This is a genomic window from Pseudomonas sp. MDT1-16 (assembly GCF_054898115.1).
On sequence record NZ_CM142717.1, the window covers coordinates 4,143,259 to 4,604,631 of the forward strand.

A 461,373-nucleotide genomic window follows, 5' to 3' on the forward strand; every position below is an offset into this window, starting at 1 on the left:
TCCAACTATCGCGGTCAATCGAGCTTTCATGAAGACGCTCAAGGCGCCTGGCTGCGGTTCTATTCCATCAGCCCTTACAACGCCTACAACCGCTTCGTGGTGGATTCGATCATCGCTGGCTGGTTGCAGCAATTGTCCAGCATTAGCCCTGTACCGTTGCGGGCCGAACGCATCGAGATCGAGTTTGATGAACCGGATTACCGCACGGCTTATGAGGTGCTGGGTGACTGCCCGATCCAGTTTGGCGGCGAGCACAATCAACTGCGCTTGGGCCTTGCCAGCCTCGCACAGCGTAACCCGGAACATTGCCCAAGCACTTGGCGACACCTGCTGCAACTGTGTGAACGGGAACTGGAGCAACTGACACGCACCCGCAGCCTGCGTGAACGTATCACTCAGTTGCTGGGGCCGTTACTCAATGGTGGCCGGGAACCCGACCTGGAAGAAGTGGCGGCACGCCTGAAGCTGCCCACCTGGACCTTGCGCCGCAAACTCGCCGAGGAAGGCACGCAATTTCGCGCGATTCTCAACGACACTCGTCGCGACCTGGCCATGACCTACATCCGCGATACCGAACTGGCGTTCGGAGAAATCGCCTACCTGCTGGGCTTTGCCTCAGCCGAAGCGTTTCAACGGGCCTTCAAACGCTGGAGCGGCCAGACACCCGGCGAGTTTCGCCGCAGTCATCGCCAATCCGCTTGACGCTTACAGCTCGGTAGCGTCTTCGGCCGGTTCCAGTGGATCCAGTTCAAACGCCTGATACTCGAGCAGTTCTTCTTGATAATCGTCCATTTTTAATCCCCCACAACTCGTTGAAAAAAACGCCTGAATAAATGACCAGCACCCCGAGCATAAAGTGCCCACGTGAACGAAAAATGACGCAGGCACGCCGCTCCGCGGCTACTTAATAAAACGTAGCAGGCCGTCAGGAATTTATCACAGGATTTTTTCGATACAGGCCGTAGGACTACGGCCTGAGGTGACGTGGATCAATCTTGAAAGTCGCTGCGCAATCGATGTCGTGTGACCCGATCCGTAGCGCCAGAACCCGATTACTGGCCTGAAGCTGGAATCGCCGAAATAGGCTCGGTGGGTGGAGGCAGGCTTGATTCCGGCGGCGGAGTGACAGTTTCCGTGGCCGGTGCCGGTTCGGTGTTCTCGGCCGGAGCAATCGGAGCGGCTTCGGGCGGCGGTGCGACCGGCTCAGAGGCTGCTGGAGGTGCCGGCGCGGATTCTGCCGCCGGTGCCGCCGGTGCGGCCTTGGCTTCAGGTACGCCAAGATCAGGTTTCGGCTTCTCCTTGATGTGCGCGGCCTTTTTCGCTTCCGGCGGCAGGAACAACTCGACCAGGGTGAAGAAACGCTCGTAGAACTTGGGCGACGATACGGTTTCGCTGGCAACCTTGACCATCGAGTCGTCGGACGAGCCAATCGGCATCGACACCGAACCCAGCACGCCCACACCAACGCTGGCGGAGTTGTTGGTCTTCTTCAGCGCATAACGGTCCTGCAGGGCGTTGGCGAACATGGTCGCGTGGAGCCCCTCACTGCCATCATCGGCACAGACCACACTGAAGCTGATCTCCAAGTGGCTCTCGCCGGTCTGCTGGAAGCTTTTGTGTCCGCTGACCAGTTTCGGGTCGGCGCTGGTGATGATGTAGCCCTGACTGAGCAACGCCCGACGGGCGGCTTCGCACGTCTGCGCATCAGTCACCGGGTAGCTGCGCGAAAACGTTCCGGAGTCATCGAAATTCTCATGCTCATAGATTGGGGCTTTCTTCGACGAGCAGCCGGCAGCAACGGCCAGCAACAACGCCAGCCCAGCAACACGTATGGGAAATGATTTAAACATTGAACATCCTGAGGAAAACGGTTCGGGGCGTATTGTGCAACAGATCGATGCTTAGCGGAGTATCGATTAGTGTCTTAAAACAGTTACACGTCTACTGACTGTCATTTACAGGAAAAAGTCGCACGGTAAATACTCAGGCGACGGGTAACCCGTCCTGCTTTTGTTTCGCCGATAAAAAACCCCAGCCTTTCGGCTAGGGTCTTTGTGTCGCGACAAGCTCAGTCAGGTATCAGAAGCGCTTGATCTCAGCCTGGCTTTCCAGCAGTTTGCGGTAAGCCGCAAAGTCTTGCTGGCCAATGCGTGAGGCGAGGAAGCGACGGTATTGAGCCTTCTCCTCTTCAGTCGGTGCAGCGGCTTCGTTCACGGCGTTCAGACGAACGATCACCAGGCTACCATCGGCCAGGGTCACGCTACTGAAGGTCGGCTTGTCCTTGGCTGCCGGCTTCGGCATGCGGAACAGCGCTTGCAACACGGTTGGGTCAACCCCTTCCTGGCCACGAGTGGCTGCCTGGATAACTTTCCAGTTCTGGCCGTCGATTGCCTTGTCCAGCGGTGTCTTGCCATCGCGCAGGCTGACAATCAGCTCTTCAGCCTTGGTCTTGGCGGCAGCACTGGCGCGCTCCTTGGCCAATTGCACGCGAATGCTGGCAGCAACGCTTTCGAGCGACAATTGCGCAGGTTTCAGGTGTTCCTTGGCGCGCAGCACGATCACGGTTTCCGGGTCGAGCTCGATGGCGGTGCTGTTGGCACCCTCATCCAGCACTTCAGGGCTAAACGCAGCAGTGACCACGGCACGGTTGGCCGCAACACCTTCGCCACCTTCACGGCCGAACGGCTTGGATGTGTGAACGGTCAGCTTCAGGTCCTGCGCCGGCTGAGCCAGATCGGAGGCTTCGAACGACGAGTCTTCCAATTGCTTGGTCGCCTCGACGAAACGCTGTTCGACCTGCTGGGTTTTCAGCTCACGGGTCAGCTTGTCTTTCAAACTGGCTAACGTCGGCACTTCAGGTGCTTCCACGCCCAACAGCTTGATCAGGTGAAAGCCGAAGTCGGTGCGAACCGACGCCGAGACCTGATCCTTGGCCAACGCATACAGCGCTGTTTCGAAGGCTGGATCGTAGACACCAGGACCTGCATAGCCGAGGTCACCGCCGTTGTTCGCCGAACCAGGATCCTGGGAGAACTCTTTGGCCAGAGCCTCGAACTTCTCGCCTTTTGCCAGACGTGCCTGGATCTCGTCGATCTTGGCCTTGGCTTGCGCTTCGGTCACGTTGTCATTCACTTCGATCAGAATGTGCGCGGCCCGGCGTTGTTCGGACAGGTTCGCAGTTTCTTTCTGATACGCCGCTTGCAGGTCTTCGTCCTTGACGCTGACCTGATCAAAGAAGGAAGCCTTTTTCAACTCGAGGTAATCGATGACCACCTGATCCGGCGTCATGAATTCCGTGGCGTGTTCGTCGTAGTAGGCTTTGACTTCATTGTCAGCAAGCTTCACAGCCGCTGGGTCAACCTTGACGTTCAGGGAAGCGAAATCGCGGGTCTGCTTTTCCAGACGGGCGAATGCAAGAACCTGTGCGTCGGTGACGAAACCACTACCCGCCAGACCAGCGCGCAGCTGACCGATCAGCATTTCCTGAGCCAGCATCTGGCGGAATTGCATGCGGCTGTAGCCGAGTTGGCGAATAACCTGGTCGAAACGGTCAGGGCTGAACTTGCCGTCAACCTGGAATTCAGGCGTTTGCAGGATCACCTGGTCCAAAGCAGCTTCGGAAAAAGCGAACTTCGAGTTTTCTGCGCCTTGCAGCAGCAGCTTGCGATCGATCAAGCCTTTGAGGGCCGATTCGCGCAGCATTTTTTCGTCGAGCAAGGAAGCATCGAAATCCTTGCCCAGCTGTTGCATGAGCTGACGGCGTTGCATGTCGACCGCCTGGCTCAGTTCGTTTTGGCTGATTTCTTCGCCGTTGACCTTCGCCGCGTCCTGGCTGTTGGTCGTCGCCTGAAATATGGCCTCGATACCGGTGAAAGCCATCAATACAACGATGATCCCGATAATGGTCTTGGCAATCCAGCCTTGTGAATTGTCCCTGATATTCTGCAGCATGCGTCCCCCAGAAACGGTTGAACTTCAAAATTAGGCAACCGTGGAGCGTGGGTAGAATCCGGATAGAAGAAAGGCGCACCCGAGGATGCGCCTTCTCGTAACTGGCGGAGCGGACCGATGACTCGAACTTGCGAGCCTCGGCGTCTCGGATCGGCGACTCGCCGACTGGACTACCGCTCCGCTGCCAGGTCAGGCATGACCCCGACCCGGATAGGCAAAAACCTGAATCGAACTTAGTTAACAGCTTCTTTCAGTGCTTTACCGGCTTTGAAACCTGGTTTTTTGGCGGCTGCGATTTCCAGCGTCTTACCGGTCTGTGGGTTACGACCAATGCGAGCCGGACGATCAGTGACGGAGAAAGTACCGAAACCCACCAGAACAACAGAGTCGCCAGCCTTGAGAGCGCCAGTGACGGATTCGATTACAGCGTCCAGCGCACGGCCAGCAGCAGCTTTCGGGATATCAGCGGATGCAGCGATAGCATCAATCAGTTCCGACTTGTTCACTCTAAGTCCCCTTATATCTATTTGAGTATGATTCTAAGTTTTTTGGTGAAAGCAAAAACGAGTGCTGAATGGCCTACAGACACTTAAGAGCCGCTTTATAACAAGGGCTCTAAAAAGCTGTCAAGGAAGCCCCCCAGACAAATGCATACTAATGCGTGCTAATTCTTTCCTTAGAGTCAGACTCGCGTTTTTCATCCTTTGCAACTATCTCTGGAGCTACATCGGGCAAGGGCTCCGGCGCGTATTGCAGCGCAATTTGCAGGACCTCGTCAATCCATTTAACCGGTTTAATCTGTAGATCTTGCTTAATATTGTCAGGAATTTCCTTCAGATCGCGTACGTTCTCTTCAGGAATGATCACGGTCTTGATTCCGCCACGGTGAGCAGCGAGCAGTTTTTCTTTCAAACCACCAATCGCCAGTACCTGACCACGCAGCGTAATTTCGCCAGTCATGGCAACGTCCGCGCGTACAGGAATCCCGGTCAATGCCGACACCAGAGCCGTGCACATGCCTACACCGGCGCTAGGGCCGTCCTTCGGGGTCGCCCCTTCCGGCATATGGATGTGCGTATCACGCTTCTCGTGGAAGTCCAGGGGAATCCCCAGGCTCTTCGCCCGGCTGCGGACAACGGTCAAGGCTGCGGTGATGGATTCGACCATCACGTCACCCAAAGAACCGGTCTTGATCAACTGACCCTTGCCGGGAACGACCGCGGCTTCGATGGTCAGCAATTCGCCGCCCACCTGAGTCCACGCCAGCCCGGTTACCTGACCGATCTGATCCTGCGATTCGGCCAGCCCGTAGCGGAATTTACGCACGCCAAGGAAGTGCTCCAGCATGTCGGCAGTGACCTTCACCGAGAAGCGTTTTTCCAGTGAATGCTCTTTGACCGCCTTGCGGCAAACCTTGGCAATCTGGCGCTCCAGCCCGCGCACACCGGCTTCGCGGGTGTAGTAGCGGATGATGTCGCGGATCGCTTCGGCGTCGAATTCCAGCTCGCCTTTCTTCAAGCCGTTGGCCGTAATCTGCTTGGGCGAAAGGTATTTGACGGCGATGTTGATCTTCTCGTCTTCGGTGTAACCCGGCAGACGAATCACTTCCATCCGGTCCAGCAGCGCCGGTGGAATGTTCATGGAGTTGGAGGTGCAAAGGAACATCACATCGGATAGGTCGTAGTCGACTTCCAGATAGTGATCGTTGAAGTTGTGGTTCTGCTCAGGGTCAAGCACCTCCAGCAACGCCGACGCCGGATCGCCACGCATGTCACTGCCCATTTTGTCGATTTCATCGAGCAGGAACAATGGGTTGCGCACGCCCACCTTTGTCATCTTTTGAATCAATCTTCCCGGCATCGAACCGATATAAGTACGGCGATGACCACGAATTTCCGCTTCATCGCGTACGCCGCCGAGGGCCATGCGCACGAATTTGCGGTTTGTGGCGTGAGCAATCGACTCCGCCAGCGAAGTTTTACCCACACCTGGAGGACCGACCAGGCACAACACCGGTCCACGAATTTTCTTCACGCGTTTTTGCACGGCGAGGTATTCGAGAATCCGTTCTTTGACTTCTTCCAGACCATAGTGGTCGGCATCGAGAATGTCTTCAGCGCGCGCAAGATCCAGACGCACTTTGCTCTGCGCCTTCCACGGCACCTGAACCAGCCAGTCAATATACGAGCGGACCACGGTCGCTTCCGCCGACATTGGCGACATTTGTTTTAATTTGTTCAGTTCACCCTGGGCTTTGGCCAAGGCATCTTTCGGCAGACCGGCGGCATCGATGCGCTTTTTCAGCTCTTCGATTTCGTTGTGGCCTTCGTCGCTGTCACCGAGCTCTTTCTGAATGGCCTTCATCTGCTCATTCAGGTAATACTCGCGCTGACTGCGTTCCATTTGTTTCTTAACGCGACCGCGAATGCGTTTTTCGACTTGCAGCAGGTCGATCTCGGCATCCAGCAACGCGAGAACGTGCTCGACCCGGGCCGACAAATCGATAATTTCGAGAATTTCCTGCTTCTGCTCGATTTTCAGCGCCATGTGCGCGGCCATGGTGTCGACCAGGCGGCCTGGCTCGTCGATGCTGTTGAGCGACGACAGGACCTCAGCCGGGACTTTCTTGCCCAACTGCACATATTGTTCGAACTGAGCCAGCAGGCTGCGGACGAACACTTCCGACTCGCGCTCCGGCGCGTCGACTTCGTCGATCAATGAGACTTCGGCACGGCAGTGGCCGTCCACTTCGCTGAAACGCTCAACCGCGCCCCGCTGCTCGCCTTCGACCAAAACCTTGACCGTGCCGTCAGGCAGCTTGAGCAGCTGCAGAACGGTAGCAATGGTACCTACGCGATAAAGTGCGTCTTCACCGGGATCGTCGTCAGCAGGGTTTCTCTGAGCCAGCAGAAGGATCTGCTTGTCGCCCGTCATCGCAGCCTCGAGGGCTTCGATGGATTTCTCGCGCCCCACGAACAGCGGGATAACCATGTGCGGATAAACCACAACATCACGCAATGGCAGGAGAGGCAATTCGATGGTTGTCTTCATGATTTCGCCTCTACGGCGGCCATAAGGCCGTAAACAGATGGAAGTGAGCTTGAAACCAAGATGGGGGCTACCTTCAAAAAAAACAAGCTTAAAGAAGGTGTTAAAACGCGCAAAAAGCAAAGGGGCCCGAAGGCCCCTTCTTTATTTCAGCAGCGTGACGCTTAGGCGTCTGGCGCTGCCTTGGCAGCCGGCTCACTGTTTTCGTAGATATACAGTGGCTTGGACTTGCCTTCTATAACGCTTTCGTCGATCACTACTTTACTCACCTCGGACTGCGAAGGGATTTCATACATAGTGTCGAGCAATACACCTTCGAGAATCGAACGCAGTCCACGAGCACCGGTTTTGCGTTCCAGGGCACGTTTGGCGACCGATTTCAAAGCGTCGGCCCGGAATTCCAGGTCCACACCTTCCATCTCGAACAGCTTGGCATACTGTTTGGTCAGAGCATTCTTCGGCTCGGTGAGAATCTGCATCAACGCAGCCTCATCAAGCTCGTCCAGCGTGGCAAGTACCGGCAGACGACCGACGAACTCAGGGATCAGACCGAACTTGACCAGATCGTCAGGCTCGACTTCACGCAGGGACTCACCGACTTTCTTGCCTTCTTCCTTGCTGCGCACTTCTGCGTTGAAACCGATGCCGCCACGGGTGGAACGGCTTTGAATAACCTTTTCCAGACCGGAGAACGCGCCGCCGCAGATGAACAGGATGTTACGGGTGTCGACCTGAAGGAATTCCTGCTGCGGATGCTTGCGACCACCTTGAGGCGGAACGGAAGCGACCGTGCCTTCGATCAACTTGAGCAGGGCCTGCTGCACGCCTTCACCGGAAACGTCCCGGGTGATCGACGGGTTGTCAGACTTGCGCGAGATCTTGTCGATCTCATCGATGTAGACAATGCCCATCTGGGCTTTTTCTACGTCGTAATCGCACTTCTGCAACAGCTTCTGAATGATGTTCTCGACATCTTCACCCACGTAACCCGCCTCGGTGAGGGTGGTTGCGTCGGCGATGGTGAACGGAACGTTCAGCAAACGGGCCAGTGTTTCGGCAAGCAGGGTTTTACCCGAGCCTGTCGGGCCGATCAGCAAGATATTGCTTTTGCCGAGTTCGACATCGTCATTCTTTTTGTCACGCTGGTTCAGGCGTTTGTAGTGGTTGTACACCGCTACGGCCAGAACCTTTTTCGCACGTTCCTGACCAATCACATACTGATCAAGGATGCCGCTGATTTCTTTAGGCGAAGGCAATTTATGCGCGCTGCTTTCGGCCTGGGCTTCCTGCACCTCCTCACGGATGATGTCATTGCACAGGTCGACGCACTCGTCGCAGATAAAGACCGAGGGGCCGGCAATCAATTTGCGCACTTCATGCTGGCTTTTGCCACAGAAGGAGCAATAGAGCAGTTTGCCGTTGTCCTCGCCGTTGCGGGTGTCAGTCATTCGATCGATCCAAATCCGATAGGCTTGCAACACAAGATGAAGGCTATTGCGGGCTTTTTCAAGTCCGCAGGCGGTCAGTTAACCCGACCACCTACATTTGGGCTGCTTAGGCGGGCATTTTACGCTTGTCGATCACGGAGTCGATCAGGCCGTACTCAGCCGCACGCTCTGCGCTCATGAAATTATCGCGCTCGGTATCGCGCTCGATGGTTTCGAGGCTTTGACCGGTGTGATGAGCCAACAGCTGGTTCAGACGCGAACGGATGTGGAGGATTTCCTTGGCATGGATGTCGATATCCGACGCCTGACCCTGGAAGCCGCCCAACGGCTGGTGAATCATCATGCGCGAGTTCGGCAGGCAGAAACGCTTGCCGGCGGCACCACCAGCGAGCAGAAAGGCGCCCATGCTGCAGGCCTGACCAATACAGGTGGTGGACACGTCTGGCTTGATGAACTGCATGGTGTCGTAGATCGACATGCCTGCAGTCACCGAACCGCCTGGTGAGTTGATGTAAAGATGGATGTCCTTGTCCGGGTTTTCCGCTTCAAGGAATAGCAGTTGCGCCGCAACCAGGTTGGCCATGTAGTCTTCTACCGGACCTACCAGGAAGATCACTCGCTCCTTCAACAGACGCGAGTAGATGTCATAGGCTCGTTCGCCACGGGCGGACTGCTCGATAACCATCGGGACCAGGCCGCCTGCGGCCTGGATGTCAGAGCTCTGCTGATAATAAGAATTGCGGGACATGTCTCGCAGTCACTCCCAAATAGTTATGTCTTGAATACGCATAAGCCAGCACGAAGGCTGGCTTATGGTGTGTACTTCTTACCGCAAAAACGATCAGTCGGCTTGTGGAGCTTCTACCGGCTTGACTGCTTCTTCGTAAGAGACCGCTTTGTCGGTCACGCTAGCTTTCTGCAGAACAGTATCCACAACTTGCTCTTCCAGCACAACCGAACGAACTTCGTTCAGCTGCTGGTCGTTCTTGTAGTACCAGGACACAACCTGCTCAGGCTCTTGGTAAGCCGAGGCCATTTCCTGAATCATTTCACGAACGCGGGCATCGTCAGGCTTGAGGTCGAATTGCTTGACCACTTCAGCCACGATCAGACCCAGCACAACGCGGCGCTTGGCTTGCTCTTCGAACAGCTCGGCCGGCAGCTGCTCAGGCTTGATGTTGCCGCCGAACTGCTGAACAGCCTGCACGCGCAGACGGTCAACTTCGTTGGACAGCAGAGCCTTAGGCACTTCGATCGGGTTGGTGGCCAGCAGACCGTCCATTACCTGATTCTTGACCTTGGATTTGATCGCCTGACGCAGTTCCCGCTCCATGTTCTTGCGAACTTCGGTGCGGAAGCCTTCCAAACCCGTTTCCTTGATACCGAATTGAGCGAAGAATTCTTCGGTCAGCTCTGGCAGTTTTGGCTCGGAAACAGTGTTCACGGTAACGGTGAATTCAGCGGTTTTGCCGGCCAGGTCGAGGTTCTGATAGTCCTCTGGGAAGGTCAGGTTCAGAACGCGCTCTTCGCCGGCTTTAGCACCAACCAGACCGTCTTCAAAACCAGGGATCATGCGGCCGGAACCCAGAACCAGCTGAGTACCTTTGGCGGAACCGCCAGCGAACACTTCACCGTCGACCTTGCCGACGAAATCGATGTTCAACTGGTCTTCATTTTGAGCGGCGCGATCAGCCACTTCAAAACGGGTGTTCTGCTTGCGCAGGACTTCCAGCATTTTGTCCAGATCGGCATCAGCCACGTCAGCGCTCTGACGCTCGACAGTGATACCTTCGAAACCGGCAACGGTGAACTCAGGGAACACTTCGAAGATTGCGACGTATTCCAGATCTTTGCCGGCTTCCATCGATTTAGGCTCGATCGAAGGAGCGCCAGCCGGGTTCAGCTTTTGCTCGACAACAGCTTCGTAGAACGAAGACTGGATCACATCGCCCACGGCTTCCTGACGTGCATCAGCACCAAAACGGCGCTTGATTTCACTCATTGGCACTTTGCCTGGACGGAAGCCAGCAATCTTGGCCTTTTGGGCAGTCTGCTGCAGACGCTTGTTGACCTGAGTCTCGATGCGCTCAGCCGGCACGGTGATGCTCATGCGGCGCTCAAGAGCAGAAGTATTTTCAACAGAAACTTGCATGGATATTCCTCGTTGCACAGACGTTAGCCGGCCGTTTCCGACCCCAGAATCAAGGGCATGCATTCTAGTGGGTCAAACTCAAGAAGTCACCCTACTGAAAACGGGTAAAAAAGCAGCAGGCAATTTATAGGCGGGGACAAACGGTTGTGCCTCGCCCTGTTAGCAAATACAGCCAATCATGCCAGGGCTCTGCACCAATCCTTCTATATATAGAAGCCATCGGCAATCCATCCCTGACAGTCGACCCCACGAGGGGACCAATGGGCGAATCAGCATCATCGCGAAACATAAATCCGACGACCCGACCTGCCCTCTCAACCCAGAACCTGCGGTCGTTTTGAAAATTCAGAGTTCTAAAACAAAAACGGCGCAGCCCTTTTCAGGTGCTGCGCCGTTTTCTGCTAATAAATAGCTACTTGTAATGGTGCGGACGGAGAGACTCGAACTCTCACACCTTGCGGCGCTGGAACCTAAATCCAGTGTGTCTACCAATTCCACCACATCCGCATCAAGCTTTTAAAGCAAAGGCGCCAGACTGTTAATCTGGCGCCTTTCTAAATATGGGGTGGACGAAGGGGATCGAACCCTCGACAACGGGAGTCACAATCCCGTGCTCTACCAACTGAGCTACGCCCACCATATTGCCATGTTGCGTTACTTGTGCCAAAGCTGCCTAATGGCGCACCCGGCAGGACTCGAACCTGCGACCATCCGCTTAGAAGGCGGATGCTCTATCCAGCTGAGCTACGGGCGCCTTGTTAATCTGTATTCTTGGACGATTACAAACTAAGTGCTTTCAGTCTTACCGAGTTAAACATCAACCCTGCTCGACCTTCTTAACCAGTGCTAGGCTGTGCCCGACAAGTGCGACGAATGTTATAGGTGACCCTGAAGGTCGTCAACTCTTTTTTATAAAAAATTCATTTAATTAAAGGGGTTAGGGGAATTTGCAGACCAAGCGCCTTTGCCCTCACCTCATGACATGCGAGAATGCGTTCTCTTTTTTTCCCCTCTCGATGGTTAATCACGCGCAATGACTGCACAACTAATCGACGGCAAATCGATCGCCGCCAGCCTGCGCCAGCAGATCGCCAAACGCGTCAATGAGCGTCGCCAGCAAGGCCTGCGCACGCCCGGCCTCGCGGTGATCCTGGTCGGCAGCGATCCTGCCTCTCAGGTTTATGTCTCGCACAAGCGTAAAGACTGTGAAGAGGTCGGCTTCATTTCCCAAGCCTATGACCTGCCTTCCGAAACCACTCAAGAAGCGCTGACCGATCTGATTGATCGTTTGAACGACGACCCGGCGATTGATGGTGTTCTCCTTCAGCTTCCATTACCTGAACACCTGGACGCCTCCAAACTGCTGGAGCGTATTCGTCCAGACAAAGACGTCGACGGTTTCCACCCTTATAACGTCGGCCGCCTGGCCCAGCGTATTCCGCTGCTGCGTCCGTGCACCCCTAAAGGCATCATGACGTTGCTGGAAAGCACCGGTGTCGATCTTTACGGGATGGACGCCGTGGTTGTCGGGGCCTCCAACATTGTTGGCCGCCCGATGGCGATGGAATTGCTGCTGGCCGGCTGCACCGTGACTGTCACCCACCGTTTCACCAAGGATCTGGCGGGCCATGTCGGCCGTGCCGACCTGGTGGTGGTCGCCGCCGGCAAGCCGGGGCTGGTCAAGGGGGAATGGATCAAGGAAGGCGCGATCGTGATCGACGTCGGCATCAACCGCCAGGAAGACGGCAAACTGGTCGGTGACGTGATCTACGAAACCGCCCTGCCCCGCGCCGGCTGGATCACTCCAGTCCCGGGTGGCGTTGGTCCGATGACTCGTGCCTGCCTGCTTGAAAATACGCTGTATGCAGCCGAAACCCTGCACAGCTGATTCACTGTTTTTACAGCCGCGGCAAACAAAAGAACCTCGCCAATGGCGGGGTTCTTTTTGCCTGACCAAAAACCGCTACCACTCGCCGGAAACTCCCCGTTTAGTGCAGGTTTTCAAGGCCTTTCACCTGTTCTTCGAACAACCATCGACAGTTCTTCAGCCATACTCCTAAAATGCGTCGGTTTGAAGAAGCAACCCGTTACAGAACGGCTAATCCACACCTAATGAGTCTGCCAGCGTGAAAATCCGTCTTTCCATCCTGAGCCTATTTTTTGCATTTACAGGGACGTTCATCACGCCAATAGCCAACGCCGCCGAAACCACCTCGGCGCCCCGCGACACCTCACAACTGAAGATCGCTTCCGGCAGCGCATTGCTGATGGATATGCAGACCAACAAAGTCATCTATGCCAGCAACCCTGACGTGGTTGTGCCGATCGCTTCCGTCAGCAAACTGATGACTGGCCTGATCGTGGTCGAAGCCAATCAGAACATGGACGAATACCTTTCCATCAACATCAGCGACACGCCGGAAATGAAAGGCGTATTTTCCCGAGTCAAACTCAAAAGCGAATTGCCGCGCCGGGAAATGCTGCTGATTGCCCTGATGTCCTCGGAAAACCGCGCTGCCGCCAGCCTCGCCCATCACTACCGGGGTGGCTATGTTGCATTTATTGCAGCGATGAATGCCAAAGCCAAGGCACTGGGCATGACCAGTACCCACTTCGTCGAACCGACAGGTCTTTCACCTCGCAACGTGTCCACGGCTCGCGATCTGAGCAAACTGCTGATCGCCGCGCACAAGTACCCACTGTTGACAGAGCTAAGTACCACCAAGGAAAAAACCGTCTCGTTCCGTAAACCCAACTACAGCTTGGGATTCCGTAATACCGACCATCTGGTCAGAAAGCCGAACTGGGACATCACGCTGACGAAAACCGGCTTCACCAACGAGGCCGGCCACTGCCTGGTGCTGGTCACCAGCATGGGCAATCGCCCTGTTGCACTGGTCATCCTCGACGCCTTTGGCAAGTACACGCACTTTGCCGATGCAAGCCGTATTCGCAGCTGGGTGGAAACCGGCAAGGGCACGAACGTGCCGTCGGTAGCCTTGCAGTACAAATCCGACAAGAACCTCAAGCATCGTCAGAGCGGCGTTGTTGAAGCGTCAAAGTAAGTAAGCGACACCAAAAGAAAGCCCCGATCATTCGGGGCTTTATTTCGTTCAGCGTTAATCATTGGGCAGCGGCATCTGATCGTCATTCGGAATGCCGTCCCCGGCACTCGGGTCTTTCCAGCCCTGTGGGTGCTCCGTCGACACGACCATAGGTCTGGCCAGCGGATCCCTTAAAGGACTGTCCGGATCCAGCACAGGGTCCATATCGTTTTCTGGGGTGGTTGGAACACTGTCCGGACGTTTGTCGTTGAAACTCGAATCGGTAGACATATGCACCTCACTAAGGCTCAGGTTTTCAGATCGGCGAGTGGATCGTAAGGCTTCGCAGGCGCCTTGGGATCGTTGCCCGGATTCACATCCCGGGGGGCCTTGGCGGGTCCGATGGGGTCGACCTGAGGGTCGGCGAGGTCCGGTGAATCGGGATCGAACCCCAACTCATCGCCCGACGAATGCTCGGACGAGTGCGGGCCGACGGGGGTATTGGAATGTGCCATGGGCGCCTCCTGGTCACAGCCCGAAGAAATCCGGGCCCTACACCTTAGAAGTCGGCAAATTGCAGGGGTGCCCGAGAGATGACGAACGGACTTACTGCGCGTTCAGCGCTTTCTTCGCCCTGGCTGCCGCTTGCTCCTGACCTGCCTGGGCAAGATCGCTCGCAGCCTTGAGCCATCGCTGCGGATCGACATTGGCCGGCAGCTGATTAGGCTTCTGGATCAGCACGGCCCAGCCACCGGCATCCTTGAGCGCCGATTCAAACGAACCGAAGCCCATCAACTCCCGACGATTCATGCCCGAGCGCAGCAGCACAGTGCGCTTTTGGCGGTTGTACCCGGCAAGAATGGCGTAACGGGGTTCAGCCCAGAACGCCGAGCCTTCAGTAAAGCGCACCATCACCGGATACCCAGCCGCGACCTGGGTCAACAGCGCTGGCAGATTGCTGTCGAGGGGATAGACGACCATGCCGTACTCGCGAGCGAGGTTCTGCATGTTCTGCTGCAACTGGGCTTCGGCACCCGGCAAATGCAACGGCTTTTCGAGCAAACCTGGGGTAATCACAATGCCTTGCTGGGACAACATACTGGCCAGCACTTGGGGCCCGCTTTGATTCGCCACGCCACGGTAGAACGTGCCACTGAGTTCGACACGCTCCGGCAGGCGCTTGATTTCAGGCGCCACACTCCCCGCGCAGCCAGCCAGACCTGCAACGCAGCCAACGACCAGCACTAAAGATCGAATTCGAGAAAATACCCGCACCATCATCACTCTCTTGATTTAGACGCCAGGCATTCGCGCTCCCGGCTTGGCCGTCGATCATAGGACGCCGAGCGACGGCGGTATAGCCTTAACCGGCAGATGATTGGATTCGATAGAGCGAACTGATTGGTGACAGCCGACCTTTGGTCAATAGCCTGAAACACAGCAGCGACTAGACTGTCATTTGCAAAGAGTGTGTGCCCGCAGCAGGGCGAAGAGGAGGCACTGATGAGCCTGACAATGACCATTGTGATGTTGATTTTTGGCTGGCTGACCGTTGCCGCCGCCATGTTATGGGGAGTCCTGCGCATTACCCGCCGGCACCATCACCACCCTGCTCAATCGGCGCCGGTGGTGAAAACGGATGAAACCACTGCACACCACGCCAGCGCGCACTGACTGGCACTTTTTTTAACAGCAAAAAAAACGGCCGCCTGCCTCTTTCGAGCGCAGGCGGCCGTTTCGTTTATCGCCCGTTAAGCTTCAGTAGCTACACGCTTTTGCTTTGACCGCCGCGACATCATGTTCAAACCCTCGATCGTCGCCGAGAACGCCATGGCCGCATAAACGTAGCCTTTCGGTACATGGGCACCGAAGCCTTCGGCAATCAGCGTCATGCCGATCATGATCAGGAAGCCCAGCGCCAGCATCACCACCGTCGGGTTGTCGTTGATGAACTTGGCCAGAGGATCAGCCGCCAGCAACATCACCAGCACCGACACCACCACTGCGATGACCATGATCGGCAAATGCTCGGTCATGCCGACAGCGGTAATGATGCTGTCGATGGAGAACACCATGTCCAGCATCAGGATCTGACCGATGGCAGCAGCGAAGCCAAGCGTCACGGCCGAAGTAGCCGACTTCGGATCATCCGGTGCCGGGTCCATGCTGTGATGGATCTCGGTGGTCGCCTTCCACAACAGGAACAGGCCACCGGCGATCAGGATCATGTCCTTCCAGGAGAACGCATGGCCGAGAATGTCGATCACAGGCTCAGTCAACTGGACGATGAACGCGATGGTGCTCAACAGCGCCAGTCGCAGGATCAGCGCCATGCCGATACCGATGCGCCGCGCCTTCTGCCGATGCTGCTCGGGCAGCTTGTTGGTCAGGATCGAAATGAAGATCAGGTTATCGATGCCGAGCACGATTTCCATGACGATCAACGTGGCCAGGGCGACCCAGGCGGTGGGGCTTGCAGCAAGTTCTAAAAGGTATTCCATGGGTCAGTCCTGACTCGTTTTAAACGGTTTAGATTTCCTGGGACGAAGATTCGGTTTTGTCTTTATCTTCGTTTGATGATTCTTTCTTGCTGATCAGGCCGCCGGTGGCGTCGCTGATTGCTTGCTCGGCGGCTTTGTGGGTGTCATCGATCGCTTGCTTGGCGGTTTCGGCAGCCTTGCCCATCAATTGCTGAGCGCTTTTCTCGGCTTGGTCGCAACCGGCCAATACCAGTAAAGACGTGATCAACAGCGCCGTCATTTTGAGCTTCATGATGCTTTCCTCGATAGAACAGACAGGGCCGAAAAGGCCACCCGTCGATAGCCGGGCATTCTATGGAGGCAAACACTTCAGGAAAATTCGTATTTTTAGCGGTTATACTTCGTTTTTTACGAACTGTAGGTCGTCATGCTCAATTATCGGCAATTGCATTACTTCTGGGTAGTGGCCAAAACCGGCAGCATCGTGCGCGCCTGCGAGCAGCTGAACCTGACGCCACAGACCATCAGCGGGCAGATTTCCCTGCTCGAACAAACCTATGGCATCGAGCTGTTTCGCCGGGTCGGCCGACAGCTTGAGCTGACGGAAGCCGGACGTCAGACCCTGCCCTACGCCGAGCAAATGTTTCAGCTGGGAGGTGAACTGGAGTTGATGTTGCGAGCGCAGCCCAATGAGCAGCAGATTCTGTTCCGGGTGGGTGTGGCCGACGTGGTACCCAAATCCATCGTCTATCGGCTGATTGCCCCGACCATGGAATTGAGCGAGCCGCTGCGCATCACCTGTCGCGAAGACAAACTCGAACGCCTGCTCGCCGACCTGGCGATCCAGCGCCTGGATCTGGTCATCTCCGACAGCCCGATGCCGTCGCACCTGGACATCAAGGGCTACAGCCAGAAACTCGGGGAATGCGGGATCAGCTTCTTTGCCACCGCTGAATTGGCGGCGCGCTACGGTCAGGACTTCCCCCGCAGCCTGCACGGCGCACCCCTATTGATTCCCGGGCCAGAGACCGTGGTGCGCAGTCGCTTGCAGCGCTGGTTTGCCGAGCAGCAGATCCAGCCGCGCATCGTCGGCGAGTTCGACGACAGCGCCTTGATGCAGGCTTTCGGTCAATCCGGCAGCGGGATTTTCATCGGCCCAAGCGTGATTGCCGATGAAGTGAAGCGCCAATACGGCGTGGAGTTGATTGGCCAGACCGACGCGGTCACCGAATCGTTCTACGCCATTTCGGTGGAACGCAAGGTCAAGCACCCCGGCATTGTTGCCATTACCGAAGGTGCCCGACGCGAGCTGTTCACCGAGCTTTGAAGTGTCAGGCGCAGACTTCGCGGGGTTTGAAGGTCATCAGCGCGATTGCCAAGAGGATCGAGACAAGGATAAAACCGGCGGCCGCGAAACCTAGGCCACCCAGGCCAACGCTGTCGATCACTCGCCCGCCCACCATCGCGCCCAAGCCGATTCCCAAGTTGGCCCCGGCGATGTTCAGCGACGCAGCAAAGGCCGGCGCTTCGGGCGCCGCCTTCATCAAACGCACATGACTGACCAGGAACAACGCGGCCTGAGTCACGCCCCAAATGCCCATTGCCGCCGCCAGACCGAGGGGCGAATGAATGTTTGGCACCAATGCCACCATGCCCGCGATCATGAACGCGCAGAACATCATTGAGGCGATCAACGGATGACGATCCACCGCGCGGCCGCCCAGTGAGTTGCCGATCAACCCGACCGCGCCGAAGCCCATCAGGCACCAGCCGACCACTGTGCCGTTGAAACCGGCCAAGCGCTCAAGAATGTCCGCCAGGTAGGTGTACGCGGTGAACATGCCGCTGAACACCAGGATCGACAGCAGCACATGCCCCACCATCAGCGGGCTGCGCAGGATCTTTAACTGCGAGCGGAAACTCACTTGATGCTGATGCAGATTGGTTTTCGGCAGGTAGATAAATAGCAGCAACGCCTTGGCAAACGCGATCACCGCCAGAATGCCAAAGGCACTGCGCCAACCGAATGCATCGGAGATCAGTGTGCCCACAGGAATGCCGAACACCGTGGCGCAGACAATGCCGAAACCGATCTTGGCGATGGCGCGGCCGGCGTAGTCCGGGCCGACAATACCCACCGCCGTCTCACTGGCCAGCGCCCAGAACACCGGCAAGCCCAGCGCCGGAATCAACCGGGCAATGGCCATCACCCAGATGTTCGGCGCAAACGCTGCGAGGGTGTTGGCCAGGCCGAACATGATCAGCACCGAGATGAACAACTTGCGCCGCTCGAACCGGGCGAAATACGCCGTCAGGAACGGCCCGAATGCGGCGACCGTGAAGGCGAACAAGGTCACCAGCAAACCCGCCTGGGGGATAGTGACTTCAAGGTCTCTAGCGATGGCCGGCAACAGGCCGACGATGATGAATTCCGTGGTCAGCACCGTGAAACCGGCAGCAGACAACAGAAGGATGGGCAACAACATGCACAACTCCAGAAAACGACGACACCAGCGATAGCCGGAAGGCCCACTGGCATGACTTGAAAATGAGGATGGCGAATCTTAACAGAGTGTTTCCAATCAGGGTTGCACGAACCTGCATATCGCGTTGAACCGGCTGGCGGCAGATCGTCACAGGTCTGAAGGATAAAGACGACGCTGTGATAAAGTCCGCGCCCTGCGATTCGTACACCCTGTTCATCAGCCGTTTGGTGGCCTCGATGTCGCGACACCCCGCACCTAATAAAATTAGAGATGTCGTTTTATGACTGTTTCATCCCCTTCGTTATTGCAACGCTTGAAACGCTTGAGCCTGGTTACGCAGATAGTCATCGGCCTGATCGCCGGGATTGCCTTGGCGCTGGTTGCGCCGGAAGTGGCGAAGTCCACTGCGTTTATCGGCAAAGTCTTCGTATCGGCGCTTAAAGCTGTCGCGCCGATTCTGGTGTTCGTGCTGGTCATGGCGTCGATCGCCAACCATAAGCACGGCCAGGAAACCCACATCCGGCCGATTCTGTTTCTGTATCTGCTGGGGACTTTTGCGGCGGCGGTGGTAGCCGTTGTCGCCAGTACGTTGTTCCCGTCGAGCCTGGTATTGGCGACTCACGACATTGCGGTCACCGCGCCGGGCGGTATCAGTGAAGTGTTGCAAAGTCTGTTGCTGAGCGTGGTCGACAACCCGGTCAGCGCGCTGATGAATGCCAACTTCATCGGCATTCTGGCGTGGGCGATCGGCATGGGCATTGCGATTCGCCATGCCGGTGACACGACGCGCGAAGTGCTCGGTGATCTGTCCAATGGCGTGACCTTGATCGTGCGTTTGGTGATCCGCTTCGCCCCATTGGGGATCTTCGGCCTGGTCGCTTCGACCCTCGCCACATCCGGTTTCGGCGCCTTGATCGGCTACGTGCATCTGCTGGCGGTGCTGCTGGGCTGCATGCTGTTCGTTGCACTGGTGATGAACCCGGTGATCGTGTTCTGGAAACTGCGTCGCAACCCTTATCCGCTGGTGCTGATGTGCCTGCGGGAAAGTGGCATCACCGCGTTTTTCACCCGCAGTTCGGCGGCGAACATTCCGGTCAATCTGGCATTGAGCAAGCGCCTGGGCCTGCACGAAGACACTTATTCGGTGTCGATCCCATTGGGCGCGACCATCAACATGGCCGGCGCGGCGATCACCATTACCGTGCTGACCCTGGCAGCCGTGCATACGCTGGGCATCGCCGTCGACATTCCGACGGCCATCCTGCTGAGCGTCGTCGCAGCGATTTGTGCCTGTGGTGCTTCGGGTGTCGCTGGCGGCTCGTTACTGCTGATTCCACTGGCGTGCAGCCTGTTTGGCATCCCCAGTGAAATCGCCATGCAAGTGGTGGCGGTCGGGTTCATCATCGGTGTGCTGCAGGACTCGGCGGAAACCGCGCTGAATTCCTCCACCGACGTACTGTTCACCGCGGCGGCGTGCCTGGGCGAAGACGAGAAAGCACAACGCCTGGCTTAAATCCGACGCATTAACAAAGGGCACGCCAACTTGGTTGGGTGCCCATTTTTTATGGGTAGCGGATTAGATGACGCGGTTTTGTTGCTTGGCGAAAATCGCTGCCATTTCCGGCTCATCCAGATGATCCAACATTCTCTCCACCAACAAATGCACCCCGTCAGCCATGCGGCTGAGCGCCAAGGCTACGGAGCGGCGCGAGCCGTCCACATCATCGGCGAGGTTGGCGGCGATGGCACTGATGGACAGCAAATCTTCCGAGGCATTGGCGAGAAGGGTTTCAGGGTTGATACCCGGGCAGACGCTGAAGAGCTGGCCGTTGCGTTTTGGTGGTTTGGGGTCGGCTGGCGGGAAGTGATGGTCGAGGGCGCGCTCGGCGGCTTCGTTGAGTTTGTTTGAGTCGGGGCTTTCGTAGGGGGAGACCGGGTCGGTGTCTGGCGGATTTGGTGTGACCTTGAACATGATCTTCAATTCCTTGAATGATGCTGACAATACTTCGCCGACTAAACGAAGGGGTGGCAGCTGTACGCAGGTTAGTCGGACCGGGGAATTGAAGAAGCCGGCGCACCCGAAGGTGCCCTACGCACAGCCACCATCAAACTCAGGTACGAATACCTGTCTGACGAATGCTCGTGCATCTTCAATTACCAGCGGGCGACTAAACCCGGCCACTGACGATCAGTGACACGAATCAAGTTACCGACCAGCCCCAAGACGCACAAGCCGGCGGATTCTGGCGTAGCCGTAGGCAACGGCGCAAGGTGTTGTAGCTTGCAGGAAGTAACCTTGAGCCGTTTTCAACACGTGCTGTCGAGCGGTGTTTAACATTCCGGAAATGTTGGCGGGAAACGATATTCGACAACCATTCGGCTTAACGGATGCGTCCTACGCTAAATATCGATTCGTCTGACTGCGTCAATTGGTAGATCCACGCAAAGTCCCGTGTCCTTTAAAAGACACAGGGATTTGTGGATGCACAGTGCCGCCAACCGAGTCATTTTCAGATGCACCGCTGATTTTTCCTGCGACATTCAGGTACTCAATCAGCCCACGCGCATCACCCCAACGCTCCATACACCATCGCTGCAATCCCCCGGCGAGCGCATGGCGCTGGCCGCTGACCTGGCCCAGCACTGGGCCAGCCAACGGGGGCGCCCATGACTTCACCCGCCAACCTCGCCGCAGCTGCGGCATCCAAATCCCCCATCGGCTCTCTGGGTGCCTGCCCCTTGCGCCAAACCCATGTGCAGTTATTGCCCTTGCGCTATGGACTGGTGAAAAGCCCCTCGACCCGAGTGCCAAACTGAAGCTGCCCTATGCCCTGACGACCCGCCCGCTGGGCATTCGCATGCTGCGCGATGGCTGGTTGTACATCATCGACAGCGTGACCGGCCACTTGCACGAATACCAAGTACTCAACGGACTGGTCAGCGCCTTGCTGCACAAGGGCGCCAAGGTCGACAGCGATCAGCGCACGCCCATCGAGGAGCATCCGGCGCTGGTGTTTTCAAGACGCAGCACCCTGCATGTGAGCTTTGCCGAAGTGCAATGGACAGCGGCCAAATGCGCGCAAGTGCTCGACAGCCGCGAGGAACGCGAACACTTCATGCAAGCCGTCGACCTCGGCCCGGTGCATTGCCAAACCGGTGGCGAGCATCTGTTGACGGTCGCGCAAGGCAAACAGTGGCTGGCGGAGATTGCGACCGTACCGGCCCAGCAGGCACAAGTCGCACAAGACCGCGAAGAGCAGGATGCCGAGTCGCCGCCGGACGCCGTTCTGTTGCCGACGTTGCACGTCAGCGATGCCCCCGAGCACGAACGTGAACCTTATTTATGGCAAAAGCCGTCGCGCTTTCGCGAGGCGCACATCGGCGAGTTACTCGGGCGGGTCCGCCCGGCTTATCAGGACGACACGCTGTTCCTCGTGGTACACGACGACCTCGGCGTGCTGCGTGATCTGGCCGAGTATCAAGACACCGTGGTGGGTTGGGTCGACGACTGGAGCAACGCCGATAACAACGAACGCGATTACTTGCTGGCCAGTTACATCGAATCCCTGAGCCAGCTCAGTCCCATGGATATCGGCAATCTGGCTGACGCCAGCGACGATCCGCGAGTCCAGGCGCTTTTTGGCGATCTGGAACAGTTGCCGGAACCGGATCGCAAGCACACCCGCAAAGCCTTGCTCGACTACCTGAACAAGGGCGGCAAGGTCGAGCCGCTGGACGCTTCCGCGCCTCCGGAACTGGAGCGGGCGCGCAAAGAAGCGCATGCCGAAGCGTTCAAATTCGCCAAGTACCAGGGCGCCACACCCGATTTCACCGCCCACAGCCGCGCCAGTGACGAGACAGACCGGCGTTATTACGCGCGCCAACATTTCAAGGTCGCCCCCGACGAATTCGTCGAACGTCACCTCGATACCTTGATAAAACTCGGCCAAGAGCAAAACAAACGCATCGTGGAGGTGCTCGAAGGCTCCAGTTTCAGTGGCAAACGCGGGGTCAACGATTTCATCGACCGGCCGGCCATGGACGACGCGTTGTTTCAACATCGCGACGACCTCGGGCGCTGGAACCGCCTGCTCGAGCGCATCACCGCTGACCGCACGATGCTGGTGGGTGCCGGCCGCTTCCATCGCTCGGCCTGGTATTACGACGCGCAGGATCAACAGCAACTCCACCAGGCCTTCACCGCCGAATACGCCTGCCTCAAGGACATCTGCCGCAGCGACCACGCGAGCGAAAACCTCCTCGGTTATCTGGAGAAACACCCCGAACTGACCCGGCCACTGTTCTACACCTTGCCCCTGCGCCTCCAGCCGGAACGGGCCGCGCAATACGCCACGTTGTTCAACGCCGGCATGGGGGTGTTCAACAACCTGCCGCACTGGCTGGGTGAGTTACAGAAAATCGAACAGCCGCACTTGCCGGTGCTCGACGACCTGCCCGAACACACCCGCGCCGTCGCTGACGCGGCCCAGCACAGCCTCAGTCCCGCGCTGAACATGGGGCTGAGCCGGGCGCTGGAAGGGTTCGATCTGGCGGGAGAGAAAATCCCCGATCTCGACGAACTGTTCCGGTGCCTGCCCAAAGCCTTGTCGGGGCGGATACTCGATGCGGCGAAAACCACCGGCGTGACCTTTACTGTTGCCAGCCCGGCGGAACATGCGGCGCTGCAAACCAACCTCAAGGAACTGCTCAGGGAACGCGACTACCTGAAAACCCTGACCCGTGAACGCAACCAGCTCACCCACAACAAAAACCGCCAGGGGCACAAGACGCCACGGGCGGTGGAGTTGCAGGGCGAGATCGTGCGGGTGCGTGGGCAGTTGACGCAGCTCGAAGGCCGGTTGGCCGGGGCGCTGAGCCCGATTGCGGAACTGCCGGATCAGTCGGCGCGCCTGTACGGCGCGACGCCGGCTCGGGCGGGGGTGACGGTGGTGTTTCCACCGGCGCAGCAGTTGGAGGTGCGGAGTTTGTTGAAGGACATTCGGTTGGGGGTTAGCTCGGTGCCGAATGCGAAGTTGATTCGGAGCGAGGGGATGGGGTTGTTGGTGTTTTTGGTGCAGGGGGTGAATTTGGTTTCGGTCATAAGGGAACTGACCAACCAATCCAGGAACAAGCGAGTCTGGATGCCCGTTTTTAATGCAGTGATGGCTACCGGGGCGGCGGGATTCACTGCGGCGCAGAGTCTGGCTGATACCGCGTTGAAGGCACGTAGCGCTGCTCTCGTCACGGGTCTTCAACGCCACGCCTTGCAAAATGTGCATGTGCAAATGGGGAAAATGCATGTTGGATTGGGTTTCTTTACCTACCTTTTAGGTTTTGCGTCTTCAATGGTCAGCCTCATCAACCACCACCAGAATTGGCAACAGGCGACGCGTAGCGGAAATCAGGCCGCTCAAAGTAGTGCCGCGCTTGCCACAGCGGGTGCGACCGGCATGACGACCGTCAATACCTATGGATTGAGTCACACAGGTCGTGCCGCGTTTAACGTGTTGATCGCAAAAAACACTGCCGCAAGGACCGCCGCCTGGGCCGCTGCGGGTACCCGTCTCTCAACCGTATTTTTCCGCTTCAACCTGGCCGGCGCCTTATTCACCGTGCTGGAACTGGGTGGCACTTGGCTGTACAACCGTTACAACATCAGTGCCCATGATAAATGGCTGAAAACCACGCCGTGGAGCTTGGACACCGATCATCGCGGCGATCATACCCTGGATGAATATCAGCGCTATCTGGGCTATTTGCTGAACGCTCCGTACACGCAACTCGGCCTGAACGAGCATGACTCGTGGCTGAAAAACTTCCTGCTAAAAGCCAAGCCCAGCGACATTCACTTGGTGCTGCCAAGGCTCAAGCTCAGTGATTTCCAGCCACCGTTGAGTGGACAACCGGCTCATCGCCTGGGGATTGGCGCCCACCGTCTTTCCGTTCCCCTCCACAGTCGTGGTGTACCGCGCGAGCGCAAGGACATCATCAGTGAGGAAGTCGCAAACAGCCTGCGCATCGTACAAACAGGACCCGACCGGCTGGTGTTATGCCTGCAATATCCCGTGGATCCTGACAGTGAATTTACCCCGGCTTCCGAAACACTGGAGCTGGCCGTCTGCATCCAGACCTTGAGCGCCAAGGGGGTGTGGGAATCGCTGACTGACGTTATTCACCTCAACCCGCGCGGCAAGGACCATTTTCCTTCGTTGCCCCGTCAATCCGTTACCGAGCATCCACCGTTGTTGCTGGTTGAAACCCATCTGCTGGAGCTGGCCGACCATGCCCACCAAGATTGATATGCCTCTGCCTTCCCCGCACCTTGAGCAATCCCGCAAAGCCGGCGATGTCGAGCCGTTTCCCAGCGGGAAAATCACTTATCTCGCGCCGTTGCCATTGCCGACAGCGCTACCGCCGCATGGCCCTCATATCGGGAATCTGAATGACGTGTACATGGACTTCGGCTTGGGATCACCCCAGGTGTTTTCATGGCAGCTCATACTGGGCGGGCCCTTCAGTGGTGCCCTCTTGATCGCATTTTTGATACCTCTATTTGTCGGCTTTATGTTCTTTGTGTTCGGGATGGGTTGGGACGATGTTTCTCATGCCATAGAAGGGGTTTTCAATGAGGCCTACGGAATAGCCCTGATATCCGGCTTCTCTGCCTTGATCATCCTCCTCTGCACTTGGCGCCACACCCACAACAAACGCGCCGCCATCATCCCCACCCGCTTCAACCGCCAACGCCGCGAAGTCTGCTTCATGCCCGAACACGCCACCGAACCGCTCTTCGTCCCTTGGGAATCCCTTTCGGCCTGGGTCATCGAAGCCCAAGGCGCCACCCAATACGGCATCCACCGCCAATACGGCATGGGCATCGGCTTCCAGCACGGCGAGACCCTCACCAGCGTCGAATTCCCCTGCTTCGGCCTTTCCCTGGCCATCAGCCACTGGGAAGCCATCCGCGGTTACATGGAATACGAGGTCCACGACGTCAAATCCATCCAGGACCCGCTAGACCTGCAAGGCCCGAACGACCCGCCTCACGAAGGCCTGCACACCTTCCACAACGCCCGCGCCCGTATGCACCAGCAAATCCGCGACGGTCAGCGTGGTCGAGTGTCCGGCTTCTTCTGGTACCTGTACCACGTGATGACGTTGTGGACGATTCCCAACTACCTGACGGAATGGGAAATCCGCCGCCTTCAGAAAATGGCCCCGCAGGCCATGCCCGAATCGATGCGCCAATGGTCCGAGCCGTTGCCGAAGGGACAATGGGGCAAACCGAGTGAAGAACTGCTGCGCCTGAGCGCACAGGTCCGCGCCCTGCATAAACGCCAACCTCGCCGAGCGATTACCGAGATCTTTGCTGAAGTGCAGCGCTTGAATCCGACCGACAAACGCCGCGCATGAGTTGTTTTCCAATGTCCGCGCCCACATCGCGTCCCTGAGCCAACCTGTCGATCTGCAACAGTTGCCCGAACCGGATCGGCAACAGACCCGCAAATCCTTGCTCGACTACCTGAACAAGGGCGGCAAGGTCGAGCCGCTAGACGCTCCCGTGCCCCCGGCACTGGAACAAGCGCGCAAAGAAGCGCATGCCGAAGCGTTCAAACTCGCCAAGTACCAGGGCGCCACACCCGACTTCACTGCCCACAGCCGCGCCAGTGACGAGGCAGACCGGCGTTACTACACGCGCAAAAAAGCCCGCCAAGGTTCACACCTTGGCGGGCTTTTTTACGCCGGGAGGTTTAGAACGCGCCCATGTAATCGCGCTTGCCCACTTCCACACCGTTGTGACGCAGCAGTGCGTAGGTGGTGGTGACGTGGAAGAAGAATTGCGGCAGGCCGTAGCTCAGCAGGTAAGCCTGGCCGGTGAAGCGCTTCTCTTTCGGCGTGCCCTGACGGGTGATGATTTCGATGCCTTCCTTGCCGTCGATCTGTTCTGGTTTGATCTCGCCGATGAAGGCCAGCACCTTGGCGATCAGCGCTTGCAGCTCGGCGAAGGTGGTTTCGGTGTCGTCGTATTTCGGCAGTTCAACTTCGGCCAGACGCGCGGAAACGCCCTTGGCGAAATCAACGGCGATCTGCACCTGACGGACCAGCGGAAACATGTCCGGGTACAGACGGGCTTGCAGGAAAGCGTTCGGGTCGATGTTCTTGGCGGTGGCGTGAGCTTCGGCCTTGTTCAAAACGTCGCTCAGTGCGTTGAGCATTTGTTTGAAAACCGGAACGGAAGCGGCGTACAGGGAAATAGTCATGGCAGTCTCGTGTGGTGACAGGAGGGAAACGTGGGCCGATTATAGCGATGCGCGGTCCCAGGTGAAGCGATAGATATTCGCTGGCTGTCCGGGATGACAACGGCCGTTATCGGCATCGGCTCCAACGATCGACCACTGCGCGCGGGAGGTTTCACCCAGTTCACGGGCGGCCTGTGGATTGAAACACCGGCTCAGCAGTTCATCCGGCACCAAGGCGTACGACTGACGGTGTTCGCGCAGCCATTGAGCGGCCTGCTCGACCGTGGAACCGACCATCCCGAAATGTACGATAGGCTGTCGGGCGAACAACCAATGGCCCTCGCGCCAGTTAACCAGCACCAGGTCCGCCCCTTTAGTCATCGCCGCCGCCTGCGCCATCAGCGCCTCGTGGGGATTGGGTCCGTCCTTGACCGGCTCAATGAAACCGCGAGCGAACCACAACGTGAACCACGTGACGGCCAACACCTGGAATGCCCGCCGACCGCGCGGACGCTTGCCGAACCAACGATTGAGCAGCCATGGGATCAGCGGCGCGGCGACCAGCACCAGCCCTGGCAACGCCGGATAAATGTACAGCTTGCGTTTGCCACTGCTCAGACAAAAGAACAGTACGACCAGTACGACCCAGCCCAGCAGCACCAGCACTCGACCGTCGCGCTTGCGTAGTTGCCTACGCCAGGCGGGCACGAGCCACGGCAAGGCCAGTACCAACGGCATCCAGTATTGCGGGATGACATTGACGAAGAAGTACCAGAATGGTTCTCGGTGATCCCACGCGGCGGCATAGCGCCCCGCCGTCTGGCGCAGAAGAATTTCCCGTGCGTAGGCGATTTCATCAGCGGCGCCATTGAATGCGATGGACACCGCCAAGGGCAGCAACCAGATCGCGATGGCGCCCAGTACCACCAAAAAACCCAGGCACCACTTGCGCGCCTCGCCCGGCATGGCCACCACACCGGGCCAGCCTTTGCGCACCGCGTAGGCATACGGAATCAGCATCAACGCTGGGACGAAGCCGACCCCTTTGGTGATCACGCCAATGCCCATGGCCGCGCACCCTGCATAAAACCACCGCCAGGCGGGCCCGAGCAGCAGGTGACGGGCCAGGCCGTACAGGCCCAGAGAGGTGAACAGAATCAGAAAACTGTCGATCTGACCGGTCCGCAGGATGCTGTAGGTCTGATAGGTGGCCAGGTACAAAAGCGCTGCTGTTCGTCCGGTACGCTGATTCCATAACCGGCGACCCAGGTCGTAGAGCATGGCCGTGACCGATGTGGCAGACAAAAGCCCAGGAATATAAAGGGCAATGGCGGGCATCCCGGTGATCCAGGTGAAAAACGCCACCGTCCACATGAAAATCGGTGGTTTATCGCCGTATATCTCGGCGGCTCGGTGCGGAATCAGCCAGGAACCGTTGTGCAGCATCTCCAGCGCAACGCCGAGGAATCGCTCCTCGTCGACATTCTGCGGCTGACGCAGCCCAAACCCGGCGCCGACCAATAAAAGAGCAAGCAACATCAGCCCCAGGCATTCGACGCTGGGTGACAGGGTTCGGCGCACGGGTCAGTCCTTCAAGGTTTTGTTGCGGGCGATCAATTGCAGGTTGCGCAAATAGACGATGGAGCCGAACGCCTGACCGGCGATGAAAACCGGGTCCTGTCGGTAAATGGCGTAAGCGAACAGCAGCGCACTGCCGACGATGCTCAGGTACCAGAAGCTCACCGGAATCACGCTGCGTTTCTTGTATTCGCTGTACAGCCACTGCAGGACAAAGCGACCGGTGAAGGCGATCTGGCCGCTGAAACCGACGACCAGCCACAGGGTTTCGCGGGAGAGGTTCATCCTTCGATTTCCTGCGCATGGGCATGCAGACGCGTGCGCCTGATCAGCCACCAAACGCCGATCAGATCGAGAATGCCCACCAGGGCGCGGTCGATGTTTCCGTAGTTGGATACGCCGGCCGTGCGGGGCCGATGGTTGACCGGATGGGTGATCATTTGACCGTTATGCCGCTGGATCAGCGCAGGAATGAACCGGTGCATGTGGTCGAAGTACGGCAAGCGCAGAAATGCCGCCCGCTGGATCAGTTTCAACCCGCAGCCGGTGTCCGGCGTCTGGTCCTTGAGCATCCGGCTGCGTAACCCGTTGGCAAAACGCGAGGCCCAGCGCTTGCTCGCGGTATCGCGACGGTTGACCCGGTGGCCGGCTACCAACTGAAGGTCGACGCGACCTTGCTCACTGCGCACTAATGCCAGCATGCCGGGGATATCCGCCGGATCGTTCTGACCGTCGCCATCGAGCGTGGCCAGCCATTGGCCTCGGGCGACGAGCGCCGCATGGTAGAGCGAAGTGCTCTGCCCCAGCGAACGTTCATGGCGCAGGATGCGCAATGTGTTCAGGCCGCTGTGCCTGGTTTGCCGCAGTTCCTGCAAGGAGGCGTCAGTACTGCCATCGTCCACGACGATGATTTCATACGCCTCATCGGCCAGTGCGATACGGATTTCTTCGAGCAGCGATTTGAGATTGCTCGCCTCGTTCTTTGCCGGGATCAGTACAGATACAAATATGTCTTGGCTCATAGAGGCCCCTATTACCCTGGATTTTTTATCGAGGGCCAACGTTTCATCTCTGATAAAAGTGGCGGTACCACTTCACAAATTCCGTTACGCCGGCTTCAACCGTCACTTGAGGATGGAAATCGACCCACTGCGCCAATGCCGACACATCCGCCCAGGTCTTGACCACATCGCCAGCCTGCAGCGGCAGGAAGTTGCGCCGGGCTTCCCTGTCCAGGGCCGACTCCAGGCAATCGACGAAATCCAGCAGCGCCACCGGCGTGCCGCGTCCGATGTTGAAGATTCGGTTGGCGCCATCGCCAGGTCCGTCCGCCAGCGGTGGTCGTGGGCGCAGGCGTGCGATGCCTTCGACGATGTCGTCGATGTAGGTGAAGTCGCGCGACATCTGGCCTTGGTTGTAGAGGTCGATCGGCCGGCCGTTGAGGATCGCTTCGGTAAATTTGAACAGCGCCATGTCGGGGCGCCCCCAAGGTCCGTAAACGGTAAAAAAACGCAGGCCGCTGGCCTTCAGTCCATACAGATGGCAGTAGCTGTGGGCCATCAGCTCATTGGCACGTTTGCTGGCGGCATACAGCGAAATTGGATGATCGACCGCGTCTTCGACGCTGAACGGCATTTTGCTGTTGGTGCCGTACACCGAGCTGCTCGATGCATAAATCAGATGCTCGGGTCGATGGTGCCGGCAGGCTTCCAGCACATTCAGAAAACCCACCAGGTTCGATTGCGCATACACGTCCGGGTTGTCCAGCGAGTAGCGAACGCCCGCCTGGGCAGCCAGATGGATAACCTCTGTGAAGCCGTGATCCTTGAACAACGCCATCAGGGCCGGTTTGTCGACGATGTCCAGTGCCTGGAACTGAAAGCCCGACAAGGACTTCAGTTCCTTGAGTCGCGCGTGTTTGAGTTCCACGCTGTAGTAGTCGTTGAGATTATCAATACCTACGACCTCAAGACCTTCCTGACACAAGCGCTTCACCGTGTGATACCCGATGAAACCGGCGGCGCCGGTGACCAGTACGGTCATAGCGGGCGGGCGCCGAACAGCGCATTATTGCGGGTCGATACCCACGTCAGCTTCATGCCTTGCTCCACTGCACAATTAATAAGGCCGGTGACGTAGTCGATAGGGATTTTCGCCGTACCCGTTAATGAGCCGCAGTCGTCTGCGGCCATGCATACGGTGCACGTCTGATTGTTAAGATGGCGTGACGGGTTGATTTAGGTTTTGTGACCATTACCAAGGTGCTGCGACGAATTCAGTTGCCATTGGCACACGTCAATCTAAAGTGCATGCCAGCAGGAGAAAAACATGAACCCGGGAAGGATGCAGAATCATGAGCACTGAGCAAGAAACGACCTTCGACGAGCCGCGACTCAACAGCACGGAAATCCGCATTCTGGGTTCGTTGATCGAAAAACAGGCCACCAGCCCGGAAACCTATCCACTGACCCTCAATGCGCTGGTGATTGCCTGCAACCAGAAAACCAGCCGCGAGCCGGTGATGAACCTTACCCAAGGTCAGGTCGGCCAGAGTCTGCGCGCCCTCGAAGGACGCGGTTTTACCAAACTGGTGATGGGCAGTCGTGCCGACCGCTGGGAACATAAGGTCGACAAGGCACTGGAACTGGTGCCGGCGCAGGTCATTCTTGCGGGGCTGCTGTTCCTGCGCGGTCCGCAAACGGTCAATGAACTGCTGACCCGCAGCGGCCGCATGCATGACTTCGAGGATGCCGAACAGGTCGTGCATCAACTGGAACGCTTGATTGCTCGAGGTCTGGCGCTGTTGATTGCGCGCCAGGCCGGTCAGCGTGAAGACCGCTACATGCACGCCTTGGGTGACCCGACGGACATCGAAGTGATCCTTGCGGCACGGCAGAACCCGGCTGAACGTGGCACGGGCAGCGGCGTATCGGTTGAGCGGATCGAAGAACTTGAGACCCGGATTGCGGCGCTGGAAGAGCGCTTGGCCCGCCTCGAATAACCCTGCGCTACTCGCCGTCCCAATAATCCACGCCGTCAGCCGGCCTGGCGACGGCGACGAAGCCCGAGGCATTGCCCTCGGCGTCGACCTTGAAGTCGTCCATCACCACGTACTTGCCGGAATCCGGGTACTCGCAAATCTCGGGTGATTGCTGGGTGCTGACTGCCAGGTAGCGCAGCTCAGCGTTGCTGGTGTTGATGATCTGGTGTGCGGTTTCAGGGCCGCCCGGCGGGCAGGCAATGACATCCCCGGCGCGAACGGGAAAGCGTTCGCCACCCAAGCGAATCTCCCCTTCCCCGGCCACGATGTAAAACATCTCCTCGTTGACCCTATGACTGTGAAACGGGCTGCCACGCATCCCCGGTTCCAGCGCGTACAGGCGATAACCCAATTTCTGCGCGCCGAGTTGCTGGCCGATGCGCGCCTGCCGCTGCTGATAGCGGCCGGCGGTGTCTCCTGTAGGGGCAAACGCTTCGGGCAGCGCCTCAAGTTCGGCTTGATCCAGATTAAGAATGGCAGGATGCATGAATTACCTCAGTCGGTTTCGCTTGCTGGGCACCAGGATAGCCAAGGCTACTGCGGGCAAATTCCACGGCGTTGTGAAACTGCTCATCGGTCGGCCGCACGCCGGTGTACAGCACGAACTGCTCCAGCGCCTGGATCGCGATCACTTCCAGCCCGGTGATCACTCGCTTACCTTCAGCACGACCGTGCACAATCAACGGTGTTTCCGAGGGGACTGCCACTACGTCGAAGACAGTCTCGGCAGCAGCGATGGTGTCAGCATCAAACGCCAGCTGATCGACCTCGGGGCCGCCGGTCATGCCAATCGGTGTGACGTTGATCAGCATCTGCGGCCGCTCCGAGCCCAGCTCCGCTTGCCATTGATAGCCCAGCGATTCGGCCAACGCACGTCCGGCACGCTCGTTACGGGCAACGATCAGGCCATTTTTGTAGCCACCATCGCGCAAGGCACTGGCCACTGCCTTGGCCATGCCGCCGCTGCCGCGCAGGGCAAAGGTCGATTCCTTCGGCACCTCGTGGGTTTCAAGCAACTGGGCGATCGCGATGTAGTCGGTGTTGTAAGCCTTGAGATGGCCGTTAGTGTTGACGATGGTATTGATCGATTGAATGGCCGCCGCGGAGGCGTCCAGTTCATCGACCAGCGCAATGCACGCCTCCTTGAACGGCATCGACACGCCGCAACCACGAATCCCCAGGGCGCGAATGCCGCCAACGGCGCCTGGCAGGTCCTGGCTGCTGAAGGCCTTGTAGTAAAAATTCAGGTCCAGTTGCTCATACAGATGATTGTGAAACCGCAGGCCAAAATTGCCGGGGCGCCCGGAAAGCGACATGCACAGCTGGGTGTCTCTGTTGGGGTTCATCTGCATGAAATATCTCCTTCAATAGCACTTTCAGATGGACGGGATTAGCCACTCCATCGGGTCTGATCGATCATAACCGCGTACCTGCACGCGGCATCAAGGGATGCGTAAAGAACCTAGTACAGACCTTACACAAAATTTACCCAACGGCTGTGCTGATTTTAAAAAAAAAGCTGTCTTAGAATTATCCCCGCGACAATCCTTGGGTCTATTGCAGACGCAAGCGCCGGGTCGAAGAACCGAGGAATTATCATGATCCGTAAAATCCCCACAGTTGCCTTGCTGATCGGTGCTTTTGCTATCGCAGGGCAGGCAGCGGCTGGCGGCGGTCACGGTTGGCAAGGGCCTGCGGTATTTGGCGCGATCGTTGGCTCGGCCATCGTCGGTTCGGCCATCATCAACAGCAACCGCCCGGTCTATGTACAGCAACCGGTTTACGCTCAGCCTCAGCCGGTTTACATACAACAACCTCCACCGGTTTATTACCAGCCGGCACCGGTGTACGTGCAACAACCGGTCTATTACGGCCCGCCGCCGGTTTACTACGGCCCGCCACGTGGTTATTACGGTCCACCACGCGGTTACTACGGCCCTCCCCACGGTTATGGCCGCTGGTAACAGAATCATCAGGCCCCGCCTCAACAGCGGGGCCTTTTTTGTGACCGTCCGTCGGTAGAAGTCTGAATAAATCTCGCCAAGGTCGCTGTCGGGACAGTCTTTGCGGTTCAAGTTGGCAAGATTGACTCGCCCCCCTTCCCCCGCTTTGGGGAAAACGGTCATATTTATGTCATGTCAGGTCCGCAATCTTGGACCTGTCCGTTAACAACAGGTTGATAAAAACAAGGACGACCTCATGCCCACGCAAAACCCGCACCGCATTGTCGGCTTGTGCACTTCCAGCAAGGTGTACAACGCACTGACCGAACTCAAGCACCTGGAAGGCCATCGCAGCGCCAAATTTCTTTCGCTGCTGGCAGAAAACCTGGTGCGTAAAGGCTTGCTCAACGAGCAGGAAGTGGTCCATATGCTTGATCTGGTGGTCGACTGAACCGAAGGCTCATTGGCGTCAATGACGACTATCGAAAGCGTTGATTGTCCGTCCAGGCGTCGGGTCCGTAAGGTAGCTCCATAGATTGATGGAGGTACTTATGTCCCAGGTTCAGATTATGTCCGTTATCGGCAGCGCCGTTCCCGCACCGCTTAGAGAGCTAGGATTGCTCGCCTGTTGGTATCTGGTGCAGGACGGCGAACCGATCAGCGGCCCGCTCACCTCGCTGCCAGCCGCCCAGGCACTGTCGCAACAAATCGGCCAAGGCCAACTCAGCGCCTAAGGCAGCTGCACCCGCGGCTTGGTTTCGATGAAGATGGCCCAGCTCGACATAAACAGCGCGGCGATCAGCGGCCCGATCACAAAGCCATTGAGGCCGAAGACCGCCAGACCGCCAAGGGTCGAAATGAGGATCAGATAGTCCGGCATCTTTGTATCCTTGCCCACCAGGATCGGTCGCAGCACGTTATCCACCAGACCGATCACAAAAATCCCGAACAGCCCCAGCACCACGCCCTGCCAGATCGCCCCGGCGAACAGGAAAAACGCCGCCACCGGCGCCCAGACGATCCCTGCCCCCACCGCTGGCAACAGGGATAGAAACGCCATCAATACCGCCCAGAGCAACGCGCTCGGGACGTCCAGAAACCAGAAAATCAAACCGCCCAATGCGCCCTGTGTGATCGCCACCAGCAGGTTGCCCTTCACTGTCGCCCGCACCACGCGATTGAATTTGAGCTGCAGACGGCGTTTCTGGTGTTCATCCAGCGGCACGGCAGCGCGAACTTTTCGCGCCAGTTCGGCGCCGTCCCGCAGAAAGAAGAACAGCAGGTACAGCATGATGAAAAACCCCACCACAAACTCGAACGTACCCTGACCAAAACTGAAGGCTTTGTTGGCGATGAACTCATTACCCGTTACTGCACTCTTGATGATTTTCTCCCGCAACCCGTCCAGCTCGCCAACCCCGGCCCGATCGAGCACGTGCTGAAAGTACGGCGGCAGGCTGTGTTTGAAATGCGTCACATACCCGGCGATGTCCAGTTCGCCGCTTTCGATGCTCTTGTACAGCGCGGCCCCTTCTTGAACCAGCAAGATACTGAGGATGATCACCGGCAAGATCGCGATCACCAGGCAGATGCTCAGGGTGAGCAGCGACGTCACGTTGCGCTCCCAGCCGAACTTCAGTTGCAGTCGACGCTGCAGGGGCGCGAAGAGGATGCCGAGGATGACTGCCCAGAACACCGCGCCGTAAAACGGCAGCAAAATCCAGATGAAAGCGGCGGTGACCAGCCCTAGCAAGATCACCAGTGATTTATTTTGTACTGTCTCTTCGTTCATGTCCGATCCATGTCAGTCTGCAGGGGCGCAGGCTCTTGTAATGAAGAGCCGTCCTGATGCTTAGTCCGCCACGGTTCGCGCGAGTGCCATCCGTTTGTTCATCAAGCATAGATCCAGATCAATGAACCCCGAGGGCAAGCCGCTTACTCTCGGCAGCTTTTGCGATCGACACTGCCATGACCCTGCTCCCCCCGGAACTGCTCGCCCCCGCTGGCACGCTGAAAAACATGCGTTATGCCTTCGCCTATGGCGCCGATGCGGTGTACGCCGGTCAGCCGCGCTACAGCCTGCGGGTGCGCAATAACGAATTCGATCACGCCAATCTCGCCCTCGGCATTCACGAGGCCCAGGCTCAGGGCAAGCGTTTCTATGTGGTAGTGAACATCGCCCCGCACAACGCCAAGCTGAAAACCTTCCTCAAGGATCTGGCACCGGTGATTGCCATGGCGCCGGACGCGCTGATCATGTCCGACCCGGGCCTGATTATGCTGGTCCGCCAGCATTATCCGCAGATGCCGATTCACCTTTCGGTACAGGCCAACACGGTGAACTGGGCCAGTGTCGAATTCTGGCAGCAACAAGGCTTGAGCCGGATCATCCTGTCGCGGGAACTGTCCCTGGAAGAAATCGCCGAAATCCGCGAGCAGGTCCCGGCGATGGAACTGGAGGTGTTCGTCCACGGCGCCTTGTGCATGGCCTATTCCGGTCGCTGCCTGTTGTCGGGTTACATGAACAAGCGCGACGCCAATCAGGGCAGTTGCACCAACGCCTGTCGCTGGAAATATTCGGCGCAGCCGGCCACGGAAAATCAGCTTGGCGAGATCGTGCAGACCTTCCAGCCAGAACCCACCCTGGGCATCGGCGCCCCGACCGATCAGGTGTTCCTGTTGCAGGAAGCCAACCGGCCCGACGAACTGATGCCGGCCTTTGAAGACGAACACGGCACCTACATCATGAATGCCAAGGATCTGCGCGCGGTGCAGCACGTCGAGCGCCTGACGCAGATGGGTGTGCACTCATTGAAAATAGAGGGCCGGACCAAATCCCACTTTTACTGCGCGCGGACCACTCAGGTTTATCGCCGGGCGATCGACGACGCGGTGGCCGGTCGCGCGTTCGACCGCAGCCTGATGACGGACCTGGAATCCCTCGCTCAGCGCGGCTACACCGAAGGTTTTTTGCGGCGGCATGTGCATGACGAGTACCAGAACTACCAACACGGCAGTTCGGTGTCCGAGCGGCAGCAGTTTGTCGGCGAGCTGACCGGTGAGCGGCGTGACCGGATGGCGGAAGTCAAGGTGAAGAATCGATTTGGCCTGGGCGATCACATGGAACTGATGACGCCCAAGGGCAACTTCCAATTCGACTTGCATCAGCTGCAAAACGTCAAAGGCGAGCCGATCGAGGTGGCTCCGGGGGATGGGCACACCGTGTACCTGCCGACTCCGGATGCAGTGGATTTGCGGTTTGGGTTGTTAATGCGGGATGTGGGCACAGTTTAGATTCATGTGCACCTGGCGCTGGTTGTGTTGGTCAGTGTGTTCGCCATAAATCTTGCGTCGGCCGGTGGCGATTCGAGGAGTCGGTGTCTGATGGGGCATTTTTAGCGATGCCTCCGACGCTTTCGCAGGCAGCTCCCACAGTGTCTGTGGCGATCACATTATTCTCATCCGACTCGAAACCTGTGGGAGCGGGCTTGCCGGCGATGAACGATGACGCGGTTGAACTGCACGGCATAAAACCCCGGCGCACTGGCCGGGTTCTGTTTATCGCCTGTCATCGGACAGCGGTGTTGGCTCATCTGCCGGAGGAACGTCCTCGGCCGCCTCAGGATCCATCCAGTCTTCAGGTCGATCTGCGTCCGCCTCGGCCGGGTCCCGCGAAGGGTCCATGCCGGGTGGCGCGTCATGATCCAGGGTCGGCTCGTCAGTGCCGGGCATGGGTCTGGTAGGGTCGGTATTGGGCGTTCCACCCTGGAACATCGAATCGTTAGCCATGACGCACCTCACTGATGAGGTCCAGCAACTCTGGGCCGTACTCATTGGAAGCAGGGTCGCGTATGAGGTGCTATCGAGTAGACAAACGGTGGTCAGCGATCGGCCGAAAACCGGTCGCGACTGTTGCTCAGGTGCAGCCACATGGCCGCCCGCGCTGCATCCGGATCCTGGCGCTTGATGGCGTTGAGAATCGCCTCGTGCTCAAGGTTGGCCAGTTGCCCGAGCTTGCTCAAGTCCACTGCGCCGCGCTCGGCGGCATTGACGCGGGTTCGCGGGATCATGGCGCTGCCCAGGTGCTGCATGATTTCGGTGAAGCACACGTTGCCGGTGGCTTCGGCGATCAGCAGATGGAAGCGCTTGTCGGCTTCGACGCAGCTGTCGTTGTTGGCCAGCAGGCGCTGATAGTCGTCCAGCGCATCGCGCATCTGCGCCAATTGATGATCCGTGCGACGGGTTGCAGCCAGTGCGGCGGCCTGGGTTTCCAGGCCCATGCGCAACTCCAGAATGCTGCGCACCCCCAGCGCGGTATCGACGTTCAACCGAAGCCCCTGCTCCGGTGCTCGTTCAATAACAAAGGTGCCAATACCGTGCCGGGTCTCCACTAACCCGGACGCCTGCAGCTTCGAGATCGCCTCGCGCACCACCGTGCGACTGACCCCATGCTCCTGAACAATCGTGTTCTCGGACGGCAGCTTGTCTCCGGGCAGCATTTGGCCGAGCAAGATGCGCTGGGTCAGTTTGGCGACCAGGTCATAGGCCAGGTTATGGGTGCGCTTGCGGGCAGGCGCGTCGAGGTCTTCTTGCATGGCAATCATCCGAAAGCAGGGCTACCGGAATCGTAGCACTGCGCTCGACGGGAATCTCAGGAAAACGCCAACAACTTGTATGACAACACTAAAGAACAACGGCATTTTTACCACTAAGAAGGCGCCGCATAACCGCAAAAAGAATAATAAACCTCTTAAACAGCGCCATATTGTTGGACTGCGACGCTTGCAGGAAGAAAAAATGTAGTTGTATGATGTCTAGCAACATCGCAACACTCAGCCACACCCCGCATAAAAATAATCAGTGGGAGATAACGCAGTGAATACATCCATATCCGGGATGAACGATGGCGCCGATTCGGTCCTGAAGTCCGCCATCTCGAAAGTGAAACGCCATGTCTTGCCGCTGTTCGTGATCATGTTCATCGTCAACTACATCGACCGCGTGAACATCGGCTTCGTCCGTGCCCACATGGAACATGACCTGGGGATCGGCGCTGCCGCCTACGGCTTCGGTGCCGGGCTGTTCTTCATCGGTTACGCGCTGTTTGAAGTCCCCTCCAACATCCTCCTGCAAAAAGTCGGCGCGCGAATCTGGCTGACCCGCATCATGCTGACCTGGGGCCTGGTTGCCGCTTGCATGGCGTTCATCCAGAACGAAACCCACTTCTACATCCTGCGATTCTTGCTGGGCGTGGCCGAAGCCGGCTTCTTCCCCGGAGTGATTTACTACTTCACCCGCTGGTTGCCCGGCGTGGAACGCGGCAAGGCGATTGCCATCTTCCTCAGTGGCTCGGCCATTGCTTCGCTGATCTCCGGTCCGCTGTCCGGGCTGCTGTTACAAATCAGCGGATTCGGCCTGCACGGCTGGCAATGGATGTACTTCATTGAAGGGATGTTCTCAGTCGGGCTGTGCGTGTTCGTCTGGTTCTGGCTGGACTCCAAACCCCACGACGCAAAATGGCTGAGCCGTGAAGAACAGGACGCTCTGGTCAAAGCCATCGACGACGAACAACTGGCCCGCGAAGCCGCGACGCCGATCAAACCTTCCTTAAGCAAACTGCTCAAGGATCGCCAGATCATCCTGTTCTGTCTGATCTACTTCTTCATCCAATTGACCATCTATGCCGCGACCTTCTGGCTGCCGAGCATCATCAAAAAGATGGGCGATCTGAGCGACATTCAGGTCGGGCTGTTCAATTCGATCCCGTGGTTGCTGTCGATCGTCGGCATGTACGCCTTCGCTTCGCTGTCGGCCAAATGGAAGCATCAACAAGCCTGGGTCGCCGCTGCCCTCCTGATCGCGGCGGCCGGAATGTTCATGTCCACCACCGGCGGGCCGATCTTCGCTTTCGTTGCGATCTGCTTTGCTGCGTTGGGTTTCAAATCGGCGTCGTCGCTGTTCTGGCCGATTCCCCAGGCCTATCTGGATGCACGGATCGCTGCAGGCGTGATCGCGCTGATCAACTCGGTGGGCAACCTCGGCGGCTTCGTCGCACCGACCACGTTCGGTCTGCTGGAAGAACGCACCGGCTCGATTCAGGGTGGGCTGTACGGCCTGGCCGCGACCTCGATCATTGCCGCGATCATCGTCTTCGCCGCACGCAACAAACCGAAACCCGCACCGGCTGTTGCTCTGGGCAAACCAGCGCCCAAGCACGCCTGAACACTCATGCGAGAGCACAGTTTTGAAGGACATGACAATGAACGCACAAGAAGCCGCAAAAGCCCCGATCATCATCAGCATGCAGGTTGTCCCGGTGGCCGGCCACGATGGCATGCTGCTCAACCTGAGCGGCGCTCACGGGCCGTTTTTCACCCGCAACATCGTGATCCTCAAGGACAACGCCGGTCACACTGGCGTCGGTGAAGTACCGGGCGGCGAGCGCATTCGCCAGACCCTCGAAGACGCTCGTGAGTGGGTGGTCGGCAGTCCGATTGGCACTTACCAAAAGATCCTCAATCAGGTGCGCCAGACTTTCGCTGATCGCGACGTCGGCGGTCGCGGTCTACAGACGTTCGATTTGCGCATCACCATCCACGCCGTCACTGGCCTTGAAGCTGCGCTGCTTGATCTCTTGGGTCAGCACCTGGACGTGCCGGTGGCCGCCCTGCTCGGTGAAGGCCAGCAACGCGACGAAGTGAAGATGCTCGGTTACCTGTTTTATGTCGGTGATCGCAACGAAACCGATCTGGCCTACCGCAGCGAACCGGACGCCGACAACGACTGGTTTCGCGCGCGTCACGAAAAGGCCATGACCGCCGACGCCGTCGTCTGCCTGGCCGAAGCCGCCCACGCCCGTTACGGGTTCAAGGACTTCAAACTCAAGGGTGGCGTGCTCAGCGGTGATGAAGAAATCGAAGCCGTCACCGCCCTGGCCGAACGCTTCCCCGACGCGCGCATTACCCTTGATCCGAACGGCGCGTGGTCACTCAAAGAAGCCATTCGCCTGTGCCGGGATCAGCATCATGTGTTGGCTTACGCCGAAGATCCGTGCGGCGCAGAGAACGGTTATTCCGGACGTGAAGTCATGGCTGAGTTCCGTCGTGCCACGGGTCTGAAAACCGCCACCAACATGATCGCCACCGACTGGCGGGAAATGGGCCACGCGATCCAGTTGCAATCGGTGGATATCCCGTTGGCCGACCCGCACTTCTGGACCCTGCAGGGCTCGGTCCGCGTGGCGCAGATGTGCCATGAATGGGGCCTGACCTGGGGCTCGCATTCCAACAACCACTTCGATATTTCCCTGGCCATGTTCACCCACGTCGCGGCGGCGGCACCGGGAGAAATCACCGCCATCGACACCCACTGGATCTGGCAGGACGGTCAACGCCTGACCAAAGCGCCGCTGCAAATCGTCGGCGGCTGCGTGCAGGTGCCGAAGAAACCCGGGTTGGGCGTCGAACTGGACATGGATCAGCTGGCCAAGGCCCATGAGCTGTACAAAGGCATGGGATTGGGCGCACGGGATGACAGCGTGGCGATGCAGTTTCTGATACCGGGATGGACGTTCGATAACAAGCGGCCGTGTCTGGTGCGCTGAATCAGCGGTCGCGCCTGGCCTGTTAACAATCAGCCCGGCCCGCCTATGGGCGGCCGGGTTTAAAAAACGCTCGGAGCGGAGCGTTTAACACCCTAAAATGGCGCGCAATCGAATCAATGACGGACAAAACCAACATGGATAGGCTGAAGACTCTCGCCGTTTGCGTGGCGGTACTCGCCACCGGCCAATGTGTCGCACAGGATCAAATCGAGACGGTGGTGAATGCCGCCGTACGACCGGTCATGCAAGCCCAGGCCGTTCCCGGAATAGCCGTGGCCGTGACCGTCAACGGAAAGCCGTATTACTTTAACTACGGCGTGGCTTCGAAAGAGAGCGCACAACCCGTCACTGAAAACACCCTGTTCGAGATCGGTTCGGTGAGCAAAACCTTCACCGCTACCCTCGCCGCCTACGCTCAGGCCACTGGCAAACTGTCCCTGTCCGACAAGGCCAGCAGCGTTCTGCCGGAACTGCGTGGCAGCGCGTTCGATAACATCAGCGTGCTGCAACTGGGCACCTACAGCGCTGGCGGACTGCCGCTGCAATTCCCCGACGATGACGATGCACCGGACAAGATGCTCGGCTATTTCAAGCAGTGGAAACCGACCTATGCCGCCGGCACCCATCGACAGTATTCAAACCCGAGTCTGGGGTTGTTCGGTTATCTGGCGGCCAAAAGCATGGGCCAGCCGTTTGATGAGCTGATGGAGACGTCCCTGCTGCCGAAACTCGGGCTAAAGCACACCTACCTCAAGGTGCCACAGGCTCAAATGGGACTTTACGCTCAGGGTTACAACAAGGATGACAAGCCTGTGCGGGTTGGGCCGGGGGCACTGGATTCGGAGGCTTATGGCGTGAAAACCAGCGCCGCGGACCTGATTCGTTATGTTGAAGCGAACATGAAACCGACCAGCCTTGAAGATCCGCTGCAGCGGGCAGTCGCCACGACGCATTCCGGTTACTACAAGGTGGGCGAGATGACTCAGGGGTTGGGCTGGGAGTTCTACAACTACCCGGTCACCCTCGATACATTGCTGGCGGGTAACTCGACGCAGATGGCGATGGAGGCTCACGAAGTCCAGTGGCTGAACCCGCCGCAACCTCAACCGAAAAGCGTGCTGATCAACAAAACCGGTTCAACGAGCGGCTTCGGTGCCTACGTGGCGTACGTACCGTCGAAAGACATCGGCATCGTAATCCTGGCCAACAAAAACTACCCGATCCCTGAGCGAATCAAGATTGCTCACAAAATATTGAGCGCACTGGCCAAGTAGCCGAGAAGCGCGATTTCTCGTAGCAGCTGCCGAGCCTGCGAGGCTGCGTTCGAGCGCGGAGCGGTCGCCATCCGGCTAATGGGTTTTCCTGAAAGAACGCGGTTGCATGTTTTACGACTGCTTCGCCCGAGCGCGGACCGAGCCGAGCCGAGCCGAACGCAGCCTCGCAGGCTCGGCAGCTGCTACAGATCTCTAGCGGGCAGAAAAATGTCCGCCCCCCTTGAGGTCGCCCCTTGTCGATACTGCGTCAGCTCAATGCCGAGTCGGCGGCTGAGCGTCAGGCGCATCGCTTCTCGGATCAAGATTTTCCCGTGCCTGATTCACCAACAACTCGGCGACCGACGCCAATGGCTGAATCGACAGCAGCACATTGCGGTTCGAGCCTTCCAGTTTGCCGGTAAAATCCGCAATCAGGACATTCAGGGAGGCAAGGGTCTCACAGGCCTGATTTAGCAGGGCTAGTGTGTCGACACCGGGGGCAACAGTGAAGATCTGCTTGGTCGTGGCGGTACGCGTGGGATTTCGAATGACTGCGTCTTTTGAGGTTTCACACAGCTTCGCGGGACCGAGATGATTGGCGTTGGTTAGGGTTTGCGGTTGATTCTTGCTGAATTTTTTCACAGACGAGCTCCTTATTGTGCCATTGGTGTTTTCGTCCCTGGATCCCTCAGTGTTGCGGACTCCCACGTCCGACCGCGATTTTGCGGTGGCTGACGAAGGCTAGCGGTGCGCTCTGACAGAAACCAGTTCATGAAGTCCGACAGGACTTGCAGGACATTTCCGAGACCAATAGAAGCCAATACATCTCTCCCTGGAACACCCGGTTTTTTAGCAACAGCCGAGCAAAAAAATGGGCGACCTCCAGAGGTCGCCCATTTTTCATTGTTGTAGCAGCTGGCGCAGGCTGCGCCAGCTGCTACAAAAGTCTGCGTTTAATCGTCCGGCATTTCAGGGGGCTTGGCCGGTTTGCCCGGTTTTGCGCCTTTGGCACCCTTGGTGGCCGGTTCGGCTACAACGGGCGTCGCGACCGTCGGTGCAGCAGTTTCTTTCTCGGTCACTGGCAACGCGTCGATGGTCTCGAAAATTTTCTTCAAATCGACCGATTTTGATTCATCCCCCGAACTCTCGAATTTCTTTTCCCCGTCCTTGCCCACCAGGATGACTTTGCTCTTCGCGCCGGCCCCCAACTTGAGCGAGCGGATCAATGCCGCCGTGTCTTGTGGACCCAAGTCTTTGCCGTCGCGCTGGCCCATCAAATTGAGCACGGTGTACAGGACCATGTTTCGCTCGGTGAAACCCTTGCGGTTGGCCGGCTCATCCAGCGACTTTTTAAGGCTGACCCACGTGGGGTCGACCGTGCTCGGAGCGATGACAATCAGTGGCCGGGACCTGCCCTTGTCCATATCCAGAGGTGAGTCGCTGTCGGCAGCGAACAAGGGGCCGGCGAAAGCCAGCAGGGTAGTCAGGGTCAATGACCTGATGAGCATGCGCATCTCCTTTTGATATCCACGCTCTAATGATTGCGCATCGCGGCGTTCGTTCCGGGTGACGCACCGCAATTGTCTCTCGCCTTGCCCCAAGCTTAGGTCAGGGCGGTCATTGCGCAACAGGCTGAGCTAATCTCATCGCGCAACAACAACGCCCTGATCCGCCGTGAGGACCTGTGAATGAGCGCTCAGCTGAACCACACCATTGTCTGGTGCCGCGACAAGCAGACATCAGCAAACTACCTGGCAGAAATCCTCGGCCTGCCCAGCCCCGAACCCTTCGGCCCGATGCTGATCGTCACGTTCGACAACGGTGTGTCACTGGACTTCTACGACAATGACCCGCCGATTGCCTCCCAGCACTACGCGTTTTTGATCGGTGACGACGATTTCGATGCGGCCTTCGCCCGCCTGCAAGCACGAAAACAACCCTGGTGGGCCGACCCCGGCAAGCAACGACCGAACGAGATCAACGATTACGGCGGTGGCCGGCGGGTTTATTTCGATGACCCGGACGGGCATCTGCTGGAGATTCTGACCCGCCCCTAAGCCGCGTCAGCCACTAACGCCGGAATGGAAAAGGTAAACACGCTGCCAATCCCCGGTTCGCTCTCGGCCCAAAGCTCTCCGCCATGGGCCTGCACGATGCTGCGGCAGATGTACAACCCCAGGCCACTGCCGTTGGGATTACCGTCACGAACCGACCAGTAGCGCTCGAAGATGTGCGGCAAATGCACGGCGTGGATACCACCGCCATTGTCGCGCACCGAGATCAGTACCTTGCCGTCTACCTGGCGGGCGCTGAGGTCAATACGTCCGCCCGAGGGGGTGAATTTAACCGCGTTACCCAACAGGTTCGACAGCACCTGGAACAACCGTTGGGGATCGGCGTCGATGCTCAATCCTTCAGAACTGCTGCAGTTGAGCTCGATGTTTTTGTGGGACGTGAGGGTCACCAGCAACCCACAGACCTCTTGAAGCAGTTTGACCACATCCAGCGGCTTGCACTCGAGTGGGTACTTGCCTGCATCGAGTTTCGACTTGTCCAGCAAATCGGCAATCAGGGTGTTCATCCTTGCGGTGGCTTGCTCCATGGTGCCCAGGGCCGCGCTCAGGCGCACGGTATGCTTGCCTTCGTCCCTGGCAACCAGGCGCTGCATCATTCCGCATTGCATGATGATAATGGTCATGGGATTGCGCAGGTCATGGGATACCACCGCCACCAACTCATCACGCTTGCGGACGGCTTCATGCTCGCGGAGCACCTGACGGGCGAGGTCGTTTTCGATGGCACTGCGGCGTAGCTCTTTGACCGCATAAGTATCCGCCGCGCTCCATTCGCGCGCCCTGCCCTCCACTTGCTGTTCCCACAGCGCAAAGGAAGTACGCGGTTGCAAACGGTTGTCGTCTCCGGCACTGAAATGCTCATCAGGATTGCCGCTCCACTTCCGGCTGGAGCGCAGTTGCGGGCGGAACCACAGGACGCCGTTGTCCACCGGTTTGGGCAGCACGAACGCCAGCAGACCGCTGGCCACGTCACTGTAGAGGGCGCTGGCACCGTGCAGGCCTTGCAGGTGGTCGGTCAACAGCGGCTCGCCGCTTTTCAGGCACTGCTCGCGCACCCACAGGTAAAGCGCGCGTACCTGCTCAACCGTCGGGCACTCACCGAACAGCTGCAAGCGGTCTTCGATCAATACGGCGACGCCACTGGCCCCGGTCAGGGCTTGCAATGGCTCCGGGTGGTTGAGCAACCCCTCCAGCACATCGCGGTCAGCCAGGCGCATCGCTGCGGTCAGTTCATTGAGCAGCCGGGATTTCTGTTCACGCTGGCGCTGTTCGTCCCGGGTGTGCAGTGCCGTGATCTGCACGCTGAGCAACTGGGCGATCGCGGCGCACATCGTGCGCACCGAATGGCTCACCAGCAACGGTTCAGGATGGGCACACGTGATCAGCCCCCAAAGCTGATCGTTCGCAAGCAAAGACAAGCTCATGGAGGCCCGCACGCCCATGTTTTCCAGGTACTGGCAGTGCACCGGCGACACGCTGCGCAGGACCGAAAAACCCAGGTCCAGCGGCTGTCCGGTGTCAGGGCGCAACACCGGAAGAATCGGCACCGGCACATAACGCGCATCCGGGATCACCCGAATCCAGTTCAGGCGATACAGCTCACGCGCCTGCGGGGGAATGTCCGAGGCGGGGAAACATTGCCCCAGGTAACCGGGCAGAACCCCGCCCAGCGCCTCGCTGATGACTTGCCCATGCCCCGCCGGCTGGAAGCGATAAATCATCACCCGGTCGAAGCCGGTCAGGCGGCGAATTTCATCGACACTGACGGTGTACAAGTCGTCCAGCGTACTGGCGGCCTGCATCCGCCGCAAGGCCCGAAGCAGCATGCCGGTGTTGTCCGACGCAACGTCGTGCAACGGCTCCAGCTCAAGAATAATCACGCCGTCATGTCGGTTGAGCGATCCGTTGAATCCCCGCCCTGCCATCTCCAGCAACAACGGATTGGCTTCCTCCAGGTCATCCAACAACAGCGCCTGACGGACCTGCTCTGCCGCCGTGGCACCCGACAGCATCGTCAACGGTTGCTGCAATAAAGCCGCCGCCGTCTGACCGAGCAACGACGCACAATTGCGGCTGATCTGCTGGATGATCAACTCAGGCTCACTCAGGACCAGCAGAACGCCATGGGGCTGGATCGACCCCGGAATCCGGATCGCCTCGCGGGCGCACTCGGCGAGCGCGGCGTCGAGTTGCTCATCAGTGAGGCGATTCATACCAATACCTCGCAGCGCTCAAGCCAACCTTCGAAGGCCTCGAACGTCACCTGGGCTGCGGTCACCGACGCCGCCCGTTCAGCGGGGTCGCACACCTCATACAGGCACTTCAGGAAACCGCGCCACATCAGCAAGGTCGACGTGCCGTACACCGCAAAAAAACGGCCGCCCGTGTGTTCGTCGACACCGAGGCGCGAGTGCAGGCCGTTGTGCAGCGATTGCCCGCCCAGCGTCGCTCCTTCAAGGACGTACAACACACCCAGCACATCGGCAATGGAGCGGGGCTGAAAGGAAAACTGGCAGAGGGGGATGGCATCGATGGCGCCAGCGTCCAGCCCCAAGGCATACAGATCGGCTTCAAGCGACGGGGTTTTGCTACGAATCAGCCAGTCCAGACCGGGAATGGTCATCGCCACCGGGAACAGCAGGTTTTCCAGCGGCCGATAAAAACCGTAGTAGGCCTCGATCAGGCGGGTGTAGAGCAATAAATCGGCGGTGAAAAACGGAATGCGTTTTTCCAGCACTTGATGCTGCCGGGTCGTGGCGGTGCGCAGCTCACTGAGAATCAGCGGCAGGCTTTTGGGCGGGGCGGTCACGACAGTCTGTCGAAGCAATACCCGGCTTCGCGGCTTTGATATTCAGCAATTAGCGTGTACACGTGCCACCTCTTGTCGATCACGGGGAAATGCCGACAGGTCATTCACGGGTAAATGAAGGCGGGCTTTCCACCGTAGCACCTAAACGTTGCAGGAGGTGGTTTGTTTCTGGAACCTGTGTCGGCTAAAAGGCCAGCTTGTAACCGATCAGCACCAGCATCGTGGCCAGGCAAGGACGCAACACTTCATCGGAGATGCGGCCCGTCAGGTGGCTGCCCAGGTAAATCCCCGGCAGCGAACCGACCAGCAAGTAACCCAGCACGTGCCAATCCATGTTGCCCATGCTCGCATGGCCGAGGCCTGCAACCAGGGTCAGCGGTACGGCGTGCGCGATTTCCGTGCCCACCAGACGGCGGGTCGGCAGCAGCGGATAAAGAATGAACAATGCCACGGTGCCCAGGGCGCCAGCGCCGATGGAGGTCAGGGCAACCATGGTGCCGAGGACCAGGCCGGTGATCACGGTCAGTACATTCAAGCGGTTGCCGCTGGGGTTGTAATTGCCACCCGCACGCTTATGGGCGAAATCGAGCAGGCGTTTCTTGAAGAAAATCGCCAGCGCCGTTGCAAACAATACAAAGCCCAACGCCTGTTTGATAACAGCGTTCATCGCCTCGGGCGATGTCTGCAAGGTGCTCAGGAACCACAGCGTCAGCGCCACCGCCGGCACACTGCCGAGGGTCAACCAACCGGTAATTGCCCAGTCGATGTTCTTGTTCTTTCTGTGAACCAGCACGCCACTGGACTTGGTAATCGCTGCGTACAGCAAATCCGTGCCCACTGCAGTGGCCGGATTGACGCCGAACCACAACAGAATGGGGGTCATCAACGAACCGCCACCCACGCCAGTCATCCCGACAATAAAGCCGACTACCAGACCTGCAACGACTAAACCGAAATTACCGAATTCCATTAACACGCCCACAAAAAACGCATAAAAATCTGGCCCGCAGCATAGCGATTTTTCTTATAACCACTTATATCGATGCGATCTATCTTTATGCACTTCCTTGCTTACTGCACCGGCAAGAAATTCAAAAACAACAAACTCTGCGCGTAATTCAAACCGATCCGGCGGTAGCGTTCGTCGAGCAACTGCGTCAGCAAGTCCAGCCGCGCGACGATCTTGCCGAACTCCACGGCAAAACTCAGGTTGCTGCCCTCCTCCGATATTTCGTTGGAGAACAGCAAAGGCTCGCCGTGCTTGTTTTGCCGCTGGCTGAGTATCCAGGTGGCTTTCTCGATGTTGCGGGCAGCGTTGCTGACGAACGTCGGGTTGATCGCATCCGTCATGTAGAACTCGAGCCGATTGCCGTGGGCGGTGACGAGCATGCTACCGATGGCATAGATGAAAGCACCGACCCGGTCGCCGAGAAATTCCGGGCTCATGGCGTAACTCAGCGCGGCCAGGTCTTTTTTGCCACCCAGGGTCGGCAGCGGCTGTTGCTGTTCGATGGCCATGCGCACTTGCTTGCCAGCGGTGCGGGCATCGAGGAAGCCGGATTTTTTCAGCTCGTCCGGGTTGCGCAGGTAGAGCTTGCTCATCAGCAGGTAGAGGCTGTCGAGGTTGTCACGCATCGCCAGGGTCGCCATGCGGTCGACGCTGGTCTGGAGAAACTCCTGGGGTTTGCCTTCGCGGAACTGGCTGACGATGTCGCTGCCCTGCTGCTGACTGCACCCGGAGGCTGCGAGCATCGACAAGCAGGCCAACAGCAGGCAATGGCGGCGGATTGGCGTGGTGGTGAGGGGTAAAACTCGAGCCATGGGTTCTCGAACTTGGGTATCTGCCGGCGGTGGGGATCGCCGCAGGCTGGCCAAGGATAGAGCCGTGAATCCTGAAAAAGTGCAGTGCCGACGGTCCGTAAGCGTTGGCCGCCGTTAAGAGGATCATCACATTAGTCATACTTTATAATTGCAACAGCCCATACATAAGCTATAAATCCTTTACTCTGCGCCCTCGGACTGTCCCTGATGATCGCCACCCTCTCCGCCCAGGCTGCGCGCCTGTCCAGCGAACACAAGGCCTTCGGCAAAACCAATGACGGCACACCCGTCGCGCAATACATCTTGCGCAACAGCCATGGCCTGACTGCCACGATCATTACCTACGGCGGCATCCTGCAGTCGCTGAAAGTGCCGGACAAAAACGGCAAGTTCGAGGATGTGGTGCTCGGTTTCGATGACGTGCAGGGTTATCAAAGCGGCACGGCGTACTTCGGTGCGACCATCGGGCGCTTCGGCAATCGTCTGGCCAACGGTGCTTTCGAACTGGACGGCAAGCGCTATCAGGTGCCGCTTAACGATGGTTCCAATTCGCTGCACGGCGGCCCTCAGGGTTTTGACAAACACGTCTGGAAAGCTCAACCGAGAACAGGCAAGGATTCGGTGGGCGTGACCCTGACGTATCTGTCGGTGGACGGTGAAATGGGCTTCCCCGGCAACCTGAAAACCGAGCTCACCTACAGCCTCAACGAGGACAACGAGCTGCACATCGACTACAAGGCTTCCAGCGATAAACCCACGGTGTTGAACCTGACCAATCACAGCTATTTCAACCTGGCCGGCGCCGGTAACGGTGATGTGCTGAAACAGCTCGCCACCTTGCACGCCAGCCATTACACGCCGGTCACGGGCAAGCTGATCCCTACCGGTGAACTGGCCCCGGTGGCCGGCACACCGATGGATTTCACCCAACCGACCGCCATTGGCAAGCACATAAAAGCCGATCACCCACAGTTGAAGTTTGCCGAACCGAAACAGGGTGGCTTCGATTTCAACTGGGTGCTGAACGCCATGGGTGATCTGGGCCAACTTGCTGCCGAAGTCAGCGATGCGCAATCCGGCCGTCGATTGCAGCTCTACACCACCGAGCCCGGGGTGCAGTTCTACACCAGCAACTTCCTCGACGGCTCGGTCAAGGGCAAGGCTGGCAAGGTCTATCCGCACTGGGGAGCGTTCACGCTGGAGACCCAGCATTATCCAGACTCACCGAATCAGCCGACCTTTCCTTCCACGCGACTGGACCCCGGCAAGACCTATACCCAGAGCACTGTCCTGAAGTTTTCTTCCAACTAAACATCCGACATCACACGATCATGTAGCAGCTGCCGAGCCTGCGAGGCTGCGTCCGAGCCGGGGTCGCGCTCGACCGAAGTCCTCGCAGTTCCTGCGCACGCGATGCTCCTGGAACACCCCATTGTTTGATTCGGCGACTGCTTCGCAGCCGAACGCAGCCTCGCAGGCTCGACAGCTGCTACAGGTCGACGGAACCACCGGGCTATTCTGCTGCCCACTAAAGTATCGAACGAAATTCAGAAAGGAGGTTTTGATGCGGACCCTAGCGTTGGCTGGCGTCAATGTACCGGTCATCGGCCAAGGCACTTGGCGCATGGGCGAAGACCGCTCCCGACACACTCAAGAAGTGGCTGCATTGCGCCTGGGGATCGAATTGGGCATGACCCTCATCGACACCGCTGAAATGTACGGCGAGGGCGGTGCTGAGGACGTGGTCGGTGAAGCCATCGCGGGCTTGCGTGACGAAGTCTTTCTCGTCAGCAAGGTCTACCCGCACAACGCCAGCCGCAAAGGCATCCCCCAAGCGTGCGAGCGCAGTCTGCGGCGACTGGATACCGATTACATCGATCTCTACCTGCTGCACTGGCGCGGCCAGTATCCCCTCGAAGAAACGGTCGAGGCCTTTGAACGTTTGCGCGAAGAAGGCAAGATTGGTCGCTGGGGAGTGTCCAATTTCGACGTCGACGACCTGGAAGAACTGGCCTCCCCGGCCTGTGCTACCAATCAGGTGCTCTACAACCTGGAGGAGCGCGGCATCGATTTCGACTTGCTGCCCTGGTGCCAGCAGCAACACCTGCCAGTCATGGCCTACTGTCCGATTGGCCAGGGTGGGCATATGCTGGTCAATTCAACCCTCAAGCAGGTTGCCGCCCGTCACGGGGTGACGCCTGCCCAAGTATCGCTGGCATGGATTCTGCGGCAGGAAGGTGTGATCGCCATCCCCAAAGCGGTCAAACCTGAACATGTGCAACTGAATGCGCAAGCGGCGCAATTACGGCTCGAAGCTGGGGATCTGGAGGCGCTGGACCACGCGTTTCGCGCGCCACAACACAAACAGCGGTTGGCCATGGTCTGAGCCATCGCGGTTTTGTCAGAGGGCTTCTGCATGAGAAGCACCGATCAGCTCGATTCCTTTAATCTGCAACGCTTTATCCTGGCCCAGGACCCGGTGTTTAAACGGGTCCAGACCGAGCTGAAGGAGGGTCACAAGCGTAGCCACTGGATGTGGTTCATCTTTCCGCAATTCGCAGGGTTAGGCGGCAGCGAGATGTCCCGCCACTTTGCCATTCGTTCCAAAGAGGAAGCGGCGGCGTACCTGAATCATCCGCTGCTGGGTTCACGATTGCGCACCTGCACTCAGTTGGTGCTGAACATCGAAAAGAGCTCGATTGCCGCCATCTTCGGCCACCCCGACGATCTCAAGTTTCACTCTTCCATGACGCTGTTTGCCCAGGTTGCCAGCGCTAACAGCGACTTTCATCAAGCACTGGGCCGGTATTTCCACGGCATCCTGGATGACTGGACGTTGTTGCTGCTGGATTCAAAACAGGCCCAACTGCCCACCAATCAAGGTTGAAAAGTCGTCGTCCACGAACGGCAGAATCGCGTCCGCTACCGGTTGCAGTTGCCGGGTGACGTAGTGGTCGTAGTCGATGGGCGCGCTGCGAATTTCCAGCGGTTCGGGCCCGGCGACGGTGATCACGTAACTGATCCAGCCACCGTTCTGATATTGCCGCGGGCGACCCTGCTGGTCGTTGTAATCATCGGCAATCCGCGCGGCCCGCACGTGGGGCGGCACGTTGCGCTGATAGTCATCGAGGGTGCGGCGCAGGCGCTTGCGGTAGATCAGGCGGTCGTCGAATTCTCCCGCCAACGTCTTGCGCACGTAGTCGCGTACATAGTCCTGATAGGGTTTGCGATTGAAGATGCGCAGGTACAGCTCCTGCTGGAACTGCCGGGCCAGCGGCGACCAGTCGGTGCGCACGGTTTCCAGGCCTTTGTAGATCATTTCATCGGTGCCATCGGCGCGGGTCACAAGCCCCGCATAGCGCTTCTTGCTGCCCTCCTCGGCGCCGCGAATGGTCGGCATCAGAAAGCGCTTGTAGTGGGTTTCGAACTGCAACTCCAGCGCACTGTCCAGACCGTATTCCTGCTGCACATGCTCGCGCCACCACTGGTTGACGTGATCCACCAGCGCGCGGCCAATCTGTGCGGCTTCCTGCTGACCGTGCGCGTGGCGCAGCCAGACGAAGGTCGAGTCAGTGTCGCCGTAAATCACCGTGTGGCCCTGGGCTTCGATCAGCTGTCGGGTACGCAGCATGATCTCGTGGCCGCGCAAGGTAATGGACGACGCCAGGCGTGTATCGAAGAAGCGGCAACCGCTGGAACCGAGCACGCCGTAAAAGGCGTTCATGATGATCTTCAGGGCCTGGGACAGCGGCGCATTGTGTTCACGCTTGGCGGTTTCGCGACCTTCAGCAACCCGGGCAACGATAGCGGGCAGGCAATGCCGGGTTCTTGAAAATCGCGCACCGCGAAAACCCGGCACCGACTCGCTGTCATCGGGATGTTTAAGCCCCTCGATCAAGCCCACCGGGTCGATGAGGAAGGTACGGATGATCGATGGATAGAGGCTTTTGTAGTCGAGCACCAGCACCGACTCGTACAGGCCCGGTTGCGAGTCCATGACAAAACCGCCGGGGCTGGCTTGCGCAGGCTTGTTCCCGAGGTTCGGCGCAACGAAACCCTGGCGGTGCATCAGCGGCATGTAAAGGTGAGTGAACGCCGCCACCGAGCCGCCGCTGCGATCAGCCGGCAACCCGGTGACGCTAGCCCGTTCCAACAAGAAGGTCAGCAGCTCGGTCTTGGCGAAAATCCGCGTCACCAGCTCGCAGTCCTTGAGGTTGTACTTGGCCAGGGCCGGTTTGTCCTCGGCGAACATGCGGTTGATTTCGTCCATGCGCTGGTACGGATTGTCGATCGACTTGCCCTCGCCGAGCAGGGTTTGCGCGACGTTTTCCAGGCTGAACGAGGGGAAACTCCAGGTCGCCGAGCGCAGGGACTCGATGCCGTCGATGATCAGCCGGCCGGCGGCCGAGGCGAAGTAATGGTTGCGGCTACCGTGTTCGCGCCATTGCATTTCCTCGCCACCACGGCCCAGCTTCAGCGGCACCGCCAGGCGCCGGGCGTGTTCATGGAGTACGCGCAGGTCGAACTGCACAACGTTCCAGCCGATGATCGCGTCGGGGTCGTGGCGGGCGAACCACTCGTTGAGTTTTTTCAGCAGCAGGGTTCGGGAGTCGCAGTATTCGAGCTGGAAATCCACCTCGCTGTCATCACCGTTGGGCGGGCCGAGCATGTAGACCTGGCGCTCACCACAGCCTTCCAGGGCGATGGAGTACAACTCGCCCTGAGCGGTGGTTTCGATGTCCAGGGAGACCAGCTTGAGGCTCGGTCGGTAATCGGGGTCGGGTTTCATCTGCGCATCGAGCAGCAGGCCCTCGCTATTCGGCGTGCCACTGAACAGGACCGGCGCGGTGATAAAACGCTCCATCATGTAGCGTTCCGGCGGACGTACGTCGGCTTCGAACATGTCGACGCCGGCCTTGCGCAGCGTGGTTTCCAGGCGCATCAGCTGACGGTGCTGCCGGCAATACAAGCCAAGCACCGGACGGTGCTCGAAATCCAGCAACGCCAACGGCCGCAGCTCGACGTTCTTTTCGCCGCGCAGCAGCGCTTCAGCCTGCTCCCGTTGCACTGCGGGGATAAACGCCACCGACGGTTGATGAGGCAGGCGTATCCGCTGGGGACCGGCATCGGTCGCCAGCCAGAACTCGACTTCCGTGCCGGCCGGGGTATCGCGCCAATGCCGGGTCAGGACGAAGCCCTGCTGTAAATCCACCACTGCAACCTCGAATCTTATTCAGAAGGGGATTCTACGCGGGATCGGGATGGATAGCGTGGAGGCTTAAGGATTTGGCAGCCTGTGGCTCTTGAAGTTGCTGCCGAATTGCAGGCGTTTATCGATCTGGTACGTGAGGTTTTCAGAAGAAAAACCACTGAATGGCGTTTTTTGCGTGTTATCTGCCGCTTTCTCCCTTGCCCTCAGCGCCTGGGTCTACGATTCTTCAAGGACAACGACAACACCTGAGAAACCGCCATGAAAACCGTCGCCCAACTGCTGAAGTTAAAGGCTGAACAGAATCATGAAGTCCACACCATCGCGCCGCATCAAATGGTGCTGGAAGCGCTGATGGTCATGGCCGCGAAAAACGTCGGCGCATTGCCGGTCGTGAAGAATGGCGAGGTCGTCGGCATCATCAGCGAGCGCGACTATGCGCGCAAACTCGTGCTCAAGGGCCGCTCCTCCGTCGGTACGCCGGTCGGAGACATCATGGTCTCGCCGGTCATCACCGTGGACACCCATCAAACCGTCGAAACCTGCATGGGCATCATGTCCGACAAACGCCTGCGCCATTTGCCAGTGGTGGAAAACGGCACATTGATCGGCTTGCTGTCGATCGGCGACCTGGTCAAGGAGGCCATCGCCGAACAGGCTGAACTGATTCGTCAGTTGGAACAGTACATCCGCGGCGAATAAGAGCAGACCTTTTCAGGCTGGCCAATGCCGCGCAAAGACCGGTGCCAATGTCGGGTGCCGGTCGATGCGTTCCAGCCAGGCGAAAAACCCGGGGCGGGCACTGCGTAAATGCTCCCGACTGCCCGCCCACCTGGAAACCACCGCCGCCAGCACATCCAGCGCCCCCGGCGTTTCATCGCCCAGGTACAAATCGCCCGAAAACTGATCGGCAAACACCTCCCAACTCCAGTGCAGTCGCGCGCGGGTGCCGGCCATGAGGTTTTGCCTGGACGATTCATCCGCCTCGGCCAACCAGCGCTCCGGGTAATCGATGATGCCAATCGCCGAATAGCAATTACTGACGATGTACACCAGGCCGCGAATGGCCTGATCCCGCGCGGGGGCGTTTTTCGGCAGCAGGTTCGACTCGGGAAAGGTGAGCCCCAGATGAATCAGAATCGCCGCGCTCTCGGTGAGAACGCTGCCGTCGGGCAATTGCAGTGTCGGAATCTGCTTGAGCGGATTGAGTTTCTCCAGCGCCTGGGTCGCTTCAGGAGAGGATTCAACGTCGATGAAACGGTAAGCAATCTCGCAGAGCTCAAGGGCGGCTTCTATCGCCGCAGCTCCAGAGTTCTTGTGTCCGTAGAGCTGGTACATAAACACCTCCTTGCGATTGTCTCTTTGTAGCAGCTGACGCTGGCAATGTTAGAAAATTTCTTTTACCCACTGCATCCAATTCGCTTTCCGATGGGTAGTACCTGTAGCAGCCCTGATGCTGCCGAGCGGGTTACTCATTTTCGGAGAGAAATTCATGAACGCCAAACACCTGATTTGCCTTGCCGGTTTACTCGCTGTTCTACCTGCAGCTTATGCCCAGACGGGTCTGCCCGACAGCATCAAGGTGCCGGAGGGGCACAAGGTCGCCATGGAAACCACCGGGGTCGGCGAGATCACCTACGAATGCCGTGACAAGGCCAATGCAGCCGGCCAGACCGAATGGGTTTTTGTCGGGCCTAAAGCGGTGCTCAACGATCGCAGCGGCAAACAGGTCGGCACCTACTTCGGCCCCCCCGCTACCTGGCAGGCGAAAGATGGCTCGAAAGTCACCGGCACCCAATTGGCCGTCGCACCGTCGAGTCCGGGCAATCTCCCCTACCAATTGGTCAAGGCCAACCCGGCCGAGGGCAAAGGCGCGATGAGCGGCGTGAGTTACATCCAGCGCGTAGCCCTCAAGGGTGGCGTGGCCCCAGACACCGAGTGCACGGCCGCCAACAAGGGCAAGCAGGAAACGGTGAAGTATCAGGCGGACTATATTTTCTGGGCGGCCAACTGAAACCTGTTCTGCGGGAAATTGGTCTACGCTGCTCTGCACATGCCCCGGCCCTCTGGTCCGGGGCTATTGCCCACTTTGACGGCTGAGCACTGTGTCCTTGCCCCAACCCCTTTTCGATTACGAAGCCCATCTGGCCGCCTGCGCTCGCGGCGACCGTCAGGCCCTGCGGGATTTGTATGTGCAGGAGAGTCCGCGCCTGCTGGGGGTTGCCAAACGCCTGGTGCGCGACACTGCGCTGGCCGAGGATATTGTCCACGATGCGTTCCTCAAGATCTGGGCCGGCGCCGCGCGGTTCGACCCGGCGCGGGGTTCGGCGCGAGGCTGGATGTTTAGCGTGACCCGGCATCTGGCGCTCAATTTCATCCGTGACAACAGCCGCGAGGTTCAGGGCGAGATCGACATGCAGGACAACGCTGAAACCTTCGACGCTCAGGTCCACTCGTCACGCATTCATCTGTGCCTGGAACAACTGGAACCTGCGCGGCGCAGCTGCATTCTGCACGCCTACGTCGACGGTTTTTCCCACGCTGAAATATCACACAAACTCGGCACCCCGCTGGGCACCGTCAAAGCCTGGATCAAACGGAGCCTGACGGCATTGCGGGAGTGCATGGGATGATCACCAGACCTGCGAATGAAACCCCGGAAGAGCTCAACGAGCTGGCCAGCGAATATGTGCTGGGCACGCTCCCGGCGCAGCGACGTACCGAGGTGCAACAGCGCCTGCGCGACGATGTCGAACTGCGCACGGCGGTCGACACCTGGGAACGCCGCTTGCTCGACCTGACTGACTTCGCCGAACCCCTGGCACCCACCCCACACCTGTGGCAACGCATCGAGCGCAGTGTGCATGCCTTGAACCGGCAACCAGCAGGGGCGGCAGTTGCGTCGTCATCCTGGTGGAACCTGCTGCCACTGTGGCGCGGGCTCGCGGGGGCGGGGCTGGCGGCGACCTTGTTGCTCGGCGCCTTGATGTTGACGCAAACCACGGTCAAACCGACCTATCTGGTGGTACTGGTCGCCCCTCAGGACAAAGCGCCGGGTTGGGTGATTCAGGCCAGCAATCCAAGGGAAATCCAGTTGATCCCACTGGGCGTGGCGCAAGTTCCGGCCGACAAGGCACTGGAGTTCTGGACCAAGGCTGAAGGCTGGCAAGGACCGGTGTCCCTGGGCTTGGTCAAACCGGGGCAGATGCTCTCGGTGCCGCTGGACAAGTTGCCGCCACTGCAACCCGACCAGCTGTTCGAGCTGACCCTGGAAAACCCCAACGGCTCGCCGACCGGCAAACCTACGGGGCCGATTCAGTTCATCGGTCGAGCGGTGAAAGTGATCTGACGGCGATCACCCAAGTGCCGCGATCCCCCCGCCCCAGGTTCCGGCGGCAAACACCTGAGCACGACTGGCGCCTTGTTGATAGGCGCTGCATAAATGAATGGTTTTACCGCGGTACTCAATGAAAAACCCGTCCTCATCAGCCGGGTTTTTTTACGCTTGTTTGTTGCGGTCGGTCACTTGCCCGCACGCGCCATGCATCGCTGATAACGTTCATCGACCCGTTTGGCGAACCACGCCGTGGTGAGTTTGCGGGTGATTTTCGGGCTTTGCAGCACGATCCCTGGCAACACCGCACGCGGTAATGGCCGACCTTCTGCCTGCTCGGCCAGGGCGAAAACCCGCGCATAGAGCTGGGTGTCCTCGAACTCGACGTTTTTGCCCTCCTCCAATTGATCGCGAATGGTCGGATTGCGCATGCCCAGCTGCTTGCCGAGGGTGCGCACTGCCAATTCCGTGGTGCCAGGCATGATCGAATCGTAGCGGACCAGGTCCCCATCCAGCGCCAGCGGTATGCCCGAAGCGCGACTCACCGCGTTCTGAAACGCGGCATTGCGACTGGCGTACCAACCGGCATTAAAATCGGCGAAGCGATACAGCGGTTGTTTGTAGGTCACCGGATAACCGAGCAAGTGGGCGATACCGAAATACATGCCACCGCGACGACTGAACACTTCATGCCGGATCGAACCGTTCACCGGGTACGGATACGCCTTCGCCTGTTGCTCGGCGAAATCGATGCTGACCTGCATCGGCCCACCGGTGTGCACCGGGTTGAAGCCACCGAACAGCGTCCGGCCCATCGGCACCATGCCGATGAAATCATCGAAGATCGCGCTGAGCTCCTTTTCGCTGCGCGCCGCATTGAGTCGGTCGCTGTAGCTCTTTCCGGTGGATGAACTCACCTGCAGCGCACCGCTCACCAGCAGGCCGGGGATATGGGCTTTGGCGGCGCGGCGGTCGATCTCTTCGCGGGCGATCTTGCCCAGGCCCGGCACGGGTGGATCAACCTGAAAGGTCGACTCCTGCTCGGTGACCGCCAGTACCGCGCACAGGTTTTGGGTGGACGGATAAATGTTTTGAACAGCAAATGCTGCGTAAATATCGGTGGCCCAGCCTCGGCGATCAGTGGCTTTGACCGGCAGCAGGCGCACGATCTCGGCCTTGACCTCCGCGGGCTTGCGCGCCGGTGGTTCCTGCGTTCGCTGAGTGCCGCAACCGGCCAGAACCAGCAGCGCGGCGACGCTCATCATCAATCGATTGGCTTGCATGTTGCTCCATCAAATCCGTTGAGCCGAGTTAACCATACGATCAATGGCATGGCGCAGGCTATGACTGTGGCTGCCGCCCCCTGTTCCGTTGGGCAGCCTGCCTGACCTCACGCCTGGGCTGAACCATACTTGAGCCACACACCGAGGAGGACAGCTCATGAATCGTAGCGACGTACTGATCATCGGCGCCGGCCCGACCGGGTTGGTGCTGGCGTTGTGGCTGAGCAAGCTTGGCGTGCAAGTGCGCATCATCGACAAGACGTCGGCACCCGGCACCACGTCGCGGGCGCTGGCCGTCCAGGCGCGGACGCTGGAGCTGTATCGCCAGCTCGACCTCAGCACTGCCATTGTGCAGAACGGTCATCGAGTGGGCGCGGCGAACTTCTGGGTCAAGGGCGAACCCGTAGCGCACTTGCCGCTGACCCGCATCGGCGAGGGCCTGACGCCCTATGCGTTTCTCGAAATCTTTCCTCAGGATGAGCACGAACGGCTGCTGATAGACCGCCTCGAAGCCTTTGGTATCAAGGTGGAGCGCAACACCGAACTGGAAAGTTTCGAGGAAACCGGCGACGGCATCACCGCCCATCTGCGCCTGCCCGATGGTCAGCAGGAAACCTGTCAGGCCTGTTATCTGGCAGGTTGCGACGGTGCCCGATCGATTGTGCGCAAGACCCTGGACACCGGTTTCCCGGGGGGCACCTACCAGCAGGTTTTCTACGTCGCCGACGTGCAAGCCAGCGGGCCGACGTTCAACGGCGAACTGCACGTGGATCTCGATGAAGCGGATTTTCTCGCGGTGTTTCCCTTGGCCGGTGAAGGCCGCGCCCGCCTGATCGGCACCGTACGCGACGAGCGCGCCGATCATGCCGAAACCCTCCAGTTTGAAGACGTCAGCAGCAGGGCCATCGAGCATATGAAAGTAAAGATCGAGCAACTGAACTGGTTCTCAACCTACCGCGTGCATCATCGGGTGGCGGATCATTTTCGCACCGGGCGCGCGTTTCTTTTGGGTGACGCCGCCCACGTCCACAGCCCCGCCGGTGGTCAGGGCATGAACACCGGAATTGGCGATGCCATCAACCTTGCCTGGAAACTCGCGGCGGTGTTGAGCGGCGGCGCTGAGGCCAAACTCCTCGACACTTACGAAACCGAACGCATCGCGTTTGCCCGCAAACTGGTCGCCACCACCGATCGGGTGTTCAGTTTCGTCACGGCCGAAGGGCGTATGGCCGATTTGCTGCGCACGCGTCTGGCGCCATTCGTGCTTCCGAAAATGGCATCGTTTGAGGCATCCCGCGAGTTTCTGTTTCGGACGGTGTCGCAGATCACCCTGAATTATCGCGGGATGCCTTTGAGCACGGGCGCTGCCGGTCATGTTCACGGTGGCGACCGTCTGCCTTGGGCTCACGACGGTGAGGGGGACAATTTCGAATCACTGAAGTGTCCAACCTGGCAGGTGCATGTGTATGGCGACACCAGCGACGAAATGATCGCCTGGTGCCACGAACATCATTTGCCGTTGCATGTGTTTGACTGGCGGCCGGCGTTTGAAGCGGCTGGCCTGGGGCGTAACGGGTTTTATCTGTTGCGGCCGGATACGTACGTGGCGATCGCCGACAACTCTGCCGATCCCAAGGTGATCGAGCGGTACTTCCGGGATCACGGGATTCGGCCGTTTTTTGGCGCCCCCTGATGATCGTTCCCACGCTCCGCGTGGGAATGCCTCAATAGACGCTCCGCGTCCGCTTCTGGGACGCGGAGCGTCCCGGGCTGCATTCCCACGCGGAGCGTGGGAACGATCATCTGCGGTGATACTTAGATGCCGGCCAGGGCGAGATCCATCGCAAAGTAGGTAAAGATCAGATCCGCCCCTGCCCGCTTGATCGCGCCAAGGCTCTCACGCACCACGCGATCTTCATCGATCGCCCCGGCCTGCGCCGCGAATTTGATCATCGCGTACTCGCCGCTCACCTGATACGCCGACAGCGGCAAACGCGAGGCTTCACGGATGTCGCGGATGATGTCCAGGTACGCGCCGGCCGGTTTGACCATCAGCGCGTCGGCGCCTTCCTGCTCATCCATCAGTGATTCGCGCACGGCTTCACGGCGGTTCATCGGGTTCATCTGATAGCTTTTACGGTCGCCCTTGAGCGCGCTGCCGCCAGCTTCACGGAACGGACCGTAGAGCGCCGAGGCAAACTTGGTCGAATAGGCCATGATCGCGGTCTGGCTCAATCCCGCTTCATCGAGCGCCCGGCGAATGGCCTGAACCTGCCCGTCCATGGCTGCCGACGGAGCGATCACATCGGCGCCGGCACGAGCCGCAGCTACCGCTTGTTTGCCGAGGTTGATCAGGGTCTGGTCGTTGTCGACTTCATGGTGGTGCAGCACGCCGCAATGGCCGTGGTCGGTGTACTCACAGAAACAGGTGTCGGACATCACGATCATGTCCGGCACTGCATCCTTGGCGATGCGCGACATGCGCGACACCAGACCGTTGTCGCTCCAGGTGTCGCTGCCGTTGCCGTCCAAATGGTGCGACACGCCGAACGTCATCACCGACTTGATCCCGGCCCGGGCATAACGCTCGATCTCACCCGCCAATTTCGACTCCGGAATACGCATCACCCCGGGCATGCTGTTGATGGGGACGAAGTCGTCGATTTCTTCCTCGACGAAAATCGGCAGCACCAGATCGTTCAAGCTGAACTCGGTTTCCTGGAACAGGCTGCGCAGGCTCGCATTGCGGCGCAGACGGCGGGGACGTGCTTCGGGGAACTGACTGGACATGAGGGGTTCCTGAAAAACGGAGGACGAGACGAAAGTCGTAGGGGACAAAGCTTATGCCCTGCAAGGCGCAGGGCACAAACCTCAGGCGCGGAATAAGCCCTTACCGGTTCGGCAATAATCACTGAGATACGAGCCTTGTAGCAGCTGTCGAGCCTGCGAGGCTGCGTTCGGCTCGGTCCGCGCTCGGGCGAAGCGGTCGTAAAACCTGCAACCGTGTTCTTTCAGGCAGTTCGCGTTCACCGGACACGACCGCTTCGCCCGAGCGCGGACCGAGCCGAACGCAGCCTCGCAGGCTCGGCAGCTGCTACATGCCTCCTACAGCGTCAAGGTTCCGCTGATACAGGTCACCACCGCGCCGCCGATCCAGATCTCGTCGCCCACTTGCTCGACCTGAATGCGCCCGGCACGGCCCATCGTCAGGCCCTGGCTGACCACATAGGACGCAGGCGCCAGTCCTTCGCTGAGCAGCCATTGGGCAATCCCGGCGTTCAGGCTGCCGGTGGCGGGGTCTTCCGGCATGCCGTCGCCAGAGATGAACGCCCGCACTTCGAACTGTGCGCCATCGCCATCGCGCTCGGGATGCCAGGGCGCGATGACACCAACGGCCAGGCCGAGCATTTGCGAATGATCCGGTTGCAGGTTCAGCACCTGCTGGCGATCCTCGACCATCACTGCCAACCATCCGGCGCCGTTATCGACCCACTGGGCCCTGACTATCGCGCCCTGCTCCAGCCCGAGCCCTGACCGCAAACGCGCCATCAAGTCGGCGTCCACCGGCCCGGTTTTTATCAGAGGCGGCGCGAGAAAGGCCAGCTCCGTGCCCTGTCGACGGACCCGCACCAGCCCCACCCCGCACTCCTGAATGATGTCTTCGCCCTTGGGCACGCCACCGGCCTCGAGCCAGGCATGGCAGGTACCCAGTGTCGGATGACCGGCGAACGGCAATTCGTTCAGCGTGGTGAAGATCCGTACCCGGTAGTCGGCACGAGGGTCGCGCGGTTCGAGTATGAATGTGGTTTCGCTGAGGTTGGTCCAGCTGGCAAACGCCGCCATGCGCTCATCGCTGAGCTCATCGGCGCCGAACACTACCGCCAGCGGATTGCCCTTGAGTGCAACGCGGCTGAAGACATCTACTTGCTTGAAATCGAATGAGTGCATGGCCTGCCTTGGTCTTGATCAAATCGAAGCGTTTTACTTGGGGATTCCAGCCCGCGCATCACCGCCGGCCGCGCCAGAAAGCGCTCCAGCACCCGCGTGACGTTCGCGAAGTCCTTGATGCCCACCCGCTCGCCGGCCTCATAGAAGCCAATCAGGTTGCGCACCCAGGGGAAGGTCGCGATGTCCGCGATGGTGTAACGCTCGCCCATGATCCAGTCGCGACCTTCCAGACGGTTGTTGAGGACGTTGAGCAGGCGTTTGCTTTCATCAACGTAGCGGTCGCGCGGACGTTTGTCCTCGTAGTCCTTGCCGGCAAATTTGTTGAAAAACCCGAGCTGACCGAACATCGGCCCGATGCCTCCCATCTGAAACATCAGCCACTGAATGGTTTCGTAACGCGCTGCCGATTCCTGATCCAACAATTGCCCGCTCTTGTCGGCCAGGTAGATCAGAATCGCCCCGGACTCGAACAACGCCAGGGGTTTGTCTCCCGGACCGTGGGGGTCGAGGATCGCCGGGATCTTGTTGTTGGGGTTCAGCGAAAGAAATTCGGGGGACAGCTGATCATTGGTATCGAAGCCCACCCGATGCGGTTCATAGGGCAGCCCGATCTCTTCGAGCATGATCGACACCTTGACGCCGTTGGGTGTTGGCAAGGAGTAAAGCTGGATCCACTCAGGGTACTGGGCGGGCCATTTTTGAGTGATGGGGAATGCGGACAAATCGGTCATGGGGAGCATCCACGCGGAAAAGTAGACGCTAATCATAATGTAGGCGCTGCCGTAGACTGCGATCTTTTGGCGTTATCAATATTGCTGATGAGCAAGATCAAAAGATTGCAGCCTTTCAGCGGCGCCTCACGTGTACTGTGTCCATAAATCCGCAACATCTTATCGATAACCTGCTCCAACCCATCTAAGGTTGCCGCTACAGTGCTGCGCACTCGCTCGGATCGAACCAAATGGGCTTCAGAGGACTCTGAAGATTGCCCTTTCGGAAACGGACCGGCCCAACGACATGGAAAACACCCGAAGCTGGGAGCTCGCGGTGTAAAGGTTTGTCAGCCTTAACCGAATGCGCTGAAGATCACCTATTCAAATGATGAACCCTTTGAAACTCGTCAAACGCTTCAAACATCGCGCGTATGTCGTCCTGCCCTCCCTGTTGGCGGCCAGCGCGCTGTTCCTGTTCCTTGAGTCCAGCGAAAGCCGCGCTCAACCGGCAGACGGCACCCAGACGCTGGTGTTCCTGCGTCACGCGGAAAAACCCGAAGGTGGCCTCGGCCAGCTCAACTGCCAGGGTCTGAATCGCGCCATCGACCTGGCCACCTTGCTGCCGGAAAAATTCGGCAAGGCCAACTACGTGTTTGCCGCCAACCCGACACGCAATGTCGAGGAAGGCGAACTGGACAATTCCTACAGCTACATCCGCCCCCTGATGACCATCAGCCCCAGCGCGATCAAGCTCGGCTTGCCGGTGAACATCAATTTCTCGGCCAACGACACCAGCGACCTGGCGGATGAATTGCTCCACGACAAGTATCACAACTCGGTCATCTACACCGCCTGGTCCCACGGCTACCTGCCCGAGTTGATCAACAAGGTCGCTGGAGAAGCCGTCGGCAAGAAACAGAACATCACCGATGACTGGGAGTCCAGCGACTACGACTCGCTGTACGTGCTCACCCTGACCTGGCACAACGGCAAGGCCAGCGTGCAGAGCCACGCCTACAAGCAAGGCCTGGATAACGGGCGCGAGACCTGCCCGACGTAAGTGTCGGCTGCAGCGGGTTGATCGGGGCGGCGCTGCTTAACCCTCAGCCCTCTGGCTGCTACGCGCTCGCAGGTAGTCGAGCACGGCAGCCCGCTCCCCGGCGAACTCAATGCGCCCCCCCTTCTTCTCCCGCTGAAACGCATACATCGGGTCGTAATACTCGCGAAGCAACCCTTCAATCCAACCCCGATGCAGGTCCACTGCCCCACTGCTCGCCTGCGCCGCCAGCGCGTCTTCCATCAAAATCAACATCCGCCGATGGCGTTCACCGCCCAAACGTTTCTGCACATTGTTCAGGCTCTCCAGCAGGCGCTCGGAAAACAGCGCAAAGCCTTCATCGCCATGCACGCCGATGAACTCGGCACACAAGTCCACCACGTAATCGCGCAGGATCCGTTCGACCCGCCCTTCCAGGCTGTCTTCAAGCCAGACCATCGGAAACTGTTGCATGCCCTGAAACAGTGGCAGCGACAAGGCGCAACTGCCGACCATACGGCTCTCGTCTTCCAGCACAAACTGCTCGATGCCGTGGGCGCGCTTCTTCAGCACGTCCACCGCCAGGTGGTTCTCAAAATCGATGTTGGAGGGTTGGCCGGTGGCGCGTTTACCGAAACTGGAGCCGCGATGATTGGCGTGACCTTCAAGGTCCAGCCCGTTGCTCAACTGCGTGAGCACTTCGGTTTTGCCAGTGCCGGTCATGCCGCCCAGCAAGACAAAATCACACTGGGCAAGCGCCTGATCGACCGTGTCGAGCAAGAAGGTGCGCATAGCCTTGTAACCGCCAGCGACTCGCGGATAGTCGATGCCCGCCTCGTCCTTGAGCCATTGCTGAACGATCTGCGAACGCAAACCACCACGAAAACAATACAAATATCCATCAGGATGCGCCCGGGCAAAATCGGCCCAGGCCTGGATGCGAGCGGTTTTTATCTCGCCGGACACCAACTGGTGCCCCAGCGTGATGGCGGCTTGCTGACCGTGCTGCTTGTAGCAAGTGCCGACCTGTTGCCGCTCGAGGTCATTCATCAGCGGCAGGTTGATGACGCCGGGGAATGAGCCTTTGAGAAACTCGACCGGCGCGCGGGCATCCATCATCGGCCGGTCGTTGAGGAAGATGTCGCGGTAATCGGTGAATTCCATAGACATCAAAACACCTCAACCGCGTTGGTCTGTCGCTCGATCAGCTCACCGATCGGCTCAAGCGTCAGGCCCAGTTCGGCAGCCACGTTGAGGAATTGCTCATTGCCCTCGGGGGTGACCGCAACCAGCAGGCCTCCGCTGGTCTGCGGATCGCAGAGCACGCGTTTGTGCATTTCCTGAAGACGTCCAAGCTTGCTGGCGTAGCTGTCGAAGTTACGCAGCGTCCCGCCCGGCACGCAGCCTTGGTCGAGGTAATACTCGACACCCGGCAGACGCGGCACACGGTCGTACTCGATGCGAGCGGTCACGTTGCTGCCGTCGGCCATTTCCACCAAATGCCCCAGCAGACCAAAACCGGTGACGTCGGTCATCGCGGTGACGCACTCGAGTTTGCCGAAGCGGCTGCCGGGTTTGTTCAGGGTGCACATCCAGTCGCGGGCCAGGCCGATGTCGGCATGGCGCAACTTGCCCTTCTTTTCGGCGGTGGTGAGGATGCCGATGCCCAGCGGTTTGGTGAGGTAGAGCAGGCTACCGGCGGTGGCGGTGTCGTTGCGTTTCATGTGGCGCTTTTGCACCAAACCAGTCACGGCGAGGCCGAATATCGGTTCCGGTGCGTCGATGGAATGCCCACCGGCCAGCGGGATCCCCGCTTCATCGCAGACCGAACGCCCGCCGCGAATCACCTCCCGGGCAATCTCCGGCGCCAGTACGTTGACCGGCCAGCCAAGGATCGCAATCGCCATCAACGGATCGCCCCCCATGGCGTAGATGTCGCTGATGGCATTGGTGGCGGCGATGCGGCCGAAATCGAACGGGTCGTCGACGATCGGCATGAAGAAGTCGGTGGTCGATACCACGCCGCGTTCTTCATCGATGGCATACACCGCTGCGTCATCGCGCGAGGCGTTGCCGACCCAGAGATTCGGGTCAAGGTTCTGCGCCCCGCTGCCGGCCAGAATCACCTCCAGCACCTGGGGAGAAATCTTGCAGCCGCAACCTGCGCCGTGGCTGTACTGGGTCAGACGAATCGGTTCGCTCATGGGGGCACCTTGTGGGGGTCGATCCGAGCGAGTCTAGCATTCTGAGGGGCCAACTGATCGTTCCCACGCTCCGCGCAGAGCGTGGGAACGATCACCGCCCTTACGGGCGGCTAAAACACTTCAATGCCGATCAGAATCCAAGGCTGAAGCTGATCGTCATTGCGTGGTCCTCGTTTTTACCCGACACCTGCCCCGAATAACCGAGGCCGAGTTTGCCGGTCGGGCTGATCTGGAAGTCGATGCCCGCTTCCAGCAGTGCGCTGTCCTTGGCAATCGGCACACCCTGGATGCTGAACGAGGCGCCGCCATCGATGAAGCTCAGGTCGGCGTCCGGTTCGGTATCGTCGAAAGCATGGCGCCAGCCGAGGGCGGCACGGGGGGTGAATTGCCCGCCGCTGGCCAGGGTGATGACTTTGCCGGCGCGTAGCCCGAGGGTGGAGAAGGTGATGTCCTGTTCGGCGTCGGCCTTCAGGCGCCCCACTCCACCTTTTTCATGGGCGGTCTCGCTGTCGTAGTTGACGTAGGACAGACCGGCAAACGGTTCCAGTGCAATGCCGGCCGCTTTGACGGTGTATCCCACTTCACCGAACACTTGTGCACTACGCGCGTCGTAATGGGCCTCCAACCGATCGTTATAGGCGCCGACGCTGACGTCGCGTTTGCTTTCGATATCGTGCCAGCTGTAAGCCGCACCCAGGCGCACGGCCAATGCATCGAACTGCGAGTTCAGATACGCCGCCAGGTGGTAGCTCTCGACCGTGGCGTCGGAACGTCGGTCCTGCGCGTCCAGATCGCTGCGGGTGTAACCGGCGGCCATCCCCGCCCGCCATTGATCGTCGATCTGTTTGTCGGTGCCGAGCATGAAGCCACTGAGGTTGCGATCAAGCTTGGCGCTGTTGCTGTCGCCATCCATCTCGCCCCAGGCGCCAAGTGCACGCATCCAGCCGACCATTTCGCCGTGGCAACCGCCGCTGGTCAGGCGATTCTCGCTCGGGGCCAGGGTCCGGCGTGGATCATCCCGCCCACTGCAGGACGGTTGGCGCATGCGGTCGTTGACGGCGTCACGGATGTAACGCGAGTCTTCAAGTATCGCGCTGGCGGTGCTGGCGTGAATTTCCCCGGACAAGCTGTCGAACGCCGCACGGGCACCGGCGCTACTAAGGTTGACGATTTCGTTCTGCAGCGCCGCACCGGCGACGCCATTGCGGGTCAGGGCCGAGGCCGTGCTGCGCTGGTTACCGGTGGCCGCGACATCAACGAAGGATGTCTGGTTGCGGCTGACGGCCAGGTCGACTCCGTTGGCGTTGTACACCAGCGAGGTGTCGAGGAATGCTGTGTCCGGCAGATTGATGGTGCTAAACGTGCCGTTGACGCCTCCGCCCGCCGTAATCAACGCATAAGTGGTGTTACCGGTAAATGGCACGAGGTTGCTCACTACAAGGCTTCCATTGAGGGTCGCCGTGCCGCCCACCACCAGTGGCGTGACGGTTGCTGACGTGAGTGTCAGCGCCAACACACCCTCCGCTTCGTTGGTGAAGTTACCGGCGATGCGCAGGTTGCCCTGGCTTGCACCAGACACCACCAGACCATGGTTGTCCACCGAACCGACGCTGCCGTTACCACTCAACCCGGCGCCATTGGCCACGGTGACCTGACCACCAAAAGTACTCGGCGTCGCAGCATCGCCCACCTGCAACACGCCTTGCTCCACTTCAACAGTGCCACTGAACGGCTGATCCCCCGTCAGCAGCAAGACCCCGGCGCCTTGTTTGACCACGTTGCCGGTGCCGCTGAGTACTCCGTTGAAACGACCGTTGGTGTTCTGCGCAAACAACATCCGCGCTTTGTTCAGGAAACGCCCCCGCAGGCTGGTGGTGTTACCGACCAACGTACCGCCACTGACCGTCGTGCCGCCGCTGTAGGTGTTGGCACCGCTCAGCACCAGGATGCCGGAATCCAGCTTCTCGATCCCGCCGCTGCCCACCACAGGCGCGGAGATTTCCGTGGTGACGCCGCCATTGATCCGCACAGCGGCCAGGCTGCCATCGGTCGCGTTGATCGGCGTCAGACTGCCGCCCGGGCCTTGAACCAGGCTGTAACCATTGTCGAGGACCTGCAACCCGGTGAAGCCCTGATTACCAAGCACGGTGACGGTACCGCCCCGCCCACCAAACACCGCGAACCGGCGGTTCGAACCCAGGCTCGCGGTGCCGCTGGCGTTAGTCCAGTTAGTGCTCGGGCCCCATATGCCGCTGCCGCCAACGATGCTGCCATCGGCATTGGTTTTGCCACCGTTCCAGAACTGCACTTCACCCGCGGCACTTTGCACCAGCAGGTTGACCTGATTGGCCAGCGCCGTTTGCAGGGTCAGGCTTGCTGGCGACACCCCACCCGGCAACGTGCCATAGGCCAGGCCGTTGTCGGCCAGGCTGCCGCCGTAGCGGAACAGTTGATAGACACCGGTGCCGAAGCTGCCGGCATTGCTGATGTTCAGCGTACCGTCGAGAGTCAGGTTACCGGCGACGTCGACCACAGTGGTCGAGCTGCTGGCCGAGCCGAGACTGAAGTCCAGGTTAGTACCCGAAGACAACGCCAGGGAACCGACCGACAGCGGCGTTGCACTGCTGCCACCGATCAGGGTCGCACCGCTGGCCAGTTGCACCGCGCCGCCGAGTTGACCGCTACCACCGATCTTTGCCCCGCTCGCCACGTTCACGTTGGCACTGTCGAGGGTGCCATTGACTAGCAACGAGCCGGCCTGGACGTTGGTGTTACCCGTGAAGCCGCTGGTGCCGGTCAACAACAAGTCGCCCGCGCCGTTTTTGCTCAGCGTACCGCTGCCGGTGAGGTTGCCGGTGTAGCTGCCGTTGCTGGTTTGCTCGAAGGTCAGTGCGGCGTTGTTGAGGATCGCGCCTTGCAGGCTGCTGGTGTTCCCGCGGGTACTGCCGCCGTTGAGGGTGGTGCCGCCGCTGTAGGTACTGGCGCCGCTGAGCAACAGCACACCATTGCCGTTTTTCACCAGACTGCCGATGCCGGCGATTACGCCACTGAGCGTGGTGTCCTGGGTGCCGACCAGGTTCAACTGGCCAGCGAGGTTGATGGCGTTCGCCAATTGCAGGGCGGCTGCGCTGTCCAGTTGAGCACTGCCACCGACGCCGACCGCACCGGTACCGATGGCGCTGTTGTTGCCAAGCATCAACGAACCGGCGTTCAACTGCGTGCCGCCTGCGTAAGTGTTGCTGCCATTGAGGGTCAGGCTTGAAGCGCCATTTTTGATCAAGCTGCCGGCGCCGCTGACGACGCCGCCGAGGGTCAGCGCGTTGGAGCCCGCCACGCGCATCCCGCCGTTCAGCACCACCGCGTTAGCGAGGCTGACCGCGATGTTGCTGTCCAGCGCAGTGCCGTTGGCGGCGGTCAATACACCGCTGCCCAGGGCGCCGTTGTGGCCCACGACCAGTTTGCCGCCGTTCAGCGTCGTGCCGCCGGTGTAGCCGTTGGCCGCGTTGAGCACCAGGGTGCCGGTGTCGTATTTGCCGAGGGTGCCGGCACCGTTGATGGCCACGCCGATCGTGGCAGTGGCGTTCGGATCGACCCGAACGGTCGCGTTGCCCAATGCGCCATTGGCCAGCGTCAATTGGCCCGCCGTACCATTCAACAGGGTGTAGCCGTCAGTGACGAACTGCATGCCGGTGATGGTTTGCGCACCGTTGACAGTGACGTTGCCCGCCGTGCCCTGGAACACCGCAAAGCTGGAAGCCCAGGCCTGATTGAGGGTACCGTCGACATTGGTCCAGTTAGTGGTGCCGCTGCCCCAGGCGCCGCTGCCGCCATTAATCGCGCCGTTGCCGACCAGTTGCGCGCCGTCCCAGAACTGCACGGTGGTGTTCGGTGCGGTGACCAGCAGGTTGACTTGGCTGCCCACGGCCGTCTGCACTTGCAGGTCACCCGGCACTACACTGCCCGGCACGCTGCCGACCACCAGACCGTTGTCGGTCAAGGCGCCGGTGTAGTTGATGATGCGATACACGCCGCTGCCGAAGCCGCCGATGTCGCTGACGTTCAAGGTGCCGTCGAGGGTCAGGTTGCCGCCGACATTGATCAGCGCATTGCCGCCACCGGACACCGGCACACCGAGCCCGACGTCAAGGTTGGAGTTGCCACTCAAGGCCAGTGAACCCACTGACAACGTGCTGCCGGTGGCCAGTGCAACGCGGCCGCCATCGGTGACATTCACCGCGCCGTTGAGGCGGCCGCTGCCGGCGAGGGTGCCGCCGCTGTTGACCGCAACGTTGGCACTGTCCAGCGAACCGCTGACATTCAGGGTGCCGCCGTTGATGCGGGTGTCGCCGGTCAGGGAATTGATGCCCGTGAGGGTGAAAGTGCCGCTGCCGAGTTTGTCCAGCAAACCGCTGCCGGTGAGATCTCCGTCAAAAGTGCTGCTCGAATTGTTGCCGCCGATGCTTAGCGTGTTGCCAGCACCAATAAGCGCCGCACCGCTGCCAGTGAGGCTGGCGAGGCGGGAGGAAGCGCCGAGGTTGAGGTGGGTTCCCGCCCCCAGATTGACTCCGGCGTTGTTGCCCAAGGCCGTGGCGATGGTGGTGCTCAAGCTGCCGCCCAGTACGTTGAAGGTGCCGCTGAAGGTGTTGGTGCCGCTGAGGGTCAGGTCCGCCGCGCCATTTTTCGTCAGGGTCCCGACACCGGCAACAACACCGGACAAGGCCAGGTTATGGGTGCCGGCCAGATTCAGCGCAGCATTGACGTTGAGGTTGTTGGCCACGCTCAACGCCGCGCTGTTATCCAGCGTGGAAGCGCCAGCGACGGTCAACGCCCCAGTGCCCAGCGCTGCGGCGTTGCCGAGGGTCAGGGTGCCGGCGTTCAGGGTGGTGTCACCCTGGGTGTTGACGCCGTTGAGGATCAGGTTGGCCGCGCCATTCTTGGTCAGGCCAGCGGTGCCGCTGAGCACACCGCCGAGGGTCAGGTCATTGCTGCCGCTCACCGCGAGGTTGGCGTTCAGCCCGATGTTATTGGCCAGGTTCAGCGCCGTGTTGGTATCCAGCGTCGAGGCGCCAACGACTGTCAGGTTACCCAGGCCAAGGCCCGAGGCATTACCGACCGTCAGGGTCCCGGCATTCAGGGTGACACCGCCGAGAAAGCCGTTGAAGCCATTCAGGGTCAGGTTGGCCGCGCCGTTTTTGCTCAGGCTGCCCGCGCCGTTGACGGCACCGTTAAGGGTCAGGTCTGCGGTGCCAGCGACGGCGAGGTTACCGGCCAGGTTGACCACGTTGTTGACGGTGACCGCAGAGGCGGCGTCGAGGGTGGTGCCGTTGGCGGCATTCAGCGCACCTGCGCCCAGCGCCGAATTGGAAGCCAGAATCAACCCGCCAGCGTTCAACGCGACCGGGCCGAGGAAGCTGTTGTTGCCACCGAGGGTCAGGTTAGCCGCGCCGGCTTTGATCAAACCGCCCACACCGCCGATTGCCCCGTTGAGGGTCAATGCATTCGAACCACCGACGTTCAAGTTGCCGGCCAGATCGACGGTATTGCTGAGGGTGACGGCGTTGTTGCTGTCAAGGGTGACGCCCGAAGCGGTAGTGAGAAGACCGCTGCCCAGCGCCGTGTTGCTGCCAACCACTATCATGCCGCCATTAAGCAAGGTGCCGCCGGTATAACTGTTGGCGCCGTTGAGTACCAGGGTGCCGCTGTCGAGTTTGGCCAGGGTGCCGGCGCCGTCGATACCGATGCCGATGGTCGCTGTGGAGCCCGGATCAACCCGGATCGCTGTATTGCCGCCGGTGCCGTTCACCGCAGTCAACTGCCCCGCCGCGCCGGTCAACAGGTTGTAGCCGTCGGTGACGAACTGCATGCCGTTAAAGGTCTGCGTGCCGTTCACCGTCACGTTACCCGCCATGCCCTGAAAGATTGCGAAGTCGCTGGCCCAGGTCTGGTTCAGCAAACCATTGACCGAGGTCCAGTTGGTGCTGCCGGAACTCCAGGTCCCGGTGCCGCCGTCCACCGTACCGTTTGGCGAGGTTTGGCTGCCGTCCCAGAAACGCAGGTTCAGGTTTGGCGCCGTCACCAGCAAGTTGATCTGGTTGCCGACCGACGTTTGCACCGCCAGGTCCGCCAGGCTGAAGCCGACCGGGATGGCGCCCACGTTCATACCCAGGTTCAGCAGGCTGCCGGTGTAGTTGATCAAGCGATACACACCGATACCAAAACCACCGGCGTCGGTGACGTTGAGTATGCCGTCCAGGGTCAGGTTGCCGCCGATGTTCAGCAGCGAATTGGTGGACGGTGCGCCGAGGGCGACGTCCATATTGGAGGTGCTGCCCAAGGCCAGCGAACCGACCGACAAGGTGTTGCCGCTAATCAGGTCCAGATGACCACCGTTGGCCACGCTCAATGCGCCCAACAACGAACCGGTGCCGGTCAGGGTCGCGCCACTGCTGACGCCAACGTTGGCACTGCCCAGCGAACCGCTGAGGTCCAGGGTGCCGCCGCTGACCAGGGTGTCGCCGGTGATGCCATTGATGCCGGTGAGGTTGAGGGTGCCGGTGCCGACTTTGGTCAAGCCGCCAGCGCCGGCCAGGCCACCGTCGAAGGTGCTGGTGGTACTGACGCCGCCCACCGACAAGGTGCTGCCCGAGCCGATCAGTACACCACCGCTGCCGCTAAGGCCTGCGAGGCTGGCATCGCTGCCCAGGTTGAGGCTGGCGCCGGCGCTGATGGTCGCGCCGGAGGAGTTGCCCAATGCGCCGGTGCTGGCGGCGGTGACGCTGCCGGATAAAATGTTCAAGGCCCCGGTGAAGGTGTTGTTGCCGCTCAGGGTCAGGTCGGCCAGGCCGTTTTTGTTCAGCGCACCCGCGCCGTCGATGACGCCGCCCAGGTTCATATTGTTGTTGCCGGCCACACTCAGATCGGCATTCAGCGTCAGGGCGTTGGCCAGGGTGAAGGTGGCGCTGTTGTCCAGCGTTGAAGTACCGGCCACGGTCAGTGCGCCGGAGCCCAGCGCCCCGCCACTGCCCAACGTCAGGGTACCGGCGTTCAGGGTGGTGCCGCCCAGGTAGGTATTGACGCCATTGAGAGTCAGGTTGGCCGCGCCATTCTTGATCAACTGATTGGTACCGCTGATCACGCCGCCCAAGGTCAGGCCCTGGGTGCCGCCGACGGTCAGGTCGGCACTCAGTGCAACGTTGCTGCCCAGGTTGACCGGGGCGTTGCTGTCGAGTGTTGCCGCACCGCCAACGGTCAGGTTGCCCAAGCCCAGTGCCGAGCCGTTGCCGACGGTCAGGGTGCCGGCGTTCAGGGTGGTGCCGCCGAGGAAGCCGTTGGCGCCGTTGAGGACTAGATTCGCCGTGCCGTTTTTCACCAGACTGCCGGCGCCGTTGACCAGCCCGGTCAGGGTCAGGTCAGCCGTGCCGCCGATGTTCAAAGCACCGGCCAGGTTCACCTGATTGAGGAGGCTGACGGCGGTGTTGCTGTCCAGCGTGGTGTTGGCCGCCGCGTCCAACGCGCCGCTGCCCAAGGCACCGCTGGCACCGACGATCAGCTTGCCGCTGTTCAGCGCGGTGGCGCCGAGGTAGTTGTTGGCGTGGTTGAGGGTCAGGTCGGCCGCGCCGCTTTTGATCAGCCCGCCAATACCGCTGACGGCGCCATTAAGGATCAGCGCATTACTGCCACCGAGCGTCAGGTTGCCGCCCAGGTTGACCGCGTTGGCCAGGGTTGTCGCGGTGCTGGCATCAAGGGTGGTGCCACCGGCAACGTTCAATGCGCCGGCGCCCAACGCGGTATTGGACCCGACGATCAGTGAACCGGCATTCAGAGCGGTGGTGCCCACATACGTGTTAGCGCCGGTGAGGGTCAGGTTGGACGCGCCAGTCTTGATCAGCCCGCCCGCGCCGCCGATGATGCCGTCGAGAGTCAGCGCGCTGGCGCCGCCGGTGGTCAGGTTGGCGTTGAGGTTGATTGCGTTGCTCAGGCTCAGGGCCGAGCTGCCAGTAAGCGTGCTGGCGCCGCCCACGGTCAGGGCCCCGGTGCCCAGCGCGTTGGTGTTGCCGACGGTGATGCTGCCGTCATTGAGCGTGGCGCCGCCCTGGAAGGTGTTGATGCCGTTGAGGCTCAGGTCGGCCGCGCCGTTCTTGATCAACTGGCTGGTGCCGCTGAGCACGCCGTCGAGGGTCAGGGTATTGGTGCCGCCGACCGTCAGGTCTGCGTTCACGGCAATGTCATTGGCGATAGCGACACCGGTGCTGCTGTCCAGCGTCGATGCGCCGTCGACAGTCAGCGCGCCGCTGCTCAAGGCACTGGCGTTGCCGACGGTCAGGCCGCCCGCATTCAGGGTGGTGCCGCCGAGGAAGGTATTGGCGCCGTTGAGCGTAAGGTTGGCGGTGCCGTTTTTGGTCAGGCCGCCGCTGCCGCCGACCGCACCGCTGAGGGTCAGGTTGGCGGTACCGCCGATGTTCAGGTTACCGGTGGTGTTCACCGCGTTGGTCACCGCAACGCCGGTGCTAGCATCTAGTGTGGTACCGGCGGCGGTGTTCAGGGTGCCCAGGCCCAATGCGGAGTTGGAGCCGAGTATCAGCGTGCCGGCGTTCAGTGCGGTGTCGCCGCCGTAGCCGTTGGTGCCGCCAAGGGTCAACGCGGCGCTGCCATTCTTGATCAACCCACCCGCGCCATTGACCACGCCGGCCAGGTTCAACGCCTGGGTGCCGCCAATGGTGAGGTCGGCGCCGAGGTTGACCGCGTTAGCCAAAGTAACGGCAACGCTGGTGTCGAGGGACGTGCCGGCTGCGGTGTTCAACGCACTGGTTCCCAGCGCCGTGTTGGACGCCAGAATCAGCGCGCCGGCATTTAGCGCGGTCGGGCCGAGATAGTTGTTGTTGCCGCCCAGGGTCAGGGTCGACAGGCCATTCTTGATCAAGCCGCTGGAGCCGGAAATCAGGCCATTGAGGGTCAGCGCGTTGCTGCCCACTACGGTCAGGCTGCCATTCAGTGATATGGCGTTGTTCAGGGTGACGCCGGTGGTGGTGTTGAGGCTCGCCGCCGCGTTGACGTTCAGCGCGCCGCTGCCGATGGCATTGCTGTTGCCCAGGCTCAAGGTGCCGGCGTTCAGGTCGGTGCTGCCGGTGTAGCCGGCATTGTTGCCGGTCAGCGCCAGGGTGCCGCTGCCGTCTTTCGAAATACCGCCCGCGCCACTGATCAGCCCCGCCAGGGTCAGGTTCCCGACACCTGAAGTGCCGACGGCGCTGTTGAGCACAATGGCGTTGTTCAGTGTAATGGTGCCCGGCGCCTGCAGTACGGTCGAACCGTCCACGGTCACCGTGCCGGTGCTGAACGCCAGGTTGTTGCCCAGTTGCACCGAGCCGTCATTGAGGGTGGTGCCGCCCAAATAGGTGTTGGCGCCGTTGAGAATGAGTTGGCCGGTGCCGTTTTTGGTGATGCCGCCACTGCCGCTCACCACGTTGCCTAGGGTGATGGCGTTGGTGCCGAGCAACTGCAAACCGCTGACGCCCAGAGTGATCAGGTTGCTCAACGACAAACCGCCGCTACTGGCCTGCAACCCGCCGCCATTGGAAGTCAGCACGCCGCTGCCGAAGGTCGAGCTGTTGTTGAACTGGGCGATACCGCCATTGAGCGTGGTGCTGCCGGAGATCAACGGACCTTGCAGGGTCCAGGTACCGCTGTTGACCGTCAGGTTGTTGAAATTGACGTAATTGAGACTGGAAACCGTGCCGGCGCCAGAGGTGCCGCCGCCGATGCCGATCGGGTTTTGCAGGATCAGCGAGTTGATGCCCCCGGCCCCGCCATCAATCTGGCCCGTCGGCGCAAAAGTCAGGTTGACGTTGATCAACCCGCCCAGCGCCAGGCCAATGCCGCCGCCGGTGGAAATGGTCGAACCGGTAATCGCGGTGAAGGTGTTGGTGCTGCCGTCGCCCATCGATACGCTGCCGGTGAGGGTGCCGGAGTTGATAAACGTATTGCCGCTGGCCGACGATTCGAAAGCCACCCGGCCGTTTATTGTGCCGGCGTTGATCACATTGACCTGGGCGCCGCCACGTGCCGCCACAATCGGGGTGTCGGCCGAGAGCAGCGTCACGTTCAACAAGGCAGTCGAATCAAGGGTGCCGTTGTTGACGATGTGGGTGCTGCCGCCAGCGCTGTTGTTGATGTTCAACGCCATGCCGTTCAGGCTGGCCAGGTTCACGCCGAGCAAGTCGGCGGTACCGCGGATAATGCCCGTCGAGGCGTTGGTGATGTTGACCACCGAAGCGCCGGCATTGCCGATCACCGCGCCCGCGCTCAGCAAAGTCACTGCGCCCAGCAAGGCAGGGTCTATCAGCCCGGCGTTGTTCAGCGTGATGTTGTTACCCGTGAGGTTCAGCACCTGCCCGCCCAGCGTGGCGTTCAGTTGCGCGGCGGACCCGACGTTGATGGTCAGGTCATTCACCCCACTGGAAAAGTCGTTGAGGAACAGCGGCAGCGACGGCACACCGCTACAGGTCACCGTCCCGCCCGTCGCCGGGCTGCCCGGTAAACAGGACGCCATCACTTGGGGACTGGCAAGGGTGACAACCACCCCGACGATACCGAGGCGAGCAGCGAAAAAAAGAGGGGAAGTACGCGAAATCGGAACAATGACGGATCTAAGATCCACGGGTAATTCCTTTACTTGGTTAAACCTTTCTTCCTTGAAGGGCGTGCCACAACGGCCATCATGGCCTAGTACCGATCCACACGCGAATCAAGACTGCGACGGTTAAAAAAAACCGTATCACTCCCGATACACGTTAGTTGACCCTCGCAAACCCAACGGTTTAATTACATTAATACGTTAATACTTCGGTGCACGAGGCTCTGGACCAGGCTTGACGGGGAATCCGTTGGTGCAGGAGATTTTGAAGAACTGGTCGGCGTGGGAGACAGGCGTTCCCGAGGCTTGACTGTGAACAGAGTATCTACAGGGATGGAATGACGACCGAAGGTAGATATTGCGCATCTGCATCGGTGTCACTCAGGTCTGGGTGGGCGGCAAGGCCATGGACCGCAATCATTGGGGGTTTCAGAGATTGCAGGGTAACGAGCCACCAACCTTGTCGCTACTGGCGGCATTCATCTGACAATCCGAGTGAATTTTCGGTAACCCAGACGATCCTTGTATTACCACAGGGAGGAATACGGGCTCTATGAACAACGCAAAACTTTTCGTCATTGAATACACCCTTCATGGCGCGCCCAAGTCTTTCATCATCCGCCTGGACAAGATGGATAACGCGGAGGCCTGGCATTGGGCGAGTTGCGACGCGGGGGTCGGAAGAATCCCTCGCTTCGGTCGAGAGAAGGTGCAAAAAACCAGCAAGCCGATGGCGGAAAAATTCGGCGTGGAAAACGTCAAGTGGCGGCCGGCGAATTAACGGATGGCGCAGCTTTGGATAGTTGGAGGGATCGGCGCATGAAAACCACGCAACTCACTCGCACGGCACACCTCGACTACGGCCTCGATACGCTGTTCGGTCGAATCACCAAAAGTGCCGAGTGTCAGGTCGGCCTTGAACAAGTCGAGCATGACCCGACCCGCTTCGCACTACGCATCCAGTCCCCTATACCGCAAGATCTGGAACAGGCAAAGACGGTGTTGGTGAAGGTGGATGGACGACGACTCAATGGAATCATCCGCCATACCGAACGGCTGGAAGATCAAAGTCTGAAACTGGAAGTGGAGCCCGAATAGGCTCCACGTTCTGTGCGTGGCTGATGTCAGCCTTTGGCGCACTTGCAGCCCTTGCTGGCACATTCTTCGCCATGTTCGTGGTGCTTGGCGCAAGCTTCACAGCAATAGTGCTTGCCGTGGCGTGCGATCGGGTGCTCGCCCAGTTTGCAGGAGCATTTGGGGCAGTCGCATTTACTGTCACTGTTGATCATGTGTCTGACTCCAGGGTTGTGGTCGTCCGGGTCTCGCAAATACGACCCGTACCACCAGTGTAGGAGCTTGCGTCAGCCCTGCCGCGTACTGCTGCGATACATGAACACCAACGCCAACGCGAGACACACCATTGCCAGCATCCGGCTACTCGACAACTCGATCGCCGGGTTCCCCAGCCAGCCGAAGTTGTCAATCAACATCCCCATCCCCAGTTGCCCGACGATCGCCGCCACCGCCGTGCCGACCCGTGGCACCGCGCCGACCATCACCATCATGTACACCACCCCGAACAGCGCGCCGCTGAGCTGCCATTTCGGCACGTCCAGCAAACTCACGGCATGGGCCGGCTCGAAAAACACGATCAGCAGCCCGGTGGTCACTGCACCGACCACGAAGGTCAGCAAACTGCTGCGCAACACGCCGACCGTTTCGCCCAGCCGCCCATTGATCGCCGCCTGGACACTCAACACCGCACCGGCGGCCACGACCACCGCCAACAAAATAATCAGATTCATCATCAACCCAAGCGATCAGAACAAGTGCCACGACAATCAGCAACAAAGCCAGCCAACGTTCACCGTTGACCTTTTTGCGTGTGGCGCCGAACCAGCCGAAGTGGTCGATCAACACGCTTTTGCCGACCTGCCCGGAAAGGATCGCGATCATCGTCATGGCAATGCCGATGTGCGGCGTGGCCAGGGTCAGCACGATCACGTACATCGGCCCGAGCAAACCGGCCTCCACGGAAAGGCCCATACCGGCCAGAATCACCAGCGGCAGCAGCAACAGCCGCAACCCTGGCCGGGTGGTCGGCGAGGCGACAACGCCAACGTCGTCGATTGAAGAAGTGTGCATAGAGAAAACCTGCCTGAAGTAAACAATGGCGCGCATTCTGGCGCCCCATCGCTTTCAAGTCGCCGCGAGCCCGGCCTATTTGGAGCGTCACGGCACACCGCAACATCCCGAAGAGCTGGCAGCGCATCAGTGCCTGGCCTACAAAGGCGTGACCGGCCAGCAACGCTGGTTTTTCCGCAAGGATCAGCAGGACTGGACGCCCTACTCGGTGAAGGGACCGATCACCGGCAACCACGCCGACACCCTGACTCAAGCCGCCGAACAAGGCTTGGGGTTGGTGATGTTTCCATCGTGGCTGATGGGTGAAGCGGTGCGCAACGGCACGCTGGTGCCGGTGCTCGGGGCGTATCAGGTGTCCAACAGCCTTGAACCGCAGATTGCCGTGCTCTGGCCCGGCAGTCGACGGTTGTCGGTGAAGGTGCGGACGGTGATCGATTTCTATGTTGAGTGTTTTGGGGCCGTACCGTATTGGGACAGGCTGTAACCCCCTGTAGCAACTGGCGCAGCCTGCGTTCGGCTGCGCAGCAGTCGTGAAATCAGGCAGCGCGGTGTATCAGGTAAACCGCGAGCACAGGGTTTACGACTGCTTCGCAGCCGAACGCAGGCTGCGCCAGCTGCTACAAGGAATGCGTCGCGGCTCAGATGCGGAACTGACCCACCAGTTTGCCCAGGCGTTGACCGAGGTCGGCGAGGCTGCGGGAGGTCTGGGCGCCGAGTTGGGTTTCATCGGCCACGCTGTCCACGGCCACGGCGATCTGATGCACGCTGCGGTTGATCTCTTCGGCCACGGCGGTTTGCTCTTCGGCAGCGCTGGCGATCTGCGCGTTCATCGAATTAATGGTACCGATCAGTTGGGCCATGGTATCCAGCGACGCACCCGCTTCGTTGGCCTGAGCGGATGTGCCGTCGCCAGCCTCGCTGGAGCGGCGCATCGCTTCCACGGCCGATTGGGTACCGGCCTGCAAGCGGTCGATCATGCCCTGGATTTCCTGAGTACTGATTTGCGTGCGACTGGCCAGCGCTCGGACCTCGTCAGCGACCACGGCAAAACCACGACCGGCCTCACCGGCGCGGGCGGCTTCAATGGCGGCGTTGAGTGCCAGCAGGTTGGTCTGTTCGGCAATCGAACGGATCACGCCGAGCACGCTGACAATCGACGACACGTCTTTTTGCAGGCTGTCGAGGGACACGCCGCTGCTGCGAATGTCGTCCACCAACGCATGAATCTTCACAATGCTGCCGGCGACCACGCGCTTGGCCGCCTGGCCTTCTTCGTCGGTCTGCTGGGCAGCCACCGCCGCGTTTTGCGCACTCTTCGCCACTTCCTGGGCCGCCGCCGACATTTGGTTGATCGCCGTGGCGACCTGATCGGTCTCGTGACGTTGACGTTCCATCGCCTGATCCGAACGCTGGGCCTGGTCGGAGACCTGATTCACCAGCCCGGTCAGTTGCGAGGTCATTTCGGTGATCTGGCGCACCAGGCCGTGGATCTTGTCGACGAAGCGGTTGAACGAGCCGGCCAGTTCGCCGAGTTCGTCCTGGCTGGTGATGGTCAGGCGACGCGTCAGGTCGCCCTCGCCCGCCGCAATGTCATCAAGGTTGGCTTTCATCAGGTTCAGCGGACGCAGGATGGTGTTGGCCAGCAGCAGCCCGGCGGCGGCGATCACCAACAGTACCACCACAGCAATCCCGACGATGCTCAGCACCACGCCTTGCATCCGCTCCTGAACCTTGGCCTCAACCAGCGCGACTTGCGCTTCGATGCCGTCAAGGTTCACCGAAGTACCGACGGCCATGTCCCACTTCGGCAGGTATTCGGTGTAGCTGAGTTTAGGCACCAGCACTTGGGTGTTGCCGGGCAGCGGCGAGCTGTATTGCAGGTAGTGAGTGCCATCCTTGGCGACTTTCACCAGGTCGCGGTTGACGTAGACGCCGTTCGGATCGCGGTTGTCCTTGAAGCTCTGGCCCACGCCTTCCGGGCTGCTGGCCTTGAACAGGCGCACGGTGTTGGAGTCGTAGCCGAAGAAGTAGCCGTCCTTGCCGTAGGTGATGCTCGACAGCAGCTTGACCACCTGGGCCCGCGCTGCGTCATCACCGGGGGCGGCCGCATCGTAGAGCGGTTTGATCGTGGTCATGGCCACGGCGACGTAGCTTTGCAGCGTCGCCTTGGCATCGCTGAGCAGGCGCTGGCGAGTTTCCTCGACTTCCTTGCGGGCCTGCTCCTGCAGAATGAACAGCGTGGTCAGGCTGATGACCAGCGCAAAGAGCAACACCGGGAGGATGGCAAGGGACAGGACTTTAGCCTTCAGGCTCATGCGCATACGGTTCACTCTTTTGATTTTATTGGCGTGGTTAAAGGCTTTAACGGCATGCCGGATCAAAAGTTGAATGCGGTTACAGGACCATCGCAGCCACCCAACCAAACGCCAGCAGCGGCAGGTTGTAGTGCAGGAAGGTCGGCACCACGGTGTCCCAGATGTGGTGATGCTGGCCGTCGATATTCAGACCGGAGGTCGGGCCGAGGGTCGAATCCGAAGCTGGCGAACCGGCATCGCCCAACGCGCCGGCGGTGCCGACGATGCTCACGATCGCCAATGGGCTGAAGCCCAGTTGCACGCACAACGGCACGAAAATCACCGCCAGAATCGGTACGGTGGAAAACGACGAGCCGATGCCCATGGTCACTAACAGGCCCACCAACAACATCAGCAACGCGCCAATGGCTTTGCTGTGGCCGATCCATGAAGCCGATGTTTCGACCAGCGTTTGCACTTGCCCGGTGGCTTTAATCACTTCGCCAAACCCGGACGCGGCGATCATGATGAAGCCGATCATCGCCATCATTTTCATGCCTTCGGTGAACAGGTCATCGGTGTCGCGCCACTTCACAATGCCCGAGACCGAGAAGATCAGGAAACCCGTCAGCGCGCCGATGATCATCGAGTCCAGCAGCAGCTGAATGATGAACGCTGCTGCGATAGCCAGACCGGCCACCATCAGGCTCAGCGGGTTGTACTGCACCGCGACCTGTTCGACTTGCTCGATCTTTTCCAGGTCGTAGACGCGCTTCTTGCGGTAGCTGATAAACGCCGCCGCGAGCCCGACGACCATGCCCAATGCCGGAATACCCATGGCATGGGTGACGTTGATGCCGCTGATGTCCACACCGCTACGGGCGACGTTGGCCAGCAGGATTTCATTAAGGAAGATGTTGCCGAAACCCACGGGCAGGAACATGTACGGCGTAATCAAACCGAACGTTATGACACAGGCAATCAGCCGGCGGTCCAGCTGCAGCTTGGTCAGGACATACAACAGTGGCGGTACCAGCAACGGAATAAAGGCGATATGTATCGGCAAGATGTTCTGGGACGCGATGGCCACCACCCACAACAAACCGATCAACAGCCATTTGACCTGACGGCCACCGCTGGCGTGCTGACGGTCGACCATCAGCAAGGCTTTGTCTGCCAGGGCATGGGCCAGGCCGGACTTGGCAATGGCCACGGCGAAAGCGCCGAGCAAAGCGTAGGACAACGCGACCGTCGCGCCGCCACCGAGGCCGCTGTTGAAGGCTTTCAGTGTCGCGTCGATGCCCAGGCCACCGGTCAAACCACCCACCAGCGCGCCTACGATCAGCGCGATTACTACGTGCACGCGGGACAGGCTGAGGATCAGCATGACGCCAACCGCGGCAATTACTGCATTAATCATCGTTACCTCAAGGCAAACGGAATGAGCCCGGCCGGCAGTCTGCAAAGAGCCGCCAGCGGATTAAAGAGAGGGTTTTATTAGAGGGCGCGCACTTTGAAGGAAGCAGCCGCAAGCTGCAAGCCTCAAGAAAGCCGATTTGCCGCCGCTACAGTGCAAAGTCTCAGATATTTACCGAATAAAGGACGTCTCCATGTCGCTCAGACAACTTTCCATTCAATGGAAAATCACCCTGCTGGCCGGGCTTTGCCTGGCGGGTATCGTGACCCTGCTGGTGGGTCTTTCGCTGTATCGCATGGAGCACAGCTCCGCGCTGGTGAAAGCCTCGAGCATGGAGATGCTCACCGAAGCCGCCCAGGCCCGGATCGAATCCCAGGGTGAAAACCAGGCGCTGGGGATTCGCCAGCAGTTCATGGATGCCTATCAATATGGCCACGGCTTTTCGCGTCAGGTGCTGTTCCTGCGCGACCAGGCCGAGAAGCGCTTCCTCGATGCCTTTGACCTGCGTGAAGACCTGACTCGCCAGGTCAAGTCGGCCCTGCAAGCCAACCCGGAACTGCTCGGTCTGTCGCTGGTGTTCGAAGCCAATGCGTTGGATGGCAAGGACGATCTGTTCGCTGGTCAAACGGAGCTGGGCAGCAACGACAAGGGCCGTTTCGCCCTTTATTGGTCGCAACCGACTCCGGGCAAGGTGACGTCCATGGCGCTGCCCGAAAGCGACATGGCCGACACCCGCACCGGCCCCAGCGGCGAACCGGCCAACGCCTGGTTCACCTGCCCGCGCACGACCCTCAAGCCCTGCGTGATCGAACCTTACTTCTATGTGATCGATGGCCAGAATGTGCTAATGACCAGCATCGTTTTCCCGCTGATGGTCAACGGTAAAGTCATCGCTTCGCTGTCGGTGGACATCAACCTCAACAGCCTGCAAGCCATCAGCCAGAGCGCGAGCAAGAAGCTCTATGACGGCCAGACCAACGTCAGCATTGTTAGCCCGGTCGGTTTGCTGGCCGGCTACAGCCCGGACGCCAGCAAGCTCAGCCAGCGCCTGGATGCCGTGGACAAAACCAACGGTGCCGAGCTGATCCGCCTGCTCGCCGCCAGCAGCAAGACCGAAAGCCTGCACAATAATCAACAGCTCAAAGTGCTGTCGCCGTTCCAGCCAATTCCCGGTGGCAAGTCCTGGGGCGTGCTGCTCGATGTGCCGGAGAAAGTCCTGGTCGGCCCAGCCGAAGCGCTGAAAAAACAACTTGATGACAGCAACACCGCCGGCACCCTGGTCGAACTCGGCCTGGGTGTGCTGGCCGCGTTGATTGGCCTGTTGCTGGTGTGGCTGATGGCCCGCAGCGTGACCAAACCGATCCTGGGTGTGGCACACATGCTCGAAGACATTGCCAGCGGCGAAGGCGATCTGACCCGGCGCCTGGCCTACGACAAACAAGACGAACTGGGCCAATTGGCCGGCTGGTTCAACCGCTTCCTCGACAAGCTGCAACCGATCATCGCCGAGGTTAAACGCTCGGTGCAGGATGCGCGCAGCACGGCGGATCAGTCGTCCGCCATCGCCACGCAGACCAGCGCCGGCATGGAACAGCAATACCGTCAGGTGGATCAGGTCGCGACCGCGTCCCACGAAATGAGCGCCACGTCTCAAGACGTCGCTCGCAGCGCAGCGCAAGCGGCACAGGCGGCGCGGGATGCGGATCAGGCAACCCGTCGCGGTTTGACCGTGATCGACCGCACCACCACCAGCATCGACAACCTCGCCGCCGACATGAGCGCGGCGATGGTTCAAGTCGAAGGCCTGGCGGCCAACAGCGAGAAGATCGGCTCGGTGCTGGAAGTGATTCGGGCCATCGCCGAACAGACCAACCTGCTGGCGCTTAACGCCGCCATCGAGGCCGCTCGTGCCGGTGAAGCCGGACGCGGTTTTGCCGTAGTGGCCGATGAAGTGCGCAACCTGGCACGCCGGACCCAGGAGTCTGTCGAAGAAACCCGTCTGGTGATCGAGCAGTTGCAGAGCGGCACGCAGGACGTGGTCGGCTCGATGAACAACAGCCACCGCCAGGCTCAGGGCAGTGTCGAGCAGGTGGGTCAGGCGGTGACCGCGCTGCGGCAGATTGGTGAGGCGGTGACGGTGATCAGCGACATGAACTTACAGATTGCTTCTGCTGCGGAAGAGCAGAGCGCGGTGGCTGAGGAAATCAACAACAATGTGGCGACCATTCGGGATGTGACGGAGTCGCTGTCGGAGCAGGCCAATGAGTCGGCGCGGGTGAGTCAGTCGCTCAATAGCCTGGCGAATCAGCAGCAGAGTTTGATGGATCAATTTCGCGTTTAACCCCCTCAAATGATCGTTCCCACGCTCCGCGTTCCGCTTCTGGAGGTGACGCAGAGCGTCACGGGATGCATTCCCACGCAGAGCGTGGGAACGATCAGCGCTTGGGCAACTCGATCATCACCTTCAACCCGCCCCACTCACTCTCCTCCAACCGCAACACCCCGCCCCACGTATCAACGATATCCCGCACGATCCCCAACCCCAACCCATGCCCATCCGTCTGTTCATCAAGCCGAGTCCCCCGGCTGAACACCTGATCGCGCTGGTGTTCGGGAATCCCCGGCCCATCGTCTTCCACGCTTAACTCAAACCCTTCGGCCGTCTCGACCACGCTCAACCGAACCTCGGCATCCGCCCACTTGCAGGCGTTGTCCAGCAGGTTACCGAGCAGTTCGAGCAAATCCTCACGGTCCCACGGCAGTTGCAAACCGGCCGGTGCACGGTAGCTGAGTTCAAGATGCTCACCATGGATCATGTTCAACGTCGCCAACAACCCCGGCAATTGCGCATCGCAATCAAATAACGCCCCCGGCAGCGCATCGCCGGATAACCGTGCGCGATTGAGTTCACGATTGAGTCGTTGCTGGACCTGCTCCAGTTGTGCCTGAATCACCTTGCGCAGTTCCGGATGCGCGTCGAGCTTCTCGCTTGAGGCCAGGCTCAACAACACCGCCAGCGGGGTTTTCAAGGCGTGGCCGAGGTTGCCCAGCGCATTGCGCGAGCGCTTGAGGCTGTCTTCGGTGTGAGCGAGCAAATGGTTGATCTGCGCCACCAGCGGTTCAAGCTCTACCGGCACCTGATCATCGAGTTGCGAGCGCTGGCCCTGCTGCAACTGGGCGATCTGCTCACGAGCCTTTTCCAGTGGGCGCAAGGCGCGGCGCACGGTAATCCGTTGCAGCAGCAGAATCAGCAGCAACCCCGCCAATCCCAGACCGAGACCCACCTGTTGCATACGCAGGAAGCTCTCGCGAACCGGCGTGTAATCCTGGGCCACGCTGATCGAAATTGATTGGCCGAGCCGTCGATAGTCCGACCGCAGCACCAGCAATTGCTGCCCTTCCGGCCCCAATTGCAGGTTGCTGTGCAGGCCGGCATGGTCGAGGCGCGGCATGTCCTGATCCCATAGCGAACGGGAGCGCCAATGGCTGTCGGCGAAGTCGATGCGGAAGTAATGCCCGGAAAACGGTCGCTGATAGGCCGGTGACAGGTGCCGCTCATCCAGCTGCAACCCCTGCGGCCCACGCACCAGCGCCACCAGCAGGTTTTCGCTGTCGTTGCGCAGGCCGGCTTCGAGGTAGCGCTGCAAACCCATTTCAAACAGCCACAGGCTGGTCTGCGCCAGCACCAGGCCGACGATCACCATCACGCTGATCAGCCCCAGACTCAAGCGGCGCTGGATCGACCTCACTGGGCTTGCCCGCCGAACAGGTAACCCTGGCCACGACGGGTTTCGATAACGCTGCGCCCGAGTTTGCGCCGCAGGTGGTTGACGTGGACTTCGAGCACGTTGGAGTCGCGCTCGGTTTCACCGTCGTAGAGGTGTTCGGCGAGGTGGCTTTTGGAAAGAATCTGCTCGGGGTGCAGCATGAAATAACGCAGCAGACGGAATTCAGCGGCGGTGAGCTGAATGTCGGCGCCGTCGCGGGTCACGCATTGACGGCCTTCGTCCAGGTGCAGTCCGGCAGCCTTGAGTGTCGGCTGGTTGGCATGGCCATGGGAGCGGCGCAACAGCGCCTGGACCCGCAAATGCAGCTCTTCGGGGTGGAAGGGTTTGGTCAGATAGTCGTCAGCGCCAGCCTTGAGGCCTTCGATCCGTTCGGCCCAGGAATCACGGGCGGTGAGGATCAGCACGGGGGTGGCCAAGCCACCGGCCCGCCATTGGCTCAGCACGTCGAGTCCTGGCAAACCTGGCAGACCGAGGTCAAGGATGATCAGGTCATAAGGCTCGCTGCTGCCCTGATACACCGCATCGCGACCGTCGGCCAGCCAGTCCACGGCGTACCCCTGCCGATTGAGGCCGGCCATCAATTCGTCGGCCAGCGGCACATGGTCTTCCACCAGAAGCAAACGCATCGATCAATCTTCCTTGTCTTTCAATAACTGGCCAGTGGTGGCGTCGAGGTCCAGTTCGCGGACCACGCCGTCGGTGGTCAGCAGCTCGACTTCATAAACGTAGACGTCGTGTTTTTCTTCAAGCTCGGCTTCCAGCAATTTGGCCCCGGGATAGCGGTCCAGCGCTTGCTGCAACAGCTGCTCCAGCGGCAGGATCACGCCCTGTTGACGCAGGCGCAGGGCCTCGTCCTGATCCAGGTCGCGGGCCATGACCACCGAGCAAAAAGCCAGAAGCGCCAGGGCCATTCGACCGCTCGCGCACCGATGTGAAAAAGAAGACACCTTCATTACGTATCCTGATGATCCTTGAGAACCTGCCCGCTGACAGCGTCCAATTCCAGGTCCCACTCAAGGCCCTGTGGGTCGCGCAATTCCACCTGATAGATGTACTTGCCATACTCTTCTTCCAGCTCGGTTGCGGTGACCTTGGCGTCGGAATGTTTGGCCAGAGCGGTGGCGTTGAGCTTCTCGAAAGACACAATGGTACCCGCGTCACGCAGTCTCAGGGCTTCGTCGGGGCCGAGGTCGCGAGCGTGGGCAATGCTGGCGGTCATGCCAATGATGGACGCGGTGAACAGGGCAGTCAGGGTTTTCATGGGGTGTCTCCGTTTTTTTTGTGTGTTGCCGGTGTAAGCCACCTTAGCGATCTGAACTTAACTGAAACTGAATTGCCATCATTGGTCATGACAACCTGACATCAATATCAGGCAGCTACATTGATCGGGTGCGACGCGTTTATAATCCGCACGTTCGCCAACTATTGAGACCGGCATGACCGCCATCCACATCAAGTTCCCCTCCCTGACCCTCAAGGCCGGCCCTCGCGCCTTCGCGCGCATCCGTGAAAACGGTTTGAGCGCCGCCGATGTCGGCACACTGCCAGGTGCCGCCGGTGGTCCCAAGGCGTTGGGGATTCAAGGTCTGGACCTGGCGTTGTTCGGTGAATGGCTACCGGCGGCGCCCCGGGAACGTTCGCTGATCGGTGCGTCGGTGGGTTCCTGGCGCTTCGCCAGCGCTTGTCTACCGGATGCCGCCGAAGGCATCCGTCGCCTCGGTCACCTCTACACCGAGCAAAACTTCGCCAAGGGCGTGACCATGGCGCAGATCAGCCAGAGCTCCCGGCGCATGCTCGATGACCTGCTCGATGGCCGCGACGCCTCGATTCTGGACAACGCTCATTACCGACTGAACATCATGCTGGTCAAAAGCCACGGCTTGTTGGCGGACGATCATCGCGGCCGACTGGGGCTGGGCCTGTCAGCGGTGATCGCCGACAACCTGCGGGGGCGTGCGCGGTTGTCGCGGCATTTCGAGCGGCTGATCATCCACGATCCGCGCCGGGCACCGCCGGTCAATGCACTGAACGATTTCCCCTCGCGCTTCGTTGCGCTGCAGGTCGGCAACCTGCGCCAGGCCTTGCTCGCCTCGGGCTCGATCCCGATGGTGATGGAAGGCGTGCGTGACCTGCCGGGCGCAGGTATAGGGACATTTCGCGATGGCGGTCTGCTGGACTATCACCTCGACCTGCCCTACAGCGGCAACGACATCGTGCTCTACCCGCATTTCACCGACCGGGTCATTCCCGGCTGGTTCGACAAGACCCTGCCGTGGCGCCGCGCTTGTCCTGCGCGTTTGCAGGATGTCCTGTTGCTGTCACCGTCGAAAGAATACCTGGCGCGCCTGCCCTACGGCAAACTCCCGGACCGTAACGACTTCAAGCGCTTCATGGGCGATGCCCCGAGCCGGCAGAAATACTGGCGCACGACGATGGATGAAAGCCGCAGGCTCGGTGACGAATTCCTCGAACTGGCCGCCAGCGGTCGCCTCGGGGAGCGCTTGCTGACCCTTTAGTCAGTGTTTTCCCGCAATGCCAAACGCAAACTGTTAAACTCGCCGCCTGCCCAAATCGCTGCGGCGATCGCCACCTGACAGAGCTCAAACCCCTTGGAAATCTTCAAAGAATTTACCTTCGAATCCGCCCACCGCCTGCCCCACGTGCCGGAAGGCCACAAATGCGGCCGCTTGCACGGTCACTCGTTCAAAGTGGCGATTCACCTTAGCGGCGACCTCGATCCGCACACGGGCTGGATCCGCGACTTCTCGGAAATCAAGGCGATCTTCAAGCCGCTCTATGAGCGCCTGGACCATAACTACCTGAACGACATTCCCGGCCTGGAAAACCCGACCAGTGAAGTCCTGGCCAAATTCATCTGGAATGAATTGAAGCCTCTGCTGCCGGAACTCAGCGCGATCCGTATCCACGAGACGTGCACCAGCGGCTGTATCTATCACGGCGAGTAAGCCAATAGATCAAAAAAACCACCGAGACCGGTGGTTTTTTTATGCCTATGCTTTTGGCTCGAACACGCCAAGAGGACACGCGCATGACTGACTGGCCGCTGGCTCAGACCTATCGCTTCAACAGGCACTCCGTTCGCTACGCCGTACGGGGCGACGGTCCGTCGTTGGTGTTCGTACATGGCACGCCCTTCTCTTCTTATGTGTGGCACCGAATTGCGCCGCACTTCATCGCCACGCACCGGGTGCATTACTTCGACCTGCTGGGCTATGGGCAATCGGAGAAAATCGAGGGCGATGTGTCGCTGGGTGTGCAAAACGACCTGTTGGCTCACTTGCTGAATCACTGGGGGCTTGGGCGACCAGACGTCGTCGCTCACGACTTCGGCGGCGCCACCGCCCTGCGTGCTCACCTGCTGAACGGCAAGGACTACCGCAGCCTGACGTTGATTGATCCTGTGGCGCTGACGCCCTGGGGTTCGCCGTTTGTGCAGCATGTGCGTCAGCATGAGGCGGCGTTCAGTGGCCTGCCTGATGACATTCAACAGGCGATCGTGACGGCCTATCTTCGCGGGGCGATCAAGCGTGAAATCCCGGACGACGAACTCGCGCCTTACGTGCAGCCGTGGCTGGGCGATCCGGGGCAAGCGGCGTTCTATCGGCAGATCGCGCAGATGGATGAGCGTTATACCCGTGAGGCCGAAGGGCTGTACCCGACGATTCGCTGCCCGGTGCAGATTCTTTGGGGGGAAGACGATCAGTGGATTCCCATCGAGCGTGGGCGGGCGTTGCATCAAATGATTCCAGGGTCGCAATTTCACCCCATTCCCAATGCCGGGCATTTGGTTCAGGAAGATGCACCGGAAGCGATCGTCGCGGCGTTGCTGCGGTTTTTGCTGCAACACAAATCCTCTTGACGAAACAAAATCCACTGTGGGAGCAAGCTCGCTCCCACATGGGTCCTGTGTTCCGTCAGCGGCACCGCTTTCGAGCCCTCCCCGGGCCAAGTCTCCCTGCTCGACTAAAATAACTACTCCAATCCACGTTTGGCACGACCCCTGCAACACTCCCCGGCGCGGTGATCAGTACGTTGCCGGCGTGCTGGGTGCCCGTACTGCCAACGCACCATTACAAGATCTATAAAAGGATTCGCCTGATGCACATCATCAACGCCCGCCTGCGCAACCAAGATGACCTGCATGAATTGCACCTGGAAAACGGCCTGATCAGCAGCATCGCCCGACAGACCGAAGCACCCACCCTGGGCCCCGATGATCTGGACGCCGGCGGCAACCTGGTGGTGCCGCCCTTCGTCGAGCCGCACATCCATCTCGACGCAACGCTCACTGCCGGCGAGCCGCGCTGGAACATGAGTGGCACGCTGTTCGAAGGCATCGAGTGCTGGGGCGAGCGCAAGGTGACGATCACCGAGGAAGACACCAAAACCCGTGCCAAGAAAACCATCCAGACCCTCGCCGCCCACGGTATCCAGCACGTACGCACCCACGTCGACGTCACCGACCCGCAGCTCACTGCGCTGAAGGCGATGCTCGAAGTACGCGAGGAAAGCCGTCACCTGATCGACATGCAGATCGTTGCGTTCCCGCAAGAAGGCATCGAGTCGTACCGCAACGGTCGGGCGTTAATGGAAGAAGCGATCCGCATGGGCGCCGATGTGGTCGGCGGCATTCCGCATTTCGAGTACACCCGCGATCAAGGCGTGAGCTCCGTGAAATTCCTGATGGACCTGGCCGAGCGCACCGGTTGCCTGGTGGATGTGCATTGCGATGAAACCGACGATCCGCACTCACGCTTTCTGGAGGTGCTGGCCGAAGAAGCCCGCAGCCGCGATATGGGCTCGCGGGTCACCGCCAGCCACACCACGGCCATGGGCTCTTACGACAACGCTTACTGCGCCAAACTGTTTCGCCTGCTCGGGCATTCGGGGATCAGTTTTGTCTCCTGCCCCACCGAAAGCATTCACCTGCAAGGGCGCTTCGACAACTTCCCGAAACGCCGGGGCGTGACCCGAGTGAATGAATTGCTGGAAGCGGGGATGAACGTGTGTTTCGGCCAGGATTCGATCGTCGACCCGTGGTATCCGCTGGGCAACGGCAACATCTTGCGAGTGCTCGAAGCGGGTCTGCACATCTGCCACATGCTCGGTTACCGCAACCTGCAAAGCGCGCTGGACCTGGTCACCGACAACAGCGCCAAGGCCATGAACCTCGGTGATCGGTATGGACTGGAACGCGGGCGGCCGGCGAATTTGCTGATTCTGTCGGCGGACAGCGATTACGAGGTGATCCGCAGCCAGGGCCTGCCGCTGTATTCGGTGCGTGATGGCAAGGTGTTGATGAAACGGCAGATGCCAGTGGTGGAGTTTTATGGCGGTTTGAGCTGAGGTTTGCGTTGATTGGGCTTGCCCGCGATGGCGCCGGATCATTCAACACTAAAACTAAAGGCTGTCCTCACTCAACAACCGATACCCAACCCCGGCTTCGGTGACGATGAACCGCGGCTGCGTCGGGTCGTCTGCCAGTTTCTGGCGCAAGTGCCCGACCACAATCCGCAAATAGTGAGTGTCCTCGGTATGGGTCGGCCCCCAGATGTCCTTGAGCAGTTGCTGCTGGGTGATCACCCGCCCCGGATGCCGCGCCAGTTGCGCCAGCACCGCGTATTCCTTGCGGGTCAGCGCGACTTCGGTGCCATCGAGCAGTACCCGGCGATAAGCCAGATCGACGGTCAACGGGCCGAACGTCAGCGCCGCCGTTTGAGCTTCTCCCGCCGGCGCCTGACGCAACAACGCACGAACCCGGGCCAGAAATTCCTGAATACCAAACGGTTTGGTCACGTAGTCGTTGGCGCCGCCATCGAGGGCTTCAACTTTCTGCCCTTCACTGGCACGCACCGAGAGCACCAGCACTGGCACCTTAGACCACTCGCGAAACTCGCGCAGCACGTGCTGGCCGTCCATGTCCGGCAACCCGAGGTCGAGCACCAGCAGGTCTGGCTTATTCAGCGCAGCGTGGGCCAGGCCTTCGGTTCCGGTACCGGCTTCGAGCACTTTATAGCCCTGGGAGGCGAGGCTGATGCGCAGGAATTTGCGGATCTGTGGTTCGTCATCAATGACCAAAATGGTCGCGGTCTGGCTCATGAATTCACATCAACACAAAGAAGTAGCAAGAGAGTAACGCAAGCACGATCAGGCTTCACTTTCGGCTCTTAATTTTCAAAGGCCGGCTGAGCCTGCAACGGCAGGTGCACCGTGATGCAGGTGCCCCGCCCTTCGATGCCATCGGCGACGCTGATCCGCCCGCCATGGGCACCGACCATGCCCTGACAGATCGCCAGCCCCAGCCCGGTGCCCTGTCCACCACGATCACCGCGCGCAGCGGTGTAGAACATGTCGAAAATCTTCGCCCGTTCTTCCTGCGGAATCCCCGGCCCTTCATCGCTCACTGAAAAAAACAGCTCGCTGTCATCGGCTCCGGCGCGCAATTGCAGGCGACCGTGAGGCGGTGAAAACCGCGCGGCGTTTTCGAGCACGTTGACCAGCGCCTGTTCGATCAGCGCGGCGTGGACGTAAAGCAGCGGCAACTGCGGCGGCACTTCGGTGGTCACCTGCAACGGCGCCAGCACGGCGCGCAGACGATTGAGCGAACTGCCGACGATGTCGGCCGGCGACACCCAGTCCCGCGCGAGCTTCAGGGCGCCGTGCCCGAGGCGGGTCATGTCCAGCAGGTTTTGGATGTAGCGATCGAGGCGTTCGGCTTCATCGCGAGTGCCTTCGAGCAGTTCGCGGCGATCCTCCAGCGGGATCGCTTCACCGAGGGCCAACAGGCTGTCGATGCTGCCGCGCATGGAGGTCAGCGGCGTGCGCAAATCGTGGGACACCGAGGCCAGCAAGGCACTGCGCAGTTGCTCGGTTTCGCCGTGCAGCCGAGCGGCTTCCAGGTCCTCGGCCAATTGCGCACGCGCCAGCGCCTGGGCCAGCGGCTGGCTCAACGCGGTCAACAAACGGCGACGCTGCCCGCTCAGGGTCTGGCCCTCTTTGGCACACACACCGAGCAATGCCAGCGGCCCGTCTTCCACCGACAACGGCCACCACCACCAGCGTCCGAACGGCAGCGTACCGGTGCCCGCGCCGGCCGGTTGATCATGTTGCCAGGCCCAATCAGCGGCAGCGCGCTCGGCTTCGGAAAACTCCAGCGGCCCACCGGTTTCGACTTTCCAGCCGCCCTGCCCGTCTTGATTGAGCAGGCACAGTTGCAGATCACTCCAGCCGTTGAGGTGCTGGGCCGCTGCGCTGACCACCGCCTGACGGTCGGTGGCGGCAGTGAGTTTGCGTGACAGGTCGAGCAGTTCGGTGGTTTCTTCCTGAGTGTCGCGCAGGGCTTGTAACTGCCGCCGCTGTCGGGCCGCGAGGTTACCGGTGAGCGCCGCCATCAGCAGGAAGAACAGCAAGGTCAGCACGTCTTCTTCGCGCTGGATGCTGAAAGAGAAAGTCGGCGGAATGAACAAAAAGTCGTAGGTCAGAAACGACAACGCCGCACAGGCCAGCGCCGGGCCGAGGCTGCTGCGCACCGCCACCAGCAACACCGCGGCGAGAAACACCAGCGAGATATTGGGCAGCGGCAAGACACTCGCCACCGCCCAGGCCAAGGCGCTGGCGAGCACCGTCGCCATCAGCGCCAGCGCGTAGTCGAACCACACCAGCGTCTGCGCCGAACGCTGACGCGGCTGATGCTGTTCGTGGTCGCTGTCGAGGACGTTGATTTCCAACCCGCGCGCATCGCGCAGCAAACGTGACGCCAGACCGCCACCGAACAAGCGCCGACGCAACCGCTGCCGGGACTGCCCCACCAACACAAGACTGGCGCGGCGTTCGGCAGCGTGCTGGATCAGGGTTTTCGCCACCTCACCGGCGCGCAACAACACCACTTCGCCGCCGAGGCGTTCGGCCAATTGCTGGGCACTTTGCAGACGCAGGCGCGACTGCTCGTCACGCACGCTGCCGTTGTCCACATGCACCAGGCTCCACGGCAAATGCCGACGCTGGGCGACGCGACTGGCGTGACGCACCAGGCGCTCGGCCTGAGCATCGCCATCGACACCGACCAACAGGCGACCGCGTACCGCCGGCGCCGCTTGGCCGAGCTGGCGATAGCCCTGAGCCAAATCATCATCGACCTGAGCGGCGGCAGTTTGCATCGCCAGTTCACGCAGGGCCGTGAGGTTGGTCTGGGTGAAGAAAGCGTCGATGGCCGCCCTCGCCTGCTCCGGCACGTAGACCTTGCCATCGCGCAGACGCTCGAGCAGCTCGCGCGGCGGCAGGTCGATCAGCAGCAGTTCGTAGGCCTCTTGCAGCACCCAGTCCGGCAGGGTTTCGCGGACCTGCACGCCGGTGATGCCACGCACTTTGTCGTTAAGACTTTCCAGGTGCTGGACGTTGACCGTGGTGAACACGTCAATGCCTGCAGCGAGCAGTTCCTGGATGTCTTGCCAGCGTTTGGTGTGGCGACTGCCGGGCGCGTTGCTGTGGGCCAGTTCGTCCACCAGCACCAGTTTCGGTTTGGCCGCGAGCAAGCCGTCGAGGTCCATTTCTTCGAGCATCACGCCTCGGTATTCCGAGCGCACCAACGGTTGCTGCGGCAAGCCGCCGAGCAGCGCTTCGGTTTCGGCGCGGCCATGGGTTTCGACCACGCCGGCGATGACTTTCACACCCTGGCGCAGTTGGGTGTGGGCCGCTTGCAGCATGGCGTAGGTTTTGCCGACACCGGGTGCGGCGCCGAGAAAAACCTTGAGCCGGCCACGGCCATCCCGAGGCAGGTCTGCTAACAACGCGTCGGCGCGGCCGGAGTCACTCATGCTTGAAGTTCTCTTTTTTCAGATTGATCGTTCCCACGCTCTGCGTGGGAATGCAGCCCGGGACGCTCCGCGTCCCATCCAAGCGGACGCAGAGCGTCCATTGATGCATTCCCACGCGGAGCGTGGGAACGATCGTCTACCACAGGTTTTCCAGCGCCAGGTTCAACGCCAAAACATTCACCACTGGCGGGCCAACGAGTGGCTGTTCAATGTGCGCGTCCAGCAGTTGCTGAAGGGTCGCCACCGGCAGATTGCGCGCGGCCGCAACACGCGCCAGTTGATAGGTAATCGCTGCCGGTGGCAAGTGTGGATCGAGACCGCTGCCCGAGGTGGTCAACAGGGCCAATGGCACCGGACCCTGGCCCGGCACCAGCAGTTTATTGGCATCGTCGATCACCCGAGTGGCCAGGGCCGGGTTGCTCGGCGAGAGGTTACTGGCACTGCTCGACACGGTGGCAAATGCACCGGCCGATGGCCGTGGATGGAACCAGGCGTCACCGACGAAATCCTGGGCAATCAGGGACGAGCCGCGGACCTTGCCATCGGCGTCGTGGACCAGGCTGCCGTTGGCTTGATCGGGGAATGCGACCTGGGCGACACCGGTGACCACCAAGGGGTAAGCGACGCCGGTGATCAGGGTCATCAGGACGAGCAGGCTCAGGGCCGGGCGTATCATTGTGGACATTTCAGAATCCTCGAATTCGGTGAACAAGTCAGCGTTCATTCAGCTGCACCGTGGTGCATTCATCGCGAGCAAGCTTTGCTCCTACGGGTTGGCGTCGTACACGAGCTTTGCGAACACCTCAAACCCTGTAGGAGCGAGGCTTGCCCGCGATCGAGCGCGAAGCGCTCGCCAGGGTCAAACCAAATGCAATGCAGTGAGCAGCATGTCGATCGCCTTGATCCCCACAAACGGCACCAATAGCCCGCCCAACCCATAGATCAATAAATTGCGACGCAGCAACGCCGCCGCACTCGCCGCTTGCACCCGCACACCGCGCAGCGCCAGCGGAATCAGCACCACAATGATCAAGGCGTTGAACACAATCGCCGACAGAATCGCGCTCTGCGGACTGCTCAGGTGCATGACGTTCAGCACGCCCAGTTGCGGGTAGATCGAGGCGAACAGCGCCGGCAGGATGGCGAAGTACTTGGCCACGTCGTTGGCGATGGAAAACGTCGTCAGCGCACCGCGGGTCACCAGCAGTTCTTTACCAATCTGCACCACGTCCAGCAGCTTGGTCGGGTCGCTGTCGAGGTCGACCATGTTCGCCGCCTCGCGCGCCGCTTGCGTCCCGTCGTTCATCGCCATGCCCACGTCCGCCTGGGCCAGGGCCGGGGCGTCGTTGGCGCCGTCGCCGCACATGGCGACCAGGCGACCGTCGTTCTGCTCGTGGCGAATGCGCGCCAGTTTCTTCTCTGGCGTGGCTTCGGCCAGCACGTCATCCACGCCCGCCTCGGCCGCAATCGCGGCGGCGGTCAGCGGGTTGTCGCCGGTCACCATGACCGTGCGAATTCCCAGTTTGCGCAGCTCGGCGAAACGCTCGCGGATGCCGGGCTTGACCACGTCCTTGAGGTGGATCGCGCCGAGCAATTTACCGTCGGCGCAGACCAGCAACGGCGTGCCGCCGCTCTGGGCGATCTTGTCGATTTCCCGGGACAGCGGCGCTGCAAGGTCGGCGCGTTTCAGGCCGACGAAGGCCAGCAACGAGTCCACCGCACCTTTGCGATACACGCGGCCCTGATAGTCGACACCGGACAGGCGCGTCTCGGCACTGAACGGTACAACGGTCAGCAGTTCGGTGGACGGCTCAGGCTGCGGATGAGTGCCGCGCAGGTACTCGACGATGGATTTACCTTCAGCCGTGTCATCGGCCAACGAGGCGAACAACGCACCCTCGGCGAGTTCCTTGGCGGTGACGCCAGGCGCCGCGTAAACCGCGGTGCAACGACGGTTACCGAAGGTGATGGTGCCGGTCTTGTCCAGCAGCAGGACGTGTACGTCCCCCGCCGCTTCCACGGCGCGACCGGATTTGGCGATCACGTTCAGGCGCACCAGACGGTCCATCCCGGCGATACCAATGGCCGACAGCAAACCGCCAATGGTGGTCGGAATCAGCGTGACCAACAACGCCACCAGGAACACCAGCGGCAGGCTGCCGTTGGCGAAGTGGGCGAACGGTTGCAGGGTGACGACCACCAGCAGAAAGATCAGGGTCAGGCCGATCAGCAGGATGTCGAGCGCCACTTCGTTCGGGGTTTTCTGGCGTTTGGCGCCTTCGACCAGGGCGATCATGCGGTCCAGCGTCGACTCGCCAGGGTTAGCGGTGATGCGCACCAGCAGCCAGTCTGAGACCAGGCGAGTGTTGCCGGTGACGGCCGAGCGGTCGCCGCCGGATTCGCGAATCACTGGCGCGGATTCACCGGTAATCGCCGCTTCGTTGACCGCCGCGATGCCTTCAATCACCTCGCCGTCACCGGGGATCATTTCCCCGGCTTCAACGCGCACCACATCGCCCTTGCGCAGGCTGGTGGCCGGCACCACTTGAAAGGCACCGTTGCTGGTTTTGCGCCGAGCGCTCAAGCCTTCGCTGCCGGCCTTGAGGCTGTCGGCGCGGGCCTTGCCGCGACCTTCGGCCAAGGCTTCGGCGAAGTTGGCGAACAGCACGGTGAACCACAGCCACAAGGCGATTTGCGCGGCGACAAAGGTCGGCACACTGCTGTCGGGAATGAAGCACAGCACGGTGGTCAGGACGGCGGTCAGTTCGACCACCAGCATCACCGGCGCACGCTGCAATTGCCGCGGGTCGAGCTTGACGAAGGCTTGCACCAGCGCCGGGCGCCAGAGGGCCGAGATCGCGGTTTTCGGTTGTTCCGCCGATTTGGCGGGTGCTGCTTGTTTTGAAGCCGGGACGTGCATATTCATGATGGATTCCTTAGAAGCCCATACTCAAATGTTCAGCAATCGGACCCAGCGCCAATGTCGGCAGAAAGGTCAAACCACCCACCAGCAAAATGGTCACGGTCAGCAAGGTCACGAACAGCGGGCCATGGGTCGGGAAGCTGTTCTGGCCAATCGGTGCGGTTTTCTTCATCGCCAGGCTGCCGGCCAGGGCCAGAACCGGAAGGATGTAACCGAAGCGACCGATCAACATGCCCAAGCCGAGCATCAAGTTGTGGAACGCGGTATTGGCACCGAAACCGCCGAACGCCGAACCGTTGTTGGCACTGGCCGAGGTGTAGGCGTACAGCAACTGGCTGAAACCGTGAGCGCTGGGGTTGCTGACTGCTGCGACCGGGCCGGGCAGGCTCGCGGCAATCGCACCGAGCACCAGCACGCCGACGGGCATCACCAGCAAGGTCACCACCAGCAACTGGACCTCCTTGGCCTGCAGTTTCTTGCCGAGGTATTCCGGGGTGCGGCCGATCATCAGGCCGGCGAGAAACACGGCGATCAACACGTTCAACAACATGCCGTAGAGCCCGGCACCGACACCGCCGAAGATCACTTCGCCGACCATCATGTTGACCAGCGCGACCATGCCGCTCAGCGGGTTAAGGCTGTCGTGCATGCCGTTGACCGAACCGTTGGACGCGGCGGTGGTGGTCACCGACCACAGCACCGTGGCGGTGGTGCCGAACCGCGCTTCCTTGCCTTCCAGCGGCGCGGTCTGTTCGACGGCGACATTGTTCAGGGTCGGGTTCGGCTGGTATTCAGCCCACAGCGACGTGGCGCCGCCGATCAGGAACAATGCCAGCATGCAGGCGATGATCGCGCGGCTCTGACGCAGGTCTTTCACGTAGTGGCCGAAGGTGAACACCAACGCCACCGGGATCAGAATGATCGAGCCGACTTCAAACAGGTTGCTCCACGCCGTCGGGTTCTCGAACGGGTGCGCCGAGTTGACGCCGAAGAAGCCACCACCGTTGGTGCCCAGTTGCTTGATCGCAATCTGGCTGGCGGCCGGGCCGAGCGGGATCACCTGATCGACGCCTTGCATCGTCACGGCATTCACGTACTGCGCGAAGGTTTGCGGCACGCCCTGCCAGACCAGATACAGCGCCAGCAACAGGCACAACGGCAACAAGCCGTAGAGGGTGGCGCGGGTCATGTCGACCCAGAAGTTGCCGAGGGTTTTGCTCGACTTGCGGCCGATCCCGCGACACAGGGCAACCAACACGGCGAGGCCGGTGGCGGCGCTGACGAAGTTCTGCACGGTGAGGCCGACCATCTGACTCAGGTAGCTCAGGGTCGCTTCGCCACTGTAGGACTGCCAGTTGGTATTGGTCATAAAGCTGACGGCGGTATTGAACGCTTGCGTCCACTCCTGACCCGGCAGGTTCTGCGGGTTCAGTGGCAAGTGGTCCTGGAACAACAGGATCGCGAACAACAGCAAAAAGCCCGCGAGGTTGAAGGCGAGCAAGGCCAGGGTGTACTTCTGCCAGCTCTGTTCGACCTGCGGATCAACGCCGGCCACCCGATAACATCCACGCTCCACCGGTCCGAGGATCGGTGAAAGCCAAGTGCGCTGACCTTCCATCACCTTGTAGTAAAAGCGCCCCAGGAACGGTGCCGGAATCAGCACCACGGCGAAGAAGGCGAGGATCAGCCAATAGTCATAACTGTGCATACCCGCTCCTAGTTCCGGTCCGCGCGCAACAGCGCAACCAACAGATAAATGAACAGCCCCACTGCCAATAGCAGTGACACCCCGTCCAGAACGCTCATGGGAATTCTCCGTGTTACGGCGTATTGCCGCGTGTGGGGCCATTGTCGGCAGGGAGGCTGTAAAGGAACGAGAGCGAGGGTGCTGGCTGTTCATAAAGAAAACGTAAAGAGTGGGTTTATGCCGGCGTTACAGCGGTGTCCGGGCGGGCCTCATCGCGAGCGGGCTTGCTCGCGAAGGCAGCATGAACACACAACTCAAACCCACGCTGGGCACGCTGCACCTGTGGGGCATTGCGGTCGGGCTGGTGATATCCGGCGAATACTTCGGCTGGAGTTACGGCTGGGGCGTGGCGGGCACGCTCGGTTTTCTGGTGACGTCCTTTATGGTCGCCACCCTGTACACCTGCTTCATCTTCAGTTTCACCGAGCTGACCACGGCGATTCCCCATGCCGGCGGTCCCTTTGCCTACAGCCGTCGCGCCTTTGGCGAGAAAGGCGGATTGATCGCCGGGTTGGCGACGCTGATCGAATTCGTCTTCGCCCCGCCGGCCATTGCCTTGGCAATTGGTGCCTACCTCAACGTGCAGTTTCCCGCGCTCGACCCGAAGCACGCAGCAGTCGGCGCCTACATTGTGTTCATGGGCCTGAACATCCTCGGGGTGAAACTGGCCGCAACGTTCGAGTTGATCGTCTGCGTCTTGGCCGTGGCCGAACTGCTGGTGTTCATGGGCGTGGTCGCCCCGGCGTTCAGCTTCAGCAATTTCGCGCTTAACGGCTGGGCCGGTTCCGATGTGTTTGGTAGTGCTGCTGGCCATGGGCGTGATGTTCTTTGCCGGCGGCGTCGGTGACTGGCGCACCCTGTCGAACATCAACGATCCGCTGCCGCAAGCGATGAAAACCGTGGTGGGCGAAAGCTCGGGCTGGTTGCACATGCTGGTGTGGATTGGCCTGTTCGGTCTGGTGGCGAGTTTCCACGGCATCATCCTGGGCTACTCGCGGCAGTTCTTCGCTCTCGCCCGTGCCGGTTACTTGCCGGCGTCCCTGGCCAAGTTGTCACGTTTTCAGACCCCGCACCGGGCAATCATCGCCGGCGGCGTGATCGGCATTGCCGCGATCTACAGCGATGGTTTGATCAACCTGGGCGGCATGACGCTGACGGCAGCGATGATCACGATGGCGGTATTCGGGGCGATTGTGATGTACATCATGAGCATGCTCAGCCTGTTCAAACTGCGCAAAACCGAACCGAATCTGGAGCGCACCTTTCGCGCGCCTTGCTACCCATTGGTGCCGATGATTGCGCTGGTGCTGGCGGTGGTCTGCCTGGTGGCGATGGGGTTGATCTTCCTGGGCTTCATGGCGGTGGGGTTCGTGTACTTCATGCTCACGGCGCAACTGCGTGCCGATGCACCGGCGGACGCGATGCTGACCGGACTTTAAACAGGCGAAGTGTTGCTGTCATAACAGGCATAGAATGGAACCAGTGCGAAAATAAATCGCTCAAAGTGGTATGCACGATCGGTTGGCGAAACCCGCCAATCGGCCTGCCCTTAAGGAGAGCTCTATGCCCTGGTATGCCTGGTTAATTCTGGTCGTTGCAATCGGCTCGATCGTTGGTGGTTTGATGATGTTGCGTGACACCGCCAACAAGGTCGAACTGACCGATGAGCAACGCAAACGCGTCGCTGAACGCAACGCGGAAGCGGATGCCAAGGATGCGCAGGACCGCTAAACCAAACTTCGCCAGCCAGGTCTGGCGAAAATCACCTGTAGCAGCTGGCGAAGCCTGCGTTCGGTTCGGGCCGCGTTCGGACGCAGCAGTCGCAAATCCTGTTAAAGCGGTCTATCTGACGTACCGCGTTCGCTGACATTACGACTGCTTCGTCCGAACGCGGCCCGAACCGAACGCAGGCTTCGCCAGCTGCTATGTATGGACTCGCCCCCACTGTCTACCCGCTTTTGAAAAACCGCCGCCCCGTTGCATCTATGTATTAGGCCTATTCGAGGAAACCGTCTTCGGCTTCTGGCCAAAATTGGAAGAGCTCGTGGTATGCCGATTACAGTCAGGCCTCGAAGGCCAGTAGCAGCTAAGGCATCAATCCACGCCGGTCTTACCTGGGGTCAATTTTTTTTCAGCAAAGGGCCGGACAGTTAGTACCTCGGTGGCAGAACTCTGTCGCTCAGTGGCTCATCGTCGCTTGCTGGCCATCACCAGCCTGGCGACGATAAGTCTGGTCATTCTGTAGAAGCACCCAGACGATTCGCAGGTTGCGGTTGGCTAACCTGACCGCAGCCTCCTTACGGCCCAGTCGGCTCATCCAGCGCAACAAGCGGCGGTCATCGGGTTGCTGGGAATCAGGTCGTAGTTGTTGCAGTACCGCATGAGCTCCCTGGATCATCAGGCTGCGTAAATAAACATCGCCTCGCTTGGTCATGTCCCCCAGCCGGACCGTCTGCCCGCTGCTGTGCTGGTCAGGCACCATGCCAAAGTACGCGGCAAACTTGCGGGCATTGGGAAATCGCTCAGGCTTGGTTTCCTTGGCCACCAGTGCCGTGGCAGTGACTGGGCCGATGCCGCGCACAGTCATCAGTCGCTTCGCCGTCATGTCGGCGTTGGCGGCCACTTCCAGGCGCCCCGTCAGCACGCTGATGCGTTCGCCCAAATGGCGCCACTCGGCCAACAGTTCGTCGATCAGTTCACGCAGCAGGCCCGGCACCGGCTGGGTGGCATCTTCCAGTACCCGCGGAATTTTCTGGCTGATCGCAACATCGCCCTGCGCCAAGGCCACGCCGTGCTCGAGCAGCAGGCCGCGCATCTGATTACTCACCGCCGTGCGTCGACGCACATAGCCTTGGCGGGCGCGATGCAACGCCTGCATTGCCAGCGCCGCAACGCTTTTGACCGGCACTGCGTAGATCTTTTCATCGCGACCAGCCCGCAGAATCGCCAGCGCATCGTTGCGATCATTTTTAGGCCCGCTGCGATGGGTGGCCACCAAACCGGCTGGAAGAATCCGCGCCAGATTGCCTTGCTCTTGCAACTGCCGGGCCCAGGCTTGAGCACCCGGACCGGTCTCCATCAGAACCACGACATGAGGCGGCAACTGGCGGAGAAACTCATAAAACGCCTCGCGCGACTTGATCCGTCGCTCGTAGTGCACCTGGCCGAAGACGTCTTCACCGGCGACCTGAAAGACCTGCTTGGCCAGATCGACCGCCACAGTTGTGCAGGCCGACAAATCGGAAGAAGACAGGGATTGATCAATCGAAGTATGCTTTTTCATGGACTCGCCCTCGCTGTCGTTGGCTGTTTAGACTGCCACCGTGGCGCATTGACGCCTCGGCTTGGGCGAGTCCATCCAATTACAGGTGGGTGTCGTTGCGGTTACTCCCACTCCGCCTTGGCGATGTGCAGGCCATGCAGCCCTTTATAGGCCGCTCGTTCCGGCTGGCTCCAGCCCTCAAGCAACGAATCCTCCAAACGATAAATCTCTACCCCGAGCGGGCGACACACGCTCAGCGGATCCTGCGCATCCGGTCCCCACATCGCCAGCGACAGGTCACCGCCCGGGCAGGTCGAGAGCGCACACAACAGATCGATTTCGGCAAAAAACTCCAGGTAATCGCCCTTCTGCGCCGGACAGGCTTTCATGAAGTACATGTCGTCGTGGTTCAGGCCCGTGCACTGAAAAATGTTCAGCACGTCATGCACGTCAAACTCGGTCAGGCCATGGGGCAGCACCGCGCGGGTCAGGTTCGAGTGGCAGTGATGATGGAAGTCTTCGCCGGTGAGCATTTTGTTCACATAGGGATCGCAGCGGGTGCCCAGCAAATCATGCAGGCGACCGCCATGTTCGTCGATGCCGTAACCGGCCAGGCTGTCATCGGTGATGGTCACCAGCGGACGTAAAAACGGCAGGTTCGACCAAAGCCGGTCATGGGTGCTGACGTGAGCGCCCTGCAATTGCCGGGTCCGTGCCGCCCACAAACGCTCCCGTGGATCGTTGGCATTCCAGACGTTGAAGTCGCCCACTTGCGGGCCGACGGGTGTGGTCACCCGGAACACATGCCCGGCCGGCACTTTCCAGGCGCGACCGGTGCGGATCGGCACCTCGAATGCCTCGATCAGCGTGCGCCCGTCCTTCGCATCGCGAATCCGCTCGTAGAAGGCTTTGTCCACCTGCAGGGCTGAGCCTTTGCTGACTTGATAGGCCGCCGGATAGTCTTTGTACATGGCACGAATCCTCGATCAGTGATGGGAAGAACGGGTAAGCATCTGCAACAGGAGGTGTTCGGAGTCGTCGAGATAAAGGCTCATGGCGTCCTCGGCCGCGCGTTTGTCACCCTCGACCAACCACTCATGTATTTGCCGGTCGCGCGCCAGCCAGGGCGCCTGAAAGCGGGATTCATCGGGAGCGGTGCAGAACACCAAGCGCAGCTGCGCGACGACGTTGGTGAAGAACTCATCGAACAGTGGACTGCGCAGCAATCCGACAATGTGTTGATGAAACGCCAGGCTGTCGGTGCCGACGGCGCGCCAGTCCTCGCGCTCCCGGGCAAGCTCGGTGGCCTCCAGGGCTTCAAGCATCCGGTCGGATTGAGAATCGCGCACCATCACGCCCTTGTTGCGCACATAACGGGTGAGGCCTTCCTGCCCCAGCCGATGCAACGCTTCGCGAATGGTATTGCGGGAGGCGTTGTAGGCGGACACCAGATCGTTTTCCACCAACGCCATGCCGGGCAGCAAACGACCGCCAATGATGTCGGCGCGCAACGCTAGTGTGATGTGGTCGGCGAGGGACAGTCCGCTGTTCATACTCATAGCCTCCCAGACTTCACCCCATGAAGGTTGCCCGCTTCCGACCGCGCTACTGCTGTCACGCAGTGTCGAGAATCCTGAGTTGGCTCAGCGGATTCTCGACATTACTCGCGCCTATCTCAAACAACCTCGGGACTAGCCCTCCCAGCGCTTGAACAGCACGCTGGCATTCACCCCACCAAATCCAAAGCCGTTGGACAACGCGTAGTCGATTGCCATCGGCCGTGCTTTACCGTGGACGATGTCGACGCCTTGGGCGGCGGGGTCCGGGTTGTCGAAGTTGAGGGTGGCCGGTACGACCTGATCGCGGATCGCCAACAGCGTGAAAATCGCCTCGATACCGCCCGCTGCGCCGAGCAAATGCCCGGTGGCCGACTTGGTCGACGTCACCGCAATTTTGTTATCCGTGCCAAACAACGCCTTGATGGCAGCCAACTCCCCCAGATCCCCGACCGGCGTCGAGGTTGCGTGAGCATTGAGATGTTGCACCTGCGCCGGCGAAACGCCCGCCTGGGCCAACGCCAGCGACATCGCCCGTCGCGCACCGCTGCCATCCTCGGGACCTGCCGTCAGGTGATAGGCGTCGGCACTGGTGCCGTAACCGACCAGCTCCGCAAGCGGTTGAGCACCACGGGCCAAGGCATGCTCCAGGGATTCAATCACCAGAAGGCCTGCGCCCTCCCCCATGACAAAGCCATCACGGCCACTGTCGAACGGCCGCGAGGCACGCTCCGGGGTTTCGTTGAAACCACTGGACAAGGCGCGAGCCGCGGCAAACCCGGCGAGACTGACGCGATCAATCGCCGCTTCCGCGCCGCCACACACCGCAATGTCTGCCTCGCCACACCGAATCAGCCGCGCCGCATCGCCAATCGCCTGGACCCCGGCCGCGCACGCCGTCACCGGAGCACCCAACGGGCCCTTGAAGCCGTGCTGAATCGAGACATGACCCGCGGCCAGATTCACCAGGAACGACGGAATAGTGAACGGCGACAAGCGTCGCGGCCCACGGCTGTCCGTGGTGCGCACCGCGTCGGCAATCGCGCCGAAACCACCCACGCCGGAGCCGATAATGGTTGCAGTACGTTCCTGGGCATTGGCGTCCGCCGCTTGCCAACCGGCCTGCTCCAGCGCCTGACGCGCGGCTTCCATGGCGAACATAATGAAGCGGTCCATCTTCTTCTGCTCTTTAGGCGGCGTCGCCCGATCCGGGTCAAAACCCGCCTCGGGATCGTCAGCCAGGGTCGGCACTGCACCACCGACCTTGGCCGGCAAATCGGCAACCACCTCGTCCGGCAAATTGCGCAACCCGGAACGCCCTGCCAACAGACGCGCCCAGACGGCTTCGACGCCAGAACCCAATGGAGACACCAGGCCCATGCCCGTTACAACTACTCGACGATCACTCATACCGCAAATACCTCAAGCCGATTCATGACGCCTCACGTGTAACGCGCGGCGGCCTTACTTTTGGAAAGATTCGGCGCCATTACATGACGCGCCGCAACGAAGGCATCCCAGTCGGCCGCCTCCGGCAGCGAAGGAATGGTGATCAACTCACCCTGGTCCAGACCCGACAACGCCGCATCGACCATCTCCCCGGCTTCCATCACCCTATCCGCTGGAATCTGGGTAGCGTCGATACCGGAGCGCTCCCAGATTTCGGGGCGTGTTACCCCGGGCAACACGGCCTGCACCTTGACCCCGGTGCCCTCCAGTTCAGCGTTCAACGACTGCGTCAGACTTAACACATAAGCCTTGCTGGCGCTGTAAGTGGCGTTGAAGCGCTCTGGGAACAACGCCACCACTGATCCGATGTTGATGATCGTCCCGCGGCCCGCCTTGGCAAAACTGGCGGCCGCTGCCGAGGCCAGCCGCGTGACCGTCGTAACGTTCAATTGAATCAGGCGTTCCAGCTGATCCATGTCGGCATTGGCCAACAACCCATCAGCGGCAACACCGGCGTTGTTCAGCAACAGGCTGATACTCGAATCGCTGCGAAGACGCTGTTCGAGCTTCAGCACCTCATCCTTCTGCGTCAGATCCGCCTTGAGCACCTCGACCTGAACACCATGCGCGGTGCGCAACGTGGTCGCCGCCGCTTCCAGCCGCTCTTGATCACGGGCGACCAACAACAAATCAAACCCACGCGCCGCCAACCGCTCGGCATAAATCGCACCGATACCGGAAGAAGCACCGGTGACGAGGGCCGTACCTTGGGACTGGGCAGAATTCATGACTGTGCTCCTGGGAGATGCCTAAGGGAAAGACAAGCGCCTGAGGCTCAGAACGCTTTGGCGGAAAGTCTTTTATTATAGGCATAATCTGAATCGCATATGATAGCCGTAATTTTTCACGTATCGACGAAAGGCGCACCATCACAGCGTTCGCCAGAAAGCAAAAAGGCCGATCAATGACCGGCCCCTGACGCTGACGTATAAGCTTAGTTCACCTCAAGCTTCTCGCGATTCTTATCCAGAATGGCTTTACCGATTCCCTTCACTTCGAGCAACTCGTCCACGGACGCAAACGGTCCATTACTCTCACGATAGGAAACAATCGCCTTGGCCTTGGCCTCACCTACTCCAGACAATTCGCGCTGAAGCGTTGGCGCATCGGCCTGATTCAGATCGACCTTGCCGGCCTGTGCCGAAGGAGAAACTTCCAGCACCAAGGGTGCATTGCCAGCCTCGGGCTTGGCCGTCGGCGCAGCAATGGCCGCAATAGAAGCGCCGGTGAGCAGGGCAAAAACCAGAGAGTAGAAATAGCCAGTACGCATAAATGACGCTCCATGACATCGATTGAGAAAGCAGCTTTTCCGAAGCTGCCTCTCAAACTTAGGCGATGTCTGGAGCCTGTCAAAAATGTGTCCGTTACAGGATGTGAAACAATCAGGGTTCGAGACGACGTTGCTGGTAGATCCAGTCAACTATATCGCCGTCGGGGGTGTAGCCGCTGACGGTTTCGCGCAGGAGCTGACGGACGCGAGCGTAATCGTCGTGATCGACTGCGACCAGCAACTCCCTCAAACGGCCCTTGAGTACATCCCAGGGCAGATGATCTTCGTTGGCGCTCATGATCATCGGATGTTGCGTCGCGGCCACGTTGTCGCCGATCAGCAACTCCTCGTAAAGCTTCTCGCCGGGACGCAGACCGGTGAATTCGATGGAGATGTCGCCTTGCAAATTCTTGTCCGACCGAATGCTCAAGCCCGACAGGTGAATCATCTTCTCTGCCAGCTCGACAATCTTCACCGGCTCGCCCATGTCCAGAACGAACACATCACCGCCCTGCCCCATGGAACCCGCCTGGATCACCAATTGCGCAGCTTCGGGGATGGTCATGAAATAGCGAGTGATTTTCGGGTGGGTGACCGTCAACGGGCCACCGGATTTGATCTGCCTGTGAAACAGCGGGATCACTGAGCCGGATGACCCCAGCACATTGCCAAAGCGCACCATGGTGAACCGGGTCTTGTTGACCCGGGATACATTGGCATTGTCGCCGAACAGCACAGGGGCAATTTCACGACTCAACGCTTGAAGCGTCATTTCGGCGAGACGCTTGGTGCTGCCCATCACATTCGTGGGGCGTACAGCCTTGTCGGTGGAGATCAACACAAAGTTGGACACGCCCGACTGCAGCGCAGCCTGAGCAGTGTTGAGCGTGCCAATGACGTTGTTAAGCACGCCTTCGGCAATGTTGTGTTCGACCATCGGGACGTGCTTATAAGCGGCAGCGTGGTAGACGGTGTCCACGCCCCAGGTTTTCATCACGTCCAGAAGTTTGTCCTGGTGGCGGATCGAGCCGAGGATAGGAAGCAGCCGAACAGAGACCGACTCCCGACAACCGCGCCGCTCAAGCTCCGACAGAATGCTGTAGAGGTTGAATTCGCTGTGTTCAAACAGTAACAGCGTGGTCGGGCCAAGCGAGAAGATCTGTCGGCAAAGCTCTGCACCGATCGATCCACCTGCGCCCGTCACCATCACTGTCTTGCCTTTGATACAGCGTTTGAGCAGGTCTGGTTGCGCGGGTACCGAGTCGCGACCGAGAAGGTCCGCGATATCCACTTCCTGGATGTCTTCGACCTTTACCCGACCGCTGGCCAGATCGGTGAAGTTGGGTACGCTTCGGATGTGAAGGGGGAAACGTTCCAGAATAGTGAGAATTTCCCTGCGGCGTGCGCGGGTAGATGACGGCAGAGCGAGGAGGATTTCCTGCGCGCCTGTTTCATCGATCATCTGTTGGATGTGTTTGGGTTTGTAGACTTGCAACCCGGCAATCGAACGATCGGCAATGCTTGGATCATCGTCGATAAACGCCACAGGACGCATGACTCGGCCCATGCGAAGTGCTGCGACAAGCTGATTCCCGGCTACGCCGGCACCATAGATAGCGACCTTGGTGAGCCCGTGATCTCGGTTAGTGAACGGTACGTGCTGCGCGGCGGTGAACCAGTCGCCCATGAAATATTGGCGCATGCACAGGCGAAGGCCGCCAATGATGACGAGGCTAAGCCACCAGTAATTGAAGACAATGGAGCGCGGTACCACGGCCTCATGGTTGCTGTACCAGTAGACGACGAGTGCCAGGATCAGCGATGAGAGAGTGACTGCCTTGATAATCGCAATCAACGCATCGTTGCCGAAGTAGCGCATAACCGCCCGGTACATGCCAAAGCGGATAAATAGAGGAATAGCGACGACAGGGGCGCATACAAACAGCCAAAAATGAACCCTGAATGGGTTGTACATATCATCGATACCCAAACGCACGATGAATGCCAACCACAGAGCTCCCCAGACCAAAAGAATGTCTGTGCCGACCTGTATCAGTCGCTTCCGGCGCCTGGGAAGCCCTACAAGGCGCGCTCTAACCCTATCCAAATACTCTTCAAACACCTCAGCCTTCTCCCTTCAACTGCCGCATCACCCTAGTGAAACCTTATAGGCGCATCTCATTTACTTTTAAACCTAAATGACAGAACTATTACTTAGTTCTTCATCGATGCCCCTTCAAGCTCTCCAGCGTGAAACTTGATCGCCAGCACGACCAGAGGAGCATAGGCCAGAATCAAACCCAGAGTTGAGTTCAAGCCAAATTGCGTAACGCCTAGTGCGATAGGCAATAACCAAAGCAAATTGATGGCACCCACCGCCACAGTAACCGGTAAATGGTTGCCAAACCGACGGGAGGCAAACTGATAGGCATGGCTGCGGTGTGCTTCGTAAATCTTGTCGCCCCTGAGTAAACGGCGAAACAGGGTAAATGTCGCATCGACAATAAATACGCCGAGCAGAATCAGCCAACCCCATAGCAAGTCAGCAGAGACCCAGGCCGCTTGCAATGAGAGCCCACCAAGGACAATGCCGAGGAATCCGCTTCCGGCGTCCCCCATGAAAATCCTGGCGGGGGGGAAATTCCAAAAGAGGAAACCCGCCACGGACACGGCCAACAATAATGGGGCCCAAACCAAGTCCGGCGCACCACTCACCCAATACAGGAGACACGCCCCAAGGCAAACGCAAATCGCCTCGACGCTGGCAATGCCGTCGATACCGTCCATGAAGTTGTAAAGGTTAAGTAGCCATACCAGATAAAACGCTGCTAACACATGGCCAAACCACCCGAGGTCGAAAGTCCCCCCACCGATTTCAACAACGGGTAACCCACCGATCCAGAACAGCAACCACGTCGACGCAGCGAAATGCCCCAACAAGCGCCAACGGGCGGCGATGTGTCCGTGGTCATCCATAAATCCGATAATCGCGATCAGTGCTCCCCCACCGGCAATCGCCAAAAACGCCGAGGAAGGCATCAACCCGGTAAACAAGAGCATCCCCAAAGCCAATGTAAACGCCAGGACAATTGCCACCCCCCCCCCTCGAGGAGTGGGAACCGAATGAGAACTTCGGGCGTTGGGAATATCGATCAGGCTTCGAGACAGAGCGTAACGACGTAAAGCCCATGTGAGGGAAAAAGACACAGCAACGATGACAGGGATAAACCAGCCATAACTCATGATTTACGCAAATCCAGAAAATGTTGTGCCGTCAGGCTCAAGGCTTTATCGAGGGTGACCGGAGGCGTCCAGCCCAGTAGCTGTCGGTTTTTGCTGATATCAACCTGCAAGGACCCGAGAATACGATCCGACAGCGCTCGCCGTCCCAGTAACGCTGCCGCACCGCTCATGAGCCAGGCCGGTATTGGCAACAATACGGCAGGTTTGCCCAGAGCGCCCGCCAACTTGCGTAGTAATTGCGTGGTCGACACGTCCTCGCCGTCACTGACAAGGAACACTTGATTGGCAGCCGCTGGGTGGTCGGAACAGGTCACGATAAAGTCCACCAGATTGTCTATGGCAACGAGACTGCGGTGATTGTGGACAGCGCCAAAAGGCAAAGGAACGCCACGGTACAACCAGCGCATCATGCTGAGGAAGTTGGCTTTGACGCCCGGCCCATAGACCAGCACAGGGCGGATGATGACCACTTCCATGCCTGAGGAAATCGCCAACGCCTGCAAGGCAAGCTCTGCCTCAAGTTTTGAGATCCCATATGGATCAACCGGGGCAGGCGTATCGTCGGCGGTATACGCCTCGCCTCCTGTAGCCCCCGCTCCGTTCACTTTTATCGAACTGATGTAAATGAGTCTTCTAACCCCGGCGGCTGCCGCCTGACGTGCCAGATTCAATGTGCCATCAACATTCACCTTGCGAAATGCGATCAGCGGGTCAGCCGAGACATCATTCATGACATGAACCCGAGCGGCGGAGTGAACAACAACGTCAACGCCCTTTAGCGCATCATTCCAATTGAACACCGCATCGAGGTTTGTGAAGGGTATTGAACGAACCCCATCAGGAAAATTCGTGACCACATTCCTGACGGGGGCGATCACCGTAGACCCCGGTATCAACGCCAATTGTGTGATCAACGCCCGTCCCACAAAACCGCTGCCGCCGGTAACGAGGAATGTCTTGGAGCTCATTGGCGACCCTTTGGAATACGTAAAGACGTCAGCGCATAGGCCGCAGCGGATGTGATCGGGAGATAATGATCGCAACAGCAGACAGCGCTGATAATGACGGTTGTGTAACAGAGATATTCGTGCAAGCAGCAGTTTATTGAATTACCTCGAAGTTAGCCACTTCGCTGCCCGTCGCGACTGGCTTACCTGTGCCGAAATCAACGAATGGCAAAGCATTGGCCCCTATTTGCTCTTCGCTGGTTGGAGCTAGCTCATGGGAGGGATAGAATCCGTGCGAAAAAAGGGAATGGAGCGTTCACCTGAGTAGACCGCGGCCTTCCCGTCACATGCAAACTTTGGTTAACGCCGTCAAAAATCATAAATTACACGCTTTTTTTGCTTCGAAATGGAGAGCACCCATGCAGCAAATCAACAACCTCGCGACGAAGATCAACAAATTCCAGACTCAAATTAATACATCGATTCAACGAGTCGTCGCCAGTGGTTGGGTGATTTTGGGGCCGGAGGTCAAACGTTTCGAAGCTGCTTTCGCTGAATATTTGAACGCCAGTCATTGCGTCACCGTGGCCAACGGTACCGATGCAATCGAATTGGCGTTGAAGGCTCTGGGCGTTCAGAAAAATGACCAAGTGGCAACCGTCGCAAACGCCGGCATGTATACCACCACCTCGATCATGGCGATTGGTGCGACCCCGCTGTTCATGGACGTCGAACTGGATACACAAGTTGTGACACTCGCGAGCGTGAAAAATGCTATCGCCTCGGGCGCCAAAGCGGTGGTCGTCACGCACCTGTATGGTTTGGCAATCCCCGAGATTCAGGAAATCGCGACCTACTGCGCAGCGCAAAAAATCACCCTTCTGGAAGATTGCGCACAAGCCCATGGCGCCGAACGGAACGGCAAGCGTGTCGGCACCTTTGGCGATGCTTCCAGCTTCAGCTTTTACCCCACCAAAAACCTCGGCGCCTTGGGCGACGGCGGCGCGGTGGTGACCAACTCGGCTGACATTGCCCAGCGCGTAGCCCAACTGCGCCAGTATGGCTGGTCATCAAAGTACTGCGTTGAACTGGACGGTGCTCGAAACAGTCGTCTGGATGAGATGCAAGCCGCTATCCTGCTGGAGTTCCTTCCACACCTCGACGAAGGAAACGTGCGTCGTCGCCAGATTGCCGCGCGTTATCGCAGCGAAATCAACCACAGCGACGTTCAACATCCGCAAGACCATGGCAACGCATCGGTTGCGCACTTGTATGTGATCCAGTCAGCAAAAAGAGCGGCACTGCAGGTGCATTTGCGCGAAGCCCAAATTGCATCGGATGTTCACTACCCGATCCCTGATTACAAGCAACCGGTATTCGGGCAACAATTCGTCGGATTTTCGCTTGAAAATATCGAGCATTTGGCATCGGTGATTCTGACACTGCCCTGCTACCCGGAAATGACCGACGACGAAGTCAGCAATGTCGTTGCAGCCGTCAATGGATGGGCTGAATGAGATATTCCGTTATTGTTCCGGTCTACAAGAATGTTGATTCAATACCTCGGCTGATCCAGGCCTTGACGGACATGAACGAGACCCTAGAGAACCAGCTCGAAGTGGTCTTCGTGGTAGACGGCAGCCCCGATGAATCGTTCGCCTTGCTCAAAGCAGCGCTGGGCACGATGAGTTTCTCTGCACAGCTACTGGCTCACTCTCGAAACTTTGGCTCGTTTCCCGCCATTCGTACCGGCTTGATGGCGGCGAAGGGAGACTACTTCGGCGTGATGGCGGCTGATCTCCAGGAACCTCCGGAATTGCTGATCAGCTTCTTTAAGTCCCTTTCCAACGATGAGTGCGATATTGCTATCGGCACTCGCAACGCTCGAAAAGATCCGCTTTCGAGCCGTATGGCCTCATCGATATTCTGGGGTTTGTATCGTCGCCTGGTTGTGCATGACATGCCCAAGGGTGGCGTGGATATTTTTGGCTGCAACAAAGCTTTTCGCGAGCAACTGCTGCAACTGAATGAATCCCGCTCCTCGCTGATCGCACTGATATTTTGGCTGGGCTTCAGAAGAAAGTTCATTGAGTACGAACGTCAGACCCGCCAGGAAGGAAAATCCGCGTGGACGTTCAAAAAGAAGCTCGAGTACATGATGGACAGCGTCTTTGCCTTCACCGACTACCCCATCAGATTGCTGATCCGAATGGGTGCCATGGGCTCGCTCGTTTCGCTGTTCATTGGCTTGATGGTCATCATCGCCCGCATTTCTGGCGCAATCGAGGTCCCGGGCTACGCCGCGACTATGGTCGTGGTTCTGATGCTGGGAACAATGAATTTACTGGCGCTAGGCCTGGTAGGCACTTACGCCTGGCGCGCCTACGAAAACAGCAAACAAAGGCCACTGGCCATCGTGTGCATGAAGTTCGATAACAAGGAGAACCCAATTGACTGATCCCTTCATCCACGCCAGTGCTGACGTCAAAAGCAAACACATTGGAAAAAACACCCGCGTATGGCAGTACGTGGTGATCTTCCCTGACGCCGTCATCGGTGACGACGTCAACGTCTGCTCGCATTGCCTGATCGAAAACGATGTGATCATCGGCGATCGCACTACGATCAAATCCGGCGTCTATGTATGGGATGGCCTGAGAATCGGCTCGGACGTATTCATCGGCCCCAACGCCACGTTCACCAACGACAAGTTCCCGCGATCCAAAGTCTATCTGGACTCATTCTCCCAAACCGTCATACAGGATGGAGCATCCATTGGCGGTGGGGCGGTCATTCTGCCTGGCGTGACGATCGGTACTGGCGCCATGGTTGGTGCCGGCGCCGTCGTCACCAAATCAGTGCCTCCGTATGCCATCGTCACCGGTTCACCGGCAAGAATCACCGGCTATGTGGAAAACTCCGCCTTCAGCGATGCGTCCAAAACAGCGACACACAAAGCCGAAGAGCAGGACGACGCGGTCGTCAAGATCGGCGTTGGCGAAGTGACGACTCACAAGTTTAAGTTCATCCCAGACATGCGAGGCGATCTGTCAGTCGGCGAATTTCACAAGGATATCCCTTTCACCCCCAAGCGCTACTTCCTTGTATTTAATGTGCCAAGCCAGAAAACCCGCGGCGAACACGCACACCACAAATGCCACCAGTTTCTGATTTGCGTCAAAGGCAGCTGTGCCGTAGTGGTTGACGATGGGACCAATCGTGCGGAAGTTCTTCTGGACGCCCCGAACAAAGGCATTTACTTGCCACCGCTGACCTGGGGCATTCAGTACAAGTACTCCGAAGACGCCGTATTGCTGGTCTTCACCTCGGATTACTACGAGGCCGACGATTACATCAGAGACTACTCAGATTTCACCAAACTGACATCGAAAAAAAGCGCCTCGTGATCAAGCTCACTCATGATCCCCGGGTACGCCGCTGGCTAAGTTTTCTTGTCGGCGGCGTGCTTAATACCGGGCTCACGTATTGCCTCTATCTTTTTTTGAGTTACTTGATCGACTACCAGATCGCCTACGCGATTGCCTATGCGGCCGGAATATTCTTTGCTTATTTCTTCAACTCAAAAATAGTCTTTAAGGTAGAACAGTCATGGGTGGGGATGGTGATTTACCCCACCATCTACCTTGTGCAATACCTGTTTGGAGCACTGCTGCTGGGTCTTCTGGTTGAATACCTGCACCTGCACAAAGCCATTGCCCCCATTCTGGTCATCGTGCTCCTCCTGCCTTCCAGCTACCTTTTAAATAAGATTGTTCTGAAAGCAACTCATAAAAAAAAGCCCTCGAAGGATTAACAGGCACCCCATGACCGTTACCACTTTTCAGTTGTCCCCTGTGACGTCATCGCTACACAATGGAAAAGCATTATGTTGGCTCGCCCATCTCGGGCCCGCATTATTGACCATACTCTTCATATGGCTACCCTTCGGCTTTGCAATGATCGGATTGCTCGAAGAATGGGGAGTTATCGGTTTATTCAGTCGAATTGGCGTGTTTTTTATAGCCGATGTATCCAGTGCCATGCCCGCACATTCACTTCGCCCACTTACTATTTTCCCACACTCCCTCGCCTACTTCCTTGACTCCAACACCTTCAATTACTGGCATGTCCTTTTAACAATTGCCCTCGTCATCAAAGGCTGGGCATTGAGCGTGATAACAACCCGAATAACAGGCACCGTGAAGTGGGGCATGATGGCTAGCGTGCTTGTCATTATCTTCCCTGCGGACACGATGCAACTTTCATTCAGGTCAATACACATCAACTGGGCGTTAAGCCTTGCCTTGCTGGGATGTGTTATTTTTCTGCAAGCCCTCGAGCAAAAAAGCAAAGTCCGATCCTTTACCCTGAGCGGCGCCAGCAGTCTACTTCTTGCCGCCGGCTGCGCATTGTATGAGGTCGCACTGGTGCTGGCGATCATTCCAGCACTGGTGATTTTCATACAGATCGGCTTCAAGAAAATCATCCCGCATATCAAAACGTTTTATATACAACACCTGATTTGGGCATCTGGCGCCATTGTCTACATAGCGTATGTGATTCACACCGCTCCACTCGTGCAAAGCTATCAAGGCGCAGTGGTTGGCGACAGCGCACTCTCTTCCCTGAACAGGTACTATCCTAAAATCTTTAGCCTTGGCGTAATGCGAAGTCTTTTTGGCGGCTGGATTGATGCAATCAAGATCACCTTGGCCGAGTTCACCGGTTACGGGCACCTCGTACTTACCACGGCTACGTTACTTTTACTGGTTTTTATTGTTTCCATGCATTCAAAAAGCGCCATTGCTTCGCAGATCGAGACCAATCCGCCATTGGCACTGATTCTCCGAATGGCAGCCGCCGGCATAGTCATTATCTGCCTCGGGTATTTGCCATTAATTTTCAATATTGCCCATATGTCCGTCAGCCAGCGAACATTCCTGTATGCGGCACCGGGAGCAACGTTGGTCTTTGTGGCCCTACTTTTAGCCATTAATTACTTTTCAAAAATTGCAACCGCGTTAGTGGCCACAGTATTTGTATTTACCGGCTTGGCCTCGCAGCTCTATCAACTCCACCACTACATTGACATCTCAAAACGACAACAACTTGTACTGAGAGACATCATACGGAATTTTGATGGTAACGCAGCCAATAAAACACTGGTGATTCTCGACTACAACAACCAGCTCAATCACGACTGGATGTTTTTGAACCCTAATCTAGCAGCACTTTTGTTCCACATATACGGCAAACCTGTCGACACCCTGGAGGTCTGCTACATGCCTAGTCATGAGTGGCAGCAATCCGAGGCACTGCTGCGCAAGGGAAGTTGTGAAGAGACTGCCGATAGCTGGATTTTCCACTACCCTACCTCTGCCAGCGGGCCGGGAATGGCAGCCACGGATCAACCGCCCAGTAAAAAACATCCGAAATCGGAGATTGTCACCGTGGTCGTTGGCAACGGTGATACGGAGCCCGTCACTGCTGAGCTTGAGGCCCACCGCCAAAACCTTGAATCGACTGCCTTCACAATGAGCGCAAGGTACCGAGGACTCACCCAGACACAACCTTGGTTCGACTTCCTCGGCTTCCGGGATGAGACAAACAAGGATGAATACTTCTGGAGTTTTGGTAACAGGTGGAGCCTGGACATTCCGATAGCGGGCTCCGAATGGAAAAAAGTCGAGTGGGAAGGCAGCCGTATATCCCACAACGCCTCCGCCTGGAAAATTGCACCACGAGCGTCACTCAACTTTGAAATGACCACGGCAGCGGTGCCTTATAGCATCAGCGGGAGTTTCAACGCGTTCACCAATGAAAGTATCCGCAGCGAAATGCAGGTTCTGGTGAACGGCTCTCTAACTCCCATCCAATGGGGCAAGGACGGAAATTTCAGCGGTAACCTGGACCCGACTACATTAAAGTCTGGCAGGAATGTCATTGAGTTCGTGTCGCAAGTCGATGACAAGCACTACGGGCTTTCCGCCAGACTCGACTGGGTAAAAGTAGCCAAGGAAAGCCGCTGACAACTGGACATAAAAACCCGAATCGGCCGTCGCTACTCTGACATTTCGCTGCAAATGCCCAGAGTAACGGTGGCGCACAGAAGCGCAGAACTACGCACTGGCTTTCAACTGCAAACCTGAATATCTGCTCTGAACACAAGCTACGGCATTTTAATGAACAAAAGGCCTTCTATGAAGACTAGTCATACGCTCCCCCCCTCTGTGCACACACAACGGTACACGCGCTGGATAACTCATATCCTCCCGGCAGCCATCGTTGTTTTAATAATGTGGCTGCCTTCTGGCTTTACCCTGACAGGAGTATTGGAAGAATGGGGGATCGTTGGTCTGTTCAGCAGACTAGGATTGTTTTTCATTACCGATGTGAACAGCGCCCTGCCCCTCCATGCGCTTCGTCCATTGACCATCTTCCCTCACGCTGTCGCGTACTTGCTTGATCCCAACAGCTTCTATTACTGGCATGTCCTACTGATTGCCGCGCTGATCATCAAAGGGTCGGCTTTAAGTATCCTCACGACCAAAATGACCGGTTCATTAAAGTGGGGCATGTTGGCGAGCGTGCTTGTCATTTTGTACCCGGCAGACACCATGCAACTGTCGTTCAGGTCCATCCACATCAATTGGGCATTAAGCCTAATGTTGATGGGCAGCGTGATCTTCCTGCGTGCCCTTGATCAAAGCAGCAAAACCCGATCCTATGCGCTGAGCGTAGTGAGCGGCCTATTGCTGGCCGCCGCCTGCGGGATGTATGAAATCTCGTTGTTACTGGCAGCGATTCCCGCCTTGGTCATATTCGTCCAGATCGGCTTCAAGGGAATAATCCCTCATATCAAAACGTATGTTTTACAGCATCTGGTATGGCTTGGCGGCGCGGCTGCCTATGTAGCCTACGTCATCCACACCGCACCGCTTATTCAGAGCTATCAAAGCAACCTGGCAGGCAGTAGTGCGCTGACGACCCTGCAGCAGACTTACCCGAAACTGTTTTCTGTCGGCCTCATCCGCAGCATTGTAGGCGGCTGGGCCGACGCATTACGCATCACCCGGGTCGAGGTGATCAGCTATTGGTATCTGGCCGTCGCCACCCTGGTCATTCTCTCCATCTTTTTTGTTATTTCAAGAACATCGAAGAACAGCACGATTTCCGAGAACAAGATCCGCCCGATGCTTGCCCGGATGTGCCGTCTGGCAGCCATAGGCATTGTGCTGGTCTGCCTTGGTTATGCACCGTTCCTGCTGTCCCCGCCACACCTTGCGATCAGCCAGCGTACATTCCTCTATACCGCTCCGGGTGCAACACTATTCTTTATCTCGCTGCTGTGGGCAGTGAATTATTTTTCGAGGACCGTGACCAGCGCAATAGCCGCCGCGATGATCTGCATTGGGTTGGGTGCTCAACTCTTCCAGTTTCACCACTACATCAACATCTCAAAAAGCCAACAACTAGTACTCAGGGATATCGTGCAAAACTTTGATGGCAAACTGCCTCAGAGCAAAACACTATTGATCCTCGATTACTCCAACCAATTGAACCACGACTGGATGTTTTTGAATGTCGACATGGCGCCAGCGTTGTCCTACATGTACAGCAAATTGATCGACAAAATCGAAGTTTGTTACATGCCGAGCCATGAGTGGCAACAAGTGGATTCGTTGTCTAGAAGAGGCAACTGCGTCGAAGATGCCGACGGCTGGACATTTAATTATCCCGCCTCCGTCAGTGGACCAGGCATTGAACCCACTGTTCAGCAACCCAGCAAACGACTTTCAAAATCCGACGTTATCCCTGTCGTAGTGGGCGACCATAGCAAAGTGGCCGCTCACTCTGAACTGGATGCCTATCGTCAGGAACTGACCTCCAACGACTCCCCTGTGGGCATCCGGTTTCGAGGCGTCACCGAGACAAAACAGTTCGATTTTTTCAAGTTCAGGGACCAATTGCCCAAAGAAGAATATCGCTGGAGCTTTGGCGACTGGTGGAGCCTTTACATCCCGACGGCAGGTTCGGGCTGGCGTGATCCAGAGTGGGAGTCAAGCGGCTACACCCATCACGTGTCGTCAGCCTGGAAAAACGCCGCGCGCTCATTCCTGTACTTTGACCTGACACCCCAAGCGACGCCTTATGAAGTAAGCGGCTACTTTAATATCTTCGCCAATGAGCAAATGCGCAGCCAGATGCAAATTCGCATTAACGGCACCTTGATCTCTATTCAGTGGGGTGCAGACGGAAACTTCAGAGGCGCGGTAAACCCTGAGACACTGAAGACCGGAAGGAACGAACTGGAGTTTGATTCGCCAACAGACGATAAATATTACGGACTTTCAGCCCGACTGGACTGGGTACAAATCGTCAAACAAGCGAAATGATCACGTAATACAGAGCTGAAACTGGCCATCATTCTGAGAATTTGCTGAAAGTTTCAGAATGATGGCCGATCGCTCAGCACTCTATTCGGACTCCACCTCGCAGAGTCCACATCGGCTACAACGCCTTGCCGACAAATCACTCGACTCATTGACTAACGATCCTGGACGCCCAATTCGGGGGCGATGGCCTTCATTGCGAAGTCCGCGCCGTGCGGCGTCAAGTGGACAATGTCCAGATAGAACGCATCGCCACTGGATTCCGAGGCCCTCATCAAACAGCCGTTTTTATTAGTAAGTGTCAGTACCGATGGGGATTCCATGCGCACTTGGACACCCATTCCACGAACACTTGGACAGCGATTCCACGCTGACTTGGACACTCATTCCACGGCCACTTGGACACTGATTCCACGAGCACTTGGACAGTGATCTCTCACTGATCCGACCCCAAGCTCAGGCAGGCAGCAACGCAGGACTATTCACTACCATCGACCTCTTTTATCGAAGCGAAGAGGTCGTCGTGGAGCGTATATCCATGCGTAAAATCCGAGAGGTACTACGCCTAAAGTTCGACGCCGGCCTGTCCGTGCGCAAAATTGCTACCAGCCTGCGCATTAGCAGCGGCAGTGCCGGCAATTACCTGCACCGTTTCAACGCTTGCGGGCTGACTTGGCCGACGTCGTTGTCGGACGCCGAACTGGAGCGATGTCTGTTCCCGCCAGCACCGACGGTTCCCAGTGATCAACGTCCGATGCCGGACTGGGCATGGGCGCATGCTGAGCTACGCCGCCCCGGCGTAACCCTGGCCCTGCTTTGGCAAGAGTATCGGCTCACCCACCCGCAAGGCTTCCAGTACAGCTGGTTCTGCGAGCACTACCGCCTCTGGGCTGCCAAGGTCGACGTGGTCATGCGCCAGGAGCACCGTGCGGGCGAAAAGCTGTTTGTCGATTACGCCGGCCAGACCGTGCCGGTCATCGACCGGCAGACCGGGGAAATCCATCAAGCCCAGATCTTCGTCGCCGTCCTCGGGGCGTCCAGCTACACCTTCGCCGAAGCCACTTGGTCGCAGAAACTCTCTGACTGGCTGGGCTCGCATGCCCGCTGCTTCGCCTTTCTCGGCGGCACATCGCAGATACTGGTACCCGACAATCTGCGCAGCGGCGTTACCAAGGCACATCGCTACGAGCCCGACATCAACCCCAGTTACCGCGACCTGGCCGAGCATTACGGCGTGGCCGTGCTGCCCGCTCGCTCGCGTAAACCCAAGGACAAAGCCAAGGTTGAAGTCGGCGTACAGGTAGTCGAGCGGTGGATCCTGGCGGTGCTGCGCAACCGCCAGTTCTTCTCCTTGGGCGAACTCAACACAGCCATCGCGCTGCTGCTGGATCGCCTCAATCAGAAGCCCTTCAAGAAGCTGCCAGGCTCACGCCGGTCAGCCTTCGAGACCATCGACCAACCGGCGTTGCAACCGCTGCCGGAACACCCTTACGTCTACGCCGAATGGAAAAAGGTACGCGTACACATCGACTACCACGTCGAGGTCGACGGCCATTACTACTCGGTGCCGTACCAGCTGGTGAAGCACCAACTCGAAGTGCGGCTAACCGCTAAGACCGTCGAGTGCTTCCACGCCAACCAGCGGGTGGCCAGCCATCTGCGCTCGCCGCACAAAGGCCGCCACACCACCCAAACCGAGCACATGCCCAAAAGTCACCGCGAACATGCCGAATGGACGCCGCAGCGATTGATCCACTGGGCAGAGCAGACAGGCCCGAATACGGCCGGCGTCATCGCCTACATCCTCGAACGCCGGATCCATCCGCAGCACGGCTTCCGCGCCTGCCTGGGCATCCTGCGCCTGGGTAAACAGCACGGTGAAGAGCGGCTGGAAGCCGCTTGCCAGCGTGCGCTGGCACTGGGCGCGTGCAGTTACAAAAGCCTTGAATCGATCCTGCGCCAAGGGCTGGAACGGCTGCCGCTGGCCCAGCAAAACCTGCCGTTACTGCCTGAAGAACATATCAATCTGCGCGGCCCTGGCTACTACCACTGACTGAAAAAGGAGCATCAAAATGCTGCCCAACCCAACTCTCGATAAGCTGCAAACCCTGCGCCTGCACGGCATGATCAAGGCGCTTGGCGAACAACACGCAACGCCTGACATCAACGATCTCAGCTTCGACGAACGCCTCGGTCTGATGGTCGACCGCGAGCTGACCGAGCGCGAAGACGCCCGCCTGACGACTCGCCTGAAAGCCGCACGACTGCGCCATAACGCCTGCCTGGAAGACATCGACTACCGCAGCCCGCGTGGCCTGGACAAGGCCTTGATCCTCCAACTGGGCAGCGGCCAATGGCTGCGCGACGGCCTGAACCTGATCATCGGCGGCCCAACTGGCGTAGGCAAAACCTGGCTCGCCTGCGCGCTGGCTCACAAGGCCTGCCGCGACGGTTACAGCGTGCGTTATCTACGCTTGCCGCGCTTGATGGAAGAACTAGGCCTGGCCCACGGCGACGGCCGCTTCGCGAAACTGATGGCGGGTTATGCCAAGACCGACTTGCTGATCCTGGACGACTGGGGCCTGGCGCCGTTTACCGCAGCGCAACGGCGCGACATGCTTGAGCTGCTGGACGACCGCTACGGCAACCGCTCGACGCTGGTGACCAGCCAGATGCCCGTGGACAAATGGCATGCACTGATCGGCGATCCGACCTTGGGCGACGCGATCCTCGACCGGCTGGTGCACAACGCTTATCGGATCGAACTGAAGGGCGAATCGATGCGCAGACGCGCAACGAAATTGACGGCGGTAGGAACTTCAGACTAACAATGCAAACCTGCGTCGCTGCGCTCCGACTGCCTGTCCAAGTGGATGTGGATCAGGTGTCCAAGTGAGCATGGAACGAGTGTCCAAATGATCGTGGGCTGAGTGTCCAAGTGTCGTGGAATCCGCAAGTACCGATGCAAAACTGACCCACCCTACCGGTTGAAAACTGACCCACTTGGGCAAAATGCAGCTTTTGCGAGCTGCCCATGCTGTCCCAGGAGCAACACGTGGAAATCAGTGTTCTTATTCGTCAGGGTTTGTCTATTCGGGCCATCGCCCGGCAGATGGGCTGCTCTCGCAATACCATTCGACGCCACCTCAAATTACAGGCCCAGCGCCAGCCCGTCGTCTATGGCCCGCGCGCGCAGCGCGTGGGCAAGCTTGTGCCTTTCGAGGCCTATCTGCGCCAGCGCGTAGAAGCCGCTCGACCCCATTGGATTCCCGCCATCGTGCTGTTGAGGGAGATCCGCGAACAGGGTTACGAAGGCGGGTACTCAATTCTCACCAGCTTTCTGCTGACCTTGAAATCCAAGGCAAACGAAGCCGTCGTTCGCTTTGAAACCGAGCCCGGTGAGCAGATGCAGGTGGACTTCACCGTCATTCGGCGTGGCCGCGATCCGTTGTTAGCATTCGTTGCAACGTTGGGCTGGAGCCGTGCGACCTACGTCGTTTTCTCCCGTCGCGAAGACTCCGCAGCGTGGTGTTCCGGTATCGAAAAGGCGCTGCGTTTCTTCGGCGGTACGCCGCGAAAGCTACTCTTCGACAACGCCAAAACCATCATCCAGGAACGCGATGTTTATGGCCCCGGTCAGCACCGCTGGAATACCGCGCTATTGAATTTGGCAGAGCGCTACGGCTTCACACCGAAAGTCTGCCGGCCTTATCGGGCGCAGACCAAGGGCAAGGTCGAGCGCTTCAACCACTACCTGAAAAACAGCTTCGTAGTGCCACTGGCCGCGTCACTTAACCAGGTCAACTTGCTGTTGGACGTTGAGGTCGCGAACAGCAAGATCGGCCCTTGGTTGATGGAGGTCGCCAACGCCCGAACACATGCGACGACGGGCGAAATACCGCAACACCGACTGGATACCGAAGTGCACCACTTGTTGCCCCTGCCAGAGATCCAAGGGGTTGCGAGCAGCATGATTTCGGTCGTCCAACCCATGCCGGTGGAAAGCTTGCAGCATCCGCTCTCGGTCTATCAGGCACTGCTTGAGGTACGTCCATGAACCTTCAACATCTGCGCATCGAGTCTCTTTGCCAACAGTTCAAGCTGGACACTTTTGCGACGGACTGGCCGGCACTGGCCCAGCAAGCGGCCGAAAAAGAAACGAGCTATGCCGACTTCCTGGAACAGCTTCTGCTAAGCGAGGATCGCGCTCGAAACGAGCGGCGGCGGCAAGCGCTGCTGCAACAGTCCGGGCTGCCGGCGGTAAAAACGGTTGAACAATACGACTTCAAATTCGCCAGCGGCGCGCCGCAAAGCCAGATCCTGGAACTGGCCGGGCTGGCCTTCATCGAGCGTAAGGAAAACGTCGTGCTGCTGGGGCCTTCGGGCGTTGGCAAAACACACTTGGCCAGCGCTCTGGCTTATCGGGCGATCATGGCAGGCATTTCGACCCGATTCATCTCCGCCGCCGACCTGACTTTGCAACTCGTCGCCGCGCACCATCAAGGGCGCCTGGCTCAGTATTTCAGTCGCGTTGTTCAACGCTCGAAACTGCTGGTGATTGATGAGATCGGCTATTTGCCGTTCGGCCGTGACGAAGCCAACTTGTTCTTCAACGTGATCGCCAAACGGTACGAACATGGCAGCTTGGTGCTGACCAGCAACTTGCCGTTCAGCCAGTGGGCAACGACCTTCGCGGACGACTCGACACTGACCGCTGCGCTGCTGGATCGGCTTCTGCACCATGCGCATATCGTCCAGGTCAGCGGACAGAGTTATCGACTGAAGGACAAGCTGAAATCAGGTCAGGTGGTGCCGAGAGAAACGGCCTCGCCACAGAAATAAACAGACCTCAAACACCGCCGGGGTGGGTCAGTTTTACTTCGGTAGGGTGGGTCAGTTTTCAACCGGTGTTGACAAGTAAGGGATCCATGAACCCCACATTCCAAGCGGATAGCTGAGGGCTGATGCTGTGCTCCGAATTTCCAGAGGAGCCCATCACCATGATGCGTCCCAACGCCAGCGTTGAAAAAGTGCACCTCTATCCAAAGCCGGTAGACTGTAAGCCTCCAGCCCAGCCACCTGTAATTCCCTACCTCCACTCGCCACGCTGTGCTCTCCAAAAAAGGGTAAGCGCTCCATAAACCCCACCTACTTCAAGGTGGGTGGCGCGCTCAGCTTGGCGATGCCGGCGAGCAGTTCCACGGCAACAGCGCTTCGTAATCTTCAACCGAGGTCGCCAGTGGCAGCCGTTCTAATGCGTGGCGCAGCCACGCATAGGGCTCTTGGTCGTTGGCTTTGGCAGTCTCGACCAGACTGTAAAGTTGAGCACTGGCCGTCGCGCCTTTGGGTGTGTCGCTGAACAACCAGTTCTTTCTTCCGATGACGAAGGGCCTGATCGCGCGCTCGGCGGGGTTGTTGTCGATCGGCAAATAGCCTTCCTCGGCGTACCGTTCCAGTTTGTTCCAGTTACTCGCCAGATAGCCGATGGCCTTGCCCAAGGCGTTCTGAGACGTAACTTGTGGCTGCGTCTTTTCCATCCGGCTTTTCAACTGAGCCAGCACTGGCAGGCTCCGATCATGACGGCCCGTTTTACGATCGTCGTCGCACGCATCCTTCAGATCACGCTCTACGCCATAGAGTTTTTTGATCAGGTTCAGTGCGATATCAGCGCGTCCCGTCTTGCCTTTCGGCTGCACTTTTTGCGCCTCAACAAGCTTGCGCCTTGCGTGCGCCCAGCAGCCCAAACGTTCGACTCCGGCCTGCGCGCCCAACGCGTTACAACCGGCGTAATCATCGGTCATCACGTAGCCACGATAGCCATCGAGCAGGCGTGTCGGCACCTCCTGCGCACGGCTGGTGGAGTAGTCAAAAAGGATCACTGGTTTATCTGGCGGGCCGCCGGTTTGCACCCACATCCAGGACTGGCTGCTTGGGTCTCGGTCGGGCTCTTTCAATACCTGCACGCGTGTTTCATCGCAGTGGATAACACGGCTGCCCAACAGGCTATCGCGCATTAAATTCAGCAGCGGCTGGAAGTGTTCACCGCACTGGATAACCCAGCGTGCCAACGTCTGGCGCGGGATATCGACGCCATGGCGGCCCAAGACTTTTTCGAAACGGTGAAGCGGTAGTCCATCGACGTACTTGGTGGTCAGCAGCATCGCCAGAACACTTGGGCTGGCCATGCTTTTTTCAATCAGTTGAGCCGGCTTGTCAGCAGTGACTGGCGCCATCTCGCAGTCGCGGCAACCGTAAACTTTCCGAACGTGCCTGATCACACGGATCTGCATCGGCACGATTTCGAGCTGCTCGCTGACTTCTTCGCCAATAGTGTGTTTGCGGCAGCCGCAGACGCACGTCAGTTCATGTGCGGGAAGTTCGTGGATGATCTCGATGCGCGGCAGATCGGCGGGCAATGGCTTGCGTTTGCCGCGGCGCTTGGTCGGGGCAACGACCTCTTCATCTGAGGCTTCGTCCACAGGCTCGACGACGCTTTCTACTTCATTGAAGAGGGCCAGTTGCGGCGTTGCCGCATCAGCTGTTTGCTCGGACTTACGTCCGAACAGACGTTGAAGCAGGAGGGCATTCTGTTCTTCTAGCCGAACAATCTTTCCCTTATCCAACTGACGCTCGTCGAGCATCTGCCCAAGCATTTGCTTGAGCAGAACGGGATCATCTGGAAGATTTTCGGGCAAGGAATTGTCGGGTAGCCCCAGATCATTACTGATCCGGGGCCCCCTTAGAACCGTACGTGCGAGTTTCCCCGCATACGGCTCAAGCTTACGAAAGCCAGTCTATTACTGGCCGGTCACGCGGAAGGTGGTTTTTGCAAACCGCTATGCTTAAGTGGCTCCTTGAATCCCTGCTTGTGGCACTGTAAGTGGCAGTCGGGATGGAGCAGTACACGGTTATTTAGTTTATCCGGGCCGCCATCCACCCGCCTGACAATGTGGTGATCGTGCCAGCCGGTATCCTTGCTGATGGCATGCCCGCATAAAGCACATTTACCCTGTTGCCGCCTGAAAAGACTCAGTATCTGCCGCCGATACCGGAGCTTATGTAGCATCCGTTGAACCCTTAATGCTTCCCACTTGAACTCCTGTTCTGCATCGTACGGCTGATACGCACCCGGCAAGCGCTTGTGACGAACGATTACGGTATCCGCCAGCATGTATAGCTGGCGAAACTTCACTGTCCCGTCGATCCCCTTTACTGGGTATACAAATGCCCGGTGAATTCTGGAACAGTAATATCGCCGTTTAAGCCAACCAACAGACTTCCTCGGATGCCGACGCTTTGCCCACCTCAAGATCCGCCAGAAGATAAGGTTGTCCAGCTTGTTAAAGGTGGCTTTCGCCACAACCGGGGAGTGATATTGCGCCCACCCTCGCAGCACTGGGTTCAGTCGCCCCATCAGTGCACCCTGAGTAAGGGTTCCGCTGTTTTTTATAATATCTCGCACTTTCCGATAGAACGTTGAAACATTCTTCTTCGCAGGCTTGATAAACAGCTTTGCCTTTCTGTGCGGCGACTTCGGGACGTACTTCCTAAAATTCCACCCAAGAAAATCAAAGCCTTGATGGATGTGTGCGATGCGCGTTTTTTCTTGCGATAATGCAACCCCGCGTACAGACAGGAATTGCTCTATCCAAGGCTTGATTTCGTTTTCAAGCAACTCTTTCGAGTTTGCCAAAACCACAAAGTCATCTGCATAGCGCACAACCTGAACCTTGGTTTTCTTCGCTTCTATGGTGCCAAAGCGCTTTTTCAAGTGATCTTTCAGCAAAAGCTCCAAACCATTCAAGGTGGCGTTTGCCAGACAGGGAGAGATGATACCGCCCTGTGGCGTGCCTGCCTCCGTAGCAACAAATTGCCCCCGGTCAACAACCCCGGTTTTCAGCCATTTGCGCAGTATCGTCTTATCCATTGGGATATTTTGACAAAGCCAATCATGGCTGATGTTATCGAAAAAACCTTTGATGTCCCCTTCCAGAATCCAGACAGGGGCTACTTGGGGGGCCAGCAAATGAAACAGCTCTACCATTGCGTCGGCCGTCGAGCGATCCGGTCGGAAGCCGTAGCTTCGGGGGTCGCTCTGGCTCTCTACAACAGGTTCAATTGCCAGCAGATGAAGCGCTTGCATGGCCCGGTCCAACATCGTGGGAATTCCGAGTGGGCGTTTCTCCTGTTTGCCAGGTTTCGGTATCCATACCCGCCTCAACGGTTTAGAACAGTAACCCCGCTTGATCGATAGACACATCACCCCTCGAAGTTTGGCTTGGGGCGTCTCCCACGTTTCGCCATCGACCCCCGGCGTCCTGCGACCCCGGTTCTCCGTGACTCGCCGCACAGCTAAGCATCGCCCATGAAACGAGTGAGTTAGCATGCGTTGCAGGCGCTTCACCTTTCGCCAGTCGGCCTTCCTTGTTGCCTGCGCAATTTTCAACTGTGTTTTCCGAACGGAGGTTTGAATTCTGGCCCAATCGAGACCGTACCAATTCATGGCCCCATCCAAGGACGCAGACGTAACCGAAGTCGGTGGTTGCGTATTCATACAGTCCTGCTCGAAGTTAGAAACTGTTTGCACAGGATCTCTTAGCGTGTACCCGTGCTAACTTCATAGTTCGACGGAATCAACAGTTGTATTTGCGCTCGTAAACCAGATGCACGTCAGCCAGGGTTGCCCCTGCCGGTAATGTTGAAACCGGTATGCCATCCGTTACAGACGGCCCTTTGCTTTTTGCATCCTCCTATTCCCCACACTCATCAACGTCCCTTGCGGAAAGTCTGCCTTGCCGATGTGGATGGTAAGGCGAGTGGTCGGGATTGCCACGTTCCCTGAATCGCATCAATTCCCCGTTTAGGCTTCGTCTATCCCCCGGCAGCGCTTCTAGTACCGCATCCCATTACATGACAGGAATGGCTGGCTGCAATGCCTTTTTTTTGGCTGGGGCCGATAATTGCCGTAGGCCCGTCAATCCTTACGAGGGTTCTGTCGACGATTCACATATGTTAGCCATGCGGGTTGGGTCACTAGTCCCCGTACTACCGTGCAATTCGGTTGTGCTGCGCATCCCGTTACCGGGTTGCACTCTCTTGCGGGAGGGACATTGTTGATCGGGCTTCACACCCCAAGATTGGCTCCTGACGCATGCCGATCTAGTGAACTGACGGATACACGTCAGGCTCGTTACTCCAGAAAGCGGAGTTGAGCAATGAGATCCAGAGCTTACGACACGTGTTTGACTGCTAACCTATTGAAGTTAAACAGTTGAACACGCGATCTCGTGTCGCACCATGCCCTGGATTATACCGAATCAGGTTACGAATCGCGGCGTCAAAACTTGATGAGGGCGGTTGCGCCAGAGGTCAAAGCCATCGAACATCCAGTTGAGTGTAAGCCTCCAGCCCAGCCACCTGTAATTCCCTACCTCCACTCGCCACGCTGTGCTCTCCAAAAAAGGAGCACACATGAAACCACCCACCACACTCACTGCCCGGCGCACATTCTGGGCTGAACATGTCCAGGCATGGCGCAGCAGTGGGCTCACGCAAGTCGCCTACTGTGAGCAGCACCAACTCAACACCAAGTCTTTTGGCTATTGGTTTCGAAGTCGCGAGCTGGGAAACGAGACGCTGACGCTGGTACCCATAGCTGTGCATGAACCTGCCCAAACAAGTGACTTGCTGCTACGCCACCCAAGCGGCTGGGAATTGGTATTGCCCCGCGAGGTGGAGCCGGCGTGGTTGGCTCACTTGTTTCAGGAGATGCTCTGATGCTGCTGCCGACACAGGTCTGGTTGATACTTGAACCCATGGACATGCGCCTTGGCATTGATGGCCTTTCGGCACGTGTTCAACACGCGCTGGGGAACTCGCCGTGCGACGGCACCGCCTATGCCTTTCGTAATCGCCGAGGTAACCGCCTCAAACTTTTACAGTCGGATGGAACCGGCGTCTGGCTAAGCCAGCGACGTTTGCATGATGGTGCTTTTGTCTGGCCAGACGAAGGCGATAAAGCCTTCACACTGACCCAGGCTCAATGGCGCTGGCTGATCACCGGCGTTGACTGGCAGCGCTTGGAAGCTCGCCCCATGAGTCACTGGAAAGTGTAGAAAATAACCTTCATTACCGTTCGCGGATAACGATAGTGTTCACTTTTTCAGTAAAATCCACGGATGCCTATCGCCGACGAAATCGCCGCCCTGAACCTTGATCCCGCACTGCGGGAGCAGATCATGGCTGCGCTTCTACATAAGGCCGATGTCGATAAGTTACGTGCCCAGGCTCAACACGACGCCTTGAAAATCCAGGCTCTGACGCTTGAACTGGCGCACTACAAGCGCATCCGTTTCGGCGTCAAGAACGAAGCCCTGTCGCCTGAGCAGCGCGATCTGTTTCACGAAACCATGGAGGCCGACTGCGCGGCCATTGAGGCTGAAGTCGAGGTGCAAGTGCCTGAACTGCGGGCTCAGCGTCCGCGGGCCGGGCGTCAGGCACTGCCGGAACATCTGCCGCGCATCGAACATCATCACGAACCCGAAGTGTGCACGTGCGGCCAGTGTGGTGGTGCCTTGGTGAAAATCGGTGAAGACATCACCGAGCAGCTCGATGTCGAACCTGCGAAGTTCTTCGTCCACGCCATATTCGCAGCAAGTACGCCTGCCGCCCTTGCGAAAGTATTGTCTCAGCCGACGTTGCTCCGGCTGTCATCGACGGTGGTATGGCGGCCCCCGGCTTGATTGCCTGGATCTTGATCAGCAAGTATCTCGATCATTTGCCGCTGTATCGGCTGGAGCAGATCGCCCAGCGTGACGGCGTCACGCTGGCCCGCTCAACCTTGTCGGAGTGGGTAGGCCGCTATGGTTTTGCCCTGCAGCCCTTGGCCGATCGATTGCGTGAGTTACTGCATCAACGCCTGATTTTGCATGCCGACGAAACCCCGGTGCAGCAACTGGATCCCGGCAAAGGAAAAACCCAACGCGCCTATCTGTGGTGCTATCGCAGCAACGACCTGGATGAGGGGCCAGGCCTTGCCGTGTTCGACTATCAGCCCGGACGCAGCGGTGCGTATGTGCGTGCGTTCCTGGAGGGCTGGAAAGGTCATCTGGTGGTCGACGACTATGCCGGTTACAAAGCGTTGTTTGGTCTTGGCATTACGGAAGTGGGCTGCATGGCCCATGCGCGGCGCAAATTCTTCGAGTTGCATGCGAGCAATCAGAGTCCGGTGGCCGCAGAGGCATTGCGAAGGATCGCCGAGCTTTACGAGATTGAAGGGCGCGGCAGGAAACTCGACGCAGAACAGCGGCAACAACTGCGCGCTCAAGAAACAGACCTCAAGTTGCAATCGCTGCACGACTGGTTGCAGTCGACTCGCCAAGGCGTGGCCAACGGCGGCAGCCTGGCCAAAGCCATGGATTACAGCCTCAAGCGCTGGCCGGCACTGTCGCGCTACGCACTGAGCGGTGACTTGCCCATTGATAATAATCCCGTCGAGAACGTCATTCGGCCGATCGCTGTCGGTAAGAAAAATTGGTTGTTTACCGGGTCAGAGCGCGCGGGTCGACGGGCGGCGGCGATCCAGAGTTTACTGGCGACAGCCAAATTGAACGGTATCGAGCCGAGTGCGTGGTTGAAAGACACGCTGGAGAAGTTACCGACCTGGCCGAATAGCCGGCTGGATGAGTTGCTGCCGTTGAGATCAGCTGCCGAGTAAAGGTGGCTGGGCTGGAGGCTTACTTTTCACCAAGGTACAACTCTGTTCGGCTTTAAACTGGACCAAGCCATACTGACGTTCGGACACGATATGGCATCTGGCGACGCTAAAGCTTGCAAAAAACCATTGAAAGAGAATCAGATCGACGGCGCGAAAACAGGACGCTCGCGCTTGTCGGAGTCAGCTACATAGATTTCGATAAACCGCTGCGTAAGCCTTGACCATTGTCTCGGCCGAAAACACTTGTTCATAACGCTGCTTTGCACGCTGCCCCATCGCAGCAGCCATCTCGTCGTTCTGCCAAAGCATGGTCATAGCCTGGGCCAACGCAACCGAGTCTCGCGGAGGTACGACAACGCCGGTCTCATCGGCAATGTTGATATACGTTGTGCCCGATCCGATTTCGCAGGAAATCAGCGGTTTTCCATACATCGCGGCCTCTAACAGAGAGATGCCGAACGATTCGGATCTAAGGTGCGATGGAAATACAAAAGCATGGCAAAGCGTCAGCAACGCAGCCTTGTCATCGTCGTCCAAACCGCCCAAAAAGTGCACATTGGACAGCCCTAGTCGAGATGCTTGCCCCTTGAGTTCTTGCTCAAGGTGCCCTCTTCCCAGTATCACAACAGGCAAACGCGTAGTGCTTGCTGCCTGCAACAAGTAATCCAGGCCCTTGTAGTAACGCAGCGCACCGACAAACAGGAAGAACTTTTCACCAACCTTGTTGCGCCAGTAAGCGAGCTTTTGTTCGTCCACGGCAGGATAGGTCGCCCGGTCCAGGCCATAAGGAATGATCTCGACCTTATCCTTGAATCGGGTGAGGACAGGACTGCTTTTCGCATAATTGGGTGAGGACGCAACAATGCAATCCACGCTGGACAGAAAGCGATTCATCAATGGCTGGTAAAGCTTGAGTAGCATTTTCTGCTTGACGATATCGGAGTGATAACTGACCACAGACGGCTTGCCGTGGCGCGAAGCAAAGTGCACAAGATCCATGTAGGGCCATGGGAAGTGGTAGTGCACCACATCAGCCTCTTGGGCCAATTCCGAAAAATCCTTGAACGCCGAAAGCGAGAACCCGGTAGAGGCAACGTGCAAGTCGAGTTTGGAGCGGTGCGTCAGATGATTGCCGACCGTTTCATTTCGGGCAGCACCCCGATCGCTGAGGTAAAGCACCTCAGATGAAAACCCGTGTTTTGCGCCGCCCTGGGCGATCTGAAAAATGACCTGCTCTATCCCGCCCATCGTCTCGGGGTAGTAGGTTTTAAAAAAGTGCAGAACCTTGATCATTTTCCGTCGATTACTCTTCGATAAACCTGCAAGGTTTCCCGGGCGCAACGCTCCCACGAAAACCCCTGGGCATGTCTCAATCCATTGATGACAGCAGCCTGGCGCCACGCGTCGTCGGTCAACCCTCTTTCTAGGAGCCTGGTCAGCTCCATGTCGTCCATCGGGGCGCACATCAATGCAGCATCGCCAGCCACCTCCGGCAGCGATGAGCTGTTCGAGCAGACGACTGGCACACCCGAGCTCATGGCTTCGAGGACCGGCAAGCCAAAGCCTTCATACAGCGATGGAAAGGCAAATAACCGGGCGCCCGAGAAAAGCAGCGGCAAATCTTCACTGGGGACAAAACCGAGATAGTGGGCCCAGCCTTCGCGCCTGGCACTCTCGAGCTTCTGATGGATGGAATCATTGCGCCAGCCATGATAGCCGGTCAGGATCAACGGCCAGCGCGTTCTTAACGTGAGGGGGAGTCGGCTGTAAGCCGTTAGCAAGGTTTCGATATTCTTGCGTGGCTCGATCGTGCCGACAAACAACGTATAGCCGTTCGCCTGCAAACCATGCATGGCCAATGTAGCGTGAAGCGCCTCAGCCGGCCTCGGATAAAACTCGGGGGAACTGGCGAGCGCGACAGTATGGATCCGCTCAATAGGCCACGAAAAATAACTCGCCAATTCCTGGCGAGTAAACTCCGAATCCGTGATCAAGGCATCCGCCCTGACCAACGTTTCCTTCAACTCTTTTTGCAGGTATCGAACCAATTGTGGTGCGTGGCAATGCGCCCAGGTAAACGGCGACAAATCGTGAAACGTCGCCACGCTTCGCCCGGCAAATGGAGGCAAATAATAATTGGGGCTGTGATACAGAAAATCGTCATGCCCTTTCAAGGCGGCCTTGCGAAGCATCGGCATAAGCAGCCTATACGCTTCGACCGCCAGAAAGTTCTTTTGTATCAAACGCTTCAGGTCGTAGCCGCTTCCAGACTCATTGGCAGCCGTCGGCAATTCAGGCAAAAAGCGTCGACCTGCAAAAAACTGCAGGTCTGTAATTTCGGGGCTCTGTTGAAGTCTTAGCGCGAGCTCATAGGTATAGCGGCCAATGCCAGTCAGCGGAAATCGGATCGGCTCAACAGATAAAATTAGCTTCATTTATTCCGCCGAAAGCATCCAACTCAGAGTTTCTTCCAGCCGGGGTGTTTGCCATCCTTTGACCAACTCGATCAGACGGGTGTTATCACCGCACAGGATCTTCACTTCATTGGCACGGACAAACGCTGGATTGACTTCGACTTCGATCTGGTGCCCGGTGAATGCCGCGCACATATCGATAACTTCTCGAAGAGAATGGCTGTTACCCGAACTGACATTGACTGTCTGCCCCAGAGGTCGGGCTTCAATCAGGCCGCGGTAAGCCTTGACCACTGCCCGAACATCACTGAAGTCTCGCGAGACATCCAAATTGCCGAGCTGAATCTTGGTGGCGCGCTGACGAAAATGCAAAACGATTTTCGGCAGCAGGAAATTGTCACCCTGCCCGACACCGGTGTAGTTGAACGGGCGAGTGATGACGATGGGCAAGCGGTTATGCCAAAGACTGGCCATGTACTCCATGGCCAGCTTGCTGACGGCGTAATCGTTGGCAGGTGCTGGCAGTGTCGACTCGCTCAGCAAGCCTGCAGAGGCATTGCCATAAACGTTCGCACTACTGGCGAGCAGCACACAGTCCAGTTCCTTGCCGCTGGCAGCAATCGCCTCCAGCAAGTGACGCGTCCCGATCAGGTTGACCCGATAAAACGCGTCGGCAGCGCCGTGCCCCACGAATGCCAACGCCGCCAGATGCACCACGACGTCAGGTTGAATAGTTGCCAGCAAATCACGAAGCGCAGCACCGTCGGCCAGATCGACCTGGTGATAACCAGGTTCGTCGGAGGGCTGAGAGCCCAACCCGATCACTTCATAGCCGTTAGCTTCGAGCTCGGCGGCCATATAGCGACCCGTGAAACCTTGAATACCTGTAATCAGCGCGCGTTTACCGGCAATACTCATCAGAACGAGAATCCTTGTTCATTACGACGAAGGTCAGCTTCGACCATCATCCGGCACAGCTCCTCCAGGGTGGTTTTCGGTTCCCAACCCAGCGCAGCCTTGGCCTTGGCCGGATCACCGATCAACAACTCGACTTCGGTCGGACGGTAGAACTTCGGATTGATGGTGACCAGCACTTTGCCAGTTGCCACGTCAGCGCCCTGCTCGTCTTCCGCCACACCACTCCACGAAATGTTGATACCGACGGCCTTGAAAGCCATCGAAACAAAATCACGCACGGTTTCGGTACGGTTGGTCGCCAATACAAAAGTGTCTGGCTCGTCAGCCTGCAGCATGCGCCACATGCCTTCCACGTATTCCTTGGCAAAACCCCAGTCGCGCTTGGCATCGAGGTTGCCCAGTTCGATTTTGTCGAGCAGGCCGAGTTTTATCTTGGCAACCGAATCGGTGATCTTGCGAGTCACGAACTCACGACCGCGCAGTGGCGATTCGTGATTGAAGAGGATGCCGCTGGTGGCGAAGATGCCGTAGGACTCACGGTAGTTGATCGTCATCCAGTGCGCGTACAACTTGGCAACGCCATAAGGGCTGCGCGGGTAGAACGGCGTGCTCTCCACTTGTGGAATAGCCTGGACCTTGCCGAACATTTCGGAAGTCGAAGCCTGGTAGAAGCGCACTTTCGGGTTGACGATACGGATCGCTTCCAGAAGATTCACACAACCCAGACCGGTGATTTCCGCAGTGGTCAATGGCTGATCGAACGACACACCCACGAAGCTCTGGGCCGCAAGGTTATAAACCTCGGTGGCTTCGGTGGTCTGAAGCAGGCGAATGCTGGCCGACAGGTCAGTCAGGTCGTACTCGACCAGATGCAGGTTAGGGTGCTGGCTTACGCCGAGTTCTTCTAGGCGCCAGAAATTGACAGAACTGGTCCGACGGTAGGTGCCATACACCGTATAACCTTTGCCCAGCAACAGTTCCGCCAGGTAGGCGCCGTCTTGCCCAGTGATGCCAGTAACGATAGCTTTCATGCGAATCCTCTAAACTCCATTTGAGCGCCTAAACAGGCTTTTTTGTGTATATGCGCCATTTGGCTCCGACCAACCGAGCCTCAAAATCTTGCAGATCATACAGAATGCGCTCCCGCAGGACGATACCCAACCAGTAACCAAATAAGCAGATCAGGTGTTTTTTGCCATCATCGAGCGAGACTGTCCGGTCCGTCATCCAAATGCCTGAGTTAGTGGGACCCCTTCTCCATACTTGAGCGCCGCACGACAGCTCGAAGGCAGCGCGAGAATCATGAATCGTATTTCCTTACACTTTCGCGGCAGGGAATCAATGTGCCATCAGTCTAGGAAAATCCCCGGAAGCACAAACATGACGCCCCCACCTGCACGCATGGAAAATCAGCTGCTGGAAGGCAATCCGACTACGCTTCAAATAACCGACTGAAATCCGAAAAGAAAAAAACTAGAAAGAGTGACACTCCCCTGTAGCCGGCCTAAAATGGCGTGTTTTTTTGATCAATAATCTGGTGTCTTTAATGCGCAATGGTTCAGTAAGTATCGCCCTGTCGGACATCATCGCTGCGACAAGGCGATACGCTTTGGTAGGGATGCTTGGCTGGCAGGACGTTCGTCAGCGTTATAGAAGGTCTGCGCTGGGTCCGTTCTGGCTGACAATCAGCATGGGCGTAATGATCGGCACCATCGGTGTCGTTTTTGGTCAGATATTCAATTCGCCTATCCAGGAATTTCTGCCATTCCTCGCGGTCGGTATGATTCTCTGGGGCTTCATTTCAACGGTCATAAGTGAAGGCTGCACCGGTTTCATTGCCGCCGAGGGGATCATCAAGCAACTGCCGATTCCATTATTCACCCACATTCTGCGCATGATCTGGCGGAACATATTGATTCTGGGCCACAACATCCTGATCTTCCCGCTCGTGCTGCTCGCCGTCGGCAAGCCGCTGACCTGGATTGCGCTAGTCAGCATCCCCGGCCTGATCGTCGTAATCGTGAATCTGGCCTGGATCGCATTGCTGTTGGCGGTTTTGTGTGCACGTTATCGCGATCTTCCACAGATCATCGGCAGCCTGCTGCAAGTCGTGTTCTACCTCACCCCGATTATGTGGATGCCAAGCTTGCTGCCGCAACGTGCAGGTCTTTATCTGTTGGACCTGAACCCGGCCTATCATCTGATCTCTATCGTGCGCTCCCCGATCATCGGGCAGATGCCGACCGACACCAACTGGTGGGTTTCGCTTGGCATGGCCGCCGTCGGATGGCTCATCGCACTCGTGATCTATGGCCGATACAAGCGCCGTATCGCCTACTGGCTCTAAGAAGAAATCCTAATGTCCTCTATTGAATTCAAAAATGTTTGCGTGGATTTCCCGATATACAACGCCAACGGCCGCTCCTTGAAAAAGCGACTGATTCAGGTTGCAACCGGCGGACAACTCGGCTCCGACGAGCAAGGCCGTGTAGTCGTTCGAGCTCTGGAAGACCTGACATTCACGTTCAACAAAGGTGATCGTGTCGGCCTGCTCGGGCATAACGGCGCAGGCAAGAGCACCTTGCTGCGCTTGCTGAGCAGCGTATACGAACCTTCTTCGGGCACCGCCAGAATCAGCGGGGAAATCGGCTCGCTGATCGACATATCCCTGGGCACCGATCCTGAAGCGACCGGCAGGGAAAACATTTTTCTGCGCGGCGGCCTCCTCGGAATGACCAAGGCCGAGATTGCAGAAAAGCTCGACGATATTATTGAGTTCTCCGAACTGGGTGATTTCGTGGACATGCCATTGCGCACCTACTCCACCGGCATGCACTTGCGCCTGGCCTTTGCCGTATCTACCACAGTCAGGCCGGAAATCCTGTTGATGGATGAATGGCTATCGGTAGGTGATGAAGGCTTCAAGCAAAAAGCCGAAGTACGAATGGGCGAGCTTGTAAAATCGACCAATATTCTGGTCATTGCCAGCCACTCACGCGAACTGGTCATGCACACTTGTAATCGGGTGCTATGGCTGGAACACGGAAAGATTAAAATGGACGGTGATCCGAAAACGGTCACCGCCGCCTATTTTGGAGCCTAAGGGCTAATGAAGACGATAAAACGCGAGGGCATTGATGTCGGCACCGCACTTTCCTCTACCTCCAAGCGGATGCAAAGTGCCGGCAGTGTTTTGCCTGAAGACGCCCTCCTGGCAGACTTACCCGCAGATCCTCAGCCGACAGACAGCGCTCAGTCTGTCGCCGAGGAGTCTTACGCCCATGGCGTCAACCTCAAGGCCAAAATAAAACGAGTTCTGCGACTTATTGCAAAACATGGTTACAGACGCCTTAAGCCGTTTATCAAACCGATCGCTTTTCGCATTCGCCAGTATTTCCTCGCTGGCTTTAGTGACCAATCTGCGAATATTACCCGCCAACAACAAGCGACCACTGAGGCGCTACTCTCCAGAATCGAAGCACTGGAAAACTATGTTGCCTCTATGGCCGCGGGCCAACGATTGGCTGCCGAGCAAATAGATCAACTCGCCTGCGCGCCGCAGGTAGTACCTGAAGAGCTGCTTCTGCAAATCAAGAGAATTGAAGATTACACCTACGCATCTGCTCGACGCGTCGCCGTGAACTGTGGTCCCGACGAACTAATGATCAGGAGCGAAATCGGTTTTGTTCTTTGCTCGGCAAGCGATCACGCATTGATCGCGACCCTGCTCGAAGCTGGAGAACTGGAGCCCGGCACCCGCCGGCTCATCCATAAGATACTCAAGCCCGGCGATGTGTATGTCGACATTGGCGCCAACATCGGAATGCACATGCTCGCGGCCGCTCAAGCCATGCAGGGCTGCGGCAAGATAATTGGCTTCGAACCATTTGGCCCGACAAAAGCCTTGATCGATAAAACGATGTGGATCAATGGATTTTCGGGTATCGCCGAAACCCACCAACTGGCTGTATCGAACAAGTCGGGCTCGCAGTCTCTCAATCTAGGCGCGACCAGCGGCCACCACTCTCTGTTTAAACTGGACACCCCGGCTGCACTTGCCAAACCGCCCGTACAAGTCGACTTGATTTCTCTGGATGAAATGATAAAACCGGACCAGGTGATTCACCTTCTGAAGATTGATGCAGAAGGCGCGGAGCTGGACGTTATTGAGGGGGCCAAGCGGCTGCTGAAGAATAATCCGCAAATCAAACTAATCGTAGAGTTGGGCCTTTCTCACCTGGAACGAACAGGCCATACCGTTGAAGACTGGCTGGAAAAATTCAGCACGCTGGGTTTCGACTACCAAGTCATCAACGCTAACTCCGGCGAACTTGAGACCTACAGTATTGAGGAACTCAAAGCAGCGGAGTCCGTAAACCTGTTTTTTTATAAGGCTAAAACTGCCGCATTGGAAACAAAGCATGAAGAGTGAGATCGTTGTGATAGGTGCTGGCGGCCATGCAAAAGTTTGCATTGAGCTGCTCAGGGCACAGGGCGACGTAGTCGCTTTTTGTATTGGCTTCTCTGACAGCTCAGACACCTGCGTGGGTGTTCCGGTACTTAAATCCGATGATTACCTCGCGACACTGCGAAAAGAAGGCTATGGAAAGGTGTTTGTGGCCATCGGCTCGAACGCCCTGAGAAATCGTCTGGCCCAGTCCGCCACCGACCTCGGCTTCGAGCTAGTCAACGCATTCAGCCCACGCGCCGTCATTTCCCCGTCCGCCAGGATAGGCAAAGGTGTGGCGGTAATGGCTGGTGCCGTAATAAACGCGGAAGCCTCAATTGATGACTTGTGCATCATCAATACCGGGGCGACGGTTGACCACGACTGCCAAATCGGACGCGCTGCTCATATCGCCCCACAATCAGCCCTTGCCGGCAATGTAGCGATCGGTAAAGAGTCATTTGTGGGTATCGGCACCAAAATCATTCCGACCATTTGCGTAGGCGAGTTCGTGATGATTGGTGCAGGAAGCGTGGTAATCTCGAATATCGACTCGAGAACCACGGTTGTTGGCGTTCCAGCCAAAGCTATAAATAATATTTGAAGGATGAAGCATGAAACGTATTTCTGTAGCGCAACCAAAACTGGCTGGAAACGAACGAAAGTATGTACTCGACTGCCTTGATACCAACTGGATCTCGTCGAACGGAAAGTACATCGGTGCATTTGAAGACAGTTTCGCCAAATTCTGCGACGTCAAACATGCGATAGCCACGAATAATGGTACGACTGCACTACATCTCGCACTGGTGGCTCTGGACTTGCAGCCCGGTGACGAAGTAATCATTCCTACCGTTACCTATATCGCCACGGCTAACGCTGTACGCTATTGCGGTGCCACCCCCGTTCTGGTCGACGTATGTGCCGAGACCATGAACGTCGACTCGCTGGCAATCGAAAGCAAGATTACAGAGAAAACAAGGGGCATTATTCCTGTTCATTTGTATGGTCATCCCGCTCAAATGGACGTGGTTAACGACATCGCTCGCAAACATGGTCTTTGGGTTGTCGAGGACGCTGCAGAAGCACACGGCGCCGAAGTAAAAGGCAAGAAGGTCGGCACCTTGGGCACCTGTGCCACCTTTAGCTTCTTTGGTAACAAGATCATCACTACCGGTGAGGGTGGGATGGTCACAACCAATGACGATGAACTGGCCGCCAAGCTTCGACTGCTGCGTGGGCAGGGAATGGACCCGCAACGTCGTTATTGGTTTCCTGTCGTTGGCTACAACTACCGGATGACGAATATTCAAGCCGCCATTGGCTTGGCACAAATGGAAAACATCGACACCGCCCTGTCTGATCGCAACCGTCTCGCAGAGTGGTACAACGACGCACTTCAAGACCTGCAAGACAAGATCGTACTTCCAACTCAAGCCAGTTGGGCAAAGCAAGTGTTCTGGATGTACAACATCTTCTTGCGTGACGGCGACGAGAACAAGCGCGATACCGTCATGAAGATGCTGGACGATATGGGCATTGAAACCCGGCCGGTGTTCTATCCAATGCACGTATTGCCGCCTTACAAAGAAGACGGCATCTACCCTATTGCAGACCTTTGGGCCGGCCGCGGCATTAACTTGCCGACGCACCAGGATTTGACTCAGGACGATATCCTTCGCATTGCGGACAGCTTGAAAAAGGTCCTATTGTAAAAATGAAGATCGCGCTGTGTTCTTCAATGGTGCCATTTGTGCGCGGCGGAAGCCGAAACATCGTCGAGTGGCTTGCTATCACACTACGAGAAGCAGGCCACCAGGTTGAAATTGTCTATCTGCCAGAGATCGACAATCCCGACACTCTGTTTCAGCAGATGATGGCTTTTCGCTGGGTGGACCTTGAGTCCGCTGACCGGATAATTTGCTTCCGACCGCAGGCTCACTTAATCCCGCACCCGCATAAAGTTCTGTGGTTCATACATCACGTCCGCGCTTTTTATGACCTGTGGGATACCCAATACCGCTCGTTCCCCGACGACGAAAAGCATCGCGGCATTCGCGATGCACTACGTTCGGTTGATGATCAAGCGTTGCGTGAAGCAAAAGCCGTGTTTACCAACTCGCAAGTTGTATCGACAAGGCTTGAACGTTACAACGGCGTGGACAGCGAAATTTTGTACCCGCCTGTTTTTCAACCTGAGCGCTTCCATTGTTCAGGACAAAACGATGAAATTTTATATGTAAGCCGACTGGAACACCATAAACGCCAACATCTGTTGGTAGAGGCCATGGCGCACACCAAGACACCGGTACGATTGAAGCTTTTAGGCTTGGGTGCCGGGGTCGAATACCCCAACTCGCTTGAAGAAAAAATCGAGGCAACTGGTCTTTCCGGCCGGGTTACCCTGGAAAACCGCTGGATCACCGAAGAAGAAAAAGTCGAGCAGTTTGCAAAATGCCTGGCAACTGCCTACTTACCGGTAGACGAAGACTCCTACGGCTATCCGAGCCTGGAAGCGAGCCATTCCTCGAAAGCGATCTTGACCACGACGGATTCGGGCGGTGTTCTGGAACTCGTACAGGACGGCTTCAATGGTCTTATTGCCGATCCCACACCAGCGTCCCTCGCACTGGCAATGGATAAGCTTTACGTGGATCGGGCCAACACCGAAGCCATGGGCGTCAATGCCAAACAACGTCTGGCTGACTTGAGTATTTCCTGGAAACACGTCCTAGAGCGACTCCTAGCATGAAAGTTTTGGTTGTCAACAACATGGCGCCTTTTCTATGGGGTGGCGCGGAGGAACTCGCTGTCAATTTGCAAAAGCATCTGATTCTTTCAGGACACGAGTCCGAGATCTTGCGCATTCCATTCCAATGGGAGCCCTCGACCAAAATCCCCTCCCAGATGTTGATGGCGCGCGCACTTGAACTGACGAATGCAGATCATGTAATCGCTCTCAAGTTTCCCGCCTACTTGATTCAGCACCCAAGAAAATCGTTGTGGCTTTTGCACCAGTATCGCCAGGCCTACGATCTGTTTGATGCAGGGCAAACCAATCTGCCACCCGGCCAAAGTGGAGACGATATTCGCTCCACCATTCTGAATGCAGATAACGAATGCTTTTCTCAGAGCCGGCACATCTACACCAACTCGGAAATTACCCGCCAGCGCCTTTTGAAATACAACGGGTTTGACTCCACGGTATTACTGCCCCCCGTCAATGATCCGGAATCATTTATCGGCGGCACCAAAGGCGACTATATTTTCGCCGGCGGTCGAGTCAACAGCATGAAACGCCAGTACCTTCTCCTTCAGGCCCTGGCCAAGACAGATAAGCGCGTCAAGCTGATTATTGCCGGGCCGCCGGAGTCTCCAGCGGATGCGGAGCAACTGATTGAGATGGCCCAGACACTTGGCGTAGCAGACCGAGTGCAACTGGATCTGCGCTTCTTGCCACGCTCCACCTATGTCGACTACGTAAATGGTGCGATGGCTGTCGCCTATATCCCATTCGACGAAGACTCCTTGGGTTATGTGGCCATGGAGGCCGCTACCGCCTCCAAGGCGCTGATCACCACCACTGACAGCGGCGGCATATTAGGATTGGTCAAGGACCGTGTGACGGGCTGGGTAGCGGAACCTACCGCTGAAGGCCTGGCCGCTGCCATGAGCGCCGTAGTCATTAGTAAATCCACAACCGTCGAATACGGGGCCGCCGCACACGCGCTATGGAATAGCCTGGGCGTCAATTGGAATGAAACCATCGAGGCGCTTCTGAAATGAAGTTTCTAATTTTCACTCCAGCCATTCAGACCTCTGCCATTGGCCGGATGACAAGCCTGGTGACGCATGCCCTTGCGTCTCAAAAACATGAAGTCGTCGTTGTTCGTACAGAAATAATTGGCCACCTGAATACCGAAACACATGACTTCGGCTGCAATGTTATTTCCTGGATAGACACGGCCGAAGTCGAAGCCAACATACAAAGCGCCGACGCATGCATTCATCAGGTTGGAAACAGCTACGAATTCCATCAAGGCAACATCCAGTGGCTAGCGCGCTCTAGCGGCATTGTTTGTCTGCATGATTTTTTCCTTGGTCACCTGTTTTGGGGCTGGGCTCAGTATCATACCGAGCAGGCTCGAGACGTCTTGGAGACTTACTATTCGAAAGAAGCCGCCGAGCGCTTTTTCAGCATTAGTGATAATGAAGCATTCATCGAACTCACCAAAGATCAGTCCCCCATGACTGAGTGGATTTGCTCGATGGCATCCGGCGTTGTGACTCATAGCAACTGGGGTTGCGACAGGGTCTTGAGCTCCTGCCCAGGGCCTGTGCGGGTAGTGCCCCTGGCTTACAACTCCCCCGGCCTTTCACTGGCAGGAACAAAGCAAAAGCGCTTGCCAACGGCCAAACTCAAGCTGCTGACAATCGGGCATGTGAACCCCAACAAGAGAGTCGAGAACTGCATCAAGGCCATCGGCGGCAACCCAACGCTTCGAGAAACAGTGTCTTATCGATTGGTGGGTGCTATTCAACCTGAAATGAAAGCCAAAATCCTTGAGCTCGCGCAACACCATGGCGTAGATATCGAGATTTCGGGAGAAGTTGACGGAGCTACCCTTGCACTCGCCATTATCGATGCCGACGTAATAAGCTGCTTGCGCTGGCCTAGCCTGGAAGCGGCATCGGCCTCAGCAATTGAAGCGATGCTCTACGGAAAAACCACGATTGTCACCAATACGGGTTTTTACAGTGAACTTCCCGAGCAATACGTTCTAAAAATAAACGTTGAAAAAGAAATCGAAGAACTTGAGGCGACGCTACTGTCTCTCCATACAAACCCTGACCTAGATGTAAAAGGCCAGCAAGCTCAGGAATGGGCCAAATCTACGTTTACGGCTGAAAACTATGCCCGTCAATTAGCCGATATGAGTTCTGCCTGCATTAGAACCAGCGCCACTCTGAAGGCTGCATCGTATTACGCTGGCATACTTCATGGTTGGGGCGCCGACACCCACCTATTACAAAACAATGAAACACTTGCTTCACTGGCTATTTTTAACGACAACTATCAGCGTTGATTAGCGGCTTCAACCCTAGTGGATCGACGAGCATTCCAGATCGTCGATCCACTATAAATAACCCTTAGTCTTTGAATATCTTACTGGCCGTTTCTTTCCAGCTGATAGCCTTGTATCGCTGCTTTATCGCGGCTTCTTTCAACTCAAGCTCACCCGGCACGAACAGATACTTCTCCAACGCATCTACCCACTCCGAAATGTTCCAGGGGTCGAGGTAGTCCAACAAATCACCGCCCACCTCCGGAACCGAAGCAGCACTGGAAGCCAGGCAATATTTGCCTGCGGCAAGACTTTCGGCCACTGGAAGCCCCCACCCCTCATACAACGAAGGAAAAGCGGTCATCGTGCACCCCTGATACAAGCGCATCAAGTCGGAGTCGGAAACATTGTTCAACACACGAATATATTCTTTGGTTCTCGGATCGAGACCGACGTCTGTCAAAAAGTCACTGACACCCCACCCCGGCATTCCGACAAACACTAGTTTAGGCAGGTCTTTCACACCCTTATCCACTAACCGTGTATAGGCGCGATACAGCACCTCATGATTCTTTCTACGTTCAATGGTTGAAACGAACAATATGAACTTGCCGTCCAATACGGCTTTCACTTCAGCGCTTATATCAGCATCTAGCGTATGAGAGACCTGACACCCCAACTTGACTACTGTCGTTTCAGGAATCGGCGCACCCAGCTCGCTCAGAAGCGATAGAAGGTCCCTTTGAGTGCACTCGGAAATGCAAAGTATCTTGTCTGCGCACCAAGCCACATCAGAGAAATAGTTTGCAAACCTGGCGGCCACGTCACCCACACATAAGTGGGGCAGCGTGACAGGAATAACATCGTAGCAACATAGAACGACGTCAATACCTACGCGCTTTTTAAGTGAGTACAACTCAACGAGGTTCTTGTTCTCCCAGTCAAGACCGACAGAAATATAACGATCACCCTTTGAAAACGGATGACCTGCTACCGCTACCGATTTACCAGGCGGGGTAAATGCATGCCCGTCTTTTACTGGTTTCAGGAACGCCTTCGTAGCGGACCGCAGATACCGCAACGCAATAACACCATCAACAATAGCCACGCGGCGCCGTTGAAAAAACTGATAGATGCGCCCGCTGACTTTCGATGGAAGACGATTCAGGAACTTTATCGCAAACTCTTTGAGCCTTGCTTCGATCGACAGTTTTTGCGAAGAGTTGTTGCTCGCAGCTATGACACCGGAAACAACGTGCGCCCCCGAAATTCTGTTAAGCGTGGCCGCAACTTCTTCAGAAGCTATGGCGTGATAACCACTGCTGCGATCATAAAAGCAGAACCGTATATCCTCCCCCCCTGCGACAAGTTCAAGCCCGTAGGAAGCAGCTTCGGCCTCGGTGCGAATAATGCCTACCGCTGGCCGGCGCCAGCCCAGAATGGTAGTTACGTCAAACCAAGTCGTCATTAATCCAGCGCCTTCTTTGTCATTACATCTATTGCTGCAAGGGGTATCGATTCCAGGCTGCGAGCCCAGGTCAGAGACTCACGTGCCTGCCTGTCCGGCCCATCGACCTCAACTGTCGCAGGCCCGACCAAACGCTCCCGGATCGCGGCATGAAATTCATTCGGATTTCGCGCAACGAAGATTTCCGGCAACGAAACATGCCGCTCAAAACCTCGGAAAGCCGCCTCGGTACCGACTACATACTTACCGGAGTAAATGGCTTCTGCCGTTTTGATGTTCGACCCACCCCCATGAGGGATCGGCAACAAAAATGCCTGAGCGAGTGTTTTCACAGCATCCAGATCATCATCAGACAGCATGTACAGCAACTGCAGGCGAGACAGATTCAGTTGCCCCCAACGACTGGCCCTGAGTGTCTCTTCCAGGTGCTCGCACACGCTGCCCACGACCACGAGCTTGCTGTCAGGTGGAATACACGCAAGCGAACTGCCCAGGCACTCGTTAAAACCCTTGAAGTTGGGTGGATGAGCACTGGCCACGTAGAGAATCCACGGAGATTGGGGGAGACGTTGCTTCCAAACCTCCAGGACATCAGCCTTGGCAGTCCAGGGCGCAATGCCATTTGGAGCAAGCACCGGCACCTTCGCCCCCCAACTGACAAGGATGTCAAAATCCGACTGAGTGACCGCTACAGCAATATCTGCTTCGAGCGTGGCTTTTCTCTCAAGGGCATCGATATCGGAAATAACAGACTCAGCGCCCGTTATCCCGTAACTGTCGAGGATTTCCTGCTTTAGCGGAGATTCAATGTTTTGCGAGCCGTAGATCAGGCAGGCGTTCTGGTATTGGGGCAACTGCTTGATTTTCAGCACCAATGGCCAAAGCCACGGCTGCTCGACATGAATCACATCAATAACGGGAGGAAGCTTCTTGAGAATTTCAGGAAGGCCACCTTGCTCTGACGCTGCGTATCCGCCAGACAACAAATCGTTGATCAAGGGTACATACTTGCCCTTGTACTTCCTGAAACTGCTGCCCGCGGGGAACTCAACGTCATTGGGACCCAAGGTCGATGGTGGATAACCTTCCGGCTCATACACTGCCAGGTGGACGACTTTCCAGTCGTTCTCACCAAACGTTTTAGCAATATTGGCAACCCGAACCTGCCCGCCATGGCGAGGGCTGGTGATCGGATATGTACTTAGCAATAAAACCGTTTTCAAAATATAAACCTATAGTATTGATATTTCGCAAACTGCGACCGCACTAAGGCTCCACGCACCGAAGCATCAGTGCCGGGAACCGAAGAGCGTAGAGGCATCAATCCCCTTGGATCAGTAATTCGATCTCTTTCAAGCGAGCCCGCATCAACTCCTGATTACCTTTAGCCTCGACGTTGAGTCGCAACAAAGGCTCCGTATTTGAACCCCGCAAGTTGAAACGCCAATCCGCAAACGAGACACTGATGCCGTCTGTCTTATCGAGCACAGGATTCGCAGGCAAATAATGAGCCAATACTTTTTGCAAGGTGGCAGGCACGTCTTCAACCCGGTAGTTAATCTCACCGGTGCATGGGTAAGCCTCAATACGTTCATCGACCAACTGAGCCAGCGTCTTGCCCGTTGTGGACATCAAAGCCGCAACCAGCAACCACGGGATCATGCCGCTGTCGCAATAGGCGAAATCACGGAAGTAGTGATGCGCGCTCATTTCGCCGCCATAGATTGCATCTTCGAGACGCATCCGCTCTTTGATAAACGCATGACCTGTCTTGCAAAGAACCGGGATACCGCCCGCCTGCTCGACTTGGTCAATCGTGTTCCAAGTCAGACGCGGATCATGAATGATCTTGCTGCCTGGGTGCTGTTTGAGCAGCATCTCGGCCAACAGACCCACCAGGTAATACCCTTCAATAAACCGACCTGTCTCGTCGAAAAAGAAACAACGGTCAAAGTCACCATCCCAAGCCAGACCGACATTGCAGCCGTTGGCCAACAGTGCCTGGCGGGTCAGGTCGCGGTTCTCCGGCAGTAGCGGATTAGGCACGCCATTGGGGAAATTGCCATCGGGATCGGCGTTGATAATGACCCATTCAAACGGCAACTTATTGGTTAGCTCCAGTAAAACAGGGCCAGCAGCACCATTGCCTGGGTCTGCCAGTATTTTCAGCGGCTTGAGCTCGGCAATGTTGATATAGCTAAGCAGATGCTCGATATAGCGACTCTTGTCCATCTCAAAACGGATTTCGCCGGGCTTATCCGACAGTGTACCGAGATCCCCGCGCACTACACGATCACGGATCGCATTAAGCCCAGTGTCGCCGCTGATAGGCCTCGACTGGGATTTGACCAGCTTCATTCCGTTATAACCCTTGGGGTTATGGCTGGCAGTGATCATCACGCCACCGTCCGCATTGAACGCGCTTGTGGCGAAGTAAACTTCTTCAGTGCCACACAGACCGATATCAATGACATCAGCGCCTGCATCCTGCAAACCGCGAGTCATCGCCGCTGCCAGCATCGGGCTTTCAAGGCGCATATCCCGGCCCAGTACAATGCTCTTGCCTTGCAATTCGACAACCATCGCACGGCCTATCCGGTAAGCGACGTCTTCATTGAGGTCTGACGGCACCTGGCCACGAATGTCATAAGCTTTGAAACACTGCGTGTTGATCGGGTTATGCATACCGCCCTCTTGCTGGGGTATTTGAAGGCGAAACAGACAGGAGTGCGCCTCTCTCGCAAAGAATGGAAACGCGTTAGACCAGGCTAAAAGCAAATAAGCCTGATTGGTTGAAAAAATCACCGACCAGGCTTATGACTGTCACAACGCGGTTACTTGTCAACGCGACCGTAATTGTCTTCGAAACGAACGATATCGTCCTCGCCGAGGTAATCACCGCTCTGTACTTCAATGAGTACCAGATCGATAACGCCCGGGTTCATCAAACGATGCTGGTGACCGGCACGGATAAACGTCGACTCATTGGTATTCAACATCAGTTCTTGCTGATCATTGATCACCACCGCCATCCCGCTGACGACAATCCAGTGCTCACTTCTGTGATGGTGCATCTGCAGAGACAGCGAAGCCTTAGGCCTGACGACGATGCGCTTGATCTTGAAGCGCTCGCCATTTTCCAGCGTCGTATAAGTGCCCCACGGGCGATGCACCGTGCGATGAAGCAGGTGGACCGTGTGGCTGCAGGCCTTCAACTGGCTGACGATATGCTTCACGTCTTGTGCGTGATCTTTATGGGCAATCATGACGGCGTCAGGGGTATCGATCACCAGCAAGTCTTCCACGCCGACCAATGCAGTCAGGCGATCTTCGCTATTCACATAGTTGTTGCGTGAACCATGGGACAGCACTTCGCCTTCAAACCGGTTGCCGTTCTCGTCAGGCTCGGTCAGCTCGCTCACTGCGTTCCATGAACCGATATCGCTCCAACCGATGTCACACGGGATGGTCGCGACCTTTTTAGAACGCTCCATCAATGCATAGTCGATGGATATATCCGGCACTTGGGCAAAGGCGTCGCTGTCCAGCGCCAGGCAACGGTAGTTATTGGACGAGGTAACGCGGGACTTTTCGATGGTTTTGGCAACGGCTTCAACGACGTCCGGGGCGTGGTGGCGGAGCTCTTCCAAGACCGTACCGACTCGGAAGCAAAACATGCCGGAGTTCCAGTAGTAGTTACCGGCAGTGACGTAACCCTGAGCAGTTTCAAGGTTTGGCTTCTCTACGAAACGCGCAACTTTCAAACCGCCCTTGAGAGGGGCTTCCTTTTGCGCTTCGATATAACCGAACCCGGTTTCAGGGTAGGTTGGCTGAATACCGAAGGTGACCAACCAGCCTTCGGACGCCAGCGCCATCGCGTTGGCCACGGCCACGGCAAAGGCTTCTTCGTCTTTTATCAGATGGTCAGCCGCCAGTACCAGCATTTGGGCGTCGGGGCCATGTGTGGATTCCAGCTGAAGCGCGGCGGCAGCTACGGCCGCAGCGGTGTTACGACCGAAAGGCTCCAGAATGAAGCTTTGAGCGTGCTTGGCTGTATTGACTGCGCCGTACTCGTCTTCGGTCTTGAACAGGAGTTCCCGGTTGGTCACCGTTAGAACTTCCACCACACCTTCCAGGCGCGAAGCACGAAGGAAGGTTTTCTGGATTAGATTCTGGCCATCTGGCAGCTCCATAAACGGCTTTGGATGGGCTTCACGAGAAACAGGCCACAACCGGCTGCCCACTCCGCCAGACAAAATTACGGGAATCAGTTCCATGCTCTAAATCCTTAATCCCCTTCTGGCAGATACGTCCAGAAAGTGGGGTCAGTTATGTTTCCGGTCATTCCTGCATCGTAATCGATGCAAATTCTTTGCTCGAAGCGATTGCAAGGGTTACAGCTCGACTTCGATCCAAACCTATCGGGTTATCCTGCTGCGCCTCCCTGATTGACCTGTCCTACCACTATCGGAATTCCGCCCCCCCTTTTATGGAGGCAATCTCAACAATGAAGTCTTCCCTGGAAAGGAAAAGCGAAGCAATTGAGATTGAGATTGAGATTGAGATTGAGATGCAATGCTGAACGGGATCAGATAGTTCTGTCGGTCATTCTACAAGGTAGTACCGCGAATTAATAACTCATGCGCCGACCGGAGATAAAAAATCATTTGAAAACAAACAAGTGCACGCCGTCAAAATTACATCAACCTCCAGCACCGATCAAATCTCAGCGATCATGCGTCTCCAGGAGTTTCTCCAGGTAGTGACCATAACCAGTCTTTCCAAGGCGCTTAGCTTGCGCTGACAGCTCGGATGCAGAGATCCACCCGCTGTTGTAGGCAATCTCCTCCAGGCAAGCCACCTTCAAACCTTGGCGCTTCTCGATGGTATGCACGAAGTGGCTAGCCTCAAGCAGCGAGTCGTGAGTTCCGGTATCCAGCCAAGCGAAGCCGCGACGAAGCATTTCGACTTTCAGGGTGTCCTGCTCAAGGTAAGCACGGTTCACGTCGGTGATTTCAAGCTCGCCGCGCTCGGATGGCTTGATGCTCTTGGCGATCTCGACAACCTGGTTGTCGTAGAAGTACAAACCGGTTACCGCATAGTTGGACTTGGGTTTCAGCGGTTTCTCTTCGATGCTCAGCACCCGACCGGTTGCGTCGAATTCCACAACACCGAAACGTTCCGGATCAGACACGTGATAGCCGAATACGGTCGCACCGTGAACTTGATTGTTGGCGGAACGCAGGTGGTCCGTGAAGTACTGACCATAGAAAATGTTATCACCCAGAATCAGACAGCAAGGATCTTTGCCAATGAACTCTTCGCCGATAATGAAGGCTTGCGCCAGGCCGTCCGGGCTAGGCTGTTCGGCGTAGGTCAGTTTGATACCGTACAGGCTGCCGTCACCCAGCAACTTGCGGAAACATGGCAAGTCTTCAGGGGTGGAGATGATCAGGATTTCTCGCATTCCCGCCAGCATCAGCACCGACAGTGGATAGAAGATCATCGGTTTGTCGTAGATCGGCAGCATCTGTTTGGACACGCCGAGGGTTAACGGATGCAGGCGCGTACCCGAGCCGCCGGCGAGGATGATGCCTTTACGATTGGTCGTGCTCATTTATTCAGAACTTCCCTAAGCATTCGGGTTACGCCACTTTGCCAATCCGGCAAGTGTAGAGAAAAATTGTCACGTAGCTTCTGAGTATTTAAACGCGAATTCAGAGGGCGGCGCGCCGGTGTTGGATAAGCGATCGTTTCAATCGGATTGATCGCCGTTACGGCAAGCTGCTCGCCGTTGGCTTGGGCGAAGTCGATCACATGGCTAGCATAGCCGTGCCAGGACACTTCGCCACTGGCCGCCAAGTGATACAGGCCTGCCAATTCGGGGCGCTGCATGACTTGCTGAATGGCCAACGCAGTCACGTCGGCAATCAGGTCAGCACCTGTTGGAGCTCCGACCTGGTCGGAGATTACGCTCAAGGTTTCTTGTTCCTTGGCCAGACGCAACATGGTCTTAGCGAAGTTGTTGCCACGAGTGCCATAACCCCAACTGGTCCGGAAGATCAGATGTTTGCAGCCAGACGCGATTATCGCCTGCTCGCCAGCCACTTTGCTGATGCCGTAGTGATTCACGGGTGCGACAGCATCTGTCTCCTGCCATGGTGTCGAACCCTGGCCACTGAAGACATAGTCGGTCGAGTAATGAATCAGCCAGGCGCCCAAGGACGCAGTCTCCTCAGCCATGACCTGGCATGCTTGTCCGTTCACACGGTCGGCCAGCTCGGTCTCGGACTCGGCTTTATCGACGGCAGTGTACGCCGCAGCATTAACGATGACGTCGGGTTTGACCTGGCGAATCGTCGCACGCAATCCGTCGAGGTCAGACAGGTCACCGAACAAACCATCGACCGCGTGACGATCCAGGGCGATCAACTCACCAAGCGGCGCGAGGGAGCGTTGCAGCTCCCAGCCCACTTGGCCGTTTTTTCCCAGCAGGAGGATTTTCATGACTTGCTCGAGCGATCTCCGTAGTTCTGGTCGATCCACTGCTGGTAGCTGCCGCTCTTCACGTGAGCCACCCATTCAGTGTTGTCGAGGTACCACTCGACAGTCTTGCGAATACCGGTTTCAAAGGTTTCTTCCGGCGTCCAACCCAGCTCACGCTGAATTTTGCTGGCGTCGATTGCATAACGCTGGTCGTGACCCGGGCGATCCTGAACATAGGTGATCAAGCTGGCATGGGGACGGTGAGCAGAATCGGGACGCAGTTCGTCGAGCAGCGCGCACAGGGTATGCACCACTTCGATGTTTTGCTTTTCGTTATGACCACCGATGTTGTACGTCTCGCCGATTACGCCTTCGGTCACCACCTTGTACAGTGCGCGGGCGTGGTCTTCGACGTACAGCCAGTCACGGACCTGATTGCCTTTGCCGTAAACCGGCAGCGGTTTGCCTTCCAGTGCATTGAGAATGATCAGCGGGATCAACTTCTCGGGGAAGTGGCATGGACCGTAGTTGTTCGAGCAGTTGGTGACCAGAGTTGGCAAGCCGTAAGTACGGCGCCAGGCGCGAACAAGGTGATCGGAACTGGCCTTGCTGGCCGAGTATGGCGAGCTTGGCTGGTACGGCGTGGTTTCGGTGAAGAGGTCTTCCGGACCTTCGAGGTCTCCGTAAACTTCGTCAGTCGAAATATGGTGGAAGCGGAAGTTGGCTTTGCGCACATCATCCAGCGCCGCCCAATAGTGGCGCGCAGCTTCCAGCAGGGTGTAAGTGCCGATGATGTTGGTCTGGATGAATTCAGACGGGCCGGAGATCGAGCGGTCGACGTGAGACTCTGCGGCCAGGTGCATGATCGCATCCGGTTGGTGTTCACGCAGGACGCGGTCGATTTGATCGCGGTCGCAAATGTCGACGCGCTCGAACACGTAACGCGAGTTCTGGCTAACTTTGGCCAATGACTCAAGGTTACCGGCGTAAGTAAGCTTATCGACGTTAACGACAGAATCGGCAGTGTTGGAGATGATATGACGGATGACTGCCGAGCCGATAAACCCGGCACCGCCGGTTACTAGAATTTTCACGCGAAACCATACCCTTGAGTTACTGACAGGGCCGCCCACCGAGCACTGTCTAGTCCATGAATGCAAAAGCCATCAAGTCAGCTAAGACCTCTGACAGATCATTCGAAACCGATGTGGGAATATGCCACTATCGGATAAGCGCAGCATTTTACAGCTTAATGACGGTTTTACTAATGGATACGGACGAGCATAGGTGCAAATTCGACGCACACCACGCCTTTGTCGCAATCAAACAAGGCGCTTGCGTGAGACTCTGGACGTACGTCCCAGAAACCAGCCCAGAATCGGCCCAATCACCATCCCGATCAGCAGCGCAACAACCATGATCAGCGATACCGGAAGTTGCGGCCCCGCCCAACCCAGGAACAACAGGGAAACCGATTGTTGATTCTCGAGAACGAACGCGAGGATCGCCAAAACCAGCAACAGAACGAATACAGCGAGCAATACACGCTTGAGGTTACGCATGAGCGGCTCCTTGAATGGCGGCGGCCGTCAAAGCCCTTCCTCCTCGTCTTCGTTCACCCGATCACGCAGTTCCTTGCCTGGCTTGAAATGCGGCACGAATTTGCCGTCGAGGCTGACGGACTGACCGGTTTTTGGATTGCGACCTACGCGCGGTGCGCGATAGTGCAAAGAGAAGCTGCCAAACCCACGGATCTCGATGCGATCACCGGTGGCCAGGCATTGGGACATTTGTTCGAGCATGGTCTTGATGGCCAGCTCCACATCCTTGGATGAGAGCAGCCCTTGATGGGTGACAATTCGTTCGATCAACTCCGACTTCGTCATATTTTTCCCTTCTTTTTCAAGCAGCTAGATCAGCGCTTCAAAGGTTTTAGCACGCCCGGATCAATTTGAACAGCCCGAGTTTTTGACATTCTTCACCCGCAATGAGATGCCCGCTTCCAGAGCCGCAGAACACTGATCGTGCACTCTCGCACTCATCTACAGATAACCAGCATGGTGCGCGTCAGATAGCCCGCGGGGTTGAAGCCAAAGGGGTACTCATCCTCGTCTTTGGCATCATCGGACCTGGCTACAACTTTGTAGCCCGCCGCCTTGCACTCCTTGTTCGCTCGCTTGCGACACTTCTCCCATCCCGATCCCAATCCTGAGCAATCGATCTCGATGCCACTGACCCCACGCACCGAGTGTGTCTTGGCATTAGTGGTACAGCCCGCCAGTGTCAGTACTGCTATTACGACAATGAGCTTGTTCATTCGCTTCCTTAGGCCGGGCACGCCGCCCGACTGTCGTTCGCTTCAGGCTAAAGACTAGCTGTAAATAAACGATTGATCCTGTTAAAGAAAGAGACAGCAAGTCGAGCGCGTTGGTTTCATGGCCTGCCTGTAGCCCGCATAAGTGGCATGCGATTTTGTAGCAGCTGGCGAAGCCTGCGTCCGGCTGCGTAGCAGTCGTAAATCAGCCAACGCGGTAATCCAGGTAAACCGAGGTGGCAGGATTGACGACTGCTACGCAGCCGGACGCAGGCTTCGCCAGCTGCTACAAGGTGCGTAGGCGCCACTAAATCGCAGGCGCAAAAAAGGGCGACCGAAGTCGCCCTTTTTCTATGGTCTGACAGAACTTAGTTCTGTTTTTCCATTTGTGCACGCAACAGGTCGCCCAGAGTGGTAGGACCAGGAGCAGCGGTATCCGAAGCTGGCTTGTCGCGCAGGCTTTGGATGGCTTCTTTCTCTTCTTCAACGTCTTTCGACTTGATGGAGAGCTGGATTACACGGCTCTTGCGGTCAACGCTGATGATCTTGGCTTCTACTTCTTCGCCTTCTTTCAGAACGTTGCGCGCGTCTTCAACGCGGTCACGGCTGATTTCGGAGGCTTTCAGAGTCGCTTCGATATCGTCGGCCAGAGTGATGATGGCGCCTTTAGCGTCAACTTCTTTCACGATGCCTTTAACGATTGCGCCTTTGTCGTTCTCTTGAACGTACTCGGAGAACGGATCGCTTTCCAGTTGCTTGATACCCAGGGAGATACGCTCGCGCTCTGGGTCAACCGACAGGATAACGGTGTCCAGCTCGTCGCCCTTCTTGAAGCGGCGAACGGCTTCTTCGCCCACTTCGTTCCAGGAGATGTCGGACAGGTGAACCAGACCGTCGATGCCGCCGTCCAGACCAATGAAGATACCGAAATCGGTGATCGACTTGATGGTGCCGGAGATTTTATCGCCCTTGTTGAACTGGCCAGAGAAATCTTCCCATGGGTTAGATTTGCACTGCTTGATGCCGAGGGAGATACGACGACGCTCTTCGTCGATGTCCAGAACCATAACTTCCACTTCGTCGCCGACTTGTACGACTTTCGAAGGGTGGATGTTCTTGTTGGTCCAGTCCATTTCGGAAACGTGTACCAGGCCTTCAACGCCTTCTTCCAGCTCAGCGAAGCAGCCGTAGTCGGTCAGGTTGGTTACACGAGCGGTAACGCGAGTGCTTTCTGGGTAACGGGCTTTGATAGCAACCCATGGATCTTCGCCCAGTTGCTTGAGGCCCAGGGAAACACGATTGCGTTCGCGATCGTACTTCAGAACCTTGACATCGATCTCGTCGCCAACGTTGACGATTTCGGAAGGATGCTTGATACGCTTCCAAGCCATGTCGGTAATGTGCAGCAGGCCATCGACGCCACCCAGATCGACGAATGCGCCGTAATCGGTGAGGTTCTTGACGATACCTTTGACTTGTTGGCCTTCCTGCAGGGATTCCAGCAGAGCTTCACGCTCAGCGGAGTTCTCGGCTTCGAGGACGCTACGACGGGAAACGACAACGTTGTTGCGTTTCTGGTCAAGCTTGATGACCTTGAATTCCAGCTCTTTGCCTTCCAGGTGCGTGGTGTCGCGCACTGGACGAACGTCAACCAGAGAACCTGGCAGGAACGCACGGATGCCGTTAACGTCGACAGTGAAGCCGCCTTTAACCTTACCGTTGATAACGCCCTTGACCACTTCTTCGGCTGCGAAGGCTGCTTCCAGAACAATCCAGCATTCAGCGCGCTTGGCTTTTTCACGGGACAGCTTGGTTTCGCCAAAGCCGTCTTCAACCGAGTCCAGAGCAACGTGAACTTCGTCACCGACGTTGATAGTCAGTTCGCCAGCATCGTTGTAGAACTGCTCAAGCGGGATGAGTGCTTCAGACTTCAGGCCAGCGTGAACGGTTACCCAGCGAGCTTGGTAATCGATATCAACGATAACACCGGTGATGATGGAGCCTGCCTGAAGGTTCAGGGTTTTTAGGCTTTCTTCAAAGAGTTCCGCAAAGCTTTCGCTCATTTTAATTCCTGATGATAAGGGCGAAGAATACGCCCATCTCCACATCCCAGACGACGTGGGTTACGTTCATTTAAAGAAACAGCGCAGGACTATGACTGGTCCCCTGCAGAGTCTCTTGGTCACCCGGCGATATCGCGGAGTGCGATCTCGCTCATGATGCGTTCCAGCACCTGATCGATGGATAATTCCGTGGAATCCAGCTGTATGGCGTCAGCCGCCGGCTTGAGCGGGGCTACCGCTCGCTGGGTGTCACGCTCATCGCGTGCACGTATCTCATCTAGCAGACTCGACAGACTAACACCATCGACTTTGCCCTTCAACTGCAAGTATCGACGGCGCGCACGCTCCTCGGCACTGGCGGTCAGGAATATCTTCAGCGGCGCATCGGGGAAAACCACCGTGCCCATGTCGCGGCCATCGGCCACCAGACCCGGAGCCTCCTGAAACGCCCGCTGGCGCTGCAGCAGCGCGTCGCGCACCGCCGGCAACGCGGCCACTTGCGAGGCCCATGCACCGACTTGTTCATTGCGCAAATCATCAGTGACATCGTCACCTTCGAGAATGATTCGTTGCGGATGACCTTCGGTCGCGCCGACGAACTGCACGTCCAGATGAGCGGCCAGCAGCTTCAGCGACTCTTCATTGGTCAGATCGACGCCGTGGTTACGCGCGGCGAATGCCAGCAGACGGTACAGCGCACCGGAATCCAGCAGGCACCAGCCCAGACGCTTGGCCAGAATCCCGGCAATAGTGCCCTTGCCCGAACCGCTAGGCCCGTCGATGGTGATGACCGGTGGCTTGATAATCACGACTGAGCCTCTTGTGCAACACGGATACCGACCTGCGCGCACAGCGCGAGGAAGTTCGGGAACGACGTCGCGACGTTGGCGCAATCATGGATGCGGATCGGTGCAGTGGCGCGCAACGAAGCAACGCTGAAGGCCATCGCAATCCGGTGATCGCCGTGGCCGTGCACTTCGCCACCGCCGATCTGGCCGCCGTCGATAATGATGCCGTCCGGGGTCGGTTCGCATTTGACGCCCAGCGCCAGCAAGCCATCCGCCATGACCTGAATCCGGTCCGACTCCTTGACCCGCAGCTCTTCGGCGCCACGCAGGATGGTGCGCCCTTCGGCACAGGCGGCGGCCACGAACAGCACCGGAAATTCGTCGATGGCCAGCGGAACCAGCGCTTCGGGAATCTCGATACCCTTGAGTTTAGCTGCACGTACGCGCAGGTCCGCAACCGGTTCGCCGCCGACTTCACGCTGGTTTTCCAGGGTGATATCGGCGCCCATCAGACGCAGAATGTCGATCACGCCGGTACGGGTCGGGTTGATGCCGACGTGCTCGAGCACCAGCTCCGAACCTTCGGCGATCGATGCGGCCACCAGGAAGAACGCCGACGACGAGATGTCGCCCGGCACTTCAATGTGGGTCGCGGTCAGTTTATGGCCGGACTCGACCGAAGCGGTCGCACCGTTGACGCTGACCGGATAGCCGAAGCCACGCAGCATGCGCTCGGTGTGATCGCGGGTTGGCGCCGGCTCGGTGACGGTGGTCTTGCCTTCGGCGTACAAACCCGCCAGCAGCAGGCAGGACTTAACCTGGGCACTGGCCATCGGCATGGTGTAAGTCAGGCCTTTGAGCTTATTGCCGCCACGAATAGTCATCGGTGGACGACCTTCAGCCGCGGTCTCGATCACGGCGCCCATTTCACGCAGCGGGTTGGCCACGCGATTCATCGGACGCTTGGACAGCGAAGCATCACCCGTGAGCGTGCTGTCGAAGTTCTGCGCAGCCAACAGGCCAGACAGCAGACGCATCGACGTGCCGGAGTTGCCCAGATAGATCGGGCCCGGCGCAGGCTTCAAGCCCTGCAGGCCGACGCCGTGAATGGTCACGCGACCGTGGTGCGGACCTTCGATCACGACGCCCATGTCACGGAAGGCTTGCAAGGTTGCCAGGGCGTCTTCGCCCTCGAGGAAACCTTCCACTTCGGTGACGCCTTCAGCCAGGGAGCCGAGCATGATCGAACGGTGGGAAATCGATTTATCGCCCGGTACGCGAATCCGCCCAGTCAGGCGGCCACCAGGTTGTGCCAGGAAAATCAGGTCGTTGGAGTTCATAGCGTCCACATAAGCCCGGCGGGCCAGGATTTTACTGAAATGTTCGCGGGCAACCCGGGCGCGAGTGAACACGCCCAACAATTGGTGCCCATCCCCTGCATCGACCGCGTCGCGCAAGGCGTCGAGGTCGCTGCGAAATGTATCGAGTGTGCGCAGGACAGCTTCGCGATTGGCGAGGAAGATGTCGTGCCACATGACCGGGTCGCTACCCGCAATTCTTGTGAAATCGCGGAAACCGCCCGCAGCGTAGCGGAAGATCTCAAGGTTTTCATTGCGCTTGGCCAATGAATCGACCAAACCGAACGCTAACAAGTGCGGCAAATGGCTGGTCGCCGCCAACACTTCGTCGTGACGCTCAACCTGCATGTGCTCGACATCGGCGCCCAATTCGCGCCACAAACGGTCGACCACTGCCAGGGCTGCCGGGTCAGTTTGATCCAGCGGCGTCAGAATCACTTTATGGCGACGGAACAGCTCGGCGTTGGAGGCTTCCACCCCGCTCTGCTCGGAGCCGGCAATCGGATGCCCCGGCACGAAACGCGACGGCATGCCGCCAAACGCCTCAGTTGCCGCACGCACCACGTTGCCTTTGGCGCTGCCGACGTCGGTCAGAATCGCTTGCCCCAGGTCCATGGCGGCCAAGCGGCCGAGCATTTTTTCCATGGCAAGGATTGGCACGGCGAGTTGAATCACATCGGCGCCCTGACAAGCAACGGCCAGGTCTTCTTCGCAGCGATCCACCACACCCAGCTCAACCGCCAGTTTGCGCGACTGCGGGTCGAGATCGACCCCGATCACTTCGCGGCACAGACCGCTTTCACGCAAACCCTTGGCAAACGAACCGCCGATCAGCCCCAGACCGACCACCACCAGGCGACCGATCATAGGTTCAGCAGATTGCAGTGCAGTGACATCAACCACGAGCCAGAACCTTGGTCAGCGCTTCGAGGAAGCGGCTGTTTTCTGCTGGCAGACCGATGGTGATGCGCAAGTGGTTCGGCATGCCATAGTTGGCCACCGGACGCACGATCACGCCTTCGCGCAGCAAGCCTTGGAAGACCGGAGCCGCCACTTGCCCCAGATCGACGCAGATGAAGTTGCCCTTGGACGGAATCCAGCTCAGCCCCAGCTCACGAAAACCCGCTTGCAGTTGCTGCATGCCGGATTCGTTCAGGCGGCGGCTTTCAGCCAGGTACTCGGTGTCTTGCAGCGCAGCGCACGCAGCGGCCAGGGCCAGGCTGTTAACGTTGAACGGCTGACGCACACGGTTCAGCACATCCGCAACCACCGCAGTGGACAAGCCATAACCGACCCGCAACGCCGCCAGACCGTAGGCCTTGGAGAACGTGCGCGAAACCAGCAGGTTCGGATAGGCCGCCAGGTAGTCCAGGCCATCCGGCAAGTCGCTGCCTTCGGCGTATTCAATGTAAGCCTCGTCCAGCACCACCAGCACGTGTTCCGGTACGTCCTGCAGGAATTCGTCCAGCGCCTCGGCGTCGAACCAGGTCCCGGTCGGGTTGTTCGGGTTGGCGATGAAGACCACACGGGTATTGGCATCGATCGCGGCCAGCATGGCCGACAGATCATGGCCCCAGTCTTTGGCCGGGATCACTTTTGCCTGGGCGCCAACGGCTTGGGTGACAATCGGATAGACCGCAAACGCGTGCTCGCTGAACACGGCATTCAAACCCGGCGCCAGATAGGCACGCGCGACCAGTTCCAGAAGGTCGTTGGAACCGTTGCCCAATGTCACCTGATTGAGCTCGACGCGGCACTGATCGGCCAGCAGGGTCTTGAGCGCAAAACCGTTGCCGTCCGGATAACGGGTCAGCTCGGCCAATTCTTCGCGAATCGCCGCCAGAGCCTTGGGACTGGCGCCCAACGGGTTTTCGTTGCTGGCCAGTTTGACGATGCTGGCCGGATCAATGTTCAGTTCGCGCGCCAGTTCGTCCACGGGCTTGCCCGGAACGTAAGGCGAAAGTTGTTGCACGCCCGGCTGTGCCAGAGCGAGGAAGTCACCACTCATTTGCTACCGCCCTTAGAGAACTGCTTTCGGGTAGGAACCCAGCACTTTGAGTGCCACTGCTTCCTGACTGATCTTTTCCAGCACACCTTTTATCAGCGGATCGCGGTGGTGGCCGACGAAGTCGATGAAGAACACGTAGGTCCATTTACCACTGCGCGACGGACGCGTCTCGATGCGCGTCAGGTCGATGCCGTTGTCGTGGAACGGCACCAGCAACTCGTGAAGTGCGCCGGGCTTGTTGCTCATGGAGACGATGATCGAGGTCTTGTCGTCGCCGGTCGGTGGCACTTCCTGGCTGCCGATCATCAGGAATCGCGTGGAGTTGTCCGGGCGATCCTCGATTTTCTCGGCCAGACGGGTCAGCCCGTACAAGCCTGCCGCCATGTCGCCGGCAATCGCCGCCGAGTTCCACTCACCCTTGACCCGCTTGGCCGCTTCGGCGTTGCTGGACACCGCCACGCGCTCGACATTCGGGTAATGGGCGTCCAGCCATTTGCGGCACTGGGCCAGCGACTGGGCGTGGGAATAGATGCGGCTGATGCTGTCGGTCTTGGTGTTTTCACCGACCAACAGGTGGTGGTGAATCCGCAGCTCGACCTCGCCACAGATCACCATGTCGTGCTCGAGGAAGCTGTCGAGGGTGTGGTTGACCGCGCCTTCGGTGGAGTTCTCCACCGGGACCACGCCAAAGTTCACCGCCCCGGCCGCCACTTCGCGGAACACTTCGTCGATGGCCGCCATCGGCTTGCTGATCACCGCGTGGCCGAAGTGCTTCATGGCCGCCGCTTGGGTGAAGGTGCCTTCAGGGCCGAGGTACGCCACTTTCAGCGGCTGCTCGAGGGCCAGGCACGAGGACATGATTTCGCGGAACAAACGCGCCATCTCTTCGTTGCCCAGCGGCCCCTGGTTACGCTCCATCACGCGTTTGAGCACCTGAGCTTCGCGCTCAGGACGATAGAACACCGGCACTTCGCCTTCGGCCAGCGAGGCCATCTTTACTCGCGCAACTTCCTGGGCGCAGCGAGCGCGCTCACTGATCAGCTCCATGACCTTGGTGTCCAGAGCATCAATGCGAATGCGCAGTGCCTTGAGTTCTTGCTCAGACATTAACCGTGTTCCTTCTCGAACTCTGCCATGTACGAAATCAGTGCGTTGACCGCAACGATGTCGACGGCGTTATAGATGGAGGCACGCATGCCGCCCACGGAACGGTGACCCTTGAGGTTCAACAGGCCACGTTCTTCGGCACCGGCCAGGAATGGCTTGTCGAGACGGTCGTCCGCCAGGCGGAACGGCACGTTCATCCACGAGCGATCCGACTTGTTGATCGGGTTGCTGTACAAACCGCTGGCGTCGATGAAGGCGTACAGCGTGCGCTGTTTAACGTCGTTGAGCTTGCCGATGGCTTCAACACCACCCTGCTCCTTCATCCACTCGAATACCAGACCCGAGAGGTACCAGGCCAGGGTTGGCGGGGTGTTGTACATCGAGCCGTTATCGGCCGCGACCTTGTAGTTGAGCATGGTCGGGCACAGGGAACGGGCGTGACCCAGCAGGTCTTCGCGAATGATGTTCACGACGATGCCGCTCGGGCCGATATTTTTCTGGGCACCGGCGTAGATCATGCCGAAGCGCGAGACATCCATCGGACGCGAAAGAATGTCCGAGGACATGTCGGCGACCAGAGGGACATCACCGGTTTCCGGGATCCACTGGAACTCCAGGCCGCCAATGGTTTCGTTCGGCGCGTAGTGAACGTAGGCCGCGTCTTTGGACAGGTTCCATTCGTTCTGGCCGGGAATAGCGAAATAGTCGTAAGGCTTGGCAGTCGCGGCAACGTTGACGTGGCCGTAACGCGAGGCTTCTTCGATGGCTTTCTGCGACCAGATACCGGTGTCGATATAGTCGGCGGTGCCGCTTTCCGGCAACAGGTTCAGAGGGATCTGAGCAAATTGCTGGCTGGCGCCACCTTGCAGAAACAGCACTTTATAGTTCGAGGGGATATTCAGCAGATCACGCAGATCCTGCTCGGCCTTGGTGGCGATGGACACGAACTCATCACTGCGATGGCTCATTTCCATGACCGACAGGCCTTTGCCGTGCCAATCAAGGAGTTCACCCTGAGCGCGCTTCAGGACAGCTTCAGGAAGCGCCGCAGGACCGGCACAGAAGTTATAGGCTCTCTTGCTCACATCCAATCTCGCTCTGATTTGGTGGTATCACGCAATAAATCTATTTGATCTGTTGATCGTTCCCACGCAGAGCGTGGGAACGATCAAACAATTCCACAGTTTCTGGAGGACAAACAACAAGGGGGCGAATTTTCATCCGCCCCCTGCTTGTCCGCTTATTCCTGCGGTTCTTCGTCGGCGGCGGCGTCGAGTTGCTGGTCTTCGGCAACGTCGTCGATCACGACGTCACCGTCGAACACTGCACCCTCTTCCTCTTCACCTTCCAGCTCTTCACCTTCGACTTCCGACGGTTCCTGAACCCGTTCCAGACCTACCAGTTTTTCATCGCTGGCCAGTTTGATCAGGGTCACGCCCTGGGTGTTACGACCCAGGCTGGAGACTTCGTCAACACGCGTACGCACCAAGGTACCCTGGTCGGAAATCAGCATGATTTCCTCACCGTCGAGCACCTGGACTGCACCGACCAGTCGGCCGTTACGGTCGTTGCTGACCATGGCGATAACGCCCTGACCGCCACGTTTGTACTCAGGGAACTCGGTGATCGCCGTGCGCTTGCCGTAACCACGCGCCGAAGCGGTGAGGATCTGGCTGCCTTCTTCCGGGATCAGCATGGAAATCAGCTTCTGGCCTTCCGGCAGACGCATGCCGCGGACACCGCGAGCGGTACGGCCCATGGCGCGAACGTCGGTTTCCTTGAAGCGAGTGACCTTGCCGCCATCGGAGAACAGCATGACTTCGCGCTCGCCATCGGTAATGGCGGCAGAAATCAGTACGTCACCTTCATCCAGCTCCAGCGCGATCAGACCGACGCTGCGTTGACGGCTGAAGGATTCCAGCGGGGTCTTCTTCACGGTGCCGTTGGCGGTGGCCATGAAGATGAAGTGACCTTCGGTGTACTCATCGACCGGCAGCATGGTGGTGATGTATTCACCCTCGCCCAGCGGCAGCAGGTTGACCAACGGACGACCACGGGCAGCGCGGGACGCTTCCGGGATTTCGTAGGTTTTCAGCCAGTACACTTTGCCTTTGCTGGAGAACAGCAGCAGCGTGGTGTGGCTGTTGGCGACCAGCAGGTGAGCGATGTAGTCCTCATCCTTGACGCCGGTCGCCGATTTGCCTTTACCGCCACGACGCTGAGCCTGGTACGCAGCCAATGGCTGGGTCTTGGCGTAGCCACCGTGGGAAATGGTCACGACGCGCTCTTCTTCCGGGATCATGTCACCCAGGGTCAGGTCGAGACGGGCATCGAGGATCTCGGTGCGACGCACATCGCCGTATTCGGCGCGGATCACTTCCAGCTCTTCGCGGATCACTTCCATCAGGCGCGTGGCGCTGCTGAGGATGCGGATCAGTTCGCCGATCTGGTTGAGGATCTCTTGATACTCGGCCAGCAGCTTCTCGTGTTCCAGACCGGTCAGACGGTGCAGACGCAGTTCCAGAATGGCTTGCGCCTGTTCCGGCGACAGGAAGTACTTGCCTTCGCGCAGACCGTATTGCGGGTCCAGGGTCTCTGGACGGCACGAATCGGCGCCGGCACGCTCAACCATCGCGACCACGGCGGAAGATTCCCACGCCGTCTTGATCAGCGCTTCCTTGGCTTCCGACGGGGTCGGCGATGCCTTGATCAGGGCGATGACCGGGTCGATGTTCGACAGGGCAACCGCTTGACCTTCCAGAATGTGACCCCGTTCGCGGGCTTTACGCAGTTCGAACACGGTACGACGGGTAACGACTTCGCGACGGTGACGAACGAAGGCTTCCAGCAGGTCCTTGAGGTTCAGGATGCGTGGACGGCCGTCGATCAGCGCGACGATGTTGATACCGAACACCGCTTGCAGCTGGGTCTGGGCGTAGAGGTTATTGAGGATCACCTCAGGCACTTCGCCGCGACGCAGCTCGATCACAACGCGCATACCGTCCTTGTCGGACTCGTCGCGCAGTTCGGTGATGCCTTCGAGCTTCTTCTCTTTTACCAGCTCGGCGATCTTCTCGATCAGACGGGCTTTGTTCAGCTGGTAAGGGAGTTCGGTGATGACGATCTGCTGACGGCCACCGACCTTGTCGATGTCTTCGATCATCGAGCGGGCGCGCATGTAAATGCGGCCACGCCCGGTGCGGTAGGCTTCGATGATGCCGGCGCGACCGTTGATGATCGCGGCGGTCGGGAAGTCCGGACCAGGGATGTATTGCATCAGCTCATCGATGGTCAACTCGGGGTTGTCGATGAGTGCCAGGCAACCGTCGATGACTTCACCGAGGTTGTGCGGCGGAATGTTGGTCGCCATGCCCACGGCGATACCGCTGGAGCCGTTGACCAACAGGTTGGGAATACGGGTCGGCATGACCGCCGGGATCATTTCGGTGCCGTCGTAGTTCGGCACCCAGTCCACGGTTTCTTTGTGCAGGTCAGCCAGCAGTTCGTGCGCCAGCTTGGTCATGCGCACTTCGGTGTATCGCATGGCGGCGGCGTTGTCGCCGTCCACGGAACCGAAGTTGCCTTGACCGTCTACCAGCAGGTAGCGTAGCGAGAATGGCTGCGCCATCCGAACGATGGTGTCGTACACCGCGGTATCACCGTGAGGGTGATACTTACCGATCACGTCACCGACAACACGGGCAGATTTCTTGTACGGCTTGTTGAAGTCGTTGCCCAGCTCGCTCATCGCGAACAGCACACGCCGGTGCACGGGCTTCAAGCCATCGCGCGCATCCGGCAGTGCCCGCCCGACAATTACGCTCATCGCGTAGTCGAGGTAGGACTGCTTCAGCTCGTCTTCGATATTGACCGGGAGGATTTCTTTGGCCAGTTCGCCCATGAGAAGCCTGATTCCTTTTTCTGGTGAAACCTCGTCACATCCATATGGGACGAACGAAGCTCGCCGCTGCAGGCTGAGTGCCATGCACCGACTTACGACAAATCAACGAGTTTTGCCATGGATCTGCGCAGTAAAGGCAGCCACATCGGGCTACCTTGGAAACCGCCGAATGTTATCACAAGAGCCGCCACGCACCTATCCCCCTGATGCGCATGGAGTGTAGTTAGTTGACTGGTGGCAGGCTGATAGGGGACGAGAGAGGCTTAGAGCCTTCACAACACCAGATTCGCAAGCAAAATATGGGGTATCAGGAGCGGTAGACCGAGTCATCGTTCTTCGCGGGCAAGCCTCGCTCCTACAGATCGCGCAATCCTGTAGAAGCGAGGCTTGCCCGCGAAGGCGATTTATCAGGCAAAACAGATCATCAATGCAGGCGCTTGCGGCACATCAACTGCGCCATTTTCGCGGTGTCCGGGCGCTCGACGATGCCTTTTTCGGTGACGATCACATCGATCAAGTCAGCCGGCGTCACGTCGAACACCGGGTTGAACGCATCGACGTCGGCGCCGACCCGCGTGCCGCCGACTTCCAGCAACTCGCGACCGTCGCGCTCTTCAATCGGGATGTCATCACCGCTGGCCAGGTTCATGTCGATGGTCGAACTCGGCGCCACCACCATGAAGCGCACGCCGTGGTGCATGGCGTTCACCGCCAGCTGATAGGTGCCGATCTTGTTGGCCACGTCGCCATTGGCGGTGATCCGGTCAGCGCCGACGATCACCCAGGTAATGCCTTTGGTCTTCATGATGTGCGCAGCGGCGGAGTCGGCATTGACGGTCACGGGAATGCCTTCGTTGGCCAATTCCCATGCGGTCAACCGCGAACCTTGCAGCCAGGGACGGGTTTCGTCGGCGTAAACGCGCTCGACCATGCCCTCGATGAACGCCCCACGAATGACGCCAAGTGCCGTGCCAAAGCCGCCGGTGGCCAGTGCGCCGGTGTTGCAATGCGTCAGGATCGCCTGGGCGTTGCCCTGATGCTTGCGGATCAGGTCCACACCCAGTTGCGCCATGGTCAGGTTGGCTTCGCGATCACTCTCATGAATGGCAATAGCCTCCGCCTCCAGCACCGCCAGCGGCTCGGCGTGATGCTTCAGACGCTCAAGTCGGTCGCGCATGCGGCCCAGCGCCCAGAACAAATTGACCGCGGTCGGACGGGAGTCGGCGAGCAGCGCGAAATCCTCTTCCAGCGCCGCCTGCCAGTCGCCGCCCTGGGTAAACCGCGCCCGAGCCGCCAGCACAACACCATAGGCGGCACTGATGCCAATCGCCGGCGCGCCGCGCACCACCATCGAACGAATGGCCTCGGCCACGCCAGCGGCGCTGGTGTAGGCGATCCACGTTTCCTCAAACGGCAAAATACGCTGATCCAGCAGGTACAGGGCGCCATCACGCCAATCGATGGCCTTCACCTTCTCCGCAGCCAACAGTCGATCGCGCATCCCTCACCCCGCACTCATGAACAAAAGCCGTCGATTATAGCGATCCCCCTGCGAAGACGCTCGGGTATACTTCGCCATCCTTTACAAAAGCTCTGGAACCGACTCTCGATGCCGAACTCTGCCGCTGCGCTCGACCTGTTATTACTGCCGACCTGGCTGGTACCGGTCGAACCCGCTGGCGTTGTCCTCAAAGAGCACGCCCTCGGCATCCGTGACGGGCGCATTGTCTTTATCGGCCCGCGCGCCGCAGCGCTGAAGCTTAACGCAACCGAAGTCCGCGAATTGCCGGACATGTTGCTTTGCCCTGGCTTGATCAATGCCCACGGGCATGCGGCGATGACGCTGTTCCGTGGCCTGGCCGATGATTTGCCGCTGATGACCTGGCTGGAGAACCACATCTGGCCGGCCGAAGCCAAGTGGGTCGATGAAGCGTTTGTACGTGACGGCACTGACCTGGCGATCGCCGAGCAGATCAAAGGTGGCATCACCTGCTTCTCTGACCTGTATTTCTTCCCGAAGGTTGCCAGCGAGCGCGTCCATAACAGCGGCATTCGCGCACAAATCGCGATACCGATCCTCGACTTCCCGATCCCGGGTGCCAGTACAGCGGACGAAGCCATTCGTCAGGGCGTCGAATTGTTCGGCGATCTCAAGCACCACGAGCGCATCAAAGTGACCTTCGGCCCTCACGCCCCCTACACCGTGGGCGACGAGACCCTGGAGAAAATCCGCGTGATCGCCGAAGAACTGGACGCCTCGATCCATATGCACGTGCATGAAACGGCTTATGAAGTGCAGCAGTCCGTCGAGCAGCGCGGTGAACGCCCATTGGCCCGCCTCGGGCGCCTGGGTTTGCTGGGGCCGCGCTTTCAGGCGGTTCACATGACTCAGATCAGCGATGAAGACCTGGTGTTGCTGGTAGAAAGTAATTCCAATGTGATTCATTGCCCGGAGTCGAACCTGAAGCTGGCCAGCGGGTTCTGTCCGGTGGAGCGCTTGTGGCAGGCTGGCGTCAATGTGGCGGTCGGCACCGATGGCGCGGCCAGCAACAATGACCTGGACCTGCTCGGCGAAACCCGCACCGCCGCGTTGCTGGCCAAAGCCGTCGCCGGTTCGGCCACCGCGCTGGACGCCCATCGCGCCCTGCGCATGGCCACGCTCAACGGCGCGCGTGCGCTTGGGATCGAGGCTGACGTCGGTTCGCTGGAAGTCGGCAAAGCGGCAGACATCGTCGCGTTCGACCTCTCCGGCCTGGCGCAGCAACCGGTCTACGACCCGGTTTCGCAGCTTATATATGCCACCGGCCGCGACTGCGTGAAACACCTTTGGGTCGCCGGCAAGCAACTGCTCGACGACCGTCGCCTGACTCGCCTGGATGAAAAACAGCTGTGCGCCACCGCCAAGGCCTGGGGCCAGCGCATCAGCGGCCATACCGAATCGTAAGCACCCCGGACCTACCACCGGGGCAACAGGATTTTTCAAGTTTTAGAGGACTTAACCATGAGCAACGTCGACTACGCCGAAATCGCCAAATTCGAAGCCCTGGCCCATCGCTGGTGGGACCGCGAGAGCGAGTTCAAACCGCTGCACGACATCAACCCGCTGCGGGTCAACTGGATTGACGAACGCGTCAGTCTGGCCGGCAAGAAAGTCCTCGACATCGGCTGTGGCGGTGGCATCCTCAGCGAAGCCATGGCCCAGCGCGGCGCTACCGTCATGGGCATCGACATGGGCGAAGCGCCGCTGGCGGTCGCGCAACTGCATCAACTGGAGTCCGGCGTGAGTGTCGAATACCGGCAGATCACCGCCGAAGCGCTGGCCGAAGAAATGCCCGAGCAGTTCGACGTGGTCACCTGCCTCGAAATGCTCGAGCATGTGCCGGACCCCTCCTCGGTGATCCGCGCCTGTTTCCGCATGGTGAAACCCGGCGGCCAGGTGTTCTTCTCCACCATCAATCGCAACCCGAAGGCGTACTTGTTCGCCATCGTCGGCGCGGAATACATCATGAAGCTGCTGCCGCGCGGCACCCACGACTTCAAGAAATTCATCCGCCCTTCCGAGCTCGGTGCCTGGAGCCGCATGGCCGGCCTGACCGTCAAGGACATCATCGGCCTGACCTACAACCCGCTGACCAAGCACTACAAACTGGCCTGCGACGTGGACGTCAACTACATGATCCAGACCCTGCGCGAGGAGTAAGCCGATGCGTATCAGAGCAGTTCTTTTCGACATGGACGGCACCCTGCTCGACACCGCGCCGGACTTCATTGCGATCTGTCAGGCGATGCGTGCCGACCGCGGCCTGCCGCCGATGAACGACCAGCACATTCGCGACGAGATCTCCGGCGGCGCCAAGGCGATGGTCGCCGTGACCTTCTCCATGGACCCGGAATCACCGGGTTTCGAGGTGTTGCGCCTGGAGTTCCTGGAGCGCTACCTCGCCGGTTGCGCGGTTCACAGCAAACTCTTCGACGGCATGGGCGAACTGCTGGCCGACATCGAGAAGGCCAACCTGATCTGGGGCGTGGTCACCAACAAGCCACTGCGGTTTGCCGAGCCGATCATGCAGCAGCTTGGATTGGCCGAGCGCTCGGCGCTGTTGATCTGCCCGGACCACGTGAAGAACAGCAAACCGGACCCCGAGCCGTTGATCCTGGCGTGCAAGATGCTCGACCTGGACCCGGCCTGCGTGCTGTTTGTGGGTGATGACTTGCGCGATATCGAGTCCGGTCGCGATGCCGGCACCAAAACGGCCGCCGTGACCTATGGCTACATTCATCCGGACGATAACCCGCGGCATTGGGGCGCGGATGTGGTGGTCGATCATCCGCTGGAGTTGCGCAAGGTGCTGGATAGCGCTTTGTGTGGCTGCTGAAAATCGATTCTGCCAGCCAGTCAGTAATATTGGCAGCTATGCATTCCTTGTAGCAGCTGCCGAAGGCTGCGTTCGGTTCGGGCCGCGTTCGGACGAAGCAGTCGCAAACACTGAACATACGGATAAAACTGAAACACCGCGTCGCCTGGTTTCACGACTGCTTCGCAGCCGAACGCAGGCTTCGCCAGCTGCTACGGACCGCATTTCGGCCTAAACGGACTTGCTCGCGAACGATCGTGTTGCGGTCTGCTTTCTGTTTTTGTAGAGGTTTTTTATGTTTGATTATTCCGCCCGCCCAGATTTGCTCAAGGACCGGGTCATCCTGGTCACCGGCGCCGGCCGTGGCATCGGCGCTGCCGCCGCGAAAACCTTCGCCGCGCACGGCGCCACCGTGCTGTTGCTGGGCAAGACCGAAGCCAACCTGACTCAGGTCTACGACGAAATCGAAGCCGCTGGCCATCCACAACCGGCCGTGATCCCGTTCAACCTGGAAACCGCCCTGCCCCATCAATACGATGAGCTGGCAGCGATGATCGAAACCGAATTCGGCCACCTCGACGGTTTGCTGCACAACGCGTCGATCATTGGCCCGCGTACGCCGATCGAGCAGCTGTCGGGCGAAAACTTCATGCGCGTCATGCATGTCAACGTCAACGCCATGTTCATGCTCACCAGCACCCTGCTGCCGCTGCTCAAGCTGTCCCAGGACGCCTCGGTGGTGTTCACTTCCAGCAGCGTCGGTCGCAAGGGTCGCGCGTATTGGGGCGCTTACGGCGTCTCCAAGTTCGCCACCGAAGGCTTGATGCAAACCCTGGCGGACGAAGTCGACACCGTGGCACCGGTGCGCTCCAACAGCATCAACCCGGGCGCCACGCGCACCAGCATGCGCGCCCAGGCTTATCCAGGTGAAAATCCGCTGAACAATCCGACGCCCGAGGAGATCATGCCGGTCTACCTCTACCTGATGGGTCCGGAGAGCACCGGCGTCAACGGCCAGGCGCTCAACGCTCAGTAACGCCCGCGCATTGCTTTTGTGCTGCGACGGCTTCCCGTCGCGGCACTCAAAGTGCGCCGCAACCACACACCAATAGCAAGTCAAACAACTGCCACCGCATTCGGAATAAATTTTAAAACAGTCACCAAACTATTGATTTATAACGTATTTTATTTGACGGAACTGAATGGCACGACTTTCGCTCTAAATTTGCTCAGACACGCAGTGTGAAAGCAAACGGGCGGACGCCACATGAAATCACCTTCCCAGACCAACGCAATTGACTTCGATGTTGCCAAATTGCAACGCCTGGGCCTTGGTCAACAGTCTCCCCTGCGGGAGCGGCCTGTCAGCCTTGCGCAACTGCGCCAGAAGCTGAGCCTGCAGCTGCAAACCAGTCTTGAGCCGCAACGCATTCTCGGGCTTTTCTTTCGTGAAATTCAGCGACTTGTACCGCTCGACACCTTGATCTATCAGCACAAGGCCAGCGACTTGCGCCTGGAGTTCGGCCTGCGCGGCCATCACTCGATCAGCTACAGCCTCAGCCATGAAGGCGAGCACCTGGGTGAACTGGTATTCCGCCGCAATCAGCGCTTCAGTGAACAGGAACAGGGCCACCTTGAGTCGCTGCTGTCCGCATTGATGTATCCGATGCGCAATGCCCTGCTCTACCGCGCCGCGACCCAAAGTGCCTTGCGCGATCCGCTCACGGACACCGGCAACCGCATCGCCATGGATCAGACCCTGCAACGGGAAATCGAGATGGCCCGTCGGCATATGCAACCCTTGTCGCTGCTGATGCTGGACATCGATCACTTCAAACACATCAACGACAACCACGGACACAGCGCCGGCGATCACGTGCTCAAGGCCGTCGCAGCGTCGATCAAAAGCCAGTTACGTAACGTGGACATGGTTTTCCGGTTTGGTGGCGAGGAGTTCCTGATCCTGCTGTCCAACACCAACCGGGAAGCGGCAGCCCTGGTCGGCGAGCGACTGCGGCTTGCCGCGCAGACTGAAGATTATGCCGCCGACGGCCATTTGATCGAGCTGACGGTCAGCCTTGGCTGCTCAACCCTATTGCCCGGCGAGTCTGCCGATAGCCTGTTGCGACGGGCCGACAGTGCGTTGTATGTGGCCAAGCGCGAGGGGCGCAACCGATTGGCGATGGCGGGCTGAATATCCGCCAGAGCGGGCTCGCTGGTGCAGCGGCCCGCATGGACAGGTATTAGCGAACAGTACCGCGCAAATCCCCCACCAACCCTTGCAACCGGGAGGGTTCTGCCGCTTCAACCGACACCGCAGGCCCTGCCACCAGCGTCACCCGCGACCACAACCGGCGAAACACACCCTTTTGCGGGTCGCGGCTGAAGAAACTCCCCCACAAACCCTGCAGTGCCAATGGAATCACCGGCACCGGCGTCTGTTCGAGAATCCGCCTCAGCCCGCCCTTGAACTCGTTGATCTCGCCATCGGCGGTCAATTTGCCCTCAGGGAAGATGCACACCAACTCGCCGTCCTTCAGATACTGAGCAATGCGCGTGAACGCTTTTTCGTAGATCTGAATGTCTTCCTGACGCCCCGCGATCGGAATGGTCCCGGCCGTGCGGAAGATAAAATTGAGCACCGGCAAGTTGTAGATCTTGTAATACATCACAAAGCGAATCGGCCGACGCACCGCGCCGCCAATCAGCAAGGCATCGACGAAGGACACGTGATTGCACACCAGCAACGCCGCGCCTTCATCGGGAATCAGCTGCAGATTGCGATGCTCCACGCGGTACATGGAATGGCTGAGCAGCCAGATCATGAAGCGCATGCTGAACTCAGGGACAATGCTGAAGATGTAGGCGTTGACGCCGATGTTCAGCAGCGACACCACCAGGAACAACTGCGGGATCGACAGCTTGACCATGCTCAGCAAGACGATCGAGACAATCGCCGAGATCACCATGAACAGCGCGTTGAGAATATTGTTGGCGGCAATCACCCGCGCCCGCTCGTTCTCGGGGGTACGTGACTGAATCAGCGCGTACAGCGGCACGATGTAGAATCCGCCGAACACGCCAAGCCCCAGAATGTCGATCAACACCAGCCAGGCCTGGCCAAAACCCAGGACTTCGATCCAGCCATGGCCGGTAACGCTGTCCGGAATTCCACCGGAATGCCACCACAGCAGCAAACCAAACACGGTCAGACCGAATGAGCCGAACGGCACCAGTCCGATCTCGACTTTGCGTCCGGACAGTTTTTCGCAGAGCATCGAACCGAGTGCGATACCGACCGAGAACACGGTAAGAATCAGCGTCACCACGGTTTCGTCGCCGTGCATCCACTCCTTGGCATAGGCCGGGATCTGCGTCAGATAAACCGCCCCGACAAACCAGAACCACGAGTTGCCGACAATCGAACGCGACACCGCTGGGGTCTGCCCCAAGCCCAGTTTCAACGTGGCCCAGGACTGGCTGAAAATGTTCCAGTTCAGACGCATTTCAGGTGAGGCGGCCGCCGCCCGTGGAATGCTGCGACTGGCCAGATAACCGAGCACCGCAATACCGATGATCGCGGTGGAGACGATTGGCGCGTAATAACTGGACGACATCATGATCCCGGCGCCGATGGTCCCGGCGAGGATCGCCAGGAAGGTGCCCATTTCCACAAGGCCGTTGCCACCCACCAGCTCTTCGTCACGCAAGGCCTGCGGCAGGATCGAGTATTTCACTGGCCCGAACAGCGCTGAGTGAGTGCCCATGGCAAACAGCGCCACCAGCATCAGCGACAGGTGATCGAACATGAAACCGACTGCGCCGACCGCCATGATGGCGATTTCCCCGAGCTTGATCAGACGGATCAACGCGTCCTTGGCGAACTTTTCACCGAACTGCCCGGCCAGCGCCGAGAACAGAAAAAACGGCAGGATGAACAGCAGCGCACACAGGTTGACCCAAATCGAGCGATCACCCTCGATAGTCAGCTTGTACAAAATGGCGAGGATCAGCGACTGCTTGAAGATGTTGTCGTTGAACGCCCCGAGCGACTGCGTGACGAAAAATGGCAGGAAGCGCCGGGTGCGAAGCAAGGTGAACTGTGAGGGGTGACTCATCTTCCATGTGTCCCTGATGTTGGGTAGAGAGTGGCGTGGATACCGTTATTGGAATATCGAACGACGATCCAGGCCACACATTACCTATCTTCGCCGGTTATTTCTTCAATCCGGCTATGCACGGCGAGACAAATAGCTCGCCCCGCCACGCGCCCTGCACCGTCCGTTTGGCGACGATCAGCCACATCACTGCCAGCAACACCACCAGCACACAGCCGAAGACACTGAAAAACGTCAGGTTCAAGGTGCTGGCCAGTTTCAACGTCGCCAGAGAATAAACACCCAACGGGAAGGTGAAGCCCCACCAGCCGAGATTGAAAGGAATACCGACGCGCAGGTAACGCAGGGTGATGAGCATCGCGATCAGCATCCACCACAGACCAAAGCCCCACAGGGTGATCCCGGCCACCAACCCCAGCCCTGCGGCGATTTCACCGATGCCCGGCAGACCGTTGGCCGCAAAGATTGCTGGTGCGTCGGCACCCAGCAACAACATGCCCAACGCTCCAGTGCCGATCGGGCCCAGCGCCAGCCAGCTGGAGGCGGCCATGTTTTCGTGGGGCAATTTATGCAGCGCCATGCGCAGCAACAGAATGGTCAGAATGCTGAACGCCACCGGTAAGGAAAATGCCCAAAGCACGTAGCTCGTCACCAGCACCACCCGTTGCGAATGGGCATCCGCCAGGTGCGGCGCCAACAAACCACCGCTGGCGGCCGCCACTTCCGCCGCCACCACTGGCAACAGCCAGACGGCAGTCATCTGGTCGATGCTGTGTTCCTGACGGGTGAACATCAGGTAGGGAATCAGCACGCCGCACGCCAGCGACATCGCCACATCCAGCCACCACAGCACCTCGGCGACATGAATCACGCCCTCGCCCCAACGCGGCAAACCGAACAACAGAAAGCCATTGATGATGGTCGCCAGGCCCATAGGGATGGTGCCAAAAAACATCGACACCGTGGAGTGGCCGAAAATCCGCCGCGCCTCATCAAAAAACAGCACCCAACGCGCCGCGTATACCGCCGTAAACAAAACGAACAGCACGATATTAAACAGCCAAAGAGCTTCGGCAATCGCGTGCAAACCGGGATTGACAGTAGGCAGCTGCGCCAGCGCCAACGCCAGCACGCCGGTGCCCATGGTGGCGGCGAACCAGTTCGGCGTGAACTGGCGGATGACTTCGCGCGGGTGCTGCAAATGACTGAAAGGTTTGAAACCGGCTGGGGCGGTGTTGGGGCATGTCATGGGGAACTCCTGTCCTCTGTTGAGGTGGAGCCCATGGTAGATCTGAATCGAATATCGATATAACGGGTAATATCTCTAACTGTTATCTGTTTTGCAGATATAGCGTCAGACGCTGCCTTCAGTCTCGATCACCAGGATTCTCGCCACGCCCTGCGGATGGGCAACGTGTTCGGTGCCGACGTCGGCATAAAAGATATCGCCTACGCCCAATACCACCTGTTTTTCCTGACCGTCTTCGCGATAACGCATCTGCACGACGCCATCCAGCACCACGAACACTTCTTGCCCATCATTGACGTGCCATTTATAGGGTTGATCGGTCCAGTGCAAACGCGTGGTGATGCCGTTCATGTTGGCGATATCCAAAGCGCCCCAGGCACGGTCAGCGGTGAAGGCGTTGCTGCGGATGATTTTCATGCGTCGGTCCGTCGAATTGAATGGCGGCGCCAAGGCTAGCGGTCATCGCACATCGACGCCACAGACTTTCATGGACCGCTGACGCATCAACGCGAGCTGAGCGCCGACCGAGAGAATAATCAGCACCGCACCGTAACCATCGGTGGTGGCCACCAGTCCAAAGGTCCGGGTCAAGTTCCCGGCCAACAACGACGGCAAGCAGAACGCCAGATAACTGAGCACATAGAAAGCCGACATCAACCCTGCCCGTTCATGGGGCAAGGCCAGCGGCACGACACTGCGCAACGCACCGAGGAAACCAGCGCCGAAACCGCAGCCGGCGACCAGCGTCCCGACGAAAAACAGCGTCAGGCTGGCGCTGTGCACCGCTATCAGAATCAGCGCGATGCCGACAGGCAGCAGACTGCCGCCCAATCGCAAGACCTTGTCGGCCGGCTGATTGCGCAGGGCGTAGATCATCAACGCGCCGGTTACTGTCAACACGGCCACCGTCGCACCGCCAATCAGATTTGAGGTCGATCCGGTGGCCGTGCGCACCAGAGACGGTGCCAAAGAAGCGTAAAAACCACCGAGCGCCCACACCGCGATGTTGATCGGCAGCACCAGCCACAACACGCGCCGCGCCTGGATCGGCACATGCAATGTCGGGCGCAGCGAGGCCCAGGCTCCCGGTTGCCGACTGACGCTTTCCGGCAAGCGCCAGACGTACAGTGCCTGCATCACAAACAGTGCGAACAACACCCAATAGGTCAACTGCAACGGCAGCGGTGCAAACTCGGCCAACAAGCCGCACCCCATGGCACCCGCCGCCATGCCCAGCAACGGCGCAACACTGTTGACCAGCGGCCCTTGCTGGCGATCGGTGTCCAGCAGCGCCGCACTCAATACGGCAGTGGCCATCCCCGTGGCAAAACCCTGAAGCACTCGTGCACTGATCAACCAGGCGACACTGTCTGCCTTGATAAACAGCAGCATCGCCAGCATGTTCAACATCACAGCGGTAAAAATCACCGGTTTGCGTCCCAGATAATCCGAGAGCGAACCGACCGTGAGCAATGCCACCAGCAAGCTAATGGCGTACACACCGAAAATCAGAGTCAGGGTCGCTGCCGAAAACTGCAGGTGTTCCTGGTACAAGTGATACAACGGCGTCGGCGCCGTGGACGCGGCGAGAAAACTGAGTAAGGTGAACGCCAGGAACCACAGGCTTGAACGATTGGAAGTTGAACTGATCATGGGCATACTCCGCAAAAGCTAACTTTTTGCTTTTGCGGAGTGTGCGACTGGCCAGCGCTTAAAGCAAATTCTTTGTGTTAAGGTCCGATGCATGGCTATTAAAGAAGGATTACGCCCGGGCGGTAGAAGCGCCCGGGTGCAAGAGTCGGTTCATTCTGCGGTCCGCGATCTTCTCGAAGAACAGGACCGTGCCACCGTGACCGTCCCGCAAATCGCCGCGCGCGCCGGCGTCACGCCGTCGACCATCTACCGGCGCTGGGGCGATCTGTCGGTGTTGTTGGCGGATGTTGCCCTCGCCCGCATGCGCCCCGAGAGCGAGCCGGCCGATACCGGCAGCCTGCGCGGTGACGTGCGCGCCTGGGCGGAGCAGTATCTGGACGAGATGACTTCCGAGCCCGGCCGCAACATGTTGCGCGACGTGCAATGCAGCACCACACCGGTCTATTGCGCGACGATCATTGGCGGGCAGTTGCAGACGATACTGGATCGTTACCCCGGACAGCCAAAGCCCAACGTTGATCGGCTGATTAACATGGTGGCGGCGCCGACGGTGTTTCGTATCCTGTTTTCGGCGGCGCCGCTGGAGGTTGAGGAGTTGCATCGGCTGATCGCGATTGCGTTGAATCAGTGAGGCCGCCTTCGCGGGCAAGCCACGCTCCCACAGGGTACGGCGCTCTTGTAGGAGCGAGGCTTGCCCGCGAAAGCGTCCGCACAAACGACCTATAGCTCACCTGCGACACCCAGCCGGGCCGCGACCTTGGTCGACACTGACTAACCCCTGACATCGTGCGAGACTGTCTGTCCGGGCGGGAGTCCCGGGTGTCTTTTGTCTGGAGTTCCCATGTCGCTGTCCAGCGGGCTGATCGCCGCCGTCGCCCTGGCCTATATGGCCATCTTGTTCGCCATCGCCTTCTACGGCGATCGTCGCAGCACGCCGTTGCCGCCGCGGGTGCGCGCCTGGGTGTACAGCCTGTCGCTGGCCGTCTATTGCACCAGTTGGACCTTCTTTGGCGCCGTGGGCCAGGCCGCCGAACAGCTCTGGTCCTTCCTGCCGATCTACCTCGGGCCGATTCTGCTGCTGGTGTGCGCGCCATGGGTCCTGCAAAAAATGGTGATGATCAGCAAGCAGGAGAACATCACCTCCATTGCCGACTTCATCGCCGCCCGCTATGGCAAATCCCAGTCGCTGGCGGTGGTGGTGGCGCTGATCTGCCTGGTCGGCGTGTTGCCCTACATCGCGTTGCAACTCAAGGGCATCGTGCTCGGGGTGAACTTGCTGATCGGCGCCGGTGCCGACGCCATGGGCACTCGCGCCCAGGACACGGCGTTGATCGTGTCGCTGGTGCTGGCGCTGTTCACCATCGTCTTCGGTACCCGCAACCTCGACGCCACTGAACACCACCGCGGCATGGTGCTGGCGATTGCGTTCGAATCGCTGGTCAAGCTGTTCGCTTTTCTCGCCGTCGGCGCGTTTGTGACCTACGGCCTGTACGACGGTTTCGACGACCTGTTCAACCAGGCCATGCTCGCACCGCGTCTGGAGGAATACTGGAAAGAAACCATTAATTGGCCGTCGATGGTGGTGCAGACCGGCGTGGCGATGATGGCCATCATCTGCTTGCCCCGGCAGTTTCACGTGACCGTGGTGGAAAACATCGACCCTCAGGATCTGCGCTTGGCCAAATGGGTGTTTCCAGCCTATCTGGCGCTGGCGGCGCTGTTCGTCGTTCCCATCGCCCTCGCCGGCCAGATGCTGCTGCCGAGCTCGGTATTGCCGGATTCTTTTGTCATTAGCCTGCCGCTGGCTCAATCCCACCCTGCCCTGGCGATGCTGGCGTTTATCGGCGGTGCCTCGGCGGCGACCGGCATGGTGATTGTCGCCAGCGTGGCGCTGTCGACCATGGTCTCCAACGACATGCTGTTGCCATGGTTGCTGCGGCGCAACAACGCCGAGCGACCGTTCGAAGTGTTCCGCCAGTGGATGCTCTCGGTGCGCCGAGTGAGCATCGTGGTGATTCTGCTGCTGGCCTACGTCAGTTATCGCCTGCTCGGCTCGACGGCGAGCCTGGCCACCATCGGCCAGATCGCCTTCGCCGCCGTGACCCAACTGGCCCCGGCCATGCTCGGCGCGCTGTACTGGAAACAGGCCAATCGTCGCGGTGTATTCGCCGGCCTCGCCGCCGGGACATTCCTCTGGTTCTACACACTGATTCTGCCGATCGCAGCCCACAGCCTCGGCTTATCCCTGAGCAGTTTCCCAGGGCTGGCCTGGTTGCACAGCAACCCGCTGAAACTGCCACTCACCCCGCTGACACAAGGCGTGGTGTTGTCGCTTGCGGCCAACTTCACGCTGTTCGCCTGGGTATCGGTGCTGTCACGTACCAGGGTTTCGGAACACTGGCAGGCGGGTCGCTTCATCGGTCAGGAAATCAGTGCCCGCCCCAGCGCCCGTTCGATGCTGTCGGTGCAGATCGACGATTTGTTGCAGCTGGCGGCGCGCTTCGTCGGCGAAGAACGCGCCCGTCAGAGTTTTATCCGCTTCGCCTACCGCCAAGGTAAAGGCTTCAACCCGAACCAGAACGCCGACGGTGAATGGATCGCCCATACCGAACGCTTGCTGGCCGGTGTGCTCGGCGCTTCTTCGACCCGGGCGGTGGTAAAAGCCGCCATCGAAGGTCGGGAGATGCAACTTGAGGACGTCGTTCGTATCGCCGATGAAGCCTCGGAGGTGTTGCAATTCAACCGCGCGCTGCTGCAAGGCGCGATCGAGAACATCACCCAGGGCATCAGCGTGGTCGACCAATCGCTGAAACTGGTGGCCTGGAACCGGCGCTATCTGGAGTTGTTCAATTACCCTGATGGGCTGATCAGGCTTGGCCGACCGATTGCCGACATCATTCGCTACAACGCCGAGCGCGGCCTGTGCGGCCCCGGCGAAGCCGAAGTGCACGTCGCCCGCCGCTTGCACTGGATGCGTCAGGGCCGCGCCCATACCTCTGAAAGACTTTTCCCCAATGGCCGTGTGATCGAGCTGATCGGCAACCCGATGCCGGGCGGCGGTTTCGTCATGAGTTTCACCGACATCACCGCGTTCCGCGAGTCGGAGCAGGCGCTGACCGAGGCCAACGAAGGTCTGGAGCGACGGGTTACCGAGCGGACCCACGAATTGTCGCAACTCAACGTGGCCCTGACCGACGCCAAAGGCACCGCGGAGTCGGCCAACCAGTCGAAAACCCGTTTCCTCGCGGCGGTCAGCCATGACTTGATGCAACCGTTGAACGCCGCGCGACTGTTCTCCGCCGCCCTTTCCCACCAAGACGACGGCTTATCCGGCGAGGCGCAGAAACTGGTCCATCACCTGGACAGTTCACTGCGCTCGGCCGAGGACCTGATCAGCGACTTGCTGGACATTTCCCGGCTGGAAAACGGCATGATCAACCCTGATCCCAAGCCTTTTGTGCTCAACGAACTGTTCGACATCCTCGGTGCCGAGTTCAAGGCGCTGGCCAGAGGCCAGGGGCTGAAATTCCGTGTCAGGGGCAGTACGTTGCGAATCGACAGCGACATCAAACTGTTGCGACGAATCTTGCAGAATTTCCTGACCAATGCCTTCCGCTACGCCAAAGGCCCGGTGCTGCTGGGCGTTCGCCGACGCAAGGGCGAGCTGTGCCTGGAGGTCTGGGACCGTGGTCCGGGCATTCCAGAGGATAAACAGCTGGTCATTTTCGAAGAATTCAAACGCCTCGACAGCCACCAGACCCGTGCTGAAAAAGGCCTGGGGCTGGGGCTGGCCATTGCTGACGGACTGTGTCGCGTACTGGGTCATACCTTGCGCGTACGCTCCTGGCCGGGGCGCGGCAGCGTGTTCAGCGTCAGTGTGCCGTTGGCTAGTGCTCAAACCGCCCTGCCGACCAAAACCGCCGAACTCAACGGCAAATTGTTGAGCGGCGCGCAGGTGCTGTGCATCGATAACGAAGACAGCATCCTGATCGGCATGAACAGCCTGCTCACCCGCTGGGGTTGTCAGGTCTGGACGGCTCGTAACCGCGATGAATGCGCGGCGCTGCTCAGTGAAGGAATGCGACCGCAATTGGCGCTGGTGGATTACCACCTGGACCATGGCGAGACCGGAACCGAGTTGATGGCGTGGTTGCGCACCCAACTGGGTGAGCCGGTGCCAGGGGTAGTGATCAGCGCCGATGGGCGACCGGAGATGGTGGCCCAGGTGCATGCGGCGGGGCTGGATTACCTGGCAAAACCGGTAAAACCGGCGGCGTTGCGGGCGTTGCTGAGTCGGCATTTGCCGTTGTAGCGCGGCAGGTTTGAGGCTCGTGGTGGCGCGACTGACGCCATCGCGAGCTTGCTCCGACGATGCTTTTCGGTTACTCCGGCAACTCGGCCAAGCCATCCACATCGGTCATCGCCCGCTCCAGCAAGTCTGCCGGCAGGCTCTTGCTCGCCCGCGCGCCCAGCAACTTGAGCTGCTCGCTACGGCTGACCAGATTGCCGCGGCCTTCCGTCAGCTTATTGCGCGCAGAGCTGTAGGCCTTATCCAGTTGCTGTAAGCGATTGCCGACTTCATCCAGATCCTGGATGAACAACACGAACTTGTCGTACAGCCACCCGGCCCGCTCGGCGATTTCCCGGGCGTTCTGGCTTTGGCGCTCCTGCTTCCACAGGCTGTCGATGACGCGCAGGGTTGCCAGCAAAGTGGTCGGGCTGACAATCACGATGTTGCGGTCGAAGGCCTCCTGAAACAGCGTTGGCTCAGCCTGCAGTGCGGCGGAAAACGCCGCTTCGATCGGTACGAAGAGCAGGACGAAATCCAGGCTGTGCAAGCCATCGAGACGCTTGTAATCCTTGCCGGCCAGCCCTTTGACGTGATTACGCAGGGACAGCACATGCTGCTTGATCGCGATCTCGCCAATGGCATCGTCTTCGGCCGCGACGTATTGCTGATAGGCCGTGAGGCTGACTTTGGAGTCGACCACCACCTGCTTGTCGCCCGGCAGATAAATGATCACGTCCGGCTGGAAACGCTCACCGTCAGGGCCTTTGAGGTTGACCTGGGTCTGATACTCGCGCCCCTTTTCCAGGCCCGCGTGTTCAAGCACCCGCTCAAGAATCAGCTCACCCCAGTTGCCTTGGGTTTTCTGGCCTTTCAAGGCGCGGGTCAGGTTGGTGGCTTCGTCGCTCAGGCGCAAGTTCAGCTGTTGCAGCCGCTCCAGTTCCTTGGCCAGGGAAAAACGTTCGCGGGCTTCAGCCTGATAGCTTTCCTCGACGCGCTTTTCGAAGGACTGGATGCGTTCCTTCAACGGATCGAGCAACTGTCCGAGACGTTGCTGACTGGTTTCGGCAAAGCGCTGCTCGCGCTCGTCGAAGATCTTGCCGGCCAGTTCCGCGAACTGTGCTCGCAGTTCGTCTCGCGAGCCCTGCAGGTCGTTGAGGCGCTGCTGATGGCTTTCTTGCTGCTCACGCAGTTCGGCGTTGAGCGAGGCGGCCTGAGCGTCCAGACGGCGCAACTCGGCCTCTTTGCCGGCGCGCTCCAGATTCCAGGCGTGGGCGGCATCGCGGGCATCGTCACGTTCGATCTGCAGCAGTTCGACTTCACGGCGCACGGCGGCCAGGTCTGCTTGTTTGGCGGCATTGGCCTGGCCCAGATCACCGATTTCATCGCGACAGGCTTCGAGTTGGGCGTTCAATCCGTTCTGGGCCAGATGGGCCGTGGCCAGACGCTCTTCCAGCAGCGCAACCTCTGACTGCGTGGCGCTCGCTCGGCGTTGAAGTTGCCAGGCCAGTACCAATAACGGCAGCGCAGCGCCCGCCAGACCGAGCAATGCGCTGGTCAAGTCCATAGCCATAGCCACTCCTGCCAATTAAATAAAGCTTGAAGGTTAACCAAGGCGTCAGGTCTTGGACAGCTCAGTCTTCGATCAGACCAAGCGCCTGCTGGGCACGCCGATCCCCTCCCCGCGCGGCCTGACGCAAAAGGTCCTGGCCGATACGGCGATCCCGGGCATTCCCGCATTCACGACACATCAATTGACCGAGACGGCTTTGAGCGGACACGACCCCTTCACGGGCCGGTTGCTTTAGCAAACGTCCGGCGAAATGTTTGACGTGGGCGTTTTCGCCCAGACGCGGGCTGTCCAGCAACCACTCAGCCACACGCATCGAAAATCGTATGGGCGGAGTAACGCTGGGAGGTGTCGAGGCGGCAGCAACTGATACTGAACGAAACTTCATAAAGCACTGTGGGGCATGTCGGAAGGCGCGCCACTCTACTCTTTTTTTCTTACAGGTAAAGCCTAAAAAACCCTGCACGCCCGTCCTAGAGCAAGCGCTCGGGACAATCCACAGAAGCTGTGGATAACTCAGTGGACAACCGCCTTTGAACTCTCGCAAAGCCCTATGGAATGGGGCTCGCAGTCAAACTGACGATTTTTTCACCAGCAAAAAAAAGCGATGTTTTTCATTGACTTAAATTTCGGTTACAGGCACCCACTGCGTTTGAAGGGAAGATGACAGCGTCGTGACAACGTGTGTGACTTATGTGCACAAGTACCTTCGAGGCAGTTATATCGATGCGCTTTTTCGGCGCATTGGGTCGTTAGCCGTGGGGACAAACCTTGGCAAACCCGCGGTCCGGGCTGATGCCGACCCAATGAATCTCGACTACCAACGGTCGGAACTTGTGCTATTACAGGGCGCGTCTGCGGGTAATGACCTTTCCGAGCGCCAAGCCGGACGTTGAATGAGGGGCGTCAAAAGAACTTTTTTCGCTAATTCACTTCCCTTCAGCTTTTCAATCCGTTAGTATCCGCGGCGTTAGTACCAAGCTGAAAGTCAATTCTGGTCGAACAAATCCTCCCGGTCAGCCTTCCCCTAGGAAGCCTCTACCGACAAAGCGGGATCGACCACCTCGATGGTTTCCAGGTAAACCTTGCGCCAACACAGCCTTTGAATCGAAAGCAAAGGGTGTTGCGAAGCTCACTTACTCTGACCGAACCAACCTGCAAATTGATCAGGATCTTCACCCCGGGCCCAGAACCTTTGCCCTTGATGTGTTGCCTGCCCTCCTAAGTACCTACCTGCCAGCCCAAGCGCGCCAATTTATCAGCGCTTCAAACTGGCTGCTTTGTTCCAGTCGGGTTCTTCGTTCGACCAATGGTGGTCGACGTCACTGGAACGTTTTAACTTTGCACGGTTCTTATCCGTGTCGCTTGTAGGAACACCCAATGACTATGTCTACTCAAATCCACACCCAGGATGCCATCCGCACCCTGACCAACGCTTTTGCACCAATGAACTGCCTGATCATGGCGGCTCGCAAAGGCTGCTTCAGCTTCACCCTGGTCAACGAACACGGCATCGCTCGTCACAGCGAACGCCTGTACCCCGATCAATACTCCAGCGCCGAGCCGCTGCAGGCCGTGATCGATCGTACCCGTCAGGCACTGGTTGCCTGACACGTCAGAAAGGCTGAAAACCTCAAAAGCCCTGCTCAAAAAGCGGGGCTTTTTATTGCCCGAAATTTCTCTTTTCGCTGTCACCGCTTAAGCACTAACCGATATAAGGGTTATAACTCGAAGCCGGAAATATTGTAAAAACAGGCCTTTACGGCGCGAATATGACACTACACTTCAACTCAAGCGGATTGATCCGCTTCCGGCGAGCCTGAGTCGATTCACCCGCTGCCAACGCTCCTTTCAGGTCTCGCCGACCCTTTCATGTTTCGAGGGCTTTATGGGTATCGCTGCCAGCGAACTGTGCCGTTATGTGATCCGCCCGACGTTGATTTACCTCGGGCGTCATAGCGCAACTGCCGAATCCCTGCTGCTGGGCATCGCCGCCAGCCAGTCAGCCCTGGGTACTGCCCTGCATGACCGCCGTGGGCACGGCCTGTACCGAATCGCCGAACCCCGCCACCAGGCACTTTGGGACCACTACCTGGCACTGGACCCGGAACGCGCAAGCCTGGTTCGCGGTTTGGCCAGCCAACATGCTTTCCTGAGTGGTCCGCACCTCGAATTGACCGTCAACCTGCGTTACGCCACTGCCATCGCTTGGCTGCTGGTAGAAGAACAGAACACCCCGCTCCCCGAAGCAGGCGACCTGCTGGGAATGGCCCGCATCTGGCGCCAGACCTTCCAGCCTCAAGGACGCCTGAGAGACTTCACCTGCGCCTGGCAAACCTGTGTTTCACCGATGAATCAGGTCGCCTGCTGATCCGCTATTTCCACAAGATCGCGCAAATGCCGCGAACTTGGTCGGATTGTCCTACAAAACCGCTCTAAATCAAGCCATACAGCCTATAGCGCTGGGACGAAAATGTTGGTAATTTTCGCCCCGGTGATCACCAGGAGTTCTAATAATGAAAAAAGTCATGCTCAAAACCGCCCTTAGCGTCGCCGTTACCCTGGCATCCACCCAGATCTTTGCAAGTGGCTTCGCCATCAACGAACAAAGCATCAGCGGGATGGGTACAGGTTTTGCCGGGCGATCTTCATCTGCCGACGACGCAAGCACTATTTTTGGCAACCCTGCCGGCATGTCGCGTCTCAAGCGCGAACAAGTGACCGGCGGCGCTGCATTCCTCGACGCACACACCGATATCAGTGATGCCAGCTCCCGTCCGAACGGTGGCACCAACGACGGCGACATGGTTCCATTCATCGCCGTGCCGATGGGCTACTACGTCAAGCCAATCGACGAGCATTGGGCATTCGGTGTGGGCATGTACGCGCCATTCGGTCTGGTGACCGATTACGAGAACGGCTTTGCCGGCCGTTATTTTGGTAGCAAGAGCGAAGTCAAAATCGTCACCCTGCAACCAACCGTCAGCTACGCCTTCAACGACACGGTGTCTATCGGTTTCGGTCCGACCATCAACCGCATTGACGGCAAGCTGGAATCGAACGTGTCGCTGAACCCGCTTGCTGCGGACGGCACCGTCAAGATCAAGGGTGATGACACCGCACTGGGTTATAACGTCGGTATCCTGGTCCAGGCCACCGACAGCACTCGCGTCGGCCTGACCTACCACTCGAAAGTGAAGTACAAGCTCGAAGGTGACACCAAGGTCAACTACAACCTCCTCGGCGCCCTGGGTCAGAACCCAAGCCAGAAGTACGACGCGTCGCTGGACATCACCACGCCTGAGTCGGTCGACTTCTCGGTTACTCACCAGCTGGACGACCAATGGACTCTCTACGCAGGCAGCACCTGGACTCGCTGGAGCCGCCTGAAAGAAATCAGCGTTGAGAACAGTGGCGTTCCTGCTGCACTGAACAGCCGGTTTGGTACCATCACCGAAGAGCAGAACTGGCACGACACCTGGGCTCACGCCATTGGTGCTTCGTATAAGGTGAACAAGCAATGGGTCCTGCGTACCGGTTTGTCGGTTGACCAGGCTCCGACCAATAACGAAAACCGTTCCCCACGCATCCCGACTGGCGATCGCAAGATTTTCAGCCTGGGCGCTGGCTGGAGCCCGACCGACGACCTGACCATCGACGTTGCGTACTCGTACCTGGTCGAAGAGTCGGTCAAGGTCAACAACAGCAACGGCCGCCAGACCTACAGCGCCAAGTATGAAAACTCGGCGAACGGTTTCGGTGTCGGTGCGACCTACCGCTTCTGATGATTCCCGGCGAGCCTGAACCACTCGCCGCCTGAATCAAAAAAGCCCCGCTCTCTTGTACAGAGGCGGGGCTTTTTTACGGGTGTGGATCAGGGTTGCGAGGCCAGGGCTTTCTCCACCGCCTCGATGAACTCGGGATCGTCAGGCGTGGTCAGGCTGGAGAAATTGGCGATCACCTTACCCTTGCGATCGACCACATATTTGTAGAAGTTCCACTTCGGCGCAGTGCTCTGCTTGGCGATGATCTTGAACAAGTGAGTCGCGTCATCACCGCGGACTTTCTGCGGTTCAGTCATGGTGAACGTCACGCCGTAGTTCACGTAGCAGACCTTGGCAGTCTCTTCGCCATCCTTGGACTCTTGCTTGAAGTCGTTGGACGGAACGCCGATCACCTCCAGCCCCTGATCCTTGTAACGCTGATTCAGCGCCTCAAGGCTTTTGAACTGCGGGGCAAAACCACAGAAGCTTGCGGTATTGACCACCACCAGCGGTTTGCCGGCGAAGCGCTGGCACAGGTCGATGGATTCCTTGGCGCGCAGCTTGGGCAACGAGCCTTGCAAAAGGTCCGGGCACTCTGCCGCTTGAGCCCATCCACTAAACGCTACCAGTAACGCGGGTACTGCGAGCCAGCGCATTAGCATGTCGGTGCATCCTTGAGAAATCGTCAACAACGAAGTTACTCGCCCTCACCGCCTGCTAGCAAGCACCCATGCCCAGTTGCATCAACGCCAGCCCGCCCTGATGCCAGCCCCACCACGACAGGGCCAGCAGCAAGGCGCAGACAGCGACGACAGCGATCTGCGGCCAGAGGCTGTTCATAGCGCACTCATCTGTGTTTGCAGACGCGCCACCGGCCGCTCACGCACCGGCCAGTTCAGCGCTGCGGCGAACAGGCTCAAGAGAATCGCTACTTGCCAGATCAAGTCATAGCTCCCGGTTCGGTCGTACACCACCCCGCCCAACCAGCCGCCGAGGAACGATCCGAGCTGGTGAAACAGGAAAACAATCCCACCGAGCATGGACAGATTTCGCACGCCGAACAAGGTCGCGACGGTGCCGTTGGTCAAGGGCACGGTCGACAGCCACAGGAAACCCATTGCCATGCCGAACAGGTACGCGGTGGTCGTCGTGACTGGCGCCCACAGGAACAACCCAATCACCACTGCCCGCAGCAGGTACAGGCCGGTGAGCAAACGCGGCTTGGACATCCGCCCGCCGAGCCAGCCCGCCGTGTAGGTACCGAAAATATTGAACAGCCCGATCAACGCCAGCACCGTAGTGCCGACAGTCGCCGGGAGGTGCTGATCCACCAGATAAGCTGGTAAGTGCACGCCGATGAATACCACCTGGAAACCGCAGACAAAGAAGCCGAACGCCAGCAGCCAGAACCCCGAATGGGAACAGGCTTCGCGCAATGCTTCGGACAGCGTTTGTTCATGGCCGAACACCGGTAGCGGCTTGTCCTTGAGCATGCTCACCAGCGGCACGATCAGCGCCACCAACAGACCCAACACCAGCAATGCAGCGGACCAGCCGAGCCAGCCGATCAACCCCAGCGTACCGGGCACCATGGCGAACTGGCCGAAAGAACCGGCGGCGCTGGCAATGCCCATGCCCATGCTGCGTTTCTCTGGCGGCACCGCGCGGCCGACCACGCCAAGGATCACTGAGAACGAAGTGCCCGACAGGCCAATACCGATCAACAAGCCGGCACTCAGGGACAAAGTCACGGCCGAATCCGACAGGCCCATGAACACCAGACCCAACGCATACAGGACACCGCCGACCAGCACCACTTTCGCGGCGCCAAAGCGGTCGGCCAGCGCGCCAGTGAAGGGCTGCGCCAGGCCCCAGATCAGGTTTTGCAAGGCAATGGCGAAGGCAAACGTCTCACGCCCCCAGCCGAACTCGGCACTCATCGGCGCCAGAAACAGCCCGAAGCCGTGCCGTACGCCCAAGGACAACGCGAGAATCAGCGCACTCCCCAACAGAACCCAACCGCACGTACGCCACATCGATGTCATTCTTATTCTCCGGTAGCGGGTATATACCCGCTTAAGATCGGAAAAACCGGCATCACGCCAGTTCGTCCAGCAGTCGTAGCAAGGTTTCACGTTTCTCCGCACCCAAGCGATCAATCAACCGCTGTTGCGCCGCTTCCCAGGCCGGCAAGGCCGCTGCCAGCCGTTCAACACCGGCCTCGGTGAGCATGACGATGCGGTTACGCATGTCTTCGCCCTCAACCAGCATCAGCAGGCCTTCGCCTTCCAGCACCCGTAGATTGCGCCCCAAGGTGCTGCGATCCAGCCCCATGGCCTCGGCCAACGTGGAAATACTCGGCTTATCCAGACGCTGCAAATTACACAGCAGAGAATACTGGGCAACGTTGATCCCGAAGCCGTCGAGAGCGCCGTCGTAGTGCCTGCTGACGCCACGGGCGGCGCGACGCAGGTTGATGCATAAACATTGGGAGTCGAGCATGGTGCGTGTATATACCCGCGGTTGAGTTAAATCAAGTGACATGATGTGGGAAGTTCAGCAGATCGCCAATCCCACCAGCACCGCGACTTCGAGAATTTCCAGCAACGCCCCCGCCGTATCGCCCGTCGTGCCGCCCAATCGGCGCAGCATCACCTGTCGCAACCAGACAAACACCAACGCCGCCAACGCCACTGCCAACACGCCGCTGAGCCCGGCGATCAAAACACACGCCAACGCACTGACCGCCAACACCTGCTTGCCCGCCAAACGTGGCAGATGATCGGCCAGCGCTTGCCCCAACCCGCCGGCACGCACATAAGGCGTGGTCAGGAATAACCCCAGCATCGCGCTGCGCCCGATCATCGGAACGATAATCAGGACAACGGCGTGTTGCTGCTCGATCAATGCCAGCAACGCGGCGAACTTGAGCAGCAACACCAGCACCAGCGTCACGACTGCAATCGGGCCGCTGCGCGGGTCCTTCATGATCGTCAACGTGCGTTCGCGATCACCGAACCCACCGAGCCACGCATCGGCGCTATCGGCCAGGCCGTCGAGGTGCAAGGCACCACTGAGCAACACCCAAACGCTCAGCAACAGCGCTGCATGGAGCAACAACGGGGTGCCGAGTAACAGCCAGTTGAACGCCCACAAAATCCCGCCAAACAACAGGCCGATCAGCGGATAAAACAGCAGCGACCGTCCCGATTCCTGTGGCGTCGGCATGCTCGGCAGACGAACCGGCAAACTGCTCAAAAATTGCAGGGCGATCCAGAACGGCAACATGGTCAGGTCGCTTCCCTTAACAACACGCCGGATTCGACCGACAGCGAAAACAACGCACCATGCCCGACTTCGACGTTGAGCAACTGCTCACGAGGCAAACCCCGCGCCTGCGCCAGCAACAAACGCATGACCCCGCCGTGACTGATCAGCAACACCCGCTCGCCGGCGTAGGCGGCATGCAAACGCTCAACGGCCGCCAACACTCGCGTCGAAAAATCCACGACCCGCTCACCTTGAGGTGGCGTAAACGCATAAGGGTCGGCCCAGAACGATCCCAACGCCTCGGCATCGGTGTCCATCAGCGCCGCGGCGCTCTGCCCTTCCCAGGCGCCGAAGTGCAGCTCCTGCACGTCTTTATCCAACTGCACTGGCAAACCCAGTTGCGCGCCGAGTTCTTGTGCAAATCGCGCACAACGCTGCAACGGCGAGCTGACCAAACGATCCCATGGCCCCTGCTCGATCACCGCTGCGCGCATCTGCGCCCAGCCCTTGTCGGTCAGCGCATCGTCGAGGCTGCCGCGCAAGCCGCCGCCGAGTTCGGTTTCGCCGTGGCGCAACAGGTCCAGGCGCAAGGTCATGCCGGACGGTCCGCCACGGCGGCCTCGGCGAAGGTCGCCATCTGCCCGTGAAGGTCGCACGCCAGACGCAGCAACGGCACGGCCAACGCAGCGCCACTGCCCTCGCCCAGACGCAGGCCGAGGTCCAGCAGCGGTTCGGCATTCAGGGTTTCCAGTACATGACGATGACCCGGCTCGGCGCCGCGATGACCAAACAACAGCCACTGACGGCATTCAGGATTCAATCGCACCGCCACCAATGCCGCGACGCTGCAAATGAAACCGTCCACCAGCACCGCGACGCCTTCCTGGGCACACGCCAGATACGCGCCGACCAGCGCAGCGATTTCAAAACCGCCGAGGTTGAACAGGGTTCGCAGCGCATCGCCACGCTGAGCGCTGTGCAGTGCCAAAGCGCGCTCGATAACCTGGACTTTATGACTGACACCCGCCGCGTTCAAACCCGTGCCCGGCCCGGCCAGATGCACCACCGGGCAATCGAGCAAGGCACAGGCCAACGCGCTGGCCGCGGTGGTATTGCCGATGCCCATCTCGCCACCGATAAACAACTGCGCACCCGCCGCGATGGCACGCTGCACGCTGTCGCGGCCGGCCTGCAAAGCGAGTTCGCCTTGAGCCGGCGTCATGGCCGACCCTTCGACGAAATTCGCTGTGCCCGGGCCGATGTTCAAGTGACGCACACCCGGCAAATTCAACGACGGCGTAATCGTGCCGAGGTCGACCACTTCCAGGGAGGCCCCGAGTTGCCGCGCCAACACGCTGATCGCCGCCCCACCGCTGACAAAGTTGTGCAGCATCTGCCCGGTGACTTCCTGAGGAAATGCCGACACCCCTTCAGCAACCACGCCATGATCACCGGCAAAAATCGCGATCCACAGCTGATCCAGTCTCGGCTTGACCTGCCCCTGTAACCCGGCCAATTGCACGGCCACCGACTCAAGCCGACCGAGGGAGCCGGCAGGCTTGGTCAGTTGCTGTTGACGGGCCTGCGCCTGCTCGACCGCTTGAACATCGATCGGCTTGCAGGGGTTCAGCCACCAGGATTGAGTCATCACTTAGTTCCTTTCAAAGTCAGGGGCAGGCCGGCGACGGTCAGGACAACTCGCTCACAGCGCTCGGCCAACGCTTGATGCAGCCAACCGGCTTCATCGACATAGCGGCGGGTCAATTCGCCCAGCGGCACGACACCCATGCCGGTCTCGTTGCTGACAAAAATGATTTCACCCGGCAGCGACGCCAGGCAGTCCAGCAACGCATCACGTTCGGCCGACAGACGCTCGGTGTCGTCGAGCATCAGCAGATTAGTCATCCACAACGTCAGGCAATCCACCAGCAGGCACCGATCGGTGCTGGCGGTTTCGCGCAGGACGCGGGCGAGCGCCACGGGCTCTTCGATCAACGCCCATTCGGCCGGACGACGGGCGCGGTGATGGGCGACCCGCTCGTTCATTTCACCGTCGAGCGGTTGACTGGTGGCGATGTAAGTCACGGCCAGAGCGCTGTCGGAGGCGAGTTTTTCGGCCAGGCGACTTTTGCCGGAACGGGCGCCGCCGAGGATCAGTTGCAGCATGCTGATAACCCTTCTTTAAAACCCACAGAGCTCACGCAACAACCCGGTATCCAGATGCTTCTCCACCAGATCCGCCAGCCGCTCGATATCGCGCTCACGCAACGCGTGATAATCCACGTCCTGCACCGCCTGCAAACCTGCCCAGCGCAACAGCGCACTGCACGCTGCAGGCGATTCAAACAGCCCATGCAGATAGGTGCCGAAAATCTGCCCGTCCTCGCTTTGCGCACCGTCGCAGCGACCGTCGTCCAGTTGCACCGCGGCGTTTTCCAACGCCGGCCCGGTGGTCACGCCGGCATGAATTTCATAGCCGCTGACCGGCGCGTCTTCCAGCACCAGACGCCCGCGCACATTGCGCAGTTGCTTCTCTTCTTCTAGCTGGGTTTCGAACGCCAGCAAACCCAGACCGGCGCTGGAACCCGGTGCGCCTTCGAGGCCCAGCGGATCGTGTACCTGTTCACCGAGCATTTGCAGACCACCGCAAATGCCCAGCACTTTGCCGCCATAACGCAGATGACGACTGATCGCCGTGTCCCAGCCATTGGCCCGCAGATACGCGAGGTCGCTGCGCACGCTTTTAGAGCCAGGGAGAATCATCAGGTCGGCCGGTGGAATCGCCTGGCCGGGGCCGATGAATTGCAGATCCACCTGCGGGTGCAAGCGCAGCGGATCAAAGTCGGTGTGGTTGCTGATGCGCGGCAGTACCGGCACCAGCACTTTCAGCACCTGGTCGGCCTTGTCGGTCTGGCGCTGGTCGATGCCGTCCTCGGCTTCCAGGTGCAGGTCCATCACGTAAGGCAGAACGCCGATCACCGGTTTGCCGGTGCGCGCTTCCAGCCAGTCGAGACCCGGTTGCAGCAACGCAATGTCGCCGCGAAAACGGTTGATGATGAAACCTTTGACCCGCGCCTGCTCGCTGGGCGACAACAGTTCCAGGGTGCCCACCAGATGGGCGAAAACCCCGCCGCGATTGATGTCGGCGATCAGCACCACCGGGCAATCCACCGCCTCGGCAAAGCCCATGTTGGCGATGTCGCCCGCGCGCAGATTGATCTCGGCCGGCGAGCCCGCGCCTTCGACCATGACCACCGGATACGCCGCGCTCAGCCGTTCATGGGAGGCCAGCACCGCTTGCATGGCGATGGTTTTGTAGTCGTGATAGGCAACGGCGTTCATTGTCGTGACCGCACGACCATGGATGATCACTTGGGCGCCGGTATCGCTGTTGGGTTTGAGCAGCACCGGATTCATGTCGGTGTGCGGCTCAAGGTTGGCCGCCTGAGCCTGCACCGCTTGCGCGCGACCGATCTCGCCACCGTCGGCGGTCACGGCACTGTTGAGCGCCATGTTCTGCGGTTTGAACGGCACCACGCTCACGCCCTGACGCGTGACCCAGCGGCACAACGCCGTCACCAGCGTGCTTTTACCGGCGTCGGACGTGGTGCCTTGCACCATTAATGTGGCGCCTTGCACCTTCAACGTAGTCATTGGGTTTCCCTAGCGTAGGCTTCGAACGCTTGAGCGAGACGTGTCCAGTCGGTTTCATCGGCGGGCAGGCCGAAACGCAGGCTGCTGTTGTGCGTGAACAACCGCAACAGAATGCCGCGCCGAGCCATGAACTCATACAGGGCTTCGGCGCATTCGGTGATCAGCCATTGAAACAAGGCGCAGCCGCCCTGGGGTTTGAAGCCGTGGTGTTCAAGCAGCAGCGCCAGACGTTCACTGGCTTCATCAGCGCGAACCCGTTGCCGGGCATGCCCTTCGGTATCCAGCAGACAGGCTTGACCCAGCACCCGCGTCGGCCCGCTGACCGCCCACGGTCCCACTTGCTCGGCCAGCAATTTGAGCAACTTGCGCTCCGCCAGCACGAAACCCAGGCGCACACCGGCCAGACCGAAAAACTTGCCGAAGGAACGCAACACGATCAACCCGACCTGATGGGCAAAAGGTGCCAGGCTCAGCGGCGGCGTGTTGTCCATGAACGCCTCGTCCACCACCAGCCAGCCACCGCGCTGGGCCAGCCGCGAGTGCCAGTCCAGCAGCCGACTCGGTGTCAGGCTCAGGCCCGTAGGATTGTTCGGATTGACCACCACCAGCACGTCGAGGCTGTCGAGGTAGAAGTCGACTTCCTGCTCCAGCACTTCACGCACGATGTAGCCATTGCGTCGCCACGCTTCGGCGTGTTCGGCGTAACACGGCGAGAGCACGCCGACCTTGCCCGCTCGGCGCAAACGCGGCAGCAACTGGATCGCCATTTGCGAACCGGCCACGGGTAACACCTGAGCGGCACCGTAATAATCACAGGCCGCCTGCTCCAGACCGCCATCGGTTTCCGGCAAACGCGCCCAGGCCCGCAACGGGATCTCCGGCACCGGAAACGGCCAGGGTGCGAGGCCGCTGGACAGGTCGAGCCAATCGGCTTCGGCGATGCCGTAGTCGAGCGCCGCCTTGCGTAACCGACCACCGTGCTCAAGCATAGAATTCAGCCCCCACGCAGAGGATCAGCAACCATAACCATACCCCGCGCTGGACCAATTGCCAGCCACGGTCGATGGAGTCGGCGTCCGCCGGCACGCCTTCGCCCAGTTGTGGACGCTGATGCAATTCACCGTGATAAATCGCCGCCCCGCCCAACTCGACGCCGAGCGCACCGGCACCCGCCGCCATCACTGGGCCGGCATTCGGGCTGTCCCAGGTCGGGCCTTGGGTACGCCAGCATCTCAACGCCAGTCGAGTTTTGCCCAGCAACGCGTAGGTCAATGCCACCAGACGCGCGGGAATGTAGTTGAGGACGTCGTCGATCTTTGCCGCGGCCCAGCCGAAACGTTCGAAGCGTTCGTTGCGGTAACCCCACATCGCATCCAGCGTGTTGCTCAAACGGTAGAGCACCACACCGGGCGCACCCGCCACGGCAAACCAGAACAACGCGGCAAACACCGCGTCACTGCCGTTCTCCAGCACCGATTCGGTGGCGGCCCGGGCGACTTCGGTTTTATCCAGTTCGGTGGTCTGGCGACTGACCAGATAACCCACGCGTTTGCGCGCCTCGTCCAGATCATCGCTGCGCAGGGCTTTGGCCACCGGTTCGACGTGTTCACCGAGGCTGCGCAGGCCGAGGGCGCAATAGAGCGCGAGAATTTCGACGATCCAGCCGACATAGGGCGCCCAGGAAAACGCCGTGGCCAGCAACGTCAGCGGCAACACCGCGATCACCCATGCGGTGACGCCATGACTGCGCCAGCCGCGACCGCCGGAGTTGAAACGTTGCTCGATGCGATCGGCAAAACGGCCGAACGCCACCAGCGGATGCCAGCGTTTGGGTTCACCCAGCAGCGCATCCAGCGCAACCGCGGCGACACTCAACAACGCCACACTCATTGACTTACTCCCCAATAGTTTTCGTACAGCAGCTCACTGAGCGGACGCCCCTGCGCCCAGCCTTCGAGTACCAGCATCGGCGCCGGATAAAATTCCTTGACCGGGCCGAGACAAAGAACAGCCAACGGCTTGGCTCCGGCGGGCAAACCCAGCAGGTCCGCCAGGGCTTGCGGCTCGAACAGCGACACCCAGCCCATGCCCAGCCCTTCGGCGCGGGAGGCCAGCCAGAGGTTCTGGATCGCGCAGGACAACGAGGCCATGTCCATTTCCGGCAAGGTGCGACGGCCGAAGATATGGCGCTCGCGATCGTCCATCAGCGCGGCGACCAGCACCTCGGCGCAGTCGTTGATGCCTTCGACTTTCAGCTTCATGAATTCGTCGGTGCGCTCGCCGAGGGCTTCGGCGGTGCGGATGCGTTCTTCTTCCACCAGTAACTGAATCTTGCCGCGCAGGGCTCGATCGCTGATGCGGATGAACCGCCAGGGCTGCATCAGGCCGACACTCGGTGCCTGATGCGCCGCTTCGAGCAGGCGCCGCAGTAATTGCGGCTCGACGGTGCCGCCGCTGAAATGGCGCATGTCGCGGCGTTCGCCGATGGCTCGGTAGACCGCCGCGCGTTCGGCTTCGGAGAAGGCGTTGTCGGTCATGGCCTCTTCGCGAGCAAGCCCGCTCCCACAGGGTTCTGGTCAGGCGCAAATAGCGCGGCAACCGCCGATGGATTGGACGGGAAATAGAAGTGCACATAAGAGGCGGTCATCCGCCCCTGACGATAAACCGCCTCCGCCCCGCGCCCGCCGTTAGGGCTCAAGCCCCGGGCAATCGGCTCCAACTCGGTGCTGGTCAACGAGTGGTGATAGGTGTGGCCGCGTAATAAGCCTTCGGGCAACTCGACCGCCTGCAACGCCAACGCAGCCAGACGCTTTTGCATCACCGCGTCCCCTGCCAGCAGGCCGACTAATTCCGCGCGAGTGCCCTCGACATCGGTCAACGAATCAAGCAAATAAAGCATGCCGCCACATTCGGCCAACAACGGTTTACCCGCCGCATGGTGAGCTCGGATTGCGCTCAGCATTGTGGTGTTCTGTGACAGCGCCACATGGTGCAATTCGGGATAACCGCCAGGCAGATAGAGGCTGTCCGCTTCCGGCAATTGCGCGTCACGGATCGGCGAGAAAAACAGCAATTGAGCGCCCATGGCGCGCAGCAGATCCAGGCTTGCGCCGTAGGTGAAGGCAAACGCTTCGTCACGGGCCACGGCAATTCGCAAACCCGTCAGCAACGGCTCGGCTTCGAGCACATCCGGGGCGGCGAATTCGACGGCCGGTGGCAGCTCGACCTCACAGCTGCTGGCCAACGCATCGGCGGCCGCATCGAGGCGCAGATCGAGATCGTTCAACTCACTGGCCTGAACCAGACCCAAATGACGACTCGGCAATTCGATCCCGGTTTCCCGGGACAAGGCGCCGTACCAGCGCAAACCTTCAGTGAGGCTGCCTTCCAGTAATTGCGCGTGACGCAGGGTGCCGACGCGGTTGGCCAGCACACCGGCAAACGGTAAATCCGGCTGATAGCGCGCCAACCCCAACGCCAGTGCGCCGAAGGTCTGGGCCATGGCGGTGCCGTCGATCACACCCAGCACCGGCACACCGAAATGCCGCGCCAGATCAGCGCTGGACGGCGTACCGTCAAATAGCCCCATGACGCCTTCGATGAGGATCAGATCGGCTTCGCCGGCGGCTTCCCACAACAGACGACGACTTTCCTGCTCGCCGACCATCCACATGTCCAGTTGATACACCGGCGCACCGCTGGCGCGCTCGAGAATCATCGGGTCGAGAAAGTCCGGGCCGCACTTGAACACGCGAACCTTGCGCCCCTGATTGCGATGCAAACGGGCCAGCGCGGCGGTGACGGTGGTCTTGCCCTGACCGGAGGCCGGCGCGGCGATCAGCACCGCCGGGCAGTGACGACTGATTTTCATAAAGTAGTATTCACAGCTCGACGCCTTTTTGCGCTTTGATCCCGGCCTGGAACGCATGTTTGATCACGCCCATTTCGGTGACCGTGTCGGCCAGTTCGATCATCTCCGGCTTGGCGCCGCGACCGGTAACCACCACATGTTGCATCGGCGGACGCGCCTGCAAATCGCTGAGCACCTGATCGAGATCCAGATAACCGTGCTTGAGCGCAATGTTCAACTCATCCAGCAGCACCAGGCCAATCGACGGATCACGCAGCAGTTCACGGGACACCGCCCATGCAGCTTCCGCGGCGGCGATGTCACGCTGGCGATCCTGGGTTTCCCAGGTGAAGCCCTCGCCCATCACATGAAAACGCACCTGTTCCGGGAAGCGCCGGAAGAACAGTTCTTCGCCGGTGCTGTTACGCCCCTTGATGAACTGCACCACGCCACACTGCATGCCGTGGCCCATGGAACGGGCGAGCATGCCGAAGGCCGAACTGCTTTTGCCTTTGCCGTTGCCGGTCAGCACCAGCAGCAGGCCGCATTCATTCGGGGAGTTGGCGATGCGTTCGTCGATCACGGCTTTTTTGCGCAGCATACGCGCCAGATGACGTTCGTCACGATCGGGGGTATCAGTCATGGGGGAGCTCTCCGTTGAGGCTGGATAACGGCGGGCAGGCACAAGAATAGACGGCAAAAAGCCTGGCATCGCCCACCGTGATGCCGCTGGATGGATCAGGCCGGTCTCCGGGCTCATGAGCGGCGATTCGCCTGACTGCGCGCCTTCCCATGTCGACAGTCGACACAGTGGCTCAAGGCGCAGCCTTCACTTATTTACCGTTGCGGGGGCAGCGCCGGGATCGTGATCATTCTTCACTTGAAGAGATTCACTCACCGGCTTCCCTGTTTCACTCTGTCGACCGCAGTCACAGAGCACCTGAAACAAGCCGCGAAGGTTAGAGGGTTGGGGATGGAGCGTCAATTGAAGACGGGTGGCCTGCGAGCGAATAACTGCCGTCGATCAATTATCTGACGCCAATCTTGTGCCACACTTCCAGCAGTGATATCAAAGAGCCACACTCTCACAACACAATAACAAAGGTGAGCCACATGCAAGGCATGATCATCAGCAATCCGAAGCTGGAATTCCTGCGCCCGGTGCTGGAACGCTGGTTTGACTGTATCGACCGCTACAACGCCGTGCGCGGCGATAACGACACGCCTTACTGGTTCGACGAAAAAGCCAACCTGAGCCTGCTGTCCGCCGCTGCGTGGATGGCGGAAATGGTGACGCTGCAGCAAACACCGACCCGTAAACAGACCGAAGAAGGCGAACGCAATGGCCGCGCCGATCTGTTTATCGCGACCCGCGAAGAACGCGCTTACCTTCAGGCGACCCAGCGCTGGCCACGCGTGAACAGCCTGAACCTGACTCAAGCATTGCAGGACATCACCAGCGACGCCAAGCGCATCAGCTACGCCAGCGACCTGAAACTCGGCTGCCTGTTCGTTGCGCCACAAAAGGCCCAACAAAGCGCTACCCCGGAAGAACTCCAGGACATGGTCGACGACCTGCAAAAGGAACACACCTGCGCGGTGGCCTGGTATTTCCCCTACGCCTATCGCAAGTTGCGCAACGAAACCGGCAACTATCACCCCGGCATTGCCGTGCTGCTCAAGGAAGCCCGCGGCTGAACGGTTGAACCATCGCGCACCTGCGCTTCTCTATTGATTAGGTCAATGCATTCATAGGGAAGATCAGCATGCGCAAGCCTCAGCTCGCTCTCGTCATCGTGCTCGCCGGAGGGCTTGCCGCCTGTGGTGAAACCTCCAGGCTGCAAATCTCCGACGGCACCGGCCCCTCGCCCAAGCTGCCAGAACCAAACAAAACCCTGATCCCGACGGTGAACATCGCCCCGGCGATCGGCTGGCCGGTCGGCGCGAAACCCATCGCCGCGACAGGAACTCAAGTGGCAGCCTTTGCTGAAGGTCTCGATCACCCGCGCTGGCTCTACGTGTTGCCCAACGGCGACGTGCTGGTCGCCGAAACCAATGCACCGCCCAAACCCGATGACGGCAAAGGCATTCGTGGCTGGGTCATGGGCAAAGTCATGGGCCGTGCGGGCGCCAAAGTACCGAGCCCGAACCGCATCACGCTGCTGCGGGACAAGGATCACGACGGCATTGCCGAAACCCGCACTGTGTTTTTGGAAAAGCTCAACTCGCCCTTCGGCATGACCCTGGTCGGCAATGACCTGTACGTCGCCGATACGGACCGCTTGCTGCGCTTCCACTATGAAAACGGCGAGACGGCGATCAAGTCACAGCCGATGAAGGTGATCGACCTGCCAGGCGGTACGCTCAATCACCACTGGACCAAAAACGTCATCGCCAGCAAGGACGGCAGCAAGTTGTACGTCACGGTGGGCTCCAACAGCAACGTCGCCGAAAACGGCATGGACAAGGAAGAAGGTCGCGCGGCGATCTGGGAAGTGGATCGCACCACCGGCAACCATCGGATCTTCGCCTCGGGAATTCGTAATCCAAACGGCCTGGCCTGGGAACCTCGGAGCGGCGCACTGTGGACGGCGGTCAACGAGCGCGACGAAATCGGCAGCGACCTGGTGCCGGACTACATCACTTCAGTGAAAGACGGCGGGTTCTACGGCTGGCCTTACAGTTATTACGGCCAGCACGTCGACATTCGCGTCGAGCCGCAAAACCCCGACCTCGTGGCCAAGGCCATTGCTCCGGACTACGCGGTCGGCCCGCATACCGCATCGCTGGGCCTGACGTTCGCTGAAGGCAACACGCTGCCGGCGCAATTCAAGGAAGGCGCATTCGTCGGCCAGCATGGCTCGTGGAATCGTAAACCGCACAGTGGCTACAAAGTGATTTTCGTACCGTTCAGCGCAGGGAAACCGGTCGGGCAGCCGGTTGATGTGCTCACCGGCTTCCTCAATGACGAGGAAAAAGCCATGGGCCGTCCGGTAGGCGTGGTGATTGATCAGCAGGGTGATTTGTTGGTGGCGGATGACGTGGGGAACAAGGTGTGGCGCGTGTCGGCGGCCAAGTAAGCGCTTAGCGCTTGCGGCACAGGGTCAATCCATCGCCCAACGGCAACAATGACAGATCCACACGCGAGTCATCTTTCAAGGCGCGATTGAGTGCCTGGATGGCTCGGGTGTCTTCGCTCTCGGGATTGTCCTCAAGCACCCGTCCGCTCCACAGCGTGTTATCAAACACCGCCAGACCGCCAACACGCAGCAGACGCAGGGCGTGCTCCAGATAGCGTGGATAGTTGGCTTTGTCGGCATCAATGAAGATCAGGTCGAACGGCTCTTGTTGATCCAGCTGAGCCAGGGTTTCCAGCGCAGGTGCCAAGCGTAGGTCTATTCGTCCGGTTAACCCCGCCTCCTGCCAGTAACGGCGTGCGGTGGCATTGTAGTCGCCAGGAATGTCGCAGCAGATCAGCGAGCCGTCATCCGGTAATGCAGCCGCCATGCACAAGGCGCTGTAACCGGTGAAGGTGCCGACCTCCAGCAGACGCTTGGCGCCGGTGAGTTTCACCAGTAGCGCAAGAAACTGACCCTGCTCCGGCGCCACTTGCCAGCGCGCCATGGACAGCGCCTGGGTTTCGTCACGCAGACGCTTGAGCAGCGCCGTTTCGCGCAGGGAAACATCGAGCAGGTATCGATACAGGGAATCGTCGAGATTGAGTGTGCGAGCGGTCATGACAACCTCTGCCATTTAGGGGTTGCGTGCCAAGTGCTCCGGTTGCAAGACGCGCTTGGCACTCAGATAGGCTTTCTGCCAGTAAGCTTTGGACAAGCTGTCGAGCTTCACCGTGCCGCCGGTGGCGGGCGCATGGACGAAGCGACCTTCGCCGACGTAGATCCCGGCGTGGCTGACCTGGGAGCCGCCATTGGTGGCGAAGAAGATCAGGTCACCAGTTTGCAGACCTTCCTTGCCCACACTGGCCGCCTGCATGCTGATCATCTCGCGGGTGGTACGCGGCAGGGAAATGCCGGCGACGTCATGGTAGACGTAACCGATCAGCCCGCTGCAATCGAAACCCGAAGCCGGCGTGTTGCCACCCCAACGGTACGGGGTGCCCACCAGGCCGAGCGCGCGGAACAACACGTCTTCTGCCTCAGGGGAGAATGCTTGGGAGGAACCGAAAACAATGGGCGCGCGAACCACCGGCGCAGGAGGCGGTGTACGGCTGGCGCAGGCGCTGAGCAGCGCTGCGAAGAACATGATTGCGAGGCGGGCCGACGTCGACATAGGCAGAACATCCTGATCTGGCTGCGGCTTTTTCTGCCGGGAGGACAGAAAAGAAAACCGCCTGCGCAGGACGCAGGCGGTTTGCCATCAATAATAGATCAGGATTCTAGCGGCTACGCGGCAAACTTCAAGTAAGACTTTAAGTTCACCTTACAAAAAGTCCGCTTACTTGCGAGCCGTGACGATACTCGGGGCTGCAGTTGGCGCCATCGCCAGTGCGCGCTTGGCTTCGATGAAGGTCTTGCTCCAGTAGCTGTCGCCCAGGCTATCGATCCGGACACCACCGCTGCGACGGCTGCTGGAATGGATGAACTGGTTGTCACCCAGGTAGATCCCGGCGTGACTGACGCGGCCGCGACGGCCATTGGTGGCGAAAAACAGCAAGTCGCCAGGCTTCAGTTTGCTGCGCGAAACCAACGGAGCGTCCACGTTGATCATTTCGCGAGTGGAGCGTGGCAAGTTCAGGCCGGCTTCTTCACGAAACAGGTAACCGATGAAGCCACTGCAATCAAAGCCGGCTTCGGAGGTGCCGCCGAAACGGTAACGGGTACCGATCAGGGACATGCCGCGTTCGAGGATGCTGTCGGCCAGAACCGGAAGCTGGTACGACTTGCCGCCGGCGAAGTCTGCCAATTCTTTTTCGGTGGCCGCCTCTTCCTGTTCAAGCGCTTGCTGATAAAGAACGGAAGATTGGGCAGAAACAGAATTTTTAGCCTGCTGTTGCTGCGCTTGCTGGGACACTGGAGAGTGAGCAGCGCAACCGAACAACAGGGTGACGAGTGCGAGGGGCACGAGGGGTGCAAAGCGATTTAGCATGGGCACGACCGTGTCTGATTCTAAAGAAGGCGAGACTATGCCCACTATCAATCTCATTTGCAAATTCAATCGATCTTGATGTGACTTATCGGTTTCTCGTTTACATCTAAGCGCTTAAGCCCGTTTTAGACGTTCGCGCAGCCTGCAACCCTGTAGGAATGCGGAATTCTTGACGCCTGAAATATGCCGCAACCCGCGACAGGCTTGGGTTTTACCAGCCTAACGTTTCTTTCAGAAAGGGGATCGTCAGCTTGCGCTGAGCTTGAAGGGAGGCCTGATCGAGGCGTTCAAGCAGCTCGAAAAGCGCGCTCATGCTGCGGGTACCGCGGGTCAAAATGAAATGCCCGACTTCATCGGTCAAATGCAGACCGCGACGCGATGCGCGCAGTTGCAAGGCACGCAATTTGTCTTCGTCGGAGAGCGGACGCATCTGAAAGATCAACGCCAACGTCAGACGGGATTTGAGGTCCGCCAGCTTCACCGGCAGTTCGCGCGGGGATGTCGAAGCGGCGATCAGCAGGCGTCGACCGCTGTCACGCAGACGATTGAACAGATGGAACAGCGCCTCCTCCCAATCCGCTCGACCGGCTACCGCCTGCAAATCATCCAGGCAGACCAGCTCGTACTGTTCGAGGTTGTCGAGGATGGCAATGCCACGATCAAGCAGCTCGGCCAACGGCAAATACACCGCCGGCTCCCCCAGTTGTTCGAAGCGCAGGCAGGCCGCCTGCAACAAGTGCGTACGCCCTACCCCGTCCTTGCCCCAGAGATAAATCAGGCTTTCGGTCCAGCCGGCGTCGGCTTCGCATAGCCGCTCGACATAGCCAAGTGCAGCGGCATTGGCGCCTGGATAGTAATTGATAAAGGTAGCGTCATCACGCAGACGCACACCTAGGGGCAGCTGAATCGGTTTCATGCTGACTGAACAGTTCCAAAGGAACCGTTAGTGGCCTCTGTGTAAAGTTTGCGAAGTTTATACCCGTGAAGCTGGCCGCACAATGCGACAGACCACAAGCAAAATCAAAGGTTTGCGTTAACACACTGGTTTTATGACAGTTTCTTTGGCGGCGCATGTGACAGCCGCGCGAGGGATTCGGGTCAACCTGGCGATGAACCAGGCTGGCCGCGACGGGTGATCAGAGCCCCTTAAAGCTTATGCTGTTCATTTAAGGTTGGGGTACATATCCGTTTCTGCGGTCACGGCGGCTTATGGTTCCGCTTTTACAGCGGGTCACTTGAAAAAGCGAAACCAATAGCGGCCATTACCACAGAAACGGATATGCACACGATCAACAAAAGCCAGGTCGGCCGCCTCGCTTTTGCTCTTGATCCACCCCCTCGCTACGCATGTGTGTGCCTGGAAACATCGAGCTTAAGAACAGCATTACCCTTAAAGCTCGGGCTCATCAACACCGCTGTACATACCAGAATCTTTATACAAATCATGCACGTGGCGCACCAACACCATGATCACCGCCGCCACCGGCAGCGCCAGCAGCACACCGGTAAAACCGAACAGCTCACCCCCTGCCAGAATCGCAAAGATCACCGCCACCGGGTGCAGACCAATCCGGTCTCCCACCAGCAATGGCGTCAGCACCATGCCTTCCAACGCCTGCCCGACCATGAACACCGCGACGATACCGATCATGGGATACAGATCCCCACCGAACTGGAACAACCCGGCTATCAAGGCCGCGCCAATTCCGATGACAAACCCCATGTACGGCACGATTGCCGCCAGACCGGCAATCAACCCGATCAACAGCCCCAATTCCAGCCCCACCAGCATCAGGCCCGCCGCGTAGATGACGCCCAACGCCACCATCACCAGCAACTGACCGCGCACGAACGCACCCAGCACTTCATGGCATTCACCCGCCAGGATCACAACGCGCTCTTCGCGATCACGGGGCAGCAGGCTGCGGACCTTGGCCATCATCAGGTCCCAGTCCCGCAGAAGATAGAAGGCCACCACCGGGATCAGCACCAGATTCGCCAGCAAGCCAATCAATACAAGGCCGGAAGCCGTTGCCTGACTCAGCACCACACCGACAATGTCGGTGGTCTGGCCCATGTGCTCGCTGATCGCAGCCTTGAGCTTGTCGAATTTCCAGAAGCCATCCGACAACCCGAACTTCGATTGCGCCCACGGCAGCGCGGTGTTCTGCAACCAATCGAGCATCTGCGGCGCCAGTTCGTACAAGCGAAACAGCTGCTTGGCGAGCATCGGCACCAACACCAGCAGCAACGTCGTGAAGATCAAGGTAATCAGCGCAAACACCGCTACCACGCCCCAGGTGCGAGACAGCCCGGCCTTCTCCAGCCGATCCACCAATGGATCGAACAGATAAGCCAACAGCAGCGCCACCAGGAACGGCGTCAGGATCGGATGCAACAGCCAGACAAACGCGCAGAGCAGGATTATCCCGCCCAACCAGAACCAACGCCGCGTATCGGCCATGTACAACTCCCTATGCATCTATATAAAGAAAGAAAACCGTTACCAACGGAATCGCAACTGCGGCACAGGTGCCGGAGTGGGCGCTACTACTGGCGCCGAACCCTCAGCCGGCTGAACCGGTGCGGCTGGCGCCGGCGCTTCACCGGCCGGAACCTCCTGCAACTTCGCCAGTGACAATTGCGCCTTCAACTGTTCGGCGCTGCCATTGACCCGATAGAGAATCCGGTCGCCGTCGACACTTTGCAGACGCGCACCAAACGGCTCCAGCAAGCGCCCAAGCGCCGCGTAACGCTCCAGATTCATGCCCTGCACTTCGAGCAATTGTTCGCCCGAAGCACCTGGCTTAACCACAAACCGAGGCGCCAGCCGTTGACTGACCGCCAGCATCACCGCATCAGCCACAGCAGCCTGATCCGCGCCCTGAACACTGCCCGCCTCCTTCTTGTCGCCCAGCCACAACTGCCACTTGGCCTGCCACTGGCCGCCCTCTTCACGGGCATGTACCGCGAGCAACGCGTCAGCGTTGTAACGCTCCGATGCCCCGCGCAGTGGCGTCGCGTCCGCACCTTCCAGATTCGGTGCAGTGGCGACAATTTGTTCATTCAGATCGGCCAGCGGCAGGCGCAGCGGCAGACCACGGTGTTGCGCCGCTCGACGCAGCGGTGCAGCGCTGGCCTGGCCATCGCCCACCAGACTCGAACCCTCAGCGGAATCGTTCAACCACCAGCTGAGGATCGATGGCCGGTTCGCCCCCCACAGAGACAGCCCGGCACGGCGCAACGCTTGCTCGGTGCTGGCCGGGTCGAAATCGACCTTCAGCACTTCCGGTGGACCAGCGTCAAAGCCGTACTGACTGATGATCTGCTGCGGGTCCTTGCGCAGTGCCGCCAACCCCGGGCTTTGCGCAGCCTTGGGATCACCGGTCAGACGCAACACCAACGTATCCAACGCTTGCTGGGTCGCCTGATCGCGCACCTCTGGGCTTTGACTACTGACAGGCTGACGCACCTGATACAGATTTTTGACGGTCTCGGCATGACTCGCCAGGCTGACCAAAGACAAACAGCCCGCAAACAAATATTCAGAAAAAAAACGCATGGAGGATTCCTGACGACAAGAGCGGCTGGAACAGGCCGCGTGAACCAGATTGAGCAAGGCTGTGACCACGCCCCCAAGCAAAACATTCACCCGACCCCGGTAAGTTTTTGCACTGTCATAACGATAGACGGTTAATAGCGATACCTTATACAGCCATGAAGGAGGTGACCAACACGGGCAATAGAGGTTTTTTTAAGCCGATATGCCCCTGCCGTCGGCGTGAGGATGGCCGCTGCCCCTCAAGCCTGATAAAATCGCGCGCCTTCGCAGACCGGCAACAGCCGGGCACCCTGAAATTCGCGAATGGCAATCGCATTCGTCAGTTTCGGTGGTCCCACTGGACTCGGTCGTTACCCCTGAATCCCCCCTAAAGGCCTGGATCATGAGCAAGCAACCCTCCCTGAGCTACAAGGACGCCGGTGTAGACATCGACGCCGGTGAAGCATTGGTCGAACGCATCAAGAGCGTCGCCAAGCGTACTGCGCGCCCGGAAGTCATGGGCGGCCTGGGCGGTTTCGGCGCCCTCTGCGAAATCCCGGCCGGCTACAAGCAGCCCGTGCTGGTTTCCGGCACCGACGGCGTCGGCACCAAGCTGCGTCTGGCGCTGAACCTGAACAAGCACGACACCATCGGCATCGACCTGGTTGCCATGTGCGTGAACGACCTGGTGGTCTGCGGCGCCGAGCCGCTGTTCTTCCTCGACTACTACGCTACCGGCAAGCTCAACGTCGAAACCGCGACCCAGGTCGTGACCGGCATTGGCGCTGGCTGCGAACTGTCCGGTTGCTCCCTGGTCGGCGGCGAAACCGCTGAAATGCCGGGCATGTACGAAGGCGAAGACTACGACCTGGCCGGCTTCTGCGTCGGCGTCGTGGAAAAATCCGAAATCATCGACGGTTCGAAAGTCGCTGCCGGCGATGCCCTGCTCGCCCTGCCGTCTTCGGGCCCGCACTCCAACGGCTACTCGCTGATCCGCAAAATCATCGAAGTGTCCGGTGCCGACATCGAAAACATCCAGCTCGACGGCAAGCCACTGACCGATCTGCTGATGGCCCCGACCCGTATCTACGTGAAGCCGCTGCTCAAGCTGATCAAGGAAACCGGCGCCGTCAAAGCCATGGCCCACATCACCGGTGGTGGCCTGCTGGACAACATCCCGCGCGTTCTGCCAAAAGGCGCTCAAGCCGTGGTTGACGTCGCGAGCTGGACCCGTCCTGCCGTGTTCGACTGGCTGCAAGAAAAAGGCAACGTTGACGAAAACGAAATGCACCGCGTGCTGAACTGCGGCGTCGGCATGGTCATCTGCGTCGCTCAAGAGCACGTTGAAACTGCCCTGAACGTCCTGCGTGAAGCCGGCGAGCAGCCTTGGGTCATCGGTCAGATTTCCACCGCTGCCGAAGGCGCGGCTCAGGTTGAACTGAAGAACCTCAAGGCACACTGATGCAAGAGCGGATGTCCCAGACCTGTGATGTGGTGGTGCTGTTGTCCGGCACCGGCAGTAACTTGCAGGCCTTGATCGACAGCACGCGGACCGGTGACAGCCCGGCCCGCATCGCTGCGGTGATTTCCAACCGCGCCGACGCCTACGGCCTGCAACGCGCCAGGGACGCGGGTGTCGACACCCGCACCCTGGATCACAAGGCTTTCGAAGGCCGCGAGGCCTTCGATGCCGCGATGATCGAATTGATCGACGCTTTCAACCCCAAACTCGTGGTATTGGCCGGCTTCATGCGCATTCTCAGCGCTGATTTCGTGCGCCACTACCAAGGTCGCCTGCTCAACATCCATCCCTCGCTGCTACCCAAATACAAAGGGTTACACACTCATCAGCGCGCGCTGGAAGCCGGCGACACGGACCACGGCTGCTCCGTGCACTTCGTCACCGAGGAACTCGATGGCGGACCACTGGTCGTACAGGCAGTAATACCGGTAGAGTTGCACGATTCGCCGCAGAGTCTGGCGCAGCGGGTCCACGCTCAGGAACACCTGATCTACCCGCTGGCCGTACGCTGGTTTGCCGAAGGTCGTTTATCACTCGGCGAGCAAGGTGCTTTACTGGATGGAAAGTTACTCGCGGCCAGCGGCCACTTGATTCGAACCTAGGAGATTTTATGCGTCGCGCCCTGCTCTTCGCTTGCGCTCTGCTCGCACTGCCTTTTGCGCAGGCGGCAGAACTTCAACCTTTCTCCGCCAGCTACACCGCTGACTGGAAGCAGTTGCCCATGAGTGGCACCGCTGAACGCAGCCTGACCAAGCAAGCCAATGGCGCCTGGAAGCTTAGCTTCAAGGCCTCAATGATGATCGCCAGCCTGACCGAAGAAAGCATTCTGACCCTGGACAAGGACACGCTGCTGCCGCAGTCCTACCACTTCGAACGTGGCGGTCTGGGCAAAGCCAAGAAAGCTGACCTGGATTTCGACTGGACCAACAAAATGGTCACCGGCACCGATCGCGGTGATGCGGTCAAGATCCCGCTCAACCGAGGCATGGTCGACAAATCCACTTATCAGTTGGCCCTGCAGCACGACGTGGCCGCCGGCAAGAAAAGCATGAGCTATCAGGTCGTCGACGATGGCGAAGTCGATACCTATGACTTCCGCGTGCTGGGTTCGGAAAAAGTCGACACCAAGGCTGGCCAGATCGAAGCGATCAAAGTCGAGCGCGTGCGCGACCCGACACAAAGCAAGCGCATCACCGTCCTGTGGTTCGCCAAGGACTGGGATTACCTGCTGGTTCGTCTGCAACAGGTTGAAACCGACGGCAAGGAGTACAACATCATGCTCCTGGACGGTACGGTCAACGGCAAGGCTGTCAAAGGCAGCTAATCCGGAGCGACACGAAAATCCGGAATCCGATGAGGATTCCGGATTTTTTTAAGCCCGCTGTCATTCAAATCCGCGCCAGCGCCTGGGCCAAATCGGCGCGCAGGTCTTCGACGTCCTCGACCCCCACTGACAAACGCACCAGCGCATCGCCAATGCCGAGCTGCGCGCGAGTGTCTGCGGGGATGCTGGCGTGGGTCATGATCGCCGGGTGCTCGATCAGGCTTTCCACCCCACCCAGGCTTTCGGCCAGGGCGAAGATCCGTACACTCTCGAGGAAACGCGTGGCGCCCGCCAGGTCGCTGTTCAGATCGAGGGAAATCATCCCGCCGAAACCGCGCATCTGCCGCTGCGCCAGTTCGTGCTGTGGGTGCGACGGCAGGCCCGGATAATAGACGCGCGCCACCTGCGGCTGACGCTCCAGCCATTGCGCCAGATCCAGCGCGTTATTGCAGTGGCGCTCCATGCGCAGCGCCAGGGTCTTCACGCCGCGCAGGGTGAGGAACGCGTCGAACGGCCCGGCGATAGCGCCTACTGAGTTCTGCAGGAAGCCCAGACGCTCCGCCAGGTCTGCGTTTTTGCCGACGACCGCGATACCGCCGATCACATCGGAGTGGCCGTTCAGGTACTTGGTGGTCGAGTGCAGCACGATGTCGAAGCCAAGCTCCAGCGGGCGCTGTATCCAGGGGCTGGCAAACGTGTTGTCGGCCACACAGATGATGCCTCGCTCGCGACAGAGGCGCGCGACAGCGGCGAGGTCCGTCAGGCTCAGCAAGGGATTGCTTGGCGTCTCGACCCAAACCATCTTCGTGTCGGGCTGCAGTGAGGCTTCGAATCCCGCCAGGTCAGTCAGATCGACAAAGCTGAAGCGATGCCCGGCGCTGCGTTTGCGCACCTTGTCGAACAGTCGAAAGGTGCCGCCGTACAAATCATTGCCGGAGACGATGTGCGAGCCCGCGTCGAGCAGCTCGAGCACCGTGGAGATCGCCGCCAGCCCGGAGGCGAACGCGAAGGCCTGGGTGCCGCTTTCGAGGTCCGCGACGCAACGCTCCAGCGCAAAGCGCGTCGGGTTGTGCGAGCGCCCGTAATCGAAGCCCTTGTGCACGCCGGGGCTCTGCTGCAAATAGGTGGAGTTGGCGTAAATCGGCGGCATCAGCGCCCCGGTTGAAGGGTCGGGCGTCTGCCCGGCATGGATCACACGGGTGGCGAAGGCACGTGGCACAGCGGTTTCATCGTATTGACTCATGCAAGGGATCTCCGTAAGTGAATGAGCATGTCGACTCGAGTAATCAAGCCGTGGAAGCCCGAGGCGTCGGCGATGATCGCCACCAGCCCACGGTCGAGCTCCGCCCGCAGCTCAGCCAGACTGGCGCCGGGAGGCAGGGTTTGAAGCTTATCGGTCATCGCGCTGGACACACTCGTGCGAAAGTGCGAGGCATCTTCTTGCATGCCAAGCAGAATATCGGACTCGTCGATCACACCGACCAACCGCTGTCCGCCCTCCAGTACCGGCAGTTGCGAGACATCAGCCAGGCGCATGCGCTGGAAAGCGGTGAGCAGCGTATCGTCCGGGCCTACGCTGATCACCCGGCCATCCTCGAAGCGCCGTGAGATCAGGTCGCGCAGATCACCGTAATGTTTGTACTGCAGCAGGCCCTGATCGTTCATCCACTGGTCGTTGTAGACCTTCGACAAGTAGCGGGTGCCGGTGTCGCAGACGAAGCTGACGACCCGCTTCGGCTCGGTTTGCTCGCGGCAGTAGCGCAATGCTGCCGCCAGTAAAGTGCCGGTCGAGGAACCGCCGAGAATGCCTTCCGCACGCAGCAGTTGGCGGGCATGATCGAAGCTTTCCTCGTCGCTGATCGAATAGGCGTGGCGCACGCTGGACAGGTCGGCAATCGACGGAATGAAGTCCTCGCCGATGCCCTCCACCGCCCACGAACCGGGTGTGCCGAGGGTGCCGCTGCGGCTGTATTCGGCCATCACCGAGCCGACCGGATCGGCGAGCACCATGGCCAGGTTCGGTTGCACGCGGCGAAAGAAGCGGGTCAATCCGGTCAGCGTGCCGGCCGATCCGACGCCGACGACGATGGCGTCCAGATCATGCTGAGTCTGCGCCCAGATCTCCGGCGCAGTGCTGCATTCGTGGGCCAGCGGGTTGGCCGGGTTGTTGAACTGATCGGCGAAGAAGGCATCGGGAATGTCCTGCGCCAGCCGCGCAGCAACGTCCTGGTAATAATCGGGATGCCCCTTGCCGACGTCGGAGCGAGTGATGTGCACCTCGGCGCCCATCGCCTTGAGGTGCAGGACCTTCTCGGTGGACATCTTGTCCGGCACCACCAACACCACCCGGTAACCCTTGGCACGGCCGACCAGCGCCAGGCCGAGGCCGGTGTTGCCGGCGGTGGCCTCGACGATGGTGCCACCGGGTCGCAGGCGGCCATCGCGCTCGGCGGCGTCAATCATCGCCAGGCCGATGCGATCCTTGATCGAACCGCCGGGGTTCTGCGATTCGAGCTTGAGGAACAGCGTGCACGGGCCAGTATCGAAACGGCTGACGCGCACCAGCGGCGTATTGCCAATCAGTTCGAGTACGGCGGGACGGGAGTCAGTGGGCATGTCGCCACCTCGCTACGCAAATTAGCACTGGATGGACAGCAACCGGCGGCGAATGATCGCGCGCCAGTCACAGGCAAAGTCTCGCTTGGACCATAGGCCGGGATGGCGCCACCCGCAACTTGCACAGCCAGCCGGTCGTGTCGCCGAAACGACAAAGCCCACAGCCGCAACCGGGTTCAGTCTGTAAGAAAGTGGAACGTGCATCAGTAGGAATGCTCTATAACTTCAAGGTCTTTTTTGATCGAATGACTTTTCCTGTTGCCTACGAGGTTTCCCATGACTGTCACCGTCAACACCGTCTCCGCCGAAGGTTTTCGTCACAGCGTCCAGATCGATGACCACGAATTCTTTGCCGACGTACCGACATCCGCCGGCGGCGAAGGCTCGGCGCCCGAGCCACACGATTACTTCGACGCAGCGCTGGGTGCCTGCAAGGCCGTGACCCTGAAGATGTACGCGAAGAAGAAAGACATCCCGCTGACCGGTGTCACGGTCGAAGTCAAACGTGACAACAGCGAAGAGCAGAAGGGTAAATATGCCCTGCACGTCAAACTGACACTCAAGGGTGTGCTCACCGACGCCCAGCGCGATGAGCTGCACCGCGTGGCCGACCGTTGCCCGGTCCACAAGCTGATGACCACCACCGAGATCAGCATCGAAACCCATCTGTCCGAAGGCGCTTTCAGTCAATAGCGGCAAGGGCTGTGCCGGCGGGTTATGCTCCACGCGTCACCCGCTTAGCCTGGAATGCACCATGAACACTGCGCTCGTGATCCGCCCCCGCACCGAAGATGTCGAAGGCCAACCGATTCTTCGCCCGCTGCCGTCAGCCAAATGCCGCAGCGTCGGGCCTTTCGTGTTTTTTGACCACATGCTGCAAACCCGTTATCCGGCGGGTAAAGGCATGAACATCCGACAGCATCCGCACATTGGTCTGTCCACCCTCACCTACTTGTTCGAAGGGCAAATCCAGCACAAGGACAGCCTCGGCTCCGATCAAGTGGTGGACGCCGGTGATGTCAGCTGGATGACTGCAGGCAGCGCGATTGCCCACGTCGAGCGCACGCCTGAGGCGTTGAAGGACAAGGGCTTCACGATGCATGGTTTACAGATTTGGCTGGCCTCACCGAAAGATAAAGAGCACGGTCCCGGACACTACAGTCACCATCCGGCGGCCACGCTGCCGGTCAGCCATAACCTTGGGGTGAAGATCCGGATGATTGCCGGGTCAGGCTTTTGCCTGGAATCACCGGTCCCGGTGCTTTCTCCGACGCTGTATGCCGAATTGAACCTGCAAACGGCGACGACGCTGCTGATTCCTACCGAGCATGTAGAGCGGGCGTTGTACGTGCTGGACGGCGAGGTGCAACTGGAGGGCGAGCTGATAGAACCGCATTCGCTGGTGGTGTTGCCGGTCGGGGAAGAGATGACGCTGTTCGCCGAGAGCGACTGTCATGCCGTGCTGTTTGGTGGGGCGCCGCTGGATGGGCCACGGCGGATCAACTGGAATTTTGTGGCGAGTGATCCGGCGTTGATCGATGAGGCTCGTCGGCGTTGGGCGGCCGGGGATTGGCCGACGGTGCCGGGGGAAACCGAGCGGATAGAACTGCCGAAACACCGAAGCCAGCCGACTCCCCTGTAACTGATCGTTAACTGATCGTTCCCACGCTCCGCGTGGGAATGCAGCCCGTGACGCTCCGCGTCACTGGACGCGGAGCGTCCCTAGAGGCATTCCCACGCGGAGCGTGGGAACGATCACGTAAGCAGCTATCAGCCCTTGAACACTTCATCCAGCAAATTATGCATCGACGTAAACGCACGCTCCGCCGTCTTCGCGTCATACATCATCATGCCCGGCACATTGGCATGCGGATCGGTGAAGGAATGCACCGCACCGCCGTAGTTCAGCAGTTGCCAATCCACGCCCGCCGCATTCATTTCCTCTTCAAACGCCGGCAGTTGCTCTTTCGGCACCAATGGGTCGGATGCACCGTGCAGCACCAACACCGAGCCTTCGATGTTTTTGGCATCAGCCGGGGTCGGCGAATCCAGCGTTCCGTGGAACGACACCGCGGCTTTCACTGGCGCGCCGGTGCGCGCCAGATCCAGGGCGCAACAACCGCCGAAGCAGAAACCAAAGGTTGCCAGTTTCGAGGCATCGACCGCCGCTTCGTCCTGGATTTGCAACTGATCGAACGCCGCTTGCATGCGTTTACGCAACAACGGGCGGTCATGCTTGAGCGGCATCATTGCTGCACCCGCCTCGTCGCCGTTCTGCGGACGGACCGACTGGCCGTAGAGGTCCGCGATCAGCACCACATAACCCTTGGACGCCACGGACTTGGCGATCTCCTCGGCACCGGCGCTGACACCCATCCAGTTCGGCGCCATTAACAACCCCGGGCGCGGGCCTTTATGGTCAGCGTCGAAGGCGAGACGGCCTTCATACGACTGGCCATCCATCTGATAAGCGACGGAACGAACAGTCATTTGGCTCATGACTCACTCCCAGCAAAAGACACCAGAATGAAAAAAACCCGCCGAAGCGGGTTTTTGTACAACGCAGTTAAACCGACAGTTCAACCAACAGCTTGTTGAGCCGGCGCACGTACGCAGCCGGGTCTTTCAAGCTGTCACCGGCTGCCAGGGCCGCCTGATCGAAGAGAATGTGCGACAGATCGCCGAAGCGCTCGTCGCTCTGCTCATTGTCGAGCTTCTCGATCAGCGGGTGAGCCGGGTTGAATTCGAAGATCGGCTTCGATTCCGGAACCTTCTGACCGCTGGCTTCCAGGATCTGACGCATCTGCATGCCCAGGTCCTGCTCACCGATGGCCAGAATCGCCGGGGAATCGGTCAGACGGTGCGAAACCCGCACTTCAGCAACGGAGTCGCCCAGTGCAGTTTTCAGACGCTCAACCAGACCTTCTTTGGACTTGGCAACTTCTTGCGCCGCTTTCTTGTCCTCTTCCGAGTCCAGATTGCCCAAGTCCAGGTCACCGCGAGCCACGTCGACAAAGCTCTTGCCGTCGAAGTCGCTGAGGTAGCTCATCAGCCACTCGTCGATGCGGTCGGTCAGCAGCAGCACTTCGATGCCTTTCTTGCGGAAGACTTCCAGGTGCGGGCTGTTTTTGACTTGCGCGTAGGTTTCGCCGGTCAGGTAGTAGATCTTGTCCTGACCTTCCTTGGCGCGAGCCAGGTATTCGACCAGACCCACCACTTGCTCGCCTTCATCACCGTTGGTCGATGCGAAACGCAGCAGGCCAGCGATTTTTTCTTTGTTGGCGAAGTCTTCTGCCGGGCCTTCTTTCATGACCTGGCCAAAGTTTTTCCAGAAGCTTTTGTATTGCTCAGGCTCGTTCTTCGCCAGCTTTTCCAGCATGTCGAGAACGCGCTTGGTCAGCGCCGACTTCATGGAATCGATGATCGGGTCTTTCTGCAGGATTTCCCGCGACACGTTCAGAGACAGGTCGTTGGAATCGACCACGCCTTTGATGAAGCGCAGGTACAGCGGCAGGAACGACTCGGCCTGATCCATCACGAACACGCGCTGCACATATAGCTTCAGGCCTTTGGGCGCCTCACGCTGGTACAGATCGAACGGAGCACGGGCCGGCACGTAGAGCAGCGAGCTGTATTCGAGCTTGCCTTCGACCTTGTTGTGGCTCCAGCTCAGCGGGTTCTCGAAGTCGTGAGCGACGTGTTTGTAGAACTCCTGGTATTCCTCGTCCTTGACCTCGGTACGCGGACGGGTCCAGAGGGCGCTGGCGCGGTTGACGGTTTCCCATTCAACGGCCGGTTGCTCTTCGCCTTCGACGGCTGCCACTTCTTTCGGCAACTCGATCGGCAGAGCGATGTGGTCGGAGTACTTCTTGATGATGTTGCGCAGACGCCAGCCATCGGCGAATTCGTCTTCACCGGACTTCAGGTGCAGGACGATGCGGGTACCACGCTCGGCTTTCTCAACGGTGGCGACCTCAAAATCGCCTTCACCCTTGGACGACCAGTGCACGCCTTCGCTGGCAGCATCGCCGGCACGACGGCTGAACACGTCAACTTTGTCGGCGACGATGAATGCAGAGTAGAAACCCACACCGAATTGACCGATCAGGTGCGAGTCTTTTTTCTGATCGCCGGAGAGATGCTTCATGAAATCGGCAGTGCCGGATTTGGCGATGGTCCCCAGGTGGGTGATCGCCTCTTCTCGGCTCATGCCGATGCCGTTGTCTTCGAGGGTGACGGTTTTAGCGTCCTTGTCGAAGCTCACACGGATTTTCAGCTCGGCGCCACCTTCCAGCAATTCAGGCTTGGACAGGGCTTCGAAACGTAATTTGTCGACAGCGTCAGAGGCGTTCGAGATCAATTCGCGAAGGAAAATTTCCTTGTTGGAATACAGCGAATGGATCATGAGGTGCAGCAGCTGCTTCACCTCGGTCTGGAAGCCCAGGGTTTCCTTTTGAGTTTCCACACTCATGGTCATCAAACTCCAATCAGATGGCAGTGGCCGCAACCTTCAGGGTCGACGGCGGGTTGTCATCAGAGTTTGGGGCTGAGTTCAGGATTTCAAGGGCTCTTCGATTTTGAAATGAGCGCGGGCCGTGGCAATCGGTTCGGCTTCGGTACTTTGCCAGGCCGTAATCGCGACGTTGGCCACCCGGCGACCCTGACGGCAAACCTGGCATCGAGCCCAAGTGTCGCGAAACTGCCCCGCACGCAGGTAGTCGAGGGAGAAGTCGATGATCTTCGGCACGCCTGGCGAACCGGTGAAAATCAGCAGGTGCAACGCTGCGGACAGTTCCATGAACCCGGCGATCACGCCGCCATGAATCGCCGGCAGTAAAGGGTTACCAATGTTGTCCTTGTTGGCCGGCAAGCGAAACAGCAGATCATCCCCCACCCGCGAACATTCAACGCCGATCAGTTTGGCGTAAGGAATCAGGTGCAGCAGCGAGGCGTAGTCGCCTTGCTCATGTGCCTTCTGAAGTTGTTCCTTGAAGGCGTCGGTCATTTCTCACCTCTGGCGATGGCGCCGCCAAAACCTTTGGTGCCTTTGATGGCTTTACCCATGCGCATGAAGGTACCCACCACATGGGCGATGGGTTGCTCGGGATCGTCTTGATAGGCGAAACCGCGAGCAAAGATCACATCCGTGGTCACCCGGTAGCACTGAGCAAAACCGTAGACATCTTTGTGTGGTTCAGCGGCGTGCATGTAGTCGATGCGCAGATCGAGGGTCGGGCAGACCTCAAATTCGGGTAGCACGCAGAGGGTCGACATGCCACAGGCAGTGTCCATCAGCGAGGTCAGCGCTCCGCCATGGATCACCCCGGTTTGCGGGTTGCCAACAATTTGAGGACTGTACGGCAGGATGACGGTTAGCCCTTCGCTGCTGGCGCTGTGAACCCGCAGCCCAAGTACCTGACAATGTCGCAGCGCCGATAGAAATCGCGTCGCGCGCTCAAAAACGGGGTTTTCGGTCATTTTTATCCCACTCTTTTTAGTGTTCTGGCAACGCACTGGCGCTTTAGTAAAAGTTCCCGTCAGAATAATCATATATATCTGTATAAATTGAGGAACTTAACGCTGCGGACTACGCTCGAAAGGTCAGTAGATATATTTTCCATAAGGAGAAACACCCCATGCGTAAGACTTTAGCTATTGCCTTGATGTTGACCGCTTCCCTCGGTCTCGCTGCCTGCGATAAAAAATCCGAGGACAAAGCTCAAGATGCCAACCAACATGCTGAGCAAGCTCAGCAAGACATGAACAAAGCTCAGGATAAAGTGAACGACGCTGCGAAAGAAAACGCCGAAGCCGCCAAAGCTCAGGCTGAATCGGATGCAGCGGCAGCAAAAGAAGCACCTAAAAACTAAAACAGTTTTTAGCGTGAAAAAGAAAACCCGCCAAGTGCGGGTTTTCTTTTGCCTGCTGTTTTTTTGCACTGCAGGCATTACAGCAAAATAGTTCTAAAAGTCGGACTAATCATTAACAACAACGAGCACACTAGTCCAACGAACCACACCAAGCTCCGTTGCCAGGCCAGATCAACCCAATAGCACAGTAAATAAATGATTCGCGTAATGACGAAGACGATTGCCAACAAGTCGATCAGCCACCCCGCCGTCTGCGTGGTGTGAGCCATCAACACCCCCACCGCGAACAAAATGAACGCCTCAAAACAGTTTTGATGAGCCGCCAACGCACGGGCACCAAAGCCTGTCAGTTGCGCCTGTTGCTGACGCGGCAGATGGTTGTCGTAACCGCCCTGCTCGTTCATCGCTTTGGCCACGGGAATCTTTGCCACGAAAATCAGCAAGGCACTGATAAACACACACCAGAATGGAATACTCATCAAGCGGCCTCTTTGTTCGCTTCGGGCAATGGCGCCTCTGTAGGTGTATAGACCATCACGTCGAGAACGTCGGAATGAAACTCCCGGCGATACAACACCAACACGACGCCAGCGCTCATCAACATGAACAACCAGGGGCTGACGAACCAGGCCAGCATGGTCATGCCGAAGTAGTACGCGCGCAGGCCGAAGTTGAACTGGTTGGCGGCCATGGAGATGACGCGCGCCGCACGGGCAGCAAAGGCTTTGCGCTCCTGCTCGGAAACGTGACGCTCACCGACCATCGGCGCCGAGCCAATCAGAATGGCCGCAAAGTTGTACTGGCGCATGCACCAACTGAACGTGAAGAACGCATAGACAAACACCAGCGCCAGGCACAGCAACTTGATCTCCGACATCCCCTGGGAGGCCTGCTGCACCATCGGGATATCCGCCAACAACGACACGGCCCTTTCCGAGGCGCCGAGCACCGTGAGAATGCCGGCCAGGATAATCAGTGTGCTGGAGGCGAAGAATGAGGCGTTGCGTTCCAGGTTACCGACCACGCTGGCATCAGCGATGCGGTTGTCGCGCAACAGCATGCGGCGCATCCAGTCTTCGCGATAAAGGTGCAGCACACTGGCCAGACACGCAGTGTCGCGGCCCTTCCACGACGCATAACGGGTGTAGCCGCCCCAGCAGATGACGAACCAGAGCGCGGCGAGGATATGGATCATATTGGCGTGGATGAACGACATGCAGGTCCTTGTGATGTAGATACTTAACACCGAAACTAGTGGGAGCGAGCCTGCTCGCGAAAGCGGTGGATCAGCCAACATTTCTGTTGAATGTAAAACCTATATCGCGAGCAGGCTCGCTCCCACATGGGATTTGCAGTGCTTCGACGTTAGCTGACAAAAAAAGACACTGCATCACGCGCATAAAAAATGCCCCGTATCGATTGATACGGGGCATTTCCATGTGTGTTCATGGCCGGCTTGTGGCGGGCCATGAAGCGGATTAAGCCAGTGCTTCTTCGCGCTTGCCCAGCAGACGATCGCAGACCACCGCGACGACCAGGGTCATGACCGACGGCACCAGCCAGGCCAGGCCTTGCTCGCTCAGCGGCAGGTGGGACATCTGAGTCGGCATCCAGTCCGCCAGGCCCGCGCCCTTGAGGGCGTCGATCAGGCCGAAGATGAACGACACCAGCATCACCGGACCGACGATGCGGCCCTGCTCATGCCAGAAGTCCTTGCAGAAGCTCAGGGCTACCAGGGCAATGCACGGCGGGTAGATCGCGGTCAGCACCGGGATCGAGAACGCAATCAGCTTGGTGAGGCCCAGGTTGGACACCAGCAGCGAGAACACGGCCAGGATGATGACCAGTGTCTTGTAGGACAGCGGCAGCACACGGCTGAAGTATTCGGCGCAGGCGCAGGTCAGACCCACCGCCGTCACCAGACAGGCCAGGGAGATCAGCACCGCCAGAAAACCGCTGCCCAGAGAGCCGAAGGTGTGTTGCACGTAAGCGTGCAACACCGCCGCGCCGTTGGTAGCGCCCGCAGCCACTTCATGGCTGCCCGAACCGAGACGGAACAGGCTGATGTAAACCAGCGCCAGACCCACGCCGGCAATCAGTCCGGCAATGATCGCGTAACGGGTAATCAACACCGGCGACTCGACGCCACGGGAACGAATCGCGTTGACGATGACAATGCCAAATACCAGTGCGCCCAGGGTATCCATGGTCAGGTAACCATTGATGAAGCCTTGGGAGAACGGTGCCGCCACGTATTCCGGGGTGGCTACGCCGACATCACCGGCCGGCAATGCAAACGCTGCGATGCCGAGAGCGGCCAGGGCGATGATCTTCAGCGGCGCGAGGAAACGCCCTACGGTATCCAGCAGTCGGCCCGGATAGAGCGAGATGAAGAACACCAGCAGGAAGTACACCGAACTGTAGAGGAACAACGCCAGCGGGCTCTCGCCGGTCAGCGGCGCCAGGCCCACTTCGAACGACACGGAGGCGGTGCGCGGTGTCGCGAACAGCGGGCCGACAGCGAGGTAGCACGCAGCCGCCAGCAGGCCACCGGCGACTTTACCGATCGGGCTGCTCAAGGCATCCATGGCGCCACCGACCTTGGCCAGGGCGATCACGGTGATCACTGGCAAGCCGACCGCGGTGATCAGAAAGCCCAGCGCCGCCATCCAGACATTTGGACCGGACTGCAGACCGACGATAGGCGGGAAGATGATGTTGCCAGCCCCGACGAACAGGGCAAACGTCATAAAACCAAGTGCCAGGATGTCCTGGCCTTTCAACACTTTCATTAAGGAAATACCACACTACTGAATCGGAATTTAGAGAGGGATTTCCCTTATGGGTGAGGGAAATGCTGTCGGTCCGTATAGGACTGACCCGTTTAGCGCGTAGCAACCTTGTGGGTCGCGGGCGCAAAAATGGCTGCTAGCCTAACGAATTTGCCCGACAAACGCACTGTTAGGGTGCGAACTATCCGATACACGACATTTCTGTGTCGCGTTTTTGCGTGTAATGGGTGCAGACCACTCTGCGTGGGAACGATCACCCGGAAACGACAAAGGCCACCCGAAGGTGGCCTTTGTCTGGTGAAGCGTCAGTTAAGCGCGAGGCTTACTTGACTGCCCAACCGGTCAGCTCGGACAAAGCCTTGCCGATGTCTGCCAGCGAACGCACGGTTTTAACGCCTGCGTCTTCCAGGGCAGCAAACTTCTCGTCTGCAGTGCCTTTGCCGCCAGAGATGATTGCGCCAGCATGGCCCATGCGCTTGCCCGCTGGGGCAGTCACACCAGCGATGTAGGACACAACCGGCTTGGTCACGTGTGCCTTGATGTAGGCAGCCGCTTCTTCTTCAGCCGAACCGCCGATCTCACCGATCATCACGATCGCTTCGGTCTTCGGGTCTTCCTGGAACAGCTTCAGGATGTCGATGAAGTTCGAACCCGGGATCGGGTCACCACCGATGCCGACGCAAGTCGACTGACCGAAACCGGCGTCAGTCGTCTGCTTCACAGCTTCGTAGGTCAGGGTGCCGGAACGGGAAACGATACCGACTTTACCTGGCAAGTGAATGTGACCTGGCATGATGCCGATCTTGCATTCGCCTGGAGTGATCACGCCTGGGCAGTTAGGACCGATCAGGACCACGCCCAGCTCGTCGCACTTGACCTTGGCATCCAGCATATCCAGGGTAGGAATGCCTTCAGTGATGCAAACGATCAGCTTGATGCCGCCGAACGCTGCTTCCAGGATGGAGTCTTTGCAGAAAGGAGCTGGAACGTAGATCACGCTGGCAGTGGCGCCAGTGGCAGCTACAGCGTCTTTCACGGTGTTGAACACTGGCAGACCCAGGTGCTCGGTGCCGCCTTTACCAGGAGTAACGCCACCCACCATCTTGGTGCCGTATTCGATGGCTTGCTGGGTGTGGAAACTACCTTGCGAACCGGTAATACCCTGGCAGATAACTTTGGTGTCTTTATTGATCAGGACGCTCATTATTTGCCCTCCGCAGCTTTGACAACTTGTTGAGCAGCGTCGGTCAGGCTGGTAGCAGCGATGATGTTCAAACCGCTTTCTGCCAGTACTTTAGCGCCCAGCTCAGCGTTGTTGCCTTCAAGGCGAACAACAACCGGGATTTTCACGCCGACTTCTTTCACAGCGCCGATGATGCCTTCGGCAATCATGTCGCAACGAACGATGCCGCCGAAGATGTTGACCAATACTGCAGCGACGTTAGTGTCGGACAGGATGATCTTGAACGCTTCGGTCACGCGTTCTTTGGTAGCACCGCCGCCCACGTCGAGGAAGTTGGCTGGTTTGCCGCCATGCAGGTTGACGATGTCCATGGTACCCATGGCCAGGCCAGCACCGTTGACCATGCAACCGATGTTGCCTTCCAGCGCTACATAGTTCAGTTCGAACTTGGCAGCGTGCGCTTCGCGCGGATCGTCTTGTGACGGATCGTGGAAAGTCTTCAGCTTAGGCTGACGGTACATGGCGTTGGCGTCGATGTTGATCTTGGCGTCGAGGCAATGCAGATCGCCGTCAGCCTTGATCACCAGCGGGTTCACTTCCAGCAGAGCCAGGTCGTGATCCTTGAACAGTTTGGCCAGACCTACGAAGATCTTGGCGAACTGAGCAACTTGCTTGCCTTCCAGACCCAGCTGGAATGCCAGCTCGCGACCCTGGAATGGCTGAGCGCCAACCAGTGGATCGATAGTGGCCTTGAGGATTTTCTCAGGGGTGTCGTGAGCGATTTTCTCGATGTCCACGCCACCTTCGGTGGAAGCCATGAACACGATACGACGGCTCGAACGGTCAACGACAGCGCCCAGGTACAGCTCTTTAGCGATATCAGTGCACGATTCAACCAGGATCTTGGTGACTGGCTGACCATTGGCATCAGTCTGGTAAGTCACCAAACGCTTGCCCAACCACTGTTGAGCGAATGCTTTGGCGTCTTCTTTGCTGCGAACCAGCTTAACGCCGCCCGCTTTACCGCGACCACCTGCGTGAACCTGGGCTTTGACAACCCATTCGGTCCCGCCGATCTTGTCGCACGCTTCTGCTGCTGCTTCCGGGGTGTCTACGGCGAAACCCTGGGAAACTGGCAGGCCGTATTCGGCGAACAGCTGCTTACCCTGATACTCGTGAAGATTCATGCTTATTACCGTCTTCGTTAGGTACTGCGCATTCGGTGCTGCACTTGTTCAGTGCCGCACCACCTGTGACTGCTGCTTGCGTAGGTGTTCCGGATAACCGGTGAAACTACGCAAGACTGCGTCCGGCGGACATTCCGCGGTGAGTCTTGCACGCAAGTCTCACGACGGGCCTTCCGCCGTGGTTTCTTATTGTCTTGTCTTAACGCTTCTTGCGGTTGGCGATGTGAATGGCGCCGCCATTCACTGCCAGAGCGGCTTCGTGCAAGGCTTCGGACAGGGTCGGATGGGAGAAAACCATCATGCCCAGGTCTTCGGCACTGGTGCCGAATTCCATACCGATCGCGCCCTGCTGAACCAGTTCTGCAGCGCTCGGGCCAATCACGTGGACGCCCAATACGCGGTCAGTCTTGGCATCAGCAATGACTTTCACGAAACCGCCGGTGTCGTTGGCTGCCATGGCACGGCCACTGGCTGCAAACGGGAAAGTGCCGACGTTAACTTCAACGCCTTCAGCTTTCAAGGTTTGCTCGGTTTTACCGACCCACGCGATTTCCGGGTGAGTATAAATAACAGACGGGATCAGGTCATAGTTGATCTGGGCTTTGTGGCCCTTGATGCGCTCTACAACCATGATGCCTTCCTCGGACGCCTTGTGCGCCAGCATCATGCCGCGAACCACGTCACCGATCGCGAAAACGCCCGGTACACTGGTCGCGCACTGGTCGTCAACGAAAACGAAACCACGTTCGTCGATCGTCACACCGCTGTCAGCTGCCAGCAGCTCGGTGGTCACCGGACGGCGACCAACGGCAACGATCAGCTTGTCAAAGGTGATGTTCTGTTCGCCATTGGCATCGGTGTAGTTCACAACGACTTCGTCGCCGTTCACTTTGGAACCGGTGACGCGAGCGCCCAGCTTGATGTTCAGACCTTGTTTGGTCAGGGTTTTGTAGGCTTCTTTGGAAACGGCGTCGTCAGCAGCAGGCAAGAACTTTTCCAGTGCTTCCAGAACAACCACTTCGGAACCCAGACGGGACCAGACCGAACCCAGTTCCAGACCGATTACGCCAGCGCCGATCACGCCCAGACGCTTAGGCACCGATTGGAATTCCAGCGCGCCAGTCGAATCGACGATCACGTTCTGGTCAACCGGAGCCGGTGGAATGTCGATCGGACGCGAGCCCGAAGCCAGGATCACGTTCTCGGCCTCGATGATTTCGACGGTGCCGTCTGGCTTGGTCAGTTCAACTTTCTTGCCGGCCAGCAGTTTGCCGTGGCCTTGCAGGGAAGTAACGCCGTTAGCCTTGAACAGGGTTGCAACGCCAGAGGTCAGGCCTTTGACGATGTTGGCTTTACGGCCAACCATTGCAGCCACGTCCATGGTCACGCCAGCGTGGTTGATACCGTGGATCGCGAAGCCTTCTTTGGCTTCCTTGTATTTCCAGGAGCTGTCCAGCAGCGCCTTGGACGGAATGCAGCCGACGTTCAGGCAAGTACCGCCGAGGGCCAGCTTGCCTTCCTTGTCGGTGTATTTCTCGATGCAGGCAGTGGAGAGGCCCAGTTGCGCTGCTTTAATGGCAGCCACGTAGCCGCCAGGGCCCGCGCCAATCACTACCACGTCGAATTTCTGAGTCATGTGTCATTCCTTCTCGAATCAAACCGGACGGCCCCTTTTGAGGACCGTCGTGGGACGAAGCTGGTCATTACAGAAGGGCCGTCCATCACTGGACGGCCTGTGCAACGAAATCAGATATCCAGCAGCAAACGAGCCGGGTCTTCCAGCAGGTTCTTGATGGTAACCAGGAAGGTCACAGCTTCTTTGCCATCGATCAGACGGTGATCGTAGGACAGAGCCAGGTACATCATCGGACGGATAACGACTTGACCGTTGATCGCCATAGGACGCTGCAGAATGTTGTGCATGCCCAGGATGGCCGCTTGTGGCGGGTTGACGATCGGGGTCGACATCATCGAACCGAAGGTACCACCGTTAGTGATGGTGAACGTACCGCCGGTCATCTCGTCCATCGACAGTTTGCCGTCACGAGCCTTCTTGCCGAAGGTGGCGATGCCGCCTTCGATTTCAGCCAGGCTCATCAGTTCGGCGTTACGCAGAACCGGTACAACCAGACCGCGGTCGCTGGAAACAGCCACACCAACGTCGGCGTAGCCGTGGTAAACGATGTCAGCACCGTCGATCGAGGCGTTGACAGCCGGGTAGCGTTTCAGCGCTTCGGTGGCCGCTTTCACGAAGAACGACATGAAGCCCAGGCGCACGCCGTTGTGGGACTTCTCGAACAGGTCCTTGTACTTCGAACGCAGCGCCATGACTTCGGTCATGTCGACTTCGTTGAACGTGGTCAGCATCGCCATGTTCGACTGAGCTTCAACCAGACGCTCGGCAACCTTGGCACGCAGACGGGTCATTGGAACGCGTTTTTCAACGCGGTCACCGGCGGCGAACACTGGAGCAGCGGCAGCAGGCGCAGCAGCCTTGGCAGGCGCGGCAGCCGGAGCGGCTTTCTTGGCGGCAACAGCGGCTACTACGTCTTCCTTGGTCACACGACCGCCTTTGCCAGTGCCGGCAACGGAAGCGATGTTGATGCCATTTTCTTCAGCCAGCTTGCGAGCAGCCGGTGCAGCAACAGGATCGTCTTCGCCTTCGGCCGCTGGAGCAGCAGCCTGTGCAGCAGCCGGAGCAGCGGCAGCGGCTGGAGCGGCAGCAGCGCCGCCCGCTTCAATGGAGCCCAGGACTTCGTCGGACAGAACGGTGTCGCCTTCGTTCTTGACGATAGCGCCCAGCACGCCGTCAGCGGTGGCCAACACTTCCAGTACGACTTTGTCGGTTTCGATGTCGACGATCAGATCATCGCGCTTGACGGCGTCGCCCGGCTTTTTGTGCCAGGTGGCAACGGTGCCATCGGCAACCGATTCCGGGAAAGTGGGGGCTTTGATTTCGATAGCCATTATCTGTGGGTCCTTAAATTCGGTTTCAGGTGCGCGAAGGCGTTAAACAGTAAAGGCGTCTTGCAGCAGTTTTTCTTGCTGCTCAGCGTGCATCGATGCGTAACCACAAGCAGGTGCAGCAGAGGCATCACGGCCCGCGTACTCGAGTACGAGAGACTTGTTGTGATTGCCAACGATGCGACGCATGTGGTGTTGGCTGCAGTACCAGGCACCCTGGTTCATCGGCTCTTCCTGACACCAAACGATATGTTTGAGGTTGGTGTACGGAGCCAGGACTTCGTTCAAGTCGTCCTCAGGGAATGGGTACAGCTGCTCGATACGCACGACGGCGATGTCATCACGACCTTCGGCACGGCGTTTTTCCAGCAGGTCGTAGTAGACCTTGCCGCTACACAGGACAATGCGCTCGACCTTTTTCGGGTCTTGAACATCGATTTCCGGGATAACGGTCTGGAACGAACCTTCGGCCAGATCTTCCAGGGTCGACACGGCCAGTTTGTGACGCAGCAACGACTTCGGCGTCAGGACTATCAATGGCTTGCGCAGCGGGCGAATCACCTGACGACGCAGCAAGTGGTAGATCTGCGCCGGCGTGGTCGGCACCGCTACCTGAATGTTGTGCTCGGCGCACAGTTGCAGGTAACGCTCCAAACGAGCCGAAGAGTGCTCCGGACCCTGACCTTCATAACCGTGCGGCAGCAACATGGTCAGACCGCAGAGACGGCCCCACTTGTGCTCGCCACTGGTAATGAACTGGTCGATAACCACCTGGGCACCGTTGGCGAAGTCGCCGAACTGGGCTTCCCAGAGAACCAGCGCCTCAGGTGTGGTGGTCGAGTAACCGTATTCGAACGCCAGTACGGCTTCTTCGGACAGGAACGAATCGTACAGGTCGAAGCGTGGCTGACCTTTGTACAGATTCTGCAGCGGAATGTAGCTGCCCGGGTCTTTCTGGTTGTGCAAGACAGCGTGACGGTGCGAGAACGTGCCGCGGCCGATGTCCTGACCGGTCATGCGAATCGGGTGACCTTCGAACGCCAGGGTCGCGTACGCCATGGTTTCGGCGTAACCCCAGTTGATCGGCAGGCCGCCGACTTGCATCTTCTGACGGTCTTCGTAGATTTTCGAGACCTGGCGCTGAACCACGAAACCTTCCGGAATTTCCAGCAGCTTGGCGGACAGTTCCTGCAAGGTTTTCAGATCGAAGCGAGTGTCGTGACGCGCGGTCCAGGCATGGCCCAGATACGGACGCCAGTCCACGAACAACTCTTTGTTCGGCTCTTTGACCAGGCTTTTTACAACATGCAGACCGTTGTCCAGCGCGTTACGGTATTCGTCGACTTTCGCCTGAACACGCTCAACGTCCAGTACACCGCTCTGGGTCAGACGATCGGCATACAGCTCACGCGTGGTGCGCTGCTTGGCGATCTGCTGGTACATCAGAGGCTGGGTACCGCTTGGCTCGTCGGCCTCGTTGTGGCCGCGACGACGGTAGCAGACCAGGTCGATCACCACGTCGCGCTTGTACTGCATCCGGTAGTCGATGGCCAACTGGGTCACGAACAATACGGCTTCCGGATCATCACCATTCACATGGAGGATCGGCGCCTGGATCATTTTCGCAACGTCGGTCGCGTACTCGGTGGAACGCGAGTCCAGCGGGTTGCTGATGGTGAAACCGACCTGGTTGTTGATGACGATGTGCACGGTGCCGCCGGTTTTGAAACCGCGGGTCTGCGACATCTGGAAGGTTTCCATCACCACGCCTTGACCGGCGAATGCCGCGTCACCGTGGATGGAAATCGGCAGAACCTTCTCACCGGTAGGGTCGTTGCGACGATCCTGACGGGCGCGAACCGAACCCTCGACCACTGGAGATACAATTTCCAGGTGGGACGGGTTGAACGCCATGGCCAGGTGAACTTCACCGCCAGTGGTCATGACGTTGGACGAGAAACCCTGGTGATATTTAACGTCACCGGAACCCAGTTCGACCTTCTTCTTGCCTTCGAACTCGTCGAACAGCTCGCGCGGGTTCTTGCCAAAGGTGTTGACCAGCACGTTCAGACGACCACGGTGGGCCATGCCGATAACGATTTCCTTGGTGCCGTAGGAACCGGAACGCTGGATCAGCTCGTCGAGCATCGGAATCAGACTCTCGCCGCCTTCCAGACCGAAACGCTTGGTACCCGGGTATTTGGTCCCCAGGTATTTTTCCAGGCCTTCGCCGGCCGTGACGCGCTCGAGTAGATGGCTCTTGATGTCGGCGGAGTACGTCGGACGGCCACGCACGCTTTCCAGACGCTGCTGGAACCACTGGCGCTGCTCGGAATCGGTGATATGCGTGAATTCAGCGCCGATGGTGCGGCAATATGTCTGCTGCAACGCTTCGTGAATTTCGCGTAGGCTCGCTTCCTCTTTGCCGATGAACAGGTCGCCGGCACGGAAGGTCGTATCAAGATCGGCATTGGTCAAGCCGTAATGATTGATCGACAGGTCTGCAGGCGCAGGACGCTGCCACAGCCCCAGCGGGTCAAGCTGGGCTGCCTGGTGGCCACGCATACGGTAGGCCTGGATCAATCGCAGCACTTCAACTTGCTTCTTCTCGTGCTCACTGCTCACGCTGCCGGCGGAAACCGGTTGGGCGCGGCGCTGGTTCTTTGCCAGCAAGACGAAATGATCGCGTATTGTCGAGTGCGAAACATCGGTGGCAGTGTTGCCGTCAGCTGGCAACTTCTGGAAGTAGGTGCGCCACTCTTCTGGCACAGCGTTAGGGTCGTGCAGGTAGAGCTCATAGAGCTCTTCCACATAGGCAGCGTTACTACCGGATAGGTAGGCGCTGTTCCACATGCGCTGCATCACGCTTTCTTGCATGCTTGGTCACCCTCGGTTAGGGGAACACCACCGGCGTCGACACCGAGCACGCTTGCAGAAGTCCGAATGCAGCGACTAAAACAAGCCACTTAGGATCACGCTGATAGTCCGGGTACCAGCCCGGATGCCCCTGCTTGTCTCATTTCTTCAAAATAAGAGCCGCAGCCTTATAAGCTGCTGCTCAGGTTAAAACTACGGCGCCGGTTGAAGCCTGCGCCGTAGCATCTACGGGTACAGCGGTACTGCATTTACAACAGCCGGGTTACAGCAGCTGAATCACACGCCGCTTTGCAGCAACATGTTACGTACGTGACCGATGGCCTTAGTCGGGTTCAGGCCTTTCGGGCAGACGTTGACGCAGTTCATGATCCCGCGGCAGCGGAATACGCTGAACGGGTCATCCAGCGAAGCCAGACGCTCGGCAGTCTTGGTGTCGCGGCTGTCTGCCAGGAAGCGATACGCTTGCAGCAGAGCAGCTGGACCCAGGAACTTGTCCGGGTTCCACCAGAAGGACGGGCAAGAGGTCGAGCAGCAAGCGCACAGGATGCACTCGTACAGACCGTCGAGCTTTTCGCGCTCTTCAGGGGTCTGCAGACGCTCGATGGCCGGAGCCGGCGTGTCGTTCTGCAGGTATGGCTTAACCTTCTCGTATTGCTTGTAGAAGATGCTCATATCGACGACCAGGTCACGGATAACCGGCAAACCTGGCAGAGGACGAACGATCAGCTTGTTACCTTTTACGACAGCGGACAGCGGCGTGACGCACGCCAGAGCGTTTTTGCCGTTGATGTTCATGCCGTCGGAACCGCAAACACCTTCACGGCAAGAGCGACGATAGGAGAACCCTTCGTCCTGCTCTTTGATCAGGGCCAGCACGTCCAGCACCATCAGGTCTTTACCACCGGTATCGACCGAAAATTCCTGCATGAACGGCGCAGCGTCCTGATCAGGGTTGTAGCGATAAACACTGACTTGCAACATGGCGGCCACCCTTAATAAGTCCGAATCTTAGGTTCAAAAGTCGGAACAGTCTTCGGCGAGAAGTTCACGGCACGCTTGGTCACGCGCTTGTCACCCGGGAAGTACAGGGTGTGGCACAGCCAGTTTTCGTCGTCGCGATCTTCGTAGTCTTCACGGGCGTGAGCGCCGCGGGACTCTTTGCGGATTTCTGCGGCGATGGCGGTAGCTTCGGCCACTTCCAGCAGGTTCTGCAATTCCAGCGCTTCGATACGAGCCGTGTTGAACGCCTGGCTCTTGTCGTTGATCTTGACGTTGGCGATACGGCCACGCAGATCAGCGAGCTGCGCGATACCCTTCTGCATGTATTCGCCGGTACGGAATACACCGAAGTAGTTCTGCATGCAGCTTTGCAGCTCTTTACGCAGGGTGGCGACGTCTTCGCCTTCGGTACGCGAGTTCAGGCCATCGAGACGCGCCAGGGCAGCGTCGATGTCGGACTGGCGAGCGCGAGTGTAATCGACGCCTTCTTTCAGGGTCTGCTCCAGGAACAGGCCGGCAGCACGACCGAATACCACCAGGTCGAGCAACGAGTTACCGCCCAGACGGTTGGCACCGTGCACCGATACGCAGGCCACTTCGCCTACTGCGAACAGACCCGGGATGATCTGGTCAACGCCGTCGGCGTCCTGAGTGATTGCCTGACCGTGAATATTGGTCGGCACGCCGCCCATCATATAGTGGCAGGTTGGAACGACCGGAATCGGCGACACGGCTGGATCGACGTGGGCGAAGGTCTTGGACAGTTCCATGATGCCTGGCAGACGGCTGTGCAGAACTTCTTCACCGAGGTGATCGAGTTTCAGCATTACGTGGTCGCCATCCGGACCGCAACCGTTGCCGGCGATGATTTCTTTAACCATCGAGCGAGCAACCACGTCACGACCAGCCAAGTCTTTGGCGTTCGGAGCATAACGCTCCATGAAACGCTCGCCGTGCTTGTTGATCAGGTAACCGCCTTCACCGCGGCAACCTTCAGTCACCAGTACACCCGCGCCGGCGATGCCGGTTGGGTGGAACTGCCACATTTCAATGTCTTGTACCGGCACGCCAGCACGCAGAGCCATGCCGACGCCGTCACCGGTGTTGATCAGGGCATTGGTGGTGGACGAGTAGATACGACCTGCACCGCCGGTCGCCAATACGGTGGCGTTAGCGCGGACGTAGGAGGTTTCGCCGGTTTCGATGCAGATGACGATCATGCCGACAAAAGCACCATCTTCGTTCTTCACCAGGTCGACACCGTAGTATTCGTTGAGGAATACGGTGCCGGCCTTGAGGTTGGCCTGGTACAGGGTGTGCAACAGCGCGTGACCGGTACGGTCGGCAGCGGCGCACGTACGGGCAGCCTGGCCACCTTTACCGAAGTCTTTCGACTGACCGCCGAACGGACGCTGATAGATGCGGCCTTGTTCGGTACGGGAGAACGGCAAGCCCATGTGCTCGAGCTCGAAGACCGCTTCCGGGCCTACGGAACACATGTATTCGATAGCGTCCTGGTCACCGATATAGTCGGAACCCTTGACGGTATCGTACATGTGCCAGCGCCAGTCATCGTTCGGATCTGCCGAGGCGATGGCGCAGGTGATGCCACCCTGGGCGGATACAGTGTGCGAACGAGTCGGGAAAACCTTGGTAACCACGGCAGTCTTGTGACCACCTTGTGCCAGCTGCAGCGCAGCGCGCATGCCAGCACCGCCGCCGCCAATGATGATGGCGTCGAACGAAAGCGTGTTAACTGTATTAGACATGAATCAGATACCCCAAAGAATCTGCACACCCCAGACGAAGTAGGCGAACATCGCGACGCCGCATACTGCCTGGAAGAGGAAACGTATTGCAGTCGCGGACTTGCCGAACGCCATTGGCGTCAGGTAGTCGGTCGCGATGGTCCACATGCCGACCCAGGCGTGAGCGCCGAGGGCAACGAGGGCCAGGAGACTGAAAATACGCATCCAGTTGCTTGCGAACAGTTCATGCCATTGGGCGTAGCCGATGCCAGGGTTGGCGACGACGTATCCGATCAGGAAAATGAAGTAAGCCGCGAGAACGACCGCAGACACACGTTGTGCCATCCAGTCATAGAGGCCCGAACGCGACAGGTTCGTGACGTTAGTTACCATATCCAAACTCCTGCCAGAACGATTACCACCACGGAAATGGCGATAACGATTTTCGAGCCCAGTTTGCCGCCTTCAAGCGACTCGCCAATGCCCATGTCCATCATCAAGTGGCGCACACCGGCAACCAGGTGATACAGCAGAGCGGACAGGATGCCCCATGTCACTAGCTTGGCTAGCGGACTGGTCAGACACGCTTTCACCTGACCGAAGCCTTCTTCCGAGTCGAGCGACTTGTCCAATGCATAAAGCATGATGGCCAGGCTGACAAAGAGGATGATTCCGGAGATTCGGTGAAGAATGGACGTGTAAGCAGTGACTGGGAGTTTGATGGTCCTTAGGTCTAGGTTTACAGGTCGTTGGCTATTCACGGCTTTTTCACACTGAAGAGCCCCTAACAATCAGGGCAAAGTTGTTGGGGAGTGCACTGGTCAGGTACCCACCACCCAGGGAGTGCGACCCCCAGTAAAGCAGGCCCAAAAGCCCCTGGCGGTCGGAGGCCGAGTATAGACAGTTAGGCTACTAATGACAACGCGTTCACCTTCCCCTAATAGCGCATTGCACAAGTTGGATAAAAGGCGTAAACGGCAGTCAATTTCGAGGAAAAAGTCCGGTTAAAGCCTTCTGGAGCAAGACTTTAGGCAAATTGACATTCGAATTTATCTCACTATAGTGGTGCGGGCCCTGCGTGGGGGGTCTGTCTGATGATTTCAAGCATAAATAGGAGGCCACATGGCTGACAAAAAAGCGCAGTTGATCATCGAGGGCGCAGCCCCCGTCGAGCTGCCCATTTTAACCGGCACCGTTGGTCCCGATGTTATCGATGTTCGGGGCCTTACGGCCACGGGCCGTTTCACCTTTGACCCTGGCTTCATGTCGACCGCTGCCTGCGAGTCGAAGATCACCTATATCGACGGCGACAACGGCATTTTGCTGCACCGCGGCTACCCGATCGAACAGCTGGCTGAAAAGTCGGACTACCTGGAAACCTGCTATCTGCTGCTCAACGGCGAACTGCCGACCGCAGAACAGAAGGCCCAGTTCGTCAGCACCGTGAAGAACCACACCATGGTTCACGAGCAGCTGAAAACCTTCTTCAACGGTTTCCGTCGCGACGCCCACCCGATGGCCGTCATGTGCGGTGTAGTCGGCGCCCTCTCGGCCTTCTACCACGACTCCCTGGACATCAATAACCCGCAGCATCGCGAAATCTCCGCGATCCGTCTGGTTGCCAAGATGCCAACCCTGGCAGCGATGGTTTACAAGTACTCCATGGGCCAGCCCATGATGTACCCGCGCAACGACCTGACGTACGCGGAAAACTTCCTGCACATGATGTTCAACACCCCGTGCGAGATCAAACCGATCAGCCCGGTACTCGCCAAGGCCATGGACAAGATCTTCATCCTCCATGCCGACCACGAGCAGAACGCATCGACCTCCACCGTACGCCTGGCCGGTTCTTCGGGTGCCAACCCGTTCGCCTGTATCGCCGCCGGCATCGCTGCACTGTGGGGCCCTGCCCACGGCGGCGCGAACGAAGCTGTTCTGACCATGCTCGATGAAATTGGCGATGTGTCGAACATCGACAAGTACATCGCCAAGGCCAAGGACAAGAACGATCCGTTCAAACTGATGGGCTTCGGTCACCGGGTTTACAAAAACCGCGACCCACGCGCCACAGTCATGAAGCAGACCTGCGACGAAGTACTGAAAGAACTGGGCATCACCAACGATCCGCAACTCGAACTGGCCATGCGCCTGGAAGAGATCGCCCTGACCGACCCGTACTTCATCGAACGCTCGCTGTACCCGAACGTCGACTTCTACTCGGGGATCATCCTCAAGGCGATCGGCATTCCAACCAGCATGTTCACCGTGATCTTCGCCCTGGCGCGGACTGTCGGCTGGATTTCCCACTGGAAAGAAATGCTCTCCAGCCCGTACAAGATTGGCCGTCCGCGCCAGCTGTATACCGGCTACGAGTCGCGTGACATCACCAAGCTGGAAGATCGCAAATAAGACCTGTCTTGCGATAACGTTTAAAGTTGCACCGGGAACGGCCTCTATGTAGATAGAGGCCGTTTTTGTTTGTGCTGGTTCAGCGGCCTGAAGGCCGGCTGGGTCTTTGGTCGTGTACATATCCGTTGCTGCGGTAACGGATATGTACACAATCAAACCACCCAACAAAAAATGCCCCGATCTCTCGACCGGGGCATTTCTGTTTAACGCAGCTTACATGAGCAAACCTGAAGCCTTAGTGAGCAACCGCCCCACTCGCCCCCAAGCCAGTCTGCGAACGAACAAACTGAGGGAAGAACAGCGCCCGCTCATTGTCAGCCGCAGTCGACTTGTCAGTAATCGAGAAGAACCAGATCCCGATAAACGCAATGGCCATGGAGAACAACGCCGGGTACTCATACGGGAAGATAGCCTTCTCGTGATGCAGGATCTGCACCCAGATGGTTGGCCCAAGGACCATCAAACCAACGGCACTGATCAGACCCAGCCAGCCGCCGATCATCGCACCACGCGTGGTCAGCTTCTTCCAGTACATGGAAAGCAGCAGCACCGGGAAGTTACAGCTCGCCGCGATGGAGAACGCCAGGCCCACCATGAACGCAATGTTTTGGCTTTCGAACAGAATGCCCAGACCGATCGCCAGCACACCCAGGCAGACGGTGGTGATTTTCGAGACGCGGATCTCGTCCTTGTCGTTGGCCTTGCCCTTCTTGATCACGCTGGCGTAAAGGTCATGAGACACCGCCGTAGCACCGGCCAGCGTCAAACCAGCCACCACAGCCAGAATGGTTGCGAACGCGACTGCCGAGATGAAGCCCAGGAAAACACTGCCTCCTACCGCGTTGGCCAAGTGCACCGCCGCCATGTTGTTGCCGCCCAACAGCGCGCCAGCCGCATCTTTAAAGGCAGGGTTGGTGCTGACCAGCAGGATCGCGCCGAAGCCGATGATGAACGTCAGGATGTAGAAGTAGCCAATGAAGCCGGTTGCATACAGCACGCTCTTACGAGCTTCTTTTGCGTCACTCACAGTGAAGAAGCGCATCAGAATGTGCGGCAGGCCCGCGGTACCGAACATCAGCGCCAGGCCAAGGGAAAACGCGGAGATCGGGTCTTTCACCAGACCGCCCGGGCTCATGATCGCCTCACCTTTAGGGTGAACCTTGATCGCCTCGGAAAACAGCGCATTGAAGTCGAAGTTGACGTGCTTCATTACCATCAGCGCCATGAACGAGGCACCAGACAGCAGCAACACTGCCTTGATGATTTGCACCCAAGTGGTCGCCAACATGCCGCCGAACAGCACGTACAGGCACATCAGGACACCGACCAGGATGACTGCAATGTGATAGTCGAGACCGAACAGCAGCTGAATCAGCTTGCCGGCACCGACCATTTGCGCGATCAGGTAGAACGCCACCACCACCAGCGAACCGCAAGCGGACAGCGTGCGGATCTGGGTTTGCCCGAGACGATAGGACGCCACGTCGGCAAAGGTGTATTTACCCAGGTTACGCAGGCGCTCGGCGATCAGGAACAGAATGATCGGCCAGCCCACCAGGAAGCCGATCGAGTAGATCAGGCCGTCGTAGCCGGAGGTGAACACCAGGGCGGAAATACCCAGGAAGGACGCCGCGGACATATAGTCGCCGGCAATTGCCAAACCGTTCTGGAAACCGGTGATCTTGCCACCCGCCGCATAGTAGTCCGCCGCCGAATTGTTGCGCTTGGAGGCCCAGTAGGTGATGCACAGGGTCAAACCGACGAACGCCACGAACATAAGAATCGCGGAGACATTAAGCGGTTGTTTATTGACTTCGCCAGTCAGAGCTTCAGCGGCCCAGGCACCAGGCGCGAAAGCTGCGATGCTCAATAGAGCCATTAGACGCCGGATCATTGCTGAGCCTCCTTGAGAATCGCATTGTTCAGGTCGTCGAATTCGCCATTGGCGCGTCGTACGTAGATTGCCGTCAGGATAAAGGCCGAGAGAATCAGCCCGACACCAATGGGTATCCCCCAGGTAATCGAAGACTCAGGGCTGATTTTCGCGCCCAGAATATGCGGCCCGTAAGCGATCAAAAGGATGAATCCAGAGTAAAGCCCAAGCATGATTGCCGAAAGAATCCAGGCGAATCGTTCTCTCTTGCTAACCAGCTCCTTGAAGAGCGGGCTGTTTTGAATCGAGAGGTAAATGCTGTCGTTCATTGTTTTTATCCTCGCAGCACAGATGAAGTTGTAACGTCATCCACTCTATGCGGCTACAGAACTGGTTCCAGACGACCTTAGTATTAGAACGACATGACGGTTTTGCCATTTTTCAGCAATTAACAATTAGCCTGCTTTGCACCCGTCTTCTCTCTACAAGAATGCGGGAATGCAAAAAGGCCGCTTGGCAGTGATACCAAGCGGCCCTGGAAGGTGCTGACTAGACGCGTCAGCTCAAATCATTTGATCCAGTCGGCAACGCGTTCCGGGTGTTTGGCCACCCAATCCTTCGCTGCGGCTTCAGGTTTGGCACCATCCTGAATGGCCAACATGACTTCGCCGATTTCGTCTTTCGACGCCCACTGGAAGTTCTTCAGGAACTTGGCAACTTCCGGAGCCTTGGTGGCCAGGTCTTTGCTGCCGATGTTGTTCACGGTTTCAGCCGCGCCAAAAACGCCCTTCGGGTCATCCAGGAAGCGCAGTTTCCACTTGGCGAACATCCAGTGCGGCACCCAACCGGTGACGGCGATGGATTCGTTTTTCTTCTCGGCACGGGTCAGCTCGGCGATCATCCCGGCGCCGGAACTGGCCTTGAGTTGATACCCGGTCAGATCGTAGTCCTTGATGGCCTGTTCGGACTTGAGCATCACGCCTGAACCGGCGTCGATACCAACGATGCGTTTTTTGAAGCTGTCGTCGGTTTTAAGATCGTCAATGGATTTGGCCTTGACGTACTCCGGCACGATCAGACCAATTTTCGCGTCTTTGAAGTTCGGACCGTAATCGACGACCTGATCCTTGTTCTTGGTCCAGTAATCGCCGTGAGTTACAGGCAGCCACGCAGACATCATGGCGTCGAGCTTGCCAGTGGCCACACCCTGCCACATGATCCCGGTGGCGACGGCTTGCAGCTTCACGTCATAACCCAGCTTCTGCTTGATCACTTCGGCCGCCACATGAGTGGTGGCAACGCTGTCGGACCAACCGTCAACGTAGCCGATGCTCAGGGTTTTGCTCTCGGCATTGGCGAATGTGGAGCCAATCGCAAGTACCAGAGCGGCACTCGCGCCTAAAAGTCGTCGCATCTTCATCGTTACTTCCCCGAAAGTGCTGCGCTCGACGGATGCCGAGTCGCGTCAACGTATTGTTATGGTGCACAGCGCCCCCATCACGCCCACCGCAAACTCGTCCGAACATCAGCGCGATTTATCTATGAGAGCACTGATGCGTCGATCATCAACCTCACGCCAAAGGCGACCTTCTCTGCCAGCGACCTCAAGGCATCGAGAAACGACATCAGAACGCCATTAATCTAGACCACCGGACGTCCGCCGGCCAATCCGCTCGAACTTTGCATATCAAAATTATGCAGGCCACCAAGCACGCGGCAAATGAAGGTAACATGCGCGGCTTTGCTCTCAGACGGCCTGACCATGCCCGCGACATCACGTTTTCCTTTTTTTGCTTATCTATTCGCCTGCCTGCTGGGGCTTTTTGCCCTCGGTGGCTTCTGGTACGGCCTCGGTAAACCGGTGATGCTGCCGGATGTGGCCAGTGCGACGCACAAGCTGCAATGCGCCTCCTACACCCCGTTCGACAAGGATCAATCGCCGTTCGATCAGCCGTTCAAGCTGCGCCCCGAACGCATGGACGCCGACCTCGCGCTGCTGGCGACGCGCTTCGAATGCATCCGCACCTATTCAATGACCGGCCTTGAGGCCCTGCCCGACCTGGCGCGCAAGCACGGGCTGAAGCTGATGATTGGCGCCTGGGTCAACAGCAATCCGGTAGACACCGCCAAGGAAGTCGACCTGCTGATCGCCTCAGCCAATGCGAACGCGGACGTGGTGACCTCGGTGATCGTCGGTAACGAAACCCTGTTGCGCAAAGAAGTCACTGGCGCGCAGTTGGCCAAGCTTATTCATAAAGTCAAAAGTCAGGTCAAACAGCCTGTCACTTACGCCGACGTCTGGGAGTTCTGGCTCAAACACCCGGAAGTCGCCCCGGCAGTGGACTTCCTGACCATCCATTTGCTGCCGTACTGGGAAGACGATCCTTCGAATATCGACGCCGCGCTGCAACATGTAGCCGAGGTGCGTCAGGTGTTCGGTAACACATTCGCGCCCAAGGACGTGATGATTGGCGAAACCGGTTGGCCGAGCGAAGGCCGTCAGCGCGAAACCGCTCTGCCGAGCCGGGTCAATGAAGCCAAGTTCATTCGCTCTTTTGTCATCATGGCGGAGCAGCAAGGCTGGCATTACAACCTGATCGAAGCTTTTGACCAGCCGTGGAAACGCGCCAGCGAAGGTGCGGTCGGTGGTTACTGGGGGCTATTCGACGCCGATCGTCAGGACAAGGGCGTGCTGGCAGGTCCGGTGTCGAACGTGCCGTACTGGTCGCAGTGGCTGGTGGTGGGTGGTTTGATCTTCCTCGGCACACTGATCCTCGGCGGGCGTGTTCGCAGCACTCGCGCAGCGTTGGTCCTGCCGCTGCTGGGTGCCCTGGCGGCTTGCTCGATTGGCGCCTGGGGCGATCTGGCGCGTGTCACCACCCGTTTTGCCAGTGAATGGTTGTGGGTGGCGCTGCTGACGGGTTTGAATCTGTTGGTGCTGGCGCATGCGGCACTGACGTTGAGCGCTCGCACCGGTTGGCGTGAACGTGCATTTAATGCGCTGGAACGTCGGGCTGGCTGGTGGGTGGCAGCGGCGGGGTTTGCCGCTGCGGTGATGATGCTGGAACTGGTGTTCGACCCGCGCTATCGCAGCTTTGCGAGTGTCGCTTTCCTGTTGCCGGCCCTGGTTTATCTGTGCCGCCCAGTAAGCGTGCCGCGTCGGGAGATTGCCCTGCTGACCTTCATCATCGGTGCTGGCATTGCGCCGCAGCTGTATCAAGAAGGGTTGCAGAACCAGCAGGCCTGGGGTTGGGCGCTGGTGAGTGGGCTGATGGTTGCAGCGTTGTGGCGCAGTTTGCGGGTTCGTAAAGGCTAATCTTCAGCGAGGCGACTGGCCTCTTCGCGGGCAAGCCTCGCTCCTACAAGGTTTGGGGGATCCATTGTAGGAGCGAGGCTTGCCCGCGAAGACTGACTGTCAGGCGCTGCGAGAGGCGCGAACCAGACGCAAAGCAGCAATCACCACCGCAAACACCGCCAAAGTCGTGTTGTACAACGCCAACGCCGGAAACCCGATCAACAGCGCCAGCACGGCCAACCACCACCCTGCCCGGCCCGGTAGCACAAACCCGATAACGGCTGCCGCCAATGCCGCGAAGCCCAAGACCTTGAAGTGAATCATCAACCCCAGGCTCGAACGAATCTGGCATTCCCAGCGACTCGCTTCGTCCACACAGATGCCAACCCATTGAGCATCCTCCATAAAGCCATAACGCGCGCCATAACTGGCGGCCAGCCATAACGGCAGGAGAACGAGCAGCAGAATCACAGGCAGACGGCGGGACATGAAGCACTCCAATAAACGAAAACGGCGGCCAGCTTAATCCCCCGCCAGCGGTAAGCAAACGCGCGCAACAGATAATTGGTCACGAAATAGCTGCAAAGTGTATCGTCCAGCTACCATTACTCCGAAATTAGGCCTGATTGGTGCCGATCCATGGCACTTTGGCGCAAACCCCGTGGTCATAGCCTGCGAACTTCATTCGGCACCTTTCTCTAAGAGATCTAGTCATGCTCCGTTCCTTGCGCTTCGCCGCCCTGTTTGGCGGCCTTATTTTGAGTGCGTCCGTACTGGCGGTCGACATCGACGCCGCCAGTTATGGCTACCCCTTGACGAACCCGTTCGAGGCGACCATTGCCACGACACCGCCGGACTTGCGCCCGGAGTTGCCGCTGGATGACGACATCAATCAGGCCGACCGCAGCGTCAGGTTGCGCCCGGAGCGTGAATTCGACCTGCCGGACAACTTCTGGCCGGTGAAGAAACTCACCTATCGCATCGCCACCCAGGACAAAGCCGCACCGCTGATTTTCCTGATCGCCGGCACCGGCGCGCGCTATGACAGCAGCCACAACGAGTACCTGAAAAAGCTCTACTACAAGACCGGCTACCATGTGGTGCAACTGTCGTCGCCCACCAGCTTCGACTTCATGAGCGCCGCCTCACGTTTTGCTACACCCGGCATCACCAAGGAAGACGCCGAAGACATGTACCGGGTGATGCAGGCTGTGCGGGCACAAAACCCGAAAGTCCCCGTCACTGATTACTACCTGACCGGCTACAGCCTGGGCGCGCTGGACGCGGCATTTGTCGCACACCTGGACGAAACCCGCCGCAGCTTCAACTTCAAGAAAGTCTTGCTGCTCAACCCGCCGGTCAATCTCTACACCTCGATCACCAACCTGGACAAGCTTGTACAAACGGAGGTCAAGGGCATTAACAACAGCACAACGTTCTATGAACTGGTGCTGGACAAACTGACCCGCTACTTCCAGCAAAAAGGCTACATCGACCTTAACGATGCATTGCTTTACGACTTTCAGCAGTCCAAGCAACACCTGAGCAATGAACAGATGGCCATGCTGATCGGCACCTCATTCCGTTTCTCGGCAGCAGACATTGCCTTCACCTCGGACCTGATCAACCGCCGCGGCCTCATCACCCCACCGAAATACCCGATCACCGAAGGCACCAGCCTCGCGCCGTTCCTCAAACGCGCGCTGCAGTGCGACTTCGACTGTTACATCACCGAACAGGTCATCCCGATGTGGCGCGCCCGCACAGACGGCGGCAGCTTGCTGCAACTGATCGACCAGGTCAGTTTGTATGCGCTAAAGGATTACCTGCACGACAGCCCGAAAATCGCCGTCATGCACAACGCCGACGACGTGATCCTCGGCCCTGGCGACCTCGGTTTCCTGCGCAAGACCTTTGGCGATCGTTTGACCGTTTATCCACTGGGCGGCCATTGCGGCAACCTTAATTACCGCGTCAACAGCGACGCCATGCTGGAGTTCTTCCGTGGCTAAACACCTCCTGCTTATTGCAGCGTTACTCTGTGCAGGCGTTGCCAATGCCGACAACAGCAAAGCCAACGCACCGGTTGTCATCGACAGTGACGGCTTCAAGGAGCCGCTGAGCAAACTCAAATTCAACCCGGGGCTGGATCAGCGCGAATTCGAACGCTCGACGCTTAACGCACTGAACGTCTACGACCCGCTGGAAGAGTGGAACCGCCGCGTCTACCACTTCAACTACCGCTTCGACCAATGGGTATTCCTGCCAGTGGTCGACGGCTATCGCTACATCACGCCGAGCTTCCTGCGTACTGGCGTCAGCAACTTCTTCAACAACATCGGTGACGTACCGAACCTGTTGAACAGCCTGCTGCAGTTCAAGGGGCAGCGCTCGATGGAAACCACCGCACGGCTGCTGCTCAACACCACCGTCGGCATCGCCGGCCTGTGGGACCCGGCCACCGCCATGGGCCTGCCACGCCAGAGCGAAGACTTCGGCCAGACGCTGGGTTTCTACGGTGTACCGGGCGGCGCCTACTTCGTGCTGCCGATCCTTGGCCCTTCGAACATCCGCGACACCGGTGGCCTGGCAGTGGACTACACGGCCGAGTCGGCGATCAACTTCCTAAACGTCTCCGAAGTCAGCTCCAACCACCCCGAGGTCTGGGTCCTGCGCAGCGTCGACAAACGCTACCAGACCGGCTTCCGCTACGGCCAGCTGAACTCGCCGTTCGAGTACGAGAAAGTGCGTTACGTCTACACCGAGTCGCGCAAGTTGCAGATCGCCGAGTAATTCATCGGCTACAAAAAAGGCCATTCGATGCGAATCGAATGGCCTGATCGTTCCCACGCTCTGCGTCGCATCTGGAAGCGGACGCAGAGCGTCCAATTGAGGCATTCCCACGCAGAGCGTGGGAACGATCAACCTCTGAGGGTTTTCCAGATTTTGCTGGCAACCATCACACCCGCCAACACCACCGCACCCGCCACAATCCCTGCCACCGCGTTGAGCAACGTCGGCATAACCAGCCCGAAACCATCCATGCTCAGGCTGACAGCTTCAATCCAGTGATGAACCACCGGCACGCCGTGGGTAAGAATTCCGCCACCCACCAGGAACATCGCTGCCGTGCCGATCACCGACAGGCTTTTCATCATGTACGGTGCCGCACGCAAGATCCCGCCGCCGATGCTTTTGGCCATCTGGCCCGGCTTCTGGGTCAGCCACAGACCGAGGTCGTCGAGTTTGACGATGCCAGCTACCAAGCCATAGACGCCGATAGTCATGACGATGGCGATGCCCGAGAGCACGATGACTTGTTGGGTCAGCGAAGCATCCGCCACGGTACCCAGAGTGATGGCGATGATTTCCGCCGAAAGAATGAAGTCGGTGCGAATGGCACCCTTGATCTTGTCCTTTTCGAACGCCACCAGATCGACCGCTGGATTGGCCACGGCCTCGACCAGCTCGGCATGTTCGGCTTGATCTTCAGCTTTGCTGTGTAGGAATTTGTGGGCGATTTTCTCGAAACCTTCGAAACACAGGTAGGCGCCGCCGATCATCAACAAGGGTGTGACCAACCAGGGAATGAACGCGCTGATGGCCAGAGCTGACGGCACCAGGATCAGTTTGTTGAGGAATGAGCCCTTGGCCACCGCCCAGACGACCGGAATTTCTCGCTCGGCACGCACGCCGGAAACCTGCTGAGCGTTGAGCGCCAAATCGTCACCGAGCACGCCGGCGGTCTTTTTGGCGGCCATTTTGGTCATCAACGCCACATCGTCGAGTACGGCGGCAATGTCGTCGATCAGCAACAGCAAACTGCTTCCTGCCATGAATCAGGTGTCCTTCTTGAATGAATGCCGCGCAGCATAGCGCGGCCGGGCGCCGCACGGGGCATTCTTGAGCGCCGCGCGAGGCCGGTGCTACCATGCGCAACCGCCAGAACAGGCAAGGAACCCCCTGGTTTATGAGCACTATCCGCGAGCGCAACAAAGAACTGATCCTGCGTGCCGCCAGTGAAGAATTTGCCGACAAGGGCTTCGCTGCGACCAAAACCAGTGACATCGCGGCCAAGGCGGGATTGCCCAAGCCCAACGTCTATTACTACTTCAAATCCAAGGAAAACCTCTACCGCGAGGTCCTGGAAAGCATCATCGAGCCGATCCTGCGGGCCTCGACACCGTTCAATGCCGACGGCGTACCCAGTGAAGTGCTGAGCGGCTACATCCGCTCGAAGATCCGCATCTCCCGCGACCGGCCCTTCGCCTCCAAGGTGTTCGCCAGCGAAATCATGCACGGCGCCCCGCACCTGAGCGCCGATCTGGTGGAACGGCTCAACGGCCAGGCCAAGCACAACATCGACTGCATCCAGACCTGGATCGACCGCGGCCAGATCGCCCCCATCGACCCCAACCACCTGATGTTCAGCATCTGGGCTGCGACGCAGACCTATGCCGACTTCGACTGGCAGATTTCCGCAGTGACCGGAAAGGCCAAGCTCGATGAGGCGGATTATGAGGCGGCGGCGCAGACGATTATCCGGTTGGTGCTCAAGGGGTGTGAGCCGGACCGCTAGACCGTGGCGCGGCCATCGCGAGCAAGCTCGCTCCCACAGTAGGTCTCTGTCGTTCAGATGATCCTTGTGGGAGCGGGCTTGCCCGCGATAGCAATGGTTCAGTCACTACAAAATCAAGCAGTCACCCCCGCATCCGCCCGCAACCCCATCGCCTCGATCGCACTGATCGCACATTGCTCATCGACATCAGAAAGATCACCGCTGATACCCACCGCCCCCAGCACATTCCCTTCCTGATCCCGAATCAACACGCCGCCCGGTGCCGGCACAACACTGCCCTGTCCCAGACTATTCAAAGCGGCGATGAACGCCGGGCGTTGTTGGGCGTCCAGCGCCAGCAGGCGTGAGCCTTTGCCCAGGGCGATGGCGCCCCAGGCTTTGCCGATGGCGATCTGCGGGCGCAACAGGCTGGCGCCATCTTCGCGTTGCAGGCTAACCAAGTGCCCACCGGCATCCAGTACTGCGATGGTCAATGGAGCCGCCGAGATTGCACGCCCCGCGGAGATGGCCTGACTGATCAGGTTGACTGCAACTTTCAAGGTTAAAGCGCTCATGGTGCCGTCCTCATTTTGTTATAGGGAAAACGGTTGGACTGCTCTTTGTTCAGCAGTCCGATGCAACAAATAGAACACAATGAGTTATATTTTTGTATACAATAATTCTCGAAAAGCGCCACATGCGACGAAAAGCCACAGCAGATGAGGCTTCCGACGAATGAAACGGCCGCTTGAGAAAATGGATTGACCTGCGCCGTCCGCCGTGAATACACTCTGCGCAAAGCCACTTGTATACAATTACAAAACGTACGAGGCACCAAAACCATGAGCAAAATGAGAGCAATCGAAGCCGCCGTTCTGGTGATGCGCCGTGAAGGGGTTGATACCGCTTTTGGCATCCCCGGCGCCGCGATCAACCCGCTGTACTCCGCCTTGCAGAAGGTCGGTGGCATCGATCACGTCCTCGCTCGGCACGTTGAAGGCGCCTCGCACATGGCCGAGGGCTACACCCGTACCAAGGCTGGCAACATCGGCGTGTGCATCGGCACTTCCGGCCCTGCCGGTACCGACATGGTCACCGGGCTCTACAGCGCCTCGGCCGACTCGATCCCGATCCTTTGCATCACCGGGCAAGCACCCCGCGCCCGTATGCACAAGGAAGACTTCCAGGCTGTCGACATCACCGCGATCGTCAAGCCAGTGACCAAGTGGGCCACCACCGTCATGGAACCGGGCCAAGTGCCTTATGCGTTCCAGAAAGCCTTTTACGAAATGCGCTCCGGCCGTCCAGGCCCTGTGTTGATCGACCTGCCGTTCGATGTGCAGATGGCCGAAATCGAATTCGACATCGATGCCTACGAACCACTGCCACTGGCCAAGCCAACCGCTAACCGCGTGCAAATCGAGAAGGCGCTGGCCATGCTCGACCAGGCCGAACGTCCATTGCTGGTTGCCGGTGGCGGGATCATCAATGCCGACGCCAGCGAGTTGCTGGTGGAGTTCGCCGAGCTGACTGGCATTCCAGTGATTCCGACCTTGATGGGCTGGGGCACCATCCCGGACGATCACCCGTTGATGGTCGGCATGGTTGGCCTGCAAACCTCGCACCGCTACGGCAACGCGACAATGCTGAAGTCGGACGTGGTGCTGGGTGTCGGTAACCGTTGGGCCAACCGCCACACCGGTTCGATCGACGTTTACACCGAAGGCCGAAAATTCATTCACGTTGACATCGAACCGACCCAGATCGGCCGCGTGTTCACCCCGGACCTGGGCATCGTTTCCGACGCCGCTGCCGCGCTGACCGTGTTCATCGAAGTCGCTCGCGAATGGCAAGCCGCCGGCAAGCTGAAAAACCGCAGTGCCTGGTTGCAAGACTGCCAGCAGCGCAAATCCAGCCTGCAGCGCAAGACTCACTTCGACAACGTGCCAGTCAAGCCGCAGCGCGTGTATGAAGAAATGAACCAGGTGTTCGGCAAGGACACGTGCTACGTCAGCACCATCGGTCTGTCGCAGATTGCCGGCGCGCAGTTCCTGCACGTCTACAAACCGCGTCACTGGATCAACTGCGGTCAGGCCGGCCCGTTGGGCTGGACCATTCCGGCAGCGCTGGGCGTGGTCAAGGCTGATCCGACCCGCAAGGTCGTGGCGCTGTCGGGCGACTATGACTTCCAGTTCATGATCGAAGAGTTGGCGGTGGGTGCGCAGTTCAAGCTGCCGTACATCCACGTGGTGGTCAACAACTCGTACCTGGGGCTGATTCGTCAGGCTCAGCGCGGTTTCGACATGGACTACTGCGTGCAACTGGCCTTCGATAACCTGAACGCTCCGGAACTCAACGGTTACGGTGTCGACCACGTCGCGGTCGCTGAAGGCCTCGGCTGCAAGGCGCTGCGTGTGTTCGAACCGGGTCAGATCCAGCCTGCCCTGCGCAAGGCCCAGGAAATGATCGAAGAGTTCAAGGTGCCGGTCATCGTCGAGATTATTCTGGAGCGCGTGACCAACATTTCCATGGGCACCGAGATCAACGCCGTCAACGAATTCGAAGACCTGGCGCTGGTTGGCAACGATGCGCCGACGGCGATTTCGTTGCTTGATTAAGATGACCTGATACCTGTAGCAGCTGCCGAGGCACGAGGCTGCGTTGCGTGTCCGCAGGACCGCCGTCGGGGGCTGCTTCGCAGCCCAACGCAGCCTCGTACCTCGGCAGCGGCTACAGGCACCTATTTTTACAGGAGACCACCATGCCGCGTTTCGCAGCCAACCTGTCCATGCTGTTCACCGAGCAGGATTTTCTTGCCCGTTTTGAAGCCGCCGCCAAGGCCGGCTTCAGTGGTGTCGAATACCTGTTCCCTTACGACTTCAGCTCCGCCGACATCAAAGCCACGCTCGACGCCAACGGCCTGACCCAAGTGTTGTTCAACCTGCCGGCCGGTGACTGGGCCAAGGGTGAACGCGGTATCGCGTGCCTGCCGGATCGGGTTGAAGAGTTCCGCGCCGGTGTCGACCTGGCGATTGCTTACGCAAAAGTGTTGGGCAATACCCAAGTCAACTGCCTGGCCGGGATTCGTCCACAAGGCGTCGACGATGCCACCGTGGAAAAAACCTTCGTCAGCAACCTCAAGTACGCCGCCGACAAGCTGCAAGCGGCGGGCATCAAACTGGTGATGGAAGCGATCAACACCCGCGACATCCCGGGTTTCTACCTGAACAACACGGCGCAAGCCCTGTCGATTCGCGAACAGGTCGGCAGCGCCAACCTGTTCCTGCAATACGACATCTATCACATGCAAATCATGGAGGGCGACCTCGCCCGCACCATGGCCGCGCACCTAGGCGAGATCAACCACATCCAGTTGGCCGACAACCCAGGGCGCAACGAACCGGGCACCGGTGAAATCAACTACCGCTTCCTGTTCGAACACCTGGACCGCATCGGTTATCAGGGTTGGGTTGGCTGTGAATACAAGCCGCTGACCACTACTGAAGCAGGTCTGGGTTGGTTGAAGACTCATAACGCTATCTGAAGCGCTCCCCATGTATGAGGGGGCAGCTATAAAAACAAGAGGAATTTCTCATGGCTAAAATCGGATTTATCGGCACCGGCATCATGGGCCACCCAATGGCATTGAACCTGCAGAAAGCCGGTCACAGCCTGTTCCTGTCGGCGCACCACGACCCTGCCCCAGCCGACCTGGTCGCCGGTGGCGCCGTCGCCCTGGCGAACCCGAAAGAAGTGGCGCAAGAAGCCGAATTCATCATCGTCATGGTGCCGGATACCCCGCAGGTCGACGACGTGCTGTTCCGCGCCGACGGCGTTGCGGCCGGTGTTGGCAAAGGCAAAGTCGTGATCGACATGAGCTCGATCTCGCCGACTGCCACCAAAGCCTTCGCCGCCAAAATCAACGAAAAAGGCGCTCAATACCTTGATGCGCCGGTGTCCGGCGGTGAAGTCGGAGCCAAGGCTGCGACCTTGAGCATCATGGTCGGCGGCGATGCCGATGCCTTCGAACGCGCTCTGCCGCTGTTCCAGGCGATGGGCAAGAACATCACTCTGGTGGGTGGCAACGGCGACGGTCAAACCGCCAAAGTGGCGAACCAGATCATCGTCGCGCTGAACATTCAGGCCGTGGCCGAAGCCCTGCTGTTTGCGTCGAAAAACGGTGCCGATCCCGCCAAGGTCCGTGAAGCGCTGATGGGCGGTTTCGCCTCCTCGAAGATCCTCGAAGTTCACGGCGAGCGCATGATCAAAGGCACCTTCGACCCAGGCTTCCGCATCAGCCTGCACCAGAAGGACCTGAACCTGGCCCTGGCCGGCGCACGCGAGCTGGGCATCAACCTGCCGAACACCGCCAACACCCAACAAGTGTTCAGCACCTGCGCGGCCATCGGCGGCAGCAACTGGGACCACTCGGCGCTGATCAAGGGCCTGGAACACATGGCGAATTTCTCGATTCGCGATAAGTAAGCCACCTCCCCGCTCCCCTGTAGGAGCGAGGCTTGCCCGCGAAGGGATCGCCTCGGTGCAGCAGAAACACCGTGGCGTCCGGTTCGCGGGCAAGCCTCGCTCCTACAGAGGGCGATGCAAGGCCCGATATCCCCAATAACAAGAAATCCGGGAGCCCGCCATGTCGGTCGATCCGCAACAATTCCTGCGCGAGCTGTTTGCCACAGCCATCGACGCGGCCCATCCGCAGCAAGTCCTTGAAGCCCATTTGCCTGCCGATCGCAGCGGTCGGGTGATCGTTATCGGCGCCGGCAAAGCCGCCGCGGCCATGGCCCAAGTGGTCGAACGCTGCTGGCAGGGTGAAGTGACAGGTCTGGTGGTGACGCGTTACGGTCACGGCGCCCCGTGTGAAAAAATCGAAGTGGTCGAAGCCGCTCACCCAGTGCCCGATGCTGCCGGTCTGGCGGTCGCCAAACGGGTGTTGGAACTGGTCAGCAACCTGAGCGAAGACGACCGCGTAATCTTCCTGCTCTCGGGCGGCGGTTCTGCCCTGCTGGCACTACCGGCAGCCGGCATCACCCTGGCCGACAAGCAGTCGATCAACAAAGCCCTGCTCAAATCCGGCGCCACCATCGGCGAGATGAACTGCGTACGCAAACACCTCTCGGCGATCAAGGGTGGCCGCCTCGGCAAAGCCTGCTGGCCTGCCACTGTTTATACCTACGCGATTTCCGATGTACCGGGCGACCTCGCCACGGTCATCGCCTCCGGTCCCACCGTGGCCGATCCGAGCACCTCGGCCGAAGCGTTGGCGATCCTCAAGCGCTACGCCATAGACGTTCCGGTCTCGGTGCGCAACTGGCTGCAGAGCCCGGAATCGGAGACGGTCAAACCCGGCGATCCGAGCCTGGCGCGCAGTCATTTCCAGTTGATCGCCCGTCCGCAGCAGTCGCTTGAAGCCGCTGCGGTGAAAGCACGTCAGGCCGGCTTCAGCCCGCTGATCCTCGGCGACCTGGAAGGCGAGTCCCGCGAAGTGGCCAAGGTTCACGCCGGTATCGCTCGTCAGGTCGTGCTGCACGGTCAGCCGCTGGCAGCGCCTTGCGTGATCCTCTCGGGCGGCGAAACCACGGTCACCGTACGCGGTAATGGTCGTGGCGGACGCAACGCCGAATTCCTGCTGAGCCTGACCGACAGCCTCAAAGGCCTGCCCGGCGTCTACGCGCTGGCCGGTGACACCGATGGCATTGACGGATCCGAGGATAACGCCGGCGCGATCATGACCCCGGACAGTTACGCCCGCGCCGCCGCACTCGGCTTGAGCGCCAGCGACGAGTTGGACAACAACAATGGCTACGGCTATTTCGAGGCGCTGGACGCGCTGATCGTCACCGAGCCGACCCGCACCAACGTTAACGACTTCCGAGCCATCCTGATTCTCGAGACCCCTGAAAATGACGCCTGACAAGAAGGTTAAAATCCTCGCCACCCTCGGTCCTGCCACTGACGGGATCGACGACATCCGTGAGCTGGTGCAGGCCGGGGTCAACATCTTTCGCCTGAACTTCAGCCACGGCGATCACGCCGACCACGCTCAGCGCTATCAGTGGATTCGTGAAGTCGAGCGCCAGCTGAATTGTCCGCTGGGCATCCTGATGGACCTGCAAGGCCCGAAACTGCGGGTCGGCAAGTTCGCCGAGGGCAAGGTGCAACTGCATCGCGGTCAGGCCTTGCGTCTGGATCTTGACCCGACGCCGGGTGATGAACGCCGGGTCAACTTGCCTCACCCGGAAATCATCGCGGCGCTGGAACCGGGCATGGACCTGCTGCTGGACGACGGCAAGCTGCGTCTTCGTGTGGTCACCAAATACTCCGACGCGATCGATACCACCGTGCTCAATGGCGGCGAGCTGTCGGACCGCAAAGGCGTGAACGTCCCCCAAGCGGTACTGGAACTGAGCCCACTGACGGCCAAGGATCGTCGCGATCTGAGCTTCGGTCTGGAGCTGGGTGTGGACTGGGTGGCGCTGTCGTTTGTGCAGCGTCCTGAAGACATTCGCGAGGCGCGCGAACTGATCGGCGACAAAGCGTTTCTGATGGCCAAGATCGAGAAGCCATCGGCCGTGACTCAACTGCGCGAGATCGCTGAGTTGAGCGACGCGATCATGGTTGCTCGCGGTGACCTGGGCGTGGAAGTGCCGGCCGAAAGCGTGCCGCAGATTCAGAAAAACATCATCAGCATCTGCCGCGAACTCGGCAAACCGGTGGTGGTGGCCACGCAAATGCTCGAGTCGATGCGCTTCTCCCCTGCCCCGACCCGGGCGGAGGTGACCGACGTTGCCAACGCCGTGGCCGAAGGTGCGGATGCGGTGATGTTGTCGGCGGAAACTGCGTCCGGCGAGTACCCGCTGGAAGCCGTGCAGATGATGAGCAAGATCATCCGCCAAGTGGAAAACGGTCCGGATTATCAGGCGCAGCTGGACGTGAGCCGGCCGAAGGCTGAAGCGACGGTGTCCGACGCGATCAGCTGCGCGATCCGCCGCATTAGCAATGTGCTGCCGGTGGCGGTGCTGGTGAATTACAGCGAGTCCGGCACGTCGAGTTTGAGAGCCGCGCGGGAGCGGCCGACGGTGCCAATCCTGAACCTGACGCCGAACCTGCAAACCGCTCGCCGGTTGACGGTAGCGTGGGGCGTGCACTCGGTGGTCAATGACCGGCTGCGGCAGGTGGATGAGGTGTGCTCGACGGCGCTGGAGATTGCGCAGGCACAGGGCATGGCCAAGCGTGGCGACACCTTATTGATCACGGCGGGTGTGCCGTTTGGGCAGCCGGGGTCGACTAACTCACTGCGTATCGAAACATTGATTTAACCCTTACACGATGATCGTTCCCACGCTCTGCGTGGGAATGCAGCCCGGGACGCTCCGCGTCCCAAGAGCAGACGCAGAGCGTCCATTGAGGCATTCCCACGCAGAGCGTGGGAACGATCTGTAACGTACACCACAGACCTTAAAATGCCTGCCAACCACTTCAACACCCATTGCCCCGACTGGGCGACTGCCCTGCTCAACGGTTTCAGTCAGGTCTTCCTCCAGCGCCATCCGCTGTGCGGCCTGCTGTGCCTGCTGGCCATTCTTTTTACCGCGCCGGCTCTGCTGGGCGGTGCGCTGCTGGGCGGTGTCGCCGGGTTGCTCGTCGCGCAACGACGCGGTTATGCCAAGGCTGATCGACAGGCTGGGCTTTTCAGTTACAACGGTGTCTTGCTCGGTTTGCTGCTGAGCCTCTACTTCCCATGGTCAGCGATGTTGCCGCCGCTGATCATCGCCGCTGGCGGCCTAAGCGCGATGTTGACCCAGCAATGGCTCAAGCGTGCTCGCGATCATCATTGCCTGCCCGCCTACACCGCGCCCTTTGTCGGGTTGAGCTGGATCCTGCTTTCGTTTGCCGCGCCTCAATTACCCGCGCCTGTGATCGAGATAAACACACTCAACCTGCTCGTCGCTTCATTGAAAGGGCTCGGTCAGGTGATGTTTCTGGATCATCCGCTGGCTGGTGCTCTGATTGCTGCGGGTTTGCTGATCGCCGATCGCCGCGCGTTCCTTTGGGCACTGCTGGGCTCCACTGCCGGCCTAGGCTTCGCTTTACTGCATCACGAAACTGCAAACGCGCTGCTGGGTTTGAGCGGTTACAACGCGGTGCTCGCCGCCCTCGCTTTCAGCCAGAATCGCCGTCAACCCTGGTTGCCGCTGCTCGGCATTGTATTGGCCGTGTTGCTCACACCGGGCTTTGCCGCGCTGGGACTATCCACGCTCACCGCGCCCTTCATCCTCGCCTGCTGGCTGATCCGTGCCGGCATTCGGGTGTTGCGCCAGGCCGCTGTCGACAGTGCGCCTTGCGCTATTGAGCGCCAAACCAAGGGTGGCGCCTGAAAAGGCTGAATCTGCATTCAGCGCAAGGGGTCAGTCTCGCAAGCCAATGGCAGATCCGACCGCGACCCCCAACTTTCATCGTATCCCTGATCGTGGGTGGCGAGCGTTTCGACGACTTCCAGGCATTTGCCCTGAAGCTGCGTGGTATAGACCTGGAGCATTTGAGGCGGCACGACCTTGTCATTCAAACCGATGAAATGGCGTTGCGGGAGCGCACGCAACTTGTCGCGAAACTCCAGAGGTGTCACCGGTTTCGAGAATGGCGCGAGCTGCATCAGCTTCGCCCACTTTACAGGGTCGAGATTCCCGGCAATCGTTTGCACCTGAGTTACGTCGTTACGAGAACCCGCAAGGATCAAGGCAATCGCCGCGCCCCCCGAGTATCCGACCAGTTCGAACTGCTCCACTGCAAAGCGACTTTTCAGACGATCAAGGGCCGCGCTCATGGTCTCTATGACCAATGAATTGAAACGACCGGAAGTCCACAAATCAGTGTTGCAACCCGGTGATGTCACGAACTGACAAGGGCGCGCCAGATACGCGCTGGCCCCCCGATCTCCAGCGGCCAATCTCGCCATCAAGGACACGCGAGGGGTCGGATCGATACTCGGTTGAGACCGTGTCGCCCACGCCCGACCATCGCCTTCAATGTAAACACGCAGATGCTTGTAGCCCCCTGGTGGCGGTAGCAAGGCCATGAGTGTGTAAGGTGAACTATCGAGCGTGCCAGGAGTAAGTGAAGAGCCTTGGCTTACCGCCTGCAAATCGACTTTACCCGCGCATCCGCTGAGCCCGAGGAGCGCGAAGCCGATGGCGGCCAGTGCTTTAAACATGGTTTTAATCTGTTGATCAGACGCAACGGTCCGCCAGCGCGAACCGTTGCAATCCAGTCGATCAAAAAGCGTAGCGCGCTTCAAGGGTAAAGGTGTCGGCGTTAAAACCGGTCTTCGCTTGATAGCTGTAATGGGTCCCCAAGGTTAGAGCATCAATTTGATACTTCACTCCTATGCGACCTTCATAACTATCACGCACCGGACTGGCTCCCGCGACAATGAACGGCGAGCCCCCCAAGGTGAAACTGGAGGTCTGATTGATCTGGTCACCGATGAAGTCATGGTAAGCCATCACGCTCGCTTCAGGTGTAAGGGTGCCATTGAGCAATGGCACGTCAGCGGCCATTCGCAACCCGGCACCCAGCTCGCCAATTTCGAAGCGCTGGGCATTGGAGTGCAGGGCGGCCGAAGAGCCATGCTCATTAAAACTGTCCAGCTGAATATTGGTGTAACGTGCGGCGACGCGCGGCTCGATAATCAGTTGGTCGGTGAGTTTGAAGGTGTAACCGCTCAAGGCGTTGAGGGCCCACGCGTCACTGTTGTAGCTGGCCTTGGCCACGCTGTCGGCGACATAACGTTTGCTGTCATTGTCATTGCGCCCGTAACTGAGGCTGCCATCGACAAACCAGTTGCGCAGATCCCAGCTACCGTACAGCGTCAATGCGCTGCCCTGTACACCGGTTTTATTTCCGGTATCGGAGGTGACGTTAGTGTTCAGATAGGAATAGGCCAGACCCACGGTGGAGTTGGCATTCAGCTTGCCATCCGCCCCGACGGCAATACCGCTGCTGTTGGCCGAATAACCGGCGACCGCATCACGATTGTCCTGATCCTGGTTGCTGCTCAAACCCTGAATCCATACGCCGGTATCTGCCAGCGAATCCCCTGATGAGAGCCCCGAGCGCAGACCGGACACGCGGTTGCCGATCGCTCCATTCATCATCGCCTGACCCGACACTGCCGCATTAACAGCCCCACCGCTGACTTCCGGAGCCAGTTGCTCACCGAGCTTTGCCAGTTCCTCTTGGGAGGAGGCGTTGGCAAAGGCTTTGAAGACCGCATCATCACTGTTCAATTGTCCCAGCGGGCCATTCTTGAAGCGATTGAGGATCTCGCGGGTGCTGCTGGAGGTGCCGATGCTCCCCTGCTCTTCATCCACCTGACTGTCACTTTTCAGTGTGACCAGTGCGTTGACGGTCTGAGCATTGGTTGTATAGCTGGCGACGTTCAACAACGAGGACGAACTGGTGACGCTCAACCCGTTGTTCTGCAGGCTACTGGCCTTGACCAGTGTGTATTGAGTGCCGGCAGCGGTCGGCGTGAAATCACCTAGTTTAGCATTCAACGTCACTCTGGAGGAGTGGGCGAAGGTGGCCTTGCCGTCCACCGTCAAATAAGGCGTACCGGGTGTGACGCGATCCGAAAGCAACATATCGATGCCACTGTTGGCACCGACGCTCAGGTCACCGGTAATTTCGACCCCCTGGTTCTGAAGGTTTAGAGATCCCGAAACGATGGAAACCGTGCTGTCGATTTTGCTACCGGTGTAATTGGCCTGACCAGCCACATTCACCCCATTGAGGTTGAGCAGATCGCCCTTGATCGCACCGCCGGCCCAGTTCAGTTGCGCCAACCCTGCGCCATCGATGGCCGCCGCATGATTACTGCGAATTTCGCCACCTTGCTGGTTGATCTCGAACGCTGATGTCTGGTCCGCATCGACCCGGATCGCAACACCGTCTGCAGTGATATTGCCGGAGTTGATAATGCCCCGAGCGCCAGCCACAGCATTCTGCGTGAAAGTAGCACCGCCGAGTTTGATGCCCACGGCGTCTTCACCCGATGCCTCAATAGTCCCGGTGTTGAGCAAATGATCGACTGAACCCTCCAAAAACCCGATAGCCGCGGAGTTCTTGCCAACGCTTAGGATCGAGCCGCTGTTCTCGATCCTCAACGCGCTGGTTTGGGTCTCGACGTGAAAAGCGGAGGCGTTCTGACCCGTGGCTCGAATCGTTCCTGAGTTGAGAAGCCTGCCGGCGATGCTCACGGGATGTCCGGAATGGGAATCCAGAATCAGCCCCACGGCATAGTTACCCTGCACATCGACAACACCACTGTTGATCAGATCGCCGCCAATAGTGGTCCCATGGAGGTAGATACCCTCAGGCTCGCCATAGATATTGGCTCCCAATGACTGGGTGATGGAGACAGTCCCGGCGTTGATGACATTACCGGTGATAGTGGTATTGGCGATCTCGATTCCCTCAGCGTTATTCACGTTGGAAAGAGAAAGCTTGCCGGCATTGATGAAGTCACCCTGAATGTTGCTGCCGCTGGAGTTGAGGAAACTGACATCCAGTCCGATCCCGGTCACCGTCGCGCCTTGAGCGTCGAAAGTGAAGTCGCCCCGGTTAATGAGTGAGCCCGCGACAGTGTTCTGGAAGAACGTGACACCCGTTTTGTCCGTGTTGCTCTGGCGGGTTCGTTGCCCGGTCAGGGTCAAGGTTTCACCAAGGGTTTGACCAGTCCAGTCCTTGAAACCCTGACTCAGGTCGTACTCGCTGGCAAATACCTGAGCGGTCGAAGCGCTGACAACCATTGCCAGCAGGCTTTTCTTGAAAAACTGACTATCCATATCGCTTCCGTGTGGTTCTGAAATCCAAGCCGCACATCAAAACAAGGGCTTTTGTTTCTGTGGGAAGTCGATATATCGACGAGAGAGTCAATTTCTTAAGCCATGAACGACTAGAACCGGCTGAACATGGCGGACTCGGCGTCCCGCTTGCGCAATCCTCGTCAATCACCCAGGCTTCTCTCTTTATCGGCTTGGGCAAGACCTAATGGAAAGTAACAACGACTGGCGCCATCGCCTCTACGTCATGATTTTCCAGAGCGACACAGTGGCCGGTCGGCGCTTCGACGGTATCCTGTTGTTGATCATCCTCGCCAGCATTGTGATCGTGATGCTCGACAGCATCGACTCCATTCACCAGAACTACGCCAACCTGCTGGCGTACATCGAGTGGGGCTTCACCGTTATCTTCGCCATCGAATACGGCCTGCGGCTGTACTGTTCGCCCAAACCATTGCGCTATGCGTTCAGCTTTTATGGGCTGGTGGATTTGCTGGCGATCGTGCCCGGTATCCTCGCGCTGTATTACGCCGATGCGCAGTACCTGCTGATTATCCGGATCATTCGGATGCTGCGGATTTTCCGCGTGCTCAAACTCAGCCCATACCTCAAGCAAGCCAACTATCTGATGTCCGCATTGCGCGGTAGCAAGCAGAAGATCGTGGTGTTTCTGGTCAGCGTCTGCACGCTGGTCACGGTGTTCGGCACGCTGATGTACGTGATCGAAGGCCCGGAACACGGCTTCACCAGCATTCCCAAAGGCATCTATTGGGCTATCGTCACGCTGACCACCGTGGGCTTCGGCGACATCGTGCCCAAGACGCCGTTGGGCCAGGTGGTCTCGTCGCTGGTGATGATCACCGGTTACTCAATCATCGCCGTGCCCACGGGAATTTTTACCGCCGAACTGGCCAACGCCATGCGTGGCGAGCAACTGCAACACGACTGCCCGGTGTGCAAGAAAAACAACCACGAACACGGCGCGGCATTCTGCTCGCAGTGCGGTAATCAACTGTTCAAGAAACGGGAATAAGCAAAGTGCTTTTTAATCTTTAAAGGACTATGCGAGCCCGGCTATAGTCGCTGGCAAATTGCCCCACTTTCTAAATAAAAACTTCTAGAACAAGGAATGCTCAGTGAAAAAACTCTTTGGCGCCTCACTTCTGGCCGCTGGCCTGGCACTGACCAGCGTGGCTCAGGCCGCACCGACCCTGCTCAACGTTTCTTACGACGTGATGCGCGATTTCTACAAGGACTACAACACTGCCTTCCAGAAACACTGGCAAGCCGAGCACAACGAAAACATCACCCTGCAGATGTCCTTCGGCGGCTCCAGCAAACAGGCGCGTTCGGTCATCGACGGCCTGCCGGCTGACGTCATCACCATGAACATGGCCACCGATATCAACGCCCTGGCGGACCACGGCAAACTCGTCCCGGACAACTGGGTCACCCGCCTGCCGAACAACAGCGCGCCGTTCACCTCGGCCACCGTGTTCATCGTCCGCAAAGGCAATCCGAAAGCCCTGAAAGACTGGCCCGATCTGCTCAAGGACGGTGTGCAGGTGATCGTGCCGAACCCGAAAACCTCGGGCAACGGCCGCTACACCTACCTCTCGGCCTGGGGCTATGTGCTGAAAAATGGTGGTGACGAAAGCAAAGCCAAAGACTTCGTCGGCAAGCTGTTCAAACAAGCGCCGGTCCTCGACACCGGTGGCCGTGCAGCCACCACCACGTTCATGACCAACCAGATTGGCGACGTGCTGGTGACCTTCGAAAACGAAGCGGAAATGATTGCGCGTGAGTTTGGTCGTGACCAGTTTGAAGTGATCTACCCGAGTGTTTCTGCTGAAGCCGAGCCGCCGGTGTCGGTGGTCGACAAAACAGTCGACAAGAAAGGCACCCGCGCGGCAGCTGAGGAATATTTGAAGTACCTGTGGTCGCCGGAAGGCCAGGAGATTGCGGCAGCGAACTACCTGCGTCCGCGTGATCCGGCGGTGCTGGCCAAGTACACCGATCGTTTCCCGAAAGTAGATTTCCTGTCGGTAGAGAAGACCTTTGGTGACTGGCGGACTGTGCAGAAAACTCACTTCAATGATGGTGGAATCTTTGATCAGATTTACAGCGGCCAGTAATTCCTGAGCCCAATGAAAAAGGCGACCTGAGTAGGTCGCCTTTTTTGTGGCTGCTAATGAGTTCACTCCTCGACGCACCGTTACATCGGTGACGTTACGCCGTCCTTGCCCGCGGAAATCGATTGGAGGAGAGAACATAAGCACGCTATCCAACAGGATGTAAGTACGTAACCGCTGAAAGCTTCGCGGGCAAGTCGGACCGCCGCACCGCTCGCTCCTACGGGATCGAGCTTGTCCACAAAGGGGATGTACCCAACTTCACTCAGTGTCGAACCAACTTCTCCATCGCCGCATCTGCCAGAAAGGAAGAGCGGCTTTTGACATTGTGCTCGCGCACATAACGATCGATACGCTGGATCACATAGCCGGGCAGCGTCACATTGACCTTCTCGGTTTTGCCCATGTATGGCGCGATGTCCAGCTCCAGCATTCCCCAGCCCATGTCGGCAAAGTCTGGATTTCCACGATGAGCAGCCGCAGAAGTCGGCATTGGAATCGACTCCCCGTCAGCCGCTATTTCCTGAAGCAGGATGTGGGCAATCTCGACCGCTGCGTTATAGGCGTCTTCAAACGTATCCCCGGCCGTTACGGCGCCTGGAATATCGGGGATCTGAATACCGATGGCGGTGTTCTCGTCGCCCCACTCGATACAGATTGGGTATTGCATTATGGATCTCCTGCGTAACTGGCTCCCGGGCAATGCAGCCCGGCTCGCCTCCTGATGCTTTTGACCGTCCCGATCGGTAAATCCTTTTTCGGATGAGGGACGGGGATCGTGTATGGGTTGTATCGGTGAGTGAAGATGTGATGGCTGCCGGTAATCCGATCCAGTGTCCAGCCCGCCTCCTCCAACTCCTTAATCAATAGCCTGCTCTGCACCACTCGCCTCCTTGCTCAGGCCCGAATAAAAGTAACCCTAGAGTTATCTTTATTCAAGCACAAAAGTGCGGGACGCGACGCTCGGTTGTTTTACAGAGTGTGATTCAAGGCACCTCCCACCAAAAATGAATCATTTTGCTCTGCGTAAGCCGTCACGCCGAGGTGAACCCGGATTACACTCAGCGACCTGAGCCTGAAGCGATGCGGGATGCGATTCGCGGCTAACCGATCAAATGCCGCCTGACTCGCGGCATGTTCTTTCAAGGAGTGTGCAATGACCCGACGTACCTTTCTCATCACCGGCGCCAGCAAAGGCATTGGCCGCGCGGTGGCCGAATCTGGCCCGCGTGCCGATGGGTCGGTTGGGGCAGCCGCAGGAGATCGCTGCGGCGATAGCGTTTTTGCTGTCCGAGCAGAGCGGCTTTATTACCGGGCAGACCTTGTTTGTCGACGGTGGCGCTTCGATAGGTAAAGCCGCGTTTTAACCAACAACACCAACCCCTGTGATCCTTTGATCACCGTTTCTGTTTACTGCCCGAATTGCCGTCCCAACCCACCCGGCACGCCCTGGATATCGGTGTCTTCCCATGGCCCGTTCGGGCTGATCGACCGGCTCCAGCCGTTGTTCCAGCGATAGTAGGTGCGCTGGCGGTAGAAAGTGTTGGTCTGATCATCGAGAACGTACACGCCGAGCTTGGCATCCCAATGGCTGTTGCCACCCGGCGGCGGCGCGAAGCTGGCGGAGGTACGTGGCAGCGGTTTGGCGGGCTTGGCCGGAATGCTCGGCTTGCCCGGCGTGGGTGACGTAGACGGCGTGGGTCTGGGCTGCGAGGGCGGGATCGGCGGCAGCCGCGTCGGCTCGGGCCGCTGGACCGCACAAGCGCTTAACCCCAAAACCAGACTGAGGAGGGTGATACGAGCGATGGCGGTCATGTTGGCGTGTCCTGTTATTTATCCGGGCTGTCGATGGTCAATTGTTGCGGCGCGGTGGTGCTGCTGGCCAGAGGCTGGCTGCGACCGATCCATTCGCCGGCAGTCGGTTGGCCGGCGCGGGAGATGCGCGCAACCAGTTGGACTTCAGGGAAGTTCGACAGTTTCAACTGCGGCATCATTGCATCGGCATCGCCCAGTTCGACGGTCGCCGGCAAGTCGGCCACGGTCAGGCGCTTGGCGGCCAGTGGTGCCGGTGGGCCTGAGGTGGCGCGGGCGAAGATGAATACGCTGTCGCCCGGCTGGACCTTGGCTTTCAGGTCTGGCGCCAGATCCACACGCACCTTCAGCAGCGCCGCGACCTTGGCCGCCGGCGCCTGAGCCACCTTGCCGCCGCTGGCGACAAGTTTCTCGGTGGCCCGAGTGATGCCGCCTTGCAGCGCAGCGCGGGAACTGTCTTCCGGCGGCAGTTGCGCCAGTAAGCGATTCCAGTAGTCGATGGCGTCCTGGTAACGCTCGCCTTCGAAAGCTGCGATGCCGAGCAGACCAAGGCTGGTGACTTCTTTCGGATCGGCTTTCAGCGCTTCGTCAGTCAAGGCCTGGACCTTGTCCGACCACTTCTTGCCGTCGGCGAAGTACTGGGCCTGAGCCCATTGGCCCAACAGTTCCGGCTGACGACCGGCCAGGCTCACCGTGCGTTCGAAGATCTTCGCCGCCTCGCCAGGACGGTCCTGGGCCATGTAAGTACGCCCCAGAAAGTACAAGCCCTCGGCCGAATCCGGTTGAGCGGCGACCGCGCGTTCCAGGCGACGGGTCATCTCTTCCATCGACTGTGGCGCCTGGGCGAATTCGCGGGTCAGTTCGACCTTGTCGCTGGCGCCAAAATGCAGGTACAAGCCAAGACCCAGCACCGGCACCAGAATCGCCGCCAGCAAGGGCCACGGTTTGCCCAGGCGGGACACGCGCGGCGCCTCGACGCCTTCGGTGTCGGCGAGCAATTCACGGGCGGCTTCGGCGCGGCCGGTGTCCATTTGCGCGGCATCGAGAACGCCCTCTTCCTGCTGAGTCTGCAACTCAGCCACGCGCTCCTGATACAGCGCGACGTTCAGGGCAGTACGATCCTCTTCAAGCTGCGCGCGACGACCACGCAGAACGGGAATCAGCAGAAAACTCAGGGCAACCAGAAGTAGCAGACCTGCAGCGAGCCAGAAATCAATCATTCTTGGTTTTATCCAACAGGTGGTCGAGGCGCTCGCGCTCCTCGGCAGAAAGCTCATCCTTGGTGTCAGTGCGTTGCACGCGACGACGGCGGACGATCACGGCGATGATCACAAAACCACCCAGCAGCAGGCCGGCAGGGCCGAACCAGAGCACAGCAGTCTTGGCGTTCAGAGCAGGTTTGTAGCGGACGAAATCACCGTAGCGGTCGACCATGAAGTCGATGATCTGTTGATTGTCCTTGCCCTCGCCGAGCATGCGAAAAATCTCTTTGCGCAGGTCGGCGGCGATCGGTGCGTTGGAATCGGCGATGTCCTGATTCTGACACTTGGGGCAACGCAGCTCTTTGGTCAACTCGCGAAAACGCTCACGGTCACTTTCTTTGGCGAACTCGTAGGTGTCGATGGCCGCGTGCGCCACGCCGGCCATGCTCAAACCCAATACCGCGGCGGCTATCCAGCGCTTCATGGCTTGGCCTCATCGACCAGCGCCTGATACTTGGCCGCCAGTTTTTCGCGCCAGACCTGTTCGTCGATCACGCCAACGAATTTGTCGCGGATGATGCCCTTGGCGTCGATGAAGAAGGTTTCCGGCGCACCATAAACGCCAAGGTTCAGGCCCAGGGTGCCTTCATCGTCACGGATGTCCAGCTGATACGGATTGTGGAATTCGTCCAGCCACTTCAACGCATCCGCGTTGACGTCCTTGTAGTTGATGCCGTAGATCACCACACCCTGCTTGGCCAGTTTGTTCAGCACCGGGTGCTCGACCCGGCAGGAAATGCACCAGGTGCCCCAGACGTTGACCAGTGCCGGTTTGCCTAGAATGTCCGCCCTGGTCAGGGTCTTGTCGCCCTGCACGGCCGGCAGGGAAAACTCCGGGAATGGCTTGTTGATCATCGCCGAGGGCAACTCGGCCGGGTCCAGGAACAGACCGCGATAAAGGAAAACAGCCACCACCAGAAAAATCACCAGTGGTAACAGCATTAACCAACGTCTCATGCCGTGGCTCCCGTCATGCCCAGTGCTTCACGCACACGGCTTTTCACCTTGACCCGGTAACGCCGATCCATAGCCGCCAGCAGCCCGCCGAGACCGGTGAGCAGACCACCGAACCAGATCCAGCGCACGAACGGTTTGACGTGGACACGAACGGCCCAGGCGCCGTCGCCCAATGGTTCGCCGAGTGCGACGTAGAGGTCACGGGTGAAACCGGCGTCGATCCCCGCTTCGGTCATCACCGAGTTCTGCACGGTGTACAAGCGTTTTTCCGGGTGCAGCACGCTGACTTCCTTGCCGTCGCGGATCACCCGTACGGTGCCCTTGTCGGACGTGAAGTTCGGGCCTTCGAAGTGCTTGGCGCCTTCGAACACAAAGTGGTAACCACCCAGGGCCATGGACTCGCCCGGCGCCAGACGCAGGTCGCGCTCGGCGCTGTTCTGGCTCGACAGCACGACACCGAGGGCGCACACGGCGATGCCGAGGTGAGCGACTTGCATGCCCCAATAACTGCGGGTCAGGGTCGGCAGGCCTTTGATCAGGCCTTTGTGGCGAGTTTTGTCGAAGATGTCACGCACGCCGGCCAGCAAGACCCAAGCCGCGAGCATGAAAGTCGCGATCACCGCCCAGTTGAAATCGCCATAAGCGACGCCAGCCACCACCGCCAGCGCGGCGCTGCCGAGCAACACCGGGGTCAGCATGCTCAACAGCCATTTGACCGGGGTGTCTTTCCAGCGCACCAACATGCCGACCGCCATCACCATCATCAGCAAGGCCATCAACGGAATGAACAGCGCGTTGAAATACGGCGGGCCAACCGACAGCTTGGCGCCGGTCATCGCATCGAGAATCAGCGGATACAAGGTGCCCAGCAGGATCATCGACGCCGCCACCACCAGCACCAGGTTGTTACCCAGCAGCAGGGTTTCCCGGGACCAGAGATTAAAGCCTACGTGACTCTTCACCACTGGAGCGCGCAGGGCAAACAGCGTCAGCGAGCCGCCGACCACAAACAGCAGGAAGATCAGGATGAACACACCGCGCTCAGGGTCGGACGCAAACGCGTGAACCGACGTCAGCACGCCGGAACGCACCAGGAACGTACCCAGCAAGCTCAACGAGAACGCGGCGATGGCCAGCAACACGGTCCAGCTCTTGAACACGCCACGTTTTTCCGTGACCGCCAACGAGTGAATCAGCGCCGTGCCGACCAGCCATGGCATGAAGGATGCGTTTTCCACCGGGTCCCAGAACCACCAGCCGCCCCAGCCGAGTTCGTAGTAGGCCCACCAGGAGCCCAACGTGATGCCGATACCGAGGAAGGCCCAGGCGACGATGGTCCACGGACGGGACCAGCGCGCCCACGCCGCATCAAGACGACCGCCCAGCAGCGCAGCGATAGCGAAAGCGAAGGCCACGGAGAAACCGACATAGCCCATGTACAGCATCGGCGGGTGAACGATCAGGCCGATGTCTTGCAGCAAGGGATTGAGGTCACGGCCGTCCGCAGGAATTTGCGGCAGGATCCGTGCAAACGGGTTGGACGTGAGGATCAGGAACAGCAGGAAACCGGTGCTGATCATGCCCATCACCGCCAGTACGCGAGCCAGCATCACTTGCGGCAACTGCCGGGAGAACACCGACACCGCGAAGGTCCAGCCGCCGAGAATCAACGCCCAGAGCAGCAACGAACCTTCGTGAGCGCCCCACACCGCGCTGAACTTGTAGTACCACGGCAACGCACTGTTGGAGTTGCTGGCGACGTAGGCGACGGAGAAATCGTCGGCCATGAAGGCGTAAGTCAGGCAACCGAAGGCAAACAGCAGAAACGCGAATTGCCCCCAGGCGGCCGGTTGGGCCAGGCTCATCCACAAACGGTCACCGCGCCAGGCACCGAGCAACGGCACGATGGCCTGAACCAGCGCGAAACACAGCGCCAGAATCATCGCCAGGTGGCCCAATTCGGGGATGAACAGCCCTGAACTATAAAGTGCAGAAGTCATCAATTAGCCCTCTTTGACGGGAGTGGGTGCCGACTGGCCGCTGTCTTTCAGGGCCTTGGTCACTTCCGGTGGCATGTACTTTTCATCGTGCTTGGCCAGTACTTCGTCGGCCACCACCACGCCGTCTGCGTTGATTTTGCCCAAGGCAACGATGCCCTGCCCTTCACGGAACAGGTCCGGGAGGATGCCGCGGTAGCTGATGGTCACGGATTTGCTGAAGTCGGTGACAATGAATTTCACGTCCAGCGAATCACCGGAACGTTGCAGCGAACCTTTCTCGACCATGCCGCCCGCGCGGATGCGCGTGTCTTGCGGGGCTTCGCCGTTGGCGATCTGGGTCGGGGTGTAAAACAGATTGATGTTCTGCTGCAGGGCGCTCAGGGCCAGACCGACAGCAGCGCCGACACCGACCAGGATCGCGAGAATGATGATAAGACGCTTTTTGCGCAGCGGATTCACTTGCCGTTCTCCCGGCGCAGACGACGCGCCTCTTGTTGCAGATACCGCTTGCGGGCCAGGATCGGCGCCGCCACGTTGAGGGCCAGCACTGCCAGGCAGATGCCATAGGCTGACCAGACATACAGGGCATGATGGCCCATGGCGAGGAAGTCGCCAAATGAAGCAAAACTCATCGCGCGGCCTCCAGACTGTTCTGCACTTCGGCCTTGACCCAACTGGCGCGGGCTTCGCGCTTGAGCACTTCAAGGCGCATGCGCAGCAGCAGCACCGCGCCAAAGAAACAGTAGAAACCCAGCACCATCAGCAGCAGTGGCAGCCACATCTCGGCCGGCATTGCCGGTTTTTCGGTGAGGGTGAAGGTCGCGCCTTGGTGCAGGGTGTTCCACCACTCCACCGAGTATTTGATGATCGGGATATTGATCACGCCGACAATCGCCAATACCGCGCAGGCCTTGGCGGCACTGTCACGATTGCTGATGGCGTTGCCCAGCGCAATGAGACCGAAGTACAGAAACAGCAGAATAAGCATGGACGTTAGTCGTGCATCCCAGACCCACCACGAGCCCCAGGTCGGTTTGCCCCAGATCGCCCCGGTGACCAGCGCCACCGCGGTCATCCAGGCACCGATGGGCGCCGCGCATTGCAGGGCGACGTCGGCCAGCTTCATCTTCCACACCAGCCCGACGATGCCGCACACGGCCAGCATCACGTAGACGGATTGCGCCAGCATGGCGGCGGGAACGTGGATATAGATGATGCGAAAGCTGTTGCCTTGCTGGTAGTCCGGCGGCGCGAAGGCCAGGCCCCAGACTACGCCAACGCCGATCAGCAGCAACGCCGCGACGCTCAGCCACGGCAGCAGTTTGCCACTGATGCCGTAAAACCATTTGGGCGAGCCGAGCTTATGAAACCAAGTCCAGTTCATTACTGTTTCCATCACGGTTGCTGCTCGATATCACGAAGCAGCCACAAAGGGTCTTTACTGGTTAAAATTTAACCAGACCTCATTATTCGCCGACGCTGATCTTCAGGCCAGCAGCTATTGCAAAAGGTGTCAGGGTTATCGCCAGGGCGGTCAGGCTACCAAGCCACAGGAGATAACCGGTCGCCGGCATGCCTTGCAATGCCGCCTGCAAGGCGCCACTGCCAAGAATCAACACCGGGATGTACAGCGGCAGAATCAGCAGCGCCAGCAACAGTCCGCCGCGTTTCAATCCCACCGTCAGGGCTGCGCCCACCGCACCGAGCAGGCTCAGCACCGGTGTACCCAGCAATAAAGAAAGCAGCAACACCGGCAGACAGGCGGTTGGCAAACCGAGCATCAATGCCAGCAGTGGAGCGAGCAAAACCAGTGCCAGGCCAGAGAAGGCCCAGTGTGCCAGTACCTTGGCCAATACCAGAAGAGGCAGGGGGTGCGACGAAAGGACCCACTGTTCAAGCGATCCATCTTCGAAGTCACTGCGGAAAAGCCCGTCCAGCGAGAGCAAAACCGATAAAAGGGCCGCTACCCAGACCAGTCCCGGAGACAAGGTTTGCAACAATTGAGACTCGGGGCCGACCGCCAACGGGAACAGGGAAACGACGATCGCGAAGAATACGAGCGGATTGGCCAGTTCCGCAGGACGGCGGAACAGCAAACGGGCCTCGCGGGCGACCAACAGGCCGAAAACACTCATACGGCCCAGTTCCCCAGATCAATGTCGCGATAGCCGGCCGGCATCCGGGTCAGCGTGTGGTGAGTGGTCAAGACCACCATGCCACCGCGCTCGCAGTGGGCGGCCAGGTGTTCTTCGAGTTGCGCCACGCCTTGTTTATCGAGCGCGGTGAACGGCTCATCGAGGATCCATAGCGGCGGGCTTTCCAGGTACAACCGCGCCAGCGCGACCCGGCGTTGCTGCCCGGCAGACAGCGTGTGGCAGGGAACATCCTCGAAACCGCGCAATCCGACAGCCGTCAGCGCTTGCCAGATCGCCTCATGGGAGGCCGGTTGATGCAGGGCGCAAAGCCAGCTCAGATTCTCTTCCGGCGTCAGCAGGTCTTTGATCCCGGCGGCATGGCCGATCCACAGCAGGTTGCGCGCCAGCTCAAAGCGTTGCTCGTTCAGTGGCTGGCCGTTGAGCAGTACGAGACCGGCGGTCGGCTGCATCAGACCGCAAAGCAGACGTAAAAGGCTGGTCTTGCCACTGCCGTTGGGGCCGCTGATTTGCAACATTTCGCCACTGGCCAGTCTCAATTCGAGATTTTCGAAGAGCAGCCGAAGGTCTCGCTCACAAGCAAGGGCAACGGTTTGCAGGACTGGACTGGTCAAGAGATCACGGGCCTTTACGGTTCAAGTCGGCAGCGGTGCGGCCGCTAAAGAGATGCAGGATAAATGCATTGGCGGCCCGTTCTAAGGAGCCAGATCAAGTTTTTGCAACTGTTTTCAGCGCTCCGGTTGCAACGGGGCCGCATTATACATGCCATGCCCTACTCTAAAGAGGGCAATTTCCTCAGGTTGTGACCGCGTATGACAGGCGAAATGAACATCCTCCCGCTACCGCAGAGCACGCCTGCGACTTCGCGGCCGCTGGTGGTGAGTGGCGATTTGCTCAAGCTTCTGACGCCCATGGAGGGCCTGATCACTGCCGGTCAGACTGCCCGGGCCGAAGTGCTGTCGCTCAAGCAGGCGGATCAGACCTTTCAACTGTTGCTCAAGGTCACCCTCGACAGCGGCCGTCAGACCACGGTCCAGGCCACCAGCACCCAACCGCTGCCTCAGGGCACCAGCCTGGCGATCACCCAGCCGTCGGCGGGTAATCTGGCCGTCACCGTGCAACAGGCCATCGCCTCCAGCGTTGCCACCCTCACCCGCATCGACACGGCGCAACTGCCCGTTGGCACCCTGCTGCAAGGCAAAGTGCTGACCTCTCAGGTGATGCCGCAGGTCCCGGGCCAGCCGACCGTGTTTCGCTCGATGGTGAGCTTGCTCAACACCGCGTTGAGCGGCAGCACCCTGAGCATCGACAGCCCGACACCGCTGCGCATCGGCACCTTGCTGAGCGCGCTGGTGCAGGACACTCAGACGCTGAAATTCATGCCGTTGAGCAGCCGTCAGGAACAATTGGCCGTCACGCAGCAACTGGTCAGCCAACAAAGCCGCCAAGGTTCGCTGGACGGCTTGATCAAGCTTCTGCAAAACCTGCCAGCATCGGACCAGACCTCAAGCGACCTGCGTGCCGCCGTCGACAAGCTGCTCGCCGGCCTGCCCGATGTTCGGCAACTCAGCACGCCCAAAGGCCTGGCCCTGGCGTTGGCCAATAGCGGAATGTTCCTGGAAAGCAAACTGCTCGCCGGACAGAACCCCACGCTCGCCCCGGACATGAAAGGCGATCTGCTCAAGCTGATCGCCCAACTGACGCCAGGCCTGCCGGCCAACACGAATCTCAACGCGATCATTGCCGCCAACACGCTGGCCCAGGTCATGCCGAGTTTCGTGCGCAGCGCCCTCGGCATGCTCGGGCAAGTCAGCGCCAAATCGCTACCGACTAGTTTCCCGCTCCCCGAACGCCTGTTGCAGAGCCAGGACGGTGAAAACGATCTGGAGCACCTGCTGCGTTTGGCGGCAGCGGCAGTTTCGCGCCTGCAAAGCCATCAACTGTCGAGCCTGGAACAGACCGGCGTCACTGACGACGGTCGGCTGATGAGCACCTGGCAGCTGGAAATCCCGATGCGCAACTTGCAGGACATCGTGCCGTTGCAGGTCAAGTTCCAGCGCGAAGAAGCCCCCGAGAAAGAACAACCAAAAGAACGCAATGAAGAACGTCCCCCGAAGCAACAGCTCTGGCGGGTCGATCTGGCATTCGACATGGAGCCGTTAGGCCCGCTGCAGATTCAGGCGCAACTGATCAAAGGCAGCTTGTCCAGCCAGCTGTGGGCCGAAAGACCGTACACCGCCAACCTGATCGAACGTCATCTGGCCGAACTGCGCCAGCGTCTGCTGGCGTCCGGCCTGAATGTCGGCGATCTGGATTGCCACCTCGGCACACCGCCGCAAGGCCCTCAAACCCGTCTCGAACAACGCTGGGTCGACGAAACCGCATGAGAAACCCCAACGCCCCGCGCCAAGCCATTGCCCTCAAATACGACGGCAGCCACGCCCCTACCCTCACGGCCAAGGGCGACGAAGCACTGGCCGAAGCCATTCTGAAGATTGCCCGCGATTATGAAGTGCCCATCTACGAAAACGCCGAGCTGGTGAAACTGCTGGCGCGGATGGAATTGGGGGAGAGTATTCCGGAGGAGTTGTATCGCACGATTGCGGAGATTATTGCGTTTGCGTGGAATCTGAAGGGTAAGTTTCCTGAGGGGCAAGATCCGGATGTGCCAATGGCGGAGAAGGACATCACCGAACGCGGCGAGGATTACTGACCCCAGGATTCGCCCGACCCAAAGCTACTGGTGGCTTTTTACCATTCGTCGCTACTGTCAGATCTGACAGTAGCTAGCATCCTTGCGTTCGTTGCCAGATAGACAAGCAGCGTTGACCCACCCTTTCCAGGCGCTGCCCTTATCACAGGAGCGCTCTGATGACTTTGCCCACGCCCCCCGGTGCCACCTTTGAGGACAGCAGTTTGCTGGCCCTTTGGGCGCCCAATATTCCCGCATTGATCACGCCACTGGATGGCGACGAAGGCTACGATGGCAGCATTGGCGCCGATGCCTTGGAAACGGATCTGCTTGTCATCGTTGATCCCTGGTTTGACATGGCAATAGGTGACCGATGCCTTCTCTTCTGGGATGACGCCGTGAACCCCATGAGCACAGAGATCATTGACACAGAGGAAAAGCTCGACAAACCATGCCGATTCTATGTGCCAAAAGGCCAGATTCTAGATGGCAGCGCTTTCCCGGTTTTTTACCGTTTAATACGCGCCAGCCATAACGAAATCGATTCAATCAAGCTCAATGTATTGATCAAACGCACCCTGCCGGGAGGTGTTCTCGACAAACCCGAGCCACTGGGTCACCCCGGACTGCGTTACTCCTTCAATCCGGATATCAGCACCGGGGTCGATGGGGATATGGCAAAAAACGGCATTGCCATGCATATCGAACCTTATCAGAACATCACTGTGTACGATTCTATCGTCGCGCGCTGGGGTAACAACGAAGAGGCGGATCATTATTCCGTCACCCCTGATCAGATCAAGGACCCGCTAAATCATCCGATCTTGATCTCGTTCGATGAGCAGTTGATCAAGCGCGCAGGTGACGGTAGGCATTTAGTTACCTACCAAGTGATAGACCGCTGCGGCAACCGTCCGCATGTTAATGCGCCATGGGCAATACCCACTAAAGTAACTGTCAATCTGCTCCGTATCCCGGCTCCGACGCTAACAGGTGAACAAGGCGGCGTACTGGATACTGCATACGTGACGAAAATCGAAGCAGTTGCTTCGGGAGAGGGGCTGATCGCGGGTGACAGCGTCTGGATCAACTGGCTGGGCCGCGTCGAAAGAGAGACAACCGCAAAGCCGTACCCGGGAAGCGGGACGCTGCAATTTCCGATTCCGCTCAACTGGGCCAACGAAAGCAACGAGAGTTCCGTGACCATCACGCTCCGGGTGGAGCGTGCAGGGCAAAAGCTCACCTCCGAGCCCCTCGCCCTGAAAATCAAAACCACAATTGAACTAAAACCTCCCCAGGTTCTGGAAGCCTACGGCCCTCAGGGCGATCGTTTGAAAATGGCCGATATCTATGAGGCCAGTCATGTAACGATTCAGGTTCAGAAGTACCTTGGGATGGCTATCGGACAAACTATCCGGGCACGTTGGGCTTCCAGTCGGCATGTCTACGACAGTGCGATCACAACCGTTTCAACGGTTGGCCCGATGACTTTCAATGTTCCTCGACTGGAAGTTGTGGACGCTATCGGCAGTACCGTTCCGGTCAGTTTCACGGTACGCACCTATCCCAACGGCCCCTTGCACCGCTCCGACGCCCTGAAGCTGGTCGTGGATGCTCAAAAATTTGTTTTGACACCTCCAAGGCTTACTCCGGATCGAACCACGGTCACCGTCCGTTATCCGGGAATGGTCACCGGCTACCACGCTTGCGTACGCCTCACTGGCGTCGTTACTCGGGAAACTGACTGGCAAGACTTACAAACCGATGTCACGGAAGAGTTCAGTATTCCGGCAAATTGGATAGAGGAAAACAAGGGGAAAACTGTGTTGATCAACTACAGTGTCAATCGACCGGGCATCGACGAACAAAGCATGTTTTCTCAAGTATTAAGAGTAGACCTTTAACACCACCAATAAGACCGATTGCCTAGGTGAACTCATTCGCCTTTACGAAGGGAGCACAGGAAACATGGACACCGAACTGAATGCACTGAATCTTATCGCACCGAAGGTACTTGAAGCCTACGGCTCTGACGGAGATCGACTTAACTTCAATGATGTATACAACAACCCACACGTCAATATTGAAGTAAACTTCGAAGGCATGCTGAGAGGACATCAAATACAAGTTCGCTGGGCAACAGGCCAGTATGTGTACGAGACTGAAACTTTGACCGTTGGCACCCCGGCGCCGATGCCCTTCAAGATTCCACGCCTCGAAGTTATCGACTCCATTGCCAGCAGCGTAGCAGTCAATTACAGCGTTCGCCCCACACCAGGTGCGTCGTTGATCATTTCCAAATCGCTGACGTTAAAAGTTGACCCACAATCGTTTGATCTCAGTGAACCCAGGCTTTCTGCTGACAGGAAAAAAGTGACCGTCAAGTTTCTTAACATGACGACCGGTTATACGGTTAGAGTCAGGTGGCACGGAGTGGTTGTGAGGGATACCGAAACCCAGCCAATTCAGAACAGCTCATCAATGGCATTCAATATTCCGACTAGCTGGGTATCAGAGAATACTAACAAAACTGTGCTAATCAACTATAGCGTCCACCATTCCGGTTCAAATGACAACTTGATGTTTTCTCGCTTGCTGCGCATCTCTTTTTGAACAATCAAAGCCAACAGTGGAAGAAGGCGCGGGATGCAGTTTTATCGCACCCCACGCCTTTACTATTGAAAGATAAAATCTGCGTTTATGATCAGCGGCCAAATAGCGCAACGACCTGATCATTCTCGTGATAACTGAATACCTCAGGCGCTCCGGGAGCCAGATCCACTCTAATCACAGGAAGCAAATCACCTGTGATGTTGAAATAGTCTTGTTGCATATACTTCGCTCCGCCCACTCCCGCGCCACCGCCTTGATTCTGCAGATAAAAAAATGCATACAGCGGTAATTGTGTTGGAATACTCTGCGGCCAAAGAGAAAGAATCACTTCATTATGATGCAATCGGGCGCCTGGAATCTCAAAGCTACCTCGCGCTTGCAGACTTAAAGCAAATTGTTCGACGCTGGAAGTAAAGCCACACTGGTGCGCATTCCTCGCCGAATAATAGCTGGATCCGGGTACTGCTCGGTAATGCGTCGTCCATGTCGCAATAGAAACTACTCCTTCTTCCGCACATGAGCGACTGTTATTTGGATAAGTTTTATGTGGCCCGCACCCACCTATACCTACCCGCTGCCAACTCGCAGCATCCGAGGGAAAGGAACACAGCAGGTTTATGGCGTAAGTTTCCAACCGCTCAGCCGTAGCAAAGTCCTTGAAGATGAAACCATGGAGGTCCCCCCAAGCAAGAATGGTAATTCCAAGATCTTTACGAAGGTAGGAAAAAGGAACGCCTTGCTTGGTAATTGCCGTCGGGCTAGGATCCCAAGCGTGATAGGACGGCTTGGCGCCTGTGGTGCGCACAAGTACACCACTGCAATAATAAGCAGGCTTCCCGCTACAATTGTTTGAGACGTTGTTATAGCGCCCATTCAGGCGCTCGGCCACCAGTTGTCCAAACCTCTGATCTTTGGCGTCAAAACTGAAAATATTGTGGTTTGCAGCAGTCATATTCATTTTGACGATGGGCACATAAAGCGACGTTTCCAGATAATAATCTTTCTGGAACTTCTGTGCGTCTGCCAACTTGGCCGGAGCCGATGCCTCATAGAACACTGCCTCAATTGGCAGCTTCTCGGGTTTGCTCTCATCCCATGTTTGAATCAGCACCTCAGTGGGTTTGGCGGTCCAAGCGGCACCAACAAGTTTGTGCGCTTCAAGGCTGGCCTTGAACTGTGTAGCCACCACCGTGCTAAGCGAGCATTGATTTTTGGGTAACGACTGGTGCTCCTGAAAGTTTTTCAGCCAGGCTGCTGCTGTTGTCGCCGGAACCGCCAACTTTGCACAATTGGCAAGATCCACGCTCAGTTGTTCCGCCTTGGGTGCGAACCCGCACCCATGATCTGCGCGAACATCGAGTGATTCGGTTGGAAAAGGAAAGATACAACGCAGGTTTAGTGCTTTTCCTGCGGCCAGCGCCGACGTTTGATCTTTAAGGATGAAACCGCTTTTCCTGTTGCCATTTAACGCAGTACTGCCAACATCAGAACGAATGTAAGTGAACGCGACGGAGCCCAGTATTGTCGATTTTGAACCATAATCCCAAAACTTGAAAAACGTACTGTAGTCCACTGCCCGTAATAGAACGCCGGAGCAATAGTAGGCTGGCGTACCGTTCGAACACTGCGCAACGTTACTCGTGTACTTGGCATTCAGATCGGTGACCAGGGCTTGCCCGGACATGGCATGAACTTGTGTAACAAAACACAACATCAAAACAACTAGAGCCCTCATGGACCTTTACCCTCTTGAAATATAAATTAGCTTCAAGTCTGGCCCGTACAGAAAGAATAACTCCACTGTCAAAAATACCAGTTCAGACGAACGGCACATGGATTATCGAAAGGGTGATCCGTTATATATTTCGCGAAGGGGAGCCGCATCTAACGGTGTCTAAACGCAAAAAAATCGCAGCGTTCGGCAAGCTCCTATGGATTTGTGAACACCCGTAGAGCTGCCGAAGACAGCGATCTTTTGATCTTCTTAGCTTTTGTGCAACTTACTCATCAACTCCGCCTCAGCCTGGGTCAAGCCACACGACTGAGTCAGTTCATCAACACTCGCGCCCATCCCGACCAGTCGCGCCGCTTGGGCAAACGACAGGCTCGACGGATCGCGCTGTTCCAGCTGAGCCAGCTTGTCCGGCAACGGGCCGACGACCGCGCGCAGTTCGTGCAGGTCTTCACCCATGCGCACGCTGCCGCTCTGGTAGTCCTCGACACGCCGGGTCAGGTCCTTGATGCGCTGATCACGCAGCGCATCGCCCTGGGCCTGCTGCGCAGCGATCAGTCGTTGGCCTCGTATGTACGCCAAAAACATCGCCAGCGTGCCTGCCCAGAAGAGGAACAGGACAATGACCGCCACCTCAAGAATCAATCAGATGTTCTCCAGGTCCGACCACTCTTCTTCGCTCATCATCTTGTCCAGCTCGACCAGAATCAGCAGTTCGTTGTTCTTGTTGCACACGCCTTGAATGAACTTGGCGGATTCTTCGTTACCGACGTTCGGCGCGGTTTCGATTTCCGACTGACGCAGGTAAACCACTTCGGCCACGCTATCGACCATGATCCCGACCACTTGCTTGTCGGCTTCGATGATGACGATACGGGTGTTGTCGCTGATCTCGGCGTTCATCAGGCCGAAGCGCTGGCGGGTGTCGATCACAGTGACCACGTTACCGCGCAGGTTGATGATGCCCAGCACGTAGCTCGGGGCACCCGGGACCGGGGCGATTTCGGTGTAACGCAGGACTTCCTGAACGCGCATCACGTTGATGCCGTAGGTTTCGTTGTCCAGTTTGAAGGTTACCCATTGCAGGATCGGATCTTCGGAACCCTTTGCAGACGACGCCTTATCATTCATACCCTGACCCCTCGAAAAACCGCCCTAGCGGTGTATGTTCTGTGCGACGGCAGTCACTGCCGTCACGTGATTTTATGTTGGTTTGTGCGCTGGTTTAACGCTGCTCATGTGCTTTGCCCCGCCGCTGGCGATCAACTCGGCCAGTGCGGAAACATCGAGCAACGCACACATGTGTTCAATCACGGTGCCCGCCAGCCATGGCCGTTGACCACGGTGGCTGCGCCATTTGATTTCGTCCGGGTCCAGGCGCAACGAGCGGCTGACCTGATGCACCGCCAGCCCCCACTCGTAGCCCTGAACCGAAATAACGTACTGCAGGCCCTGACGGAAATCGTCGCGGTAGCGGTCAGGCATGACCCACCGCGCGGTGTCCAACACTTTCAGGTTGCCGGCCTGGCTCGGCAGAATCCCGAGGAACCATTCCGGCTGACCAAACAGCGGCGTCAGCTCGTGGCCGGCCAGGGAGTAAATCGAGCCCAGACACACCAGCGGTACCGCCAGGGTCAACCCGGCGACATCGAACAACAGGCATTCGAATGGCTCGGCGGCCCATGACGGACGACCATCGGTTTCCACCGGTGGCGGCGTGTTGCTCGGCGGCAGATGGACGTCAACCACTGGCGGCACCAGGGCTTGCAGCAGCGGTGCGATAGTCGATACAGGCGCCAGAACCGGTGCCGGTGCTTCTTCGATCACAACAGGTGCTTTCACCACGGGGGCTACCACTGGCGCTACCTTCAGCGCGGCGACCACGGCGAGTTTCTGCGCATCACGAGCCTGTTCTTCAAGCACCGCCGCCTGGAATTCGTCCAGAGCTGCTTCAACCTCCACAACCTCGGGTAGCGCCTCGATTTCCGGCGGCAACTCTTCGGTCGCCTCCATCAGCAAGCTGTCCAGATAAGACTGGAGCGCGAGTTGCGGGCGCGAGGTGATTTTTACCGGGCGGTTCATCTCACGCCACCTGCGGGACAAGTTGTGCTGCCAGCAAATGCTTGAGCAGTGCGCGGTAGGCAAGAACACCACGGCTCTTGCCGTCAAATTGCGAAGGCGTCACCCCGGCCCGGCTGGCGTCACGCAAGCGGGTGTCGACTGGAATGTAGCCCTGCCAGATTTCTTCCGGGTACTTGTCGCGCAACACCCGCAGAGTGCCAAGGGAAGCCTGCGTGCGGCGGTCGAACAGGGTCGGCACGATGCTGAAGGGCAGCGCCTGTTTGCGTGAACGGTTGATCATCGCCAGGGTGTTGACCATGCGCTCCAGGCCTTTGACCGCCAAGTGCTCGGTCTGCACCGGAATTACCAATTGCTGGCTCGCCGCCAAGGCATTGACCATCAGCAAACCGAGCAACGGCGGGCTGTCGATCACGGCGTAGTCGAAGTCTTGCCACAGTTGCGCCAGGCTCTTGGCAATCACCAGGCCCAAGCCACTCTGACCCGGCGACTGGCGCTCGAGAGTCGCGAGTGCGGTGCTCGATGGCAACAGGGAAATACGCTCGTGGCTGGTGGGCAACAACAACTGACCAGGCAAGCCTTGCGGCACACTGCCCTTGTGCAGGAACAGGTCATAGCTGCTGTGTTCCAGACTGTCGGGGTCATAGCCGAAATAGCTGGTCATGGAGCCGTGGGGGTCGAGATCGACCACGACCACGCGCTTGCCCGCCTCGGCCAGTAAACCGGCTAAAGCGATAGAGGAAGTGGTTTTACCGACACCACCCTTTTGATTGGCGACTGCCCAGACTCTCATTCGGATTGTTCCTCCCGGTCGAAATGGTCGACCGAGAATTAGCTCAACGTATTAATGCGGGTGACGGAGAATTGACGGCGCTCTCTCGTACCGGCGACTTGACCGGGGTCGGTGCAGTTTGTGTGCCAGCACGCTTCAACGCGGCATCCGGATGCGCATTGGCCGTTCCGGTACCGGTGAGACTGCGGCGTACATCAAGATTTCGTGACACCACCAGCACAACCCGACGGTTACGCGCCCGCCCCTCGGCAGTCGCGTTGTTGGCCACTGGCTGGAACTCGCCGTAACCTACCGACGCCAGACGGCCAGGGTTCACACCCTGCATCGCCAGCATGCGCACGATGCTCGCCGAACGGGCCGAGGACAGCTCCCAGTTGGTCGGGTATTGCGCGGTGCGGATCGGTTGATCGTCAGTGAAGCCTTCAACGTGAATCGGGTTGTCGAACGGCTTCAGAATCGCGGCGACCTTGTCGATGATGTTGAACGCGATGTCACTGGGCATGGCGTCGCCACTGCCGAACAACAGGCTGGAATTGAGTTCGATCTCGACCCACAGCTCATTGCCGCGAATGGTCATCTGATTGGAGCTGATCAAGTCGCCGAACGCGGCGCTGATGTCGTCGGCGATGCTTTTGAGCGGATCGCTGGCACCCGCGATACCGGCGTCGACCTGCTCGGCGTCTTTAACCAGCGGCTTGGCCGGGGTCACGGTCTTCGGTCGCTCGTCGCCAATCGGGATCGGCTTGAGCGCACGATCCGAATCAGAGAACACGCCGATCAATGCTTCCGAAATGACTTTGTACTTGCCTTCGTTGATCGAAGAGATCGAGTACATCACCACGAAGAAAGCGAACAGCAACGTAATGAAGTCGGCGTACGAAACCAGCCAACGCTCATGGTTTACATGTTCTTCAGGTTGGCGACGACGTGCCATGGTCCATGTCTCCCATCAATCCATGAAGCCCTGAAGCTTCAACTCAATAGAGCGAGGGTTTTCACCTTCGGCGATCGACAGAATGCCTTCCAACAACATTTCGCGATAACGCGACTGTCGCAAAGCGACGGACTTGAGTTTGGCGGCAATCGGCAGCAGCACCAGGTTGGCACTGGCCACGCCGTAGATGGTCGCGACGAAAGCCACGGCAATGCCGCTCCCCAGTTGCGATGGATCGGCCAGGTTGCCCATCACGTGGATCAGGCCCATCACCGCACCAATGATGCCGATGGTCGGCGCGTAGCCGCCCATACTTTCGAAGACTTTGGCGGCTTCGATGTCGCGGCTCTCCTGGGTGAAGAAATCGACTTCCAGGATGCTGCGAATCGCTTCCGGCTCCGCGCCGTCCACCAGCAGTTGCAGGCCTTTGCGCGAGTAGTTGTCAGATTCGGCGTCGGCCACCCCTTCCAGCCCGAGCAGGCCTTCCTTGCGCGCGGTCAGGCTCCAGTTGACGACGCGATCGATTCCGCCGGCCAGGTCCACGCGAGGTGGAAACAGGATCCAGGCCAGAATCTGCATAGCGCGCTTGAAGGCGCTCATCGGCGCCTGCAGCAGCGCCGCACCGAGGGTCCCACCGAGTACGATCAACGCCGCCGGGCCGTTGGCCAGCGCGCCGAGGTGACCGCCTTCAAGGTAGTTGCCGCCAATGATGGCGACAAACGCCATGATGATCCCGATGAGGCTTAACACATCCATCAGATACAAGCCTCGACCAGATGCTTGCCAATATCATCCAGGCCGTACACCGCGTCGGCGAGTTCGGCTTTGACGATGGCCATCGGCATGCCGTAGATCACGCAGCTGGCTTCATCCTGGGCCCAAATCGAGCTGCCGCCCTGTTTGAGCAGACGCGCGCCTTCGCGACCATCGGCACCCATGCCGGTCAACACGACCGCCAGAACTTTGTCGCCGTAGGTCTTGGCCGCCGAACCGAAGGTGATGTCCACACACGGCTTGTAATTCAATCGCTCGTCACCCGGGAGAATTTTCACCGCGCCACGGCCGTCGATCATCATTTGCTTGCCACCCGGCGCCAGCAGCGCCAGGCCCGGACGCAGGATGTCACCATCCTCGGCTTCCTTGACGCTGATGCGGCAGAGCTTGTCCAGACGTTCGGCGAAGGCCTTGGTGAAGGCGGCCGGCATGTGCTGGATCAACACAATCGGTGCCGGGAAGTTGGCCGGCAATTGGGTCAGAACCCGCTGCAGGGCAACCGGGCCGCCAGTGGACGTACCGATGGCGACCAATCTGTAGGCTTTGCGTTTCGGCGCTGGCGACGACGAGGCGGGGGCGTGCGTACGCGCCGGAATCGACGCCGGTGACGGACGCGCAGGCACGCTGCTGCCGTAACTGCTGACGCTCGCAGGCGCAGGCGTCGGGGCTGGCGCGGCGACGGGTGCCGGAGCACTGTAGGTGCTGGCACGACGGTTACTGCGCGAGATGCTGAGAATCTTCTCGCACAGCAGTTGCTTGACCTTCTCCGGGTTGCGGGAGATGTCTTCGAAATTCTTCGGCAGGAAATCCACCGCGCCGGCGTCCAGCGCATCGAGAGTGACCCGAGCGCCTTCATGTGTCAGCGAGGAAAACATCAACACCGGGGTCGGGCAGCGCTGCATGATGTGCCGCACTGCCGTGATGCCATCCATCATCGGCATCTCGTAGTCCATGGTGATCACGTCTGGCTTGAGGGCCAGCGCCTGATCAATCGCCTCTTTTCCGTTGGTCGCCGTGCCGACGACCTGGATATTCGGATCCGCTGAAAGAATTTCCGAGACGCGGCGGCGGAAAAACCCCGAATCGTCCACCACCAGGACTTTAACTGCCATAAACACTCCGTTAGACGGAGCGAGGCTCAGTCGCCCCGCTCCACCAGAATCAAATACGCCGTGCGGCGTAACGCTTGAGCATGCTCGGAACATCGAGAATCAGCGCAATGCGGCCGTCACCGGTGATGGTGGCGCCGGACATGCCCGGGGTTCCCTGGAGCATTTTGCCCAATGGCTTGATGACCACTTCTTCCTGGCCCACCAGTTGATCGACGACGAAGCCGATCCGCTGAGTGCCCACCGAAAGGATCACCACATGGCCCTCGCGCTGCTCTTCGTGAGCGGCGGAGGCGACCAGCCAGCGTTTGAGGTAGAACAATGGCAGTGCCTTGTCCCGCACGATCACCACTTCCTGGCCGTCCACCACGTTGGTGCGCGACAGGTCGAGGTGGAAGATCTCGTTGACGTTCACCAGCGGGAACGCAAACGCCTGGTTGCCGAGCATGACCATCAGCGTCGGCATGATCGCCAGGGTCAACGGGACCTTGATGACGATCTTTGAGCCCTTGCCCTTGGTCGAATATATATTGATGGTGCCGTTGAGCTGGGCGATTTTGGTTTTCACCACGTCCATGCCCACGCCGCGTCCGGAGACATCGGAAATTTCGGTCTTGGTCGAGAAACCCGGCGCGAAGATCAGGTTGAAGCAATCAGACTCGCTGAGGCGATCTGCCGCATCCTTGTCCATCAAGCCTTTCTTCACGGCAATGCCGCGCAGAACATCGGCGTCCATGCCCTTGCCGTCATCAGAAATCGACAGCAGGATGTGGTCGCCTTCCTGTTCAGCGGACAGGATCACCTTGCCGCTGCGAGGCTTGCCCATCGCTTCGCGCTCGGCCGGCTCTTCGATACCGTGGTCAACCGAGTTGCGCACCAAGTGGACCAGCGGGTCGGCCAGGGCCTCGACGAGGTTCTTGTCGAGGTCGGTTTCTTCGCCGACCAGTTCCAGGTTGATCTCTTTCTTGAGCTGGCGAGCCAGGTCGCGAACCAGACGCGGGAAACGCCCGAAGACCTTCTTGATCGGTTGCATCCGGGTCTTCATGACCGCGGTTTGCAGGTCGGCCGTGACCACATCGAGGTTCGACACGGCCTTGGACATGGCTTCGTCGCCGCTGTTGAGGCCCAGACGGACCAAACGGTTACGCACCAGTACCAACTCGCCGACCATGTTCATGATTTCGTCGAGACGCGCGGTATCGACCCGCACGGTGGTCTCGGCTTCGCTGGCCGGTTTTTCCGCCGGTGGCGCGGCCGGCGCACGAGCCGGAGCCGGTGCAGCAGCAACAGGCTTCGGCGCTTCGGCTTTAGGCTCGGGCGCTTTGGCAACGGGTTTCGCTGCTACAGCCTTGGCAATTGGCGCCGCAACCGAAGCGCTGGCGCCCGACGCGGTACCGACTTCAGTGAACTTGCCTTTGCCGTGCAACTCGTCGAGCAGTGATTCGAACTCGTGATCGGAGATCAGATCGCCGCCAGCCGCTTTAGCGGTTGGCGCAGCCGGGGCCGGGACCGCAGCAATGGCCGATTCCAGCGCATCAACGGCAAAGTTGCCCTTGCCGTGCAGCTGATCGAGCAGTGCTTCGAACTCGTCGTCGGTGATATCGGAGCTGTCGCCTGCCGCTTTCGGGGCAGCCGGTGCGGCTGGCGCCGGGGCCACCGCATCGACGGCGAACTGGCCTTTACCGTGCAGTTGATCGAGCAACGACTCGAACTCGGCATCGGTGATTTCGTCGCTGCCCGCCGCATTGCTGCTCGGCGCTGGCACAGCTGCCGGGGCTTCTGCCTGAGCCTTGACGGCGTTCAGCGAGTCCAGCAGTTGTTCGAATTCGTTATCGGTGATGTCGCCCGACTCGCTGTCGGCAGCCGGTATTTCGACCACGTCGGCAACCGGTGCGGCTTCTTCAATTTTCGGCTCGGCCAGATGGGCCAGAGCTGCCAACAATTCTGGCGTGGCAGCCGTGATCGGGCTGCGCTCGCGGACTTCGGTAAACATGCCGTTCACCGCATCCAGCGCTTCGAGAACCACGTCCATCAGTTCCGAGTCGACGCGACGTTCACCCTTGCGCAGGATGTCGAACACGTTCTCGGCGATGTGACAGCACTCCACCAGCTCGTTGAGCTGGAGGAAGCCGGCGCCTCCTTTTACAGTGTGAAAACCGCGAAAAATTGCATTGAGCAAGTCCGCATCATCGGGTCGGCTTTCAAGCTCGACCAGCTGTTCGGACAGTTGCTCTAGAATCTCGCCGGCCTCAACCAGGAAATCCTGAAGGATCTCTTCATCGGCGCCGAAGCTCATGTGTAGGGGTGCTCCTAGAATCCAAGGCTGGAAAGCAAATCGTCTACATCGTCCTGACCGGACACAACGTCTTCTCTTTTATCGGCATGAATCTGCGGACCTTCACCCTGAGAGAGATGTTTTTGCGGATCTTTTTCAGCCAGCATCGCTTCACGGTCATGTTCGATGCCCGCAAAGCGGTCCACCTGACTGGCCATAAGTACGAGCTTGAGCAGGTTGCTTTCAACTTCGGTGACCAATTGGGTCACACGCTTGATCACCTGACCGGTGAGGTCCTGGTAATCCTGAGCGAGCAGAATGTCGTTGAGGTTGCTCGACACCACGCGATTGTCTTCGCTGCTGCGGGTCAGGAAACCGTCGACTCGCCGGGCCAGTTCGCGGAACTCTTCAGCCCCGACTTCCCGACGCATGAACCGTCCCCAGTCGGTGCTCAAGGCCTGGGCTTCATCGCTCAGGCCGTTGACCAGCGGCGTGGCGTTCTCCACCAGGTCCATGGTGCGGTTGGCCGCGGCCTCGGTCAGCTTGACCACATAGCCCAGACGCTCGGTGGCGTCCGTGATCTGCGACACTTCCTCGGCTTGCGGCATGTTCGGGTCAATCTGGAAATTGACGATCGCGCTATGCAGCTCGCGAGTGAGCTTGCCCACTTCCTGGTACAGGCCGCGGTCACGGGTCTGGTTGAGCTCATGGATCAGTTGCACGGCGTCGCCGAACCTGCCTTTTTCAAGGCTTTCGACCAGTTCGACAGCGTGTTTTTTCAGGGTCGACTCGAAATCGCCCTGTGAAGATTCGTTATGCTCCATAGCTCCCCCGTGGCGCAGTTTCTTAACCGATGCGTTCGAAAATCTTTTCGATTTTTTCTTTCAACGCCTGGGCCGTAAAGGGTTTGACCACATAGCCGTTAACACCGGCCTGGGCTGCCTCGATGATCTGCTCGCGCTTGGCCTCAGCGGTCACCATCAGCACCGGCAGGTGCTTGAGCTTTTCATCGGCGCGCACGTGGCGCAGCAGATCGATACCGGTCATGCCGGGCATGTTCCAGTCCGTTACCAGAAAGTCGATGCTCCCGCTGTTGAGGACCGGAATGGCAGTGGTGCCATCATCGGCCTCGACCGTGTTGGTGAACCCAAGGTCACGCAACAGGTTTTTTATGATCCGCCGCATCGTTGAGAAGTCATCAACGATGAGGATTTTCATGTTCTTGTTCAATTCGACCTCCAAGCAGTCTTAAACGCGCCCAGCACCTGGACACGCCATTTCAATCAATCCGGCAAAGCACTCAATGACTGTCTGGAGCACAACAGATCGGGACTCGTGCGGTTCAACACCCCACCAGCCACGTTCGCAGTGTCCCCACACTGCCTTCAGCGCGCTCGCCACTCCCCCAAACGCCCCCGCAAACGGGCCGCGCACTGGCTGTGTAACTGGCTGACCCGAGACTCGCTGACCCCCAGGACCTCACCGATTTCCTTGAGATTCAACTCTTCGTCGTAGTACAGCGCCAACACCAGTCGCTCACGCTCCGGCAAATTGGCAATCGCGTCCGCCAGTGCCATCTGGAAGCGTTCATCTTCCAGATCGCGCGACGGTTCGAGATGAGCACTGGCGCCATCCTCGTGCAACCCTTCGTGTTCGCCGTCCTGCAACAGATCGTCGAAACTGAATAACCGGCTGCCCAGGGTGTCGTTCAAAATCCCGTAATAATCGTCGAGACTCAATTGGAGTTCGGCCGCAACCTCGTGATCTTTAGCGTCACGACCGGTTTTAGCTTCAATCGAGCGAATGGCGTCGCTGACCATCCGGGTATTGCGGTGGACCGAACGTGGCGCCCAGTCCCCCTTGCGCACTTCATCGAGCATCGCGCCGCGGATTCGAATGCCCGCGTACGTCTCGAAGCTCGCGCCTTTGCTGGCGTCGTATTTGGTCGACACTTCAAGCAGGCCGATCATCCCGGCCTGGATCAGGTCTTCGACCTGGACACTGGCCGGCAGACGCGCCAGCAAGTGGTAGGCAATGCGTTTAACCAGTGGCGCGTAACGCTCGATCAGCTCGTACTGCGCGTCACGTGCCGACTTCTTGTAGAGGTTGTAGCCGCTGGCTGTCATAGCACCGGTCCTGCCGTTTGTTGCACGAGGCGCTCGACGAAAAACTCCAGGTGCCCACGCGGGTTGGCAGGCAACGGCCAGGTATCGACCTTCTGTGCAATGGCCTTGAACGCCAGGGAGCACTTGGAACGCGGGAAGGCTTCATAGACGGCGCGCTGCTTCTGCACGGCCTTGCGCACGCTTTCGTCGTAAGGCACCGCGCCGACGTATTGTAAGGCGACGTCGAGGAAGCGATCCGTGACCTTGGTCAACTTGGCGAACAGGTTGCGACCTTCCTGCGGGCTCTGGGCCATGTTGGCCAGGACGCGGAAACGGTTCATGCCGTAATCGCGGTTTAGCAGTTTGATCAGTGCGTAGGCATCAGTGATCGAGGTCGGCTCGTCACAGACCACCAGCAAGACTTCTTGCGCTGCGCGAACGAAACTGACTACCGACTCACCAATGCCCGCAGCGGTGTCGATCACCAATACGTCGAGGTTGTCGCCGATATCGCTGAACGCCTGGATCAGGCCGGCGTGTTGGGCCGGGCTCAGATGAACCATGCTCTGTGTACCGGACGCGGCCGGGACGATGCGGATGCCGCCAGGGCCTTGCAACAATACGTCGCGCAGCTCGCAGCGGCCTTCGATCACGTCGGCCAACGTACGTTTGGGTGTCAGTCCCAGCAGGACGTCGACGTTCGCCAGCCCCAGATCGGCGTCCAGCAGCATGACGCGCCGGCCGAGTTCAGCTAGAGCCAGGGACAAGTTCACTGACACGTTAGTTTTCCCGACGCCACCTTTGCCGCCGGTCACCGCGATCACCTGTACGGGATGCATGCTGCCCATGAATTTTCTTTACCTTGTCTTACTTAGACGGAGGCCACATTACTGGCTGCGCGTTCACAAAATGAACAATGCATGGCAGACCATCGATGTAGGTACAAAAACAGTTCATTAATACCTCAGCCGACCTGCTTGGTCGGGCTGTGGTAAATATCAGCGAACATGTCAGCCATGGCTTCTTCGCTGGGTTCTTCTTGCATTTGCACGCTGACGGCGCGACTGACCAACTGATGACGACGCGGCAGATGCAAATCATCCGGAATCCGCGGGCCATCGGTCAGGTAGGCCACCGGCAATTCATGACTGATGGCCAGGCTCAACACCTCGCCCAGACTTGCCGTTTCATCCAGTTTAGTCAGGATGCAGCCAGCGAGCCCACAACGCTTGTAACTGTGATAAGCGGCCGTTAGAACCTGTTTCTGGCTGGTGGTTGCCAACACCAGATAATTTTTCGATTTGATCCCACGACCGGCCAGGCTTTCGAGCTGCATGCGCAGTGCCGGATCGCTGGCCTGGAGGCCCGCGGTATCGATCAGCACCACGCGTTTGCGCAGCAAGGGCTCCAGCGCCTGCACCAGCGACTGACCCGGATCGACGTGAGTCACCGACACATTGAGGATCCGGCCGAGGGTCTTGAGCTGCTCCTGAGCGCCAATACGGTAGCTGTCCATGCTCACCAACGCGATATTCTGCGCGCCGTACTTGAGCACGTAGCGGGCAGCGAGCTTGGCCAGCGTGGTGGTCTTGCCCATGCCGGCAGGGCCGACCATGGCAATCACACCGCCCTCTTCCAGCGGCTCGACTTCCGGTGTGGCGATCATCCGCGCCAGGTGCGCCAGCAACATGCGCCAGGCCTGACGAGGTTCTTCAATATCGGTAATCAGCGCCAGCAAATCGCGCGACAACGGGCCGGACAGGCCGATGCGTTGCAGGCGACGCCAAAGATTGGCCTGGGCCGGACGGCTGCCTTGCAGCTGATTCCAGGCCAGGGAGCCGAGTTGCACTTCCATCAGTTCGCGCAAGCTGTTGAGTTCGAAACGCATCGAGTCGAACGCCCGCGGGTCCACACCACCGGAGGCTGGCGCAGCGGCCGGTGCAGGCCGACGGGGTTCGGCGTAGGTCGGTTCTATCAGCGGTTCGGCGGCGGTCAGTGGCAGGCCGGCGAACAACTGGCGATTGGTGCTCTTGTCGCTCTCGCCTTCGCCTCGCAGGCTCAGTTCGGCCTGGGCGGTAACGATCCGCGACTGGGTCTTGCGCAGCTCGTCTTCGAGTTCCATGTTCGGAACGCGCGGGGCCAGCGCCGACAACTTGTAATCCAGGGCAGCCGTCAACTCGACACCACCGGCGATCCGGCGGTTGCCAATGATGGCGGCTTCAGCGCCCAGCTCATCACGAACCAGTTTCATGGCCTGACGCATATCGGCGGCGAAAAAACGCTTAACTTGCATAAACCACTACCTCAGCCGTTGGGCCCTACTGTCGCAACGATGGTCACTTGCTTGTTGTCAGGAATTTCCTGATACGCCAACACGTGCAAACCCGGGACTGCCAATCGGCCGAATCGCGACAGCATCGCGCGAACCGGACCGGCTACCAGCAGAATCACCGGCTGACCTTGCATTTCCTGACGCTGCGCCGCGTCGATCAACGAGCGTTGCAGTTTTTCAGCCATGCTTGGCTCCAACAGAACGCCCTCTTCCGAGCCTTGTCCTGCCTTCTGAAGACTATTGAGCAATATTTGTTCCAACCTTGGCTCCAGGGTGATCACTGGTAGCTCGGAGTCAGTGCCTACAATGCTTTGGACGATTGCGCGGGATACGCCGACGCGCACGGCGGCCACCAGCGCGGCAGTATCTTGACTCTTGGCGGCATTGTTGGCGATGGCCTCGGCAATGCTGCGAATGTCCCGTACTGGCACCTGTTCGGCCAGCAAAGCCTGCAAGACTTTGAGCAGCTGCGACAGAGACACCACGCCAGGCACCAGCTCTTCAGCCAGTTTCGGCGAGCTTTTAGCCAACAATTGCATGAGTTGCTGCACTTCTTCGTGACCGATCAACTCGCTCGAGTGCTTGTACAAAATCTGGTTCAAGTGGGTTGCCACTACCGTACTGGCATCGACCACGGTGTAACCGAGGGATTGCGCCTGGGCACGCTGGCTGATTTCGATCCAGACCGCCTCCAGACCGAAAGCCGGATCTTTGGCGGTAATGCCGTTGAGCGTCCCGTAGACCTGCCCCGGGTTGATCGCCAGTTCGCGGTCCGGGTAAATCTCCGCTTCGGCCAGGATCACCCCCATCAGGGTCAGGCGATAGGCACTCGGCGCCAGGTCGAGGTTGTCACGGATATGCACGGTCGGCATCAGGAAGCCCAGATCCTGCGACAGCTTCTTGCGCACACCTTTGATCCGCGCCAGCAACTGACCACCCTGGTTGCGGTCCACCAGCGGAATCAGCCGGTACCCGACTTCCAGGCCGATCATGTCGATCGGGGTCACGTCGTCCCAGCCAAGCTCCTTGGTTTCCTGGGCGCGAGCGGGCGATGGCAACAGTTCCTGCTGACGCTTGACCTCTTGCAAGGCCTGAACCTTGACCACGTTCTGCTTCTTCCAGAACAGGTACGCGCCGCCGGCCGCCACGGCCGCCATGCTGAGAAAGGAGAAGTGCGGCATGCCGGGCACCAGGCCCATGACCGCCATCATACCCGCCGCCACTGCCAACGCTTTCGGCGAGGCGAACATCTGGCGATTGATCTGCTTGCCCATGTCTTCCGAACCGGAAGCACGGGTCACCATGATCGCTGCAGCTGTAGATAAAAGCAGTGATGGCAATTGCGCCACCAAACCGTCACCGATGGTCAACAAGGCGTACACCCGACCGGCATCGCCGAAGGTCATGCCGTGCTGGAAGATACCGACCGCCATGCCGCCGATCAGGTTGATGAACAGAATCAGCAGGCCGGCAATGGCGTCACCGCGAACGAACTTGCTGGCACCGTCCATGGAGCCGTAGAACTCGGCTTCCTGGGCCACTTCCATCCGGCGCATTTTGGCTTGGTTCTGATCGATCAGGCCGGCGTTCAAGTCGGCGTCGATTGCCATTTGTTTACCGGGCATCGCATCGAGGGTGAAGCGCGCGCTCACCTCGGAAATCCGCCCGGCACCCTTGGTCACTACGACGAAGTTGATGATCATCAAAATCGCGAAGACCACGATACCGACCACGTAGTTACCGCCGATCACCACCTCACCGAAGGCCTGGATCACCTTACCGGCGGAGGCGTGACCGTCCTGACCGTGGAGCATCACCACCCGCGTGGAGGCCACGTTCAACGCCAGCCGCAGTAGCGTCGCCACCAGCAGAATGGTCGGAAACACCGCGAAATCCAGCGGTCGCAAGGCATAAACGCACACCAGCAACACCACGATCGACAAGGCAATATTGAACGTGAAGAACACGTCCAGCAGGAACGGCGGGATCGGCAACATCATCATCGCCAGCATGACCAGCAGCAACAACGGCACACCCAGATTGCCCCGACTTAAGTCGGCAACGTTTGTGCGAGCACTGTTGAGTAACTGAGAGCGATCCACCGGTTTTCCCCGTTCCTTTAAAGCAAACTTTTGACGCCTGAAGCAGGCGCAAAGCGGCTACTGCAAGAAGCCTTCCAACTTTTGCGGGGGTGGAAAATAGAGGGATTGATTAAGCCTTTGTAGCAGCTGTCGAGCCTGCGAGGCTGCGCTTGAGCCGGGGTCGCGCTCGACCGAAGTCCTCGCAAGGATTTTACGACTGCTGCGCAGCCGAACGCAGCCTCGCAGGCTCGGCAGCTGCTACAGGGTGCAGGGATCAGGAATCGCGCCGCAGATCCGGCGGAATCGGCAGATCGCCCTTGAGCGGATCCGGGCGCTTGCCCTTGCCGGCGCGGTGCTGGCGGATCTGGTAGACGTAAGCGAGCACCTGGGCGACGGCAAGATAGAGCCCGCCAGGGATTTCCTGATCAAGTTCGGTGGAGTAGTAGATCGAACGTGCCAGCGCCGGCGACTCAAGCAGCAGCACGTCGTTGGCCACAGCAATTTCACGGATTTTCAAGGCCAGGAAGTCGCTGCCCTTGGCGATCAGCATCGGCGCCCCGCCCTTGTCCGGATCGTACTTGAGCGCTACGGCGTAGTGAGTCGGGTTGGTGATGACCACATCGGCGTCGGGGATTGCCGCCATCATCCGGCGCTGGGACATGTCGCGCTGCAGCTGGCGAATCCGTTGTTTGACCTCCGGCCGCCCTTCCTGATCTTTATGCTCGTCACGCACTTCCTGCTTGGTCATCAGCAGTTTCTTGTGGCTCTCCCAGAGCTGCACCGGGACATCCACCGCAGCGATAACGATCAGCCCGCAAGACATCCACAACGTACTCCAGCCTACCACCTGCAAGCAGTGGATGATGGCCAGTTCCAATGGTTCGTGTGCGATGCGTATCAGGTCATCAATGTCCGATGACAACACTAAAAGCGCCACGGTAAGGGTGATGAAAAATTTCGCCAGCGCCTTGAGCAGCTCAGCCACAGCCTTGAACGAAAACATGCGCTTGAGGCCGGCAGCGGGGTTCATCCGACTGAACTTCGGTGCCAGGGAACTGGCCGCGAACAGCCAGCCGCCCAGGGAAATCGGCCCGATCAATGCTACCAGGACCAGGGTGATCATGATGGGTTGAATCGCCAGCAACGCCATCAGTCCCGAGTTCATCAGATAAGTGCCCATCGAGCGCTGATCGAGGATGACTTCTCGCGGCAGGGAAAAATTCTGTCGCATCAACTCCATCAAATCCTGCGCCAGGGCTCCGCCGAAAATCAGCAGCGCAGCGGAACCAGCCAGCATGATCGCCAGCGTGTTGAGCTCCTTGGAGCGCGCAATCTCGCCTTTCTCGCGAGAGTCCTTTTTACGTTTCTCCGTGGGGTCTTCTGTTTTGTCCTGACCGCTTTCGCTCTCAGCCATGACTCAGCGCGCCTGTGCCAGTTCGCGTAAAAACTGCAAGGCCTCGGAGGCCAGCGGTTGATACTGATTGAGGATGTCCGCAAGCCCCACCCAGAGGATGTACATCCCGAGCACCAGGGTCAGCGGGAAGCCGATGGAGAAGATGTTCAGCTGCGGCGCCGCCCGGGTCATGATGCCAAACGCAATGTTCACTACCAGCAGCGCGGTGATCGCTGGCAGCACCAGCATAAGAGCAGCCCCAAGGACCCAACCGAGCTTGCCGGCCAGCTCCCAGAAATGATTGACCATAAACCCGCTACCGACGGGCAGCGTGGTGAAGCTTTCGGTGAGGACTTCGAACACCACGAGATGGCCATTCATCGACAGGAACAACAGCGTCACCAGCATGGTGAAGAACTGCCCGATCACTGCCACCGACACACCGTTGGTAGGGTCGACCATGGAAGCGAAGCCCATGCCCATCTGAATGGAGACGATCTGCCCGGCAACCACGAAGGCCTGGAAGAACAGCTGCAAGGAGAAACCCAGTACCGCGCCGATGATGATCTGCTCGGCGATCAGCAGCAGCCCGCTCAGATCCAGCGCATTCACCGGCGGCATGGGTGGCAGGCCGGGGGCAATGACCACGGTAATGGCCACAGCGAAATAGAGGCGGATCCGCGTGGGCACCAGGCTCGTACCGAATATCGGCATGACCATCAGCAACGAACCGACGCGAAACAGCGGCAACATGAACGTCGCCACCCAGGTACTGATCTGGGTGTCAGTCAGCTGGAGCAGCGACATGGCTTAGCCGATAACCTGAGGAATATTGCCGTACAACTGCAGGATGTATTCCATGAAGGTCTGCACCAGCCACGGACCGGCGACAATCAGCGTCACCAGCATCACCAGCAAGCGCGGCAGAAAGCTCAGCGTCTGTTCGTTGATCTGCGTAGCGGCCTGGAACATTGCCACCAACAGGCCCACGAGCAAACTCGGAATCACCAGCACGGCAACCATCATGGTGGTCAGCCACAGCGCCTCCCGAAAGATGTCTACCGCAACTTCTGGCGTCATGGCGATACACCGCCGAAGCTACTCGCCAGCGTACCGATGATCAACGCCCAGCCATCCACCAGCACGAACAGCATGATCTTGAACGGCAGCGAAATGATCAGCGGCGAGAGCATCATCATGCCCATGGCCATCAGCACACTGGCCACGACCAGGTCGATGATCAGGAACGGAATGAAGATCATGAAGCCAATCTGGAAGGCGGTTTTCAGCTCGGACGTGACGAACGCCGGGACCAAAATGGTCAGCGGAGCCTGATCCGGCGACGCGATATCAGTGCGTTTGGACAAGCGCATGAACAACTCCAGATCGCTGCTGCGGGTCTGGGCGAGCATGAAGTCCTTGATCGGCACCTGGGCCTTGGCCACGGCGTCTTGAGCGGTGAGCTTCTCCGCCAGATACGGTTGCAAGGCATCTTGATTAACACGGTCGAACACCGGCGCCATGATGAACAGCGTCAGGAACAGCGCCATACCCGTGAGGATTTGGTTAGACGGTGTCTGCTGCAGGCCCAGGGCCTGACGCAGGATCGAGAAGACGATGATGATCCGGGTAAAACTGGTCATCAGCATGACGAACGCCGGGATAAAACTCAGCGCGGTCATGATCAGCAGGATTTGCAGGCTGACCGAATATTCCTGAGCGCCTTCGGCATTGGTACCCAGGGTGATCGCCGGGATCGACAACGGATCGGCGGCGAACGCCAGCGGCGCGGCCAGCATCAGGGCCAGCATCAAGACGATGCGTAACGCACCCATTACTTCTTATCCTTCTGATCCTTGCCCATCAACTCCATCAGGCGCTGGGCAAACTCGGGGGTCGCTTTTTCAGTACCGCTGGGCACTTGCACCGGCTCCTTGAGCACGTGCAACGCGGTGATGGTGCCGGGGCTCAAGCCAAGCAGAATCTGCTCGTTGCCCACCTGCACCAGCATCAACCGGTCGCGAGGGCCCAGCGCGCGGGAACCGATCAGCTCGATCACCTGCCCTTTGCCGGCCGGCCCGGCCTGTTGCACCCGGCGCAATAGCCAGGCGAGGAAGAAGATCAACCCCAGCACCAGCAGCAAACCGAACACCAACTGTGTCAATTGCCCGCCCACACCACTGCTGACCGCGGGTGCGACGGCGGTGGCAGCCGTCGCCACCGGCTCGGCAGCCAGAACGCTGAACGGCAAGGCAAAAAGAACGCCCAGAACCTTTTTCACTTAGCGCAGCTTCTTGATGCGTTCGCTTGGGCTGATCACGTCGGTCAGGCGGATGCCGAACTTCTCGTTGACCACCACCACTTCGCCGTGAGCGATGAGCGTGCCGTTGACCAGCACGTCCAGCGGTTCACCGGCCAGACGATCGAGCTCGATCACCGAACCCTGGTTGAGTTGCAGCAGGTTGCGAATGTTGATGTCGGTGCTGCCGACTTCCATGGAAATCGATACCGGGATATCGAGGATCACGTCCAGGTTCGGACCGTCCAGGGTGACTGGATTGTTGTTTTTCGGCACGCTGCCGAATTCTTCCATCGGCAGACGGTTGGACGGCGAACTGGCGGCGTCGGCGGCCAGCAAGGCGTCGATGTCGTCCTGCCCGGCATCGCCGGTTTCTTCCAGGGCAGCAGCCCATTCATCGGCCAGCGCCTGGTCGTCCTGGGTATTCATATCGTCAGCCATCATGTGTCCTCGGCGGGCAACCATTCAATTAGAAGCCGTCAGTTAAAAGCGAGTGTGTACGAGCGCCAATCAACGGCGCTCGATCGGCTCGATCACTTGCAACGCGAGGTTGCCTTTGTGCGAACCCATCTTGACCTTGAACGCAGGCACGCCGTTGGCGCGCATGATCATCTCTTCCGGCATCTCGATCGGGATAATATCCCCCGGCTGCATGTGCAGAATGTCCCGCAGGCGCAACTGACGGCGGGCCACCGTGGCGCCGATCGGTACGTCAACGTCCAGCACGTCCTGGCGCAAGGCATTGATCCAGCGCTCGTCCTGATCGTCGAGGTCCGACTGGAAGCCGGCGTCGAGCATTTCACGTACCGGTTCGATCATCGAGTACGGCATGGTCACGTGCAGGTCGCCGCCGCCGCCATCGAGCTCGATGTGGAACGTTGACACCACAATGGCTTCGCTCGGACCGACGATGTTGGCCATGGCCGGGTTCACTTCCGAGTTGATGTACTCGAAATTCACTTCCATGATCGCCTGCCAGGCTTCCTTCAAATCGACGAAGGCCTGCTCCAGCACCATGCGCACCACACGCAGTTCGGTCGGAGTGAATTCACGCCCTTCGATCTTTGCGTGGCGGCCGTCGCCACCGAAGAAGTTGTCCACCAGCTTGAACACCAGTTTGGCGTCGAGGATGAACAGCGCGGTGCCGCGCAACGGTTTGATCTTGACCAGGTTGAGGCTGGTCGGCACGTACAGCGAGTGCACGTATTCACCGAACTTCATCACCTGCACGCCACCGACGGCAACGTCCGCCGAGCGGCGCAGCATGTTGAACATGCTGATGCGGGTGTAGCGGGCGAAACGCTCGTTGATCATCTCCAGGGTCGGCATGCGTCCACGGACGATGCGATCCTGGCTGGTCAGGTCGTAGCTTTTGACGCTGCCGGGTTCGGCAGCGGTATCGGTCTGCACCAGACCATCGTCGACGCCATGCAACAGCGCATCGATCTCATCCTGGGACAGCAGGTCCTGCACGGCCATGTCGTGTTCCTACTGCAGTACGAAATTAGTGAAGAGCAACTGTTCGATGACCACTTTGCCGAGTTCTTTCTGCGCCACTTCCTGGACGCTGGCCGTGGCTTTCTGACGCAACATTTCCTGGCCGACTGGCGACGCCAGGGTGGCGAAGTCCTGGCCGGAGAACAGCATGACCAGGTTATTGCGGATGACCGGCATGTGGACTTTGAGCGCGTCCAGATCGGCCTGATTGCGCCCCTGCAGGGTGATGCTCACCTGCATGTAGCGCTGACGACCGTTCTGGTTGTAGTTGGCCACGAAGGCCGGAGCCATGGGCTCGAAAATCGCTGGCTGCTTGCCGACCGGGGCGGTTTCTGCCGCGGCGACAGGCTTGCTCTGGGCGCTGTGCATGAAGAACCAGGTTGCCCCCACAGACAAACCAATCGCCAGCAGCAGGGCCACCACGATCACGATGATCAGTTTGAGTTTGCCTTTGGTTGCGGGGTCTTTTACTGCTGCTTCGCTCTTCGCCATGCCAATAATCCGTCACTATTCGGGTTTTCACAGTCGCACGGCAAGGCAAGAGCAAGTGTTATGCCAGAAGTGTCTGAGGGAAAACTGGAAGGACAGTTTGATCGTTCCCACGCTCTGCGTGGGAATGCAGCCCGTGACGCTCCGCGTCACATGCAAGAGCGGACGCGGAGCGTCCATTGAGGCATTCCCACGCAGACGGTTCGACGCCTCGACGTGGGAACGATCGGAGAGAAATCAGGCGTAGTAGTCGACTGCGCTGGAGCCGATGACGCTGGTGGTGCTGGCCGCAACTTCGGCAACGCTAACCGCAAGCTCGTCGTCCATGGAATCGAGGCGACCACCGCTGGCGTTGGTGCGCCCGCCCTGGCCTTGGCCCTGTTGAGCCTGATCCTGCCCCTGACCTTGCCAGCCACGGGACTGGTCGGACACGTTGACGTCGACCTGGCCCATGCCCTGCTGCGCAAACATGTCACGCAAGCGATGCATTTGCCCGTCCAGCGCTTCGCGTACGCCTGGATGGGCGCTCATGAAAGTCACCTGAGTCTGCTGATCCGGAACCATGTTCACCCGAATGTCCAGGCGTCCCAGTTCGGCCGGTTGCAACTGGATGTCGGCCGCCTTGAGATTGGCACTGGACAGGTACATGACCCGGTTCACCACTTCTTCGGTCCAGCCGCTCTGGTGCATGGCGATCGGCTGGTTCACCGGCAAGGCATTGGCAGTTTTCGGCGTGGCCGCCTGGGTCAGCGCCGCCAGACGGTTGGCGAAATCGTCGACCCGGGTATCGCTGGTCGCGGACTTCAGGTCCTTGAGACCGTCATCGATAAGACCGCTGAAGGCCTTGTCGCCGCCCTGGCCAGTGCTGTCCTTGTCGGCTTGCACGTCGAGCATGCTCGCCATGCCCGCGGCAAAGTTCTGCGCCGAGGTCGATTCGCCGTCGGCCTGAGCCTGGGTCGAGGTCGGTGTCGCTTTCGGCTGAGCCTGACTGGAAGCGGAAACGTGACCGCTCTGCTCCATGGCCATGCGCACGGCTGGCAGCGCGTCGAGGGGATCGGCTTCGGGGTCGAAATCGGTGTCAGTGGTTGCGGCGGGAAAGATTGCCGCTGTAACGGCCGCAACAATCGGCGCTTCGACCTGCGCGGCGACTACCACTGGCGCAGTCGTCGGCGCTGGTGCTGCCGGCTGGGCTGCCTGCATCAAAGCAGGATCGAGAGTCGGGTCAACAGGCGCGGCATCGGCGACCGACGTTTCAGCGGAATCCGAGGCTTGATCGCTGGCAGCCTTGTCGTCAGCCGGCGCCGGTTTATCGGCGGGCAAGGATTTGCCGCTATCGGCAACCGCGGGTTCCGGGGCGGCAGATTTGTCGTTGTCGACGTCCTTCTTTCCAAGGCTGTCCGGGGTTTTATCGCGTACCGGCTTTGCCGATCCGTCAGACACGGCAGAGGGCTTGTTCTGGGCTTGATTGGCGTAGACCTGAGCGAAGCTGGACGCCTTGTCCCCAGGCTCAGCGGCCAGCGCCGGTGTATTGGCGGAAGCGGCTTGAGTCTTGGCCTGCGCGGCGGCCTGAAGCAGCATATTGGGGGTAACGGGCATGGAACAGTCTCCGCTGCACTGGGATCGTAGGTACAGTTGACGGAGATTATTGCAAAGGTCGCGCCAGGTTTTAGTGCCCGGTGCTAAAAGCGCCGGGCGGTCGTCTCAGTCAGCAAGAGAGCGCTGGCGCTCGGCTTCATAGAGCGGTCGAACAATGGCAAATTCGCCATCAATTTCGCCCACCAATTTTTCAATGCCGGCGAGGCTTTTTTGCTTGGCGCGTTGTTCCAGCTCATTGCACAACTCAGCCAGGCGAATGGCGCCCATGTTGCTGCTACTGCCTTTGAAACTATGGGCAGCATTCATGAGTTGCGCGGCATCTTCGGCGTTATGCAAGATGCACAAACGCTCTTCGGAATCGGCGATGAAGGTATCCAGCAACGCCGGATACTGATCCTCCATGACCTCTTGCAACGCGTTCAGCACGTCGCGGTCCAGGTGTGTGTCAGCCACTTGCTCACTCCTTGATCAAGAATGCGTGGATTATGCCAGAGCCTCCCAGAAAAATTCCACGCGGGCACTTCGACCCTCATCGGACCAACTCGCGTTGTGGCCCAATTGACGGATCAGACTGACACCACGTCCCGACAGACGGACGCCATCGACGGGCTGCTCCATCACCCGCGCGACATCGAAACCCTTGCCACTGTCTTCGACCCGAACCGTCAGGCAGCCGCCCTCGCCCCTCGGGACAACCTGCAAATGCACCCGCACGAAGCCGTCCTGCAAATCGTCCAGGCGCGTTTTGCGCTGTTGATAATAGCGAGTAAAACCCGAGGCATCGCGTTTGAGCGCCGAATCCAGCCCCAGCACGCCATGCTCCAGGGCATTGGAATACAGTTCGGCCAAAACACTGTAGAGCGCCCCGCTCTGAGCCCGCAGACCGTGGACCTCAAGCAGCAATTGCAGAAGATACGGCAGTGGATTGAAACGTCTGAGCGTGGCGGCGCGAAACTCGAAACTCACTGACCAGTCCAGCGGGCAAGACTGACCACTGTCGGAATACACCAGCGCCGGCGGGCTCAGTTGCGCGGCGTCCAGCAGACTGACCTCGACCATGCTCACGTCATCGCGTGCCTCGCCGCGAAAGTCCCGCAACGCCTGCTCGATCTTTTCGAACAACTCATCAGGCTGATGATTGGCCGCAAACACCTGCTGCAGTCGCTCCACACCAAACAGTTGTTCGTTGGCATCACAGGTATCGATCACCCCGTCGGACAACAGGAAGACCCGATCCCCGACCGCCATGGGAAACACCTCGGTGCGGTCATCAAACGATTGTGGGTTCAGTACGCCGAGCGGCAAATGCCGAGCCTTCAGCGCCGTGCGCTCACCACTGGCGATGCTGTGCAGGTACCCGTCCGGCATCCCGCCGTTCCAGACCTCCACCGAACGTCGCTGAAAACTCAGGCACAGCAGCGTTGCACAACAGAACATGTCCACCGGCAGGATGCGCTTGAGCTTGGCATTCATCTCGCGCAAGGTTTCGGACAGGCCATAACCCTTGGCAGTCATGCCGTAAAAGACTTCGGCCAGGGGCATCGCACCGACCGCGGCCGGCAAACCATGGCCGGTGAAATCACCGAGCAGCACATGCATGTCACCGGCCGGGGTAAACGCAGCCAGCAGCAGATCGCCGTTGAACAGCGCATAGGGCGATTGCAGGTAGCGGATATTGGGTGCATTCAGGCAGCCGGAGTGAGCCACCTTGTCGAATACGGCCTTGGCCACTCGCTGCTCGTTGAGCAGGTAGTGGTGGTGCCTGGCGATCTGGTCACGCTGCTGCAACACCGTGGCCTGCAACCGCCGCAAGCGATCCATCGCCTTGATCTTGGCGGCGAGGATCACCTGGTTGTAGGGCTTTGCCAGAAAGTCGTCACCCCCGGCCTCCAGACAGCGGGCCAGCGCTTCGCTTTCGGTCAGCGAGGTGAGGAAGATGATCGGCACCAGGGTTTCCCCTGCCAACACCTTGATCTGCCGCGCCGCCTCGAAACCGTCCATCACCGGCATCATCGCGTCCATGAGCACCAGTTGCGGCCGTTGCTGGCGAAACGCGTCAACGGCTTCGGCACCATTGGCGGCCGTCAGCACCTCATGGCCCTGGCGACGGACGATGGTCGACAGCAGCATGCGATCGGCCGCGCTGTCTTCAGCGATCAGGATCGTCAGCGGCTCGAACAAGGACTGCATGGCGGTCACGCCACGTCGAAGATTTGTTCGAAGTTGGAGATGGCGAGAATCTTGCGCACATCTGCATTAGCGTTGGTCAACGTGATCTCGGCATTCTCGCCACCGGCGTGATCACGCAATAGCAACAACATGCCGAGCGCTGAGCTGTCGAGGTAGGTGGCGTCCTTCAGGTTCACTTCGAAGAATCCGGGTTTTGGCTCAAGATTCTCATAGGACTCACGAAATTCCTGATGCTTGGCAAAATCGAATCGTCCCTTGATCGAAATCGTCAGTTTTTGCCCACCTTGAGATACTTCTGTAACAACTGACATTGAACGGCTTCCTTGTCATGGGTGAACTTACGTGTACAAGGTTTAGCACTTGGCGGGGGCGGGAGCAAGGCACGAAATTGTTGAGCGCTGCCTGATCAGTAAGGATCCTGACGCGGTAACCGCTGGGACAACTCATCCAGCAGCTTTTGCTCGCGCCGGTCCTCCAGCCGCCGTGCCTCATCCATATAGCGCGACACCAGTTTGCGCAAGCCTTCGACCCGGGCATACGCCTGTTGCCAGCTTTCGCGCGCCTTGTTCAGATTATTTTGATGCCACACGAGGCTTTGTCGCTGCTGGTCGATGGCGGTACCCAGTTGCGCAAGGAAGCCTTGATAACCCAGCAGCCATTGGCCCGACACGCCACTGCTGCCGCGCACGATCCATTGCTCCTGATAGTCGAGGCGAAAGGCTTCGAGGTCGGCGAGTTTGCTTTCTGCCAGGCGGACCTGCCCCTGGAAGTGCCCCAGGCGCTGGACCGCGGTTTTCTCGACCTTTTCAGCCATTTCGACCACGGGGGCCAGGCGCGAGGCTCGGCTCTGGGCCATGGCCGGTTACCCGCTGGCCGCGGGGGCGAAGATCGAGCCGAGATAGGCTTCGCTTTCGCCCAGGCTGATGCTGTCGTTCAGGCCCTGGCGCAGGTATTTCACCAACTGCGGTTGCAGGGAGATCGCCAGATCGGTTTCCCGATCACCACCCGCAACGTAGGCACCGACGCTGATCAGGTCTCGACTCTGTTGATAACGCGACCACAGCTGCTTGAAATACTGGGCGCGCATCATGTGCTCTGGCGATACCACCGACGGCATGACCCGGCTGATGGACGCTTCGATATCGATGGCCGGGTAATGACCTTCCTCGGCCAGGCGCCGGGACAGCACAATGTGCCCATCGAGCACGCCTCGCGCGGCGTCGGCAATCGGATCCTGCTGGTCATCGCCTTCGGACAATACGGTGTAGAACGCGGTGATCGAACCGCCGCCCTTCTCGGCATTACCGGCCCGCTCAACCAGTTTCGGCAGCTTGGCGAACACCGATGGCGGATAACCCTTGGTCGCTGGCGGCTCGCCGATGGCCAGGGCGATTTCTCGCTGGGCCTGGGCGAATCGGGTCAGGGAATCCATGAGCAACAGGACGTTCTTGCCCTTGTCGCGGAAATACTCGGCAATTCGCGTGCAGTACATGGCCGCGCGCAGACGCATCAGTGGCGCATCGTCCGCCGGGGACGCCACGACGACAGAGCGCTTGAGCCCTTCTTCACCGAGGATGTGCTCGATGAACTCTTTAACTTCACGACCCCGCTCACCGATCAGCCCGACGACGATGATGTCGGCCTCGGTGAAGCGGGTCATCATGCCCAGCAGCACACTCTTACCCACGCCGGTACCGGCGAACAGGCCGAGTCGCTGACCACGGCCGACCGTCAGCAAACCGTTGATGCTGCGAATACCCACATCCAGCGGCTCGCTGATGGGTTCGCGCTTGAGCGGGTTGATGGTCGGGCCGTCCATCGGCACCCAATCTTCGGCCTTCATCCCACCCTTGCCGTCCAGCGCGCGACCGGCGCCATCGAGCACCCGCCCGAGCATGCTCATGCCCATCGGCAGACGACCGGTATCAGCCAGAGGCACCACACGGGCACCGGGAGCGATGCCGGCCACGCTGCCGACCGGCATCAGAAACACCTTGCTGCCGGAGAAACCCATGACTTCGGCTTCGACCTGTACCGGGTGATAACTGTCGTCATTGATGACCATGCAGCGGCTGCCCATGGCGGCGCGCAAGCCTTCGGCTTCGAGGGTCAAGCCGACCATGCGCAGCAAGCGGCCCTCAAGGATCGGCGCGCCTTCCAGCTCCGTGGCCTCGGCGTAGCTGCCGAGACGCTTGGCGAAGCTGGTGCGATCAAGGCGCATCAGGGTCGTCCAGTTCGGGTTCGACCGGCGCGATCGCGGGTTTGTCGCTGATCGGCAGTTCCAGACTCAGATCCGCCGCGGCCGGGTGCAAGGCCTGTTCGTGCAACTGATCGAACAGCTTGTCCATGACCCGCGCAACGCGGGTTTCGACCGTGGCGTCGATACGACTGTGTTCAGTCTCGACCCGGCAACCGCCGGGCAACAACGCCTCGTCCTCGACGATGCGCCAGGTTTCTTCATGGCGTTCGCGCAGGGCTTTGACCTGTTCGAAATCTTGCGGATTGATGTACAGCCGCACATTGCCCACGCCCAGCGGCAAGAGCTTGAGAGCCTCGCGCATGACGTGTTCGATCTGCGTCGAGTCGATGGCCAGTTCGCGCTGAATCACCTGTTTGGTGATGTGCTGCACAAGGTCGACCAGGGACTTTTCGATCAGGGTGTCCTGTTCGGCAATGGGCTCGAACAGATGCCCCATCAGTTGCTCCAGAGCAGCAATCTTGGCGGCCAGCGCCACTTCGGCTTCCTGACGAACCTTGAGCGTGGTGCTGTGAAAACCTTCTTTCTCACCCGTGGCGAAGCCTTCGTTGTAGGCCTCCTGGCGAATGCTTTCGAGCTCTTCGAGGGTCAGTGGCTGGACTTCTTCCAGCGGCACTTCTTCCATTTCCGGAGGCTCAGGCTCAGGTTCAGGCTCGGGCTCCGGCACAAAAGGGTCGAAACTGGGCAGCGACCAGACGTCGAAACCACCGACGTCCTTGCCACGGATCAGGTCGGTGTTGGACTCATCATGTTTGGACGACATAGTGACCTTAGATCATCTCTTCGCCGCCCTTCCCGCCGAGAACGATTTCTCCGGCTTCGGCCATACGGCGGGCAATGGTGAGGATTTCTTTCTGCGCGGTTTCCACGTCGCTGACACGCACCGGGCCTTTGGCCTCGAGGTCGTCGCGCAACAGTTCGGCCGCCCGTTTGGACATGTTCTTGAAGATCTTCTCTTTGACGCCTTCGTCCGAACCTTTGAGGGCCAGCACCAGCACGTCGGAGGACACTTCGCGCAGCAGCGCCTGAATCCCGCGGTCGTCGACATCGGACAGGTTGTTGAACACGAACATGAGGTCTTCGATCTGACCGGACAGGTCTTCGTCGACTTCGCGGATCGAGTCCATCAGCTGACCTTCGATCGAGCTGTCGAGGAAGTTCATGATATCTGCCGCACGCTTGATGCCACCCAGGGTGGTGCGCGCGGCATTCGAGTTGCCGGAAAACTGCTTCTCGAGAATCTGGTTGAGTTCTTTCAGGGCCGCAGGCTGCACAGTGTTCAGCGAGGAAACCCGCAGAATGATGTCCAGACGCACTTTATGGTCAAAGTTACCCAGCACTTCACCGGCCTGGTCCGGATCGAGGTACGCCACGACGATCGCCTGGATCTGCGGGTGCTCGTAACGGATCACGTCGGCGACGGCGCGCGGCTCCATCCACTTCAGGCTGTCGAGGCCGCTGGTGTTGCCGCCCAGCAGGATACGGTCGATCAGGCCGTTGGCCTTGTCTTCGCCCAGTGCCTGAGTGAGCATTTTGCGCACGTAGTCGTCGGAGCCGACGCCGAGGCTGGTCTGGTCGCCGACGATGTCGACGAACTCACTCATCACCTGCTCGACCTGCTCGCGGTGCACGTTACCCATTTGTGCCATGGCCACACCCACACGCTGGACCTCTTTGGGCCCCATGTGGCGCAGCACCTGGGCGGCGTCGGTTGAACCCAGGGACAGCAGCAGAATCGCGGCTTTGTCGACCTTGCTCAGTTTGGCGGCAACGGCTCGGTTATCACTCATCTGCGTTAATCCACTCTTTCACGACCTGGGCCACGCGACCCGGATCTTCTGCCACCAGACTCTTGATTGCGTTCAACTGTGCGTCATAGCCTTCGCTCGGGCTCGGCAGCAGGATGCTGGTCGGGCCACCGAGGCTGACGCGGTCGTTGGCCAGTTCGCCGTCCAGACCGCCCATGCCACCCAGTTCGACGTCGCTACCCAAGCCAGCTAGCTGTTTGCCTTTACCGCCACCGGTGATGTTGTTGAGCACCGGACGCAGCACACCGAACACCAGCACCAGGATGAACAAGACACCCAGCACTTGTTTGACGATGTCCCAGAACCATGGCTGGGAGTAGAACGCAATATCGGCAATCACTTCACCGCGCTCGGCGGAGAACGGCATGTTGATCACGCTGACGCTGTCGCCACGGCTGGCGTCGAAGCCGACGGCGTCCTGTACCAGGCGAGTGAAGCGCGCCAATTCATCGGCGCTCCACGGTGCACGGGTGGTTTCGCCGTTGGCCGCGTTGATCTTGACCTGGTCATCCACCACCACAGACACCGACAGGCGATTCAAACGGCCCTGCTGTTGTTTGGTGTGGCTGATGGAGCGGTCGAGCTCGAAGTTCTTGGTGGATTGTTGACGCTTGTCCGCCGGGTACGGTGCGAGCATAGGCTGGCCGGTGGCCGGGTCCATGATTTGCTGACCGTTGGCATCAATCAATGGCTGGCCTGGCTGCACCATGCCGGCCGCCGCGGTAGCGCCACCGGTGGTTTGCGGCGCGGAGGCTGGCGCTGGTGGCTGGTTGCTCAAAGCACCCGGCACGCCTTGCGGACCATTGCTGGCGGTGCGTTGCTCATTGACCGACTGCTCGCTGCGCAAGGCCGGTTGATCCGGGTTGAACTGCTCGGAGGTCGACTCGACAGCACTGAAATCCACGTCGGCCGAGACTTCGGCTTTATAGCGATCGTTGCCCAGCACCGGTTGCAGGATGTTGTGCACGCGCTGAGTCAGCATGCTTTCCATGCGACGGCTGTAATCGAATTGCTTGCCGGCCATGGTCAGTTCGGAGTTCTCCGCCTGATCGGAGAGCAAGGTGCCCTTCTGATCGACGACGGTGATCTGGGATTTGCTGAGTTCGGGAACGCTGGTAGCCACCAGGTTGATGATCGCCAGCACCTGGCCAGGCTCCAGCGAGCGGCCGGAGTACAGCTCCACCAGAACCGAAGCGCTCGGCTTGCGCTCGTCGCGCACGAACACCGAGCTTTTCGGAATCGCCAGGTGCACGCGGGCACCCTTGACGTTGTTCAAACTGGAGATGGTGCGGGCCAGTTCGCCTTCGAGACCGCGACGATATCGGGTCGCCTCCATGAACTGGCTGGTACCCAGGCCCTGGTCCTTGTCGAGAATTTCAAAACCGATGTTGCCGTCGCTGGGAGTGACACCAGCGCCCGCGAGTTTGATTCGCGCACGGGACAGGTCATCGGCCTTGACCAGCAAGGCACCGGAATTTGGTTCAACGGTATAGGGAATGTCGGCTGCGGCCAGGGTATCCATGACCTGTTTGGCGTCCATACCGGCAAGGCTGCCGTACAGAGGCCGGTAGTCCGGCTGCTGGGACCACAACACCACGGCAAAGCCAATCGCCACGCTCGCAGCCAGGCCGACCAACAGGCCTACCTGACGCAACATGGTCATCTCGGAGAGGTTTTCCAGGAAGGACAACCCGAACAGCGGCGGCTTGCCGTCTATTGGAGTGGCCTTGGCCGGAACATTATCGGCGACTGCTTCTGCCATGACTCAATTCGTCCTTAAACCGGCATCTGCATGATGTCTTGGTATGCCTGAACCAGCTTGTTGCGTACTTGCGTCAACGCTTGAAAAGACACGCTGGCCTTCTGCGAGGAAATCATCACGTCCGTCAGGTCGACGCCGCTCTTGCCGATCTCGAAGGCACTGGCCAACTGACTGGACGCCTGTTGGGTGTCGTTCACTTTATTGACGGCCTGACCGAGCATGTCGGCAAAGCTGCTGCCACCCATTTCAGGGACTGCGGCAGTCGATTTCGGCGCAGACATGGCATCCATTTGCATGGAGCGCATGTCCAGCATCAATCGATTAAATTCAATACCTTGGCTCATGGTCTACTCTCTTTGACGAGCTACGTCTTTGGCGACCCGCAATTTTTTGACACTCACTCGGCGGGTAGTGAGGTGTTAGCAACAAGGGTGCCAGCTCCGTGGCCGCTCTAAACAAAAACTGTCCCGGGCTTTGCATGGCTAACGAATCAGGTGGCGAATAAATAAGCTTCCACGTCCATTCCAGCATCACGCATCTGCGCCAGCTTGTAACGCAGGGTGCGCGGACTGATGCCCAAACGCTCGGCGGCCTCTTTGCGACGGCCGCGCTCGGAGCGCAAGGTGTCGATGATCATCTGGAATTCACGGCGACGCAGGTCATCACCCAATGCCCCGGCCGGCACGGGTTCGACCTCCATGGCCCGCACGGACGTCGGCACCAAGGCTGGCAACGGCGCACAGGCGACCGGCCCGGCCAGGCAGAAATCCTGCGGCTGTATCAAACCGCCCTGCTGCAGGATCAGCGCTCGCTGAATCGCGTTATCCAGTTCACGCACATTACCCGGCCACGGATAACCGATCAGGCACGCCTGAGCCTCAGGCGACAGCCTTGCCGCGGCATGCTTCATTTTATTGACGTACTTGGCCAGCAGACGCTCGGCCAGCGGCAGGATGTCGGCGGTGCGCTCGCGCAACGGACGCCAGGCCAGCGGAAACACCGACAGGCGATAGTAAAGGTCTTCACGGAAACGCCCCGCCGCCACTTCCCCTGCCAGGTCACGGTTGGTGGTCGCGACGACTCGAATGTCCAGTGTGATCGGCTTGCGCGCCCCCACCCGCTCGACTTCGCGCTCCTGCAACACGCGCAGCAACTTTGCCTGCAGGCCCAGCGGCATTTCGGAAATTTCGTCGAGCAGGATGGTCCCGCCATCAGCCTGTTCGAACTTACCGGCCTGAGCCGCGATGGCACCGGTGAACGAGCCCTTCTCATGACCGAACAGTGTGGCTTCAAGCATGTTGTCGGGGATGGCTGCGCAGTTGATCGCAATGAACGGCTGACTGGCACGATGAGAGTGCTGATGAATGTAACGCGCCAGCACTTCTTTACCGGTCCCGGACTCACCGGAGATCAATACCGTGGAATCACTGCGCGCCACCCGTGCAGCCAGTTCCAGCAATTGCGCACTGGCCGGCTCGAACGCTACAGGTCCCTCGCCCTCGGAAGCGTCGAGGCAGCCCAGCGCATGACGCGCCACCAGATCCAGCAACGCCTTGGGCTCGAACGGTTTGACCAGGTAATCCGCCGCGCCTTGTCGCATCGCATCGACTGCTCGCTCCACGGCGCCGTGAGCCGTCATCAACAACACCGGCAGCTGTGGTTGACGAGCGCGCAGCAATCCGAGCAGTTGATGGCCGTCCATGCCCGGCATGTTGACGTCACTCAGCACCAGATTGAACGCCTCGGAGCCGACCGCTGCCAGCGCCTCTTCCGCCGAACCGACGGCTTTGAAATCGTGCCCGGCGAGCAATAGCGTATCGGCCAATGCTTCGCGTAGCGCGCGGTCATCCTCGACCAGTAAAACCTTGATTGCCATGTCCTTCACTCCGCGCCCTGAGCGCTGGGCTTTTCACCACAAAAAAGCGGCAGGATCACCTGCGCACACGTGCCGCGACCCAGCCGCGAGCGCAGCTGCAATTTTCCCTGATGAGCACGGGCCACAGCCTTGACCACGGTCAGGCCGAGGCCGGTTCCGGTGGTTTTAGTGGTAAAGAAGGGTTCACCCAGGCGCGCCAGTACTTTCGTATCGATGCCGCTACCGCTGTCGCTGACCGATACACGCAGGTTGTTTTCACGGGTGTAGAGATGGACTTTCAAACGGACGTCGCCGGCACTGGCCTGGATGGCGTTCTCGATCAGATTCAGGATAGCCCCGACCAGCGTGTCGCGATTGCACAGCAACTCGCCGGAATGACTGTCGCATTGCCAGCGAATCGGCAGGTCCTGCACATGGGTCAGTGCGGCCGCCTGCAGCGACTGCATCAGCACCTTGGGTGTGACGCGATCGGTCAGCGGCAGCTCACCACGAGCAAACACCAGCATGTCGCGAACCTGATGCTCCAGCTCATGCAGACGCTCTTTCAGGCGGCCGGCAAAACGTTGCTGGGTCTCGACCGGCAACGCCTGCTCGGTCAAATGACTGGCGTAGAGCAAGGCGGCGGACAACGGTGTACGAATCTGATGAGCCAGCGAGGCGACCATTCGGCCGAGGGACGAGAGTCGCTCGTGGCGGGCCAACTGATCTTGCAGATGACGGGTTTCAGTCAGGTCGTTGAGCAACACCAACTGGCCGGGCTCGGCATCCAGCGAGCGAGTGGAGATCGACAAGCGCCGACCGTCCTTGAGAGAAATTTCATGACCGTCGTCTTCACGGGGCGCAAAGCAGCGGGCAATGACATGACGCCACAGCTCGCCTTCGAGGGGCAGGCCGAGCAGTTCGCAGGCAGCGGGATTGGCTTCGCGCACGATGCCTTGAGCGTCGATGACAATGACGCCGCCGGGCAACAGATCAAGGAGGTTTTGCAACCGGTTGGCCAGGCGTTCTTTTTCCGCCAGTTCTTGCATGCGCTGAGCGCTGACCACCGCCAGCTCACCCTTGAGCTCGGTGACCCGGGCCTCAAGCATGCTGTAAGAGTCGGTCAATTGGCTCGACATTTGGTTGAACAGCGCAAACGCCTGCTCAAGGCCAAGCCGGCTTGCCTGCTCTACAAACGGTTGCCCCGAAGCGTCAGGGACAGGAGACATCTGGGCGGCTTGGGGCATTGTGCTCTCTCGCTTGGCTGACCGTCAGTTAAACGGAACGTTGCGAGGGACGTAGCAATACCCGTGCCTAAAAAAAACCACCTATAAATGAGGGACTTGAAAAACAGGCGTCAATCATCTGCCTGTTCATCACCGTCACGACGGCTCATGCCGTACTTGCGCATCTTCTCCACCAGCGTGGTGCGACGAATACGCAGCCGCTCTGCCGCGCGCGCAACGATGCCATTGGCATCATCCAGCGCTTGCTGAATCAACCCTTGCTCCAGACCACCGAGGTAGTCCTTCAGGTCCAGGCCTTCCGGCGGCAGCAGGGCGCCGGCAGAGAAATCCGGGGTATGACCGTTGATGGCCACCCGCTCTTCGAGATCGCTGCGCAGGCTGTCGACCAACTGCTCGTCTTCATCGTCGACGTAACGGAATTTCTTCGGCAATTCGACCACGCCGATCACTCCGTACGGATGCATGATCGCCATGCGCTCCACCAGGTTGGCGAGTTCGCGAACGTTGCCCGGCCAACCGTGACGGCACAGCGACATGATCGCCGCGGAATTGAAACGGATCGAACCACGCTTCTCGTGCTCCATGCGCGAGATCAACTCGTTCATCAGCAGAGGAATGTCTTCGACACGTTCGCGCAGCGGCGCCATCTCGATCGGGAACACGTTCAGGCGGTAGTACAGGTCTTCGCGGAAGGTGCCGATCTCGATCATGCTTTCGAGATTCTTGTGGGTCGCAGCGATGATGCGAACGTCGACGCTCTGGGTCTTGTTGCTGCCCACCCGCTCGAAGGTGCGCTCCTGCAACACACGCAGCAACTTGACCTGCATCGGCAACGGCATGTCGCCGATTTCGTCGAGGAACAGCGTGCCGCCGTTGGCCAGCTCGAAACGTCCGGCACGGCTGGTGATGGCACCGGTGAACGCACCCTTTTCGTGACCGAACAGTTCGCTTTCCAGCAACTCGGCCGGGATCGCCCCGCAGTTGACCGGAACGAACGGCGCGTCACGACGCTTGGAGTGATAGTGCAGGTTGCGCGCGACCACTTCCTTGCCGGTCCCGGACTCGCCGAGGATCAGCACGCTGGCGTCGGTGTCGGCGACTTGTTGCATCATCTGACGGACGTGCTGAATCGCCCGGCTGGTGCCGACAAGACTGCGAAAAAGATTGGGTTCGCGATGACGACCGCGCTCGCGGGCCTGGTCGTACATCTCACGATAGACCTGGGCACGGTGCAGGGAGTCGAGCAACTTGCTGTAGCTGAGTGGCATTTCGAGGGTCGAAAGCACTCGGCGACGCTGGTCTTCTGGCAAGTCAACGGAAGAATTATCGCCCATTAACAAAACCGGAAGGAACTCATCCCAGGTAGAGAGTGTCTTTAACAAGCCCGTAAGTGCGCCAGGAGCATTGACTGTCCCGATGAGGACACAGATCACTTCACGACTTGACGACAATGAGCCTATAGCCTGCTGCCAGTCATGGCTACCGCAAGGTAAATTTTCTTCGCCAAGAAAATTTAATATCACCGCCAAGTCGCGGCGACGGACGCTATCGTCATCAATCAGCAGAATTTTGGTTTCACGCCACATGCAATTGCAACTTCCCTAGTCAACTCAATGCCCGAAATGAGGGGGCAAGCTAGACGCTTGCAGACACGTTGATGCCTGTAGACGCCTGAAATGTTCAACCAGCCACTAGTTAAGTCAAAAAACCGTGCACAGTCAAATTTATGGCGCACTATGTTTGGATTAACCGGGGATTAATTAACCAAACAGATGGTAAACCTTTGCCGCGTTTTGTGCTTGGTGGATCTGCGACATCTCATCGACTATCGCTTGCCTCTCCCCTGTCGCCGCCTCCAGAAGCTGTTTATACACCCCCAGCAACTCCTCAAGGTTATCGCGCAACGCGGCCTCGTCCCCCGAAGCTTCACTCAAGACATCTTCCATGCAGGAACGGCAAGCCAGGTCCAATTCACCAATGGCTTCCCAGTTACGCTCAGCCAAAGCACCGACCAGGCCATCACGGGCTTGTTCGATTCGCTGCAATACAAGACTCATGGTGATCTCCTTAAAACTGCGGACCTGGCGCGGCGATAGCATCCCAGCCGTCTTTGACGGTGCGAAGCAGATCGGCGACTTCGTCGAGAATCTTTGGATCGGTTTTGACGTTGGCTTCTGTCAGACGCTTCATCATGTAGGTGTACAGCTTGTCCAGCTCACCCACAGACTCAATAGAGTTTTCCAGGTCCAGGCCCTCACGCAAGCCGCCGATGATCCCGATCGCCTTGCCGATGAAAATGCCTTTGTTGGGGATATCCTTGCGCCCCATGGCACCCTTGGCCTGAGCGATGCGATCCAGACCACCCTCCATGAGCATTTGCACCAGGCGATGGGGGCTGGCTTCGGAAGTCTGGGCCTGAGCGCCAATCTTCTGGTACTGCCGAAGGGCTAACATCGGGTTCATGTTCTACCTCATTTAAACTTTGTGATTCGTATAGCCAGTGTATCGACACGGCGTCAAAAATCTTTAGATCGAAACAAAAAAAGCCCGACAAGCGGAATCCGCTGCCGGGCTTTTGGCGCTTACGCGCTACTAGGCGTTTTTCTGTGCGTTCATTGCCTCGAACATCGAGGTAATGTTGCTGGCAGTAGCCTTTAGCTTACCGATCAGGGTGTCCATGGCGATGTACTTCTTGGTCAGCACGTCGGTCAGCGTCGCGATCCGACGATCCAGTGCCGCCTGCTGGCTGGCCAGGTTGGTTTTGACCTTCGCCAGGCTGGTCGAACGCGCATCAAGGATGCCTTCGCTGCCAGTGACGGTATAAGGCGTAATCACCGTATTCATTCGTTCCAGCAGCCCCTTGGCCGCATCACCGGTCGCCGTTGGATCACCCAGGAACAGCTTCTGAACCTCACCACCCAGCTTCTGCGTATCCATAGCTGCAGAGAACTTGGTGCTGGCAAAATCGAGCGCACCGGTTTTCTGGTTGGTGGTAATACCCAACTGTGAAAGTACGGTCAGCTTGTCGCCTGCACCAATACTGGCCAACGGTTCACGGATCGACGCCAGGATGCCCCGAGCCAGCGAGTCACCGGTCAATGCCGCGGCAATGGTTGGCTTGCCATCTTTATCCAGGGAGGGCTTGGTCAGCGTATTGACGCTGCTGACAACCTGGTTGTAAGCATCGACAAAAGCCTGGATCGATTTTTTCAAACCGTCACTGTTCGGCCCGACCGTCACAGTGGATGTTGCCCCACCACCCGCCACCAGATTCAGTGTCAGGCCGGAAATGGCGCCATCCACGGTGTTGGATTTGCTGGTGATCGCCAGTCCGTCAACCGTGAAGCTGGCGTCCACAGCGAGCTCACCGATCGCACCGGCCGAGGCCGCCGTAGGCGTGGCACCCATTTTCTGGCCCGCAGTGATTTCCAGGCCGGCAATACCACTGAGAGTGATATCGGAACCTGCACCAGTAGCAGTGGACCCCATCACCAAACGAGAGCCGAAGGAGTCAGTGACAATGTTGGCACTGAAGCCATTGGCGCCTTGCTGGGTGTTGATCGCATCCCGTACCGATTGCAGGGTGGCGCCGGCGGGAATGTCGACAGGACGGGAAATGCCATTTTGAGTGATATTGAGCGTACCACTCGGAATGGCACTGCTAGGGCCGCCGGCAAACGCGGCAGTCGCCACTTTCGACGAGGTCGCGAGATTGTTGACCTTGATGACATAAGTGCCGTTGACCGCCGAGTTGCTGGCGACAGAAGTCAGCACTTTGGGATCGGAACTCGTGGCGTTGTAACCCAGGAACTGCGGGGTCTTCGTATCACCGAGGTTTTTGATCGCGGTCTGGAAATTCGCGAGGACACTCTTGAGGGTCCCGATACCGGAAATGTGCGAGGTATTGCTGGTCGTCTGTCGATTGATCTGACTCTGCTTGGCCGATTTGTCAGCATCAACCAAGACTTTGACGATAGCAGTGGTGTCAATGCCGGAACCTAACCCCAGACCCGGTTGAATTGGACTTGCCATGTGGAACTCCCTTCAGTGTATCGCCGGCCTTTTGACCATTAAAACGCCCAAAAGAACATAGCAACAAAATTCGTGCCAGCAGTCAGGCCTTAGCGCTGAACAACAGACTGCTTGCATCATTCAAACTATTGGCCAGCTTGAGCACTTCTTCGTTGGGGATTTGGCGAACCACTTCACCCGAGTCGCTGGCAATCACTCTGACAATTACTTTGCCTGAAGGCTCATCAATCGTGAACTCCAGATTGCGCTTGACCGATTGAACGAACTTTTCAATTTCCTGAACGGCCATCTTCAGTTTGTCCTTCTCGGTTACCGCGTCTTTTGACTCATCCTTGACCGTTGCCACTGTGGCAGCATCGGCTCGAGGCTTTTCCGCCGGCTTGTCAGCAACAGTCGTCGCTGGCTTCGCAGCTGGATAAGACAAGTTCAGCTTCACGCTCATATCCATGTCCATCACCTCTTAAACTAAAAAAGCGAGAGAGCGCGCGTGCGCACTCCCCCGCCAAAACTCATCCGGCTATTACTGAAGCAGTTTCAGTACAGCGGATGGCAGTTGGTTGGCCTGAGCCAGAACTGCGGTGGAGGCTTGTTGCAGAGTTTGTTGCTTGGTCAGCTGTGCAGTTTCAGAAGCGAAGTCGGTATCTTGTACGCGGCTCAGTGCAGCACTGGCGTTTTCGTTGATGTTCTGCAGGTTGGAGATGGTGGTGGAGAAACGGTTTTGAGCAGCACCGAGGTCAGCACGAGTGGAGTTAATGTTCGCCAGTGCAACGTCGATGGCCGAGATAGCCGACAGTACTGCTGAGTGGTTGGCTGCGTTGGAAGTACCGGAGATGGTAGTACCGGTCATGCCCAGGGCGCTGGCGTCGAAGCTCGTCGACAGAGTCAGGGTGATCTGGTTGTCGGAAGTAGTACCCGCACCTACCTGGAATTCCATCGCGCCAGCAGTACCGTCGATCAGTGCCTTGCCGTTCAGGTTGGTGGACTGAGCAATACGGGTCAGTTCAGCGATCGACTGTTTGTATTCTTTGTCCAGAGCGGTACGGTCAGCAGTGCCGTTGGAGTCGTTTCGCGATTGCAGTGCGATTTCACGCATACGCTGCAGAATGTTGGTCGATTCTTGCAGAGCGCCTTCAGCGGTCTGAGCGATCGAAACACCGTCGTTGGCGTTTTTGATAGCGATGGTCTGACCACGGATCTGCGAGGTCATACGGGTAGCGATTTGCAGGCCGGCGGCGTCGTCTTTGGCGCTGTTGATTTTCAGGCCGGAAGACAGGCGAGTCATCGAAGTCGAAAGCGCATCAGAGGCCTTGTTCAGGTTTTTCTGAACATTCAGCGACGTAGTGTTGGTATTTACTGTCAAAGCCATGACGAATTCCTCGTTGGTTGGGTACTGCGGCTTCCGGCCCTGGCAACCGCCGGGTATGGCCTAGAGAACCTTCGTAATAGTTATCGTCGCGAACGCAGGTTGCTTTAGGGGATTTTGAAAAAAATTTGCCATCACACTGCCACCCTCAATGAAACAAGGGCCTGGCGGCAATCCAACCCAAAAAAGTGACGTCAGGGAAATGCCGGTAACGGGACAGCGAGGACTCGCCTGTACCGGCAATTGTCAAAAAGCCTTAACCGGCAGCGGCCACTTCCAGCAACTGTGGCAACTCATGATCGAGATAATCAGCCAGCGCCAACCAATCCTGCGCCTCCTGACAGGCAAGCATGTCGGTGAGCAACGCCGTCCAGCGGGATTGGACCTCGACATTCTCACGCCCCATCGCGGATTGCACATCACTGCAGATCTGGACCATCAGCAGCGCAGCTTCGACATCTCGTCCCAGACGGAACAAAACGGAACACTGCCGCGCCTCGGCAACCAGGGAGGATTCAGTCATCGCGTGAGCTCCGGGTGAAACGTTGTGCCGACAATCATCGCCCCTGCCCAACTGCTGTTATAGAAAGCCACCCGAGGATGCCCGGCGATGTACCGCTCCAGCTCGCACAGGTAACTGCGGAAATTGAGCTGCGTCTTGACTCGCTGACCGTGGCCATCGAGGACCCAGTGCCGGGCAGCGCCCACTTGCGGTCCAAGATCACCGTCATTCCAGCCGGCGTGGGTCTTGTTGTTCGGGAAAGCAAAGTCGGCACCGAACAGAGTGATCTGGCTGCCCCCCATGTGTACCGCCAGGTCCACCGCCGGGTGAATCACACTGCCACCGACAAAGAGTTGGGCCTTGGGTAATTGCTGGCGCATGTCCTTATAGACAGGACTGGCGGAATAGGCCACATAACGCTTGCCCTGCCAGCCCCCCAAAACCGCTGGATCGACCATAGGCATGTAGACCAGCGTGATATCGCTCGTGGCGTCGGACGGCAAATGTCGCGTCGAGATGCGCTGATCAATCGTGACCACCACATCCGGTTTGATCCCATGCTCGACAAGCGGTCGGTAGGCTGTATCAACGCAAATGAACAGCGGCCGCCGCGCCTGTTCGCGTACCGTACGCAGCGTGTCGAAGTGCTGTTCCAGGCTCGGCCCGGTGGCAATGACAAACACTTCCCTGCCGGAACAGGTGGCAAACAGCTCGGCAACATCGGCATCGGCGCTAACGCGCTCTACACACGCCTGCAAACGCTCGGCAATTTCCGGATTGTCGGCATCGAATTCGCGATTGTTGAAGGTCAGGTGGGTTTCGCTGATCAGCCGGTCGCGGATTTTGGCGTTGAAGTCGTCCGCCAGCACCAGCTCCGAAGGCAGCGCGAAGTACGGCAACTGGATCTCCGACAGATCGCCGGCGTACAGCAGCACCACTCGCGAGTCGCCGAGCCACGGCTGTTGATCGAGCAGTTGCAGCACCAGGGCAAACACCGCACCGTTCAGAATGTGCACGCACAACCGTTCAAGCCCGGCACGCTCCAGCAATTGCAGCTGCAAATCACCCAGCCCGGTGCCATAGACATGCACCACCGGACTGTCGACGGGCAGGCTGTCGGCCTGAAGCAACGCTTCGCGAGTGCGGTCATGGCGACTGGTCAACTGAATGCCATTGATGCTCAACGTCGAGCCCAGGCCTTCCACCAGATCAGCTTGCAAGACGGCGCTGCTCTCCACCGTCAGTCGATGCCAGACCTTGGGCCAGCGCCGCTGTATCAACTCGCCGTTGCGCTCAAAGAACTCGCTCATTAAGCCTCGCTTTTCATTCAGGCAAAAAAATAGCGCTCAAGGTTACACCTTGAACGCTTTTTTTGTGCCTGGCTTTTGAAAGATCAAGGGCGATAGATAATCGCCGAGCCCCACGACAAACCAACGCCGAAACCGCTCAACGCCACGCGCTTCCAGGTGGAGTCCAGCACATGTTTTTCCAGCAGCAGCGGGATGCTCGACGACACCGTGTTGCCGGTCTCGACCATGTCCTTGATGAACTTCTCCGGCTCGCCTTCGAAGCGTCGCGCCACGGCATCGACAATCGCTGCACTGCCCTGATGGATGCAAAAGGCATCGATATCGTCAGCGGTCAATTGCGAATCGGCCAGCAACTCGTGCAAATGCGCCGGGACTTTAAGCAGCGCAAAATTGAACACCTGACGGCCGTTCATGAAGAACACCCCGTCGGTAACCTTCAGGTGCGGCGCACCGGAACCGTCGGTGCCGAACTTGGCCTTGCCCAATTGCCATGGCGCGTTTTCACCCATCCAGGTCGCGGTGGCGGCATCACCAAACAGCATGGTGGTGTTGCGATCTTCCGGGTCGACGATCTTGGAGTAAGGATCAGCGGTGATCAGCAGGCCATTCTTCAAGCCTGCGGCTTCCATGAAACCCTTGATGGCGTAGATGCCGTAGACGTAGCCGGAGCAGCCCAGGGAAATATCGAACGCGGCCACGGTAGTCGGCAGGCCCAGTTTGTCCTGAACGATAGCTGCGGTGTGCGGCAGGCCTTCTTCGTCGCCGTTCTGGGTGACAACGATCAGCACGTCGATGTCTTCACGTTTCAAGTCGGGATTTTTGGCGAACAGCGCATTGGCTGCTTCGACGCACAGGTCCGAGGTTTCCTGCCCGGCGTCTTTACGCGGCAGGAAGGCCGAACCGATCTTGCCCAGGATGAACTCTTCATCCTTTTCGAATTTTGCACCTTGTGCGTAATTGTCCACGCCGGCTACAGGAACGTAGCTCGCAATGCTTTTTATGCCAATCATTACGGCTTCCCAATAATAAACAGCCCAATACCACCGCTCGTAATGATTCGAGGGGCGCCGACAAACAGATAAAAACGTCGCCTCCACTGAGGCGACGGCGGGAAGAATAAAAGGCTATCACTGGGCCAAAAACAGGCCAGGCGCCACCTTCCCGATTAATACAATACAGTGAAGATGCGCGTAATGACTCGCAGGTCACGCTATTTTGCCGAATCAGCGCCACAAGGGGTTATTCGACCAACGACCAGTCCAGCGGCGTTCCGCGCGGGATGGCCTGACGCGCACGGCGGCCCAGAAGCGTTTCCGTGTGTTTTGGAGCCAACCCCAGACCCGGACGAATGGCTCGCAGATTATCGACAGTAAAGGGTTCGCCGGCAGCCATGTCCTGAGTCACGTAGAGCGAGCGGCGGTACACCAGCGACTTGCGCTCGGCGTCCGTCACACCGTAATGCACACGGCCCATGGCCTGCCATGCGCGTTCGGTTTCTATCACCAGGCTGGCGAGCTCCGCCGGTTCCAGCGAAAAACTGGCGTCCACACCACCGGCGGAACGGTCGAGGGTGAAGTGCTTTTCCACCACCGTCGCCCCCTGGGCCACCGCGGCCACAGACACACCGACACCCATGGAGTGGTCAGACAGCCCGACTTCACAGCCAAACAATTCGCGCAAATGAGGAATCGTCCGCACGTTGCTGTTGGCGGGCGTCGCCGGGTAAGTGCTGGTGCACTTGAGCAACACCAGATCCTTGCAACCGGCCTCGCGGGCGGCACGGACGGTTTCGTCGAGTTCAGCGATGCTGGCCATGCCGGTAGAAATGATCAATGGCTTGCCGGTCGCAGCGACCCGACGAATTAACGGCAGGTCGGTATTCTCGAAGCTGGCGATCTTGTAGGCCGGCACGTCGAGACTTTCGAGGAAGTCCACTGCGGTGTCATCAAACGGCGTGGAAAACGCGAGCATGCCCAGCTCTTTGGCCCGGGCGAAAATCGGCGCGTGCCATTCCCATGGTGTGTGGGCCTTCTCGTACAACGCGTACAGCGAAGAACCGGCCCAGAGGCTGTCAGGGTCCTTGATGAAGAACTCACCTTCGGACAGGTCCAGGGTCATGGTCTCGGCGGTGTAGGTCTGGAGCTTCAAGGCATGGGCACCGGCCTTGGCCGCCGCGTCGACGATCTGCAGCGCCACCTCCAGAGACTGGTTATGGTTGCCACTCATCTCGGCAATGATGAATGGCGGTGCATCGGCACCGATGGAGCGATTGCCGATCTTGAAGCTAGTCATTGCGGTGTTCCTTCAATATGCGCGTGAACGCGCAAGCAGGCTGGGTGAATCCTGCCTCGCGAAACAGCTTCAGCGACGACTGATTCGCCGGCAACACTTGAGCGGTGATGACATTCAGTTGCGGCCAGTGGGCGGTCAAAAAAGCTTCGCCCCGCGCCAGCAAGGCCCTGCCCCACCCCAGACCGAGGCGGCCTTCAAGCAGGTAAATCGATACTTCGACTTCAAGTCCGTCCAGGTCATAACGCAGTACCCCGACCGGGCCATCGTTCGCCTCGGCAATCAACAGTAAACGCCCCGGGTTGCTCAGGCTCGCGGCAAGCCAGTCTTGATGCCGTTGCCAATCGATGACCTGCGTGTCCAGCGACCAGCGCCGCACCGACTCGGCATTGCGCCCCTCGAACAGCAGCTGCGCGTCGTCCAGAGACGCCTTGCGAACCTGCAGTACCGCACCGGCGAGCGCTGCCGCAACCCGCTGCGCACCCCGCCCATCGACCAACTGACGCGAGTGTTCGGCCAGACTTTGGCGTAACCCCTGATTGCCCGCGAGAAAAGCGATGGCCTGACGCAACTGATCGACGCTGACGTTCTCGCGGGGGCCCAGATACACGTGGGAACCTGAGGTCGCCATTATTTCGGCGTTGGCCTGCTGATTATTCGAGACCGCGATACAGATCGTCGGCAACCCCATGGCCGCCCGCTCCCAACTGGTGCCTCCGCCGGCACCGACAAACAGGTCGGCCCCGGTCATCAGTCGGTAAAAGTCACTGACAAAACTGTGCAAGCGCCAGTTCGGACGACTCGCCGCCAAGGCCTGCATTTGTGCCCAGGCCGGGTTGTCGGCACCGGCGACAAAATCGACTTCGAGCTCATGCAAATCCGCCATTGCCAGCATCGCGTGATGGGTTTGCATCGCCGCATCGAAGCCACCGAAATTCACCAGCACCCGCCTGGCCTGGGGCTTGACCGGAATCGCCAGGCAGCAGAATTCATCGCGCAACAGGGCAAAATGTGGACCGAGCAAGGTCTGGCAACCGGGCGCCAGCAGCGAAGCATAGGCTTGTGGCGTACCCGATAAATTCTGGTTGAGCAGCAAATCGACGCTGTAGGTTCGAGTGGCGAGGTCGTCCACAGCGGCAATCCTTGGCGCCCAACGGCGGGCCGCGGTCTGCCAATGATGGTCGAGGCCGTAGTGGTCGACGATGACCCAATCGAACCCCGGATGATTATTCAGCGCCTGCCCAAGCGCGGCGATGTCCGCCTGCCAAGGCAGCAAGGACTCGATCGCCTGCTGCGGGTCTTCATCAGGGTAACGAGCCGCCAGGGCGAAGACTTCAAAGCCCTCGGCTTGCAGTGCATCCAGTCGATGGCCCGGCAACAGGCGGCAAGCGAAGGCCACCTGCGCACCTTGCTTGCGCAAGACTCTGGCCAGGGTCAAACAGCGAGCAATGTGACCGCAGCCAATGGTCGGCGACGCATCGGCGCGGATCAGCACTCTCATTGCAGCTCTCCGCCAGCTTTCAATGCGGCATAGAGGTATTCGGCACGCTTCCAGTCTTCAAGGGTGTCGATGTCCTGCACCAGATGCCGCGGCAGAATCACCGGCAGGCTCGCCGGAGAAAACAGCACATCGCCGCGCAACCAGGCCTCTCTGCGCCCCCAATAGAACTGGCCGGCATCCTGATAGGCTTCAGGTAAATCCTGGGAACGGGTGTTGCGAAACTCCGGATAGAGCGAGGTCAAGGCACCCTGCTCGTCGAGGGTCAAGGCACGTTGCACCGGGAAGCCGAAACCGGCCACGGAAAAAGCGAAGGACTTGTCCGGATGCTGCACCAGTAATTCATGCCCCTGACGCAGATAGCGTGCCTGCAACAGTGGCGCGGTAGCGTAGATGCAGCAGACGTAGTCGAAGATCGGCAATTGGCTCAAGGCATGCACGATCACCGCAGCTGTGCCGGTGAAATCATCAGCCAGTTCGACAGGCCGCACGAACGGCACCAGTGCGCCATGAGTCCGGGCGACGTCGGCAATTTCTTCGTCATCCGTACTGACGACGACTTGATCAAATAACCCGCAATCAAGCGCCGTACGGATCGAACGGACGATCATCGGTACACCGTCGAACGGTTTGAGGTTCTTGCGCGGGATTCGCTTGCTGCCACCGCGGGCCGGAATGATTGCAACGCAGTTCAAGTGTCACTACTCCTCAAGAACCAACCGACGCAGTTGCTCAACCACGAAGTCCTGTTGTTCATCGCTCAGCAAAGGAAACATCGGCAAGCTGATGGCTTCGGCGTAATAACGCTCGGCCTGCGGGAAGTCTCCTTCGGCAAACCCCAGATCACGATAGTACGGCTGCAAATGCAGCGGAATATAGTGCAGGTTCACCCCGATCCCGACCGCCCGCAACCCTTCGAACACCTGCCGATGGCTGAGGTTGATCCGGTCTGTGTGCAACCGCACCACGTACAGATGCCATGCCGACTCGGCGCCTGGTTGCGCGCTGGGCAAGGTCAACGGCAAGTACGCCAACAATCGGTCATAACGCGCCGCCAGCTCACGACGACGCTCGATGAAGTCATCGAGCTTATTCAGCTGTGACAGACCGAGAGCCGCTTGCAGATCAGTGATCCGGTAGTTGAAGCCCAGTTCCACTTGCTGGTAGTACCAGGGACCGTGACTGGATTCGGTCATCTGCTGTGGATCGCGGGTCATGCCGTGGCTGCGCAAACGCTGCAAGCGCTCGGCCAGTTCAGGGCGGTTGGTCAACACCATGCCACCCTCGGCGCTGGTGATGATTTTCACCGGGTGAAAACTGAACACCGTCATCGCCGCGAATTCGCCGCAACCCACGGGACGCCCGGCATAGGAGGCACCGACCGCGTGGGACGCGTCCTCGATCACCGTAACGCCGTAACGTTCGGCCAGTCCGGCGATCATGCGCATGTCGCAGCTCTGCCCGGAAAACGCCACGGCCACCAGCACTTTCGGCAGCGTGCCATCGCGCTCCGCGGCCTCAAGCTTCGACGCCAGTGCGTAGGCATCGAGATTCCACGTCAGCGGATCGATGTCGACAAAATCCACCTCGGCGCCGCAATAGCGACCACAGTTGGCCGAGGCCAGGAACGTGTTCGGCGTGGTCCACAGCCGATCGCCCGGTTCGAGTCCGGCAGCGAGGCAGGCAATGTGCAACGCCGCCGTGGCATTGCACACCGCCACCGCAAAATCAGCCTGGCAACGTTGCGCCAATGCCAGTTCGAAGCGTTCGATGGTCGGCCCTTGAGTGAGCCAGTCCGACTGCAACACGGCGACCACCGCATCGATGTCTGCCTGATCGAGACTCTGCCGACCGTAGGGAATCATGCCGACAGCTTCGCGTGCAGATCAGCAATCTGGCCGACCGACAGGTAGTGCGGATTGGTGTCGGAACGGTACTCGAAGTCTTCACTGACCGGCCTGCCCTGCTCCCCCAGTTTGTCGACGGCAAAATCCACGTCGATGCTGGTGAAACGAATCGAGGGCTGAATGGTGTAGTGATCGGCGAACTCCAGGGTCATCCGCGCGTCGTCCAGCGGCACCATCAACTCATGGAGTTTTTCTCCCGGACGAATGCCGACGTTCCTGTGCGGCAAATGTTCAGCCATGCCCTGTGCCAGATCGACGATACGAATCGACGGGATCTTCGGCACAAACACTTCACCACCGTGCATGCGGGCGAAGCTGTCGAGCACAAACTGCACACCGTGATCGAGGGTGATCCAGAAACGCGTCATGCGCTCATCGGTGATCGGCAGCTCCGTGGCGCCCTCGGCAATCAGCTTGCTGAAAAACGGCACCACCGACCCCCGCGAGCCGGCGACGTTGCCGTAACGGACAACCGAAAACCGGGTGTTCTGGTCACCGGCAATGTTGTTCGCGGCGACGAACAATTTGTCCGACAGCAGCTTGGTCGCGCCGTACAGGTTGATCGGGCTGGCGGCCTTGTCGGTGGACAGCGCGACAACTTTTTTCACGCCGTTGTCGATGGCCGCGGCGATGATGTTTTCCGCGCCGTTGACGTTGGTGCGGATGCATTCGGTCGGGTTGTACTCCGCCGCCGGCACTTGTTTCAGTGCCGCAGCATGCACCACGTAATCGATACCGCGCATGGCCTGACGTAAACGCTCAGCGTCGCGCACATCACCGAGGAAATAACGCATGCACGGCGCGTTGAACGTCTGCTGCATCTCGTACTGTTTGAGCTCATCGCGCGAAAACACCACCACCCGCTTCGGCTGATATTGCTCCAGCAACCGGCGGATGAAATTGCGCCCGAACGAGCCGGTGCCGCCAGAGATGAAAATCGATTTACCGTTGAACATGCCTTGAGTCCTTTTACCTGTCAGTCAGGCTTATGCGAGCAACTGCGCCCAGTTCACCGGGGCTGCTTCACCCAGGGCAAAGCCCTTGCCGGTCAAGGCCAGGTTGTTGTTGTAAGCCTCGTCGTGCGCAAAGCGCGCCTGCCACTTGTCGCGCAAGGCTGCCACTGCCTGAGGATCGTTCGGCAAAACGCCCGGGTGGGCAATCTGAACCTGCGGCGTCCACACCGTGAGCAAACCGGCGTCGGCAACTTTCAGGCAGAGATCGACATCGGCGTACACCTCATCGAAATGCTCACGATCCAGTCCGCCGAGGGCAACGAAAACCTCCTTGCGAATCATCAGGCACGCACCGGAGACGGCCGAGTAATTCTGTTCGACGAGCAGTCTGCGCATGTAGCCCGGCGCCTCCATTTTCTCGCCGATGAAGGGCGAAGCGATCTCGCCGTTGAGCCCCAGAATCAGGCCGGCACCGGTGACACTGCCTTCGCGGTCCAGCAATTTGGCGCCAACCACCCCGACTTCGGGACGCTGGGCCTGATTGAGTAACGCCTCGATCCAGTTCGCGTTGACCACTTCGGCGTCCGCCGCCAGCAGCACCAGGTATTCACCCTGCGCCTCCTCGGCGGCCAGGTTGATCAGGGCCGACGTGCTCAGGCGTTGCGTTGTCTTGACCAGACGAATCCGGTCTGCGCCGTTTTTCTCCAGGCTGTCGAGCCAGGCGAGCAGCTCGGTGGACTGGCTGTGGTTATCGGCAATGACGATTTCGTTATGTTGATAGCGTGTGCGTTGCAAAACGCTGACCAGGCAGCGCTGCAAGTGCTCGAGGTTGTCCTGGCTATGGATGATGATCGACACCTTCGGGCGACCGGCATGACGGTAGTCGATACTGTAACCACCCGACACTTCGGCGTTGACCTGGGCCTGATAACCGCGCGTCGCCAAATGACGAACCAACGTCTGACGCTCATGGTCATTGGCTGTCAGCTCGGGTGCGGCGGTGATCAGCAACGGCTCGGCCAAATGGGCAAGGCCGGCCACGCCACCGGTTTCGATCAAGCGCAGCAGCAGGTCGAACTCAAGTGCCGAGGTGAGTTCGCGGGTAAAACCGCCGACCTCCACCAGCGCTTCGCGGCGAATCAGCCAGTGCCGCGCGACGAGTGCCGGCATGCTCTGCAACAGGTCGAGGTTGAAGGCTGGCCGGAACACATCGACCAGCGTGCCATTGGCCTGGCGATGAATTTCGTCCATCGCCACCGCACGGCAACCCTCGGCGTTCTGCAACTCGAGACTGGCACGCAAGAAACCGGCAGCGGTGAACTCGTCGCCCGCCTCGCCCAGCAGCAACCAGTCCGACGTCGACTGACGAGCGATCTGGTTCAGTTTATCAACGTAATTGGCCGCCGTGACCTTGACGAAATGCAGCGTGTTTTGTGCCGTGGTGACCGCCGGCAAGTCGCCCGTGGTGAAGACCACCACCTTGAACGCCCGGAACGCACTCTCCATGAGGCTATCCAGAGTAATCTGGAGTTTGTCCATGTCTGCGTCCAGATCGAGCAGCAGAATGCCGAACTGAGGCCCCCCTTCGTTGGCCGCCAGGTGCTGGTTGATTTTCCTCACCACGGTGTCGTTCGGTTGCCGGGCTTGCAGCCAGTTGTGCAGACGTCCCGATGGCATCGTGTCGAGTAACTGGCGACTGTCGAAGATCGGCACGCTGTCCAGACGCTGAACCCAGTCGGTCAGCACCTGGGCATCAGCGGGCTCATCCATCTGCTGGAGCTGCTGCCCAAGCTTTTGCAGCACCCGACGGTTGAAGGCCCCCAGCTGAACGGCTTCAAGCAGACGGTTCTGGATCGTCGCCGAACTGTCATTGGAGTAGGTGCGCTGCAAGGCCTCTTGCTTGAGCAATGCGCCTTCCATTTCTTCGAGTTGCAAGCGCCCGGCCGGCATCGCATGCAGCAAAAATTCGCACTGCGTGAGTTGTTCGAAGAACGCGCTGTTGTAGAACGGCATTTCGACGTATTGCTCAGCGCCAAAGACCCGCTTCGGCCCCAACGTCGGATCTTTCCAGTAGGACTCGAAAATCGGCTCGATGGTCAACGCGTTACGGGTTGTCAGGCTCTCGGCCAGGGTGGCGAAGCTTTGCAGAGCAACCTCTGCGGTCTGCTTTTCGTCCAGACCGCTGATGCCAGTCGGTAGCGACGCCAGAAACCCGGCAAAGCGCTCGCGGTCGGCGACAGAGCGGGCGTCCTTGAAGCTCAAGGTCGTCATGATCTCGGTGTTGTGATCCGATCGACCGTAGTTGACCTCACGCACCACATACGGCGTCGGGAGAATCCGCGCCTTGGCCCGTGCCAGCATGTAGTAGGCATGACCGATTTCCTGCCATTGGAAGATCGTGCCTTCAGGCATCGCTTCATACCAGTCACGCAGCAGCGAGGTGCGGTGGACCGCGTAGAACGGCGGAATGTACTGGCTCATGAAATCCAGGACACGATCCTGACCGCGCTCGGCGTTGTAGTCCTCGTGTACTTTCTTGTCACGACGGTAGTACTGCACATAGTTGGAGTGGGTCAGGTACATCAGACAATAGCCATGGCACAGACCGTAGTCGGGGTTGGCTTCGAGGAAGCTCACCGACTCGGTGAGGGCACCGTGCAACAGAAAATCATCGTCGGAGGCGAAGACCATGTATGGAGTAGTAACCTGCTCGACGCCGTACGCCAGTTTGGACTGGATTCCCCAGTAGCCAAATTGCGGCAAGTGCCGATAGTCGATGGTGTCCGCAACCGTAGCCGCGCCTTCCAGCGCGATGGCTGATGAATCGAGGACCAGGATCTTGCAAGGCAGCGTGCTGTAGAACTGCAATGCCCGACGCAAGAACGCCGGACGATTGTGCGTAATCAGCACCAGAGTGAACAGCTCACTCAGGGACAACGTGTTTTCTGAACCGTAAATGCCTTGCATAACCTTCCCCACCACTGACTGATTGCCTGATGAAAACTCGAATGAAGTTGCCGCTTAGCGCACTCGGCGCAAGTAGCCATCTGGCGCGACAGTGATCAGCAGCTTGCTGTGAATTGCCTGGTCGATCTCGAAATCACGGTTCTCTTCCAGGTAGGCCCAGACCGCGGTTTTCGGGTTGTCACCCTTGCCCCACGGACGGTCCGGGAACGCATCTTCCGGCATGTCTTCGACCACGGTGTCCATGACCACGCAATAACTGCCCACCGAGACCATCGGTGCATACAGGCGCAGCTCTTCGAGTACGTGTTCGTGGGTGTGATTGGAGTCGAGTACCACCAGCACTTTCTTGCCCTGGATACGCTCGCGCACCTGGTCGACAATGGCAGTATCGATGCTCGAACCCTGAATCATCCGGATGCGTTTGCTCATCGGGTGAGCTTCGATCGCTTCGCGGTTGTGCTGGCGGATATCGATGTCGACACCCAGCACTTCACCATGGCCCATCAGTTCCAGGATCGAGGCGTAAAACACCAACGACCCGCCGTGGGCGATACCGGTTTCAACGATCACGTCCGGACGCAGGTTCCAGATGATTTCCTGCATGGCGACCATGTCCTGCGGGAACTGAATGATCGGCCGCCCCATCCAGCTGAAGTTGTAGGTGTACTTGTGCTTGGCCGTTGTGCCGACCCATTCCAGCGACTCGGCTTGCAACGCCTTGTCCTTTTTCAGGCCTTCGATGTTGTCTTTTACTTCTTCGCGAAACTGCTCATGGGGATTCATTGCAACGCTCCAAAAAAATAGGGAAACGGGTTACTTGAAGACCCTACCGTCGGGGTAAGGCACCACGTTGGTCTTGATGATCCTGGCGGGATTGCCCGCCACGACTGAATAATCCGGGACATCTTTGGTGACGACGGCACCGGCGCCGATGGTCACCCAGCGGCCGATGCGCAACCGCGGAAGAATGGTGGCATTGGTGCCGATAAATGTTCCGTCGCCGATCTCCACGCAACCGGCGATGCACACGCCGGGCGCCATGAACACCGAGTGGCCGATTTGGCCTTCATGCCCCACCACACTGCCGGCGCTGATGCTAGTGTTGTCGCCCAGCGTCACCTCGGCCTGCATGAGTACGCCTTCCTGCAGATAACTGCCCTGCCCCATGCGAATCATGGTCAGGTCGATGCCGGGGTGGACGAACTGGCCCAGCGTGGCACCGGCCTCCACCAGTTGGCGGGTGGTCTCGTAGCGCAGTCGGGTGCTGCCGGTGATCAGGTTGACGAAACACACGTCCGGCCCTTTAAGTTCACTCACCAGCCCGGAACCGCCAATAACCGGCACGCCATAAAACAAAGTGCCCTGTTTGCCCGGGTCATTGTCCAGAAACGCAAACTCGACGTTCGGCGTGCTGCGCTTCACCGCGTGCAGCATGCGCACCGCTTCCGGGTTCGCCGCACCCAGCAAGTACATCTTCACAGCGATTGCCTTTTTGCCAGCAGCGCACGTACCACATCCACCACGCGCGCCTGATCGGCGTTCGTCATGTCGTGATAACTCGGCAGGTTGAACGCACGCTCCGGCAAGGCAAACGAAACCGGCGTGTCGACCACATGCTCGCTGAACATGGGCAACGACGACAGTGGCCAGAAGAACACCCGGGCGTCGATATCGGCAGCCTGGAACGCGGCGATCATCTCGTCGCGATGAATCCCGGTCCCGGCATCGAATACCACCGTGGGCATCCAGTAACCGTTGCGGGCATGGGCAGGCTCCGGGTTCAGCGAAACACCCGACAGCGATGACAGCGCGTGGGCGTAATTGGCGAATATCGTCCGTTTGCGTTCGATCAGCTCATCGATCCGCTCGACCTGAGCGCAGCCGACGGCAGCCTGCAAGTTGCTCATCTTGTATTTGAAGCCAATGAACTCCGGCCAGAATTGTTTGGTGCTGCCCGCGACACGACCATGGTTGGACAAGGTCAGGACACGCTCGTACAAGGCTTTATCCGACGTGACAAAAATGCCGCCCTCGCCGGTGGTCATGGTTTTGGTGCCATGGAATGAAAACGCACCGAACGCCCCCATCGAACCGGCAGCCTTGCCGCGCCACTGCGAGCCGATGGCTTCGGCAGCGTCTTCGATGACCGCAATACCGTGTTCGCGACCAATCGCCAACAATGCATCCATGTCACACAGGTTGCCGTAAAGGTGAACCGCGAGAATGGCTTTGGTCTTGGGGGTAATTGCACGCCTGACAAGTTGCGGATCCAGGCACCAGCTATCTGGCAGAACATCGACAAATACCGGCGTAGCGCCCAGATACGTGATCGGTGCCGCCGAAGCGATCCAGTTGGTGTTGGCCAGGATCACTTCATCACCCGCGCCGATGCCCAGCGCCGCCATGCCCATGTGCAGCGCGCCAGTGCAGCTTGAAGTCGCGATGGCGTAGGTCGCACCAAGGTGCTCGGCAAACCCGTGCTCGAAACGCGTCAGGTATTCGTAGCAACGCGCGCCCCAACCATTCTGTACGGCATCCAGGGCATACCGGGCTTCCAGTTCGCCGACACTCGGTTTGGTGTAGTGAATTCTGCTCATTGAATACTCAACTCCGGAACGGCAACGACAAACTGTGCGCCCCACTCTTTGACCGAGGCGAATTGCTGGGTGATTTCCGTCAACAGGTTCCATGGCAGAACCAGGATGTAGTCGGGCTGTTCGAGGGCGATACGCTCGGGTGAAACCACCGGAATCCGGCTGCCAGGCAAAAATTTGCCCTGTTTATGCGGATTGGCGTCGGCGACCCAGGCCAACAGATCAGGCTTGACCCCGGCGTAGTTGAGCAACGTGTTGCCCTTGGCGGCGGCGCCGTAACCGACCACTCGTTTGCCATCGGCTTTCGCCTGCAACAGAAAGCGCAGCAATTGGTGCTTGATGCCCTCGGCGACTGGCGCAAGGGTCGAGTAGTACTCGGGGGTTTTCACCCCGGCAACGATTTCGGCCTGCAATTGAAGCGCAACCGCGGGCTGCACTTCGCGACGAAGCCCGTCAGCACGCTGCACGAACACCCGCAACGAACCGCCATGGGTCGACAGCTGACTGACGTCGAACACTTCCAGACCGTTGCGTTCGCACAATGTATGCACGGCGGTCAGGGACAGGTAGGAATAGTGCTCGTGATACAGCGTGTCGAACTGTTGCCCGGCCATCAGCGTCAGCAGTTGCGGAAACTCGAACGTCGCTACGCCAGTCGGCTTGAGCAAGGTCGCAAAGCCGCCGAGGAAATCATTGATGTCCGGCACGTGGGCCAACACGTTGTTGGCAGCCATCAGGTCCGCAGACCAGCCTTCGCCGAGCAATTGCGCAGCGGTGTGACGGCCGAAGAACAACTCGCGGATTTCCAGGCCCTTTTCGCGCGCCGCTTGCGCGGTGCTGCGGGTCGGTTCAACGCCCAGGCAAGGGATGCCGCGACCGGCGACGTACTGCAACAGGTAACCGTCGTTGGCAGCGATTTCCACCACATGGCTGTCGGCGGTCAGGCCGAAGCGCTCGACCATCGCGGCAACGTAGTGATCAGCATGCGCCAGCCAGGTGCTGGAAAACGAACTGAAATAAGCATACTCAGCGTCGAACAGGCTGTCGGCACGGGTGTAATCCTCGGTTTGCACCAACCAGCACTGCTGACACACCGCGACCTTCAGTGGCACCCATTGTTCGGCCTGTTCCAGCTGATCGGCACGTACGTAAGCGTTCGACGGCGGCGACGTGCCGAGGTCGATCAGCGGCAAGGCCAAAGGAGTTCCGCAACCACGACAGTTCATAGACGCACTCCAGCGAAGCGTTCATCCAGCAAGGGATGGCTGGCGTCCCTGGCTGACAGATTATTGACAGGCAGCGGCCAAGCAATCGCCAGCCGTGGATCGTTCACCGACAAACCGCCTTCGTGCTCCGGCGCATAGTCGGCGCTGTGCAGATAAAGCAATTCGGCGTCGTCGGTCAGGGTCTGGAAGCCGTGGGCAAATCCGGCAGGAATGAGCAAGCTGCGACCGTCGCCAGCGCGCAGGTGTTCGGCGTGCCAGTGCAGGAATGTTGAGGAGTCGGGCCGCAAGTCCACCGCCATATCCCAAACTTCACCGCGCAGGCAGGTGATCAGCTTGGCTTCCGGCGCGTTGGCATTCTGGTAATGCAAGCCACGCACACTCCCGCGTGCGCGGATGCAGGAATGGTTGATCTGGCGAATGGAAAACGCTTGGCCGAAGGCACTCAGGCTGCCCTCGCAGAACAACCGGGCGAAGTGCCCGCGATCGTCTTCGAAGCGTTTGTGCTGCACGCTGAACAAGCCCGTCAGCGGCAGCGCTTTCAATAAGAATTCGCTCACAGCGCGCCTCGGTACAGGTTCAACTGGCCCAAGGTGACGTCACGCATGTCGTCGCCGTTTTGCCAGGCCAGGTGCCAATCGAGGGTCTGGGTCAGGCATTGCTGCAACGACCAGCGCGGTTGCCAGCCCAACAGTTGTCGGGCGCGGCTGCTGTCCAGGCGCAACAGGCCTGCTTCGTGCAGATCACTCGGTTCGATGCGCAATCCGCGCGCTTGTGGCCAGCGGTTGGCGAGCAATTCGACGACTTCGCCGACGCTGCACATGTCCGCTTCGCTCGGGCCGAAGTTCCAGGCGCCGGCAAACTCGGGACCTTTTTCATAGAGGCCGGCGGCCAGTTGCAGGTAACCAGCCAGTGGTTCCAGCGCGTGCTGCCAGGGGCGCACGGCTTGCGGGTAGCGCAGGGTCACAGGCTCGTTTGCGGACCAAGCCTTGAGTACGTCGGGAATCAACCGTTCCGGCGCGAAGTCACCACCACCCAATACGTTACCGGCCCGGGCTGTGGCCAGGGCCAAACCGTGCTCGGCATACTTTTCGGCCGGGAAGAACGAAGCGGCGTAAGACTGCGCCAGCAACTCGCAGCAGGCCTTGCTGCTGCTGTAAGGATCGTGTCCGCCGAGGGCTTCGTCTTCGCGGTACGGCCAGAGCCATTCTTTGTTCGCGTAAACCTTGTCGGTGGTCACCAGCACGCACGCACGCACGCCGCCGACCTGACGGATCGCTTCGAGCAGATTGAGGGTGCCCATGACGTTGCTGGAGTACGTCCCCAGCGGGTCTCGATAACCTTCGCGTACCAAGGGCTGAGCCGCCAGGTGCAGGACGATTTCTGGTTGGGTATCGGCGATCAGTTCCAGCAGGGCGCCCAAGTCACGCAGGTCGCCGCGCTGATCATTTATGCCTTCGGCCACCTGCGCCAGGCCGAACAGATTCGGCTCGGTGGATGGATCAAGCGAAAACCCGCTGACCTTCGCGCCCAGACTTTGCAGCCACAACGTCAGCCAACTGCCTTTGAAACCAGTGTGACCGGTCAACAAAACTCGCTTGCCGCGCCAAAATTCCGGGCTCAGTCCCATTGCTTCCATGGGGCCTCCCCTGTCTGCCACAACGCCTCAAGATGGTTTTTGTCGCGCAGAGTATCCATCGGCTGCCAGAAGCCATCGTGCTGGAAGGCCATCAACTCACCCCGCCCGGCAAGGACGTCGAGAGGGCCTGACTCCCACGAGGTTTCATCGCCATTAATCAGTGGCAGAACCTTGGGTGACAACACAAAGAAGCCTCCGTTGATCCAGCCACCATCACCGCGCGGTTTTTCAGTGAACCCCAACACCCGATCGCCCTCACGATCCAGCGCACCGTAGCGGCCAGGTGGCTGCACCGCCGTGACCGTGGCCTGCTTGCCATGAGACAGGTGAAAATCCACCAGAGCACCGATGTTCAAATCGGACACCCCGTCGCCGTAGGTGAAGCAGAACGCTTCTTCGTTTTCAAGATAGCGGCTGGCGCGACGCAAACGGCCACCGGTCATGGTTTCGTCACCGGTATCGATGAGCGTGACGCGCCACGGCTCGCTGTAGTTCTGGTGAACGTCCATGCGGTTGTTGCACATATCGAAGGTGACGTCAGAGGTGTGCAGGAAGTAGTTGGCGAAGAAGTCCTTGATTGCATAGCCCTTGTAACCCAGGCAAATCACGAAGTCATGAATCCCGTGAGCGGAGTACTGCTTCATGATGTGCCAGAGAATTGGCTTGCCGCCGATTTCAATCATCGGCTTGGGTTTGAGGTGCGACTCCTCACTGATGCGCGTGCCCAGGCCGCCCGCCAAAATAACTGCCTTCATCGTCTCCCCTCTTGTTCGTCACAGGGCTCAGCCAAGCTGTATCAAGCTTTTGCAGGCCTTCTGGATAAAACCTTCAATGCCTCTCAGGGCGCTTCTGGATTCACCGGAAGTGCTCGTTTTATGGCGATATCGGGGGGACTTGCAGGAAACGCGCCAGCTCTTTCAGTGCGGTGGGCGAGCGCTGAGACGAAAGAACCAGGTATTGAAGGCCTGATGCTGTTCACTCGGCTGGTAGCTGATAGCTGGGGGTTGGGGTTGGGGTACATATCCGTTTCTGCGGTAACGGCTGCTGACGGTTTCGCTTTTACAGCGAGTCACTTTCGAAAAGCGCGAAAGTAACCAAAGCGCTCTTGCCCCTTTCGTTCGGTGCCTCGCCTGGGCTCGGCATGCCCTCTCTCCGGTCCTGCTCCGTGGGCCCGCCGCCATCGGCCATCCATGGCCCAGAGTGTGTAAAAACAGGCTCAAGCATCGTCGGCGCGTAGCGCCGACGAGTGTTGGCTGACTCATTTGAGCCTAAAGCGTTCTTCGTCGCTCCAGCCCCTTCTCAAGGCCGCTAACAACGCGTTACAGCCCGTCAATTGGGCAAAAAGGGCCTTTTCAGGCCGACAGCGCTTTCATTAGATTCTGCGCACCGAGGATTTTCATCACCCGCTTCAAGTTATAAGCGAGCACGTTCAAACTCATTTCGGCGCTCACCCCGGCTAATCGTCGCGTCAGGAAATGGGTTGCACCCATCCATTGTTTCAGCGTCCCGAAGGGATGCTCGACCGTTCGCTTGCGGATGCTCATCATCTGCGGCGCATTGTCCAGGCGAACCTGCATCTCCTCCAGCACCGCCTCATGCTCCCAGCGACGAACCTTTCGCTCTCTGGCCGGCGTGCATTGCGCTTTTATCGAGCAGGCCCGGCAGTTGGAACTCCAGTAACTGTCCAGCTTCTTGCCTTTATCAACGTAAGAGGAGCGCCAAATCAGCACTTCCTTGGCGGGGCAGATGTACACATTTTTGTCTGCGTCGTAGACGAAAACATCATTGTTGAAGCGTCCATTGAATTTGGCGCGCGAGCTCAGCGTCTTCGGCACATAAGCGGTAATTCCTGCCTCGTGACAGGCTAGGATTTCCCCGCTTTTGAAGTACCCTCGGTCAGCCACCACCGACAACGATTCGAGTTTCATCGCCTCACGGGCCTGCTGGGCCATCGAGCTGAGCTGATCACGGTCGTGACCCACATTGGTCACCTCGTGCGCGACGATCAGATGGTGCTTGGTATCGACCGCCGTCTGCACGTTGTAACCCACGATTCCATTACCGCTCGTCATCATGGAGCGGGCGTCCGGGTCGGTCAGCGAGATCTGTTTGTCCGGCGATGCTTCAAGCTGTATTTCAATCTCCTGAAGCGCCTTCATCTGCTCCTTCAGTTTGGCGATTTTCTCTTCCAAGCCGCCTTTAGGCCCAGAGGGCTTGGGCTCTTCCCGATCAGCCGCATCCAGCGCCGTTAGATAACGGGCAATGCTCGATTCGATTTCTTCCATCCGCCGCTTCAGTTTGGCGCTGGTGAAATTGCGGTCGCGGTGGTTCACCGCCTTGAATTTACTGCCGTCGATGGCGACGAAATTTTCCGAGAAAAGCCCCAACTGCTGACACAGCACAACAAACTGACGGCAGACGCCTCGAATGGCCTTGCCGTTGTCTTTGCGGAAGTTGGCGATGGTCTTGAAATCCGGCATCAAGCGACCGGTAAGCCACATCAGCTCGACGTTACGCTGCGCCTCACGTTCAAGGCGCCGGCTCGACTGGATGCGGTTTAGATAGCCGTAGATGTAGATCTTCAGCATGACTGCGGGGTGGTAAGCGGGTCGGCCAGTTTCAGCAGGGATAGCGCTTTCAAAACCCAAGGTGATCAGGTCGAGCTCGTCGACGAAGACATCGACTACACGCACCGGATTGGTGTCGCTGACGTAATCGTCCAGGCTCTCGGGGAGCAAGGTACTTTGACCTCGGTGTTCGCCTTGGATGAAGCGTTTCATGGGCAACCCTTGCGATGAAATCCTGGGGAATCATAGCAAGGGTTTGCTTGGGTGTTTTGACACACTCTGGGCCGGGGGCGGCTAACCCGGCATCCATGCCGGGTTGCCCACTGCGCAGAACCTCCACTCGGCCTCTCGAGGGGGCGGTGCGTCAAAATCAAAAGCTGCAGGCGAGCTAACGCTCGGCCTAATGAGTGGTGAAGAGCGAAAGCCGTACGCCGATTTCTTGTGGGAGCGAGCCTGCTCGCGAAGCTGTTGATCCTGCCGTTGCTTTGCTTTGCTTTGCTTTGCTTTGCTTTTGATCTTGATCTGCCCCGTCGGAAGGCCGAGTGGAGGTTCTGCGTAGTGGGCACCGCGGCAAGGATGCCGCGGTAGCCGCCCCCGGCCCAGAGTGTGTCAAAACACCCAAGCAAACCCTTGCTATGATTCCCCAGGATTTCATCGCAAGGGTTGCCCATGAAACGCTTCATCCAAGGCGAACACCGAGGTCAAAGTACCTTGCTCCCCGAGAGCCTGGACGATTACGTCAGCGACACCAATCCGGTGCGTGTAGTCGATGTCTTCGTCGACGAGCTCGACCTGATCACCTTGGGTTTTGAAAGCGCTATCCCTGCTGAAACTGGCCGACCCGCTTACCACCCCGCAGTCATGCTGAAGATCTACATCTACGGCTATCTAAACCGCATCCAGTCGAGCCGGCGCCTTGAACGTGAGGCGCAGCGTAACGTCGAGCTGATGTGGCTTACCGGTCGCTTGATGCCGGATTTCAAGACCATCGCCAACTTCCGCAAAGACAACGGCAAGGCCATTCGAGGCGTCTGCCGTCAGTTTGTTGTGCTGTGTCAGCAGTTGGGGCTTTTCTCGGAAAATTTCGTCGCCATCGACGGCAGTAAATTCAAGGCGGTGAACCACCGCGACCGCAATTTCACCAGCGCCAAACTGAAGCGGCGGATGGAAGAAATCGAATCGAGCATTGCCCGTTATCTAACGGCGCTGGATGCGGCTGATCGGGAAGAGCCCAAGCCCTCTGGGCCTAAAGGCGGCTTGGAAGAGAAAATCGCCAAACTGAAGGAGCAGATGAAGGCGCTTCAGGAGATTGAAATACAGCTTGAAGCATCGCCGGACAAACAGATCTCGCTGACCGACCCGGACGCCCGCTCCATGATGACGAGCGGTAATGGAATCGTGGGTTACAACGTGCAGACGGCGGTCGATACCAAGCACCATCTGATCGTCGCGCACGAGGTGACCAATGTGGGTCACGACCGTGATCAGCTCAGCTCGATGGCCCAGCAGGCCCGTGAGGCGATGAAACTCGAATCGTTGTCGGTGGTGGCTGACCGAGGGTACTTCAAAAGCGGGGAAATCCTAGCCTGTCACGAGGCAGGAATTACCGCTTATGTGCCGAAGACGCTGAGCTCGCGCGCCAAATTCAATGGACGCTTCAACAATGATGTTTTCGTCTACGACGCAGACAAAAATGTGTACATCTGCCCCGCCAAGGAAGTGCTGATTTGGCGCTCCTCTTACGTTGATAAAGGCAAGAAGCTGGACAGTTACTGGAGTTCCAACTGCCGGGCCTGCTCGATAAAAGCGCAATGCACGCCGGCCAGAGAGCGAAAGGTTCGTCGCTGGGAGCATGAGGCGGTGCTGGAGGAGATGCAGGTTCGCCTGGACAATGCGCCGCAGATGATGAGCATCCGCAAGCGAACGGTCGAGCATCCCTTCGGGACGCTGAAACAATGGATGGGTGCAACCCATTTCCTGACGCGACGATTAGCCGGGGTGAGCGCCGAAATGAGTTTGAACGTGCTCGCTTATAACTTGAAGCGGGTGATGAAAATCCTCGGTGCGCAGAATCTAATGAAAGCGCTGTCGGCCTGAAAAGGCCCTTTTTGCCCAATTGACGGGCTGTAACGCGTTGTTAGCGGCCTTGAGAAGGGGCTGGAGCGACGAAGAACGCTTTAGGCTCAAATGAGTCAGCCAACACTCGTCGGCGCTACGCGCCGACGATGCTTGAGCCTGTTTTTACACACTCTGGGCCATGGATGGCCGATGGCGGCGGGCCCACGGAGCAGGACCGGAGAGAGGGCATGCCAAGCCCAGGCGAGGCACCGTACGTCAGGGGCGAAAGCATTTGGTTACTTGGCGCTTTTCCAAGTGACCCGCTGTAAAAGCGGAACCGTCAGCAGCCGTTACCGCAGAAACGGATACGTACCCGATCGCAATAGAACCCCTGGATCAGCTCGGCAACCAACCCTCAGCCCAATAATTCAGGTTGTTACCCCGCAACATATAGTCGCGCAGCACTTCCTCACGCAGCGCGTCGCCCATGCGATAACTCGCGTCCGGGTCAGCCAGGTGCATACGGATTGCCTCAAGCCATTCTTCGGTACTGTTGCTCACCACCTTGGTACACGGCAGGTAACCCCGATAAGCCTCGGTGTCCGTGCAGATCACCGGGTAACCGCACGCGCCATATTCCAACAGGCGCAAGTTGCTCTTGCAGTCGTTGAAGATGTGAAACTCCAACGGCGCCAAAGCCAGATCAAGGTTTAGGCTTGCCAGTTTGGCGGGGTAAGCCTGCAGGCCAACGGCGGGATGGAATTCATGCACGAAAGGCTTGAGTGCCGGTGGGCACATACCGAAGAACACCCATTCCACTTCATCCGCCAGCAGGCGAACGACATCGGCAATGATCGCCAGATCCCCATCATGACTGGTCCCCCCACCCCAACCTACTCTCGGCTTACGTGACGTACGTCGCTGGCTGCTCAGACCGGTCCACAGATGCGGAGCGAGCATGTTCGGCACCACGCGAATATCGTCATGCATGCCTTTAAGAGCATCGGCCAGCGGCTGGGTCGACACCACTACCCGGTCACACAGCCCAATTGCACGCCGCACGATTTGCTCAACGCCAACGGTGGCCTTGCGCACGTGAGCGTTTTTCTTCGGAACGTCGATGACATAGTCATCGAGCTCAAAGATCCGGAACGCCCGGGAGCTGTTTCTGACCCGCTCCACTTCATTCACTGCGCCCTCACTGTAGCGCCCTTGCAGAATGATGACGTCGGGCGACTGGCGTTCCAGCTCAATGTCCGAAGGTGTATGGAACGCAAGATTACCGAGCACTTGACCCGCAGCTTCCAGCTCGAGAAACGGTTGGGTGACGCGGTAATGACCCACTGCAGTCTCATTGATCGGAATCGCCAGCACCCGCGGCAGCAGGTGACGGGCGAACGGATTCCAGTCGCTCTTGAAACCCGGCTCAAGGCTGAAATTATTGGTGTTGAGGCTCAGGTTGACGTTGTACGCCGGATCTCTTGCGATGATCGGCAGCCAACGCTGATAAAAACGCTTCTGCTCAGACACCAGCTCTGACACCACCGAACCGCTCGGCGCCTCGGCAGTCACCCTGACCGATTCGGCATAGGGCGTCCAGACCACCAGATAGCCCTTCTGCCTGACGCGCAGGCAGAAGTCCGGACCGTTGAGCATGTGGGGAAAGGCATGCTCGTCAAACCCCTGAAGCTCATCGAATACCTGCTTACGGATCAGCAGACATTCAGTGCTCACAGCGCTTAAATTCTGCACCGCCTGCTGGCGCTGCATGTAACCCGTGGTCGTCACCACTTCCCCGCGCCAAGGCACGCCTACAGGTCCACGCATCCCCAAGATCAGGGCCGAACCACCGATACGCCCCTGAGGGCTGACCATTCGGCCACCGACGACTCCCACCTCCGGACGCAAGCCGTGATTCAGCAACTCCCCAAGCCAGAGGCGGTTGACGATCAGGCTATCGGGGCTGAGCAACAGCACATACTCGCCGCGCGCCTGAGCAACGGCGAAGTTCTGCGCCGCAGCCGGGTTATCGGGGTAATCGCAGCGCAGCACGCGCAGTTTTTCGCCGCCCATTTGCGACATGGCGGCCAGCCAGTCCCCCGTTTCGATCGAGGTGCTTGCGTTGTCGACGATCAACAATTCGTAATGAGCATAGGCCGTGTGCTCCAGCACACTTTCGATGCAACGTTGAAGCCGACCGAGCTGATCCTGGGCCACTACCACAATGGACACCAGTGGCTGAACGCCATGCTGATAGTCAATGCGGTTGATCAGCGGCACATTGCCCTGCCGGACCTCGTGTACAGCACCGATACGATCAAGGTGCGCGGTCAGCACACGGGGGTTTTGCTCGGTCACCTGCGGCAGAGCGAGCCATTGCGACAGGCCGAACGAGGACTCGACCAGTACTTGGGCGACATGCTCGATGACATGTGCGCCATGGTTTTCAACGAGCCGCCAAACCAGATCATGTGGGCTGAGTTCACCGAAGTCCGGGTTGAAACCGCCTGCGTCGACAAAGCGCTGGCGCTGAATGGCCAGTGTCCGCCCGATATAGGGATAACTGCGCAACAGGTCCAGATTGAAATCGGACTTGAAGATCGGCTCGACCGACACATCATTGCGCAAGCCGCCTTCATCGCTGTAGATACACAGCGCGTCGGCACTCTCGACCATTCGCTCGGCCAAAAGCAGCAAGGCCAGTTCATTCAGGCGATCACCGGCCCGTAGAAGATAGAACCAGTCCGCACTGTCCGTCTGCATCAGCAGGCCATTGAGCTGTTCAAGGCCATCGCCCTGCAAGCCCACGCGGATCACATTGCCTGCCTGGGCACCGGTACGCTTTTCACTGGAGAGCACCCGCACCGTTTCAGCGACATAGACCTGCCGTTCGATGCTGTCCAGGGTGACGCCGAGTGCCGCTTCGTCGGCGTCGGCATCAATCACCACAGGAACAATGCGCGGGCGCCATGACCACGACGCAAGGCGCGTGGGCAGCAGGCGCTGCTGGGCCGGATTCAGGGTTCGACAGGCCAACCATTGCTGATACACATCGACAAAGCTGTCACAGTTTTCACCGACCCGTGAACGGATCATGGTCGCGGTAAAGCCCAACGAACGACTCAGGGGCATTTCCTCCCAGTCATACGGTTCACCGAGGGCGGCACTGGCCAGATCGATATAGCGCACATGTCCCGGCGCTGGCGCCGGTTCGCCGCTGCGCACCGCCAGCATTTGGGTCAGCCAACCGAGCTCGACCGCCACGGCCTGTTGGACCTCCAATTGATTGCTCATGCGCGCCGGGTGCAAGCGTTCGAAGCTGAGCACCTGTCCCAATACCGCCAGATTGCCACGACGCAACAGGCAGACAAACAAGGCGAAATCGAGACGGGCGACAAACCCTTCGCCGACCTGGGTCAATGCGGGCAGATACTCCAGCACCTGATGAGTACGCATCAGCGCGCCACTCAAATTGCTGAGGAAGTTCATGGCCGTGCTTTCCAGCACATCCAGCAGGTCTTCACCCTTGAACAGCGTATCTCCCGAGACAAAGCTGGAGTTCTCCAGACGCTCGGGAAGCAGAAGGTAATCGCCGTCGCAATACTGACGCTGAGCAATCACCAGATTCACGTCGTCATGGTCAATGAAACCCTGCACCTGACGGGTAATGCTCTCAGGCAGCAACTGATCGTCATCACAGAGAAGCTTGAGATACTCCCCGGTTGCCTGCTCGGCGCAGACCATCAGATTCCCCTTGAACCCCAGGCGTTGTTCATTGCGCACATAACGCAATGTCACGGTTTGCGGCACCGTGCAGGCCTGGACCAGCTCATGGATTTCGTCGCTGTCGCTGTCGTCACACACGATCACTTCAAGCGACGCATAGGTCTGATTCAGAGCACTTTGCAGCGCTGCCTGAAAGTACAGCGGGTTGTAGGCGGGAATGGCGATGCTGACAAGAGGAGCTGGTTTCACGGCAGGGGAACTCGCGAGCGGCGGGCGCTCACTCTGGAACGAGTGGAGCAGCCCTGAACCGCTGAAAAATGACGGTTTGCACTCGGGTGTATTGAACCTTCGTGCCCATAGCGCGAAGGCCTTGACTCAGATTTTGTTGAACAACCCCAACTGAGCGATTTTGCTGAACGCCAGTTGTGAGGCCTGCAACATGGTTTGCTGCAAGGTCAGGCGGGTCATCACCGTGGCCGGGTCCGAATCACGGATCGCCCCTTGGGTCTGCGTGTTGGCCATCGTCAGGCTCTGGTTGATATCGGTCTGAGTCGTCAGCGACGCACCGCGACCACCCACGGAGCTGATGCCGGAGGTCAACTGATCAATGCCGCTGGCCAGGTTGCCGATGCCCGAACCAATGGCTGCGTTGAGTTTTTGAATGGCCAGCGGATCGTTGTTGGTCGGCGTCGACAGCGCGGTTTTCAGCTGGTTGACGGTGTCTAGAACATTCTGCGTCTGGTGAGTGTTGACCGTGACAGAGAACTGGTCACCGGCAAGCATCGACGGCGCCGGCACGCCGCTCAGCGTGAAGGCGACACCCGATGCGGTGGCGACGTTGCCCGCCAGAACGCCGCTGGAAACCGGCTTGCTGTTCGCGGTCAGAGGCGCGGCATACAAGTCGAAAGCCGTGGGACTGGTGAACTTGAGAATCGCCTCGCCCTCCGGAAAGCTGGCGTGATAGGCGGCACTGTTGGTGATGCTCGTGTTGGTGACTACTTCGGTAGACAGGTTGCCTGGACTGCGCGACGCATTGAAGCTGTCCGGCTTGGCCGCCAGGGTGAAACTGTAGGCATTGCCGAACACGGTCGCCGGAACGTCGCCAGGCTTCAGGTTGATGTTCAACTTCAGATCAACGCCACGGAAACTGATCGTCTGGGTAGCCGCACCGCCGGTAGAGTTGAACACGCCGTTCCCGCTGACTTCGGACGTGACGTCGGTGCCCAACGAGTCTCTGATTTCCAGCTGTGTGGGGGTCAGGAAATTCACAGTGTAGGGTTCGCCACTGCGGAATTTGGCGTTGTAGGTCACGTCGGAACCTACCTGACCATTGGAAAGCACCACGCGACCGCCATCGACCAGCGCCGTGGGCGAAGTCATTGTGGTCTGCGTGCGACTGGTGTTGATGGCTTGCTGGAACACAGCCCAACCGGTGCTGTTGGTGGCCATCGACTGGGTATCGCCAATCGGCAGGTCCAGCGTGACCTGATCACCGTTATAGCTGTAGGTGCCGTCGGTATTGCGCGAGAACGGAACGGTATCACCCTTGGAACCGGCGAAAATGTATTTGCCATTTTCGTCCTTAGTGTTCATCAGGCTCAACAGCTGCTCTTCGATCTGGCTGAGCTCCGAAGCATTGGCCTGACGGTCGGAATCGGTATAACCGGCGTTGCCGGCACTCAGGGCCAGTTCCTTGGCGCGTTGCAGCACGTTGCCGATACTGGTCATGACCGCTTCAGTCTGGCCAAGCGTGGCTTTGATCGTTGTCATGTTGTTCGAGAACTGATCGAGCATCGAAGCCTGCTGGCCTAATTGCAACAGACGCGAGGCGCCGACCGGATCATCGGCGGCCGTGTTGACGCGAACCAGGCTGCTGGCCTCTTCGCTACTCTTGATTGCGTTGGCGAAGTTCTTCTGGTAATTGGCAGCCGAGGACTCGTAAAACTGGGCGGTAGAAATGCGCATGGGCTACGACTCCTTAAATGCTGTTGATCAGTGTGCTGAAGATTTCCTGCGCAGCCTTGATGATCTGCGAAGAGGCGGTGTAGTACTGCTGATACTTGACCAGGTTGCCGGTTTCCTCATCGAGGTCGACACCCGAAAGCGAGTCGCGCGCACCTTTGGCGTTCGCCAGGATGGCTGAGGTCGCGGCGCTGTCGAGCTTGCCCTGGGCGGCCTTGGAGCCAACGCCTTCGACCAGTTTGCCGTAAGCGTCGTTCAGGGAAATACCTTTGCTGGCGGAGCCGGTGTCCACGGTCTGCGCGGTCTGCAAGCCGGCCAGTGTGGTGCCGTTACGATTGTCCAGGCTGCCCGGCTGACTGAGCGAGACGTTAATTGCCGCGCCGTTGCTCGGGGCACCGGCGAAGGTCATGCTGAAGGTCGCGGTGTACTGAGTGGCAGGCGCAGGCGGGATCGGCGCACCCGTGGCATCCTTGAGCGGAATGCTCAGGTTCAGGGTGTTGCTCTCACCTGGCTTGATGGTGCCGCTGCTGATCAACCCGCCCTTGGCATCCATGAACTGGTAGGTCTGGCTGGTGCCGTCGGCGGACACCGCACCAAATACCACCTTGGTCGGCGTGGAGTTTTTCAGGCCGTTCTGCATCGCGGTGGTGGTCGCCGCGTCGTAGATATCGAACTGGGTGGTCAGGGTCGGTTGACCGCTGGCCGGGATCGTCAGGGTGCCGCTGCCACTGCCGCTCGCTGCAATTGCCGCGCCCAACGGTGCCGCGATGGCCAGACGTTTGGAGTCGGTCATCTCGGTCTTGATGTTGGCGGCCGCGTTGCGGGTCGGGGTAATCTTGAAGGTATCGCCTGCAGCCGCGGTGCCACCGGTAAGCTTCAAGGAGAAACCATCAATCACCGGCGCCGGTGTGGTCGTCGTGCTGAAGCTGCCCACAGGCGTATTGTCTGGCAGGCGCTGCACGGTGTAGTCAGTGGCGCTGGTGAACGTCACCTTGTAATCGTTGATGGCCAGCTTGCCAGTGTCTTCGATGCTGACATCGAAATTGCCCGAGCCTACGCTGTTATTGCCGGAGGCGATGCTACGCTGAGCCATCTGCGCGGCACTGTTGATGCTGTTGAACAGGTTCGAGCCGAAGTCACCGTTCTTGTCGATACCCTTGGCCTGAATACTGTTCATCTGATCGGCGACGACCAGCGCCACACGGCCCAGTTCGTTCATGGCCGGGTCCAGCACGGTGCTGCGATAACGCAGCAAGCCGCCGATTTCGCCGCCGGTCATGATCGACGTGATATCGATGGTGCTGGAGCCACGATTGAGCTGCAGCGATAACCGTCCCGGATCGTCTTTGCCCGGCACGACTTCGAGTTTGTTGACGGTGTTACCAATCACCAGCGGCTGGCCGCTGCCCAAGTAGATATCGACATTGCCTTCGCGTTCGACGATCTGCGCGCCGGTAAAGGTCGAGAGCTGGCGTACAGTCTCGTTACGGGCGTCGAGCAGCTCGTTCGGCATGCCGCCAGAGCTGGAAATCTCGGTAATCTTCTGGTTCAACTGCGCCACGGTGGCGGCCAGCTTGTTGACCTGATCGGCCATGTTCGTCAGGTTGCCGTTGATGTTCGCGTTCTGCGCGTTCAACTGGCTGGACACCGAATTGAAACGGTTGCTCAAGGCCTGGGCATCGCTGAGCAGCAATTGGCGGGAAGCATCGTCACCCGGCTTGGCGTTTACGTTCTGCACCGAGGCGAAAAACTTGGTCAGTGCGCCATTGAGGCCGGTGCTGCTGTCCGACAGCAGTTTGTCCAGCGGCGTGACCTGGCCCAGGTACGCGGCCGAATCACTGTTGAGCGAAGTGGTGGTCTGCAACTGAGCATCGAGGTAGCTGTTGTACACCCGGCGTACATCGGCCAGGGTCGTGCCGGTACCGATGTAGACATTGCCGAACTGCTGCGAGGCTTTGGTGCCCTGCACGGTCTGCTGACGCGAGTAACCCGCGGTATCGACGTTGGCGATGTTGTTACCCGTAGTCATCAACGACGATTGGCCAGCGGCCAGACCCGACATCCCGATATTGAGCAAACTCATGGTTCAGACCTTATGCCTTGTGCCTATAAAGGCGTAGTGGAAGCGCCCGCCGCAGCGTAGTTCTGGTAACTCGTCATCTGCTTGGCTATCTGCGAAATCTTGCTTGCGTAGTTTGGGTCGGTTGCGTAACCGGCCTTTTGCAACTCGCGTACAAACTGTTCCGGGTTATCGGCCGACTTCACAACATCTTGATAGCGATTGTTGGTTTGCAGCAGCGTCACAAGGTCATGGAAGCTGTCCTTGTAAGAGGCGTAGGAACGGAACTCAGCCGTCTCCTTGACCCTCTCGCCATTCCTGAATTCGCTGGTGATTGCCCGCGCCGATTCGCCCTTCCAACTGCTGCTGGCCTTGATGCCGAACAGGTTATGGCTGCTGCTGCCATCCTGGGCGCGCATGACCGATTTACCCCAACCGGTTTCCAAGGCCGCCTGCGCCACCAAATAACGCGGATCGACACCAATGCGTTCGGCGGCCTCTTTGGCCATCGGCAACATGGTGTTGACGAATTCGTCGGCGGAACTGAACGCTTTCTTCGCCGGTGCCAGGGGTATTTGAGCCATGGCACGACCATAAACCTGCAGGCGCCCGTTGGATGTCGCATCCGCTTGCGAAGCCAGCCAGTCACCGTTGTACAGGGGGCCGGAACCGGTCCTGGTACTCTGCGGCATTTGGATTTTATTCTGCGCCGCCGTGGCGGTCGTTGCGGTGGTCGATGCCGACGGCACCAACCCTGCGAGCAAGCGGTCGGCCAGTTTCGGCGGTAGCGCCAGACGCCGCTGGTTGATCAGCGCCATATCATTGTGATGAGCGCCCTCGCCCGCATTGGCCGGCGACTTCACCGAGCGCGAAGCCCACAACGGACGCTCGCCATTGAGGCGCGACAGCGGCCCGTTGGTGGCGACCGTACCGGCGGCAATCGGCGTTTCCACGGCGGCTTTCGCGGCAGCTTGCTTGGCGGCTGACGCGGCAGCGGCCTCGCCGGGGGCCAACGGTTTATTCTTCGACATTTGACGCATCAGCACGTCGGCCAACCCGATACCACCGCCCTCACGGGACATGGAAACGGCCAACTGCTGGTCGTACATCTCCTGGTATTGCTTGGCTGCCGGCGTATTGAGCGGATTGTCCTGGCCCAGCGTTTCAGTGGCCGAGCGCATGGACTTGAGCATTTCACCGAGGAACAGCGACTCGAATTCCTGCGCAACTTTGCGCATGTTCGCGTCACTGTCCTTGTCGCCGACCTTGAGCTGGTTCAAGCGATTCAAGTCCGAATAGGAGCCCGAATCGCTGCTGCCGACACCCAAACCGCCCTTGCGCATATCCATGGTCGTCGTCCTCAGATCACGATCAGGTCGGCTTGCAATGCGCCAGCCTGCTTCAGTGCTTCGAGGATGGCCATCAAGTCACCCGGTGCCGCGCCGACCTGGTTCACCGCACGCACGATTTCGTCGAGGGTGGTGCCCGGACCGAACTTGAACATCGGCTTGGCTTCCTGCTGGGCGTTGACCCGCGAGCGCGGCACGACGGCCGTCTGACCATTGGACAGAGGGCCGGGCTGGCTGACGATCGGGTCTTCGGTGATGGTCACCGTCAGGCTGCCGTGGGTCACGGCGGCCGGGGAAACCTTGACGTTCTGGCCGATCACAATGGTGCCGGTACGGGAGTTGATGATGACTTTCGCCACCGCCTGACCCGGGTCAACTTCGAGGTTCTCGATGATCGACAAGTAGTCGACGCGCTGGCTCGGATCGAGTGGTGCGCTGACACGAATTGAGCCGCCGTCGATGGCCTGGGCAACGCCAGGGCCGAGCATGTTATTGATCTTGTCGACGATGCGCTTGGCCGTGGTGAAGTCCGAACGATTGAGGTTCAGGGTCAGGCTATTGCCCTGGTTGAAACCGCTCGGCACCGAACGCTCAACCGATGCACCGCCCGGGATACGACCGGCCGACGGAACGTTGACGGTGATTTTCGAACCATCGCGACCTTCGGCATCAAAACCGCCGACCACCAGGTTGCCCTGAGCGATCGCGTAGACATTGCCGTCGATACCCTTGAGCGGCGTCAGCAGCAAGGTGCCGCCGCGCAGGCTCTTGGAGTTACCGATGGACGCTACGGTAATGTCGACCTGCTGGCCCGGCTTGGCAAACGCCGGCAAGTCGGCACTGATCGACACGGCTGCGACGTTCTTCAACTGCACGTTGCCTGAACCCGGCGGCACCTTGATGCCGAACTGCGAGAGCATGTTGTTGAACGTCTGCAGGGTGAACGGCGTCTGCGTCGTCTGGTCACCGGTACCATTAAGCCCGACCACCAGGCCGTAACCGATCAGTTGGTTGGAACGCACGCCGGAAATACTGGCGATGTCCTTCAGCCGCTCGGCTTGGGCGTTGAAGGCTGCGGACAGCAACAGGGCGGCCACCATCAGGTGTTTGAAGTTCAACGTAGCCACCTAGAAAGGGAACAGCGGGCTGAGGAAGAAACGGTCGAACCAGCCTGGCTGACTCGCATCGGCAAACGCACCGGTGCCCGAATAGGTGATACGCGCATCGGCGACGCGGGTCGACGAAACGGTGTTATCCGTAGCGATGTCATCGGCCCGAACAAGCCCTGCAATCCGTACCAGCTCATCGCCGGTATTGAGGGTCAGCCACTTCTCGCCGCGCACGGCGATGATGCCGTTGGGCAACACGTCCGCGACGGTCACGGTGATCGAACCGGTCAGGCTGTTGCTCTGGCCGGACTTGCTATCGCCCTTGGTCGCACGGTCGCCTTCGTAACCGACGTCCAGACTCAGGCTACCGCTGCCCACTGGATCACTGGTGCTCAGGCCACCCCCGAAAAACGAGCTCAGGCCGATGTCGGTCTTGCTGTTCTTGGCGGTTTGCGAGTTAGCGTTCTTGCTGGCCTGGGTGCGTTCGTTCAGGGTGATGGTGATGATGTCACCGACCCGGAACGCCTTGCGGTCGCTGTACAGGTTCTGTTCGAAACCGGCCTGGTAGATCGAGCCGTTATTGGCGGCAGCCGGCAACGGTGTGCGCGGCAACACCGGGGCGTAGTAAGGGTCATTGGGCTTGGGCGGTGGGGCAACGCAGCCCGCGAGCACGACGGCCCCACTCAGTGCCAGAACAGATACAAAGCGATTCATGACCCTACCTCACGGTGTTGCAGGCGACCTCATGGCCGCCTCATAGACTTGATTACAGATTCTGCGTTACGAACGAGAGCATCTGGTCGGCGGTCGAGATCACCTTGGAGTTCATCTCGTAAGCGCGCTGAGTGGTGATCATGTTGACCATCTCCTCAACGGTGCTGACGTTGGACGTTTCCAGGGTGTTCTGCAGCGTGGTGCCGAAACCGGCCAGACCCGGGGTACCGACTTGCGGCGCGCCGCTGGCAGCGGTTTCCAGGAACAGGTTGTTGCCCACGGCCTGCAGACCGGCCGGGTTGATGAAGTCGGCGGTTTGCAGGTTGCCGATCACCTGGGATGCCGGGTTGCCGGTAACGGTGATGGACACGGTGCCGTCGCGACCGACCGTGAAGGTCTGGGCATCGTTGGGGATGACAATGGCCGGTTCCAGGGCAAAGCCGCTGGCGTTGACGATCTGACCGTTGGAATCCAGGTGGAACGTACCGTCACGGGTGTAGGACGTGGTGCCGTCCGGCTGCAGAATCTGGAAGAAACCGCGACCGTCGATGGCCATGTCCAACGGCTGCTCGGTGGTTTGCAGGCTGCCGGCGGTGAAGTTTTTCTGGGTGCCGACGATGCGCACACCGGTACCCAATTGCAGACCCGACGGCAGTTCACTGTCCTGGGTCGACTGGGCGCCTGGCTGGCGCTTGATCTGGTAGAGCAAGTCCTGGAACTCGGCACGGTCACGTTTGAAACCCGTGGTCGACACGTTGGCCAGGTTGTTGGAAATGGTCGTCAGGTTGGTGTCCTGGGCGGACAGACCTGTTTTGGCAACCCATAGAGCCGGAAGCATTCGATTCTCCTCGTGCGCCTGTTTTACGGCGCGACGTTCTGATAATTAGCTGATCTGCAAGACCCGAGCCATGGCCTGGTCATCGTCTTTGGCGGTGTTCATCATTTTGATGTGCAGCTCGAACTGCTTAGCCAGGGCCAACACCGAGGTCATTTCTTCCACGGCATTGACGTTGCTCGACTCGAGAAAACCGGACACCAGCTTGACGTTGGCATCGGCTTGCGCCGGCTTGCCGTCCTTGGTGTGGATCGAACCGTCCAGGCCTTTGGTCATGTTCTTGAAGTCAGGGTTGACCAGTTTGATGCGGTCGACTTCGGCCATCACGCGAGGACCTTCGCCCATCGCACGAATGCTGATGGTGCCGTCCTCGCCCACTTCGATTTGCTGCTCGGGCGGCACGGCAATCGGCCCGCCGTTGCCCATCACCGGCATACCATTGCCGGCCCGCAGCACGCCCAGGGCGTCGACGTTCAGGCTGCCGGTGCGCACGTAGCTTTCGCCGCCGTCAGGGTTCTGCACGGCGATCCATCCGCGGCCTTGCACGGCGACATCGAGGTCGCGACCGGTTTCCACCAGCGCGCCAGGGGAGAAGTCGGTGGCCGGACGCTCGGACAAGGCAAACGCACGCGCCGGAAAGCTGTCACCAAACACCGGCATCGAACGAGCCTGCTCCAGGTCTTTCTGGAAACCGTTGGTAGAGATGTTCGCCAGGTTGTTCGCATGAGCCTTCTGCGCCAGTGCATTCTGGCTGGCGCCGGTCATTGCCACATAAAGGTACTTGTCCACACTCTTTCCTCTGCATGCCGGACGTTTGCCGCCCACTGCTGTACTGCTGAGCGATAAGCAATTTGCAGACCAACTTTTTTCTGGCGGTGCGGGGACCGGCAAACAAAGGGGTTGAGGGGTCCAGAGGGGAAACGGGGATTGTGTCGAAGACGAAAAACCGGCGGTGTTATGCCGCTTGCGGCAAGTGCCGACCTCTTCGGCTAAACACCGTCCCTGTAGTAGCTGTCGAGCACCGCGAGGCTGCTTTCGGCTGCGAAGCAGTCGTGAATCCTGTGCTCGCGTCCATCCAGAAACACCACAGTGTCTGAATTAACGACTGCTTCGCAGCCGAACGCAGCCTCGCAGGCTCGACAGCGGCTACAGGGACCTAGGTGTTGCCGGGTTCTTTGCCAACCTCGTATTCACGCAGTTTATTGGCAATGGTGGTGTGCGAAACCCCCAACCGCTTGCCCAGTTGCCGACTGCTCGGATGCTCGGAGTACAAGCGCTCAAGCACCGCTTTCTCGAAGCGCCCGACAATCTCGTCCAACCCGCCCTCGAGTGAGAAATCGCCAAGTGGCTGACGCACGCCGTAATCCGGCAGGCGAATATGTTCGGCCTTGACGGTCCCGCCCTCGCACAACGAAACCGCCTGGAACAACACATTTTCCAATTGCCGAACATTGCCCGGCCAGTGGTAATGACTGAGCCGATCCATCGCCGCCGGCGCCAGTTTTGGCAGTGGGCAACCGATCTGCCGACTGGCCTGATCGAGGAAGTGCTCCACCAGTGGCGTCAAACCATCGAGGCATTCGCGCAGTGGCGGGATGTGCAGAGAAAGCACGTTCAAACGGTGATACAAATCCTGGCGAAACTCACCGCGCGCGCACAATTCGGACAGGTCGACCTGCGTTGCGCAGATCACCCGCACATCCAGATAAACCTCTTCATCGCTGCCCACACGACGGAAGCAACCGTCCTGCAGGAAACGCAGCAATTTCACCTGCAAACGCGGGCTCATTTCCCCGACGCCATCGAGAAACAGCGTACCGCCCGCTGTCAGTTCCAGCAGCCCGAGTTTGCCTTCTGCCCGCGCCCCTTCGAAAGCACCGGGGCCGTAGCCGAACAGCTCCGTCTCAGCCATGGATTCCGGCAAACCGGCGCAGTTGAGCGCCATCAAGGGTGACTGCCCCCGCGGACTCGCCAGGTGGCAGGCTCGCGCCAGCAACTCTTTACCGGTACCGGTTTCACCTTCTATCAATAGCGGCGCATCCAGCGGCGCCATGCGCCGGGCTTCACGCACCACGGCGGCCATCACCTTCGAGCTTTGGAAAATGCTGTCGAAACCGCGCAGCTCCTGCTTGCGCACGTTATAGATGCGCTCACCGACCCGGTCGGCGCGGTGCAGCGTGAGTACCGCGCCAGCCATGGCTTCGCTGTCGTCATGTTCCGATTGCAGTGGCGCGATATCAGCGAGAAACACGTCGCCCTTGACCTTCACCCGCAGCCCGTTGATCCGCGACTTATTGGCGCGCACCAGTTCCGGCAAGTCGAAATCTTCGGCGTAACGCGACAGCGGAATCCCCGGCACCTCATCCACCCGCACCCCGAGCAACTGCGCCGCTGCGCGGTTGGCCGCGACGATCGAGCCGCCCATGTCGATCGACAGCACCGGAAATTCCAATGCGCCGAGCAAGGCATTGAGCTCCATGTGCCGACGCTCGCTGGGCATCAGACCTACACGCTTGACGCCAAAAACCCCCGCAATCGATTCAAATTTCGGGCGCAAAGCCTGGAACTGAATGTTGATCAGGTTCGGGCAATGCAGGTAGATGGCATTGCCATGCTCACCGCCGACCTCGCCGCGTGCGACGTTGATCCCGTATTCCACCAGCAGGTTAAGAATGTCGCGCAGGATGCCGATGCGGTTCTGGCAGTGAACTTTGATACGCATATAAAGGCCCGAAACAGGAGTGATCGAGGGCCTGAGCCGAGAATTTTCTGCGCAGGCGCCAACTTAGTCGTCAAGATTATGTGACACCTGTGCGCTGTTTCAAACCCGAAAATCTCAGTAGCTGCGCGATAGGCGCCAATCCGTAACGAATACTTTACGAAAATAGGCGAATTCTCCTACACAGAATGCCGATCACCTGCTGCAACGCCGCACACCTTGGAGTATTTCTAAGTCCATAGCAGGACATAACAAGAACGAAATCCCCTAGCAGGAGAGCAGCATGAAGCAGACGCAATACGTGGCTCGCGAGCCCGATGCGCAAGGTTTTATCGACTACCCCGCCGAAGAACACGCGGTGTGGAACACGCTGATTACTCGCCAACTGAAAGTGATCGAAGGGCGTGCGTGCCAGGAATACCTGGACGGTATCGAAAAACTCGGTCTGCCCCACGACCGCATTCCTCAACTCGGTGAGATCAACAAGGTTCTCGGCGAAACCACCGGCTGGCAGGTTGCCCGGGTACCCGCACTGATCCCCTTCCAGACCTTTTTCGAATTGCTCGCCAACAAGCAGTTTCCGGTAGCGACGTTTATTCGTACCCGCGAAGAGCTGGATTACCTGCAAGAGCCGGACATTTTCCACGAGATTTTTGGCCACTGTCCGCTGCTGACCAACCCTTGGTTCGCCGAATTTACCCACACCTACGGCAAACTTGGCCTACAGGCTTCCAAGGAAGAACGCGTGTACCTGGCGCGTCTGTACTGGATGACCATCGAGTTCGGCCTGGTCAACACGCCAGAAGGCCTGCGCATCTACGGCGGCGGCATTCTCTCCTCGCCGAAAGAAACCGTTTACTGCCTGTCGGACGAACCTGAGCATCAGGCCTTCGATCCGCTGGAGTGCATGCGCACGCCGTACCGCATCGACATTTTGCAGCCGCTGTACTTTGCCCTGCCGAACCTCAAACGCCTGTTCGACCTCGCCCACGAAGACATCATGGGTAGGGTCAAGCAAGGGATGCAGCTGGGTTTGCGCGCACCAAAATTTCCGCCAAAACCAAAAGCTGCGTGATCCGCGACTTTTACGATCAAGTGAGTCTGTCAGGAACCGACGCTTTGCTTTAGCGTGGTGAAACCGCGCGGTTCCGCTGGCGGCCAACCTCTTATCATTCGATTTCAGGAACCCATCATGTCCACATTGAACCAAGCCCACTGCGAAGCCTGCCAAGCCGGCGCTCCTCAGGTCAGCGACGAAGAACTGCCGGTACTGATCAAGCAGATCCCGGACTGGAACATCGAAGTGCGCGACAGCGTGATGCAGCTGGAAAAAGTTTTCCTGTTCAAGAACTTCAAACACGCGCTGGCGTTCACCAACGCCGTCGGTGAAATCTCCGAGGCCGAAGGTCACCACCCAGGCCTGCTCACCGAGTGGGGCAAAGTCACCGTGACCTGGTGGAGCCACTCCATCAAAGGCCTGCATCGCAACGACTTCATCATGGCCGCGCGCACTGACGAAGTGGCCAAGGACGCCGAGGGCCGCAAATAATGCATTTCGACGCCATAGGTCGAGTACCCGGCGACCCGATTCTCGGCCTGATGGAGGCCTATGCGCAGGACCCTAACCCGCGCAAATTCGACCTCGGCGTGGGCGTCTATAAAGATGCCCAGGGCCTGACACCGATTCCCCAGTCGGTGAAGCTCGCCGAGCAACGTCTGGTGGATCGTCAGACCACCAAAACCTACATCGGTGGTCACGGCGAACCGGCGTTCGGCAAGGCCATCATTGAATTGGTTTTGGGTGCCGATTCCCCGCTGATCGCTGAACAACGGGCCGGCGCGACGCAAACGCCGGGTGGCACCGGCGCGCTGCGCTTGAGTGCCGACTTCATCGCCCAGTGCCTGCCGGGTCGTGGCGTGTGGCTGAGCAACCCGACCTGGCCGATTCACGAAACCATCTTCGCGGCGGCTGGAGTCAAGGTCAGTCATTACCCGTACGTCGGCAGCGATAACCGCCTCGACGTCGAAGCGATGCTCGCGGTACTCAACGAAGCGCCGAAGGGCGATGTGGTGCTGCTGCACGCCTGCTGCCACAACCCGACCGGTTTCGATCTGTCCCATGACGCCTGGCGCCGGGTGCTGGACGTGGTGCGCAGCCGCGATCTGGTTCCGTTGATCGACTTCGCCTACCAAGGCTTCGGCGATGGTCTGGAACAGGATGCATGGTCGACCCGCTTGTTCGCGGCCGCGTTGCCGGAAGTACTGATCACCAGTTCCTGCTCAAAGAACTTCGGCCTGTACCGCGACCGCACAGGCGCGCTGATTGTCTGCGCGAAAACCGCTGACAAGTTAGTGGATATCCGCAGCCAACTGGCCAACATCGCCCGCAACCTGTGGTCGACACCGCCAGATCACGGCGCGGCTGTGGTGGCGACCATCCTCGGTGATCCAGAGCTGAAAAGCCTCTGGGCTGACGAAGTGGAAGCCATGCGTTTGCGTATCGCCCAACTGCGCAGCGGATTGGTTGAAGCCCTTGAGCCTCATGGGTTGCGCGAGCGCTTTGCGCACATCGGCGTGCAGCGCGGGATGTTTTCCTACACCGGATTGACGTCGGACCAGGTGAAACAACTGCGCGATCATCACAGTGTTTACATGGTCAACTCAGGCCGGGCCAACGTGGCCGGGATTGATGCGACGCGTCTGGATTTGCTGGCCGAGGCGATTGCCGAAGTCTGCAAATAACCCTCAAGCCCTGCACAGGCCCCCTGTGGGAGCGAGCCGGCTCGCTCCCACATTGGTTTGTGTCACTGCTACCAACCTGTCTAGACAACCCCATCCGTCGCAACAAATGGATATAAAACTCTATTTGTCATTTCTCCTGCTGTATCCTTCCCAGGCTTTTTAAAAGCGCGGATCTACCAGATCTATCAACAGACTTTGCGAGGAGCGCGATATGCACGAGATCCCTAATCTCCCCTTCCCAAGCCTGCACGAAACTGAGCAGACGCCCACGCAACAAGCCGGTGCCCAACAGCCCGAGCCGAAAGAAGCCACTGAACGCCGCAAGGCCGACAGCGAAGACTGATTCACCTGCAATGCCAGACCGTGTGGAAAGCGCTAACATGCGCTTTCCACACCGCCTGAACCCTTGAGCCCCTCCATGACCGACGACTTCAACCCTACCTTTAGCGAAGCTCAGGCCAGCGTTCTGATCGGTACCACCGAGAAGATGATCGAGATCTGGAATCGCCTGTCCCCCGACAAGCAAGCCGCCCTCCTGGCCCGCTTCGGTACCGAAGAAAACGCCCTGGCCGCCTTGGTCACCACGCACCTGGTTGCTCCCGCCAAACCTTGAATCACTCTCCCGGCAAATAGTTGTACTTTTCCACGACCCGCGTCCGCTCGCGCCGCTATCATAAGCAGCCTATCTATCCTGCTTCCCCGTGGACCTTTTACCCATGCCTGAAAACCAGCGCCCCCTGGCGGTCACGCTGCAAGTCGTTTCCATCGTGCTGTTCACCTTCATCGGCTACCTGAGTATCGGCATTCCCCTGGCCGTGTTGCCGGGCTACGTCCACAGTGATCTGGGCTTCGGCGCGGTGATAGCCGGTCTGGTCATCAGCGTGCAATACCTGGCCACCCTGCTCAGCCGCCCTTATGCCGGAAAAATCATCGACAACAAGGGCAGCAAACTCGCCGTGATGTACGGCCTCGCCGGTTGCGGATTGAGCGGTGTGTTCATGCTGATTTCGGCCTCGACCCAGAGCCTGCCGACCTTGAGTCTGATCAGTCTGTTGATCGGTCGTCTGGTGCTCGGCAGCGCGGAAAGCCTGGTGGGCTCCGGTTCGATCGGCTGGGGCATCGGTCGGGTCGGCGCGGCGAACACCGCCAAGGTCATTTCCTGGAACGGCATCGCCAGTTATGGCGCCATCGCCATCGGCGCCCCGCTGGGAGTGTGGCTGGTCGGTGAATTGGGTTTGTGGAGCATGGGCGTGAGCATCGTGCTGCTGGCCGTGCTGGGCCTGGCGCTGGCCTGGCCGAAAACCGCCGCACCGGTCGTTGTCGGTGAACGCTTGCCGTTCATGCATGTGCTGGGGCGCGTGCTGCCACATGGTTGCGGTCTGGCGCTGGGCTCGATCGGCTTCGGCACCATCGCCACCTTCATCACCTTGTATTACGCCACGCAGCATTGGTCGAACGCAGTGCTCTGTTTGAGCCTGTTTGGGGCCAGCTTCATCGGCGCACGCCTGCTGTTCGGCAACCTGATCAACCGCCTCGGCGGCTTTCGCGTGGCGATTGCCTGCCTGTCGGTGGAAACGCTTGGGTTGTTGCTGCTATGGCTGGCACCGGACGCTCATTGGGCACTGGCCGGTGCGGCGCTGAGCGGGTTCGGCTTTTCGCTGGTGTTCCCCGCGCTGGGGGTGGAAGCGGTCAATCTGGTGCCAGCCTCCAGCCGTGGTGCCGCGGTCGGGGCTTATTCGCTGTTCATCGATTTGTCGCTGGGGATCACCGGGCCGTTGGCCGGTGCGGTGGCGGCAGGCTTTGGCTTTGCCTCGATTTTCCTGTTCGCCGCCCTCGCCGCTTTAAGCGGGTTGATGCTTAGCGTTTATCTGTACCGGCAAGCGCCAAAGTATCGCGAAGAAAGAGACGCGCGTTAGAAGTCGACCTTACCGCGCCCGGCCTTGATGCTGCCACGCTTGGTCTTGGATTCGAGCCGACGCTTCTTCGAACCGAGGGTCGGTTTGGTCGGACGACGTTTCTTTTCGACCTTGGTGGCACTGAGGATCAACTCGGTCAGCCGCTCCAGCGCATCCGCGCGATTGGCTTCCTGCGTGCGGTATTGCTGGGCCTTGATGATCAACACCCCTTCGCTGGTGATGCGACTGTCACGCAGCGCCAGCAGCCGTTCCTTGTAGAACTCGGGCAACGACGAGGCCGGAATGTCGAATCGCAGGTGCATGGCGCTAGAGACCTTGTTGACGTTCTGCCCCCCCGCCCCTTGGGCGCGAATAGCGGTCAACTCGATCTCGGCATCCGGGAGATGCACGTTGTTGGAAATCACCAGCATGGAAAAGCGTCCGTATTCAGAAGCTGCAGGATACCGCGAATGACAGGCTGACTCCTGTAGGAACACAAGGCCCCGAAATGACAAACCCGGCACATGGCCGGGTTTGTTGTTTCTGGCTGCTGGGTTATTTCACTGCGGCCTGCAACGCCTGTTGAGCGTTGCGCTTGTTCTTGATGCCGTAGCAAACCCACATGAACGCAACCCACACCGGAATCGCATACACCGAGATCTGGATGCCCGGGATCAACAACATCACGCCGAGAATGAACACCACGAACGCCAGGCAGACGTAGTTCCCGTACGGGTACCACAGGGCCTTGAACAGCGGCGTTTGCTGGGTCTTGTTCATGTGCTGGCGGAACTTGAAGTGCGAGAAGCTGATCATCGCCCAGTTGATCACCAGGGTGGCCACGACCAGCGACATCAACAGTTCCAGCGCGTTTTGCGGGATCAGGTAGTTCAGCAACACCGCGATCAGCGTCACCGCCGCCGAAGCAAGGATCGAACGCACCGGCACGCCGCGCTTGTCGATTTTCGCCAGAGCCTTCGGCGCATCGCCCTGCTCGGCCATGCCCAGCAGCATGCGGCTGTTGCAGTAGGTGCCGCTGTTATACACCGACAACGCCGCGGTCAGGACCACAAAGTTGAGGATGTGCGCGGCGGTGTCGCTGCCGAGCATCGAGAACACTTGCACGAACGGGCTGCCGCTGTAGGAATCACCCGACGCGTTCAGGGTAGCCAACAGGCTGTCCCAAGGCGTCAGCGACAGCAGGATGACCAACGCACCGATGTAGAAAATCAGGATCCGGTAGATCACCTGGTTGATGGCTTTCGGGATCACAGTTCTCGGTTTGTCGGCTTCCGCTGCGGTGAAACCGAGCATTTCCAGGCCGCCGAAGGAGAACATGATGATCGCCATGGCCATCACCAGGCCGCTGACGCCATTCGGGAAGAAGCCGCCGTGGGCCCAGAGGTTGGTCACCGACGCTTGCGGGCCGCCGTGGCCACTGACCAGCATATAGCTGCCCAGCGCAATCATGCCAACGATGGCCACGACCTTGATGATCGCGAACCAGAACTCGGCCTCACCGAAGACTTTGACGTTGGCCAGGTTGATCAGGTTAATCAGGACGAAAAATCCGGCTGCCGATACCCAGGTCGGGATGTCCGGCGCCCAATAGTGGATGTATTTGCCGACCGCGGTCAGCTCCGACATGCCCACCAGAATGTACAGAATCCAGCAGTTCCAGCCCGACAGGAAGCCGGCAAAACCACCCCAGTATTTATGAGCGAAGTGGCTGAAGGAACCGGCCACCGGCTCTTCGACGATCATTTCGCCGAGCTGGCGCATGATCATGAAAGCAATGAAGCCGCAGATGGCGTAGCCGAGGATCATCGACGGGCCGGCGGATTTCAGGACGCCGGCCGAGCCGAGGAACAGCCCGGTACCGATCGCGCCACCGAGGGCGATCAGTTGAATATGGCGATTTTTCAGGCCGCGTTTCAGCTCGCCTGAATGCGAGTTTTGTCCACTCATGAAAAGGGTCTCACGCAAGGTTTGATGATGTTCGTTAGACGTTGCTGCTCAGTTGCGATTTCAAGCAGCGCCGATCAAACCCCAGCGCAAGCACCAGGAGTTCAGCGTTTTTACAACGGTCATGCGTCACCTGTTTGTTTTTATCTGTGACGAAATCGAACCCGACACGCTCGTGACGCGACGGAGTGAACAAGGCGGATAGCCTTGAGGTTTGCGCAGATGCGCAGGAGGTCACAGTTAAAACGCGGCGCATTGTACACCCGGAACCCCCTGCTGCCAGACACCGCTGGATCAGCGTGTCGATTGCCGGGATTGCCAGTGTCCGCCTCGAGTGCCTCGGGCGGCTGCAAAAATTGAGTCAGACCTTTGCGGGTCATCGACGGGGACGGCGGAAAAATCGCCCCACGGGGAGAAGTAGAGATGAGTCACGGCGTTCATTGCGCCTCCTTCTTGTTATGCACCTGCACGACAGGCATGGGGCGCATCTCACCCTTCAACCGAGTCTGAAACAAGCGGGCCAGAGCCCTCGATCGGGGCTAAACGGCTCTGAGACGGAAGGTTTTCCTTACACCCATTGCATAATCGTCAAACCAAGGGATATGAGGCTTGATTTCGTCAGTGTTTCTTTACATGGCGTAACGTAAATTTTCCGAATCAGATCTGGATGTAGGCTGACTGCAAATTGACGGAAGGACGTTTCCTTAAGAAAAGGTCGGGTTAGTTTTTTGTTTTTTATTAACAAATTGCCTCTTACAAAACAGAATAAAAAGTTCAAACAAATCTTATTTAATTATTTTTTTGCATTTTAAAAATCTCTGAACTAGGTTTCAGCGACTTGCCGAGCCGCATCGATCGGCAAGTTGTTCTTACTCAAAAGTCATCTAGGAGATTCACCATGCAAGCACTGGACAACGACTTGGAAACTGAACTGCAGCTGGACGATTGGTTTGAAGCACCGACCCATGAAGCCGCCGTTGAAATGATGCAAGCCGACGCGGTTGTTCCGTTCGGCACGGCGATGTGGCCTTTGTAAGAAAGGCCCGGCAGGCACGATCCGGCCGGTGGTGCCTGCCACTTTTTCTCGGTTTGTCAGGGAGGACTACATGGATAAGCAACGCGCCATCTCGCATTTCCTTTACTACCTCGAACACCACCCTGCCCTTGCCGGCATCAACCCGGCGAAGGTTTTGCTCGGCCACACGGCTGATTACGCGGCACTGACCGGCGCCATCGCCGAACAGGCCGGTAACGGCCAACCGTTTAGTTTCAGCGCCATGCGCCTGGACCTTGAACCGACCGAATTGCTGACTCAGGCGATTACTGACAGCGATCTGTACATTTTCTTCTACGACTCTTCCACCCTGCCCAACCCACGCCCCGACGGCCCGGAATTTGTCCGCGCGCTGCAAGGCGTGATGGCCGAGAACTGGAAGAAGTCGCTGCTGTTCAAGGATTACGGCGATTACTTCTACGACACCTTCAGTGTCACCCCGCAGCGCATTGCCGGGTTGAACAGCCACTTGATCCAGCGCATGTCTCACGCCAACACGTTAAGTTTCAAAGATGATCACGGGTCATGGTTCGAAACACCGTTGAGCAGCATCAAGAAGTGGACCGATATTAACGGTGTCGGCAACTTCGATCTGGCGCCCGGTGAAATTGCCACGCACAGCGAAGCCATTAACGGGCGGGTCAAGTTCATGGGGACTTTTCTCGGCACTATTCCATTTGCCCGCAAATACGGGGTGCTGGAGTCACCGCTGGAACTGTGGATCGAGAACTCGACCATCCGCAAAATTGCCACCGAGGTGCCCGGGCTGGAACATGACTTCAACAAGTATCTGGAGGCCAATCCATCCAATCGACGGATCGAGGAGTTGGGGATCGGCACCAACGAAGGCGTGAAGACGTTGTATGCACGCAATGCCGGATTCGAGGAACGTCATTGCGGGCTGCATCTGGGATTGGGTGGTGGCGCGAAGGGTAGCCATCATCTGGACCTGATCTTCTCCAGCGGCGTGTTGGCGCTGGATGATGAGCCGGTGTTTGATGGGCGGTTTGTGTTCTAAACGATCAGCCGGACCAAAAAAAACGCCAACCCGAAGGTTGGCGTTTTTTTATGCAGCACTTACCGATTACTCAGGCTTGCGACGACCGAAACCCGGACGCTGGCCCGAACCGGCAGGCGCACCACGGCGTTTGCCCGATGGCGCGTCCTTGTCGACCAGGACGATGCCTGGGCGCTTCTTCGGCGCTGGCTTGGCCGGGCGCTTGGTATCAGAAGGACGGTCTGCCACTGGCGTACCGCGACCCGATTCTCCACGACCAGCAGGAGCACCGCGATCACTACGACCGCCGCTTGGCGCACTACGGCCTTCACCGCGCTCGGTGCGACCGTTGGCCGGACGCGGAGTGCGTGGACCGCGCTCGCCGTCAGCACGAGGTGCTGCAGGCTTGCGGGCGGGGCGCTCGCCTTCGATTTGCGGTTCACGGGAGTCACGCGGTGTAGCAGCGGTCTGGTTACCGATGGCTGGACGCAACGAACGCACGCGGTCGGTCTTGCCCATTGGACGCGACGATTTACGCTGCATGCGATCGAGCTTGTCTTTGCTCTTGGCGTTCATCTGCGGCATGGCCACCGGCGTCAGGCCCACTTCAGCACTCAGAATGTCGACTTCGTACTGGCTCATTTCGCGCCAGCGGCCCATCGGCAGATCGGAGTTGAGGAACACCGGACCGAAACGCACGCGCTTCAGACGGCTGACCACCAGGCCCTGGGATTCCCACAGACGACGGACTTCGCGGTTGCGACCTTCCATCACCACGCAGTGGTACCAGTGGTTGAAACCTTCGCCACCTGGCGCCTGCTTGATGTCGGTGAACTTGGCCGGGCCGTCTTCGAGGACGACGCCTGCTTTCAGACGCTCGATCATCTCGTCATCGACTTCGCCACGCACACGCACCGCGTATTCACGGTCCATTTCATAGGAAGGGTGCATCAGGCGGTTGGCCAGCTCACCGTCGGTGGTGAACATCAGCAGGCCGGTGGTGTTGATGTCCAGACGACCGATGTTGATCCAGCGACCTTCTTTCGGGCGCGGCATCTTGTCGAAAACGGTCGGACGGCCTTCCGGATCAAGGCGGGTGCAGATTTCGCCGTCTGGCTTGTTGTACATGATCACGCGGCGTACCGACTCGGCGGCTTCTTCGCGCTTGATCACCTTGCCATCAATGGTGATGGCGTCGTGCATGTCGACGCGCTGCCCGAGGGTGGCGTCTTTGCCATTGACCTTGATGCGGCCGTGACTGATCCAGGCTTCTACGTCACGGCGCGAGCCGACGCCGATTCGGGCGAGGACTTTCTGCAGTTTTTCGCCTGCTGGGCCGATTTCCTGGTCGTCTTTCTGGTCTTTGATACTCATCTGGGCACCTCCCGGTGTGGTCTGTTCAGGCCTGGCCTGAAGAGTTGAAAGCTGGGTACTCGGGCGAAGGGATCGCTCGAGGGTCGCGAATCATACGCTCATGAGGGCATTCGCGCATCAGAGACTAGCTGATCAATGGAGACTTACTTATTTTTCCGCCGACCGGTGGCGCCCAGTTTGATCAGCCTGAGCGACGCTTCGGCGAGGACGGTGCGCTTGTCGACCTTGTGTAGGAGCCGAGCTTGCTCGCGATAGCGACGGCACATTCAACATCAAAGTGACTGGAAGACCGCTATCGCGAGCAAGCTCGGCTCCTACAGGATTGGGTCAGTCGTCGAATTCGCGGCGTTCGTTTTCGATCGCTTCGGCGAGAGCCCGGGCTTCGGCTTCTTCGTCGCTCAGTTCAGGTTCGGGCTTGGCTTGTTCCAGTGCAGCCACAGCGGCCAGGAGTTTCTCGCGAGCTTCGGCAACGCCAAGCACATCATCTTCCTGCTCTTCTTCCTGCTCTTCTTCGACTGAGGCTTCGGGCTCGACCTGAAGTTCAACTTCGATCTCAGGCTCAAGCTCGGGCTCGGGCTCGGGCTGATCCAGGATCTCTTCGGTCTCGGTCACCTCGCCATCGCGCAACAAATCGTCGAAGTCGGTCTTGAGCCCCTCCTCCATGGTGTCCAGTTCCAGCAACAACGTATGGAAACTGGTTTCTTCCTTCGGCTCTTCCGGTTCCGCGCTAGCGTCGGCCAACGCTTGCAGACCGGCAGGCACCGGCGCGTCGTCGAAATCGAGCACCGGATCAGGTTCAAGCTCGCGCAGTTCGGCCAGCGGTGGCAAATCGTCGAGGTTTTTCAGGTTGAAGTGATCGAGAAAGGCCTTGGTGGTCGCGAACATCGCCGGCTTACCCGGCACGTCGCGGTAACCGACAATGCGAATCCACTCGCGCTCCAGCAAGGTTTTGACGATGTGACTGTTAACCGCCACGCCCCGCACGTCTTCGATCTCACCCCGGGTGATCGGCTGGCGATAGGCGATCAGGGCCATGGTTTCGAGCATGGCGCGGGAATAGCGCTGCGGCCGCTCTTCCCACAATCGTCCTACCCACGGCGAGAACTTTTCGCGGATCTGCAAGCGATACCCGGAGGCCACTTCCTTCAGCTCGAAGGCGCGGCCGTCGCAGGACTTGGCCAGAATCGTCAGGGCTTTCTTGAAGACCGGCGGTTCCGGCCGCTCGCCCTCTTCGAAGAGTTCGAACAGGCGTTCAAGCGATTGCGGTTTTCCCGAGGCCAACAGAAAAGCTTCAAGCAGTGGCGCCAGCTCGCGGGGTTCAGTCAGGTTCATGATTCAACTCGTTATTCGGCTCGGGCTCGCACGTGGATCGCCGCGAACGGCTCATTCTGCACCAGCTCGACCAAGGATTCCTTGACCAGTTCGAGAATCGCCATAAAGGTCACCACCACCCCCAGACGCCCTTCTTCAGCGGTGAACAGCTCGACAAACGGCACGAAACCACCACCCTTGAGCCGTTCCAGCACATCGCTCATGCGTTCGCGCGTGGACAGCGCCTCGCGGCTGACCTGGTGGCTTTCGAACATGTCGCCACGGCGCAGCACCTCGGCCATGGACAGCAGCAGCTCTGACAGACGCACATCCGGCAACAGTTTGCGCGCTTGGGCTTCCGGAGCGTCGAGCTTGGGCACCACCACATCGCGGCCCACGCGGCTCAGACCATCGATGCCTTCGGCAGCAGCCTTGAAGCGTTCGTACTCTTGCAAGCGGCGGATCAGTTCGGCGCGAGGGTCGTCTTCTTCGGCCTCGATCGTTTCGGCACGCGGCAGCAGCATCCGCGATTTGATCTCGGCCAGCATCGCGGCCATGACCAGGTACTCGGCGGCCAACTCCAGGCGCACCGACTGCATCAACTCGACATAGCCCATGTATTGCCGAGTGATTTCCGCCACCGGGATGTCGAGAATGTTGATGTTCTGTTTGCGGATCAGGTACAGCAACAGGTCGAGGGGGCCTTCGAACGCTTCAAGGAAGACTTCCAAAGCGTCCGGCGGGATGTACAGGTCCAGCGGCATTTCCATGACCGCCTGGCCATAAACCATGGCGAAGGGCAGCTCTTGCTGGGCTCCGGCCTGACTGTCGACAACGGGTTCTACTGCAGACATCTACGCCTCGGCCATGAACGGCGTAGGGTCGCCGCAACCGACGCGGATCACTTCTGGCTCGCCGTCGGCGAGGTTGATCACGGTGGACGCCTTGATCCCGCCGAAACCGCCGTCGATGATCAGTTCGACCTGATGCTCAAGCAATTGACGCATTTCGTAAGGATCGGTCATCGGATCGGTGTCGCCAGGCATGATCAGCGTCACGCTCATCAGCGGTTCGCCGAGTTCCTCCAGCAGCGCCAGGGCAATCGGATGGCTCGGCACGCGCAGGCCGATGGTGCGTTTTTTCGGGTGCAACAACAGCCGTGGGACTTCGCGGGTGGCGTTGAGAATGAAGGTGTATGGCCCCGGCAAGTGAGCTTTAAGCAGGCGGAAGGTGCCGGTGTCGATCTTGGCAAACAGCCCCAGTTGCGACAGGTCGCTGCAAATCAGCGCGAAGTTGTGCTTGTCGTCCAGCTGTCTCAAGCGGCGCACGCGCTCCACGGCATTCTTGTCGCCGATCTGGCAACCAATGGCGTAGGACGAGTCTGTGGGATAAATCACCACCCCGCCGTTGCGGATGATCTCGACAGCTTGTTTTATCAGGCGCGCTTGCGGGTTTTCCGGATGAATCTGGAAAAATTGACTCACATTCTCTACCTGTTCAGACGGCGGCAATAATTGGGTCATGTTTGAATCGACACCACAGTGGTGGCAGATCCTCCGGGAGCGGGCGGTATTCACCGATCTCGGACCAGCCTCCAGGGCCATGAAAGTCACTGCCGGCGCTGACCAGCAGACCGAATTCACGGGCAAGAATCGCCAGGCTGCCCACTTGCTCGGCGGGCTGATGGCCATTGACCACTTCGATAGCGTGGCCCCCTGCTTGAATATAGTCGGCAATCAACCGGCGACGTTTGCTGCGAGTGAAATCGTAGTGCCACGGATGCGCCAGGCTGACCCAGGCTTTCGCGGCTCTCAGGGTTTCGACCGTGTCTTCCAGGGTCGGCCAGTGTTGCTTGACGTCCCCCAGCTTGCCGGCGCCCAGCCATTTGCGGAACGCTTCGGCGCGATCCTTGACGAAACCTTCACGCACCATCCAGTCGGCGAAATGCGGACGGGCCGGCGCGTTGCCGCTGTCGCCCAGTTCCTGCTGAATGGCCCGGGCACCTTCGAGCGCTCCCGGCATGCCTTTCAACGCCAACTTGCGGCTTATTTCTTCGGACCGGAGCCAGCGGCCATCGTGCAATTTTGCGATGGCCTCGACCAACGGTGCGGCATTTACATCAAATCCGTAGCCCAGTACATGAATGGTCGCGCCCCCCCAAGTGCAGGACAATTCGACACCGTTGACCAGTTGCATCCCCAGCGCAGTCGCCGCGTGGCGGGCCTCGTCGAGGCCTTCAAGGGTGTCATGATCGGTCAAGGCCAGGACTCGCACGCCTTTTTCGAACGCACGCGCAACCAGAACTGCAGGCGCGAGAGCGCCATCGGAGGCCGTGCTATGGCAGTGCAAATCAACATTCACGGGGATGTGTTACCTCAAATCAGCTGGCGCTATCGCGCGCCCATATGTTTGTTATTATGCCGCCACATCCTGCTTCTGGCTGCCACTGTGAAACAATTCATCGATTTCATCCCGCTTCTGCTGTTTTTCATCGTCTTCAAACTCGACCCACGGGTCGTCGACATCGCCGGTCATCAACTGACTGTAGGCGGTATTTACAGCGCCACCGCGATGCTGATCATCAGCTCCCTGGTGGTTTACGGCACGCTGTTCATCAAGCAGCGCAAGCTGGAGAAGAGCCAGTGGCTGACCCTCATCGCCTGCCTGGTCTTCGGCAGCCTGACCTTGGCGTTCCACAGCGAAACTTTCCTGAAGTGGAAAGCCCCGGTGGTGAACTGGCTGTTCGCCCTGGCTTTCATCGGCAGTCACTTTGTGGGTGACAACCTGCTGATCAAACGCATCATGGGCCACGCGCTGACCCTGCCGGATCAGGTCTGGACGCGCCTGAACATCGCCTGGATCGGGTTTTTCCTGTTCTGCGGTGCCGCCAACCTGTTCGTCGCGTTCACCTTCCAGAACTACTGGGTCGACTTCAAGGTGTTCGGCAGCCTGGGCATGACGCTGCTGTTCCTGGTCGCCCAGGGCATCTACCTGTCCCGCCACCTGCACGACGCCGATACCACAACGCCAAAAACCGAGGACTGACATGCTTTACGCAATTATTGCCACAGACGTCGCCAACTCCCTGGAAGCCCGCCTGGCCGCACGCCCTGCACACCTTGAGCGCCTGCAAGTGCTCAAAGGCGAAGGTCGCATCGTTCTGGCCGGTCCACACCCGGCGGTCGACAGCAATGATCCGGGTGCTGCGGGTTTCACCGGCAGCCTGATCGTCGCCGAATTCGATTCTTTGAGCGCCGCCCAAGCCTGGGCCGACGCTGATCCGTATATCGCCGCAGGCGTCTACGCCAACGTTTCGGTCAAGCCGTTCAAGCAAGTCCTGCCATAGTGTCTTGTCTCGCAAGTACTGTTCCTTTTTTGACGGTGTCTGTTGCCGTCATGCTGCGTTGCCGCTCCTCGCCATAGCGGGCTATGACTCGTCGCGGCGCCTTGCCTGACAACAACAGCCACTCGCCAAAAAGAGGAACGTACTTGTGAGACAAGACACTAATCCCCTGGCGCGGTGAACCTAATCGGTTTCATCGCGCGCTCAACGCTCATTATTCTCGTTTACCGGCCGACAACCTGCCCAATACTCGTATTGGAATCAGGAGTCGCGATGCGCAAAGGTCCGTTGTGTCTGATGTTGGTGACGTTGTCGATCATGGCCCCCGCCCACGGTGAAGAAGGCGCTGCTGGCGGTAGTTCGACGCCGCTTTCCTTGAGCGCCGGCAGCCAGATCACCGATTTGCAGCAACGCTTGAAGGCAAGCGAGCAGCAACGAGAAGAACTGAGCAAACAACTGCAGAATGTCGATGGCGAACGCGAAAGCGTTCAGCTGAGCCGGTTGCGCCAGGAGAACCAGCGTCTGAAGCTGCAACTCAAGGAAGCCCAGGCCAGCAGCCCGCTGCCGCGCTTGCTGACTGATCAGCAGCAGTGGTTCGTCATCGGGGCCGGAGTAGCGCTATTGGCGTTGCTCTGCGGTATCTTCGCCAGTGGTGCCACCAGAAAACGTAGGCAATGGCTAAATTGAGTGAGTCATGAGCGAGCTGTTATTAATTGATGATGACCAGGAGCTGTGTGAGCTCCTGAGCAGTTGGCTGAGCCAGGAAGGCTTCCAGGTCCGCGCCTGCCACGACGGTCAGAGTGCCCGTCGCGCACTGGCTGAAACATCGCCGGCAGCCGTGGTACTGGACGTGATGCTGCCGGACGGCAGCGGCCTGGAGTTGCTCAAGCAATTGCGCAACGACCACCCGGACTTGCCGGTGCTGATGCTCTCGGCGCGCGGCGAGCCGCTGGACCGCATCCTCGGCCTGGAACTCGGCGCCGACGATTACCTGGCCAAACCGTGCGACCCACGGGAACTGACAGCCCGCCTGCGCGCCGTGTTGCGCCGCAGTCATCCGACGGCGGTGTCCAGCCAGATGGAACTGGGCGACCTGTGTTTCAGCCCGGTGCGTGGCGTCGTCAGCATCGATGAACAGGAATTTACCCTCACCGTGTCCGAAAGCCGTTTGCTCGAAGCCCTGCTCAAGCAACCCGGCGAGCCGCTGGACAAACAGGAACTCGCGCAAATCGCCCTCGGCCGCAAGCTGACGCTGTACGACCGCAGCCTGGACATGCACGTCAGCAACCTGCGCAAAAAGATCGGCCCGCACCCCGACGGTCGCCCGCGCATCGTGGCCCTGCGCAGCCGTGGCTATTACTACAGCCTTTGAAATCCACACAATTCCTTGTAGCAGCTGTCGAGCCCCAGCGAGGCTGCGTTCGGCTGCGCAGCAGTCGGAAACCCCGAATACGCGGTTTTCATGAAAAAAGCATCGCCTGATTTCACGACGGCTTCGCCGCCGAACGCAGCCTCGCAGGCTCGGCAGCTGCTACACCGGCCACGTATCGTCAGATAGATCGGCAAAGTGTTGGATTTGTCAGGTCAGCGAGAAATCGTCTTTACCCAAGCTTTACGCTCCGCTGACCGCCGCTGACCTTGATCTCCGTAATCTGCACACATCCGGAACGTACCGGGAACGAGACAAGGAGATTCACCATGCGCAAGACTCTTATCGCTCTGATGTTCGCTGCCGCCCTGCCGACCGTTGCCATGGCCATGCCTGAAGGCGCCGGCCCGATGGCTGACCATATGGACGGCTCACGCCACGGCGGTCAGATGCACGGCATGCACGGTAAAGGCCCGTACAGCCAGCTGGACCTGAGCCGCGAACAGCGCGAGCAGGTCCGCAAGATCATGGGCGAGCAGATGCATGAGCGTAAGCAAGTGGTCGACAAGTACCTGGAAAAACTTTCGCCAGCCGACCAGAAAGCCATGAAAGATGAAATGGCGGCCAACCACAAGAAAGCTGAAGCCGACGTGCGTGCCTTGCTGAAACCGGATCAACAGAAGCAATTCGACGAGATCCAGAAGAAAAAGGCCGAGCGTCGCGCCGAATGGGCCGAGTTCAAGGCCTGGAAAGCGCAACAACCGCAAAAAGCGCAATAATGCTTTAGCAACACGCCCCAGCCCAACGGTTAATCGCCCTTGGGCTTTCTTTGTTTGAGGATTTTTTGTGCGCTCATTGTTCTGGCGTATTCTGGCCAGCTTTTGGCTGGCCATCGCTCTGGTTGCAGGGCTTTCCATTCTGCTCGGGCACATGCTCAACCAGGATGCATGGATTCTCAGCCGTCACCCGGGCCTCAACACCCTGGCCGAACAGTGGACGCAAACCTACGAGTCACAGGGTGAAGACGCGGCCCAAGACATTCTGGAACAGCGCAAGCGCCAGTATCACATTGACGTTCAAGTGCTCAACGAGAGCGGCGATCCGGTGGTGCGCGGCACCTTCCCACGTCGTGCGGCAGCCTTCGAAGCGCGGCAGAACAACGACGACCGTCGCCTGCCATGGCGTCGCTTGACCGCTGAGTACACCAGCGAAAAAACCGGCGACACGTACCTGTTGATCTACCGCATTCGACACCCGGAACTGGACTCATGGCACCGCGAAAGCCTGCTGTGGCCGTTGAGTGCGCTGGGTATCGCGCTGGTGGTGCTGACCTTGTTCAGCTTGTTGGTGACGTTGTCCATTACTCGCCCACTCAACCGTTTGCGCGGTGCGGTGCATGATCTGGGGCAAACCACTTACCAGCAGAACAGCTTGGTAAAACTGGCCAACCGGCGCGATGAGTTCGGCGTGCTGGCCAACGACTTCAACCGCATGGGCGCGCGCCTGCAAAGTTTGATCGGCAGTCAGCGGCAGTTGCTGCGGGATGTGTCCCACGAATTGCGCTCCCCCCTCGCCCGGCTGCGCATTGCGCTGGCACTGGCCGAGCGGGCCAACCCTGAAGAACGGGAAAAGCTCTGGCCGCGCCTTACCCGTGAGTGCGACAGACTGGAAGCGTTGATCAGCGAAATCCTGGTACTGGCACGGGTCGATGCCGACAACGCCAGCGCCGAAGAAGTTGATCTCAATGCGCTGCTCAACACTCTGCAAAAGGATGCTCAATTGAGTTCGCCCGAGCAGAACGTGCGCCTTGAGGCCGAGCCGCAGCTGAATCTCAAAGGCTGGCCGACGATGATCGAGCGCGCCGTGGACAACTTGCTGCGCAATGCTCAGCGGTTCAACCCGCAGGGGCAATCCATTGAAATGCAGGCGGTGCGTCAGGGTGAGCGGATTGTGGTCAGCGTGCGTGACCATGGGCCGGGTGTAGAGGCTGCACATTTGAGCCAGCTGGGTGAGCCGTTCTATCGGGCGCCGGGGCAGACGGCGGCAGGGCATGGTTTGGGGTTGGCCATTGCGCGTCGTGCGGCGGAACGGCATGGCGGGAGTCTAGTGCTGGCTAATCATCCACAAGGTGGGTTCATCGCCAGCCTTGAATTACCGTTGGTGCCGGGGGCGGTCGTTCAGCCGTAAGTGCAGTGGTGATGCAAAAAGATCGCAGCCTCGTTTCACTCGACAGCTGCTACAGATGTACACCTGTCTCTGTAGCAGCTGTCGAGTGAAACGAGGCTGCGATCTTTTGATCTTCAAAACTTAGCGGGCCAGACGCTGACGAATTCAGTGAGGTCTACCTTCTCCGCCACCCGCGGTTCCTTCTGCGGCGTACCCAGATAAAGAAACGCAATCACCTCTTCCCCTTCAGCCAATCCCAACCCCTTGGCCACATGCGCCGAATACGCCAGCTCTCCCGTGCGCCACACCGCGCCAATTCCTTGCGCATACGCCGCCAGCAAAATCCCGTGAGCCGCGCAACCCGCCGCCAGCCGTTGTTCAGACTTCGGATATTTGACGTGATCCTGCAACCGCGCGATCACCACAACCACCAGCGGCGCACGCAGCGGGCCGTTACGCGCCTTGTCCAGCGCGGCCTCGGACACCTCACTGTCCTGCAGCTTCGCCGCTTCGGCCAGCAACTCGCCCATTTGCTCACGTGCCGCGCCTTCGACGGTCAGGAAGCGCCAAGGCTGCAAGTGACCATGGTCTGGCGCTCGCATCGCGGCGGCAAACAGCACTTCGCGTTGTTCTGCGGTCGGTGCTGGTTCCTGCAGTCGCGGAACGGAAACACGGTTGAGCAAAGCGTCGAGAGCCTGCATCGGCCACCTCCTGAAAAAAATGTGAAGCTATTCTAGCTGCAACCACCTCGGGAGTGCCGGTTTACATAGCAGGCCCCGCAGGTAGAATGGCGCCCTTCCCTATTTCAGCCCGAGCGGACTTCATGGCGTTGCCGACCTTACGGATTATTGGTTTCATCATCGGCATCTTCCTGATCACGCTGGCCATCGCCATGGTCGTGCCCATGGCCACGCTGGTGATTTTCGACCGCACCAGCGACCTGCCGTCGTTCCTCTGGGCGAGCATGATTACCTTTGTCGCCGGCCTCGCGCTGGTCATCCCAGGTCGCCCCGAACACATACACCTGCGTCCGCGAGACATGTACCTGCTGACCGTCAGCAGTTGGGTGGTGGTGTGCATCTTCGCTGCGCTGCCGTTCCTGCTGACCCAGCGCATCAGCTACACCGACTCGTTCTTCGAAAGCATGTCCGGCATTACCGCCACCGGTGCGACGGTGCTCACGGGCCTGGACAACATGTCTCCCGGCATCCTGATGTGGCGCTCATTGCTGCACTGGATCGGCGGCATCGGCTTTATCGGCATGGCGGTAGCGATTCTGCCACTGCTGCGCATCGGTGGCATGCGGCTGTTTCAGACCGAGTCGTCGGACCGTTCCGAAAAAGTCATGCCCCGTTCGCACATGGTGGCGCGTTTGATCGTTGCGGCCTACGTCGGCATCACCATTTTCGGCAGCCTGGCATTCTGGTGGGCCGGGATGAGCCCGTTCGATGCGATCAACCACGCGATGTCGGCGATTTCCACCGGTGGTTTCTCAACGTCCGACCAGTCTCTTGCCAAGTGGACGGAGCCTGCAGTGCATTGGGTCGCGATCGTCATCATGATTCTTGGTGCCCTGCCGTTCACCCTGTATGTAGCGACCTTGCGCGGTAACCGCAAAGCACTGATCAAGGATGAACAGGTTCAGGGGCTGCTCGGCATGTTGCTGGTGACCTGGCTGGTGCTCGGCACCTGGTATTGGTGGACCACCCAGCTGCATTGGCTGGAAGCCCTGCGACATGTGGCGCTGAACGTGACCTCGGTGGTCACGACTACAGGCTTCGCGTTGGGGGACTACAGCCTCTGGGGCAATTTCTCGCTGATGCTGTTCTTCTATCTGGGTTTTGTCGGCGGCTGTTCGGGCTCGACCGCTGGCGGGATCAAGATTTTCCGCTTCCAGGTCGCGTACATCCTGCTCAAGGCCAACCTTAACCAGCTGATTCACCCGCGCGCGGTGATCAAGCAGAAGTACAACGGTCACCGCCTCGACGAAGAGATCGTGCGTTCGATTCTGACCTTTTCCTTCTTCTTCGCCATCACCATCTGTGTGATCGCGCTGCTGTTGTCGCTGCTCGGTGTGGACTGGATGACCGCCCTCACCGGCGCGGCCGCCACGGTGTCCGGTGTCGGTCCGGGACTGGGCGAGACGATTGGCCCGGCGGGCAACTTTGCCACCCTGCCGGACGCCGCCAAGTGGATTCTGTCGGTCGGCATGCTGCTGGGCCGACTCGAGATCATTACGGTGTTTGTTCTGTGTATTCCGGCGTTCTGGCGTCACTGACAGGAGCAGGCGCTTCCATCAGGCGCATCCGGTACTCGCCGGGGGTGGCGTCGAACCAGCGGCGGAAAGCACGGAAGAAGTTGCTCGGATCGGCGAACCCCAGCAGGTAGGCAATTTCCAGCAGGGTCATGGACGGCTGCGCCAGGTATTGCTCGGCCAGTTCACGTCGAGTGTCGTCGAGCAACGTCTGAAAACTCGTGCCTTCTTCCTGCAAGCGTCGCTGCAAGGTGCGTTGTGACAGGTGCAGCGTCTGCGCCACGGTATCGCGCTTGGGTTCGCCCTGGGGCAGCAAACGGCACAGCACCTGTCGCGCCTTGTGGGTCACGCGACTCTCGGAAAACCGTGCCAGGTATTCACCGGCAAACCGGTCATGCAACAGCGCCATCGCCTCGTTGGCAGTAGGCAACGGAGCCTCCATGTCAGCACGCTCGAAGATCAAGGCGTCATAAGGCGCGTTGAACACCAAAGGTGCATGAAAGGCTTGTTTATAGGGTTCCAGATCGACGGGCTGATCGCCCTGCACCAGCACTTTGCGCGGTTGCAGAGTGCGCCCGGTCAACCAGCCGCACAGCGCCAGGGCACAGGCCAGTGACGCTTCGGCGCTCTGCCGGGTCGGTGGCAGATGGTCGCCGTGAACCGTCAGAATCAGCGCATAACCCTCCTCCAATAACCGGAAGCTCAGGTCGGCACTTTCCGCAATGATCCGCTGATAGCGCACCAGGCGCTGAAAGCCTTCGGCCAGGGTCTGGCTGGACATCAAGGCGTAGCCTGCCACATGAAAGGAAGCCGGTCGCACCACCTTGCCCATGTTCAGGCCAATCGCCGGGTTGCCGGACAGCTCAACCGCGCGCTGCCACAGTCGTGTCATGGAATCTTGCGGGAAGCGCGCATCCGGATCATCCAGTGCCGTGTAGTCGAGCCCCAGCTGCTTGAACAGAACCCGGCAATCCAGGCCGTCCATCTCCAGTGCTTTGACAATCCCCATCGCCCAGCTTGCAGAAGTCGTTCGTTCGCTCATGTCGTCCACTTACATGATGAGCCGCAGGCTACGGCCAGTTTCCGAAGGATACTAAAGTGGCGCCTATTGTCACTGGCTGATGCCAATGATCACTCTAGACTCAAATAAGCTACCCGCAGAACAACTTGCAGTCAGAACAATAACCACAGAGATCGCAGTCGTGGAAAACGTCAAACGTTTCAACAGCTTCGCTGAGTTCTATCCGTATTACCTCAGCGAACACAGCAACAGTACCTGTCGACGATTGCACTTTATCGGCACGACGCTGGTTATTTTCATTCTGGCCCTCACCATCGGCAAAGGCGCCTGGCTGCTGCTGTTGGCGCTACCGCTGGCGGGCTACAGCTTCGCCTGGGTGGGGCATTTCTTCTTTGAGAAAAATCGTCCTGCGACCTTCCAACATCCGTTTTACAGCCTGCTGGGCGATTTCGTCATGTACCGAGACATGATTCTGGGTCGCGTGCCGTTCTAGGCGCAACCGCTATTTAGAGAGATAAGCAAAGAGAGACTAGCCGATGAACGCCAACGCCCGTTTCACCCACATGCAGGACGGCACACAGGAAGACTGGGCGATTATCGCCGCAGACTTCAGTGCCTACGCGCGACAATTACCGACACGGATTGTGGCGCACCTGAAATTACTGGAGGGTGATTTTGGCGGTTTTCCGGTGGATCGTCTGACCCACTCCCTGCAAACCGCCAGCCGTGCCTGGCGCGATGGCCGCGATGAAGAATACGTGGTCTGCGCGCTGCTTCACGACATTGGCGACACCTTGGGTTCCTACAACCACCCGGACATCGCCGCAGCGATTCTCAAGCCGTTCGTCAGCGCCGAGAACCTGTGGATGGTCGCGCAACACGGGATTTTTCAAGGCTATTACTTCTTCCATCATTTGGGCATGGACCGGCATCTGCGCGAGCAATTCAGCGGCCATCCGCAGTATCAGGCGACCATTGAGTTCTGTGCCAAATATGACGCAGCGGCGTTTGATCCGGCGTATGACACGCTGCCGCTGAGTTTCTTTGAGCCGATGATGGAACGGTTGTTTGCGCAGCCGAAGAACTCCATCTACAAGGCCGCGATGGAGGAATACGCGCCAGGCTGATAAGTCCGGCGGGACCGGCTCAAACACCCAAAATGTTAGGCCGGCTCTGCGATTCTAATGGCTTTCAACTCCGCCTCACGCGCCTGGACATCCGCCAATCGATACAATTCGATCGACCCGTCCCAATGCTCGATCAGCGCTGTGCACGACTCCACCCAATCTCCGCAATTGAGATAATCCACCCCGCCGACCTTGCGAATCTCGGCATGGTGAATGTGCCCGCACACCACGCCGTGCAACTCGCGTTTGACGCATTCGTGAGCGATAGCTTCTTCGAAATCGCTGATGAAGCTGACCGCGGTTTTGACCTTGTGCTTTAGGTAGGCAGACAACGACCAGTAACCGTAGCCATAACGGGCGCGCCAATGGTTGAGCCAGCGGTTGAGAGTCAGAGTGAATTCGTAGGCCGAGTCGCCGAGAAAGGCCAGCCAGCGGTGATACCGTGTGATCACGTCGAACTGATCGCCATGAATGACCAGCAGATGGCGGCCATCGGCGGTCACGTGCACGGCTTCATCCACCAATTGGATATTGCCCAGAATCAGTTTCGAATAGCGGCGCAGGAATTCGTCGTGGTTGCCGGTGACGTAGATCACCTCGGTGCCGCGCTTGCTCATGGTCAGCAAGCGGCGGATCACATTCGTGTGCGCCTGGGGCCAGTACATGCCGCCGCGCAGCTTCCAGCCGTCGATGATGTCGCCGACCAGGTAAATCTTGTCCGTGTGGTAGCCCTTGAGAAACTGCGACAGGTGTTCGGCCTGGCAATCCCGGGTGCCCAGATGCACATCGGAAATCCACAAGGTCCGCACACGTTGCTTACGACTGGGTTTGGCGAGCTCGGCGCTGGTCATGGGCAACCCTCTGCAAAAGTTTTTGCAACTTTGCGCCGGTCGGGTTAATTGCCCATGACAGTGGCGAGTCAGTCCTGTGACAGCGCCCCACGATTGCCCTCGGTGTAGACTGGCAGCCTTGCCCTGGAGACCTGCGATGAGACCGATCCTCACGCTACGCCAGTACACTCATGACCCGATCGTCCACAGCCACGACCACGCGCAGCTGGTGTTCGGGCTGTCGGGTGCGCTGGATTTCGAGGTCGACGGGCGTCGCAGTCAGGTGGTTCAGCAGAGTTTCGTGGTGGTGCCGTCCGGTTTCCATCACGCCTGCGGTAGCGCCAATGGCAGCCGTTGCCTGGTGCTGGATGTGCCCAGCGCCCCATAGGCATCTCAGTCCCTTGGTGAACACGCCGAGGCCAGCCGTCGTTTGCTCGACAACGCCGGTCGGTGTTGCGGGAGTTCGGTGCCTCACCCGGAAAATTGCGGCGCTAGGTTGGCGACAAAATGCAATAGTTTACCGACAGACACACCTAGGGTTATCACGGTTCAATGCAGGAGCTGCCGAAGGCTGCTCCTACATCTTTGTTCGCTTGTTGTTAAGGACTGCAATGACTCCCCGTACCGCCCTTGGCGCCCTGCATATCGGCGCACTGATGTTCGGCTTGACCGGTGTGTTCGGCAAACTGGCTGCTGCCTCCCCCGCCATTATCGTTTTTGGTCGTGCCGCGTTCGCTGTGCTGGCGTTAGCCTTTTTTGCGCGGTTCGCCAGCAATACTCGCTGGCAGAAACTCGAGGCTATGGACTGGCGCCGACTATTGCTCAGCGGTTTACTGCTGGCCGGACACTGGGTGAGTTTTTTCATTGCGGTGAAGGTCGCAGGAGTGGCAATCGCGACCTTAGGTTTCGCCAGCTTCCCGGCGTTTACCGTGATCCTAGAAGGGTTGATCTTCCGCGAGCGAATTCGCGCCAACGAAATCCTGCTGGTGGTGCTGGTCAGTGTCGGGCTGGTGCTGGTCACCCCTGATTTCGATCTGGCCAGCGGCGCCACCATTGGTCTGCTGTGGGCGGTGGGCTCAGGTTTGCTGTTCTCTCTGCTATCACTGACCAACCGCGCCAGCTCCGGGCGAATCCCGGCGGTGCAGGCTGCGCTGTGTCAGAACGTGGTGGTCGCGTTGTGCCTGCTGCCGGTGGCGGCACCGCAGTTGAGCGAAGTGCGCGCCATCGACTGGCTGTGGATCGGCCTGCTCGGGGTGTTCTGCACGGGCGTCGCTCACAGTCTGTTTGTTGCCAGCCTGGCAGTGATCAAGGCGCGGACCGCGGCAGTGGTTTTCGCCCTGGAGCCGGTTTACGGCATCACCGTGGCCTGGCTGCTGTTTGATGAAAACCCGACACTGCGCATGCTGATCGGTGGCGCGTTGATCGTCGTGGCGATCGTGGTCTCCAGCCGACTCTCGGGCGGCTCAAGCAAGAAAACCGTTGCGGCAGAAGCCGCCTCTCACTGAGTGCGGTCGTTGTGCCCCAAGTCGCGGTCCGGATCAATTTGATCGCGGACCCGCTGCTTCAGCACTTTGGCCTCCGGGAAACCGCCATCAGCCTTGCGCTCCCAGATCTGTACATCGTCACAGAAAATGTGAAACACCCCACCGGTGCCGGGCACCAGCGACACTTTGCCGAGGTCGTCACCAAAGGTGCTGAGCAGTTCCTGGGCTAGCCAGGCAGCACGCAACAGCCACTGGCATTGCGTGCAATAAGTGATGATGATTTCCGGTTTGCGTGCAGTCATGATCGGCGAAGCTCCTGAGCCAGAGGTCGCCGCTATGATAGCCCGGCGAGCAGGTTCCGGGCTGTCTGCTTAAGCGGCTCGCTACCTTCCTTGAGCAACTCGTTGAGCAGTTCGATGGCACTGTCCAGATCGCCGTCATCGATGCAGGTCTGGGCTTGTTCCAGTTTGCCGGCGCTGCTCGGCTCGGCCGGTTCCAGGTTCAGCGGCTCCATCTCCGGCGACTGGCCGGAATCGCTGAACTCGTTGAGAAAGGTGTCATCCAGAGACTGTGAGTCAGGCTCGGCGACCCATTCAAGTTCGGGCTCGTCCAGCGTCGAGTCGTCAGGCATTTCAAATACCTCAGGCAAGACGTGCAGGTTCGAGATGAACGGCGGCTCGACCGGCGCGGATTCGCTCGATGGCTTCGCGGCGGACGGCGCGTGTTCAAAAGGACTGATCAGGTCCCAACTCGAATCCATCGACAGGTCATCCAGGTTCAACTGGAACTCATCGTTGGGCACTGTTTGAGGTAGTGAAGGCTTGAGGGGAGTGATTGTCGCTGCGACGGCCAACGGTACCGCACTGCTCAGTTTCGGGTGTTGGGCGCGGATATTCTGAAGTTTTTGCAGGTCGTATCCGGCGTCACGCAGGTTGTTTTCCTGTGCTTCGTAGGCGGGTACGTCACCCTGTTTACCCAAGACTTCCAACAATTGTACGGCCAGGTCCGTGCGTTGTGGCTCCGTGATCAGCGCCTCCCGCAACAAACCGGCCGCTTCGGAAAAACGGCCATAGGCCAGATAGATGCCCACCCCTTCGAGCACATCGCCTGCGGGCGTCTCTTGATCTGATTCGGTTGCTGGTTGCACGACCGGTTCTGCAGCGCGATTGAGCACCGGCTCATGCCGTGATGGCAAAACAGGTAAAGCGTCGGGCAACGTCTGAACCTGTTGTCGTTGGCGCCGAACGAACAGCCCCAGCAAAACCAAAGCCACCAGCGCCAGCAACCCGAAAATCAGCAGCCAATGAGTGGCCTCAGGCTCTTCAACAATGGCCGGCACTGGAGCCACAACAACGGGTGCAACCGGCTCCACCGACGCTTGTTTGATTTCCGCCAATTGGGTTTGCAGTTCAGTCACCTGTTTTTTCTGACCGGCGACGTGATCCTCCTGGGTCTGAAGCTTCGCGTTCAACGCATCGATGGTTGCTTGCATCTGCTGGTTTCGCAGCACGCTGGTGGCCAGTTGTTCGGCAACCGGATCACTCACAGGCGTGGCAGGAGGTTGATCGACGCGAGGAGCTGACGGCTTTTTGCCCTTCGCCGCAGGTGGCTGCGCAACGACCGGCTCAACCGTCGGGAATCCAGAGGACTGAACGTCGGTAACCGGTTCGTCAGTGACGGGAACAATCCCCGGTGAACCCGGCGGATCGATCAGCACCGTGTACTCGCGCAGCACCCGCCCGTTGGGCTGATTGAGCTGTACCAGGAAATTCAGGAAAGGTTCATTGACAGGTTTGCTGGAGCTCACCCGGATCAGGCTGCGGTTGCCGCGCAAGATCGGCGTGAACTTCAGATTGTTTAGGAAGAACACCCGATCGACGCCGGCGCGGCTGAACTCTTCAGGCGTCGCCAGACTGACCGAGAGCTCGCCCTCCTCCAGACCCGCGGCATCCACCAGGGCGATGTCGGCGCGCAACGGCTGATTCAGTGCCGAATGCAGGGTGATATCACCCAAGCCCAACGCGGGCGCCAATGCCGAGTAAGTGCCAGCACCACCGACCAGAAGCAGCCTGGCGCAACACCGCAAAACCACGTGCCAACTCTCGAGCATGAGCATCCCTTAGATAACCATAACCATCTTGTACGCGTTCGCACATCCGGTACGAACACGATATTGCCAAGTAGTTCTTTATAGTCTGCCCAACGGGGTTTCTCAAAAGTCTGGCGCGTGGTTATGCCTCAAGGTTTTTCCAGGTTGGCCAGAATGTGCCCGTGGACACGCATGCAAACCTTCAAATCCGCCTCATCGACGCCTTCGAACAACTCGTGGCGCAGTTGGGTGGCAATGGTTTCAATTTGTTCGATCAAGGGACGCGCCGGAGCACAGAGAACGATTTTCTTGGCCCGGCGGTCTTCCAGCACCGATTGACGTTGCACCAGTCCCTGGTTTTCGAGACTGTCGAGCAGTCGGGCCAACGTCGGCCCTTCAACGCCGACGCTTTGCGCCAGTTCACGTTGGGTCGGGGCATCCTCGAAACGCGCCAGGTGCAGCAGCACCAGCCAGCGCGCCTGGGACAGACCCAGGCCAGCCAGACGGCGGTCCAGTTCGGCACGCCAGCCGCGCGACATCTGGGCCAGTTGCATGCCAAAGCGGTGTTGGTCGGTTAACGGCATAAAACACTCATGATTAGACTGAAATAGAGAAAAACTAATTATTAGTCAGCTAAGCATGGCCGTTGGCTTGAGGCAAGGTTTGCTCTGTAGTGAATCGTTACATCACCGTAACAGGTCACTTAAACTTCAAATTCCGATTGCAGCGCCGCTCGAACACAGTACAACACCCCTTCCGGCACGCGACCGGCGAACAATGCGGCGATCTCCGACACGGGCGGCAATTCGCCCTCGCCGTCGAGGAACGCATCCTGGACTTCGCCCATCAACTCTTCGGGCAGATCCAGCGCTTGCTCCAGCGACAACTGTTGCTTGCCAATCGCCTCGGCGAGCAGGGTGTAGACATTCTTTTCCGAGCATTGCAGCTGGCCGGCGATTTGCAGCGGGGTCATGCCCGCTCGGGCCAGGGTGATCAATTCGTGGCGCAGGTCGGCCACCACTTTCGGCGCCTCGACCTGCCCACCGAGGACTTCAAGGAAGGCCTCACCATAACGTTCCAGTTTGCGCGCACCGACACCACTGACAGTGGCCATTTCCGACAGCGAGGTCGGCTGGCTGCGGAGCATTTCCAGCAGCGTCGAATCGGGGAAGATGACGTACGGTGGCACGCCATGCTCTTCGGCGAGCTTGCGACGCAAGGCGCGCAAGGCTTCCCACTGTTCGCGTTCTTCGCCGCGAACCAGTTGGCTCGCCTGGCTCTTGCTGCTTTTGGCAGTGGTTTGCGGCTTGAGGTCGCGACGCAGTTCCAGGGTCACTTCGCCCTTGAGCAGCGGCCGGCACGTGTCACTCAAGCGCAGGCCGCCGTAACCTTCTAGGTCGATGTCGGCCAGACCACGGGCAACCAGCTGACGGAACAAGGAGCGCCACTCGCTCTCCCCCATCGCCTTGCCGACACCGTAAACCGACAGATGCTGATGGCCGAAGCTGCGGACCTTTTCGTTGTCCTTGCCCAGCAACACGTCCACCAAATGGCCGACACCGTAGCGCTGGCCGGTGCGGTAGATCGCCGAGAGCGCCTGACGGGCCGGCTCGGTGGCGTCCCAGGTCTGCACGCCATCGACGCAATTGTCGCAGTGGCCGCAGGGCTCGGGCATGTCTTCGTCGAAGTAGGCCAGCAGCGTCTGGCGACGGCAGCGGGTTTCCTCGCAGAGCGAGAGCATGGCGTCGAGCTTGTGCTGCTCCAGACGCTTGTGGCGCTCGTCGCCTTCGGAGTTCTGCAGCATCTGTTTGAGCATCACCACGTCTTGCAGGCCGTAAGCCATCCAGGCGTCTGCCGGCAGACCGTCACGGCCGCCGCGACCGGTTTCCTGGTAGTAAGCCTCAAGGGACTTAGGCAAGTCGAGGTGAGCGACAAAGCGCACGTTGGGCTTGTCGATGCCCATGCCGAACGCCACGGTGGCGACCATGATCAGGCCTTCCTCGTTGAGGAAGCGCTTCTGGTGGTGAGCCCGGGTATCGTTGGGCAGACCGGCGTGGTACGGCAGCGCCGGGAAGCCTTGTTCGCTGAGGAACACCGCGACTTCATCGACTTTCTTGCGCGACAGGCAATAGACGATACCGGCATCACTGCGCCGCTCGGCGAGGAACGCCAGCAATTGCTTGCGCGGCTGCTCTTTGGGCACGATGCGATAGAAGATGTTGGGGCGGTCGAAACTCGACAGGAAACGCTCCGCATCCTGAAGATGAAGGCGGTCGACGATTTCTTCCCGGGTGCGCTTGTCGGCGGTCGCGGTCAGGGCGATACGCGGAACGCTGGGGAACAATTCCGCCAACTGGCCCAGTTGCAGGTATTCGCGGCGGAAGTCGTGGCCCCACTGGGACACGCAGTGGGCTTCGTCGATGGCGAACAGGGAGATTTCAAGGCTTTGCAGGAAAGCCAGCATCCGTGGCTGAACCAGACGCTCGGGCGCGAGATAAAGCATTTTCACTTCACCGCGCTTGATCCGTGCCGCCAGATCGCGCTGCTGCTCGGCGCTGAGCGTGGAGTTCAATGCCGCCGCGGCGACACCCAACTCTTCGAGGGTCGCGACCTGGTCGTCCATCAGGGCGATCAACGGCGACACCACCACCGCCAGGCCCTCGCGCAACAGCGCTGGCACCTGGAAGCACAAGGACTTGCCGCCACCGGTAGGCATCAGCACCAGGGCGTCGCCGCCACTGGCCACGCGCTCAATGATTGCACCCTGACGGCCACGGAAACTGTCGTAGCCGAAGATATCCTTGAGGACGCGTTGAGCCTGTTCGAGCATAGAAACTCCAAAAATCACAAAAACATCCCTGCAAGGCTGGTTCAGAACCACGAAGGCTGCACCGACAAATCGTAAGTGCGCATTGCATGACACTTCACATTTCAGCCGCGACGCCGGCAGGGCATCACAAAACGCGCGAGTATACCCGACCCCTGTCCGGCAAAGGGCACCGGTGAAAAGAGGCTTGTGGGCGCAAATATGCCGCGCGGCTGGCCTGAGTGCTCAAGAAGGCCTAGAATTCCCGCATCTGTTTAATTCCCAAGGTAGCCCTTTAATGTCCTTCGCTGAGCAATTAACCCGCCTGCAAGTCTTCCTCGACGCCGACGAACTGCATGACGAGGCGCTGGACTACGTGGCCGCCCACGGCTACCTCACTGCGCTGTCGATCTGTTCCGAAATCGTTCCCGACCGAGAATGGATCGACGCCCTCTTCGCCGAAGAGCCGCATTACGCCGACGACACCGAGCGTGAAGCGATTGAATCCACCCTGTTGGCCCTCAAGGCTCACATCTCACGCCAACTGGCGTCCGATGAAGAGTTCGAGCTGCCATGCGACCTGGACCTGGGCGAGGAGCCGGACGATTCCGACCTGCGCGGCTGGTGCATCGGTTTCATGGAAGGCGTGTTCCTGCGCGAAGCCGCCTGGTTCGAAACCGCCGAAGACGAAGTCAGCGAAATGCTGCTGCCGATCATGGTCGGTTCGGGTCTGTTCGACGAACAACCCGAGTTCTCCGACATCGCGGCCGACGCCAACCTGATGGACGACATGATCGTGCAGATCCCGGAAGCCCTGACTGCGCTGTACCTGCTGTGCAACGCACCTGACGAAAAACCGGCGATCCTAAAGCCTCGTCACCACTAAGGTTTTGCCTATGGACAACCCCATAGGCAACCGCTCCCTGATGTTGCGTTACGTGCTGCTGGCCATCGGCTGGCTGAGCGTAGCGCTGGGGGTGATCGGGATTTTCCTGCCGGTGTTGCCCACCACGCCTTTCCTGCTGCTGGCGGCCGCTTGCTTCGCCCGCAGTTCTCCGCGCTTCTATCATTGGCTGGTTGAGCATCCACGGCTTGGGCCGTGGGTTCGCGATTACCTGAGCGGCAACGGCATCCCACTCAAAGGCAAGGTCTACGCCATCGGGCTGATGTGGGCGAGCATCCTGCTCTCCTGCTATCTGGTGCCCCTGCCGTGGGCGCGGGGATTCATGCTGACCAGCGCCGTTCTGGTGACCGTCTACATCCTCAAACAGAAAACCCTGCAAAAACCCTGAAAGCAACTCGATCCTTGTAGCAGCTGGCGAAGCCTGCGTTCGGCTGCGCAGCAGTCGTAAATCCTGCGCACGCGGTTTGCCTGATACACCGCAGCGGATGACATAGCGACTGCTTCGCAGTCGAACGCAGGCTTCGCCAGCTGCTACAAGTCCGCGTACCAACCCGACGACCAACCCTGCCTAGCTGAAAACACCGCCTAGACTTCAGGCATCTGCACCCGAGTGGCCAGACATGTCCCGCAGTCCGCGTAGTCCAGGAGGGTCAACGCTCCGACTTCGGCTCGGCGGATGGTTGTTGCTGATCACTTTTCTATTGGCCGGGCTGGGCAGTGTCTGGGCCAACTGGGATTTTGCGCAGATTCTGCAAACCGCAGAAAAACGCTACGGCACCCTCGGCCCGGAACGGGGACGGATCAAGGCCTGGAGTCAGATGCTGCAAAGCGAAGTCAACGCCCCCGAGCGCGAGCAACTGAACGCGGTCAATCGTTTTTTCAATCAGCAACTGACCTTTCTGGACGACACCCGCATCTGGCGTCAGACCGATTACTGGGCCACGCCCGTCGAATCCCTGATCAAGGGTGCTGCTGACTGCGAGGACTACGCACTGGCGAAATACTTCAGCCTGCGCCACCTCGGGATTCCCAGCGAGAAACTGCGCATCACCTACGTTAAAGCCCTGACCCAGAACCAGGCGCACATGGTGCTGACTTTTTACAACAGCCCCACGGCCGATCCGCTGGTGCTGGACAACTTGATCGGCGAAATCCGCCCCGCCTCCCAACGCAAAGACCTGCTGCCGGTGTACGCCTTCAACGCCGAAGGCCTCTACTTGCCGGGAGCCAATGGCGGTAAACGCAGCAGCGACTCGAAAAACCTGTCGCGCTGGCAGGACGTATTGAAAAAGATGCAGGCCGAAGGGTTCGCCGTGGGTGACGGCTAGCCACCATCGCAAGGAGCGTTTTATGTCACTGCGCAAACAGTTGTTTCTCGCCATTTGCCTATTCTTGCTGGTGGCCTTCAGCGGAAGTTTTTTTGTCAGCCTGGAAAGCTCTCGCGACCAGATGCTCGGCCAATTGCGCTCCCACGCCCAGGACGCCGCCACAGCGTTGGGTTTGTCGTTGACGGCGCAGATCGATGACTCGGCGATGATCGAGTTGATGGTCAGCTCGATTTTCGACAGTGGTTATTTCAGCAGCATCCGAGTCATCAATATCGAGAATGAGCAGGTGCTGGTGGAGCGCAGCGTATCGGCGGAAATCAAAGGCGTTCCCAGCTGGTTTGTCAGTTTGGTCAACCTGCACCCACCCGGTGGCGAAGCGCTGGTCATGCGTGGCTGGGTGCAGGCAGCACGGGTCGAAGTGATGAGCAACCCGCAGTTCGCCCTGGCCAAACTCTGGGACAGCACCCTCGGCAGCCTGATCTGGTTACTCCTGTGCGGCCTGCTCAGTGCCGTGTTTGGGGGCTGGTTGCTGCGCCGGCAATTTCGTCCACTCGACACCATGGTCAAACAGGCCGAAGCCATCAGCAAACGCGAGTTCCTCAGCCTGCCAAAACTGCCGCGCACACCGGAGTTGAAACGCGTGGTACTGGCCATGAACCAGATGGTCGAGAAGCTCAAAGCGCTGTTCGCCGAAGAGGTCGCGCGCAGTGAAAAACTGCGGGCCGAATCCTATCAGGACAACCTTACGGGCCTGGCCAATCGACGCTTGCTGGATGAACAACTGGACGACCAATTGCTGGTCTCCGAGCAGAGCAGCGACGGCCATTTGCTGATGCTGCGGATCAACGACCTGGTCGGTCTCAATCAGCGTCTGGGCGGTCAGCGCACTGACGCCTTGATCAGCACCGTCGGTGAACTGCTCAAGCGTCTGACCCAACTTGCGGAGCGTCGCACCTGGCTGGCAGCACGTAATCGCGGTGGCGAGTTCAGCCTGTTGACACCGGGCCTCGACGCCGAGGACGCGGCACGCCTGGCTTGCGAAATCAGCGCCACCCTGGAAAACCTGCGCTTGACCGGTGCCAGCGATTGCATGCCGGTGGCGCACTTGGGGATCGTTGCTTTCCAACCCGGTGAACCGGCCAGTGATGTGCTGATGCGACTGGATCAGGCGTTGACCCAAGCCCAGCGACATCCCGAGCGTCCGTGGGTCCACTTGGCCTATTCCAACACCGCGCCGAACCCGTCCCAAAACGGCTGGCAAACCTGGATCGACGACGCCCTGAACCAAGGCAAGATGCAGTTGTATTTCCAACCCGTCGTGCAATGCGCCGACACCAGCCAAGTGCTGCATCACAAAGTCCTCGCGCGCCTGCTCGACCCACAGGGCGAGGCGATAGCCGCCGGGCATTTCCTGCCGTGGATCGAACGCCTCGGCTGGTCGGCACGGTTCGACCTGGCGATGCTCGAAGCGACCCTCGACTACCTCGTCATCAATCGTTGGCCCCTGGCATTAAGCCTGTCCGGCAGCACCCTGCGCGATCCCGCGCAGCTGCAACACATCCTCGACATGCTCGAATCGCTGCCCGAACTCGCGCCCCTGCTGATTCTGGAAATCGACGAACGCCAACTGCCCCCTCAGGAAGAACTGCAACGCTTGAGCCACAGCCTGCTCAACACCGGTTACCGCATCGGTCTGCAGCATTTCGGCGGCAGCTTCAGCCAGATCGGCAACCTGACACAACTGGGGCTGGCTTACTTGAAAATCGACGGTGCGTACATCCGTCATATCGATGAGCAGAGTGATAAAAAGCTGTTCATCGAGGCGATTTTTCGGGCGACCAACAGCATTGATTTGCCGTTGATTGCGGAGATGGTGGAGACCAAGGGGGAGTTGGAGGTGATCCGGGAGTTGGGGTTGTTTGGGGTGATGGGAGGATTGATCGGGCCGCCGGAGCCGATGTAGTTTTGCAACGCCCCATGTCCATGGTGTTCACCTGTTTTCATTCACAGTAGAATCCACGCCCTATATGTTCCCCGGAAACATCACCTCTGCCGCGGCCTGGCATCGGTCCACATGGAGGAAAGTCTGTGAAACTGATCAGGCTGGAGCTGGAAAACTATCGCTGCTTCCCCACACTCACTCTCGAGATCGATGCACAACTGACCTTGTTGGTTGCACGAAATGGCCAGGGCAAAACCAGCCTACTGGATGCTATTAAGGTTGCATTGTGGCCCTATGTCCGCGGCTTTGACCTTGGCAGCGCTACCAATGACCTTACGGGGATACATCCTGATGACGTTTTTCTGCGTCCAGTCAAAGCGCATCAGATGGAACCTTCACTGCCCGCTAGCCTTACCGCCCATGCTCTTTTTCAAGGCGAAGAATGGCATTGGACACGTCGCAGGGAAAGTATCCGCAAAGCAACGAAAACGCGTGAGGATATCTATGCCAGCAAACTGGAAGGCAGAGCTCAAGTACTTGAAGCTGAGATCTTTCATGGTGTTTCCCGAGATCATTTGGAATCGTTCGATTTACCCGTTCTGGCTTACTACGGCACCGGCCGACTCTGGAGCCATAAAAAACTGACAGCCGCGTTTGAAAAAGCCGAAAACGCTGAGTTTTCGAGAACCTATGGCTATCGCGACTGCCTTGACCCGGCCTCCAGCTATAAACACTTTGCCAAATGGTACACACGAATTTTCCGCAGCTATCGTGAAGAACAAATTCGTAATCTTGAGCGTGGAAAGCTCAGCATTGACGTGAAGGACGAGTTCGCACATCCGGTTCTAGCGGTGCAGAACGCGGTGAATGCTGTCCTGGCAACTCAAACAGGATGGCGAGATCTGGCCTATAGCAGTGAGTTCGCCGATCTGGTGCTTGAGCATCCAGTTCACGGAGCATTGAAGGTCAGCCAGCTTAGCGACGGGATTCGCAACATTGTCGCCCTGGCTGCCGATATCGCGTATCGCTGCGTCAAACTCAACCCTCATTTGGGCATCCTCGCCCCTCGTAAAAGTACTGGGGTTGTGTTGATTGACGAGGTCGACATGCACCTTCACCCCGCGTGGCAGCAAACCGTCATACCGGATCTGCTCGGGGCTTTCCCGTGTATCCAGTTCATTGTGACAACACACAGTCCTCAGGTAATCACGTCGGTGCCAGCGCACTGTATTCGCGTTCTGCAAACCGTAACCGACGAGACTGGGCGACGGGTCACAGTGAGCAATGTGGATCAACAAACTCAGGGCGTCGCCAGCTCGCAAGTGCTCGCTTACGTCATGGATATCGACCCGACGCCCGACAATGAGCCTGCTCAAAAACTGAGCGAGTACATGGCGCTTATCCAGCAGGACCTGCATGAGTCAACAGAGGGCCTGGCACTCCGAGAGTACCTTGATGAACATTTCGGCACTCAACATCCCAGCATGCTCAACTGCCACAGGCTGATCAGACTGGAAACGTTCAAACGTAAACAGCTGACAAAATAGTAAGAAAAGGGAATCGGGCACATGCGAAAGCTTGTTCGGGGTGAAGGAGCGCACTGCCTTACCCGCTACAGACATGGATTACACAGGTGGTCGCTGGAGTCGCCGACGCCACCGGAGCGTGAGCAGATCTGGGAGCATTTGCGAGCCATGCAAGATACTCGTTGCGCCTACTGCGAAGCCGATATCAGCAAACACACCAATGCGCACATCGAACACTTTCGACAGCGAGAAAGATACCGCCAAGGTACTTTCGATTGGAGCAATCTGTTCGGCTCATGTAAACGGGAAGAATCGTGTGGGAATTTCAAGGACCGATACCGCCCCTATGATCACACCGTCCTGATAAAGCCCGATGAAGACAACCCTGACGACTATTTCATTTTCGTCAGCGACGGCACCATTGCACCACGTGCAAATCTGGATGTCCGGTTACGCCACAGAGCAGTCGAAACCTTGCGCATCTTCAATCTGGATGCTGAAAATGGTGCCCTTCGTGAAATGAGGCGTGAAGCTGTCCGCGGCAGCCTGGATACAGCCGAAGCACTTCAACAGCTGTTTCTGGAGAACCCGGATAGCGAAGACTTTCAGCAGTTTCTTAAAGAAGAAATCCTGGAAACCGCCCAACTGCCCTTTGCGACGGCGATTCGCCATACGTTATCGGTGTGCCTTTGACGGGGTGCGAAATAGGGACGAATTTATTTATCCGTCCCTGTCTTACCCAAGTTTTGAGTGAACAATAAAATTGCGATGTTTAATCGACACCTTCAGATACTCACTCAGGCTACACAGCCTTGCGCCATTGCCTACGGTTACGCCAGAATCCGCCGGCTTGTGCACCTTGGGGCTGCTCGGTAACTTGATTCCCGTCACTGCCCATCAGTGATCGGGTTTAGCAGCCTGGGGTTATAAGTAAGGTGCACAAGCTCTTGTCAGTCGGGCATTCCCATGCCTGCACTTGATGGTGGTTGTGCGCAGGGCGCCTTCGGGCGCGCCGGCTTTGCTAGCTTCCCCGGTCTGCTAACCTGCGTACAGCTGCCTCCCTCTCGTTTAGCAGCAGGAGGGTTGGCACCCAATCAGAGAAGCCAGCTTATGTTCAAAGTTACGCCCAATCCACCGGAAACCGACGACGTTCCCCCCTACGATTCCCTCGACTCCAAAAAACTCCACGAAGCCGCCCACCGCGCCCTCGATCACTACCTCGACCTGGCCGCCCACATCAAAGCCACCCCGCGCACACCCGGCACTATGTTCACCGTCAATCCGGAGCTCGATACCGAAACCCTGCTGGCCCACGCTTGCGAGTCGCTGGCCTCGGCCAATGTCATGACCATGGACCTGGCGGATCAAATGGAGGGGCCGAGTCGCAATTCCCTGTTGGGTATTGCGCAAATCATCATGCTGGGGGAGCTGGCGGTGAATCGGGCGCTGGACAACATCGATCCGCAGGACTAGCGAGGGACTTGTGACGAGGGTGCTTGCTCCCTCGCCACAAAGGTTTGGTCAGCGGCACCGCGTGCGCAGAGTCTGGGGCCGCTTCGCTACCCAGCGGGAGCAAGCTCCCTCGCCACAGGGATCGCGGTTCATCAGATGAACCGCGTTACCGTTCATCGCGAGCACGCTCGCGATGAACGATGCTAAGGACAACAAAAAAACCCGCCATCCCTTACCACAGGAATCGCGGGTTTTGTCGTTTCAGGTCACACCGTATCCACCTTCAACGAATGATCATTGAGCATCCCATTGATGATGGTCGCCGTATCGTGTCCACCCGAAATCACCCCTCCCGCCCCCGGCGTTACGCCGTAGTGGCTAGCCAGGTTCACGCCCGCCAGATCAATAGTCTGATTCGGCGTGTCACCGGCCATGGCGCTGACGTCGATGCTGGTCATGACCGATGCACCACTGCCGATGACTTTGAAGTGCAGGTAGTCATCCCGCGACGCCGTGGTGCCGTTTTCCCCTTGCAGCAGTTGCGACAGGTCGAGTTTGTCGGTGCCCGGCGTGAAGTCGGTGACCACGTCGTGGCCGCTGTTGCCTTTGAGCCACTGGAAGGTGTCGGCGCCGCTGCCGCGGGTGAGGGTGTTGTTGCCCAGACTGCCAATCAGGAAGTCATCGCCGCCCCCGCCGTTGAGCATGTCGTTACCCAGGCCGCCGTTGATGATGTTGTTGTGGTTGTCGCCGGTGAGGGTGTCGTTGAAGTTCGAGCCGGTCAGGTTCTCGATTGCCGTCAGGGTGTCGGTCCCGGCGCCCACGGTGTTTTGCGAGGTGAGCAGGCTTAGATCGACGGTGACGCCGGCCGTGGCGTGGGCATAGCTCGCCGTGTCGACGCCGGCGCCGCCGTCGAGCAGGTCATTGCCTGCGCCGCTGAAAAGTATTACCGGCGCTGTCGTGCATCTTGCGCAGAGCCTGTCCGGCAGCACCCTGCGCGATCCCGCGCAGCTGCAACACATCCTCGACATGCTCGAATCGCTGCCCGAACTCGCGCCCCTGCTGATTCTGGAAATCGACGAACGCCAACTGCCCCCTCAGGAAGAACTGCAACGCCTGAGCCACAGTCTGCTCAACACCGGTTACCGCATCGGTCTGCAGCATTTTGGCGGCAGCTTTAGTCAGATCGGCAATCTGACCCAGCTGGGGTTGGCTTACTTGAAAATCGACGGCGCTTACATCCGCCATATTGATGAGCAGAGTGATAAAAAGCTGTTCATCAAGGCGATTTTTCGGGCGACCAACAGCATTGATTTGCCGTTGATTGCGGAGATGGTGGAGACCAAGGGGGAGTTGGAGGTGATCCGGGAGCTGGGGTTGTTTGGGGTGATGGGACGGTTGATTGGGCCGCCGGAGCCGATGTGAGGGGTACGACCGTTCGTCTTAAACCTATCGTTACCTGTCAGATCTGACAGTAGCCACCGCGCTTGTCTCAAGCGATAAATCACTCCGTCGCCCAATTCCTCGACCGGAGTCTTCGCCATGCTCAAACAACCGAAAAAGAGAATCTCCCCGCTGAGCAGATCCGGCACACTGGCCCTGCTGGAGCCGGAGATTCCCGACCGCACCTTGCCAGACCTGTCCTCCGGGGAGTGGGGAATCAACCATGCTGCGGCGCGGGGGGTGTTTCCGGACAAGGGCCTGCAGGTGCATGTAGCGCCATGGGTGAACATGAGCAAAGGCGACAAGGTCGAGCTGCTGCTAAACGATAAGCAGGTCGATCAACACACCATCGGCGACACCGACGTTGACGTCCGTAGCACCTTGTTCGTTGCCCCGCGACATCTGCTGACAGGCGCCTATACGCTGTACTATCGAGTGCTCCGGCTCGGGCAAAACCCACCCGGAGAAGAGTCTGCGAAGCCCAGGCTTTTCGCCAAACTCGAAATTCCCGGCGGTCAGGATACGGATCCTGCCCCCGGTCACTCCGGGCTGTTCATGTTCATTGACCCGAAAATTGTCAATGACGGCGTTGATAAGGAGACGGCCGAAAATGGCGTGCCCATCATCATCCGCGCCGAATCCGGCATCGGCGTGCCTTACCCCGATGCGGCGGTCGACGATGTCATCGTCCTGAGTTGGGGCGGCGTGCTGCTGCAGTCCGCCCCGCTGACGGCGAAACAGATCAGCGACCCGGCGAACAACCCGATCCGAATTCTGGTAGAAAAAGCCACCATCGAAAAGGCAGGCGACACCGACGGCCTGGCGGTCACCTTCAGGGTGCGCGACAAGGTCAACAACTACTCGGAGGACTGGTGCAGGGAAGCCCGGATCAAGGTTTCCCTTGATGCCGCTTTGCTGGCCCCGCCTATCGTCAAGGAGGCCGTGAACAACGTCCTTGACCTCGATAGTCTCCTCGCGAAAAACATTGCTGACCTTTACAAGCTGATCGAGAAGTACCTCCCCGGCCTTACTGAACCGATCGAGGAGAACTTCCTTGACCTTGCCGAGCTGAGTGACAAGCCCGTCACGATTCAGGTCTGGGCTAACGAGGAAAAGTTCAAAATCGGCGATAGCATCACTGTCACCCTGCGCGGCACGACGCTGGACGGTGAAGCTGTCGAGATCAGCGCGCAGGCAGTGACTGTCGACAACGTACCGCACACCTACGACGTGCCTCTGGATCAGGCGGACGTGCGCAAACTGGTGAAAACCCAAGCGATCTTTTCCTATCAATTGAAACGCGACGGCGTGCCGGATCAGCGCTCCAAAGGACAGTTCGTCCAGATCAATGGTGAGCCGACACGATTGGCTGCACCGATTGCCGAGCATGCCGAGGGGGGAGCGATCGACCCGGATCTGACCAGCACCCGCATCCGCATTCCTCATGACCCGCAGATCGAAGTCGGCATGGGGATCGAGCTCAAATGGTTCGGCACCCGACCCAACGGCAGCATCTACGATCCGGAGCTGGACTGGTATATGCCGGATCGCGAAGAGGTCGTGGACCCCAACGGCTTTTTCTTCACCGTCGAGGGCAGGCACCTCAAAACCCTTGAAGGCGGCAATCTGGTTCTGTCTTACAACCTGCTGATTGACGAGGATGGCGACATCGTCAAACGTGGTTCGCGGGTCGCCGCGCGGCTCAACGTCGGCGAGCCACAATTCGAGCTGCTCAATCCCATCGTTCTGGGGGAGAAAGATGGCGCGCTGGAGCCCGAAAATCTGCCCAACGGCGCGAGCGAACTAACTGCGCCTAGGCCGACAGACAATCCGAGTAAAACCAAGGACATTGTGACCTACACCTGGGAGGGCGAAGTCACCGGCAAGAAAGAGGACTCAATTACCCTCAATGCCCTCACGGCCAACAAAAATGTAAAATTCAAGCTCAATGCCGACTTCGTGAAGGATCATATCGAACCGAACCGTGGGAAAAAAGTGACGGCCAGCTATCGGATCTTACGGTTTGAAACGGACAGCGTGAGCTATTCCAATCCGTTGGAGTTCACTGTCGGCAAGGCCGCCGCAGAGCTGTTGCCTCCAGCAAAAGTGTTGCAGGCGATAGACGATCTCCTCGACCCGGCAAATTCACCCGCCACGGTCAGTATCGAGGCCAATCGCCCAGAAAATGCCGGTGATCATTTCTACATGACGTGGGCCACCACCGACGGTACAACGGTTCATACCGACGACGTACCCATTACCGGCTCCATGCAAGGCAAAACAGTGGAGTTCAGTGTTGTCCGGACAATCATCGAGGCCTGCCTGAACAAGGACGTGACTGTCAGCTATCGGGTGGTGCTGTTCGAAGGTGGAGAATCGGCTGGCGAGGATTATTCGCTGCGCGTCGAACGCCAGACATCCACATTACCGGTGGCCACCCTCAGGGAAGCCACGGGTGAGCAGAAAGACCAGATCAATCCGGACAACGTTTATCCCGACGGCGCTACCGTAGTCATTCCCGCCACCGCCCAATTGAAGAAGGATGATGTCGTCACCGTGACTGTGGTGGGCAAGACGACGGTTCCCTATACGCACTCGGTTCTGGAAGCCGAGGCCGACAAGGAGCTGGCCGTCATCAAAGTGGCACATGCCTTCATCGCCGCGAACCTTGATGACAACATCGACCTGTCATACACAGTCAAACGTAAGGCCGGCAGCACGGATGGCCCGTCCAACTTGACCGTTTACGACGTACGCAAGGTCGTTGCCAGCGGCAAACTCAAAGTCATGGGCGCGCGCTTCAGTCGCAGCACCTATCGTGCTTCCAGTGCGTTGCGTGTGTTAAGTGCGTTCAATATCCAGACCGGCTTACCGATCAGGGCGGAGTGGAAGTATCCCACTGATACGCAATGGACAACCGCCGCCACCTGGCGCGACAGCCAACCGCAAGAGCCGCTGCAAGTACGTTCGGCCAATGATCAGCTGACACTTAACCCTGCCAACATCATCGGCAATGGCGTCGACACTACCGTCACCGGCCTTGCTGCCTTTGTGGCCCATCGCGATATCGGTGACATGGTCGGATGGGGCAACGCCACCTATGGGGGCACCATTCCATCCACCATCATCACGATGGATGACATCGTGGAAGTCAGTTGCACCCGCAGTGCCTATGCGGCACGGCGGGCCAACAGCGCGGTGGTGGTCTGGGGCACGCCCGCCGAGGGTGGCACCATGCCCGGGGTGGACCCACTGAATTTTGTCCAGGTGGTGGGCAACTCCCAGGCGTTTGCCGGCATCAAAAACAACGGCAGCGTCGTGGCATGGGGAACCGCAACCAGTGGTGCGACAGTCCCCGACCCGATCAAGCTGCTGACAGATATTACACACGTGATTGCAGCCGGTGAGGCCTTTGCCGCATTGCGCAACACCGGGCAAGTAGTGGCTTGGGGGCTGGCGGCCAATGGCGCAACAGTCCCCCCCGAGATCGGTGGATTCACCGACATCAAAACCGTGATTGGCAGTTTCGGCGCCTTCGCGGCGCACCGTGCCAATGGCAGGATTGTCGGTTGGGGCCATGCAACGTATGGCGGCACCGTACCCGAAGCCATAGCCGCCCTGACCGATGTCGTCGAGCTGAGCTGCGCCAATGCTCAGGCGTTCACGGCTCGGCGGGCGGCCGGACAGGTGGTGGCTTGGGGTACCGCTACATACGGGGGCACCGTCGACTCGTTGATTGGCGGCCTGACGGACATCGTTGAAGTCTGCGCGACCTGGCGTGCCTTCGCCGCCCGGCGCAGCAATGGACACGTGGTGGCGTGGGGTACTGCCGTCGAAGGGGGGAGCGTACCGGCCGACATCGCCACTCTGGACGACATCGTTCAGGTATGCGGTTCATCAACGGCCTTTGCTGCGTTACGCAAGAACGGCACGGTGGTGGCTTGGGGCAACGCCACCGCTGGTGGCGACACCACACCCGTTGTGGAGCAACTGACCAATGTTCTGGCGATTTACGACAACACCCACGGTTTCTGCGCACTCACCTCCGATGGCCGCGTAGTGACTTGGGGCCAGGCCGCTGGCGGTGGCGACAGCAGCGCCGTACAGGATCGGCTCAAAGGCAAGGTGTCATACCATGCCACCCCCGCTTCCCGTGGTATGGCCCTGAACGCCGTGCGCAATTCCGACACCCGTAATCAGGCCGCCGAAGAACTAAAGCCAGCCAGCGTAGATGAGGCGGTCGGCAATGTTCTGGATCCTCACCATCTGCCTCTGAACCGAGCGAAAGTCCGCATCAAGCCTTACGATTTGATGAAATACAAAGACAAGGTCACGCTGTTTTTCAATGACAAGCCTGTCGACTTCATCCCGATCAGCCAATTGGCAGTCGGCCTTGACGTGGTATTTACCGTCGCCGCACAGACATTTATCGCCAACGCCATCGATAGCGTGGTGCTGGTGCGTTATGAAGTGCAGTTCGAAGGGGCCGGTACGCCGCAAAAATCATTGAATCTGGCGTTGACGTTAACGGGCGACTTCAAAACCGATGCCCTGCTAGACCTAAGCGGCAAGAATTACGTGGCCGCGATCGAAAAACCGCCCATGCAGGTACCCGACTACGCCCGCATGACCCGCATCGCCAACTGGGGTTCCGCGCCTCACACGTTCAGTATCGATAACACAGACATCGCCTACATTGATGAGCGCAGCGGCGAAGTCACGGTCCGCACAAATGGTGAGTGCAGGATCATCGCGACTGACAACAGCTCGCCTGCGCAAACCCAGAGCTACAAACTCACGATCAAAGGGGTTCAAACGCTGTACTACCTGGGCAGCAGCTTCAACTGGGAGGGGATGGAAACCGAGTGTGTTGGTCGCGATCTCGAACCGGTATTACTGCCACAAATCGAGCGGTTCTGGAATCTCTACAAACCAGGCCTGACAGGAGGTTTCGGTGAATACCTGAACTGGCCGCATTACCAGTTCTGGACGGGCACTTCGATAGGCGCTGGGACGGTATCCATCTACGACCTTGAGGGATCATTGGAGGAAGACAAGGCCAGCAGTTCGAGCACTGAAGAACAAATAATGTTTCAGGCCTTGGGGATCTATCGGCCATGAAATCCTTATCGAATGTGCTCGGTAAAAAATCGGCTGCCTTGCTGTTGCTGGCACTTTCCCAGGGTTTGCTGACAGCTAGCATTCATGCGGCAACCGGCCCGAATGTCGCCCGGGACCTTAATTACGACTATCAACTCGCAATCAACAAATGCGCCGAGAAACCGGCCTACGTGTGCAGTGGCGTGCTGGCCCGCGCCAGTCCGGCGACAGGCGAGTTCTGGAAGCATGGGGAAGTACCGGCACAATTAGGTGCAGAGAGTTTCATCTACCTGCGCGCCGATCTCGGCACCCGCATCCTGACGCACGCCAACGGCATGTTGTTCAGCAGATCCGCCGCCGCCAAGGAAGACTTGTTGTGCGCGTACCCGTTTGAACTGACGCTGCCGGGCTCGCGCCCCGACTTCGGATGCGGCTGGTTAGCCGCCGCTGCCAATGCTGCAGCGGACCCGAGTTCTTGCGCAGCGCAAGGCGTCAGTGACGCCCCCGGCTGGCTTGTACATTTCCAAAAACAAAACCTGCAGCTGGCGGCCCAGTGCTCGCTGAGCAGCGTTGATCCCGCATCCTTCAAGGCCAGTCTGCAGGCCCATCAAGGCCTCGACGCCAGCTGGTCGGCCAGACCGATGCAGGTACAAGTCAAAAACTGGGACGCCACGGCGCCGAAGCAGATGCCGATCATCGCGTTGTTTTATGACGTGAAGAAAACAGGCGCACTGCTCGGTGCGCAAAAGGATCAACGGGACTACTTCATTGCCACTGGAGACTGGTTGCCTGTGTTGCGCATGGATCTGAGCCTGGCGCCGGGAGCGGTGTTCGGTTTCGATCAGCAGGATCAAATGTACGTCGGCTACCAAGTGGCGTCGCGGCTCAATAGCCGTTATGCCGACACGGCCATGGCATGTCGGGGCAATACCGCTGCTTATTACTGCAATGGAGTATTGATCCGCACGACCGATGCCTCGCCCGATTTCCACGCGTGGAACTCCAGCCCAGGATCCATACAGCGTAATGGGGTTTCATTCTCCTACTTGCGTGCAGACATCCATCTACCCGTTCTGGCGTGGGGAAAGAACCAGGGACTGATCATGAAAGAGCTCGCCGCACCGACGGCATACCCACTGACCCTGCGATGTTCTTTTCCATTTGATGGCGCCACTTTTTATCGCAGTGACAGTTGCAATGCGCACTCTGATGCTCCTACAGCGAGCCGGCCTTGCGATGAGCAAGGCATTTCGAGTGCAGCGAGCGTTGTCCAGCATCTTTATGCACAGTCCAGTCGGTATAACGGATGTAGCCTGAAAGGTGACCAGGCGCCTTTTGCCGTCAGTATCGAGGCTCGCGCCGCACTCAATGAAAATGATCAGAAAGTGCACAATGAAGTCATCATTGCCAACTGGCCGCAAAACATCGCGAAGCAACTTCCCCTCGAGGCGTTTTTCTACGTTGCCGCGACAGGGCTACCTAACGCTCAGTTCTTTCAAAAGGATTATTTCCAGCAAACCGGTCGATACCTGCCGGTCATACATTTGAGGCCCCACAGTTCAGGAAGCGGCTATATGTTTTCCTTTGACCCAAATGATCAATCCGTTCAAGTTCTGTAACCCGCTTCAAACGAAACGGCCCCACGGGCCGTTTTTTTGTGCCTACCGAAAAGAGCACGCACCTCCACCCGCCCGCTACCACTCATCGAAAAAACACCCCACCTGTGACTTCTGACAGTAGCCAGATCAAGTCGCTGTCGTGCCAAATCCTGTCCATCACCCTGCGATTGAAAACCATCGCCTCGTACTGGACAAGGAACTGACCATGACCTCTTTCCGCCCCTACCTTCTACCCTTCCCTGAATCGGCTACCGGCCTGATGTCACTGAATCCCGTAATGATCGCGGGCATGACCAGACCGATCGTGGACGGCGATGGCGGTATCGGCCTTGATGTGGTCGAAGGCCAAGAAGAGGGCGTTCTGTGCGTCATCGACCCGTGGTACAGCATGCAGGAAGGCGACACCGTCGACGTCTACCTCGACTCGGACAATGTGTTGCACCATGAGGTGATGGCTCAGGAGGTGGACAAGCGTCTGTTCTTCTACGTGCCGAAAGAGCGGTTCGTGCCCGGCTGGATCGAACAATGTTTTTTCCGGTTGCTGCGCAAAGATGAAGTGACGCCCGACGATCCGTCCGTTGCGCTACGGTTGCTGGTCAAGCTGGACCGGCCCGGTGGCCGCGACAAGGAACCGCACCTGCCGGGGCACTCGGAACTCAAGAGGGTGCAGTTGCCCGACGAGGTGATCAAACAAGGGGTCGATGCCGCGTGGGCCGCCAATGGTGTGCCGATGACGATCTTGCGCTATCCCAACATTGCCGTGCGCGATATCGTTCAGGTGAAATGGGGCAGCGTCTTTCTCAAGCCCTTGGTGCTCACAAAAGCGCACGTAGATGGCACACAACCCATCGAGATTGTCGCCGACCAGGCCGAGATTTTGGCCGGCGGCGACAGCACCGATTTGCTGGTGCAATACGAGGTACATGACGAGGTGTGGAACTACTCGGAAGAATGGTCGATCCCCACCACGGTGAACGTCAATGCCGGAGCCTGGCGTCTGGAAGCTCCGATCATCGAGGAGGCGGTCAACGGCGTAATTAACCTCAAGACATTGAACCAACAGGACGTCACCGTGCAGATCCATGTCCGGACGGAAGACTTCGAGATCGGCGACACGGTCACGATGACCTGGATCGGCACACCACAAGTTGGCAAACCGCTGATTCACATCCACACACACGAAATCACGAATGTACCGAGCATCCTTGAACTGAAGGCGCCTTACGAAGAAGTACGCGCCATTGCCATGGGATCGGCCGACACTTCGTATGTGCTGACCAAGAAAAACGGAACTCCGCCCCTTTCCTCTAAACGTGCTTTTGCCGATGTGGTAGGCGACGTCTATGCGCACCCCGCCCCTGTCCTCTACGAGGTGAAGGGCGAAATCCTCGAACCCGACACCATGATGGCCACCGTGGACGTCTCTTACCCGGGCATGGCCGACGGTGACTTCATCGAACTGATCTGGGAGGGCACGCGATCCAACGGTACGCCGTATGTGCATCAGGAGACGCATACCGTCAGCACAAATGACGCCGAGCGTAAACTGGTCACGGTTTACATATTCGCCGAGCACATCAGCGTACTTGCCAACGGCCGCCTCAATCTGTGGTACCGGGTCTCCAATGATCAGGCGGCGGTCTACGGGGTGAGCGAGTCCGAACACCTGCTGGTCAAGGTTCAGGCGATTGCCGCGACGTTGCCGGCGCCCAAGGTGCCGGAAGCCGAGAACGATGTACTCGACCCTTCAAAAGTGTTCGATAAAGTCACCGTGCTGGTCGACTACCTGGGAACCGTCAAAGAAGACATCTTGACCTACTACTGGATCAGCCCCAACCCTTTCGCCAGCACCAGTGACTGGCTACCGATCACCACGGTTTCTGCCGGCAAACCTGTGCCATTCCGGGTCGACGCCGATTACGTGACCGGCAATATCGGCCACTCCGTCAAGGTGCGCTATACCCTCAAGCACGCCGCCAGCGGTCTGTTTAGCTATTCGGGCACGCTGAACCTGTTGATCGATTACCAGGAGGGTGAATTGCCCCCACCACAGATCATCCCGCTATGACTACTTGACGCCCATTTGACGCCGACCCGGTATCGAGCCAGACCCGAACCTTCACCGTCGTCGTTTATGCAGAAACGCCTGTTATCCATTCGATCACCGACTCCAGAGGTCTGGTGCAACCGGGTGCCACAACCTATGACAAGAGCGTTGTGATTGAAGGCAACGCCACCGCAGGCGAAAAGATTGAACTATGGGATGACCAGACGCTGATCATCACGCTTGACGTTGACAGCAACGGCACCTGGCGTCATCGCCATGACAATTTGCAGGGCAATACTTTCACCTAGAAAACTGTCGCCAAATATGTGGCCAACCCGATCGAAAGCCAGCCCGAGCCTGCTCGCGATAGCAATGCTACGGAAAACAAAAAAAACCGCCATTCCTTCAACAGGAATGGCGGGTTTTGTCGTTTCAGGTCACACGGTATCCACCTTCAACGAATGGTCATTGAGCATGCCGTTGATGATGGTCGCCGTATCGTGCCCACCCGCAATCACCCCACCCGTCCCCGGCGTTACGCCGTAGTGGCTGGCCAGGTTCACACCCGCCAGGTCGATGGTTTGATTCGGCGCGGCCCCGGCCATGGCGCTGACGTCGATACTGGTGACCAGTGAGGCGCCGCTGCCGGTGACTTTGAAGTGCAGGTAATCATCCAGCGACGCCGCGGTACCGTTTTCCCCTTGCAGCAGTTGCGACAGGTCGAGTTTGTCGGTGCCCGGCGTGAAGTCGGTGACCACGTCGTGGCCGCTGTTGCCTTTGAGCCATTGGAAGGTGTCGGCGCCGCTGCCGCCGGTGAGGGTGTTGTTGCCCAGACCGCCAATCAGGAAGTCATCGCCGCCCCCGCCGTTGAGCACGTCGTTGCCCAGGCCGCCGCTGATGATGTTGCTGTGGTTGTCGCCGGTGAGGGTGTCGTTGAAGTTCGAGCCGATCAGGTTCTCGATTGCCGTCAGGGTGTCGGTCCCGGCGCCCACGGTGTTTTGCGGGGTGAGCAGGCTCAGATCGACGGTGACGCCGGCCGAGGCGTGGGCATAGCTCGCCGTGTCGACGTCGGTGCCGCCGTCGAGCAGGTCGTTACCCGCGTCGCTGAACAGCACGTCATTGCCGGCGCCGCCGTGCAACTCGTTGTTGCCGACGCCCGCCACCAGTACATCATCGCCCGCCGTCCCGGTGAGAGTGTGGCCGTTCTGATAGGTGATGGTCACGGCGGCGTTATCGCTGCCGCCATGGCTGTCGTTGGCGGTGTAGGTGCCGTGGTAGTCCGGGGTGACATCGTGGGCCCCGGCGTAGTTGACGGTCATGGTCAGTTGGTAGTTTTCCGCCCCCTTCCCGCTGATGCCCGGACCATCGTTGTCGATGTAGGTGATGTGGATCTGGTACGTGCCGTCCGCTGCGGCGGTGATGGTCTGGCCGTCGGCGATGGCAATGAAGGCGCCACCGTTGACGGAGTACTCCATCGCGATGTGACCGACCGCGAGGTTGTGATCCAGGTTAAGGGTTTCACCCTGTTTGAGGTTGACGGTGATGCGGTCCTCATCATTGGCATTGGCGACAGCGCCCAGATAACCGCTGACCACCAGCAATGCGGTCATGGTCGCGACGTTGCCGGCAAAGGCGTTCCGCACATTGGCCAATGCCTGGTTCGCCTCGTTGTTGTTGGTGCCGAAGAAATTAATCGCTCCGCTGCCGGTGAAGTCCGCACCTTTGGCAATCCAATCGGTGTTTGAGGTGGCCGGCGACGCGCTGAGCGGATCCGCTTTGATGCAGCTGTCGCTGACATCGATAGTAATAGTGGTGGTTTTTTCGTCTCCGTCGCCATCGCGCAAGGTGTAGGTGAACGTGTCGCTCGCACCGGGGCCATTCACGGCGTTCGGGTTGCTGTGGTAGACCGCGTTGCCCGCTGCATCCAGCGTCAGGTAGCCGTAGGTGCCATTGATCTGGCTGTTCAGGCCGCCGATGGCCGAGGTCGAGGTGTCTGAACCGGCGCGCACGCCGACCACCCCAATCCCATCGGCATCGCCGAAGTCGTTCGCCAGCACGTTGCCACTGACGATGCCGCCCTCCACCACCGAGGCCGCGTCGGGGCTGGCGTTCGGCAGGTCATCGACGATGTTGACCACGATGGTGCTGGTGGTGGAATGGCCCGAGGCGTCGGTGGCTTTGTAAGTGAAACTTTCGCTGAGGGTGTTCGCGCCATCGTCGGCGTGCGGCGTGGTGCTAGGCGCCGACGTCAGCGTGTAGGTGTAGGTGCCGTCGGGATTGAGCAGGATTTGGCCGTAGGTGCCAGTGGCGCTGCCGACCAGCGTGTAAGTGATCGCGCCGCTGGCGCCGCTGACCGAACCGACCAGGGTGCCACTGGCGGTTTCAACCGTGCGGTCTGGCTGGCTGCCGATGACGGTGCCGGCCGCCTGATCCTGGCCATCCTTGTTCAGGTCGAGGGCTTTTTCGTAGACGGTCACGTCGTGGTCGCTGACCGCCGTGATGCAGCTGTTGTTCACGTCGATGGTGATGGTGGTGGTGCTTTCGTCACCGTCGGCATCGCGCACGGTGTAGGTGAAGGTGTCGGTCGCAGCGGAGCCGTTCACGGCGTTGGGGTTGCTGTGGTATTCAGCGTTGCCGTTGGCGTCCAGCGTCAGGTAACCGTAGGTGCCATTGATCTGGCTGTTCAGGCCGCCGTTGACCGGGGTCGAGGTGTCTGAGCCGGCGCGCACGCCGACCACTGCGCCACCGACGGCGGGACCATCGGCACCGCCGACGTCGTTCCACAGCACGTTGCCGCTGACGATGCCGCCTTCGGCGACCGAGGTCGCGTCGGCATGGGCGGTCGGCAGGTCATCGACGATGTTGACCACGATCGTGCTGGTGGTGCTGTTGCCCAGGGCATCGGTGGCTTTGTAAGTGAAGCTTTCGCTGAGGGTGTTCGCACCATCGTCGGCGTGCGGCGTGGTGCTTGGCGCCGACGTCAGCGTGTAGGTGTAGGTGCCGTTGGGGTTGAGCAGGATTTGCCCGTAGGTGCCCGTGGCGCTGCCGACCAGCGTGTAGGTGATCGCACCGGTGGCACCGGTGACGGCGCCGACCAAGGTGCCGCTGGCGGTTTCGCCGGTATTCCCCGGCTGGCTGCCGGTGACGGTCCCGGCCGCCAGATCCTGGCCGTCTTTGTTCAGATCGAGGGCTTTTTCGTAGACCGTCACGTCACTGTCGCTGACCGCTCTGATGCAACTGTTGTTCACGTCGATGGTGATGGTGGTGGTGCTTTCGTCACCGTCGGCATCGCGCAAGGTGTAGGTGAACACGTCGGTCGCACCGGGGCCATTCACGGCGTTCGGGTTGCTGTGATAGACCGCGTTGCCCGCTGCATCCAGCGTCAGGTAACCGTAGGTGCCATTGATCTGGCTGTTCAGGCCGCCGTTGACCGGGGTCGAGGTGTCTGAGCCGGCACGCACGCCGACCACTGCGCCACCGACGGCGGGACCATCGGCACCGCCGACGTCGTTCCACAGCACGTTGCCGCTGACGATGCCGCCTTCGGCGACCGAGGTCGCGTCGGCATGGGCGGTCGGCAGGTCATCGACGATGTTGACCACGATCGTGCTGGTGGTGCTGTTGCCCAGGGCATCGGTGGCTTTGTAAGTGAAGCTTTCGCTGAGGGTGTTCGCACCATCGTCGGCGTGCGGCGTGGTGCTTGGCGCCGACGTCAGCGTGTAGGTGTAGGTGCCGTTGGGGTTGAGCAGGATTTGCCCGTAGGTGCCCGTGGCGCTGCCGACCAGCGTGTAGGTGATCGCACCGGTGGCACCGGTGACGGCGCCGACCAAGGTGCCGCTGGCGGTTTCGCCGGTATTCCCCGGCTGGCTGCCGGTGACGGTCCCGGCCGCCAGATCCTGGCCGTCTTTGTTCAGATCGAGGGCTTTTTCGTAGACCGTCACGTCACTGTCGCTGACCGCTCTGATGCAACTGTTGTTCACGTCGATGGTGATGGTGGTGGTGCTTTCGTCACCGTCGGCATCGCGCAAGGTGTAGGTGAATACGTCGGTCGCACCGGGGCCGTTCACGGCGTTGGGGTTGCTGTGGTATTCAGCGTTGCCGTTGGCGTCCAGCGTCAGGTAACCGTAGGTGCCATTGATCTGGCTGTTCAGGCCGCCGATGGCTGAAGTCGAGGTGTCTGAGCCGGCGCGTACGCCGACCACCCCACCCCCTGCCGCAGGGCCATCGGCACCGCCGACGTCGTTCCACAGCACGTTGCCGCTGATGATGCCGCCTTCGGCTACTGAGGCCGTGTCGGCATGGGCGGTCGGCAGGTCATCGACGATGTTGACCACGATCGTGCTGGTGGTGCTGTTGCCCAGGGCATCGGTGGCTTTGTAAGTGAAGCTTTCGCTGAGGGTGTTCGCACCATCGTCGGCGTGCGGCGTGGTGCTTGGCGCCGACGTCAGCGTGTAGGTGTAGGTGCCGTTGGGGTTGAGCAGGATTTGCCCGTAGGTGCCCGTGGCGCTGCCGACCAGCGTGTAGGTGATCGCACCGGTGGCACCGGTGACGGCGCCGACCAAGGTGCCGCTGGCGGTTTCGCCGGTATTCCCCGGCTGGCTGCCGGTGACGGTCCCGGCCGCCAGATCCTGGCCGTCTTTGTTCAGATCGAGGGCTTTTTCGTAGACCGTCACGTCACTGTCGCTGACCGCTCTGATGCAACTGTTGTTCACGTCGATGGTGATGGTGGTGGTGCTTTCGTCACCGTCGGCATCGCGCAAGGTGTAGGTGAACACGTCGGTCGCACCGGGGCCATTCACGGCGTTCGGGTTGCTGTGATAGACCGCGTTGCCCGCTGCATCCAGCGTCAGGTAACCGTAGGTGCCATTGATCTGGCTGTTCAGGCCGCCGTTGACCGGGGTCGAGGTGTCTGAGCCGGCACGCACGCCGACCACTGCGCCACCGACGGCGGGACCATCGGCACCGCCGACGTCGTTCCACAGCACGTTGCCGCTGACGATGCCGCCTTCGGCGACCGAGGTCGCGTCGGCATGGGCGGTCGGCAGGTCATCGACGATGTTGACCACGATCGTGCTGGTGGTGCTGTTGCCCAGGGCATCGGTGGCTTTGTAAGTGAAGCTTTCGCTGAGGGTGTTCGCACCATCGTCGGCGTGCGGCGTGGTGCTTGGCGCCGACGTCAGCGTGTAGGTGTAGGTGCCGTTGGGGTTGAGCAGGATTTGCCCGTAGGTGCCCGTGGCGCTGCCGACCAGCGTGTAGGTGATCGCACCGGTGGCACCGGTGACGGCGCCGACCAAGGTGCCGCTGGCGGTTTCGCCGGTATTCCCCGGCTGGCTGCCGGTGACGGTCCCGGCCGCCAGATCCTGGCCGTCTTTGTTCAGATCGAGGGCTTTTTCGTAGACCGTCACGTCACTGTCGCTGACCGCTCTGATGCAACTGTTGTTCACGTCGATGGTGATGGTGGTGGTGCTTTCGTCACCGTCGGCATCGCGCAAGGTGTAGGTGAACACGTCGGTCGCACCGGGGCCATTCACGGCGTTCGGGTTGCTGTGATAGACCGCGTTGCCCGCTGCATCCAGCGTCAGGTAACCGTAGGTGCCATTGATCTGGCTGTTCAGGCCGCCGTTGACCGGGGTCGAGGTGTCTGAGCCGGCACGCACGCCGACCACTGCGCCACCGACGGCGGGACCATCGGCACCGCCGACGTCGTTCCACAGCACGTTGCCGCTGACGATGCCGCCTTCGGCGACCGAGGTCGCGTCGGCATGGGCGGTCGGCAGGTCATCGACGATGTTGACCACGATCGTGCTGGTGGTGCTGTTGCCCAGGGCATCGGTGGCTTTGTAAGTGAAGCTTTCGCTGAGGGTGTTCGCACCATCGTCGGCGTGCGGCGTGGTGCTTGGCGCCGACGTCAGCGTGTAGGTGTAGGTGCCGTTGGGGTTGAGCAGGATTTGCCCGTAGGTGCCCGTGGCGCTGCCGACCAGCGTGTAGGTGATCGCACCGGTGGCACCGGTGACGGCGCCGACCAAGGTGCCGCTGGCGGTTTCGCCGGTATTCCCCGGCTGGCTGCCGGTGACGGTCCCGGCCGCCAGATCCTGGCCGTCTTTGTTCAGATCGAGGGCTTTTTCGTAGACCGTCACGTCACTGTCGCTGACCGCTCTGATGCAACTGTTGTTCACGTCGATGGTGATGGTGGTGGTGCTTTCGTCACCGTCGGCATCGCGCAAGGTGTAGGTGAATACGTCGGTCGCACCGGGGCCGTTCACGGCGTTGGGGTTGCTGTGGTATTCAGCGTTGCCGTTGGCGTCCAGCGTCAGGTAACCGTAGGTGCCATTGATCTGGCTGTTGAGGCCACCGATGACCGGGGTCGAGGTGTCTGAGCCGGCGCGCACGCCGACCACTCCACCCCCTGCCGCAGGGCCATCGGCACCGCCGACGTCGTTCCACAGCACGTTGCCACTGATGATGCCGCCTTCGGCTACCGAGGCCGTGTCGGCATGGGCGGTCGGCAGGTCATCGACGATGTTGACCACGATCGTGCTGGTGACGACATTGCCCAGGGCATCGGTGGCGTGGTAGGTGAACGTTTCACTGAGGGTGTTCGGCCCGTCGTTCGCATGCGGCGTGGTGCTTGGCGCCGACGTCAGCGTGTAGGTGTAGGTGCCGTTGGGGTTGAGCAGGATTTGCCCGTAGGTGCCCGTGGCGCTGCCGACCAGCGTGTAGGTGATCGCACCGGTGGCACCGGTGACGGCGCCGACCAAGGTGCCGCTGGCGGTTTCGCCGGTATTCCCCGGCTGGCTGCCGGTGACGGTCCCGGCCGCCAGATCCTGGCCGTCTTTGTTCAGATCGAGGGCTTTTTCGTAGACCGTCACGTCACTGTCGCTGACCGCTCTGATGCAACTGTTGTTCACGTCGATGGTGATGGTGGTGGTGCTTTCGTCACCGTCGGCATCGCGCAAGGTGTAGGTGAACACGTCGGTCGCACCGGGGCCGTTCACGGCGTTGGGGTTGCTGTGGTATTCAGCGTTGCCGTTGGCGTCCAGCGTCAGGTAACCGTAGGTGCCATTGATCTGGCTGTTCAGGCCGCCGATGGCTGAAGTCGAGGTGTCTGAGCCGGCGCGTACGCCGACCACCCCACCCCCTGCCGCAGGGCCATCGGCACCGCCGACGTCGTTCCACAGCACGTTGCCGCTGATGATGCCGCCTTCGGCTACTGAGGCCGTGTCGGCATGGGCGGTCGGCAGGTCATCGACGATGTTGACCATGATCGTGCTGGTGACGACATTGCCCAGGGAATCGGTGGCGTGGTAGGTGAAGGTTTCACTCTGGGTGTTGGCGCCGTCGTTCGCATGCGGCGTGGTGCTGGCCGGCGAGGTCAAGGTGTAGGTGTAGGTGCCGTTGGGGTTGAGCAGGATTTGCCCGTAGTTGCCCGTGGCGCTGCCGACCAGCGTGTAGGTGATCGCACCGGTGGCACCGGTGACGGAGCCGACCAGGGTGCCGCTGGCGGTTTCGCCGGTATTCCCCGGTTGGCTGCCGGTGACGGTCCCGGCCGCCAGATCCTGGCCGTCCTTGTTCAGGTCGAGGGCTTTTTCATACACGGTCACGTCGTTGTCGCTGATCGCTCTGATGTAGCTATTGTTCACGTCGATGGTGATGGTGGTGGTGCTTTCGTCACCGTCGGCATCGCGCAAGGTGTAGGTGAACGTGTCGGTCGCACCGGGGCCGTTCACGGCGTTCGGGTTGCTGTGGTATTCAGCGTTGCCGTTGGCGTCCAGCGTCAGGTAACCGTAGGTGCCATTGATCTGGCTGTTCAGGCCGCCGTTGACCGGGGTCGAGGTGTCTGAGCCGGCGCGCACACCGACCACTGCGCCACCGGCGGCGGGACCATCGGCGCCGCCGACGTCGTTCCACAGCACGTTGCCGCTGATGATGCCGCCTTCGGCGACCGAGGCCGTGTCGGCATGGGCGGTCGGCAGGTCATCGACGATGTTGACGTTGATTTGCCCGGTCGCCGTACTGCCGTCTGTATCGGTGGCGACGACGTCGAAATTCTCGGTGATGCTGTTGGCGCCGTCACCGGCCGGATGGGTTTCATTGTCGTTGAGGGTGTAGCTGTAACTCACAACCCCCGTGGCCGGGTTGTAGCCGGTGACGGTCAGGGTGTTGCCCAACGGGGTGGTGATCGACTGCGGGAAGCCTGCGGCAACGCCACCGCTGATCACGTTGATCCCACCGATGCTCAGGCTGGTCAGCCCATCAGGAGCAGACACGCTGAACGTGCCGGTCTTGGTCAGTGCCCCAGGGTTGGGGGCCGAACCGTCGGCCAGGTTGGCCTCATTGAGGGTCAGTTCGCCCCCTGCCACCGACAGGCCGGTGAGGGTGACCGGATTGTTCGGCACATCAGGAACAACCGGTGTCACAGGAAGAGCGCCTGTCCCTCCTGAGCCGCCTGCACCACCCGAACCACCTGAACCGCCTGCACCGCCTGCACCGTTGTCGCCGTTGTCCGGGTTTCCGGCCAGCCGCTCCAGGGGAAATTCGGGAACGCCGTTGAAGCCTGCGGTAGGAAAACCAATCGTCGGATCGACCCGCCCGCCCACCTCTTCAAGCATGACGAACGTGTGGCCGCCGCCCAGTGCACCGGGTGCGCCGGTCGAACCAGGTCCGGCCGCCGTGGCTTCAGCGGTCTGGGTTGGGTCGTCGCCGGCAGCGATCGCTTTTTGCAGTTGTTCGACATCGGTCAGTTGCGCTTGAGTTGGCGTCACCGCTTCAGCGGTGTCCACATGGGGCGCCTGATGGGCAAGTAACTGGGAAGTCATTTGCAGGCTGCTGTCACGCCCGAGGGTCAGTTCCTGGCCATTTTGCAGATGCACCGCCACCGCGCCTTCGGCCCCGGTGACTAGCTGATCGCCGGCGAACAATCGATCCCCCTCGACCAGCGCGCGTCGGGTGCCATCGCTCGCGACCGCGAACACCTGACCAATAACCTTACTGACGATACCGATGAGCGTAGCCATGTGCACTTCCTCCGCTGCCAACCGCTGTTGGCATCCTGTTTTTGCGAAGAACGTGCTCATGGCTCCAACGGGTTACCTGGCGGAATCGCCTGATGGCAGTGGTTACCTGAAGTAAGCCGCTGCCCTGGCGCCGTTCTCGCCAAGCCTGCCGCTCGCGGGCGACGTGTCTGCTGCGGGATAAAACCCTATGCAATCAATGGCATCGGGATCCACTTGCGCAACAACTTGCCCTTCGAGCGATGCGTAACGATCTTGATCCACTAGAGTGACAAAAAACCGTCACCCCCCAGGCCGTCCGCTTCCCTCCCCTCCAGCACTTCCCCGCCCTATGTCGATAGGTGAATTGAAACTTTCCTCAAGCCCTGCGGAGGTCCCTAACGCTCCTAAATCAGGGGCTTTCGGAGTGAACAATGTGCTGGATTTAGCAGGGCGTATAAGTTTTTTTTGGCATAAGACTTATGAGAAATACTTCTTAGGTTCTCTCTAAAATGTTCTTAGCTCTGTTGTTACAAGAGTGAAACGGTTTTCACTATAAATGTCGTCAAATATTTGGCGGATGATAAGCACCATTAGGATTCAGGGAGAGGCACCCATGCGCGTATTAACCCCCCTAAGCAGCGCAATTCTGCTGGCGATGGCCTGCACTTCTCAGGCCCAAGCCATGTCATTGACCGAGGCGATCCAGAGCACCATCGCGACCCACCCGGAGTTGGCGTCGCGTGTGGACAGCCGCCTCTCGGCCGATGAGCAAGTTAAAGTCGCCAAAGGGGGCTTTTATCCATCGGTTGATCTGAATGCCGCCTACGGGCGCGGGTACAGCGATAACACCAGCACCCGGGCATTTGGCAATCACCACACCGAAATCCTGACTTACACCCAATCGGAATTGCGCCTGCGGCAGATGCTTTTCGATGGTTTCAACACCGCCAATGAAGTCCAGCGCACCAAAGGTGTGGTCAATTCCCGGGCCTATTACGCTCAGGGCACCGCACAGGATCTGGCCCTGCGCACCATCGAGGTCTACCTCGAAGTGCTCAAGCGCCGCGAACTGGTAACCCTGGCCACGAACAACCTGCAGGCTCACTTGCGGGTCAACGATCAAATCGGTCTGCGCACCCAGCGCGGTATCGGCAGCAACGCCGACTCCGACCAGTCCGTCGCTCGTCGGGCACTGGCGCAAAACAACCTCGATACCGCTGAAGTCGATCTCGCGGATGCCGAGTCGAACTTCTACGCCGTCGTGGGGCGCATGCCCGATGAAATCGAAGCACCGCCCTCGACCCGAGGCGAGCTGCCCGCCACCCTGCAGGAAGCCCAGCAAAGCATGGTGGAAAACAACCCGTACCTGAAATCTGCCCAGGCCGACGTGCAATCGGCCGAGAGCCAGTACGAAGTGGCCAAGTCGCCGTTCTACCCACGTTTCGACGCCGAAGCCGCCGTGGGTGCAAACAACAACGTGCAGGGCGATGAAGGACACGACAACGAATGGCGGGTCGGCGTAGTGATGAACTACAACCTGTTCCGCGGTGGCAGTGACAAGGCTCGCCTGGCCTCCAATGCGCACCAGATCAACCAGGCGATGGACATCCGCAACAATGCCCTGCGCCAACTCAACGAGAACATTCACCTGGCCTGGAACGCCATGGTCAATGCCAAGAAACAAACCCCGACCGCCCGCGAATACGCGGATACCAGCGGACGCGTGCGCGTGGCGTATCAGGACCAGTTCGGCCTCGGTCAACGCACCCTGCTCGACCTGCTGGACAGTGAAAACGAGCTCTACAACGCCAACCGCCGTTACACCGAAGTGCGCTACACCGAGGAGTTCTCGATGTACCGCGTGCTGGCGAACATGGGTCAATTGCTGAGCAAACAACGGGTGGTGTTGCCCGCCGATGCGATCGCCTCCACGGAAGTAAAAAACGAAGCCCGTTTGCCTGAACTGAAGTAGGCCTGTGGAGAGATCAATGTGACCAGCATGGAACCCGGCAACATCGGTGTCGATCCGCGCCTGAGTTTCGATGACCCGCTTCTGGACGGTCTGTTGATCCTCTGCAAACTCCACGGCGCGACGGTCAGTCGCGCCAGCCTGAGTGCTGGACTCCCCCTGAACAAGCAACGCTTGAGCCTGGACCTGCTGCCTCGCGCAGCGGCCCGGGCCAGTTTGCAGGCGCGATTGCTGCGCCGTGCACTGGCGGATATTTCCGCCCTCAACCTGCCTGTGATGCTGATCCTCAACAACGGCCGTACTGCCGTTCTACGACGCTTTGGTGACGACGGTCAGTTGCTGATTCTGCCAAGCGAAGCCGACGGCGGTGAACAATGGGTCAGCACGGACGAGTTGGCCGAGAATTACAGCGGCCAGGCCTTGTTCGCGCGGCCACGGCATGAACTTGAAGACTTGCGCTCACCGCTGGTGCCGCGGGTTGAGGCGTGGTTTCGTGACACCTTGAAGCTGTCGAAGTGGCTGTACAGTGATGCGATTCTGGCGAGTTTTTTGATCAACCTGCTGGGGTTGATGGTGCCGCTGTTCGTGATGCAGACCTACGACCGGGTGGTGCCGAACCAGGCCACGTCGACCTTGTGGGTGCTGTCCATCGGCTTGCTGATCGGCACCGGTTTCGAACTGGCGCTGCGGGTGGTTCGCGCGCACTTGCTGGACTCCGCCGGGAAGAAAACCGATGTGATCCTTTCCGCGACGTTATTTGAGCGCATCACCGGCATGGCGATGAAAGCCCGGCCGGCGACCATCGGTGGTTTTGCCCAAAGCATTCACGACTTCCAGGGCCTGCGGGAATTCCTCACCGCGGTGACGCTGACCAGCCTGATCGACCTGCCCTTTGCCGTGCTGATGCTGGTGGTGATCGGCCTGCTCGGCGGCTGGCTGGTGGTGATTCCGCTGCTGGCGTTTCCGATCACGATCCTCTTCGCGATGGTGATTCAGGTGCGTCTGCGCGATACCGTGCAGAAAAGCCTGACCCTGGGTGCCGAACGCCAAGCGCTGCTGATTGAAACCCTCGGCGGCCTGGAAACCCTCAAGGCTTGCAGCGCCGAAAGCGAACGCCAGCACACATGGGAAAGCACCCACGGCGCCCTCACCCGCCTCGACAGCCATGCGCGCAACCTCTCGGCGCTGGCCACCAACGGCACGTTGTTCGTCCAGCAATTCTCCGGCATGGCGACCATCGTCGCCGGGGTCTACAGCATCATCGCCGGTAACCTCAGTGTCGGCGCGCTGGTGGCGACCTACATGCTCGGCAGCCGGGTGCTCGCGCCGCTGGGGCAGATTGCCGGTTTGATCACTCGCTATCAGCAAGCGCAACTGACCATGAAAAGCACCGATGCGCTGATGTCCTTGCCGCAGGAGCGCGACGCCAAACAACGGCCGCTGGAGCGCACACAATTGCAAGGTGCGCTGGACGTCAGCAGCGTGACGTTCCACTACAACGGCCAGAACGCTCCGGCCCTGGCCAACATCAGCTTCAGCGTGAAACCCGGCGAGCGGATCGGCATCATCGGCCGCAGCGGCTCGGGCAAAAGTACGTTGGCGCGGCTGGTGATGGGTTTCTACGCACCGGAAGAAGGCCAGTTGCTGCTCGATGGCCTGGACTTGCGGCAACTGGACGTCGCCGACCTGCGCCAGCAAATCGGTTACGTCGCTCACGACTTGCCGCTGCTCGCCGGCAGCCTGCGCGACAACCTGACCCTCGGCGCCCGCTACATCAGCGACTCACGGATGCTTGAAGTCGCCGAACTGACCGGCGTCACCGAGCTGGCTCGTCAGCATCCGCAAGGCTTCGACCGGCCAGTGGGTGAACGCGGACAACTACTGTCCGGCGGGCAACGTCAGGCGGTCTTGCTGGCCCGCGCGCTATTGCTGGATCCGCCGATCATGTTGCTCGACGAACCCACCAGCGCCATGGACAACAGCAGCGAAGACGTTCTGCGACAAAAACTCCACGGCTGGGTGCAGGGCAAAACCCTGCTGCTGGTGACCCACCGCACTTCGATGCTCAGCCTGGTGGATCGGCTGGTGGTGCTGGACAACGGGCGGATCGTCGCCGACGGTCCGAAAGAAGTGGTCATCGATGCACTGCGCAAGGGCCGTGTCGGCTCTGCGGCTGTCTAGGAGCTACCCATGGCCCGTTCATCATCCGACACGTCGCGCTCTAATTCGAAGCCGCGCGGCTACTTCGGCAGCTTCAGCAAAAGCGCCGAAAGCGAATTCATGCCGGAAACCGCCGGTGCCTCGTTGCAGGATTCACCACGCTGGTCGCGGATCACCGTGTGGCTGGCGGCAGCGCTGATTATCACGGCGGTGGTCTGGGCCAAGTTTGCGGTGCTGCAGGAGGTGACCATGGGCGAGGGCAAGGCGATTCCGTCGAGCAAAGTCCAAGTGATCCAGAACCTGGAGGGCGGCATCGTCACTGAGATCTTCGTTCGCGAAGGGCAAATGGTGAACAAGGGCGACACCTTGCTGCGCCTCGATGACACTCGATTTCTGTCGAATAAGGGTGAAAGCGAGGCGGATCGTTATGCGCTGACCGCACAAGTCGAACGGCTGTCGGCCGAGGCTGAAGGCCGGCCGTTCAAGCTGTCCCCCGAAGTGATCGCCAAGGCGCCGCAAGTAGCCGAGGACGAACGCTCGCTGCACGAACAACGCCAGCGTCGATTGGCGAGCGAACAGCGCACGCTGAGTGAACAACTTCGGCAAAAAACCCAGGAACTGGCGGAGTTCCGTTCCAAACAGGGCCAATACAGTTCAAGCCTGGCGTTGCTGCAACAAGAGATGAACATGTCCGCGCCGTTGGTCGGCTCCGGGGCGGTTTCACCGGTGGAGATTTTGCGACTCAAACGTAGTGCCGTGGAGATTCGCGGCTCATTGAACGCTACGACGCTGGCGATTCCCCGTGCGGAATCGGCGATCAATGAGATCAAAAGCAAGATTGATGAGTCGGAACAATCCTTCCGCTCCGATGCCGCGAAAGAGCTGAATGAAAAACGCACCGACCTGTCGAAAATCACGGCATCGAGCATTGCTATCGATGACCGAGTGACCCGCACCACCGTGGTGTCGCCGGTTCACGGGATTATCAAAGTGCTGAAGGTCAACACCATCGGCGGCGTGGTTCAACCGGGCAGCGACATGGTGGAAATCGTGCCGCTTGAAGACAACTTGCTGATCGAAGCCAAGGTCCGGCCACAGGACGTCGCGTTCCTGCATCCGGGGCAGAAAGCGATGGTCAAGTTCAGTGCCTACGACTACACGATTTATGGGGGGATGAGTGCGAAGCTGGAGTTGATTGGAGCGGACACGATTACGGATGACAAGGGCAACAGCTTTTATCTGATTCAGGTACGGACGGATAAAAACCATTTGGGCCGGGATGCAAAACCGTTGCTGATTATTCCGGGGATGGTGGCGACGGTGGACATTATTACTGGGGAGAAAAGTGTGTTGGATTACTTGCTTAAACCGGTGCTCAAAGCCCGGACCGAAGCGATGCGCGAGCGTTAACCGCTGATCGTTCCCACGCTCCGCGTGGGAATGCATCCTGTGACGCTCTGCGTCACGCTTGTGAAGGGACGCGGAGCGTCCCGGGTGGCATTCCCACGCAGAGCGTGGGAACGATCATGTGCCGCCATGATTACGCAAAAAGGTCTCCTCTCCCATCGCCGCGATCTGCCCTTCAATCAAGGCTTCAAATGGCCGTAGCAACGGTTCGAAAATGGCCGGTGCTTCAAGTGTCTGCAACGCCTGAACAATCGCTTCCACCGTCGACAACGCACCCGGCCCCGGTGCTTTGCGCAATCGATACCTCGACACCCCGCCCTCCGCCAACGTCACCCTCGGCAACGCCGCCAACAACGGATTGAGGTGCAGCAGCTTGCGCGCTTTGCGCCAGGTGCCATCCGGAACGACCAGCAAAAACGGTTGATCATTGGCGGCGTAAGTCTGCAACGGCTGCGCATTATCGGCAGGAAACAGCAGTCGCGCCTGGTAGCCCGGCCGGTTCAACAATGCCGGCAAATCCTCGAACACCTCGCCCACAATCAATTCGGCATTCCTCAACCCCAACGCCGCCAACCGCGCGGTGTTCAGCGCATGGTTCACTTCACTGGGATGCTGCAACAGCAACACCCGAGTGCGGCTCTCGAGGCTCGGGATCAGTGGGCACAGGCAATGGGTTTGCGGACGCAGGCAGCGTGGACATTGGATTCTGGACATCACTTGTTTTTCCTTTAAGCGGCCTGATTCAGTTGCGCTTTAAGCAGGTCGCGGAAGGTCTGGATCAGCGGCTCGCGGCTGCGGCCACGGCGCACGATCATCGAGAACGGCGCCTGATAACCGAAGGTCGCCGGCAGCAGCACCCGCAAATCGCCCTTGTCCGCCCACGCCTGGGCGTAGTGCTCCGGCAGGTAGCCAATGTAGGCACCGGACAGCACCAGAATCAGCTGGGCTTCCATACTTTCCACGGTCGCTGCGCTGTGCTTGAAGCCGTGACGGGCCAGTTCGGCCTGGCTCCAGTAACCGCGGCCGACCATGCGCTGCTGGGTAATGACCTGCTCGGGAATGCGCCGCTCGGTGAACAGCGGATGACGACTGCTGCAATACAACCAGTGTTGTTCGCGGTATAGCGGCATGTACACCAGACCGCTCATGCGCGTGGAGAACGCACCGATGGCCAGGTCGAGGCGGTTGTCCTGCACACCGAGTTGCAGTTCGTAAGGGCTCATGACCGACAGGTGCAAATGCACGGCCGGGTGTTCCTGACTGTAGGCGCCGATGGCTTCGGCGAAGGGCAAGGCCTTGTCGCTGACGGTGGAGTCGATCACCCCCAGATTCAGGGTGCCGCGCAGTTCCCCTTTGAGGGCGGCGGCGTATTGTTCGAAACCTTCGAGTTCGCCGAGCAGGCGCAGGGTTTCCTGATGGAACAGTTCGCCCTTGCTGGTCAGGCTGAAACCACCGCGGCCGCGATGGCAGAGGACTAGGCCGAGGGCGGCTTCGAGCTGGCTCATGTAGGTGCTGATGGCCGAGGTCGAGAGGTTGAGCTCTTGTTGGGCGCTGGCAAACCCCTGATGGCGAACCACGCTGACGAAGATGCGCAAAAGTTTCAGGTCGGGTAACGCGTTGGCCATGAAGGGGCTCCAGCAAGTACAGGTAGACGATGAGGTCCTGTAGCAGCTGCCGAGCCCGCGAGGCTGCGTTCGGCTGCGCAGCAGTCGTAAAACCTGAGCGCGAGGACTACCTGAATCACCGCGTCGCCTGATTTCACGACTGCTGCGCAGCCGAACGCAGCCTCGCAAGCTCGGCAGCTGCTACATGAAGCATTGCGAGTCTATCGCCGTCATTGGCATTAGTTTAGAAAAATCTGAACTAAGTATTTGCCCGTAGCGATTCTTCCCGCCCACTACATTTCGCAGAATCGGCCCCTAATACAGCTCTTAATATAAAAAAGATGAGGCCTGAACCCGTGGACAAGATTCTTCACCAACCACTGGGCGGCAATGAAATGCCGCGCTTCGGCGGCATCGCCACCATGATGCGACTCCCCCATTTGCCAACCGCTGCCGGTCTGGATGCTGCCTTCGTTGGCGTCCCGCTGGACATCGGCACGTCTCTGCGCCCTGGCACCCGTTTCGGACCTCGCGAAATCCGCGCTGAATCGGTCATGATCCGCCCGTACAACATGGCCACCGGCGCTGCACCGTTTGACTCGCTGTCGGTCGCTGACATCGGTGACGTGGCGATCAACACGTTCAACCTGCTGGACGCCGTACGGATCATCGAAGAGTCCTACGACGCCATCCTCGAACACAACGTGATCCCCCTGACCCTGGGCGGCGACCACACCATCACCCTGCCCATCCTGCGTGCGATTCATAAGAAGCACGGCAAGGTCGGTCTGGTGCACATCGATGCTCACGCCGATGTGAACGATCACATGTTCGGCGAGAAAATCGCCCACGGCACCACCTTCCGTCGCGCTGCCGAAGAAGGCCTGATCGACTGCGATCGCGTGGTGCAAATCGGTCTGCGCGCTCAGGGTTACACCTCCGAAGACTTCAACTGGAGCCGTAAACAGGGCTTTCGCGTGGTTCAGGCTGAAGAGTGCTGGCACAAATCCCTGGCACCGCTGATGGCCGAAGTTCGCGAGAAAGTCGGCGGCGGTCCGGTGTACCTGAGTTTCGACATCGACGGCATCGACCCCGCGTGGGCGCCAGGCACCGGCACCCCGGAAATCGGTGGTCTGACGACCATTCAGGCGATTGAGATCATTCGCGGCTGCCAAGGCCTCGACCTGATTGGTTGCGATCTGGTAGAAGTCTCGCCCGCTTACGACACCACCGGCAACACCTCGCTGCTGGCCGCCAACTTGCTGTACGAAATGCTCTGCGTACTGCCTGGCGTGGCCCACCGCTGAGGATCGGTCATGAACGAACGTGATCAGGTATTGAAAGCTGCCGCCGATCTGGTGTCAGCCTTTGCCGGTAACGATCGCGAAGCTTACTTCGGCGCGTTCAGCGCCGACGCCAGCTTCGTGTTCTACACCCTCGAGCAGCCCCTGCTGTCGCGCGATGCCTATCAGGTCTTGTGGGACACCTGGCGCTCCGAGGATGGCTTCGAGGTGCTTGCGTGCACTTCAAGCAACGCTTTCGTCAGCCTGCAGGGTGACGTGGCGATTTTCATCCATGACGTGGCCACCGAGCTGCGCATGCAAGGGGAGCAACACTTCAGCCAGGAGCGCGAGACGATTGTTTTCAAGAAACAAGCGTCTGGCCAAGAACAACAAGGCCTATGGCTGGCCTGCCACGAACATTTGTCCGCGATGCCGGAAGGGCTGCCACCCCCTTAGCCAAACAGGTGACGCTCACAATCGATGAGCGCGCCTTTATGATCGGAGCTGATCATGAATAACAACAACAAAGAAAAAAGCCTTAGCAGCATCGAAACAAACGGGGTCGAACAGATCCCGGATCATGAGCGCGACGCCCGACCCAGCGACCTGTTTCGCTTGATCTTCGGCGGCGCCAACACCTTTGCTACCGCCGTGCTCGGCAGTTTCCCGGTGCTGTTCGGCCTGTCGTTCCAGGCCGGTGTCTGGGCGATCGTGCTGGGCGTGTTACTCGGTGCGCTGATCCTCGCGCCGATGGGCCTGTTCGGCCCGATCAATGGCACCAACAACGCTGTGTCTTCCGGTGCGCACTTTGGCGTGCACGGGCGGATCGTCGGATCGTTTTTGTCGCTGTTGACCGCCATCGCCTTCTTCTCGCTCTCGGTGTGGAGTTCGGGTGATGCGCTGATCGGTGGTGCCAAACGCCTGATCGGTCTTCCGGAAACCGACCTGACCCTGGGCCTGGCCTACGGTCTGTTCGCGATCCTGGTACTGACCGTGTGCATCTATGGCTTTCGCTTCATGCTGTGGGTCAACCGCATCGCGGTGTGGGCGGCCAGCGCCCTGTTCCTGCTAGGCATCTTCGCCTTCGCCCCGACCTTCGATAGCCAGTTCGCCGGCACCGTCGCCATGGGCCAGGCCGGCTTCTGGGCAGCCTTCATCGGCGCCGCGCTGGTGGCCATGAGCAACCCGATTTCCTTCGGTGCGTTCCTCGGTGACTGGTCGCGGTACATCCCGCGCGAAACCCCTAAAGGCCGGATCATGTTCGCCGTGATCGCCGCGCAAGTCGCCACCTTGATCCCGTTCCTGTTCGGTCTCGCCACCGCGACCATCGTGGCGATCAAGGCACCGGACTACATCGCAGCCAACAACTACGTGGGGGGTCTGCTGGCCGTCTCGCCGAGCTGGTTCTTCCTGCCGGTGTGCCTGATCGCAGTGATCGGCGGCATGTCCACCGGCACCACCTCGCTCTACGGCACCGGGCTGGACATGTCCAGCGTGTTCCCTCGTGTGCTGTCGCGGGTCAAGGCAACGTTGTTGATCGGCGTGATGTCGATTGCCTTCATCTTCATCGGGCGCTTTGCCGCGAACCTGGTGCAGAGCGTGTCGACCTTCGCCGTGCTGATCATCACCTGCACCACCCCGTGGATGGTGATCATGATCATCGGCCTGCTGGTGCGTCGCGGCTTCTACTGCCCGGATGACCTGCAAGTGTTCACCCGTGGCGAGAAAGGGGGTCGTTACTGGTTCACGCATGGCTGGAACTGGCGTGGCCTGGGTGCCTGGATCCCGAGTGCACTGGTGGGTTTGTGCTTTGTGAACCTGCCGGGGCAGTTTGTGGGTCCGTTGGGCAATCTGGCTGGCGGCATCGACATCAGCCTGCCGGTCACACTGGGCCTGGCCTCGCTGGTGTACCTGGCGCTACTGAACCTGTTCCCGGAATCGGCAGCGGTGTTCGGACCAAACGATCCACGCAGCAAGGGCACGGATTCGCTCGCTAAACCGGCGGTAGTGTAGGAGCGAGGCTTGCCCGCGAAGAACGATAACGCGGTCGGCCTGATGGACCGCGGCGTCTCCTTCGCGGGCAAGCCTTGCTCCTACAAAGTTTGATTTTCGTTTCACCATAAAAAAGACAATCGGAGACACGCCATCATGGCATTGGATTTATTCGTCGTTCTCATTTACGCCGCCGCGATGCTGGTACTCGGCTACTTCGGCATGCGCAAGGCCAAGACCAACGAAGACTACTTGGTCGCCGGGCGTAACCTCGGCCCTACCCTGTACATGGGCACCATGGCCGCTACCGTTCTGGGTGGTGCGTCCACTGTCGGCACCGTGCGTCTGGGCTACGTCCATGGCATTTCCGGTTTCTGGCTCTGCGCCGCACTGGGCTGCGGGATCGTGGCGCTGAACCTGTTCCTCGCCAAACCGCTGCTGAAGCTGAAAATCTACACCGTCACCCAGGTCCTGGAAAAACGCTACAACCCGATGGCCCGCTCCGCGAGCGCGGCGATCATGCTGGCGTACGCGCTGATGATCGGCGTGACTTCGATCCTGGCGATCGGCACCGTTCTGGAAGTGTTGTTCGGCCTGCCGTTCTGGATCTCGGTACTGCTCGGCGGTGGCGTGGTAGTGGTCTACTCGGCCATCGGTGGCATGTGGTCCCTGACCCTGACTGACATCGTCCAATTCGTGATCAAGACCGTCGGCCTGATGTTCATCCTGTTGCCGATCTGCCTGTACCGCGTCGGCGGTTGGGATGAGTTGGTGTTGAAACTGCCGGCAGCAGCCTTCAACTTCAGCACCATCGGCTGGGACACCATCATCACCTACTTCATGATCTACTTCTTCGGGATCCTGATTGGCCAGGACATCTGGCAGCGTGTGTTCACCGTCCGGACCGCCAAAGTCGCTCAATACGCCGGTACTTTCGCGGGTATCTACTGCATCTTCTACGGCCTCGCCTGTGCCCTGATCGGCATGGCCGCTCATGTACTGATCCCGGACCTGGACAACGTCAATAACGCCTTCGCCGCCATCGTCAAACTGTCCCTGCCGGATGGTATCCGTGGTCTGGTGATCGCTGCTGCCCTGGCCGCCATGATGTCCACCGCCAGCGCCGGCTTGCTCGCCGCGTCCACCACCCTGACCGAAGACTTGCTGCCGAAACTGCGCGGCGGTAAACAGTCGAGCCTGGGCATCAACCGCCTGTTCACCCTGCTGACCGGCATCGTGGTACTTGGGATCGCACTGGTAGTCAACGACGTGATCAGCGCACTGACCCTGGCTTACAACCTGTTGGTGGGCGGCATGCTGATCCCGCTGATCGGTGCAATCTTCTGGAAACGCGCAACCACCGCCGGCGCCATCGCCAGCATGGGCATGGGCTTTGCCACGGCGCTGGTGTTCATGTTCAAGGACGGAATGGACGCCAACACCCCGATCTACTACAGCCTCGGCGTGGGTCTGGTGAGTTTCGTCGTGGTCAGCTTGCTGTCCCGTCGTCCTGCAATGGTGACCAGCGCCGCCTAAGCTGAACATAACGACTTGATGCTTTCTTCGACGGGTGTGGCGTCGGTTGCCACACCCGTTTTTTTCGTCTGGAGAAAACCTTTGATGAAGATTGTTTCTCGCGATCAGTGGTTCGAGGTGAAACAGCTCAGTGACGGCATCCGATTGATTCACGAGCCTTACATCCGCCCCTTCTATCGCTGCAACCTCTGGCACATCCAGGGTCGCGACAAGGACTTGCTGCTCGACAGCGGTTCCGGGCTAGTGAGCCTGCGCGAGCAACTGCCGTGGATCACCGAACGGCCGCTGGTCGCCGTGGCCAGTCATTGCCATTTCGACCACATCGCCGGCCATCACGAATTCCCCGAACGCCTGGTACATCCGGCCGAAGCGCAAATCCTCGCGTCACCGGACGGCGAGAACACACTGAGCACGGCGTTTGTCGGCGACGAGATGTTCGAAGCGCATCCCGACTGCCCGTTGTGCTACGCCGAGTACCGGGTCAAAGCGGCCCCAGCCACCGGGTTGATCGAAGAAGGCGACGTGCTGGATTTGGGTAACCGCACGCTACAAGTGCTGCACACGCCGGGGCATTCACCGGGCGGCATCAGCCTGTACGAACCGGCGACCGAGACCCTGTTCAGCGGCGACATCATCTACGACGGGCCGCTGATCGAAGACGCCTACCACTCCAACCTCGACGACTACGCCCGCAGCCTGCAGCGTTTGCGCAAGTTGCCTATCCGCACGGTGCATGGCGGGCATTTCGGGAGTTTTTCCGGGGAGCATTTGCGCACGATGATTGACGAGTGGCAGCGCTTGCACGCCTGAAGCCTGCTGTACTCAGCCTCAGGGACAACAACAATAACGCCCTCGAAGAATGACCAATGAAAAGAGCTGCCGTTCGTGCCGTCGTGCATCGTTTCATTAGCCGCCTGATGGAGGGTCAGGATGACTTCGACGACAACGCCAGCCTGGCGCAATTGGGATTGGATAAAGAAGATATCGAAGAGCTGATCTTCCATCTGGAAGATGAACTGGGTTTGACGGCGTTTACGGCTGAGGAAGATCAGATGCTCAAGACCGCCAGGACGGCGAATGACCTGCGTCGGTTTTTGATGGAGATCGGGCGGCGTTGAGCTCGCCACTTCATGAACTCGCCCGTTCCCCTGTAGCAGCTGCCGAGCACCGCGAGGCTGCGCACGGCTGCGAAGCAGTCGTAAACCTGCATGCTGCCGAACGCAGCCTCGCGGTGCTCGGCAGCTGCTACAACATCGGCTGCGTCACGATTACCGGCGGCGCTGCTGGCGTCGGCGTTGTTCGTCGTCAGTGCGAATGGGCACAGGTTGCAGAGGCGGTTCGATCAAACCGAGTGCGACACCCAAGTCGTGCAGCCAATTTTGGATTTTCTCTTTCATGGTGCCCCCTTCAGGGTAGTGCCGAGTGGCCAAAATTCTGTAGCCACTTCGCACTGATAATAGTCCGAAGTCCTACGCATTGCTCGCCCAAAGTCGCAATGATCTGTTACTGAATTGATCAAAATACCTGACCGATAGTTCAAGCCATCGCACGAGCCTAGCTCGGCGTCGACGGATAGACCAATTGTTGCTGCTCAAGCCACGCGTTGGATGGCTGATCTGTTCTGGCCGTGCTTCGGCCTGGCGACCGCTATCGGCGTGGTGCTGGTGAGTTTGCGTCGACATAACCCGAACGCTACTCGTCATTGGCTGATGGCGACTTTGTGGCTGCAAGCCGTCGAGGTTTTCTCCTGCCTGTTGGGCAGCAGTCCTGGGCTGGCATTGGGCGTGATCCTCTGCGGCACGCCGTTCCTGGCCTGCATGCAGCTGGTGATGCTACGCTCGCCGGGCTGCTGACGGCGTGCTTTGCCGTGGGCCAGCTCAGCGGGCCGTTGCTGGCGGCGTTGAGCAGCCATTTCAGTGGTGGTTTGCAGCCAGCGCTGGTGTTCGCTGGCTGTGGTTTGCTGGTGGCTGGCGGTTTACTGCTAAGCCCGGTCACTGCTGCCCGAGGGCTTTGCGCAAACGACGGTGCACCCACTGCTCAGCGCTGACAAACGTGATCCCCAGCAGCACCAGCACCGCACCGATGACGAAGTTGAAGCTCAGTTCTTCACCCAGCAGCACCACACCGAACGTGACGCCGAACAGCGGCGTCATGAACGAAAACACGGCCAGGTTCGCCGCCAGGTAACGGCGCAGCAGCCAGAACCAGGTCAGGTAACTGAAAAACGACACCACCAATCCCTGAAACAACACACTGGCCACCGCGACGGTGGTCAGGCTGACATGGGTGACCTGGTCGCTGAGGATCGCGATCAGCAACAGGCCAACGAAACCAACAATCAATTGATAGAACAGCGTCAGGGTCACCGGCGCTTCCGACAGGCGCGAAGCGCGCACCACCACCGTGGTTGCACCCCAGGACGCGCCGGCCAGTACGCCCAGCGCATCGCCCATCAACATACGGTGATCGAGGTTGTCCCAGGAAACCCCACCGGCAAACGCGATGGCGAGCCCGACGAAGGCGAGGAAAATCCCCAGCCACTGGACCGGTCTTAAACGCTCACTCGGCAACAACCAATGAACGCCCAGTGCGGTAAAGATCGGCGCGGTGTAGAGGAACACCGACATGTGCGCGGCTGTGGTCAGTTGCAGACCTTCGGAAATGAACAAGAACTCCAGGCCAAAAAGCGCGCCAGCCAGTAGTCCACCGCGCCAGGTGTTGCCCACTTGATCCCAGCCGCCCTTCCAGCAGATCAACAATCCTACGAGCAACGCGGAAATACCCGAACGCCCGGCGGCCTGCATGACCGGCGCGATGTCTGGCGCCGCCCATTTGATCATCACCTGCTGAATACCCCAGATCAGGCACAACCCAATCATCACTTGCAGGGCAAACCCATCGGCGCTGCGCCGGGTGGCGCTCACCTAAACACCTCGACAACACAATCCATGGCAGCGACTCGACAGTAAAGGCTACGAGGGGTCCGGAGTAAGGTCAGCTCAGCTCAATGCGATCGGCATGAATGACGATCTGGCCGTTCTTGTACAACGCACCGATGGCCTTTTTGAAGTTGCCCTTGCTCACGCCAAACATACTGCTGATCACCGTCGGGTCGCTCTTGTCGCTGACCGGCAGGCTGCCATTGTTTTCGCGCAACTTGGCGAGAATCTTCGAGTTCAGGCTGGTGGCGGCTTCTTCGCCCACAGGTTGCAGGCTCAGGCTGATCTTACCGTCGGCACGGACTTCTTTGATAAAGCCCTTCTCTTCTTTACCGGCGCGCATGAACTTGAAGATTTCGTTCTTGTGGATCAGGCCCCAGTGCTTGTTGTTGATGATTGCCTTGAAGCCCATTTCGGTGGCTTCGGCCACCAGCAAATCAACTTCCTGGCCAGGGGTGTAGTTACCCGGGGTCTTGTCGAGGTAGCGGTCCAGACGCGCCGTCGCGGTGATGCGGCGGGTGTGCTTGTCGAGGTAGACGTGCACCACGACATACTCGCCGGCGGTCATCTGGCGCTTTTCTTCGGAGTACGGCAGCAGCAGATCCTTCGGCAAGCCCCAATCCAGGAAAACACCGATGCTGTTGACTTCAACGACTTTTAAACTGGCGAACTCACCGACCTGAACTTTCGGTTTTTCGGTAGTTGCGATGAGTTTGTCATCGCTGTCCAGATAAATAAAAACGTTGAGCCAATCTTCATCTTCGTTGGGAATATCTTTGGGAATATAACGATTAGGCAGGAGGATTTCGCCCTCCGCGCCACCGTCCAGATATAAACCGAAGTTAGTGTGTTTAATCACTTGCAAACTGTTGTAGCGCCCGACTAAAGCCATTTCCAATACCCTCATTGCGTGGGCGGCATTCTACCCGGTTTTGCGGGCCGCGTTCGCTGGCCAGCCCGGTGGCGGAAGAAAATCCTCTGAAGGGCTTAATTTTCCTGGGTTCTACCGCACGCGCCTGGCCGCTCGTCAGGCCGTTCTGGCGACTTGCGCACCTGCCAGCCAAGCAAAAAACTGTGTTTTTTGACGATGGTTCTTAGTTAAAACAGCAGCTTAGGGGGTGATCAAGAATACTAACTTGCGATAGATGCTTCATCTGCCTTGTGTATTTCGGGGGGATATTTGCCAAGCAATTGTCAAGTATTTCCTGTACGATACCTGGCCAAGTTAATTTTCTATAGGTTAATGGCCGCCATGCGTGTAAAAGCATCCAACAGCAAAGCAAAGCCAGCTCCAGCCGTTGAAACCAGCGAATCGATCAACAACCAGATTGCTGCGTTCCTCAAGTCCGGCGGCGAGATCCAGCAAATTGCCAAAGGCGTTAGCGGCCAGACGTTCGGCCCGTCCAAGCAGATCACCCTGGGTAAGAAGTAACTTCCCAAGATCCGCCGCGTCACCTGGTCCCTAAGCGCTTTGAGCTTCGAAGCGCTTGGACTGGAACCCCCCTCGCAACACCCCGCCAAGCACATCAATATTTCAAAAATCGACGAACGGCCTTCGATGCCGAGCATTCGCCGGTATGCTTGCACACGTCTAGATCAAGCGTTTCAGTAGGTTTTTGTTCCTGCCCCTCGCTGTCATGGAGTGACGCATGCTCAAACCCTCCTATTTATTGCTCGGCACCCTGCTGTCGTGTTCGGTCGCCCATGCGCAAATTTTTCAGCGTGAACTGGGCGACTTCGATCTTAAACTCGGCACCACCCCCAGCCGCAGCATGGCCCAGGGGCTGGTCAAACCTGCCAGCACCGGTTCGTTCCACGGTGGTCTCGACCTGAGTCACGGCAGCGGTTTTTACGTGGGCCAATGGGCACCGAGCATGGGTTTAACGCCAGGGGCCAACCTTGAAGTCGACTACTACATGGGCTTTAAACAGCCTTTCGATAGTACCCTCGGGTACGAAGTCGGCATGATCCGTTACAGCTACCCGAAAGTGGACACCCTCGACAGCCAAGAGCTTTTCGGTGGACTGACCTTTCTGGGCAGCCGTTTTGGCGCAGCGTTCAGCAACGACCCGGACAAACAGAACAGCACCGTGTTCGCCGACCTCGGTGGCAATCAGCCGTTCGGCATCGGGATCAGCATGAAATACACCACCCACCAGCTCAACACGCCGGTGTCCGTCGACGGTGGAAATGTAGGCAATTTCACCGACTGGTCAGTGCAACTTTCTCGGCCGTTCATGGGCGTCGATCTGGACCTGATCTACAGTGACTCCAGCTTGAGCGGCAGCAGCTGCTCCGCCTATTCCGGGCGCAACAGCCAATGCGACGGGCTGGTCACCCTCAAGGCCGAACGCGCCTTTTATTGATCGGCTGAACTGCCAGGATCATTCTGCGCTCACATAGAGAAGCCAATTAAAGAAACCAGACCTTCGCAAAGGATTCGCCCATGTCGCGCTGGTTGAAGTATCTCGCCCTCGTTATCACCCTCAGTTTCGTGCTCGGTGCGTGCAGCCGCGTGGGCTTGGCCTATCGCAATCTCGATGTGATCATTCCCTGGACGCTCAGCGATTACCTGAACATGCACGGGGAGCAGAAAGAATGGTTCGACGAGCGCCTCAAAGAGCACCTGAGCTGGCATTGCACCACGCAACTGCCGGGCTATCTCGACTGGCTGGACCGCTTACAGGTCATGGTCGAGACCAACAAGGTCACCGACGTTGCGCTGCAAACCCGCACTCAGGAAGCCAAAGCCGCCATCGCCCAGACCGCCCGGGAAATCACCCCGTCGGCCATTGAGCTGTTACAGGGGCTGGATGACAAGCAAGTCGCAGAGATGAACGACTCCTTCGCCAAGGACCAGAAGAAACGCCAGGAGCGTTACCTCAAACCGTCCCTCGATCAACAGATCAAGGGACGTGGCCAGCGCATGGAAAAACGCCTGAATGACTGGCTCGGCCCGCTCAGCGCAACCCAGCAGCTACGCGTTGTCGCGTGGTCAAACGGCTTGGGTGACCAAAATACGCAATGGATCGCCAACCGAGTCCATTGGCAGAAGCAGTTCAGTGCAGCGGTTGCGCAGCGCCAGAGTCCAGAATTCCCACAGCGTATCGAGACGCTTCTGGTCAATCGCGAGAGCTTGTGGACGCCCGCTTATCGCCAGGCCTTCGCCAACACCGAAGCCCAGGCACGGGGACTGTTTGTAGATTTGATGGCCGAAAGCACACCGGAACAGCGCCAGCAGTTGCTGAAAAAAATAGAAGGGGTGCGCAAAGACTTCAATGATTTGAAGTGCCTGAAAGCCGCGAAGGGTTAAGTCGTCAACATCAATCCAGTAATGTGGGAGCGGGCTTGCTCGCGAAAGCGCTTTAACATTCAACTTTTTTGTCGACTGTTACAACGCTTTCGCGAGCAAGCCCGCTCCCACATCTATGGTTATCGGGGATCTTCAGGCAATCTGCGCCTTCGACGCCACCCCATCAAACGTCGCCTCATCCAGCGCATCTTCCTGCTCATCCAACACCTGCCGCGGATGGTTATTGCCCGGAATACTGCTGTCGATCAGGCTCAATAAACTCGAGCCTCGAGGCGTCAAAATGTAGTTCGATCCCGTGCCACCCTGTTCCTCTGGTCGAGGCTCGATATAACCGCGCGCCAACAGTAACTTTTCATACTCACCGGCCACCGTTTTCAGGTGATCCAGATTTTCAGTCTGCTCGCCTTCCGAAGCTTTCTCCGCCACGTACTGCTCGGCATACGGTCGCGGCGTAAAACTGGCCTCACCGTGTTGCACTTCGTGCAGCAAGCGTTCAATCAAATCCCAGTTGTAAGTGGTCATCCTGATTCAACCTCCAAAGCCTGTGAGTGAGATGGCCTTCTTAAGTTGTGACCGGCGCGGCTCGAAGCCGTTCAGCCAAGGTTTTTGCCTGTACCGACCGGTGGCATGTCGAATTGGGCTTAGGCCAAACGACTAGGCTGTGTAAGTCACCTCCCAGCACCCCGCAGGAGAATCCCAATGAACATTCAGAATCATCCCGTCGTCTCCCGAGAAGAATGGCTCGCCGCCCGTAAGCAACACTTGGCCCACGAAAAAGCCTTCACCAAAGAACGCGACAAACTCAGCGCCGAACGCCGCGCCCTGCCCTGGGTGAAAATCGACAAGGACTACCATTTTCAGGGCCCTAACGGCGAACTGAAACTGGCTGACCTGTTCGGCGGCCGTAGCCAGTTGGTCATTTACCACTTCATGTTTGGCACAGGCTGGGACGAAGGCTGCTCCGGCTGCTCGTTCCTGTCTGACCACATCGACGGCGCCAACCAACACCTGGCCCATCATGACGTCGCCGTGGTGGCGGTTTCCCACGCACCGTTCGTCGAATTCCAGGCCTTCAAACGACGCATGGGCTGGAAATTCGATTGGGTGTCGTCAGAAGGCTGCGACTTCAACTACGACTTCGGCGTCTCGGCCCGAGCAGAAGACGTCGCCGCCGGTAAAGCCACCTACAACTACGAAAAATCCGACGGCACCGAAGAAGAACTCCCCGGCCTCAGCGTGTTTTATCGCAACGAAGCGGGCGAGATTTTTCACACCTACTCCACCTATGCCCGAGGTCTGGACATGTTGGTCGGGGCCTATAACTACCTGGATCTCACACCCAAGGGGCGCAATGAAGAGGAAATCATGGAGTGGGTAAGGCATCACGACCGGTACGAAGACAAGGCAGCGGCCAGTTGCTGCCACGGGGAGTAAGGCCCGTTCTCACTGGGTCCCGGGTTAGCCACAGTCCCAGTGAACACCACAAATCCCCTGTGGAAGTGGGCTTGCCCGCGAAGACTGACTAACATTCAACATGGATATCGACTGATACACCGCTTTCGCGAGCGAGCTCCCACAGGAGGTAAGTGGTGCTGTGAAAATTGCATTCAGACGTCCGACTGCAACAGAGTAAATACCCTACACAAAGCTCAGAACCAGCCCCCTGTAATGATTGAAGGATGAGGACTATAGTCAGCCCGTCGCCCAAAAGGTGACCGGGTTTGGCGACCTGATCACAGAGAGTCCTTTTTAATTGCGAGAGACTCCAGCTATGGATAGATACATGCCCCTCACCGGAATCGACCTGATCCCGGCCTCTCTGCTTATTGATACCCAAGCGCCACTCGACGTCCTGCAAGCAATGGCGGATTACCGCATCCGCACCGTCACTCAGGTGCTGGAGAACATCGCCTTTCGTGCCGAGATTGGTTGTGACACGGTGGTGCTTTCTGACTTTTCCAAACTGCTGGCCATCCCGTTGCGCGATGGTTGTGATTTGATGGATGTGATTGGCAGACGGTTGCGGGCGCAGGCTGCGGAGTGAATGCAAAACGGGCGACCTATGGGTCGCCCGTTTCACATTGCGCATTCAGCCAAAATTGCCCCATCGCGCCTTCACTTCGGAACGATGATTGGAATGATCATCGGCGTCGCAGGTGCAGGCGGGTTCATCATGCCTTCGCTTTTCACCACGAGAACACCCTTGCGTTTAATCGTTTCGAACAAACGCTCAGTGGCTGCAGTATCGACATACCCGCCCTCGTCAATGGAGGCACTCAGTGCTATCTGACGTCGCTCCTCTGTCAACTGAAGCTGGTTCGTTCGCAAGAATGAATAAAGGGATATTTTTTTGAGCATCGACAAATCAACGTGCACGATCTCCACATACTTCAGCACCTTGGCGTCCCATCCTTGCACATAAAGCCCATTCGCCGTCAGCGCATAGGTGCAGAAGTAGTAAGTACCAGTGTTCGAACCGGGCGTAGCAATAATCAGCGAGCAACGTCCGTGCTGGAGAATGGGATCACTCAACGCCGGATAGTCTTTCACGATTTGTTCAGGGAACTGCGCTCGATCGTAGTAAATCGTCGCCTTGTCGTAGGGAGTGGTGTTGCAGCCTGACAGCAGCGCTGCCAAGCTCAATAGGAGCCAACAACCAAAAAAACGCATCGAGCACTCCTTATCGAACAAATAAAATCAAGTTAACTGGTGATCTAAGTGACCTTATTATTCACGGCCATCCCCTGCAAAAAATCTCTCAGATTTTTATGGATAGTTAAACCTGTAGAAACAATGTCGGACAGACCACGCTAAAATCAACGATTCAATGCTATCCCAACACACCCTACCACATCTAATCTTCGACATAACCTTCCTCAGGCAAAAAGAAATGGGCCGTTAACCAACAGGTAGCCATCGATGCGACGAACAGTATCAGAAGCTCAACGACATAGTCTGAGTACTGAGCCCCCTTAATATTTTGCACCACATTTGAAATAAACAACAATACCCACGATGTTGCTATACAACTTCCCAAAAAGGAAACCACCATACAGTTACGCGGTGTTTTCTTGACTTTAATTAATGCAATCGCCAATGCGTAACCCAGAAACGGCAGAAAGAAAGCTAACTGTATGAGAAGAGGGGTCAAAAACGGCATTAACAGCAATTCAGCGCCCCTCACCGAACCCAACAATTTTGGATTACTCACCAACTCGGCGAGCACTGCTACTGTTCTGATAATTCCGGCAATGAATCCAAGTACTAGCGGACAAAGAAAAAAAGCCAGAAAAACTTTACGACGTGGATAAATGACTCTACTCATGGCACACAACCTTGACTCTTAGAGTGCCCCAGTAATTTGCAACCAAATTCCACCCGAGATTTATAGTCCAAAATAGACACCCCACCATTGGCACCAACAATGGAGTCGGGCCAAATTGAAGTATCAGTAGCTAGCCTTCCAATATTCTGAAAAATATGGTGCTCCTCCAAAAATCTTTCATGAATTGACTGCAGTAAAGACTGCTCGGTCTTTAATTGATTTATATCCCAAGCAACAGGATCAGTACTGACTTTATTGAATAGACCCTTGAAGTTATCGAACCCGCCGTTGATCAGTGCATCACCAGCCGCTGTACGCCAGCTATATACTGGAGCCAACAACCAACCCAGACCAAAGGTTATGTAAGATGCATTTCCATCTGCACCTAACCCATTCAATGGCGCCCTAGAAACGGCCTCCGCACCCCAGAACCACTTGGCCCCTATCCCAAGTTGTTGTTCATAGAGATTACTGGCTCCAAAAAAATTTGCTCGATTGTCGATAGTATTCAGATAGGTAACCAACCGGTCGGACGCACCTTCCGTACTATAGAGATAGTTAAAGGTACTTTGCGATGTGCGAGAAACATCACTGTGCATGATATTCCATGCATCCTGCATGGCGATGTACTTTATCGCAGCGTTCACCGCCGTCCGGCAGCCATCACTTTGAGGAGCTTTATCACACATGCTACGCATTTCAGAATCCAGAAACTCACTCATTTTCTCAGCCTTCGCGATCGCCGCGTCTTTCTGCTGCTGAGTGGAGCAAGTCTGCCCGACAGGCAATTATCGACCTCATCAAATGCCTGGTGAGTCAGGTAGTTGTACTGCGTTGCATTCGCCGCCACCGCAGCGCCCACCCCGACATCGCCCCCGGAAGCTGCTGCGCCTAGCACACCGACAATTTGCGACAGCGCAAGGAGGTTGGCCTGGGCCTGGTTGTATTCCGCAGAGCCCGGGACAAGGTTCGAAGGCAAGAGCTTGTCACCGAGCAATCCGACCAGTATCTCGTTAGCGCCACCCGCCAGCGCTCCGGTGCGGAAATCACCGCCCATCGCTTCAGCCAGCAAACCACCCAGGCCCGCATGCAAGAGGATTTTTGCCAAACCGCCTTCTGGCAGGTTGAGATCGCCAATTTCCCCAGCCCCGACAGCGCCACCGATACTTGCGGCCGCGCTGACAGCCGAACTGGCCAGATTGTCCTTCAGGCTTCCGCCGTAAACAGCCGTTTTGATCAGAGCATCGGCGGTGACCTTGACCGCCACAATCTGCATGCTCTTGGCATCCAGCCCCAGTGCGCCCGGATTGTAATTGAGCCCTTGCATCACGCCGGCTGTCGCGGCGGCTGTCACATAGCCTTTGATACTGTCTTTCGAGGTAACGTCTTTGATGACCTTGCCAAGATTGCCCCGGTTGTCGATGGTGCTGACAGTGGCCTTTGTCGCGGCACTCACCGCGACCGCCTGCAACATCGTGTTCATGCCGGCCATCATCGGCCCCATGACGGCAGCCAACGCAATCGCAATGATCAATTGCGATGCTGGCCCTAATCCCGAGTTGCTGTACTTGAACGACTCATGGATTTCCTTGACCTGCCTCCAGTCCACATCGTCGCGTGCTTCAGCTTGTTTGAGCCAAGCCAATTGCGGATCAGCCTGGACCATCGCATCGATGGTCTGGCTGACACTCTTCTGGTCAATATGCTTGAGATCGATTTGCAGGCCTTCGACGGCTTTGATCGTGATGTTGCCTTTGGCAATCATCTGGGTCTGGCGCAGTGTCTCGTCGGTATTGCCCTTGCCTTTCGATGAGGTCCAGAAGGCATCGCCATCACTCTTGGTGTGGCTCTCGTCATGCAGGTCCTTCACCCCTTCAAAAACAATCACCCCGCCACTGTCCAACGTGATGTCCTTGCCACTCTCCAGCTTCGCCACCTGATAGCGCTGATCGCCCTCGCTGATCAGCGTCAGGTTGCCCCCGGTCTTGATCTCGCTGCCCACATGGGTGATCTGCGTGACTTCATCACGCTGGGTTTTCTCGGCGCCCCAACCGCCCTTCTCCTTCATGTCATACAGCGTGTAATCCTTGTTCTGCGCCGCCAGCAGATTCAGGTCATTACCCGCGTACACATACGCCTCGTTCCCCGCGCTGATTTTGCTCGCGATCAGCGTCGTGTCCCTACCGGAGCTGGTTTTGACATTGCCGCCAGCACTGAACTCAGCCGCTTTCTGAACGGTGTGGTTGTCCTCTTCGTGGATGCGTTTTTTGCCGTCCTTGCTGCGGGTTTCGACGTTGTGTTCGTCGCCGGCCGAGGCCAGGGTGAGGTCGCGCCCGGCGTCGGCGGTGAGGTTGCCTTCGGCCTTGGCCGTGCTGGCGATGACGTTGATGTCGCGGCCGGCGTTAAGGGTCAGGTTGCCGCCGGCGGTGACGCTGGAGGCCAGGTTTTCCACGGTGGTGGTGATGGTGGAGCGATGGCCGCCGTCTGCCAGTTCGTGGATTTCGCTTTCGTTGCGCGTGGCCAGCAGGTTGAGGTCGCGGGTGGCGCTCAGGCTGGCGTCGCCGCCGCTGCTGATGGCCGCTGAGTTGGTCAGGTCGCGGGCGGATTTGATGGTCAGTGTGTCGCGGGCGCTGATGCTGCCGCCCTCATCGACCAGGGTGCGCATGCCGGAGCCTGCACCCACGGCGATGGCGGTGCGGTCATTGACGATGTCGCCCTTGAGGGTGGCGAGGCTGACCTGATTGCCGCGAATTTCGCCGGCCAGGGCGTTGCGGATACTGTCCGTGGCCATGAGGCTCAGGCGCTCTTTGGCTTCGACCAGACCGCCCTGATAGAGGCTGCCTTTGACGTCGGCGGACAGGTTGTGGGTGCCGCGCAGGGTGCCGACGTTGACCAGGTCGTTGCCGGCGATCAGGGTCAGGTCGCGGCCCTGGATCAGACTGCCGCCGCGCACGTTGCGCGATTCGGCTTGCGCCAGATACAGCACCGGCACCAGCACTTTCTGGCCATCGACGATGCGCTCTTCCATCCACACGATGTCGTGGGTCAGGGCCGCGACCTGCTCGGACGTCAGTCTTACGCCCACGGACAGGTTCAACGCGGTTTTGCTGGTCAGGGCGTTGTCCATCAGATAACGGAATTGCTCGTTATCGTCGTTCAGCCCGTTGGCGAGAAAGCGTTGGCCAGTTTTGGCCAGCACCGCATCGCTGATCAAACGGGATTCATAACGACCGTCACCGAGGCGCCGCGCGGCTTCATCGGCGCTGAAGTTGAGCTTGCCCAGCAGGTAATCGGAACTCATGAACGGCGCCGACTGAGTCAGCTCCGGGTTGGTTTCGATCAGGTAACGGCTTTGCGGATTGCGACTCTGCACGAACATTCCGTACGGCCCTTGGGGCAGCCGGAAGGTCGAAGACGCCGTCGGGTCCACGGCGGCAAACGGCACACCCCGGAAGTCGACCGGGACGAAGCGGACTTGCTTCACGCCATCGGCATCCACGCGTTCGATGCGCGTGATGTCCTTGGGCACCTGGGCGCTGGCGTCGGTGCTGCGTTTGCCCAGGTTGATGTTGATACCGCCGACCGAGGCCGTCTGCTCGCTGCTCAGCGAACCGGTCAGTTGGCCGTAGGTGTTCTCGTAAAGCGTGCCGTTCTGGATGTTGTTGGTGACGTTCAGTCTTACGTTGCCACCGGCTTGCAATACGGCGGCGTAAACGGTGTTGCCGTTTTCATTCCAGGTGGTGACGTCGCTCTGCACGGCGAATCGGTCGTCACTCGAACGGTCGCTGAGTTCCTTGAAACGCACTTCATCGAAATTACCTGCCGCGGTCGCCGCATTGAACGCCGGAACATCGATGTACTCCATCTTGTCCCAGAGGCTGTTGTCGATACGACCGGGAGTACCGATGGTCACGACGCGGTGGCCCGAACGTGACGCGGCACCCTGGTTGAGCAGGCTGTCGGCGGTCAGGTCGAGGTTGCCGTTGGCCGCCATCAGGCTGTAACGGTTTTCGACCTGATTGGCGTGGACGGTGAAGTTTTTGCCGGCCACCAACCGCGAAGCGCGAGAGTCCTTGAGTACGGTGTCGTTGAACTCAGTGATGAGGGTGATCTTGCCGCGTTTCCAGCCGTCGCTACCATCGCAGTGCTGGCCGCATTTCCACTTCAGGCTGCCGGAAGATTGCCCGGACGTCAGTTCGAATTCGGATTTGGCGTTCACCAGCGACGCGACGTTGATGTCGATGTCGCCTTCGCTTTCGACAGTGGCCGACAGGTTGCTGAACGAGGCCGCACGGCCGCCATTCAGGGCACTGAAGGTCAGGTTGCCGCGGCTGTAGATGTCGCCGTAATAGTTGCTCAGGCTGTTGCCGTGCAACTCCATTGCACCGCCGCTGAACAACAGGGTATCGGCGCCGTTACTGATGCCGTTGGCCGCGTTGAAAGTGACCTTGCCTTGAGCGCCGAGGGTGCCTTTGTTATCGATCCGAGCCGCCGTCACCGTCAGGTTTTGATTGGCGATCAGGCGGCCGAGGTTGTCGAGGGTGCCGCGCAGGGTCAGTTCGGTGTCGCCGCCACTGACCAGACGCCCGTCGCGCTGGATCAGATCGTTGGCGCCGATGGTCAATTTTTGCTTGGCTGAGACTCGGCCGCTGTTGAGCAGATTGCCGCCCAGGCTCAGCGACAGGTTGCCGTCACTGAGCAGTTCACCGGCGTTGTTCAGGTTGGCGACATTCAGGCTCAGCGCCGAAGCGCTGGCGATACGGTCACCGGCAATGAGGGTCAGGTCTTGCGCGCTGGTGTAGGTCAGGCCGCCATTGAGCTGCCAGGTGCCCACCCCATTGACGGCGCCAATGTCCCAGCTGCCATTGCCCAGACCGGTGAGGCTGCCCTGGCTGCCGGTCAGGTTATTCAGGTCGAGGTCGAATAGACCTTGCGCCGCGTGACGTACGCGGCCACTGAGGTTATTGAGCTGAACGCCGCTGAGGGTCAGGTTCTGGCTGCCGATCTCGATGACGCCGTTCTGGTTGTTCAGGTTGCCGGTCAGTTTGATCTGACTGGACGCGCCCCCGAGCGCGCGGACCTGGCCACCGGCGCTGTTATTCAACTGGCCGCTGATGAGTTTCAGGTCGGTGGCCGACTCGATCAACCCGCCCTGATTGAGAATCTGGCTGACGGCTTCGAGCCCCAGCAGGGTGCCGCTGATTTCACCGCCGGCGTTGTCCAGGCTTGAACCATCGAAGATGACCTGGTCTTTGGCAAACAACTTGCCAGCGCGGTTGGTCAGGCGAGTGACCGTCAACTTCAGGTCGCCCAGCAGACTGGACATCAGCCCGGCCTTACCGTTGACGGCGCTGTTGTCGAGGTCGGCGGCGGTGATGTCCAGGCTGTCGGCCTGAAGGGTCCCGCCCTGGTTCTGCAGGCTGCCCTGGCCCAGCGCCAGTTCCCCGTGGCTGCCGTTGGCGAGGATCACACCTTGCTGGTTCTGCAGGCTTGTGCCGACGATTTTCAGGCCATCGCTGCCGGCGATGATCTGGCCTTCGTTGCGGTTGTCGACGGCCGTGCTGCTGATGTCCAGACGCTTGCCGCGCAAAGTGCCGCCACGGTTGTCGAGCTGGGTGAGCTGTTCAAGCAGCAGGCGCTGATCAGCGGCGTCGACCACGCCGGTGACGTTGCTGAAAACACCGGCGACTTTCAGTTCGAGGGTGCCATCGCTGCTGACGATGCCGCCCTTGTCGTTGTTGCTCAGTTGCCTCGCGGTGACGTCAACGGTTTTACCGAGCAGGACGCCGGCACTGTTGTCGACCGTGTCACTCTCGATCCGCAGACCGGCTTCGCTTTGAATCCGGCCCTTGAGGTTGAGCAACTGTGACTGACCGGGAGCCGTTTGCTTGAGGATCAACCGTGCGCCGTCAACGCCGGCCGCCAACAGGCCTTTATCGCTGTTGTCGAGGCTGGCGGCTTGCAGGTCCAGACGATCACCCATGATCCGCCCGCCACGGTTGTCGATGCGCCCGCCTTCGGCGACCAACAACACTTGCTGACCGGCCACGACACCTTGGCGGTTGTCCAGGCTCGCGGCCTGAATGTCCACGTCCCCGTGGGTGGCCTGCAAACGACCCAGGGCATTGTTCAGGTGTTGAGTGACGATCAGCATGAGCGTGCCGGTCTCGGCGCTTAAGGTGCCGTGGGTGTTCTGTGTGAGATGGTCGAGTGTCGTATGGACGGTGCCGCCCAGCAGCTTGCCCTCGGTGTTATCCAGGTCACGGCCAACAACTTTGAGGCCCGCGGTGCCCTGAATCAGCCCCTGAGTGTTGTCCAGATCCTGGGTACCCAGAACACTGTCTTCGGACGAGATCGTGCCCTGCGTGTTGTCGAGTTTGCCGCGGCTGGTCAGCTCGAGGGTTTTGCCCGTCAGGCTGGCGTTGCGGTTGTTGATGCTCTGGGCGGTGACGCTCAGTCGGGTCGAGGCCTGCACCTTGCCGTCGTGGTTATCGAGGTCTTCGTCGAGGGTCAGGTCCAGTGCACCACCCTCGGCGCTGATCACGCCTTTTTGGCTGTTATCCAGGCGGGTGGCGTTGACGGTCACTTTATCGGCGACCAGCGTGCCGCCCTGGTTGAGCAGTTCGCCGCCGGACAACGACAGGGCTGTCTGCGCCTGAATTTTTCCTTTGCCGTTGTCCAGACGCTCGCTGGCCGTGACTTTGGCGTTGGTCTGATTGGCCGCGATCAAACCGTTGGTGTTGTCGAGTTGACGGGTGTCGAGGTCCAGGCGCCCGGCAATCATTTTGCCGTCGCCATTCTTCAACTCCCGAGCTTTGAGCGTCAGGCTGCCGCCGGCGATTTCGATGCGGCCCTGGCGGTTGTCCAGGCTGTCGAGGGTCAGGGTCGCCGCCTGGCCATCGGCGAAGCGGATCAGACCGTTGAGGTTGACAATGGCCGGGGCGTTGAACGCCAGACTGCCTTCGCCGAAGATCCGCGCATTGAGCCCCTGGTTGAGCAATCGAGCGGCGTTGAGCGTGACGTTGCGTCCCTGAATGATGCCGTTCTGGTTATCGAGCGCACCACTGACCTGCGCGTTCAAGGAACGGCTGGCCAACAGGCTGCCGCTGTTGCTCAGGGCCTGGCTGTTGAGGGCAAGATCACCGCTGGCGTTGCGGCTATTGTCGGCATTGACCCCGGCTTCGATGACACCGAGGTTGTTCAGTTTGCCGCCGCTACTCAGACGCACCGTGTCCCTGGCGGCGAGGCTTTGACGGTTGACCAGGTCTTCGGCGGTCTGCACGGCCAATTGCGTTCCGGCGTACACCGGTCCGTGGGCATCGAGGCTTCTGGCTTTGATGTCGACGACATTACTGGCGGTAGCTTTGACCATGCTCAGGTGGCCGTTGACGTCGATTTGAATATCCCCGCCACTGGCCGCCAGGTTGCCATCGAGTTTCACCCCGACCCCGGCTTCGGTGCCCACCAGTTTGATCGCCCCGGCGTACATGCCACCCAAGGCCGAGGAGTCGATAGCCAATTGCGGCTTGGCGCTGCCGTCGTCGGCGCAGCGCGGGACCAACGAGAACACCAACAGCCTTGTCCGCCGGTTTTTGCCGAAGGGAACCGACCTGTCCAAGCACAGCCAAGAGGAGCTGGATAAGTTTGCGTATATGCTGACCATCCGACCACGCAAGCGATTTAACTGGCAGTGCCCGATCGAGGTACTCACTCAGCTAATTGGATTGCAACATGAGGCTCCTCTTCAACTCAATAGGCGTGTTGCACTCAGCTGCTGCAACCGCCCCCTATGTAATTTCAAATTGGCTGCTCATCTGAAAAAACCACATACACAGCCTCAACCAAAGCGTCATCTTCACGTATATCTGGAACGTAAAAACGCAACCCTAACCTATTTAAATAATAACCTGAAGAGTTGAACTCAAGGACTTCTCCAGCCCGCTCAAGAAAACTCTGCACCTCATGCGAGCCAACACCTACCAAACGTTGTGAACCCCAGAAAAAATTGCTCCACTTCAGAAATTCCACGCCTTCAATATTGTGATTTTCAAGATAATAAACGTGCAAGCCGAGATCATCATAGGCGTCTGTAGGGACTATAGAATCTTCCACCTTGAAAAACTCTTCAAAGTTTTCGCCTAAAATCGTTCTCACACGATCCCTACTCATCCCGGCTTTAATTAAACCAAGATCTCCGAAGCTCAGCAATTCAAAATTCATATACTTATCTCTTGAAATCTTCAGGATTCAGCTTTGAGGCATAGTCCAACATCTGTTTTATCGCCCCATCGTATTTATCGCCAAATTTGCTTCTTATATCTCGAATATCCATATCGATAGCTTCCATCAGTTTGCCTTGTCTGAGGAGCTCCTCCTGTTTCTCCCTATATGCCACAGCCTTGGCCGAATTACCATGGCTCGCTGTTCTTGCATGATCGGCTGGTGTCATTTTTATTGCTGGACCATTCTTGGTGCTTATTGGGGCGCCGTCATAGCATCCCTTTGCGGGGCAGTGGTGCGAATCAAATCCATCATTCTTAGGTTTAGTGGTATCTCTATGAGGTCCACCTAAAATTTCAGACGGATTTTTTTTCAAAACTTCGATAGCCCTTCCACCAGCCCTATCGTGACTCGGGGTCGCCATCCCTATCAGGATCGAGGCCATGAGCGACCCACCGCCCAATCGCCAAGCATCCAGGTCAACATCCTCATTAAGCTTTTTACCCTCAATACCTTCAGCGATCTTGCGTCCGACAATACCTTGCAGATCACTTTGAAGCTGGTTCAAAGACTGTACCAAGGACGTTTCGCCTAGGACCTTTTGAGTGGCATACAAAATCATGCCCTTCGGGCCCTGCGCAGCAGCAAGAATAAGCTCGACAGCCTGAACCTTGTCGGGATTGGCCTTCAGGTATTTGTTAATGTCAGAAACACGATCAAGGGCAAGCTTGGAGTTGGTAATGGCAGGGCCTTTGATAACGATGTTCTTCTCGACAATGTTCTTGTCGGCCAGATCATCCTTAACCGCGGCTATCGTTTCCGACTGATACTTGGATAGGTCATTGAGCTGTTTTAGCTGAGCCAGGACCTGACTTTGAAAGGCCGGATCTTCCAACATCACCCGAGCATCTTTCCTGCTGTAACCCGCCTCCACTAAAGCGGATAGGGCCTGTTCGGCAACTTCTTGCCCGCCCGCTGCGATCGCGCCTTGCCCAGCACCTTCATGTTGGATTCGATCAATCTGATTACCGATAACCAAAGCCAACGCATTAAAGTTTGCTTTGGCGGTATCGCTGTAATTAATAGCGCTATTATTCCAACCATCCACGGTATCGATCGGATGCATTACCGCATCAATCGAGGTACTGCTGACATACAGATCCGTCCGATGCTCCTCATCCCGAGTTACTTCGTATGCCTTGTTCACATCGCGATTGAGCCCGGCCGTTGAGTCCTGTCCGGTAGCCTTGTCATGACGCACGACAATTTCGCCCGCGCCCACTGTGGCGTTCAGCGTCTGCTCACGATCCTTGGTGTAGTTGTAACCCTCCACCGCCCAACTGTTCTTATCCGGGGCTTCCATGCCTTTGTTGGGTTTGTCGGCTTGGGAGCCACCCTCCGCGCCGTAGCTACCACTGACATTCAGGTAGTAACCGTGCTCGTTGTCCTTGCCGGTGATATTGCGGAAACCCAGGGTATCGGTATCCAGCTTGAGATTGCCATTGTCGGCGGTCAGTACTGCGCCATCCAGCTGCGTGTGGCCTTCGGTGCGGATATCGACTTTGTTTTTACCGCTGATCACCGTCTGGTTTTCAACCCAGTTGGTCTGGCCAGTGGTTTTGCCATACCCGACCGAACCACTGACACCGTAAAACGAACCAGTGATGCTCAGGTCCAGTTCTTGCCCACGCACTTTGCCGGTATCAGGCACCGAGCTCACAGTGAGATTGCGACCCACATCACCAATCACTTCATCACCACGCAATGTGGCGCCAGCGATGTTGGTGTCACGGCCACTTTCGAAGTTGAGGTTATTGCCTGCGTACAGGTAGGCTTCCTGTTGTTTTACGCCTTCACGGTTGAGATCGCCGATACCGATATTGGCGGAGCCATAGATACCAAACCCGTCTTTACCGAGGATGATGCCGCCCTCTGCTCCCCAGCTGCGGCGGTCGTTTTCACTGCTGTAAGCATTTTGCGTGGACAGCACGTTCAGGTCGTTGCCAGCCTTGAGTTTGATATCCCGTTCGGCAGTCACCTGAGTCGCGATCAGCGTCAGATCGTTTTTCGCGTCCAGATTGATGCTGCCACCGGCGTTCAGTTGCGTCGCTGTAGAGGTGCCTTGGCTCGACTCTCCCTTATTGCCAGCATTACTGATACCAACGCCCAGTTTGAAGCCGCCGGTGGTGCCACCCTTGAGGCCGCCCTTGCTTTGGGTCTGAGTGTCTTCGCTGTTTTCGGCACCGTGTGCCACATCAAAAGTGATGTTGCGCCCTGTGACATTGATGTCTCGCCCGGCATCGAACTGGCTTCCTTTCACGTTGACATTTTCAGCCTCTAGCGTGATATCACCACCGGCCGACAGGCTGGATGGACGATGTGTCACGGAGGTCTGGGTTTGGGCCTGGCTGGTGCTTGAGCTGCCAATGTGCCCGTCGAACTTCGGCCCGCTGAAAAACTGATCCAGGGCATCAACCGACTTCAGAACGCTGGAACCCTTGCTGACCCCATCCTCACCTTTGCCTGTGCCTTTAAGGCTATCAACGGTGTTGCCAAAGTTGTAAGCGACAGTCGTGGTGCTGCCAGTACGTTTCACGCTGTCACGGGTGGTGACTACGTTGGCTTCTTCCGCCGCATCGATATTGATATTGCGACCGGCTTTGAGCTTTATATTGTTTTCGGCTTCAAGGTCGGACCCTTGCTGGTTGATATCGCGGCCAGCCGTTACCTTGAGGTTCATACCGGCATCAATGGAGCTGCCCGCCGCCGTATAACCGCTGCTATCCACCCCATGCTTGATGGTTTCATTACCGACAAACGTGGTGTACCCGTTGTTATCGACGGTTTGCTTGAGGCCGGTGCTTTTATCGGTTTCCCAACTGTTGCTGCGCTGTTGATCGGTGGAGGCGAGGACGTTGACATCACGCCCGGCATCCAGCTTCGCGTTGTTACCGGTGCTGATGCCGCTGCCGATGATATTGATGTCACGGGCCGCATTCAGAATCGCGTCATTTCCGGCGTTGACCTGGCTGCCAACACTGTTGGAACTGACGACCTCGCGCCCCTCTTTGTGTGACGAGTTGACAGTAATATCACCCCCGAAACTTGGCGTGCCGACCGCCCAGCCGATAGCGTCCTTGAGCGTCAGGCCCAGCTTTTTCTTGTACTCCTCGGCGCGGCTGTAGGTCAGATCATCGGAGGACGACAGCGTGATGTCACCGGTTTTGTCCACCAGCCCGGCGTGCAGTTCGGCATCATTTTCGGCATTGACTTCACTGGCGTTCAACCGCACATCGCGCCCCGCCAGAATGACCGCATCGTGGCCAGCATCCAGTTCACTACCGATGTGGGTGACGGTGGTCTGCAGTTGGCTCTTGCCGCTGCTCGACATGCCGAATAGACCGGTCTTGGTCTTCTTGCTGTAGTCGCCGGTTTCTTCGGTGGCTGAGAGCACTGCGACATCGTTGGTCGCACCGACCACCAAATCATTACCGGCCTTCAGCTGACTGCCGATGATCGTGACGTTACGCCCACCATCGAGGCTGACCGCGCCGTCTTCATCCTTGGTGGCGTTGACGGTCAGGTCATTCCCCGCCTCAATCACCGAGGCGACGTTTGTGCTGTCGTAGCTTTCTTTCTGAGTGGTGCTACTGCGGCCGAACGACCCTTTTTTCTTTTTGTAATAGTAAGACGAACTTTCGTCTTTGGCCGAAGCGACGGTGATGTCTTGCACGGCATCTAGATCAATGTTCTCCGAAGCTTTGATCCGGCTGGCGATGATCCCCAGATCGTTGCCCGCATTAAGGGCAATGTCTCGACCAGCGTTCAGCACGGAAGCCTGCTGAGTAGTGCTGTGGGTTTCCTGCGCGCGCTTTTTGCTGCGCGATACGTAATCGCTCTCGTTGGCGGCCGAGGTGATAATTATGTCATTGCCTGCATTGACCCCGATATCACGCTTGGCGTCCAGACGACTGGCAACAATGGCGACGTCACGATCAGCGCTGATCGACAGATCCCGGCCAGACGTCACTTCAGCAGCATGCTGGGTAATGGTCTGGTTGAGAAAATGGCTGCCACGCGCATTGGTGCTGCGATCCTGGACTGAGGTGATGTTGACGTCTCGAGTCGCACTAAGATCGAGGTCACGCCCACTCTGCAACACACCGCCAATGTTGTTGATGTCACGACCCGCATTGATACTCAGATCGTTGGCCGCCTCGATCCGCGCCGCGTTATCGAGATAATCGCGATGCTGCAGACTTCCACCCCGACGGACATCAACACCGGTCACGTCACGCTGGTTGATCACATCACCATTGGTTGCCGTCAGACTGACGTCGCGACCGGAGATGATCCCGCCCGATTTGTTGACGATGTTGTTGCCCGCCTTCAGCGTCAGGCGATCACCCGCCTCGATCAAGCCGGTGTTGGTGAGGTCGTTGCCGGCCTCGGCGGAAAGGTTGTTAGTGGCGCGCAGGGTGCCGGCATTGTTCAGGTCCTGGCCGGCGATCAGGGTCACGTCGCCGCCCTGGATCAATGCGCCATTGGGTGCCAGACGATTGTTGGCCTGGGCCAGATAGAGCACCGGCACCAAGACTTTTTCACCGTTCACTACGTGCTCTTCGAGCCAGACGATGTCGTGGGTCAGGGCAGCGACTTGCTGGGCGGTAAGCGTCACGCCCATGGACAGGTTGAGCTGGACCTTGCTGGCGATGGCGTTGTTCATCAGGTACTTGAACATCGCTTCGTCAGAGGTCTGACCGTCGAGGAAGCGCTGGCCGGTGCGTGCGACGATCGATTGCTGGACCAGGCGTTGCTCAAACAAACCATCGCCCAGGCGTTTGGCGCTGGTGTCCGGGTCGTAGCCGAGGTTCGCCAACAGGTAGTCCGAACTCATGAACTGCTTGAGGTTGGTCAGTACCGGGTTGGTTTCGATCAGGTACTTGTGCGGGTTGGAGCGCACGCTGGTGTCAGGCAGTCCCTGCACACGTGGCACATTGAAGGACGGGCTCCCGGGCAACAGCACACCGACCGGACCGTCACCGGCGGCGGCATTGACGTTGACCTGAGCGGCCTTGTCGTTGAGATTCACCGACGGGCGACTGGCCAGGGTCAGCTCGCGATTTTTGACCGAGACCGGGTCGTTCTTGTCGAACTGGAATTCGGTGGCTTGCCTGACAGGCATGCCGTCCGAGCGCTGCGTGTTACCGGCCGTAACGGAACCAATAGTCCAGCTCTGTCCGGGTAGGATCGTCTGCTCGGTGCCGCCTTTACCGCTAAGGCGGAACAGGCCGTTGTCACCGGTCGGCAGGGTGAAACCAGGAAGTGTCAGCGGGTTGACCTGTTGCTGGGCCAAGTCCGGTGGTAGCTGAGCATTGATTCGAATAACCGGAATCGTAGCTCCCCGGTTTACACCTGTATCCGGAGAATTCTTCGCTACGCCTGTAAACGCCGTATAGGCCTGAAGGCTGCCATTTTTAAGGGTTGTTTTGGCGTTAACTTCCAGCGCTTGCCCTGCCTGAACAATTGACGGTGCCCCGCCCTTGCTGGTGAAGACAGTATCGCCACCCTTGAAGTCGTAGCCGAATATTCTTGCAGGCACGGCAACCTCGGCGCCGATCCCAAAGTCTGGATTCAAGGTCGTGGTGGTCTGACTGCTTCGCGGTATAGTGCCTGGACCGCAGCCCTGCCAATCCTGGCCGTAACAAACATAATCTGAGTACTGGTGAATATATTTGGAGTTTCTGCGAGCGTAGGCCGTGATTGGACCCGTGTCTTCATCAACCAGCCCCATCAAATCACGTACCCGGGCGTTATAGATGAGAGTCTTCGTATAACTTCCCGAATCCAGTGCCGTGTTATCAAACGACCCCACGTCAAGTTTGATATTTTTCCCCGCAGAAATCACCGAGGCAAAGTTAGTGAACTCACCTACCGTCGCATTTATATTGCCTGCGACAGAGATGACGGAGCTTTCCCCAGTAGTGGTCGACTCGGACTCATAGTGCTCTTCAATATAGTAGTTAACCCACTTACATTCTCCGCCCTGGCACGCGTAGGTTATATCTCCCGAGACCAGCTTCTCTTTTCCCAGCACACCCTCAGTCTTATTAAGAAAGACATTAGCCGCCAATGTTAAATCGCCGTCGATCGTAATCGTCGATGCCAGATTTCTTACATTATTGGCTTGACCACCATTGACTCCAGCAATATTGAGGTTGGCGAGGCTGAACAGGGAACCGTTCTGATTGGTGAAATCATTCACCAACAAACTCATATCTTTCCCGCTAAAAATCAACCCGCGCTCATTGAGCAAGGTCGGCGTTTTTATCGTCAGGTTCTGCCCACTGCCCAGCGTGCCAAAATTACTTACACCGCCCGCCTGGACTTGCATATTTGCGCTTGAGGTCAAGCGACCGTGGTTGTTCAACTGCCCGCCAACATCGATCCGGGCATCGCCACCGCTGGCGATTGTCGACGCCGTGCTCAAATTTAATTGCCCTGCGGTCAGGCCAAGATTACCCAGGCTGCTTACCCGACCATCGCCCTTATACCCCCCGGTCAACTGCAAATCCAGGCTGCCATCACTGGCAATCAACCCATCGTTGGTCCAGTTCACGCCTCGGCCTTCGAGGTGGTTCGACGCCAGCAATTGACCGCTTACGGTTTGCGCGAAGTTGTTGACGTTGACCGTCAGACGTCCGGCCTGAATAACGCCGCTGTTGGTCCAACTGTCCGCATTGAGGGTCAGGCCGCCACGAGTCACCAGCGCCCCCCCGGCATTCATGACATTGGCCGTCGAAATATCGAACTCACCCACGCCCACATGAGTCACGGTACCGCCAGCGTTCAGGAAGCTAGGTGTGGCGAGGGTCAGGTCAGTGTTGGCCGTTTCCAGCAGACCATTGCGGTTATCGAACAGGCTGCCGATCTGGAAGTTGGTTTTCCCGCTGATACCCAGCGCACGCAGTTTGCCCGTCTGGTTATCGAGGCTGGCGGCACGCACTGCGAGGGTGCCGGCGCTTTCAATCAGGCCGCCGCGGTTGGTGAGGTTGCTATCGAGAACGACGTCGATACCATCGCCACTGATCTTGCCGGCGTTGTTGTTCAGTGTGCCGCCAATAACCTTGACCTGGCCTTTGGCGTAAATCCCTCCGTTGCTGTTATCGATAGCAGCGCCGCCCGCGTTGAGCAGAATGTCGCCCGTGTTGGCGGCAATGCGCCCGCCATCGCTGTAGATTCCGCCCAAGGCCTGAAGGTCGAGGCGATTGCCTTCGATCTTGCCGCCCTGGCCGTTGCGCAATACACCCGTCAGGCGGGTCTGCAGCAAACCTTTGAGGCTCGACAGCACACCGGCGCGGCTGTCGAGGCTGGCGGCGGTGATGTTCAGCTCACCGTTCTGGGCGATGACCTTGCCGCCCTGGTTGTCGATGGCGCCGCCCTTCACGTCCAGGGTCAATGCACCCTGGCTTTGCAGCGCGCCGCCGGCATTGTTGAGAGAGGCCGCTTTGAAATTAACACCGGCATCACGGCTGTAGATCAGACCATCGGCACTGTTACGAACACTACCGGTGGCGGTGAGGTCGAGTTGTCCATTGGCGGAAACGGTGCCGTGCTGGCTATTGTTCAAATCGCCGGTCAACAGAGTTAACAGGCTTTGACTAAGCAACTGGCCGCCTTGGTTGTCGATGCTGCCGGAACGCTTGATCACCAGCGGGCCGGTGCTGCCGAGCGCGCCGTTGGTGTTGGTCAGCGCACCGAGCAAGTCGAGGGTGACGCTGTCGTTGCCGACCAGGCTGCCGTTGCTGTTATCCAGGCTTGTGCCCGTGAACGTCAGGGCTTTTTTGCCAGTGATTTTCCCGGCGTTGTTGTTCAGGCTCGACGCATTGATGTCCAGGGTGTCGCCACTTTCGATCAGGCCGCCCGCGGAGTTATTGATCGGGCCTTGGGTCATCGTCAGGGTTTGCTTGCCATTACTGCTGACAACGCCATTGCTGTTGTCGAGGCTGGCAGCGGTGATGGTCACGTTGCCGTTGCCACCCATACCGCCCTTGCCGGTATTGATCAACGCGCCGCTGAGGTTGATGTCCAGATTACCGAACTGACTGGAGACTGCGCCTGCCTGACTGTTATCGAGACTGCCGCCCGTCACGGCCAGTTTGTTCCAGCCGGAAACCAGACCGCCCTGGTTGTTCAGGCTGGCAGCGTTGAGCGTCAACTGATCGTTGCTGATCAGATTGCCGCCACGGTTATCCAGTTGGTTGCCGCTCAGGCTGAAGCTGTGGACGCTGGAGATTTCGCCTTTCTGATTATTCAGGTCGCGCAGGTGAGCGATGCTCAACACGCCTTTGGTGTTGATCAGGCCGTCCTGGTTATTCAGGTCGGCCGATACGGTGCCCAGATCGATACTGATGCCGGTGCCACCGAACAGGTTACCGCCCAGGTTGTTCAAGCCGTTGCTGTTGAGAGTGAGTTGCCCGGTCGCTTTGATCAGGCCTTTGGTCAGGTCCTGGTTCTGGTTGCTCAGCAGACCGTCGACGGTGATTTGCAGGTCGCCATCGCTGAGCATTTTGCCGGCGCTGGTATCGAGGCTCGCGGCACGAACCTGCAAGGTAGCGGCGGCGATTTTGCCTTTGACCGAGGTCAGCGCATTGTCGATTTGCAGGGTAAGTTTCTGGTTGCTGAGCAGTTGGCCGTCGCTGTTGTCCAGTTGCTTGGCCGCCAGTAAGAAGGCCTCTTCGCTGGAGATTTCGCCGTTGCGGCTGTTCACGTTGGCAAGGTTTTTCAGCAGCAATTGGCCCGGTGCGCTGATGAAACCGTCCTGGTTATTCAACGCCCCGCCGTGCAGATCGAGGCTCAAAGTACCTTTGCTGAACAGCCTGCCACCCTGCTGATCAAGACCTGTGATGTTAGCTATCAGCCCGGTGGCCGCGTTGAGGCTGCCCCCGGTATTGGTGACTTGCCCGGCGCTCAGGTCCAGACGATCGCCTGCGTAAATCGTTCCTTGGTTGCTGTTATTGAGCGCGCCGGTGCTGATGCTGGAGTTGCCTTTGCTGCTGATCGCACCTTTTTGCTGGTTATCCAGGCTGGTGCTAGTGAGGGTCAGTGTGGTGTCGGTCAGCAGCTTGCCGCCTTGGTTGCTGACTGCGCCTTTGCTATCGATTGTGAGCGCCTTGGCGCTGGAAATCGTGCCGCCGTTGTTGCTCAGGCTCTGGGCATTGATCGCCAATTTACCCTCGCTGACGAGGCTGCCCTGATTGTTGTCCAGATCCGAAGTGAGGTTCACCGTGAGGTTGTTCAGCGTGGTAATCCGACCATTGTTTTCCAGGGTTTGCCCGGTTAGCGTCAACCCGGCGTCGCCGGACAGCAGCCCTTTGTTGCGGTTGATGACCTTGTCTACGGTCAGTGCAAGGTTGCCACCGGCCAGAATGTAACCGGCGTCGCTGTTGTCGAGTTGTTGGCCAATCAGCGTCACATCGGCCTTGCTCGACAACTCGCCGCTTCGGTTATCGAGGTTGTCGACGGTCAGTTTCAGCGCTTTTGTCGCCCCTACCAAACCCTCCAGACGGTTATCGAGACTGGTGGCTTTCACGGTCAGGCCGTCATCGGCGATGACCACACCGGCCTGGTTATCGAAGGCATCGGTGACCGTCAGATCAACCTCGCCACGACCACGGATTTCACCGTTGTTGTTATTCAGGCTCGCACTGCGACTGGCGAGGCCGGCAGACTTGATCAGGCCATGGATGTTGCTCAGTGCGCGGTCGATGACGAGGGTGAGTTTTTCATTGCTCAGCAGTTTGCCGTCATCGTTATTCAGGCTTTGGGCGTTAATGCTGTAGGCCTTGGCCCCGGAGATTTCGCCGCTGCCGTTGTTCACCTCGTTGAGGTTTTTCAACAGCAACAGACCGGGTGTGTGAAGGTTGCCGCGCTGGTTGTTCAACAGGCCCTTGTTCAGGTCCAGGGACAGGTCGCCGTTACTGAACAGCTCGCCGCCGTCCTGATCCAGACTGGTAACCGAAGCGTTGAGTCGTTGCTGACTGCCAATCTGCCCGGCCGAGTTGTTCAGGTGTTTGGCCGTGAGGTCGAGGGTGCCGTCAGTTGCCAGACTGCCGCCCTTGCTATTGTTGAATTCACCGGTTGTGACGGTCGATGCGGCTTTGGCGCTGATCAGGCCTTTGTCGCTGTTGTCGAGGCTGGCGCTGGCCAGCGTCAGACCTTTTTGCGAGCCGATCAAACCGCCCTGGTTTTGCAGGGCTGCCGCTACGTTGAGCGACATGGCTTCGAGGCTCGACAGGTTGCCCAGTCGGTTGTCCAGGCTGCCGCCGTTGAGCAGCAGTGTGCCTTCGCTGCTGATCAGACCTTGCTGGTTGTTCTTGATGCCGTCGAAGGTCAACGCCAGGTTGTTCTGGCTGACGATCTTGCCGCCCGAGTTGTCGAGGCCGACGCCACTGAGCGTACTCGCGCCTTTGCTGAAAATCTGGCCGGCGGTCTGGTTGATGATCTGATCGACCTTGAGCGCCAGGGTCGTGTCGGACAGCACTTTGCCGCCGTCGCTGTTGTTCAGGCTCGTGCCGTTGATGTGCAGGTCGGTCTGACTGGACAGCGAACCGCTGCGGTTGTCGATCTGATCGACGTTGACTGTCAGTGTTTTGAGGGACGCGACCAGACCGCCTTTTCGGTTGTCCAGCGACTTGCCGGTCAACTTCAGGTTGCCCTCGGCAATCAGCTCGCCAGCCTGCTGGCTCAAGGCATCGATATTGGCTTCGATATCACCCTTACCGGAGATTCGGCCGCCATCGTTGGCGACGTCTTTGGCCTTGAGGGTCAGAGGACCGGTGGCTGTGAGCAGGCCGCCATTGCGGTTGTCCAGTTTGCTGCCATCGAAGGTCAACGCGGCCTTGCTTTCCAGCCGGCCCTTGTCACGGTTATCCAGTTCGGTGACTTGCAGTTTCACCGCCTGATCGGCACGAATCACGCCGTTGCGGTTGTCGGTGTTATTACTGCTGACGTTTAGGGTGTTCAGGCCGGAAATCTTGCCGTTCCGATTGTCCAGGCGCGTGGCTTGCATATCCATCGCGCCGTTGGCCTGGATCAGCCCTTTGCTCTGGTTGTTCAGCAGGCCGCTGACTCGAGTGGTCAGTTGGCCTGCGCTGCTCAGTTTTCCTTGCTGACTGTTGTCGAGGTTTTGCGCGCGGACGATCAGGGCTAGTTGCGCCCCCAGCGTGCCGCCGATGTTGTTGATGCCGCCGCTGGCGGTGATGTCCAGCAGGCGCCCGGCTGTCACCAGTCCGGCGACGTTATCCAGTGTGGTCACGCTCAGCGTTATGTCGGCCAAACTGCTGAGTTCACCGTTGCTGTTGCTCAGTCGGCCAATGTTCGAAGAGAGATTGCCGGTGCTATTGATCACGCCTTTCGAGTTGAGTACCTGATTGGCATTGAGGTTCAACGTGCTGTTGCTCAGCACTCGCCCATTGCTTTGATTGTCCAGGGTCGCGGCGGTGATGTGGGTGCTTTGCCCGCTCAGCGTGCCGCCCTGGTTGCTCAAGGTCTGTGCGGTGTTGATGGTGAGAGTGCGGCTGGCGACCAGGCTTTTGCCGGTGTTGTTGAGATTCTGCGCGCTGAGGCTCACATCGCCGTTCGCGTTGCGGCTGCCGTCGGCGTTGACCCCGGCCTCGATGACGCCGCTGTTGTTCAACTGACCGCCGGCGCTCAGCACAATGCTGTCGCGGGCGGCGAGAGATTGTTGGTTGCTCAGGTTGCCTTGGGTTTGCACGTTTAGCGCGGTGCCGGCATAGACCGGGCCGCGCGCATCGAGGCTGGCGGCTTTGACATTGACCGCGCCGTTAGTCGCCGAGGTGTCGACCAGGCTCAAGTGGCCGTTGGCATCGAGCTGAATATCACCGCCACTGGCGATCAGTTTGCCGTCGAGTTTCACGCCGACGCCCTGCTCGGTGCCGACCAGTTTGATCGCCCCGGCGTACATGCCGCCCAGGGCCGAGGAGTCGATGGCCAATTGCGGTTTGGCACTGCCGTCATCGGCGCGAGCGGTGGCATTGAGGCTCTGCGCATTGACGTCGTTGCGACCGGCGACAATCGTCAGGTTCTTCGCCTGAATCTCGGCATTGATCTTCGCGCTGCGGGTGATGATTTCGAAGCGGTCGACGTTGTTGGCGTTCAGTCCGGCGCCGTCGATGGAGACGCTGCCCTGATCGACCTGGAAGCGATCCAGACGACCGCCGCCGTCGAGCACGGGTTTGCCGGTGGTCAATGTCACGCGCTGGGTGTTGATAAACCCGCACCCGTTGCAGCTGATGCCGTAAGGGTTGGCGACGATCACGCGGGCTGACTGCCCCGCCACTTCGGTGTAACCGCGCAACTGGCTCGGGCTGCCGCCGACCACTTCGTTGAGGATGGTTTGTGCCGCGACCCGGTTGGTCATGTTGGGGTTGCCGATGATGATGCCGCCCAACTGCGTCGCGCCGGTTTGCGCGGCGACGTTGTTGAGGATCACACCCTGTGCGCCGACGTTGTAATCGTGAAACTGGTTATGCGACAAGCCGCTGCCATTGGGCGTGGCGATGTTGACGATCGGCACGCCATTGCCTGCCTGACCGAGACTGGTGCCCGGCGTCGCCACGACGATGCCCTCGGCCTGGGCCCACATCGGCTGCCAGAACATGACGTTGGCCAACAGGAACGCCAATCCGCGCTTGGGCATACCCCAGAAGTATTCACGGGTTTTCACCACCGCTGAAGGCTGGCGAGCGAGGAAGGCGTAGTGGCGAACGTCCATGTCAAAGATCTCATTTCGCCGGAGCGATGGTTGAGGACAAAAATCGAAGGCAAAGCGATCCCGACACTGCCAGCACGATGGGTGCTCGCAGCGGGTCGGGTTTCATATGGGGATAAATGCGCGCCCGGTCAGGACGTCCAGGGGCATGGTGCACTGTCCTTCGCGACGGCAGGCGTCAGGACTGTTCGATCCCTCGAAATGACAAAGTGATATCAATATGATGGCGCAATGTTAAGCTGCCACCATTCTGGCGTCAATAAGTTGATTTCGGGCTTTTTTACAACCGTTCTAGACCGCTGGTCTTCGTAGGCTTCCTGAACTTTTCAGAGCGCTCGACCCTCCACTCAATATCGTCGCGATGCAGATATTGAGGCCCACCCCATGAAAACCCTGCTGAAACTCACCCTAGCCGCCACCCTCGCCTGCGCCCTTCCCGTCTGGGCCTGCACCCCCGAGGAAGCCACCGCCAAACGCGAGCAACTGGCCAAGGAAGTCACCAAGCTCACCGAGCAGAACCCGGCCAAGGCCAAGGAGATCAACGCTGAGTTGCAGAAGATGGATTTGGGCACGGCCAGCGCTGATCTGCCGGACAAGTGCCAGTTGATCGATCAGCGATTGAAGGAGTTAGGAGCGGCGGAGAAGAAAGCCGACAGTTGAGCGGTTTCAGTAAATCCCGAGCATAAAAAAACCGGACACGCGTCCGGTTTTTTTATTAGGCGAACTACCGCGCTTTATTCAGCAGCCGGCGCTTCCGGCTTGCGGCGCTTCAACGGGGCCATGCCGTCCTTGCTGACCAGCGACAGGGCGTCGGTCTTCGGGCGGTTGGCAATCTTGCGCTTGGTCGGGGCCTTGGCGCCGGTTTTCTTCTTGTCGCCTTTGGCGTCGACTTTTTTCTTCTTCACGCCAACGGCTTTGCCCGAGGCCTTGACCTTTTTCGGTCCGCCGTAGGTGCCTTTGACTTCCTTGATGGTGCGGCGCTCGAAGCTCTGCTTGAGGTAGCGCTCGACGCTCGACATCAGGTTCCAGTCGCCGTGGCAGATCAGCGAGATCGCCAGGCCATCGTTGCCGGCGCGGCCGGTACGACCGATGCGGTGAACATACTCGTCGCCGCTGCGCGGCATGTCGAAGTTGATCACCAGATCCAGGCCATCCACATCGAGGCCGCGAGCGGCAACGTCGGTGGCCACCAGGATTTTCACGCCGCCCTGCTTCAGGCGATCGATGGCCAGCTTGCGGTCCTTCTGGTCTTTGTCACCGTGCAGGACGAACGCTTTGTAGTCCTGCGCCACCAGACGGCCGTAGATACGGTCGGCCATGGCCCGGGTGTTGGTGAACACGATGGCCTTCTGGTAGGTCTCGTTGGCCAGCAGCCAGTTCACGATCTGTTCTTTGTGCTGGTTGTGGTCAGCGGTGATGATCTGCTGACGGGTGGTCGCGTTCAGATCGCTGACGTTGTTCAGCTGCAGGTGCTCAGGGTTGTTCAACACCTTGGCAACCATCTCGCGCAGGCCCGAACCGCCGGTGGTGGCGGAGAACAGCATGGTCTGCTGGCGGTTGGTGCACTCTTGCACCAGACGCTGGACGTCTTCGGCAAAACCCATGTCGAGCATGCGGTCGGCTTCGTCGAGAACCAGGACTTCGACTTCTTTGAGGTCGAGGTTGCCGGCGTTCAGTTGCTCGATCATCCGGCCCGGCGTACCGATCAGGATGTCCGGCACCTTGCGCAGCATGGCGGCCTGGACCTTGAAGTCTTCACCGCCGGTAATCAGGCCGGACTTGATGAACGTGAACTGAGCAAAGCGCTCGACTTCCTTGATGGTCTGCTGGGCCAGCTCGCGGGTCGGCAGCAGGATCAGGGTCTTGATGCTGACGCGGACTTTAGCCGGGCCGATCAAACGGTTGAGGATCGGCAAAACGAATGCAGCGGTTTTGCCGCTGCCGGTTTGCGCTGTCACCCGCAAGTCACGCCCTTGGAGCGCCAGCGGAATAGCCGCTGCTTGCACAGGCGTTGGCTCGACAAATTTAAGCTCGGCCACGGCTTTGAGCAGGCGTTCGTGCAGGGCGAATTGGGAAAACACGGGTGCTACCTCGAAGAAATACAAAAAAACAGCTGCATAGGGTAACGGTTTCGAGCGCTAAGGCCGAGTTTCTTTATACAAACGGCGCTAAACAGTGGTTTTTTTGTTGCGTCTTTTGTCCAAAAACGTCATCCAAAGCGTCTTAAATGCTCTAATCGCCCCGTCGCGTCCTACAGAAGAACCGTTTTCGACCATGGATATCAAACAGCTCTGGCTCAACGTCCAAGACCTTTGGGGTGCGCTCGATCAGCACCCGCTCCTGCATTCCAGCCTGGCGCTGATGGTGTTGCTGGTGATTGCACTGGTCCTCGGACGAGTGGCGCGCTATCTGATCCTGCATGCAACCAAAATGCTTGGCCGCCAACCGGCGTTGCACTGGGTCAACGATTTACGCCACAACAAGGTGTTTCATCGCCTGGCGCAGATGACGCCGTCGCTGGTGATTCAGTTTGGCCTGCACCTGGTGCCAGAGTTGGGCAAGACCAGCCTGATTTTCCTTGGCAATGCGGCGCTGGCGTTCACCATTCTATTTCTGGTTCTGGCCATCGGCGCCGTGCTCAACGCCCTGCTGGACATCTACGCGCGCACCGAACATGCCCGCACCCGTTCGATCAAAGGCTACGTGCAACTGGCGAAAATGGTCTTGTACGTGTTTGGCGCGATCATCATTGTCGCCACGCTGATCGACCGTTCGCCGCTGTTGCTGTTGTCGGGTCTGGGCGCCATGTCGGCGGTGATTCTGTTGGTTTACAAGGACACCCTGCTGTCGTTCGTCGCCAGCGTGCAGCTGACCAGCAACGACATGCTGCGGGTCGGCGACTGGATCGAGATGCCGCAAGTCGGCGCCGACGGTGACGTGGTCGACATCACGCTGCACACGGTCAAGGTGCAGAATTTCGACAAGACCATCGTTTCGATTCCGACCTGGCGCCTGATGTCCGAGTCGTTCAAGAACAACAATCAAGACCCACAGGTATCATACTATCTCCAGTAAAAAGCCTGTAATCATTGACTCAAGATAAAGTATACATACTCACCGAGACCATACTATCTTCTACTCCCTCCTCCGAGTCTTAGCCTCCCCCTAACACCCATGCCCCCTTTGAGCCGCCCCAAAATGGCCCGCCGTTTAGCGTCACTCCCCCTGCTTTTACCGCCCACCTCACCGGAAAGAAACCAGCCCTCATGAACGATCTGATAGTTCATGAGGGGATCTGCGCTGAGCACTCCACTGGTTTAGATTTCCGTTCCGACGGCCTCACGTCCCTGAGCCCTCGAAACACGAGGTCGACTTCACTCGTTTCCCCAAGCCCCGAGCACGACAGCGCTACTCTGACGAACGCTCTTTTTTGTCGACCGAAAAGAGAACGTAGGAAACTTGCATCTTCTCTTTCTTCAAGTGCAGTACGACTTCTCACTGTCAACACGACAGCCATTCTTTCCAAAATCATACGCATGCGATCGCTCGCTGAAAGACACTGTACTAATGCCAATCAACCAACAACTTCATATTTAATACCGCCGATTGTATCCACTTCTTTTTTCAATACACGCGCATTGCACATCCAGAGCATCTCCAACTCTGTCACTACTTCGACAAATGCCTCCGCATTCTCAATCGAAGAGTGCGAGAGGATCGTTTTGTTACTCTCCGGAACTGGTAACAGCCTTTCATAATAGCCCTCATCTACCTCATGTTCCTTCGAAACCTTCTGAGGCTTTGCATGGGCCAAGGCGTTACGAAAGGTTTTCATCCTATTCAGCGTCTGCCAAGGCTCCTTGGCAAAGTCCACAGTGAGGCCCAAAAACTCAGAGATCATTGTGATTTTACCAATGAAGGTAGTCGATTCGAAATGATCCCAATGCGGGAAAAGCTGCCGGCCATAAATATTACAGAGAGCTTCAATTCTGAAGACCGAAAAGGCCATTGAGGGAACGATCCATCTGAATCGATGACCATCTTGCTCTTTCTTTGCCTGCGTAAGTTGATTCAGTGCAATTGACCCCAGGTAGCCATGCTCAAAAATCTCTCGGGTGACTTTGACTTTTACTTTCTTTTTTTCTGGATCGGCCATGCCAATGAATCTTCCTTGTCGCTGTAGAGTTATGTGCGCGTTTACGCCCGAAGCCATGTTAGCAAAAAGCAATCACCCATCAACTGAGCCGTTCTTGACTCGTTACACGAAGAGCGTCAACGCCCGCCCATCACACCAGCGCGAAGGAAATGAGCACCGCATTACATGAGTGATTGCCGATCATAGAAGAATTGCCAAGGACGGGGGCCGAATGGCTACAGCCCCCCTTAAAAGCTCGTTCAATTGGCTACAAAAAAGCTTTTGATAATCTTGTACGCATCGAGGGCTGCTGTCGGGAGGATAACGCTCAAGAGCAGCTGCTTGTGCGCTGCAAAAAAGCTCCACTCCGTCAGACCAATCCCGACCCCCATAAGGATTGTTGCCATCATGAGAAATCGCCAGGTTGGAGCAAAAATCCTGATGAGCTTGAACAGCGAGATTTGCTTGATCAGCTCGTCGACACATCGACGATACTTACGACCTAGATAAAAAGCGGCAACAAAAAACAGGGTTACCAGGGCTAACGCCATGCCTTGATTTAGAGGTACGGAAAACAACGCTCCACATCCAAGACCGAGCAAGCCCCCCAATTTGGCAAGCCTCCCGCTGTACTCCTCGGCAGTTTTTTCGGCATCGCAAGGTATTGCCGCGTGATAACGACGCATCATGAGCATATAAAATCCCTCAGGGGTGAATGTTTCAGCCTGGAAGCATTAAGAGAAACGACCGCAGTCCAGTTCGTACCGATGATTTCATCGAATTCAAGAAACAGCCATTGCTTCAGTATCAGAATTTTGGTCGAGCAGGCCTTCGTTCATCCGAACGACTACCGGACGAAACAGGACTGACCAGCATGGCCATATCCCCGATTTTAAGGGACGACGATGCCTGATGGCGCTTACCTGGGTGTGGTAAATGGCAGAAGCTCGCGGAAGGACAACCGCAGCAATGCAAAGCCAGTCACCAGGGAAATAGTCAGACGCAGATGACTAGCCACACGAAATTTTTTTGATGTAGAATCTCGTCACACGAAACGAGAGAGCTATTTAATGACCTATAGCCGAAACGACGCAATTGCCGACCTGCTCGTCGCAAATATTCCTCGCGACCTCGTCATGGGTATTGAAGATGCATTTGATGCAGGAGCATACCGGGCGAACAACGCGACCAAGGACTTCGACAAAAAACACCGCAAGAATGCCCTTGGTGTGATGCGTCATTTCCACATGAATGAGCTTTTCAGTGAAGCTTTGCAGGCAGCCGGTGTGGAGATTGTCCCGCTCAAAGGCAACGGCGTCGTCATAGGCAAAGCCGGCATGTTTAAATTCAGCCGCGTGAATATGTCCTCAGCAGTTTGGAACAACTGCAAGCGCAGCGCCAAGCGCCGCGAGCTTGCAGAGGCCAACCAGGCCATGACGCAACTGGTGCAGCCATCGCTTTTCGCGCCGGAAGAGATCACATCCGGCACCTTTTTCTTCATTGCCTGCTTCAGTGGTTCCCTGAGCGTTCAGCCAGAAAAGCCGTTGCAAATTTATATCGCTGTGCCCGAAGAGAAAATGCAAGGCTGGCTTTTCCGCGAGCCCCTCAATCAGTTCCTCGCCCGTTACGATGCGGCTCCTCAGCAGATCGACTTGGCGAAACCGAAACTCAAAGCACATCAGCTCGACATAGAACGGCAACCAGAATTATGAGTCGTGGAATTTCGGGCTTTCAGCCGGGGCGCCTGAGTCAGGCCCTTGCTGCTCGTGGACTTTCTCAAGTCCAATTAGCCTCGATGGTTGGGGTATCCCCTGCCACCATCAGCAAATGGAAAACGGGCCAGCAGGCCCCTGAATCAGAGGCACTCGACAGCCTCTCGCGAGTGATCAACATCAGCCCGGAATGGTTTACCAGGCCGCTGCCAGAAAAATGCTCGCTGCCGCTTTTCCGAAGCAATGCTTCAGCGCACGCGGCTGCACGCTCAATGCTGGAGGCACGCCTGGAGTGGGCGCAAGATATCGTTCTAGCGCTCAATGAATTTGTGGACTTCCCAGACGTCAACCTGCCAACTCGTTCGTTTGATGACCCTCATCAGATCACCAATGCAGACATTGAGGAAGCAGCGTGCGAATGCCGAGACCTTTGGGGACTAGGCCGTCGTGCAATTCCTGATTTGGCGTTAGCTGTTGAGGGTGCCGGTATCATCGTTGTACGTGAGGAAACCGGTGTTGCTACTATCGAGGGCCTGTCCGCCTGGAGTAGCGAGCTACAGCGCCCATTCGTCCTGCTCTCCTCTGATAAGGGTAATGGCTTTCGCAGTCGGTTCGACCTTGCTCACGAACTGGGTCATTTGATTCTTCACAAAGGCATTGATCGCTCCACAGATCCGCAGCGTTACAAACTGATGGAGGATCAAGCTCATCGATTTGCCGGTGCGTTCCTGCTTCCTGCTGAGTCGTTTGCGGCCGATGTGAAAACGCCAGTGACTTTGGATAGTTTGCTGCTGCTGAAGCAACGATGGGGAGTATCCGCCGCCGCAATGGTCATGCGGCTATGGGCGCTTCAAATCATTGATGACGATACCAAGTCGCTGCTCTTTAAACGGCGCTCAGCGAGATGGGGAGTCAAGGCAGAACCGGGGGACGATGGACGCGCACCCGAGCAGGCTCGATTGCTCAAGCGCACTGTCGAGCTGCTTGCCTCGTCAGGTATTTTGCCGCTGGACGCTGTGGCCGGCTATTTGGGATTAGCCGCCAATGACATCGAAAAGCTCATCGGCCTTCCTGAGTTCTATCTCACGAACAAGGCGCCCGTGGTTCATCTGGCCAAGCTGAAAGCTTCCTTAAATCCAGCGCCAAAGACCAATCAGGAAAGTGCAGTGGTACTGCCCTTCAACAAAGGTCGCTAAGCCTACCCCAACGCGACGGTTAGGTGTACCGTCGCGTCGCACTGCACTGCACTGCACTGCACTGCACTGCACTGCACTGCAAATGCCGAGGCTGCTGCAGAGACTCATTGAAAACGTCCTCCCATGCTCAACCTATTCCACAACACACCATGTACGGATGCCTAGGAGACAAGGATGCTTTTTGCCGATATCAAAGAAACTAAATATCCCTTACTTGCCATTTGCCCGTTCCGCACCTACGGCACAGACGATCGTTGGCTGATGAAGGCATTCAGACTCTTCCCAAGCGGTGCATTGAAGTGGACATTCCATCCGGTCGAGGAGAATGGATACGCGAAAGCTAACTTTTACTTCTCGTATGAAGAGGCCGTTCATACTGCCGAGATCTTCAATGCAAGCATTCGCCAACGTATCGACGAGATTGATCTGCCGGATGTTGACAGAGAGTCACTGCTGCTCAAGGCAGAAAAAGAAGTCACCGCGTTGCTTCGTAGATCCGGGGAAGAGCAACTGATGTTGCAAGAGGCAATGCGCCGACATGCGAGTGATACTAGGCCTCACCTGGACGACCTGAAAATTGCAGGCTCCCCACAGAAAGAGGTTCAAGCGAGCCTTTATGCAACCCTGAAAGAAACGCCGTATGTTGGGCTCGTGAACCTCCCCAGATTCAATCTCGTTCTGGCCAAAACGATTGACAGTAAATGGGGGCAAATTCGCTCGAACCAGAAGACCATTCTCCTGTGTTTCCGCGAGAAAATTGCCAAAGGCTTTGGTCTTTCTGCCACCGATCATTGGGGTCGAACGAAGGCTACGATTCGATCAATGCTGCTCCCCCGAGTGGGCATTCCACGCCATCCGGCCACTCAGTCCACCAACATCCGGCCACCTATTCCACGGTCATCCGGCCGGGCAGTCGGAGCGCAGCGACGCAGGTTTGCATTGTTAGTCTGAAGTCTCTGTCGCCGTCAATTTCGTTGCGCGTCTGCGCATCGATTCGCCCTTCAGTTCGATCCGATAAGCGTTGTGCACCAGCCGGTCGAGGATCGCATCGCCCAAGGTTGGATCGCCGATCAGCGCATGCCATTTGTCCACCGGCATTTGGCTGGTCACCAGCGTCGAGCGGTTGCCGTAACGGTCGTCCAGCAGTTCAAGCATGTCGCGCCGTTGCGCAGCGGTAAACGGCGCCAAGCCCCAGTCGTCCAGGATCAGCAAGTCGGTCTTGGCATAACCCGCCATCAGTTTCGCGAAGCGGCCGTCGCCGTGGGCCAGGCCTAGTTCTTCCATCAAGCGCGGCAAGCGCAGATAACGCACGCTGTAACCGTCGCGGCAGGCCTTATGAGCCAGCGCGCAGGCGAGCCAGGTTTTGCCTACGCCAGTTGGGCCGCCGATGATCAGGTTCAGGCCGTCGCGCAGCCACTGGCCGCTGCCCAGTTGCAGGATCAGGGACTTGTCCAGACCGCGCGGGCTGCGGTAGTCGATGTCTTCCAGGCAGGCGTTATGGCGCAGTCGTGCAGCCTTGAGGCGAGTAGTCAGGCGTGCGTCTTCGCGCTCGGTCAGCTCGCGGTCGACCATCAGACCGAGGCGTTCGTCGAAGCTGAGATCGTTGATGTCAGGCGTTGCATGTTGTTCGCCAAGCGCCTTGATCATGCCGTGCAGTCTCAGGGTTTGCAGCTTATCGAGTGTCGGGTTGGGCAGCATTTTGGTGCTCCTTTTCAGGTCAGTGGTAGTAGCCGGGGCCGCGCAGATTGATGTGTTCTTCGGGCAGTAACGGCAGGTTTTGCTGGGCCAGCGGTAGCCGTTCCAGCCCTTGGCGCAGGATCGATTCGAGGCTTTTGTAACTGCACGCGCCCAGTGCCAGCGCACGCTGACAAGCGGCTTCCAGCCGCTCTTCGCCGTGCTGTTTGCTCAGGCGCAGGATGCCCAGGCAGGCGCGGAAGCCGTGCTGCGGATGGATTCGGCGTTCGAGGATGTAGGCGATGACGCCGGCCGTATTTGGGCCCGTCTGCTCTGCCCAGCGGATCAGTCGCTGCGGCGTCCATTCGGCGTGTTCGCGGTGGCTCTTGGGCATGTGTTCGGTTTGGGTGGTGTGGCGGCCTTTATGCGGCGAGCGCAGGTGGCTGGCCACGCGCTGGTTGGCGTGGAAGCACTCGACGGTCTGCGCAGTCAGCCGCACTTCGAGTTGGTGCTTCACCAGCTGATACGGCACCGAGTAGTAATGGCCGTCGACCTCGACGTGGTAGTCGATGTGGACGCGTACCTTTTTCCATTCGGCGTAGACGTAAGGGTGTTCCGGCAGCGCTTGCAGCGCCGGTTGGTCGATGCTCTCGAAGGCTGACCGGCGTGAGCCGGGCAGCTTCTTGAAGGGCTTCTGATTGAGGCGATCCAGCAGCAGCGCGATGGCTGTGTTGAGTTCGCCCAGCGAGAAGAACTGGCGGTTGCGCAGCACCGCCAGGATCCACCGCTCGACTACCTGTACGCCGACTTCAACCTTGGCTTTGTCCTTGGGTTTACGCGAGCGCGCGGGCAGCACGGCTACGCCGTAATGCTCGGCGAGATCGCGGTAACTGGGGTTGATATCCGGCTCGTAGCGATGCGCCTTGGTGACGCCGCTGCGCAGATTGTCCGGTACCAGAATCTGCGATGTACCGCCGAGAAAGGCGAAGCAGCGTACGTGCGAGCCCAGCCAGTCGGGCAGTTTCTGCGACCAGGTGGCCTCGGCGAAGGTGTAGCTGGACGCGCCGAGGACGGCGACGAAGATCTGCGTCTGGCGGATCTCGCCGGTTCGCCGATCAATGACCGGCACGGTCTGGCCGGCGTAATCGACAAACAGCTTTTCGCCGGCACGGTGTTCCTGGCGCATGACCACGTCGACCTTGGCAGCCCAGAGGCGGTAGTGCTCGCAGAACCAGCTGTACTGGAAGCCTTGCAGATGGGTGAGCCGATACTCTTGCCAGAGCAGGGCCAAGGTGACGCCGGGGCGACGTAACTCGGCATGGACATGAGCCCAGTCCGGCATCGGACGTTGATCGCTGGGAACCGTCGGCGCTGGCGGGAATAGACATCGCTCCAGTTCGGCGTCCGACAACTGCGTGGGCCAAGTCAGGCCGCTGGCAGCAAAGCGATTGAGGTACTCACCGACGCTGGCTCGACCCACTTGCAAGCTGACAGCGACCTGGCGGGCAGATAGGCCGACCTCGAATTTGAGACGTAGCACTTCCCTAATTTTACGCATGGATAACCGCTCCACGACGACCTCTCTGCTTCGATAAAAGAGGTCGATGGTAGTGAATTAATCCTGCGTTGCTGCCTGCTTTAAGGGTGGCCGGATGAGCGTGGAACGGGTGGCCGGATCACCGTGGAATCAGTGGCCGGATGTTCATGGAATAGGTGGCCGGATGGCCGTGGAATCCGCACCCCCGAGCAAACCAGCTCCTCCAATTGGCGAGCATCCAGAAAATACTGCGTGATGCCGAGTCCAGAGGGATAAAGGTAGTGGTAATCGGTGAGTTCGTGCTGTGGTATGAGGGGAAGACCGCTAAATGGATCGTCAAAGTGAGCGGCGGTGAGTCCTCATCGGAGAGCGGGAACACCATTTGGTACAAAGGCACCATACTTTCCAAAAACCACGGACGCATTGTGGTTCTTCCCTACATCAAAGAGAACGGCGAGCGCGTTCAAGGTCACACAAAAAATGGCCCTCATGATGGTCGGGCCACTCCCCGCCATCCAGACGATCACGTTGAGCTGCCTTTTGAGGTGCTGGATGGTGACTTGATGATTGGGTTGTTCGGGGAGTTGCCTTACGAGTAGGCGTGAGAGTCCGAATCTACCGCTCTAGCTTCGCCCTCTAGGGGCCCAGCCACGACTCAAAGCCGTGGCATCTCACGCTAATCTACTGATGTAAGATTCTCTCGAATCCCCTTAAGCGTTTCGACTTCTCGGAACTGAAAAGCGCGTACAAGGCTAGCTAGACGAAGGTTGATCTTGTCCTCTCGACCATAAAAAAGCCGTCGATTTTTATAGCGCTCAAATTGGCCATTCGCTCGATCTGGCATCAATACAAAACGCTCGACTGCCATCCCATTCTGAATAACCTCGTAGGCCTTTGGCATATCGTCAAGCAGCCCATCATGAATGAGCAGATTGCGAACAGACTCGACCTCCTGCACCTCTTCACAGGACTCGAAAAGAGATCCCCTGCGGTCATTAAGAGCCAATCGATTCCGCTGCCCAAACAGGAATTTGGACGAGACGAGCTTGGGATAAGTCGTAAAATCTGCTCGAAGGTTTTCCGTCTCCATCGCAAGCTTGGCAAGGTAATCGAGCAGGCTGTGCATTCGGATAAATAGGAACCCGAGTATCGCGTTGAGATTCGTGACGTTGGGTGATGTGCTCCACCGGAGTCCGTCCTCAAGGCGAATTCCAGGTGTGAAAAAAGGCTCCATGTTGAGTATGCGATAAAACTCGCCAGTGAGCTGACTCACCTCTTTTGTGCACTCCTGAATAGCCGACACCAGCATGCGACAGTCGTACAGATACAAAAATCGGTTGAGCTCAGGGAGGTTCGCGAACGCCAGCAATAGCTGTTCGAACTCATTGCGTCCTATAGGCGACTCCGAGTTGAGTCCAGCCTCAACTACAAAGGGTGGGGCAATGTGCAAAACGCTGTAGTAGTGGCTGATACTCCCGAAAATTTTGGCAGCAAGCTCATCGTGTAGATCTACACACTGGCTTTCGACCTCATGAAGGCCATCGCCGGTCAACGATCGCCAACTCCCCATCGAATCCAGCAAGAACCCCTCTCCAGCCATTCCTTCTTCGATGGCAGTTGGAACTCCATCCAGGCGAAGGACAATGGAGTCACGATTCAGTACTGCTGGCTGGTCAATAATCGTCACACACCACCGTCAAATTAAAAAATTGGTCGAAGCAGCTTTTCTGTGAAACCCCCAGCATCTCCACTACAAGGCCATCATTTGATCAAGAGTATTCTCATCACGGAAACTCATCATCTCGTTGTACAGCTCCTCTGGGAGTACCCGAGATTCTGGCAGATGACCAATGAGGTAACACCGGATGGTCTGGGTAAAGTGAGACGTAACCGCAGCTTGGATCCGGCCTTCTAGCTCTTCCACAGTGTACCCACTGCCGTAGTCGAATACGGCTGCTCGCCACCGGCTCTTGAGGAGGTGAAAGCTCGTGACATTTCGCGACGTCTTGGCACTGGTTCTTACATATCCCTCTTCTGTTACTCGGTGAAAATAGGCCGAGTCAATCCGGAAGGACTCCACCCAACCATGAATGGACTCCTCCCAAAACTCTGGAATGACGAAGACGAGCCGTTGCAAGAGGTCGACGGATAAACCTTGAGGTGGCTTCACTGACACCAGCATGTTTCCGACGTGCTCAGGAAAGGCTACATCAGGGGTTTTCCATCGAAAGTCGCACTTGATTCGAAATTTCCCCATGTCGGCTTCATTTGCCTGTCGCAATTTCTCAGTCATCAAAAACCGTAAGCCATCGCTGACGGCGAGCCCCGCATCCTCAACCATGGCCGAATAGTGTGCGTATTCGGCGGGATCGAACCGGACACTTATCGCTTTTTTGACCTTGCTCTCCACCACGTTTACCCCCTCATCTGCGTATACTTTTAAAAACAGGTGACAATAATTTGCGAGCCGATTATAGTTTTTCCACTCAGTAATGTCGATGCGATCTCGTATACGCATCACTACTAGGGTACGACGGATGAAGCAAAGCCTGCTGGGCTCAGCCTTGTCCATTCATGACAACAGAGGGCTTAGCCCTCTATTAAAGGGTTTCAAGAATGACAACGTTCAATTCCCACATCGCTGCTGATCAAGCAGCACAAAAAACAGCGGTAACCGACGTCGTTTTTGCTGTACCGGACTTGCCGGATCAGTTCACGATGAAGCGCGAGCAACACATTTCGTTCACTCAAAAGCAAGCCGATGCGGTCAACGCTCAGATTGACTTGATCGAGCGGTGCACCGGTCAGCGCGTTTCCGTGAACAAACTCATTAAGCAAGCCACTCTGCAGAAGGCAGAGCAGGTTTTGGAAAAAGGAAAGAAATGATATGAGCCGTAAATCTCCGCCGCCCGCCATCGCTGGCAAGCCCTACCTGGTCACCTTTGGGGTCAAGCAGACCGACAAGGTCAACAAGGCAGCAAACATACAGAACCAGTCGCCCCGACAATTCATACTCGACGCGACGATGGAAACCTGCGAAACAAACGACAAAGTGCCCACGCTTTAAGTGGTTAGCGAGGTAGTAGTGTTCGACGGCACCTGAGGTACCCAGACCTCTTGAGCCGTCGGGCCATCTGCGCCTCTCACCGAACCGCCCTGCGTTTCATCAACCGCCCCGACGATCACACCGCTAGCAGTAACCTTCTCTCCCCTCGATAGTCTCAGCCATCTTCGGAAACCTACCCCGCCGTTCCTCTGCCGAATGTTCTAAGAAATGTTGCTCCCCACCTGATTGCCAGCATGACCAAGGTGAGCCATTTGCAGGCGGCTTTTGCTGAATTCGAGTAGTGAAAACTCTATTCAGCTCAGTTACTCTGAAGAAACGTAGTGGCACTCCAACCTCATTAAGCCACTGTCAATCTGGAGGTCACCCATGGGTAAAATTGCTGTTGCGTTGACGGTACTGATTTGTGCTTTGAGCTTTGGATTGGCAGAGGGGCCTCAGGCGGCCCAAACGCCTCTATTTATGGCGATCATTGCAAGCGTTATGGCGTTGGGTGCGTTGGTACATATTTATGGGCCTCCGCTTGCCGAGTAAAAGGCATGCTCGCAACACCCCCTCACTCCGGCGCAAGAAAGGGGGTAGGCTCTGTAGCCACTAAACCGCTGGCGAAATCGTATTGAGTACAACTAGACGTAATCCAAGGACTGGAGGTACGCCATGGCAAATCTCTATGCACACAAACTCTGGTCAGCATTCAGAGAACGGATCATCACCCTAGATGATGGGAGATGTGTGGAGTGCGGGCGATCAAGGGATGATGATGTTGTCCTGCAGGTTCACCATAAACGCTACATCAGCACCCGCAAACCCTGGGAATACGAAACGTCCGATTGCGAAACGTTGTGTCGAGGTTGCCATGCAAGACACCATGGCGAAATACGACCGGATACAGGGTGGAAGTACGTCGGAGAAGAAGACCTAGGCGACCTGAGCGGCAACTGCGAACTGTGCGACAACGCCATTCGCTACGTGCACTACATACAACATGAGCACTGGGAGCAGATGGGGGTAGGAACGCATTGCTGCGACAACCTTACAGGGACGAAAGAGGCAGCCGAAGGCAGGCGACGTCTTGGACGTTACAGGCGATTCATGTCATCGACGAAATGGAAAGGTGGCAGTGACTTCTTGAATACCAAACACAGCGGGCTCACCGTCGCGATCGTGCCAGATCAAAACAACTACAAATTGATCATCAATCATGTGTCTGGACGAAAGAGATTCACCAATGTGCTGGACGCTCAAAATTTTGCGTTCGACTTTATTGATAGTGGTGAAGCAGCTGAGTTTGCCAAAAAACAACACGCGAAGAAGAAAAAACGCTGAACCTAGAGCGAGTCTTTCAGGGCAAGGCGCTTCACACTGAGCTACGTCTCGCAGCAAAAAATCTCCGCCTCCCAGATGCCGGGTTCGCTAAGACCGGTTTGCGTTTGATATGTTGATTCCCCTGCGGCAATCCAAAACCAACCGGCCCTCTCCATACTATCAACACTGAAGTCCCCGATTGCTATCGCCTTCAAAATGCCGGCA

Annotated in this window: 394 protein-coding genes, 3 tRNA genes, 19 pseudogenes and 1 riboswitch (1 of these 417 only partly in view); of the genes and pseudogenes, 157 read left to right on the forward strand and 259 right to left on the reverse strand. The window is 58.7% G+C overall.

All coding sequences use genetic code 11. The annotated features are described in order from the left end of the window. Positions 1-702: the 3' portion of an AraC family transcriptional regulator gene (locus ACYZT3_RS18980; protein ID WP_282376474.1), read on the forward strand. The gene continues 339 nt to the left of window position 1, outside the view; only the last 702 of its 1,041 coding nucleotides appear in the window; its start codon lies off the left edge, out of view; the stop codon is at positions 700-702. Positions 703-1,052: 350 nt separating this feature from the next. Here ACYZT3_RS18980 and ACYZT3_RS18985 read toward each other — a convergent pair whose 3' ends face one another. The 10 genes from ACYZT3_RS18985 to ACYZT3_RS19030 all read right to left on the reverse strand — a co-directional run bounded on the left by ACYZT3_RS18985 (position 1,053) and on the right by ACYZT3_RS19030 (position 11,353). Next, a complete protein-coding gene (locus ACYZT3_RS18985; RefSeq protein ID WP_282376472.1) occupies positions 1,053-1,850 on the reverse strand; it encodes a DUF2242 domain-containing protein in 798 nt (265 codons plus the stop codon). Between the two features lie 229 nt (positions 1,851-2,079). Then, positions 2,080-3,951, reverse strand: coding sequence for a SurA N-terminal domain-containing protein (locus ACYZT3_RS18990; protein ID WP_282376471.1), 1,872 nt, complete (start codon positions 3,949-3,951; stop codon positions 2,080-2,082). Between the two features lie 233 nt (positions 3,952-4,184). Beyond that, positions 4,185-4,457 (reverse strand): HU family DNA-binding protein, encoded by a 273-nt coding sequence (locus tag ACYZT3_RS18995; protein ID WP_002552737.1) that lies wholly within the window; start codon positions 4,455-4,457, stop codon positions 4,185-4,187. Positions 4,458-4,605: 148 nt separating this feature from the next. Further along, on the reverse strand, positions 4,606-7,002 hold the full coding sequence (gene lon, locus ACYZT3_RS19000; protein WP_462030468.1) for an endopeptidase La: 2,397 nt from the start codon (positions 7,000-7,002) through the stop codon (positions 4,606-4,608). A 161-nt stretch (positions 7,003-7,163) separates the two neighbouring features. Continuing rightward, the gene (gene clpX, locus ACYZT3_RS19005) at positions 7,164-8,447 is read right to left on the reverse strand and encodes an ATP-dependent Clp protease ATP-binding subunit ClpX (protein ID WP_282376468.1); all 1,284 of its coding nucleotides are present in this window, start codon (positions 8,445-8,447) and stop codon (positions 7,164-7,166) included. A gap of 106 nt (positions 8,448-8,553) precedes the next feature. Then, positions 8,554-9,195 (reverse strand): ATP-dependent Clp endopeptidase proteolytic subunit ClpP, encoded by a 642-nt coding sequence (gene clpP / locus ACYZT3_RS19010; protein WP_105344076.1) that lies wholly within the window; start codon positions 9,193-9,195, stop codon positions 8,554-8,556. A 93-nt stretch (positions 9,196-9,288) separates the two neighbouring features. Continuing rightward, positions 9,289-10,599, reverse strand: coding sequence for a trigger factor (tig, locus tag ACYZT3_RS19015; RefSeq protein ID WP_282376467.1), 1,311 nt, complete (start codon positions 10,597-10,599; stop codon positions 9,289-9,291). Positions 10,600-11,021: 422 nt separating this feature from the next. Then, positions 11,022-11,106 (reverse strand) — tRNA-Leu (locus ACYZT3_RS19020). 54 nt (positions 11,107-11,160) lie between these two features. Beyond that, positions 11,161-11,236: transfer RNA gene (locus ACYZT3_RS19025), tRNA-His, on the reverse strand. 40 nt (positions 11,237-11,276) lie between these two features. Then, a tRNA-Arg gene (locus ACYZT3_RS19030) sits at positions 11,277-11,353 on the reverse strand. Positions 11,354-11,632: 279 nt separating this feature from the next. Between ACYZT3_RS19030 and folD the strand changes: the two genes are divergently transcribed. After that, positions 11,633-12,487, forward strand: a complete 855-nt coding sequence (gene folD / locus ACYZT3_RS19035) for a bifunctional methylenetetrahydrofolate dehydrogenase/methenyltetrahydrofolate cyclohydrolase FolD (RefSeq protein ID WP_282376466.1) — start codon at positions 11,633-11,635, stop codon at positions 12,485-12,487. A 238-nt stretch (positions 12,488-12,725) separates the two neighbouring features. Beyond that, entirely contained in the window at positions 12,726-13,664 is a 939-nt protein-coding gene (gene pbpG / locus ACYZT3_RS19040) for a D-alanyl-D-alanine endopeptidase (RefSeq protein ID WP_282376465.1), read from the forward strand. A gap of 54 nt (positions 13,665-13,718) precedes the next feature. Here pbpG and ACYZT3_RS19045 read toward each other — a convergent pair whose 3' ends face one another. The 3 genes and pseudogenes from ACYZT3_RS19045 to ACYZT3_RS19055 form a co-directional block, all read right to left on the reverse strand. Continuing rightward, positions 13,719-13,934 carry a hypothetical protein gene (locus ACYZT3_RS19045; RefSeq protein ID WP_282376464.1) on the reverse strand — a complete coding sequence of 72 codons (216 nt, stop codon included), beginning with the start codon at positions 13,932-13,934 and terminating at the stop codon, positions 13,719-13,721. Between the two features lie 17 nt (positions 13,935-13,951). Then, positions 13,952-14,158: a DUF6021 family protein gene (locus ACYZT3_RS19050; protein ID WP_282376463.1), complete on the reverse strand. Its 207-nt coding sequence runs from the start codon at positions 14,156-14,158 to the stop codon at positions 13,952-13,954. A gap of 91 nt (positions 14,159-14,249) precedes the next feature. Next, a pseudogene (locus ACYZT3_RS19055) lies at positions 14,250-14,979 on the reverse strand (peptidase C39 family protein). 167 nt (positions 14,980-15,146) lie between these two features. Between ACYZT3_RS19055 and ACYZT3_RS19060 the strand changes: the two are divergent. Beyond that, positions 15,147-15,317 carry a hypothetical protein gene (locus tag ACYZT3_RS19060; RefSeq protein WP_282376461.1) on the forward strand — a complete coding sequence of 57 codons (171 nt, stop codon included), beginning with the start codon at positions 15,147-15,149 and terminating at the stop codon, positions 15,315-15,317. 77 nt (positions 15,318-15,394) lie between these two features. On the opposite strand, the gene ACYZT3_RS19065 is transcribed toward ACYZT3_RS19060, so the two are convergent. Then, complete coding sequence (locus ACYZT3_RS19065) at positions 15,395-16,144, reverse strand: TerC family protein (RefSeq protein ID WP_282376460.1); 750 nt, start codon at positions 16,142-16,144, stop codon at positions 15,395-15,397. A 28-nt stretch (positions 16,145-16,172) separates the two neighbouring features. Then, on the reverse strand, positions 16,173-16,415 hold the full coding sequence (locus ACYZT3_RS19070) for a hypothetical protein (protein ID WP_282376459.1): 243 nt from the start codon (positions 16,413-16,415) through the stop codon (positions 16,173-16,175). Between the two features lie 135 nt (positions 16,416-16,550). Between ACYZT3_RS19070 and nhaR the strand changes: the two genes are divergently transcribed. Beyond that, a complete protein-coding gene (nhaR, locus tag ACYZT3_RS19075; protein ID WP_282376458.1) occupies positions 16,551-17,450 on the forward strand; it encodes a transcriptional activator NhaR in 900 nt (299 codons plus the stop codon). Between the two features lie 4 nt (positions 17,451-17,454). Here the strand turns inward: nhaR and ACYZT3_RS19080 are convergent, their stop codons facing one another. Further along, a complete protein-coding gene (locus tag ACYZT3_RS19080) occupies positions 17,455-18,609 on the reverse strand; it encodes an MFS transporter (RefSeq protein WP_282376457.1) in 1,155 nt (384 codons plus the stop codon). A gap of 280 nt (positions 18,610-18,889) precedes the next feature. On the opposite strand from ACYZT3_RS19080, the gene sstT reads away from it, so the two are divergent. Further along, entirely contained in the window at positions 18,890-20,122 is a 1,233-nt protein-coding gene (gene sstT, locus ACYZT3_RS19085) for a serine/threonine transporter SstT (protein WP_282376456.1), read from the forward strand. Between the two features lie 63 nt (positions 20,123-20,185). Here sstT and ACYZT3_RS19090 read toward each other — a convergent pair whose 3' ends face one another. Beyond that, positions 20,186-20,581, reverse strand: coding sequence for a DUF6124 family protein (locus ACYZT3_RS19090; RefSeq protein WP_282376455.1), 396 nt, complete (start codon positions 20,579-20,581; stop codon positions 20,186-20,188). Positions 20,582-21,091: 510 nt separating this feature from the next. Between ACYZT3_RS19090 and ACYZT3_RS19095 the strand changes: the two genes are divergently transcribed. From ACYZT3_RS19095 to ACYZT3_RS19110, 4 genes are read left to right on the forward strand one after another with little or no spacing between them, the layout of a single operon-like run. Then, on the forward strand, positions 21,092-21,280 hold the full coding sequence (locus ACYZT3_RS19095; protein ID WP_282376454.1) for a hypothetical protein: 189 nt from the start codon (positions 21,092-21,094) through the stop codon (positions 21,278-21,280). Next, positions 21,277-21,426 (forward strand): hypothetical protein, encoded by a 150-nt coding sequence (locus ACYZT3_RS19100; protein ID WP_462032442.1) that lies wholly within the window; start codon positions 21,277-21,279, stop codon positions 21,424-21,426. Before ACYZT3_RS19095 ends, ACYZT3_RS19100 begins: the two co-directional genes overlap by 4 nt. Positions 21,427-21,440: 14 nt before the next feature. Next, complete coding sequence (locus ACYZT3_RS19105; protein ID WP_462032398.1) at positions 21,441-24,908, forward strand: toxin VasX; 3,468 nt, start codon at positions 21,441-21,443, stop codon at positions 24,906-24,908. After that, entirely contained in the window at positions 24,892-26,022 is a 1,131-nt protein-coding gene (locus ACYZT3_RS19110; RefSeq protein ID WP_462030469.1) for a hypothetical protein, read from the forward strand. The genes ACYZT3_RS19105 and ACYZT3_RS19110 overlap by 17 nt, the downstream gene beginning before the upstream one ends. Before the next feature lie 338 nt (positions 26,023-26,360). Here the strand turns inward: ACYZT3_RS19110 and ACYZT3_RS19115 are convergent, their stop codons facing one another. From ACYZT3_RS19115 to ACYZT3_RS19135, 5 genes are read right to left on the reverse strand one after another with little or no spacing between them, the layout of a single operon-like run. Then, entirely contained in the window at positions 26,361-26,870 is a 510-nt protein-coding gene (locus ACYZT3_RS19115) for a DUF1993 domain-containing protein (RefSeq protein ID WP_008148402.1), read from the reverse strand. Positions 26,871-26,909: 39 nt separating this feature from the next. Next, the gene (locus tag ACYZT3_RS19120; protein ID WP_462030470.1) at positions 26,910-28,430 is read right to left on the reverse strand and encodes an ArnT family glycosyltransferase; all 1,521 of its coding nucleotides are present in this window, start codon (positions 28,428-28,430) and stop codon (positions 26,910-26,912) included. Positions 28,431-28,433: 3 nt separating this feature from the next. Beyond that, positions 28,434-28,712, reverse strand: coding sequence for a lipid-A-disaccharide synthase N-terminal domain-containing protein (locus ACYZT3_RS19125; protein WP_074878476.1), 279 nt, complete (start codon positions 28,710-28,712; stop codon positions 28,434-28,436). Further along, positions 28,709-29,449 (reverse strand): glycosyltransferase family 2 protein, encoded by a 741-nt coding sequence (locus tag ACYZT3_RS19130; protein ID WP_282376446.1) that lies wholly within the window; start codon positions 29,447-29,449, stop codon positions 28,709-28,711. Before ACYZT3_RS19130 ends, ACYZT3_RS19125 begins: the two co-directional genes overlap by 4 nt. Before the next feature lie 43 nt (positions 29,450-29,492). After that, complete coding sequence (locus ACYZT3_RS19135) at positions 29,493-30,470, reverse strand: NAD-dependent epimerase (protein ID WP_282376445.1); 978 nt, start codon at positions 30,468-30,470, stop codon at positions 29,493-29,495. A 310-nt stretch (positions 30,471-30,780) separates the two neighbouring features. Between ACYZT3_RS19135 and ACYZT3_RS19140 the strand changes: the two genes are divergently transcribed. Next, positions 30,781-31,428 carry a YceH family protein gene (locus tag ACYZT3_RS19140; RefSeq protein ID WP_462030471.1) on the forward strand — a complete coding sequence of 216 codons (648 nt, stop codon included), beginning with the start codon at positions 30,781-30,783 and terminating at the stop codon, positions 31,426-31,428. A 7-nt stretch (positions 31,429-31,435) separates the two neighbouring features. Here ACYZT3_RS19140 and ACYZT3_RS19145 read toward each other — a convergent pair whose 3' ends face one another. After that, positions 31,436-31,954, reverse strand: a complete 519-nt coding sequence (locus ACYZT3_RS19145; protein ID WP_282376443.1) for a cupin domain-containing protein — start codon at positions 31,952-31,954, stop codon at positions 31,436-31,438. Then, complete coding sequence (locus ACYZT3_RS19150; protein ID WP_282376442.1) at positions 31,935-32,819, reverse strand: shikimate 5-dehydrogenase; 885 nt, start codon at positions 32,817-32,819, stop codon at positions 31,935-31,937. The genes ACYZT3_RS19145 and ACYZT3_RS19150 overlap by 20 nt, the downstream gene beginning before the upstream one ends. Positions 32,820-33,065: 246 nt before the next feature. Here ACYZT3_RS19150 and ACYZT3_RS19155 point away from each other — a divergent pair, with 246 nt between their 5' ends. The 3 genes from ACYZT3_RS19155 to ACYZT3_RS19165 all read left to right on the forward strand — a co-directional run bounded on the left by ACYZT3_RS19155 (position 33,066) and on the right by ACYZT3_RS19165 (position 34,144). Continuing rightward, positions 33,066-33,431, forward strand: a complete 366-nt coding sequence (locus ACYZT3_RS19155) for a hypothetical protein (protein ID WP_282376441.1) — start codon at positions 33,066-33,068, stop codon at positions 33,429-33,431. Positions 33,432-33,666: 235 nt separating this feature from the next. Continuing rightward, entirely contained in the window at positions 33,667-33,861 is a 195-nt protein-coding gene (locus tag ACYZT3_RS19160) for a hypothetical protein (protein WP_003179723.1), read from the forward strand. A gap of 100 nt (positions 33,862-33,961) precedes the next feature. Further along, positions 33,962-34,144 carry a hypothetical protein gene (locus ACYZT3_RS19165; protein WP_282376439.1) on the forward strand — a complete coding sequence of 61 codons (183 nt, stop codon included), beginning with the start codon at positions 33,962-33,964 and terminating at the stop codon, positions 34,142-34,144. Here ACYZT3_RS19165 and ACYZT3_RS19170 read toward each other — a convergent pair. Further along, the gene (locus ACYZT3_RS19170) at positions 34,141-35,202 is read right to left on the reverse strand and encodes an AI-2E family transporter (RefSeq protein WP_282376438.1); all 1,062 of its coding nucleotides are present in this window, start codon (positions 35,200-35,202) and stop codon (positions 34,141-34,143) included. The genes ACYZT3_RS19165 and ACYZT3_RS19170 overlap by 4 nt on opposite strands. Before the next feature lie 176 nt (positions 35,203-35,378). On the opposite strand from ACYZT3_RS19170, the gene trhP reads away from it, so the two are divergent. Then, positions 35,379-36,704 (forward strand): prephenate-dependent tRNA uridine(34) hydroxylase TrhP, encoded by a 1,326-nt coding sequence (gene trhP, locus ACYZT3_RS19175; RefSeq protein WP_462030472.1) that lies wholly within the window; start codon positions 35,379-35,381, stop codon positions 36,702-36,704. Between the two features lie 264 nt (positions 36,705-36,968). On the opposite strand, the gene ACYZT3_RS19180 is transcribed toward trhP, so the two are convergent. Together ACYZT3_RS19180 and ACYZT3_RS19185 are read right to left on the reverse strand one after the other, a co-directional pair. Then, positions 36,969-37,199 carry a hypothetical protein gene (locus tag ACYZT3_RS19180; RefSeq protein WP_282376436.1) on the reverse strand — a complete coding sequence of 77 codons (231 nt, stop codon included), beginning with the start codon at positions 37,197-37,199 and terminating at the stop codon, positions 36,969-36,971. A gap of 92 nt (positions 37,200-37,291) precedes the next feature. Next, the gene (locus tag ACYZT3_RS19185) at positions 37,292-38,005 is read right to left on the reverse strand and encodes a FadR/GntR family transcriptional regulator (protein ID WP_282376435.1); all 714 of its coding nucleotides are present in this window, start codon (positions 38,003-38,005) and stop codon (positions 37,292-37,294) included. Between the two features lie 280 nt (positions 38,006-38,285). Here ACYZT3_RS19185 and ACYZT3_RS19190 point away from each other — a divergent pair, with 280 nt between their 5' ends. From ACYZT3_RS19190 to ampC, 3 genes are all read left to right on the forward strand, one after another. Further along, the gene (locus ACYZT3_RS19190) at positions 38,286-39,632 is read left to right on the forward strand and encodes an MFS transporter (protein ID WP_282376434.1); all 1,347 of its coding nucleotides are present in this window, start codon (positions 38,286-38,288) and stop codon (positions 39,630-39,632) included. A gap of 37 nt (positions 39,633-39,669) precedes the next feature. Continuing rightward, a complete protein-coding gene (gudD, locus tag ACYZT3_RS19195; protein WP_462030473.1) occupies positions 39,670-41,013 on the forward strand; it encodes a glucarate dehydratase in 1,344 nt (447 codons plus the stop codon). A 116-nt stretch (positions 41,014-41,129) separates the two neighbouring features. Then, entirely contained in the window at positions 41,130-42,287 is a 1,158-nt protein-coding gene (gene ampC / locus ACYZT3_RS19200; RefSeq protein WP_462030474.1) for a class C beta-lactamase, read from the forward strand. Between the two features lie 252 nt (positions 42,288-42,539). Here the strand turns inward: ampC and ACYZT3_RS19205 are convergent, their stop codons facing one another. Both ACYZT3_RS19205 and ACYZT3_RS19210 read right to left on the reverse strand, forming a co-directional pair. After that, positions 42,540-42,908 (reverse strand): DUF6124 family protein, encoded by a 369-nt coding sequence (locus ACYZT3_RS19205; RefSeq protein ID WP_462030475.1) that lies wholly within the window; start codon positions 42,906-42,908, stop codon positions 42,540-42,542. 311 nt (positions 42,909-43,219) lie between these two features. After that, on the reverse strand, positions 43,220-43,774 hold the full coding sequence (locus ACYZT3_RS19210; protein ID WP_282376431.1) for a DUF4174 domain-containing protein: 555 nt from the start codon (positions 43,772-43,774) through the stop codon (positions 43,220-43,222). Positions 43,775-43,954: 180 nt separating this feature from the next. On the opposite strand from ACYZT3_RS19210, the gene ACYZT3_RS19215 reads away from it, so the two are divergent. Further along, positions 43,955-44,323: a VOC family protein gene (locus ACYZT3_RS19215; RefSeq protein WP_462030476.1), complete on the forward strand. Its 369-nt coding sequence runs from the start codon at positions 43,955-43,957 to the stop codon at positions 44,321-44,323. Positions 44,324-44,343: 20 nt separating this feature from the next. Here ACYZT3_RS19215 and ACYZT3_RS19220 read toward each other — a convergent pair. The 5 genes and pseudogenes from ACYZT3_RS19220 to ACYZT3_RS19240 all read right to left on the reverse strand — a co-directional run. Next, positions 44,344-45,039 (reverse strand): annotated as a pseudogene (locus ACYZT3_RS19220) (sensor histidine kinase); the annotation flags it as partial. Positions 45,040-45,072: 33 nt separating this feature from the next. Further along, a pseudogene (locus ACYZT3_RS19225) lies at positions 45,073-46,554 on the reverse strand (GAF domain-containing protein); the annotation flags it as partial. Then, positions 46,551-47,150: a biliverdin-producing heme oxygenase gene (locus ACYZT3_RS19230; protein WP_462030477.1), complete on the reverse strand. Its 600-nt coding sequence runs from the start codon at positions 47,148-47,150 to the stop codon at positions 46,551-46,553. The pseudogene ACYZT3_RS19225 and the gene ACYZT3_RS19230, both read right to left, overlap by 4 nt. 184 nt (positions 47,151-47,334) lie before the next feature. Then, positions 47,335-48,120 carry a sulfite exporter TauE/SafE family protein gene (locus tag ACYZT3_RS19235; protein ID WP_282376426.1) on the reverse strand — a complete coding sequence of 262 codons (786 nt, stop codon included), beginning with the start codon at positions 48,118-48,120 and terminating at the stop codon, positions 47,335-47,337. Between the two features lie 101 nt (positions 48,121-48,221). After that, positions 48,222-48,971 (reverse strand): hypothetical protein, encoded by a 750-nt coding sequence (locus ACYZT3_RS19240; protein WP_282376425.1) that lies wholly within the window; start codon positions 48,969-48,971, stop codon positions 48,222-48,224. 207 nt (positions 48,972-49,178) lie between these two features. Between ACYZT3_RS19240 and ACYZT3_RS19245 the strand changes: the two genes are divergently transcribed. The 3 genes from ACYZT3_RS19245 (at position 49,179) to ACYZT3_RS19255 (ending at position 51,858) form a co-directional block, all read left to right on the forward strand. Beyond that, positions 49,179-50,282, forward strand: coding sequence for an aldose epimerase family protein (locus ACYZT3_RS19245; protein WP_462030478.1), 1,104 nt, complete (start codon positions 49,179-49,181; stop codon positions 50,280-50,282). A 253-nt stretch (positions 50,283-50,535) separates the two neighbouring features. Beyond that, positions 50,536-51,357, forward strand: a complete 822-nt coding sequence (locus ACYZT3_RS19250; protein WP_282376422.1) for an aldo/keto reductase — start codon at positions 50,536-50,538, stop codon at positions 51,355-51,357. A 30-nt stretch (positions 51,358-51,387) separates the two neighbouring features. Next, positions 51,388-51,858 (forward strand): DUF1810 domain-containing protein, encoded by a 471-nt coding sequence (locus tag ACYZT3_RS19255; RefSeq protein WP_462030479.1) that lies wholly within the window; start codon positions 51,388-51,390, stop codon positions 51,856-51,858. Here ACYZT3_RS19255 and ACYZT3_RS19260 read toward each other — a convergent pair. Beyond that, positions 51,823-54,183 (reverse strand): DNA polymerase II, encoded by a 2,361-nt coding sequence (locus ACYZT3_RS19260; protein ID WP_462030480.1) that lies wholly within the window; start codon positions 54,181-54,183, stop codon positions 51,823-51,825. The two genes, ACYZT3_RS19255 and ACYZT3_RS19260, sit on opposite strands and share 36 nt — an antisense overlap. A gap of 84 nt (positions 54,184-54,267) precedes the next feature. On the opposite strand from ACYZT3_RS19260, the gene ACYZT3_RS19265 reads away from it, so the two are divergent. Next, complete coding sequence (locus tag ACYZT3_RS19265; protein ID WP_462030481.1) at positions 54,268-54,432, forward strand: hypothetical protein; 165 nt, start codon at positions 54,268-54,270, stop codon at positions 54,430-54,432. Between the two features lie 9 nt (positions 54,433-54,441). After that, positions 54,442-54,882, forward strand: coding sequence for a CBS domain-containing protein (locus ACYZT3_RS19270; protein WP_282376418.1), 441 nt, complete (start codon positions 54,442-54,444; stop codon positions 54,880-54,882). Between the two features lie 12 nt (positions 54,883-54,894). Here ACYZT3_RS19270 and ACYZT3_RS19275 read toward each other — a convergent pair whose 3' ends face one another. Beyond that, positions 54,895-55,518, reverse strand: coding sequence for a glutathione S-transferase N-terminal domain-containing protein (locus ACYZT3_RS19275; protein ID WP_282376417.1), 624 nt, complete (start codon positions 55,516-55,518; stop codon positions 54,895-54,897). Positions 55,519-55,672: 154 nt separating this feature from the next. Here ACYZT3_RS19275 and ACYZT3_RS19280 point away from each other — a divergent pair, with 154 nt between their 5' ends. From ACYZT3_RS19280 to ACYZT3_RS19290, 3 genes are all read left to right on the forward strand, one after another. Then, a complete protein-coding gene (locus ACYZT3_RS19280) occupies positions 55,673-56,194 on the forward strand; it encodes a DUF3455 domain-containing protein (RefSeq protein WP_462030482.1) in 522 nt (173 codons plus the stop codon). Between the two features lie 91 nt (positions 56,195-56,285). Beyond that, the gene (locus ACYZT3_RS19285) at positions 56,286-56,813 is read left to right on the forward strand and encodes a sigma-70 family RNA polymerase sigma factor (protein ID WP_282376414.1); all 528 of its coding nucleotides are present in this window, start codon (positions 56,286-56,288) and stop codon (positions 56,811-56,813) included. Further along, positions 56,810-57,529, forward strand: coding sequence for an anti-sigma factor (locus ACYZT3_RS19290; RefSeq protein ID WP_462030483.1), 720 nt, complete (start codon positions 56,810-56,812; stop codon positions 57,527-57,529). Before ACYZT3_RS19285 ends, ACYZT3_RS19290 begins: the two co-directional genes overlap by 4 nt. A gap of 173 nt (positions 57,530-57,702) precedes the next feature. On the opposite strand, the gene ACYZT3_RS19295 is transcribed toward ACYZT3_RS19290, so the two are convergent. Beyond that, positions 57,703-58,797: a DUF1615 domain-containing protein gene (locus ACYZT3_RS19295; RefSeq protein WP_282376412.1), complete on the reverse strand. Its 1,095-nt coding sequence runs from the start codon at positions 58,795-58,797 to the stop codon at positions 57,703-57,705. A 157-nt stretch (positions 58,798-58,954) separates the two neighbouring features. Between ACYZT3_RS19295 and ACYZT3_RS19300 the strand changes: the two genes are divergently transcribed. After that, positions 58,955-60,490 carry an FAD-dependent oxidoreductase gene (locus ACYZT3_RS19300; protein WP_462030484.1) on the forward strand — a complete coding sequence of 512 codons (1,536 nt, stop codon included), beginning with the start codon at positions 58,955-58,957 and terminating at the stop codon, positions 60,488-60,490. Positions 60,491-60,612: 122 nt separating this feature from the next. Here ACYZT3_RS19300 and hemB read toward each other — a convergent pair whose 3' ends face one another. The 3 genes from hemB to ACYZT3_RS19315 all read right to left on the reverse strand — a co-directional run bounded on the left by hemB (position 60,613) and on the right by ACYZT3_RS19315 (position 63,476). Next, entirely contained in the window at positions 60,613-61,587 is a 975-nt protein-coding gene (hemB, locus tag ACYZT3_RS19305; protein ID WP_282376410.1) for a porphobilinogen synthase, read from the reverse strand. 315 nt (positions 61,588-61,902) lie between these two features. After that, the gene (locus ACYZT3_RS19310; RefSeq protein ID WP_282376408.1) at positions 61,903-62,745 is read right to left on the reverse strand and encodes a PhzF family phenazine biosynthesis protein; all 843 of its coding nucleotides are present in this window, start codon (positions 62,743-62,745) and stop codon (positions 61,903-61,905) included. Next, complete coding sequence (locus tag ACYZT3_RS19315; RefSeq protein WP_462030485.1) at positions 62,718-63,476, reverse strand: glutathione binding-like protein; 759 nt, start codon at positions 63,474-63,476, stop codon at positions 62,718-62,720. Before ACYZT3_RS19315 ends, ACYZT3_RS19310 begins: the two co-directional genes overlap by 28 nt. Before the next feature lie 367 nt (positions 63,477-63,843). On the opposite strand from ACYZT3_RS19315, the gene ACYZT3_RS19320 reads away from it, so the two are divergent. Then, complete coding sequence (locus ACYZT3_RS19320) at positions 63,844-64,518, forward strand: histidine phosphatase family protein (RefSeq protein WP_462030486.1); 675 nt, start codon at positions 63,844-63,846, stop codon at positions 64,516-64,518. 36 nt (positions 64,519-64,554) lie between these two features. Here the strand turns inward: ACYZT3_RS19320 and mnmH are convergent, their stop codons facing one another. The 3 genes from mnmH to ACYZT3_RS19335 form a co-directional block, all read right to left on the reverse strand. Continuing rightward, a complete protein-coding gene (mnmH, locus tag ACYZT3_RS19325) occupies positions 64,555-65,664 on the reverse strand; it encodes a tRNA 2-selenouridine(34) synthase MnmH (protein WP_282376405.1) in 1,110 nt (369 codons plus the stop codon). Then, positions 65,664-66,698 (reverse strand): selenide, water dikinase SelD, encoded by a 1,035-nt coding sequence (selD, locus tag ACYZT3_RS19330; RefSeq protein WP_282376404.1) that lies wholly within the window; start codon positions 66,696-66,698, stop codon positions 65,664-65,666. The genes mnmH and selD overlap by 1 nt, the downstream gene beginning before the upstream one ends. Before the next feature lie 130 nt (positions 66,699-66,828). Further along, positions 66,829-77,244 carry an autotransporter-associated beta strand repeat-containing protein gene (locus ACYZT3_RS19335; protein ID WP_462032399.1) on the reverse strand — a complete coding sequence of 3,472 codons (10,416 nt, stop codon included), beginning with the start codon at positions 77,242-77,244 and terminating at the stop codon, positions 66,829-66,831. Positions 77,245-77,686: 442 nt separating this feature from the next. Here ACYZT3_RS19335 and ACYZT3_RS19340 point away from each other — a divergent pair, with 442 nt between their 5' ends. The 3 genes from ACYZT3_RS19340 (at position 77,687) to ACYZT3_RS19350 (ending at position 78,426) form a co-directional block, all read left to right on the forward strand. Then, the gene (locus tag ACYZT3_RS19340; protein ID WP_282376402.1) at positions 77,687-77,815 is read left to right on the forward strand and encodes a hypothetical protein; all 129 of its coding nucleotides are present in this window, start codon (positions 77,687-77,689) and stop codon (positions 77,813-77,815) included. A gap of 66 nt (positions 77,816-77,881) precedes the next feature. Next, on the forward strand, positions 77,882-78,109 hold the full coding sequence (locus tag ACYZT3_RS19345; protein WP_008152143.1) for a DUF6555 family protein: 228 nt from the start codon (positions 77,882-77,884) through the stop codon (positions 78,107-78,109). A gap of 38 nt (positions 78,110-78,147) precedes the next feature. Then, positions 78,148-78,426 (forward strand): hypothetical protein, encoded by a 279-nt coding sequence (locus ACYZT3_RS19350; protein ID WP_282376398.1) that lies wholly within the window; start codon positions 78,148-78,150, stop codon positions 78,424-78,426. A 26-nt stretch (positions 78,427-78,452) separates the two neighbouring features. Here ACYZT3_RS19350 and ACYZT3_RS19355 read toward each other — a convergent pair whose 3' ends face one another. The 3 genes and pseudogenes from ACYZT3_RS19355 to ACYZT3_RS19365 form a co-directional block, all read right to left on the reverse strand. Continuing rightward, on the reverse strand, positions 78,453-78,617 hold the full coding sequence (locus ACYZT3_RS19355; protein ID WP_282376397.1) for a metallothionein: 165 nt from the start codon (positions 78,615-78,617) through the stop codon (positions 78,453-78,455). Between the two features lie 72 nt (positions 78,618-78,689). After that, entirely contained in the window at positions 78,690-79,136 is a 447-nt protein-coding gene (locus ACYZT3_RS19360; RefSeq protein ID WP_462030487.1) for a DMT family transporter, read from the reverse strand. A 7-nt stretch (positions 79,137-79,143) separates the two neighbouring features. Next, positions 79,144-79,473: pseudogene (locus ACYZT3_RS19365) on the reverse strand (DMT family transporter); the annotation flags it as partial. Between the two features lie 28 nt (positions 79,474-79,501). On the opposite strand from ACYZT3_RS19365, the pseudogene ACYZT3_RS19370 reads away from it, so the two are divergent. Beyond that, positions 79,502-79,957: pseudogene (locus ACYZT3_RS19370) on the forward strand (substrate binding domain-containing protein); the annotation flags it as partial. Between the two features lie 154 nt (positions 79,958-80,111). Here the strand turns inward: ACYZT3_RS19370 and ACYZT3_RS19375 are convergent. The 3 genes and pseudogenes from ACYZT3_RS19375 to ACYZT3_RS19385 form a co-directional block, all read right to left on the reverse strand. Continuing rightward, positions 80,112-80,933, reverse strand: coding sequence for a methyl-accepting chemotaxis protein (locus ACYZT3_RS19375; protein ID WP_371922184.1), 822 nt, complete (start codon positions 80,931-80,933; stop codon positions 80,112-80,114). Positions 80,934-80,969: 36 nt separating this feature from the next. Then, positions 80,970-81,794: pseudogene (locus ACYZT3_RS19380) on the reverse strand (cache domain-containing protein); the annotation flags it as partial. Positions 81,795-81,867: 73 nt separating this feature from the next. Beyond that, positions 81,868-83,184, reverse strand: a complete 1,317-nt coding sequence (locus ACYZT3_RS19385) for a Na+/H+ antiporter family protein (protein WP_282376643.1) — start codon at positions 83,182-83,184, stop codon at positions 81,868-81,870. 1,336 nt (positions 83,185-84,520) lie between these two features. On the opposite strand from ACYZT3_RS19385, the pseudogene ACYZT3_RS19390 reads away from it, so the two are divergent. Beyond that, a pseudogene (locus tag ACYZT3_RS19390) lies at positions 84,521-84,667 on the forward strand (HAMP domain-containing protein); the annotation flags it as partial. Between the two features lie 102 nt (positions 84,668-84,769). Further along, complete coding sequence (locus tag ACYZT3_RS19395; RefSeq protein WP_462032400.1) at positions 84,770-85,525, forward strand: methyl-accepting chemotaxis protein; 756 nt, start codon at positions 84,770-84,772, stop codon at positions 85,523-85,525. A gap of 94 nt (positions 85,526-85,619) precedes the next feature. Here ACYZT3_RS19395 and ACYZT3_RS19400 read toward each other — a convergent pair whose 3' ends face one another. The 4 genes from ACYZT3_RS19400 to ACYZT3_RS19415 are packed head-to-tail and all read right to left on the reverse strand — an operon-like array spanning position 85,620 to position 88,233. Further along, complete coding sequence (locus ACYZT3_RS19400; RefSeq protein ID WP_462030488.1) at positions 85,620-86,933, reverse strand: sensor histidine kinase; 1,314 nt, start codon at positions 86,931-86,933, stop codon at positions 85,620-85,622. Further along, positions 86,930-87,598: a response regulator transcription factor gene (locus ACYZT3_RS19405; protein ID WP_282376391.1), complete on the reverse strand. Its 669-nt coding sequence runs from the start codon at positions 87,596-87,598 to the stop codon at positions 86,930-86,932. Before ACYZT3_RS19405 ends, ACYZT3_RS19400 begins: the two co-directional genes overlap by 4 nt. A 3-nt stretch (positions 87,599-87,601) precedes the next feature. Beyond that, positions 87,602-87,925, reverse strand: coding sequence for a PepSY domain-containing protein (locus ACYZT3_RS19410; RefSeq protein ID WP_282376390.1), 324 nt, complete (start codon positions 87,923-87,925; stop codon positions 87,602-87,604). Continuing rightward, positions 87,925-88,233, reverse strand: coding sequence for a PepSY domain-containing protein (locus tag ACYZT3_RS19415; protein ID WP_282376388.1), 309 nt, complete (start codon positions 88,231-88,233; stop codon positions 87,925-87,927). The genes ACYZT3_RS19410 and ACYZT3_RS19415 overlap by 1 nt, the downstream gene beginning before the upstream one ends. Positions 88,234-88,408: 175 nt before the next feature. Between ACYZT3_RS19415 and ACYZT3_RS19420 the strand changes: the two genes are divergently transcribed. The 4 genes from ACYZT3_RS19420 (at position 88,409) to codA (ending at position 92,339) form a co-directional block, all read left to right on the forward strand. Beyond that, positions 88,409-89,488, forward strand: coding sequence for a patatin-like phospholipase family protein (locus ACYZT3_RS19420; RefSeq protein WP_282376386.1), 1,080 nt, complete (start codon positions 88,409-88,411; stop codon positions 89,486-89,488). A 93-nt stretch (positions 89,489-89,581) separates the two neighbouring features. Further along, on the forward strand, positions 89,582-89,938 hold the full coding sequence (queD, locus tag ACYZT3_RS19425; protein WP_081744008.1) for a 6-carboxytetrahydropterin synthase QueD: 357 nt from the start codon (positions 89,582-89,584) through the stop codon (positions 89,936-89,938). Between the two features lie 83 nt (positions 89,939-90,021). Next, entirely contained in the window at positions 90,022-90,852 is an 831-nt protein-coding gene (locus ACYZT3_RS19430; RefSeq protein ID WP_462030489.1) for an alpha/beta fold hydrolase, read from the forward strand. A gap of 239 nt (positions 90,853-91,091) precedes the next feature. Then, the gene (gene codA, locus ACYZT3_RS19435) at positions 91,092-92,339 is read left to right on the forward strand and encodes a cytosine deaminase (RefSeq protein ID WP_282376382.1); all 1,248 of its coding nucleotides are present in this window, start codon (positions 91,092-91,094) and stop codon (positions 92,337-92,339) included. Positions 92,340-92,393: 54 nt separating this feature from the next. Here the strand turns inward: codA and ACYZT3_RS19440 are convergent, their stop codons facing one another. The 6 genes from ACYZT3_RS19440 to kdpF all read right to left on the reverse strand — a co-directional run bounded on the left by ACYZT3_RS19440 (position 92,394) and on the right by kdpF (position 100,535). Further along, the gene (locus ACYZT3_RS19440; protein ID WP_462030490.1) at positions 92,394-93,092 is read right to left on the reverse strand and encodes a response regulator; all 699 of its coding nucleotides are present in this window, start codon (positions 93,090-93,092) and stop codon (positions 92,394-92,396) included. Positions 93,093-93,160: 68 nt separating this feature from the next. Then, positions 93,161-95,806 (reverse strand): sensor histidine kinase, encoded by a 2,646-nt coding sequence (locus tag ACYZT3_RS19445; protein ID WP_282376380.1) that lies wholly within the window; start codon positions 95,804-95,806, stop codon positions 93,161-93,163. A 136-nt stretch (positions 95,807-95,942) separates the two neighbouring features. After that, entirely contained in the window at positions 95,943-96,491 is a 549-nt protein-coding gene (gene kdpC, locus ACYZT3_RS19450; protein ID WP_462030491.1) for a potassium-transporting ATPase subunit KdpC, read from the reverse strand. Positions 96,492-96,665: 174 nt separating this feature from the next. Next, positions 96,666-98,732 (reverse strand): potassium-transporting ATPase subunit KdpB, encoded by a 2,067-nt coding sequence (kdpB, locus tag ACYZT3_RS19455; protein ID WP_462030492.1) that lies wholly within the window; start codon positions 98,730-98,732, stop codon positions 96,666-96,668. Positions 98,733-98,742: 10 nt separating this feature from the next. Then, positions 98,743-100,437 carry a potassium-transporting ATPase subunit KdpA gene (kdpA, locus tag ACYZT3_RS19460; RefSeq protein ID WP_462030493.1) on the reverse strand — a complete coding sequence of 565 codons (1,695 nt, stop codon included), beginning with the start codon at positions 100,435-100,437 and terminating at the stop codon, positions 98,743-98,745. Positions 100,438-100,445: 8 nt separating this feature from the next. Further along, positions 100,446-100,535 carry a K(+)-transporting ATPase subunit F gene (gene kdpF / locus ACYZT3_RS19465; RefSeq protein ID WP_007899818.1) on the reverse strand — a complete coding sequence of 30 codons (90 nt, stop codon included), beginning with the start codon at positions 100,533-100,535 and terminating at the stop codon, positions 100,446-100,448. 182 nt (positions 100,536-100,717) lie between these two features. Here kdpF and ACYZT3_RS19470 point away from each other — a divergent pair. Beyond that, positions 100,718-101,915, forward strand: a pseudogene (locus ACYZT3_RS19470) (amino acid permease). Positions 101,916-102,039: 124 nt separating this feature from the next. Then, entirely contained in the window at positions 102,040-102,207 is a 168-nt protein-coding gene (locus ACYZT3_RS19475; protein ID WP_007931351.1) for a DUF2897 family protein, read from the forward strand. Positions 102,208-102,655: 448 nt separating this feature from the next. Here ACYZT3_RS19475 and ACYZT3_RS19480 read toward each other — a convergent pair whose 3' ends face one another. The 3 genes from ACYZT3_RS19480 to ACYZT3_RS19490 form a co-directional block, all read right to left on the reverse strand. Next, positions 102,656-103,714 (reverse strand): IS110 family RNA-guided transposase, encoded by a 1,059-nt coding sequence (locus tag ACYZT3_RS19480; RefSeq protein ID WP_282383495.1) that lies wholly within the window; start codon positions 103,712-103,714, stop codon positions 102,656-102,658. Positions 103,715-103,860: 146 nt separating this feature from the next. Continuing rightward, complete coding sequence (locus tag ACYZT3_RS19485) at positions 103,861-104,709, reverse strand: urea carboxylase-associated family protein (protein ID WP_462030494.1); 849 nt, start codon at positions 104,707-104,709, stop codon at positions 103,861-103,863. Positions 104,710-104,724: 15 nt separating this feature from the next. Then, the gene (locus tag ACYZT3_RS19490) at positions 104,725-105,291 is read right to left on the reverse strand and encodes a GntR family transcriptional regulator (protein WP_462030495.1); all 567 of its coding nucleotides are present in this window, start codon (positions 105,289-105,291) and stop codon (positions 104,725-104,727) included. Here ACYZT3_RS19490 and ACYZT3_RS19495 point away from each other — a divergent pair. After that, positions 105,269-105,433: pseudogene (locus ACYZT3_RS19495) on the forward strand (TetR/AcrR family transcriptional regulator); the annotation flags it as partial. The gene ACYZT3_RS19490 and the pseudogene ACYZT3_RS19495 overlap by 23 nt on opposite strands. On the opposite strand, the gene fabF reads toward ACYZT3_RS19495, so the two are convergent. The 6 genes from fabF to ACYZT3_RS19525 all read right to left on the reverse strand — a co-directional run bounded on the left by fabF (position 105,430) and on the right by ACYZT3_RS19525 (position 112,284). Next, on the reverse strand, positions 105,430-106,704 hold the full coding sequence (fabF, locus tag ACYZT3_RS19500) for a beta-ketoacyl-ACP synthase II (protein ID WP_462030496.1): 1,275 nt from the start codon (positions 106,702-106,704) through the stop codon (positions 105,430-105,432). The pseudogene ACYZT3_RS19495 and the gene fabF sit on opposite strands and share 4 nt — an antisense overlap. Positions 106,705-106,736: 32 nt before the next feature. After that, on the reverse strand, positions 106,737-107,531 hold the full coding sequence (locus ACYZT3_RS19505; protein ID WP_462030497.1) for an SDR family NAD(P)-dependent oxidoreductase: 795 nt from the start codon (positions 107,529-107,531) through the stop codon (positions 106,737-106,739). A 206-nt stretch (positions 107,532-107,737) separates the two neighbouring features. Continuing rightward, positions 107,738-108,073: a ComEA family DNA-binding protein gene (locus ACYZT3_RS19510; RefSeq protein ID WP_462030498.1), complete on the reverse strand. Its 336-nt coding sequence runs from the start codon at positions 108,071-108,073 to the stop codon at positions 107,738-107,740. A gap of 112 nt (positions 108,074-108,185) precedes the next feature. Then, positions 108,186-110,180, reverse strand: coding sequence for a polysaccharide biosynthesis protein (locus ACYZT3_RS19515; protein ID WP_462032401.1), 1,995 nt, complete (start codon positions 110,178-110,180; stop codon positions 108,186-108,188). A gap of 107 nt (positions 110,181-110,287) precedes the next feature. Beyond that, positions 110,288-111,316 carry an MraY family glycosyltransferase gene (locus tag ACYZT3_RS19520; RefSeq protein ID WP_462030499.1) on the reverse strand — a complete coding sequence of 343 codons (1,029 nt, stop codon included), beginning with the start codon at positions 111,314-111,316 and terminating at the stop codon, positions 110,288-110,290. Then, positions 111,313-112,284: a UDP-glucose 4-epimerase family protein gene (locus ACYZT3_RS19525; RefSeq protein WP_462030500.1), complete on the reverse strand. Its 972-nt coding sequence runs from the start codon at positions 112,282-112,284 to the stop codon at positions 111,313-111,315. Before ACYZT3_RS19525 ends, ACYZT3_RS19520 begins: the two co-directional genes overlap by 4 nt. A gap of 335 nt (positions 112,285-112,619) precedes the next feature. Between ACYZT3_RS19525 and ACYZT3_RS19530 the strand changes: the two genes are divergently transcribed. The 10 genes from ACYZT3_RS19530 (at position 112,620) to istB (ACYZT3_RS19575) (ending at position 125,498) form a co-directional block, all read left to right on the forward strand. Then, positions 112,620-113,780: a DegT/DnrJ/EryC1/StrS family aminotransferase gene (locus ACYZT3_RS19530; RefSeq protein WP_462030501.1), complete on the forward strand. Its 1,161-nt coding sequence runs from the start codon at positions 112,620-112,622 to the stop codon at positions 113,778-113,780. After that, entirely contained in the window at positions 113,777-114,721 is a 945-nt protein-coding gene (locus ACYZT3_RS19535; protein ID WP_462030502.1) for a glycosyltransferase family 2 protein, read from the forward strand. The genes ACYZT3_RS19530 and ACYZT3_RS19535 overlap by 4 nt, the downstream gene beginning before the upstream one ends. Continuing rightward, positions 114,714-115,670 carry a WxcM-like domain-containing protein gene (locus ACYZT3_RS19540; protein ID WP_462030503.1) on the forward strand — a complete coding sequence of 319 codons (957 nt, stop codon included), beginning with the start codon at positions 114,714-114,716 and terminating at the stop codon, positions 115,668-115,670. The genes ACYZT3_RS19535 and ACYZT3_RS19540 overlap by 8 nt, the downstream gene beginning before the upstream one ends. Further along, on the forward strand, positions 115,667-116,077 hold the full coding sequence (locus ACYZT3_RS19545) for a GtrA family protein (protein WP_462030504.1): 411 nt from the start codon (positions 115,667-115,669) through the stop codon (positions 116,075-116,077). The genes ACYZT3_RS19540 and ACYZT3_RS19545 overlap by 4 nt, the downstream gene beginning before the upstream one ends. A 10-nt stretch (positions 116,078-116,087) precedes the next feature. Continuing rightward, positions 116,088-118,292 (forward strand): hypothetical protein, encoded by a 2,205-nt coding sequence (locus ACYZT3_RS19550; RefSeq protein ID WP_462030505.1) that lies wholly within the window; start codon positions 116,088-116,090, stop codon positions 118,290-118,292. Between the two features lie 267 nt (positions 118,293-118,559). Beyond that, positions 118,560-120,659 carry a hypothetical protein gene (locus ACYZT3_RS19555; protein ID WP_462030506.1) on the forward strand — a complete coding sequence of 700 codons (2,100 nt, stop codon included), beginning with the start codon at positions 118,560-118,562 and terminating at the stop codon, positions 120,657-120,659. A gap of 535 nt (positions 120,660-121,194) precedes the next feature. Continuing rightward, the gene (gene istA, locus ACYZT3_RS19560; protein WP_462030507.1) at positions 121,195-122,709 is read left to right on the forward strand and encodes an IS21 family transposase; all 1,515 of its coding nucleotides are present in this window, start codon (positions 121,195-121,197) and stop codon (positions 122,707-122,709) included. Positions 122,710-122,728: 19 nt separating this feature from the next. Beyond that, complete coding sequence (gene istB, locus ACYZT3_RS19565) at positions 122,729-123,484, forward strand: IS21-like element ISPsy14 family helper ATPase IstB (RefSeq protein WP_462030508.1); 756 nt, start codon at positions 122,729-122,731, stop codon at positions 123,482-123,484. Positions 123,485-123,690: 206 nt separating this feature from the next. Further along, a complete protein-coding gene (istA, locus tag ACYZT3_RS19570; protein WP_131061595.1) occupies positions 123,691-124,713 on the forward strand; it encodes an IS21 family transposase in 1,023 nt (340 codons plus the stop codon). Then, positions 124,710-125,498 (forward strand): IS21-like element helper ATPase IstB, encoded by a 789-nt coding sequence (gene istB / locus ACYZT3_RS19575; RefSeq protein ID WP_131061594.1) that lies wholly within the window; start codon positions 124,710-124,712, stop codon positions 125,496-125,498. The genes istA (ACYZT3_RS19570) and istB (ACYZT3_RS19575) overlap by 4 nt, the downstream gene beginning before the upstream one ends. A gap of 329 nt (positions 125,499-125,827) precedes the next feature. Here the strand turns inward: istB (ACYZT3_RS19575) and tnpC (ACYZT3_RS19580) are convergent, their stop codons facing one another. Both tnpC (ACYZT3_RS19580) and ltrA read right to left on the reverse strand, forming a co-directional pair. After that, positions 125,828-127,309 (reverse strand): IS66 family transposase, encoded by a 1,482-nt coding sequence (tnpC, locus tag ACYZT3_RS19580; protein ID WP_462032402.1) that lies wholly within the window; start codon positions 127,307-127,309, stop codon positions 125,828-125,830. A 155-nt stretch (positions 127,310-127,464) separates the two neighbouring features. Beyond that, positions 127,465-129,210 (reverse strand): group II intron reverse transcriptase/maturase, encoded by a 1,746-nt coding sequence (gene ltrA / locus ACYZT3_RS19585; protein WP_462030198.1) that lies wholly within the window; start codon positions 129,208-129,210, stop codon positions 127,465-127,467. Between the two features lie 917 nt (positions 129,211-130,127). Here ltrA and tnpA point away from each other — a divergent pair. From tnpA to tnpC (ACYZT3_RS19600), 3 genes and pseudogenes are all read left to right on the forward strand, one after another. After that, positions 130,128-130,433 (forward strand): IS66 family insertion sequence element accessory protein TnpA, encoded by a 306-nt coding sequence (gene tnpA, locus ACYZT3_RS19590; protein ID WP_462030509.1) that lies wholly within the window; start codon positions 130,128-130,130, stop codon positions 130,431-130,433. Beyond that, complete coding sequence (gene tnpB / locus ACYZT3_RS19595; protein ID WP_462030510.1) at positions 130,433-130,771, forward strand: IS66 family insertion sequence element accessory protein TnpB; 339 nt, start codon at positions 130,433-130,435, stop codon at positions 130,769-130,771. The genes tnpA and tnpB overlap by 1 nt, the downstream gene beginning before the upstream one ends. A 63-nt stretch (positions 130,772-130,834) precedes the next feature. Then, positions 130,835-132,372 (forward strand): annotated as a pseudogene (gene tnpC, locus ACYZT3_RS19600) (IS66 family transposase). A 180-nt stretch (positions 132,373-132,552) separates the two neighbouring features. On the opposite strand, the gene ACYZT3_RS19605 reads toward tnpC (ACYZT3_RS19600), so the two are convergent. From ACYZT3_RS19605 to gmd, 4 genes are read right to left on the reverse strand one after another with little or no spacing between them, the layout of a single operon-like run. Continuing rightward, the gene (locus ACYZT3_RS19605) at positions 132,553-133,665 is read right to left on the reverse strand and encodes a glycosyltransferase family 4 protein (RefSeq protein ID WP_462030511.1); all 1,113 of its coding nucleotides are present in this window, start codon (positions 133,663-133,665) and stop codon (positions 132,553-132,555) included. Continuing rightward, a complete protein-coding gene (locus ACYZT3_RS19610; protein ID WP_462030512.1) occupies positions 133,662-134,807 on the reverse strand; it encodes a glycosyltransferase family 4 protein in 1,146 nt (381 codons plus the stop codon). The genes ACYZT3_RS19605 and ACYZT3_RS19610 overlap by 4 nt, the downstream gene beginning before the upstream one ends. Beyond that, entirely contained in the window at positions 134,808-135,704 is an 897-nt protein-coding gene (locus ACYZT3_RS19615; protein ID WP_462030513.1) for a GDP-mannose 4,6-dehydratase, read from the reverse strand. Further along, positions 135,704-136,735 (reverse strand): GDP-mannose 4,6-dehydratase, encoded by a 1,032-nt coding sequence (gene gmd / locus ACYZT3_RS19620; protein WP_462030514.1) that lies wholly within the window; start codon positions 136,733-136,735, stop codon positions 135,704-135,706. The genes ACYZT3_RS19615 and gmd overlap by 1 nt, the downstream gene beginning before the upstream one ends. Positions 136,736-137,226: 491 nt before the next feature. On the opposite strand from gmd, the gene ACYZT3_RS19625 reads away from it, so the two are divergent. From ACYZT3_RS19625 to ACYZT3_RS19660, 8 genes are read left to right on the forward strand one after another with little or no spacing between them, the layout of a single operon-like run. After that, on the forward strand, positions 137,227-138,051 hold the full coding sequence (locus ACYZT3_RS19625; protein WP_462030515.1) for an ABC transporter permease: 825 nt from the start codon (positions 137,227-137,229) through the stop codon (positions 138,049-138,051). 12 nt (positions 138,052-138,063) lie between these two features. After that, positions 138,064-138,807 (forward strand): ABC transporter ATP-binding protein, encoded by a 744-nt coding sequence (locus tag ACYZT3_RS19630; protein WP_462030516.1) that lies wholly within the window; start codon positions 138,064-138,066, stop codon positions 138,805-138,807. A gap of 6 nt (positions 138,808-138,813) precedes the next feature. Then, the gene (locus ACYZT3_RS19635; RefSeq protein WP_462030517.1) at positions 138,814-140,136 is read left to right on the forward strand and encodes an FkbM family methyltransferase; all 1,323 of its coding nucleotides are present in this window, start codon (positions 138,814-138,816) and stop codon (positions 140,134-140,136) included. Continuing rightward, a complete protein-coding gene (locus ACYZT3_RS19640) occupies positions 140,126-140,755 on the forward strand; it encodes an acetyltransferase (RefSeq protein WP_462030518.1) in 630 nt (209 codons plus the stop codon). The genes ACYZT3_RS19635 and ACYZT3_RS19640 overlap by 11 nt, the downstream gene beginning before the upstream one ends. Positions 140,756-140,765: 10 nt before the next feature. Beyond that, a complete protein-coding gene (locus ACYZT3_RS19645) occupies positions 140,766-141,866 on the forward strand; it encodes a DegT/DnrJ/EryC1/StrS family aminotransferase (RefSeq protein WP_462030519.1) in 1,101 nt (366 codons plus the stop codon). Positions 141,867-141,868: 2 nt separating this feature from the next. Then, positions 141,869-142,903 carry a glycosyltransferase family 4 protein gene (locus ACYZT3_RS19650; RefSeq protein ID WP_462030520.1) on the forward strand — a complete coding sequence of 345 codons (1,035 nt, stop codon included), beginning with the start codon at positions 141,869-141,871 and terminating at the stop codon, positions 142,901-142,903. Further along, positions 142,900-143,937, forward strand: a complete 1,038-nt coding sequence (locus ACYZT3_RS19655; protein ID WP_462030521.1) for a glycosyltransferase family 4 protein — start codon at positions 142,900-142,902, stop codon at positions 143,935-143,937. Before ACYZT3_RS19650 ends, ACYZT3_RS19655 begins: the two co-directional genes overlap by 4 nt. Further along, entirely contained in the window at positions 143,934-145,238 is a 1,305-nt protein-coding gene (locus ACYZT3_RS19660; RefSeq protein WP_462030522.1) for a glycosyltransferase, read from the forward strand. Before ACYZT3_RS19655 ends, ACYZT3_RS19660 begins: the two co-directional genes overlap by 4 nt. 64 nt (positions 145,239-145,302) lie before the next feature. On the opposite strand, the gene ACYZT3_RS19665 is transcribed toward ACYZT3_RS19660, so the two are convergent. The 18 genes from ACYZT3_RS19665 to mtnA all read right to left on the reverse strand — a co-directional run bounded on the left by ACYZT3_RS19665 (position 145,303) and on the right by mtnA (position 168,211). Then, complete coding sequence (locus ACYZT3_RS19665; protein ID WP_462030523.1) at positions 145,303-146,685, reverse strand: glycosyltransferase family 4 protein; 1,383 nt, start codon at positions 146,683-146,685, stop codon at positions 145,303-145,305. Continuing rightward, positions 146,685-147,908: a glycosyltransferase family protein gene (locus tag ACYZT3_RS19670; RefSeq protein ID WP_462030524.1), complete on the reverse strand. Its 1,224-nt coding sequence runs from the start codon at positions 147,906-147,908 to the stop codon at positions 146,685-146,687. Before ACYZT3_RS19670 ends, ACYZT3_RS19665 begins: the two co-directional genes overlap by 1 nt. A 97-nt stretch (positions 147,909-148,005) precedes the next feature. After that, complete coding sequence (locus ACYZT3_RS19675) at positions 148,006-149,370, reverse strand: phosphohexomutase domain-containing protein (protein WP_462030525.1); 1,365 nt, start codon at positions 149,368-149,370, stop codon at positions 148,006-148,008. A 149-nt stretch (positions 149,371-149,519) separates the two neighbouring features. Continuing rightward, positions 149,520-150,962, reverse strand: coding sequence for a mannose-1-phosphate guanylyltransferase/mannose-6-phosphate isomerase (locus ACYZT3_RS19680; RefSeq protein ID WP_462030526.1), 1,443 nt, complete (start codon positions 150,960-150,962; stop codon positions 149,520-149,522). Between the two features lie 449 nt (positions 150,963-151,411). Beyond that, a complete protein-coding gene (gene rfbA / locus ACYZT3_RS19685) occupies positions 151,412-152,302 on the reverse strand; it encodes a glucose-1-phosphate thymidylyltransferase RfbA (RefSeq protein WP_462030527.1) in 891 nt (296 codons plus the stop codon). Beyond that, positions 152,299-153,192, reverse strand: coding sequence for a dTDP-4-dehydrorhamnose reductase (gene rfbD / locus ACYZT3_RS19690; protein ID WP_282382616.1), 894 nt, complete (start codon positions 153,190-153,192; stop codon positions 152,299-152,301). The genes rfbA and rfbD overlap by 4 nt, the downstream gene beginning before the upstream one ends. Beyond that, positions 153,189-154,265: a dTDP-glucose 4,6-dehydratase gene (gene rfbB, locus ACYZT3_RS19695; RefSeq protein ID WP_462030528.1), complete on the reverse strand. Its 1,077-nt coding sequence runs from the start codon at positions 154,263-154,265 to the stop codon at positions 153,189-153,191. The genes rfbD and rfbB overlap by 4 nt, the downstream gene beginning before the upstream one ends. 228 nt (positions 154,266-154,493) lie before the next feature. Continuing rightward, on the reverse strand, positions 154,494-154,733 hold the full coding sequence (locus tag ACYZT3_RS19700; protein ID WP_462030529.1) for a LapA family protein: 240 nt from the start codon (positions 154,731-154,733) through the stop codon (positions 154,494-154,496). Positions 154,734-154,760: 27 nt separating this feature from the next. Beyond that, the gene (gene ihfB / locus ACYZT3_RS19705) at positions 154,761-155,057 is read right to left on the reverse strand and encodes an integration host factor subunit beta (protein ID WP_003369729.1); all 297 of its coding nucleotides are present in this window, start codon (positions 155,055-155,057) and stop codon (positions 154,761-154,763) included. Positions 155,058-155,209: 152 nt separating this feature from the next. Then, the gene (locus ACYZT3_RS19710; RefSeq protein ID WP_462030530.1) at positions 155,210-155,488 is read right to left on the reverse strand and encodes a hypothetical protein; all 279 of its coding nucleotides are present in this window, start codon (positions 155,486-155,488) and stop codon (positions 155,210-155,212) included. A 365-nt stretch (positions 155,489-155,853) separates the two neighbouring features. Beyond that, on the reverse strand, positions 155,854-157,548 hold the full coding sequence (gene rpsA / locus ACYZT3_RS19715) for a 30S ribosomal protein S1 (protein ID WP_140681797.1): 1,695 nt from the start codon (positions 157,546-157,548) through the stop codon (positions 155,854-155,856). 119 nt (positions 157,549-157,667) lie between these two features. Continuing rightward, positions 157,668-158,357 carry a (d)CMP kinase gene (gene cmk, locus ACYZT3_RS19720; RefSeq protein ID WP_462030531.1) on the reverse strand — a complete coding sequence of 230 codons (690 nt, stop codon included), beginning with the start codon at positions 158,355-158,357 and terminating at the stop codon, positions 157,668-157,670. Next, positions 158,354-160,561, reverse strand: a complete 2,208-nt coding sequence (locus ACYZT3_RS19725) for a bifunctional prephenate dehydrogenase/3-phosphoshikimate 1-carboxyvinyltransferase (RefSeq protein ID WP_462032403.1) — start codon at positions 160,559-160,561, stop codon at positions 158,354-158,356. Before ACYZT3_RS19725 ends, cmk begins: the two co-directional genes overlap by 4 nt. Positions 160,562-160,589: 28 nt before the next feature. After that, positions 160,590-161,702, reverse strand: a complete 1,113-nt coding sequence (gene hisC, locus ACYZT3_RS19730; RefSeq protein WP_462030532.1) for a histidinol-phosphate transaminase — start codon at positions 161,700-161,702, stop codon at positions 160,590-160,592. 12 nt (positions 161,703-161,714) lie between these two features. Beyond that, positions 161,715-162,809, reverse strand: coding sequence for a prephenate dehydratase (gene pheA / locus ACYZT3_RS19735; protein WP_282377606.1), 1,095 nt, complete (start codon positions 162,807-162,809; stop codon positions 161,715-161,717). Beyond that, entirely contained in the window at positions 162,809-163,894 is a 1,086-nt protein-coding gene (gene serC / locus ACYZT3_RS19740) for a 3-phosphoserine/phosphohydroxythreonine transaminase (protein WP_282377605.1), read from the reverse strand. The genes pheA and serC overlap by 1 nt, the downstream gene beginning before the upstream one ends. A 155-nt stretch (positions 163,895-164,049) precedes the next feature. Further along, complete coding sequence (gene gyrA / locus ACYZT3_RS19745; protein ID WP_462030533.1) at positions 164,050-166,710, reverse strand: DNA gyrase subunit A; 2,661 nt, start codon at positions 166,708-166,710, stop codon at positions 164,050-164,052. A gap of 424 nt (positions 166,711-167,134) precedes the next feature. After that, positions 167,135-168,211: an S-methyl-5-thioribose-1-phosphate isomerase gene (gene mtnA / locus ACYZT3_RS19750; protein ID WP_462030534.1), complete on the reverse strand. Its 1,077-nt coding sequence runs from the start codon at positions 168,209-168,211 to the stop codon at positions 167,135-167,137. A 108-nt stretch (positions 168,212-168,319) separates the two neighbouring features. On the opposite strand from mtnA, the gene ACYZT3_RS19755 reads away from it, so the two are divergent. The 5 genes from ACYZT3_RS19755 to ACYZT3_RS19775 all read left to right on the forward strand — a co-directional run bounded on the left by ACYZT3_RS19755 (position 168,320) and on the right by ACYZT3_RS19775 (position 173,259). Next, the gene (locus ACYZT3_RS19755; protein ID WP_462030535.1) at positions 168,320-169,654 is read left to right on the forward strand and encodes a TRZ/ATZ family hydrolase; all 1,335 of its coding nucleotides are present in this window, start codon (positions 168,320-168,322) and stop codon (positions 169,652-169,654) included. A gap of 57 nt (positions 169,655-169,711) precedes the next feature. Next, positions 169,712-170,410, forward strand: coding sequence for a bifunctional 2-polyprenyl-6-hydroxyphenol methylase/3-demethylubiquinol 3-O-methyltransferase UbiG (gene ubiG / locus ACYZT3_RS19760; RefSeq protein ID WP_282377601.1), 699 nt, complete (start codon positions 169,712-169,714; stop codon positions 170,408-170,410). Between the two features lie 4 nt (positions 170,411-170,414). Beyond that, on the forward strand, positions 170,415-171,086 hold the full coding sequence (gene mupP, locus ACYZT3_RS19765; protein WP_462030536.1) for an N-acetylmuramic acid 6-phosphate phosphatase MupP: 672 nt from the start codon (positions 170,415-170,417) through the stop codon (positions 171,084-171,086). 274 nt (positions 171,087-171,360) lie between these two features. Then, positions 171,361-172,101: a YciK family oxidoreductase gene (locus ACYZT3_RS19770; RefSeq protein WP_462030537.1), complete on the forward strand. Its 741-nt coding sequence runs from the start codon at positions 171,361-171,363 to the stop codon at positions 172,099-172,101. Positions 172,102-172,332: 231 nt separating this feature from the next. Continuing rightward, positions 172,333-173,259, forward strand: coding sequence for a GGDEF domain-containing protein (locus ACYZT3_RS19775; protein ID WP_282377598.1), 927 nt, complete (start codon positions 172,333-172,335; stop codon positions 173,257-173,259). 49 nt (positions 173,260-173,308) lie between these two features. Here ACYZT3_RS19775 and ACYZT3_RS19780 read toward each other — a convergent pair whose 3' ends face one another. The 4 genes from ACYZT3_RS19780 to ACYZT3_RS19795 all read right to left on the reverse strand — a co-directional run bounded on the left by ACYZT3_RS19780 (position 173,309) and on the right by ACYZT3_RS19795 (position 178,085). After that, complete coding sequence (locus ACYZT3_RS19780; protein ID WP_462030538.1) at positions 173,309-175,183, reverse strand: MFS transporter; 1,875 nt, start codon at positions 175,181-175,183, stop codon at positions 173,309-173,311. Positions 175,184-175,280: 97 nt separating this feature from the next. Continuing rightward, complete coding sequence (locus ACYZT3_RS19785) at positions 175,281-176,432, reverse strand: TDT family transporter (RefSeq protein WP_462030539.1); 1,152 nt, start codon at positions 176,430-176,432, stop codon at positions 175,281-175,283. Positions 176,433-176,537: 105 nt separating this feature from the next. Further along, positions 176,538-176,849 carry a cupin domain-containing protein gene (locus tag ACYZT3_RS19790; RefSeq protein WP_282377595.1) on the reverse strand — a complete coding sequence of 104 codons (312 nt, stop codon included), beginning with the start codon at positions 176,847-176,849 and terminating at the stop codon, positions 176,538-176,540. 42 nt (positions 176,850-176,891) lie between these two features. After that, positions 176,892-178,085 carry an MFS transporter gene (locus tag ACYZT3_RS19795; protein ID WP_282377594.1) on the reverse strand — a complete coding sequence of 398 codons (1,194 nt, stop codon included), beginning with the start codon at positions 178,083-178,085 and terminating at the stop codon, positions 176,892-176,894. A 91-nt stretch (positions 178,086-178,176) separates the two neighbouring features. Between ACYZT3_RS19795 and ACYZT3_RS19800 the strand changes: the two genes are divergently transcribed. Further along, positions 178,177-178,716, forward strand: a complete 540-nt coding sequence (locus ACYZT3_RS19800) for a TetR/AcrR family transcriptional regulator (RefSeq protein ID WP_282377593.1) — start codon at positions 178,177-178,179, stop codon at positions 178,714-178,716. A 210-nt stretch (positions 178,717-178,926) separates the two neighbouring features. Continuing rightward, positions 178,927-182,397 (forward strand): hybrid sensor histidine kinase/response regulator, encoded by a 3,471-nt coding sequence (locus ACYZT3_RS19805; RefSeq protein WP_462030540.1) that lies wholly within the window; start codon positions 178,927-178,929, stop codon positions 182,395-182,397. A gap of 70 nt (positions 182,398-182,467) precedes the next feature. Here the strand turns inward: ACYZT3_RS19805 and ACYZT3_RS19810 are convergent, their stop codons facing one another. Together ACYZT3_RS19810 and ACYZT3_RS19815 are read right to left on the reverse strand one after the other, a co-directional pair. Next, complete coding sequence (locus ACYZT3_RS19810) at positions 182,468-183,832, reverse strand: DNA recombination protein RmuC (protein ID WP_282377610.1); 1,365 nt, start codon at positions 183,830-183,832, stop codon at positions 182,468-182,470. Between the two features lie 175 nt (positions 183,833-184,007). Further along, positions 184,008-184,331, reverse strand: coding sequence for an SEL1-like repeat protein (locus ACYZT3_RS19815; protein WP_282377591.1), 324 nt, complete (start codon positions 184,329-184,331; stop codon positions 184,008-184,010). Positions 184,332-185,329: 998 nt separating this feature from the next. On the opposite strand from ACYZT3_RS19815, the gene ACYZT3_RS19820 reads away from it, so the two are divergent. The 3 genes from ACYZT3_RS19820 to ACYZT3_RS19830 all read left to right on the forward strand — a co-directional run bounded on the left by ACYZT3_RS19820 (position 185,330) and on the right by ACYZT3_RS19830 (position 187,728). Next, the gene (locus ACYZT3_RS19820; protein ID WP_003214941.1) at positions 185,330-185,554 is read left to right on the forward strand and encodes a hypothetical protein; all 225 of its coding nucleotides are present in this window, start codon (positions 185,330-185,332) and stop codon (positions 185,552-185,554) included. Positions 185,555-185,831: 277 nt separating this feature from the next. After that, positions 185,832-186,314: a hypothetical protein gene (locus ACYZT3_RS19825; RefSeq protein ID WP_282377590.1), complete on the forward strand. Its 483-nt coding sequence runs from the start codon at positions 185,832-185,834 to the stop codon at positions 186,312-186,314. Between the two features lie 145 nt (positions 186,315-186,459). Next, a complete protein-coding gene (locus ACYZT3_RS19830) occupies positions 186,460-187,728 on the forward strand; it encodes an OmpP1/FadL family transporter (protein ID WP_282377589.1) in 1,269 nt (422 codons plus the stop codon). 89 nt (positions 187,729-187,817) lie between these two features. Here the strand turns inward: ACYZT3_RS19830 and ACYZT3_RS19835 are convergent, their stop codons facing one another. Genes ACYZT3_RS19835 through cobO form a run of 14 tightly spaced genes read right to left on the reverse strand, consistent with a single transcriptional unit; the run spans position 187,818 to position 199,124 of the window. After that, entirely contained in the window at positions 187,818-188,369 is a 552-nt protein-coding gene (locus ACYZT3_RS19835; RefSeq protein ID WP_282377588.1) for a glutathione peroxidase, read from the reverse strand. A 55-nt stretch (positions 188,370-188,424) separates the two neighbouring features. Further along, entirely contained in the window at positions 188,425-188,547 is a 123-nt protein-coding gene (locus ACYZT3_RS19840) for a hypothetical protein (protein WP_282377587.1), read from the reverse strand. After that, on the reverse strand, positions 188,544-189,752 hold the full coding sequence (locus tag ACYZT3_RS19845; protein WP_462030541.1) for an MFS transporter: 1,209 nt from the start codon (positions 189,750-189,752) through the stop codon (positions 188,544-188,546). Before ACYZT3_RS19845 ends, ACYZT3_RS19840 begins: the two co-directional genes overlap by 4 nt. A 52-nt stretch (positions 189,753-189,804) precedes the next feature. Next, positions 189,805-190,209 (reverse strand): MarR family winged helix-turn-helix transcriptional regulator, encoded by a 405-nt coding sequence (locus tag ACYZT3_RS19850; RefSeq protein WP_282377585.1) that lies wholly within the window; start codon positions 190,207-190,209, stop codon positions 189,805-189,807. Positions 190,210-190,263: 54 nt separating this feature from the next. After that, positions 190,264-190,995, reverse strand: a complete 732-nt coding sequence (locus ACYZT3_RS19855; RefSeq protein ID WP_462030542.1) for an adenosylcobinamide-GDP ribazoletransferase — start codon at positions 190,993-190,995, stop codon at positions 190,264-190,266. 2 nt (positions 190,996-190,997) lie between these two features. Next, positions 190,998-191,573, reverse strand: a complete 576-nt coding sequence (gene cobC, locus ACYZT3_RS19860) for an alpha-ribazole phosphatase family protein (RefSeq protein ID WP_462030543.1) — start codon at positions 191,571-191,573, stop codon at positions 190,998-191,000. Next, positions 191,570-192,625, reverse strand: coding sequence for a nicotinate-nucleotide--dimethylbenzimidazole phosphoribosyltransferase (gene cobT / locus ACYZT3_RS19865; protein WP_462030544.1), 1,056 nt, complete (start codon positions 192,623-192,625; stop codon positions 191,570-191,572). Before cobT ends, cobC begins: the two co-directional genes overlap by 4 nt. Next, a complete protein-coding gene (gene cobU / locus ACYZT3_RS19870; RefSeq protein ID WP_462030545.1) occupies positions 192,625-193,143 on the reverse strand; it encodes a bifunctional adenosylcobinamide kinase/adenosylcobinamide-phosphate guanylyltransferase in 519 nt (172 codons plus the stop codon). Before cobU ends, cobT begins: the two co-directional genes overlap by 1 nt. A 15-nt stretch (positions 193,144-193,158) precedes the next feature. Further along, positions 193,159-194,631: a cobyric acid synthase gene (locus ACYZT3_RS19875; RefSeq protein ID WP_462030546.1), complete on the reverse strand. Its 1,473-nt coding sequence runs from the start codon at positions 194,629-194,631 to the stop codon at positions 193,159-193,161. After that, positions 194,628-195,620 carry a threonine-phosphate decarboxylase CobD gene (gene cobD, locus ACYZT3_RS19880; RefSeq protein WP_462030547.1) on the reverse strand — a complete coding sequence of 331 codons (993 nt, stop codon included), beginning with the start codon at positions 195,618-195,620 and terminating at the stop codon, positions 194,628-194,630. The genes ACYZT3_RS19875 and cobD overlap by 4 nt, the downstream gene beginning before the upstream one ends. After that, the gene (gene cbiB, locus ACYZT3_RS19885; RefSeq protein WP_462030548.1) at positions 195,613-196,521 is read right to left on the reverse strand and encodes an adenosylcobinamide-phosphate synthase CbiB; all 909 of its coding nucleotides are present in this window, start codon (positions 196,519-196,521) and stop codon (positions 195,613-195,615) included. The genes cobD and cbiB overlap by 8 nt, the downstream gene beginning before the upstream one ends. After that, positions 196,518-197,168 carry a 5,6-dimethylbenzimidazole synthase gene (gene bluB / locus ACYZT3_RS19890; protein ID WP_462030549.1) on the reverse strand — a complete coding sequence of 217 codons (651 nt, stop codon included), beginning with the start codon at positions 197,166-197,168 and terminating at the stop codon, positions 196,518-196,520. Before bluB ends, cbiB begins: the two co-directional genes overlap by 4 nt. After that, the gene (locus ACYZT3_RS19895) at positions 197,165-198,502 is read right to left on the reverse strand and encodes a cobyrinate a,c-diamide synthase (protein WP_462030550.1); all 1,338 of its coding nucleotides are present in this window, start codon (positions 198,500-198,502) and stop codon (positions 197,165-197,167) included. Before ACYZT3_RS19895 ends, bluB begins: the two co-directional genes overlap by 4 nt. A gap of 10 nt (positions 198,503-198,512) precedes the next feature. Then, positions 198,513-199,124, reverse strand: coding sequence for a cob(I)yrinic acid a,c-diamide adenosyltransferase (gene cobO, locus ACYZT3_RS19900; protein ID WP_462030551.1), 612 nt, complete (start codon positions 199,122-199,124; stop codon positions 198,513-198,515). An 81-nt stretch (positions 199,125-199,205) separates the two neighbouring features. Beyond that, positions 199,206-199,440, reverse strand: a riboswitch (cobalamin riboswitch). A 154-nt stretch (positions 199,441-199,594) separates the two neighbouring features. Between cobO and ACYZT3_RS19905 the strand changes: the two genes are divergently transcribed. Together ACYZT3_RS19905 and ACYZT3_RS19910 are read left to right on the forward strand one after the other, a co-directional pair. Then, positions 199,595-200,179, forward strand: coding sequence for a hypothetical protein (locus ACYZT3_RS19905; protein WP_282377575.1), 585 nt, complete (start codon positions 199,595-199,597; stop codon positions 200,177-200,179). A gap of 68 nt (positions 200,180-200,247) precedes the next feature. Continuing rightward, complete coding sequence (locus ACYZT3_RS19910; protein WP_282377574.1) at positions 200,248-201,561, forward strand: PQQ-dependent sugar dehydrogenase; 1,314 nt, start codon at positions 200,248-200,250, stop codon at positions 201,559-201,561. 4 nt (positions 201,562-201,565) lie between these two features. Here ACYZT3_RS19910 and ACYZT3_RS19915 read toward each other — a convergent pair whose 3' ends face one another. From ACYZT3_RS19915 to ACYZT3_RS19940, 6 genes are all read right to left on the reverse strand, one after another. Further along, the gene (locus ACYZT3_RS19915) at positions 201,566-202,219 is read right to left on the reverse strand and encodes an O-methyltransferase (protein WP_282377573.1); all 654 of its coding nucleotides are present in this window, start codon (positions 202,217-202,219) and stop codon (positions 201,566-201,568) included. Positions 202,220-202,234: 15 nt separating this feature from the next. Then, complete coding sequence (locus ACYZT3_RS19920; protein ID WP_282377572.1) at positions 202,235-202,771, reverse strand: C40 family peptidase; 537 nt, start codon at positions 202,769-202,771, stop codon at positions 202,235-202,237. Positions 202,772-202,936: 165 nt separating this feature from the next. Then, positions 202,937-203,587 carry a C40 family peptidase gene (locus ACYZT3_RS19925; RefSeq protein ID WP_462030552.1) on the reverse strand — a complete coding sequence of 217 codons (651 nt, stop codon included), beginning with the start codon at positions 203,585-203,587 and terminating at the stop codon, positions 202,937-202,939. 211 nt (positions 203,588-203,798) lie between these two features. Continuing rightward, the gene (gene hda / locus ACYZT3_RS19930) at positions 203,799-204,503 is read right to left on the reverse strand and encodes a DnaA regulatory inactivator Hda (RefSeq protein WP_008148645.1); all 705 of its coding nucleotides are present in this window, start codon (positions 204,501-204,503) and stop codon (positions 203,799-203,801) included. Positions 204,504-204,977: 474 nt separating this feature from the next. Next, complete coding sequence (locus ACYZT3_RS19935; protein ID WP_282377570.1) at positions 204,978-206,051, reverse strand: AI-2E family transporter; 1,074 nt, start codon at positions 206,049-206,051, stop codon at positions 204,978-204,980. A 39-nt stretch (positions 206,052-206,090) separates the two neighbouring features. Beyond that, positions 206,091-207,149, reverse strand: a complete 1,059-nt coding sequence (locus ACYZT3_RS19940; protein ID WP_282377569.1) for a DUF2066 domain-containing protein — start codon at positions 207,147-207,149, stop codon at positions 206,091-206,093. Between the two features lie 382 nt (positions 207,150-207,531). Here ACYZT3_RS19940 and purM point away from each other — a divergent pair, with 382 nt between their 5' ends. Genes purM through ACYZT3_RS19955 form a run of 3 tightly spaced genes read left to right on the forward strand, consistent with a single transcriptional unit; the run spans position 207,532 to position 209,974 of the window. Beyond that, positions 207,532-208,590, forward strand: a complete 1,059-nt coding sequence (gene purM, locus ACYZT3_RS19945; RefSeq protein ID WP_462030553.1) for a phosphoribosylformylglycinamidine cyclo-ligase — start codon at positions 207,532-207,534, stop codon at positions 208,588-208,590. A gap of 11 nt (positions 208,591-208,601) precedes the next feature. Then, the gene (purN, locus tag ACYZT3_RS19950; RefSeq protein WP_462030554.1) at positions 208,602-209,252 is read left to right on the forward strand and encodes a phosphoribosylglycinamide formyltransferase; all 651 of its coding nucleotides are present in this window, start codon (positions 208,602-208,604) and stop codon (positions 209,250-209,252) included. Positions 209,253-209,260: 8 nt separating this feature from the next. Next, a complete protein-coding gene (locus tag ACYZT3_RS19955) occupies positions 209,261-209,974 on the forward strand; it encodes a DUF3108 domain-containing protein (protein WP_282377566.1) in 714 nt (237 codons plus the stop codon). Between the two features lie 64 nt (positions 209,975-210,038). Here ACYZT3_RS19955 and ACYZT3_RS19960 read toward each other — a convergent pair whose 3' ends face one another. Both ACYZT3_RS19960 and ACYZT3_RS19965 read right to left on the reverse strand, forming a co-directional pair. After that, complete coding sequence (locus ACYZT3_RS19960) at positions 210,039-211,217, reverse strand: cystathionine gamma-synthase (RefSeq protein WP_282377565.1); 1,179 nt, start codon at positions 211,215-211,217, stop codon at positions 210,039-210,041. Then, entirely contained in the window at positions 211,214-212,590 is a 1,377-nt protein-coding gene (locus tag ACYZT3_RS19965; RefSeq protein ID WP_282377564.1) for a cystathionine beta-synthase, read from the reverse strand. The genes ACYZT3_RS19960 and ACYZT3_RS19965 overlap by 4 nt, the downstream gene beginning before the upstream one ends. A gap of 276 nt (positions 212,591-212,866) precedes the next feature. On the opposite strand from ACYZT3_RS19965, the gene ACYZT3_RS19970 reads away from it, so the two are divergent. Together ACYZT3_RS19970 and ACYZT3_RS19975 are read left to right on the forward strand one after the other, a co-directional pair. Continuing rightward, positions 212,867-213,283 carry an OsmC family protein gene (locus ACYZT3_RS19970; RefSeq protein WP_282377563.1) on the forward strand — a complete coding sequence of 139 codons (417 nt, stop codon included), beginning with the start codon at positions 212,867-212,869 and terminating at the stop codon, positions 213,281-213,283. A 61-nt stretch (positions 213,284-213,344) separates the two neighbouring features. Next, positions 213,345-214,232, forward strand: a complete 888-nt coding sequence (locus tag ACYZT3_RS19975) for a pirin family protein (protein WP_282377562.1) — start codon at positions 213,345-213,347, stop codon at positions 214,230-214,232. A 128-nt stretch (positions 214,233-214,360) separates the two neighbouring features. Here ACYZT3_RS19975 and ACYZT3_RS19980 read toward each other — a convergent pair whose 3' ends face one another. From ACYZT3_RS19980 to ACYZT3_RS19995, 4 genes are all read right to left on the reverse strand, one after another. Next, positions 214,361-215,089, reverse strand: coding sequence for a dienelactone hydrolase family protein (locus tag ACYZT3_RS19980; RefSeq protein WP_282377561.1), 729 nt, complete (start codon positions 215,087-215,089; stop codon positions 214,361-214,363). 67 nt (positions 215,090-215,156) lie between these two features. Continuing rightward, complete coding sequence (gene htpG, locus ACYZT3_RS19985; RefSeq protein WP_462030555.1) at positions 215,157-217,061, reverse strand: molecular chaperone HtpG; 1,905 nt, start codon at positions 217,059-217,061, stop codon at positions 215,157-215,159. Between the two features lie 81 nt (positions 217,062-217,142). After that, entirely contained in the window at positions 217,143-217,595 is a 453-nt protein-coding gene (locus tag ACYZT3_RS19990; protein ID WP_282377559.1) for a PaaI family thioesterase, read from the reverse strand. Further along, a complete protein-coding gene (locus ACYZT3_RS19995) occupies positions 217,592-218,068 on the reverse strand; it encodes a PaaI family thioesterase (protein WP_282377558.1) in 477 nt (158 codons plus the stop codon). The genes ACYZT3_RS19990 and ACYZT3_RS19995 overlap by 4 nt, the downstream gene beginning before the upstream one ends. Positions 218,069-218,226: 158 nt before the next feature. Between ACYZT3_RS19995 and ACYZT3_RS20000 the strand changes: the two genes are divergently transcribed. Next, the gene (locus tag ACYZT3_RS20000) at positions 218,227-218,460 is read left to right on the forward strand and encodes a hypothetical protein (protein ID WP_109635983.1); all 234 of its coding nucleotides are present in this window, start codon (positions 218,227-218,229) and stop codon (positions 218,458-218,460) included. A 77-nt stretch (positions 218,461-218,537) separates the two neighbouring features. Here the strand turns inward: ACYZT3_RS20000 and ACYZT3_RS20005 are convergent, their stop codons facing one another. The 12 genes from ACYZT3_RS20005 to sdhC form a co-directional block, all read right to left on the reverse strand. Further along, positions 218,538-218,939 carry an MAPEG family protein gene (locus ACYZT3_RS20005; protein ID WP_282377557.1) on the reverse strand — a complete coding sequence of 134 codons (402 nt, stop codon included), beginning with the start codon at positions 218,937-218,939 and terminating at the stop codon, positions 218,538-218,540. Then, positions 218,939-219,676, reverse strand: a complete 738-nt coding sequence (locus ACYZT3_RS20010) for a DUF599 domain-containing protein (RefSeq protein ID WP_282377556.1) — start codon at positions 219,674-219,676, stop codon at positions 218,939-218,941. Before ACYZT3_RS20010 ends, ACYZT3_RS20005 begins: the two co-directional genes overlap by 1 nt. 262 nt (positions 219,677-219,938) lie before the next feature. Continuing rightward, positions 219,939-221,252 (reverse strand): branched-chain amino acid transport system II carrier protein, encoded by a 1,314-nt coding sequence (gene brnQ / locus ACYZT3_RS20015; protein WP_282377555.1) that lies wholly within the window; start codon positions 221,250-221,252, stop codon positions 219,939-219,941. A 322-nt stretch (positions 221,253-221,574) separates the two neighbouring features. Continuing rightward, entirely contained in the window at positions 221,575-222,456 is an 882-nt protein-coding gene (sucD, locus tag ACYZT3_RS20020; protein ID WP_003210566.1) for a succinate--CoA ligase subunit alpha, read from the reverse strand. Then, complete coding sequence (gene sucC, locus ACYZT3_RS20025; protein WP_008148602.1) at positions 222,456-223,622, reverse strand: ADP-forming succinate--CoA ligase subunit beta; 1,167 nt, start codon at positions 223,620-223,622, stop codon at positions 222,456-222,458. The genes sucD and sucC overlap by 1 nt, the downstream gene beginning before the upstream one ends. Before the next feature lie 199 nt (positions 223,623-223,821). Continuing rightward, on the reverse strand, positions 223,822-225,258 hold the full coding sequence (gene lpdA, locus ACYZT3_RS20030) for a dihydrolipoyl dehydrogenase (protein ID WP_282377554.1): 1,437 nt from the start codon (positions 225,256-225,258) through the stop codon (positions 223,822-223,824). A 110-nt stretch (positions 225,259-225,368) separates the two neighbouring features. Continuing rightward, positions 225,369-226,589 (reverse strand): 2-oxoglutarate dehydrogenase complex dihydrolipoyllysine-residue succinyltransferase, encoded by a 1,221-nt coding sequence (gene odhB / locus ACYZT3_RS20035; protein ID WP_449645655.1) that lies wholly within the window; start codon positions 226,587-226,589, stop codon positions 225,369-225,371. Between the two features lie 42 nt (positions 226,590-226,631). Then, entirely contained in the window at positions 226,632-229,463 is a 2,832-nt protein-coding gene (locus ACYZT3_RS20040) for a 2-oxoglutarate dehydrogenase E1 component (protein ID WP_282377552.1), read from the reverse strand. A gap of 276 nt (positions 229,464-229,739) precedes the next feature. Then, entirely contained in the window at positions 229,740-230,444 is a 705-nt protein-coding gene (locus ACYZT3_RS20045; protein WP_046048041.1) for a succinate dehydrogenase iron-sulfur subunit, read from the reverse strand. A gap of 11 nt (positions 230,445-230,455) precedes the next feature. After that, positions 230,456-232,231 carry a succinate dehydrogenase flavoprotein subunit gene (sdhA, locus tag ACYZT3_RS20050; protein ID WP_282377551.1) on the reverse strand — a complete coding sequence of 592 codons (1,776 nt, stop codon included), beginning with the start codon at positions 232,229-232,231 and terminating at the stop codon, positions 230,456-230,458. A gap of 3 nt (positions 232,232-232,234) precedes the next feature. Continuing rightward, on the reverse strand, positions 232,235-232,603 hold the full coding sequence (gene sdhD / locus ACYZT3_RS20055; protein WP_007945134.1) for a succinate dehydrogenase, hydrophobic membrane anchor protein: 369 nt from the start codon (positions 232,601-232,603) through the stop codon (positions 232,235-232,237). Further along, positions 232,597-232,971 carry a succinate dehydrogenase, cytochrome b556 subunit gene (gene sdhC / locus ACYZT3_RS20060; protein WP_282377550.1) on the reverse strand — a complete coding sequence of 125 codons (375 nt, stop codon included), beginning with the start codon at positions 232,969-232,971 and terminating at the stop codon, positions 232,597-232,599. The genes sdhD and sdhC overlap by 7 nt, the downstream gene beginning before the upstream one ends. Before the next feature lie 361 nt (positions 232,972-233,332). Here sdhC and gltA point away from each other — a divergent pair, with 361 nt between their 5' ends. Next, positions 233,333-234,622, forward strand: a complete 1,290-nt coding sequence (gene gltA, locus ACYZT3_RS20065) for a citrate synthase (protein WP_282377548.1) — start codon at positions 233,333-233,335, stop codon at positions 234,620-234,622. Positions 234,623-234,857: 235 nt separating this feature from the next. Here gltA and ACYZT3_RS20070 read toward each other — a convergent pair whose 3' ends face one another. From ACYZT3_RS20070 to ACYZT3_RS20080, 3 genes are all read right to left on the reverse strand, one after another. Continuing rightward, the gene (locus ACYZT3_RS20070; RefSeq protein WP_282377546.1) at positions 234,858-236,516 is read right to left on the reverse strand and encodes a cation acetate symporter; all 1,659 of its coding nucleotides are present in this window, start codon (positions 236,514-236,516) and stop codon (positions 234,858-234,860) included. Continuing rightward, positions 236,513-236,824 (reverse strand): DUF485 domain-containing protein, encoded by a 312-nt coding sequence (locus ACYZT3_RS20075; protein WP_129442278.1) that lies wholly within the window; start codon positions 236,822-236,824, stop codon positions 236,513-236,515. The genes ACYZT3_RS20070 and ACYZT3_RS20075 overlap by 4 nt, the downstream gene beginning before the upstream one ends. Before the next feature lie 239 nt (positions 236,825-237,063). Continuing rightward, positions 237,064-237,915, reverse strand: coding sequence for a glycine betaine ABC transporter substrate-binding protein (locus ACYZT3_RS20080; protein WP_282377545.1), 852 nt, complete (start codon positions 237,913-237,915; stop codon positions 237,064-237,066). 300 nt (positions 237,916-238,215) lie between these two features. Between ACYZT3_RS20080 and ACYZT3_RS20085 the strand changes: the two genes are divergently transcribed. Beyond that, positions 238,216-239,811, forward strand: coding sequence for a glycoside hydrolase family 17 protein (locus tag ACYZT3_RS20085; RefSeq protein WP_462030556.1), 1,596 nt, complete (start codon positions 238,216-238,218; stop codon positions 239,809-239,811). 99 nt (positions 239,812-239,910) lie between these two features. Here ACYZT3_RS20085 and ACYZT3_RS20090 read toward each other — a convergent pair whose 3' ends face one another. After that, positions 239,911-240,279, reverse strand: coding sequence for a hypothetical protein (locus ACYZT3_RS20090; RefSeq protein WP_282377543.1), 369 nt, complete (start codon positions 240,277-240,279; stop codon positions 239,911-239,913). 224 nt (positions 240,280-240,503) lie between these two features. Here ACYZT3_RS20090 and ACYZT3_RS20095 point away from each other — a divergent pair, with 224 nt between their 5' ends. Together ACYZT3_RS20095 and ACYZT3_RS20100 are read left to right on the forward strand one after the other, a co-directional pair. Then, complete coding sequence (locus tag ACYZT3_RS20095) at positions 240,504-241,802, forward strand: serine/threonine protein kinase (protein ID WP_462030557.1); 1,299 nt, start codon at positions 240,504-240,506, stop codon at positions 241,800-241,802. Next, a complete protein-coding gene (locus ACYZT3_RS20100) occupies positions 241,795-242,583 on the forward strand; it encodes an MlaA family lipoprotein (RefSeq protein ID WP_282377541.1) in 789 nt (262 codons plus the stop codon). The genes ACYZT3_RS20095 and ACYZT3_RS20100 overlap by 8 nt, the downstream gene beginning before the upstream one ends. A gap of 128 nt (positions 242,584-242,711) precedes the next feature. On the opposite strand, the gene ACYZT3_RS20105 is transcribed toward ACYZT3_RS20100, so the two are convergent. Further along, entirely contained in the window at positions 242,712-243,626 is a 915-nt protein-coding gene (locus tag ACYZT3_RS20105) for a DUF808 domain-containing protein (RefSeq protein WP_462030558.1), read from the reverse strand. Positions 243,627-243,760: 134 nt separating this feature from the next. On the opposite strand from ACYZT3_RS20105, the gene ACYZT3_RS20110 reads away from it, so the two are divergent. Then, complete coding sequence (locus ACYZT3_RS20110; RefSeq protein WP_282377539.1) at positions 243,761-244,369, forward strand: TetR/AcrR family transcriptional regulator; 609 nt, start codon at positions 243,761-243,763, stop codon at positions 244,367-244,369. 113 nt (positions 244,370-244,482) lie between these two features. On the opposite strand, the gene ACYZT3_RS20115 is transcribed toward ACYZT3_RS20110, so the two are convergent. Next, positions 244,483-244,923, reverse strand: coding sequence for a GlcG/HbpS family heme-binding protein (locus tag ACYZT3_RS20115; protein WP_282377538.1), 441 nt, complete (start codon positions 244,921-244,923; stop codon positions 244,483-244,485). Positions 244,924-245,190: 267 nt separating this feature from the next. Here ACYZT3_RS20115 and gcl point away from each other — a divergent pair, with 267 nt between their 5' ends. From gcl to ACYZT3_RS20145, 6 genes are all read left to right on the forward strand, one after another. Continuing rightward, on the forward strand, positions 245,191-246,966 hold the full coding sequence (gene gcl / locus ACYZT3_RS20120; RefSeq protein WP_282377537.1) for a glyoxylate carboligase: 1,776 nt from the start codon (positions 245,191-245,193) through the stop codon (positions 246,964-246,966). 143 nt (positions 246,967-247,109) lie between these two features. Then, on the forward strand, positions 247,110-247,892 hold the full coding sequence (gene hyi, locus ACYZT3_RS20125) for a hydroxypyruvate isomerase (RefSeq protein WP_462030559.1): 783 nt from the start codon (positions 247,110-247,112) through the stop codon (positions 247,890-247,892). 50 nt (positions 247,893-247,942) lie between these two features. Further along, positions 247,943-248,833 (forward strand): 2-hydroxy-3-oxopropionate reductase, encoded by an 891-nt coding sequence (locus ACYZT3_RS20130; protein WP_462030560.1) that lies wholly within the window; start codon positions 247,943-247,945, stop codon positions 248,831-248,833. Between the two features lie 160 nt (positions 248,834-248,993). Then, positions 248,994-250,274, forward strand: a complete 1,281-nt coding sequence (locus tag ACYZT3_RS20135; RefSeq protein WP_282377534.1) for a glycerate kinase type-2 family protein — start codon at positions 248,994-248,996, stop codon at positions 250,272-250,274. Further along, positions 250,264-251,679 (forward strand): pyruvate kinase, encoded by a 1,416-nt coding sequence (pyk, locus tag ACYZT3_RS20140; RefSeq protein ID WP_462030561.1) that lies wholly within the window; start codon positions 250,264-250,266, stop codon positions 251,677-251,679. The genes ACYZT3_RS20135 and pyk overlap by 11 nt, the downstream gene beginning before the upstream one ends. A gap of 144 nt (positions 251,680-251,823) precedes the next feature. After that, positions 251,824-252,738: an urea transporter gene (locus tag ACYZT3_RS20145; protein WP_282377532.1), complete on the forward strand. Its 915-nt coding sequence runs from the start codon at positions 251,824-251,826 to the stop codon at positions 252,736-252,738. Between the two features lie 17 nt (positions 252,739-252,755). Here ACYZT3_RS20145 and ACYZT3_RS20150 read toward each other — a convergent pair whose 3' ends face one another. Then, a complete protein-coding gene (locus tag ACYZT3_RS20150) occupies positions 252,756-253,571 on the reverse strand; it encodes an alpha/beta hydrolase (RefSeq protein ID WP_282377531.1) in 816 nt (271 codons plus the stop codon). Positions 253,572-253,632: 61 nt separating this feature from the next. Next, complete coding sequence (locus ACYZT3_RS20155) at positions 253,633-256,206, reverse strand: autotransporter family protein (RefSeq protein WP_462030562.1); 2,574 nt, start codon at positions 256,204-256,206, stop codon at positions 253,633-253,635. A gap of 205 nt (positions 256,207-256,411) precedes the next feature. On the opposite strand from ACYZT3_RS20155, the gene ACYZT3_RS20160 reads away from it, so the two are divergent. Both ACYZT3_RS20160 and ACYZT3_RS20165 read left to right on the forward strand, forming a co-directional pair. After that, the gene (locus tag ACYZT3_RS20160) at positions 256,412-257,236 is read left to right on the forward strand and encodes an ion transporter (protein WP_282377529.1); all 825 of its coding nucleotides are present in this window, start codon (positions 256,412-256,414) and stop codon (positions 257,234-257,236) included. Between the two features lie 103 nt (positions 257,237-257,339). Next, on the forward strand, positions 257,340-258,338 hold the full coding sequence (locus ACYZT3_RS20165) for a sulfate ABC transporter substrate-binding protein (protein WP_282377528.1): 999 nt from the start codon (positions 257,340-257,342) through the stop codon (positions 258,336-258,338). Between the two features lie 262 nt (positions 258,339-258,600). Here the strand turns inward: ACYZT3_RS20165 and ACYZT3_RS20170 are convergent, their stop codons facing one another. Next, positions 258,601-259,005, reverse strand: a complete 405-nt coding sequence (locus tag ACYZT3_RS20170; protein ID WP_282377527.1) for a type II toxin-antitoxin system HicB family antitoxin — start codon at positions 259,003-259,005, stop codon at positions 258,601-258,603. After that, entirely contained in the window at positions 259,005-259,217 is a 213-nt protein-coding gene (locus ACYZT3_RS20175) for a type II toxin-antitoxin system HicA family toxin (protein ID WP_462030563.1), read from the reverse strand. Before ACYZT3_RS20175 ends, ACYZT3_RS20170 begins: the two co-directional genes overlap by 1 nt. Before the next feature lie 338 nt (positions 259,218-259,555). Here ACYZT3_RS20175 and ACYZT3_RS20180 point away from each other — a divergent pair. Beyond that, positions 259,556-259,702: pseudogene (locus ACYZT3_RS20180) on the forward strand (SDR family oxidoreductase); the annotation flags it as partial. A gap of 43 nt (positions 259,703-259,745) precedes the next feature. On the opposite strand, the gene ACYZT3_RS20185 reads toward ACYZT3_RS20180, so the two are convergent. From ACYZT3_RS20185 to ccmA, 10 genes are all read right to left on the reverse strand, one after another. Further along, complete coding sequence (locus tag ACYZT3_RS20185) at positions 259,746-260,150, reverse strand: hypothetical protein (RefSeq protein ID WP_282377525.1); 405 nt, start codon at positions 260,148-260,150, stop codon at positions 259,746-259,748. Between the two features lie 14 nt (positions 260,151-260,164). Continuing rightward, entirely contained in the window at positions 260,165-261,367 is a 1,203-nt protein-coding gene (ccmI, locus tag ACYZT3_RS20190; protein WP_282377524.1) for a c-type cytochrome biogenesis protein CcmI, read from the reverse strand. After that, positions 261,360-261,833, reverse strand: coding sequence for a cytochrome c-type biogenesis protein (locus tag ACYZT3_RS20195; protein ID WP_282377523.1), 474 nt, complete (start codon positions 261,831-261,833; stop codon positions 261,360-261,362). Before ACYZT3_RS20195 ends, ccmI begins: the two co-directional genes overlap by 8 nt. Beyond that, positions 261,830-262,366, reverse strand: a complete 537-nt coding sequence (locus tag ACYZT3_RS20200; protein WP_282377522.1) for a DsbE family thiol:disulfide interchange protein — start codon at positions 262,364-262,366, stop codon at positions 261,830-261,832. Before ACYZT3_RS20200 ends, ACYZT3_RS20195 begins: the two co-directional genes overlap by 4 nt. Beyond that, positions 262,363-264,366 (reverse strand): heme lyase CcmF/NrfE family subunit, encoded by a 2,004-nt coding sequence (locus tag ACYZT3_RS20205; protein WP_282377521.1) that lies wholly within the window; start codon positions 264,364-264,366, stop codon positions 262,363-262,365. The genes ACYZT3_RS20200 and ACYZT3_RS20205 overlap by 4 nt, the downstream gene beginning before the upstream one ends. A gap of 3 nt (positions 264,367-264,369) precedes the next feature. Then, the gene (gene ccmE / locus ACYZT3_RS20210) at positions 264,370-264,825 is read right to left on the reverse strand and encodes a cytochrome c maturation protein CcmE (protein WP_282377520.1); all 456 of its coding nucleotides are present in this window, start codon (positions 264,823-264,825) and stop codon (positions 264,370-264,372) included. Further along, positions 264,822-264,998 (reverse strand): heme exporter protein CcmD, encoded by a 177-nt coding sequence (gene ccmD, locus ACYZT3_RS20215; RefSeq protein WP_008145547.1) that lies wholly within the window; start codon positions 264,996-264,998, stop codon positions 264,822-264,824. The genes ccmE and ccmD overlap by 4 nt, the downstream gene beginning before the upstream one ends. Further along, positions 264,995-265,750 carry a heme ABC transporter permease gene (locus ACYZT3_RS20220; protein WP_282377519.1) on the reverse strand — a complete coding sequence of 252 codons (756 nt, stop codon included), beginning with the start codon at positions 265,748-265,750 and terminating at the stop codon, positions 264,995-264,997. Before ACYZT3_RS20220 ends, ccmD begins: the two co-directional genes overlap by 4 nt. An 82-nt stretch (positions 265,751-265,832) precedes the next feature. Further along, positions 265,833-266,501 (reverse strand): heme exporter protein CcmB, encoded by a 669-nt coding sequence (gene ccmB / locus ACYZT3_RS20225; RefSeq protein ID WP_090188533.1) that lies wholly within the window; start codon positions 266,499-266,501, stop codon positions 265,833-265,835. After that, positions 266,498-267,133, reverse strand: a complete 636-nt coding sequence (gene ccmA / locus ACYZT3_RS20230; RefSeq protein WP_282377518.1) for a cytochrome c biogenesis heme-transporting ATPase CcmA — start codon at positions 267,131-267,133, stop codon at positions 266,498-266,500. Before ccmA ends, ccmB begins: the two co-directional genes overlap by 4 nt. Positions 267,134-267,331: 198 nt before the next feature. Here ccmA and fliK point away from each other — a divergent pair, with 198 nt between their 5' ends. The 4 genes from fliK (at position 267,332) to ACYZT3_RS20250 (ending at position 271,824) form a co-directional block, all read left to right on the forward strand. After that, complete coding sequence (fliK, locus tag ACYZT3_RS20235; protein WP_462030564.1) at positions 267,332-268,906, forward strand: flagellar hook-length control protein FliK; 1,575 nt, start codon at positions 267,332-267,334, stop codon at positions 268,904-268,906. Continuing rightward, a complete protein-coding gene (locus tag ACYZT3_RS20240; RefSeq protein WP_462030565.1) occupies positions 268,903-269,232 on the forward strand; it encodes an EscU/YscU/HrcU family type III secretion system export apparatus switch protein in 330 nt (109 codons plus the stop codon). Before fliK ends, ACYZT3_RS20240 begins: the two co-directional genes overlap by 4 nt. Positions 269,233-269,390: 158 nt before the next feature. Continuing rightward, entirely contained in the window at positions 269,391-271,115 is a 1,725-nt protein-coding gene (locus tag ACYZT3_RS20245; protein WP_462030566.1) for a hypothetical protein, read from the forward strand. Positions 271,116-271,179: 64 nt separating this feature from the next. After that, positions 271,180-271,824 (forward strand): hypothetical protein, encoded by a 645-nt coding sequence (locus ACYZT3_RS20250; protein WP_462030567.1) that lies wholly within the window; start codon positions 271,180-271,182, stop codon positions 271,822-271,824. A 91-nt stretch (positions 271,825-271,915) separates the two neighbouring features. Here the strand turns inward: ACYZT3_RS20250 and ACYZT3_RS20255 are convergent, their stop codons facing one another. The 58 genes from ACYZT3_RS20255 to ACYZT3_RS20540 form a co-directional block, all read right to left on the reverse strand. Next, a complete protein-coding gene (locus ACYZT3_RS20255) occupies positions 271,916-273,559 on the reverse strand; it encodes a hypothetical protein (RefSeq protein ID WP_462030568.1) in 1,644 nt (547 codons plus the stop codon). Between the two features lie 249 nt (positions 273,560-273,808). Then, positions 273,809-274,201: a DUF2802 domain-containing protein gene (locus ACYZT3_RS20260; RefSeq protein WP_282377511.1), complete on the reverse strand. Its 393-nt coding sequence runs from the start codon at positions 274,199-274,201 to the stop codon at positions 273,809-273,811. Then, positions 274,202-274,687, reverse strand: coding sequence for a chemotaxis protein CheW (locus ACYZT3_RS20265; protein WP_131061597.1), 486 nt, complete (start codon positions 274,685-274,687; stop codon positions 274,202-274,204). A 72-nt stretch (positions 274,688-274,759) separates the two neighbouring features. Beyond that, the gene (locus ACYZT3_RS20270; RefSeq protein WP_282377510.1) at positions 274,760-275,638 is read right to left on the reverse strand and encodes a CheW domain-containing protein; all 879 of its coding nucleotides are present in this window, start codon (positions 275,636-275,638) and stop codon (positions 274,760-274,762) included. Between the two features lies 1 nt (position 275,639). Then, complete coding sequence (locus ACYZT3_RS20275; RefSeq protein WP_282377508.1) at positions 275,640-276,428, reverse strand: ParA family protein; 789 nt, start codon at positions 276,426-276,428, stop codon at positions 275,640-275,642. Positions 276,429-276,471: 43 nt separating this feature from the next. Next, positions 276,472-277,362 (reverse strand): flagellar motor protein MotD, encoded by an 891-nt coding sequence (motD, locus tag ACYZT3_RS20280; RefSeq protein WP_282377507.1) that lies wholly within the window; start codon positions 277,360-277,362, stop codon positions 276,472-276,474. A gap of 15 nt (positions 277,363-277,377) precedes the next feature. After that, on the reverse strand, positions 277,378-278,118 hold the full coding sequence (locus ACYZT3_RS20285; RefSeq protein WP_282377506.1) for a flagellar motor protein: 741 nt from the start codon (positions 278,116-278,118) through the stop codon (positions 277,378-277,380). Further along, positions 278,118-279,248: a protein-glutamate methylesterase/protein-glutamine glutaminase gene (locus ACYZT3_RS20290; protein ID WP_462030569.1), complete on the reverse strand. Its 1,131-nt coding sequence runs from the start codon at positions 279,246-279,248 to the stop codon at positions 278,118-278,120. The genes ACYZT3_RS20285 and ACYZT3_RS20290 overlap by 1 nt, the downstream gene beginning before the upstream one ends. A gap of 49 nt (positions 279,249-279,297) precedes the next feature. Beyond that, a complete protein-coding gene (locus ACYZT3_RS20295; RefSeq protein WP_462030570.1) occupies positions 279,298-281,541 on the reverse strand; it encodes a chemotaxis protein CheA in 2,244 nt (747 codons plus the stop codon). 14 nt (positions 281,542-281,555) lie between these two features. Then, complete coding sequence (locus ACYZT3_RS20300; RefSeq protein WP_282377503.1) at positions 281,556-282,344, reverse strand: protein phosphatase CheZ; 789 nt, start codon at positions 282,342-282,344, stop codon at positions 281,556-281,558. A gap of 22 nt (positions 282,345-282,366) precedes the next feature. Continuing rightward, a complete protein-coding gene (locus ACYZT3_RS20305; protein ID WP_003183998.1) occupies positions 282,367-282,738 on the reverse strand; it encodes a chemotaxis response regulator CheY in 372 nt (123 codons plus the stop codon). A gap of 167 nt (positions 282,739-282,905) precedes the next feature. After that, positions 282,906-283,646, reverse strand: coding sequence for an RNA polymerase sigma factor FliA (gene fliA / locus ACYZT3_RS20310; protein ID WP_282377502.1), 741 nt, complete (start codon positions 283,644-283,646; stop codon positions 282,906-282,908). Next, a complete protein-coding gene (gene fleN / locus ACYZT3_RS20315) occupies positions 283,643-284,473 on the reverse strand; it encodes a flagellar synthesis regulator FleN (protein WP_007975361.1) in 831 nt (276 codons plus the stop codon). The genes fliA and fleN overlap by 4 nt, the downstream gene beginning before the upstream one ends. 116 nt (positions 284,474-284,589) lie before the next feature. Beyond that, positions 284,590-285,918 carry a flagellar biosynthesis protein FlhF gene (gene flhF, locus ACYZT3_RS20320; RefSeq protein WP_282377501.1) on the reverse strand — a complete coding sequence of 443 codons (1,329 nt, stop codon included), beginning with the start codon at positions 285,916-285,918 and terminating at the stop codon, positions 284,590-284,592. Between the two features lie 11 nt (positions 285,919-285,929). Then, complete coding sequence (gene flhA, locus ACYZT3_RS20325) at positions 285,930-288,059, reverse strand: flagellar biosynthesis protein FlhA (protein WP_449642388.1); 2,130 nt, start codon at positions 288,057-288,059, stop codon at positions 285,930-285,932. A gap of 253 nt (positions 288,060-288,312) precedes the next feature. Next, the gene (gene flhB / locus ACYZT3_RS20330) at positions 288,313-289,452 is read right to left on the reverse strand and encodes a flagellar biosynthesis protein FlhB (protein ID WP_282377499.1); all 1,140 of its coding nucleotides are present in this window, start codon (positions 289,450-289,452) and stop codon (positions 288,313-288,315) included. A gap of 3 nt (positions 289,453-289,455) precedes the next feature. After that, positions 289,456-290,238, reverse strand: a complete 783-nt coding sequence (fliR, locus tag ACYZT3_RS20335; protein ID WP_282377498.1) for a flagellar biosynthetic protein FliR — start codon at positions 290,236-290,238, stop codon at positions 289,456-289,458. 3 nt (positions 290,239-290,241) lie between these two features. Continuing rightward, complete coding sequence (gene fliQ, locus ACYZT3_RS20340; protein ID WP_010456946.1) at positions 290,242-290,511, reverse strand: flagellar biosynthesis protein FliQ; 270 nt, start codon at positions 290,509-290,511, stop codon at positions 290,242-290,244. Continuing rightward, positions 290,508-291,266 carry a flagellar type III secretion system pore protein FliP gene (gene fliP / locus ACYZT3_RS20345; RefSeq protein WP_282377497.1) on the reverse strand — a complete coding sequence of 253 codons (759 nt, stop codon included), beginning with the start codon at positions 291,264-291,266 and terminating at the stop codon, positions 290,508-290,510. The genes fliQ and fliP overlap by 4 nt, the downstream gene beginning before the upstream one ends. Next, complete coding sequence (gene fliO / locus ACYZT3_RS20350) at positions 291,266-291,712, reverse strand: flagellar biosynthetic protein FliO (RefSeq protein WP_462030571.1); 447 nt, start codon at positions 291,710-291,712, stop codon at positions 291,266-291,268. Before fliO ends, fliP begins: the two co-directional genes overlap by 1 nt. Next, entirely contained in the window at positions 291,713-292,171 is a 459-nt protein-coding gene (fliN, locus tag ACYZT3_RS20355; RefSeq protein WP_282377495.1) for a flagellar motor switch protein FliN, read from the reverse strand. A 69-nt stretch (positions 292,172-292,240) separates the two neighbouring features. Beyond that, on the reverse strand, positions 292,241-293,209 hold the full coding sequence (gene fliM, locus ACYZT3_RS20360) for a flagellar motor switch protein FliM (RefSeq protein WP_282377494.1): 969 nt from the start codon (positions 293,207-293,209) through the stop codon (positions 292,241-292,243). A 9-nt stretch (positions 293,210-293,218) separates the two neighbouring features. Continuing rightward, positions 293,219-293,719: a flagellar basal body-associated protein FliL gene (gene fliL / locus ACYZT3_RS20365; RefSeq protein ID WP_282377493.1), complete on the reverse strand. Its 501-nt coding sequence runs from the start codon at positions 293,717-293,719 to the stop codon at positions 293,219-293,221. Between the two features lie 234 nt (positions 293,720-293,953). Next, positions 293,954-295,312: a flagellar hook-length control protein FliK gene (locus tag ACYZT3_RS20370; protein WP_462030572.1), complete on the reverse strand. Its 1,359-nt coding sequence runs from the start codon at positions 295,310-295,312 to the stop codon at positions 293,954-293,956. A 105-nt stretch (positions 295,313-295,417) separates the two neighbouring features. Further along, the gene (locus ACYZT3_RS20375; RefSeq protein ID WP_282377491.1) at positions 295,418-295,765 is read right to left on the reverse strand and encodes an Hpt domain-containing protein; all 348 of its coding nucleotides are present in this window, start codon (positions 295,763-295,765) and stop codon (positions 295,418-295,420) included. A gap of 30 nt (positions 295,766-295,795) precedes the next feature. Continuing rightward, positions 295,796-297,502, reverse strand: coding sequence for an ATP-binding SpoIIE family protein phosphatase (locus ACYZT3_RS20380; RefSeq protein ID WP_462030573.1), 1,707 nt, complete (start codon positions 297,500-297,502; stop codon positions 295,796-295,798). Between the two features lie 5 nt (positions 297,503-297,507). Beyond that, on the reverse strand, positions 297,508-297,813 hold the full coding sequence (locus ACYZT3_RS20385; RefSeq protein ID WP_462030574.1) for an STAS domain-containing protein: 306 nt from the start codon (positions 297,811-297,813) through the stop codon (positions 297,508-297,510). Between the two features lie 95 nt (positions 297,814-297,908). Further along, on the reverse strand, positions 297,909-298,358 hold the full coding sequence (fliJ, locus tag ACYZT3_RS20390) for a flagellar export protein FliJ (protein WP_282377488.1): 450 nt from the start codon (positions 298,356-298,358) through the stop codon (positions 297,909-297,911). Between the two features lie 6 nt (positions 298,359-298,364). Beyond that, complete coding sequence (fliI, locus tag ACYZT3_RS20395; protein ID WP_462030575.1) at positions 298,365-299,723, reverse strand: flagellar protein export ATPase FliI; 1,359 nt, start codon at positions 299,721-299,723, stop codon at positions 298,365-298,367. Beyond that, positions 299,713-300,522, reverse strand: coding sequence for a flagellar assembly protein FliH (fliH, locus tag ACYZT3_RS20400; RefSeq protein ID WP_282377485.1), 810 nt, complete (start codon positions 300,520-300,522; stop codon positions 299,713-299,715). The genes fliI and fliH overlap by 11 nt, the downstream gene beginning before the upstream one ends. Positions 300,523-300,529: 7 nt before the next feature. Further along, on the reverse strand, positions 300,530-301,549 hold the full coding sequence (gene fliG, locus ACYZT3_RS20405) for a flagellar motor switch protein FliG (protein WP_282377484.1): 1,020 nt from the start codon (positions 301,547-301,549) through the stop codon (positions 300,530-300,532). Next, positions 301,542-303,329, reverse strand: coding sequence for a flagellar basal-body MS-ring/collar protein FliF (gene fliF / locus ACYZT3_RS20410; RefSeq protein WP_462030576.1), 1,788 nt, complete (start codon positions 303,327-303,329; stop codon positions 301,542-301,544). Before fliF ends, fliG begins: the two co-directional genes overlap by 8 nt. Before the next feature lie 14 nt (positions 303,330-303,343). Next, the gene (gene fliE / locus ACYZT3_RS20415) at positions 303,344-303,673 is read right to left on the reverse strand and encodes a flagellar hook-basal body complex protein FliE (RefSeq protein WP_282377482.1); all 330 of its coding nucleotides are present in this window, start codon (positions 303,671-303,673) and stop codon (positions 303,344-303,346) included. A gap of 146 nt (positions 303,674-303,819) precedes the next feature. Continuing rightward, positions 303,820-305,205: a sigma-54-dependent response regulator transcription factor FleR gene (gene fleR / locus ACYZT3_RS20420; protein ID WP_282377481.1), complete on the reverse strand. Its 1,386-nt coding sequence runs from the start codon at positions 305,203-305,205 to the stop codon at positions 303,820-303,822. Between the two features lie 5 nt (positions 305,206-305,210). Continuing rightward, positions 305,211-306,413 carry a sensor histidine kinase gene (locus ACYZT3_RS20425; RefSeq protein WP_282377609.1) on the reverse strand — a complete coding sequence of 401 codons (1,203 nt, stop codon included), beginning with the start codon at positions 306,411-306,413 and terminating at the stop codon, positions 305,211-305,213. A 128-nt stretch (positions 306,414-306,541) separates the two neighbouring features. Next, entirely contained in the window at positions 306,542-308,017 is a 1,476-nt protein-coding gene (locus ACYZT3_RS20430) for a sigma-54 dependent transcriptional regulator (RefSeq protein ID WP_282377480.1), read from the reverse strand. A gap of 174 nt (positions 308,018-308,191) precedes the next feature. Further along, positions 308,192-308,488 (reverse strand): flagellar protein FliT, encoded by a 297-nt coding sequence (locus tag ACYZT3_RS20435; RefSeq protein ID WP_282377479.1) that lies wholly within the window; start codon positions 308,486-308,488, stop codon positions 308,192-308,194. Positions 308,489-308,498: 10 nt separating this feature from the next. Further along, positions 308,499-308,894: a flagellar export chaperone FliS gene (gene fliS / locus ACYZT3_RS20440; protein ID WP_282377478.1), complete on the reverse strand. Its 396-nt coding sequence runs from the start codon at positions 308,892-308,894 to the stop codon at positions 308,499-308,501. A 129-nt stretch (positions 308,895-309,023) separates the two neighbouring features. Continuing rightward, positions 309,024-310,463, reverse strand: coding sequence for a flagellar filament capping protein FliD (gene fliD, locus ACYZT3_RS20445; RefSeq protein ID WP_282377476.1), 1,440 nt, complete (start codon positions 310,461-310,463; stop codon positions 309,024-309,026). 82 nt (positions 310,464-310,545) lie between these two features. Continuing rightward, entirely contained in the window at positions 310,546-310,911 is a 366-nt protein-coding gene (locus ACYZT3_RS20450; RefSeq protein WP_282377475.1) for a flagellar protein FlaG, read from the reverse strand. Positions 310,912-310,983: 72 nt separating this feature from the next. Further along, positions 310,984-311,829 carry a flagellin domain-containing protein gene (locus ACYZT3_RS20455; RefSeq protein ID WP_282377474.1) on the reverse strand — a complete coding sequence of 282 codons (846 nt, stop codon included), beginning with the start codon at positions 311,827-311,829 and terminating at the stop codon, positions 310,984-310,986. 253 nt (positions 311,830-312,082) lie between these two features. Beyond that, a complete protein-coding gene (locus tag ACYZT3_RS20460; RefSeq protein WP_462030577.1) occupies positions 312,083-312,349 on the reverse strand; it encodes a hypothetical protein in 267 nt (88 codons plus the stop codon). After that, the gene (locus tag ACYZT3_RS20465) at positions 312,346-313,638 is read right to left on the reverse strand and encodes a motility associated factor glycosyltransferase family protein (protein ID WP_282377472.1); all 1,293 of its coding nucleotides are present in this window, start codon (positions 313,636-313,638) and stop codon (positions 312,346-312,348) included. The genes ACYZT3_RS20460 and ACYZT3_RS20465 overlap by 4 nt, the downstream gene beginning before the upstream one ends. A gap of 83 nt (positions 313,639-313,721) precedes the next feature. Then, positions 313,722-314,648: a ketoacyl-ACP synthase III gene (locus tag ACYZT3_RS20470; RefSeq protein ID WP_282377471.1), complete on the reverse strand. Its 927-nt coding sequence runs from the start codon at positions 314,646-314,648 to the stop codon at positions 313,722-313,724. Between the two features lie 229 nt (positions 314,649-314,877). After that, entirely contained in the window at positions 314,878-315,930 is a 1,053-nt protein-coding gene (gene pseI, locus ACYZT3_RS20475) for a pseudaminic acid synthase (protein WP_282377470.1), read from the reverse strand. Next, positions 315,923-317,428, reverse strand: a complete 1,506-nt coding sequence (gene pseG, locus ACYZT3_RS20480) for a UDP-2,4-diacetamido-2,4,6-trideoxy-beta-L-altropyranose hydrolase (protein ID WP_462030578.1) — start codon at positions 317,426-317,428, stop codon at positions 315,923-315,925. The genes pseI and pseG overlap by 8 nt, the downstream gene beginning before the upstream one ends. After that, positions 317,425-318,120, reverse strand: coding sequence for a pseudaminic acid cytidylyltransferase (pseF, locus tag ACYZT3_RS20485; RefSeq protein ID WP_282377468.1), 696 nt, complete (start codon positions 318,118-318,120; stop codon positions 317,425-317,427). Before pseF ends, pseG begins: the two co-directional genes overlap by 4 nt. A 6-nt stretch (positions 318,121-318,126) precedes the next feature. Beyond that, entirely contained in the window at positions 318,127-319,290 is a 1,164-nt protein-coding gene (pseC, locus tag ACYZT3_RS20490; protein WP_282377467.1) for a UDP-4-amino-4,6-dideoxy-N-acetyl-beta-L-altrosamine transaminase, read from the reverse strand. Further along, positions 319,287-320,288 (reverse strand): UDP-N-acetylglucosamine 4,6-dehydratase (inverting), encoded by a 1,002-nt coding sequence (pseB, locus tag ACYZT3_RS20495; protein ID WP_282377466.1) that lies wholly within the window; start codon positions 320,286-320,288, stop codon positions 319,287-319,289. The genes pseC and pseB overlap by 4 nt, the downstream gene beginning before the upstream one ends. Positions 320,289-320,318: 30 nt before the next feature. Beyond that, the gene (locus ACYZT3_RS20500) at positions 320,319-323,252 is read right to left on the reverse strand and encodes a glycosyltransferase family 2 protein (RefSeq protein ID WP_462030579.1); all 2,934 of its coding nucleotides are present in this window, start codon (positions 323,250-323,252) and stop codon (positions 320,319-320,321) included. A gap of 54 nt (positions 323,253-323,306) precedes the next feature. Then, positions 323,307-324,035: a cephalosporin hydroxylase family protein gene (locus ACYZT3_RS20505; protein ID WP_282377463.1), complete on the reverse strand. Its 729-nt coding sequence runs from the start codon at positions 324,033-324,035 to the stop codon at positions 323,307-323,309. A 30-nt stretch (positions 324,036-324,065) separates the two neighbouring features. Next, the gene (locus ACYZT3_RS20510) at positions 324,066-324,731 is read right to left on the reverse strand and encodes an acetyltransferase (RefSeq protein ID WP_282377462.1); all 666 of its coding nucleotides are present in this window, start codon (positions 324,729-324,731) and stop codon (positions 324,066-324,068) included. Beyond that, positions 324,728-325,849 (reverse strand): DegT/DnrJ/EryC1/StrS family aminotransferase, encoded by a 1,122-nt coding sequence (locus ACYZT3_RS20515; protein WP_282377461.1) that lies wholly within the window; start codon positions 325,847-325,849, stop codon positions 324,728-324,730. Before ACYZT3_RS20515 ends, ACYZT3_RS20510 begins: the two co-directional genes overlap by 4 nt. After that, on the reverse strand, positions 325,846-327,072 hold the full coding sequence (locus tag ACYZT3_RS20520) for a methyltransferase domain-containing protein (RefSeq protein WP_462030580.1): 1,227 nt from the start codon (positions 327,070-327,072) through the stop codon (positions 325,846-325,848). Before ACYZT3_RS20520 ends, ACYZT3_RS20515 begins: the two co-directional genes overlap by 4 nt. After that, positions 327,069-327,629: a dTDP-4-dehydrorhamnose 3,5-epimerase family protein gene (locus tag ACYZT3_RS20525; protein ID WP_462030581.1), complete on the reverse strand. Its 561-nt coding sequence runs from the start codon at positions 327,627-327,629 to the stop codon at positions 327,069-327,071. The genes ACYZT3_RS20520 and ACYZT3_RS20525 overlap by 4 nt, the downstream gene beginning before the upstream one ends. Further along, positions 327,626-328,708 (reverse strand): CDP-glucose 4,6-dehydratase, encoded by a 1,083-nt coding sequence (gene rfbG, locus ACYZT3_RS20530; RefSeq protein ID WP_462030582.1) that lies wholly within the window; start codon positions 328,706-328,708, stop codon positions 327,626-327,628. The genes ACYZT3_RS20525 and rfbG overlap by 4 nt, the downstream gene beginning before the upstream one ends. Next, the gene (gene rfbF, locus ACYZT3_RS20535; RefSeq protein ID WP_282377456.1) at positions 328,690-329,463 is read right to left on the reverse strand and encodes a glucose-1-phosphate cytidylyltransferase; all 774 of its coding nucleotides are present in this window, start codon (positions 329,461-329,463) and stop codon (positions 328,690-328,692) included. Before rfbF ends, rfbG begins: the two co-directional genes overlap by 19 nt. 597 nt (positions 329,464-330,060) lie before the next feature. Next, positions 330,061-331,488 (reverse strand): IS1182 family transposase, encoded by a 1,428-nt coding sequence (locus ACYZT3_RS20540; RefSeq protein ID WP_282383490.1) that lies wholly within the window; start codon positions 331,486-331,488, stop codon positions 330,061-330,063. Positions 331,489-331,944: 456 nt separating this feature from the next. Between ACYZT3_RS20540 and ACYZT3_RS20545 the strand changes: the two genes are divergently transcribed. Next, positions 331,945-333,372: an IS1182 family transposase gene (locus ACYZT3_RS20545; RefSeq protein ID WP_282383490.1), complete on the forward strand. Its 1,428-nt coding sequence runs from the start codon at positions 331,945-331,947 to the stop codon at positions 333,370-333,372. A 357-nt stretch (positions 333,373-333,729) separates the two neighbouring features. Here ACYZT3_RS20545 and ACYZT3_RS20550 read toward each other — a convergent pair whose 3' ends face one another. The 9 genes from ACYZT3_RS20550 to ACYZT3_RS20590 form a co-directional block, all read right to left on the reverse strand. Beyond that, a complete protein-coding gene (locus ACYZT3_RS20550) occupies positions 333,730-337,308 on the reverse strand; it encodes a glycosyltransferase (protein WP_462030583.1) in 3,579 nt (1,192 codons plus the stop codon). Positions 337,309-337,434: 126 nt separating this feature from the next. Continuing rightward, the gene (locus ACYZT3_RS20555) at positions 337,435-339,024 is read right to left on the reverse strand and encodes a flagellar hook-associated protein 3 (RefSeq protein ID WP_462030584.1); all 1,590 of its coding nucleotides are present in this window, start codon (positions 339,022-339,024) and stop codon (positions 337,435-337,437) included. Between the two features lie 13 nt (positions 339,025-339,037). After that, positions 339,038-341,104: a flagellar hook-associated protein FlgK gene (flgK, locus tag ACYZT3_RS20560; protein WP_462030585.1), complete on the reverse strand. Its 2,067-nt coding sequence runs from the start codon at positions 341,102-341,104 to the stop codon at positions 339,038-339,040. Positions 341,105-341,127: 23 nt separating this feature from the next. Beyond that, complete coding sequence (gene flgJ, locus ACYZT3_RS20565; RefSeq protein ID WP_462030586.1) at positions 341,128-342,429, reverse strand: flagellar assembly peptidoglycan hydrolase FlgJ; 1,302 nt, start codon at positions 342,427-342,429, stop codon at positions 341,128-341,130. 11 nt (positions 342,430-342,440) lie between these two features. Next, on the reverse strand, positions 342,441-343,529 hold the full coding sequence (locus ACYZT3_RS20570) for a flagellar basal body P-ring protein FlgI (protein ID WP_282380812.1): 1,089 nt from the start codon (positions 343,527-343,529) through the stop codon (positions 342,441-342,443). 27 nt (positions 343,530-343,556) lie between these two features. Further along, on the reverse strand, positions 343,557-344,252 hold the full coding sequence (gene flgH / locus ACYZT3_RS20575) for a flagellar basal body L-ring protein FlgH (RefSeq protein WP_149418667.1): 696 nt from the start codon (positions 344,250-344,252) through the stop codon (positions 343,557-343,559). A gap of 52 nt (positions 344,253-344,304) precedes the next feature. Continuing rightward, positions 344,305-345,090: a flagellar basal-body rod protein FlgG gene (gene flgG / locus ACYZT3_RS20580; RefSeq protein WP_059407583.1), complete on the reverse strand. Its 786-nt coding sequence runs from the start codon at positions 345,088-345,090 to the stop codon at positions 344,305-344,307. A 45-nt stretch (positions 345,091-345,135) separates the two neighbouring features. Next, positions 345,136-345,876: a flagellar basal body rod protein FlgF gene (locus ACYZT3_RS20585; RefSeq protein WP_282380680.1), complete on the reverse strand. Its 741-nt coding sequence runs from the start codon at positions 345,874-345,876 to the stop codon at positions 345,136-345,138. 367 nt (positions 345,877-346,243) lie between these two features. Then, positions 346,244-347,809, reverse strand: coding sequence for a sigma-54-dependent transcriptional regulator (locus ACYZT3_RS20590; protein ID WP_282380682.1), 1,566 nt, complete (start codon positions 347,807-347,809; stop codon positions 346,244-346,246). A 280-nt stretch (positions 347,810-348,089) separates the two neighbouring features. On the opposite strand from ACYZT3_RS20590, the gene phhA reads away from it, so the two are divergent. The 6 genes from phhA (at position 348,090) to ACYZT3_RS20620 (ending at position 352,464) form a co-directional block, all read left to right on the forward strand. Further along, the gene (gene phhA / locus ACYZT3_RS20595) at positions 348,090-348,881 is read left to right on the forward strand and encodes a phenylalanine 4-monooxygenase (RefSeq protein WP_462030587.1); all 792 of its coding nucleotides are present in this window, start codon (positions 348,090-348,092) and stop codon (positions 348,879-348,881) included. A 117-nt stretch (positions 348,882-348,998) separates the two neighbouring features. Continuing rightward, positions 348,999-349,355, forward strand: coding sequence for a 4a-hydroxytetrahydrobiopterin dehydratase (locus tag ACYZT3_RS20600; RefSeq protein ID WP_129442142.1), 357 nt, complete (start codon positions 348,999-349,001; stop codon positions 349,353-349,355). Then, the gene (locus ACYZT3_RS20605; protein WP_462030588.1) at positions 349,355-350,548 is read left to right on the forward strand and encodes an amino acid aminotransferase; all 1,194 of its coding nucleotides are present in this window, start codon (positions 349,355-349,357) and stop codon (positions 350,546-350,548) included. Before ACYZT3_RS20600 ends, ACYZT3_RS20605 begins: the two co-directional genes overlap by 1 nt. A 211-nt stretch (positions 350,549-350,759) precedes the next feature. Further along, positions 350,760-350,891, forward strand: a complete 132-nt coding sequence (locus ACYZT3_RS20610; protein WP_008156098.1) for a hypothetical protein — start codon at positions 350,760-350,762, stop codon at positions 350,889-350,891. 75 nt (positions 350,892-350,966) lie between these two features. Further along, positions 350,967-351,161 carry a hypothetical protein gene (locus ACYZT3_RS20615; RefSeq protein ID WP_282380689.1) on the forward strand — a complete coding sequence of 65 codons (195 nt, stop codon included), beginning with the start codon at positions 350,967-350,969 and terminating at the stop codon, positions 351,159-351,161. A gap of 103 nt (positions 351,162-351,264) precedes the next feature. Further along, positions 351,265-352,464: an MFS transporter gene (locus ACYZT3_RS20620; protein ID WP_282380691.1), complete on the forward strand. Its 1,200-nt coding sequence runs from the start codon at positions 351,265-351,267 to the stop codon at positions 352,462-352,464. Here the strand turns inward: ACYZT3_RS20620 and arfB are convergent. After that, the gene (gene arfB / locus ACYZT3_RS20625) at positions 352,461-352,874 is read right to left on the reverse strand and encodes an alternative ribosome rescue aminoacyl-tRNA hydrolase ArfB (RefSeq protein ID WP_007902485.1); all 414 of its coding nucleotides are present in this window, start codon (positions 352,872-352,874) and stop codon (positions 352,461-352,463) included. The two genes, ACYZT3_RS20620 and arfB, sit on opposite strands and share 4 nt — an antisense overlap. 124 nt (positions 352,875-352,998) lie before the next feature. After that, on the reverse strand, positions 352,999-354,411 hold the full coding sequence (locus ACYZT3_RS20630) for an amino acid permease (protein WP_462030589.1): 1,413 nt from the start codon (positions 354,409-354,411) through the stop codon (positions 352,999-353,001). Between the two features lie 895 nt (positions 354,412-355,306). On the opposite strand from ACYZT3_RS20630, the gene ACYZT3_RS20635 reads away from it, so the two are divergent. After that, on the forward strand, positions 355,307-355,444 hold the full coding sequence (locus ACYZT3_RS20635) for a hypothetical protein (protein ID WP_282380696.1): 138 nt from the start codon (positions 355,307-355,309) through the stop codon (positions 355,442-355,444). Positions 355,445-355,514: 70 nt separating this feature from the next. Continuing rightward, positions 355,515-356,480, forward strand: a complete 966-nt coding sequence (locus ACYZT3_RS20640) for a M29 family metallopeptidase (protein ID WP_462030590.1) — start codon at positions 355,515-355,517, stop codon at positions 356,478-356,480. A 66-nt stretch (positions 356,481-356,546) separates the two neighbouring features. Here ACYZT3_RS20640 and rluB read toward each other — a convergent pair whose 3' ends face one another. The 6 genes and pseudogenes from rluB to ACYZT3_RS20670 all read right to left on the reverse strand — a co-directional run bounded on the left by rluB (position 356,547) and on the right by ACYZT3_RS20670 (position 361,505). Next, entirely contained in the window at positions 356,547-357,833 is a 1,287-nt protein-coding gene (gene rluB / locus ACYZT3_RS20645) for a 23S rRNA pseudouridine(2605) synthase RluB (RefSeq protein ID WP_282380702.1), read from the reverse strand. 143 nt (positions 357,834-357,976) lie between these two features. Next, positions 357,977-358,066, reverse strand: a pseudogene (locus tag ACYZT3_RS20650) (DUF1289 domain-containing protein); the annotation flags it as partial. Between the two features lie 94 nt (positions 358,067-358,160). Beyond that, the gene (gene scpB / locus ACYZT3_RS20655) at positions 358,161-359,165 is read right to left on the reverse strand and encodes an SMC-Scp complex subunit ScpB (RefSeq protein ID WP_462030591.1); all 1,005 of its coding nucleotides are present in this window, start codon (positions 359,163-359,165) and stop codon (positions 358,161-358,163) included. An 11-nt stretch (positions 359,166-359,176) separates the two neighbouring features. Further along, positions 359,177-359,875 carry a segregation and condensation protein A gene (locus tag ACYZT3_RS20660; protein WP_462032404.1) on the reverse strand — a complete coding sequence of 233 codons (699 nt, stop codon included), beginning with the start codon at positions 359,873-359,875 and terminating at the stop codon, positions 359,177-359,179. Between the two features lie 123 nt (positions 359,876-359,998). Further along, a complete protein-coding gene (locus ACYZT3_RS20665; RefSeq protein WP_462030592.1) occupies positions 359,999-360,628 on the reverse strand; it encodes an L-threonylcarbamoyladenylate synthase in 630 nt (209 codons plus the stop codon). 13 nt (positions 360,629-360,641) lie between these two features. Next, positions 360,642-361,505 carry a PHP domain-containing protein gene (locus tag ACYZT3_RS20670; RefSeq protein ID WP_282380710.1) on the reverse strand — a complete coding sequence of 288 codons (864 nt, stop codon included), beginning with the start codon at positions 361,503-361,505 and terminating at the stop codon, positions 360,642-360,644. An 87-nt stretch (positions 361,506-361,592) separates the two neighbouring features. Here ACYZT3_RS20670 and ACYZT3_RS20675 point away from each other — a divergent pair, with 87 nt between their 5' ends. From ACYZT3_RS20675 to ACYZT3_RS20700, 6 genes are all read left to right on the forward strand, one after another. After that, a complete protein-coding gene (locus tag ACYZT3_RS20675; protein WP_282380712.1) occupies positions 361,593-362,189 on the forward strand; it encodes a septation protein A in 597 nt (198 codons plus the stop codon). A 1-nt stretch (position 362,190) separates the two neighbouring features. Further along, a complete protein-coding gene (locus ACYZT3_RS20680) occupies positions 362,191-362,490 on the forward strand; it encodes a YciI family protein (RefSeq protein WP_008156126.1) in 300 nt (99 codons plus the stop codon). Between the two features lie 270 nt (positions 362,491-362,760). Then, positions 362,761-363,174, forward strand: a complete 414-nt coding sequence (locus ACYZT3_RS20685) for a translation initiation factor 2 (protein WP_282380718.1) — start codon at positions 362,761-362,763, stop codon at positions 363,172-363,174. A gap of 7 nt (positions 363,175-363,181) precedes the next feature. Next, positions 363,182-363,859 carry a response regulator transcription factor gene (locus ACYZT3_RS20690; RefSeq protein WP_282380720.1) on the forward strand — a complete coding sequence of 226 codons (678 nt, stop codon included), beginning with the start codon at positions 363,182-363,184 and terminating at the stop codon, positions 363,857-363,859. 326 nt (positions 363,860-364,185) lie between these two features. Continuing rightward, positions 364,186-364,635 carry an LTXXQ domain protein gene (locus tag ACYZT3_RS20695; protein WP_462030593.1) on the forward strand — a complete coding sequence of 150 codons (450 nt, stop codon included), beginning with the start codon at positions 364,186-364,188 and terminating at the stop codon, positions 364,633-364,635. 67 nt (positions 364,636-364,702) lie between these two features. Continuing rightward, positions 364,703-366,043: a sensor histidine kinase gene (locus ACYZT3_RS20700; RefSeq protein ID WP_462030594.1), complete on the forward strand. Its 1,341-nt coding sequence runs from the start codon at positions 364,703-364,705 to the stop codon at positions 366,041-366,043. 113 nt (positions 366,044-366,156) lie between these two features. Here ACYZT3_RS20700 and ACYZT3_RS20705 read toward each other — a convergent pair whose 3' ends face one another. Beyond that, on the reverse strand, positions 366,157-366,723 hold the full coding sequence (locus tag ACYZT3_RS20705) for an NAD(P)H nitroreductase (protein ID WP_462030595.1): 567 nt from the start codon (positions 366,721-366,723) through the stop codon (positions 366,157-366,159). A 122-nt stretch (positions 366,724-366,845) separates the two neighbouring features. Between ACYZT3_RS20705 and ACYZT3_RS20710 the strand changes: the two genes are divergently transcribed. Continuing rightward, a complete protein-coding gene (locus ACYZT3_RS20710; RefSeq protein ID WP_282380728.1) occupies positions 366,846-368,300 on the forward strand; it encodes a TrkH family potassium uptake protein in 1,455 nt (484 codons plus the stop codon). On the opposite strand, the gene ACYZT3_RS20715 is transcribed toward ACYZT3_RS20710, so the two are convergent. After that, entirely contained in the window at positions 368,257-369,318 is a 1,062-nt protein-coding gene (locus ACYZT3_RS20715; RefSeq protein ID WP_282380729.1) for an AraC family transcriptional regulator, read from the reverse strand. The two genes, ACYZT3_RS20710 and ACYZT3_RS20715, sit on opposite strands and share 44 nt — an antisense overlap. Before the next feature lie 160 nt (positions 369,319-369,478). On the opposite strand from ACYZT3_RS20715, the gene ACYZT3_RS20720 reads away from it, so the two are divergent. Then, positions 369,479-369,790, forward strand: coding sequence for an Mpo1-like protein (locus ACYZT3_RS20720; RefSeq protein ID WP_282380731.1), 312 nt, complete (start codon positions 369,479-369,481; stop codon positions 369,788-369,790). 43 nt (positions 369,791-369,833) lie between these two features. After that, positions 369,834-370,424 (forward strand): HD domain-containing protein, encoded by a 591-nt coding sequence (locus ACYZT3_RS20725; RefSeq protein ID WP_462030596.1) that lies wholly within the window; start codon positions 369,834-369,836, stop codon positions 370,422-370,424. 35 nt (positions 370,425-370,459) lie between these two features. Here the strand turns inward: ACYZT3_RS20725 and ACYZT3_RS20730 are convergent, their stop codons facing one another. Continuing rightward, positions 370,460-371,275: a UDP-2,3-diacylglucosamine diphosphatase gene (locus tag ACYZT3_RS20730; protein WP_282380735.1), complete on the reverse strand. Its 816-nt coding sequence runs from the start codon at positions 371,273-371,275 to the stop codon at positions 370,460-370,462. A gap of 136 nt (positions 371,276-371,411) precedes the next feature. Between ACYZT3_RS20730 and ACYZT3_RS20735 the strand changes: the two are divergent. After that, positions 371,412-371,705 (forward strand): annotated as a pseudogene (locus ACYZT3_RS20735) (cupin domain-containing protein); the annotation flags it as partial. Positions 371,706-371,865: 160 nt separating this feature from the next. Continuing rightward, positions 371,866-372,759: a DMT family transporter gene (locus tag ACYZT3_RS20740; protein ID WP_282380738.1), complete on the forward strand. Its 894-nt coding sequence runs from the start codon at positions 371,866-371,868 to the stop codon at positions 372,757-372,759. Here ACYZT3_RS20740 and ACYZT3_RS20745 read toward each other — a convergent pair. From ACYZT3_RS20745 to recQ, 4 genes are all read right to left on the reverse strand, one after another. Beyond that, entirely contained in the window at positions 372,753-373,040 is a 288-nt protein-coding gene (locus ACYZT3_RS20745) for an Rdx family protein (protein ID WP_033055915.1), read from the reverse strand. The two genes, ACYZT3_RS20740 and ACYZT3_RS20745, sit on opposite strands and share 7 nt — an antisense overlap. A 32-nt stretch (positions 373,041-373,072) precedes the next feature. Next, positions 373,073-374,848 carry a FimV/HubP family polar landmark protein gene (locus ACYZT3_RS20750; RefSeq protein WP_462030597.1) on the reverse strand — a complete coding sequence of 592 codons (1,776 nt, stop codon included), beginning with the start codon at positions 374,846-374,848 and terminating at the stop codon, positions 373,073-373,075. Between the two features lie 128 nt (positions 374,849-374,976). Then, on the reverse strand, positions 374,977-375,411 hold the full coding sequence (locus ACYZT3_RS20755; protein ID WP_282380746.1) for a MarR family transcriptional regulator: 435 nt from the start codon (positions 375,409-375,411) through the stop codon (positions 374,977-374,979). Positions 375,412-375,530: 119 nt separating this feature from the next. Then, a complete protein-coding gene (recQ, locus tag ACYZT3_RS20760; protein ID WP_282380748.1) occupies positions 375,531-377,657 on the reverse strand; it encodes a DNA helicase RecQ in 2,127 nt (708 codons plus the stop codon). 274 nt (positions 377,658-377,931) lie between these two features. On the opposite strand from recQ, the gene ACYZT3_RS20765 reads away from it, so the two are divergent. The 7 genes from ACYZT3_RS20765 to ACYZT3_RS20795 all read left to right on the forward strand — a co-directional run bounded on the left by ACYZT3_RS20765 (position 377,932) and on the right by ACYZT3_RS20795 (position 384,806). Beyond that, positions 377,932-378,519 (forward strand): YecA family protein, encoded by a 588-nt coding sequence (locus ACYZT3_RS20765; RefSeq protein ID WP_282380750.1) that lies wholly within the window; start codon positions 377,932-377,934, stop codon positions 378,517-378,519. A 10-nt stretch (positions 378,520-378,529) separates the two neighbouring features. Next, positions 378,530-378,925: a YbaN family protein gene (locus ACYZT3_RS20770; RefSeq protein ID WP_282380752.1), complete on the forward strand. Its 396-nt coding sequence runs from the start codon at positions 378,530-378,532 to the stop codon at positions 378,923-378,925. Between the two features lie 232 nt (positions 378,926-379,157). After that, a complete protein-coding gene (gene lapG, locus ACYZT3_RS20775) occupies positions 379,158-379,865 on the forward strand; it encodes a cysteine protease LapG (protein WP_462030598.1) in 708 nt (235 codons plus the stop codon). 22 nt (positions 379,866-379,887) lie between these two features. Continuing rightward, positions 379,888-381,828, forward strand: coding sequence for a cyclic di-GMP receptor LapD (gene lapD / locus ACYZT3_RS20780; protein ID WP_462030599.1), 1,941 nt, complete (start codon positions 379,888-379,890; stop codon positions 381,826-381,828). A 125-nt stretch (positions 381,829-381,953) separates the two neighbouring features. Further along, positions 381,954-383,354: an AAA family ATPase gene (locus tag ACYZT3_RS20785; protein WP_462030600.1), complete on the forward strand. Its 1,401-nt coding sequence runs from the start codon at positions 381,954-381,956 to the stop codon at positions 383,352-383,354. A gap of 21 nt (positions 383,355-383,375) precedes the next feature. After that, a complete protein-coding gene (ptuB, locus tag ACYZT3_RS20790) occupies positions 383,376-384,026 on the forward strand; it encodes a retron Ec78 anti-phage system effector HNH endonuclease PtuB (RefSeq protein ID WP_462030601.1) in 651 nt (216 codons plus the stop codon). Between the two features lie 417 nt (positions 384,027-384,443). Next, on the forward strand, positions 384,444-384,806 hold the full coding sequence (locus ACYZT3_RS20795; RefSeq protein WP_462030602.1) for a DUF6124 family protein: 363 nt from the start codon (positions 384,444-384,446) through the stop codon (positions 384,804-384,806). A 245-nt stretch (positions 384,807-385,051) separates the two neighbouring features. On the opposite strand, the pseudogene ACYZT3_RS20800 reads toward ACYZT3_RS20795, so the two are convergent. Then, positions 385,052-385,729, reverse strand: a pseudogene (locus tag ACYZT3_RS20800) (type I secretion C-terminal target domain-containing protein); the annotation flags it as partial. 19 nt (positions 385,730-385,748) lie between these two features. Here ACYZT3_RS20800 and ACYZT3_RS20805 point away from each other — a divergent pair. The 5 genes and pseudogenes from ACYZT3_RS20805 to ACYZT3_RS20825 form a co-directional block, all read left to right on the forward strand. Further along, positions 385,749-386,207, forward strand: a pseudogene (locus ACYZT3_RS20805) (EAL domain-containing protein); the annotation flags it as partial. Between the two features lie 117 nt (positions 386,208-386,324). Continuing rightward, positions 386,325-391,346 (forward strand): RCC1 domain-containing protein, encoded by a 5,022-nt coding sequence (locus tag ACYZT3_RS20810; protein WP_462030603.1) that lies wholly within the window; start codon positions 386,325-386,327, stop codon positions 391,344-391,346. Continuing rightward, entirely contained in the window at positions 391,343-392,944 is a 1,602-nt protein-coding gene (locus ACYZT3_RS20815) for a hypothetical protein (protein WP_462030604.1), read from the forward strand. The genes ACYZT3_RS20810 and ACYZT3_RS20815 overlap by 4 nt, the downstream gene beginning before the upstream one ends. A gap of 205 nt (positions 392,945-393,149) precedes the next feature. Next, on the forward strand, positions 393,150-395,012 hold the full coding sequence (locus ACYZT3_RS20820; RefSeq protein ID WP_462030605.1) for a hypothetical protein: 1,863 nt from the start codon (positions 393,150-393,152) through the stop codon (positions 395,010-395,012). Between the two features lie 149 nt (positions 395,013-395,161). Continuing rightward, positions 395,162-395,299: a hypothetical protein gene (locus tag ACYZT3_RS20825; RefSeq protein WP_462030606.1), complete on the forward strand. Its 138-nt coding sequence runs from the start codon at positions 395,162-395,164 to the stop codon at positions 395,297-395,299. A gap of 129 nt (positions 395,300-395,428) precedes the next feature. On the opposite strand, the gene ACYZT3_RS20830 is transcribed toward ACYZT3_RS20825, so the two are convergent. Beyond that, positions 395,429-404,005 (reverse strand): retention module-containing protein, encoded by an 8,577-nt coding sequence (locus ACYZT3_RS20830; protein WP_462030607.1) that lies wholly within the window; start codon positions 404,003-404,005, stop codon positions 395,429-395,431. Positions 404,006-404,597: 592 nt separating this feature from the next. Between ACYZT3_RS20830 and ACYZT3_RS20835 the strand changes: the two genes are divergently transcribed. The 3 genes from ACYZT3_RS20835 to ACYZT3_RS20845 are packed head-to-tail and all read left to right on the forward strand — an operon-like array spanning position 404,598 to position 409,523. Beyond that, the gene (locus ACYZT3_RS20835) at positions 404,598-405,956 is read left to right on the forward strand and encodes a TolC family outer membrane protein (protein ID WP_282380763.1); all 1,359 of its coding nucleotides are present in this window, start codon (positions 404,598-404,600) and stop codon (positions 405,954-405,956) included. Between the two features lie 18 nt (positions 405,957-405,974). Continuing rightward, positions 405,975-408,134: a type I secretion system permease/ATPase gene (locus ACYZT3_RS20840; RefSeq protein WP_282380766.1), complete on the forward strand. Its 2,160-nt coding sequence runs from the start codon at positions 405,975-405,977 to the stop codon at positions 408,132-408,134. Positions 408,135-408,143: 9 nt separating this feature from the next. Beyond that, positions 408,144-409,523: an HlyD family type I secretion periplasmic adaptor subunit gene (locus ACYZT3_RS20845; protein ID WP_462030608.1), complete on the forward strand. Its 1,380-nt coding sequence runs from the start codon at positions 408,144-408,146 to the stop codon at positions 409,521-409,523. Positions 409,524-409,637: 114 nt separating this feature from the next. Here ACYZT3_RS20845 and ACYZT3_RS20850 read toward each other — a convergent pair whose 3' ends face one another. Both ACYZT3_RS20850 and ACYZT3_RS20855 read right to left on the reverse strand, forming a co-directional pair. Then, positions 409,638-410,234 (reverse strand): tRNA-uridine aminocarboxypropyltransferase, encoded by a 597-nt coding sequence (locus ACYZT3_RS20850; RefSeq protein WP_462030609.1) that lies wholly within the window; start codon positions 410,232-410,234, stop codon positions 409,638-409,640. A 14-nt stretch (positions 410,235-410,248) separates the two neighbouring features. Then, the gene (locus ACYZT3_RS20855; protein WP_201119066.1) at positions 410,249-411,145 is read right to left on the reverse strand and encodes a LysR family transcriptional regulator; all 897 of its coding nucleotides are present in this window, start codon (positions 411,143-411,145) and stop codon (positions 410,249-410,251) included. Positions 411,146-411,480: 335 nt separating this feature from the next. Here ACYZT3_RS20855 and speB point away from each other — a divergent pair, with 335 nt between their 5' ends. The 6 genes from speB (at position 411,481) to ACYZT3_RS20885 (ending at position 417,053) form a co-directional block, all read left to right on the forward strand. Beyond that, positions 411,481-412,431 carry an agmatinase gene (speB, locus tag ACYZT3_RS20860; protein ID WP_131062549.1) on the forward strand — a complete coding sequence of 317 codons (951 nt, stop codon included), beginning with the start codon at positions 411,481-411,483 and terminating at the stop codon, positions 412,429-412,431. Between the two features lie 9 nt (positions 412,432-412,440). Then, on the forward strand, positions 412,441-412,863 hold the full coding sequence (locus ACYZT3_RS20865) for a YybH family protein (RefSeq protein WP_282380777.1): 423 nt from the start codon (positions 412,441-412,443) through the stop codon (positions 412,861-412,863). Between the two features lie 54 nt (positions 412,864-412,917). Further along, the gene (locus ACYZT3_RS20870) at positions 412,918-414,420 is read left to right on the forward strand and encodes a purine-cytosine permease family protein (RefSeq protein WP_282380779.1); all 1,503 of its coding nucleotides are present in this window, start codon (positions 412,918-412,920) and stop codon (positions 414,418-414,420) included. A 135-nt stretch (positions 414,421-414,555) separates the two neighbouring features. Next, complete coding sequence (locus ACYZT3_RS20875) at positions 414,556-415,935, forward strand: sodium:solute symporter family protein (RefSeq protein ID WP_282380781.1); 1,380 nt, start codon at positions 414,556-414,558, stop codon at positions 415,933-415,935. Between the two features lie 84 nt (positions 415,936-416,019). Then, complete coding sequence (locus tag ACYZT3_RS20880) at positions 416,020-416,745, forward strand: MBL fold metallo-hydrolase (RefSeq protein ID WP_282380783.1); 726 nt, start codon at positions 416,020-416,022, stop codon at positions 416,743-416,745. A gap of 56 nt (positions 416,746-416,801) precedes the next feature. After that, a complete protein-coding gene (locus ACYZT3_RS20885; protein ID WP_282380785.1) occupies positions 416,802-417,053 on the forward strand; it encodes an acyl carrier protein in 252 nt (83 codons plus the stop codon). Positions 417,054-417,203: 150 nt separating this feature from the next. Here the strand turns inward: ACYZT3_RS20885 and ACYZT3_RS20890 are convergent, their stop codons facing one another. Then, positions 417,204-417,332: a PA1414 family protein gene (locus ACYZT3_RS20890; RefSeq protein ID WP_007914492.1), complete on the reverse strand. Its 129-nt coding sequence runs from the start codon at positions 417,330-417,332 to the stop codon at positions 417,204-417,206. Positions 417,333-417,542: 210 nt separating this feature from the next. Between ACYZT3_RS20890 and ACYZT3_RS20895 the strand changes: the two are divergent. Continuing rightward, positions 417,543-417,982 (forward strand): annotated as a pseudogene (locus ACYZT3_RS20895) (YbfB/YjiJ family MFS transporter). On the opposite strand, the gene ACYZT3_RS20900 reads toward ACYZT3_RS20895, so the two are convergent. Next, a complete protein-coding gene (locus tag ACYZT3_RS20900) occupies positions 417,927-418,859 on the reverse strand; it encodes a DMT family transporter (RefSeq protein ID WP_462030610.1) in 933 nt (310 codons plus the stop codon). The pseudogene ACYZT3_RS20895 and the gene ACYZT3_RS20900 sit on opposite strands and share 56 nt — an antisense overlap. 70 nt (positions 418,860-418,929) lie before the next feature. Next, complete coding sequence (locus tag ACYZT3_RS20905) at positions 418,930-419,766, reverse strand: CvfB family protein (protein ID WP_462030611.1); 837 nt, start codon at positions 419,764-419,766, stop codon at positions 418,930-418,932. A gap of 351 nt (positions 419,767-420,117) precedes the next feature. On the opposite strand from ACYZT3_RS20905, the gene ACYZT3_RS20910 reads away from it, so the two are divergent. The 3 genes from ACYZT3_RS20910 (at position 420,118) to ACYZT3_RS20920 (ending at position 422,187) form a co-directional block, all read left to right on the forward strand. After that, positions 420,118-420,306 carry a hypothetical protein gene (locus tag ACYZT3_RS20910; RefSeq protein ID WP_017337097.1) on the forward strand — a complete coding sequence of 63 codons (189 nt, stop codon included), beginning with the start codon at positions 420,118-420,120 and terminating at the stop codon, positions 420,304-420,306. 217 nt (positions 420,307-420,523) lie between these two features. Further along, a complete protein-coding gene (locus ACYZT3_RS20915; RefSeq protein WP_282380793.1) occupies positions 420,524-421,240 on the forward strand; it encodes a TorF family putative porin in 717 nt (238 codons plus the stop codon). Between the two features lie 80 nt (positions 421,241-421,320). After that, positions 421,321-422,187, forward strand: coding sequence for a DUF6279 family lipoprotein (locus ACYZT3_RS20920; protein ID WP_282380796.1), 867 nt, complete (start codon positions 421,321-421,323; stop codon positions 422,185-422,187). A gap of 132 nt (positions 422,188-422,319) precedes the next feature. Here the strand turns inward: ACYZT3_RS20920 and ACYZT3_RS20925 are convergent, their stop codons facing one another. Then, positions 422,320-422,709, reverse strand: coding sequence for a transcriptional regulator (locus ACYZT3_RS20925; RefSeq protein WP_282380798.1), 390 nt, complete (start codon positions 422,707-422,709; stop codon positions 422,320-422,322). Between the two features lie 177 nt (positions 422,710-422,886). On the opposite strand from ACYZT3_RS20925, the gene ACYZT3_RS20930 reads away from it, so the two are divergent. Both ACYZT3_RS20930 and ACYZT3_RS20935 read left to right on the forward strand, forming a co-directional pair. Next, positions 422,887-423,621, forward strand: coding sequence for a DUF899 domain-containing protein (locus ACYZT3_RS20930; protein ID WP_462030612.1), 735 nt, complete (start codon positions 422,887-422,889; stop codon positions 423,619-423,621). 337 nt (positions 423,622-423,958) lie between these two features. After that, complete coding sequence (locus ACYZT3_RS20935; protein ID WP_008076699.1) at positions 423,959-424,231, forward strand: hypothetical protein; 273 nt, start codon at positions 423,959-423,961, stop codon at positions 424,229-424,231. Positions 424,232-424,302: 71 nt separating this feature from the next. Here ACYZT3_RS20935 and ACYZT3_RS20940 read toward each other — a convergent pair whose 3' ends face one another. The 4 genes from ACYZT3_RS20940 to ACYZT3_RS20955 all read right to left on the reverse strand — a co-directional run bounded on the left by ACYZT3_RS20940 (position 424,303) and on the right by ACYZT3_RS20955 (position 433,082). Continuing rightward, entirely contained in the window at positions 424,303-424,857 is a 555-nt protein-coding gene (locus ACYZT3_RS20940; protein WP_462030613.1) for a hypothetical protein, read from the reverse strand. 184 nt (positions 424,858-425,041) lie between these two features. Next, entirely contained in the window at positions 425,042-425,512 is a 471-nt protein-coding gene (locus tag ACYZT3_RS20945; protein WP_462030614.1) for a hypothetical protein, read from the reverse strand. Next, on the reverse strand, positions 425,509-426,234 hold the full coding sequence (locus ACYZT3_RS20950) for a hypothetical protein (protein ID WP_462030615.1): 726 nt from the start codon (positions 426,232-426,234) through the stop codon (positions 425,509-425,511). Before ACYZT3_RS20950 ends, ACYZT3_RS20945 begins: the two co-directional genes overlap by 4 nt. Continuing rightward, entirely contained in the window at positions 426,231-433,082 is a 6,852-nt protein-coding gene (locus ACYZT3_RS20955; RefSeq protein ID WP_462030616.1) for a DUF637 domain-containing protein, read from the reverse strand. The genes ACYZT3_RS20950 and ACYZT3_RS20955 overlap by 4 nt, the downstream gene beginning before the upstream one ends. On the opposite strand from ACYZT3_RS20955, the pseudogene ACYZT3_RS20960 reads away from it, so the two are divergent. Beyond that, positions 433,060-433,263 (forward strand): annotated as a pseudogene (locus ACYZT3_RS20960) (transposase); the annotation flags it as partial. The gene ACYZT3_RS20955 and the pseudogene ACYZT3_RS20960 overlap by 23 nt on opposite strands. A 46-nt stretch (positions 433,264-433,309) precedes the next feature. Here ACYZT3_RS20960 and ACYZT3_RS20965 read toward each other — a convergent pair. Beyond that, on the reverse strand, positions 433,310-433,732 hold the full coding sequence (locus tag ACYZT3_RS20965; protein ID WP_282377296.1) for a hypothetical protein: 423 nt from the start codon (positions 433,730-433,732) through the stop codon (positions 433,310-433,312). 4 nt (positions 433,733-433,736) lie between these two features. Then, entirely contained in the window at positions 433,737-446,528 is a 12,792-nt protein-coding gene (locus ACYZT3_RS20970) for a hemagglutinin repeat-containing protein (protein WP_462030617.1), read from the reverse strand. Between the two features lie 381 nt (positions 446,529-446,909). Here ACYZT3_RS20970 and ACYZT3_RS20975 point away from each other — a divergent pair, with 381 nt between their 5' ends. After that, complete coding sequence (locus ACYZT3_RS20975) at positions 446,910-447,185, forward strand: hypothetical protein (RefSeq protein WP_462030618.1); 276 nt, start codon at positions 446,910-446,912, stop codon at positions 447,183-447,185. Between the two features lie 74 nt (positions 447,186-447,259). Here ACYZT3_RS20975 and ACYZT3_RS20980 read toward each other — a convergent pair whose 3' ends face one another. Then, positions 447,260-448,606, reverse strand: coding sequence for a DEAD/DEAH box helicase (locus ACYZT3_RS20980; RefSeq protein WP_282483259.1), 1,347 nt, complete (start codon positions 448,604-448,606; stop codon positions 447,260-447,262). Positions 448,607-448,799: 193 nt separating this feature from the next. Between ACYZT3_RS20980 and ACYZT3_RS20985 the strand changes: the two are divergent. Beyond that, positions 448,800-449,561: pseudogene (locus ACYZT3_RS20985) on the forward strand (mechanosensitive ion channel family protein); the annotation flags it as partial. 538 nt (positions 449,562-450,099) lie between these two features. On the opposite strand, the gene ACYZT3_RS20990 reads toward ACYZT3_RS20985, so the two are convergent. Together ACYZT3_RS20990 and ACYZT3_RS20995 are read right to left on the reverse strand one after the other, a co-directional pair. Then, positions 450,100-450,681, reverse strand: coding sequence for a hypothetical protein (locus ACYZT3_RS20990; RefSeq protein ID WP_462030619.1), 582 nt, complete (start codon positions 450,679-450,681; stop codon positions 450,100-450,102). 239 nt (positions 450,682-450,920) lie between these two features. Then, entirely contained in the window at positions 450,921-451,349 is a 429-nt protein-coding gene (locus ACYZT3_RS20995; protein WP_462030620.1) for a hypothetical protein, read from the reverse strand. A gap of 381 nt (positions 451,350-451,730) precedes the next feature. Between ACYZT3_RS20995 and ACYZT3_RS21000 the strand changes: the two genes are divergently transcribed. The 3 genes from ACYZT3_RS21000 (at position 451,731) to ACYZT3_RS21010 (ending at position 454,519) form a co-directional block, all read left to right on the forward strand. After that, a complete protein-coding gene (locus ACYZT3_RS21000) occupies positions 451,731-452,372 on the forward strand; it encodes a hypothetical protein (protein WP_462030621.1) in 642 nt (213 codons plus the stop codon). Beyond that, a complete protein-coding gene (locus tag ACYZT3_RS21005) occupies positions 452,369-453,568 on the forward strand; it encodes an XRE family transcriptional regulator (RefSeq protein ID WP_462030622.1) in 1,200 nt (399 codons plus the stop codon). Before ACYZT3_RS21000 ends, ACYZT3_RS21005 begins: the two co-directional genes overlap by 4 nt. A 174-nt stretch (positions 453,569-453,742) precedes the next feature. Next, positions 453,743-454,519, forward strand: a complete 777-nt coding sequence (locus ACYZT3_RS21010) for a hypothetical protein (protein WP_462030623.1) — start codon at positions 453,743-453,745, stop codon at positions 454,517-454,519. On the opposite strand, the gene istB (ACYZT3_RS21015) is transcribed toward ACYZT3_RS21010, so the two are convergent. Both istB (ACYZT3_RS21015) and istA (ACYZT3_RS21020) read right to left on the reverse strand, forming a co-directional pair. Next, positions 454,511-455,266 (reverse strand): IS21-like element ISPsy14 family helper ATPase IstB, encoded by a 756-nt coding sequence (gene istB / locus ACYZT3_RS21015; RefSeq protein ID WP_025163932.1) that lies wholly within the window; start codon positions 455,264-455,266, stop codon positions 454,511-454,513. The two genes, ACYZT3_RS21010 and istB (ACYZT3_RS21015), sit on opposite strands and share 9 nt — an antisense overlap. Before the next feature lie 19 nt (positions 455,267-455,285). Continuing rightward, the gene (gene istA, locus ACYZT3_RS21020) at positions 455,286-456,800 is read right to left on the reverse strand and encodes an IS21 family transposase (protein ID WP_462030624.1); all 1,515 of its coding nucleotides are present in this window, start codon (positions 456,798-456,800) and stop codon (positions 455,286-455,288) included. Between the two features lie 182 nt (positions 456,801-456,982). Between istA (ACYZT3_RS21020) and ACYZT3_RS21025 the strand changes: the two are divergent. Then, positions 456,983-457,378, forward strand: a pseudogene (locus tag ACYZT3_RS21025) (hypothetical protein); the annotation flags it as partial. A gap of 77 nt (positions 457,379-457,455) precedes the next feature. On the opposite strand, the gene ACYZT3_RS21030 reads toward ACYZT3_RS21025, so the two are convergent. Together ACYZT3_RS21030 and ACYZT3_RS21035 are read right to left on the reverse strand one after the other, a co-directional pair. Beyond that, positions 457,456-458,466: a hypothetical protein gene (locus ACYZT3_RS21030; RefSeq protein WP_462030625.1), complete on the reverse strand. Its 1,011-nt coding sequence runs from the start codon at positions 458,464-458,466 to the stop codon at positions 457,456-457,458. A gap of 63 nt (positions 458,467-458,529) precedes the next feature. After that, the gene (locus ACYZT3_RS21035) at positions 458,530-459,351 is read right to left on the reverse strand and encodes a hypothetical protein (RefSeq protein ID WP_462030626.1); all 822 of its coding nucleotides are present in this window, start codon (positions 459,349-459,351) and stop codon (positions 458,530-458,532) included. Positions 459,352-459,395: 44 nt separating this feature from the next. Between ACYZT3_RS21035 and ACYZT3_RS21040 the strand changes: the two genes are divergently transcribed. From ACYZT3_RS21040 to ACYZT3_RS21055, 4 genes are all read left to right on the forward strand, one after another. Further along, positions 459,396-459,665 carry a hypothetical protein gene (locus ACYZT3_RS21040; protein WP_462030627.1) on the forward strand — a complete coding sequence of 90 codons (270 nt, stop codon included), beginning with the start codon at positions 459,396-459,398 and terminating at the stop codon, positions 459,663-459,665. Between the two features lies 1 nt (position 459,666). Then, entirely contained in the window at positions 459,667-459,846 is a 180-nt protein-coding gene (locus ACYZT3_RS21045) for a hypothetical protein (protein WP_462030628.1), read from the forward strand. Positions 459,847-460,212: 366 nt separating this feature from the next. Then, the gene (locus tag ACYZT3_RS21050) at positions 460,213-460,377 is read left to right on the forward strand and encodes a hypothetical protein (protein WP_448110821.1); all 165 of its coding nucleotides are present in this window, start codon (positions 460,213-460,215) and stop codon (positions 460,375-460,377) included. Positions 460,378-460,500: 123 nt separating this feature from the next. Further along, positions 460,501-461,169 (forward strand): HNH endonuclease, encoded by a 669-nt coding sequence (locus ACYZT3_RS21055; RefSeq protein ID WP_462030629.1) that lies wholly within the window; start codon positions 460,501-460,503, stop codon positions 461,167-461,169. Positions 461,170-461,373: the final 204 nt, after the last annotated feature.

What these genes read in the sequence shown, in the direction of transcription:
- ACYZT3_RS18985 (WP_282376472.1), bottom strand. Translation starts at nt 1,850, where the DNA reads ATGTTTAAATCATTTCCCATACGTGTTGCTGGGCTGGCGTTGTTGCTG.
- ACYZT3_RS18990 (WP_282376471.1), bottom strand. Translation starts at nt 3,951, where the DNA reads ATGCTGCAGAATATCAGGGACAATTCACAAGGCTGGATTGCCAAGACC.
- lon (WP_462030468.1), bottom strand. Translation starts at nt 7,002, where the DNA reads ATGAAGACAACCATCGAATTGCCTCTCCTGCCATTGCGTGATGTTGTG.
- clpX (WP_282376468.1), bottom strand. Translation starts at nt 8,447, where the DNA reads ATGACTGACACCCGCAACGGCGAGGACAACGGCAAACTGCTCTATTGC.
- clpP (WP_105344076.1), bottom strand. Translation starts at nt 9,195, where the DNA reads ATGTCCCGCAATTCTTATTATCAGCAGAGCTCTGACATCCAGGCCGCA.
- tig (WP_282376467.1), bottom strand. Translation starts at nt 10,599, where the DNA reads ATGCAAGTTTCTGTTGAAAATACTTCTGCTCTTGAGCGCCGCATGAGC.
- folD (WP_282376466.1), top strand. Translation starts at nt 11,633, where the DNA reads ATGACTGCACAACTAATCGACGGCAAATCGATCGCCGCCAGCCTGCGC.
- ACYZT3_RS19045 (WP_282376464.1), bottom strand. Translation starts at nt 13,934, where the DNA reads ATGTCTACCGATTCGAGTTTCAACGACAAACGTCCGGACAGTGTTCCA.
- ACYZT3_RS19050 (WP_282376463.1), bottom strand. Translation starts at nt 14,158, where the DNA reads ATGGCACATTCCAATACCCCCGTCGGCCCGCACTCGTCCGAGCATTCG.
- ACYZT3_RS19060 (WP_282376461.1), top strand. Translation starts at nt 15,147, where the DNA reads ATGAGCCTGACAATGACCATTGTGATGTTGATTTTTGGCTGGCTGACC.
- ACYZT3_RS19065 (WP_282376460.1), bottom strand. Translation starts at nt 16,144, where the DNA reads ATGGAATACCTTTTAGAACTTGCTGCAAGCCCCACCGCCTGGGTCGCC.
- ACYZT3_RS19070 (WP_282376459.1), bottom strand. Translation starts at nt 16,415, where the DNA reads ATGAAGCTCAAAATGACGGCGCTGTTGATCACGTCTTTACTGGTATTG.
- nhaR (WP_282376458.1), top strand. Translation starts at nt 16,551, where the DNA reads ATGCTCAATTATCGGCAATTGCATTACTTCTGGGTAGTGGCCAAAACC.
- ACYZT3_RS19080 (WP_282376457.1), bottom strand. Translation starts at nt 18,609, where the DNA reads ATGTTGTTGCCCATCCTTCTGTTGTCTGCTGCCGGTTTCACGGTGCTG.
- sstT (WP_282376456.1), top strand. Translation starts at nt 18,890, where the DNA reads ATGACTGTTTCATCCCCTTCGTTATTGCAACGCTTGAAACGCTTGAGC.
- ACYZT3_RS19090 (WP_282376455.1), bottom strand. Translation starts at nt 20,581, where the DNA reads ATGTTCAAGGTCACACCAAATCCGCCAGACACCGACCCGGTCTCCCCC.
- ACYZT3_RS19095 (WP_282376454.1), top strand. Translation starts at nt 21,092, where the DNA reads ATGCACAGTGCCGCCAACCGAGTCATTTTCAGATGCACCGCTGATTTT.
- ACYZT3_RS19100 (WP_462032442.1), top strand. Translation starts at nt 21,277, where the DNA reads ATGACTTCACCCGCCAACCTCGCCGCAGCTGCGGCATCCAAATCCCCC.
- ACYZT3_RS19110 (WP_462030469.1), top strand. Translation starts at nt 24,892, where the DNA reads ATGCCCACCAAGATTGATATGCCTCTGCCTTCCCCGCACCTTGAGCAA.
- ACYZT3_RS19115 (WP_008148402.1), bottom strand. Translation starts at nt 26,870, where the DNA reads ATGACTATTTCCCTGTACGCCGCTTCCGTTCCGGTTTTCAAACAAATG.
- ACYZT3_RS19125 (WP_074878476.1), bottom strand. Translation starts at nt 28,712, where the DNA reads ATGAACCTCTCCCGCGAAACCCTGTGGCTGGTCGTCGGTTTCAGCGGC.
- ACYZT3_RS19130 (WP_282376446.1), bottom strand. Translation starts at nt 29,449, where the DNA reads ATGAGCCAAGACATATTTGTATCTGTACTGATCCCGGCAAAGAACGAG.
- ACYZT3_RS19135 (WP_282376445.1), bottom strand. Translation starts at nt 30,470, where the DNA reads ATGACCGTACTGGTCACCGGCGCCGCCGGTTTCATCGGGTATCACACG.
- ACYZT3_RS19140 (WP_462030471.1), top strand. Translation starts at nt 30,781, where the DNA reads ATGAGCACTGAGCAAGAAACGACCTTCGACGAGCCGCGACTCAACAGC.
- ACYZT3_RS19145 (WP_282376443.1), bottom strand. Translation starts at nt 31,954, where the DNA reads ATGCATCCTGCCATTCTTAATCTGGATCAAGCCGAACTTGAGGCGCTG.
- ACYZT3_RS19150 (WP_282376442.1), bottom strand. Translation starts at nt 32,819, where the DNA reads ATGCAGATGAACCCCAACAGAGACACCCAGCTGTGCATGTCGCTTTCC.
- ACYZT3_RS19155 (WP_282376441.1), top strand. Translation starts at nt 33,066, where the DNA reads ATGATCCGTAAAATCCCCACAGTTGCCTTGCTGATCGGTGCTTTTGCT.
- ACYZT3_RS19160 (WP_003179723.1), top strand. Translation starts at nt 33,667, where the DNA reads ATGCCCACGCAAAACCCGCACCGCATTGTCGGCTTGTGCACTTCCAGC.
- ACYZT3_RS19165 (WP_282376439.1), top strand. Translation starts at nt 33,962, where the DNA reads ATGTCCCAGGTTCAGATTATGTCCGTTATCGGCAGCGCCGTTCCCGCA.
- ACYZT3_RS19170 (WP_282376438.1), bottom strand. Translation starts at nt 35,202, where the DNA reads ATGAACGAAGAGACAGTACAAAATAAATCACTGGTGATCTTGCTAGGG.
- trhP (WP_462030472.1), top strand. Translation starts at nt 35,379, where the DNA reads ATGACCCTGCTCCCCCCGGAACTGCTCGCCCCCGCTGGCACGCTGAAA.
- ACYZT3_RS19180 (WP_282376436.1), bottom strand. Translation starts at nt 37,199, where the DNA reads ATGGCTAACGATTCGATGTTCCAGGGTGGAACGCCCAATACCGACCCT.
- ACYZT3_RS19185 (WP_282376435.1), bottom strand. Translation starts at nt 38,005, where the DNA reads ATGCAAGAAGACCTCGACGCGCCTGCCCGCAAGCGCACCCATAACCTG.
- gudD (WP_462030473.1), top strand. Translation starts at nt 39,670, where the DNA reads ATGAACGCACAAGAAGCCGCAAAAGCCCCGATCATCATCAGCATGCAG.
- ampC (WP_462030474.1), top strand. Translation starts at nt 41,130, where the DNA reads ATGACGGACAAAACCAACATGGATAGGCTGAAGACTCTCGCCGTTTGC.
- ACYZT3_RS19210 (WP_282376431.1), bottom strand. Translation starts at nt 43,774, where the DNA reads ATGCTCATCAGGTCATTGACCCTGACTACCCTGCTGGCTTTCGCCGGC.
- ACYZT3_RS19215 (WP_462030476.1), top strand. Translation starts at nt 43,955, where the DNA reads ATGAGCGCTCAGCTGAACCACACCATTGTCTGGTGCCGCGACAAGCAG.
- ACYZT3_RS19235 (WP_282376426.1), bottom strand. Translation starts at nt 48,120, where the DNA reads ATGGAATTCGGTAATTTCGGTTTAGTCGTTGCAGGTCTGGTAGTCGGC.
- ACYZT3_RS19240 (WP_282376425.1), bottom strand. Translation starts at nt 48,971, where the DNA reads ATGGCTCGAGTTTTACCCCTCACCACCACGCCAATCCGCCGCCATTGC.
- ACYZT3_RS19245 (WP_462030478.1), top strand. Translation starts at nt 49,179, where the DNA reads ATGATCGCCACCCTCTCCGCCCAGGCTGCGCGCCTGTCCAGCGAACAC.
- ACYZT3_RS19250 (WP_282376422.1), top strand. Translation starts at nt 50,536, where the DNA reads ATGCGGACCCTAGCGTTGGCTGGCGTCAATGTACCGGTCATCGGCCAA.
- ACYZT3_RS19255 (WP_462030479.1), top strand. Translation starts at nt 51,388, where the DNA reads ATGAGAAGCACCGATCAGCTCGATTCCTTTAATCTGCAACGCTTTATC.
- ACYZT3_RS19270 (WP_282376418.1), top strand. Translation starts at nt 54,442, where the DNA reads ATGAAAACCGTCGCCCAACTGCTGAAGTTAAAGGCTGAACAGAATCAT.
- ACYZT3_RS19275 (WP_282376417.1), bottom strand. Translation starts at nt 55,518, where the DNA reads ATGTACCAGCTCTACGGACACAAGAACTCTGGAGCTGCGGCGATAGAA.
- ACYZT3_RS19280 (WP_462030482.1), top strand. Translation starts at nt 55,673, where the DNA reads ATGAACGCCAAACACCTGATTTGCCTTGCCGGTTTACTCGCTGTTCTA.
- ACYZT3_RS19290 (WP_462030483.1), top strand. Translation starts at nt 56,810, where the DNA reads ATGATCACCAGACCTGCGAATGAAACCCCGGAAGAGCTCAACGAGCTG.
- ACYZT3_RS19295 (WP_282376412.1), bottom strand. Translation starts at nt 58,797, where the DNA reads ATGCAAGCCAATCGATTGATGATGAGCGTCGCCGCGCTGCTGGTTCTG.
- ACYZT3_RS19300 (WP_462030484.1), top strand. Translation starts at nt 58,955, where the DNA reads ATGAATCGTAGCGACGTACTGATCATCGGCGCCGGCCCGACCGGGTTG.
- hemB (WP_282376410.1), bottom strand. Translation starts at nt 61,587, where the DNA reads ATGTCCAGTCAGTTCCCCGAAGCACGTCCCCGCCGTCTGCGCCGCAAT.
- ACYZT3_RS19310 (WP_282376408.1), bottom strand. Translation starts at nt 62,745, where the DNA reads ATGCACTCATTCGATTTCAAGCAAGTAGATGTCTTCAGCCGCGTTGCA.
- ACYZT3_RS19315 (WP_462030485.1), bottom strand. Translation starts at nt 63,476, where the DNA reads ATGACCGATTTGTCCGCATTCCCCATCACTCAAAAATGGCCCGCCCAG.
- ACYZT3_RS19320 (WP_462030486.1), top strand. Translation starts at nt 63,844, where the DNA reads ATGATGAACCCTTTGAAACTCGTCAAACGCTTCAAACATCGCGCGTAT.
- mnmH (WP_282376405.1), bottom strand. Translation starts at nt 65,664, where the DNA reads ATGTCTATGGAATTCACCGATTACCGCGACATCTTCCTCAACGACCGG.
- selD (WP_282376404.1), bottom strand. Translation starts at nt 66,698, where the DNA reads ATGAGCGAACCGATTCGTCTGACCCAGTACAGCCACGGCGCAGGTTGC.
- ACYZT3_RS19335 (WP_462032399.1), bottom strand. Translation starts at nt 77,244, where the DNA reads ATGGCGTCCTGTTTACCGGGCAGCCCGGCGACGGGCGGGACGGTGACC.
- ACYZT3_RS19345 (WP_008152143.1), top strand. Translation starts at nt 77,882, where the DNA reads ATGAACAACGCAAAACTTTTCGTCATTGAATACACCCTTCATGGCGCG.
- ACYZT3_RS19350 (WP_282376398.1), top strand. Translation starts at nt 78,148, where the DNA reads ATGAAAACCACGCAACTCACTCGCACGGCACACCTCGACTACGGCCTC.
- ACYZT3_RS19355 (WP_282376397.1), bottom strand. Translation starts at nt 78,617, where the DNA reads ATGATCAACAGTGACAGTAAATGCGACTGCCCCAAATGCTCCTGCAAA.
- ACYZT3_RS19360 (WP_462030487.1), bottom strand. Translation starts at nt 79,136, where the DNA reads ATGATGAATCTGATTATTTTGTTGGCGGTGGTCGTGGCCGCCGGTGCG.
- ACYZT3_RS19375 (WP_371922184.1), bottom strand. Translation starts at nt 80,933, where the DNA reads ATGACCTCGCAACTGACCGGGCTGGTGAATCAGGTCTCCGACCAGGCC.
- ACYZT3_RS19395 (WP_462032400.1), top strand. Translation starts at nt 84,770, where the DNA reads ATGGAACAGCAATACCGTCAGGTGGATCAGGTCGCGACCGCGTCCCAC.
- ACYZT3_RS19405 (WP_282376391.1), bottom strand. Translation starts at nt 87,598, where the DNA reads ATGCGTTTGCTTCTGGTGGAAGACCATGTGCCGCTGGCCGACGAATTG.
- ACYZT3_RS19410 (WP_282376390.1), bottom strand. Translation starts at nt 87,925, where the DNA reads ATGAAGGTGTCTTCTTTTTCACATCGGTGCGCGAGCGGTCGAATGGCC.
- ACYZT3_RS19415 (WP_282376388.1), bottom strand. Translation starts at nt 88,233, where the DNA reads ATGAAAACCCTGACTGCCCTGTTCACCGCGTCCATCATTGGCATGACC.
- ACYZT3_RS19420 (WP_282376386.1), top strand. Translation starts at nt 88,409, where the DNA reads ATGACCGCCATCCACATCAAGTTCCCCTCCCTGACCCTCAAGGCCGGC.
- ACYZT3_RS19430 (WP_462030489.1), top strand. Translation starts at nt 90,022, where the DNA reads ATGACTGACTGGCCGCTGGCTCAGACCTATCGCTTCAACAGGCACTCC.
- codA (WP_282376382.1), top strand. Translation starts at nt 91,092, where the DNA reads ATGCACATCATCAACGCCCGCCTGCGCAACCAAGATGACCTGCATGAA.
- ACYZT3_RS19440 (WP_462030490.1), bottom strand. Translation starts at nt 93,092, where the DNA reads ATGAGCCAGACCGCGACCATTTTGGTCATTGATGACGAACCACAGATC.
- ACYZT3_RS19445 (WP_282376380.1), bottom strand. Translation starts at nt 95,806, where the DNA reads ATGAGTGACTCCGGCCGCGCCGACGCGTTGTTAGCAGACCTGCCTCGG.
- kdpC (WP_462030491.1), bottom strand. Translation starts at nt 96,491, where the DNA reads ATGTCCACAATGATACGCCCGGCCCTGAGCCTGCTCGTCCTGATGACC.
- kdpB (WP_462030492.1), bottom strand. Translation starts at nt 98,732, where the DNA reads ATGAATATGCACGTCCCGGCTTCAAAACAAGCAGCACCCGCCAAATCG.
- kdpA (WP_462030493.1), bottom strand. Translation starts at nt 100,437, where the DNA reads ATGCACAGTTATGACTATTGGCTGATCCTCGCCTTCTTCGCCGTGGTG.
- kdpF (WP_007899818.1), bottom strand. Translation starts at nt 100,535, where the DNA reads ATGAGCGTTCTGGACGGGGTGTCACTGCTATTGGCAGTGGGGCTGTTC.
- ACYZT3_RS19475 (WP_007931351.1), top strand. Translation starts at nt 102,040, where the DNA reads ATGCCCTGGTATGCCTGGTTAATTCTGGTCGTTGCAATCGGCTCGATC.
- ACYZT3_RS19485 (WP_462030494.1), bottom strand. Translation starts at nt 104,709, where the DNA reads ATGTACAAAGACTATCCGGCGGCCTATCAAGTCAGCAAAGGCTCAGCC.
- ACYZT3_RS19490 (WP_462030495.1), bottom strand. Translation starts at nt 105,291, where the DNA reads ATGAACAGCGGACTGTCCCTCGCCGACCACATCACACTAGCGTTGCGC.
- fabF (WP_462030496.1), bottom strand. Translation starts at nt 106,704, where the DNA reads ATGAGTGATCGTCGAGTAGTTGTAACGGGCATGGGCCTGGTGTCTCCA.
- ACYZT3_RS19505 (WP_462030497.1), bottom strand. Translation starts at nt 107,531, where the DNA reads ATGAATTCTGCCCAGTCCCAAGGTACGGCCCTCGTCACCGGTGCTTCT.
- ACYZT3_RS19510 (WP_462030498.1), bottom strand. Translation starts at nt 108,073, where the DNA reads ATGCGTACTGGCTATTTCTACTCTCTGGTTTTTGCCCTGCTCACCGGC.
- ACYZT3_RS19520 (WP_462030499.1), bottom strand. Translation starts at nt 111,316, where the DNA reads ATGAGTTATGGCTGGTTTATCCCTGTCATCGTTGCTGTGTCTTTTTCC.
- ACYZT3_RS19525 (WP_462030500.1), bottom strand. Translation starts at nt 112,284, where the DNA reads ATGAGCTCCAAGACATTCCTCGTTACCGGCGGCAGCGGTTTTGTGGGA.
- ACYZT3_RS19535 (WP_462030502.1), top strand. Translation starts at nt 113,777, where the DNA reads ATGAGATATTCCGTTATTGTTCCGGTCTACAAGAATGTTGATTCAATA.
- ACYZT3_RS19550 (WP_462030505.1), top strand. Translation starts at nt 116,088, where the DNA reads ATGACCGTTACCACTTTTCAGTTGTCCCCTGTGACGTCATCGCTACAC.
- ACYZT3_RS19555 (WP_462030506.1), top strand. Translation starts at nt 118,560, where the DNA reads ATGTGGCTGCCTTCTGGCTTTACCCTGACAGGAGTATTGGAAGAATGG.
- istA (WP_462030507.1), top strand. Translation starts at nt 121,195, where the DNA reads ATGCGTAAAATCCGAGAGGTACTACGCCTAAAGTTCGACGCCGGCCTG.
- istB (WP_462030508.1), top strand. Translation starts at nt 122,729, where the DNA reads ATGCTGCCCAACCCAACTCTCGATAAGCTGCAAACCCTGCGCCTGCAC.
- istA (WP_131061595.1), top strand. Translation starts at nt 123,691, where the DNA reads ATGCTGTCCCAGGAGCAACACGTGGAAATCAGTGTTCTTATTCGTCAG.
- istB (WP_131061594.1), top strand. Translation starts at nt 124,710, where the DNA reads ATGAACCTTCAACATCTGCGCATCGAGTCTCTTTGCCAACAGTTCAAG.
- tnpC (WP_462032402.1), bottom strand. Translation starts at nt 127,309, where the DNA reads ATGCTTGGGCAGATGCTCGACGAGCGTCAGTTGGATAAGGGAAAGATT.
- ltrA (WP_462030198.1), bottom strand. Translation starts at nt 129,210, where the DNA reads ATGAATACGCAACCACCGACTTCGGTTACGTCTGCGTCCTTGGATGGG.
- tnpA (WP_462030509.1), top strand. Translation starts at nt 130,128, where the DNA reads ATGAAACCACCCACCACACTCACTGCCCGGCGCACATTCTGGGCTGAA.
- tnpB (WP_462030510.1), top strand. Translation starts at nt 130,433, where the DNA reads ATGCTGCTGCCGACACAGGTCTGGTTGATACTTGAACCCATGGACATG.
- ACYZT3_RS19605 (WP_462030511.1), bottom strand. Translation starts at nt 133,665, where the DNA reads ATGATCAAGGTTCTGCACTTTTTTAAAACCTACTACCCCGAGACGATG.
- ACYZT3_RS19610 (WP_462030512.1), bottom strand. Translation starts at nt 134,807, where the DNA reads ATGAAGCTAATTTTATCTGTTGAGCCGATCCGATTTCCGCTGACTGGC.
- ACYZT3_RS19615 (WP_462030513.1), bottom strand. Translation starts at nt 135,704, where the DNA reads ATGAGTATTGCCGGTAAACGCGCGCTGATTACAGGTATTCAAGGTTTC.
- gmd (WP_462030514.1), bottom strand. Translation starts at nt 136,735, where the DNA reads ATGAAAGCTATCGTTACTGGCATCACTGGGCAAGACGGCGCCTACCTG.
- ACYZT3_RS19630 (WP_462030516.1), top strand. Translation starts at nt 138,064, where the DNA reads ATGTCCTCTATTGAATTCAAAAATGTTTGCGTGGATTTCCCGATATAC.
- ACYZT3_RS19635 (WP_462030517.1), top strand. Translation starts at nt 138,814, where the DNA reads ATGAAGACGATAAAACGCGAGGGCATTGATGTCGGCACCGCACTTTCC.
- ACYZT3_RS19640 (WP_462030518.1), top strand. Translation starts at nt 140,126, where the DNA reads ATGAAGAGTGAGATCGTTGTGATAGGTGCTGGCGGCCATGCAAAAGTT.
- ACYZT3_RS19645 (WP_462030519.1), top strand. Translation starts at nt 140,766, where the DNA reads ATGAAACGTATTTCTGTAGCGCAACCAAAACTGGCTGGAAACGAACGA.
- ACYZT3_RS19650 (WP_462030520.1), top strand. Translation starts at nt 141,869, where the DNA reads ATGAAGATCGCGCTGTGTTCTTCAATGGTGCCATTTGTGCGCGGCGGA.
- ACYZT3_RS19655 (WP_462030521.1), top strand. Translation starts at nt 142,900, where the DNA reads ATGAAAGTTTTGGTTGTCAACAACATGGCGCCTTTTCTATGGGGTGGC.
- ACYZT3_RS19660 (WP_462030522.1), top strand. Translation starts at nt 143,934, where the DNA reads ATGAAGTTTCTAATTTTCACTCCAGCCATTCAGACCTCTGCCATTGGC.
- ACYZT3_RS19665 (WP_462030523.1), bottom strand. Translation starts at nt 146,685, where the DNA reads ATGACGACTTGGTTTGACGTAACTACCATTCTGGGCTGGCGCCGGCCA.
- ACYZT3_RS19675 (WP_462030525.1), bottom strand. Translation starts at nt 149,370, where the DNA reads ATGCATAACCCGATCAACACGCAGTGTTTCAAAGCTTATGACATTCGT.
- ACYZT3_RS19680 (WP_462030526.1), bottom strand. Translation starts at nt 150,962, where the DNA reads ATGGAACTGATTCCCGTAATTTTGTCTGGCGGAGTGGGCAGCCGGTTG.
- rfbA (WP_462030527.1), bottom strand. Translation starts at nt 152,302, where the DNA reads ATGAGCACGACCAATCGTAAAGGCATCATCCTCGCCGGCGGCTCGGGT.
- rfbD (WP_282382616.1), bottom strand. Translation starts at nt 153,192, where the DNA reads ATGAAAATCCTCCTGCTGGGAAAAAACGGCCAAGTGGGCTGGGAGCTG.
- ACYZT3_RS19700 (WP_462030529.1), bottom strand. Translation starts at nt 154,733, where the DNA reads ATGCGTAACCTCAAGCGTGTATTGCTCGCTGTATTCGTTCTGTTGCTG.
- ihfB (WP_003369729.1), bottom strand. Translation starts at nt 155,057, where the DNA reads ATGACGAAGTCGGAGTTGATCGAACGAATTGTCACCCATCAAGGGCTG.
- ACYZT3_RS19710 (WP_462030530.1), bottom strand. Translation starts at nt 155,488, where the DNA reads ATGAACAAGCTCATTGTCGTAATAGCAGTACTGACACTGGCGGGCTGT.
- rpsA (WP_140681797.1), bottom strand. Translation starts at nt 157,548, where the DNA reads ATGAGCGAAAGCTTTGCGGAACTCTTTGAAGAAAGCCTAAAAACCCTG.
- ACYZT3_RS19725 (WP_462032403.1), bottom strand. Translation starts at nt 160,561, where the DNA reads ATGATCGGTCGCCTGGTGGTGGTCGGTCTGGGGCTGATCGGCGGTTCG.
- hisC (WP_462030532.1), bottom strand. Translation starts at nt 161,702, where the DNA reads ATGAGTGGTGACTTCCTCGCTCTGGCACAGCCGGGCGTGCAACAACTT.
- pheA (WP_282377606.1), bottom strand. Translation starts at nt 162,809, where the DNA reads ATGTCTGAGCAAGAACTCAAGGCACTGCGCATTCGCATTGATGCTCTG.
- gyrA (WP_462030533.1), bottom strand. Translation starts at nt 166,710, where the DNA reads ATGGGCGAACTGGCCAAAGAAATCCTCCCGGTCAATATCGAAGACGAG.
- mtnA (WP_462030534.1), bottom strand. Translation starts at nt 168,211, where the DNA reads ATGCGCGATCGACTGTTGGCTGCGGAGAAGGTGAAGGCCATCGATTGG.
- ACYZT3_RS19755 (WP_462030535.1), top strand. Translation starts at nt 168,320, where the DNA reads ATGCCGAACTCTGCCGCTGCGCTCGACCTGTTATTACTGCCGACCTGG.
- ubiG (WP_282377601.1), top strand. Translation starts at nt 169,712, where the DNA reads ATGAGCAACGTCGACTACGCCGAAATCGCCAAATTCGAAGCCCTGGCC.
- mupP (WP_462030536.1), top strand. Translation starts at nt 170,415, where the DNA reads ATGCGTATCAGAGCAGTTCTTTTCGACATGGACGGCACCCTGCTCGAC.
- ACYZT3_RS19770 (WP_462030537.1), top strand. Translation starts at nt 171,361, where the DNA reads ATGTTTGATTATTCCGCCCGCCCAGATTTGCTCAAGGACCGGGTCATC.
- ACYZT3_RS19775 (WP_282377598.1), top strand. Translation starts at nt 172,333, where the DNA reads ATGAAATCACCTTCCCAGACCAACGCAATTGACTTCGATGTTGCCAAA.
- ACYZT3_RS19780 (WP_462030538.1), bottom strand. Translation starts at nt 175,183, where the DNA reads ATGAGTCACCCCTCACAGTTCACCTTGCTTCGCACCCGGCGCTTCCTG.
- ACYZT3_RS19785 (WP_462030539.1), bottom strand. Translation starts at nt 176,432, where the DNA reads ATGACATGCCCCAACACCGCCCCAGCCGGTTTCAAACCTTTCAGTCAT.
- ACYZT3_RS19790 (WP_282377595.1), bottom strand. Translation starts at nt 176,849, where the DNA reads ATGAAAATCATCCGCAGCAACGCCTTCACCGCTGACCGTGCCTGGGGC.
- ACYZT3_RS19795 (WP_282377594.1), bottom strand. Translation starts at nt 178,085, where the DNA reads ATGATCAGTTCAACTTCCAATCGTTCAAGCCTGTGGTTCCTGGCGTTC.
- ACYZT3_RS19800 (WP_282377593.1), top strand. Translation starts at nt 178,177, where the DNA reads ATGGCTATTAAAGAAGGATTACGCCCGGGCGGTAGAAGCGCCCGGGTG.
- ACYZT3_RS19805 (WP_462030540.1), top strand. Translation starts at nt 178,927, where the DNA reads ATGTCGCTGTCCAGCGGGCTGATCGCCGCCGTCGCCCTGGCCTATATG.
- ACYZT3_RS19815 (WP_282377591.1), bottom strand. Translation starts at nt 184,331, where the DNA reads ATGAAGTTTCGTTCAGTATCAGTTGCTGCCGCCTCGACACCTCCCAGC.
- ACYZT3_RS19820 (WP_003214941.1), top strand. Translation starts at nt 185,330, where the DNA reads ATGTCTACTCAAATCCACACCCAGGATGCCATCCGCACCCTGACCAAC.
- ACYZT3_RS19825 (WP_282377590.1), top strand. Translation starts at nt 185,832, where the DNA reads ATGGGTATCGCTGCCAGCGAACTGTGCCGTTATGTGATCCGCCCGACG.
- ACYZT3_RS19830 (WP_282377589.1), top strand. Translation starts at nt 186,460, where the DNA reads ATGAAAAAAGTCATGCTCAAAACCGCCCTTAGCGTCGCCGTTACCCTG.
- ACYZT3_RS19835 (WP_282377588.1), bottom strand. Translation starts at nt 188,369, where the DNA reads ATGCTAATGCGCTGGCTCGCAGTACCCGCGTTACTGGTAGCGTTTAGT.
- ACYZT3_RS19840 (WP_282377587.1), bottom strand. Translation starts at nt 188,547, where the DNA reads ATGAACAGCCTCTGGCCGCAGATCGCTGTCGTCGCTGTCTGCGCCTTG.
- ACYZT3_RS19845 (WP_462030541.1), bottom strand. Translation starts at nt 189,752, where the DNA reads ATGACATCGATGTGGCGTACGTGCGGTTGGGTTCTGTTGGGGAGTGCG.
- ACYZT3_RS19850 (WP_282377585.1), bottom strand. Translation starts at nt 190,209, where the DNA reads ATGCTCGACTCCCAATGTTTATGCATCAACCTGCGTCGCGCCGCCCGT.
- ACYZT3_RS19855 (WP_462030542.1), bottom strand. Translation starts at nt 190,995, where the DNA reads ATGTTGCCGTTCTGGATCGCCCTGCAATTTTTGAGCAGTTTGCCGGTT.
- cobC (WP_462030543.1), bottom strand. Translation starts at nt 191,573, where the DNA reads ATGACCTTGCGCCTGGACCTGTTGCGCCACGGCGAAACCGAACTCGGC.
- cobT (WP_462030544.1), bottom strand. Translation starts at nt 192,625, where the DNA reads ATGACTCAATCCTGGTGGCTGAACCCCTGCAAGCCGATCGATGTTCAA.
- cobU (WP_462030545.1), bottom strand. Translation starts at nt 193,143, where the DNA reads ATGCTGCAACTGATCCTCGGCGGCGCCCGTTCCGGCAAAAGTCGCCTG.
- ACYZT3_RS19875 (WP_462030546.1), bottom strand. Translation starts at nt 194,631, where the DNA reads ATGACTACGTTGAAGGTGCAAGGCGCCACATTAATGGTGCAAGGCACC.
- cobD (WP_462030547.1), bottom strand. Translation starts at nt 195,620, where the DNA reads ATGCTTGAGCACGGTGGTCGGTTACGCAAGGCGGCGCTCGACTACGGC.
- cbiB (WP_462030548.1), bottom strand. Translation starts at nt 196,521, where the DNA reads ATGAGTGTGGCGTTGTTGAGTGTCGCCGCGGTTGCGCTGGATGCGCTG.
- bluB (WP_462030549.1), bottom strand. Translation starts at nt 197,168, where the DNA reads ATGACCGACAACGCCTTCTCCGAAGCCGAACGCGCGGCGGTCTACCGA.
- ACYZT3_RS19895 (WP_462030550.1), bottom strand. Translation starts at nt 198,502, where the DNA reads ATGAAAATCAGTCGTCACTGCCCGGCGGTGCTGATCGCCGCGCCGGCC.
- cobO (WP_462030551.1), bottom strand. Translation starts at nt 199,124, where the DNA reads ATGACTGATACCCCCGATCGTGACGAACGTCATCTGGCGCGTATGCTG.
- ACYZT3_RS19905 (WP_282377575.1), top strand. Translation starts at nt 199,595, where the DNA reads ATGCAAGGCATGATCATCAGCAATCCGAAGCTGGAATTCCTGCGCCCG.
- ACYZT3_RS19910 (WP_282377574.1), top strand. Translation starts at nt 200,248, where the DNA reads ATGCGCAAGCCTCAGCTCGCTCTCGTCATCGTGCTCGCCGGAGGGCTT.
- ACYZT3_RS19915 (WP_282377573.1), bottom strand. Translation starts at nt 202,219, where the DNA reads ATGACCGCTCGCACACTCAATCTCGACGATTCCCTGTATCGATACCTG.
- ACYZT3_RS19920 (WP_282377572.1), bottom strand. Translation starts at nt 202,771, where the DNA reads ATGTCGACGTCGGCCCGCCTCGCAATCATGTTCTTCGCAGCGCTGCTC.
- ACYZT3_RS19925 (WP_462030552.1), bottom strand. Translation starts at nt 203,587, where the DNA reads ATGCTAAATCGCTTTGCACCCCTCGTGCCCCTCGCACTCGTCACCCTG.
- hda (WP_008148645.1), bottom strand. Translation starts at nt 204,503, where the DNA reads ATGAAACCGATTCAGCTGCCCCTAGGTGTGCGTCTGCGTGATGACGCT.
- ACYZT3_RS19935 (WP_282377570.1), bottom strand. Translation starts at nt 206,051, where the DNA reads ATGGCCGATACGCGGCGTTGGTTCTGGTTGGGCGGGATAATCCTGCTC.
- ACYZT3_RS19940 (WP_282377569.1), bottom strand. Translation starts at nt 207,149, where the DNA reads ATGCGTTTTTTTTCTGAATATTTGTTTGCGGGCTGTTTGTCTTTGGTC.
- purM (WP_462030553.1), top strand. Translation starts at nt 207,532, where the DNA reads ATGAGCAAGCAACCCTCCCTGAGCTACAAGGACGCCGGTGTAGACATC.
- purN (WP_462030554.1), top strand. Translation starts at nt 208,602, where the DNA reads ATGTCCCAGACCTGTGATGTGGTGGTGCTGTTGTCCGGCACCGGCAGT.
- ACYZT3_RS19955 (WP_282377566.1), top strand. Translation starts at nt 209,261, where the DNA reads ATGCGTCGCGCCCTGCTCTTCGCTTGCGCTCTGCTCGCACTGCCTTTT.
- ACYZT3_RS19960 (WP_282377565.1), bottom strand. Translation starts at nt 211,217, where the DNA reads ATGAGTCAATACGATGAAACCGCTGTGCCACGTGCCTTCGCCACCCGT.
- ACYZT3_RS19965 (WP_282377564.1), bottom strand. Translation starts at nt 212,590, where the DNA reads ATGCCCACTGACTCCCGTCCCGCCGTACTCGAACTGATTGGCAATACG.
- ACYZT3_RS19970 (WP_282377563.1), top strand. Translation starts at nt 212,867, where the DNA reads ATGACTGTCACCGTCAACACCGTCTCCGCCGAAGGTTTTCGTCACAGC.
- ACYZT3_RS19975 (WP_282377562.1), top strand. Translation starts at nt 213,345, where the DNA reads ATGAACACTGCGCTCGTGATCCGCCCCCGCACCGAAGATGTCGAAGGC.
- ACYZT3_RS19980 (WP_282377561.1), bottom strand. Translation starts at nt 215,089, where the DNA reads ATGAGCCAAATGACTGTTCGTTCCGTCGCTTATCAGATGGATGGCCAG.
- htpG (WP_462030555.1), bottom strand. Translation starts at nt 217,061, where the DNA reads ATGAGTGTGGAAACTCAAAAGGAAACCCTGGGCTTCCAGACCGAGGTG.
- ACYZT3_RS19990 (WP_282377559.1), bottom strand. Translation starts at nt 217,595, where the DNA reads ATGACCGACGCCTTCAAGGAACAACTTCAGAAGGCACATGAGCAAGGC.
- ACYZT3_RS19995 (WP_282377558.1), bottom strand. Translation starts at nt 218,068, where the DNA reads ATGACCGAAAACCCCGTTTTTGAGCGCGCGACGCGATTTCTATCGGCG.
- ACYZT3_RS20000 (WP_109635983.1), top strand. Translation starts at nt 218,227, where the DNA reads ATGCGTAAGACTTTAGCTATTGCCTTGATGTTGACCGCTTCCCTCGGT.
- ACYZT3_RS20005 (WP_282377557.1), bottom strand. Translation starts at nt 218,939, where the DNA reads ATGAGTATTCCATTCTGGTGTGTGTTTATCAGTGCCTTGCTGATTTTC.
- ACYZT3_RS20010 (WP_282377556.1), bottom strand. Translation starts at nt 219,676, where the DNA reads ATGTCGTTCATCCACGCCAATATGATCCATATCCTCGCCGCGCTCTGG.
- brnQ (WP_282377555.1), bottom strand. Translation starts at nt 221,252, where the DNA reads ATGAAAGTGTTGAAAGGCCAGGACATCCTGGCACTTGGTTTTATGACG.
- sucD (WP_003210566.1), bottom strand. Translation starts at nt 222,456, where the DNA reads ATGAGCGTCCTGATCAATAAAGACACCAAAGTTATCTGCCAGGGTATT.
- sucC (WP_008148602.1), bottom strand. Translation starts at nt 223,622, where the DNA reads ATGAATCTTCACGAGTATCAGGGTAAGCAGCTGTTCGCCGAATACGGC.
- lpdA (WP_282377554.1), bottom strand. Translation starts at nt 225,258, where the DNA reads ATGACTCAGAAATTCGACGTGGTAGTGATTGGCGCGGGCCCTGGCGGC.
- odhB (WP_449645655.1), bottom strand. Translation starts at nt 226,589, where the DNA reads ATGGCTATCGAAATCAAAGCCCCCACTTTCCCGGAATCGGTTGCCGAT.
- ACYZT3_RS20040 (WP_282377552.1), bottom strand. Translation starts at nt 229,463, where the DNA reads ATGCAAGAAAGCGTGATGCAGCGCATGTGGAACAGCGCCTACCTATCC.
- ACYZT3_RS20045 (WP_046048041.1), bottom strand. Translation starts at nt 230,444, where the DNA reads ATGTTGCAAGTCAGTGTTTATCGCTACAACCCTGATCAGGACGCTGCG.
- sdhA (WP_282377551.1), bottom strand. Translation starts at nt 232,231, where the DNA reads ATGTCTAATACAGTTAACACGCTTTCGTTCGACGCCATCATCATTGGC.
- sdhD (WP_007945134.1), bottom strand. Translation starts at nt 232,603, where the DNA reads ATGGTAACTAACGTCACGAACCTGTCGCGTTCGGGCCTCTATGACTGG.
- gltA (WP_282377548.1), top strand. Translation starts at nt 233,333, where the DNA reads ATGGCTGACAAAAAAGCGCAGTTGATCATCGAGGGCGCAGCCCCCGTC.
- ACYZT3_RS20070 (WP_282377546.1), bottom strand. Translation starts at nt 236,516, where the DNA reads ATGATCCGGCGTCTAATGGCTCTATTGAGCATCGCAGCTTTCGCGCCT.
- ACYZT3_RS20075 (WP_129442278.1), bottom strand. Translation starts at nt 236,824, where the DNA reads ATGAACGACAGCATTTACCTCTCGATTCAAAACAGCCCGCTCTTCAAG.
- ACYZT3_RS20080 (WP_282377545.1), bottom strand. Translation starts at nt 237,915, where the DNA reads ATGAAGATGCGACGACTTTTAGGCGCGAGTGCCGCTCTGGTACTTGCG.
- ACYZT3_RS20085 (WP_462030556.1), top strand. Translation starts at nt 238,216, where the DNA reads ATGAAGGTAACATGCGCGGCTTTGCTCTCAGACGGCCTGACCATGCCC.
- ACYZT3_RS20090 (WP_282377543.1), bottom strand. Translation starts at nt 240,279, where the DNA reads ATGTCCCGCCGTCTGCCTGTGATTCTGCTGCTCGTTCTCCTGCCGTTA.
- ACYZT3_RS20095 (WP_462030557.1), top strand. Translation starts at nt 240,504, where the DNA reads ATGCTCCGTTCCTTGCGCTTCGCCGCCCTGTTTGGCGGCCTTATTTTG.
- ACYZT3_RS20105 (WP_462030558.1), bottom strand. Translation starts at nt 243,626, where the DNA reads ATGGCAGGAAGCAGTTTGCTGTTGCTGATCGACGACATTGCCGCCGTA.
- ACYZT3_RS20110 (WP_282377539.1), top strand. Translation starts at nt 243,761, where the DNA reads ATGAGCACTATCCGCGAGCGCAACAAAGAACTGATCCTGCGTGCCGCC.
- ACYZT3_RS20115 (WP_282377538.1), bottom strand. Translation starts at nt 244,923, where the DNA reads ATGAGCGCTTTAACCTTGAAAGTTGCAGTCAACCTGATCAGTCAGGCC.
- gcl (WP_282377537.1), top strand. Translation starts at nt 245,191, where the DNA reads ATGAGCAAAATGAGAGCAATCGAAGCCGCCGTTCTGGTGATGCGCCGT.
- hyi (WP_462030559.1), top strand. Translation starts at nt 247,110, where the DNA reads ATGCCGCGTTTCGCAGCCAACCTGTCCATGCTGTTCACCGAGCAGGAT.
- ACYZT3_RS20130 (WP_462030560.1), top strand. Translation starts at nt 247,943, where the DNA reads ATGGCTAAAATCGGATTTATCGGCACCGGCATCATGGGCCACCCAATG.
- ACYZT3_RS20135 (WP_282377534.1), top strand. Translation starts at nt 248,994, where the DNA reads ATGTCGGTCGATCCGCAACAATTCCTGCGCGAGCTGTTTGCCACAGCC.
- pyk (WP_462030561.1), top strand. Translation starts at nt 250,264, where the DNA reads ATGACGCCTGACAAGAAGGTTAAAATCCTCGCCACCCTCGGTCCTGCC.
- ACYZT3_RS20145 (WP_282377532.1), top strand. Translation starts at nt 251,824, where the DNA reads ATGCCTGCCAACCACTTCAACACCCATTGCCCCGACTGGGCGACTGCC.
- ACYZT3_RS20150 (WP_282377531.1), bottom strand. Translation starts at nt 253,571, where the DNA reads ATGTTTAAAGCACTGGCCGCCATCGGCTTCGCGCTCCTCGGGCTCAGC.
- ACYZT3_RS20155 (WP_462030562.1), bottom strand. Translation starts at nt 256,206, where the DNA reads ATGGATAGTCAGTTTTTCAAGAAAAGCCTGCTGGCAATGGTTGTCAGC.
- ACYZT3_RS20160 (WP_282377529.1), top strand. Translation starts at nt 256,412, where the DNA reads ATGGAAAGTAACAACGACTGGCGCCATCGCCTCTACGTCATGATTTTC.
- ACYZT3_RS20170 (WP_282377527.1), bottom strand. Translation starts at nt 259,005, where the DNA reads ATGCAATACCCAATCTGTATCGAGTGGGGCGACGAGAACACCGCCATC.
- ACYZT3_RS20185 (WP_282377525.1), bottom strand. Translation starts at nt 260,150, where the DNA reads ATGACCGCCATCGCTCGTATCACCCTCCTCAGTCTGGTTTTGGGGTTA.
- ccmI (WP_282377524.1), bottom strand. Translation starts at nt 261,367, where the DNA reads ATGATTGATTTCTGGCTCGCTGCAGGTCTGCTACTTCTGGTTGCCCTG.
- ACYZT3_RS20195 (WP_282377523.1), bottom strand. Translation starts at nt 261,833, where the DNA reads ATGAAGCGCTGGATAGCCGCCGCGGTATTGGGTTTGAGCATGGCCGGC.
- ACYZT3_RS20200 (WP_282377522.1), bottom strand. Translation starts at nt 262,366, where the DNA reads ATGAGACGTTGGTTAATGCTGTTACCACTGGTGATTTTTCTGGTGGTG.
- ACYZT3_RS20205 (WP_282377521.1), bottom strand. Translation starts at nt 264,366, where the DNA reads ATGACTTCTGCACTTTATAGTTCAGGGCTGTTCATCCCCGAATTGGGC.
- ccmD (WP_008145547.1), bottom strand. Translation starts at nt 264,998, where the DNA reads ATGAGTTTTGCTTCATTTGGCGACTTCCTCGCCATGGGCCATCATGCC.
- ACYZT3_RS20220 (WP_282377519.1), bottom strand. Translation starts at nt 265,750, where the DNA reads ATGAACTGGACTTGGTTTCATAAGCTCGGCTCGCCCAAATGGTTTTAC.
- ccmB (WP_090188533.1), bottom strand. Translation starts at nt 266,501, where the DNA reads ATGAGTGTTTTCGGCCTGTTGGTCGCCCGCGAGGCCCGTTTGCTGTTC.
- fliK (WP_462030564.1), top strand. Translation starts at nt 267,332, where the DNA reads ATGACAGGCGAAATGAACATCCTCCCGCTACCGCAGAGCACGCCTGCG.
- ACYZT3_RS20240 (WP_462030565.1), top strand. Translation starts at nt 268,903, where the DNA reads ATGAGAAACCCCAACGCCCCGCGCCAAGCCATTGCCCTCAAATACGAC.
- ACYZT3_RS20245 (WP_462030566.1), top strand. Translation starts at nt 269,391, where the DNA reads ATGACTTTGCCCACGCCCCCCGGTGCCACCTTTGAGGACAGCAGTTTG.
- ACYZT3_RS20250 (WP_462030567.1), top strand. Translation starts at nt 271,180, where the DNA reads ATGGACACCGAACTGAATGCACTGAATCTTATCGCACCGAAGGTACTT.
- ACYZT3_RS20255 (WP_462030568.1), bottom strand. Translation starts at nt 273,559, where the DNA reads ATGAGGGCTCTAGTTGTTTTGATGTTGTGTTTTGTTACACAAGTTCAT.
- ACYZT3_RS20265 (WP_131061597.1), bottom strand. Translation starts at nt 274,687, where the DNA reads ATGAATGATAAGGCGTCGTCTGCAAAGGGTTCCGAAGATCCGATCCTG.
- ACYZT3_RS20270 (WP_282377510.1), bottom strand. Translation starts at nt 275,638, where the DNA reads ATGAACCGCCCGGTAAAAATCACCTCGCGCCCGCAACTCGCGCTCCAG.
- ACYZT3_RS20275 (WP_282377508.1), bottom strand. Translation starts at nt 276,428, where the DNA reads ATGAGAGTCTGGGCAGTCGCCAATCAAAAGGGTGGTGTCGGTAAAACC.
- motD (WP_282377507.1), bottom strand. Translation starts at nt 277,362, where the DNA reads ATGGCACGTCGTCGCCAACCTGAAGAACATGTAAACCATGAGCGTTGG.
- ACYZT3_RS20285 (WP_282377506.1), bottom strand. Translation starts at nt 278,118, where the DNA reads ATGGATGTGTTAAGCCTCATCGGGATCATCATGGCGTTTGTCGCCATC.
- ACYZT3_RS20290 (WP_462030569.1), bottom strand. Translation starts at nt 279,248, where the DNA reads ATGGCAGTTAAAGTCCTGGTGGTGGACGATTCGGGGTTTTTCCGCCGC.
- ACYZT3_RS20295 (WP_462030570.1), bottom strand. Translation starts at nt 281,541, where the DNA reads ATGAGCTTCGGCGCCGATGAAGAGATCCTTCAGGATTTCCTGGTTGAG.
- ACYZT3_RS20300 (WP_282377503.1), bottom strand. Translation starts at nt 282,344, where the DNA reads ATGGAGCATAACGAATCTTCACAGGGCGATTTCGAGTCGACCCTGAAA.
- ACYZT3_RS20305 (WP_003183998.1), bottom strand. Translation starts at nt 282,738, where the DNA reads ATGAAAATCCTCATCGTTGATGACTTCTCAACGATGCGGCGGATCATA.
- fliA (WP_282377502.1), bottom strand. Translation starts at nt 283,646, where the DNA reads ATGACAGCCAGCGGCTACAACCTCTACAAGAAGTCGGCACGTGACGCG.
- fleN (WP_007975361.1), bottom strand. Translation starts at nt 284,473, where the DNA reads ATGGGCAGCATGCATCCCGTACAGGTGATCGCGGTGACCGGCGGCAAA.
- flhF (WP_282377501.1), bottom strand. Translation starts at nt 285,918, where the DNA reads ATGCAAGTTAAGCGTTTTTTCGCCGCCGATATGCGTCAGGCCATGAAA.
- flhB (WP_282377499.1), bottom strand. Translation starts at nt 289,452, where the DNA reads ATGGCTGAGAGCGAAAGCGGTCAGGACAAAACAGAAGACCCCACGGAG.
- fliR (WP_282377498.1), bottom strand. Translation starts at nt 290,238, where the DNA reads ATGTCGCTGCTCCAGCTGACTGACACCCAGATCAGTACCTGGGTGGCG.
- fliQ (WP_010456946.1), bottom strand. Translation starts at nt 290,511, where the DNA reads ATGACGCCAGAAGTTGCGGTAGACATCTTTCGGGAGGCGCTGTGGCTG.
- fliP (WP_282377497.1), bottom strand. Translation starts at nt 291,266, where the DNA reads ATGGGTGCGTTACGCATCGTCTTGATGCTGGCCCTGATGCTGGCCGCG.
- fliN (WP_282377495.1), bottom strand. Translation starts at nt 292,171, where the DNA reads ATGGCTGACGATATGAATACCCAGGACGACCAGGCGCTGGCCGATGAA.
- fliM (WP_282377494.1), bottom strand. Translation starts at nt 293,209, where the DNA reads ATGGCCGTGCAGGACCTGCTGTCCCAGGATGAGATCGATGCGCTGTTG.
- fliL (WP_282377493.1), bottom strand. Translation starts at nt 293,719, where the DNA reads ATGGCGAAGAGCGAAGCAGCAGTAAAAGACCCCGCAACCAAAGGCAAA.
- ACYZT3_RS20370 (WP_462030572.1), bottom strand. Translation starts at nt 295,312, where the DNA reads ATGCCCGTTACCCCCAATATGCTGCTTCAGGCCGCCGCGCAGGCCAAG.
- ACYZT3_RS20380 (WP_462030573.1), bottom strand. Translation starts at nt 297,502, where the DNA reads ATGCAGTCCTTGTTCGAGCCGCTGACGATCCTGATCGCTGAAGACAGC.
- ACYZT3_RS20385 (WP_462030574.1), bottom strand. Translation starts at nt 297,813, where the DNA reads ATGTCAGTTGTTACAGAAGTATCTCAAGGTGGGCAAAAACTGACGATT.
- fliJ (WP_282377488.1), bottom strand. Translation starts at nt 298,358, where the DNA reads ATGGCCCAGAGCCGAGCCTCGCGCCTGGCCCCCGTGGTCGAAATGGCT.
- fliI (WP_462030575.1), bottom strand. Translation starts at nt 299,723, where the DNA reads ATGCGCCTTGATCGCACCAGCTTCGCCAAGCGTCTCGGCAGCTACGCC.
- fliH (WP_282377485.1), bottom strand. Translation starts at nt 300,522, where the DNA reads ATGTCGTCCAAACATGATGAGTCCAACACCGACCTGATCCGTGGCAAG.
- fliG (WP_282377484.1), bottom strand. Translation starts at nt 301,549, where the DNA reads ATGAGTGATAACCGAGCCGTTGCCGCCAAACTGAGCAAGGTCGACAAA.
- fliF (WP_462030576.1), bottom strand. Translation starts at nt 303,329, where the DNA reads ATGGCAGAAGCAGTCGCCGATAATGTTCCGGCCAAGGCCACTCCAATA.
- fliE (WP_282377482.1), bottom strand. Translation starts at nt 303,673, where the DNA reads ATGAGCCAAGGTATTGAATTTAATCGATTGATGCTGGACATGCGCTCC.
- fleR (WP_282377481.1), bottom strand. Translation starts at nt 305,205, where the DNA reads ATGGCAATCAAGGTTTTACTGGTCGAGGATGACCGCGCGCTACGCGAA.
- ACYZT3_RS20425 (WP_282377609.1), bottom strand. Translation starts at nt 306,413, where the DNA reads ATGTCTCCTGTCCCTGACGCTTCGGGGCAACCGTTTGTAGAGCAGGCA.
- ACYZT3_RS20430 (WP_282377480.1), bottom strand. Translation starts at nt 308,017, where the DNA reads ATGTGGCGTGAAACCAAAATTCTGCTGATTGATGACGATAGCGTCCGT.
- ACYZT3_RS20435 (WP_282377479.1), bottom strand. Translation starts at nt 308,488, where the DNA reads ATGAGTCTTGTATTGCAGCGAATCGAACAAGCCCGTGATGGCCTGGTC.
- fliS (WP_282377478.1), bottom strand. Translation starts at nt 308,894, where the DNA reads ATGAACCCGATGTTAGCCCTTCGGCAGTACCAGAAGATTGGCGCTCAG.
- fliD (WP_282377476.1), bottom strand. Translation starts at nt 310,463, where the DNA reads ATGGCAAGTCCAATTCAACCGGGTCTGGGGTTAGGTTCCGGCATTGAC.
- ACYZT3_RS20450 (WP_282377475.1), bottom strand. Translation starts at nt 310,911, where the DNA reads ATGGATATGAGCGTGAAGCTGAACTTGTCTTATCCAGCTGCGAAGCCA.
- ACYZT3_RS20455 (WP_282377474.1), bottom strand. Translation starts at nt 311,829, where the DNA reads ATGGCTTTGACAGTAAATACCAACACTACGTCGCTGAATGTTCAGAAA.
- ACYZT3_RS20460 (WP_462030577.1), bottom strand. Translation starts at nt 312,349, where the DNA reads ATGACTGAATCCTCCCTGGTTGCCGAGGCGCGGCAGTGTTCCGTTTTG.
- ACYZT3_RS20465 (WP_282377472.1), bottom strand. Translation starts at nt 313,638, where the DNA reads ATGAGCGAGTTCTTTGAGCGCAACGGCGAGTTGATACAGCGGCGCTGG.
- ACYZT3_RS20470 (WP_282377471.1), bottom strand. Translation starts at nt 314,648, where the DNA reads ATGATTGGCATAAAAAGCATTGCGAGCTACGTTCCTGTAGCCGGCGTG.
- pseI (WP_282377470.1), bottom strand. Translation starts at nt 315,930, where the DNA reads ATGACTAGCTTCAAGATCGGCAATCGCTCCATCGGTGCCGATGCACCG.
- pseG (WP_462030578.1), bottom strand. Translation starts at nt 317,428, where the DNA reads ATGAGAGTGCTGATCCGCGCCGATGCGTCGCCGACCATTGGCTGCGGT.
- pseC (WP_282377467.1), bottom strand. Translation starts at nt 319,290, where the DNA reads ATGATTCCCTACGGTCGGCAGAGTCTCGATCAGGCAGACATCGATGCG.
- pseB (WP_282377466.1), bottom strand. Translation starts at nt 320,288, where the DNA reads ATGTTCAACGGTAAATCGATTTTCATCTCTGGCGGCACCGGCTCGTTC.
- ACYZT3_RS20500 (WP_462030579.1), bottom strand. Translation starts at nt 323,252, where the DNA reads ATGCAAGGCATTTACGGTTCAGAAAACACGTTGTCCCTGAGTGAGCTG.
- ACYZT3_RS20505 (WP_282377463.1), bottom strand. Translation starts at nt 324,035, where the DNA reads ATGAATCCCCATGAGCAGTTTCGCGAAGAAGTAAAAGACAACATCGAA.
- ACYZT3_RS20515 (WP_282377461.1), bottom strand. Translation starts at nt 325,849, where the DNA reads ATGAGCAGAATTCACTACACCAAACCGAGTGTCGGCGAACTGGAAGCC.
- ACYZT3_RS20520 (WP_462030580.1), bottom strand. Translation starts at nt 327,072, where the DNA reads ATGAACTGTCGTGGTTGCGGAACTCCTTTGGCCTTGCCGCTGATCGAC.
- rfbG (WP_462030582.1), bottom strand. Translation starts at nt 328,708, where the DNA reads ATGGAAGCAATGGGACTGAGCCCGGAATTTTGGCGCGGCAAGCGAGTT.
- rfbF (WP_282377456.1), bottom strand. Translation starts at nt 329,463, where the DNA reads ATGAAGGCAGTTATTTTGGCGGGCGGCCTGGGCACGCGCATCAGTGAG.
- ACYZT3_RS20540 (WP_282383490.1), bottom strand. Translation starts at nt 331,488, where the DNA reads ATGAAACGCTTCATCCAAGGCGAACACCGAGGTCAAAGTACCTTGCTC.
- ACYZT3_RS20545 (WP_282383490.1), top strand. Translation starts at nt 331,945, where the DNA reads ATGAAACGCTTCATCCAAGGCGAACACCGAGGTCAAAGTACCTTGCTC.
- ACYZT3_RS20555 (WP_462030584.1), bottom strand. Translation starts at nt 339,024, where the DNA reads ATGCGCATTTCTACCGCCCAGTTTTACGAGTCCTCGGCTGCCAATTAC.
- flgK (WP_462030585.1), bottom strand. Translation starts at nt 341,104, where the DNA reads ATGAGTTTGCTCAATATCGGGATGTCGGGTCTGGCCGCTGGCCAATCG.
- flgJ (WP_462030586.1), bottom strand. Translation starts at nt 342,429, where the DNA reads ATGGATATGCGCAAGGGCGGTTTGGGTGTCGGCAGCAGCGATTCGGGC.
- ACYZT3_RS20570 (WP_282380812.1), bottom strand. Translation starts at nt 343,529, where the DNA reads ATGGTGGCCGCCCTGTTGCTGTCCGCAGCCTTCAACGCCCAAGCCGAG.
- flgH (WP_149418667.1), bottom strand. Translation starts at nt 344,252, where the DNA reads ATGAATCGCTTTGTATCTGTTCTGGCACTGAGTGGGGCCGTCGTGCTC.
- flgG (WP_059407583.1), bottom strand. Translation starts at nt 345,090, where the DNA reads ATGCTTCCGGCTCTATGGGTTGCCAAAACAGGTCTGTCCGCCCAGGAC.
- ACYZT3_RS20590 (WP_282380682.1), bottom strand. Translation starts at nt 347,809, where the DNA reads ATGCGTATCAAAGTTCACTGCCAGAACCGCATCGGCATCCTGCGCGAC.
- phhA (WP_462030587.1), top strand. Translation starts at nt 348,090, where the DNA reads ATGAAGCAGACGCAATACGTGGCTCGCGAGCCCGATGCGCAAGGTTTT.
- ACYZT3_RS20600 (WP_129442142.1), top strand. Translation starts at nt 348,999, where the DNA reads ATGTCCACATTGAACCAAGCCCACTGCGAAGCCTGCCAAGCCGGCGCT.
- ACYZT3_RS20605 (WP_462030588.1), top strand. Translation starts at nt 349,355, where the DNA reads ATGCATTTCGACGCCATAGGTCGAGTACCCGGCGACCCGATTCTCGGC.
- ACYZT3_RS20610 (WP_008156098.1), top strand. Translation starts at nt 350,760, where the DNA reads ATGCACGAGATCCCTAATCTCCCCTTCCCAAGCCTGCACGAAACTGAG.
- ACYZT3_RS20615 (WP_282380689.1), top strand. Translation starts at nt 350,967, where the DNA reads ATGACCGACGACTTCAACCCTACCTTTAGCGAAGCTCAGGCCAGCGTT.
- ACYZT3_RS20620 (WP_282380691.1), top strand. Translation starts at nt 351,265, where the DNA reads ATGCCTGAAAACCAGCGCCCCCTGGCGGTCACGCTGCAAGTCGTTTCC.
- arfB (WP_007902485.1), bottom strand. Translation starts at nt 352,874, where the DNA reads ATGCTGGTGATTTCCAACAACGTGCATCTCCCGGATGCCGAGATCGAG.
- ACYZT3_RS20630 (WP_462030589.1), bottom strand. Translation starts at nt 354,411, where the DNA reads ATGAGTGGACAAAACTCGCATTCAGGCGAGCTGAAACGCGGCCTGAAA.
- ACYZT3_RS20635 (WP_282380696.1), top strand. Translation starts at nt 355,307, where the DNA reads ATGCAAGCACTGGACAACGACTTGGAAACTGAACTGCAGCTGGACGAT.
- ACYZT3_RS20640 (WP_462030590.1), top strand. Translation starts at nt 355,515, where the DNA reads ATGGATAAGCAACGCGCCATCTCGCATTTCCTTTACTACCTCGAACAC.
- rluB (WP_282380702.1), bottom strand. Translation starts at nt 357,833, where the DNA reads ATGAGTATCAAAGACCAGAAAGACGACCAGGAAATCGGCCCAGCAGGC.
- scpB (WP_462030591.1), bottom strand. Translation starts at nt 359,165, where the DNA reads ATGAACCTGACTGAACCCCGCGAGCTGGCGCCACTGCTTGAAGCTTTT.
- ACYZT3_RS20680 (WP_008156126.1), top strand. Translation starts at nt 362,191, where the DNA reads ATGCTTTACGCAATTATTGCCACAGACGTCGCCAACTCCCTGGAAGCC.
- ACYZT3_RS20685 (WP_282380718.1), top strand. Translation starts at nt 362,761, where the DNA reads ATGCGCAAAGGTCCGTTGTGTCTGATGTTGGTGACGTTGTCGATCATG.
- ACYZT3_RS20690 (WP_282380720.1), top strand. Translation starts at nt 363,182, where the DNA reads ATGAGCGAGCTGTTATTAATTGATGATGACCAGGAGCTGTGTGAGCTC.
- ACYZT3_RS20695 (WP_462030593.1), top strand. Translation starts at nt 364,186, where the DNA reads ATGCGCAAGACTCTTATCGCTCTGATGTTCGCTGCCGCCCTGCCGACC.
- ACYZT3_RS20705 (WP_462030595.1), bottom strand. Translation starts at nt 366,723, where the DNA reads ATGCAGGCTCTCGACGCTTTGCTCAACCGTGTTTCCGTTCCGCGACTG.
- ACYZT3_RS20710 (WP_282380728.1), top strand. Translation starts at nt 366,846, where the DNA reads ATGGCGTTGCCGACCTTACGGATTATTGGTTTCATCATCGGCATCTTC.
- ACYZT3_RS20715 (WP_282380729.1), bottom strand. Translation starts at nt 369,318, where the DNA reads ATGAGCGAACGAACGACTTCTGCAAGCTGGGCGATGGGGATTGTCAAA.
- ACYZT3_RS20725 (WP_462030596.1), top strand. Translation starts at nt 369,834, where the DNA reads ATGAACGCCAACGCCCGTTTCACCCACATGCAGGACGGCACACAGGAA.
- ACYZT3_RS20730 (WP_282380735.1), bottom strand. Translation starts at nt 371,275, where the DNA reads ATGACCAGCGCCGAGCTCGCCAAACCCAGTCGTAAGCAACGTGTGCGG.
- ACYZT3_RS20740 (WP_282380738.1), top strand. Translation starts at nt 371,866, where the DNA reads ATGACTCCCCGTACCGCCCTTGGCGCCCTGCATATCGGCGCACTGATG.
- ACYZT3_RS20745 (WP_033055915.1), bottom strand. Translation starts at nt 373,040, where the DNA reads ATGACTGCACGCAAACCGGAAATCATCATCACTTATTGCACGCAATGC.
- ACYZT3_RS20750 (WP_462030597.1), bottom strand. Translation starts at nt 374,848, where the DNA reads ATGCTCGAGAGTTGGCACGTGGTTTTGCGGTGTTGCGCCAGGCTGCTT.
- ACYZT3_RS20755 (WP_282380746.1), bottom strand. Translation starts at nt 375,411, where the DNA reads ATGCCGTTAACCGACCAACACCGCTTTGGCATGCAACTGGCCCAGATG.
- recQ (WP_282380748.1), bottom strand. Translation starts at nt 377,657, where the DNA reads ATGCTCGAACAGGCTCAACGCGTCCTCAAGGATATCTTCGGCTACGAC.
- ACYZT3_RS20765 (WP_282380750.1), top strand. Translation starts at nt 377,932, where the DNA reads ATGTCCTTCGCTGAGCAATTAACCCGCCTGCAAGTCTTCCTCGACGCC.
- ACYZT3_RS20770 (WP_282380752.1), top strand. Translation starts at nt 378,530, where the DNA reads ATGGACAACCCCATAGGCAACCGCTCCCTGATGTTGCGTTACGTGCTG.
- lapG (WP_462030598.1), top strand. Translation starts at nt 379,158, where the DNA reads ATGTCCCGCAGTCCGCGTAGTCCAGGAGGGTCAACGCTCCGACTTCGG.
- lapD (WP_462030599.1), top strand. Translation starts at nt 379,888, where the DNA reads ATGTCACTGCGCAAACAGTTGTTTCTCGCCATTTGCCTATTCTTGCTG.
- ptuB (WP_462030601.1), top strand. Translation starts at nt 383,376, where the DNA reads ATGCGAAAGCTTGTTCGGGGTGAAGGAGCGCACTGCCTTACCCGCTAC.
- ACYZT3_RS20795 (WP_462030602.1), top strand. Translation starts at nt 384,444, where the DNA reads ATGTTCAAAGTTACGCCCAATCCACCGGAAACCGACGACGTTCCCCCC.
- ACYZT3_RS20810 (WP_462030603.1), top strand. Translation starts at nt 386,325, where the DNA reads ATGCTCAAACAACCGAAAAAGAGAATCTCCCCGCTGAGCAGATCCGGC.
- ACYZT3_RS20815 (WP_462030604.1), top strand. Translation starts at nt 391,343, where the DNA reads ATGAAATCCTTATCGAATGTGCTCGGTAAAAAATCGGCTGCCTTGCTG.
- ACYZT3_RS20820 (WP_462030605.1), top strand. Translation starts at nt 393,150, where the DNA reads ATGACCTCTTTCCGCCCCTACCTTCTACCCTTCCCTGAATCGGCTACC.
- ACYZT3_RS20830 (WP_462030607.1), bottom strand. Translation starts at nt 404,005, where the DNA reads ATGGCTACGCTCATCGGTATCGTCAGTAAGGTTATTGGTCAGGTGTTC.
- ACYZT3_RS20835 (WP_282380763.1), top strand. Translation starts at nt 404,598, where the DNA reads ATGCGCGTATTAACCCCCCTAAGCAGCGCAATTCTGCTGGCGATGGCC.
- ACYZT3_RS20845 (WP_462030608.1), top strand. Translation starts at nt 408,144, where the DNA reads ATGGCCCGTTCATCATCCGACACGTCGCGCTCTAATTCGAAGCCGCGC.
- ACYZT3_RS20850 (WP_462030609.1), bottom strand. Translation starts at nt 410,234, where the DNA reads ATGTCCAGAATCCAATGTCCACGCTGCCTGCGTCCGCAAACCCATTGC.
- ACYZT3_RS20855 (WP_201119066.1), bottom strand. Translation starts at nt 411,145, where the DNA reads ATGGCCAACGCGTTACCCGACCTGAAACTTTTGCGCATCTTCGTCAGC.
- ACYZT3_RS20865 (WP_282380777.1), top strand. Translation starts at nt 412,441, where the DNA reads ATGAACGAACGTGATCAGGTATTGAAAGCTGCCGCCGATCTGGTGTCA.
- ACYZT3_RS20870 (WP_282380779.1), top strand. Translation starts at nt 412,918, where the DNA reads ATGAATAACAACAACAAAGAAAAAAGCCTTAGCAGCATCGAAACAAAC.
- ACYZT3_RS20875 (WP_282380781.1), top strand. Translation starts at nt 414,556, where the DNA reads ATGGCATTGGATTTATTCGTCGTTCTCATTTACGCCGCCGCGATGCTG.
- ACYZT3_RS20880 (WP_282380783.1), top strand. Translation starts at nt 416,020, where the DNA reads ATGAAGATTGTTTCTCGCGATCAGTGGTTCGAGGTGAAACAGCTCAGT.
- ACYZT3_RS20885 (WP_282380785.1), top strand. Translation starts at nt 416,802, where the DNA reads ATGAAAAGAGCTGCCGTTCGTGCCGTCGTGCATCGTTTCATTAGCCGC.
- ACYZT3_RS20890 (WP_007914492.1), bottom strand. Translation starts at nt 417,332, where the DNA reads ATGAAAGAGAAAATCCAAAATTGGCTGCACGACTTGGGTGTCGCACTC.
- ACYZT3_RS20905 (WP_462030611.1), bottom strand. Translation starts at nt 419,766, where the DNA reads ATGGCTTTAGTCGGGCGCTACAACAGTTTGCAAGTGATTAAACACACT.
- ACYZT3_RS20910 (WP_017337097.1), top strand. Translation starts at nt 420,118, where the DNA reads ATGGCCGCCATGCGTGTAAAAGCATCCAACAGCAAAGCAAAGCCAGCT.
- ACYZT3_RS20915 (WP_282380793.1), top strand. Translation starts at nt 420,524, where the DNA reads ATGCTCAAACCCTCCTATTTATTGCTCGGCACCCTGCTGTCGTGTTCG.
- ACYZT3_RS20920 (WP_282380796.1), top strand. Translation starts at nt 421,321, where the DNA reads ATGTCGCGCTGGTTGAAGTATCTCGCCCTCGTTATCACCCTCAGTTTC.
- ACYZT3_RS20925 (WP_282380798.1), bottom strand. Translation starts at nt 422,709, where the DNA reads ATGACCACTTACAACTGGGATTTGATTGAACGCTTGCTGCACGAAGTG.
- ACYZT3_RS20930 (WP_462030612.1), top strand. Translation starts at nt 422,887, where the DNA reads ATGAACATTCAGAATCATCCCGTCGTCTCCCGAGAAGAATGGCTCGCC.
- ACYZT3_RS20935 (WP_008076699.1), top strand. Translation starts at nt 423,959, where the DNA reads ATGGATAGATACATGCCCCTCACCGGAATCGACCTGATCCCGGCCTCT.
- ACYZT3_RS20940 (WP_462030613.1), bottom strand. Translation starts at nt 424,857, where the DNA reads ATGCGTTTTTTTGGTTGTTGGCTCCTATTGAGCTTGGCAGCGCTGCTG.
- ACYZT3_RS20945 (WP_462030614.1), bottom strand. Translation starts at nt 425,512, where the DNA reads ATGAGTAGAGTCATTTATCCACGTCGTAAAGTTTTTCTGGCTTTTTTT.
- ACYZT3_RS20950 (WP_462030615.1), bottom strand. Translation starts at nt 426,234, where the DNA reads ATGAGTGAGTTTCTGGATTCTGAAATGCGTAGCATGTGTGATAAAGCT.
- ACYZT3_RS20965 (WP_282377296.1), bottom strand. Translation starts at nt 433,732, where the DNA reads ATGAATTTTGAATTGCTGAGCTTCGGAGATCTTGGTTTAATTAAAGCC.
- ACYZT3_RS20970 (WP_462030617.1), bottom strand. Translation starts at nt 446,528, where the DNA reads ATGGACGTTCGCCACTACGCCTTCCTCGCTCGCCAGCCTTCAGCGGTG.
- ACYZT3_RS20975 (WP_462030618.1), top strand. Translation starts at nt 446,910, where the DNA reads ATGAAAACCCTGCTGAAACTCACCCTAGCCGCCACCCTCGCCTGCGCC.
- ACYZT3_RS20990 (WP_462030619.1), bottom strand. Translation starts at nt 450,681, where the DNA reads ATGGCCGATCCAGAAAAAAAGAAAGTAAAAGTCAAAGTCACCCGAGAG.
- ACYZT3_RS20995 (WP_462030620.1), bottom strand. Translation starts at nt 451,349, where the DNA reads ATGATGCGTCGTTATCACGCGGCAATACCTTGCGATGCCGAAAAAACT.
- ACYZT3_RS21000 (WP_462030621.1), top strand. Translation starts at nt 451,731, where the DNA reads ATGACCTATAGCCGAAACGACGCAATTGCCGACCTGCTCGTCGCAAAT.
- ACYZT3_RS21005 (WP_462030622.1), top strand. Translation starts at nt 452,369, where the DNA reads ATGAGTCGTGGAATTTCGGGCTTTCAGCCGGGGCGCCTGAGTCAGGCC.
- ACYZT3_RS21010 (WP_462030623.1), top strand. Translation starts at nt 453,743, where the DNA reads ATGCTTTTTGCCGATATCAAAGAAACTAAATATCCCTTACTTGCCATT.
- istB (WP_025163932.1), bottom strand. Translation starts at nt 455,266, where the DNA reads ATGCTGCCCAACCCGACACTCGATAAGCTGCAAACCCTGAGACTGCAC.
- istA (WP_462030624.1), bottom strand. Translation starts at nt 456,800, where the DNA reads ATGCGTAAAATTAGGGAAGTGCTACGTCTCAAATTCGAGGTCGGCCTA.
- ACYZT3_RS21035 (WP_462030626.1), bottom strand. Translation starts at nt 459,351, where the DNA reads ATGGACAAGGCTGAGCCCAGCAGGCTTTGCTTCATCCGTCGTACCCTA.
- ACYZT3_RS21040 (WP_462030627.1), top strand. Translation starts at nt 459,396, where the DNA reads ATGACAACGTTCAATTCCCACATCGCTGCTGATCAAGCAGCACAAAAA.
- ACYZT3_RS21045 (WP_462030628.1), top strand. Translation starts at nt 459,667, where the DNA reads ATGAGCCGTAAATCTCCGCCGCCCGCCATCGCTGGCAAGCCCTACCTG.
- ACYZT3_RS21050 (WP_448110821.1), top strand. Translation starts at nt 460,213, where the DNA reads ATGGGTAAAATTGCTGTTGCGTTGACGGTACTGATTTGTGCTTTGAGC.
- ACYZT3_RS21055 (WP_462030629.1), top strand. Translation starts at nt 460,501, where the DNA reads ATGGCAAATCTCTATGCACACAAACTCTGGTCAGCATTCAGAGAACGG.